The organism is Eikenella glucosivorans (assembly GCF_016025525.2).
Classification (GTDB): Bacteria; Pseudomonadota; Gammaproteobacteria; order Burkholderiales; family Neisseriaceae; genus Eikenella; species Eikenella glucosivorans.
Map to the genome: position 1 here is coordinate 1 of NZ_JACSGR010000001.1, position 414,051 is coordinate 414,051.

Sequence of the window (414,051 nt, forward strand, 5' to 3'; positions counted from 1 at the left end):
AAGCCAGCCAGATGGCTTGGCGGTGGTGCGGGGTGAGTCGGGTATTTTTGTGCATGTTCATGTTTCAGTATTCTCCTGGAAATACTGTAAACAACGCTACTGATTTCTACACCTTCCCTATATTCAGCATGTTCGGCGCATCAATCCATCCAAACATGTCGGATTAGCCGAAACCTTTTCTTTCAGGCGGCCTCCTGCCGCACCAGCCACTTCGGCACCAGCACCGCCGCCAAAGTGGCCGCCACCACCAGCACAATCCCCAGCCACGACAGCGCCGAAATCCGCTCGCCCAAAATCAGCACCGCCAGCAGCGCCCCGAAAATCGGCCCCAACGCCGACAGAATGCCGGAAACGTTTGCCGACACCGTTTTCATCCCGATATTCCACAAATTATAAGCCAGCCAGCTGCAACACACGCCCAGATACAGCAAGCCCAGCGTGCCCTTCCAGTTCCAATCGATGTGCAGGCTTTCCGCAAACACCAGGCTCGCCGGCAAACACAACACCGGCGCCGCCGCCATCGTAATCGACGTGAAGGCCGGCGCACCCACCTTCTTAATCATGTCCTGAGTGGGGCGCAGCACCGCGCAAAACACCGTGTTGCCGGCAAATATCAGCGCACTGCCCCACAGGCCGACCTCCCCGCCTTCGCCGCCGCCCGCAATCAACAGCGCCACCCCGCCGAAAGCCGCCACGCCGCACAGCCACACAAACCAGTGCGCACGATCATAAAAAAAGAAATGGCCGATCAACACCGTTAAAATCGGGCTCAAGCCCAAAATCGTGGTGGCGCTGGCCGCCGACGTGTATTTCACCCCGATAAACTCCAGCATCATCACCACCACATAATTCCAAAACGACATCCACAGCAGCCCGCGCCAATGCCGCGCCTCAATCTGCCGCCAATAACGCAAACAGGGCGGCAGTGCCAGCAGTGCCGCAATCCCCAATCGAAACAGCAACATCAGCGCCGGATCCATCATGGTGAAGGTATATTTGGCCGCAATAAAAGCGCTGCTCCACAACAGCAGCGCAACAATTTGGTACAACACAATTTCTCCCCCGGCGCATCCGGCCGAAAAATTATAATGTAAACAGTTTACTGCGGCCGCAAAGCGCCCGCAAGCGCGGCAAGGGGCTACCTGAAAAACCTCTGCTTAAAAGCAAATAAATCAACTGCAAACTGTCTCTTTATTGCCTATCAAACAAAGGCTACCTGAATTTTTCAGGTAGCCTTTTCAAGCATTCATTCACATTGCCTGCCCGCTTCAGCCGTGCCGCAGCAAAATTTTAGCTTTGCAGAAACGCACTCCGTTCGTTTTAACTTCGTTGAAACTGACGCTTTAGCTCCGCAGAAACTCACTTCGTTCGTTTTAACTCCGTTGAAGCTTACGCTTTCAGGTAGCCTCTTGGCGGTGCGCCAACAATTTGGGCAGCATCACCGAGCCCACCGTGGCCGAAATCACCAGCACCACGCCCAGCAGCGACAACGCCGAAATCCGCTCGCCCAAAATCAGCACCGCCAGCAGCGTGCCGAAAATCGGCTCCGAAGCCGTGAGCATCCCAGAAAAATTGGCCGACACACTGGTCATCCCCTTGTTCCAAAACGTGTACGACAGCCAGCTGCAACACACGCCCAAATACAGCAGCCCCAGCGTGCCCGGCATATTCCAGCCGATGCGCAAGCTGTCGGACAGCAGCAGGCTCACCGGCAAACACAGCAGCGGCGCCACCGCCATTGATGCCGATGTGAACGCCGGCGCGCCGATGGCCGCAATCATCTTCTGTGTCGGGCGCAGCGTGGCGCAAAACACCACCCCGCCGCCCAACACCATCAGGCAGCCCAGCAGGCTGATGTCGCCGCCCTCGCCGCCGCCCGCAATCAAGAGCGCCACGCCCACAAACGCCAGCAGCCCGCACAGCCAGTGATACCAAGCCGCGCGGTCACGGAAAAAGAAGTGGCCGATAAACACCGTGAGCAGCGGCTCCAGCCCCGCAATGGTGGACGTGCTCGCCGCCGAAGTAAACTTCAGCCCCCAAAACTGCAAAGCCAGCACCACCACATAATTCCAAAACGACAGCCACAGCAGCCCCGGCCAATATTGCCGCCCGATACCCCGCCAATGGCGCAGGCAGGCCGGCAGCACCAAAAGCGCCGCAATCCCCAGCCGGAACAGCAGCATCATCAGCGGGTCCATCATCGTATAAGTATATTTGGCCGCAATGAAGGCGCTGCTCCACAGCAGCACCGCAATGATTTGATAAAGCATGATTTCTTCCTCCGCCAGCAAAACACAGGCAGCCAGTTTACTGCGCGCCCGCAAGCCTTTGCAAGCAAGGCAAAAGGCTACCTGAAAACGAACGAAGTGAGTTTCGCTAAAACGATGTCTTGCGTAGCAAGGCTGAGTTTCTGCGGAGCTAAAGCGCAAGCCTCAACGGAGTTAAAACGAGCGAAACGAATTTCCGCCCGCAACGCCAAATATTTCAGGTAGCCTCCAAACCGCGCCAACGCATCCGCCGCGTTTCAGCCGGCCCCATCCAAACGCCGCCGCGCCAGCAGCCTCGGCAGCAACACCGCCGCCGCCGTCGCCCCCACCACCAGCACAATCCCCAGCCACGACAGCGCCGAAATCCGCTCGCCCAAAATCAGCACCGCCAGCAGCGCCCCAAAAATCGGCTCCAGCGCCGACAAAATCCCGGAGACATTCGCCGACACCGTCTTCATCCCCCTGTTCCACAACGCATAAGCCAGCCAGCTGCAACACACTCCCAGATACAGCAGCCCCAGCACCCCCGGCACATTCCACGCCACTTCCGCCCTCCCCACCGACAGCAGGCCCACCGGCAGATACAGCAGCGGCGCCAACACCATCGACAGCGAAGTGAAGGCCGGCGAGCCGATTTCCCCCACCATCCGCTGCATCGGCCGCAGCACCGCACAAAACACCACCCCGCCCGCCAGCACCAGCGCACAGCCCAGCAGGCTGATTTCCCCGCCCTCGCCGCCGCCCGCAATCAAGAGCGCCACCCCGATGAAGGCCAGCAGCCCGCACAGCCAGTGATACCAACGGGCGCGGTCGCGGAAAAAGAAATGGCCGATAAACACCATCAGCAGCGGATCCAGCCCGATGATGGTGGAAGCGCTTGCCGCCGACGTATATTTCAAGCCCCAAAACTGCAAGCTCAGCACCACCACAAAGTTCCAAAACGATAGCCACATCAGCCGCCGCCACTGCCGCCATGCCAAGCCCCGCCCGAAACGCAGCGCCATCGGCAGCACCAACAGCGCCGCAATCAGCAGCCGGCACAGCAGCATCAGCGGCGGCTCCATCATCGTATACACATACTTCGCCGCAATAAACGAGCTGCTCCATAAGAGCAGCGCCATGATTTGGTAGAACACAACTTCCTCTCTATAAGTCACGTTAAACCCATGATATATTTTTTTACAAGCACAGCAAGAGATTATCTGAAAATATTTACTTAATTAGGCTACCTGAAAATACTAACTTATCACTTTAAAATCTGCAAAAAACAGTGCCAGTTTCAGGTAGCCTTTCTTTAATACGTTTTTAAACATATCAGATATTTCTCAAACAATCTTACTCTAGATCCATGTTGCTCATACGTGATACGTTTAATTTACTCTGACAATTTGAACGTAAGTCCCTTAGGCGCTTCATACAACGAAGAGCGTCTAAATTTAAACCTACCTTTTTTAATAATATGATCTTTATATGCTTTTTTTAGATAAGGATTTATCCTTGGATCAAATAAAAGAATATCAAACAACTCTATTGGATTAATATCAAACTTAAAGGTGTCATATTGACATAACTTATCTCTCCCAAAATAGATAAGCCTTATTTCATCCTCATGTTGAAAAGCTTCTCGTTTATATAGAAGTGATTCTGCAATACCACTCCCATCAGTTTTTAACAGATTTATTTCTTTAAGCTTATCTATTAATTCACTTTTCTTGAAATATTTTACCTGTCCAATAAAACCACGGACTTTTGCAAACTCTCCAACTTGTCCATGCAAAGAATTCAATAATTTTCTAGGAGTTGTAGAAACTCTTATACCATCTTTATTTGGGGAGTAAATACGCCACATTGCATCTGACTCTCTAAGCCAAGTCCAACATTGAGCATATACTGAGTTCCTGGCTGCTATACTAGTTTTTTCTCCCGATATAATAAACGTTGAAGATAACAACGCATTTTCAAAAGGATCATCCCATAATTTTGGTTTTAATAAAGTCAATTTGTTAGTATCCAATATTTCTAAAAATCGGTGTATTGGGAAAATTCTATAAATCGGTTTATCTAGCTTTTCTTCATTTATAAATAGAAAATTCTTTTCCATAATCTACCATATTAATCAAACATTATAAAAACAACGTAGTAGCGCCTTTAACCTTTCATCATTGGGAAGCATATCCGCGTCAAGCCGCTCAACGCCCGGCCACAGTCATTTTTTCCAGCAGCAGGGAGCCGACTTTGTGGGCGCTGCGTTTGAGCGCGTCGTTGGCGGCGCCGGCGATGTTGGGCAGCATGTCTTGCAGGCGGCCGGCGATGGTGATTTCCTGCACGGGGTAGGCGATTTCGCCGTTTTCCACCCAAAATCCGGCGGCGCCGCGCGAATAATCGCCGGTAACCGTGTTCACGCCCTGCCCCATCAGCTCGGTCACCAAGAGGCCGCTGCCCATTTCGCGCAGGAGCTCGGCCCGGGTGGCGTGGGTGTGGTTGAGCACCAGGTTGTGCACGCCGCCGGCGTTGGCGGTGGTGTCGAGGCCGAGCTTGCGGGCGCTGTAGCTGCCGAGGAAGTAGCCGCGGATGATGCCGTTTTCAATCACGAAACGCGGCCGGGTGGCCACGCCTTCGGCGTCGAAAGCGGTGCTGGCCAAGGCTTTGGGCAGGTGCGGCTCTTCACGCAGGCTGAGCGTATCGGGCAGGATTCGGCGGCCGATGCTGTCTTGCAGGAAGCTGGTTTGGCGGTAGAGCGCGCTGCCGCTGAGCGCGCCCACCAGATGCCCGATGAGGCTACCTGAAACGGTAGCGTCGAACAGCACGGGGTAGCTGCCGGTGGGCAGGCTTCTGGCGCCGAGGCGTTGCGCGGCGCGGCGGGCGGCGGCTTGGCCGATGTGTTCTGGCGTGTCCAAATCGGCGGGGTCGCGGGCGAGATCGTACCAATAATCGCGCTGCATGCCTTGTTCGCCGCCGGCCACCATGCTGCAGGAGAGGCTGTGGCGCGAGCTTTTTTGATATTGCATGAAGCCGTGGCTGTTGCCGTATACGTATTGATAATGCCCGGTTTGCACGCCGGCGCCTTCGGAATTGCAGATGCGGCTGTCGGCCTGCTGCGCGGCCTCTTCGCTGCGGCGGGCGAGCTCGGCGGCGGCTGCGGTATCGAGCGGCCACTCGTAATAGCTGTGCAAATCGGGAAATTCGGTGGCCATCAGCGCGGCATCGGCCAGGCCGGCGCAATCGTCGGCGGCGGTGTAGCGGGCGATGTCGAGCGCGGCGCGCACGGTGTCGGCAATGGCTTGGGGCGAGAAATCGGCGGTGCTGGCGCGGCCTTTGCGCTGCCCGGCATACACGGTGAGGTCGAGCGATTTGTCTTGCTGGTATTCGATTTGCTCGATTTCCTGCAAACGCACCTGCACCGATTGGCCGATGGATTCGCTCACGTCGGCTTCGGCGGCAGTGGCGCCGCCGGCTTTGGCCAGCGTCAGGGCTTGGGCGCAAACGTCGCGCAGGGTTTGCTCGCTGTGGTTGAACATGATGATGTGCCTGTGTCGATAGGATGGAAAGGCGGTATTGTAACCGAAGCGGCTGCCGATTTTTCAGGTAGCCTTTGGGCTGCCGCCCATGCTTTCGCTATAATGCGCCTGTTTTCCCGTTCACGGCCACCCCCATGTCCATCCCATTCGACCTTGTTTTCTTCGGCGGCACCGGCGACCTCGTGATGCGCAAGCTGCTGCCCGCCCTCTATCAAGCCCACGCCGCCGGCACGCTGCACGCCGAAGGCCGCATCATCGGCCTCGGCCGCCGCGACCTCGGCCGCGGTGGCTACCTGAAAAAAGTGGAAGAATCCGCCCGGCCGCACATCCCCAACCTCGATGCCCGCCAATGGCAAACCTTTTGCCAACGCATCGACTACCTGCCCGTGGATGCCGAAAACGCCGAGCAGTTCCACCGCCTCGCCGCCCTGCTCGGCAGCGCCGCCGGGCAGAAAGGCCGCGCCCTGGTGATCTACCTCTCCACCGCGCCGCACTACTTCATGCCCATCTGCCGCCACCTCGCCGCCGCCGGGCTCAACCGCACCGAAACCCGCATCGTGCTGGAAAAACCGCTCGGCCACGACCTCGCCTCCGCGCAGCACATCAACACCGCCGTGGCCGCCTTCTTCCGCGAAGAGCAGATCTACCGCATCGACCATTATCTGGGCAAAGAGCCCGTGCAAAACCTGCTCGCCCTGCGCTTTGCCAACCGCCTGTTCGAGCCCCTGTGGTGTTCCGCCCAAATCCGCGCCGTGGAAATCACCATTGCCGAAGAGCTCGGCGTGGAAAAACGCGGCGAGTTCTACGACCAAACCGGCGCCCTGCGCGACATGCTGCAAAACCACCTTCTGCAGCTCCTCTGCTTCACCGCCATGGAGCCGCCCCGCTCGCTCGGCGACAGCGACGTGCGCAACGCCAAGCTCGGCGTACTCAACGCCCTCAAGCCCTTCAACGCCTACAGCGTGCGCGCCGACGTGGTGCGCGGCCAATATGCGGCCGGGCAAATCCGCGGCGAACACGTGCGCGCCTACCGCGAAGAAGCCAACGTGTCCCCGCAAAGCCGCACCGAAACCTTCGTCGCCCTGCGCGCCGAAATCGACAACCCCCGCTGGCGCGGCGTGCCGTTTTTACTGCGCACCGGCAAACGCATGGCCGGGCGGCTGGCCGAAATCGTGCTGCACTTCTGGCCCGAAGCCCACCCCCTGTTCGGCTGCGGCGGCTCGCCTAACCGCTTGAGCGTGCGCCTGCAACCGCAGGAATCCGTCAAACTCTTTCTGCAAATGAAAGCCCCCGGCACCAACCTGTGCGTGCACGAGGCCACGCTCGACCTCGACCTGCTCAAAATCTTCCCCGAGCGCCGCGCCGACGCCTACGAACGCCTCCTGCTCGACGCCATCGACGGCAAACTCGCCCTCTTCATGCGCAGCGACGAGCTCGAAGCCGCCTGGCGCTGGCTGCAGCCCGTGCTCGACGACTGGGATGCGCGCCAACCCGAGCCGCTGCCCTACGCCGCCGGCAGCCACGGCCCCGATGCCGCCATCGACATGGCTGCCGCCTGCGGCGTGGATTGGCGCAACCGCTAAGCCCAATCAGGCTACCTGAAGAAACAATCTACTGAATATTCAGCTATAATCCTGCCACCCGATTACCCAAACCAAGGAGCTTCACCATGAATAACCTCGACGAACGTTACCGCGCCCCGCAAAGCGAAAACACCGGCTCGCGCAGCCAAGGCACGCCCGAATTGTGGAACCCGAATGCGGCAGCCTGCTGGTCGCTACTGTTTTCGCCCGTGTTCGGCGCGGCGCTGCATATGCTCAACGCCCGCGCCATGGGCGACCAGGAGTTGGAAAAGCTGAACAAAGTTTTCATGTGGGGCATGGTGGCCGTTATCCTGTTGTCCGTGCCGATTGCTCTGATTTTCAATCTGAACACCAATTTTGTCGGTCTCGCCCTGCTGGGTGCGTGGTATGGCGGCGTGGGCCGCAAACAGGTGGCGTTGGTGAAGGACGAACTCGGCAACGACTATCCGCGCAAGCCTTGGGGCAAAGCCATCGGCTTGGGTTGTGTCGGCATTCTGGCGCTGCTGGCTTACGGCGCAGGGATGGGCATATTGCTTTACGCCTTGGGCCTGTACACACCCATTCCGGAATAAGCCGATTATATTTTTCAGGTAGCCTCTCAATGCAACGGAAGGCTACCTGAAAACTTGTTCCCCCGTTTCCTTTCCCCATTCAAGGCTACCTGAAAAATATGACCAGCCCCCTTCTCACTTGGCACACCTTCCCCACCCCGGCCGGGCAGGCCGCCGCGCTGGCGCAGGCCGTGGCCGGCTGCCTGCGGCAATGTTTGCGCTCGCAGGGCCGTGCCGTGCTGGCCGTATCCGGCGGGCGCTCGCCGGTGGCGTTTTTCGAGACGCTGGCGCGGCAGGAATTGGATTGGTCGAACGTTACCGTAACGCTGGTGGACGAGCGCCTGGTGCCGCCCGACCACGCCGACAGCAATGCCGCGCTGGTGCACCGACACCTGCTGCAGCAAGCCGCCGCCGAAGCCCGCTTCCTGCCCCTGGTGGATGAGCAAAGCAACGTGAACTGCCCCGCCGCCGCACTGGCTGCCGCCGAAAAACGCTTTCCCGCGCCGGATATCGCCGTACTCGGCATGGGCGCCGACGGACACACCGCTTCGCTGTTTCCGCAAGCGCCGCAGCTGGCCGAGGCCGTGTCGCCCGAATGCCGCGCCAAGCTGGTGCACACCAGCCCCATTACCGCCGCGCACGAGCGCATCGGCATGAGCCTGAACGCGCTTGCCGCCGTGCCGCACCTGTTCGTATCCATTCAAGGGGCGGAGAAACGCGCCGTGCTGGAGCAGGCCGCGGCCAACCCGCTATCTTTCCCGATCGGCCTGCTGCTGCAACGCCTGCAAGACACATCCCACCCAGAGAAATGCCATGCCTACTACGCAGACTAACCCAAACTGGCCGCGCCTGGTGGCCGACATCGGCGGCACCAACGCCCGCTTCGCGCTGGAAACCGCGCCGCTGCAAATCGAAGAAGTGCGCATCCTGCCCTGCAACGACTACCACACGCTGGCCGACGCTGTGCGCGCCTATCTGGCGCAGGTGGGGCTACCTGAAATCCGCCACTGCGCCATCGCCATTGCCAACCCGGTGGTGGGCGACTGGGTGCAAATGACCAACCACCACTGGGCGTTTTCCATCGAAACCACCCGTCAGGCGCTGCGTTTCGACACGCTCCTGGTGCTCAACGACTTCACCGCGCAGGCGCTGGCGCTGCCGCATCTGGCCGCAAGCGAGCTGGTGCAGGTGGGCGGCGGCGCGGCGCTGCCGGATATGCCGGTGGCGGTGCTCGGCCCAGGCACGGGTTTGGGCGTGTCCGGCCTGATTCCGCATGCGGCGGGGCGTTTTGCCGCGCTGGCGGGCGAAGGCGGGCACGTGAGCTTTTCGCCGTTTGACGACACCGAAGTGTTTTTGTGGCAATACGCCAAACGCAAATTCGGCCATGTGTCGGCCGAACGCTTTTTGTGCGGCGCGGGCTTAAGCCTGATTCACGAAGGGCTGGCGGCACGCGAGCAAATCAGCCGCCCCAAGCTCTCCGCCGCCGACATCACCGAGCGCGCCCTCAGCGGCCATTCCCCGCTGTGCCGGCTGGCGCTGGATATTTTCTGCGCCATGCTCGGCACGGTGGCATCCAACCTGGCGCTCACGCTGGGCGCGCGTGGCGGGGTGTACCTGTGCGGCGGCATCGTGCCGCGCTTCATCGACTATTTCCACTCCTCGCCCTTCCGCAGCCGCTTTGAAAACAAAGGCCGTTTCGATGCCTATCTGGCGGCGATCCCGGTGTTCGTGGTGCTCAATAAATACCCCGGCCTGCCCGGCGCGGCGGTGGCGCTGGCCGAGCATTTGCAGGCAAAGCCCTAACTCAGCCGCCACGAACAAAAGGCTACCTGAAAATGCAGCACAACAGGGGGTTCAACCTTGTTGAAGCTGCGTTTTCAGGTAGCCTTTTGCTGCTTTTTTATCCCGCCCCTGATTGTAAAAAGCCGCCAAATATGCTTTGACAATTTTTAACTGCTATCCTAATATCCGCCTGAGGCCTGTTGAAACGACCAGCAGGCCTGTATTAATTGTTAAATTATTTCAACGAGGTAAACAGCTATGGCAATCGAAGTAAACAGCTACTATACCTTGATCGCGGCAACCCTGGTGCTGCTGCTGGGCAAGGTGATGGTGCGCAAAATCAAATTTTTGCAGGATTTCAATATTCCCGAGCCGGTAGCAGGCGGCCTGGTGGCGGCGGCGGCTCTGCTCGCCCTATATGCCGTCCAAGGCATCAGCTTCGCTTTCCAAAAACCGCTGCAAGACACCTTCATGTTGATTTTCTTCACCTCGGTCGGCCTGACCGCGGATTTCTCGCGCCTGAAAGCGGGTGGCGTGCCTTTGGTTATCTTTACCGTGGTGGTGGGTGCCTTTATCTTTATTCAGAACGCTATCGGCGTGGGCTTGGCCAGCGCGTTCGGCCTGCACCCGATGACCGGCCTGATTACCGGCTCCATCACCCTCACCGGCGGCCACGGCACCGCAGCCGGCTGGGCGCCCGACCTGATCAAATACGGCGTACCTGCCGCTGCCGAGCTGGGCATGGCTTCCGCCACCTTCGGCCTGGTGGCCGGCGGCCTGATTGGCGGCCCGGTGGCTCGCCGCTTAATCAACAAAATGGGGCGCAAGCCTTTGTCTGAAGAAGAAACCGGCGCGCTCGACCGCCAATGCGCTTCCGATGATTCCAACAAGCATACCGACGACGTGTTCGAACACGCCGAGCAAACCCGCCTGATCACCGCCACCTCGGCCATCGAAACGTTGGCGATGTTCGCCGCCTGCCTGTCTTTCGCCGAAATCATGGACGGCATCGACAAGCAATACCTGCTCGACCTGCCCAAATTCGTGTGGGCACTGTTTGGCGGCGTGGTGCTGCGCAATGTATTGGTAATGGGCTTTAAATTCAATATGTTCGACCGTGCTATCGACGTGTTCGGCAATGCTTCGCTCTCGCTCTTCCTGGCCATGGCGCTGCTGAACCTGAAACTGTGGGAGCTCACCGGCCTGGCCGGCCCGGTTACCATCATCCTGCTGATTCAAACCGTGGTGATGATTCTGTATGCCACTTATGCCACTTATGTGTTTATGGGCCGCGACTACGACGCTTCCGTGCTGGCCGCCGGCCACTGCGGCTTCGGCCTGGGCGCCACCCCGACTGCGGTAGCTAATATGCAGGCCATCACCGAGCGCTTCGGCCCCTCGCATAAGGCCTTCCTGATTGTGCCGCTGGTGGGCGCGTTTTTCGTGGACATCATCAACGCGCTGATTTTGGCCGGCTTTGTGAATTTCCTGAACTAGGCTCCTAGGCTCCGGCTTAAGAAAACGGCATCCCATTGCGGGATGCCGTTTTGGTTTGTTTGCCGGTTTGAAAGGTTACCTGAATTGTTAGCTTCGCAGAAACTTCGCTGCGCTGCGTTTTCAGGTAGCCTTTAATCCGGTTTTAACTTCGTTGAAGCTTGCGCTTTCAGGTAGCCTGATTAGGCTTCACCCTCTTCTTCCATGCCCACAATCGCCAAGTTGTCGATGCCGGATGTTTGCCCACCACGGTCGCGTTTGCTGTTGAGCTGGATGTTGAGGCGCAGGTCGTTTACGGAGTCGGCGTTTTTCAGCGCGTCTTCGTAGGCGATGTGCCCGGCTTCATAAAGGTCGAACAGGGATTGGTCGAAGGTTTGCATGCCGAGGTCGCGGGAACGGGCCATGATTTCTTTCACGCCGTGGATGTCGCCGTTGAGAATCAGCTCGGCAATCAGCGGGGAGTTGAGCAGCACTTCCACGGCGGCCACGCGGCCTTTGCCGTCGGGCTTGGGCACGAGGCGCTGGGAGATGAAGCCTTTGAGGTTGAGCGAGAGGTCGTTCAAAAGCTGGGTGCGGCGCTCTTCTGGGAAGAAGTTGATGATGCGGTCGAGCGCCTGGTTGGCGTTGTTGGCGTGCAGGGTGGCCATGCAGAGGTGGCCGGTTTCGGCGAAGGCTAGGGCGTAGTCCATGGTTTCGCGGTCGCGGATTTCGCCGATGAGGATCACGTCGGGGGCTTGGCGCAGGGTGTTTTTGAGGGCGGCAAACCAGTTTTCGGTGTCCACGCCCACTTCGCGCTGGGTGATGATGCAGTTTTTGTGCGGGTGGACGAATTCGATCGGGTCTTCGATGGTGATGATGTGGCCGTGGCTGTTTTCGTTGCGGTAGTCGATCATGGCGGCCAGGGAGGTGGATTTGCCGGAGCCGGTGCCGCCCACGAAGATGACGAGGCCGCGTTTTTCCATCACCACTTGTTTCAAAATCGGCGGCAGGTTCATGTTGTCGAACTTGGGGATGTCGCTGGTGATCACGCGGCACACGAGGGCGGCGGCGCCGCGCTGCACCATGGCGTTGATGCGGAAGCGGGATACGCCGGCCAGGCTGATGGCGAAGTTGCTTTCTTTGGTGTTGTCGAACTCTTCGGCCTGTTTGTCGTCCATCAGGGCGCGGGCGATGAGCGCGGTGTGGTCGGCGGTGAGGGGTTTGTCGGTAATCGGCGTGAGCTTGCCGTCGAGCTTCATGGCCGGGGGGAAGCCGGCAGTGATGAAAAGGTCGGAGCCTTTGCTCTGCACCAAGTGGTGAAGCAGGCCGTGGATGAATTTTTTCATCTCTTCGTTGTATGCGGGGATTGCCATAGAGCGTTTTCCATTTTAGTTGCAAATCAATCAAATATATTTTCAGGTAGCCTCATACTCCGGCAGAGGCTACCTGAAAAACCGGCGGCTTATTCTTCGTCTTCCATGCGGCGGAACAGCAACACGGGCACGTTCGCCTGCCGCAGCACGCCTTCGGCCACGGAGCCCATCAAGAGGTGCAAAAGGCCGCTGAATCCGTGGGTGCCCATCGCGATTAAGTCGCACTGCTGGCGCGCTGCTTCCTTAATCAGCACGTCGGCCACGCGCATGCCGTCGTTTTCCAGCGTTTCGATTTCATAAGGCACGCCGGCCTGCTTCATGATTTCCTCGGCATGGTCGGCCACCTGCGCCTCCAGCGCATACAGCTCTTCGGAACGCGGCAGCATCGTGGCCTCGCGCTTCAAATCGCTGAGGTCCACCACATGCACCGCCACTAAGGTTGCGCCCACCGCCTTGGCCAGCCGGCAGGCTTCCTGCAGGGCGTAAACGGAAGTTTTGCTGTCGTCTATCGGAACCAAAATTCGCTGATACATTTTCACACTCCTTTTGTTTGTAGGCGCCCGGGCTGAGAAGATTGCCCCGCCCAAGCCGCCCATCCGTTGCAGTCCGAACCACTTTACCTGTAACGGGATTGTAAAGCAAATCGCCGTTGTTCACAGAAAAAACCGGTTCTGCCCTCAAGCACGTTGCACAGATGTCAGCTTGCGTTTGCCCCGTATCCGATTTAACCAGCCAACGCTAATCGACCGAATTACTACCAATGACTGAGTGAACCGGCAAGTTCGTTCCGCTAGACTGCGCCTTTTCAATTTTTGACAATTATTAAAACCCATATAAAACAGGAACCAATATGACCAAACATTTATTCTGCACCACCATCATCGCTCTCGGCTTGGCCGCCTGCGGCAGCAGCGGCGGCGGTTCTCCCTCCGTGCAAAACAACAATACCCCAACGCCTGCCGCCCAAACCACCTCGCCGGATGCCGAATCATCTGCCGTCAAAAACGCCGGCACCAGCCTCGACTACCGCCGTAACTACGCCGCCATCATTGGCAGCAAGAGCGTGATTGCCGCCCAAACCCTGATGGGGCCGCAGGCCGGCAACAATACGCGTGGCGAGAAAAACCTCACCCTCACCCTCAACGGCCGCAGCTACGGCCTGACCGACCGCATCAACATCGCCGCCCTGCCCGACGGCCTGCTCGAGCTGCCCTATAAAGCCGAGTGGACCTCGCTGAAAGTTGCTTATCCCAGCCCGAATCGTGATGTGAACGTGGAAGAACAGGGCAAAATGTATATCTACCAGCGCCCCTATTCCATGGTATTGGCTACCCGGCCCGACACCTACCGCTACGACGGTGCCAACGATCCAAACAACCGCCTGAACCGCCAAGACACCATGAAAGTACAGCTGGTGAGCGGCCTGCCGGTGAGCGACGCCACTATTAACCGCCTCAGCGGCAACACCTTCAACTATAAAGGCGAGTCTTTTGCCAACTTCGGTTCCGGCTTGGAGAAAGGCGTGTTTGACTACAACATCAACTTCACCGACAAAACCGGCAGCGGCCGCATCACGGGCATGGCTTCCACCGGCGACATCGAACTGCGCCAAGGCCGCATCGGCAGCGCCCAACCGTTCAATCCGATGCTGAACAGTGCCGAACGCACCAAAGGCATCAACGGCACGGCCTCTTCCGAGCGCATGGACGCTTCTTGGTATTACCTCTCCATCTTCGGGCCAAACGCCGAAGAAGTGGCCGGCTTCGTAGAAGGCAGCCGCCGCGGGTCCAGCGGCCAGTGGAATATCGGCGTTAGCGGAACCAAGCAACCTTAAACCTGCCCTGGATACGCCTCTTCTTTTAAAAACAGCATCTCAATAAAACAGTATCCAGTCGTCACAGCTGCAGGCTACCTGAAAACAGACCATACGGTTTTCAGGTAGCCTGCAGCCATCATTTAATCCATCCGATTTTAAAAGCCATGACGCCTCCTTCACACCGACCGGCCTTCCTATGGCCGCTCCTGTTCTGCATCCCGCTCTGGGCAGCCGCCGCCCCGCCCGATGCCGTGCCGCACGATGACAATCCGCCGTGGCCGCAGCCGCCGCAGCCCATCCGGTCGGCCGACACAGCCGCCCCCAAAGCGCCCCAAACCGAGGCACCGCCGTCCAAGCACCTGACTGAAGCCGACTTGCGCGCCAACCCCGACCTGACCGAACAGCTCATCAACCAGGCCATCCTCCACCGCCAGTGGGATTTGTTGGCCGACCTGCTGGCCGTGTATCAGACCATGCCGAACCACGACGGCGTGCTATACGACTACGGCAGCGGCGCACTGCTGCGTGGTCAAGGGCGGCTCGAACAAGCCGTGGCGCGCTATGCCGCCATCCTGCGGCAACGGCCGGAATTGTCCTACGTTCGTTTCGACTACATGGCGATGCTGTTCGAAAACCACCAATACCGCCAAGCCGAGCATCAGGCAGCACAGTTGGAACAATCCAACCTGCTGCCCGAAGCCAAACAACTGGTTGCACAATATCGGCAGTCCATGCGGCAGCGCCAAGCCTGGCAGGCCGACGCCTCCCTGCAATACGAACAAAACGACAACGTCAACAACGCCTCCTCCGCCCGAGAACTGCGCCTCGGCTCCCGCGTGTGGCTGCGCGACGAAGCTTCACTGCCACAGAAAGCCACCGGCCTACGCTACAATGTCACGTTCGACCGCGCCGTCAACATCGGCGGCAACCACTTCTTCACCGCCGGCGCCGGCTTCGACGGCGTGTTTTACTGGGATCGGCGCGAATACAACGAAGAAACCCTGCGCTGGCAGCCCGGCTACCGCTTCCGCAACATCCGCAGCAGCTGGCAGCTGCAACCCTATGTGGAATACGGCTGGTTTTCAGGTAGCCCCTACAGCCGCCAATACGGCATACAGGGGCAATACAGCCGCCAGCTCGGCTCCCGATGGCAGCTCAACCTGTCTGCCGCCCACAGCCGGCGGCACTATCGCGATCCGCAAATCGCGCAGCGATACGACGGCCCGCAAACCCAGCTGGCTGCCACCGCCGCCTGGATGCCCGCAGCCAACAGCCTGTTCTATGGCGGTCTCGATTGGTGGCAGCAGCAAACCCAAGACGAATCCGAAGCCTCCATCCGGCGCGGCATTCGCTTCGGTCTGGTGAAAGAATGGCCGAAGCTCGGCCTGCGCGCCGATCTCCGCCTGGGCCGGCGGCAGTTCCGCCAAACCCATTTCTTCTTCCCCGTGGTACGTGCCGACCGAGAAACCCAGTTCAACCTGTCGCTGTGGCACCCCAAACTGCAATGGCACGGCCTGATGCCGCGCCTGAGCTACCGCTACCTGAACATCAACAGCAACATCCCCGAGCTCTACCAACGACGCAGCCGCCAATGGTTTGTCGAAGTGGAGCGGCGGTTCTGAGCCTCCGTGCCTCCTGCAGTCGGCCGGAGCCCTGGCGAAACGTACCCGATTCCCGCCCAACCCCTCTAAACCCGAGACAGGATCCATCCATAACAAAGGCTACCTGAAAACCAAATTTCAGGTAGCCTTAATCTTTAATCTGGCCGCCAGCGTTCAAGCGCGCGGTTTATCCAGCCCGTACACCTGCACCAGCGCCTCGGTGAGATGCGCCGTTTGCCCGTCCACTTTCGAAAGCGCGCGGGTGGGCGCGTGCAACAGCTTATTGGTGAGCTGCACGGAAAGCCTGGCCAGCGCCTCTTCCGGCGGCACGCCCTTGGCCAGCAGCTTCAGCGTGTTGTCCAACACCTGCTGCCGCGCCCGCTCGCCCTCGTCGCGCAGCGAACGGATCAGCGGCACGCTCTGGCGGCGGCGCTGCCAATCCATAAACTCCTCCACCTTGCTCGCCACCATCTGCTCGGCTTCCGCCGCCGCCTGCTGTCGCGCCGCCAGGCCGCTGTTCACCACCTGCATCATGTCGTCCACGGTGTAGAGGTAGGCATCGCCCAGCTCGGCCACTTCCGCCTCAATGTCGCGCGGCACGGCCAAATCCAGCAGGAACACCGGCTGGCGGCGGCGTTCGCGCAGCGCCCGCTCCACCATGCCCTTGCCGATAATCGGCAGCTGGCTGGCGGTGGACGACACGATCACGTCGAACTCGTGCAGCCGCTGCGGCAAATCGCTCAACAGGCAGGGCGCGGCCGGCACGGCCAGCTTGGTGCACAACTCCTGTGCGCGCGGCAGCGTGCGGTTTGCCACCGTGATGCCGCGCGGCGACTTGGCGGCAAAATGCGTGGCCACCAATTCAATCATCTCGCCCGCGCCCACAAACAGGATGTTCAATTCGCCGATGTCGGGGAAAATCTGGCCGGCCATCTTCACGCTGGCCGCCGCCATGCTCACCGAATTAGCGCCCACCGCCGTGCTGGTGCGCACTTCCTTGGCGATGGCGAAGGTTTTCTGAAACAACGCGTGCAGGTTGGAAGAAACGGTTTGCTGCTCCTGCGCCACCCGCACCGCATTTTTGATTTGGCCGAGAATCTGCGGCTCGCCCAGCACCATGCTGTCGAGCCCGCAAGACACGCGGAAGGCGTGGCGCACCGCTTCAGCGGTTTGATAGCGGTAGAGGTAGGGCTCCAGCGCGCTGCCGGGAATCTTGCGGTAGTCGGCCAGCCAGCGCACAATACCGTCCGGCTCGCCCACGCAGTATAATTCGGTGCGGTTGCAGGTGGACAATATCACAGCTTCTTCGGCCGTGCGGCTGCCCACCAGCGCGCGCAAGGCGTCCGGCAACATGGCGGCGGCAAAAGCCAAACGCTCGCGTATGCTCAATGGAGCGGTTTGGTGGTTTAAGCCGATGGCGGTGAGCTGCATGGCGGAAGTTCCCGAAAAATTTCCAAAACCGAAAGCGCGCATTATAGACAATCCGCGCCGGAAAAGAAATATTATTGAACAACTTCAAGATGATAAAACCTATCAATTAAACCGTCCGAGAGAAAGGAGAAACCCCCGAATGGATCTGCACGACATCCGCGAAGACTACAGCAAGCAGGAATTATCCGAAGCCGAATGCGCCGCCGCACCGCTGCCGCAATTTGAAAAATGGCTCGGCGAAGCCATGCGCTCCGCCGCCAAAGAGCCCACCGCCATGAGCGTGGCCACCGTGGGCGAAGACGGCCGGCCAAGCAGCCGCATCCTGCTTTTGAAAGAAGTGAACGAACAGGGTTTCGTGTTTTTTTCCAACTACAAAAGCCGTAAAGGCCGCGCCCTGACCGCCCACCCCTTTGCCGCGCTTACCTTCTTCTGGCCGGAACTGGAGCGGCAGGTGCGCGCCGAAGGGCGGGTGGAAAAGCTGGACGGAAAGGCTTCCGACGAATACTTTGCCAGCCGCCCCTACACCAGCCGCCTGGGCGCGTGGGCGAGCGAGCAGAGCAGCGTGATTGCCGGCAAAAGCATCATCGTGGCGCGCGCGGCGGCCGAAGCCATCAAACACCCGCTGCATGTGCCGCGCCCGCCGCATTGGGGCGGCTTCCTGCTGATTCCCGACCGCGTGGAATTCTGGCAGGGCCGCCCCAGCCGCCTGCACGACCGTATCCAATACCGTTTGGAAAACGGCGAGTGGATTAAGGAGCGGCTGGCACCGTAGGTTTGGTTGTTAAACAACAAAAGGCTACCTGAAAACAAACAGACATTTTTCAGGTAGCCTTTTTATTGCCGGCAAACTTCGCTAATCGATGAACTGGCGCAGCATGCTGGTGGCCAAGTGGCTGAATTGGCGGTATTTGTCGGTTTTTTCGATTTTTTCTTTATCGAGCCCGATCTCGATGATGACGCCGGCTTTGTTGCCGTAGAGCACGGTGTTTTCGATTTTGTAGGCGCTGTGGGTTTTGCCGGCGCTCTCTTCGGTGGGCACAATGAAGGCTTGCAGCATTTCGCCGCTGGCCAGATTTTGCAGGATCAGGCTTTTTTTCACGTTTTCCGCCAAATCGCCGCTCACGTATTGGAAGGGGTTGGTGGCCACGTCGGTTACGCCGCAATAGCTGTAGATATAGACTTTGTGTTCGATTTTGGGGTTGTTGAGCAGATAGAGTTTGAGCAGGAGCTGGCGCAGGTCGGTCATGATGTTTCCCTTGGGTTTCCCGCTATTGGCTGCGGTTGGCGCCATTATAGCCAATCTGCCGGATAAGCTCTATGCAGGGAGGAAGGCTACCTGAAAAACGAAAACCTTTGCCACTGCGGAACGGGCAAAGGTTTTTAACTTGGCGGAAATTTTTCAGGTAGCCATCAATCAGGCTTGGCGGATGGGGATGACTTTGGGGCTTTGGCTGCGGCGTTTTTTGCCGCCTTCGCCGTAGTTTTCCACAACATAGTTCTCCACAATCTGCAAAAACTCGGCCGCCATGTTGTCGCCCTTGAGCGTGACCTTGCGCTCGCCGTCCACATACACGGGTGCAATCGGCGTTTCGCCGGTGCCAGGCAGGCTGATGCCGATGTCGGCCAGCTTGCTCTCGCCAGGGCCGTTTACCACGCAGCCCATCACGGCCACGTTCAGGCTTTCCACGCCGGGGTATCGGTCTTTCCACACAGGCATCTGGCGGCGCAGGTGTTGTTGGATGTCGCGCGCCAGCTCTTGGAAAACGGTGCTGGTGGTGCGGCCGCAGCCGGGGCAGGCGGTAACCATCGGGGTGAAGGAGCGCAAGCCCATGGTTTGCAAAATTTCTTGTGCCACAATCACTTCCTGCGTGCGTGAGCTGCCCGGCTCGGGGGTGAGCGAGATGCGGATGGTGTCGCCGATGCCTTCTTGCAAGAGCACGGCCAGCGCGGCGGTGGAAGCCACAATGCCTTTGCTGCCCATGCCAGCCTCGGTGAGCCCGAGGTGCAGCGGATAGGCGCAGCGGCTGCCCAAATCACGATACACCTGAATCAAATCCTGCACGGCGCTCACTTTGCAGGAAAGGATGATTTGGTTTTCAGGTAGCCCCAATTCCACGGCTTTTTGCGCGGATTCGAGCGCGGAGAGCACCAGCGCTTCCTTCATCACGGCTTCGGGCGGCAGCGGCTCGGAGCGGCTGCGGTTGGCGTCCATCAGGCGTTTGGCCAGGCTTTGGTCGAGGCTGCCCCAGTTCACGCCGATGCGCACGGCTTTGCCGTTTTCGGCGGCGGTGCGGATTAAAAAGGCGAATTTCTCGTCACCCTTGGCACCCTTGCCCACGTTGCCGGGGTTGATGCGGTATTTGGCCAAGGCTTTGCCGCATTCTGGAAACTCAGCCAGCAGGCGCTCACCGTTGAAGTGGAAATCGCCAATTAAGGGCGTGGCGCAGCCCATGTCGTCGAGCCGGCTGCGGATTTCGGCCACTTTGGCGGCGGCCTGCGGGTTGTTCACGGTAATCCGCACCATTTCCGAGCCAGCTTCGCTCAGCTCTTTCACCTGCAGGGCGGTGGCTTCGGCATCGGCGGTGTCGGTATTGGTCATCGACTGCACCACCACCGGCGAATCGGAACCGACGGCGATGTGGCCGATTTTCACCTGGTGTGTGCGCCGCCGGGGAGGAAGGGTTGTGTTCATAAACAGGCTGTTGTTATTGTGCGGCATCGTCCTGACCGCCGGCGGTGAAGGCGGCGGTTTTGCGGTCAACCATGTGGTCGGCCACGTTGATGTCGCGGCCGCTGTAGCTGGCCAGGCTGTTTTTAGCAAAGCCGATGCGCACGCGGTAGGGGCCGTTGCCGGAGAATCGGTGCTCACTGCCGGCCGGCACGATTTTGCTCACCAGCATCTGGCCGTCTTTATCGGTAACGGTGAGGAAGGAGCGGAAGCGCAGTTTGAGCACCAGCTCGCCGGCCGCCGATTGGATGCCGGCTTCGGCCGGTGCGGCAGCCGAAGCAGCGCCTTCCGCCGGCAAGGGCTGGCTACCTGAAATTTCAGGCGCGGAAGCCGCCGGGGCGGAAGCGTCCTGCAAAGGCAATACTTGTACGCTGCTGCCGTTTAAATTGGGCGGCAGCACTTGGTTTTCCGGAATACTGGTTTGCGCGTTTTGGCGTTCGTGTTCGGTTTTGGATTTGCCCTGCCACAAATACACGGCGCCCACAATCGCCACGGCGGCGGCCACGCCGAAAATCCAGCGCGGGAAGGGCTTGCGCAACGGCGTGTTGTGATAGGTCATTTTTGTTTCGCCGCCATCGGCTTTGGCTGAGCCGGCGCGCAAGGCGGGATCGGCGGTAACAAGCTGCTCCAGATAGTTGTTCAGCACCTCTTCGTCTAAATTCAGGTAGCGTCCGTAGCTGCGCAGGAAACCACGCACGAACACCGGCTCGGGCAGTTTGTCGAAATCGGCGTTTTCCAGCGCTTCCACCTGGCGGGCAGGCAGCTTCAGATGCTCGGATACATCGCCGATGGAAAGCTGCTGCTGCTCGCGGTTGTGGCGCAGCAGTCTGCCCAGTTCTTCGGCGGCGGCCAGTTGCGGGTTGGAGATTTCGGTCATTTGGGTCTTCCTGTGGTGATTTCTTCAAGTTCGGGCGAATACGGATAGTTGGTGCGCAGTTGCGCTTCGTATTCGTAGGCGGCTTGGGTTTGGCCGCGGGCGCGGGCGATTTTCCAGCCCAGCAGCAAATCGTCGGCACTGAGCCTGTCCACCTTGCTCTGATATTGGCGGAACTGACGGTCGGCCTCGCCCAAGTTGCCTTCCATCATGCGCACGCGCGCCATCTCTTTCTGCGAAGGGGCGAAGCTCGGATCGGCGGCCAGCGAGCGCTCCAGGTAAGAGGTGGCCAAATTGTATTGGCCGAGGCGGGCGCTGCAAATGCCTTTGTTCATATAGGCCACCTGCGGGCTGGGATAGGTGGGGTCGGCCAGGGCGCGGTCGAAATAGGTGAGCGATTCGTTCAGGCGGCCGCCGGCGTTGCACAGAAACCAACCGTAGTTGTTGTTGATTTCGGCGCTGTTGGGCTGAATGGCCAAGGCGCGCTGGAAGCTTTCCTGCGCTTTTTCCGGCACTTTCAGATACTGATAGATCTCGGCGCGCACCAGCCAGGCGTTGGCATTGCGCGGCTGCAGGCGCAGGGCTTCTTCAATCGCATCCACGGCGGCACGGTAATCGCGCGCGTTCATGTATTCAATGCCGAGCTGGATTTTGATGGCGGCGATTTCTTCCGGCCGGTTACGCACTTCTTTGCTGCCGGTGTGGATGGTGATGCCGCCGCAGCCGGCAAGCAGGGTGAGCGCTGTCAGGGAGGCAATTAAACTTTTTTTCATAATCATCAACCTTTCACAACTTGTAATTGCAGCCATTTCTGCTGGCGGCGGGTTTTGTCTTGCACCTGTCCGGCCAGCTGGCCGCAGGCGGCGTCGATGTCGTCGCCGCGCGTTTTGCGCACGGTGACCACCAGCCCGGCTTGGTAGAGGATGTCGCGGAACACGCGGATACTCTCGTTGCCGGAGCGGCGGTAGCCGGAGTGGGGGAAGGGGTTAAACGGGATCAGATTGAATTTGCAAGGCACATCCTTCACCAGCTCCACCAATTGGCGGGCGTGCTCGGGCTTATCGTTCACGCCGTCGAGCATCACGTATTCGAAGGTAACGAAATCGCGCGGCGCCTTGGCCAAGTAGCGCTGGCAAGCGGCCATCAGCTCTTTGAGCGGGTATTTTTTGTTGAGCGGCACGATTTCGTTGCGGATAGTATCGTTCGGCGCGTGCAGCGACACGGCCAACGCCACCGGCATGTCTTCCTTAAGCCGGTCCATCTGCGGCACCATGCCGGAGGTGGACACGGTAACGCGGCGGCGGCTCAAGGCATAGCCGTGGTCGTCCAGCATGATAGAGAGCGCGGTAACCACGTTGTCGTAGTTGGCCAGCGGCTCGCCCATGCCCATCATCACCACGTTGGAAATCACGCGTTCGTTTTTCGGGGTGGCACCCAATGCTTTGTTGGCCCACCATAACTGGCCGATGATTTCGGCGGTGCTGAGGTTCCGGTTGAAGCCTTGGCGGCCGGTGGAGCAGAAGGTGCACTCCAGCGCGCAGCCCACCTGTGAGGAGATGCACAGCGTGCCGCGCTCGGTTTCGGGGATAAACACGGTTTCCACACCGTTGCCGGTGCCCACGTCGAGCAGCCATTTGCGCGTGCCGTCGCGGCTTTCCTGCGCCGCCATCAGTGCGGGCACGCCCACTTCGGCGTGTTTGTTCAGCTTGGCGCGCAGGGATTTGGCCAGATCGGTCATTTCATCGAAATCGCCAGCGGCGCCCATGTGCATCCAGCGCATCACTTGGCGGGCGCGGAAGGGCTTTTCGCCCATTTGGGCGAAGTGGGCGGTGAGGCCGGCGAGGTCGTAGTTGAGGAGGTTGGTTTTCATACGGGGTGCGGCGGGCGGATGTTCCGTGGTCGTTTGTTTTTATGATTAGGGAAAGGCGCAAAGGCTACCTGAAAACCGAGTTTCAAAACATTTGAAACTTTCAGGTAGCCTGCAGCCCTGTCCGGCTTAACGCGGGCAGATTTCCTGTTCGTTAAAGAAATAGGCCACTTCGATGGCGGCGTTGGCCAGGCTGTCGGAGCCGTGCACGGCATTGGCGTCGATAGAGGAGGCGAAATCGGCACGGATGGTGCCGGGGGCGGCTTCTTTCGGATTGGTGGCGCCCATCAGCTCGCGGTTTTTGGCCACGGCGTTTTCGCCTTCCAACACTTGGATCATCACCGGCCCGCTGGTCATAAACTGCACCAGGTCGGCAAAAAACGGGCGCTCTTTATGCACGGCGTAGAAGCCTTCCGCCTCGGTGCGGGTGAGGTGCTTCATTTTGGCGGCGATGATTTTCAGGCCGTTGTTTTCAAAACGGCTGTAGATTTGGCCGATCACGTTTTTGGCAACGGCATCGGGTTTGATGATGGATAGGGTGCGTTCGACGGCCATCGGGTTCTCCAAAGTTCAAGGGCAGGTTGCGCAATCATTCATTTTTGAACCGGCAGCGCCCTGCAAGAAGCGGCGCGCCGGCCCAAGGGCTGCGGCTAGCGGGCGTCATTCTAGCAAGTTTTCAGCGGGATTGCTTGTTCGGATACGGATTTTTGCATTTGCCGCCCACATTTCCGGCTTTGCTGAAGCCGATGCTTCAGCTTCGCAGAAACTCGGCCTCGGCTATGCCAAGATATCGTTTTCAGCCAGTTTTTTCAGGTAGCCTAAACCCCATACAGCAGCTTCCACAGCATCTGGCTGCCGATGGCCACCATCAACAGCCCGAACGCCCGCCTCAGCCACGGCGGCGGCAGGCGGTGCGCCGCCTTCACCCCCAAAGGCGCGAACAGCACCGTGCACACCCCCAGCGCCGCCACGCACGGCAGATACCAAAAGCCCAGCGAGCCCGCCGGTAAGCCCGGCACGCTCCAGCCCGACACCAAATAGCCCGCCGCCCCCGCCGCCGCAATCGGCCAGGCCAGCACACTCGACGTGGCCACCGCCTGATGCACCGGCACGCGGCAATACATCATAAACGGCACGGAAAGCGAGCCGCCGCCGATGCCCACCCAGCTCGAAAGCAGCCCGAACAGCCCGCCCGCCCCCACCTGCACACGCGCATCCGGCAGCCTCGCCGCCGGCTGCGGATTGAGCTGGAACAGGTTTTTCGCCGCCACCAGATAGCAAAACACAACAAACAACACCTGCAAGCCGAAAGTGGGAATCCGGTTCGACACCAGCGAGCCCAGCAGGCTGCCCGCCACCAGCCCCGGCGCCATCCGCCGCACAAACTCCCAGCGCACCGCCCCCTTTTTCTGCTGCGCCAGCGCGCTGGAAAAGGTGGTGAACACCATCACCGCCATCGACGTGCCCACCGCCAGATGCTGGCTGTGCGCCCCGCCGATACCCTGCTTGCCCAGAAACCACAGCACAATCGGCACCGTTACCGCCCCGCCGCCGATGCCCAGCAGCCCCGCCAGAAAGCCCGCCGCCGCGCCCACCGCCAACAGCGGCAGCAGCACATCCATGCTCCACATTTCCATCTTCTCCATCTAAGCAAAAACCGCCGCCGGAAAGCAAATCGGCAGCGGCGCATTCATATTCAGATTTTCAGGCAGCCTCTCAGCCGCCCAAAGTTTTCAGGTAGCCTTCGACAAGCGCAACCCCTTACTTAGCTTCGCAGAAACTCACTTCGCTCGTTTTAGCTGCGCTGAAGCTGACGCTTTCAGGTAGCCTCTTGCCCGTCTTCCGGCTTCGCTTGCTGCTTCTGTTTGCAGCCGCGTTGCCAAAACCACAGCACATAGCCCGACAGGCTGTAGGTCAGAAACAGCAGGAACAGCACCAGCGACGGCTCCCACGTGATCACCAAAAAGCCGAGCACCGCCAAAATCAGCCCGAAAAACGGCACCTTGCGCCGCACATTGATTTCCTTGAAGCTCCAAAAACGGATCTGCACCACCATCGACAAGCCCGCAAACAGCGTGATGATCAAACACCACCAGCGCGCCAGCGGCAGGCCGCCCAAATTGTGATCCATCCACACCAGGCCGATCACCAGCGCCGCCGCCGTCGGGCTCGGGATGCCGATAAACCAACGCTTATCCACCTTGCCGATCAGCGTGTTGAACAAGGCCAGGCGCAAAGCCGCGCAGGCGCAGTAAATAAAGGCCACCGAATAGCCGATGCGCCCGAAATCGTTGAGCTGCCACTGATAGGCAATCAGCGCCGGCGCCACGCCGAAGCTCACCATATCGGCCAAGCTGTCGAGCTGCTCGCCAAACGCGCTCTGGCTGTTGGTCCAACGCGCCACGCGGCCGTCCATGCCGTCGAGCAGCATCGACACAAACACCGCCACCGCCGCTGCCTCATAGCGGCCGTGCATGGCTTGGGTGATGGCGAAAAAGGCGCAAAACAAGGCCGCCAGCGTGAAAGAATTGGGCAGCAGGTAAATGCTGTTTTGACGGAAGGCCTCGCGGCGGCTGGCAGGCTGTCCGGGGGTATCGAACGGGTTCATGGCAATCTCGCAAACTACGGTTTGAGCGGGCATTATATACCGCAACCGCCCGAGCACCGCAATCCGCCGCGCCATCCGCGCCAAACCGGGCCGGCCTTCATGCCGAAAACAAAGCCGCAGGCAAAGCGGCGAAGTGCGCTATAATCCGCCCTTGAGCAAACCATCGGGCTGGCCGGAAGCGGTTTCAGTTTTGGCTTTACAGAAACTCACTTCGGTCGTTTGAGCTGTGCTGAAGCTGACGCTTTCAGGTAGCCTTTTTCAGGTAGCCCTCCCCTAATACAACCCACGGGTTGCAGCGATTGATATGGCGCACACAACCCAACACTCAAGAAAGGCAAAAATAATGAGCTTGATCGAGCTGAAAGTACCCGACATCGGCGGCCACGAAAATGTGGACATCATCGCCGTGGAAATCAAAGCGGGCGACACCATCGCCGTGGAAGACACGCTGATTACGCTGGAAACCGACAAAGCCACCATGGACGTGCCGGCCGAAGCCGCAGGCGTGGTGAAGGAAGTGCGCGTGAAAGTGGGCGACAAAATCTCCGAAGGCGGCGTGATTGCCGTGATTGAAGCCGCCGGCGCGGCTGCCGCGGCCGAAGCGCCCAAAGCCGCTGCAGCCCCCGCGCAGGAAGCCCCGAAAGCCGCCGCGCCCGCCCCGCAGGCCGCCTCTTTCGGCGGAACGGCCGATGCCGAATACGACGTGGTCGTGCTGGGCGGCGGCCCGGGCGGATATTCCGCCGCCTTCGCTGCAGCCGACGAAGGCCTGAAAACCGCCATCATCGAGCAATACAAAACCTTGGGCGGCGTGTGCCTGAACGTGGGCTGCATCCCGTCCAAAGCCCTGCTGCACAACGCGGCGGTGATCGACGAAGTGAAACACCTGGCCGCCAACGGCATTAAATTTGCCGCGCCGGAAATCAATATCGACGAACTGCGCGCCTATAAGGAAAAAGTGGTCGGCCGCCTCACCGGCGGATTGTCCGGCATGGCCAAAGGCCGCAAAGTGGACGTGATTCAAGGCTACGGCAAATTCGTCGGCGCCAACCACATTGAAGTGGCGCTCACCGAATCGCCCCAATACGAGCAGGCCAGCGAAACCGGCGAGAAAAAAACCATCGCCTTCAAAAACTGCATCATCGCCGTGGGCAGCCGCGTTGTGAAACTGCCCTTCATCCCTGAAGACCCGCGCATTGTGGACAGCACCGGCGCGCTGGAACTGCGCCAAAACGGCGGCAGGCTACCTGAAAAAATGCTGGTGATCGGCGGCGGCATCATCGGTTTGGAAATGGGCACCGTGTACAGCACGCTGGGCGCGCGCCTGGACGTGGTGGAAATGATGGACGGCCTGATGCAGGGCGCCGACCGCGATTTGGTGAAAGTATGGCAGAAGATGAACGAACACCGCTTCGACAACATCATGACCAACACCAAAACCGTGGCCGTGGAAGCCAAACCGGACGGCATTTATGTGACCTTTGAAGGCGAAAAAGCGCCGAAAGAGCCGCAACGCTATGATTTGGTGCTGGTGGCCGCCGGCCGTGCGCCGAACGGCAAACTGTGCGACGCCGAGAAAGCCGGCGTGGCTGTAACCGAGCGCGGCTTCATCGAAGTCGATAAGCAAATGCGCACCAACGTGCCGCACATCTATGCCATCGGCGACGTGGTCGGCCAGCCCATGCTGGCGCACAAAGCCGTGCACGAAGGCCATGTGGCTGCCGAGAACTGCGCAGGGCACAAAGCCTACTTCGACGCGCGCGTGATCCCCGGCGTGGCCTACACCGACCCCGAAGTGGCTTGGGTGGGCGTGACCGAAGAAATCGCCAAGCGCGACGGCATCAAAATCACCAAAGCCGTATTCCCGTGGGCCGCATCAGGCCGCGCCATCGCCAACGGCCGCGACGAAGGCTTCACCAAGCTGATTTTCGATGCGGATAGCGGCCTGATTATCGGCGGCGCCATCGTCGGCACGCACGCGGGCGACATGATCGGCGAAATCTGCCTGGCCATCGAAATGGGCTGCGATGCCACCGACATCGGCAAAACCATCCACCCGCACCCAACCTTGGGCGAGAGCATCGGCATGGCGGCCGAAGTGGCCACGGGCACTTGCACCGACCTGCCGCCGCAGCGCAAGAAAAAATAATCATCTGATTGCTTAAGCCAAACAGGCTACCTGAAAAACCGTTCTGCATTTTTCAGGTAGCCTGTTTTTCTGTATCCTCATCCCGCCAACAACCCATCCAACCAATATGCCGCACACCGCCCCACTCCCGCCCCAACGCCATCCGGCCGCCGCCGGCCTGCGCTGGCTGAAACAAGCCTGCCGGCTGATGTGCCAGCGCCGGCTCGTGCCCTACCTCTTCGGCCTCACCCTGCTCCAAATCATCGGCACAGGTATCTACTGGACTGTCATAGAACACACCCCTTGGCAGGCATGGGGCCAGCAACACTGGTGGGCTTGGCGCACGCTGCACGACTTGGCCGATTCGCAAATTGGGCTGCTGCTGTCCTCCTTCGGCCTGTTTGCCGTGCACCAACAACAAACCGTCGGCCAAACCGATTGGCGCGCCATCCTGCCGCTGCTGTGCCGCCGCCTTCCCTCCTTGGCGGGCGTTTGGCTGCTGCTCTTCCTGCTTTTCTACATGGCCCTGCCAAACGGCTTATTCGCCTTCCTGAGCGAAATACGCAGCCTTTCCCCCTCCGGCCAGTTCACTGCCTATCTGCTCATCATGAACCTGTTGATGCCGTTGTGGTCGGCGGCCTTTTTCTTGGTGTCGCCGCTGATGCTTGCCGCCGTGCCGGCCAAACCGGCCATCCGCGCCAGCCTGCGTGCCGCCCGCGCAAACTGGCGGCCGATACTGATTGCCTTATCCCCATTCTGGTTGATCTCCATCTTCATGTGGTGGGCAGGCAGCGGGCTGTTTGCGTTCGACCCGGATTGGTATTTCCAGCTCGACTACATCCTGCTGCCCCTGCTCTTCGGCCCGCTCGATCCGGCGCTGTGCTACCTGATCTGCCGCGACATTTACCCCTCGCACACCGCAAACCAAGCAAACGGCTAATCCGGCAGGCCTTGAGTATTTTCAGGTAGCCTGCCGCAACCGCATACAGAAAGGCTACCTGAAAACCTATCGATTATTTTTCAGGTAGCCTTTATCTATCCATCACGCACTAATCTTTAGCTTCCCCGCCCAGCGCATACCAATCAATCTCCCGCGTGTAATACATCACCGCAAACAGCGTGGCAAACAGCAGGCAGGAGCCCACCAGCAGGTTGTATTGCTGCATTCTCACCAGCACGAACATTGCGCCGTAGGCCGCCGTGAGCAGCGCGGTCATCATATACACCCCGCGCGTGGTGGCCAGCACGAAATGCAGATACCAGCACAGCAGGCTGATACAGGCAAACGCGCCGATGCAATAAGCGGCGGTAAAGCCGATGTGTTCCGCCAGCGAAAGCAGCAGCAGGTAGAAAATCGACAAGGCCGCGCCCACCAGCAGATACTGCACCGGGTGGATGCGCCATTCCTGCAACACCTCGCTCAAAAAGAACGAGGCAAACACCAGCACCACCAGCACCATGCCGTATTTCACGCTGCGGATAATCATGCGGTAGCCTTCCGCGTCCAACAGCGCGCTCGATCGGTAATACCCCCGCTGCTCCGCCAGGCCGTAAATCGCAAACAGCACCACGGCAAACACAAGGCACAGCCCCAGCACGCTCCATAGTTTTTTCGACATTTTTCTGCTCCTTCAAAGAATCAAACACGGCAGGGCACACGCCTGCCCACCGCGCACAGTATGCCTGGGCCGCGTCAATTTCCCGTGGAGCAAAAATGAAGATTTTATGAAGAAGGCAGCCTGAAAGCGTGTGCCGCCCGCCGCCCTTGCGTACAATACCGCCAAAATTATGCCGTGTGATGAAGAAACCATGATTCCGGCCATACACGCATCGGGCGCAAAGGCTACCTGAAAAAGGCAGCCTGAAAACCGACCGCCCCAAACGCCCATCCGCCATTTGGCAGACAACCCCGCCCCCGCCATGAACCCGCATATCCTCATCATCGAAGACGAACGCGAAATCGCCGAACTGGTCGAGCTCTCCCTCGCCCGCGCCCGCTTCACCGCCCGCATCGCCCCCACCGCAGGGCAGGCGCGGCAACTGCTCGCGCGCGAACATTTCGACTTGCTCCTGCTCGACGTCGGCCTGCCCGACACCGACGGCTTCGAGTTCCTCAAAACCCTGCGCCCGCAGTATGCCCAGCCCGTCATCATGCTCACCGCGCAGGACGAAGAAACCGACCGCATCCTCGGGCTTGAACTCGGCGCCGACGACTACATCGGCAAACCCTTCAGCCCGCGCGAACTCGCCGCCCGCGTCAAAGCCGTGCTGCGGCGCACGCAAACCCCGCCCGCCGAACCCGCCCCGGCCCCCGTGTGGCACGACGACGCGCCCGCCTGCTGCATCCGCCACCGTGGGCGCGAACTGCCGCTCACCCAAGGCGAATACCGCCTGCTGCGTACCCTGCTGCACCGCCCCGGCCGCGTGTTCGGCCGCGAAGAACTGCTCGCCGCCATGTTCGGCGGCAACCGCCCCTCCGACCCGCACACCGTCAACACCCACATCCGCGCCCTGCGCCACAAACTGCGCGAAGCGGGCGTGGACGGCGAGCCCATCCGCACCCATCACGGGTTGGGATATAGCTTTAACGGGGAATGATATGGCGTTTTCAGGCTGCCGGATTTTTCAGGTAGCCTGAAATACAAAAGGCTGCCTGAAAGCATCAGCATCAGCATCAGCGCAGCCCGGCTTGGCCGCAGGCATAACCCGCCCCCCGCAAATCCTGAAGCCGTATATGGAAACAAGCCCAATGAAAATCACCCCCGAAAACGGCAGCATTACCCTGCCGGACGGCCGCATCATCACCGCACACACCTCCCCGGACGACTGGATTGCCCTGTTTCCCCAATCCCGCCCGCATCATCCGCAGGCCGGGGCAGTTTCTTTCGGCGTGTCGTTTGCCGGGCAGGCGGAACGATATGCCGTTACCGCTTGGTTTGAGCAGCAGCGGCTGGCCAGGCTGTCCCTGTTTTTCTGCCCGACAGGCGAAGACACGGGCTGGGAAGCGTGGTCGGAAGCGCGTGAATTGCAGCGCAGAAAACAGTTTGACCGGTGGCTAGACCGGCAATTGGGCGACACCCCGTGCACCATCCACACATCGGCGGCGGGCCGGTGCCGCCGGTTTGCATGGGGCGAAGCGGGGGCGTATTACCACAAACAAGACGGCGGCACGGCGATTGTTGTCCGTTATCGCCGATAAGCTTTTTCAAGCGGCATCGGCTGCGGAAGGCTGCTGTTTACCCGACCGGCCGCGTATCAATCCAGCTTCACGCTTTCCCCGTCTGCGGGAATCCGCACGCGGCTTTCAATGCCCTGCCCGCGCACGAATTTGTGCATATCGGCGCGGCTGACGGCGGTGTGGTTCACGGTGTCCATGTGCACGGTGATGATTTTGGCTTGCGGCATGACCTGGCTGGCTTTCAATACGTCTGCCGTGCCCATGATGATGCTGTCGGGAATGCCTTGAATCAGCGCGTAGCCGGTATTCATGATGAGGTAGTCGGGCTTGTGGGTATTGAGGGCTTTGTTCACGTCCGCCGTCCACACGGTGTCGCCCATGATGTAGGCGGTTTTGTGGCCGGGCTTGTGCAGTACCACGCCCATGGCGTCGCCCAGCAATGCGGCAAGCTGCGGGTCGGCATACATGGCTTCCGTGCCGTGCGCGCCGCCGGTTTTGCTGAGGGAAATGCCGTTGAAATCCGCCGTGCCGTTCAGCACGCGCACGTCGGCAAAGCCCTGGCTGCGGATTTTCGCCGCGTCGGCTTCGTGCTGCACATACACGGGCAGGGTTTTGGGGATGGCGCGGGCGGCGGCTTCGTCCCAGTGGTCTTCGTGGGTGTGGGTAACAATCACCGCGTCCACGCCGTCCAGAATCTTGTTCACGTCCATCGGCAGCCCGACCAGAGGGATTTTGGCCTGGCTGTTGAATGTGCCGGCAAAGCCGTTCATGGCGTGTTTGGGTGCGAAAAACGGGTCAATCAGAAAGGTCTGCCCGGCGTATTCCACTTTGGCGGTGGCGTTGCGGATGTGCTGGTAGTGGTCGCCCGCTTGTGCGGAAAGCGCGGCAGCGGCCAAAACGGCGGCGAAAATAAAGCGTTTGAATTTCATGATGTTGCTCCTTGAAAAATGATGGGGCGCATATGGATCTGTTTACACCCAACATTGCGGCGGTTTTTTGGCCAAATTCCGGCGGCTGCTGCGTTAAAAATGCTCGCAAGGTGTCCAACCTTGCTGCGCTTTTTGCCTTGCATCTGCCGTTTTTGCCGCAAAAACCCGCTACGCAAGTTGAATGTAAACAGATCCTACGCGGCGGGCAAAGCGGCTAAAATCGGCCATATTGCCAATCTCCGCAAGGATGGTGCCAATATGCAGCCTACACACCGCCGCGCCCCGAAAACCGCGCTGTACGCCCAATCGGGCATGAACGATTTCGTCTTCAACATTCCTTTTTCCGTGTTTCAGGTAGCCCATCAGGGCAAGCCGCTGTTTGATTTGCAAATCTGCGCCGACGACGGGCAAAACGTTGCCACGGCATTGGGGGCAAACATTCCCGTGCATGGCGGACTGGATTTGATGGATAAAGCCGACATCATCGTCATCGCCGGCTGGCGCGACATCGCCGCAGCCCCGTCTGCCGCCCTGACCGCACATCTGCACAAGGCGGCGGCACGCGGCGCGCAAATCACCGCCCTGTGCTACGGCACTTACGCGCTGGCCTACGCGGGGCTGCTGGACGGCAAAACCGCCGCCACGCACTGGCTGGCCGAAAGCGATTTTGTCCGCCGCTTTCCCCGCGTTTCCCTCGATACCAACCGCCTGTATGTGGAAGACGGCGGCTTTTTGACTTCGGCGGGCGCGGCAGGCGGGCTGGACTGCTGCCTCTACCTCATCCGCAAAATCCACGGCGCGACCGCCGCCAACGACATCGCCCGCACCCTTGTCGCCGCGCCCCACAGGGAAGGCGGGCAGGCGCAATTTACCCGCCGCCCCGCCGAACGCCGCACCAGCGACGACAAAATCAACCGCCTGCTGGACGAGCTGCGGCAGAACCTTGCCGCCCCGCACCGCCTGGACGATTTGGCAGCCAGGCTGGCCGTATCCCGCCGCACCTTCATCCGCCATTTCTCCCGTGCCACCGGCATGAATTTCGGCGAATGGCTCACAGCGGAACGCCTGTGGCAGGTGCAGGACTGGCTGGAAAACACCGATTGGCCGGTTGAGCGCATCGCCGAGCAGAGCGGCTTCGGCAGCGCGGCGAATCTGCGCGCGCAGTTCAAAGCCAAGTTTCAGACCAGCCCGAACGCGTGGCGGAAAGTGTTCGGGAAGTGAGGAAGACAGCCGAAAAGGCAGCCTGAAAAGGCAGCCTGAAAACCCGACACCGCTTATCCCAAAAACCGTTCCCTGTTTTTCAGGTAGCCTTTATGCTCAAATACTTCACCCACCTCAGCCTGCGCCTGTTCTTCGTCCTGCTCGGCATCCTTATCCTGCTCACCGTGTGGGCATTGGCGCACGGCAGCCCGTATGTTCCCCACCTGCTCGCCGCCAACCTGCTCGTGCTCGGCACGCTCGCCTGGTGGCTCGCCCGCAGCATCAGCCGCATCCGCCGTTATGCCGAAGCCATGGCCGCCAACCGTCCCGCCCCGCAGCCGCGTTTCGGCGACAGCTACCTCTACCGCCTTGTGAACGCCGTCGCCCGCCTGCGCGATGAGCTCGACCACCGCCAGCACATCGAAAACTATGTATTGGGCCTCACCCACGAGCTCAAAACCCCGCTCACCGCCCAGCAGGCCGCGCTCGAACTGCTGCAAGACAGCCCGCTCAGCCCCGACCAGCGGCAACTGCTCGACCGCATCCGCCGCAACACCGAAAACCAAAAGCAGCTCATCGCCCGCCTGCTCGAACTCGCCCGCCTGGAAAACCGCGACAGCCTGCCAAGCACGCAAACCGTCGATTTGGCGCAGCTTGCCGCCCAAGCCGCACAAGACAGCCGCGCCGCCCTGCATGGCAAACGACTGAATCTCGCCCTAGACTGCCCGCCCCGCACCGTGCAGGGCGACCCGCTGCTGCTGCGCCAAGCCCTCGACAACCTGCTCTACAACGCCATCGATTTTGCCGACGCAGGCAGCGAAATCCGCATCCGCCTTACCTGCGGACACGGCAAAACCACGCTCGCCGTCCGCAACCAAGGCACGCCGGTTCCCGACTACGCGCTGGCCAAAATCCCCCAGCGTTTCTATTCCCTGCCCCGCGCCAACGGCAAGCGCAGCAGCGGCTTGGGCTTGAGCTTCGCCGCCGAAATCATGCGCCTGCACCAAGGCCGCCTGGTGCTGGCCAATTGCGAAGGCGGGGTGGAGGCAGGGTTGGTGTTTTTTGATACCGGCGGCAAATAGCAGCCAGACAAAGGCTACCTGAAAATTCGCTTCGTTCGTTTTAACCGGTTGAAGCTGACGCTTTCAGGTAGCCGCCCGCCGTTCTTTCGGTTTGCCGCGCCCGCTGTTACAATCGCAGCTGCCTCCAAACAAGCGGCAAACCGCCCCGCGCGGGTTGGTTCCGACACGGTTAAAGGCTACCTGAAACAGCGCGGCGGCATGTGCACGCGAACCGAAAGGAAACATCATGGGTATTTCAAGCGGCCTGCATTGGCTGGTCATCCTTCTTGTGGTGGTGCTGGTATTCGGCACCAAAAAACTGCGTAACGTGGGCAAAGACCTCGGCGGCGCGATTCACGATTTCAAAAAAGGCCTGAACGAAGGCAGCGAAGGCGGAACCGAGGCGGAAACCGCCGCGCCCAAGCAGATTGCCGAGCATAAAGAAGAGAAACCGGGCGAATAAGCCATGTTCGACTTCGCGTTCAGCGAAATGCTGCTGGCCGCCGTGGTGGCGCTGGTGGTGCTCGGGCCGGAGCGGCTGCCGCAGGCGGCGCGCGCGCTGGGTCGGATGCTGGGCAAAATCCAGCGCCTGGCCGGCAGCCTGAGGGCCGAGCTGGCGCAACACGCGGATATGGCCGATCTGCGCCGCATGCAGGAAACGCTGGCCAGCACCGCCAATGAGCTCAAGCAGGAAATGCAGCAGCTGCGCGCCGGTGCTTCGCCCAACCTGCCGGCCTGGGAGCGCCTGCCGCCGCAGCGCACGCCCGCCGATTTCGGCATGGATGCCGATTTCGAACCTGCCCCCCGCCCGGTGCAGCCGGGTTTCCACACGCCCTCGCTCCAGCAGCGCGCCCGCGCCGGGCGGCGCAAACTGCAGCCGCGCGCGCGCATCCGGCCGCGCCTGCGGGTGCGCAAACAGGCGGGAGGCCGCCGATGAACGCCCAGCCTTTGGTGGAGCATTTGAAGGAGCTGCGCCGCCGCCTGATTTGGGTGGTGGCGGTGCTGCTGCTGTGCCTGTTTGCGGCGGTGCCCTTTGCCAACACGCTCTATTCGCTGGTGGCCAAGCCTCTGATGGAAAGCCTGCCGCCGGGCGCACACATGCAGGCTATCGATGTGATCGCGCCGATTTTCGTGCCGCTGAAGGTGGCGCTGATGGCGGCGTTTCTGGTGTCGCTGCCGCACACGCTGTACCAACTGTGGGCTTTTGTGGCGCCGGCGCTCTACCGGCACGAGAAGCGGCTGATTGCGCCGTTGCTGCTTTCCAGCGTGGGGCTGTTTTTTGCTGGGATGGCGTTTTGCTATTTCCTGGTGTTCCCTTTGGTGTTTAAGGTGTTTGCCTCGGCCACGCCGGAAGGGGTGAGCATGATGACGGACATCGACCGCTATCTTTCCTTCGTGCTGGGGATGTTTGTGGCCTTCGGCGCGGCGTTTGAGCTGCCAGTGTTGGTGGTGCTGCTCTACCGCATGGGCGTGGTGCCGCTCCCGGCGCTGAAAACGGCGCGGCCTTATGTGGTGGTGGCGGCTTTTGTGGTGGCGGGCATCATCACGCCGCCGGATGTGATTTCGCAGTTTCTGCTGGCGGTGCCGCTGATTGCGCTGTATGAGGCGGGGCTGCTGATGTGCCGTTTGACCAAGCCGAATGCGGAAGCGGCCGAATTGCCGGCAACGACGGATGCGGATGAGCCAGGTTAAATCGATTGGCATATTTTCAGGTAGCCTCTAACCCTGTTCGGGCTACCTGAAAATATGGCTACAACACAGTGAAACCGAGTACTCAAATTTTGGCGAAACCAAAATAGACAGTATTTGGGTTCAAACCATTTGGGATTTTCAGGCAGCCTCTTTATCGATAATCTTTCGGGCGCTTGAGGCTACCTGAAAGCGTCTGCTTCAACGCAGCTAAAACTTGATTTACTTTTTCAGGTAGCCTTTGCTACTTCATCCAACCTTTTCTTTTATTTGAACAACCGATGCCGATTGCCCAATCTTCCGCCTACCGCATGGCCGTGTGCAGCCTGCTCGCGCTGATTTTCCTGTCTTTGGCTTGGGAACTGTGGCTGGCGCCGCTGCGCCCGGGCGGCTCGTGGCTGGCGCTCAAGGCGCTGCCGCTCTGCCTGCTGCTGCCGGGCGTGTTGCGGCGGCGGCGGCAAAGCTTCCTGTTCTCGGGAATGCTGGTGCTGTTTTATGCGGCGGAGGCGGTGGTGCGGCTGTTTGACGCGGCGCCGGCAAGCCGGGCTTGCGCGGCGGCGGCTCTGGCTGCGGGCGGGGTGTTTTTTGTGTCGTGCCTGATGTTTGTGCGCTCAGGCAGGAAGGAGCGGGCATGATGTGGCAGCGGCTGAAGGAAAGCTGGGTGGTGTGGCTGGGCATGGCGCTGATGGCGGTGGTGCCGTTTTTGTCGTCGTGGCGCACGGGGCCGCAGGGTGGCTGGTTTATCGAGAGCGGCTCGTTGATGTTTGCGGCGCTGTTTGCGCTGCTCACGCTGTGGCTCAATCCGGTGCGCGCGCGGCTGCCCGCGGCAATGGTGTATTTCGTGCTGCTGGCGGGCTTTTGGGTGGTGCAGGCGCGGATTTTGCGGCTGCCCTATCCGCAGATGTCGGATTTGACGGCGGCGGTGTTTTGCGTGATGGCGCTTTTGGCTTGGGCCTGCCGGCTCCAGGTAGCCCGGCTGGGGCAAGATAGGGTGGTGGAAATCTTCGCCTGGGCGCTGCTGGCGGGGGCGCTGTTGCAGGGCTTGGTATGCGTGTTTCAGTTTGTGGGGCACACGAGCTGGCTGCCGGGACTGATGCGCTCGCCGCATAAGTATTTCGTGTTCGGCCAGGTGGGGCAGCGCAACCACCTGGGGCACTATATGATGTGGGGCGTGCTTTCGCTGGGCTATCTGTGGAGCCGGCGGCGACTGCCGGGGCTGCTGGCCTTGGTGCTGGCGGTGTTCCTGTTGCAGGTGGTGGGGGTGATTACGTCGCGCACGATTATCCTGTATGTGGGCGCGCTGCTGCTGCTGCTGCCGTTTTTGTATGTGCTGGGCGGGCGGCCGCTGCGCCGCTGGTGCGCGCTGACTTGGCTGCTGGTGTTCGGCGTGCTGGCGGCGCAGCTGCTGACGCCTTGGCTGATCAACAATTTCCTGCCGAGCGATGTGGAAGCTTCCGGCGTGGGGCGTTTGGTGTCGGGCGATGCGGCCAGCCCGGGGCGTGCTTCGGAGTGGGCGAAGGCGTGGACGGTGTTTACCGAAAACCCGTGGCTGGGCGTGGGCTGGCAGGGCTATGCGCACGAAAGTTTCGCGCTGGCGGGGCGCGGCGCAGGCTTCCGAAATTATGACGTGGGCGTGCTCTTCACCCACAGCCACAACAGCATGTTGGAAATCCTAGCCGAAATGGGCATGATTGGCGCAATCTTAGTGTTCGGCGGCTGGCTGCTGGTGGCCAAAGGCTACCTGAAACGGGGGCTGGGCGCGTCTTCGGCGCTGATGCTGGCTTTGATGACCGTATCGCTGTGCCACAGCCTGCTGGAGTATCCCTTGTGGTATGTGTATTTCCTCACACCCTTCGCGGTGATGATGAGCCTCACGCCGGCCAAAACGCCGGGCTGGTTTGTGCGCCCGCAGCCGGGCATGTGGACCAAACGCCTTGGCGCCGCGATGGCCGCGCTCGCCATCGCCATCACCCTGCAATACGGCTTCGCCTACCACCGCCTCATCTACGCCTACGCCAATCCCACCGAAAACTACCCGCAATACAAGCAAGTCGACACCCTGCGCGAACTGGAAGAACAACACTACTTCCTCAAGTATTACGCCCAGATGGGCCTCATCCGCAAAATCGACTGGCTACGTCCGCTGCCCGAATGGGGGCGTGACGCCGCCCTGCGCGCCAGCCTGTTCCGCCCCTACGCCAACACCGCCGTACGCGCCTTCTATCTGGAGCAAGACGGCCGCGAGCGCGAAGCCGCCGACTGGCTCTTAAACATGGGCCGCTACTACCCCAAACAGCAGCCCCACCTCTTAAGCACCGCCGCCGCCTTCCGCGCCCCGCCCGCCATCGTGCAGCCCCTGCGCGAACAATGTCAGCGCTATGTGCAAACCATGCCCGAAGCCGCCGGCCAGCTCACCTGCGGCACCCAGCCCGCCGGCGACGCCAGCCCAGCTGCTGGCAGCACCAGCCAAGGCAGCAGCCGCTGAAGGCTACCTGAAAAACAATGCCCAAACGAAACCAAGGCCGATTGTCCGCAAAGCCTAAGCACCGGCCCCAATGCGGTTAAACATTTTCAGGTAGCCTACAATCCGCCACAGGCCACCTGAAAACCCGGCCGCAGACACAAGCAAAACTTCACACCCGTAATCCCAGCCCCGGCTTACGCAAAGATACGCAAAAGAATTTGGCTTGTGCGCCGCTATCAGGCAAAGTGTTAAGACACTTGAAATTAAACGGCTATACACAGATTAAATTAACCACACAGCCAACCGCATCATCCGATTCAATCCCTGTAAAAGTTTGCGCCGCCGCGCGCGGCATCCCAAATTAAGGAGTAATCATGAACCGAGTTTTATTGGTAGACGACGACGCCCTGCTCACCGAACTCTTAACCGAATACCTGAGCGCCGAAGGCCTGGAAGTCAGCAGCGTGCCCGACGGCGAAGCCGGCGTGAATGAAATCCTCAACGGCAACTACAACGTGGTGGTGCTGGATTCCATGATGCCCAAGCTCAGCGGGCTCGACGTGCTCAAAACCGTGCGCCAGCAAAGCAAAATCCCCATCATCATGCTCACCGCCAAAGGCGACGACATCGACCGCATCATCGGTCTCGAAATGGGCGCCGACGACTACGTGCCCAAGCCCTGCCAGCCGCGCGAGCTTCTGGCGCGCATCAACGCCATCCTGCGCCGCACCCGCCAGGCCGAGCCCGACAACAGCACGCCCAACGTGATTTCCGTGAGCGGCGTCACCCTTTATCCGGCCAAACGCCAAGCCACCATCGGCGAAGCCCCGCTCGAGCTCACCAGCACCGAATTCAACCTTTTGGAAGTGCTGATGCGCCACGCCGGCCAGGTGGTGAACAAAGAAACCCTGTCGCTGGAAGCCCTCGACCGCAAGCTGGCCAAGTTCGACCGCAGCATCGACGTGCACATCTCCAGCATCCGCCACAAGCTGGGCGACGCATCGCTGATTCAAACCGTGCGCGGCCTGGGCTATCTGTTTGTGAAAAACTGACGCACGATTTTCAGGTAGCCCCTATCCGCCCGGAGGCTACCTGAAAGCGTTAGCTTCAGCGAAGCTAAATCGTTCGCTTCAGCACAACTAAAACATAGAGGCTACCTGAAACCGTTTAGCCGCCGCCAAGCCCGCCCCGACTGACGGCGGCTTCGTTTTTCGGTTTGTCCGCCCGTTCCCCCTCCCGCCAAAGCAAATCCATGAAACTGTTCCAGCGGATCTTCCTCACCTTCTTCTTCGTTATCATCGCCGCCATTTTCGTGGCCAGCTTCTCCTTTTGGCTGGTGCAGGACAAAGTGGCCGAAACCCGCTTCAAGCAGCAGCGCGCCTTCGAAACCGGCCTGCTCAACAGCACGGTAACCGTGTTTCAAACCCGCGGCCTCTCCGGCGTGCGCGAAACCCTGCAAGACTGGAACAACACCCCCACATTCGACAACATCCTCGTGATTTCCGGCGACAGCAAAGCCGATATTTTCCAGCGTCAGGTTGATCCCTCGCGCATCCTTGCCGCGCGCAAATTCGCCGCCGAATTCCCCAACACCCGCGTGGTGCGCGTGGCCTACGACCCGCTGGGTGAAGAATACATCTTCATGCTCGCCGACTGGGACAAACAACAGCCCGCCCGCCTGCCCTCGCCGCTGATGATTCCCGGCGTGGAAATGGCGCCGGTGTGGCACGAACTCATCATCCTCAGCTTCATCATCATCGTCGGCCTCTTATTGGCCTACATCCTCGCCAACAATATCTCCCAGCCCATCAGCACGCTGGAGCGCGGCATGAGCCGCCTGGCCGAAGGCGATCTCGAAACCCGCATTTCCCACCAGCTCATCGGCCGGCGCGACGAGCTGGCCAAGCTTGCCGTACAGTTCGACCGCATGGCCGGCCAGCTGCAAAAACTGGTGGAACGCGAACGCCACCTGCTGCACCACGTCTCCCACGAAATGCGCTCGCCGCTGGCGCGCATGCAGGCCCTGCTGGCGCTGCTGCAAGTGCAGCCGCACAAGCAGGAGCAAAACATCAAGCGCCTCGAATCAGAGCTCACCCGCATGGACAAACTCGTGGGCGAGCTGCTCACCCTCTCGCGCCTGGAAACCGCCAATGTGGAAATGGAAAAAGACCCGCTCAAGCTGGTGCCCTTCCTGGAAAACCTGGTGGAAGACTGCCGCGCCATCGCCTGCCAAAACAGCCAGCACATCGCCTTTAACTACGACCCAGCCGATGCCGAAGCCACCGTGTCCGCCAACGAAGGCTACCTCTACCGCGCCTTCGACAACGTATTGCGCAACGCCATGGCCTACAGCCCCGAAGGCAGCCAAATCAACATCCGCCTCGGCGAGCACAAACACAACTGGGTGGTAGACATTACCGACAACGGCCCCGGCGTCGACCCCCAGCAGCTGCCGCACATCTTCACCGCCTTCTACCGCGCCGACAGCGGCGCCCACAAGCCCGGCACCGGCCTGGGGCTGGCCATCGCCCGCCACGTGATCGGCAAACACGACGGCCTCATCAACGCCAACAACGTCGAACCCAACGGCCTGAACATCCGCTTCGAGCTGCCCAAGCTCACCGCCAAGCAGCAAAAGCGCGAAGAAAAAGAACGCGAACGCGGGCGCGACGAAGCCCAGCAGGCCTCCTAAACCGCCCCATATGGTTGGCTTCGCTGAAACCGATGCTTTCAGGCAGCCTCCTCAATTGTATGGCTACCTGAAAAACGCCGGCTGCAATAACCGACATTTTCAGGTAGCCTCAGCGCCGCCGCGGCTTGGCTGCCGATTTTGGTATAATCCGCCTGTTTCAACAGCAGATAACCCTTGGATGGAATCCCCATGAGCACCAACACCCTTCTGATTATCGCCCTACTGGTTTTCGCGCCGGTGTTCGGCGTATTGCTGTACAACACCTATCAGGAAAAGAAATACCGCGACTCCATCCGCGCCCAGTTCGGCCACGCCGACAAAGACGCGCTGCTGGAAAGCCGCACCCATTCCGTGCGCGACGGCCAGCAGCAAGCCCCTGCGCCAGCCGATGAAGCCGAGCCGGCCCCACGCCTGCAGCCCTCCTTCGTCCAGCCCGACCGCCCGGCCGAAGCCGCTGATGAACCCCCCGCTGCCGAGCCTGCCCCACAACCTGCCCAGCCCGCCGAGCCGGTGTTGCAGGCCGAGCCCGCCGCGGAAGCGCCCGCCTTCAACTTCCAGCCCGTGCCCACCCCCGCCCCCTCGCAAACCCAAGAGCCGGCCAAGCGCAAGCTGCTGCTCGATTTGCAGGATTTGGCCAAACAGCAATTGCCCTGGTTCGACAGCCGCTTTGATTATTTGTGCTACATCTCGCTGAAAGAACCGCAGGAGCTGCACGCCATGCCGCGCCTCTCCAGCCGCCACCGCTTCCGCATCGCCGGCTGCACCATGGACGACCGCTTCCAAATCGCCGAGCCGATTCCCAGCGTATACTACCAAGGCTTCGTCATCGGCCTGCAAGCCATCAGCCGCAACGGCCTCGCCAGCATCGCCGAGCTCGAGCAATTCGGCGAGCAGGCCAACGCCTTTGCCGAAAAAATGGACGGCGGCCTGCTGCTCACCGACATCGACACCTTCCTCTCCATCGCCCGCCCGCTCGACGAGCTCTGTGCCCGCGTGGATCAAACCATCGCCATCCATCTGGTTTCCCGCAACAACGTGAGCGGCGTGGAGCTGCGCAACGCCGTGGAGCGCCAAGGCTTCGAGCTCTCGCACGACGGCATGTTCTACCTGAACGACGCCAAAGGCGAGCCGCTGTTCGCCATCTCCACCCTCGACAACAGCGCCTTCACCGCCACCCTGCTTTCCAGCCAAAACTACCGCGGCATCAGCATGCTGTTCGACGCGCCGCACATCCCCGACGGCGAGAAAAACTTCAACCGCTTCATGGATATCGCCGTCAAACTCTCCAGCATGCTCGGCCTCGATTTGGTCAACGACAAGCTGGAAGAACTCTCCACTCAATGGCTGAAAGAAATCCGCAGCTACGTGGTGGCGCGGCAGGGCGAAATGAAACAGGTCGGCATCGAGCCCGGCAGCGAGCTGGCCAAGCGGCTGTTTTCATAATCCCACCCAACCATCCACAGCCAAACAGGCTACCTGAAAAGTGGACACCCATTTTTCAGGTAGCCTGTTTCCCCAACCAACTCCTTATCACACCATCAGGAAAACATCATGCACGCACCCAGCAACCTGCGCGCCGCCATCGAAGCCGTCGCCATCCCCAACAGCGGCCTCACCATCGGCAGCAGCCGCCCCCTGAAATCCATTGAAGCAAACGAACACGGCCTCGCCATCGACCTGTGCTTCGGCTTCCCCGTCGGCCATATCGCCGACCAACTGAAGCAGGATATTGCCGCCGCGCTGGCTGCCGCCGGCTGCTCCCAAGGCGCGCAAATCAACATCCGCAGCGAAATCACCACGCACAAAGTCCAGCCCGGCGTGCGCACCATCAGCGGCGTGAAAAACATCATCGCCGTGGCTTCCGGCAAGGGCGGCGTGGGCAAATCCACCACCGCCGCCAACCTGGCCGTGGCGCTGCAGCGGATGGGTGCGCGCGTGGGCATTTTAGATGCAGATCTATACGGCCCCAGCCAGCCCACCATGCTCGGCGTGCCCGCCGGCAAGCCGCAGCAGGAAAACAAGCATTTCATCCCCGTGCGCTCGGCCGAGGGCATTCAGGTGATGTCGATCGGCTTCCTGGTGGACACCGATCAGGCCGTGGTATGGCGCGGGCCGATGGTAAGCCAGGTCTTGCAGCAACTGCTGTTTCAGAGCGAATGGGATGATGTGGACTACCTGTTTGTGGATCTGCCGCCGGGTACGGGCGACATCCAGCTCACGCTGTCGCAGAAGATTCCGGTAACCGGTTCGATCGTGGTCACCACGCCGCAGGATATTGCGCTGATTGATGCGCGCAAGGCGGTGGACATGTTTGGCAAGGTGAACATCCCAATTTTCGGCGTGCTGGAGAATATGTCGGTGCACATTTGCAGCCGCTGCGGCCACCACGAGCCGATTTTCGGCCAAGACGGCGGCAAGGTGCTGGCCGAACGCTTGGGCGTGCCGCTTTTGGGGCAGCTGCCGCTGAGCCTGCCCGTGCGCGAGGCAATGGACAGTGGCAGCGCGGCGGCCATGCAGTCGGCCAATCCGGCCATCGCGCAAATCTACACCGATGCGGCCTGGCAGGTTGCCTTGGCGATAGCGGCCAAGGGCAAGGATTTCAGCAGCCGCTTCCCGCAGATTGTGGTGGAATAGCGGCGGGCCGGTGTAGCTGAAACAGGAAAGGCTACCTGAAAATATCGGCAACTTCGCCAATGGTTTTAACAGGGTTGAAGCCGGCATTTTCCAGCTGGTCTTTTGTTTTTCAGGTAGCCCTTTTAAAAGGCTACCTGAGAATTTTTCTTGGAAGCAACCGGCAGCAAACCCGCAGCGTTGTCTCTTGCTGGAGGGCTTAGATTTTTGCAGCTGCGTTTTGCAGATAGCCGCTTTTCAGGTAGCCCTTATCTCTAGAGGCTACCTGAAAAAGCGCAGACCCCGAATTCTCCTCTAATTAGAATTTCGGGGTCTGCTTTTAGCAGGTTTGTCTAAATGTTGCTTAGACTAGCTGTTGCGGCGGGATTAATACGGTTCTTTCAAATCGTATTTTTTGCCGGCAACCTGGCCGTAGATTACCCAGCCGAAGAAGGTTACCAAGCCACCGCCCAGCATTGCTTCGGCACCTGAACCATACAGGGCGTAGAAGCTGTAGATGTTACCAATCAGGGCGATGAAGGTAGTCAGTTTCAATTCGCCGGCAGGCACGTTGCTGACTTTCTGCATCACATAGATGGCAGACATAGACAGTACATAGGGCACCAGGTTCGTTACCACAGCCAAGTTCACCAACACGTCAAACTGTTCGCTCAAGTTTTCGCTCATGGTCATCAGGGAGAGCAAGGTTTGTACGCCGCACAAGATGAGCATACCAACCAGCGGGGTATTGGTTTTGGTGACTTTGCTGAATACTTTCGGGAAGTAGCCTTCATCAGCACTGGATTTGAACACTTGAGCCACGGTGAACTGCCAGCCCAACAGTGAACCGGTACAAGCCAGCACCATCAGAGCCATTACCACTTTACCGACAGCCGGGGTAAAGATTTGGGCAAACACCAAACCGAAGGGGCCATCGGAAGCAGCCAAAGCAGCGTTGTCCACGATACCGGCCACCACGTTGGTGGAAACGATATAGATAACTGCAGTCATCAAGGTACCGCCCAATACAGCGATCGGCACGTTTTTCTCGGGATTTTCCACGGCATCGGCGTTCGCACAAGCAGATTCCAAACCAAGGAATGACCACAGAGTGATGGAGATTGATTTCGGCAGAGCCTCAAACACACCGTAGTTATGCGGGTTCCAAGCATCGGCATACATAGAGGGGCTGAACCAGAACCAGCCGATAATGGAAATACCCACCACCGGAATCACCACGCCCCACACGGTGAAGCCGCCGATTTTACCGGTAATGGAAGCACCGCCGAAGTTGGCCACAGTGGTAACCCATACGAAAATGATGGTCCACATGGCGATTTCTTGCGGAGTAAGTTTCCAATCCATCAGCTGGGCCAGATAGCCCACTGCGGTAATGGCAATGGCCACGTTGGCGATTACCAGGGAAACGGCATAGGTATAGTTGGCAATAAAGTTGCCGGATTTGCCGAAAGCATATTCAGCATAACCGCCCATACCGCCGGCGTTTTTACTGAAGCGGCCGCACTTGGCGAACGCGTAAGCCAAGGCCAAGGAACCGCCAGCGGTTACCAGCCATGACAAAATAGAAATCGTACCAACCTGAGCCAATTTGGTTGGCAACATGATGATGCCGGAGCCCATCATATTCACCATGGTGAGAATGGTCAGCTGCACCACGCCCATCTTGTTTTGAGAGGTTGACATAGTAATAAATCCTTCTTAAAACGGTAAGCAAACTTTGCCAATGTTCCGGCGCAGTTTGCCTTACCGCGCAAATCATCATCAGATAGAGGCTACCTGAAACCGTTTCAGGTAGCCTGACACGGCCTTAGTCTTTCACGATAACGTGGCCGAATGCACGGCGGCTGCCGTCTTCCACGGTTTGCAGATACACACCTTGGAGCTCGGGTTCGAAGCCGGGCAAGCAGTTAATGCCTTCTTCGAGAGCCAAGAAGTATTTCTGCACCGCACCGCCCCAAACTTCGCCCGGGATGGTACACAGTACGCCCGGAGGATAAGGCAGGGCACCTTCGGCAGCGATCTGACCGGCGATTTCGCTCAAGCGAACCAGTTTCACTTCGTTGCGGATGAAGGCTTGCTGTGCTTCGTAGGGCAGCATGGCTTGTTTCGGCCAGCCGTCAGCACGGAACATCTCGCTCTGCAACTGTTTCATGTTGTTGCGTTTGTAGAAGTCGTGCATTTCTTGGCACAGGCGGCGGATGGTGTAGCCTTTGTAGTATTCGGCGTTGCGGCCGTATACGGTAGGCACCACTTCGCTCATCGGGCTGTCGGCTTCGATGTGTTGTTCGAAGCGGGCGATCAAGGCGATCAGGTGTTCCATCTTAGCCAGGTCTTCGGCCGGAGTCAGCAAGAACAGGATGGAGTTCAAGTCGCATTTTTCCGGAACGATGCCGTTGTCGCGCAGGAAGTTGGCCAAAATAGTGGCCGGCACGCCGAAGTCTTCATATTCGCCGGTTTCCACGTTGATACCCGGGGTAGTCAACAGGAATTTGCACGGATCAACAAAGTATTGGCCTTTGCCGTAGCCCGGGAAGGAGTGCCATTTGGCGCCCGGCTCAAATTCGAAGAAGCGCAGGTCTTGGGCGATCTGTTCGGTCGGGTAAGATTCCCAAGGTTTGCCGTCGACGGTTTCGGGGATAAACGGTTTGATCAGCTTGCAGCTTGCACGCAGCAGTTTGCGGGCTTCGATAGACACGGTTACGCAGTCGCGCCACAGGTTGCGACCCACTTCGCCGTCCAAAATACGGGCGTTCACGTCGAGGGAGGCGAACATCGGGTAGAACGGGCTGGTGGAAGCGTGAATCATGAACGCATTGTTGAAGCGTTTGTGGCTGCAATAGCGTTTCTGACCTTTAATGTGGCTGTCTTTTTTGTGGATCTGGGAAGCCTGAGAGAAGCCGGCCAGCTGTTTGTGTACAGACTGGGTAACGAAGATGCCGGGGTCGTTTTCGTTCAGTTCCAGCAACATCGGAGAGCAGTCGCGCATCATCGGGATAAACTGTTCGTAGCCTACCCAAGCAGAGTCGAACAAGATGTAGTCGCACAAATGACCGATGCGGTCTACTACCTGACGGGCATTGTAAACAGTGCCGTCGTAGGTACCCAACTGAATGATGGCCAGGCGGAACGGACGTTCTTCCTTAGCGCGTTCCGGAGCAACCTTAGCCAGCTGTTCGCGGATGTAAGATTCTTCGAAGCAGGCATTGTCGATACCGCCAATGAAGCCGAAGGGGTTACGGGTAGTTTGCAGATAAACCGGGATAGCGCCGCCGGTAACCAGTGCGCCAATGGTGTTGGATTTGTGGTTGTTGCGGTCGAACAATACCAAATCGCCTTTAGCCAACAGAGCGTTGGTTACCACTTTGTTGGAAGAAGAAGTACCGTTCAGAACGAAGTAGGTCTTGTCGGCGTTGAACACTTTGGCAGCGTGTTGTTGTGCTGCGCAAGCGGGACCTTCGTGAATCAGCAAGTCGCCCAAGCGAACGTCGGCGTTGCACAAGTCGGCGCGGAATACGTTTTCGCCGAAGAATTCGTAGAATTGACGGCCAGCGGGGTGTTTGCGGTAGAACTGACCACCTTGGTGTCCCGGGCAGTCGAACTGGGCATTACCGATGCCCACATATTGTTGCAGGGCGCCGAAGAAGGGGGGAGGAAGCTGAGATTCGTACTTATTCAGAGCGGTGGCTACTTGGCGGCCGTAATACTCTTCGTTGCCGCGGCCAAGCTGGATCACGCCGTTGATGCGGGTCAGCAGGCTTTCCGGCACGCTTTCGCCAGGCTGCAAGGCAACAAATACCGGGATACCGAAGCCGGTGGCTTCAACCTGGCTGACAGCTTGCTCTGCATCGCCGGTAGAAGCAACTACGGCACCAATACCTGCGAGGTCGGCACCTTGCACGTCCACCACGTCGAATTCAGTGGTGAAGCCCTGTTGAACAGACGGGCTGGCTGCTACTTTTAAAAACGTCATATCAAACTCCTATGTGTTTCAATGAACACCGCCGCCAAGCTTCAGCGGCAGCAATGGAAAAAACTTTTTTCGGAGTGATGAATGTGTTGGTACTGCTGTATTATTGTGTAGTTTTGTGAAACTGTAGATTTGCTCTACATCCGAGCTAAACAAATTTTAGCACAAGCCGCCTCGATTAATCCAGTATCAAACTGTTTGCAAAACGGCCGATTCAATTGCGACTGAATACCACTTGGATATTAAAGAATGCTAAGCCAGTGCAATTGTTACCGCTTTTTAGCTCGTTTGTTGGGCGAATATTAGCATAACCGCTTTTTGAAAGACAAATCTTTTTGATTGAAATCATGCTTTAAATTTGAGTTAGCGCAAAGAAATCTGCTTTAATGTAAACGAAAGTAAAGTAAAGAAAACTTAACAATGCTTGATTTATTAGCATGTTACACGGTAACGCGCCCTACTCCTTCTGCCCGATGGCAACATACGTAAAAAAGGCTACCTGAAAATTTCTGGCTTCATAGGAAGCGGTATTTTTCAGGTAGCCTTTTGATCAAGCGGCTAGGCCGAGTGGTTTAAATCGGCCGGGTATTTCTTTCCAGCCACGCTTTGGCGGCGCCTTCGGTGCGCGGAGCCAGTTTTTCGCGTACCAATGCGTGGTAGTCGTTCAGCCAGGCGGCTTCTTCATCGCTCAGCATGCTGCGCTCGATGAGCTGGGTGTCGATTGGGCACAGGGTAAGCTGCTCGAAGCAGAGGTAGCTGCCGAATTCGGTTTCGGCCGGCTGTTTCACGCGGCGGTGCACCACCAGGTTTTCGATGCGGATACCCCATTTGCCCGGGCGGTAGAGGCCGGGCTCGTTGGAGGTGATCATGTTTTCCTCCATCACGTTGTGCTTGATACCGGCCACGTTGTAGGCGATGCGCTGCGGGCCTTGGTGCACGTTGAGGAAGTAGCCAACACCGTGGCCGGTGCCGTGGCCGTAGTCGCACTGCTCTTTCCACAGCGGGGCGCGGCAGATGGTGTCGAGAATCTGGCCGGACAGGCCTTCGGGGAACACGGCTTCGGCTAAGGCGATGTGGGCCTTGAGCACGAGGGTGTAGTCGCGTTTCTGCTGCGCGGTGGGCTCGCCGCCGACAGGGATGACGCGGGTGATGTCGGTGGTGCCGTCGAGGTAGTGCGCGCCGGAGTCGATCAGCAGCAGGCCCGGGCCTTTGATGGTGCTGAAATGCTCGGGGGTGGCGGCATAGTGCGGCAGGGCGCCGTTTTCGTTGAAGCCGGCGATGGTGTCGAAGCTGAGCGATACGAAATGCGCCTGTTTGCTGCGGTGTTCATACAGCATGGTGTCAATGTCGAGCTCGGTTACGGTTTCGCCGGCGGCCAGTTTCTGCTCCAGTTCGGCGAAGAAGCCGCACAGGGCTGCGCCGTCGCGGATCATGGCTTCTTTGGTGTGCTCGATTTCGGCTTCGGGTTTGCGGGCTTTATAAATGGTGCTGGGGTTGATGTCTTCCACTACGCGCACGTTTTCAGGTAGCCTGTTGAGGGTGTACACGGCGGTGCGGTCTGGGTCGACAAAAAGCGTGCCGCTCAGTTTGCTCATGGCTTCCACGATGCTGCCGTAGTCGGCTACGTCGATTTTGGCTGCGGCCAAGGCCTGGCGGGTTTCGTCGCCAAGTTTGGCGGGGTTGATGAACAGGGTGGCGCGCTCGGGGCCGATCAACAGGTAGCCGAGGAACACGGGGTTGAAGGGCACGTCGCTGCCGCGCAGGTTGGTGATCCAAGCGAGGTCGTCGAGCGAGGAAATCAAGTGGTGGTCGGCTCCCAGCTTTTTCATGTCGGCGCGCACGCGGCTCAGTTTTTCAACGGCGCTTTCCGGCGAGAATTCGGGTTTGTGCACGAATACGGGGTTGGCGGGCAGGCCCGGGCGGTCGTTCCAGAAGCTGTTGAGTAAGTCGGTGTCATGCCACAGATGGATGTTTTTCTTAGCAAATTCGGCCTGCATTTCACGTTTGCCGGCCAAAGAGAGGCCGTCGGCGGGAATGCCGACTACGGCGTTTTCAGGTAGCCTTTCCACCAGCGATTCGAGCATGCTGGGGCGGCCTTGGCCGAGTTTTTGCAGCACAAAGCCGCTGCCTTCCAGCTGGCGTTTGGCCTGCTCCCAATAGCGGCTGTCCACCCACAGTTCGGCGAAATCGGCGGTGACGGCCAGGGTGCCGACCGAGCCGTCGAAACCGGACAGCCAGGTGCGGCCGCGCCAGTGCTCGGGGAGGTATTCGGACATATGCGGGTCGGCGGAAGGAACGATCCAGGCGTCAATCTGTTGTGCTTTCATGGCTTGCCGCAGGGCGGCGAGGCGTTGCGCGGGACTAGTAGTCATTGCTTGCTCCTTGACGGTTTGATGGGAAATAACGGCAGCCGGAGAACTGGCTACCTGAAAACGGACGGCGAGAATTCGGGGGAAATTGCCGGAAGCCGGATGGCGGCAAACCATCAATTCGGCTTGTGCAAGCTAACCGGCAACGGCTGAAAGCGCCGCTTCCCCAAGCCCGTCCGCGGCCGAAATCATTTTACTTCATACCAATCCGTCACACCCGGTGCGGAACCGACTTCGGCAGGCTTCGACTATAGTATAGCCCGCCCGCAGCCGCAAGCCGCGGCATAAAATTTCAATAAAATATTTCAGGTAGCCTGCTCTATGTCAATAGAGGCTACCTGAAAAACAAAACCCGCATCCATCCGGATACGGGTTTGCCTGATTATAAAGATAGAAATATTAATCCACGTCGCTCAACATACGGTTCAGCTTGCGCATCATCAGCATCAGCACCACACCGCCGCCGATGCCCAGCGCACCGAGCAGGCCGTAGAATTCTACCGCTTTTTCCGCCACATAGTATTCGTCCACCAGCACACCGCCCAAGGTAAAGCCCAGCGAGAGTGTGAGGAAGTTGAACGACACCATCTGCGTTTTAAACGATTTCGGCGCGATTTTAGTGGCCAACGACAGCGAAATCGGCGAAAGCAGCAGCTCGGAGATGGTGATGGTGAGCAGCAGCAGCGCCATGATCACCAGCGGCATCACCGTGCCGGAAGTGAGGAAGGGGATGAAGCACAGGTAAGACACGCCCAAGATGACCATCGCCATGGTGAATTTCATCGGCGTTCTCGGCTGACGGTAGCCCATTTTGGTCCACAAAGCCGCCATCAGGCCGGCAAACACAATCACCCACAGGCTCTGCAAGGCGCTCAGCCAAGCCACCGGAATCTCAAAACCGCCAATCATACGCAGCGCAGCTTGGTCTTGGTCGAAATACACGGTCACCACCGTGAACACCTGTGACCATACCGCCCAGAACAAGCACATCACGATAAACAGCGGCACATAAGCCACCACATGGCGCCGCTCGTCGCTAGAAATCTGCGGATCGCGGAACAGGCGGATGAAATACAGCAGGCTGGTGACGATTACCGTGCCCAGCAGCACCTGCGAGAAGTTGTCCAAAGTCAGCAGGCCAGCAGCGATACAGCCGCCGATCACGGCCAAACCGGCCACCGCCACGCCCAGCGCCGTGCCATATTTCTGTTTCGGCAACGGGTTGTCCGGCGGCGTGTGCGGCAGGGAAGCGCGGCCGCGCCAGTATTGCCACAGGCCGAAAGCCATGCCCACGGCAGCAGCGCCGAAGCCGTAGTGGAAACCGAATTTCACCTGCAACACGCCCACAATCAGCGGGCCGACAAAGCCGCCGATGTTGATCGCCGTATAGAAGATGGAGAAGCCGGCATCGCGCAGCGACCGGTTAGCCTCTTCTTCATACAGCGAGCCCACCATCGCCCCGGCAGAAGATTTCACCCCGCCGCTGCCCAATGCGATCAGCAAAAGGCCCACCACCAGGCCGCTCAGGCTCGGCAGCACTGCCAGCGCAACGTGCCCCAGCATCACCACCACGCCCGACCAAAACAGCGTTTTTTCTGCGCCCAGCAGGCGGTCGGACAGCCAGCCGCTCAAAATCGTGGCCAGATAAATGCTGCCGTTGTAAGCACCCACAATAGCGGCGGCCTTGGTCTCATTCATGCCCAAGCCGCCCTTGGTCACTTCATAATACAAATAAATCAGCAGGATCGCCTGCATACCGTAAAACGAGAAACGCTCCCACAATTCGATGTGGAACAGCGTGCCCAGCTGGCGGGGGTGGCCGAAAAAATCGGCTCTGGCGCCAGCGCCCACGGCGGGAGCCGCCGCAACTTGCTCATTGGTTGGAGTGGTCATGGATCTTTCCTCAATGTTTTTTATGCCTGTTTGAAGGCTACCTAAAAACCGCCGCACCCCGCCTCCGTCCAACCCTTGGCAAGTCTGCTTCCGGCCCATACGGCATCGGCGCGGCAAAAAATAAATTCCTCCCTTACCCCAAGAAAGTTTGGTATCGGAAGCGGAACATGCCGAGCAGCATTTTCACTCCGCAGCCACCCTTTCCTGTTTGAAGGAGGATTGGGGCGTACTTTTACACGCAATACGCCGGCTTGGCAAGCGCAAATTGTCAAGCCCGCGCACAATTATTCCGATTTCTTTACCGTTTGTTACACCTAGCCGACAATCAACGCGATAGCCGATGTAAATCAACCCGCGGCCAATGCCTTCCGAACCATAATTTTCCAGCTTGTTTTCAATAAATTAAAGGCTACCTGAAAAATAAAACCGGTTTTCAGGTAGCCTTTTCCCATTTCCAACGCTTACGCCGGAAAACTTATGCGGCCGATGCGTTTAAATCGGCTGGGTGTTTTTCTCCAGCCAGGCTTTGGCGGCGCCTTCGGTGCGCGGGGCGAGGGCGGCACGCACTTTGGCGTGGTAGTTGTTTACCCATTGGATTTCTTCGGTGCTGAGCAAATCACGGTCGATTAATTGGGTGTTGATCGGACACAGAGTGATGGCTTCGAAGCAGAGGTAGTTGCCGAATACGGTTTCCTCGGGGTTTTCTACGCGGCGGGCCACCAGCAGGTTTTCGATGCGGATGCCCCATTTGCCGGGGCGGTAGAGGCCGGGCTCGTTGGAGGTGACCATGCCGGGCTTCATGGCGTTGTGCTGGGTGAGCGGCTTGAGGATAGAAATCACCTGCGGGCCTTGGTGCACGTTGAGGAAGTAGCCGATGCCGTGGCCGGTGCCGTGGCTGTAGTCGCGCTGTTTGCGCCACAGTTGGGCACGGCAGACGGCATCGAGAATCACGCCGCTGAGGTTTTCGGGGAACACGGCCTGGTCGAGGGCGATGTGGGCTTTCAATACCAAGGTGTAGTCGCGTTTTTCTTCGGCGCTCGGCGTGCCGATATACACCATACGGGTGATGTCGGTGGTGCCGTTGTGGTAGTGGGCGCCGGAGTCGATCAGCAGCATGCCTTCGCCGTCGAGGTAGCTGAATTTTTCGGGCTTGGCCAGGTAGTGCGGCAGGGAGCCGTTGGCTTTGAAGCCGGCGTGGGTGCCGAAGCAGAGGCCGACGAAGTGCGGCTGTTTGCTGCGGTGTTCATACAGCATGGTGTCGATGTCGAGCTCGCTGAGGCGTTCGCCTTTAGCCAGTTTCTGCTCGAGCTCGGCGAAGAAGCCGCACAAGGCCACGCCGTCTTGCACCATGGCTTCTTTGTTGTGCTGGATTTCGGCTTCGGTTTTGCAGGCTTTAAACAGGGTGCTGGGGTTGATGTTTTCAATCAGCTTCACGTTTTCAGGTAGCCTGCTGAGGGTGTACACGGCAGTGCGGTCGGGGGTGATGAGCAGGCTGCCGCTGAGCTTGGCCACGGCTTCGCCGATGGCGGCATAGGGGGCGATGCCGATTTTGGCATCGGAGAGCACTTGCTTGCTGTCGGCAGTGAGCTTGGCTTCGTCCACAAACAGGGTGGCGCTGTCTTGGCCAATCAGCAAATAAGACAGGAAAATCGGATCGAAGGGCACGTCGCTGCCGCGCAGGTTGGTGATCCAGGCGATGTCGTCGAGTGCGGAAACCAAGTGGTAGTCGGCGCCCTGCTCTTTCATGGCGGCACGGATGCGGCTCAGTTTCTGGGCGGCGCTTTCGGGCACGAATTCGGCTTTTTGCGCAAACACGGGTTTGTCGGAAGCGCCGGGGCGGCCTTCCCACACTTCGTCGAGCAGATCCACATCGTGGCGCAATTTGATGTGTTTCTTGGCGAAGGCTTGTTCCAAATGGCGTTTTTCGGCTAGGGAGAGCACATCTGCGGCGATGCCGACCACGCCGTTTTCGGGCACTTGGGCCACCAGGGAATCCACATGGGTGGGCGTGGTAACCAGTTTTTTCAGTACGGTGCCGGTGCCTTGCAATTGGTGTTCGGCTTCTTCCCAGTAGCGGCCGTCCACCCACAATTCGGAAGAGTTGGCGGTAACGATGATGGTGCCGGCGGTGCCGCTGAAGCCGGTGAGCCAGTTGCGGCCTTCCCAGCGGGCGGGCAGGTATTCGGAGAGGTGCGGGTCGCCGGTGGGGATGATCCAGCCGTCGATATGGTGTTTCTTCATGGCCTGCCGCAGGGCGGCGAGGCGTTGGGCATATTGATTGCTCATTTGCTTACTCCTTGATTAAGTTGATATTTTTCAAATAGCGGCCGCAGGATAAGGGCGCAGCTGCCCTAGCCGGCCCGAATTCGCGGGCGGCGGAAACATAAAACGGAAAGGGAATCTGCGAAGATTTGATTTTGAATCTGGGGAATCCCGTTTTCAGGTAGCCTCAATACGGCTAAAGGCTACCTGAAAAATATTGTGCATCAATCCACGTCGTGCAGCAGTTTGTTGAGTTTGGGCAGCAGCAGCAGCAAGACCACGAAGGAGCCGATGCTCAAGCCGGCCAGAATCATGAAATACTGCGTGGCGGCTTCGTCTGAATAAAGTTTGTCGCCCAGCACCCCACCCAGCGTGAAGCCGAGGGAAAGGGTGAGGAAGTTGAACGCAACCATCTGGGTTTTAAACGCTTTCGGCGCAACTTTGGTGGCAAACGACAGGGAAATCGGCGAGAGCAGCAGCTCTGCGATGGTGATCACCAGCAGCAGCAGCATCAGCACGATAATCGGCATCGGCGTGCCGGAAGAGAGGAAGGGCACGAAACCCAAGTAGGCCAAACCCAAGAACAGCATGGCCAAGGTGAATTTCATCTGGGATTTCGGCTGGCGGGTGCCCATTTTGGTCCACACGGCAGCCATCACGCCGGCCAAGCTAATCACAATCAAGCTTTGGTAAGTCACCAACCAAGCTACCGGCACAGTAAATCCGCCGAAGGTGCGGTTTACCGTTTTGTCGAAATACAAGGTAACGGAGCTATACACTTGGGAATAAATAGCCCAGAACAGGCACATCACGATAAACAGCGGCACATAGGCGATGATGTGGCGTTTGTCGGCCTCGGTGGCTTCTTTGTCGTGGAACATCAGGAAGAAATAGCCGATACTGATGCAGGTTACCACACCCAGCAGGATGCTGGAGAAATTGTCCAAACGCAGGATTTTAGTAGCGATCAAACCACCGATAACGGCAATGATGCCCACAGCCATGCCGATGGCTTTGCCGCGCTGCTCTTTGGGCAGCGGGTTGGGCAGCGGCAAATCCGGCAGTTTGCTTTTACCTTTGATAAACAGCGTCAGGCCGATGGCAATACCAACCACCGCACCGGCAAAGGCCATGCGGAAGCCCATATGGGATTGCAGGTAGCCTGCCACCAGCGAGCCGCAGAAGCTGCCGATGTTGATACCGGTATAGAAGATGGAGAAACCGGCGTCGCGCAGATTGCGGGTGGATTCGTCTTCATACAGCGAACCGACCAAGGTGCTGCAGGCGGATTTCACGCCGCCGCTACCTAAAGCGATAAACGGCAAGCCGGCCAAGCTGCCCACACCGGGAATCATCACCAATAGGATGTGTCCCACCAACATGGTGGACACTGCTAAAAACAAAGTATTTTTCGGGCCGATCACGCGGTCGGCAAACCAACCGCCGATGATGGTGGAAAGATAGATACTGCCGTTATAGGCACCCACGATGCCCACGGCCAGCGCCTCCGGCATCGCCAGGCCACCCTTCTCGGCTTGGTAATACAGATAAATTACCAGAATGGCCTGCATGCTGTAGAACGAAAACCGTTCCCACAGCTCAACTTGGAACAATGTTCCCAGCTGATGCGGATGGCCGAAGAATTTTTTTTCGGTCGACGTAGTCATTTCAGCGTCCTTTACATTGTTTGTACGCCATAAAGTCCAGCAACATCTCTACATCATCCGTGCTGCACAGGGCTGCCCGCACACTTGCGGCATCCTACCGATTCCGGCCTGATCCCTATTGCAGATCAGCCCTATGTTTCACTCAGCGACCTTTCAAGCGGTTGCCGTTACTGTTTTTGGAAAATATGCCTAGCCAAGGCATAGAAACTAAGGTCGCTCGTCAACTCAAGGCTAGGCTTCTATATATCAATCCACATCGTGCAGCATGCGGTTGAGGAAGGGCATCAGCACAAACAGTGCCACGGCAGAACCAAGACCGAGAGCAGCCAGAATGATATAGAACTGAGTGGCTGATTCCGGGGTATACAGTCTGTCGCCCAACACACCGCCGAGCGTAAAGCCCAAAGAGAGGGATAGGAAGTTAAACGACACCATCTGGGTTTTAAACGCCTGCGGCGCAACTTTGGTGGCAAACGACAGGGAAATCGGCGAGAGCAAGAGCTCGGCTACCGTAATCAGCACCAGCACCACCATCAGGATAACGAGCGGCATCGGCGTATTGGTGGAAAGGAAGGGTACGAAGATGGCATAAGCGATACCCACCACCAGAGTAGCCAAGGCAAATTTCATTTGGGAGCTCGGCTGGCGATCACCCATTTTGGTCCACAAAATAGCCATAGAACTAGCCAACACGATCACAGCCAAACTTTGGAAGGTAAGCAACCAAGCCACCGGCACTTCGAAGCTACCCACCTGACGCGGCACGGTTTCTTCAAAATATGCAGCTACGATGGTGTACATCTGCAAATAAGTTGCCCAGAACAGGCACATCCCCACGAACAGCGGAATATAAGCAACCAAGTGGCGTTTGTCGGCCTCAGTAGAGTGTTTGTCGTTAAACATCAAGAAGAAATAACCAATACTGATCACGCCCACCACACCCAGCAGTACGCTGGAGAAGTTTTCCAGATTCACTAGGCCGGTACCAACCAAACCACCAACAACGGCGCAAATGGCTACTACGATACCAATGGCTTTACCACGTTCTTCTTTAGGTAACGGATTGGGAACAGGCGTTTCCGGCAGTTTGCGTTGGCCTTGTAAGAAGGTCAGCAAGCAGAGCACCATACCGACCACGGCAGAGGCGAACACCATGCGGAAACCGTATTTTGGCTGCAGATAGCCGGCCAGCAGGGTGCCGAGGAAAACACCGGTGTTGATGGAAGTATAGAAGATGGAGAAGCCTGCATCGCGCAGTTTCTGCTCAGATTCGGCTTCATAAAGCGAACCCACCATGGCACTTGCCGTGGCTTTGAAGCTACCGCTACCCAAAGAGATAAGGGGCAGGCCCAACAGACTAGAATAGCCGGGCAACATCACAAGCAGGATATTACCGGCCAACATAACTACTGTAGACAAAAGCAGGGTATTTTTCGTACCCAGCACACGGTCGGCCAACCAACCACCAACGATGGTGGTGAGATAAATACTACCGGCGTATGCGCCCACGATACCGGCAGCGAGCGATTTTTCCATGCCCAAACCGCCGCCTTCCGTGGCCTGCTTATACATATAAATCATCAAGATGGATTGCACCCCGTAGTAAACGAAGCGCTCCCACATTTCGATGAAGAACAGCGTACCCAGCTGTCGCGGGTGGCCGAAGAATCTTTTTTCGGTTGATGTCGTCATTTCAGCATCCTTTAAATCAAGATTTAAAAAACGCAGTTACCCTGCCAGACACTTATCCCGTACAAGCTGTTACGTCATACGGAACAAGCATACCGCTTGGCACTGACCACATCAGCCGATTACTACCAAACTGTCTGAGATTTGCTACTTCCTCAGCTCTGCCAACATGAGACCATGCCATTTCCGGCAAATTACTACACTGCGGCAAAACATCTTTTCTTTACATTCCAAGTAAGGTTTACTCGGCGTTAGAAGCATACGCAATTGTCTGTTCTATTAACGATCGTCTCCGACCCAAAGAAAAGACTGTTGGCATAACATTAATCTTTTCATGTTTTTTTGTCAAGAAACATTAAGAAGCCTTATTTGAGGCGAGTCAAGGTTATTATCTGCTTTTTCAGGTAGCCAATCGGCCATTTCATTGCTTTTCTAACGGAGCAATATGTAAAGTCTGATTGTTATCAATAATCTGTTTCAGGAAATCGATATTCGGGTGTTTGCCGGGGTGGGCTGCGGCATCGGCGGTGTGCTCGGCAAACCATACCAGCCCCTGTGTGGCGGCTTTGCTATCCAGGCGGTTGCCGAACTTTTCGGCCAGGGCATAATAGAGTTGTAGGGAGCCGAGTTTGCCGGGAACAGCGGGGATGTGGTGGACGGTTTTCCCGGCGGCATCTCGAATATCCAGGCCGGAAAGATGGCCGATGGCGGGGAAGGTGGCGAGGTTTTCGGCAAAGGTGGCCATGATGTGTGCTCCTGTATCAGGTGGTTAAAATTTGGCTGTTTATTCGTCGTCGCCGTAGTATTTGACACCGATTTTGATGGGCGGACGGCCTTGTGATTTGCGGTATTGGTTGGAATCGCGCAGGGAGTAGGCGCAGCCGCAGTATTCCTGCTGGTAGAAGTGTTCGCGCTTGCTGATTTCGATCATGCGCGCGCTGCCGCCGCCTTTGCGCCAGTTGAAATCCCAATACACCAAATCGGGGTATTTTTCGGCGGCGCGGCGGCCGCAATCGTTGACTTGGTTCATGTTTTTCCAGCGGGAAATGCCAAGGCTGCTGGTGAAGACGTGAAAGCCGTGTTCGTGGGCGTATTGGGCGGCTTTTTCGAAACGCATGTCGAAGCACATGGTGCAGCGGATGCCGCGTTCGGGCTCGAATTCCATGCCTTTGGCTTTGGCAAACCATTCTTCGCGGTCGTTTTCGTAGTCGTCGTCTTTGTCGATGAAGGGGATGCCGAATTTGTCGGCGAAGCGCATGTTTTCTTCTTTGCGCAGCAGGTATTCTTTGAGCGGGTGGATGTTGGGGTTGTAGAAGTAGATGGTGTAGTCGATGCCGGAGGCGAGCATGGCTTCCATCACTTCTCCGCTGCACGGGGCGCAGCAGGAGTGCAGCAATACTTTTTTATGGCCGCCCGGCGGGATGAGCACGGGGCGGTTGATGGGGGTGACTTCGGCGGTGGTGCGGTTCATATTGTTATCCTGCCTTGAGGGCTTGTTTGCTTGGGTGGCGATTTTAGCACTAAACGCGGCGGGCTGACGGGGCTACCTGAAAACCTGGTTGGGCAGATGATGGGGAGCGGTATTTTTCAGGTAGCCTCTTGCTAAGAGTAAAGGCTACCTGAAAATCTGGGGCAACCATAGTGGATTCAATTGAAACCACTACGGCGTAGGCTCACCTTGCCATACTGCTACTGTATATTTTCAGGTAGCCTTCCAACAAAAATTGCCTGAAAGGGCAAACCCTTCCAGGCAATCTGGCAGAAACCGGGATCAGCAGCAGCGGCCGCCGTTGGCACCGCAGCGGCGCTTACGGCAGTAATCCGCAAACTGTTGCTCGGTCATAACGGGCGCCTTCGGGTTGTAACGCCTCTGGCGCGCCACATAGTTGGCGTAGTCCGGCACGCCCACCATCAGGTTGGCGGTCAGCTTCGCCGTTTTCCAGGCATTCTGCAAATGCAGCTTGAAGTTATGCTTCATTGCTTCCTGCCTCTGCGGCAGCCGCTTCATTGCGGTATACCGGCGGGATTTCCTGAGCGGTAGACCAAGCCACTTTGCGGGCTTTCATGGCTACCTGGAAGCCATAGATGGCCACCACCACAACCACAGCCAAGAACAGGATGGTCAGGCCGGAGTTCACCGTATCGTTGAACGCGATGCGGCTCATCTCTTCAGCGGTTTTGGCCGGAGCCAGGATTTCGCCTCTAGCTAGAGCATCTTTGTATTTGGCAGCGTGGGCCATGAAGCTAACGCGCGGGTTGGAATCGAATACTTTCTGCCAACCGGCATAGCAGGTTACCAGCAATACGCCGAGGGCGGGCACCAAGGTAACCCAAATGTAGCGGTCGCGTTTCATCTTGATCAGAACCACGGTACACAGGATCAAGGCCACGCCTGCCAACATTTGGTTGGCGATACCGAACAGCGGCCACAGGGAGTTAATGCCACCCAGCGGGTCGGTTACACCGGTGTAGAGGAAGTAGCCCCACAGCGCCACGGCCATGAAAGTAGCAATCAGGTTGGCCGGCAGGCTGTCGGTGTTGCCGAACGGTTTGTAGAAGATACTGCCCAAGTCCTGAATCATGAAGCGGGCCACACGGGTACCGGCGTCCACGGCAGTCAGAATGAACAGGGCTTCAAACAGCAGCGCAAAGTGATACCAGAACGCCATCATGCTTTCGCCGGGGATCAGCTGGCTCATGATGTGAGCCATACCCACCGCCAAGGTCGGCGCACCGCCGGCACGGGACAGGATAGTGTGCTCACCCACTTCTTTGGCCACATGCAGCAGGGTGGCTTCGCTCACCGGGAAGCCCAGCTGGGTGGTGATCACTTGTGCAGCATTGGCAGCATCGGTGCCGATCAGGGCAGCCGGGCTGTTCATGGCGAAGTATACGCCGGGATCCAGAGAAGCAGCGGCAGCCAGGGCCATAATGGCCACAAAGCTTTCCATAATCATGCCGCCGTAGCCGATCATGCGCACATGTTCTTCGTTCTCAACCATTTTCGGGGTGGTACCGGAAGAAATCAGAGCGTGGAAGCCGGATACCGCACCGCAAGCGATGGTGATGAACAGGAAGGGGAACAGATGACCTGAGAATACCGGGCCGGTACCGTCAATAAAGCGGGTAACGGCGTGCATTTGCAGCGGCGGGCTAACGATGATAATGCCCAAAGCCAATGCAATGATGGTACCGATTTTCAGGAAGGTGGAGAGGTAGTCGCGCGGGGTCAGCAGCAGCCATACCGGCAGCACGGAAGCGATGAAACCGTAGATCATCACCGCCCAAGCGATAGACAGGCCTTCCAAGTCGAAGTAGTGCCCGAAAGAGCTTTCGGCCACGTTTTTACCATACACAATCGCCAACACCAGCAGGATAAAGCCGACCACGGAAATCTCACCGATTTTGCCCGGACGGATATAGCGGGTGTAGATACCCATAAAGAGGGCGATCGGGATGGTGGTGGCAATGGTGAAGGTACCCCACGGGCTGTGGATCAAGGCTTTCACCACAATCAACGCCAGCACGGCCATAATGATCACCATGATCATCAAAATACCGATGGAGGCAATCACGCCGGGCACGGTGCCCAGCTCCTGCTTCACGATGTCACCCAAGGATTTGCCATCACGACGCATAGACACGAACAACACCATCGCGTCCTGCACCGCACCGGCAAACACCACGCCGAAGATAATCCACAGCGTGCCCGGCAGATAACCCATCTGCGCGGCCAGCACCGGGCCTACCAAGGGGCCGGCGCCTGCAATGGCGGCAAAGTGGTGGCCGAACAATACACCCTTATGGGTTGGCACATAATCCAAACCATCGTTATGGCGCTCGGCCGGCGTGAGCCGGTTCGGGTCGAGCTGCATAACGTTTTTGGCGATATACAGACTATAAAAACGGTAGGCAATGCAATATACGGAAACGGCGGCAATCACCATCCATACAGCGCTTACCTGCTCCCCTCGATGGATGGCCAAAGTGGTAAACGCGGCCAGGCCGGCGAGCACCACAACGCCCCATATCAGGATGCTTTTGAGCTTGTTCATGATACACAACACTCCGATTCAATAAAAATAAAACGGCTGCGGTTCAGCTTATCACTGCCGATTATGGCAGCCACCTATCCGGCAATTGCCGCGCCGCACGGAACACCGCTGCGGACAAAGCTCCTGCCAAACGGGGCAAGCTTAACATATTTGCGGAATTCCTTGAGTAAAATTTTTACAAACGCCACGGTATTTTTACCGGAAATTGGACAAAAGCTCCAATTTCGGCGGCATAAACTGCTGAAGACATGCTTGTTTGACTTAAATCAAACTTACAAAAAGCCGGTTTTGCTGTCTGCCCGGCCGCCTCCCATGCTGCAACAGGCTACCTGAAAACACCGCATCCGCTTCAAAAGAGTTTAGTTAAAGTAGAAACGGCATAGGGCCGGAAACCCCTGCTTTATTGCTATATTAACTTGTAGCCGAGTCCTGCTTCGGCATTATTTCAGCAAAACTTTTCAGGTAGCCTTTGCACAGGCAGTTAGGCTACCTGAAAACACCGGCTCCAGCCCGGCCAAACCGGAACCGGCCATAAAAACGGGCAGCCGTGATGCGGCTGCCCGATGTTGCCCCGAATGTTTTACTGTGCCGCCGGATCGGTGCGGCGGTAGCGGCCGGCCATGGCTTTATACACCATGGCTTCGTAGCGCAGGGTTTGATAGCGCGTTTCCAACAGACTTTGCGCGCTGCCGTATTCGGAATTGAGCGCGGAGAGCCAGTCTTTGAGCTCGTTGCGGCCGTGCTGGTAGCGGACGCGGTAGTAGCGGCTGTTTTCCACGTCGAGGCGGTAGCGGCGGCGCAGGTTTTCCAGGCTTTGACGGCTGCTTTGGTATTGGCTGTAGTTGGTTTGCACTTCGTTGAGCGCGGTGGTGAGGGCTTTTTCGAAGGCGAGCTTGGCGTTTTCAAAGTCGGCTTCGGCATTGCGGTCGCGCCAGCGCAGGGTGTGCCAGTTGAGGAAGGGGAGGTTGAGGCTGACGCTGCCGCCCAATATCGGCACGTTGAAGAGGTTGCGGCTGTGTTCGGACGAGCTGCTGAGTGCGGCGTTCAGCGTAATGCTGGGATACCAGCTGCGGTATTGCGCCTGCTGGCTTTTGAGGGCGGACTGCAGGCGGTAGTCGGCAGCGAGGAGGTCGGGGCGGGCGGCGAGGGTGGAAACGGGCACGTTTAAATCGACTTGGCCGCCTTCCGGCAGGCTGAAATCGGCGGGCTGCACGGCCATTTGCTGGCCGGGGCGCAGATTGAGCAGGTTGCGCAGGGTGGCTTCGGTGTTTTCTCGGTTCTGCTGCAGGGAGAGCAGGCTGTTTTGCGCAGACAGCAGGGATTGCTCGGCCTGGGTGACTTCGATGGAGGCGGCGCGGCCGTGGCGGTATTTGCTGCGGGCGATTTGCAGGATTTGCCGGTATTGTTGCTGCGATTGCTCGGAAAGCTTGATGGCTTCGTTTAAATAGGCTACCTGAAAATAGGCGTCGGCCACGTTGTTGATGATGGTGAGGCGGGTGGCGGCGAGGTCTTGCTCGGTGGCGCGCTGCTCCCACACTTGGGCGGAGGCGGTGGCGTTGAGGCGGCGCCACAGGTCGAGCTCGTAGCTTAGGCCGAGCTGGCTGCTGTAGCTGTGGCTGTTGGCGCGGGTGTCGAGGTTGCGGCTGGCGTTGGCGCCGAGCGAGGCGTTGTAGGACGGCACGAGGTTGGCGCCGAGGATGTTGGCCTGATACAGGGCTTTGTTTACGCTGACGGCGGCCTGCTTCAAATCGACGTTGTTGGCCAGCGCCTGTTGCACCAGGGCATTGAGGCGGGCATCGCCGAAGGCCTGCCACCAGTCGCTGTCGGCCTGATAGGCGCAGCCTTCGGCCCGGACGCACTGCCCGGCGGTATCGGCCACGGCGGCGGCTTGGTTTACCGTGCCTTCGCTTTGCGCCTGCGCCAAGCCGATTTGGCTGTTGGGGGTGCGGTCGATGGCGCAGCCGCCGAGCAGCAGCAGGGCGAGCACGGCCGTACGGACGGGGGGGATGGATTGGGTTGTCGGTTTCATAAACCCTCGTTTCTTGGCTGGGTTATTTGGTTTCAGGTAGCCTCAAGCCGCTAATCGCGCGACAGGGCGGCAATCGGGTTGAGCTGCGAGGCATTTTTGGCCGGCATGAAGCCGAACAGCACGCCGATAAAGGTGGAGCACAGCACGGCGCTCACGATCGACCAGGTGGAAAACGACATGGCAAACTCGGTGGCCAATGCGTTGAAGCCCAGGCCGATCAGGTAGGAGAGCACAATCCCCGCCGCGCCGCCGATGAGGCAGATCAACACGGCCTCAATCAGAAACTGCTGCAAAATATTGCCCTGCCGCGCGCCGATGGCCATGCGCACGCCGATTTCCTTGGTGCGCTCGGTTACCGACACCAGCATGATATTCATCACGCCGATGCCGCCCACCACCAGCGAAATCAAGGCAATGCAGGAAATCAGCAGGGTCATGGCGCTGGTGGTTTTTTCGATGGTCTGCTTGATGCTGTCGCTGTTGCTGGTGAAGAAGTCTTCGGTGCCGTGCCGCGCCAGAAGCAGCTCTTTGATGCCCTGCTCGGCCACCGAGGTGCTCACATCGTCTTTGATTTTCACGGTAACCGAGCTGATGTAGCGTTCGCCGGAAATGCGGTTCATCACCGTGGTGTAGGGTGCCCACATTTGCAGGTTGTCGGCGCCGCCGAAGCCGTTTTGATCTTCCGCGCTGATGCCGATCACGCGTAGCGGGCGCTTGCCGAACAGGATGGTTTGGCCGATGGGGTTGCTGCCGTCGGGGAAGAGCTGCTTGCGCGTGTTCGGGTCGATCACCACCACCTGCGCCGCCTCGTCCACGTCGGCCTGGTCGAACAGCCGGCCTTGGTCGAGCTTGATGCCGCGCACGCTGAAATACTGCTCACCCGCGCCGTAGAGCTGGGCGGTAACGTTGGTGCTGCGGTAGGTAACGGTACCGCTGGAGGTGGTCATCGGGGTGACGCTGTCCACATAGCTCTGCCGGCCGATGGCTTGGGCGTCGGCGATGGTGAGCGTGCGGATGCGGTTGCGTCGGCGGTCGCCGAAGCTTTTGCCGGGATACACGCCGATGGTGTTGGTGCCGATGGCGCTGATATCGGAGAGGATTTTCTCCTGCGTGCCGCGCCCCAACGCCACCACGGACACCACCGAGGCGATGCCGATGATGATGCCGAGCATGGTGAGCAGCGAGCGCATTTTGTGCGCCATGATGGCCTGCACCGACATTTTGAAGGCTTCGACAAACTGATCTTTGAAAAACAGCCAAGACTGCTGCTCGGGCCGGCTTTCCACGCTGCTGGGCGGAATATTTTCGCTTTTGCTGTGGTCGGCGATGATTTCGCCGTCTTTGATTTCGATCACGCGGTTGGCGAAGGCGGCGATGTTCGGGTCGTGCGTGACCAGGATGATGGTGTGGCCTTTGGCGTGCAGGCCGCGGATGATCTCCATCACCATCTCGCCGCTGCCCGAATCGAGTGCGCCGGTGGGCTCGTCGGCGAGGATGATTTCGCCGCCGTTCATTAGGGCGCGGGCGATGGAAACGCGCTGCTGCTGGCCGCCGGAAAGCTCGTTCGGCCGGTTGGCTTCTTTGCCTTCCAGGCCCAAATCGGCCAGCAGCATATCAGCGCGCTCCTGCCTATCTTTCTGATCCATGCCGGCATACACGGCGGGCAGGGCAACGTTATCGCGGGCGCTGAGCGCGCCGAGCAGGTTGTAGCGCTGGAAGATGAAGCCGAACTTGCGCCGCCGCAACGCGGCCAGCTCGTCGCCGCTCATCTGCGCGGTTTCCACGCCGTCGATCTGGTAGGAACCGGAAGTGGCGCTGTCGAGGCAGCCGAGGATGTTCATCAGTGTGGATTTGCCGGAACCGGATTGGCCGATGATGGCGATGAAATCGCCTTTTTTGATGCTCAGGCTGATGTCTTTCAAAATATGGACGCGGTTGGCGCCTTCGCCGAAATAGCGGTTGATGTTGCGGCATTCGATTAGGTTCATATACGGCTTTCGTTGCGGCAGGGAGGCTACCTGAAAACGATGTTTTGCGGAGCAAAGCTGAGTTTCTGCGAAGCTAAAACGGGTGCGGCAAGGTTTCTGCGAAGCTCGAATTTTTCAGGTAGCCTCAAATTTCAGGCAGCCCTAGCTATGGAACGGGCTCGGCATCAGCCAATCTGTTTTGCTGCCATCATTTAACCGGGCCAATCTCAAACCCGTACAAGGCGGCGAGCCGCAGACAGTATGGGCAATGCGGCAAGGCGAACCAACGCGGTAATGGTTTGAGAGGGGCTCGGCTAATTTACATCGGCGGGCCGCCCTGCCACTCTTTCACCGTGCCGTCGCTCTCCGACACAATCACTTTCTCGCCCTCTTTCACGCCTGATTTCACTTCGGTGCGCGTGCCGTCGCTGATGCCGGCGGTGATGGTGCGCTCTTCCACCTTGCCGTCGGCCAGCAGCACGCGCACATAGCGCTCGCGGCCGCGCTGTTTGATGGCGGCGGAAGGCACGGTGAGCACGTTTTTCGCTTCGCCGATGACGATGTTGTTTTGCGTGGTCATGCCGATGGCGAGCTTGCCGTCTTCGTTCGGCACCAGGGCGCGGGCGTAGTAGTAGATGGCGGTGCTGGTGGTGTCGGTGCTGGTGGTGTAGCTGCCTTGCGAGAGGGTGGTGAGGCCGGGGTCGATGCTGTCGAGCTTGGCTTCCCGCTCGCTGTCGGGGTCGGCCAGGGTGGTGAAGAGCAGGGTTTGCCCGGCTTTCACGCGGGTCACGTCTCCTTCGGCAATCTGCATTTTGTTCAGCATCTGGCTCAAATCGGCCACCTGGCCGATGGCGGGCGTGGTTTGATTGGCGTTCACCGTTTGCCCTTCTTCCACTTTCACCGACACCATGGTGCCGCTAATCGGCGCGGTGATGCGGGTGTAGCCCAAATCGGCTTCGGAAGTGTTGATGGCGATGCGGGTTTGGCGGATGGAGGATTGCAGCTCGCCCACCTGCGCCTTGGCGGCGGCATAGGCTCCCTGCGCGCTTTCCAGCTCTTCTTTGGAGGTGGCGTTTTCCGCCCACAAGGCCTGCTCGCGGCGGTATTTGCGCTCGGCGTTTTGCAGAGCCACGCGGGCGGACACGAGCTGCGCCTGATAGGTTTCCAGGCGGGCTTTGTTGGTGTTCAGCGCGTTGAGCTGGGTGGTGGAGTCGATTTCGGCGATGAGGTCGCCCTTTTCCACGTGCTGCCCGAGCTTCACATATAAATGTTTGATTTGGCCGGATGCCTGCGCGCCCACGTCCACCAGCTGCGCGGCGGAAATCTCGCCGGTGGCAGACACGGTTTGGCGCACGTCGGCGCGTTTCACTTCTTCGGTGAGGTAGGTGGTTTGCGGTTTGTTCGGCTTGAGGAAGGCATAGCCCGCCCCGCCCACGGCCAAGACGGCCACCGCCCACAAGGCCCATTTCAAGGGTTTTTTCATCTTGCTCCGCCCGCCGTTGCCGGCAGTTGTTGGGAAATGCGGCTATTTTAGAGAAATCGCCGCTTACTGCGCCATCTGATTAACCTTTCCTTACCCCTCCGGAGGTCTGTGTTGGCAAGGTGTTACCGAAAGGCAGGATCGGGAAAAAGGCTACCTGAAAACGTGAGCTTGAACAAAGTTAAACGCAGGCGGCCGCACGGCGGACAATGCCTTGGGCCGCGGCAGGGTTTCCGCAAAGTCATGGCGGATTCGGTTTGCATCAAAGCCAAGCAGCAATAGCCGCAGATATATAGCGGATTTTGTGAATTTCGATATAAGGCGGCGAGCCGAAGACAATACACACGTACAGCAAGGCAAGCCAACGCCGTAGCGAAAGTTAAGTTAATTCGCTATAAATTTTCAGGTAGCCTGATCTGCTCGATGCAGGCTACCTGAAAACCGAATCCGCTATCGCAAATTAACTTAAATCCGCCATCCCGCTCCGCAAAGACTCATCTTCACCGGGCACCATTTTGGCTCCATCGAAACCCGACCTTGGCCGCGCCAACGCATCGTTTTCATTTCGTTGAAGCTGCGTTTTCAGGTAGCCCCTACCGGCGCCTGAATATCAGCGAGGTATTCACGCCGCCGAAGGCGAAGTTGTTGTTCATCACGTATTCGGTGTCGATATGGCGGCCTTGGCCGGTGAGGTAGTCGGCTTCGCCGCAGCGCGGGTCGATGTTGTCCAGATTCAGTGTGGGGGCGAACCAGCCGCCGCGCATCATTTCGATGGCGAACCAGGATTCGAGCGCGCCGCATGCGCCGAGGGTGTGGCCGAGGTAGCTTTTTTGCGAGCTGATGGGAATGTGGCCGAACACGGCGGCGGTGGCCTGGGTTTCGGCAATGTCGCCCTGTTCGGTGGCGGTGCCGTGGCCGCTCACGTAGCCGACGGCGGAAGGCGGCAGGGCGGCGTCTTCGAGGGCGAGTTCCATGCAGCGCCGCATGGTGCGCATCTCGGGGCGGGTGATGTGGCTGCCGTCGCAGTTGGCACCGTATCCCGCAATTTCGGCAATGATGTGCGCACCGCGCGCTTGGGCGTGCTCCAAATCTTCCAGCACCATCATGCAGCCGCCTTCGCCGAGCACGAGGCCGTCACGGGCGGCGTCGTAGGGGCGCGGGGTAAGTTCCGGCTCGCTGTTGCGGCGGCTGGCGGCGTAGAGGCTGTCGAACACGTAGGCTTCGGAGGGGCAGAGCTGGTCGGCACCGCCGGCCAGCATCATGGGGATTTTGCCGTATTTGATCGCTTCGTAGGCATAACCGATGCCCTGGCTGCCGGAGGTGCAGGCGCTGGAGGTGGGGATCAGGCGACCGGTGAGGCCGAAGAAGATGGCCACGTTGGCGGCGGTGGTGTGCGGCATCATGCGCACATAGGTGTTGGCGCTGAAATTGTTGGGCTGATGGGCAAGCAGCAGGCCGATGTCGAGCACATCAGCGGTGCTGCCGCTGGACGAACCGGCGGCCACGCCCATGCTGCCGTTGCGGATGGCGGGGTCGCCGAGCAAACCGGCCTGTTTCAGGGCCTGTTCGGCGGCGTCGGTGCAGTATTGCGCCAAAGGACCCATGCTGCGCAGCTGTTTGCGCGTCCAATGCGCGGGCGGGGCATAGGCGGGCAGCGGTGCGCCGAGGCGGGTTTCCATTTCGGGGAAGGCATCCCACGCCTCCATGCGGCGCACGGCGTTTTTGCCCGCGCGGAAGGCGGCTTCGATTTCGTGCCACCCGCGGCCGAAGGCGCACACCGCGCCCACGCCGGTAATCACCACCCGTTTCGTTTTCATCAGCACAATCCTCCGTTTACCGCAATCACCTGCCGCGTGATGTAGGCGGCGTGTTCGCTCATCAAGAAGCGCACGGCATGCGCCACTTCCTCCGGCCGCCCCATGCGCTGTGCCGGAATGGCTTTCAAAATTTCTTCCACCGGCACGTTGTCATCCAAAATCTCCGTATCGATCAGGCCGGGGGCGACGCAGTTTACCGTGATCTTGCGTTTGGCCAGCTCCACTGCCAAGGCCTTGGCCGCGCCAATCAGCCCGGCTTTCGACGCGCTGTAGTTCACCTGCCCGCGGTTGCCAATCAGGCCGGACACGGAGGCCATGCACACAATCCGTCCCGGCGCGCGGCGGCGGATCATCGGCATGATGAGCGGGTGCAGCACGTTGTAGAAACCGTCCAGATTGGTACGCAGCACGCGGTCCCAGTCTTCGTCTTCCAGCGCGGGAAAGGCATTGTCGCGCGTCAGCCCCGCATTCAGCACCACGCCGTAATACGCGCCGTGCGCTTCAATGTCCGCCTCCAGCACGCGGCGGCATTCGGCGCGGTCGGCCACGTCAAACTGCAACACCCGCGCCTGCCGCCCCAGCGCGCGGATTTGTTCCGCCACCGCTTCGGCCTCCGCCATGCGGCTGCGGCCGTGCACCACGATGTCGAAGCCGTCTTGCGCCAAGGCCAAAGCCGCCGCACGGCCGATGCCGCGCGTGGAGCCGGTGATGAGGATGGTTTGGGTCATGATGGGGGTTCCTTTGCAATCTTGGGGCAGGCGGCCGGAGGCTACCTGAAAAAAGGCCGTCTGAAAACGGCTTGTCGGGGTAGGCGGATTGTACCTGCGAACCGGATTTGTCGGAATGGTGTTTTTGGTTTTTCAGGTAGCCTTTTGGGGGATTGGAGGCCGTCTGAAAGGCTACCTGAAAAGTAGAGCGATGCCGTAAAATCCCGAAGCTGCCGGGGGAAACGTAATAAATTTGAATATATTGTTTGATGATACAATTACCCCGTCTCATGATCCGCCAGGAGGGGCAAATGCTGAAAGATTTCACCGACCCGAACGAAAACATCTTGTGGCAGGGCAAGCCGCACCGCCTGCTGTATATTATGGGCAATCCGCTGATTTACCCTTTCGCCCTGTGCTGGGGGCTGTTCGACCTGTTTTTCATCACCAAGTTCAACGCCGCCTCGCACGGGATGTTTCCGCATGCCAACCTTTTTGTGCTGTTTCACATGGCTCCGGTGTGGTACGCGATATTTTCGCCGATATACCGTTTTTTCAACTGGTACCGCATCGATTACGCGCTCACCGACAAACGTCTCTATTTCACCGCCGGCATCATCGGGCTGGACATTGCCAGCCTGGAGCTGCCGGAAGTACATAATCTGCGGGTATACGTGGGCATACTGGAAGCCATATTCCAGCGCGGCACGATACGCTTCGGCAACCGGAATGCTTTGTATGCGATTGAAAAACCTTATGAAGTATACAAGCTGATTCAGCAAACTGCTGTGGATATCTCCACCGACCGCCAGTTCCCCAACCAACTGCGCCCCGACGAAAACCCGGGCTACCGCACCCGATACAAGCCTTAACACCGAAAGCCGGCAAAACAAGCCGTCTGAAAGCAGGTTTCGTTGCCTTCAGACGGCTTATTTTCACAGCAGCGGCAGGGCTTAGCTGCCCAGCTGCGTGGTTTTGTTCACAATAATCTCCACGCGGCGGTTTTGGGCGCGGCCTTCAGGATTGTCGCTGCCGTCGGGGTGGGTATTGGGCGCGATGGGGCGGGTGGCGCCGAGGCCTTCGATTTGGTAGTTCTGGTGCAGGCCTTGCGCCTCAAACCAGCTTTTCACCGCCTGTGCGCGTGCCAGAGACAAACGCTGGTTGTAGGCATCGGAGCCTTTGCTGTCGGTATGGCCGGTGATCAGGATCAAGCCCTGCCCTTTGCGGCGGATCACATCGGCGGCTTTTTGCAGCTCGGCATCGGCTTCGGGCTTGAGATCGGCCTTGTCGAAATCAAACAGCACATCGGAAGACAGATTGATTTCGATGTTAAACCCGGTTTCAGTGCCGCTCAAACCGCTGCCTTGCGCCGAGAGGCTGCTGCCTTGGGAAGACAAACTGCTGCCTTGAGAAGACAGGCCGCTGCCCTGAGCCGACAGGGCAGACGAGGCGGCAGCGGCAGGCGCTGCCTGTTCGGAAGCGGCAGCGGGCGGGGTTTGCTGCAAATCGGCCGCGCTGGCGGCAAGGGTTTGCCCCTGCTGCGGTTGCTGGTCGGCAGGAGTCGGCTCCTGCCCGCAGGCGCACAGGGCGGAAACGGCCGCCACACAGGCAAAGAAACGCAATGTTTTCATAAAGCAAGCTCCTTCAGGGGCGGCGGGGCAGCGCTAGGCCGCCCATCTGCCGCCGGGTGGAAATCAGCGGCTTACCGGCACCGAATCAAACGAGCCCGCACCGGGGAAATCGATGGTGATGGTGGGCGTTGTTTCGGCTGGGGCGGGGAATTTAAGCGCGATGATGACGGGAGAGCTGCTGCTGGAGGTTATTACACCGCTTCCACCGACAACAGGATCGGTCATATATTTACCGTTTTCATCCTGCAACAGGCTGATGCGTTTGCTGGTGCTTTCGTCGATATAGGCAAAATCCGCAACCTGACCGCTGCGTATTGTTTTGAATTTATAGCCGCCATTTTCATTTTTAGGCGGTGTGTATATAAATTCAACATTGAGAATCTGACCGACTACTTTGGCTTTGGTTAAAGCCAGCGTGCCATCTTCAAATGGTTTGGACTGGATGGCCTGCGCGGCGGGATCCTGCTGCTGCGGGGCGGCGGCCGGCTCGCGGATCAGGCTGTTGCCGGAAGCGGGCTCGGGAGCGGGCGGCGCGGGATTGGGGTTGGGGAGTTGCGCCTGTTCCTGCGCCTGCGGCGGCGGGGTTGGCTCGGGATCTTTTTGGCAGGCGGCAAGCAGAGCCAAAGCAGACAACACAACAAGGGCAGATTGGGAAACACGCATTTTGAATACCTCTCTAAGGTTGGATATTGCGGTGAAAATACGAACGGACTGCTGCCCGTGTATACCAAAAATCCCGATAAAATTCAAGCAGGCCGCAGCCGGTATGCGCATCTCGATTCATATATAAACAACAGCGTGCCCATGTTTGTGCTGCGCAGCAATTTCGTTTTATCGATATTTGTTTTTCAGGTAGCCTTTCAGTGTTTGGGGCTACCTGAAAACGCAAGCTTAAACGGAGCGGACCGATGTTTTGCCAAGCAAGGCGGCGTTTCTGCGAAACCAAAAATCAGCCGAAACTTTCAATCTCACGCCTTAGGCAAAAACCACGCCAACACCAAGGCCGCCGCCGCACCGCAGCCGGCCACCTTGGCCACCGCCAGCCATGTTACCGCGTCGGCCTGCGGGAAATCCACCAGCACCACAAATGCGGCAAAGGCCGCCGTGATGGCCGCGCCGATCAAGGTCATCGCCGCCACGCCTGGTTTGTTGCGCCGCAAACCGAGCTGCGAGGCAGCCAGCCCGGTGAGCGCACCCGGCACGGCGCCGTAGAGGAAGCCCCACAGCAGCAGGCGCAACAGCAGGTAGGCACCGCCCGAGGGCCTTAGGTAGGCGACCAAGGGCAGCACGCCCACCACGCCGCCGAGCAGGCCGCAAATCAGCGCCATGCGCCAGCGCCGCCATTCCGCGCCGAAGGCGGCCGCGCCGGTGGCTGGGTTTTGCCGTGAGGGAGCTTGAGTGGGGAGAGTCATGTGTTTCCTTATCTTGGTTGGATTGATGCCGCATCAGCCATAGCGGGTTCACTTGGTTTCGCCATAGCTTGGTTCGTGTATCGGCAGCCGGCCACTAGGCTACCTGAAAATGAGGGCGGCGGATATGCTTTTGCAGCAATGCAGCTGCCGGACGCGGCAAAATTCCGTATGGGCATCCCGCCAATTTCGGCTCAAAACAAAAGGCTGGCAACCCAACCCTCGCTTGGCGGAAATTTCGGATAACACGGCCATCCTACCGCCCGCCGTTTTCAGCTCCGCAGAACCCGCCTTCCTCCGGCCACCGCGTTTAACTTTGTTGAAGCTGCGCTTTCAGGCAGCCGCCATGCGCTTGGCGCGTCCACACAAAAGGCTACCTGAAAATCCAAATAACGGTTTTAACGTTGTTGCGGCTGCATTTTCAGGTAGCCTATTTTTGCTTCACGCCCGCCTAGAATTTATAGGTGTATTGCAAGCCCAGGATGTGCGAATGGCTTTTGAACTTGGCCGAGCCGGTGGTGCGGCTGGACACGCAGGCCTGCGAGCCGGGGCCGGCAGCCGTGCCGCCGCACCAGCCGTTTACGTTGGCCGAAGTGTTTTTCACGTGCACGTAGCTGTAGGCCAGGCTCACGCTGTGCTGCGGCGTGAGGTCGTATTTGCCGCCGAGCGAGAACCAGATACGGTCGGCGTCGGGCAGCGTGCTCATGCGCGTGTCGGCGCCGCGCACCGGCGCTTGGTCGTAGGCCACGCCGAAGCGCAGTTGCAGCGGATTGGTGATTTGGTAAGAGGCGCCGAGGGAAACTTTGTAGGTGTTGCGCCACTGCGGCGTGAGGATGGTTTGGCTGCTGCGGGCCGGCGCGGCGGGGTTTTGCGGGTTGGCCACCACTTTCTGGTTTTCAAAATTCAGCTCCACGCGGTTGAAGCGCGAGTGGCGCGTCCAAGTGGCGTCACCGTAGAGCGACCAGCGCGGCGAAAGCTTATACATGCCGTGCAGCGACAGCGATTCGGGGGTGATGATTTTCACGTGCGCCCCTTCGGAGGCGGCATAGCCGTTGGCGCGGATGGCGTTGGCCAGCGCGCCGCCCATCGGCGTTTAAAAAGCCGTGCCCACCAGTTTCCATTCGGCATCGCCGCTCAGGGTGTGATTCACTTTGGAGCGGTAGTTCACGCCCAGGCGCAGCGAATCGTTCACGTCCCACAGCCAGGCCAGGTTGTAGCCGAAGCCCCAATCGCTGCCTTCCACGCTGGCGTAGCCGTCGGCAAAGCCGTTGCGGCGCAGCGGCGGAAAGGCGCCGAAGTTGGCATATTGGCGCAGGTTGGCCGAGGTATGCTGCGCCACTAAGCCCACGGCCACGGAATGTTGGTCGTTGATTTTATAGGCCACGGTGGGCTGCACGGCGATGGTTTTCAGGCCCAGCTCGTTTAAGTTGTAGCGCAGCACGGAATCGTGCTGGTATTCGGTGCCCGAGCCGAAAGGCACGTACACGCCCAAGCCCAGCGCCACATCGTCGTTCAGGCGGTGCGACAGGTAGAAATGCGGCGCCAGCACCACATCTTGCGGGCGGATGTTGCCGGAAGCGGCGCCCTGCACGCGCTCGCTGCCGCCGGGATAGTAGGCTTCGGCGTTTTCATATTTCACGCTCGGCGCCACCAGGTTCACATTGATGCTGGCCTGCGTGCCGTCAAGCTTGGTGAGGCCGGCGGGGTTGTGGAACAGGGTGGAGGGGTCGATGGCTTCGGCGGAGGAGGCGTTGGCCGTGGCCTGGCTGCTCACAGACTGGGTGCCGAAATGATAGCCGGAAGCCCAGGCCGGCAGGCTGAAAGAGGCGGCCACAAGCAAGGCAAGACGGGTGAGGCGGTAAGTATTCATCATGATTCTGCTGTCAATAAAGCCGGTGTTGGCAGCCGGCGCAATAAACGGTTCGTAACGGTTGGCTTCGTGAAAGCTTGCGTTTTGGCTTCGCGGAAACTGCGTTTTAGCTTCGCAGAAACTCACTTCGCTCGTTTTCAGGTAGCCTATATTTGGATGCGGCAACCGGCTACCTGAAAAGTTACACCATAACGTTGAGTAGCTATTCTACCGGAAGATTTGTCTAAAAATGAACTTTGCGGCATTTCTATGGCGCTTAGTAATGTTAGGATTGGTAAATTTCCAACAGTTTTCTGATTTGATATGAGCAATTTGTGCTATTTTGAAATATTACGCTCACAAATTGCTTTTAACAGACATGAAATTGCGCAGACGGCATGACTGTGCGCCTTCCGGCCAACCTGCCGAATTAGCCAAACCGTCGAACGGCAGGTGCCAAACGCTGCAAACGCAAAAATCCCCTTGGCTTCACCAAGGGGATTTTAAAATTTGGTTGCGGGGGCAGGATTTGAACCTACGACCTTCGGGTTATGAGCCCGACGAGCTACCATGCTGCTCCACCCCGCGTCAGGGAAGGCGGAATATACGCGCTTGGATGGGGCTTGTCAAGTTTTCAGGTAGCCTGTTTGCGTGAGGCTACCTGAAAATTTCTGCCAAACCAAATCATTGCCGGCAGAATTTATTTGTCTTCCTTATCGGGAATCGGCCGCCACAGCACCAGCTGCTTGCCGATGTGCTGCACCAACTCGGCGCCGGTGGCGGCACACAATGCTTCGGCGATGGCAATCCGTTCCTGCCTGTCGTCTCCGGCCACCTGCACTTTAATCAGCCCGCGCGCGGTGAGGCGGGTGTCGGTTTCTTTGACCACGGCCTCGGTCAGCCCTTGCTTGCCGATAAGTACGGTGGGGCGCAGTTGGTGTGCTTGTTGTTTGAAACGGCGGATGTCTTCGGTGCTGAGTGGTGAGGGCATGGTGTTGGTCTGTGTTGGGGTTGTTGGATTGGGCGGAACAGGCTACCTGAAAGCGCAGCTTCAACGAAGTTAAAACGAGTGGAGCAAGTTTTCAGGTAGCCTGCATGGGAGAAACGCTTAACCGGCCACGCTGTCGAAGCGGCGGGCGGCCTCATCCCAGTTCACCACGTGCCAGAAGGCTTTGATGTAGTCGGGGCGGCGGTTTTGGTATTTCAGATAGTAGGCGTGTTCCCACACATCCAAGCCGATGATCGGGAAGCCGGAGGCGCCGGCTACGGCCTGACCCATCAGCGGGGAATCTTGGTTGGCGGTGGAAACGACTTTGAGTTTGCCGTTTTCATACACCAGCCAGGCCCAACCGGAGCCGAAGCGGCTGGCGGCGGCTTTTTCAAACTCGGCCTGGAAGGCTTCCACGCTGCCGAAATCACGCTCGATGGCGGCTTTGAGCTTGCCTTGCAGGGTGGTGCCGGTTTTCAGGATCTGCCAAAACAGGCTGTGGTTGGCATGGCCGCCGGCGTTGTTGCGCAGGGGGGTGCGCAGGTTTTCGGGCAGCTCGGCGAGGCGGGAAATCAGTTCTTCGGCAGGAAGGCTGACCCACTCGGGCAGGTTGGCGAGCACGGCGTTGGCGTTGTTTACATAGGCCTGGTGGTGTTTGCTGTGGTGGATTTCCATGGTTTGCGCGTCGAAATGCGGCTCGAGCGCGTCATAAGCATAAGGCAGGGCGGGCAGTTGGTAAGACATGATGGTTTCCTTTTTCAGATGTGGTTTTCGAGCGGGCAATGATAAGTTTTATCCATTGGCAATTCAAGGGTTTTTTTGCTATCGCCCCGGTTGGGATAATTTTGGCTGTGCCCAAGCCTGTGCTTTTTTCAGGTAGCCTTTGAGGCGCGGCCAAGCGGCCATATCGGCTCCCGCCCACTTCCTTGTATGGAAAAGAAATACCGTCGGCGTTATAATGCGCGGTTTCCAAAATATTTTCCGCACCCTGCGGCACAAAGCAAACATGAAACCTATCCGCAACATCGCCATCATCGCCCACGTCGATCACGGCAAAACCACGCTCGTAGACCAACTCCTGCGCCAATCCGGCACCTTCCGCGCCAACCAGCATGTGGACGAGCGCGTGATGGACAGCAACGATCTCGAAAAAGAACGCGGCATCACCATCCTCGCCAAAAACACCGCCATCGAATACGAAGGCTACCACATCAATATTGTAGACACCCCCGGCCACGCCGACTTCGGCGGCGAAGTGGAGCGTGTGCTCGGCATGGTCGATTGCGTGCTGCTCTTGGTGGATGCCCAAGAAGGCCCGATGCCGCAAACCCGCTTCGTCACCAAAAAAGCGCTGGCGCTCGGCCTGAAGCCCATCGTGGTGATCAACAAAATCGACAAGCCCACCGCCCGCGCCAGCTGGGTGATCGACCAAACTTTTGATTTGTTCGACAACCTCGGCGCCAGCGAAGAACAGCTCGACTTCCCCATCGTGTATGCCTCCGGCCTTTCCGGCTTCGCCAAGCTGCACGAAGAAGACGAGAGCAGCGATATGCGCCCCCTGTTTGAAACCATCCTCAAATACACCCCGCCGCCTTCCGGCAGCCCCGACGCACCACTGCAACTGCAGATTTCCCAACTCGATTACGACAACTACACCGGCCGCCTCGGCATCGGCCGCATCCTCAACGGCAAAATCCGCCCCGGCCAAACCGTGGCCGTGATGAACCACGACAAACAAATCGCCCAAGGCCGCATCAACCAGCTACTCGGTTTCAGCGGGCTGGAGCGCGTGCCGCAGCAGGAAGCCGAAGCCGGCGACATCGTGCTGATTTCCGGCATCGACGAAATCGGCATCGGCGTGACCATCTGCGACAAAGACAACCCCATCGGCCTGCCCATGCTCAGCGTGGACGAGCCCACCCTCACCATGGATTTCATGGTGAACACCAGCCCGCTGGCCGGCACCGAAGGCAAGTTCGTCACCAGCCGCCAAATCCGCGACCGCCTGCAACGCGAGCTGCTCACCAATGTGGCCCTGCGCGTGGAAGACACCGCCGATGCCGACGTGTTCCGCGTGTCCGGCCGCGGCGAGCTGCACCTGACGATTTTGCTGGAAAACATGCGCCGCGAAGGTTATGAGTTGGCCGTGGGCAAACCGCGCGTGGTGTACCGCGACATCGACGGGCAAAAATGCGAGCCGTATGAAAACCTCACCGTAGACGTACCCGACGACAACCAAGGCGCGGTGATGGAAGAACTCGGCCGCCGCCGCGGCGAGCTCACCAATATGGAAAGCGACGGCCACGGCCGCACCCGCCTCGAATACCACATCCCCGCCCGCGGCCTGATCGGCTTCCAAGGCGAATTCATGACCCTCACGCGCGGTGTCGGCCTGATGAGCCACGTGTTCGACGACTACGCCCCCGTGAAGCCCGACATGCCCGGCCGCCACAACGGCGTGCTGGTTTCCCAAGAGCAAGGCGAAGCCGTGGCTTATGCCCTGTGGAACCTGGAAGAGCGCGGCCGCATGTTCGTGTCGCCCAACGACAAGATTTACGAAGGCATGATCATCGGCATCCACAGCCGCGACAACGACCTGGTGGTGAACCCGCTCAAGGGTAAAAAGCTCACCAACGTGCGCGCCAGCGGAACGGACGAAGCCGTGCGCCTCACCACGCCGATTAAGCTCACGCTGGAAAGCGCGGTGGAGTTTATCGACGACGACGAACTGGTGGAAATCACCCCCAAATCCATCCGCCTGCGCAAACGCTACCTGAGCGAGCTCGAACGCCGCCGCCATTTTAAAAAGCTGGATTAAGGCCAACAAAAACGGCTGCACACGCCAAGCCGGCAAAAGGCTACCTGAAAACGATGTGTTGCGAAGCAAGGCTGAGTTTCTGCAAAGCTAAAAACCGCCACATCATTTTTCAGGTAGCCTTTCCAATCGGCAGCCGGCAATCCCACATATCTCCAACCAGCTATTCTCCACGAAAGATACCCCCATGACCTTCGCCTACTGGAGCGTCCTCATCGCCGCCCTGATGCCCCTATTCTGCGCCGCCTACGCCAAAAAAGCCGGCGGCTTCCACTTTGACCGCGACAACGGCAACCCGCGCGGCTTCCTCGCCCACACCACCGGCCTGGCTGCCCGCGCCAACGCCGCCCAGCAAAACGGTTTTGAAGCCTTCGCCCCCTTTGCCGCCGCCGTCATCATCGCCCACAGCACTGGCAACGCCGCGCAAGCCACCATCAACTTTTGGGCCGCCGCCTTCCTCCTCTGCCGCGCCGCCTTCATCTATTGCTATCTGAAAGACAAAGCCCGCCAGCGCTCCCTGGCCTGGCTGGGCGGCTTCGCCTGCATTCTTGCCCTGTTTGTTGCAGCGGCGTGATTCCGGTTTCACAGCCTGCCCTCCCTAAAAAGGCTACCTGAAAGCGCAGCCTCAACGAAGTGGACTGATGTCTTACGAAGCAAGGCTGAGTTTCTGCAAAGCCAAAATTTGCCGCATTATTTTTCAGGTAGCCTTTTCTTCATTCCCCCAAGCCAAGCCTATGCCCACCGCAGAATCGGCTATAATGCCGCCGTTTCCAACCCTACCCACAGGCAGGCATCATGAACGATTTCCGGCAGGATTTCCTGCGTTTCGCGCTGGAGCAGGATGTGTTGCGCTTCGGCGAATTTGTTACCAAAGCAGGGCGGCTCTCGCCCTATTTCTTCAACGCCGGACTGTTTAACGACGGCGCCTCCACCCTCACGCTGGCGCGCTTCTACGCGCAGGCCATTCTCGAGAGCGGCATCGAGTTCGACATGCTGTTCGGCCCGGCCTACAAAGGCATCGTGCTGGCTTCGTCCACCGCCATGATGCTGGCCGAGCGCGGGCGCAACGTGCCCTTTGCCTACAACCGCAAGGAAGCCAAAGACCACGGCGAGGGCGGCACGCTGGTGGGCGCGCCGCTGGCCGGGCGGGTGCTGATTATCGACGACGTGATGTCGGCCGGCACTTCGGTGCGTGAATCGCTGCGCCTGATTGAGGCGGCGGGCGCGGTGCCGGCCGGAGTGGCGATTGCGCTCGACCGCATGGAAAAAGGCACGGGCGAACTCTCTGCCGTGCAGGAAGTGCGCCGGCAATACGGCTTGCCGGTGGTGCCGATTGCCAGCCTGCGCGACTTGCTCGCCTTGCTGGCAGACGACGCGCAATTTAGGCAGCATCTGGCGCCGGTGCAGGCCTACCGCGACCGCTACGGCGTGTCCGACTGATACAGGCTACCTGAAAACAAGGCTAAATTTCCACGCAACCAAAAGTTTAAATCGTTTTCGGGCAGCCTGCCCTTCAGGCTGGGCTGGCCGAAACTGATCGCCGCCATATTTTCAGGTAGCCTTTTGCATACGCTGCCCGATTCCCCGCGCAGCAAAAAAGCAGGCTTTCCAGCCTGCTTTACTTATGCCTACTTGGTTTGCACGCCCCTTGGCTTCGCGGCCTAAGGGCTACCTGAAACCTATTCTTCCACGCTCAGCTTGCCGCTCGGTTCGGCACGGTGTTGGTGCTGCTGTTTTTTGCCTTTGTGTTTCAACACGGCGCGGTCGAGCTTGTCGGCCAAAAGGTCGATGGCGGCATACATATCTTTGTCGGTTTGGTCGAGGTGCAGGTCTTTGCCGGCCATGTGCCAATCCACTTCGGCTTTCTGCTCCAGTTTGTCCACCGAAAGCGTAACGGTGGCGGAAATCACATTGTCGCTGTGGCGCACGATGCGGTCGAGTTTGGTGCTGATGTAGTCTTTCAGGGCATCGGTAACTTCGATGTTGATTCCGTTGATTTTCAGATTCATAACAAACTCCTTGCTAGGTGGGATTGGCCTGTGCCAACGCAGTGCCGCTAACTGCCGGCTTTCTGCTTGCGTTGGTGGGCAGGCGGGAAATTGAGCTCTTCGCGGTATTTGGCCACGGTGCGCCGGGCCAGCACGATGCCTTGCAATGCCAGACGGTCGGCCATGGCGCGGTCGGAGAGCGGTTTGGTTTTGTCTTCGGCCGCAATCAGGCTTTCGATCACCGCCTTCACCGCGCCGGGGCTGATGCCGTCGCTGTCTTCGCTGCCGCTGTAGGCGGCAGCCTGGCTGAAAAAGTAGCGTAATGGAAATATGCCTTGCGGGCAAGCCAAATATTTTTGGTTCACGGCGCGGGATACGGTGCTTTCGGCCAGGCCGAGGTGGGCGGCGGTGTCTTTAATCGTGAGCGGCACTAGGCCGATGGCGCCGAAAGAGAAGAAATCGGCCTGTTTTTCCAAGATGATTTCGGCCAGCCGCAACACGGTGCTTTTGCGCTGCTCCAGCGAGCTGAGCAATACTTTAGCCTCACTGAGCTTTTGTTTCAACTCCGGCGCCTCGCCGCCGTATTCGGCCAGCAGCTCGCAGTATTCCTGATTGAGCTGCAATTGCGGCCAGGCCTGCCGGAACATGCCCACTTTCCATTCGCCGCTTTCCGGGTCGGGGCGGATCCACACATCGGGATCGACGTATTCGGTGTGCCCCGAACCGGCAAGGCCGTAGGCGGGGAAGGGGTTGAGCGCGGCCACCAGCGCCTGCGCCGCCTCAATCGTGGCCACGCTGTATTCGGGAAACTTTTTGCGCACCAGCGGCGAGAGGCTGTTTTTGCCCACTTCGGGCAGGAAGTGCTTCACCAGGCGCACGGCGCAAAACACGGCTTCGCTCGGCTGCTGCCGCGCCAGCTGGAGCAAGAGCGATTCGCCCAAATCGCGCGCGCCCACGCCGGCGGGGTCGAACTGCTGCAAATGGCGCAGGGCTTCGGCCAGGTCTTCTTCTTCCAGCATCCATTCCAGCGGCGAGTTTTCCACGATGTCGGTGAGGCTGTCGTTCAGGTAGCCCTGGTCGTCAAGATAGTCGATTAGGAGGTGCACGAGGGCGGCCTGGCCTTCATCCAGCGGGTGTTCGCACACTTGCGCGTGCAGGCCGCTGCGGAAATCGGCTTCATCGGCCACGGTTTCCCACACGTCGCTCTCTTCCATGCTGTTGGTTTTGCGCGTAATCGGCAGGTCGGCGGAATAGTGCGGCTCGGGCGCGCCGCTGTCGGCGGGGTCGGCCTCGGGGCGCTCCAGCATGGGGTTGTCGGCCAGCCAGCCCTCCACCTCTTCGGCCAGTTCCAGCGACGACATATGCAGAATGCGCAGCGATTGCTGCTGCTTCTGATTGAGCTGCTGGGTTTGGCGCAGTTTGAGTTTGACGGATTGCTGGGTCATGACAGGCTACCTGAAAAAGCGTAACGCTCAGTAATCGAAGTTTTCGCCCAGATACACGGCGCGCACTTCTTCGTTGCCCACCAATTCTGCGGGGCGGCCGCTGGCCAGCACGGCGCCGTTGTTGATGATGTAGGCGCGGTCGCAGATGCGCAGGGTTTCGCGCACGTTGTGGTCGGTAATCAGCACGCCGATGCCGCGCTGTTTGAGGAAGCCGATGATATTTTGGATGTCGATCACGGCAATCGGATCCACGCCGGCGAAGGGCTCGTCGAGCAGGATGAAGCGCGGGCTCATGGCCAGCACGCGGGCGATTTCCACGCGGCGCCGTTCGCCGCCGGAGAGGGCGGGGGCGGGGCTGTCTTTAAGGTGGGTGATGTTCAAATCGTTGAGCAAATCGGCCAGGCGCGATTCAATCACGTCGCGGTCGGTTTCGTGCAGCTGCAAGATGGCGCGGATGTTTTCGGCCACAGTCATCTTGCGGAAAATCGAGGCTTCCTGCGGCAGATAGCCCAGGCCGAGGCGGGCGCGCTGATACACGGTCATGTGGCGCAGCTGGTGGCCGTCGAGGCTGATTTCGCCGTGGTCGGCGGCCACCAGGCCGACAATCATATAGAAGCTGGTGGTTTTGCCGGCGCCGTTGGGGCCGAGCAGGCCGACCACTTCGCCGCTTTGGATGTCGAGCGAAAAATCCTGCACCACTTGGCGCTGTTTGAAGCTTTTGCGCAGCTGCCGCACGCTGAGTCGGCTGATGGCGGGCTCGGTCATGTTGTGTATTCCTTCAATCTGGGTGGGTAGGGGCTACCTGAAACTCGGGCGGCCTTTGCCTTATTGGTGCAACTGCACGGTTTGGTCGCGCTCCACCGACAGCACGCCTCTGATGCGTTTGAAGCGTTCTGCCGCCTGCGGCAAATCCTGTTGCGGCGGGATGCGCACGGCGAAACCGTGCAGGTTTTCATAGCGGTACACCAGCTCGGCCCGCATGGCCCGCGCGGTTTGCAGCACCTGCCGCGGGGCTTGGGCGGCAGCGGCATCGTAGAAAATAATCAGCACGCGGTTGTCGGCGGCGGTTTGATTGGCGGGCGGGGCGGGCAGTTCGCGTTGCCCGACGGCCGGCGCGGGCTGCGGGGCGGTGCAGGCGGCGAGCGCGGCCAGGCAGGCGAGGCCGATGGCGTGGCGGATGGTAGTCATATTGTGTGCTTTCGTTTGCGGTTTTCAGGTAGCCTTTTCGTTTACCGGTGGAGGCTACCTGAAAAATGTTCGGCGGTTTGCCTGCCCTCTCCCGCAGGGAAAGAGGCAGGTTTCAGGCAGCATTCGCCGTTTCGGGCTACCTGAAAGTGTTGGTTTTAAATCAGCAAACGGCTTGGGTTGCGGGCGGCTGTAACACTGCGTTTGCAATTTGCACAATGGTTTGCCGTTTTCACCTTTGCTTTTGATTTTCAGGTAGCCTTTTCGGCTTCTGTTGGGGCTACCTGAAAAATGCCGACCCGGTTTCAGCCCGCCTTCTTTTTGCCCTGCGGCCTGCCCTGCGTGAGGCGGAAGCTGTCGTCGAGCAGCTGGCGGATAAGCGCTTCGTCGGCCCGCGCCAATTCGATGCTCAGCCAATGCTCCTTGTTCATGTGGTAGGCGGGCAGGATGCCGGCTTGGGCGCGCATGGCACCGATGTGTTCGGGGCGGCATTTCACATTGAGCAGGGGCACGTTGCGGCCGGGCGTGCGCCCGAGTTTTTCCGCCGGCACGGGCAGGTAGGCGGCAAACCATTTGCGGTTGCCTCCGTGGCGGAACACGGCGTATTCGGGAAAGTGGGCAAAGGGGTAATCGGGCGCGGTGCCGTAGCGTTCGGCGATTGCGGCAAACAGGGTTTCGGCCTTCATCCCGCCTCCGTTATTTCTGCTGCGGCTGGATGGTGATGCTCACACGGCCTTTGTTGGCGTTGCTGCGGCTGCCGCCCAGCACGGTATAGACTTCGGTGCGGGTGTTGTAGGTGATGGTGTCGCCGCTGGCGCGGTCGCCGCCGCGCTCGAGTTTGGCGCCGCCGCTGAGCTTCACGATGCCGGTGGCGGATTGGTATTCCACGCGGGCGGCCTGGCCTTTCACCGTGCCTTGGCGGTCGAGCTGCTGGCCGAAGTGCACCGGGCTGCCGGAGGCGGTCATGGTTTGCGCGCCGTCTTCGGCTTTCACCACGCGCACTTTGGCGGCGCGGATATACATGGTGCCCTGCTGGATGACCACGTTGCCGGAAAATTCGGTGCTGCGGTTGCCTTGGTCGAGCGAGCCTTGGTCGGCTTCGATCTGGATGGGCTGGTTGCGGTCGGAGGTGAGCGCGAGGGCGGCTGGGCTGAGCAGGGCGGCGGCCAGGAGGATGGCGAGCCGTTTATCGTTGCGGGTCATAAATCACTGCCTTTATGCGGGAGGAAAGGTTGAGCAGGCCTTGTTTGTGGTTGTAGGTCATGCCTTGGGCGGTGCCGTGGGAGGCGCCGTAGCGGTAATTGACCAAAGCTTGGGTGTGCGCGGTTTGGGTTTGGGTGTTTACGGTGAGGCTGTCGGTTTCGAGGCGGCCGGCGGGCTGGGCGGCGGTGGCGGGCTTGTCAAACACCACGTTTTTCTCAAACACGATTTGGTTTTCGCCAACCAGATAATGCGCCTGCCGGGCGCTTATCCGATACAGCATCTGGCCGCCTTGGGCAAATTCGATTTCCGGGTCGGCCAGGTAGCCGTCTTTGCGGTTGGGAAACTGCCAGGCGCGGCTGGCGGTGAGCTGCTGGGCCACGCTGCCGTCGGCGGCGAAGCGGCGGCCTTGGATGCCGAAAATCTGGTATTGCGGCTCGCGCGGGTCGAGCGGGGTTTCTTCGGTTTCGAGTTGGCTGATGCGGTCGAGCCAGAAGCTGACGCCGCCCAGGGCCAGCGCCAAAACGAGGGGAAACCACCAGCCGCCGAATCGTTTGATCATTGCGTGTATTGCTCCAGAGCGGTTTTCAGGTAGCCTTTGGCCTGCATGATGAGGTCGCACAATTCGCGCACGGCGCCGGCGCCGGCCGGGCGGCGGGTAACGTAGGCGGCGTGTTGCAGCACGAAGGGATGCGCTTCGGGTACGGCGGCGGGCAGGCCGCAGCGCACCATCACGGGCAGATCCACCACGTCGTCGCCGATGTAGGCGCATTCGTGTTCGGCCACGCCGGCGGCAGCGCGCAATTCGGCATAGGCGGCGTGTTTGTTGCTGATGCCTTTGAAATAATAATGGATGCCGAGCTGCTTGGCGCGCAGGGCAACGGAGGGGGCGTCGCGGCCGGTGATGATGGCGCTTTGCACGCCGCATTGGTGCAGCATTTTGATGCCGTGCCCGTCGAGCGTGTGGAAGGCTTTGATTTCTTCGCCGTTGTCGCGGATGAAGATGCGGCCGTCGGTAAGCACGCCGTCCACATCCATAATCAGCAGTTTGATTTGGGCGGCGGCGCGGGCGATCTCGGCGGGCAGCTCTGGCGGGTAGGGGGGCATGCGGTGTCCAAAGTGTCTAAATGGGGATATGCCTTAATGATAACATGCGGCGGCGCAGGCACAAACCGTATCGGCACGGTTTTTGCTTGCGGCGGCGCGTTTTAGCGGCAAAAGGCTACCTGAAAATATAAGTTTCAACGGAATGGGCCGGTATCTGGCGAAGCCAGGCTGAGTTTCTGCGAAACCCAATATCCAGATTATTTTTCAGGTAGCCTTTTGCTCCCTCCAACTACTTATTACTTGGCAATACTTTTTACATATATTGACTTCTTGTGTCGTTTTCCAGTATAAGCAAAACCAAGCTGTTTGCTTTTCCGGCTGAAACGCATTTTCCCCGCCCACAAAGGAAGGGGTGAAACGTTTCCGCCAGATGGCCGAAGCCCTTGTTCCTCATACCGCGTTCCTCAGCCTTGTGACGAAAAAGTGCTTCGGCCTTTGCTTTCAGCCGCACATCAAAACCGCCCCCAAGCGCGGTCATCCCCCAGCGGAAGCAAAATCCGCCCGCAACACGACAACTAAAACAAGGAGCAGCTCATGAACCCGATGTACATCACCTTCGGCATCTATCTGGTTGCCGTTCTCCTCATCGGCCTCGCGGCCTATTTCTCCACCCGCAATTTCGACGACTACATCCTCGGCGGCCGCAGCCTGGGCCCGTTTGTTACCGCCATGTCGGCGGGCGCTTCGGATATGTCCGGCTGGCTCTTGATGGGCCTGCCCGGCGCGGTGTATTTGAGCGGGCTGAGCAAATCGTGGATCGCCATCGGCCTGATTATCGGCGCCTACCTCAACTGGCGGCTGGTGGCCGGCCGGCTGCGCGTGCACACCGAATACAACAACAACGCGCTCACCCTGCCGGAATACTTCTACCACCGCTTCGGCGCGCAGGGCAAAACCATGAAAGTGGTGTCTGCCGCCATTATCTTGTTTTTCTTCACCATTTATTGCACCAGCGGTATTGTGGCCGGCGCACGGCTGTTTCAGAGCCTGTTTGAAGGCATGAGCTACAACACCGCCATGTGGCTGGGCGCGGGCGCCACCATCGCCTACACCTTCATCGGCGGCTTCCTGGCCGTGAGCTGGACGGACACCGTACAAGCCACGCTGATGATTTTCGCGCTGATCCTCACGCCGGTGATGGTGTATCTGGGCGTGGGCGGGGCAGACGAAATGCGCGCCGCCATACAGGCCGCCGCGGCAAGCAGCGGCAAGGAATACGACAGCCTGCTGCACGGCACCACCTTGCTGGGCATCATTTCCACCGCCGCCTGGGGCTTGGGCTACTTCGGCCAGCCGCACATCCTGGCGCGCTTCATGGCTGCCGAGAGCGTGAAATCGCTGGTGTCCGCCCGCCGCATCGGCATGACTTGGATGATTTTGTGCTTGGGCGGCGCGGTGGCCGTGGGCTATTTCGGCATCGCCTATTTCGGCGCTCATCCCGAGCAGACGGCCGCCATGCAGGGCGACCACGAGCGCGTGTTTATCGCCCTTTCCACCCTGCTGTTCAACCCGTGGATTGCCGGCGTGATTTTAAGCGCGATTCTGGCAGCGGTGATGTCCACCTTATCCTGCCAGCTGCTGGTGTGCTCCAGCGCGATTGCGGAGGATTTCTACAAAGGCTTCCTGCGCCCGAACGCGCCGCAGCAGGAATTGGTGTGGATCGGCCGCATCATGGTGCTGGCCGTGGCTGTGATTGCCATCCTGATTGCCGCCGACCCGGAAAGCAAAGTGCTGCAGCTGGTGGAGTTTGCCTGGGCGGGCTTCGGCGCGGCCTTCGGCCCGGTGGTGATCTTATCCGTATTGTGGAAGCGCATCACCGCCAACGGCGCGCTGTGGGGCATGATTGCCGGCGCGGTGGCCACAGTGCTGTGGGTGCAATATGCCAATCCGGCGCTGGCTGCAGCCGGCTTCGGCACGCTGTATGAAATCATCCCCGGCTTCATTGCCTGCACGCTGGTTGCCGTGGCCGTATCCCTCGCGGGCCGGGAACCGGCCGAGGCAATCCGCCAACGCTTCGAACAGGCGGATGCGGATTACCGCGCGGCCAGATAAGCCTGGATTGAGGTTACCTGAAACGACGTTGGGGCACATAAAATGCCGCTCCATGATTTTCAGGTAGCCTTCCGCCTGCCGCAGGCTACCTGAAAACCTAAGCTTCCCTCCGCTGCATTGCGGCTTGCGTTTGAGCTGTGCATCAACACTTTTTTCAGGTAGCCTCCCCGTTGCCATATAAACATTTTTTTACATCCGCCGCCCCAAGTGCGGCAGATTGGTTTATGATTCCATTTTTCAAACATGAGCCGAACGGATGACTCAAGATAAAGGCAGGCTACCTGAAAAATTCAGCTAGCCTACCGCCCACACCAAACCACGGAGACCACTATGTTTCAATTCGCCCACCCCCAGCAAACCGAACTGCGCCAAGCCATTACCCAAGCCTACCGCCGCGACGAAACCGAAGCCGTGCAAGACATGCTCGAGCGCGCGCAGATGAGCCAGGAAGAGCGCACCGCCGCCGACCGGCTTGCCCGCCAATTGGTGAAACAAGTGCGCGAAAGCCGGCGCCGCGCCAGCGGGGTGGACGCACTGATGCACGAATTCTCCCTCTCCAGCGAAGAAGGCATCGCCCTGATGTGTTTGGCCGAAGCCCTCCTGCGCATTCCCGACAAAGCCACCCGCAACAAACTCATCCACGACAAAATCGCCGGCGGCGACTGGAAAAGCCACCTCGGCAACAGCCCCTCATTATTCGTAAACGCTGCCGCCTGGGGCCTCTTGGTAACCGGCAAGCTCACCACCGCCCCCAGCGGCCAAAACCTCGGCAGCGCCCTCACCCGCATCGTGGGCAAAGGCGGCGAGCCCCTCATCCGCAAAGGCGTAGACTACGCCATGCGCATGCTCGGCAAACAATTCGTTACCGGCCAAACCATCGAAGAAGCCCTGAAAAACGGCAAAGAGCGCGAACAGCTCGGCTACCTCTATTCCTTCGACATGCTCGGTGAAGCCGCCATGACCGAAGCCGATGCCGACCGCTACTACCAAGACTACGTCAACGCCATCCACGCCATCGGCAAAGATGCCGCCGGCAAAGGCATCTACGACGGCAACGGCATTTCTGTGAAACTCTCCGCCATCCACCCGCGCTATTCCCGCGCCCAGCACGAGCGCGTGATGGGCGAGCTCCTGCCGCGCCTGAAAGAATTGTTCCTGCTCGGCAAACAATACGACATCGGCATCAACATCGACGCCGAAGAAGCCAACCGCCTCGAGCTTTCGCTGGATTTGATGGAAGCCCTCGTGTCCGACCCCGACCTCGCCGGCTACCACGGCATCGGCTTCGTGGTGCAGGCCTATCAGAAACGCTGCCCCTTCGTGATCGACTACTTGATCGACCTCGCCCGCCGCAATAATCAGAAGCTGATGATCCGCCTGGTGAAAGGCGCCTATTGGGACAGCGAAATCAAATGGGCGCAGGTGGACGGCATGAACGGCTACCCCACCTACACCCGCAAAGTCCACACCGACATCTCCTACCTCGCCTGCGCGCGCAAACTGCTCGACGCGCAAGACGCCGTGTTCCCGCAATTTGCCACCCACAATGCCTACACCCTGGCCGCGATTTACCAAATGGGCAAAGGCAAACAGTTCGAACACCAATGCCTGCACGGCATGGGCGAAACCTTATACGACCAAGTGGTGGGCCCGCAAAACCTGGGGCGGCACGTGCGCGTGTATGCGCCGGTGGGCACGCATGAAACCCTGCTCGCCTATTTGGTGCGCCGCCTGCTGGAAAACGGCGCCAACACCTCTTTCGTGAACCAGATTGTGGACGAAAACATCAGCATCGACACGCTGATCCGCAGCCCCTTCGACACGCTCGCCGAGCAAGGCATCCACCCGCACAGCGGCCTGCCGCTACCGCGCCATCTGTATGGTGAAGGACGCCTGAATTCGCAGGGCATCGACTTGAGCAACGAAATCGCGCTCCAACAATTGCAGGCCGACATGAACGCCGCCGCCCAGCCCGTGCAGGCCGAACCGCTCTTGGCCGTGCCTGCCGACACCCAGGCGCCGCACGAAGTGCGCAACCCCGCCGACCACGATGAGGTAGTGGGCAGCGCCGCCTTCCTTCAGGTAGCCGCCGTGCCGGAAATCATTGCCGCCGCCAAAGCCGCCGAAGCCGGCTGGGCAGCCGTGAGCGCCGCCGAACGCGCCGAGATGCTGCGCCGCTGCGCCGACCTGCTGGAAGCGCACATGCCCGAGCTGATGGCGCTGGCCGTGCGCGAAGCCGGCAAAACGCTCAACAACGCCATCGCCGAAGTGCGCGAAGCCGTGGATTTCTGCCGCTACTACGCCGACGAAGCCGAACACACGCTACCTGAAAACAGCCAGGGTGTGGGCACCATCGTCGCCATCAGCCCGTGGAACTTCCCGCTGGCCATCTTCACCGGCGAAGTGGTGGCCGCGCTGGCCGCCGGCAACACCGTGATTGCCAAGCCCGCCGAACAAACCAGCCTTATCGCCTACCGCGCCGTGCAGCTGATGCACGAAGCCGGCATCCCGCGTAACGCCTTGCAGCTCGCGCTCGGCGCCGGCGACGTGGGCGCCGCCCTCACGCAAAGCGAGCAAATCAACGGCGTGGTGTTCACCGGCTCCACCGAAGTGGCCCGCCTCATCAACCAAGCCTTGGCCAAACGCAGCGACAACCCTGTGCTGATTGCCGAAACCGGCGGCCAAAACGCCATGATTGTAGACAGCACCGCGCTGGCCGAACAAGTGTGTGCCGACGTGTTGGTATCCGCTTTCGACAGCGCCGGCCAGCGCTGCTCCGCCCTGCGCATTTTGTGCGTGCAGGAAGATGTGGCCGACCGCATGGTGGGCATGATCCGCGGCGCGATGGACGAGCTGCGCGTGGGCAATCCCGCCGCGCTGAATACCGACATCGGCCCGGTGATCGATGCCGAAGCCCAGGCCAACCTGCAAAGCCACATCGACCGCATGAAAGGCCTCGCCCGCAGCAGCCACCAAATCAGGCTACCTGAAAATGCCGGCAACGCCACCTTCATCGCGCCCACCCTGTTTGAACTGAACAATTTGAACGACTTGCAGCGCGAAGTGTTCGGCCCCATCCTGCACGTTATCCGCTACCGCGCCGACGAGCTGGACGACCTGATCGACCAAATCAACGGTAAAGGCTACGCCCTCACCGGCGGTATCCACAGCCGCATCGACGGCACAGTGGAACACATCCGCCGCCGCATCGAAGCCGGCAACGTGTATGTGAACCGCAATATCGTGGGCGCCGTGGTGGGTGTGCAGCCCTTCGGCGGCCACAGCCTCTCCGGCACCGGCCCCAAAGCCGGCGGCCCCTTCTACCTGCAACGCCTCAGCAAGCTCGCCACCTGGCGCGCCCCGCAAACCACCCGCAGCGGCCAGGCCGACGAAGCCGCGCTCAACCGCCTGCAAACCATCCTGCAAAGCCTGCCGCTCAGCCAAGAGCAGAAGCTGGATTTGGCCGGCAGCCTCGGCCGCGCCCGCATACACACCCTGCGATGCGCCGAGCAAGTGCTGCGCGGCCCCACCGGCGAGCACAACGTATTGAGCTGGCAGGCTCCGCACCGCGTGTGGCTCTATGGCGGCAGCCTGCCCCAAGCCTTCACCGCCTGGGTGGAGCTGGCCGGCTCCGGCATCCGCGCCGTGGTGGATGAGCAGCACCCGCTGGCCGCCTATGCTGAACAGGCCGCCGACCTGTTGGAAGTGTCCGCCACTCCCGCCTCCGCCGACATCAGCCACGTGGTTGCGCTCGAGCCGTTGAGCCCCGAGCTCAAACAGGCCCTGGCCGGCCGCGAGGGCGCCTTGGTGCGCATCATTGATGCCGCTCAGGGCGTGGACGTGTTACAGCTGTTTGAAGAAATCTCCTGCAGCATCAACACCACCGCAGCCGGCGGCAACGCCCACCTGATGGCCGCCAGCGACAACTAAACGGCTTGCCGATAAAAAAGGCTACCTGAAAACGCAACGCAGTGAAGTTTCTGCGAAGCTAAAATTTCAGGTAGCCTTATATATTGCACGAACAACAGCCGCTCAACCCCGCCGTTTCGCCCACAGCTTCATCAGCGGCAACACCGCTGCGCAGGCAACTGCGCCCACGGCCAGGCCCACCAGCAGCGAAGCCAGCATGCCAGAGAAGCCCTCGCTCCAGTGGCGCGCGTGCAGCCATTGGTGCAGCGCACCCCAGTTGTGGGCGAAAATGCCGCCGCCCACGAGGAACATGGCCAGCGTGCCCACGATGCTGATACCGCGCATAAACCACGGCATAAACAGGATGATGGCCTTGCCCGCCGCCGCCGTGGCCGGCCGGCGCATCAGCGCCAGGCCGAAATCGTCGGCCTTCACAATCAGCGCCACGATGCCGTACACAAACACGGTGAGCCCGATGCCGATGAGGAGCAGGCTGACGATCTGTGTGGTGAGCGGAGATTCGGCCACCACGCCCAGCGCGATGATGACGATTTCGGCGGAGAGGATGAAATCGGTGCGGATGGCGCCTTTGATTTTGGCGTTTTCGTCCACGATTTCGTCAGGCACGGTGTGTGCGGCGCCTTCGTGGCGGTGCAGGAATTTGTGCAGCAGTTTTTCCACGCCCTCGAAACACAAATAGCCGCCGCCGAACATCAACAGCGGGGTAATCAGTGCGGGGGCGAACACGGAGAGCAGCAGCGCGGCCGGAATCAGAATCAGCTTGTTCACCAGCGAGCCCTTGGCCACCGCCCACACAATCGGTAGCTCGCGGTCGGCGCGCACGCCGGTAACCTGGTTGGCATTGAGCGCCAAATCGTCGCCCACCACGCCGGCGGTTTTTTTGGCGGCCACTTTGGTCATCAGCGCCACGTCGTCGAGCACGGACACGATGTCGTCGAGCAAGGTGAGGAGGGAGGAAAAAGCCATGTGGAATCCTTGGGGTAAGTTTTTCAGGTAGCCTTTTCGGCGTATGGCGGAAGGCTACCTGAAAATTGTTGTTTGGTTGCGGCTAGGTGTGTGGAAACTGGAATACGGCGGCATTATACGGGCGCGGGCAAGGCAAAGGCTACCTGAAAAATAAAGCCAAAATCAGAGGCTACCTGAAACCATGCGGCGGAATTGCGCTTTGCGTTTTCAGGTAGCCTTTTATCACCCAAGCGGCGGGCGCTAAGTTTTCGCCTTCACTGCCATCAACGTATGCAGGCGGCGGCTGTCGGCGCGCGCCACGGTGAATTGCAAGGGGCCGATAACGGCCTTTTCACCGCGCACGGGCAGGTGGCCGAGCTCTTTAATCACCAGCCCGCCGATGGTGTTCACTTCCTCGTCGCTGTAATCGGTGCCGAAAAATTCGTTCACATCTTCGATTTCGGTAACGGCGTTGATGCGCCAGCGGTCGGGGGAAACGGCAAAGATGTTGTCGGCACTATCGTCTTCATCAAATTCGTCTTCGATGTCGCCCAGAATCTGCTCGATCACGTCTTCCAGCGTCACCAGGCCGCTGATGCTGCCGTATTCGTCCACCACCACGGCGAGGTGGTTGTGCAGGTCGCGAAATTCTTTGAGCAGCACGTTCAATGGTTTGCCTTCGGGCACGAACACGGCGGGGCGCAATACGTTTTCGAGCTTGAACTGTTCGGGATTGAGGGTGTATTTGAGCAAGTCTTTGGCGTGCAAGATGCCGAGCACGTTGTCTTTGTCGTCGGCGATCACGGGGAAGCGGGAATGGGTGGTGCCCACCACATAGGCGATGATGCGGCTCACGCTGTCGCCGGCTTTCACCACGTCCATCCGGGCGCGGCTGATCATGGCGTCGCGCACTTCTAATCCGCTGAAACTGATGATTTTTTCCAGCCACTGCTGGGTGTCGTCGTCGAACACTTTCTGTTCGCGCGCCTGGCGCAGCAACGCCAGCACGTCTTCGGGGGAGTCGGGGCTGTCGCCGGCGAGGCGGCCGAGCAGCCTTTCGAAAAATCCGGGCTTGGCCGGGCTCTCTTCCATTTCAGTCTGCATCCTGTGCGTAGGGGTTGGGGTATCCTAACTGATTCATCAGGCGGATTTCAAGGTTTTCCATCTCTTCGGCTTCGGCGGGGTCGATATGGTCGTGGCCCATCAGGTGCAGCACGCCGTGCAGGGTGAGGTGGGCAAAATGGGCTTCCAGGGTTTTGCCCTGCTCGGCGGCTTCGCGCGCCACCACTTGCGGGCAGATGATGAGGTCGCCGTGCAGGGTGGGAGGCAGGCTACCTGAAAACCCGGCCAAGGCTGCCTGCCCGCCTTCGTCGAGCGCGAAGCTGAGCACGTTGGTGGCGTAGTCTTTTTGGCGGTAGTCGCGGTTGTAGGCGCGGGCGGCTTCTTCGTTTAAAAGCAAGAGGCTGATTTCGGCGCGGCGATAGTGCGGTTTCACGGCCTGCCATGCCCAGCGGCGGAATTGCGCTTCGCCCGGGCTGCCCGCCAAGCGGGCTTGGTCTTCAAAATGTAATTGGAGGCGTTGGCGCAGCAGGGCGGAAAAGGGGTAGCGTTTGGCGGTTTTCATGGTTTGCAAAATGGAAAATAAGCGGGCGGTATTATAGCGGGAAAGGCTACCTGAAAAATCTGTTTCTGGTTTTCAGGTAGCCTCTGCGGCAGCGGGCTTGCTTGCCCTGCCGCTAAATATGCCACGCTAGCATTCCGCCGCTTCCTCCGCCTGCTGCAAGGCGGCAGCCAGTTGGGCTTTTTCCGATTTATCCAAGCCTGCCACCGACACCAATTTCCTATCCAGCGCCACCGGCACACCGCCGCCATTGGGCAGGAAGGCCAGCAGGTACACCTGCCCGCTGCGGCCTTCAAACGTCCAGGCGCTGTTGTCTTTTTTGCCGAATCCAAGGCCGATTTTGCGGATTTTGCCCTCGATTTCGGCTTGGTACACCGCGTCTTTGCCCGCATTGCCGATGCGCAGGCAGGGCACGGCGGCCAGCTGCCACGGCCGGGCTTCGGGGCGGTTGATGGCATCCAAAATCCGGCGGTAGCGCGGCGCGCGCACCAGCATGATATAAAACGCAGCGCCAATCATAAACAGCCCCAGCCCGCCAAACAGCAGCACACCCACGCTGCGGTTGCCCACCTTTTCCACCGCCACATCCAGCGTGAGGCGCGAAGGGTCGTTGGCATCGGCCAGCGCGCGGGCGTAAATATCGCCGCCGGTGCCGAAAAAGCTAAAGGTTTTTTCCACCTGGTGTTCACGATAGCTGATAGTGGTTTGGCAGCTGGTGAAGATGGCTTTGCGGGTGGTGCATTCGCCGTCGATCCGCGCGTTTACGGGCATGGCGTGTTGGCCGATTTGGTAGTCTTGGTAGATTTCGGCGGCGGTATAGCCCTGCCACACGGCAAACACCACGCCCACCGGCAGCATCAGCAGCAGCGCCACCAAAATCATCATAACCGGCCGGTTCGGCCCGATACCGCGCATTTTGAAGGGTTTAACCGGCATGGAAAAAGGCAGGATGTGCATAATGATTCTCCTCAGAAATATTGCCATACTATAAGAGAAATAGCCTTTGTTTGCCACATCGGCAGGCAAAGGCGGCAGAAAGCGATCAGCCAAAGTTTTCAGGTAGCCTTTCCCTGCCTTGCCCGGGCTACCTGAACCCCGCCCGCTTCCACTATAATCCGCTTTTCCGCTAATAATTTTCAGGTAGCCTCCAATGCTCAACAAATACTCCCCCGCCGAAATCGAATCCAAACACTATCAAAACTGGGAAGCGAAAGGCTATTTCCAGCCCGATATGGATTTGTCCAAACCGTCTTTCTCCATCCAGCTTCCCCCGCCCAACGTCACCGGCACGCTGCACATGGGCCATGCCTTCAACCAAACCATTATGGACGGCCTGACCCGCTACTACCGCATGAAAGGCTGCAATACCTGCTGGATTCCCGGTACCGACCATGCGGGCATCGCCACGCAGATTGTGGTCGAACGCCAGCTTGCCGCGCAAAACATTTCCCGTCATGATTTGGGCCGCGAAAAATTCTTGGAAAAAGTGTGGGAATGGAAAGAAGTCTCCGGCGGCACGATTACGCAGCAGATGCGCCGCGTGGGCTGTTCCGCCGACTGGACGCGCGAGTATTTCACGATGGACAACGTGCGCGCCGAGACCGTGACCGAAGTGTTCGTGCGCCTGTTTGAGCAGGGTTTGATTTATCGCGGCAAACGGCTGGTGAATTGGGATCCCGTCTTGGGTACGGCGGTATCGGATTTGGAAGTGGAAAGCGTGGAAGAACAAGGCTCTATGTGGCACATTCGCTATCCGCTGGCAGACAATCCCGCCGAAGCCGTCATCGTCGCCACCACCCGCCCCGAAACGCTGCTGGGCGACGTGGCCGTTGCCGTCCATCCCGAAGACGAGCGTTACGCGCATTTGATCGGCAAGGAATTGATTTTGCCGCTGACGGGCAGAACCATCCCCGTCATCGCCGACGAATATGTGGAAAAAGACTTCGGCACGGGCTGCGTCAAAATCACGCCGGCGCATGACTTCAACGACTATGAAGTCGGCAAGCGCCACGACACGCGTCTGATTAATGTATTTGATTTGGAAGCAAAAATCCTGTCCGAAGCCGAAGTGTTCAACTTCAAAGGCGAAGCGCAACAGGGTTTCAGGCTGCCTGAACAATACGCAGGCTTAGACCGCTTTGCCGCGCGCAAACAAATGGTTGCCGATTTGGAAGCCCAAGGCTACCTGAAAGAAGTCAAACCGCACACTTTAATGACCCCGAAAGGCGACCGCACAGGCAGTGTGATTGAGCCGATGCTGACCAGCCAATGGTTTGTGGCGATGTCCGCTACGCCAAACGGCGGCGAACCTGAATCTGAGTTCAAAGGCTTGAGCCTTGCTGACAAAGCCAAAAAAGCCGTCGACAGCGGCGCGGTGCGCTTTATCCCCGAAAACTGGGTCAATACCTACAACCAGTGGATGAACAACATCCAAGACTGGTGCATTTCGCGCCAATTGTGGTGGGGGCATCAAATCCCAGCGTGGTACGACGAAGAGGGCAACTGCTACGTCGCCCGCAATCAGGCGGATGCCGAAAAACAGGCAGGCAAAACCGGTCTGACCCGCGACGAAGACGTCTTGGACACTTGGTTCTCCTCCGCACTCGTGCCGTTTTCCACGCTCGGCTGGCCGTCTGAAACCGACGAACTCAAAGCCTTCCTGCCGTCCAACGTCTTGGTAACCGGTTACGAAATCATCTTCTTCTGGGTGGCCCGCATGATTATGATGACCACCCACTTTACCGGCAAAGTCCCGTTTAAAGACGTGTACATCCACGGCATCGTACGCGACCACGAAGGCAAAAAAATGTCCAAATCCGAAGGCAACGTCATCGACCCCGTGGATTTGATCGACGGCATCGACTTGGGCAACTTGCTGGTCAAACGCACCACCGGCCTGCGCAAACCCGAAACCGCCCCGAAAGTGGAAGAAGCCACCAAAAAACTCTTCCCCGAAGGCATTCCGAGCATGGGCGCGGACGCATTGCGCTTCACCATGGCGAGCTACGCCAGCTTGGGACGCAGCGTCAACTTCGACTTCAAACGCGCCGAAGGCTACCGCAACTTCTGCAACAAAATCTGGAACGCCACCAATTTTGTGCTGATGAACACCGAAAACCAAGACTGCGGCTACGGCGCAACCGCCGCCGAACCGCGCGGCTATTCCTTCCCCGATATGTGGATCATCGGCCGTCTGAATCAGACCATTGAACAGGTTACCCAAGCCTACGAAACCTACCGTTTCGATTTGGCGGCGGAAACCCTGTACAGCTTCGTGTGGAACGACTATTGCGACTGGTATCTGGAACTCGCCAAAGTGCAACTCCAAACCGGCTGCGCCAGCCGCCAACGCGCCACCCGCCATACCCTGCTGCGCGTCCTCGAAACCGCCCTGCGCCTGCTGCACCCGATAATCCCGTTCATCACTGAAGAACTGTGGCAGACCGTCACCCCGATGTGCGACGCGAAAACTGCCGACAGCATCATGCTTGCCCGCTTCCCCGAAGCCGACGGCGGCGAAATCGTTCAGACGGCATTTGAACAGATGACCGTGTTGCAGGATTTGATCGGCGCCGTCCGCAACCTGCGCGGCGAAATGGGCATCCAGCCCAATGTCAAAGCCCCGCTGTTTGTCGAAAGCGCGGACGACTTGGCGGACTACCTCAAATACCTGCCGCCGATGACCCGCCTGACCGAAGCGCAACAGGTCGCCGCCCTGCCCGAAAGCGAAGACGCCCCCGTCGCCGTCTGCAACGGCGCGCGCCTGATGCTGAAAGTCGAAATCGACAAAGCCTCCGAAACCGCCCGTCTGGGCAAAGAAGCCGAGAAGCTGCAAAAAGCCCTCGACAAACTCAACGCCAAACTGTCCAAACCCGGTTACACCGAAAAAGCCCCCGCGCATTTGGTGGAAAAAGACAAAGTCGATTTGGCGGAACTGGAAGGGAAGATGGCGAAAGTGCGGGAAGCGTTGGCAAAGTTGAAGGAATAAGCCTGCCCTGCGATTAAATGAGATACCGTGAAAATTAAAGATATAAGGCTACCTGAAAAATCATTTTCAGGTAGCCCTTTATCCAAAAACAAAATATGTCTGATTTTACTTCTTTACTTTTCATATTGTTAGCAGCATCCGTGCCCCTGCTGCACCTCTACACCTTCTTCACCGAAGCCCGCCACCTCAACACATGGCAGCCGTGGCTGATTATCGTCATGTTCTTTTTCACCGGCACTTGGTTTATCTACTTCGTCAGCCGCACCGCACTAATGAAGCTCGGCATCCAGCTGCTGCTGATGGCGGGCATCATTACCCTGATTTTCCTTTCCTGATAAGCCCGCCGCTTGGCAAAAGGCTACCTGAAAACCATTTTTCAGGTAGCCTTTTGCCGCCCTGCCCAAGCAACAAACCACACAAACCGTACCGATAGGATTAGAATGCTCACAGGCTCGCTCCAAAGTATAAGGCAGCAAGGATGGCGCAGGCGGCAGATTGCGCCGCCCGCCGGAATCAAATAGAATGCCTAGTCTAGAGTTAAAGCCTAAATTCAAAGCTTCCAGATAATTTTTTGGCAACAAGGCATTGGGAGCTTCCACACTGCCGAAACCTCAGCGGATTACCCGGCTTTTCTCCCATTATTTCAAGCTGCCCCGCGCAGCATTAAGGATCACCATGAGCACTTTTGTTCCACAAAACAGCTACACCAAAGAAGAACTCTTAGCCTGCGGGCGCGGCGAACTGTTCGGCGAAGGCAATGCCCAACTGCCGCTGCCCAATATGCTGATGATCGACCGCATTGTGAACATCAACAGCACCGGCGGCAAATACGGCAAAGGCGAAATCATTGCTGAGCTCGACATCAACCCCGATTTGTGGTTCTTCGGCTGCCACTTCATCGGCGATCCGGTGATGCCGGGCTGCCTGGGCCTGGATGCCATGTGGCAGTTGGTCGGCTTCTTCTTGGGTTGGACGGGTGCCCCCGGCCGCGGCCGTGCCTTGGGCTGCGCCGAAGTGAAGTTCACCGGCCAAGTGCTGCCCAAACATAAGAAAATCACCTACCACATTCACATGAAGCGCGTGATGAACAGCAAGCTGGTGCTGGGCATTGCAGATGCGGAAATGAGCGTGGACGGCCATAAGATTTACGAAGGAAACGGCCTGCGCGTGGGTTTGTTTACCAGCACAGACGATTTCTAGCCCCCAACAGGCATACGGCTGAAGCCTGACGGCTTCCTACCGCGTTGGTTCGCCTTGCCGTACTATATGTGTACTATCTGCGGTTCGCCGCCTGGTATGAAGCCATCATTCTTCGGCCATACCTGAGAAGTTCAAGCAATATTTTTCAGGTAGCCTGATTTCCCCCAACGGAGTTCATCATTATGAAACGAGTAGTCGTAACCGGCATCGGTATTGTGTCCAGCTTGGGCAACAACTGCCGCGAAGTGCTCGAATCGCTGCGCCAGCTCAAATCGGGCATCGCATTCGACGAAAGCTACCGCGAAATGGGCCTGCGCTCGCATGTAGCCGGCAACATCAATATCGACACCAAAGAGCACATCGACCGCAAAATCCTGCGCTTTATGGGCAACGCCGCGGCCTATGCCTATATCGCCATGAAAGAAGCGATTGCCCATGCCGGCCTCTCCGAAGAGCAAGTGTCGAACGTGCGCACCGGCATCGTAACCGGCAGCGGCGGCGCCTCTTCCTCTTCTCAAGTGGAAGCCGCCGACACCCTGCGCGAGAGCGGCGTGAAACGCATCGGCCCCTACGGCGTAACCAAAACCATGGCCTCCACCGTAGCCGCTTGCCTGGCCACCCCTTTTAAAATCAAAGGGGTGAACTATTCCATCAGCTCCGCCTGCTCCACCTCCGCCCACTGTATTGGCCATGCCGCCGAACTGATCCAGCTTGGCAAGCAAGACATCGTGTTTGCCGGCGGCGGCGAAGAAGTTTCCTGGCAGATGAGCTCCCTGTTCGATGCCATGGGCGCACTCTCCAGCAAATACAACGACACCCCGCAGCAGGCCAGCCGCGCCTACGATGCCGACCGCGACGGCTTCGTGATTTCCGGCGGCGGCAGCATCCTGGTGATGGAAGAATACGAACACGCCAAAGCCCGCGGCGCCAATATCCTGTGCGAACTCACCGGCTACGGCGCCACCTCCGACGGCTACGACATGGTGCAGCCCTCCGGCGAAGGCGCCGTGCGCTGCATGCAGATGGCGCTCGCCCAACACGGCGGCAGCGTGGACTACATCAACGCCCACGGCACCTCCACCCCGGTGGGCGACACCAAAGAGCTCGGCGCCATCCGCGAAACCTTCGAAGGCAAAGAAGTGCCGCTCATCAGCTCCACCAAATCGCTCTCCGGCCACGCGCTGGGCGCCGCCGGCTCCAACGAGGCGATTTATTCCATCCTGATGATGCTCAACGATTTCGTGTGTGCCAGCGCCAATATCTTCCATTTGGACGAAAAAGCCGCCGGCCTGCCGATTGTGCGCGAAAACATCAGCAAAAAGCTCAATGCCGTGATGTCGAACAGCTTCGGCTTCGGCGGCACCAACGCCACGCTGATTTTCAGCCGCATCTAAAGGCTACTTGAAACATAAGTTTTTGCGAAGCTAAAGCGTTGGCTTCTGCGAAGCTAAAACAAACGGCCGAATCCTGCTGGATTTGGCCGTTTTCCTTTGCATAAATGGCAAAACTTCTGGCTACCTGAAAACCACCTTGACGATGCCCATGCCAACCATTATCTTAGTAACGATAGGCCGTTAAAAAACAAGAAATCATCAAGCCCCGTTTGTTTCAAACCCGCCAAGCGATTGCGCCTTATCACACAGCCGGATTGTCGATCCGTATCAAAAAATTGATTTCCATCAAAAAACTCAATTTCCGCGCACTATGAATTGGCAATATATAATAAACTGAAACAATATCCCGTTATTAACAAGGGATTGATTAAAACCACAACAATAAAACCATTCCGAATCGCCATTAACAAAGTATCAAGGGAGGAGCCCGCTATGATTCATCATTCCAAACACTCGTCTTTAAACATCGCGCTCATCCAGGCGCGCGAAGCCTTAATGACCCACTTTAGGCCGCTGCTCAACGAAATCGGCCTCACCGACCAGCAATGGCGCATCCTGCGCCTTTTGGCCGAAAACGGCACCATGGATTTCCAAGACCTCGCCCGCAGCGCCTGCATCCTACGCCCCAGCCTCACCGGCATTCTCACTAGGCTGGAGAAAATGAAGCTCGTGGTGCGTCTGCGCCCGGCCAACGACCACCGCCGCGTCTTCCTCAAGCTCACCGAAGAAGGCGAACAAACCTACAACGACTTCGTCAGCCAAATCGACGCCTGCTACGACAACATCGAAAAACAGCTTTCCAAAGAGAAACTCGCCCAGCTGCACGATTTGCTGCACGACTTAGCCAAAACCCACGTTGCCACCATGGCACGCATGTAGGCCTTGCCGCAAACGCATTAGAGGCTACCTGAAAACCAGAACCAGGTTTTCAGGTAGCCTCTTGTCTTTATCCCTAAGGGATTGCACACTTCAGCACAAAACAACGCCGCAACAAAAATTAAGCCAATCCCCACAAAACGCATTCGGGCAATTGCCTATATAATGCCAAACCAATCATTCCGCCCGAAGGCTACCTGAAAAAAGGAACACCATGCTCAAACAACGAATTCTCACCGCCCTGGTTTTGCTGCCGCTGATGCTCGGCATGCTGTTTGCCGCCGGCAACGGCCTGTGGGCGCTGTTCACCGGCCTGATGGCGCTGCTGGCGCTGTGGGAATACAGCCGCCTGTGCGCCATGCCGGAAAGTGTGCAGCGCCCCTATCTGGCCGGCACCGCGCTGTTTATGCTGCTTGCCTGGGGCGGCGGCTGGCGGCTGCCGCCCGCGGCCTGGGCGGCCGTGCTCGTGTTCTGGCTGGCCGGCATGCCCGCCTGGCTGCATTTCAAATGGCGTTTGCAGGCCGATTGGAAAGGCATGGCCACCGGCTGGCTGCTGATGCTGCCCTTCTGGTTTGCCCTGCTCGAGCTGCGGCCAAACAGCCAATCCGCGCTGCACCTGTTGGCCGTGATGATGCTGGTGTGGCTCGCCGACGTGTTTGCCTACGTGTTCGGCCGGCTGTGGGGCAAACACAAGCTCGCCCCCGCCATCAGCCCCGGCAAAAGCTGGGAAGGCGTGGCCGGCGGGCTACTGAGCGTATTACTGTATACCACGTTGGCGCGCACTGCCGGCTGGTTCGGCTTCCATCTTTCCTGGCCCGGCATGATGCTCACCGCCACCGTGCTCACCTTCGTCGGCATCGGCGGTGACCTTCTGGAGAGCTGGTTTAAACGCGCCGCCGGCGTGAAAGACAGCAGCAACCTGCTGCCCGGCCACGGCGGCGTGTTCGACCGCGTGGATTCGCTGGTGGCCGTGCTCAGCGTGTATGCCGCCATCAGCGCATTGTTTGCTTGAACACAAGGAAAGGCTACCTGAAAAATTTTCAGGTAGCCTTTTGCTCGATTTGACCGCACACCCATCAGCCCTTCCCTTTCTATGCTAAAATCCGCCCCCTTCAACACGCCAAGCCCACAGCCGCATATCCAAACGGTTTTCCTAATTAAATGAACATATTCTACGAAGAAAGCGGCCAATTCAAAGTGGCCGCCGTCGTGCAGAAAAACGACAGCACCTACCAAGCCACCACCCAGCACGGCAAACGCGCCAAAATCAAAGCCAGCAACGTCTTCGTCGAATTCACCGAACCGCTGGAAAGCTTCCTCGAGCGCGCCCAAAGCGAAGCCGCGCAAATCGACACCGATTTGCTGTGGGAATTCTGCGGCGAAGAAGAATTCACCGCCCAAAACATCGCCGCCGACTACTTCGGCCATGCACCCAGCCAGCACGAACTCGCCGCCACCCTGATCGCGCTCTATGCCGCGCCGATGTATTTCTACAAAAAAGGCAAAGGCATCTTCAAAGCCGCGCCGGAAGACACCCTCAAGCAGGCCTTGGCCGCCATCGAGCGCAAAAAACAGCAGGAAGCGCAGATTGAAGCCTGGGCGGCCGAGCTGCGGCAAAACCGCCTGCCCGCCGAAATTGCCGCCGACCTAAGCACCATCCTGCACCAGCCCGACAAACAGTCGCTCACCTACAAAGCCTTCAGCCAAACCGCCGCCGAACTGAAAATTTCTGCTTATCAATTGGCCAAACAAACCGGCGGCGTCACTTCTCTGCCGCAATACCTGCTCGACGGCTTCCGCTGCAAACATTTCCCGCACGGCACCGCCGCGCCCGAAACCGCCGTACCCGCCGTGAACGAACTACCCGACGCAGCCGACGGCATTGTTGCCTTCTCCATCGACGACATCGACACCACCGAAATCGACGACGCGATCTCCGTGCAAAACTTGCCGAACGGCAATAAACAGGTCGGCATCCACATCGCCGCGCCCACCCTGGCCATTGCCGACAACAGCCCGATCGAAAACCTGATCAAACAACGGCAAAGCACCGCCTACTACCCCGGCGGCAAAATCACCATGCTGCCGGAAAACTGGATTCGAGCCTTCAGCCTGGATGAAGGCAGGCGGCCGGTGTTGAGCTTGTATGTGGAAGTGGGCGCAGATTTTCAGGTAGCCTCCGCGCCATACACCCGCCTCGAAAACTTAAACATCAGCCACAACCTGCGTATCCAGCACATCGAACCGCATTTCAACGCCGGCGCCGGCCTCTCCAACAGCGATCCAGTGCAATTCCCCTGCCAGCCGCAGCTGCGCTGGCTCTACCGCTTCGCCGTCGAACGGCAAAAACAGCGCGAACGCTATGAAGAAAACCGTGCCGCGCAATACGATTACGGCATTGAGTTTGAAACCGACGGGAAAGTGCGCATCAGCCGGCGCGAACGCGGCTCGCCCATCGATACCTTGGTATCCGAAATGATGATTCTGGCCAACAGCACCTGGGCGGAAATGCTCGATCAAAACGGCCTGCCCGGCCTGTTCCGCGTGCAGACCAGCGGCAAAGTGCGCATGAACACCCAATCCGAGCCGCACATCGGCATGAACGTGGCACACTACGGCTGGTTCACTTCGCCGCTGCGCCGCGCCGCCGACTGCATCAACCAGCGCCAGCTGCTCAGCCTGATTGAGCCAAACCTGCCGCCACGTTTCCAAAAAAACGATAGCGAGCTGTTTGCCGCCTTGCGCGATTTCGATGCCGCCTATACCGCCTATGCCGATTTCCAGCGCCAAATGGAAGCCTACTGGAGCCTGGTGTATATGCAGCAGGAAAACCTGCGCGAGCTGAACGCGGTGCTGCTGAAAGAAGAGTTGGTACGCATCGAAGGGCTGCCGCTGGTCAGCCGTGTGCACGGCGTGCCGATCGACATCCCGCCGAAAACCCGTGTTAAATTGGCCGTTACCCAACTTGATGCCGAACAACAGTTGCTTGAATTGAAATACCTAAACGTGCTGCCACTGGAAAATATCCCGTAGAGGATAAGCGTTGATATCAGGCTACCTGAAAAATCCATGCGATATCGAACCAATCAACTTATCCACATTTTCCGGCAGATATTTCGGGCAAACGACCAACTTACCCACAATCCGGCATCAGACAGCAAAAGTTTTCCACATTTGCCCACCAAGAAAACGCCTACTGCCCAACAACTTTATTCCATGCAATCAATTGTATTTATTATAAATAAGTACTTATCCACTTCAAAACCGGCCTAACAATACCATAACCAAATTAAATTATTAAACCCATTATAGAAACAAAACCAAAATCATCATGCAAAATACCTCAAACCCATCCTGCAGCGATATTGCCGTAATCGGCCTGGCCGTTATGGGCCAAAACCTGATTCTTAATATGGCCGACCACGGTTTCACCGTCAGCGCCTACAACCGCACGGCTGCCAAAACCGAGCAATTCCTCAATGGCCCGGCCAAAGGTACAAGCATCGTTGGCGCCTACAGTTTGCCGGAACTGGTTGCCCAGCTGAAACAGCCGCGCAAAATTATGCTAATGGTGCAGGCCGGACGGGCGGTGGACGAGCTGATTAGCCAGCTGTTGCCGCTGTTGCAGCCGGGCGACATCATTATCGACGGCGGCAACGCCAATTATCCCGACAGCGAGCGGCGCACCGCCGAGCTGGCCGCACAAGGTATCCTGTTCGTCGGCACCGGTATTTCCGGCGGTGAGGAAGGCGCACGCCACGGGCCTTCGGTGATGCCGGGTGGCAATCCCGAAGCCTGGCCGGCGGTGAAACCGATCTTGCAGGCAGTGGCCGCCAAAACGGCAGCGGGCGAAGTGTGTTGCGACTGGGTGGGTAAAAACGGCGCCGGCCACTTCGTGAAAATGGTGCACAACGGTATCGAATACGGCGATATGCAGCTGATTGGCGAGGCTTATCAGTTTATGAAAGACGGCCTCGGCATGAACTATGCCGAAATGCAGGCCGCGTTTGCCGCTTGGAACCAAACCGAGCTCGACAGCTATCTGATTCAAATCACGGCCGACATTTTGGGCGTGAACGATGCCGACGGAACGCCCTTGGTGGAAAAAATCCTCGACCGCGCCGGCCAGAAAGGCACCGGCAAGTGGACCGGCATCAATGCGCTGGATTTGGGCACGCCGCTCACGCTGATTACCGAAGCTGTGTTTGCGCGCTGCATTTCTGCCCTGAAAGAGCAGCGTGTGCAGGCCGAAGCCGCTTTCGGGCACAGGATCGAGCCGATAGCGGGCGGGTGCGAAGAATGGCTGCGGGCTTTGCGCCAGGCGCTGCTGGCTTCCAAAATTATTTCTTATGCCCAAGGCTTTATGCTGATGTGCCAGGCCAGCGAACATTTCGGCTGGGATTTGGATTACGGCAAAACCGCCCTGCTGTGGCGCGAAGGCTGCATCATCCGCAGCGCGTTTTTGGGCAACATCCGTGATGCTTATGCCGCTGATCCCGACTTGGTATTCTTGGGCAGCGACGGCTATTTCAAACAATTGCTGCAACAAGCCTTGCCCGGTTGGCGCAAAGTGGCCGCTGCTGCGGTGCAACACGGTTTGCCGATGCCCTGCACCGTGTCTGCGCTGTCGTTCCTCGACAGCTACACCTGCGGCCGCCTGCCTGCTAATTTGCTTCAGGCGCAGCGCGATTACTTCGGCGCCCACACCTATGAGCGCACTGACCGCCCGGCCGGCGAGTTTTTCCACACCGATTGGACCGGGCGCGGCGGCGATGTGTCTGCCGGGCGGTATGATGTGTAGCTAATCGGCACGGATGAGGTTGGCTGAAAAGTCGGGATTGGTTTTCAGGTAGCCTATTATAAAGATGAGGAAAAGGCTACCTGAAAAATATCCGATGGATTTTCAGGTAGCCTTTTTTGTGTTGGGGGTTATGCCGCTGCCGGCAGGGCGTGGAAGGCGCCGGGCAGGTTTTGGTCGTGCGGGAAGGTGGCCCATTCGTAGCTGGCGGGGTCGGCAAGGATGGCGCGCAACAGGGCGTTGTTGATGGCGTGGCCGGATTTGTAGCCTTCGAAGGCGCCAATGATGGGCGCGCCGATCACATACAAATCGCCCACCGCATCGAGGATTTTGTGGCGCACGAATTCGTCGGGGTAGCGCAGGCCTTCGGGGTTGAGCACGTCGTTGTCGTCGATCACCACGGCGTTGCTCAGGTTGCCGCCCAAGCCCAGGCCGTGGGCGCGCATCATTTCCACTTCCTGCATGAAGCCGAAGGTGCGGGCGCGGGCGATTTCTTCCACGTAGGAGGCACCGGCGAAGTCGATTTCGAAGGTGGGGTTGCTGCGGTTGAACACGGGGTGGTCGAAATTGATGGTGAGGCTGATTTTGAAACCGTCGTAGGGGGTGAAGCGCACCCATTTGTCGGGTTCCCGCACTTCAACCGGTTTTAAAATGCGCAAAAAGCGTTTTTCTGCTTTTTGGTCGACAATGCCGGCGTCTTGCAGCAGATAGAGGAAGGGCAGGCTGGAACCGTCCATAATCGGAATTTCCGGCGCGTTCAGCTCGATCAATACGTTGTCGATTCCGTAGGCGGCCAGGGCGGACATCAAATGCTCGATGGTGCCCACGCGCACGCCGTCTTCGGTTACCACGGTGGAGGAAAGGCGGGTATCGTTGATGAGGTCGGGCACGAGTTTGATTGGGCGGTTTTGTTTGCCGCCTAAATCGGTGCGGCGGAATACGATGCCGCTGTTTTCCGCAGCCGGATGCAGGGTGAGCAGCACTCGTTCGCCGGAATGCAGGCCGACACCGGTGGCGCTCACGGATTGGGCTAAGGTGCGTTGTTTCATGGAATACTCCAATCGGGATTTGCCCTAATGATACGGGAATCCGGCGATGGCGTCTGCTTTTGCGATTGAATTTGTTTATGGCGGCCCGTATTTGGCTGCCGTCGGGTTTTCAGGTAGCCTTTTGCTATAATGTGCCACTTTGCAAGGGCTCGGCTTTCGGATTCGCAAATGAAGATTTTACTGGTGCGCCTCTCCAGCATGGGCGATTTAATCCACACGCTGCCTGCGGTGCAGGATTTGGCGCGGTACTGCCCGCAGGTGGAGCTGCATTGGCTGGCTGAAGCCGGGTTTGCCGATATTGCGCGGCTGCATCCTTTTGTGCGCCGGGTGATTCCGATGCGCTGGCGGCAGTGGCGCAAACGGCTGTTTGCGGCGGAAACGCGGCGGCAGATGCGCGCGTTGAAGCAGGAATTGGCCGGCGGTGGCTACGATTTCGTGCTCGACAGCCAGGGGTTGATAAAAAGTGCGTGGTTTGCGCGTTGGGCGGGCGCACCGGTGAAGGGTTTGGACAAACACAGCGCGCGCGAGGGCTGGGCTTCGGCGTTTTATGCCGAGCATTTTCAGGTAGCCAAGGGGCGCGATGCGGTATGGCGCAACCGCGAATTGTTTGCGCAGGTGTTCGGCTATCATTTTGACAGGGTGCCGGATTTTGGTGTGCGCGTGCCGGATGGCGCGGCGGTGCCGGGGCTACCTGAAAATTACCGCGTGGTGCTGCATGCCACCAGCCGCGACAGTAAATTGTGGCCGCAACAGAATTGGGTTGAATTGCTCAACCGCTTGCATGCGGCAGACGGTGCGGCGGTATGGCTGCCGTGGGGCAACGAGGCGGAGCGGCAGCGCGCGCTGGCGTTGGCGGAACAAGTGGCCGGTTCGCAAGTGCCGGCGGAGCGGCTTGGCTTGTTGCAGGCGGCTTATGTTTTGCGCGGTGCGCACAGCGTGGTGGGCGTGGATACGGGCCTGCTGCATTTGGCCAATGCGCTGGACAAGCCGCTGGTGGGCATCTACACCGACAGCGACCCGGTGAAAACCGGCGTGCAAACTTCGGCTTGGGCGCGCAATTTGGGCGGTATCGGCCACATGCCGGCGCCGGAAGAAGTGTTTGAACAGGTGCGCTTGGTGGAGCAGGCTGCCGGGATCGAAACCTGAGCTTTAGCCTCGCGGAAAACCTGGATTGCTTTGCAAGACATCGTTTTAGCGAAACTCACTTCATTCGTTTTCAGGTAGCCTTGAGAGTAACTTGCATTATTGCCGGCAAATCGGCACAATCCGCCTGATTTGCCGTATTGAATAACTAGATAGAAGGAAAAGGAAATTTCATGAAAGCACTGGTTGCTGTGAAGCGAGTGGTGGATTACAACGTGAAGGTGCGGGTGAAGGCCGACGGCTCGGATGTGGACATCGGCAACGTGAAAATGTCGATGAACCCGTTTGATGAAATCGCGGTGGAAGAAGCCGTGCGCCTGAAAGAGGCAGGCAAGATCAGCGAAATCGTGGTGGTGTCGCTGGGCGTGAAGCAATGCGAGGAAACCCTGCGCACCGCGCTGGCGATGGGCGGCGACCGCGCCATCCATGTGCAAACCGATGCCCATTTGGAGCCGCTGGCCGTGGCCAAACTGCTGTACCAAATCGCCGAACGCGAACAGCCTCAGCTGATCCTGTTGGGCAAACAGGCCATCGACGACGACGCCAACCAAACCGCGCAAATGCTGGCTGCCCTGCTCAATGCGCCGCAAGGCACCTTTGCCAGCAAGGTGGAGCTGGGTGAAAACGAAGTGGTTGTGGTGCGTGAGGTGGACGGCGGCTTGGAAACCCTTGCTTTGAAGCTGCCGGCGGTGGTCAGCGCCGATTTACGCCTGAACGAGCCGCGTTATGTGAAACTGCCCAACATCATGCAGGCCAAGAAAAAACCGCTGGAAAAGCTTACCGTGGAAGAATTGGGCGTGGATATTGCACCGAAATTGCAACAGCGGCGGGTGGATGAGCCCAAACCGCGCAGCGGCGGCGTGAAAGTGGAAAGCGTGGCCGAGTTGGTGGCCAAATTGAAAAACGAAGCCAAAGTGATTTGAGGAGAGTGCCATGACCATATTGATTATTGCCGAACACGACAATCAAAATCTGGCCGCCGCCACGCGGCACGCCGTGAGCGCCGGCAGCAAGCTGGGCGAAGTGCACCTGTTGGTGGCTGGCAGCGGCGCGGCTGTGGTGGCCGAGCAGGCCAAACAGGTGGCCGGTGTGGCCAAGGTGCTGCTGGCCGATGCCGCCCATTATGCCGACGGTTTGGCTGAAGAATTGGCGCCGCTGGTGGTGAAACTGGCGGCGGATTACCGCTACATCGCCGCCGCCGCCAGCACTTTCGGCAAAAACCTGCTGCCGCGCGTGGCCGCCCTGCTGGATTGTCCGCAGGTGTCTGATTTAACCGAAATCGTGGACGGCCACACCTTCGTGCGGCCGATTTACGCCGGCAACGCCTTTGCCACTGTGGGCAGCGATGCCGACAAACTGGTGCTCACCTTCCGTACCACTGCGTTTGCCGAAGCCGCCACCGAAGGCGGGCAGGCCGAAGTGGTGCAGGTGGAAAGCACGCCGGCGCAGGGCTTGAGCCGCTTTATCGGACGCGAGATGGTGCAGTCCGACCGGCCGGAGCTGACGCAAGCTCGGGTGGTGGTGTCCGGCGGGCGCGCCTTAGGCAGCGTGGAGCAGTTTAACGATTTACTGCTGCCACTGGCCGACAAACTCGGTGCCGCCATTGGCGCTTCGCGTGCGGCAGTGGATGCCGACTACGCGCCGAATGACTGCCAAGTGGGGCAGACCGGCAAAGTGGTGGCGCCTGAGCTGTATATTGCCATCGGTATTTCCGGCGCCATCCAGCATACCGCCGGCATGCAAGACAGCAAAGTGATTGTGGCCATCAATAAAGATCCGGAAGCACCGATTTTTAATATTGCCGACTATGGTTTGGTGGCCGATTTGTTTGAGGTTGTGCCCCAGCTGGCTGCCGCATTGGGCGATTGATTGTTTCACGTGAAACACAACAGGCTACCTGAAAATCAAATTTTTCAGGTAGCCTGTTTCCTATATAATCCGCGTATTCATTTGATTGCCATTCATCCGAAATGACTTCTCCCACCGTTTACACCTACCGCACACTGGCCGAAGCCGGTCAGGCCGAATTTAAAGACAAAGGCAGCCGCTTCATCGCCTTTGCCTACCCGGTGCGTACGGCAGACGAAGTGAAAAAACATGTGGACGCACTGCGGCAGGAACACCATAAAGCGCGCCATTGGTGCTACGCCTACCGTTTGGGCACGGACGGCCTGCAATTCCGCGCCAACGACGACGGCGAGCCCTCAGGCAGTGCCGGACGGCCGATTTTGGGGCAGATTGATTCGGCGGAGCTGACAGATGTGCTGGTGGTGGTGGTACGCTATTTCGGCGGCACGCTGCTGGGTGTGCCCGGGCTGATTCATGCCTACAAAACCGCCACCCAGCTGGCATTGCAGCAAACCGCTCAGGTAGAAAAAAACATTGAAAAACAGGTGGTGCTGCGCTGTGGTTATCCGCATTTGAGCGAAGTGCTGCGGCTGGGCAAACAGCATGGTGCGGAAGTGCTGCAACAGGATTTGCAGCTGGATTGCCGGCTGCGCTTTGCCGTGCCGCTGGCGGGCTACGCAGCTTGCATGGAAGCTTGGCTGAACACGCGCGTGGTGGAAATCTTGGATGATCCCCCCGCTGGAAAATGAAGAGGCTACCTGAAAATGTCCGATGGATTTTCAGGTAGCCTTTATATCATCTAAACAATTGATTAAACTAGGAAGGAAACAGTACATGAAACTTTTGCTGATTGGCAGCGGCGGGCGCGAACACGCACTGGCGTGGAAATTGGCGCAGTCGCCCAAAGTGGAAACCGTGTTCGTAGCGCCCGGCAATGCCGGCACAGCGCAGGAGCCCAAGCTGCAAAACTTGCCGCTGAAAAGCCATCAGGAACTGATTGATTTCTGCCGCCGCGAGCAGATTGCCTTCGCTGTGGTCGGCCCCGAAGCGCCGTTGGCTGCCGGCATTGTGGATGATTTCCGCGCCGCCGGCCTGCCCATTTTCGGCCCCACCCGTGCCGCCGCGCAGCTGGAAAGCTCCAAAGATTTCGCCAAAGCCTTCATGGCGCGGCACGGCATTCCCACCGCGCAATACCAAACCTTTGCCGATGCCGCCGCCGCACATGATTATGTGGCCGCCAAAGGCGCGCCGATTGTGATTAAGGCCGACGGCTTGGCGGCTGGCAAAGGCGTGGTGGTGGCGCAAACCGAAGAGCAGGCGCATCAGGCCATCGACCAAATGCTGGTGGGCAACAAAATGGGTGATGCCGGCGCGCGAGTGGTCATCGAAGACTTCTTGCAGGGTGAGGAAGCCAGCTTCATCGTGATGGTGGACGGCGAACACGTGCTGCCGATGGCCACGAGCCAAGACCACAAACGCTTGCTCGACGGCGACCTCGGCCCGAACACCGGCGGCATGGGCGCATACAGCCCCGCGCCGATCGTTACCCCCGAAGTGTACCGCCGCGCGATGGAGGAAATCATCCTGCCTACCGTGCACGGTATGCGTGAGGAAGGGAATGAATTTACAGGATTTCTCTATGCCGGCCTGATGATTGACGCCGCAGGCGCACCCTACACCGTGGAATTCAACTGCCGCTTCGGCGATCCGGAAACCCAGCCCATCATGAGCCGTTTGGATAGCGATTTGGCCGGTTTGGTGCAGGCTGCGCTGGAGCGGAAATTAGACACGGCCAGCGCCGAATGGAAAGCGCAAAGCGCCGTGGGCGTGGTGCTCGCCTCGGCAGGCTATCCAGAGCGTTCGGGCAAGGGCGATGTGATTGAAGGCATCGAAGCCGCCAACCGCATCGGCAAGGTTTTCCACGCCGGCACGGCCACGGATGCGGGCCGCATTGTCACCAACGGCGGCCGCGTGTTGTGCGTGGTGGGCTTGGGCGACGATTTGGCGGCGGCCAAACGGCAAGCCTACCGCGCGGTGGCCGAGGTTTCCTTCCCCGGTATGCAATACCGCCGTGACATCGGAGACAAGGCTTTGCGTTGATTGACGCTTGGATAAACAGCAAATGCGGTGCCGCTTGGCGCCGCGTTTTTTTGCTTGGTTGGGATGGAGAATTTTCAGGTAGCCTGTTGGTGCGGACAGGCTACCTGAAAATGCACGGTATGTTTGACTGGCTGTTTCTAAGCCGCTTCTAGGCTAGGCTTATTGAAAAACCGGTTGGCCGATGAGGCCGAAGGGGTTCGGTTTTTCAGGTAGCCTTTGTCTGTGAGGGCGGATTTGGCAGGGGCAGGCTTGGGGAGGGTACGGCGTGCAGGGCTTGGTGGGCGGGGGGTAGGAGTTTGGCGATGAGGGTGAGCTGCTGCCATAGGGTGTGGGCGTGCGGGTCGGCAGTGTTGCCGGGGCGCAGTTTGTCGAGCTGCTGCTGTAGGTTGGCATAGGCTGCCTGAAAATCTTGGCAGGAGAGCTTGGGCAGCTGGGCGAGCAGGTGGGCGCTTTGCTCGGCGGCGCTGCCGAAGGCTTGAAGGAAGGCGGAATCGGCGGGTTCGGCACTGAGGTGGCTGCGGTAGGCGCCGAGGGCGGAAATATAGGCGCTGAGGGCATATACGGTTTTGAGCAGGGTGAAGCCGCCGGGCAGGCTGGCAGCGTATTGCTTGGGCTGGCCGGACATGTCGGAGAGGGTGCTGCTCAGTTGGGCGGCGCTTTCGTGGGCGCGGCGGCGGGCGATGCGGTATGCGGCATCGTCGCAACGGCTGCCGCGCTGCAGCTGGCGGGCGATGGTTTTCAGGTAGCCTGCGTGGCTGGCGAGGGCCTGGCCGGCAGTGTGGGGCAGGGAGAGGTAGTGCCAATCCGGCCAGAGCATGGAAACGGCCCACCAGGCGATGCCGCAGCCGATGAGGGTGTCGAGCAGGCGCCAAGGAAGGGCGTCGGCGCCGTGCAGCCCGGCGATGTAGAGGTTGGTGAGGGCTTGGATGGTGATGAAGAAGGTGGAATAGCTGTATTTGTTGGTGCGGAAGAAGAAAAACAGGGTGCTGGAAAGGGCGACTACGGCGAGCTGGGTGGGCAAGGAGGGGGTGAAATAAGGCAGCAGGGAGCCGGCGGCCACGCCGGCGAGGGTGCCGGCCATGCGTTGGGCGAGGCGGCTTTTGGTGGCGGAATAGTTGGGCTGGCACACAAATACGGCGGTGAGCAGAATCCAATAGCCCATGGGCAGGCGGAGGCTTTCGATAAGCGCGATGCACACGAATACGACGATGGCGAGTCGCACGGCGTGGCGGAATACGGCGGAATCGAAGTTTAGATGGCTGTGTAGGGTAGTGAGGATGTGGCGCCAGCCGCCTTGGTCTTCGCGCACGATGCGGGTTTGCTCGCTGTTGCCACTGGCTGATCCGGCATCTTGTATACGGGCGAGATGGGTGAGCTGGTAGTTGATGCCGCCGAGGTTGTCGAGCAAGCGCGGCAGATCGGGGTTGGATGCGGCTGGATCGGCCTGATGGTGTTGTAGCGAGCGGCAGATGCCGGCCATCAACTTGTCGAGCTTGGCGTTGGTGGGCGGTTCGCCCCCTTGGCGCAGGCTTTGGGCGGTGTCGCGGCAGGCCTGCGCTTGCCATTCGATCAGGCGCTGGATGCGGAAGATGAGGTCGCTGTGGCTGAGATCGGCCACGAAGCGGCGGTATTCGCCGATGTAGCTGGCGGCGGCGCGCTCGTGGATGTCTTGTGCGGCGAAATAGTCGTGCAGCATGCGGGTGGTGCGCGGGTGGCGGTGTTGGCCGCGCATGCGGTAGAACAGGGCGCTGCGCACTTGGTTGAAGGCAGCGGTGACTTTGCCATTTTGCATGGCCAGCTCGATTTGGCGTTGTTCGAGGTTTTCCGTGTCGTCGGGGTCGAAAAACTGGGCTTTTATGTCGAGGTAGGCCGCCAGCTCGCTATAGGCGGCGGCCATGCTGTCTTGCACGGGGCGGTGGGGGAGAATGAGGTGCAGCAGCAAGGTGTTGCCGCTGTAGAGCAGGGTGCCGCACAAAATCAGCAGGGTGTTGGCATACCAGCCTATGCTGTGGCGGATGGTAAGGATGGTGTAGAGCGCCACTACCAGCGTGCCGAAGGAGATGGTGCGGTAGCGCAGGCTGACGGCGCCGGAGAGGGTGAACACGAAGGTGAGCGCGGTCATGGCGGCGAGAAAGAGCAGCGGCCGGCCGAAGGTAAGCTGAACGGCGAGCGAGGACACGCTGAAGGCGGCGATGGTGAGCAGCACGTTTTTGATGCGGCCGGTGAGGCGGTTGTCCAAATCCACCAGTGCGCCGGCGATGATGCCGAGCACCAGCGGCATGCACATCAGGGGCCGTTGCCAATACCACACGGCCAGCACGGCGGTGCACACGCTGGCCAGCATCGGCAGCGTGGCCAACATACGGGCGGAAAGCCATTTCAGGCGGGAGGGGCGGAGCATGGGGAATGGGGCGGAAGGGGAAAGGGCGGTATTTTAACGCAGGCGGGGCGCGGCGTGATACGGGCGCGGCTTTTGCTGCTGCTGGGATTTTTCAGGTAGCCTCCTTGCCCGGGCAGAGGCTACCTGAAAAATAAGCCGCCTGAAAACCATGTTTCAGCAAGGCGCCCAGCCCGCAGCTATTTTCAGGTAGCCCCAGGCAGGCGCAGAGGCTACCTGAAAAACGGATTATCTTGTTTATACGGTGCAATCTGCCCGGCGGCGTGTTAGAATGCGCGCCGGTTTCGGGCTGCCATTTGCTTTTTCAGGTAGCCTGATCCGTTTGATTTTATTTTCCCATCCGGCCCTGCCTGTCTGAAACCCTAACCATGCGTCTGCATCCGCGCGGCGGGCTTATGGTTAGTGTTTTAGCGGCAGCGGCTTCTGTTTTAAAGGAATATTTATGTTTGACAAACACGTGAAAACCTTCCAATACGGCCAGCACACCGTTTCCATCGAAACCGGCGAAATCGCCCGCCAGGCTGCGGCCGCAGTGAAGGTGTCCATGGGCGAAACCGTGGTGCTGGTGGCCGTTACCGCCAATAAAGAAGTGAAAGCCGGGCAGGATTTTTTCCCGCTCACCGTGGATTATCTGGAGCGCACCTACGCCGCGGGCAAAATCCCCGGCGGTTTCTTCAAGCGCGAAGGCAAGCAGAGCGAAAAAGAAATCCTCACCAGCCGCCTGATCGACCGCCCTATCCGCCCGCTGTTCCCCGAAGGTTTCTACCACGACATCCAAATCGTGGCCATGGTGGTATCCGTTGATCCGGAAATCGATTCCGATATCCCCGCCATGATCGGCGCGTCCGCCGCGCTGGTGTTGAGCGGCGTGCCCTTTGCCGGCCCCATCGGCGCCGCGCGCGTGGGCTATGTGGACGGCCAATACGTGCTGAACCCCACCAAAACGCAGCTTTCCCGTTCGCAGCTGGATTTGGTGGTGGCCGGTACCGCGCAGGCCGTGCTGATGGTGGAATCCGAAGCGCAGATCCTGCCCGAAGACGTGATGCTCGGCGCCGTGGTGTACGGCCACGATGAAATGCAGGCCGTAATCCGCGCCATCAACGAGCTGGCCGATGAAGTAAACCCCGAAGTGTGGGACTGGAAAGCCCCGGAAACCAATACCGAACTGGTGGCCAAAGTGCGCGAAATCGCCGGCGCCACCATTCAGGAAGCCTTCAAAATCCGCCAGAAACAAGCCCGCAGCGCCAAGCTGGACGAAGCTTGGAGCGCCGTGAAGGAAGCCCTGATCACGGAAGACACCGACACCTTGGCCGCCAACGAAATCAAAGGCATCTTCAAACATTTGGAAGCCGACGTGGTACGCGGCCAGATTCTGGCCGGCCAGCCGCGCATCGACGGCCGTGACACCCGCACCGTGCGCCCCATCAACATCCAAACCGGCGTGCTGCCGCGCACCCACGGCTCCGCCCTCTTCACCCGCGGCGAAACCCAATCCCTGGCCGTGGCCACCCTCGGCACCCAACGCGACGAGCAAATCATCGACGCCCTGAGCGGCGAATACACCGACCGCTTCATGCTGCACTACAACTTCCCGCCCTATTCCACCGGCGAAGTCGGCCGCATGGGTGCGCCCAAACGCCGCGAAATCGGCCACGGCCGCCTGGCCAAACGCGCCCTGCTGGCCGTGCTGCCCGCGCCCGAAGATTTCAGCTACACCATGCGCGTGGTGTCTGAAATCACCGAGTCCAACGGCTCTTCCTCCATGGCCTCCGTGTGTGGCGGCTGCCTGAGCCTGCTCTCTGCCGGCGTGCCGCTGAAAGCCCACGTGGCCGGCATCGCCATGGGACTGATTTTGGAAGGCAACAAATTCGCCGTGCTCACCGATATTCTGGGCGACGAAGACCACCTCGGCGACATGGATTTCAAAGTGGCCGGCACCACCGAAGGTGTTACCGCCCTGCAAATGGACATCAAAATCCAAGGCATCACCAAAGAAATCATGCAGATTGCCCTGGCGCAGGCCAAAGAAGCCCGCCTGCACATCCTCCAGCAGATGCAGGCCGCCGTGGCCGGCCCGCAGGAGCTTTCGCAGCATGCCCCGCGCCTCTTCACCATGAAGATTAATCAAGACAAAATCCGCGACGTGATCGGCAAAGGCGGCGAAACCATCCGCGCCCTCACCGCCGAAACCGGCACCGAAATCAACATCGAAGACGACGGCACCATCACTATCGCCGCCGTGAATGTGGAATCCGTGGAAGCCGCCCGCAAGCGTATCGAAGAAATCACCGCCGAAGTGGAAGTCGGCCAGGTGTACAACGGCGTGGTGATCAAGATTTTGGACAACAACGTGGGCGCCATCGTGTCCGTGATGCCCGGCAAAGACGGTCTGGTGCACATCAGCCAGATTGCCCACGAGCGCGTGAAAGACGTGCACGACTACCTCAAAGTCGGCCAAAACGTGCGCGTGAAAGCGCTGGAAGTGGACGACCGCGGCCGCGTGCGCCTCTCCATGAAAGCCCTGCTCGACCAAACCCGCGAGCAATAAGCCGATAAGCACCAGCTAAGGCAAAGGCTACCTGAAAACCCGTTTCACCCGTTTTCAGGTAGCCTTTGCAATCAATACGGAGAGCACATCATGCCCCACCGACAACTATTCAAAGAAGCCGACAGCATCGACCGCCGCATCCTCAAGCTTTTGCAGGAAAACGCCCGCCTGAGCATGACCGATCTGGCCGAGCGCGTTGGCCTGTCTGCCACGCCTGTTACCGAGCGCGTGCGCCGGCTGGAGCGCGACGGCTACATTACCGGCTACCACGCCCGCCTCAATCCCGCCCGGCTCGGCTACGGCCTTTTGGTGTTTGTGGAAATCAAGCTGCATTCCAAATCCGGCGATATTTTTGAAGAATTCCGCCGCGAAGTGCAGCAGATTCCGCAGATTCTCGAGTGCCACCTCGTGTCCGGCGAATACGACTACCTGATCAAAGTGCGCCTGCAGGATATGTCCGCCTACCGCGACATGCTGGGCAAAATCCTGCTGCAACTGCCCTCCGCGGTGGAAAGCCGCAGCTATGTGGTGATGGAGGAAGTGAAGGAAAACGGCCCGCTGGCGCTGGACGATTGGGAAGAGTAGGAATCTGAGCTATATCGAAGCAAAAGGCTACCTGAAAAATGTTTTTCAGGTAGCCTTTTATCCGGGTGGAAGCAGTTTGCCCTGCCCAAGTTTTATTTCTGATTGGCGGCCAGTGCTTCCTGCAAAGCTTCTTTCGGCATATAGCCGGCCACGATTTTGCCGTTGGGAAACACGATGGTGGGCGTGCCGTTGAAGCCGAAGCGGCTGCCCAGCGCCATGGTGTCGCGCACGGGGTTGTTGCAGCCGGAAGATTCGGGCGGCACGGTGCCTTTGCGCATCCAGCCGGTCCAGGCGGCGGTGCGGTCGGGGCTGCACCAGATGCGGATGGCTTTGGCCTCGGCGGCGGGGTGCAGGTCGGGGATGGGCATCATGAAGTTGTAGATGGTGAGGTCGGTCATCTGCTCGAACTCTTTTTCCAGGCGGCGGCAGAAGGGGCAGTCGGGGTCGGAGAACACGGCCACTTGAAGCTTGCCGTTGCCGCGCACTTCTTTGATGGCGGAATCGAAAGGCAGGGCGGCGTAGTCGATGCGGTTGAGCTCGTCGCGGCGGGCTTCGGAGAGGTTGCTGCGTTTGTTCACGTCAATCAGGTCGCCGGTAAACATATAGCCGCCATCGGCAGTCATATACACCAGCTGGTTGCCGCTGAGGAACACTTCATACAGGCCGCTCACGGGGGCGGGGGATACGCTCAACACTTCAATGCCTTGGTTGCCGTAGGTTTGGGTGAGCTTGCTACGGATGGCGGCTTCGGGGCTGCCGGCGGGCGCGGATGCGGCGGCGGGCTGGGAAGCGCCTTGGGCGGCGGGCTGGGCGTTGCAGGCAGCCAGGGGCAGCAGCAGCGCCAACATGATGGTGGAGAGGGTGTGTTTCATGTGTTTGTTCTCATTGAGGGTTAAAACGGGCGCATTATACAGAAATCTGCGCGTGATGGTTTCAGGTAGCCTGTGGGCTAAGTTGAGGCTACCTGAAAAATCTTCCCTGCATGAAACTAGGCTTCGGGATGAAGCTGCGTTTTTTGTTTGCGGCGGTGATAGTGTATCGATACCAAAACAAAGCCCCATAAAATGAGTATGCCCAGCCAAAATGGCCAAAAATACATCATCCATAGCCAGTCATAGGCCGTTCCGGAAGTAAATTTGAAATTTAAAGGCGCACTTCCTTGCAACTTAACGTGTTCGCCAGCCAATACCGGGCTAACTTGCTCTATCCTGATGCTGCCTTGGTTCCAGCCGGCTTTTTCTCGCAGCCAACAAGCATTTGAACCAAAGTGAAACGCATGCCCGCTGGAATCGGCAGGCGTACCCAAGTCGCGCCACAATTTTTCACCCGATGTGCTGACCGGTTCGGTTAGATAGCGGCAACTTCGGCCATTAAGAGTGATGATAACGTGTACCGGCTCGCCCGGATTATCGAAACGCTGAATACGGTGCGCCTCCCATTCCGCTTCATCTTTTGTATTGGTTACCCACTCACCCAACTCTGCCGAACGCCGGGAGTCATCATCTCCCCATTGGAAACCAAATGAATACTCCACCCCTCCTGTGCTAAACGGTCGAAACACCTCAAATTCGGCAGTTTCTCCTTGGCGCAATACCACTTCGGTGCCGCTGGATAAGGCGGACAACGCAAACAAGCCCATCATCACGCCAAATACGGCCACCGCCGCCAGCCAAATCTTCACCGACAGCGCCATCTTCTTCTTGCTGCCCATATCGTGCCTTTCTATGGTTTCCACGGATTTTTGTATCATAAACCTTCCCTGCTCAGCCCAACAGCCCCGGCCAGCGCGCCAACACGCGTTCTACCGCGTCGCTTTGGCGCAGCAGCTCGCGCTGCCATTGTGCGGCGGCGTGCTGCCACTGGGGAAGCTGTTGCAGCAGCGCCCGCCAGCATTCGGTGCGGGCGGCGGGGGTGAGCGCGGTGGCACCGTTCAAATCGTTGGAGAGGGCCGCGTGGGCGGCGGGCAGCGGGGCGGTTTCGGCGGCTTTGCGCCAGAAGGCGTGCAGCTTGGGCAGGTGCGCCTGCTCGGCCTGCGGATAGATGTGCCACATCAGCGGCTTACCGGCCAGCTGGGCACGCACGAAGCTGTCTTCGCCGCGCACCAGCGCCACATCGGCCAGCCACAGCACGGCGTCAAATTCGGCCTGCGGCACAAAGCCGATGCGGACAAGGCGCACCGCGCCGGCCTGCCACACGTCGCCGGCCCGGCGCAGGGCGGATTCGGGAATGGCGCCGGCCCGGCACAGGCTGTCGATCACCTGATGATCGGCCAGCCACACTTCCAGCGGCTCGCCCGCCGCCTGCCAGGCAGCCAGCCAATCTGCCCACACGGCGCCGGCATAGCCGAAGCAGAAGCAGCGCACGGCGGCGGGGTCGGAGTTTTCAGGTAGTCCCAAGCGGTAGCGCAAACCGGCTTGGGCGGCGGAATCGGCAAGGAAGGCCTGCTGTTTTTTCAGGTAGCCTTTTTCGCGCAGCAGGCCGCCGCTCTGTTCGCTGAAGCCCATCAGCCAAAAGTATTTTTCGCTGCCGTCGGCTTGCAGCGAGGGCTTGCCGTGCATGGCTTCCGCCCAGGGCTCGGCGCTGAGGTATTCCCAGTTGAGCCACAGCGGGCGGTGGGCGCGGACGGCGGCAAGCGCGGCGGGCGGCAAATCGCAGCCGAAGGTTTCCACCACCAGCGCGGGTGCGGCGGCGGCCAGCTCGGCGGCGATGCTTTCGGCAGCATCATCCTGCCAATGGTGCAGGCGGATAGGCGCGGGCGGCGGGGCAGCGCCGAGCAGTTTGGCTAGCACGGCGGGGCTGTCGTGCCATAAGGCTACCTGAAAACCGGCTTCGCGCAGGCGGCAGGCCAGGCGCCACGACACGCCGATGTCGCCGTAGTTGTCGATCACGCGGCAAAACAGCCAGGCGGCGGGTGGAAAACGGGGGGATTGGGGCACGATGTTCCTTGCTTGGGCAAAAGTTCAGACGGGACGGGAATTTACGTTATCCGCGAACCCTGTCAAGCTTTTTGGCGGAAATTTTTTCGGTTTTCCCACAAAGGGCTAAAACGGCCGCCACCGGATTGGCGTAAAGGCTCAATTCTCGGGCTTGACAAGATTTGTTTGCGCTTAACTCGTTGATATACATAAAACTCGTAAAAATTGGCCATTTTTTATGCAAGCTAAGCGGAGGCCTGATTTATCAGGCAATCCGGCGCTTCCCACAGCGTTTTCCACAAAGTTTTCCACAGCTTTTGTGGGTAAGGTAGAAAGCTGCGGGCGGCGCGGTTTTTTGGCAGATTATTGCCCGTGCGGAATGGGCGGCGGCAGCGCGGCGCGGGCTGGGAAAACGGGATTGGAGTTTGGCAAAAACCGGGATGTTTGCCGCGCCGAAAATCGTATTTTAAACTTTCCGCCTAGTTGAAGCCGATACTTTCAGGTAGCCTGCCGCTGCCCTACAGGCTACCTGAAAACAGGGTTGGCAAGATGGATTTATTGCGGCTTGGCTTGATGGATGGCGCAGTTTTGCATTCTGCCGAAGCCGATGCCGCCTATGCCTTTGAGGTGGCCTGAAAGCGCAAGCTGCAATGAAGTGAAAACAAAATTGCGGCGGGGCTAAGCAAGGCACGGCGTTTCAGCCGGGCTGTTGCCGCGCCGCCGATTCGGCTACCATAGCCGACGTTTGACATGAAAGCACCCCCATGACCTTCCAACAATGGCTGCATCGGAGCGGCCTGCCGCGCCTGGAAGCGCGCCTCTTGATAGAAGCCGTGTGCCGCCTGCCCCATGCCCGGCTCATCAGCCGCAGCGGCGATGCTGTGCCGCAGCCGCAGCGCGCCGTGCTCGATATGCTGGCCGCGCGCCGCCGCCTTGGCGAGCCGATGGCTTATCTGCTCGGCAGCCGCGAGTTTTACGACCGCCCCTTCCGCGTGTCGCCCGCGGTGCTGATTCCGCGCCCCGAAACCGAACTCTTGGTGGAGGCCGCGCTCGAGCGCCTGCCGCCCGGCGGCCGCCTGTGGGACTTGGGCACCGGCAGCGGCATCATCGCCCTCACCGTGGCGCTGGAGCGGCCAGATGCCGCCGTGCGCGCCTCCGATGTCAGCCCCGCCGCGCTGGCCGTGGCGCAGGCCAACGCCGCCGCGCTCGGCGCAAATATCGAATGGGCGCAGGGCTCCTGGTTTGCCGCCCTGCCCGCCGCAGAAGGATTGTTTGACATCATCGCCAGCAACCCGCCCTATATCGAAGCGTCCGACGAACATCTGACACAAGGCGACCTGCGCTTCGAGCCTGCCGCCGCGCTCACCGATTTTGCCGACGGCCTCAGCCACATCCGCACCCTCGCCGACCAAGCCCAAGGCTACCTGAAAACCGGCGGCTGGCTGCTGTTGGAACACGGCTGGAACCAAGGGGCAGCCGTGCGCGCCATCCTCGCCGAGCACGGCTGGCGGCAAGTGGAGACCCGGCACGATTTGGCCGGGCTGGACCGGGTGAGCATCGGGCGCAAGGCGGATGAGGCTTAGCGGTTTGACCCGGGCATGCACAAAGGCTACCTGAAAATCCGAATCTCGGTTTTCAGGTAGCCTTTGTGCATGGGGGATCGCGGCCGGCATTGGGCATGAAGGCCCGGTTCGCGGCATTTTGTTTACAAACCGGTTAAATAAGGGGCTACCTGAAAATTTCGGTTTCGCGAAGTTCGCATACCCGTTTTCAGGTAGCCTTTATTCCGCCTGAGGGGTTAGTTCGGAATATATTGCAGCGGATCAACCGGCTGGCCGTTTTTGCGCAGCTCGAAGTGCAGCTGCACACGGGAGCTGTCGCTGTTGCCCATGGTGGCGATGCTCTGGCCGCGGCGCACGGTTTGGCCTTCGCGCACCAGGAGGCGCTGGTTGTGGCCGTAGGCGGTGAGGTAGGTTTGATTGTGCTGCACGATGATGAGGTTGCCATAGCCGCGCAGGCCGGAGCCGCTGTATACCACTTTGCCGTCGGCGGCGGCCACCACGGGCTGGCCGGCATTGCCGCCGAAGTTGATGCCTTTTTCGTTGCCGCCGAAGCGGGTGAGGATGCTGCCGGCGGTGGGGCGCTGCCAGGTGATGCCGGATGCGCTGCGGGTGGCGCCGGATACGGAGGGCGTGCTGGCGGGGGTGCTCGCGGTATTGGCGGGCGGGGTGGGCGTGGGAGCGGTGCGCGGCGGGGTGGCGGGCTGCTGGGTTTGGGCGGCGGTGGGCGCGGTGTAGCCGGCAGGTTTCACGCGCAATACTTGGCCGACGCTAATGTTGTTGTCGGCCAGGTTGTTCCAGGCGCGCAGGTTGTCTTGGCTGATGCGGTAGCGCAGGGCGATGTTATACACGGTGTCGCCGCGCACCACGGTGTGCTGGGCGGCGTTCACGTCTACCGGGGCGTAGGAGGGGGTGTAGCTGCCGGCGGGGGCGGTGGTATTGGCGGGCGGATTATAGGGGGCGGCTGCCGGCGGGGAGTAGGGCGTGTCGGCGGCGGTTTGGGTGTTGCCGGGCGGGGTGTAGGGCTGGGCGCCATAGGGGTTGCTGTCGGCAGCAGCGGTGTTGCCGCCGTAGTTGTTGCCGTAGCCTGCGCCGTTGCCGGACACCACGGGGGCGGGCGGCTGGGTGAGGGTGCAGGCGCCGAACAGAACGGTGAGCGCGAGGGGGAGGGAACGGAGGGTAAATAGCTGATTCATGGGGATGCGGCTTTCTGTGCACGAAAACAGCGCAATCATAAGCAATACGCGTACTTTCACGCAAGTTTGGCCGGCGTATATCGCGGTTAAGTTCCGTTAATAAGGGGGACGAAACGCGCTTCGTGCACGCAGGTTTCCTGAAAGCCGTGCTCGGTTTTTTCGATCAGCCACAAATATTGCTGCCCGCCTTCGTCCAGCGGGATCACTAGGCGCCCGCCCACGGCGAGCTGTTGCAACAGCGGGAGCGGCACTTCCGCCGGTGCGGCGGTAACCAAAATGCCGTTGAAGGGTGCCACTTCGGGCAGCCCCAGATAGCCGTCGCCGCACACCAGGCGGGCGCCGCCGAGCAATCGGGCGGCGCGCAGGTTGTGTTTGGCCTGCTCGTGCAGTGCGCGCAGGCGCTCCACCGAATACACCTGCCCAAGCCCCACCGCCTGCAGCACGGCGGTTTGGTAGCCGCAGCCGGTGCCGATTTCCAGCACCGGGCCGAATTGCGCGGCGGGCGCGTTGCCGAGCATAAGCTGGGTCATCACCGCCACGGTGTAGGGCTGGGAGATGGTCTGGCCCAGCCCCAGCGGCAGCGACATATCGTCGTAGGCGCGCGAGCGCAGGGCTTCTTCCACAAACACGTGGCGCGGCACGCTGCCCATGGCGGCGAGCACGTCTTGGCGGGCGATGCCCATTTTGGCCAGCCGCTGCACCATATTGCGCCGCCGCCAGTCGAAGCTGCCGCGCCCGTGTGCCGCGTTCATGGCACGATGTCCTGCCAGAAGCGGGCCACGCTGCCCAAGCCGGCATGGTCGGTGAGGTCTACGGAGAGCGGGGTGATGGTGATCAGGCCGGCTTCGTTTTGCGCGAAATCGGTGTCTTGCTCGCGGTCGAGCACTTCGCCGGCGGCGCCGATCCAATACACGGTTTCGCCGCGCGGGCTGCGGGCGGCTTCCACGCTTTGGTGGTGGTGCCGGCGGCCGAGTCGCACGGCGGCCATGCCTTGGATTTTGCCTTTGGGCACGGCCGGGATGTTTACATTCCACAGTACGGGCCGGCTCGGTTTGGGTGCGGCGAAAAGATGGCTGAGCAGCTGCCACACGGCTTCTTCGGCGGTATCCCAATAGCGGCCGCTTTTGTCATTGAGCGAGAAGGCGATGGCGGGGATGCCGAGCAGGTAGGCTTCGGTGGCGGCGGCCACGGTGCCAGAATAGAGGGTGTCGTCGCCCATATTGGCGCCGTGGTTGATGCCGGAAAACACCCAGTCGGGCTGGAAATCGGGCAGGCTGTGCAGGGCGAGGTGGATGCAGTCGGTGGGGGTGCCGTCTACGAAATAGAAGCCGTTGGCGGCTTCCTGGATGCGCAGGGGGCGGTCGAGGGTGAGCGAATTGCTGGCGCCGCTGCGGTTGCGCTCGGGGGCGACCACGCGCACGTTGGCGAATTCGGCGGCCACGCGGGCGAGGATGGCGAGGCCTTCGGCTTGGTAGCCGTCGTCGTTGCTGATGAGGATGTTCATGGCGGATAGATAGGGGGTTGGGGCTACCTGAAAAATGGTGGGATTAGATTTTCAGGTAGCCTGAAGCGGGCGGGAAGGCTACCTGAAAATTGTTGATGGCTTGGGGAAAGATATTTTTCAGGCAGCCTCTGGCGCTTACAGCACGGTGTTAGCCGGCTCGTAGTCGATCACTTCGCGGATTGTGTTCTGCCCGTCCACCAGCACCACTTTGGGCCGGTGTGCGGCGATTTCCGGCTCGGAAAGGAGCACGTAAGACATGATGATCACCACGTCGCCCGGCTGCACCAGCCGTGCCGCCGCGCCGTTGAGGCAGATTTCGCCGCTGCCGCGCGCGCCGGCGATGGTATAGGTTTCCAGCCGCTCGCCGTTGTTGTTGTTCACAATCTGCACTTTTTCGTTTACGCAGATGCCCGCCGCGTCGAGCAGGTTTAAATCCACGGTGATGCTGCCCACGTAGTTCAAATCGGCGCGGGTAACGGTGGCGCGGTGGATTTTGCCGCCCAGCAAAGTTCGGAACATGGAATCGTCCTAGCAAAAAACCGTTATTCTACCGCAAACCGGCGCGCTGTTTTCAATGGGCGGCTGCCGTTTTGGCTTCGCAGAAACGCTGCTTTCTTCGGCAGCTTCGTTTTAGCTTCGCAGAAACTCCGCTTCCTGCGGCAGCTTCGTTTTAGCTTCGCAGAAACTCCGCTTCCTGCGGCAGCTTCGTTTTAGCTTCGCAGAAACTTCGCTTCCTGCGGCAGCTTCGTTTTCAGGTAGCCTGCGGGATTGCTGGCAAATCGTAAGGCGCGGTGTTTATTGTGTTGCCGAATCGTCTTCGCAGCCGCAGGAGAGGGAGCCGGAGGCTTGCAGGCTGAGCTGTTTGCGCTGAAGGGCTTTTTCGTGGCGGCAGCGTTGGCGCTCGGTGGTGATGGCCAGCGGGGGCACGGGCACGGGCTGGCCGTTTTCCATGGCCACCATGGTGAAGTAGCAGCTATTGGTGTGGCGCACCTGGCCGGTGCGGATATTTTGCGCTTCCACACGGATGCCGACTTCCATGGAGGTGCGGCCGGTGTAGTTGATGCAGGCGTAAAACGTGACCAGCTCGCCCACGTGGATGGGCTCTTTAAACAGGACTTTATCTACCGAGAGGGTAACGCAGTAGTGGCCGCTGTAGCGGCTGGCGCAGGAATAGGCCACTTGGTCGAGCAGGCGCAGGAGCTCGCCGCCGTGCACGTTGCCGCTGAAATTGGCGCTGTTGGGCATCATCAGCTCGGACATGATGAGCTCGTGGGCAGGAAGCTGGCGGGTGTGTTCCATGTGTATTTCCTTATGATGTTGGATAAAGGGGTGATTTTAAGCGATAGCCGGTTGGAGGGTTATTGGATTTTCTTATTCGGCGGGCAGGTTTGCCGGCGCGGGATTTTTGCTGTCAAAGCCGGCAAGTTTTAGTTGCGCCGAAACATCGGCTCGCTTCGCCGGATCTGACGTTTTCAGGTAGCCTTTAAGCGTACGAAAAAACGGAAGCCATCCGCAGACGGCTTCCGTTGCTTGCAGCATGGTGCGCACTTAATCAATCCGGCCGAACTTGCCTTCGTTGAAATCCAACACGGCCTGGCGGATTTCCTCGGCGGTGTTCATCACGAAGGGGCCGTAGCCGACCACCGGCTCGTTAATCGGCACGCCGGAGAGCAGCAGGATTTTGGCTTCTTCGCTGCCGGTGTTCACGGTGAATTGCCCGCCGCCCTGCTCGAAGCTCACCAGCTCGCCCGGTTTGGCCGCATCTTTGCCGTTGATGAGCACGTTGCCGCGCAAAATCACCAGCGACAGGTTGTGGCTCTCGGGCACTTCCAGCACGGCTTCCTTACCGGCGTTCAGCACGATATCCCACACGTTCATTTCGGTAAAGGTGCTGGCGGCACCTTTGCTGCCGTTGTGTTCGCCGGCAATCAGGCGCAGGTGGCCGGCTTCATCGGGCAGCTGCACCACGGGGATATCGGCCTTGGCCAGGTGCTGGTAGCGCGGCGGGGTGTTTTTGTCTTTGGCCGGCAGGTTGACCCAGAGCTGTACCATTTCGAAAAGGCCGCCCTTTTTACTGAAGGCTTCGGAATGGAATTCTTCGTGGATGATGCCGGAGCCGGCGGTCATCCATTGCACGTCGCCTTCGTAAATGATGCCGCCTCCGCCGCTGGAATCGCGGTGGGCCACTTCGCCGTGGTAGGCGATGGTGACGGTTTCGAAACCTTTGTGCGGGTGCTGGCCCACGCCGCGCGGGCTGCGGGCTTCGTTGGGGGCGAATTCGTAGGGGGCGGCGTAGTCGAGCATCAGGAAGGGGTTGGTGCCGCGGTCGTCGCCCATGTGGGAGAACAGGGGTTGGACGAGGAAGCCGTCGCCCACCCAGTGTTGGCTGTTGGCACGGTAGATTTGTTTGACATTGCGCATGGTGTGTTTCCTTTCGTTTTTTGATAGGGCTACCTGAAAATTTAGCTTCGCAGAAACTCGGCTTTGCTTCGCAAAACATCGTGTTAACTTCATTGAAGCTCACGCTTTCAGGTAGCCTTTATGGGCTGGTTTGCTCTATACCTGCATACCGGCCGCTTGGGCGGCGCGCAGTTTGGCGGGGGTAACGTCGTTGCCTTCGCTGTCCACCACGCTCACCGTGGAGAGGATGTTGGTCATTTGCCCCAGCACCTGCTTCACATAAGCCTGCCGCAGGGTGTCGCGTTCGGCCAGTTCGGCTTCGGTGAGGCCCACGGTTTTGGCTTTGCGGGCCAGCTCGTTGATGCGGTCTAATTCAGCAATACGCATGATTTCCTCCTTAAAATTTGTCGTGTCATTTTGTTGCGTTGGGTGTATTATAGCTAGTATGAATTTTTTAGCAAGTACGCACATTTTTTATACTGTAAGTTTTATTGCATACCAAGGAAACATCATGCCCGCAGAACCCCAAGCCTACACCGATTGCTGCCCCGTTACCGCCACGCTCGACATCATCGGCGGCAAATGGAAAGCCCTCATCCTGCACCACCTCCACGGCCACACCCGCCGCTTCAACGATCTGCACCGCCACCTGCCCGCCGTCACCCAGCGCATGCTCACCCTGCAGCTGCGCGAGCTGGAAAACGACGGCATCGTACACCGCGAAGTGTATCCGCAGGTGCCGCCCAAAGTGGAATACTCGCTCACCGAATTCGGCCAAACCCTGATGCCCGTGATCCAAGCCATGCACCAATGGGGCGAGCAATACGCCGCGGAATGCGAAAAACACCGCAAGCCGGCCGATTCCGAAGAGGGTTGAGCAGGCTTCCCAGCGCGCCAATCCGCAAACGGCGGGCGCAAAAAAGCAGCCTTTTCAGGGCTGCTTTTTCGTGCGTTCAGCACATTTTGCACTATCTATTTACACCAAAACTTATATAAGCAAATGAAATATATAAATATATTGGTGCGGACGGAGAGACTCGAACTCTCACACCTCTCGGCGCCAGAACCTAAATCTGGTGCGTCTACCAATTTCGCCACGTCCGCGGGGAAAGGCGGCATTATACTGTAATTCGCTGATTTGGCAACGCTCGGCGTAACAATCGGCAGGCTTTCTGCAAACCGGAGCCTGGCGTGAGGCAGGCAATCCGCTTCTATGCGCAACAAAAAGTTTTCAGGTAGCCCCTTCTGCTGCGGAGGCTACCTGAAAAACTTCCTACCCAAACAAGCGCCCCTGCGCCAAGATTTCCCGCACCGGAGCGAAATCTCGGCGGTGCTCGGGCAGGGCGCCGTAGCGTTGCAGGGCGGCGAGGTGTTCGGCGGTGCCGTAGCCTTTGTGGCGCTCGAAACCGTATTGCGGATAACGCTCGGCCAAGGCATACATCTCCGCGTCGCGCGCGGTTTTGGCCAGCACGGAGGCGGCGGAAATCTGGATGATTTTGCTGTCGCCCTTCACCACGGCTTCGGCCGCGCAGCCCAAATCGGGCGGCACGCGGTTGCCGTCTATCCACGCTTTTTCAGGTAGCCTGCCCAGCCCGTGCACGGCGCGGCGCATGGCCAGCATGGTGGCGTGCAGGATGTTGAGCGCGGCAATTTCTTCCACCGAGGCGGAAGCCACGCACCAGGCCAGCGCCTGCTGTTTGATTAGCACAGCCAGCTCGTCGCGGCGGCGCTCGCTGAGTTTTTTCGAATCGGTGAGCCCGGGCAAATCGTATTCGCGCGGCAGCACCACGGCGGCGGCAAACACGCTGCCGGCCAGTGGCCCGCGCCCGGCTTCGTCCACGCCGGCCTGCCAGATCATGGGTTGATCCCCGCCGCCGCCAGCACCGCCGCCGCCGCTTCGGCCGCCGTGTCTTTGCGCAGCAGCTGGTGCAGCCCGGTGAAATCGGCTTGCAGCGCGGCCACCTTATCCGGCGAGCGGTACCAATCGAGCACCGCCGCCGCCAGTTTCTCCGGCTCGGCATCGTGTTGCAGCAGCTCGGGCACGGCGGCGCGGCCGAGCAGCACGTTGGGCAGCCCCACATAAGGCACTTTGATTTTGCGCTTCACCAGCGCATAGGTGAGCGGCGAAATCTTGTAGCTGATCACCATCGGCCGCTTGCACAGCGCCACTTCCAGCGTGGCCGTGCCGCTGGTGACCAGCACCGCATCCGCCGCAGTACAGGCTTGCGCGGTGTTGCCTTCGAGCAGGCGCAGCGGCAGCGCGCGGTAGGGTTCGGCGGCGAGCAGGGCTTGCAGGCGCGCGCGGGTGGCTTCGGTGGCGTAGGGCAGCAGGAATAGCGCGTTGGGCACTTGCGCCAGGATTCGTTGCGCGGCTTGCAGGAACAGCGGCGCCATATAGTCGATTTCGCTCACGCGGCTGCCGGGCAGCAGGGCGAACACGGGCTGGTTTTCAGGTAGCCCCAGCGCGCGGCGGGCGGCGACGCGGTCGGCTTCCAGCGGCAGGGTTTGCGCCAAAGGGTGCCCCACAAAGCGCGCCCGCCCGCCTGCCTGCCGGTACAGTTCCGGCTCCATCGGAAACAGGCACAGCACCTCATCCGCCTGCCGCACGATTTTGTATACCCGTTCGCGCCGCCACGCCCACACCGAAGGGCTCACATAATGCAGCGTGGGAATGCCCGCAGCCTTGAGCGCGGCGGCCACGCCCAGGTTGAAATCCGGCGCATCGATGCCCACAAACACGGCCGGCCGCCGCCGTTTCATTTCGGCAATCAAGCCTTTGCGGATGCGCCAGATTGCCGGCAGGTTTTTCAGCACTTCGGCATAGCCGCGCACGGCCAGCGTTTCCTGGTCAAACAGGCTTTCCAGCCCGGCCGCCTGCATACGCGGGCCGCCGATGCCGATAAACCGCGCCTGCGGGCAGCGCGCGCGCAGGGCATCGATGAGGTGCGCGCCGAGCAGGTCGCCGGAGGCTTCGCCGGCGCAGAGGGCGATGAGGGGGGGCGGGGTGGTCATGATGGAAAGCGGGCGGGAAACAAAGATGCGGTATTGTACCGAAGAATGCGGCGGCGGGCGGGATGGGGCTACCTGAAAACGACGCTTTAACGAATTTAAAACAGGCTATCTGTTTTTTAAACCGGTTACACGAAAGGTAGTTGGCTAGTTTCCGCACGGCAAAAGGCTACCTGAAAAACAGTTTGCCCGTTTTCAGGTAGCCTTTATCCTGCCGCCATGCTGCTTACAGCGTTTCCACCGTATGCTGGTCGTTGGTGTAGATGCAGATGCCGCCGGCGATTTCCAGCGCCTTCTTCACCACGGTATCGGGCGGCAGCTCGGTGTTTTCCACCAGCGCTTTGGCCGCGGCCTGGGCATAGGCGCCGCCGCTGCCGATGGCCGCGATGCCGCCTTCCGGCTCGAGCACGTCGCCGTTGCCGGTGATGATGAGGGTGTTGTCTTTGTCGGCCACAATCAGCATGGCTTCGAGGCGGCGCAGGGCGCGGTCGGTGCGCCATTCTTTGGCCAGTTCAATGGCGGATACGGTGAGCCGCCCCTGGTGTTTCTGCAATTTGGCTTCGAAAAGCTCGATTAGGGTGAAGGCATCGGCCGTGCCGCCGGCGAAACCGGCCAGCACGGTGTTGTTATACAGTTTGCGCACTTTGCGCGCGGTGGCCTTAATGATGGTGTTGCCCAGGCTGACCTGGCCGTCGCCGCCAATGGCGACTTCGCGGCCGCGGCGCACGGAAACGATGGTGGTGCCGTCGAATTGCTGCATGGGATTTCCTTTATGAAACGGTGAACATGAGCCGGCAGATTAGGGCGGCGGGGCGGATTTCAATTTGCCAAATCATATAAGCGGAATGCAGAGAGGCTACCTGAAAATCCGGCGGATATTTTTAGCTTCGCTGAAGCTGACGCTTTAGCTTCGCAGAAACGCACTTCGTTCGTTTTCAGGTAGCCTTTACAGGCATGGGTTAAGGCTACCTGAAAACGGAGCGGCCGAAGGAAGCGGGGTTTCTGCGGAGCCAAAACATAAGCGCCTACGCCGCTGAAAGCCAGGGCTGCCGCCTGTTCCGCCCTGCCGCCCGTTTGCGCCGCCCAAGCGTTTATAAGATAATACCGCCGCTTCCCGCAGCCGCCCGGCCCGGCGGGCTTCCCCAATCAAACTTGCTGAAAGTAAAGAGATAGCCATGTCCTTCCTCAAGCTTACCGACCAAAACGTGCGCGGCAAAACCGTGCTCATCCGCGCCGATCTGAACGTGCCGATCAAAGACGGCAAAATCGGCGACGACACCCGCATCCGCGCCTCGCTCGCCTCCGTGCGCTACTGCCTGGAAAACGGCGCCGCCGTCATCCTGATGAGCCACCTCGGCCGCCCCACCGAAGGCGAATTCAAGCCGGAAGACGACTTGGCGCCGGTGGCCGCGCATTTGGGCGGCCTGCTCGGCCTCCCCGTGCCCGTGAGCAGCGATTGGCGGGAATACCCGCCGCGCCCGCAGCCCGGCGAAGTGGTGATGCTGCAAAACGTGCGCGTGAACAAAGGCGAGAAGAAAAACAACGCCGAGCTCGGCCAAGCCTATGCCGCGCTGTGCGATATTTATGTGAACGACGCTTTCGGCACCGCGCACCGCGCCGAAGCCTCGCTGGTGGCCGTGGCCGAAGCCGCGCCCGCTGCCTGTGCCGGCATCCTGCTGGCCGCCGAGCTCGATGCGCTGGGCAAGGCCTTAAAAAACCCCGCCCGCCCGCTGGTGGCGATTGTGGCCGGCAGCAAGGTGTCCACCAAGCTCACCATCCTCAACAGCCTGGCCGATAAGGTAGACCAGCTCATCGTGGGCGGCGGCATCGCCAACACCTTCCTGCTCGCTGCCGGCCAGCCCATCGGCAACTCGCTGGCCGAAGCCGACCTGGCCGCCGAAGCGCGCGCCGTGGCCGAAAAAATGGCAGCCAAAGGCGGCACCGTGCCGCTGCCGCAAGACGTGGTGTGCGCCAAAGCCTTTGCTGCGGATGCCGCCGCCGAAACCAAGCCGGTAGCCGAGGTGGCTGCCGACGATATGATCCTCGACATCGGTCCGCAATCCGCCGCCAAGCTGGCCGCCCTGCTGCGCGAAGCCGGCACGATTGTGTGGAACGGGCCGGTGGGCGTGTTTGAGTTTGAGCGTTTCGCCGAGGGCACGCGCGTGATGGCTGAAGCCATTGCCGAGAGCCACGCCTTCTCCATCGCCGGCGGCGGCGACACGCTGGCGGCCATCGCCCAATTCGGCATCGCTGACAAAATCAGCTATATCTCCACCGGCGGCGGCGCCTTCCTAGAGTTTTTGGAGGGCAAACAGCTGCCCGGCGTGGCCGTGTTGGAAAAACGGGCGGCGGGCTGAAGCGCCAGCTGCATGATGGCTTGACATGGCCTGAGGGCATAAAGGCTACCTGAAAACCTTTTTGAAGTTTTCAGGTAGCCTTTCGTTTGCGGCTGGTTTTGGGCGAAAAGTGGGATTGGCGGGCTACGGGCCAGGTTGCGGCCGGGGCGTAGCGTTCCGCTGCCGGATTGGGCGGGCAGCCGAAGCCGGCCAATAGGAACAGATACCGTAATCGTTTCAACACACAGCCGCCCGAAGGCGGCTGGCTCCCGACGGCGGAAAATAGATAAGGCTACCTGAAAAAGCGGTTTCAACTTTTCAGGTAGCCTGTGTGCCGATTGGCTTCAACTTAAGTTAGTCTTTGTCTGTAGGCCGTTTGTGCGATTGATCCACCGCTGCGGTAAACAGCACGTCGGTGGAGGAATTGAGCGCGGTTTCGGCCGAATCCTGAATCACGCCGATGATGAAGCCCACGCCCACCACCTGCATGGCGATGTCGTTGGAAATATTAAACAGGCTGCACGCCATCGGAATCAGCAGCAGCGAACCGCCGGCCACGCCGGAAGCCCCGCAGGCACCCACCGAGGCAATCACGCTCAAGAGCAGCGCCGTCCAAAAATCCACCGGAATGCCCAGCGTGTGCACTGCCGCCATGGTCAGCACCGTGATGGTGATGGCCGCGCCGGCCATGTTGATGGTGGCGCCCAGCGGGATGGACACGGAATAGGTGTCTTCATGCAGGCCGAGCTTCTTCGCCAAAGCCATGTTGACCGGGATATTGGCGGCGGAAGAGCGGGTGAAGAAGGCGGTCACGCCGCTTTCGCGCAGGCAGGTGAACACCAGCGGGAAAGGATTGCGGCGGGTTTGCGTGAACACGATGATGGGGTTCACCACCAGCGCCACAAACAGCATCGAGCCCAGCAGCACGGCCAAGAGGTGCAGGTAGAACTCCAGCTTGTCGAAGCCTTCCTTGATGATGGTGACCAGCACCAGGCCGAAAATGCCCGCCGGCGCAAAGCGGATCACCCAACGCACCACTTGCGAGAGCGCCTGCGCCACATCGTTTACCAATTCGCGCGTGCGCTCGCCGGCGTGGCGGAAGGCCGTGCCCAACACCAGCGCCCAAGCCAGGATGCCGATGTAGTTGGCATTGGCCAGCGCCTGCACCGGGTTGGACACCAGGTTCATCAGCAGGTGGCGCATCACTTCGCCGATGCTGGTTGGCGCTTCGTTGCTGGCCGCTTCCACGCCGCTGAGCAGAAGCTGCGAGGGGAACATAAAGCTGGCGCTCACCGCCACCAGCGCGGCGGCGAAGGTGCCGATCAAATACAGAATCAGGATCGGGCGGATATTGGTGGGGTTGCCGCTGCGGTGCTGCGAAATGGCCGCCGTCACCAGCGAGAACACCAAAATCGGCGCCACGGCTTTGAGTGCGCCCACAAACAGGCTGCCCAAAATCCCGCCCAGTTCCACCACCGGGCCGGCCGCCGCCGTGTTGCGCACCACTGCCGCCACCAAAATACCGAGCACCATGCCGATGACAATCTGCGTAACCAGCCCCAGGCGCATGAGCGCGGCCATTGGCCCGCTTTTTGCATTATTCTCTTGCATAACAAATCCTTAAACGTCGTGTTGTGTGATTGCTTCAAAAAGAAAGGCAGCCAGTCTAACAGAAACAAACGTATTGGCACAAATATTTACTTAGCCTTTGCCAAACAGCCGTTTATTGCGCCCGGCAGGCTACCTGAAATCCTGAGGGGAGGATATTGCCGCGCACGATTATTTTTCAGGTAGCCTCTTGCGCGGCGGCCTGATTGGTTTGGCTGCCGTGTGGAACGCCGAGTTTCTGCACCCGCCTCGTTTTAAAGGCCTTGCCGTTTGCGTGGCGGCAGTGCAAAAACCCAGCCTTAACTTTGCTAAGGCAGCGCTTTCAGGTAGCCTGCCGGCATTTCAAAAGCTAGGGCAAAAATGCTAATATGACCGCCGTTTGCCGCCGGCGCACCGTTTCCCCGATGATTGCCCCATGAAGAAAAGCCTGCTCCCCCTCGCGCTCACCTCCGCCCTGCTGCTGAGCCTGCCCGCCGCTGCCGAAGGCACGGCGGGCGAAGCCGCCGCTGCCAAACCGGATGAGGCCGCCGCCGCGAAAACGGCGCAGGCAGGCAGCAACGACGAGCCGGAAAAGCTCCCCTTCCCCATCATCATCGACGCCCCAGCCGACCTGGCCGCCCTGCTGCGCGAACACCTCTCCCTCATCAACCGCCAAACCGAGCCCGACGCCGATGTAGATAAAGAACAAATGCAGTTTCTGGCCGAAGAAGCGCCCGATGAAATCAAACAGATTGTGCGCTCGCAGGGCTATTTCCGCGCCGATATTCAGGTAGCCCCCGCCGGCAGCGGCTGGCGCGTTACGGTCAAACCCGGGCCGCGTACGCATGTGAGCGACGTGGGCGTGGCCATCGTGGGCAAGGTGCTGGAAGACGGCGAACTGGGCAGCTACTACAAACGCGCCATGGCCAACTGGGCGCTGCCCATCGGCAACCCATTCGTGAACAGCGAATGGAGCAGCAGCAAAGACGCCGTGCTCTCCGCCGTGCGCCGCTACAAATACCCGCTCGCCACCCTCACCGACAGCAGCGCCACCATCAACCCGCAAACCAGCCAGGCCGTGCTTGCCGTGAACGTGGACAGCAAACAGCCGGTGTATTTCGGCGACATCCAGGTGAGCGGCACCGAGCGCTATCCCGCCTCGGTGGTTACCGGTATGGCGCAGTTCCAGCCCGGCGACCCCTATGACTTCGACAAAATCCTCGATTACCAGCAGGCCTTGGAGCAAGACAGCCACTACAGCCGCGCCCAAGTGGAGGCCGATTTTGCCAAAATGGTGAACGACCGCGTGCCGCTTTTGGTGTCCGTGAGCGAAGTGCCGCGCCAGAAGTTCGACATCGGCCTGCGCTACGATTCGGAAGACGGCCCCGGCATCCGGTTGGGCTACGAGCATTACAACGTGGCCAACAAAGGCTACGTGTTTGCCGGCGCGGTAGACGTGAGCCGCTATGAAAAAAGTGCCAGCGTGGGCTTGAGCCAGCCGCGCAACCGCAACGGCTGGTATTGGACCGGCAGCCTGGCCTACGACAGCTCCACCACGCAGAAGCTGGTGAAAGACACCATCCAGTCCGGCATTTGGCGCGTGCGCGACCGCGACGGCATCGAAGCGCGCTTCGGGCTGGAATACATCACCGAATCGCGCCACATCGTGGACGGCCCCGATTTCGGCCGCAGCAACGCGCTGATGCTCACCGCCGCCTGGCGCCGCCAAAACATCGAAACCCTACTGCGCCCGGCCAACGGCTACTATCTGGAAGGCAAAGTGGGCGCCACCCTTGGCACGCTTGGCTCCTCCACCTCCGTGCAGCGCGTACACGGCCGCGTGGGCTACTATTTCACCCCCGAAGAACACAAAAACATCGGCACCTTCATCGTGCGCGGCGAGCTGGGCTACACCCGCTCCGAACAGGACATGGACGTGCCTTCCGTGTTGCTGTTCCGCAGCGGCGGCGCCAACAGCGTGCGCGGCTACGAGCAAGACAGCATCGGCCTGCCCGGCCCCAACGGCTCGGTGCTGCCCAACCGCACCCTGGCCGTGGCCAGCTTCGAGTATCAAAAGCCGATCAGCAAAAACTTCTCGCTGGCGCTGTTTCACGACATGGGCTCGGTGAGCCATAATTTCGCCGACATCAATTGGCGGCACGGCAGCGGCGTCGGCCTGCGCTGGTTCAGCCCCATCGCCCCCTTCTCCTTCGACTTCGCCTACGGCCATCACGACCGCAAACTGCGCTGGCACATCAGCCTGGGAACCCGCTTCTAAATGAACGACACCGCCCTCCCCATCGATTCCGACCAACTGCCGCCCAATATCGATGCCGACACCGATGCCGCAGGCGGCAGCGCCCCGCCGCCCAAACGCCGCCGTTGGCTGCGCTGGCTGCTGGCCACCCTCTTGCTGCTGCTCACACTTTTGGTGCTTGCCGTACTGTGGCTGGCCGGCACCGAATCCGGCCTGCGCTTCGGCGTGACGCAAATCCCTTCCTGGTTCGGCGTGGACATCAGCGTGAAAGAATTGCGCGGCACGCTGTGGCGCGGCTTCAATGGCCGGGAAATTCAGGTAGCCACCGAAGGCGCGGATGTGGACATCAGCAGCATCAGCCTGCAATGGCAGCCCAAAGAATTGTGGCAGCGCCGATTGCATGTAAACCGATTGGCCGCCGGCGACATCCGCATCATCAGCAAGCCCACCCCGCCCAAAGAAGACCGCCCGCCGATGAGGCTACCTGAAAGCGTGGATCTGCCGCTGGCCGTGCGGCTCGACAGCCTGGAAGTGGGGCGCATCAGCCTCGGCCAAAAAGGCGATGCCGTGGTGGAATCCGCCTCGCTGGGTTATGAGTTCGACCATCAAAGCCACCGGCTGAAGCTCGCCTCCTTGCGCGTGCCGTGGCACGAATTCCAAGGCAGCCTCAGCCTCGACACCGCCTCCCCCTTCAAGCTCGGCGGCCAAATCCTCGGCAGCGGCGAGCTCGACGGCATTCCCGCCGAAAGCGCCTTCGCCGTCAACGGCAGCCTGCAGGAGCCCGATCTGCAAGCCCAGCTCGACAGCGGCGAAACCCATTTCGGCCTCACCGGCCAGCTGCGCCCCTTCGAGCCGCTGCTCAACCGCAAAATCGTGCAGCTGAACATCGAAGGCCGGCAAATCAACCCTGCGCTGTTTGAAGCCTCCCTGCCTGCCGCCGATTTGGTGTTCAACCTCGCGCTCAACCCCGCCGAGCAGGCCGACGCCCTTGCCGGCCTGCTCGAGCTGCGCAACCAGGCGCCCGCCCCCATCAACGCCAACGGCATCCCCGTGGCCGCGCTCAAAGGCAAACTGAACGTGGACACCGCCGGCAAGCTGCACCTCGACCACATCGATGCCGACCTGGCCGCCGGCGGCCGCCTCACCTTCAACGGCAACATCGACAGCGCCACGCAAAACATGGCCGTCGATGCCGCCGTGCAGCAGTTCAAGCTGCAAGACATCCTCAAACAGCAGCTCGCCCTTGCGCTAGACGGCAACATCAAACTTTCAGGTAGCCTCGGCAGCCCGCAGGCCGATTGGCAGCTCAAAGCCGGCCAAACCGACACCAGCGGCACCTTCCGGCTGCTCACCGACAAAACCAACCGCCAGCGCACCCTCTCCCTGGAGCAAGTCAGCATCCGCCCGGCCAACGGCGGTGAGCTCAAAGGCGAAGCCGCGCTCGAGCTGTTCCAAGAGCGCAAACTGGCTGCCCGCATCGACACCCAGCGCTTCAACCCCGCCGCCGTGCTGGCCGACCTGCCGCAAGGCAGCGTCAACGGCAGCGTCAAGCTCGACGGCACCCTGGCCGACAGCCCCAGCCTCCAGCTCCTGCTCGATTGGCAACAAAGCCAGCTCTCCGGCGCCCCCCTCTCCGGCAAGGCCGACCTGCGCTATGAGCAGGCGCACCTGCCCAAAGCCGACATCAACCTCCTGCTCGGCCGCAACCGCATCCGCGCCGACGGCAGCTTCGGCAAAGCCGGCGACCGCCTCAACCTCGACATCGACGCCCCCAACCTCAACCTCTTCGGCTTCGGCCTCACCGGCTACCTGAAAGCCCAAGGCTTCCTCGCCGGCGAACCCGCCAAGCTCAGCGCCGATCTGCGCGGCCACGCCGACAGCCTCGCCGTGCAAAACGCCGTGCGCATCGCCCGCCTCGATTTCGACCTCAAAGGCTCGCCCGACCTCAACCAGCCGCTCCACATCAAGCTCGACGGCCGGCAAATCCGCATCGGCAGCACCCAAATCGACAACCTCAACCTCAATGCCGACGGCAGCGGCAAAAGCCACAGCATCAACGGCAGCAGCAGCCTCAGCCTCAGCGGCAAACCCTTCCGCCTCAACCTTGCCGCCAACGGCGGGCTCAACAGCGAGCAGCAGTGGAACGGCCGCATCGGCCAGCTCGACATCGGCGGCGCCTTCAACCTCAAGCTGCTCAGCCCCATCCAGCTCGAAGCCGGCGCCAAACGCGTGCGCCTCGACAACGCCCGCTGGGCCGCCATGGGCGGCAGCCTCAACCTGCAAAACTTCGTGTGGGAAAAGCAAACCGGCATCAGCAGCAAAGGCAGCGCCGACCGATTGCACCTGCAAGAGCTCGACAACCTGCTCGGCCTCGCCCGAAACGACAAAACCGTGCAGTTCCCCCTCGTGATCGGCGGCGATTGGGACTTGCGCTACAGCCGCGACGCCCAAGGCTACCTGAAACTTTCCCAGCAATCCGGCGACATCGTCATCCCCTACCGCCAGCAGTCGCTCGGCCTCGCCAACCTCGTGCTCGACACCCGCTTCCACAGCGGCCGCATCGACAACCGCCTCACCGGCAAAACCCGCTACGGCACGCTCGACGCCTCCGTGGCCGTGAGCCAGCAGTTTGGCAACGCCATCAGCCAAGCCCCGATCAGCGGCTACCTGAAACTCAGCATCCCCGACCTCGACGCCATCCGCAACCTCCTGCCCGGCGGCATGAGCGCCAAAGGCGAGCTGGCGGTAGATACCACCGTGTCCGGCAGCGTGGGCGAGCCCCGCCTCAACGGCACCGCCACCGGCAAAAACCTCTACTACCGCGACCGCAACACCGGCGTGATTCTGGATAACGGCAGCCTTGCCTCCCGCTTCCAAGGCCGCGACTGGCTGGTGGATTCGCTCAAATTCACCCGCAAAGAAGGCAACGTCGAGCTCAAAGGCCGCGTGAACCTCACCGGCACCACGCCCGACGTGGACGTCACCGCCCAATTCGCCCGCTACCCCATCCTCGACACCCCCAACCGCAAGCTCACCCTCAGCGGCAGCAGCCGCCTGCTCTACAACCCCGGGCGCGGCATGGCGCTCACCGGCGAGCTCAAAGTGGACAACGGCCACTTCGGCTTCCAAAAATCCAGCATGCCCGGGCTCGACGACGACGTGGTGGTGCTCGGCGAAGAAAAACCCGCCCAAACCGGCGCCACCACCCCGGTGGAAATGGACCTCGCCCTCGACCTGAACGACAGCTTCCGCTTCAGCGGCCAAGGGCTCGACGTGTTGCTCGGCGGCAAGCTGCACCTTTCCGCCCGCCCCAAAGAAAACGTGCGCGCCGTGGGCACGGTAAACATCGTGCGCGGCCAATACAAAGCCTACGGCCAAGACCTCGTGATCGACAAAGGCCAGATTTCCTTCGTGGGCCCCCTCGCCTCGCCCAACCTCAACCTGCGCGCCACCCGCAAATATTCCCCCGTGGGCGCCGGCGTGGAAGTGCTCGGCAGCTTGGATAATCCGCGCGTGAGCCTGGTGGCCAGCGAGCCGATGAGCGACAAAGACAAGCTCTCCTGGCTCATCCTCGGCCGCGCCAGCAGCGGCAACGAAAGCGACGAAGCCGCCGTGGCCGCCGCCGCCGGCGCCTTCCTGGCCGGCAACATCAACGACAGAATCGGCCTCCTCGACGACTTCGGTATGACCACCCGCCGCACCCGCAACACCCAAACCGGCGAGCTCAACCCCGCCGAGCAGGTCATCACCTTCGGCAAGCGCATCACCAACGAGCTCTACCTGGGCTACGAATACAGCATCACCAGCGCCAACCAGGCCGTGAAGCTGATTTGGCAGATCAACAGCACCCTGCAGGCCATCAGCCGCGTGGGCACCGATTCCGTGAGCGGAGAAGTGCGCTACAGCATCCGCTTCGATTAGCCGGCCGTTCGGCCAGGCCGCCGCAAGGTATCGGCTTGGATAAAGTTTCAGGTAGCCTTTGCCCATGCGCGGAAGGCTACCTGAAATCATTTTCCGCAGCCCGGGCATGAATGCCCGACAGCCCCACCGCGCCCCTTCACCCCGCCCGATTTTTCAGGTAGCCTCTCCGCCATCCAAAGGCTACCTGAAAAATCATTCCCCCATGCTCCCCGCTTTCTACCGCCTGCTCACCCGCCTCCTCGGCCGCCCGCTCGCCCGCCACCTGCTCGCCAAACGCAGCCGCCGCTCCCCCGCCTACCTGCTGCACCAGGGCGAGCGCTTCGGCGAGCCGGTGGATAAACCCGTGCAACACGCCATTTGGGTGCACGCCGTATCCGTGGGCGAAACCCGCGCCGCCGTGCCGCTGGTGCAGGCCTTGCGCCGCCGCTTTCCCGACGCCCCGCTGCTGCTCACGCAAATGACGCCCACCGGCCGCGCCGCCGCCGAAAGCCTGTTTCCCGAAGCCCAATGCCGCTACCTGCCCTACGACCACCCCGCTTGGACAGCCGCCTTCCTCGCCCAGCATCAGCCGCGCTTCGGCATCATCATGGAAACCGAAATCTGGCCGAACCTGCTGGCCGAATGCCGCCGCGCCCGCCTGCCCGTGTTCCTCGCCAACGCCCGCCTCTCCGAGCAATCCGCACAGGGCTACCGCCGCTGGCCCTCCCTGTTTGCCCCCGCCCTGCGCAGCTTCCGCCGCGTGCTCGCCCAAACCGAAGCCGACGCCGAACGCCTGCGCGGCATCGGCGCGGCAAACGTGCTGGTGTGCGGCAACACCAAATACGACATCGTCCCGCCCGAAGCCATGCGCCACCTGGCCGCCGAATTTAAGCAGCGCATCGGCAGCCGCCCTGTGGTGGTGTGCGCCAGCACCCGCTTCCACAACCAGCAAGACGAAGCCCTGCTGCTGCTGCAAGAATGGCGGCAGTATCAGGGCGAGGCGCTTTTGGTGATCGTGCCGCGCCATCCCGAGCGCTTCGACGCCGTGGCCGAAGCCGCCGCCGCGCTCGGCCTGCGCACGCAGCGGCGCAGCGACGGGCAGCCGGTGCGCCCCGGCACGCAGGTGTGGCTGGGCGACAGCATGGGCGAACTCTTTGCCTACTACCTGGCCGCCGATATGGCCTTCGTGGGCGGCAGCCTGGTGGACACCGGCTGCCAAAACATCATCGAGCCGATTGCCTGCGGCAAGCCCGTCCTGTTCGGCTATTCCACCTACAATTTCGCCGCCGCCTGCGCGGGCGCATTGGCCGCCGGCGCCGCGCTGCAGGTGGCCACGCCCGCCGAATGGTATGCCGCCGTGCAACACTGGCTGGCGCACCCCGCCAAACGCGAGTGCTTCTCCGCCCAAGCCGCCGGCTTTATCCAAGCCCACCAAGGCGCCAGCGAGCGGATTGCCGAAGCCGTGTGCGCGGCTTTGGCAGAGACTGCCGAAGAGGCTACCTGAAATTTTCAGGTAGCCTTCCCCCGTTTCTCTTGTTCCCCCAAAGAAAGGATTTGCCATGACCATCCGCCATCACCTCCCCGCCGCGCGCTATTCCGAAGCCGTGGTGGCCAACGGCTTTGTTTTCCTCTCCGGCCAAGTGCCGGGCAACCCGGAAGCCGGCATCGAGGCGCAAACTGCCGACGTGCTGGCGCAAATCGACCGCATCCTGGCCGACTGCGGCTCGGATAAGGCGCACATCTGCGAGGCCGTGATCTACCTGCCCGATATGGCCGACTACGCGGGCATGAACCGCGCCTGGGATGCCTGGGTGGCGTCCGGCAAAGCCCCCGCTCGCGCCTGCGTGCAGGCTGTGCTGGCCGATGCGGGCTGGAAGGTGGAAATCAAGCTGACGGCGGTGGTGAAGTAGGCGCATTGCCACGGCGCATAAATCAAAAGGCTACCTGAAAACCCAAAATACGGTTTCAGGTAGCTTTTTGTGTGTGATGGGCGGGTGCGGCGGGCTTAGGCCGCACCGTTTGCCTGCTGGCTCAACACTTCTTCCGCCAGCGGCAGGCCGGCGGCGGCGAGGCGCGGCCAGTCGAAGAAGTGGCCGGGGTCGCTTTTGCGGCCGGGGGCGATGTGCTGGTGGCCGGTGATGGCGGCGATGGGGTAGTTTGCCGTCATGCTGTGCAGCAGGGGGATGAGGGCTTGGTATTGGGCTTCGGCGAAGGGCTCGAAGTCGCAGCCTTCCAGCTCGATGCCGAGGGAGAAGGCGTTGCAGCCGCTGCGGCCTCGGTAGCTCGACACGCCGGCGTGGTGCGCGGCGTCGTGGCCGGACACAAACTGCACCACGCGCCCGCCGCGCTCGATCAGGAAATGGCTGGACACGCGCAAATCCACCAGTTGCGGGAAGAAGGGGTGCGCCTGCGGGTTGATGCGGTTGGCGAACAGGTCGCGGATGGCGCCGCTGCCGTATTCGAAGGGCGGCAGGGAGATGTTGTGCAGCACCACCAGCGAAACGGATTCGCCGGCGGGGCGGGGGGAGAAATTGGGCGAGGGGCAATGCTCGGCGCCTTGCCACCAGCCTTGCTGCCAGTTTGGGTGCATGGTGTGGGGGAATCGAGTTGGGATGTGGGATTATAGCGCCAAAGGGAGAAGGGCTACCTGAAAGCGTGGTTTTAACGCAATTAAAAAGTCGGCAGCAAAACTCTTGCGGGAAGTGGCGTAATGACAAATTTCAGGTAGCCTTTTGCCATTCCTACCCTGTTCGCCCTTGCGCCTTATGCCGGCGCGGGCACTTCCTTTTTTTGCTTCGCCAAAGATAAGGAGGCAAAGAAAGGCGACTGCGGGCACAGGTTTGGCTTCGCCAAACTTCCCTCACTCCGCACGGTTTTCGGGCGGGCCCGAACTTGCGGCTGCGCCGCTTCGGACAGGGCGTGCCCTTGTTTCCCGAAAAACCGTGCTTTGTTCGGCTGCGCCAGCAGAGAGGATGCAGCCGCAACTGTTTGCACCAAATGTTCTGTGTTTGGTCTTAGGAGAAGGTGCCATTTTTAACTGCGTTGAAGCTATGCTTTCAGGTAGCCTCTTTCCTGCCCGAAGCACGCCGCCATGCGGCTGGGCGCAATTTTCGGTATCATTCGGTTTTCCCCGTTTTTAGGAAAATTTATGTTCCGTTCCTTGCTTGTGGCCGCCGCGCTGGCGGCCTGTGTGTTGCCGGCAGCGGCGCAAACGCAGTCGCGCGTGCTGGCCAACGGTATGAAGGTGATTGTGCGCGAAGACCACCGTGCGCCGGTGGTGGTTACGCAGCTTTGGTTTAAGGTGGGCAGCGCAGACGAGCACACGGGCAAAACCGGCCTGAGCCATGCGCTGGAGCACATGATGTTTAAAGGCACGCCCACCGTGCCGGCCGGCGAATTCAGCCGCCGCATTTCCGCGCTGGGCGGCAACGACAACGCCTTCACCTCGCGCAACGAAACCGTGTACCACCAAGAATTTGCCGCCGCCAACCTGCCGCAGGTGCTGGAATTGGAGGCCGACCGCATGGTGAACCTCAATTTCAGCGATGCCGATTTCGAAAACGAAATGAAGGTGATCCGCGAAGAGCGCCGCCTCACTACGGATAACGACCCCGGCGGCAAAATGTGGGAGCAGATCAACCTCGCCGCCTTCTCTAAGCCGGAAAACCGCGCGCCGGTGATCGGTTTTGCGCCGGATCTGGATGTGCTCAAGCCGGAAGATTTGCGCGCTTGGTACCGCGCCTGGTATGCGCCGCACAATGCCACGCTGGTGATTGTGGGCGACGTGAAGGCGGGCGAAGTGTTGGATCATGTGGACAAGCTGTTCGGCAACCTGCCCGACCATCCGCTGCCCGCGCGCAATGATTTAAACGAGCCACCGGCCGCTGCCCACAGCTCCGCCCGCGCCACCGCGCCGGTGAGCTCGCCGGTGATGGGGCTGGCCATCAAAGTGCCCGCCCTGCGCCAGGTGGACGACAAGCTGCCCTACGCGCTGAATATGCTGGCCAACGTGCTGGATGGCGGCCTCTCCGCCCGCATCGAGCGCAATCTGGTGCGCGGCAGCAAAATCGCCACGGAAGCTTCTTTAAGCTACGACATGCTCACCCGTGCGCCGGATGTGCTGCTGTTTAGTGGCACGCCCGCGCCCAATGTGAAGCCGGAGCAGCTCACGGCGGCGTTTTTGGGCGAAGTGCGCAAGGTGGCCGAGCAGGGCGTGGGCGAAGACGAATTGGCGCGCGTGCGCAACCGCATTTTGGCCGCGCGCGAGTTTGCCAAAGATTCGATGGAAACCCAGGCTTCCACCCTCGGCTCGCTGGAGTCGGCCGGCTTCTCTTATGAAGACGAAGAGGAAATCCGCCGCCGCCGCTTGGAAGTGAGCGCCGAAGAAGTGCGCGAGGCCGCGCGCTGGCTCTTGGCGCAGAAGCACGCCACCGTGGTGCTGTATCCCGAGGCCAAGTAGGCGGCAAAGGCTACCTGAAAAAGTGTGGAAGCCAAAACCCTGCCGCCATTTCAGATGCACGCCTGCCCACCGAATATTTTCAGGTAGCCTTCCCGCCTCAGGCAGAGGCTACCTGAAAACCTGTTTCCCCTTTTAGGAGTAACCCATGAAACCCTTTTTCCGCATCCTGCTGCTGGCCTGCCTGCTGCCCGCCGCGGCACTGGCCGAGGATATCCCCATCCAGCGCTGGCAAACCGCCGACGGCACCAAAGTGCTGCTGGTGGAGCGGCATGAAAACCCGATTGTCGATATCGACGTGGCCTTCGACGCCGGCAACAGCCGCGACAGCGCCAATAAAATCGGCGTGGCCGATTTTGCCGCCGGCCTGATGGATACCGGCACCCAAAACCTCAACGAAGAAGCCCTGCTGGGCCGCGTGGCCGACCTCGCCGTGAGCCTTTCCAGCTACGGCGGCACCGACAGCTCCGGCGTGCGCCTGCGCAGCCTTGCCAAGGGCGACATCCTCAACCCCGCGCTCGACCTGATGCGCGACGTGCTGGCCGAGCCGCGTTTCGACCCCGCCGTGCTCAAACGCGAGCAAGACCGCGCCGTGGAAAACCTCAAGCAAAACCGCACCCAGCCCGCCTTCGTCGCCTCCATCGCCAACACGCGGCAAACCTATCCGAGCCACCCCTACGGCTACCCCGCCCGCACCAGCGAGCAGAGCATCCGCCGCATCACTCCCGCCGACCTGCATCGCTTCCACCGCCAATACTTCACCCGCCGCAACGCCGTGGTGGCGATTGTGGGCGACGTGAGCCGCAGCCAGGCCGAAGAAATCGTGGGCAGGCTCACCGGCGGCCTGCCGCCGGGCGAACGCCCCGCCCCGCTGCCCGCCGCCGGCAACCCCGCCGCCGCGCCCACCCGCACCCTGCCCCATTCCGGCAGCCAGGCGCACATCGTGCTCGGCATGCCGCTGATCAGCCGCAACGACCCCGATTTCTACGCCCTCACCGTGGGCAACTACATCCTCGGCGGCGGCGGCTTCGACAGCCGGCTGATGAAAGTGCTGCGCGACCAGCACGGCTATACCTACGGCGCCTCATCCCGCCTCAATCCGCTGCGTGCCAACGGCCCTTTCACCCTCTCCTTCGCCACCGAGAAAAACAACGCCCGCGCCGCCCTGGCCGCCACACAGCAGGTGTTGCGCGACTTCGCCGCCCACGGCCCCACCGAAGCCGAAATGGCGCAGGCCAAAGCCAACCTGGTGGGCAGCTTTCCGCTGCGCTTCGACACCAACGCCGAGCTGGCCGGCTACCTGAAAATCATCGGCCTCTACGACCTGCCCAGCGATTATTTGAGCCAATACCCCGCCGCCATCTCGCGCCTGAGCGCGCAAGACGTGAAAGCCGCCTGGCAGCGCCGCGTGCACGGCCTGCACAGCGTGGTGGTGGGCATGCCCTCCGCCGGCAAACCCGCTGCCGCGCCGCGCCGCACCCACGGCAGAAGGCGTTAGGCCGCGGCCTGCTCGGTAATGGCAACGGCAGGCCCGTTGCCGGCCAAAAAGGCTACCTGAAAAAGTTTCGCTTCGCAGAAACCTCGTTGAAGCGAAACTTTTTCAGGTAGCCTTTTATTGGTTTCAGAAGCAACCGGCAGCCTTTATCCTGCCGATCCGGTTTCGTCGCCTTCCTCGTTGCGCTGCGGGTCGAGCTCGCGGGCGGCGGTGCGCAGCCAAAACCACGACAAATCATAATGCTGCTGCAAGGCGTTCCACAGGGCGTCTTCGCTCATGATGCTGTATTCGCCCTCGGTGCGCAGCGACACTTCCAAGCCTTCTTCCATGGCCTGATGGATTTCGGCGTATTCGTTTTCGTAGAAATCGGCCAGCTCGTGCAGAACCTGCATGGCCTGCCGCCATTGCGCCTGGGCGGCTTCCAGCTCGGGCACCAGGCGCTGCCATTCGCGGTAGCGGGCTTGGATGTGGTTGATGCGTTGTTGGGCGGTTTGGGGCATGATGTTCTCCGGATGGTGAAAGGGCTATCTGAAAACGTAGTTTCAACGAAGTTGAAAAGAGCAGGCGGGTTTCGCCAAAGCGGCGTTTCGGCGTGGTTAAGATTGGGTTTTGCGAAGCGGGAAATATTGCGGCCAAAGGCTGGGCTACATGCCGAATTCGCGCAGGAAGCGCACGTCGTCTGCCCAGCCGGATTTCACTTTCACCCACACTTTGAGGAACACTTTGGTGCCGAACAGCTTTTCCATATCCAGCCGCGCTTCGGTGGAGATTTTTTTCAGCTTTTCGCCGCCTTTGCCGATGATGATGGCTTTCTGGCCGTCTTTGTCCACCAGCACGGCGATGTAGATGCGGTAGAGCCCGTCTTCCTCTTCAAACTGCTCCACCGACACGTTCACGGCATAGGGCAGCTCTTCGCCGAGATTGCGGAACAGCTTTTCGCGCACGATTTCGGCGGCGAGAAAGCGGCCGGAGCGGTCGGTGACCGCGTCTTCGGGGTAGAGCGGCGGGCCGGGCGGCAGGAAGGGGCGCAGCTGGGCGAGCAGTTCGCCGATGCGCAGGCCGTGTTTGGCGCTCACGGCTTCCACGCCGGCAAAATCAAATTCTCGGCGCACGGTTTCGATGAATCCGTCCAGCTCGGCCTTGCTTTTGGCGCGGTCGATTTTGTTCACCACCAGCACCACCGGCCGGCTTTTCGGCAGCAGGCGCAGCACCTGGCGGTCGGCCTCGCTAAAACGCATGGCTTCCACCACGAAGGCTACGGCATCCACGCCGCCGATGGCTTCGGTTACGTTTTGGTTGAGGCGGTCGTTGAGCGCGTTGCGGTGGCTGGTTTGGAAGCCGGGGGTGTCCACAAAGATGAATTGGGCGCGCTCGTCGGTGTAAACGCCGGTGATTTTGTGGCGCGTGGTTTGGGCTTTTTTGCTGGTGATGCTGATTTTCTGGCCGATGAGGTGGTTCATCAGCGTGGATTTGCCCACGTTCGGCCGCCCAACGATGGCCACGAAGCCGCAGCGGAAATCGGAATTGGGGTTGGGATTGTTTGAATTCATTTGTGTTTCCTGCTGGATGGGTATGGCGGATTCGGTTTGAATCAGGGCAAGGCGGGGCAGCGCGGTTTTGGTTCAAAATGAATCCGCTATATTTTTTCAGGTAGCCTGCTTTGCTATAGAGGCTACCTGAAAAATGGCGGGCGTTATTTTTTGATGCTGACTTTGTCTTCGGGGTTGCCGAACACGATTTCGGGCAGCTTCCATTGCGCCATCAGTTTGTTGAGCGCTTTGATTTTCACCATGCGCACGGGTTTGCCGGCCAAAATCGGGGCGTTGAGGGCGAAGCGGTTTACGCCGAGCAGGAAGTTGATGCATTCCTGCACCAGCATTTCGTTGCCTTCGAAGCGGATTTCGGTGGCGCTGGTGAGCATGCCGGTGCCTTTCACCCACACACCTTGGCCGTTCAGCTTATAGCCGTTCTGCTGCACCCATTCCTGCCATTCTGGCGACTGCTCGGCGCCTTCCGGCACGTGGATGCGTAGGGCGGGATAATCCTTAACGGCGTTTTTGGAGGAGAACCACAGGAAGAAGATGCCGATGCAGACGCCGAATAAGACGCTGAATATGAAAGTCATGATGAGATCCTTTTTTGGTTGAAACGGGCGCTATATATATAACATGCCGTTTTGTATCGGTAAATCCCGCCGATGAGGTTTATTTGCATTGGCGCAAACGGCGCGGCTCAGGCCTGCGGTTTGCGCGCTTTTTTCGGCTTGGCGGGCAGCGGGTGCTGCCGTTGCAGCCAATCGAGGGCTTCTTTGGCGGCGGCCTGCTCGGCGGCGCGGCGGCTGGGGGCTTGGGCGTAGGTGAGGTGGCCGAGCTCGCCCAGGTCGCAGGCGATGTCGAAGCGGGCGTCGCTGCCTTCGCCTTCTTGGTGTTCGATGCGGTATTTGGGCAGGGGCAGGTGGCGGGCTTGCAGGGCTTCCTGCAGCAGGGTTTTCGGGTCTTTGCCCTGGTTGCTCAGGTCGATATGGGCGATGCGCCGGGCAAACAGGCGGTGCACGGTGTGTTCGGCGGCGGCGAAGTCGGCATCGAAGCTGATGGCGGCGAGCAGGGCTTCCACGGCGTCGGCGAGGATGGAGGGGCGGTCGAAGCCGCCGCTTTTGAGTTCGCCTATGCCCAGATAGAGGGCGTCGCCCACGCCCATGCCGCGGGCGATTTCGGCGAGCACGTCTTGGTTGACGAGGTTGGCGCGCAGGCGGGAGAGCTCGCCTTCGCTGTAGCCGGGGAAGGCGTCGAACAGCATTTTGGCCACGCTGTAATCCAAAATGGCGTCGCCGATGAATTCGAAGCGTTCGTTGTTTTGCGCGCTGTGGCTGCGGTGGGTGAGGGCTTGTTCGAGCAGGCGGGGGTTTTGGAAGCGGTAGCCGAGCTGCCGTTGCAGGGCGGTGAGTGCCTGCTGGCGGCGCGGGTCGGGTTTGGGACTGCTTTTGCGGGGGCGGGCGGGTTTGGTCATGATGGCGGGATTATATAGTGTTTGGCGGGGCGGCGCAGGACGGGGTTGCCTGAAAAGCGGGATGCGTTTTTCAGGTAGCCTCAACCGGGGTGCGGAAGGCTACCTGAAAATAGGCAGTGTGTTTGTTGGTTTTGCAGAAACTCGGCCTTGCTTTGCAAGACATGGTTTTAGCGAAACTCACTTCGTTCGTTTTCAGGTAGCCTGTGCGGGAGGCTGCTTGAAATCTGGTTCACACGGTTTGCGAATATTTGGCGGCGGTGTTGCGGTGGCGCAGGTGGAAGTCGAACACCATGGCGATGTTGCGGATGAGGAAGCGGCCTTTGGGGGTAACGCGCAGGCCGCTGCCGTTTAGCTCGACCAGGCCTTTGGCGGCGAGCTGCGCCAGGTCGGCGAGCTCGGCGGCGAAGTATTGGGCGAAGGGCTGGCGGCATTCGGCTTCGTAGCGGGCGAAATCGAGGCCGAAGCGGCACATGAGGTCTTGGATGATGCGGCGGCGCAAGAGGTCGTCGTCGTTGAGGCTGTAGCCGCGGAAGATGGGCAGGCGGCCGGCGTCGAGGTCGGCGTAGTAGTCGTCGAGGTGGCGCTGGTTTTGGCTGTAGATGCGGCCGATTTTGCCGATGGAGGAGAGGCCGACGGCAATGAGGTCGCAGTCGGCGTGGGTGGAGTAGCCTTGGAAGTTGCGTTGCAGGCGGCCTTGGCGCAGGGCAAGGGCGAGCTCGTCTTGCGGTTTGGCGAAGTGGTCCATGCCGATGAATACGTAGCCTTCGCTATCGAGCCGTTGCACGATTTGCTGGAGCATGTCGAGCTTGGTGTTGCTGCTTGGCACGGCGTTGGTGTCGATGCGGCGCTGGGGTTTGAAGATGTGCGGCAGGTGGGCGTAGTGGTAAACCGCGAGGCGGTCGGGGCCGAGGGCGAGCACTTTGTCCAGCGTTTGCTGCATGGTGGCGGGGGTTTGGTGCGGCAGGCCGTAAATCAAATCGACGCTCACGGATTGGAAGCCGGCTTCGCGGGCGGCGTCGATCACGATGCGGGTTTCTTCTTCGCTCTGGATGCGGTTTACCGCTTGCTGCACTTGCGGATCGAAATCCTGGATGCCCACGCTCATGCGGTTGAAGCCGAGCGAGCCGAGGAACAACACGCTTTCGCGGCTCACTTTGCGCGGGTCGATTTCGATGGAGTATTCGCCTTGTGGCATCAGGGTGAAGTGGCGGCGGATGGTGTCGAACACGAAGTCGAGCTGGGCGTCGGAGAGGAAGGTGGGGGTGCCGCCGCCGAAATGGAGCTGCGCTAATTCGGGTTTGCCACTCAAAAGTTCGGCTTGCAGGGCGAATTCTTTTTTCAGGTAGCCTAGGTATTGGTCGGCGCGGCCGGTGTCTTTGGTGATGATTTTGTTGCAGCCGCAGTAGTAGCAGATGGTGTTGCAGAAGGGGATGTGGATATACAGCGAGAGCGGGCTGGCGGCGCGCTGTTGCACGGCCTGAATGTAGTCGTCGGCGGTGAAGCCGGCATGAAAGCGGTCGGCGGTGGGGTAGGAGGTGTAGCGCGGGCCGTTGGCGGGCAGGGAGGCAATAAGCTTGCGGTCGAAGAGGATTTCTTGGGCGTGTTGGGTGTTCATCGGTATGTTATTTTTGGTAATTTGGCAGTGTATGCTTTATCGGGGAAATCGGGTACAATGCCAACCGTTCGGCGGCCTGCCCGTTGCCGATTGCGCAGCAGCGGCGAGTATAAACGATAATTGCCGCAACCGGCTGAAATTTCGCCGGATGCTGACGGTAAAGATAGCGCAGCCGCCTTTAGTTGAAAGCCAGCACACACATGAAAGTATTGCATAGCGCCACCTGTTCCCGATGTGCCTTTAAGGAATTGTGCCAGCCCGCGCCCTCGATGGCGGCGGAGGTGGGTCGGATTGATGCCGTGGTCAAGCGCAGCCGCCGCCTGAAAAAAGGCGAATTTCTATTCCACACCGGCGATGAGTTCGCTTCGCTGTATGTGATCCGCACCGGTTTCCTGAAAACAGTGATCGCCAGCCAAGACGGGCGCGACCAGGTAACCGGTTTTTTCATGTCGGGCGAGCTGGTGGGCATGGACGGCATGTGCAATCAAACGCACCATTGCGACGCGGTGGCGCTGGAAGACACTGAAGTGTGCGAGCTGCCCTATCGCAATATGCAGGAATTGTGCCAGGCCGTGCCGGAACTGCAGCTGCATTTCTACCGCCTGTTCAGCGAAGAAATTGTGCGCGACCAAAACGTGATGCTGCTGTTGGGCAATATGCGCGCCGAAGAGCGGCTGGCGGCCTTCCTGCTCAACCTTTCGCAGCGCCTGAAAAAACGCGGCCTGGCGGCCAACGACTTCATCCTGCGCATGTCGCGCGAGGAAATCGGCAGCTATCTGGGGCTGAAGCTGGAAACGGTGAGCCGGACCCTGTCGAAGTTCAGCCAGGAAGGCATCATCGAAGTGGAATACAAACACATCCGCCTGCTTAAGCCCGAGCGGCTCAAACAGCTGGCATCCGGCCTGCAAACGGCAACGGCTTAAGTGAAGGCTACCTGAAAATGGGCGAAGCGAATTTTGCCAAATGATGTCTTGGCACAGCCCAAGCCAAGTTTCTGCAAAGCAGGCCGCATAGAAGAGGCTACCTGAAAAAGGTAGCCTCACTATTTTGGCCGCCTGCCGCCCTGTATAATGCCCCAAATTAGGCGGCGCAACGCCCTTCTCCCCCTTTCCAACATACCCACCATGAAAATCCTGATATTAGGCAGCGGCCAGGTCGGCACCGCCGTGGCGCAGAATCTGGTTGAAATCCCCAACCACGACGTGACCGTTATCGACAACGATCCCGACGCCCTGCGCAACATCAGCGGCAAACTCGACGTGCAGACCCTGCTCGGCAACGGTTCCTCCCCCGCCGTGATGGCCGAAGGCGGCGCCTACGACACCGACCTGCTGCTCGCCCTCACCCGCCACGACGAAACCAACCTCGCCGCCTGCAAGCTTGCCGCCAGCCTGTTCAACATCCCCAACCGCATCGCCCGCGTGCGCCTGTCCGATTATCTCGAATACACCGGCCGCGAAGGCGAAGAGGAGCCCGTGAGCCGCGGCACGCTCGATTTGTTCGACGTGAGCGAATCCATCTGCCCCGAACAGCTCGTTACCGAACGGCTGGGCGACCTGCTCTGCCACCCCAGCGCCCTGCAGGTGCTCACCTTTGCCGAAGACAAAGTGCGCATGCTGGTGGTGCGCGCGCAAAGCGGCGGGCGGCTTTTGGGCAAGCCCATCCACGCCATCCACGAGCACCTCTCCGCCGGCATCGACTGCCAAATCTGCGCCGTATACCGCAACAACAAGCTGATCATGCCCACGCCGCAAACCGTGATCCAGCAGGGCGACGAAGTGTTTGTGGCCGCCGCCACCTCGCAGGTGGCTGAGGTGCTGCGCGAACTGCGGCCGCAGCAGCAGCCCATGCGGCGCGTGATGATTGCCGGCGGCGGCCAGATCGGCTTCCGCCTCAGCCGCCAGCTCGAGCAGCATTTCGATGTGAAGATCATCGAAAACAACGAAAAACGTGCCGAATGGCTGTCGGAAAACCTCAACAGCGCGCTGGTGCTGCACGGCTCGGCGGTGGACGAGAGCCTGCTTGAAGGCGAATACATCGACGAAATCGACGTGTTTTGCGCGCTCACCAACGACGACGAAAACAACATCATGGCCGGCATGCTGGCCAAGAGCCTCGGCGCCAAGCGCGTGATCGCCATCGTGAACCGCTCCAGCTATGTGGACCTGCTGCAGGGCAACACCATCGACATAGTCGTGTCGCCGCATTTGGTCACCATCGGCTCGATTCTGGCGCACATCCGGCGCGGCGACGTGGAGGCGGTGCACCCGCTGCGCGGTGGCAGCTCGGAAGCCATCGAAATCGTGGCGCACGGCGACCGCGACACCTCCAAGCTGGTGGGGCGGCGCGTGCGCTCGGTTCGCTGGCCGAACGGCTGCCACGTGGCGGCGGTGGTGCGCGGCGAGGAAGTGTTCATGGGGCATCAAGACGTGGAGCTGGCCGACGGCGACCACATCATCCTCTTTGTGGCGCGCCGCCGCGTGGTGAGCGAGTTGGAAAAGCTGATTCAGGTGCGGATGGGCTTTTTCGGTTGAGAACGGAAGCGTTGGGAGGCTACCTGAAATTTTAGCTTCGCAGAAACTCAGCCTTGGCTGTGCCAAGACATCGGTCCACTTCGTTGAAGCTGACGCTTTCAGGTAGCCTTTCAAGCCCGGATGCGTTCCCCCTGCATGGATACCGGTATTGGAGGCTACCTGAAAAATAATCGATCGGTTTTCAGGTAGCCTGAAAGGCAGCAAAAACAGCAGCCCGCCGGGCTGCTGTTTGCTTTGGGGCGGGATTTGCCGTGCTTCAGGCTTCTTGGGAAGCAGACACCTTGGCCCAGGTTTCCAGAATCAGCTCGGGGCGGTTGCTTTGGAGCAATTTGGCGTCGGAGAGCATCTGGCGCCACAGGCGGGCGTTGGGGCGGCCGTGCAGTAGGCCGAGGTAGTGGCGCAGCATGTGGCGGATGGAGAGCCCGGGGTCGGCGGCGAGCATGCGCTGCATGTAGCGGTAGAGCGCGGGAATCAGGCGGTCGAAATCGGTTTCAGGCAGGCTTTCGTCGTAAAACAGCCTGTCCCAGGGCTGCATGAGCATGGGGTTGTGGTAGGCCTCGCGCCCGATCATCACGCCGTCTACGTGCCGCAGGTGTTCGGCGATTTCGGCGTTGGTTTTGATGCCGCCGTTGATGATGATTTCCAGCTCGGGAAAGTCTTGCTTGAGGCGGTAAACGTAGTCGTATTTGAGCGGCGGCACGTCGCGGTTTTCTTTGGGAGAAAGGCCTTCCAGCCAGGCGTTGCGGGCATGGACGATGTAGGTGCGGCAGGCGGTTTGCCCGGCGAGCGTGCCCACAAAATCGCATACGGTTTGGTAGTCGGTTTGCCGGTCGATGCCGATGCGGTGTTTGATGGTTACCGCGCAGTCGGGCGCGGCTTCCTGCATGGCGTTGAGGCAGTCGGCCACCAAGCCGACTTCGTTCATCAGGCAGGCGCCGAAGGAGCCTTTCTGCACGCGGGGGCTAGGACAGCCACAGTTGAGGTTGATTTCGTCGTAGCCGTATTGCGCGGCTTTTTTGGCGGCTCGGGCCAAATCGGCGGGGTGGCTGCCGCCCAGTTGTAGCGCCACCGGGTTTTCGCCCTCGTCTTTGCCGAGGAATCGTTCGGCATCGCCGTGGATGATGGCGCCGGCGTGGATCATTTCCGTGTAGAGCCAGGCATGGCGGCTGATTTGGCGGGCGAGGAAGCGATAATGCCTGTCCGTCCAATCCAGCATGGGGGCAACGGAAAGGCGGCGGGCGGGGAGGGATGGGTCGGTGGTGTTCAAGATAGTTGGCAGGTCTATGTTTGTTGTTTGATTTTAACATACGAAACAAGCCTAAACTTTCGTTTAGGCTTGTTTGGGCAAGCAATGCTGCTATTGGGCGGCTTGGCTGGCGTGGTATTCGTCCATCAGCGCTTTAACCGGATCTTCGGTTGCCTGCACGGCAGACAGCGTTTTTTGGAACAGCTCGTTCATTTCCCAGCCCAGCAATTCCGCGCCTTTGGTCATGGCTTCGCGAGAGCAGCCGGCGGCAAAGCTTTTGTCTTTGAATTTCTTTTTCACGCTCTTCACGTCCATATCCTTGCTGGATTTGGACGGGCGCATCAGGGTGGCTGCGCCGATGAGGCCGGTTAGTTCGTCGGCGGCAAACAGGACTTTTTCCATGGTGTGCTCGGGCACCAAGTCCACGTATTCTTCATAGCCGTGGCAGCAGATGGAGAAGATCATGTCTTCGCCCACACCGGCATCGCGCAAAATTTCAGCGCATTTAACGCAATGCTCTTCGGGAAACATTTCAAAGTCGATGTCGTGCAGCAGGCCGACCATGCCCCAGTAATCCACTTCGTCGCCAAAGCCAAATTCTTCGGCATACCAGCGCATCATGGCTTCTACGGCATAGGCGTGGTAGATATGGAAAGGTTCTTTATTGTATTGTTTCAACAATTCAACTGCGGTTTCCCGAGTAATGGTGGGGGTTCTCATTTATACATAAATCCTCAAAAAGAAAAAGAGATGAAGAAAAAGAGAGAAATCCAACTTTAATGGCTTTCTCTCAATTCGAAATGGTGGGTCATGGACGATTTGAACGTCCGACCAACGGATTAAAAGTCCGCTGCTCTACCAACTGAGCTAATGACCCACGGTTGCTGCTGCTAAAATGGCAGTTTATCTGCCAAGTATGCAGAACACCTTGTTCAACAAGGTGTTCCAACATTCTCTAAATCTATTTGGTGGGTCATGGACGATTTGAACGTCCGACCAACGGATTAAAAGTCCGCTGCTCTACCAACTGAGCTAATGACCCTTTGGCTCCCCGAGCTGGGCTCGAACCAGCGACCTGCGGATTAACAGTCCGTCGCTCTACCGACTGAGCTATCGGGGAAAGGAAGATGCGCATTCTAGGGATGGGCGCGGGAGTTGTCAATAAAAATTTTGCAGGGAGCAGCAAAAAAATCAGGAAAAAATTTAATTTATTGAAATAAAGATGGTTTTTTAAGAATGTATTTGGCTTTGGGCTTATAATTTGCTCCGCAACATTCAGACTGTTTGATTCGGGCTGCCGGCAGATGATGCCGGGTGCCCACCTATTTCGTAGTGGATGAACAAAAATCAGGACAAGGCGACGAAGCCGCAGACAGTACAGGTAGTACGGCAAGGCGAGGCAACGCCGTATTGGTTTTTGTTCATCCACTATATGCGGAGGAAAGTTATGCTTGCCAAACCACACCATGCCAAGGCCGAAACCGTTGAGGAGCTGGCCGCCAATTTTGCCGAGATTGAAAACAGAATCCGTGCCGCCTGCCGCCGCGCGGGCAGGCCGGAGGAATCGGTACGGCTGTTGCCGGTTACCAAAACGGTGGACGAGCGGCGGCTGCGCATGGCTTACGGGCTGGGCTACCGCCATTTCGGCGAAAATAAGGTGCAGGAGGCGTGGGGCAAGGCGGAGGCAATGGCGGATTTGCCGATAGCATGGTCGGTGATCGGCCATTTGCAGACCAACAAAATCAAATATGTTGCCCGTTTTGCCGCCGAGTTTCAGGCTTTGGACAGCCTGCGGGTGGCCGAGCAGCTCAACAGCCGCCTGATGCAGGAGGGGCGGGAGTTGGATGTGCTGGTGCAGGTGAACACCTCGGGCGAGGAGAGCAAGTATGGCTTGGCGCCGCAGGAGGTGGTGCCATTTGTGCAGCAACTGACGCCGTTCAAGCATCTGAAAATCAAGGGCTTGATGACTTTGGCGCTGCTTTCCAGCGAGCGCGGCAAGGTGCGCGACTGTTTCGTGCTGCTGCGCACCTTGCGCGACGAGCTGCGCCGCAACCTGCCGGCGGGGATGAGCATGGATGAATTGTCGATGGGCATGTCGGGCGATTTTGAAATCGCGATTGAGGAGGGGGCGACGATTGTGCGGGTGGGGCAGGCGATCTTCGGCGCGCGGGCGTTGCCGGACAGCCATTACTGGCCGGAGAGGAAAAGGCCGGACTGAGCACGGCTGAAGCCCTTGTGCAACTGTTTGGCGTTTGGCCGCTTGCTAACGGGGCCGCATTTATTCGCCAGATACAGGCTACCTGAAAATTTCCGGCTGTGCGGAAAGGTTTTCAGGTAGCCTTTTTGCCTTTGCCGGTTTTGGGGTTCAGGTGCAGGGATAGCGGGGCGAGCAGTTCGAGCACGATGTTGGCGAACAGGGGGCTGTGGATGGGCTCGTCATCGTTGCGGCCGAAGACTTGGGCGACTTCGCTGTCTTGGTTTTGGCCGGGGTGGTCGCGGTTGTCGCGGTATTTGCCGCGGGCGGCATCGAGGGCTTTTTCAGGTAGCCTGCCGGCGGCGAGGTCTGCGGCGGTGCAGGCTTCGGCGGCGGCGAGCGAGGTGCGGGGGAAGAAGGGCAGGGGCTGCTGCTGGCCGAGGGTGTGGTAGTCGAGCCAACGGCCGAGCAGCTCGGCGGCTTCGGCAGCCGGCAGGGGGGGGAGGGTGTTCGGGCTGCCGGGCAGGAGCAGGTGGGTGCTTTGCGGCTGCGGGGCGACGGCGCAATAGACGAGGTGTTGCAGCCACAGCTCGATGGTGTCGGGGGCGTTGAGCGCTTTGGCGCGGTAGAAGATTTGGCCGTGTTGGTACAGATGGTTGAGGCTGCCGGCGAGCACCATGCCGCGGTGGGCGAATTGGAAGGGGAAGTCGAGCAGGCGGGGGCTGCTAAGCAGGGCGGAGTCGAGCTGTTTGGCGGCGCTGCGCTCGGGCGCTTGCAGCAGTTGGCCGAGCCGGCCGGCGGGCAGCAGGCTGTCGGCCTGCATGAGGGCTTCGGTGTGGGCGAAGTCTTCGTTGTGCCGGCGGGCGTCGAGATAGCGTTGTTTGACGGCTTCGGTGTCGGCGATGGCGTAGGGCTCGGCGGAATCGGCGGGGGCTTCGGCATAGGGGCGCTGCCATTGCAGGGCGTGGTGCAGCCAGTAGCGCACAGGGTTTTTCCAGAAATTCAGGAAGCTGCCGAGCGGGATGATGGCGCCGGCTTCGGCAGCGGGCGGGGTGTTGCCGATGAAGGGCTGCGGATCGGCGGGCGGGTGGTTGAGGGCTTGGGCGTAGTCTTGCCGGGTGCTGGAAAGGCTACCTGAAAAATCGGAATGCTCTGAATGGGGGCTACCTGAAAAATAACGGGCGGAGAAGGCTTGCAAGGGGTGTTGGCGGATGTGGGCGGCGGCAAAATCGGCACTGCTTTGGCCGAGCATTTGGGCGAGGGTATCCACCAGTTCGCTCAACAGGGGGGAGGGAGCCTGGGCTTCGTCTTTGAGGTGGTCGCGGCCGATGTAGGAGAGGTAGAGCTCGCGGCGGGCGCTGATGAGGGATTCGAGGAAGAGGTAGCGGTCGTCGTCGCGGCGGGAGCGGTCGCCGGGCTGGGGGTGGCGGGCGATGAGGTCGAAGGCGGGGGCTTTGGTTTGGCGGGGGAACTTGCCGTCGTTGAGCCCGAGCAGGCAGAGGGTGGGAAACGGCAGGCTGCGCATGGGCACCATGCTGCAGAAGGTGATGCCGCCGCGCAAAAAGCCGGCTTCGCTGCTTTGGGCGAGGAAGCGGCGCAGGTGTTCGCAGGCGGTGTCGGGCGGGAGCTCGGCGCGGTAGCCGGCCAGCGCGGCTTCGTCTTGCCAGCCGGCCAGCGCCTGCATGATTTGCTGGCGGGCGGCCTGGTCGGCTTCGGCGGGGGAATCGCCGGCGGTGTCGTCGAGCAGGGCACGGAAACGTTCGGCCCAGCCGGGAATATCGGCGGGGCTTTGCCACAGGCGCTGGTGCGCGCGCAGTTTGCCCAGCAGCCTGAACCAGGCGGCTTGGGCGGGTTGGTAGGCGAGGTCGGCGCTCCAAGGGTGTATTCCCTGCCACAGTTCGTTGCGATCGGCGGGCAGCAGCCAGCCGAGTACGCTGCGCTCTTCGCCCTGCCGCCAGGTGAAGGCTTGGCCGCTGCCGCCGTATTGGGCGCGCATGGCGGCGTCGGCGCCCCAGCGGATGTTGAGCTCGGCGGCACTATGGCGCAGGAAGTCGGCCTCGTCGGCACTGATTTGCCATTGGCGGCGCACGGCTTCGTGGTCGAGCAGGGGCAGCAGGCGTTCGGTTTCGAAGCGGCTCTGCATCAGGGCGATGAGCTGCTCGGCCAGCAGCATGAGGGGCTGGCTGCGGCTGAGGCGCACGTCGGCGATGTTGTAGGGCAGGGCGCGGCTGCCGGGGGCGGCTTCGCCGAATACGGCGTGGATGAAGGGCAGGTAGTCTTCGATGGCGGGGGTGAGCACGGCGATGTGGTGCGGCTGCAGGTCGGGCTGTTCGGCCAGGCGGCGCAAGAGGTGGTCTTTGAGGATTTGCAGCTCGCGCAGGGGGCTGTGGGCGGCTTGGATAACGATGCTGCCGTCCATCTGGGCGCTGCCTGCTGCGGGATTTTTTTCAGGTAGCCTCAAGAGCTGGATGTCGGTTTGCAGGCGTTGCAGCAGGCTGGGGGATTCGGGTGGGGCGGGATAGAGTTCGATTGGCTCGATGGGGCGGCTGCTGGCGGCGAGGTGGTCGAAAAAATCGCGGCCTTGTTTGCCCAGCGAGGCGAGCAGGGGGTGGCCGGCTTCGGCGGCGTCGGGGTGGGGGCGCTTGGCCAAGTGTTTGGGGCTGGGCAGGTCGCCCCAGTATTGCTGGCTGGGATTGACGGCGAAGAGGTGGACTTCGGTGTGCTCGGCCAGGGCTTCGAGCAGCTCGAGATACAGCGGGGCGAGGGTGGAGATGCCGAACACGAGGTAGCGTTGCGGCAGACCGTCGCGGCGCAGGGCGGCGAGCAGCTGCCGGTGCTGGGTGGCGCGGTGGGCAGCGGGGCTTTGCGCGGCGAGGATGCGCCACAGTTCGGCCTGCCAGTCTTCGTCGCTGCCCAAATCGTTGAGCCGGCCGCGCTCCCATTGGGCGAGCCATTGCGGGCGGTACACCAGATATTGGTCGAACACGTCGGCCAGGCGGCCGGCGAGGTGGTAGGCGGCGGTGGGGCTGCTGCTCAGGTAGCCCTGCAACACGGGTGGTAGCGTGGCGGCATGCCCGCCGGCCGGGTCAAGCAGGGGCAGCAGGCGCCAGCGCAACACTTCGGGGGCGAAGGGGTTCAGCCGCGGCGCGGCGGGCAGGAAGCGGCGGGTGAGCTGCCAGCTGAGGGCGGCGGGCAGGCTGAAATTGAGGTTGGCGGCGATGCCGCTGCGTTCGGCCAGATAGTGATTGAGGTAGCGGCGCATGCCCTGGCTCTGCACGATGATTTCTTCGGGCGCGAAGGCGGAGGCAGGCGGGCTGGCCTGCATCAGGGCCACGGCGGTTTCGGCGAGGAATTCGAGGCGGTTGGATTGGTAGAGGTGGAGCATGGGGCGGCCGCTGGAGAAAAGGGAGGATGGCGGCATTATAGCGAAACGGGCGGCGGGTTTCAGGTAGCCTGTTTGGGAAACTGAGCCGGAAGGATAAAGGCTACCTGAAAATCAGTTCGGCGAGCTGTTGCAGCTGGGCGAGGATTTCATGGTTATCTGGGTTGCGGCCACCATCATGCCAGCAATGGCGGGTTTGCCCGTTGGCTAGGCTGAGGGCTTCGATGCAGATGTGGCGGTAGGGGGCGAAAGTGGGGGTGTTTACGTTGATGATGCAAACGTGGCTGGGGGTATCGATATGGGCGATGTAAAACCAGCCTTCACGAGCGCTGCCGTTTTGTTTGGTGTCGATGCGGCAGCCGGGGCGGCCGGCCTGGCCGCTCAGCCATTGGGCCACTTGGATTTGGATTTGGCGGTAGCGTCGGGTGGGGTTCATGGAGCTTGGTTTCGGTTTTGGCTTTGCAGAAACGGGGTTTCTACAGGAAAGCTCGTTTGAACTGCGTTGAAGCTGGTGTTGGCAGGCAGCCTGTTCGAGCAATAGGGCAAAAAGGATAAAGGCTACCTGAAAATCGGTTTTCAGGTAGCCTTCCGTGTATTCAGGGCGTATTTAGCGACGGCAGGGCGCGCGGCGCAGGCTGGAATAGCGGCCGATCACGCTGCTGATGCCGGCGGCGGCGTTGTCGTCCACATTCATGAAGGTAACCTGCATTTTGGATTCGCCCAACTCGGCGGATTGCTCGCCGCCGCCGGCGCCGGTGCGGGCGATTTGCGGATTGAGGCCGGCCTGGCGTGCCTTCACGGCGGTTTGCTCGGCCTGGCGTTCGTTGGCAAAGGAGCCGAGGCTCATGCGGCCGCCGGATACGCTGGCGCTGCGGAAGCCTTGCGAACGCAGCTTGGCGGTGAATTCCTGCACGTCGCCTTCGATGGCCACGCTCACTTGGTAGCGTTCGCCGCCGCGCTGGGCGCGGCCGCCGTCGCGGCGGCGCTCGACCACGCGGGTGGCGGCGTGCGGCCAGCGGGCGAGCAGGCCTTTGATGCGGTGATAGTCGTCTTCGGGCAAGAGCGCGGTGGCGGTGCAGGCGGTGCTGGGCGCGCGGATGCCGCTTTCGGGCGTGGGCTTGGGCTGGCCCTCGGCGGGTTTGCCTTGGGCGGGGGCGTTGCCGCGGGCGGGTGCGGCGCTCTGGCGCGGGCGGGCGGCATCTGCCGGCAACACGGGCACGCCCTGCTGCGCCTGCTGCGGCGCGGTGTTTTGGGCGGGCGCGGCGTGCACCACCACGGTGGTGGGCTGCTGTTGCGGCTGTACCACGGGCGCAGGCTGCGGCTGCGCCATGCGCGTCACCAGCATGCCGCCGAAAACGATGATGTTTAACGCCACCAGAATGGCAAACAGCCACTTCATGTTTGTACAGCCCAGTTGAGTAATCCGTGAAGCACGAGATTATCCACAATTTGAATGGGGTTGTCCAAAGCAAATTTTTCAGGTAGCCCTTGTTTGATTTTGGCCGCGCCGCCGCCGGTGAGGATCACGGCGGTGGGCGCGTCGGGCTGTTTCTGCCGCAGCCGCTCGTGCATGAGCATCACTGCGCCGCACACGGCATCGATCATGCCGCCGGCGATGGCGTTGGCGGTGGTGGTGCCGAAGGGGTAGGGGCGGCCGGCGGGGCGGTTGAGGTTGGCGGTGTGCTGCGCCATGGCTTCTTTCATCAGGTTGAAGCCGGGCATGATGTTGCCGCCGAGGTAATGGTTGTCGGCGGTGAGCGCGTCGATGGTCACTGCCGTGCCACAGCTCACCACCACGCAGGCGTGCGGCGTGAAGAGGCGGCTGCCGAGGATGTTGAACCAGCGGTCGGCGCCGTGTTCGTTCACGCGGCGGTAGTGGTTGCGGATGCCCAAGGCTTGCGGCATGGAGCCGAGCCATTCGGGCTCGCGGCCGAGCTGTTCGGCCACCGCCTGCTGCTTGGCCGCGCCGCACACCGCCGAGCCGATGATGCGCACGTTTGCGCCGCCGTGCTGCCGCCAGCTGTGCCCCAGCGGCTCCAGGTTCCAATAAGCGGCTTTGTCTACTTCCACCATGCGGCCGTTTTCCACCCAGGCCCATTTGAGCTTGCTGTTGCCGGCATCCAGCAGCAGCATTTTGCTGCCGGCCGGTTTTGCCGCGGGCGCGGTGCGGCTGTGCAGCGGGCGCAGGCTGATTTCGCCGCTCACGATGCTGTGCTCCACGCCGTCGGCATCGAGGATGTGCAGCGCGCCGCCCTTGTCCACGCCCAGCGCGGTGCCTTGCAGCAGGGTTTGCCCGTCGCGCAATAACTGCACCGGCTGGTTTTGGTCGCGGTGGCAGGCGTGGTAGCCGTCTAAAAACGGGGCGAGGCCTTCGCGGTCGAACTGCTCGAAGGCGGCGGCCAAATCGGGCAGCAGGCGCTCGGTGAGGCGGGCGACACTGGCGTGCGGCGCGCTGCCCTGCACGGCTTCGGCGGCTTCCACCGCCTTGGGCTGCACGAAATTGATGCCGATGCCCACCACGATGGCGGTTTGGCCGTTGCGGCGCACGGTTTCGGTGAGGATGCCGCCGAGCTTCTCGCCGCCGATCACCAAGTCGTTCGGCCACTTGATCTGCGCCGGCACGCCCAAACCGCGCAGGGCGCGGCAGCACACCAGCGCGGCGGCGAGCGTGAGCCCGCCCAATTCTGCCGGAGGCCGGGCGAAGCACCAGCCGGCGCTGAACATCAGGCATTCGCCGATGCGGCTCTGCCAGCTGCGCCCCTGGCGGCCGCGGCCTTGGGTTTGATGGTGGATGAAGACGATGCGGCGGTGGATGTTGATGCCTTGTTCTTTGGCTTGGGCGATGAGGTAGCTGTTGCTGGAGGGGTGTTCGTGCAGGAGCTCGGCCTGCCAGCCGGCATCCTGCGCCTGCCGCTGCAACACGGCCTCGTCCAATATCGCCAGGGGGCGCACCAGCCGCCAGCGGCCGTCTTGCTGGCGCAGAAGGCCGCGGATGTGCGGCGGCACCTGCTGCCAGAGGGCGTTGAGCTGCGGCGGCTTGAGGCCGATGCGGCGCGCCAGCTCGGTAACGTGGTGCGACCGGCCGTCGGCGAGGGCGGCGAGGAGCTGCCAGTGGATGTCCTGCATCATGCGGCGGGCTCCGAGGCGCGGATTTTGGCCAGGGTTTTTGTGGTGGAGGTTGGGTGCAGGAAGGGGATGGAATACACCTGGCCGCCGCGCGCGAGGGTTTCGGCGGCGCCGACGATGTTTTCAGGTAGCCAGTCGCCGCCCTTCACCAGAATATTGGGCTGAACTTGCTCAATCAGTTCGGCGGGGGTGTCGCTGTCGAACCAGGTAACCAAATCCACGCTTGCGAGCGAGGCGGCCACGGCGGCGCGGTTGGCCAGCGGGTTGATGGGGCGGTCGCTGCCTTTACCCTGGCGGCGCACGGAGGCGTCGGTGTTGAGCGCGAGCACCAGCGCGGCGCCGAGGGCGCGGGCCTGGGCGAGGTAGGTAACGTGGCCGCGGTGCAGGATGTCGAAGCAGCCGTTGGTGAACACCAGCGGGCGCGGCAGGGCGGCGAGCCTCTCGGCCAAGGCTTCGGGCGGGCAGATTTTGCGTTCGAAATCGGGGGCGGGCCAGGCGGTCATAACGGTCTCTTCGGGATAACTAAAGCGCGGATGATACCATTTCTGCGTGCCGGCTTGGTGTTGGGCGGGCGGGAATTGCCGTATAATCCGCAAGATGTTTTTCAGGTAGCCTCTCCGGCACGCCTGAGCCGGCATACAGGCTACCTGAAAAATCTTCCTCCACATTCCAACCCCACACCATGATCCGTTTCGAACAAGTTTCCAAAACCTATCCCGGCGGCTTCCGCGCCCTGCAAAACGTGAGCTTCAAAATCAGCAAGGGCGAGATGATTTTCGTGGCCGGGCATTCCGGCGCGGGCAAATCCACCGTGCTCAAGCTGATTGCCGGCATCACCAAGCCCACCTCCGGCAAAGTGTGGATGAACAGCCAAGACCTCGGCACGCTCAACGACAGCCGCCTAGGCTACCTGCGCCAGCACATCGGGCTGGTGTTTCAAGACCACAAAATCCTGTTCGACCGCAACGTGCTGCAAAACGTGCTGCTGCCGCTGCGCATCATCGGCTACGACCGCCAAACCGCCGACAAGCGTGCCCGCATCGCCATTGAGAAGGTTGGTCTGGGCGGGCGCGAGCTGGCCGACCCCATCACCCTTTCCGGCGGCGAGCAGCAGCGTTTGTGTATTGCCCGCGCCGTGGTGCACCAGCCCGGCCTGCTGATTGCCGACGAGCCCTCCGCCAACCTCGACCGCGCCTACGCGCTCGACATCATGGAGCTCTTCAAAACCTTCCACGAAGCCGGCACCACCGTGATCGTGGCCGCGCACGACGAAACCCTGATGGCCGACTACGGCCACCGCATTTTGCGTTTGCAGGAAGGCAGGTTTGCCGCATGAAACACTATCTCTCACTGCACCTTGAAGCCGCCGCCCAAGCCTTTGCCCGCCTTTTGCGCCAGCCTTTGGGCACATTGTTGGTGCTGCTGATGCTGGCCGCCGCCATGACCCTGCCGCTGATGCTGTATCTCGGCGTGCAAAGCAGCACGCAGGTGCTCGGCCGGCTCAACCAGGCCCCGCAGATGACGATCTACCTCGCGCCCGAAGCGGGCGAAGGTGACATAGCCGCCATCCGCGCCAAGCTGGCAGAAGACGGCCGCATCGCCGCCGCCGAATACGTGAGCAAGCAGCAGGGCATGGCCGAGCTGCAACAGGCCTTCGACGGGCAGGATTTGGTGTCAATGCTGGACGGCAACCCGCTGCCCGATGCCTTTGTGGTCACGCCCAAAGAAGGCGCCACGCCGCAGGAGCAAACCGCGCTGCGGGCCGATTTGGCGGCGCTGCCCAAGACCGAGAGCGTGCAGATGGATGCCGAATGGATGCAGACGTTGTTTCAAATCAACGAATTCGTGCACCGGATTTTCTATTTCCTGGTGTGCACGCTGGGCGCGGCGCTGGTGTTGGTGGCGTATAACACCAGCCGCCTGCAAATCCTCAGCCGGCGCGAGGAAATCGAAATCACCAAGCTTTTGGGCGCGCCCGCTTCGTTTATCCGCCGGCCCTTCCTCTATCAGGCGCTGTGGCAGGGCGTGCTGTCTTCCGCGCTGAGCCTGCTCTTGTGCGGCTGGCTGATGCGCAGCGCCCGCCCGCTGGCCGACCAGATTTTCCGCCCCTACGGCCTGAATTTGGATTGGCGCTTTTTCCACGGCTGGGAGATGGCGGTGATTGTGGCGGTGGTGTGCGGGCTGGGCATGGCGGGTGCCTGGCTGGCCGGCAGCCGGCATTTGCAGGAATTTAAGGCCAGAAGCCGTTAGGCCGGATGGCAAGCAAGGGCTACCTGAAAATGGAGGGAACGTTTTCAGGTAGCCTTTTGCTTGGCAGGATGACCGCGCCAGCAGGGGGAGCAAGCTCGATAAATTTGTGTGGAATGCTCCGCACAGCCACCCGAGGCTACCTGAAAAAAAGTGGCGCAAAGAAATCAGGCTGCCGGAAAACGGGAAATCGGTTTCAGGCAGCCTTTTTGCATAACCCGCCGAACTGTTATAATCGCCGCCCCTTTTTCAGGTAGCCCATCCGCCCACACGCACACAAGGAAACCCATGTTCAGACGCCCGCCCCAACCCACCCTGCCCGAAGCCCTGTTCCAAGCCGCCGGCCAAGGCGACGCGCTGGGCATGGTGCAGGCCGCGGTGGTGTGGCTGCGGCAGGGCGGCACGGCCGGCGCGCCCATCCGTTTCCGCATGCTGAGCCGCCACCTGCAGCAAGACACGGCCGCCTGCCAAACCGTTACCAACCTGCTGTGCCGCTGGCTCTCCAGCGTGCGCATTTATCCCACGCTGATCACCATCGGCATCTTCTCCCGCTCCGGCTTCGGCCACGAATTCCGCCACCGCCTCTACGAGCGCCTCAACCCCGCCTACAAAGACCGCCACGACCTGCGCGACGTGCTCGCCATGCTGTTTCACGGCCGCCACGATGCCGAATGGCTCTCCGCCATCCCGCTGCAATGCTGGCTGCGCCTCCTGGCCCTGATGCGCCACCACACCGACCCCGCCGTATCCGACACCTGCAGCCGCCACCTGCGCAACGAAAGCCTGTATGCCGTGGAAATGCTCTCGGTGTGGGTGGCCGCCGAAGACCTCGACCCCGACCTCATCCGCCTCGAGCCCAAGCTGCTGGATGTGGATTCGCCCTTCGTGGGGCTGATGCGCGAAGTGTCCGACTGGCTGGCGCACTACCGCCAGGCGCCCTTCGCTGGCATGAAGCGCGATTTGGGCGAATGGTTCGACCACAGCCGGGAAAACCAGCCGCCCGCCTACGACGACAGCCACCTCAAAGTGATGATGAGCCAGAGCCGCAAGCTCATCGAACGCCTGCAGCGCAAAGGCACCGGCGCCGGCGCCGGCTCCTCCATGGACGTGGCGCACCTCCTGGAGCGGCTCAAACAAACGCTCAACCGCATGGAGCAACTGATGGCGCTGTTTACCGCCAGCAGCTACCTGCAATGCATGCTGCGCGCCCTGCTGCTGTCGCGCGACATCGCCGTGGCCGTGGTGGCGCAGCGGCGGATTGCCCCGCTGTGGCGCGGCAGCGTGAAAATGCTCGCCCGCAGCATCAGCCAAAACTCCAGCCGCCACGGCGAGCACTACATCACGCGAACCGCAGCGAATACTGGGGCATGCTGCGCTCCGCAGCCGGCGGCGGCGTGCTCATCGCCCTGATGGCGCTGCTGAAAATCCACATCGGCAGCCTGGTGCAGGATCATTTCTGGCACGCCGTGCTGGTGAGCCTGAACTACGGCATCGGCTTCGTGCTGATTCACATGCTGCACTTCACCGTGGCCACCAAGCAGCCCGCCATGACCGCCGCCAGCTTCGCCCAGGCCGTGGAACGCAGCAGCAGCGGCCGCGCCGTGAGCCAGAAGCTGGCGCAATTGCTGATCGACGTGGTGCGCTCGCAGGGCGTGGCCGTGTTTGGCAACGTGCTGGTGGCCGTGCTGCTGGCCTGCCTCATCAGCTGGGGTTTCGCCCACCGCTTCGGCGCGCCGCTGCTGGACGAAGCCACCACCGCCTACCAGCTCAAATCCATGGCCGTGTTCACCACGCCCGCGCTCCTGTTTGCCGCCATCGCCGGCGTGTGGCTGTTTTGTTCCGGCATCATCGCCGGCTTCTTCGACAACCGCGCCGACTACCTCAACCTCAAAATGCGCCTGCGCGAACACCCCCTGCTCAAGCGCCTGCTGCCCGCCGCCTGGCGGCACAAACTGGCCGACTACCTCCACAACCACTACGGCGCCATGATGGGCAACTTCTGCTTCGGCTGGCTCCTGGGCATGACCGGCTACCTCGGCCACCTCACCGGCCTGCCGCTCGACATCCGCCACGTGGCCTTCTCCTCCGCCAACTTGGGCTACGCCGCCGTGAGCGGGCATATCGGCCTCTTCTCCTTCGCCGCCAACCTGCTGATGGTGCTGATGATTGGCGCGGTAAACCTGTTGGTGAGCTTCTCCATCACCCTGTGGGTGGCGCTGCGCTCGCGCGATGCCGTGGTGGACGACCCGCTGCAAATCGTCGGCAGCACCATCGCGCTGGTGAAGCAGAAGCCCAAAAGCCTGTTCTTTCCCCCGCCAGCCGCGCCCGAAGCCGACCCCGAGAAAAAGCCCCCGCGCCAAGTAAATAGCAGGCCTTCCGCACGCGATAAAGGCTACCTGAAACATGCCATGGCACATTTCAGGTAGCCTTTTCGGCAATCGAACGGGATGCAGGCGGCTCATCTGCGTTGAGGCTACCTGAAAGCGCGAGCTTCAACGAAGTTAAAACTATTTGGGCGGAACACGGTAGGGTGTGTGGCGCAGCCACGCACGCGGATAGGGGATTTCAAACAACGCGTGCGTGCGTTCCGCACACACCCTACCATGCGGGCTACACTTGCTAAGGCATAGCTTCAAATAAGTTAAAATAGCCGTATCATTTTTCAGGTAGCCTGCCGAGGAAACTATGCCGGAAGAACCCAAACAAAATCATCGCAACGACCCCGCCGCCAAACCGCCGTATTCGTGGCGGGTACTGTTTATTTACAGCCTGTTCGGCGCGCCTGTGGGTTCGGTATTGCTGCTGCTCGGTCTCGGTTTAATCGATCCCCATCCGGATCAGGCTTTCCGGCTGATTCCCATCGCCGTTTTGCTCGGCTACCTGGCGGGCGGCATCCCCGCCACCCTCACCGGCTTGCTGGCCATGCTGCTGCGCCTGAAGCGCAACCTACCCGGCATTGCTGCCGTCACGGCCATCGGCGCGCTGCTGTCGGGCATGTGGTGGATAGTGTTGGACATATTCAGCGGATGGGCCTTTACTGCCAGCGGCGCAGCGGCGGCTTTCGCGTTGTCGGCATGCCTGCCCAAGCCGGCGGAATAGGATAAGGGATTTCAAACAACGCGTGCGTGCGTTCCGCACACACCCTACCATGCGGGCTACACTTGCTAAGGCATAGCTTCAAATAAGTTAAAATGGCCGTATTATTTTTCAGGTAGCCTGCCGAGGAAACCATGCCGGAAGAATCCAAACAAAATCATCGCAACGGTTCCGCCGCCAAACCGCCGTATTCGTGGCGGGTGCTGATTATTTACAGCCTGTTCGGCGCGCCTGTGGGAACGATGCTGTTCATACTGTTCACCATTAGCTCGTTCGATCTGCTGAATCTAAGAGCCTTGTTCAGCAATATGCCCATCATCATCCTAGTCGGTTACGCCTTCGGCGGCATCTCCGCCGTCCTCACCGGTTTGCTGGCCATGCTGCTGCGCCTGAAGCGCAACCTGCCCGGCATTGCTGCTGTAACGGCAATCGGGGCGCTGCTATCAACTTGTGTGGCCGTGATGTTCAATCTCGGCGGAGAATTGCCATTTATGGTCATTGGCGCAGCGGCAGCTTTTGTGTTGTCGGCATGCCTGCCCAAGCCGGCGGAATAAGTTTTTCAGGTAGCCTTTGCCTGCGTTGAGGCTACCTGAAAAATCGCCAGGCCGGGCATTCACGCTCGCCTTGACACGGCGCATGAATTGTCGGGCATCCATGCCCTGCCTGCCGTCTGCCAACTATGCCGCCCGCCCAAAAGGCTACCTGAAAATTTCGCCGCGCAGAAACTCGGCTTGGGCTTCGCCCCAACATTTTTAACTTCGTTGAAGCTCACGCTTTCAGGTAGCCTATAATCCGCCCGTATCCTTCCCCGCAACTCAATTCACGGATTCCCCATGCCCGCCGATATGCTCACCCAAGCCCGCCGTTTTTCCCTTTGGCTGTCGCGCCAGCTCGACAGCGGCCAGCTCGATGCCGCGCGTTTGCAGCCGATGTTGGCCAAGCCGTTAAGCCCGCAGGATTTCGCCGGCTTCGCGCCGTGGGATGAAATGGCCGCGGCGGCCGACGAAGCCGAGCTGGCGCGGCAGCTGCGCCTGTTGCGCCGCTATGTGCTCGCGCAGATCATGGTGCGCGATTTGTGCGGCACGGCGCCGCTGGCGGAAGTAACCGAATCGATCACCCGCCTGGCCGATTTCGCCGTGAACACCGCGCTCGCTTTTGCCGAGGCGCACTACACCGCGCTCTACGGCACGCCCATCGGTCGCCACAGCGGCGCGCCGCAGCATTTGAGCGTGGTGGCCATGGGCAAGGCCGGCGGCTTCGAGCTGAACGTGTCGTCCGACATCGATCTGATTTTCGTGTATCCCGAAGCGGGCGAAACCGACGGCCGGCGCAGCCGCAGCAATCAGGAGTTTTTCACCAAGGTGGGGCAGAAGCTGATCGCGCTGTTAAACGACATCACCGCCGACGGCCAGGTGTTCCGCGTGGACATGCGCCTGCGGCCCGACGGCGACAGCGGCGCGCTGGTGCTCAGCGAAACCGCGCTGGAGCAATATCTGATTGTGCAGGGGCGCGAGTGGGAGCGCTATGCCTGGTGCAAAGGGCGCGTGATCACGCCCTATGCCAACGGCATCCGCAGCGTGGTGCAGCCCTTCGTGTTCCGCAAATACCTGGATTACAGCGCCTACGAAGCCCTGCGCGGCCTGCACCGCCAAATCCGCAGCGAAGTGGGGCGCAAAGGCATGCAGGGCAACATCAAGCTCGGCGCCGGCGGCATCCGCGAAGTGGAATTCGTGGCGCAGGTGTTCCAGATGATACGCGGCGGGCAAAACCGCAGCCTCCAGCTCAAAGGCACACAGGAAACGCTTTCCGCGCTGGCCGAAGCCGGCATCCTCGCGCCCGAAGCCGCCGCGCGCCTGCTCGAAGCCTACCGCTTCCTGCGCCGCCTCGAACATCGCCTGCAATACTGGGACGACCAGCAAACCCAAACCCTGCCCGAAAGCCCCGAGCAGCAGGCCCTGCTGGCCGAAAGCATGGGCTTTGCCGGCTACGAAGCATTTTCAGGTAGCCTCAACGAACACCGGCAGCAGGTGGCCGAACAGTTCAACCACATCCTCAGCAGCCCGGAAGAAAACGAAAGCGCGGCCGAACAGCCGCTCAACGAGCTGTGGCAGGGCGAAGCCGATGCCGCCGAATGGGCGGCGCAGCTGGCCGAAGCCGGTTTTGCCGCAGAAGCCGTGCCGCCCGTGGCCGCGCGGCTGGCACAAATCCGCGGCAGTAGCCGCTACCGGCATTTGTCTGTGCGCGGGCAGCAGCGTTTCGATGCCGTGCTGCCGCGCGTGATTGCCGCCGCCGCCGAAAGCAGCCGCCCCGCCGAAGCCCTGCCGCGCCTGCTTGATTTCCTCGACAGCATCAGCCGCCGCTCCGCCTATCTGGCCTTTTTGCAGGAATACCCCGCCGCCTTGAAGCAGGTGGCCGAGCTGATGGCGCAAAGCCCCTGGCTGGCCGAATATTTGCAGCAGCACCCCGTGTTGCTGGATGAATTATTGTCTGCCCAGCTCATGGAACGGCCGAACTGGCCGCAATTCATCGGCGCGCTGGCCGGCAGCCTGCAAGCCGCCGGCGACCCCGAAGCCAAAATGGACGTGCTGCGCCGCTTCAAACACGCACAAACCTTCCGGCTGGCCGTGCAGGATTTGGCCGGGCTCTGGCCGCTGGAAGCCCTCAGCGACCAGCTCTCCTATCTGGCCGACATCCTGCTCGAACACACCGCGCAGCATGTTTGGCAGGCCATGCCCAAGGTGCACCGCCCCATGCCGCAATTCGCCGTCATCGGCTACGGCAAGCTCGGCGGCAAAGAGCTGGCCTATGCCTCCGATTTGGATTTGGTGTACCTCTATGCAGACGATTCGCCCGAAGCCGCCGACGTGTACGGCAAATTCGCCCGCCGCCTCACCACCTGGCTCTCCGGCAGCACCGGCGCCGGCACGCTCTACCAAACCGACCTGCGCCTGCGCCCCAACGGCGACAGCGGCTTCCAAGCCCACAGCCTCGAAGCCTTCGCCAAATACCAGCAGGAAAACGCCTGGATTTGGGAGCATCAGGCCTTAAGCCGCGCCCGTTTCGTGGCCGGCAGCCCCGAAGTGGGGCGCAAATTCGAAGCCGTGCGCCGCCAAATCCTCAGCCTGCCGCGCGACGAGGCGCAGCTGCGGCGGGAAGTGGTGGAGATGCGCAACAGGATGCTGCCCACCCACCCCGCGCACGAATACAACGTGAAATACGCGCGCGGCGGCGTGGTGGACGTGGAATTCATCGTGCAATTCTGGGTGCTGCTCCACGCCCGCCGCTATCCCGAGCTTTTGGAAAACTACGGCAACATCGCCCTGCTCGATATGGCCGCCCGCCGCGGCCTGGTGAGCCCCGAAGCCGCCGCGCGCACCGCCGCCGCCTACCGCCACTACCGCCAAGTGCAGCACCGCCAGCAGCTGCACGGCGCCGGCGCCGTGCAGGTGGATGCCGCCCTGCTCGCGCATTATGCCCAAGTGGCCGAACTGTGGCAGACCGTATTCGGCGAAGCCATCCGCTAGGGCAGGCAAGGAAAAAGGCTACCTGAAAAATATCTGCCTGGCAGAGCTTTGCTGCGCGGCATTTTAACTTCGTTGAAGCTCACGCTTTCAGGTAGCCTTTTGAGTTTGGCTTGGCGAGGCAGGGTGTGTGGCGCCAGCCACGCACGCGGATGGGGGATTTCAAGCAACGCGTGCGTGCGTTCCGCACACACCCTACGCTCGCTTGCTGCGTTGGCTGCGGCTAATCCAAGCCACTTGCTGATTGGCGCGAGGCTGGCAAAAGGCTACCTGAAAAGTTTTCAGGTAGCCTTTTGAGTTTGGGCTTACGGCTGGGAAGAGGCAGCGGGTTCGCTGGCTCGAGGTGTCGGGATTAAAACTTTATTAACAAAATTGGCTGCCTCTATGTGAGTCCCAAACTCTTGTGGACATCTCTCCCCCCTTCCCCATGGGTTAGGATTCTGCTCGAATTTAGAGTACCCCAAAGCCGGCACAAAGGCATACATGGTTTTCTCGGCCATCAACTCATTGTTTCGTGTGTCAATGACCTTAATTGTAGTTCCCGCTATCCAATGTTTACGGTTTTCCCACGAAATATCATTCTCATAAGTAACGGCATAACGAGCGGGATGCACAGGACTAAGCTCAGTATGAAACGGTTGATCTGAAGTGATTTTCCAATCACCGCTATAACGAACAATAGAATTATCTTTCTGAAGAACATCAACATAACGGTATCCATCACTATTCAAATAAGCATGGATATTTCGCATATAGTAGGACAAAAAGCTGGCAATGTAGTTTTTGCGAGTAGGGCTACCTTCTATCGCCGCATCCTCCCACATCTGGTCTTTCCGCGGATTGTAGAAGCTGTCTTGGTATTTCTCGTCATCCCCGCGCACTTTCAGCAGCAGGATGCCGTCCACATTCTCGGCGGTGCGGTAGATCTTCTCGCCGGCGTTTTGGCACAGTTGGTCGAAACGCTCTTTGGCGGGCTCGTAGCGTTGGCGCCATTCGGCTTCTTCCGCTGCGGCTTTCTGCTGTGCCCTTTGATGGTCGCGCACCAGGGGCGAAATGCAGGAATAGGGCACGGCAATCAATACCAGCAGCCCTGCCCAAAAGCGGTTTTTGCGGGGCGTTTTCTTGAGCACGCCGCGCATGGCGAGGAGGGTGAGCAAGGCGATGCCCAGCAGCCCGCCCCACACGATCAGTTTGCCTAAATCGCTGGGTGTGAACATAGCTCTTTTCCTGAATGATGGCGACAAGCCAAAGGCTACCTGAAAACGGTGTGCGGGCATAGCCCGGGCTGAATTTCTGCGAAGCGCAAATATCCTGCCCGCCAAGCGTGAAGCGGGCGGCTGCCTGAAATTGCACTTCGCCGAGCTTCCCCCTTCAGCCGGCTTCGCAGCGGCAAACAGCCCGCAACCTTGCCGGTGCGGGCTGTTTGCTTGCCATGCCGTTGCCGCTTAGGGCAGGCAGCGGAGGTTTTGCAGCAGGTTGAAGCGGTGGCGCAGGAAATTGTCTTTTTGGCGGGTGATTTCGGCCAGGTTTTCTGCCTCGCCTTTCAGCTCTTTGCCTTCGAGTACCAATACCTGCCCCTGCCGCTGCAAGGCTTGCCAGGCCAGCGCATCCCATTCTTCCGGTGGCAGGCCTTCGGCGCGGAAGCGCAGAAACAGGCGGTCGAGGTAAGCCAGCTCGATGCCGCCGCCAATCACGGGGCTGGCCAGCCAGCCCAGCGGGCTGTCGGTTTCGTCGTTGGAGAGGACGTGGCGGTTGAAGCGGTGGCAGGCGGGGAGCTGCCGTTCGATGCTGTCGGCGGGGGCGCAAACGGCCAGGTCGTTTTTGGCAAACAAAACGGCCAATGCGGAATAGAGCTGGACGGCATCGATTTTGCCGGCCAGCGCCTGCCGCAGTTCGCCCACGTTGTGCACGGCGTTGTCGGCGAGCAGGTCGAGCAGGGGGTCGTAGATTTCGGGAATCACGTTCACGGAGAGCAGGTAGGCCACGGCGGGGTTGAATGCGGCGCGTTCGGTGAGCAGGATCACATCCAGCGCGTCCCATGTGCGGGTTTGCTCCGACAGGCCGATGCGCCGCCCGCCTTTCACCCAGTAATCGCAGCGGAACTGGCGGTTGGTGAGGTAGTCTTTTACGGTTTGGGCGAAGGAAGGGTCTTTGATGCGGTTGATAAAGGCCTGCTGCTCTTCGTTAAACAGGCAGAAGGAGAGGTCTTCCACATGGCGGGCGGAACAGGCATAGGAGAGTTTGGCGCTGCCCAGCCATTCTTCCATCTGGGAGAAATACATGGGCTGCCAGTCGCGGTTGAGGTATTCGTGGGCGATGTAGCCGGGGGCGTGGGCTTTCAGGTTTTGCAGGCGCTGGGGCAGGTCGGGCGCGTTTTTCACCAGGTGGGGGCTGTGTTTGAGCAGCTCGCTGCCGAAATCCAGGGCCTGGCTGATGCGTTCGCTGCGGCTGCCTGTGCCCAAGTGGTCGCCATGCTGTTGCAGGATGTGGCGCACGGGCAGGTGCGGCGCCCAGGAGGGCAAAACGTTGTAGCTGATGTAGAGCACGCCGCCGGCGGTGAGTTTGCGGCGGACGAAATCCACGATGATGCGGCGGTTTTCGTCGGAAACCCATGTCCAGATGCCGTGCAGGGAGATAAAGTCGAAATCGGGCAGGTCGTCGCGGGCGCAAAATTCGGCAAAGCCTTGTTCGGCCAGCAGCAGTTTTTCCCGGCCCACGCTGGATTGGGCGGCCAGGCTGCGCGCGAAGCTGGCTTGGGCGGGGTTGAAATCGGTGGCACACCAGGCGGCGCGGCCGGCGGCGGCGTGGATGTTGGCCGATACGCCCTGCCCGAAGCCCAGTTCGCAGGCGTGCACGATCGGCGGCACGGCCAGCCCGGCGCTCAAAAAGGGGATGGCGATGCGCTCGGGGTTGAGCTCGGTGTAGTAGCCGTAGGTATAGCTGATGTCGTTTACATAGCCTTCCGACCAGTCTGGGGCGCTCATTTGGTGTCCTGATTTGTGAGGTGGGGAAGGCGCTATTTTAGCAAACAACGGCGGCGGCAAGAGGCCGATTTGCAAGCGGGCAGGATGGGAAAGGCTACCTGAAAAGTGTGCGCATGATTTTCAGGTAGCCTTTTGTTGCCTTCGCGCTAGCCTTTTTCGGGCGGCAGCAGCGGCTCGCCGGCGGCGATTTTGTCGAGCAGGGCGGCGCAGCAGGCGGTGAGGATGTCGCGGGTTTCGCGGAAGTTGCCGGTGTACCACGGGTCGGGCACGTGGCTGTGGCGGCGCTTGGGCAGCAGCCGGGTGATGTTGAACATTTTTTCGGGGTGGCGGCCGAAGCGGCGTTCCATTTCAGCGAGGTTGTTATCGTCCATGGCGAGCAGGTAGTCGAAGTCAGCGAAATCTTGGCTGCGCAGGCGGCGGCTCACGAAGCCCTGGCTCTCGATGCCTTCGGCTTCGAGGATTTCGAGGCTGCCGCAGTGCATGCCTTCGCCGTCGTGCCAGCCGGAGGTGCCGGCGCTGGCGGTTTCCACGGGCAGGCCACGCGCTTGGGCCATGCTGCGGCACAGGTATTCGGCCAGCGGCGAGCGGCAGATGTTGCCGAGGCAGACGAAAAGGATTTTGGTGGGTTGGCTCATGAGGCTACCTGAAAATGATGTCTTGCGAAGTAGGGCGGGGTTTCTGCAAAGTTGAAACTAATGACTTAATGTGGCCAAGGCGGGGTGGTTGGGGTTGCGGCGGCTGGCCTGATTTCAGGCAGCCTTGGCAGGCGCACCGGTTTCAACTTCAGCGCTCGGCGCGGCGGAACACCCATTCTTGCTCAGACGAGGCGGCGGGGCAGAAGGCGTAGCCTTCGCTGTCGAAATCCAGCAGCTGTTCGGGCTCGGTGAGGGCGTGTTCGGCGGCGTAGCGCAGCATCAGGCCGCGGGCGCGTTTGGCGTAGAAGCTGATGATTTTGTAGCGGCCGTTTTTTTCGTCTTGGAATACGGGGGTGATGAGGCGGCCGCCGAGCTGGGCGGGCTGCACGGCTTTGAAGTATTCCTGCGAGGCGAGGTTGATGAGCACTCGGGTGTGCGCCTCGGCCATGCGTTCGGCCAAAAGCTCGGTGATGCGGCTGCCCCAGAAAGCGTATAAATCTTTGCCGCGCGGGTTGGCGAGCTTGGTGCCCATTTCGAGGCGGTAGGGCTGGATTAAATCGAGCGGGCGCAGGAGGCCGTAGAGGCCGGAGAGCAGGCCGGCGTGGCGTTGCAGCCACTGGATTTGCGGCGGGCTGAGGCTTTCGGCATCGAGGCCTTCGTATACGTCGCCGTTAAACAGATACACGGCCTGCTTGGCGTTTTGCGGGGTGAAGGGGGGCTGCCAGGCGGCGTTGCGCTCGGCGTTGAGGCGGGCGATTTTGTCGGACACGCCCATCAGCGCGGCGATGTCCTGCGGCGGCAGATCGCGCAGTTGGCCCATCAGGATGGCGGATTGCTCGAGCAGCGCGGGCTGGCTGTGTTCGGCGGTGGGCGCGGGGCGGGTTTCGTTGAGGTTTTTGGCGGGGGAGAGGATGAAAAACATGGCGGCACGGGGCGGAAAAATTTCAGATGGCGGGAGTGTAGCTTTTGGCGGCGCGGCGGGCAAATGCGGCGGCGGGGGATAGCGAAAGGAAATGGGGGCGATTAGGGCGCGGGGAGCAGAGGCTACCTGAAAAATGGGGGATTGCTTGCGGCGGGGAAGCTAGCCTCAATGCCGCCGGAATGCGGCGGCACGCTGTTTAACTCTGTGAAGCTTGCGCTTTCAGGTAGCTTTTCGGTGCTTGAGGCTACCTGAAAATCCCTAGCGCCCTAAAATCTCATCCAGCGCCTCGCGGCTGGTGGGGCTGAACACGTTGAGCGCGCCGGCGAGCAGCAGGGTGCCGGGCGGGAGGCCTGCGCGGCCGGGCGGCGGGGTGCGGCAGAGGAGTTCGCAGTCGAACACGCCCATGTTGGTGGCGGTGTCCTGCCAGGAGAGGGTGATGTGCACGTCGAGAGTGATGCCGACGGGGATTTCAGGTAGCCCGAAGCTGAGCTTGCGCGTGCCGAGCAGGAAGCCGAGCTGCACGGGGCGGCCGGCGTCCAGAGCCTGCGCGCCCGCCCATGCGCCCACGCCCTGCGCCATGATTTCCATGCCGAGCCAGCCGGGCAGGGCGGATGCGCCGGGCGGCAGTAGGATGCAGTCGGGTCGGACGGTGCAGACGGCGTGCAGGCTGTTGTTGTCGTAAGACAAAACTTCGTCCAGCAGCACCATGCGGCCGCTGTGCGGCAGGAGGGCGGCGGGCTGTTTAATCGGGCATGGCGGCATGTTCTTCTCCGATGATGAGGACGCTGTTGTTGCCGCCGAAGGCGAAGGACGAACTCGCGCCGATGCGCCGCCCTTGCGGCCAATGGCTACCTGAAACTGTGAGCGCGATGGCGGGCAGCGCGGGGTCGGCCCGGCCGTCCCATAGTTGCGGCGGCAATGCGCCTTCGGGGTTGTCGCGGCGGCTGGCCATGAGCCATAAAAATGCGGCTTCCAGCGCGCCTGCCGCGCCGAGGGTGTGGCCGGTGAGCGGTTTGGTGGAGGTGGCGGCGGTTTGGCTGCCGAACACGTCGGCCACGGCGCGGCTTTCCATGCCGTCGTTGAGCGGCGTGCCGGTGCCGTGCAGGTTAATCCAGCCGATGCTTTCGGGCGGCAAACCGGCGTGCTTCAAGGCTACCTGAAAAGCCTGTGCCGCGCCGAGGCCGTCGGGACGGGGGGACGACATGTGGTGCGCGTCGCTGCTGGCGCCGTAGCCCAACAGCGGCAGGGTGTCGCCGCCGCCTTCGCGCGTCATTATGAACACCGCCGCCGCTTCGCCGATATTGATGCCGTTGCGGTTTTGGGAAAACGGGTTGGCGAGGCCGTCTGAAAGCACTTCCAGCGCGGCGAAACCGTTGATGGTGAGCGGCGAGAGCGTGTCCACGCCGCCGCACAGCACCGCGTCGCACACGCCCAGCCGCAAGAGCCGCGCCGCGCTGATGAGGGCGCGCGCGCCGGAGGTGCAGGCGGTGGACACGCCGTAGCACGCACCCCGCAGACCGTACACCGCCGCCGCGAAATCGGCGGGCGAGGAAAGCAGCTGCGCCTGCTGTTTGAACGGGATGTCCGTCCAGCCGCCGCCGTCGACAACGTGTTGAAACAGCGGGATGTTTTCGTCCGCGCCGCCCACCGATGTGCCAATCACCACGCCGATTCTGCCTGCGCCGTAGCGGCTGAGGGCTACCTGAATCTGCGGCTCGATTTGCGCCAAAGCGTCCCACAGCAATTGGTTGTTGCGGCTGCGGTGTTCGGCGGGCAGGCTGTCGGGGAACGGGCGCAGCTCTCGGTTTACCGCGCCGAAAGCACGGTTTTTGCCCTTCACCCATTCCGTAGAAAAAGTGAGCGGGCTGTTTTCGGACGGCCTCAACAGGCCGCGCACATGTTCCGCCGCGCCGCTGCCCAACGCCGACACCAAACCCGGCCGGCCGAGGTATGCCCGTGCCTTATTCATCGCCTTCTCCCAAAGGCGTGAGCCGCCATTTCGCCCCGCCGCTGTCCAACTCGCGCGGCCGGCCGTCTGAAAAACCGTTTTCCAACAGCGGGAACATCGCCGTGAACACCGCCTGCGAAGTATGGTTCGGCGGCACAAAGCCGTCGCGCCGCCAGCCGCTTGGCGTGGCCAGCAAACGCGCCAGCGGCGCACCGAACGCGTCGGTTTGAATCCAGCGCGACTGCCCGCCCGCCTCGCCCTGCACCACCAACAGCGACACCTGCTCCGCCGCGCCGGTTTCGTCCAGCCGCTCCAGCTTGAAACGGCGGCTCTCGCCCGCAGCCAGGTGCGGCAAATCCTGCGGGGCGAAGGTGGCGCCGCAGGCGGCAAGCAGCAGCGCGGCGAGGAGGGGGAGGAAGAATCTGGCGGGCATTTTCAGGTAGCCTTTGCGGGGTAAACGGAAGGAGGGATTATAGACGAAGCCGGGGCGGGAGTGGATTGAGGAGGATGAAAGCCTTCATCCCTTAATCGGCAATCGGCAGGCCGGATGACAAAATCCCGTCTGTACCTGCCGATTTTTTGTTTTCAGACGGCCTTTTGATAGGGCCGTCTGAAAACGGCCGGTGTTTACTTGTCCAGCCGCTTCAATTGCCTGGCGGCATATTTGTTGCCTGCCTCGGCGGCGCGGCGGTAGTAGCGGACGGCTTTTTTCAGACGGCCTGCATCTTCATAGAGGACGCCGAGGTTGGATAAGGCAAGGATGCTGCCCGCGCGGGCGGCGAGTTTGTACCATTTTCCCGCCAGGCTTTTGTTGCGGCGCACGCCTTTGCCGTTGTAGTGGAGGAAACCGAGGTTGTTGCAGGCATCGGCATCCGCCTGCAGGGCGGCGCGGGCGTACCATTTGCGGGCTTTGTCGTCGTTTCGGGGCAGGCCGAGGCCTTTTTCGTAGCAGTAGCCGAGGGCGCGTTGGGCATCCGGATGGCCGGCCTTGGCAGCTTTGCGGTAGAGCAGGCAGGCCGTCTGAAAGTCTTTTTTGCCGCCCAGGCCTTTTTCATATAGATAACCGAGGCGGTAGGCCGCATCGGGAGAGTTGCTGCTGTGTTGCTCAAGGGCGCGCGCATACCATTTGCGGGCGTGGCGGTAGTCGGGTTTTTCTGCAAATTCGTATAGGCAGCCGAGGGCTTCCTGTGCTTCGGCGTGGCCGAGTTTGGCGGCACGGCGGTAGTATTTTTCGGCTTTTGCGGGGTTCGGTTTGACGCCGTAGCCGTATTGGCACGCGCGGCCGAGGCCGAACCAGCCGTCGGGGCAGCCTTTTCTGGCGAGCCGGCGGTAGGTGCGGCAGGCGGCACCGGCTTCGGCAGGATCGGCGGTTAAGGAGGCGTAATAGAGGTATTCGAGCAGAGCGGCGCGGTAGAGGGATTTGGGATTCATGTTTCTGCCTTTCCAGGGTTTTCAGACGGCCTTTGAGGCCGTCTGAAAGCTTGTCGGAACAGGTTCGGATAGACGGCAAACCAAGCGGCAATACCGCCGCATACCGGCCGGAGTACGGTCTTTATTGACACCGCTGCACGCCCACAATTTCCGCCAAGGCTTTGAGCCTGCGTTCGGATTTGGCCACATAGGGGTTGGCGGTGTCCCAAGCGTAGCCGGCGAGGATGGAGCTGATCATATTGCTGATTTCGGGCGTGCGCTGTGGGGCGTAGATGGCGTCTTGGAAGCTGCCGTCATACCAGCCGTTCACATAGGTGCGGAAGGCGTTTACGCCCACCATCAGCGGTTCGGCGAAATCGCGCTGCCAATCGGCGGGTTCGCCTTTGAGCTGGCGGGCGAGCAGGTCGGCGGCGAGTTTGGCCGAGTGCATGGCGATGGTCACTCCGGAGGAGAACACGGGGTCGAGGAATTCGGCGGCGTTGCCCAAGAGGGCGAAGTGGCGGCCGTGCAGGGTTTTCACGTTGGCGGAATAGCCTTTGATGTGGCGGAAGGGGAAGTCGTTTTCCCATTGGGCATCGGCCAAAATGCGCGCCAGCATGGGGATGTTGGCGGCATAGCGGCGCAATATGGCTTCGGAATCTCCGAGGCCGGCGAAGCGTTCGGGCAGGCCGACCACGCCGATGGAGCAGCGGTTGTCGCCGAAGGGGATGAGCCACAGCCACACGTCGCGGTGCACGGGGTGGGTGGAAATGAGGATTTTGTTGCGGTCGAAATCGGGGTCAGCGATGTTGTCGTTAATGTGGGTGAAGTGGGCTTCGCGCACGGGCAGGTCGGACGGGGTTTCCAAATCGAGCAGACGCGGCAGCACGCGGCCGTAGCCGCTGGCATCGAGCACGAAGCGGGCGTGCAGTTCATACGCCGCGCCGTCTTCCGGCTGCACACTGAGGCGGGCGGTGTCGCCGCCGTTGTCGAAGGCGGTAACGGCGTGGCCGAAGCGCACGTCCGCGCCCTGCTTGGTGGCTTCGTCGATTAAGATTTTATCGAAGAGGCCGCGCCGCACCTGATAAGTGGTGCCCGGGCCAGGGCTGAATTTGTCGGTGAAATCGAAATAGGTGTAGCGGCTGCCCCAGGTGAAGGCGGCGCCGTCTTTAAACTGGAAGCTCGGCTCGGCTGCTACGGCGGGTAGGAAACCGGCCTCTTCGATAAATTCCATGCAGTGCGGCAGCAGGCTCTCGCCGATGACGAAGCGGGGGAAGTGCTGCTTTTCCAGCACGCATACGGAAAAGCCGTGTTTCAGCAGCAGGGCGGCGGCAATCGCGCCGGAGGGGCCGCCGCCGATAACGGCGACATCGCAGGTTTGGGTCATTTTTATTGTCCTTTTATGGATTTGCGGGGTGTTGTTTGCCGGAGCGTGAGGCTACCTGAAAATGGTGCGGCCGTGAAGCGGAAACGGGGCGGCGGCGCGGGGAAAACGGGCGCGGCTTGATGTGGGGCAAACGGCCGGGTGTTTGGGTTTGCGGCGGGGTGATTGGCCGCGCCAAGGCATCGTTTTGGCGAAACCCGCTTGGTTCGTTTTAGCTGCGCTGAGGCTGACGCTTTCAGGTAGCCTTCCGTTTTCCGGGAACGCCGCTGCGACGGGATTTCAGACGGCTTTATTTCTGCCCGTACTGCATCAGCGCCATCCCGCCGACCGCGGCCGCGCAGCCCGCCACCAGCGAAATGTGCAGCGCCTCGCCCAAAAACCACGCCGAACACAGCATGCCGAAAATCGGCACCAGCGTGATATAGGCCGCCGCGCTGCCCGCGCCCAAGGTTTTCACGCCCTCGAAATACCAGGCATAAGCCAATACCGTCGCCCCGACGGCCAAGCCCGCCAATGCCGCCCAACCGCGCGCATCCATCGCCGCAATGGCCGCAAACGGCAGGCCTTCCGCAAACAGCGCCACCGCAGACAGCATCAGCGCGCCGATTAAGGAGGTGGCCGCCGTTACCGTCAGCGCATCGATGCCGCGCAAAACCGCGCGCCCGATTAAGGTGTAGGCCGCCCAGCAGACCACGCAGCCGAAAATCAGCCACTCGCCTGCCTTGATGCCGCCCGTCAATACCGCCGACGGGTGCCCCTGCGTTACCGCCGTGACCGCGCCGCCCACCGCCAGCAGCATCCCCGCCAGAATCTTCAGGTTCAAACGTTCCCCGAACAGCCAAGCCGCCAACAGCAGCGTCAGCACGGGATTCACCGCCACCACGACCGCCGCCTTGCCCGCCGGCATCTGCTGCAAACCCAGCATAAAAAACACCGCATAGCCGCATACGCCGAAGGCGGCGGCCGCAGCCAAGCCCAGCCATTGCCGCGCCGACAAAACCGCCAGCGTTGCCAAACGGCTGCGCGCAAACAGCCAGCCCAGCAGCAAAACCGAAGCCAGCAGAAAGCGCAACGCCCCGCCCGTCAGCGGCGGCAGCGACTGCCCCAGCATCCGACCCATCGGCCACGACGCGCCCCACAGCACGGCCATGCCGAGCAGCTTCAGATACACCGAATAATGTTTTATATCCATTTTGCCATCCTTAGTCAGGCTACCTGAAAGCGCCAGTTTCAGCGCAGCTAAAACGAACAAAGTGGGTTTCGCCAAAACGATATCTTGGCGCGGCCAGGGCCGGCTTCCTGCGGAAACCCCGTTTCAGACGGCCTCAAACCTTTGAAGAGGCTACCTGAAAAATGTGCGGGGTTTTAACTCCGTTGAAGCTTGCGCTTTCAGGTAGCCGCTTTGAGATTTTCAGCACGCGTAGGGTGTGTGCGGAACGCACGCACGCGGGCTTCGGGTTGGCAAACTACGGCGTGCGTGCCTGCAGCACACACCCTACGGCCGTTGTTTTCAGGTTTCAGACGGCCTCAAACCTTGGAAGAGGCTACCTGAAAAATGCGCGGGGGTTTTAACTCCGTTGAAGCTCACGCTTTCAGGTAGCCGCTTTGAGATTTTCAGACGGCCTCATCCCCCGCCCCTTCCCTCTTCAACAGCCACGCGGAAAGCAACACGTTCAGCCCCACGCCCAGCGACACGGTGATACCGAAGGCGGCGACGGCGGGGGTGCGGCTGATGGCGAGCAGGAGGAAGGAGATGGCGGTGGTAAGCGCAGCGAGGAGGATGCCGCCGAGTTTGGCGGCGGCAGTTTCGCGGGCGGTGAGGGCGTAGACGGCGTAGTCCGCGCCCACGGCGGCCACGAGGAGCAGGCCGAACATGGCGAACAGGCTGACGGGCAGGCCGAGCCAGCCGAGCAGTCCGACGGTGGCGGCGGCGGAAACCAGCGGCACGGCGAGGATGAGGCTGCCGCGCCGCGCGCCGAACACGCGCCACAACACCAGCCAAGCCAGCGCGAAGGAGGCGAGTTTGAGCCAGGCGGCGTGGTTGCGGGTGTGGCGGAAGAGGTCGTTCAGGCGGGCGCGTTTGTCCACCAAGCGGGCGCAGGTTTGGCCTTGGTTGCACGGCAGCGCGGCCAGCACGGTTTGCACGGCGGCGGCATCGTTCAGGCCTTGCACGCGCACGAGGGCGGCTTCCTGCCCGCCGATGTTGCCCAGATACAGGCTGCGCCAGGCTTCGGCCATTTGTGGACGCAGGGCTTGTTCGAGGGACACGGGCGGCTGTTCGGCGGCCTGGTGCAGGGCGGTTTGGATGGTGTCGAGGTGCAGGCCGAGTTGGAGCATGGGGTCGGTAGCGGGGGAAGGCTGCGCGGTGAGGCGTTGCAGTTGTTCGCGCAGGACTTGTTGTTCGTCGGCGGGCAGCAGCCATTGGTTGAGCGACTGCACGCCGCCGATTGCGCCTTTTCCCGCCAATGGCCGCAAGGCGATTTCCACTTGCGCGCTGCGGCGCAACAGTTCATCGGTGCTGCCGGCCTGCACCAGTACAAAACGGCCGCCCGTGTCGCTGCCGCTGATGTCGGCCACTTGGCGCATTTCGACGATAAGCTGTGGGGAAAGTGCCGCCCAATCGCGGATATCGTCGCGCCAATCGGTTTTCAGGTAGCCTGCGGCGGCCAGCGGCAACAGCGGAACAAGCAGCCAGTGCAGGCGGGCGGTGGCGAGCTTCTGCATGGCGGCGGCAAACCAAGCGGCGCGGGGGCGGTAGCGGCGGAACAGCGGCGGCAGCAGGAGCACGGTGGCGGCAAACGCGCCCGCGAGCGCGGCCACGGAAAACACGGCGGTTTGGCGCAGCACGGGCAGCGGCGTGAAGGCGAGCAGCAGGTAGCCCGTGGCGGTGATGCCCAGCCCGGCGAGGAAGGCGGGCAGGACGCGGCGCATGGCGGGCGCGGCCTGCCAGTTGGGCGAAAACACCGAGGGCGTGAGCCAATGCAGCGGGAAGTCCACCAGCATCCCGACCAAACTCGTGCCGATGACCACGGCGAGGATGTGCATCTGCCCGAACACGGCCACCACCACCGCCGCGCCCAGCAGCATCCCCGCGCCCAACGGCAAGGCCAGCGCAAACACGCGCGGGCTGCGGAACACGGCCAGCAGCAGGGCAAAAGTGAGCGACAGGCCGACGGCGGACATCAGCCCGCTTTCGCGCTCCGACTGCACTTTGGCTTCGGCGGCAAACAACGCGCCGCCCGCCGCCAACAGGCGGTAGCCGCCGCGCTCGGCTTGGGCGCGGGAATCGGCCAGCAGCGGCAGCAGGCGTTCGGCTTGGTCGGCAGCCGCTTTTTCAGGTAGCCTCGCCCGCAGCCACACCCAAGTGAGGCCGTTCTGCTCGCTATACAGCATGCCGTTGCCGCTGTGCCATTGCAGGCGGCCGGCGGGCTGTTTCTGCTGCACGAAGCGGGAAAAGCCGAGCCAGTCGTCTTCCAACGGCACGGTTTGTGCGGCGAAGGGGTTGGCCGCGTCTTCGGCGCGCTGTTGGAAATAAGCGGCGGGGTCGTGCAACAGAAGCTGCTGCTGTTCGCGCGGCAGGGCATTTGCGCCGAGGCTGCGGATGTCTTGCCGCAGTTGGTCCAAATCCGGCTCGATGCGGCTGTCCACGGCGGCGAACAGGCCGCTTTGCCGCCAGCGGTCGGCCACCTGTTCGGCGGCGGCGAAGGCGCGGTCGGCATCTTCACTGCCCACCAAGAGCAGGATTTGGCCGTTGAGCTGTTTTTCGCCCGCTTCGTCGGCCGCGCGCCACACCGCATCCACCTGCGCGTCGGCGGGCAACAGCGCGGTGAGGTCGGTTTGCAGGCGGCCGCCTTGCGCCAGCCTCCAGCCCAGCCACGCGGCGGCGCAGGCCAGCAGCAGGGCATACAGCCACGCCAGCCTAGTCATGCAGCGCCACCCTGCCCGAAGCGCAAGGCGTGTCGCCCTGCGCGATGGCGAAATGGATTTTGTTTTTCGCCGCGTCGTGGCGCAGCGTGAGCCGCACCGTGTCGTGCGGGCGCACAAAATGCTGGTATTTCAGGTTTTCCATCTGTTTCACTTGTTTCCTGCCCCAATCGAAACGCACCGCCAAATCCATTGCCCACTGGATTTCGATCACGCCGGGCACCAGTGGGAAATCGGCAAAATGCCCGCCGAACCAGGCCAAATCCAGCGGCACAACGCCTTCAAACGCATATTCGCGCGCCTCGTCGTTTTGCGACACCAAAGCCCATTGCGGCGCGGTTTGCGGTTGGGTAAAGGCTACCTGAAAATCCTGCTTGCGGATTTTCGCCTGCGGATTGCGCGGCAGTTGGGCGGCGAAACGCCAATAACGCGGCAGCGCGGCGGTGTCCTGCGTTTTGGCCAGATGCCGCTTCAAGGCTTGCACCACGGCGGCGCGGCCCTGTTCGCGCAGCGCGGCAATGCCCGCTTCGTTCAAGGCTGCCCATGCCGCAATCCGGCCGTGCTGCGGGTGGCGGGCGCAATGCGCGTCGGCAATCCAGCCGTGCGCCAGCAAATCATGCTCCAACTGCGCCAGCGACACGCGCTTGTCTTCCAGCTTGATGATGCGGTCTTGGCGGCCGAGCAGTTCCAGCCGCCGCCCGTGCAGCCGTACCGCATCGGCGGTTGCCTGCACCCCGCCGCTCCACGGTGAGGCTACCTGAAAAATGTTGTGCTCATCGACGGCGGCTTCCACTTCGGGCAACAGTTCCCATTCCCCGCCCTGCCGCAGCGCAATCACGCCCGTTTCCGTGCTGCCGTACACATCATGCGGCGCAAAGCCCAGCTTCCCTTGCAGCAGCGCGGCGGTCGCTTCGGGCAGCAGCCCGCCCGCGCTGACGATGCCGCGCACCCGCCCGCGCAGCCGCGCCCAATCGCGCCTCTCGCCCAAACGGTTCAGCAGCGCGGGGCTGGCAATCCACAGGCATTCGCGGCGCGAATCGGCCAGCAGCAGCTCGGGATACACGCACTGCCGCCGCCCGATGGCCCAGCCCGCCGCCAGCGACACGAACATGCGGAAGGTCAGCCCGTACAAATGCTGCGGGCTCACGCTGCCCACGGCGGAGAGGCCGCGCCAGTTTTCAGGTAGCCTCTGCGCCACCGCCGCCGCTTCCGCCAGCATCTGCGCGCGCGTTTTCACGATGGTTTTCGCTTCGCCCGAAGAGCCGGACGTTTTCAGATACAGCACGTTTTCACGCGGCCATTCCAACGCTTCCGCAGGCGCGGCCGCCTGCTCTGCCGCCCCGTCGTACAGCCAGAGGCCGTCTGAAACCTCGGGCACGTCACTCAGCCACACCGCGCCCCGCTCCTCCGCCCAACGGCGGTTTTCCTCGGCCAGATTGGGCGGCAGATACACCTCCGCCCCCGCCAGCCAAGCCGCCAGCAGCGCGGAAGCAAACCGTGCCGCGTCGTCGAACCACAGCGCGGCGGCCGAAATATTGTGCGTCCGCAAACGTGCGGCCAGCGAGAGCGTGGCGGCGGAAAACTGCGCGGCAGGCCAGCCTTCGGCCAGCGTGGAATCGGGGGAACGGTTGAGCAGGGAGAGGACGGGCATGGTGTCGGGTTTGGAATTAGGTTGATGAGATTGATTGGACGGCGCGGCCGTGCCGCTTCGGGCTACCTGAAAGCGCAGCTGCAACGAAGTTAAAAACGGTTTTTCGGCAGCAGTCGTGCGGCAGGCAGGTTTCCAACCGCGCATTATAAAACAGCCGGGCACGAATGCCCGACTTGCGGTTGCTTAATTTCAATCATTTTGCACTTCACGGCCGCCCGTGCTTTCAACTGGCTTGGTAGGCTACCTGAAAACCGTCGCCGCACATTTGTCGTCAATTGAAAACCCCTGCACAGGGCAGGGGTTGGGCGGCAGGCCTTATTTCAGTTTGGCAGCCAGTTCGTCGAATTTTTGTTTGATGTCGGCTTTGAAGGCTTCCACTTTTTCCTTACGTTCGGCTTTACGCTGCTGTTTCCATGCCTCGTGTGCCTGACGCGCCACTTCCTGCTGCGCTTCTACAGCTGCCAGCACATCCCGTTGGGCAACGGCGGCATCTTGGCGCAGGATAACGGTTTTGAAGCGGTTGAAAAACCCGTCCAGCACGGCTTCGTCAGATTCCTGAGCCAGAATGACCACGGCGGTACTGCCGTCGTCCAGTTTTCTGGCGGTATTTTCCAGCAACAGGCCTTCGCCGAGGGTTGCCGCCGTACCCGCATCGCTGCCGATGAGCGCACCGGCCGCGCCACCCAGCAGCATACCGACAGGGCCGCCCAGCACGCCCACCAACGAGCCGATAAGCCCGCCCGTCCACGCGCCTTCTGCGGTGTTGGCGGTAAAGTCGGTGCTTTCTGCGGGGATAATCAGGCCGTTTTCTTTTTTCACCAAAACGGCTTGGGCAATCAGCGTGTCGGCGGTCTGTGTGTAGGCCTTCAATTCGGAAAAGGCCTGATAGGCTTCGCTGGAGATATCGAACAAAGCGACGATGATGTTTTGGTTCATGAAACGGCTCCCGTGTGAGTTGAAGATGAAACATACATGAATGTATGTTTCAGCAGTGTAAAAGATGGCAGGCAGGCGGGCAATGCAATAAACCAAATTTTACCCACAGGAAATCTGCGGCAAGCGACAGTGCGCCTATACTTACCAATAGTATATGTTTAACAGATAGTTGGGGAAGGACATCCAGCTTGCTGTAGTTCTCGGTTCAAACTGTTTTCAGACAGCCTCTCAGGCTACCTGAAAGCAAGCGTTTCAACGGGTTGGAAACGATGGGTGCGGCTTATTCCCCCAAGGCCTGCCGGGCGGCGGGGCTGAGCGGCCGGTCGGTTTGCAGCTGGGTGAACTGCATCACGGTGCGGTCGCCCTGTTTTTCGTCCAGCTCCACTTTCTGCACCAGCCGGCCGCCGCTGATGACGATTTGGTTGAACACCTGCCGCATCACGGCGGTTTTCGGCGTGAGGGTGAGCCGCCATTGTTGGGCGTTGCCGGAGAGGGCGAGGTTGAAGTGGCGTTGCAGTTCGGCGGTGTCGCCGCCGAGCACGGCCATGAAGAGTTTCACCTGCGCGGCCTGCGCGGTTTGGCTGCCGTTGCTGCGCCACTGCCCTTGCGAGTCTTGGCGGGTGATGCCGTCGCGGCGCACGCGCAGTTTCATGTCGAAGGGTTTTTGCAGGTGCCAGAACAGGCCGTGGCCGGGGCGCAGGGCGAATTGGCCGCCGGTTTGCACGGGTTTGTCGAGCGAGCGCAGGAAACGCTGCTGGGTGAAGCTGCCCTGCACGCTCTGCGGGGCTTGCAGCTGGGCGGTGAGTTCGGCGGTGTTGAAGGCGAGCGCGGGCAGGGCGGCGAGGGCGAGGAGGAGGGAAAGGAGGCGTTTTTTCATGGGGTTGCTTGGGGTTTTGTGATTTTGTCGGGGCTTATGTTTTCAGACGGCTTGTCGGGCATGAATGCGCTGCTTGCGGGTTTTTTCAGGTAGCCTTTCAGACGGCCTAAAGGCTACCTGAAAAATGGGTGCGGCAAATTTCTGCCAGGCTAACAATCAGGCCAAGCCCATCTGTTTCGCCAGCTCCGCGTCCAAGGCCTGTGCGCGGGCGAAGGCGTGGTGGGCGGTGTGGCGTTGCATGTAGGCGGCGAGTTCGCCGTCGGCAGGCAGCACTTGGGCGCGGGCGATGCCGAAGGCGATGAGGCCGCTCAGATAGATATCCAGCGCGGTAAAGCGGTTGCCGAGGGCGTATGTTCTGCCACGCAGGAAGTTGGCGAGCGTGGCGGTGGCTTCGCTGAAGCTGCCGTAGCCGATGCCGCGTTTGCGTTCGGGCGTTTCGGGCACGGCAAACCATTTATCGAACATGGCGTATTCGCAGTGCACGCCGAACATCAGCCAGCGGTAGAATTCGCCGCGTTCGGCGGTGCCGGCGGCGGGGATGAGCCTTTTCTCAGGGAAGAGTTCGGCCAAGAACACCACCAGCGCGGCGGTTTCGGTGATCACCGTGTCGCCGTAGCGGATGGCGGGCAGTTTGCCCATGGGATTGACGGCGAGGTAGGCGGCGGATTTGGTGCCGTTTTCGCCGTAGGGCACGGGCACGGTTTCGTATTCCGCGCCGCATTCTTCCAGCAGCCAGCGGATGATTTTGCCGCGCGAGTGGGGGTTGGTGTAGAAGGTGAGGGGTTGCATGGTGTTTCCTTGGTGCGGCATTTTAGCTGTGCAGAAATCCGCTTCGCTCGTTTTAGCTGCGCTGAAGCTGACGCTTTCAGGTAGCCTTTTCAATACGGTCTGAAAGGCTACCTGAAAAACAGGGCAAGCGGTTGCGGCGTGGGTGTTTTCAGACGGCCTTGCCCGTGCCGATTGGGCGGGCGGCGGTATTTTACACCCAAAATCATGGCATGACGGCGCGGGTGTTTTGGGGCAGGCTACCTGAAAAAGAGGATGGGCACAGCATCCCGCCCGGCATGGATTGTTCAGACGGCCTCAGAGCCTGCCTGAAAAGGCCGTCTGAAACCCGCCCGCTAATCCGCCACCCCCGCACGCGCCTTCACAAACTCGATAAAACACTTCACCTTCGCGGGCAAGAGCCGCGTGGCCGTCATCGCGTACACGGGCACGGGTGGGGCGGACCAGCCGGGCAGCACCCGTTGCAGGCGGCCTTCGGCTTCGTATTGCGCCGCCGCGCCCATCTGCGGCACCAGCGCGATGCCCAAGCCCTGCGCCGCCATGCGCGTGAGCATGCCCATGCTGTTTACCGCGTAGGGCGATTGGGCGGCGATTTCCGCCGTGTTGCCCGCCGCGTCCGCCAGCCGCCACACGGGCAGCGCGGGGAAACGCAGGCAGTGCGCGGGGTTCACTTCCTGCGGCGATGGCGGCACGCCGTGTTTGTCCAAAAACGTGGGCGCAGCGTAAAGATAAAAGTCCGCCTTCATCAGCAGCGTGGCCACATAGCCCGAATCCGGCTGCTCGCCCGCACGGATGACCAAATCAAACGGCTCGCCGACCAAATCCGCCTTGCGCGGGGTTACGTCCATTTCCAGCCCGATTTCGGGGTATTGCGCGGCAAATTCAGGCAGCAGCGGCGCAAGGAATTCATACGAAAAATCAACGGGCAAAGACACGCGCAGCACGCCGTGCGGCCGCAGCAGCATCCCGCCCAGCTCGTCGTGAATCCGCCGCGCCTCTTCCACAATCGGCCGCACCCGCTCCAAATAGCGCGCACCCGCCTCGGTCAGCCCCACCCGCCGCGTGCTGCGGCTAAGCAACTGCAAGCCGAGGGATTTTTCCAGTTCGCTGATTTTTCGGGATAAAGTGGATTGCGGCATGTCCAGCTTCGCCGCCGCTTTGGTGAAGCCTTGGGCTTCCGCCACTTCCACAAACAAGGCCATTTCGTTCCAATAATCCATTTTCGCTCCGGATTTCCCATTTCAGGTAGCCTATTATATATAAAAACGGATAAGTGTTATTCAAAAAAACCCATTTATCCGAAAAACAGTCTTCCCTACAATGCGAAGCATCCAAACCACGCAAGCCGAAAGGAACAAAATCATGAATGCCTACACCGTTATCACTTTAACCGTTATCGCCAACCTCGCCGTGCCGACTTTTTTGTATTACTGGATTAAAGGCCGGCTCACCGCCGAGCCTGCCGAAGTTTCAGGCAGCCTTTAAGCCGAATGCGGCCGACGCTTATCCGTTATAGCCGTTTACAAAGCGGGCCATCCTTGTCATAGTCCGCCCTTTCCCAACCACACTTTCAGGAGTAAAAAAATGTATAAACCCTTCAATGCAAAAGATTCCGTCATGCTGTTAATCGACCACCAAATCGGCACCATGGGCTGGGTCGGCTCGATTCCGTTCGACGAAATGAAGCGCAACGCGCTGATGCTCGCCAAAAGCGCGGCCGCGCTCGGCATCCCCACCGTGCTCACGTCCAGCATGGAAGAACACGCCCAAGGCCCGCTGCTGGCGGAACTGGCCGACATCCTGCCCGAAGAGTTTAAAAACCGCGTCAAACGCGCCGGCATCGTGAACGCCATGGCCGACGAAAACTTCGCCGCCGCCGTGAAAGCCGCAGCGGGCGGGCGCAAACGCATCATCATCGCCGGCGTGACCAACGACGTGTGCACCGTATACCCGACGCTGACCCTGCTGGAACAGGGCTACGAAGTGCAGGTGGTCGCCGACGCGGGCGGCTCGCCCGGCAAACTGGCCGACGAAACCGCGCTGCGCCGCATGGACAAAGCGGGCGCGACGATTACGTCCACCAACCAACTGATTGCCGAACTGGCGCAGGATTGGAGCAGCGAAGACGGGCAGAAACTGCTGCAAGTGGTGGCCGAGGCTTTGCAGGGTTGATAAGGCAGCCTGAAACGGTAACAGGCTACCTGAAAAACCAAAAGCAGCCTGCACGTTCCGAATCATCGGGGGTGCAGGCTGCTTTATATTATCCATATTATCCGACAGCATTTCGGGCGGCTTGCTGTTTTCAGCTTCTGCGAAGCCAAAAATGAAGCGGCACGGTTTCCGCAAAACCAATCTTTCAGGCAGCCTGAAAACGCGCTTTCATCCTGCCCTTGTGATAAGATTTGTTATCGACCAACCGCCTGTTCCAAAGATAATTGATGTCCAGACTCGACCACTTGCGCACTTTCCTGGAAGTGTATCGCCAAAAATCCGTTTCCAAAGCGGCGGCAAAACTCAGTATCACGCAGCCTGCCGCCACGCAGCATATTCAGGCTTTGGAAAGCCTGGTGGGGAAAAAACTGTTTGTCCGACAACCGCGCGGGGTACAGCCGACAGAAGTGGCGGACGATTTGGCGCATTCGGTGGCGCAGAGCATCGATGTGTTGGAAAACAAGCTGGCACGGCTGGGCTACGGGCAGGTCAAAGGCGGCACGGTGCATATCGCCGCGCCTGCCGATGTGACGCATTTCGTGTTGGCGCCGCGTTTGGTTCATCTGCTGGCGGACGGTTTTTCCGTGCGCGTGATGACGGGCAACAAGGAGCGGATTTACGGGCTTTTGCAGGAAGAACGGGCGGATTTCGCCATTACCAGCTCGCTGCCCGATGCGGCTTTGTACGAATCCGTCCCGCTGTTTTGCGAGCAGTTTTTGTTGGTGTATGCGCCACAGTTGGCGGACAAAATCGCCCAAGTCGGCTACTGCGGCGCTATGCTCAGCGCAACCGGTTTGGCATTGTTTGTGTTCCTGACCCGGTTTGGCGGGAAAACGGCGGAAGGTTTGAAAGCAAAGGCAGCCTGAAACGGCAAAGGCTACCTGAAAACGGAGCTTCAACAAAGTGAAAACAGAGCCTCAACGAAGTGAAAATACCAAAAGCAGCCTGCACTGTAAAAAACCAAGGTGCAGGCTGCTTTCGCGCTTTAACTTTGTTTTGGCTGTGCAGAAACCCCGCCTTTGGCTGCACCGAGACATCGCTTTCAGCCAGCCTTATTCCCGCCAAATACGGATAAGTGTTATCCGCCCACCCCCATTTATCCGCCCAGCCGTCCCGCCTACAATGCGCAGCATCCGCACAACGCAATCCCGAAAGGACAACCCCATGAAACTCCTCACCCCGTTCCAACTCGGCAACATCGAACTCAAAAACCGCATGGTTATGGCCGCGATGACCCGCAGCCGCAGCGTTTCAGACGGCATGGCCACCGATTTGATGGCCGAATATTATGCCCAGCGCGCCTCTGCCGGACTGATTTTGTCCGAGGCCATCAATATTTCCGCCGATGCGGTTGGCAGCCCGTTTACGCCCGGCCTGTACACCGACGCGCAGGTGCAAAGCTGGAAAAAGGTCACCGACGCGGTACACGCCCAAGGCGGCAAAATTTTCGTCCAGCTCTGGCACACCGGCCGCGTGGCGCATTCGGTCGATAGAAACGGCGCGTTGCCCGTTGCCCCGTCCGCCGTCAAAATCGAAGGCATGCAACACTTTACTTCGCAGGGCGCGAAAGATTTTGAAACCCCGCGCGCGCTGACCGTAGCCGAAATCAAGCAAACCATAGCCGATTACGCGCAAGCCGCCAAAAACGCCATGGCCGCAGGCTTCGACGGCGTGGAGCTGCACGCGGCCAACGGCTACCTGCCGCAGCAGTTTTTATCCGATTCCGTCAACTTGCGCAGCGACGAATACGGCGGCAGCGTGGCCAACAAAGCCCGTTTCACGCTGGAAGTGATGGACGCGCTGATTGCAGCCGTCGGCGGCGAAAAAGTCGGCATCAAAATCAGCCCGCTGCACCCTTACGCCGGTATCGCGTTTGACGACCCGACCGAAACTTATACCTATTTAATCAACGAGTTGAACAAACGCAATTTCGCCTTTGTCGAGCTGATGAAACGCAGCCCCATGTTCCCGCTGCTGCCGCATTATCCGGCAGACGACGAAATCGAACGCTTCGGTAAACTGGTAAAACAGACGCTGATGGCAGGCACGGCCTACACCCGCGACAGCGGCGAAGCGGAGCTGGAAAAAGGCATTGCCGAACTGATTGCCTACGGCTCGTCCTTCCTCGCCAACCCCGACCTGCCGCGCCGCTTCGAGCTGAATGCCGAACTCAACGCACCCGACCGCGCCACCATGTTCGGCGGCGGGGAGCATGGGTATACCGATTATCCGGCGTTGGGATAGGCTACCTGAAAAAGCAGCCTGCACTTTGGATGTCCGCAAAGTGCAGGCTGCTTGGTTGTGTAACGCGGTTGCCGCTTGTCTTCGGAAGGCCGTCTGAAAGCTATTTTCAGACGGCCTGTTGTTTTTCAGGCAGCCTTTGGGTTTCGGCAGAGACCGAATTATCTTTTTGCCCCACCGCCTCCGCCATCTGTTCCCGCAGCCATTTGAACGCTTCGCTGTGGTGCGTGCGTTCGTGCCAGGCGAGCAGTTTGGTGAAGGTCGGGATGGCCAGCGGCGGTCGGCAGACGGCTAGTTCTGGGCGGTTTTGCAGTAGGCGCGCAGGGGCAGTGGCCATCAGGTCGCTGCCCGCCAAGATTTCAGGCAGAGCGAGAAAGCTGCTGACGGATACGGCAACGCGGCGGCTTTTGCCCAGTTTGGCGAGTGCGTCGTCCACCAGTCCGTGAAACTGTCCGCCGTGGTAGGAAACCATTGCATGTTCTGCGCTGCAAAACGCGTCCAAATCCAAGCGCATTGGTTCGCCCAAAAGCGGATGTCCTTGCCGCGCGGTGCACAGATAATGCTCTTCAAACAAGGACTTGGTGTGGAAGTCGGGCAGGGTTTCGCCTTCGGTAATCAGCGCAAAATCCAGCTCGCCCTTATTCAGCCGCTGCGACACGTCGCCCGCGTGTATCGGCATAAAGGCCAGTTTGATGCGCGGCGCAAGCGGCCGGATTTGGCGCAAAAACGGCAGGCCGACGGCGTGCAGCCCGTAATCCGTCAGGCCGATTTTGACCGTCAGTTCCGCCTGCTTAGGGTCAAAATCGGGCGGCTGCCACAGCGCATTGATGTCGGCAAGCACTTGTTTTAAAGGCTGGTGCAGCGATTTTGCCCGCTCCGTCGGCGACAGCCCGTATTGCGTGCGGACAAACAGCGGATCGTCAAAGCTGTCGCGCAGTTTTGCCAAAACCGCGCTCATCGCCGACTGGCTCAACGCCATTTTTTCGGCGGCGCGGCTGACGTTTTGTTCGTCCAAAAGCACGACCAGGGCTTTCAACAGGTTCAAATCCAAACGGCGCAGTTCCTGCATTTTGCACTCCAAGATATTCGTTTTGTAAATATCTTATATCCAAATCATCGATTAGACAAATATCTAAACTGAAGCGACAATACCCTCATCCGATACATTTTATTTCAGAGAGGACATCAAAATGAGCTACACCCAATCCGCCATCATCTTCCCTCAAGGCTATATTCCCGGCGAAACCGACAATTTCTGCTCCAACGAAGTCATCGTCAAAAGCATCCGTTTGGCAGACGCGTGGGAACTGCTGGTCAACCCGCATCTGTGGCCGACCTATTACGCCAATTCCGCCAACATCCGCTACGGCAAAACGCATTTGGAACAAGGCGAACGGTTTTATTTTGAAACCTTCGGTTTTCCCGTAGATGCCGAAGTGGTGGAACTGGTCGCGCCGAAAGACGGACAGGCAGGCCGCATCGCGTGGCACGGCTGGGCGGGCGAAGGCGCAACGCGTTTGGACGTACACCACGCATGGCTTTTGGAGGAACTCGACGGCGGACGCGTGCGGATTCTGACGCAGGAAACGCAAAACGGCGAACCGGCCAAAGAACTCGCCCAAGCCAAACCCAATCCGATGATTAACGGCCATCAGGAATGGCTGGACGGCATGGTGGCGGCGGCAAGACGGGGGTGAAATCCGATTAAAGGCTACCTGAAAATGCAAAACAGCCCGCACTTTGGGAAATCCAAGCGTGGGCTGCTTTGTTGTTGAATGCGGTTGCCGTTTGTTCACGAAAGGCCGTCTGAAAGATTGAAACCGGCTTTTAACTTCGCTGAAGTTCACACTTTCAGGTAGCCTCAAATGTTCAGCCGAAATATTTTTCCAAATGCGCCAAATAGTCCGCCGCGCTTTGGGCGACGAGTTGCTCGGCAGCGGCATCGTAGCCGGCGTTGCTGTCGATGGTGTGGAAGGCGAAGGCGGGCTGCCAGTCTGCGTGGCAGTAGCGGGCGGTCAGTTCGAAGGGGCGCAGCACTTCGGCCAAGCCGTAGCCGACCGCGCCGTCCGCCCGGTAATCTTCGGCGGGCGCGCCGAGCGAGACGGCGATGCCGGTTTTGCGGTTTTCCAGCGCTTTGCCTTTCGAGCCGTATGCCCAGCCGTAGGTCAGCACTTCGTCCAGCCAGTGTTTCAGCAGCGGCGGGCAGTTGAACCAGTACACGGGGAATTGGAATACCAAGTTGTCGTGCGCTTCCACCAGGGCTTGTTCGCGGGCAACATCGATTTTGCCGTCGGGGTAGGTGTCGTAGAGTTTGTGGACGGTGTAGCGGTCGGGGTGTTTCTCCAACTCGGCGAGCCAGCGGCGGTTTACGGTGGATTGCGCCAGATTCGGATGGGCGAGGATGATGAGGGTTTTCATGGCTTTCCTTGATGATTGGTGTGAGGGCGGGAAGGCTACCTGAAAAGCGTGTGGCGGTAAAGGAAGGCCGTCTGAACGATTGAAACCGCGTGCGTGCATTCCGCACACACCATACCCATCGGGCTACACTTGCTACGAGGAAGCTATCACAGCCGCAGGATAGGGTTGCAGCCTGTCCAGCAGCGGGCATGAAATGAAAACGGTGGGCAGGAGCCCACACTAGGCCGTCGTTCAGACGGCTTTTTCAGCTAGCCTTTAAGCCAGTTGTTCAATCTTGGCGATGAGATTAGTAGGTTGGGTTGGCAAACCCAACGTTTCGGATAGATCGACGGTTTTGTTGGGTCATGACCCAACCTACGCTTGCTGCGGGTTTCGGCGGGTAGGGTGTGTGCGGAACGCACGCACGCGGGTTTCGGGTTGGCAAACTACGGCGTGCGTGCCTGCGGCACACACCCTACGGCCGTTTGAGCCGCTTTGCAGGGATTCGGCCTGCGGCGGAAGCCTGGTTGCTGGTTTTCACTTTGTTGAAGCTGCGCTTCAGCTGCGCAGAAACTCCGCCTTGGCTTTGCCGAGACATCGTTTTCAGACGGCCTTGATGGAGGTTTCGGTGAAATCGGGCGTTGGCACAAGCAAACCTGACGGTTTGCCTGCCCTCTCCCCAACCCTCTTCCACGGGGAGGGGGGACGGATTGGTGGTAAGCCGTGTGTGGCGTCAAAAGGTTTTTTCAGACGGCGTTTTTCAGGTAGCCTCAATCCTCCGCCAACGGCGCAAACCCTGCAAACCGCCGCACGGCCTCCTGCCAGCTTTCGGGGGTTTGGAACAGCATTTCGCCGTTGTCGAGGCGTTGGGCGACTTGGGTGGTATGGGCTTGGGTGAGCTTGTCGCCGCTTTCGGCGTCGCGTAGGGTGTAGCTGAGGCGCAGGCAGCTTTCGTATTCGGTCATGGCCATGTCCACGCGGATTTTCTGGCCGAAGCGGGCGGGGCGGATGTATTTGAGGTCGAGCTTCACCACGGGCCAGGCGCAGCCGTGCGCCAGCATCACGGTGTAGTTGTAGCCCAGCGCGTCGAGGAAGGCGCAGCGGGCGATTTCGAGGTATTTCACGTAGTGGCCGTGCCAGACGATCTGCATCACGTCCACGTCAAAAAATGGCACTTCGATCTCGGTGCTGTGGCGGCAGTAGATGTGTTTAGCCATGGTCGGGGTCGTTCCAAAAATCGTAGAAGTTAAACCATTGCAGCGGGGCGCGGGCGGCGTGGGCGGCGAGGATGTCGGCGTATTGCTGCGCCATGTGTGCAATCACTTGTTTGCGCGTGGCGGCTGTCCAGCTTGGGGCTACCTGAAAACGCTTGAGGCATAAATGATAGCGGCCGCGTTCTTTTAATACGAACACGGTGTTGGTGGGCGCGCGCAGCAGACCGGCCAAGAGCCAGGGGCCTTGCGGCAGGCGGGCGGTGTGGCCGAGGAATTGCACGGGCACGGTTTTGTTGCCGCGCACGGGTGTGCGGTCGGCGGCGATGGCGAGCCATTCGCCCGCGTCGAGTTTGTGCGAAAGCTGGAGCATTTTGGCGGCGTCGAGTTCGGCCACTTGGATGAGCTGCAAATCGCTGGCGCCGGCGGCTTTGAGGGCGCGGTTGAAATCTTCGGCGTGGGCGTTGTGCACCAGCACGTTGAGCTTAAAGCCTTGGTGGTGCGACACGAGGGCGCGGCACACTTCGATGTTGCCCAAGTGCGAGCAGATGAGGATTTGGCCGCGCGCGCTGTGGTTGTCCACGTCGGCGTAGAGCTTGTCGGGGTCTTCCACCACCAGGTCGGGCACGGTGATTTTGTGCCGCCACACGGCGAAGCGGTCGGCCACGGCTTGGCCGAAGGCGGCAAACTGGCGGTATTCGGCAAAACGCGCGGGCAGCGGCGCGGCGGGGAAGCTGCTTTTCAGGTAGCCCTGATATTGGCGCACGCTGCGGCGTTGGGCGGTAGAAGTGAGGTAGAAATAGGCGGGCACGATGGCGGCGATGGCGTGCACCAGCGGCAGCGGCAGGTAGCGCACCAGCCATGCGGTGAGCCGGAGGAAGGGGCGGCTGCCGCGTTCGCGTTGCGCCGACCAGTGGGCGGATTGCGCCGCTTGAGGCCGTCTGAAAAACCGCCCGAAGCGGCGGGCGAACATGCCGCAAAACAGGCGGGCGTGCATTTTACTGATCAGCCAGTTGTCGCGGCGCAGGTTGAAGTGCGAGATGCCGTCTGCCGCGTAGCGTATCGGCGTATCCAGCCACACGAATGGCACGCCCGCCCAATGCAGGCGCACCAGGATTTCGTTGTCGAAATCCATGCGCTCGCCGATGATGCCGCCGCCGTATTGAATAGGCAGCACGGCGGCCAGCGGATAGACGCGGAAGCCGCACATGCCGTCTTGGATGTCGCGCGACCAAGTGTGCAGCACGTTCCAAAAATCGGTGATTTTGCGGCCGTAGAGGCGCGATTTGGGCACGTCGCCGCCGTACACCGGCCGCCCGCACACCACCGCCTGCGGCTGCGCCTGCGCGGTTTCGATAAAACGCGGGATGTCGGCAAAGCTGTGCTGCGCGTCGGCATCCATCTGCAACACATGGCTGAAACCCTGCTGCGCCGCCAGCTTGAAGCCCCACTTCATCGCGCTGCCCTTGCCGCCGTTCACCGGCCGGAACGCCACCTGCACGCCCTCGCCGCGCAAAGCCTCCAAACCCGCGCGATAATCTTCGCCCGAACCGTCGTCCACCACCAAAACGGGCAGGCCGCAAGCGCGCAGCGCGGCCACCACCTGCGGCAGCGTGCCGAGGTGGCGGTAGTGCGGGATAACGGCGAGGAGTTTCATGGAAAAGGCGGGGCGGGGGAAAAGCGGGATTTTAGCAAAAAGGGGCAAGGGCTACCTGAAAATCCGCACGGCGGCATGAAGCGGATGCGCCATCCAAATGCGCAGGCGGATTTTTCAGGTAGCCTTTTCCCCTTCTGCCAATGGCAGCGCGATTGGATTGGCGCCGGGCGGCGGGCGGTTTGGCGGCGCAGCAATCCCGCCCGGGCTATGCCCGCACACCGTTTTAGCGAAACTCGCTTTGCTCGTTTTCAGGTAGCCTTTAATATATCGCCATGCCAAACCCAAGCACCTAGGAAAAAACATGATTACCTTAAGAGACGTTACCAGCTTCATCGCCATGCTGTATTGGGGCACGATGCTGGTATTTGCATTAGGCTCGATATTTTTGTTCTATCAATCCCACTCCAAACTTTTGGAAAAACACCCGTGGCTGTTGCCCGCCCCCGGGCTTGCCGTGGCCGGGCTGTTTTTCCTGCTGCCCAAGGCCATCGAATGGTCGGACAATCGGGAGAACGCGGAGAAAGTGGCCGAATGGCGCAAACGCTACGACCCCGCCAAAGCCCGTTTCGACCAACTTTGTCGAAACGCCGGTGAGAAGATCTACCGCACCGCCGAGAATGTGGACGGCATCCTGCTGCTAAAAGTGCGCGGGGATGACGAGAAATATCAGAGCAATAGCTACAACCCGCGGAAAGACCAGATGTGGGAGGATGCGGCGGTGGCGAGTGAATTCGAGCGAGAGGAGTATGTTGCCAGCTTTTTGCCATATTTTTCCCGTGCCCATTATGATTATGTTGATGTATTGCAAAAAGACGGTTCTATCATCCGCTATAGTGGTGATTGGCATATGTCCGACAAACCGTTTAATCAAGAGATAAATCCACCACATCCGGCCCGCTACGCCGTTACTTATGAGAATGATGTTTCTTGGGAAAACCGCAAGCATTGGATAGCGGGAACAACGATCAAAATAATTGATACAAAAACGAACGAATTGATGGCTGAAAAAACGATGTATGTTTTTGTGCCTGAGCTAGGATATTCTAAGTTTGAACAAAATCCGAATCCTTGGGGCAGAGGGGAAAGATGCCGTCCTAATGAAAATTCCTATGAACAGAGAACTAGTACATTTGTAAAAAGAGTTTTGATTTCCCCAGCATTCAAACCGGAAGCTCGGCAATAATGCGGCAACGGAATTAAAAGGCTACCTGAAAACTTTTTCAGGTAGCCTTTTACTTGCCTCGTGCCAATCAGCGGGCAATATCGCCGCGCATCACCACGCGGGCGTGGAAGGTGCCCACTTCGCAGTCATACTGCCCGCCGCGCAGGATTTGGCGGTTGTAGTAGCTGTGGAAGTTGCTCACGCGGTTGGCGCCGCGGCTTTGGGCAGTTTCCTGGAATTTGTGGGCGGCGTTGATGAAGGCGCGTTCGCAGGCGGCTTCGTCGGATTTGTTGGAGGCGTTGGCGGCCTGGCGGGTGGTGAGGTTGGCGCGCACGGTGCGGCCGCCGGCACCGAAGCTCACGGGCACGCTCGGGTTGAGCAGGCGTTTGGCTTCATCGGAAGCCAGTACGGCGCGGCCGTTGCAGCGGTACACCACCCTGCGGCCGCCGCGGTTGGGGTCGTCGTCGCGCAAGAGGCGGCACACGCGGCCGGTGGTTTGCGCGTTGCCGTGGGCGGCGCGGGTTTCGGTGCGTTGCGTGCTTTGGCGGCTGCCCTCGTCGGGCGTGCGGTTGTTTTGGCAGCCGGCCAGGCCGAATGCGGCTACAATCGCGATTGCCGGCAGGATGTGGCGGGATTTCATATTTGCTCCTTATTGAGTGGGGGAAACGGATCGTCCGAAACCGCCGCCGTGGCAACTTCCTTCCACCAAAATCCAGCGGTTTCACTTAATTTAACAGTATATTGGAAAACCCAGAAAATGCCTACCCGCCCGAGCGCCGAACACCGCATCCGCCTCTATCTGGCCGCGCCCGACAGCGCCGCGCATTATTGCGCCGAACGCTTGGATGCGGCCGACCGCGCGCATTTGCTGCGCCACCCCGGGCGCGCCAAGCAAAGCGGTTGGCGGGTGAGCCGTTTCCTCAAACAGCAGGCGGCGGCAGACGGGTTTGCAGGAAGCCGCGATTTTTCAGGTAGCCTCAGCCACAGCGGCGGGCATGCGCTGCTGGCGCTGCCGTCTGCCGATTTTGCCGTGGGCGCGGATTTGGAGCGGCTGCGGCCGCGCGATTTCGGCGGCTGGCCGGATTGGGTGCTGCATGCGGATGAGGCGGCGTGGCTGCAAGGGCATGCCGATTTGGCGAGCCGTTATGCGCTGTGGGCGCTGAAAGAGGCGCTGCTCAAAGCCGCGGGGCAAACGCTGGCGGATTTGCCGCGGGTGGGGCTGCGGCCGGGCGGAGGCAGGGAAAACTGGCGGCTCTGCGCCATCGGGCGGGTGTGGCGCGGTGCGGCGTGGCTGCTGGATGGGGAATGGGTGTGCGCGGCGGTGTGGCCGCAAGAGATTGAAGCGGGGTTGGAATGGCGGGGCTTCGGCAGGTGGGCCGGGGTGGGGCGGCGCTTGCTGTATGAATTTGTTTAGCTGACAACAGGCGGCCGGAAGGCGCTAGCTTCGACGAAGCTAAAACTGCCTGCCGCTTTTTCAGGTAGCCTCAGATTGGGCTAGGGCTACCTGAAAACGAACGAAGTGAGTTTCTGTGCAGCTAAAACGGGTACTGAGGGCTTCTGCGCAGCAAAAACGGATTGCCTGCCCGATTGCTCCAAAATAGAAACGGAGCCGCGCTTTTCGGGTAGAATACCGCCGTTTTTATTGCCCATTATTAGGAACTGCCATGTCTGCCCTGCTCGCCCTCTCCCCGCTCGACGGCCGCTATGCCGCCGCCGTGGAAGCCCTGCGCCCGATTTTTTCCGAATACGGCCTCATCCGCGCCCGCGTGCGCGTGGAGCTCGAATGGCTCAAAGCCCTGGCCGCCGCGCCCGAGATTGGCGAAGTGCCGCCTTTTTCCGCCGCCACGCTGGCCGAAATCGATGCCGTGATCGCCGGCTTCTCGCCCGAGCACGCCGCCGAAGTGAAAGCCATCGAAGCCACCACCAACCACGACGTGAAAGCCGTGGAATACTGGCTCAAGCAGCGCTTCGAGGGGCTACCTGAAATCCAAAAAGCAAACGAATTCATCCACTTCGCCTGCACCAGTGAAGACATCAACAATCTCTCCCACGCCCTGATGCTGCGCGAAGCCCGCGACACCGTGTTGCTGCCCAAGCTGGCCGAAATCACTGCCAAACTGCGGCAGATGGCGCACGACTTGGCCGCCGTGCCCATGATGAGCCGCACCCACGGCCAGCCCGCCACCCCCAGCACCCTGGGCAAAGAAATCGCCAACGTGCTCGCCCGCCTGCAGCGCCAAACCGCCCAGCTGGAAAAACAGGAATTTTTGGGCAAAATCAACGGCGCCGTGGGCAACTACAACGCCCACCTCGCCGCCTATCCCGATATGGATTGGGAAGCCCACTGCCGCCGCTTTGTGGAGCAGTCCCTCGGCCTCAGCTTCAACCCCTACACCATCCAAATCGAGCCACACGACTACATGGCCGAATTCTTCCAAACCCTCGGCCGCATCAACACCATCCTCATCGACTTCAACCGCGACGTGTGGGGCTACATCTCCCTGGGCTACTTCAAACAAAAAGTGAAAGCCGGCGAAGTGGGCTCCTCCACCATGCCGCACAAGGTGAACCCTATCGACTTCGAAAACTCCGAAGGCAACCTCGGCACCGCCAACGCCCTGCTCGGCTTCATGGCCGAAAAACTGCCCGTATCCCGCTGGCAGCGCGACCTCACCGACAGCACCGTATTGCGCAACATGGGCGTGGGCGCCGGCTACACCCTGCTTGGCTGGGCCGCCCACCTGCGCGGCCTGAACAAACTCGAAGCCAACCCCGAAGCCATGCAGGCCGACCTCAACGCCACCTGGGAGCTTTTGGCCGAGCCCATCCAAACCGTGATGCGCCGCTATGCCGTGCCGCAGGCCTACGAACAGCTCAAAGCCCTCACCCGCGGCAAACACGGCATCACCCCCGAATCCCTGCAAAGCTTCATCCAAGGCCTCGCCATCCCCGCAGAAGCCAAAGCCCAACTGCTCGCCCTCACCCCCGCGCGCTACACCGGCAAAGCAGAAGAGCTGGCCAAACGGATTTGATAACCCGCCAATAACACAGGCTACCTGAAAAACGGACAAACCATTTTTCAGGTAGCCTTTTGCTTAATTCAGACGGAGGCCATCATGTTGGCAAACACAGCTTCGGCTTTGGCAACATGCTTGGCATCGCAGCGACGGCACAGAAACCTACCCCGCCGCCCGATAACCATATACAGCGCCAGCCCGCAGCGTTGGCAGTGGAGTGAACTTTCCCACAAGGCGGCGATGGGGGTGTCCAGTTGCGAGTTCAGGTGCTTAGCCAGATAGGCAAACTGCTGTTTTTCAAATTGGTTGGAGAGGTGCAGGCGATGCAGGCCGCGGCATTGCGCCAGTATGGTGATGTCGTCATCGGCCAGTTTAGCGTTGGCTAGGGAGAAGTCGGTTAAGTTGGGCAATTCGGCCACAGGGGCGATGCTGTCGAGCCGCAGCGGCGGGGTGCAACTGCCGTGGTTGCCGGATAGATGCAGCGTGGTGAGCGAGCTCATGCTGCCGATGCCATCCAGATTTCGCAGCTTGGGGAAGTTGATAATTTCCAGCGTTTGTAAATCATTAAGCTGAAACAGGGGCGATAAATCGGTAATTTTCCCCGCCCAGTCGAGCGAGAGGTGGCGCAATGAATGCAGCGGGGAAAAATCGGGCAGCTCGGGCGCGGTGATGTGATAGAGGCGCAGATGCCGCACCTGCGTGGCACGCAACACGGTAGGCCAATCTTTGGCAGCGATGTTGCGGATGTCGAGCTCGGTAGCGGTAAGAAGCTCGGTTTCGTTGATGGGGGATTGGTTGAGCAGCAGCATGGTTTCTCAAAAGAGGAAGGTGGGCGGTTTTGGTGTTTTGGGCTGGGCAAAATATTTTTCAGGTAGCCTGTCGCCATTATCGGCGAGATGGGGAAACGCCCTCAAGTCCGCCGCTTCAAGCTGCGTTACAATGCCGCTCCCCATCCGTATTTCCCGCCCGCCATGCCCTTCACCCTTGCCCATCCCGTTGCCGTGCTGCCCTTTGCCCGCTGCCGCCGCTGCCATTTCCCCGCGCTGGTAATCGGCAGCCTGTCGCCGGATTTCGTGTATTTCCTGCACGGGCGCGCGGTGGCGGGCGGGCATGGGTTGGCCGATATGCTGTGGCCGAACTTGGCGCTGTGCCTCGCCTTCTATTGGCTTTACCTCGCCCTGTGGCGCAGCACCCTGCGCGATTTTCTGCCGAATTGCCTGAACGCCGAAATGAGGCTACCTGAAAACGAGCAGAGCGAGTTTCGCCAAAACGAACGAAGTGAGTTTCTGCGCAGCAAAAACGAGCACAGCAAGTTTCGCCTAAACGGGCAGGACGGCCGGCGCTTCGGTTTCAAGCCAACAGGCGCGCGCGCCGTTGCATTCGTGCTCAGTGCGCTGTTTGGCATGGCCACGCATCTGCTGCTCGATGCGTTTACGCACCCCGCCGGCTGGTTTGTGCAGCACTTGGCGCCGCTGCGTCAGCCGATGTGTTCCCTGCCGCTGTTCAAATGGCTGCAATACGGCGGCGGCCTGTTCGGCGTGGCGGCCTGCCTGCTGTTTGTGTGCTGTGCCGCGCGCCGGCGGCCATGTGTGCCTGCTAAAAGCGCGGCGCAGAAAGGCGGCTTTTGGGCGGCCTGCGCGGGGCTGTCGCTGCTCGGTTTCGCTGCGTGGCAGGCGGTCGCGCCGGTGCCGCTGACGCATGCGGCCACTCAGGTGATCCGTCTGATTGATTGCGCGGTGTTGGCTTTTTCAGCGTTGTGCCTGCTGCGCTTGGGGGTGGGGAAGGCTACCTGAAAATGCAGCGCAGCAACGTTGCTGCGCTGCATTTTCAGGTAGCCTTTTGCCGCATTAGCCGTGGTTTTCGCCGAAGCCGATGTGGGGCAGGAATGAGATGAAGCGGCGGTAGTCTGCTTCTTGGGCAAACAGCCATTCGCAATAGCCGAAGTCGTAGCCGGTTTTGGCCAGCCAGCGGGCGCGCCAGCGGCCTTGGTGGCTGTGCGGCAGGGGCTCGGGGCAGGCGGGGTAGTCGGAAGCGCGCTGGGCGCATTCGCCGAAACATTCGCCGAAGTGCTGCCAGCACCAGCGTTCGGCAAAATCGAGCTGCGGGTAGAACAGTGTGAGCACCAGGCTGTGGGGCAGGCGTTGGCGCCATTGTTCGCGCTCGGCTTGGGCGGCTGGCCATTGCGCGGGCGGCAGGCATTCGCGCAGGTAGTCGGCAAATTCAACTCGGGTAACGGGGGTTTGCTGCTCGAAATCGGCAATGCTGCTCATGGCTTGGGTAAGGATGATTGGCTGGGCGGAAATCTGGTTGCCTGGGGAAACTTTGCGCCGGCTTTGCAGAAGCCCTGCCTTGCTTCGCAAGACATCGGCCCACTGCGTTGAAGCTCACGTTTTAGCTTCGCAGAAACTCACTTCGTTCGTTTTGGCGAAACTCGCTCTGCTCGTTTTAGCTGCGCTGAAGCTGGCGCTTTCAGGTAGCCTGGTTCAGCGGGAATGGGCGGCCGGGGCGCTTAGTGTTTTGTGGGCGGTGGCTTTGGTTTCACTCGGTGGGTTGGTTTCGGCGGCGGGCTTGGCTTCAGCCGGGGTTTTTTCGCAGCCCATCTGCTGCACCATGTCTTCAAACTGGCGGCTCACCACTTCGCAGCCTTCGGCGTCGAGCTGGGAGAGGTCGCCGCGGGTGGCTTCGAGCGATTGTAGCAGGGCGCCGGCCTGGCCTTCGGGGGCGTGGCGGAAGCAGGCGCGGGCGCGTTGGAAATAGGCTTCGCAGGCGGGGTTCATGTTTTGCGCGGTGGCGGGGGGCAGGGCGTTTTCGGGCTCGGGGTTGGCTTCGGCGGCGGTGAGCGGGTCGTCAACGGCGTTGTCGTCGGCCACTTCGGGGGTGATCAGGTCGATGGGGGCGGACACCACGGCCACGCCGCCTTCTGCCTGCGCGGCGGGAGCGGAGGTGGAGGCTGGCGGGGCGCCGCTTGGGGCGGCGGCATGATGCTTGCCGCTGCCGGCTAACAGGCCGACGGCGAGCAGGAGGATGCCTGCAACAATGGCGGCAGCGGCCAGCAGCTGCGGTTTCTGTTTGAGCAGGCGCAGTTTTTGCAGCTTTTCTGCGGCCTGTTGGCGGTATTTTTTCCAGTCGGGTTTGCCTTGCATGGGGTGGGTGTCGGTTTCCTGCCGATGTTGGAGTGAAAACGCCGCACATCTTACACGCAAGCGGGTTTGGCTGAAAGGCTGGGCGGGCGGGAACGGGATTTCAGGTAGCCTGAAGCGGCGTAGCTGTTTGCCAAACAGAAGAGTTATGGTATAACACGCCATCTTGTTTACAATCTGCCAAAGGAGGTTCCTATGTTTCGCCGATTATTGCCTGCCCTGCTGCTGGCGGGCCTGCCGTTTGCCGCGCACGGCCACGAGGTGTGGGTGAACGCGGCGCACACGCACGGTGGCGAGGTGTTGAAAGCCGAGCTGGGCTATGGGCATTATCCGGAAGTGGAGCCGATTGCCGCCGACCGGCTGTCGCTGTTTCCTTCGCCGCTGCAATTGCTTACGCCGCAGGGCAAGGTAAACCTGGTGCGGCGCGGGCAGCACAATTACCAGTTTGAAACGCCGCGCGCGGTGGCCGACGGCAGCTATCTGCTCCTGGCGCAATACCGCCCGACTTTCTGGTCGCGCAACGCCGAGGGCTGGCAGCGGCAGAATCTCGCGCAGATGAAGGATGCGGCCTATTGCGAGCAAACCAGTATGTTCGGCAAGGCGGTGGTGAACGTGGGGCACGAGAGCGCGGGCAAGGGGCTGATCAGCCGGCCGGTGGGCGATTTGCTGGAGATTGTGCCGCTGGAAAACCCGGCCAACGTGCGCGTGGGCGAGGCCTTGCCGGTGCGGGTGCTGTTCCGCGGCGAGCCGCTGCCGGATGCCACGGTGGTGGCCACCTTCGACGGCTTCAGCCACCGCGACCCGGCCGATAAATCGCATCGCCTCGAGCCGCAGGCTTTCTCCGACACCACCCGCGCCGACGGCACGGTGGGCATCATCCCGCTGCGGCAGGGCAGCTGGAAGGTGCGCGTGGTGCACAAAACCGATTTCCCGGATCAGGCCGTGTGCCAGAAGCTGGCGGCCTATGCCACGCTGACGTTTGAAATCGGCAGCAGCCACCATTGAGTTTCAGGCGGCCTTTTTGCCTTTTGGGCAAATGTAAAACAGGGTGGGCAAAGAATAGCCCGCCCTGTTTTTGTTTTTCAGGTAGCCCCAGCCTGCCGCCTGAAGGCTACCTGAAAACGAAACCGCAGCCCGCCGCTAGCCCGCCTTACCGTCCACCCTCGGCGCGGCCAGCCACGGCAGGTAGCGCCAGGCGTAGAGCAGCAGCGAGGCGGCAAACAGCAGGCCAGAGAGCCACAGCCCCGGGCGGTAGGCCGCCGGATGCAGATACATCAGCACCGCCGTTGCCGCACGCGCCGTCGCTGCCGCCACCATCAGCCAAAACGCCAGCGGCATGGCGGCCGGTGCGGGGTAGAGCGGGCGGCCGGTGTGGCCCAGCGCGGTGCGCACCATCATGCCCACCGTCATCAGCCCGATGCCGCCCACCGCCACCAAGTGCACGCCCAGGCTCAGCCAGCGCGGCAGCCAGTAGCCCGTGCCCAGCACCGCCAAGCCCGCGCCGGTGAGCAGGAAGCCGGCAAACAGGATCCACAGCATCGGCTCCTTTGCCACTTCCGGCCGCCACCAGCGCACGGTTTGCACCATATAAAGCCCGCCCGAAGCGAGCGCAATCAGCGCCGCCAGCGGCAGGGCTACCTGAAAACCGTAGAGCAGCGCCATCGCCAGCGGCGCCAGTAGCGAAGCCGACATCACATAAGGATGGCTGCCCACCTGCTCGCAGCCCAGCCGTTTGGCGGTGAAAAACGGGATCACGCGCATCCCCACCAGCCCGATAAAGCCCGCCACCACCGAAAGCCCGGCAATCAGCCCGTCGTTTAGCGCGGAAAAATTCTGCCGCGCCAGCTGCCAGTGAAACAGCCCCTGCAGCAGGCCGAACACAAACAGCGCCGCCACCGCCGCATAGTTGCGCCGGTTGTGGCTGCGCACCACGGCCGCGCCCATATGCCATGCCGCAAGCCAATAAAATGCCACGCCCAGGATGCCGCCGATAAGCGTGAGCGGTGCGGCAAACATGCACAGCCGCGCCGCCAGCCACAGCAGGGCGAGCAGCATCAGTGGCCGGCCCCAGGTGCGCGGCTGGCCGGTCCAGGTGGCCACGGCGGTAAGCAGGAAGGCCACCACGATGGCGCCGGTGTAGCCCCAAATCATTTCGTGCGCATGCCAGAATTGGGCAGGCAGCGCGGCTGTGCCCGGGTAGCCGAAGCTCCACAGCAGCACGGATACGGCGCCATACACGGCGGCCAGCGGATAGAGGGGGCGGAAGGCCATGCCCCAAATGGGGTGGTTGGGAGAGAGCAGGTTCATGATGTGTCGGTGAAGAGTGATTAATATTAAAAGGGTTAAACGGGAAAGAGGCTACCTGAAAAAGTACAACGGCGGGCTGCTTGGTTTTTCAGGTAGCCTCTTGCCGGCAAAAAATTTCTGAACAACCAAGTGCAGAATATTGAGTACGAACGGGCATAAAGCGCCAGGCGAATAAAGTGCAAATAACGCAGGCTACCTGAAATTTAGAAAAAGATCACTCGCTGCAAACCTTGCAGGGAGGCTCATATTTTATTTCCGCACTGCCGGATGGAAGGCGCGCCATATTTTCAGGTAGCCTTCCCAAACGGCGGCACCTCCGCGCCCAGCTGGCGCAGCAGCCGCACGGTTTCAAACACCGGCAGCCCCATCACGCCGCTGAAGCTGCCCGCCAAGTGTGTCACAAACACGCCGCCCACGCCCTGAATGCCGTAGGCGCCCGCCTTGTCCAGCGGCTCGCCGCTGTCGATATAGACCTGGATTTCCTGCGCGCCCAATGCTTTGAAACGCACATCGCTGCGCTGCACCGCCGCCAGCGTTTGCCCGCCGTGCGACGCGCACACCGCCGTCCACACCTGGTGCTCGCGCCCGGAGAGGCTTTCCAGCATGGCGCGGGCGTGCGCCGCATCGCGCGGTTTGCCCAGAATCCGCTCCTCCAGCGCCACTACCGTGTCCGCGCTCAACACCGGCCAGGCCGGCTCTTCGCCGCGTTGGCGCAAAATCTGCCGTGCCGCCGCGTTTTTCTGCCGTGCCATCCGCGCCACATAATCGGCCACCGCCTCGCCGGGCAGGGCGCTTTCGTCGATTTCGGCGGGCAGTGGCAGGGTGCGGAAGCCCAATGCGTTTAAAAGCTCGCGCCGGCGCGGGCTGGCCGAAGCCAGATACAGAGTCTGCGGCATATTATTCCTCCAATCCTAATCAGGCTACCTGAAAATTTGTCCTCTTTAATCTACGAAAAAGGACAGCCGAGGGCAAGGTTTGCCTTTGGCGCGGCCAAGGCGGCGTTCCTGCGGCGCCAACCGTATGCCGCGCGATAGCCGGAAAGGCGGCATTGTCCGCTTTCCAGCGCCAAAATCAAGCACACGGCTTGTTTTTCCCGCAAGCGCCCTTATTTTGCGTGGCGAATTGTTTGTTTTTACCCGAAATGCCCACCATGAGCGACCAAGACTACTACCAAACCCTCGGCGTGTCCCGCGACGCCTCCGACGACGAAATCAAAAAGGCTTACCGCAAGCTGGCGATGAAGTACCACCCCGACCGCAACCCCGACAACAAGGAAGCGGAAGAAAAATTCAAAACCATCCAAAAAGCCTACGAAATCCTCTCCGACCGGGAAAAACGCAGCCGCTACGACCAATTCGGCCAAGCCGGCGTAGACGGCAACGGCAGCGGTTTCGGCGGATTCGGTGGCGCGGGCGGCTTCGACTTCGGCGACATCTTCAGCCAGATGTTCGGCGGGGGCGGCGGCACGCGCCAGCAGAGCTTCCAAGGGCAAGACCTGCGCTACGATATTGAAATTTCGTTGGAAGAAGCCGCCACCGGCAGCAAAAAGCGCATCACCGTCCCCTCACACGAAGAATGCGATATTTGCCACGGCTCCGGCGCCAAACCCGGCACCTCCGCCACCACCTGCTCCACCTGCCACGGTTCCGGCGTGGTGCATGTGCGCCAAGCCATTTTCCAGCTCCAGCAAACCTGCCCCACCTGCGGCGGTTCCGGCCGCGAAATCAAAGAGCCCTGCGTGAAATGCCACGGCGCCGGCCACGTGAAGAGCCGCAAAACGCTGGAAGTGAACATCCCCGCCGGCATTGAAAACGAGCAGCCCATCCGCCTTTCCGGCGAAGGCGAGCCCGGCTCGCATGGCGCGCCCGCCGGCGACTTGTATGTGGTGGTGCACATCCGCCGCCACGAAATCTTTGAGCGCAACGGCCTGGATCTGCACTGCGAACTGCCCATCAGCTTCACCACCGCCGCGCTGGGCGGCGAAGTGGAAGTGCCCACCTTGAGCGGCAAGGTCAAGCTGAACATCCCGAAAGAAACCCAAACCGGCCGCCGCATGCGCGTGCGCGGCAAGGGCATGAAATCGCTGCGCTCTTCCGCCACCGGCGACCTCTATTGCCACATCGTGGTGGAAACCCCGGTAAACCTCACCGACCGCCAGCGCGAGCTGTTGGAAGAGTTCGAAAAAATCTCCACCGGCCTCGACCGCGCCCAAACCCCGCGCCGCAAATCGTTTATGGACAAACTGCGCGATTTGATCGACTAAACTTCCGTATGCCAAACAGCCGGCCATTGAGCCGGCTGTTTCGTTTGGATGGCGGCAGGGGCGGTTGGCAAGAGGCTACCTGAAAAACAGCAAACGGTTTTTCAGGTAGCCTTCTTCCGTTTCAAAAGCCGCTACGGGAACGCTAAGCAACAAAAAGGCTACCTGAAATTTTTCAGGTAGCCTTTGATTAAGCAGGAAGGATTAGTGCTGGCCTTCTTCCGGACGCATGTGCGGGAACAGGATCACGTCGCGGATGCTCGGGGCGTTGGTGAGCAGCATCACCAGGCGGTCGATGCCGATACCGCAACCGCCGGTGGGCGGCAGGCCGTATTCCATGGCGCGGATGTAGTCGGCGTCGTAGTTCATGGCTTCGTCGTCGCCGGCTTCTTTCTGAGCCACTTGTGATCTGAAGCGATCGGCCTGGTCTTCCGGGTCGTTCAACTCTGAGTAGCCGTTGGCCAGCTCGCGGCCTACTGCAAACAGTTCGAAACGCTCGGTGAGCTTCGGATTGGTATCGGAAGCACGGGCCAGCGGAGACACTTCAACCGGGTAGTCGATGATGAAGGTGGGGTTCCACAGTTTGCCTTCGGCGCAGCCTTCAAACAGCGCCAATTGCAGGCTGCCCACGCCGGGGGCGGCAGGCAGGTCTTCACCGTGTTTCACCACTTCTTTTTTCAGCCATTCTTCATCGTTCAGCTGCTCGTCGGTGTATTGCGGATTGTATTTTTTGATCGCTTCCACGATGGTGAGGCGGTCAAAACGTTTTTCCAAATCCACTTCTTTGCCGTTGTAGGGCACGTGCAGGCTGCCGCAAACGGCGTTGGCGCAGGCGCGGATCACGCCTTCGGTCATGTCCATCATGCGGTGGTAGTCGGAGAATGCCTCGTAGAACTCCATCATGGTGAACTCGGGGTTGTGGCGGGCAGACACGCCTTCGTTGCGGAAGTTGCGGTTGATTTCAAACACGCGCTCGAAGCCGCCAACCACCAAACGTTTCAGATACAACTCGGGAGCGATTCGCATAAACAGCGGGATGTCCAGCGCGTTGTGGTGGGTAACGAACGGACGGGCTGCAGCGCCGCCGGCAATCGGGTGCATCATCGGGGTTTCCACTTCCAAATACTGTTCGCCAGTCATGAAGTTGCGGATGGTTTGGATGATGCGGCCGCGTTTTTTGAAGATTTCGCGTGATTCTTCGTTCACGATCAAATCGGCATAACGCTGGCGGTAGCGGGTTTCTTGGTCTTTCAGGCCGTGTACTTTATCCGGCAGCGGGCGCAGGGCTTTGGCCAGCAGGCGGATTTGGCTCACGCGCACGGTCAATTCACCGTGGTTGGTTTTAAACAATACGCCTTCCGCGCCGAGAATGTCGCCCAAGTCCCAACGCTTGAACTCTTCATGAACCTTCTCACCTACGCCCTGATCGTTGACGTAGAGCTGGATCTGGCCGGAAACATCCTGCAGGGTGGCGAAGCTTGCCTTACCCATGTCGCGCTGAAGCATCATGCGACCGGCTACCTTAACGGTGATGTTCTTTTCGTCCAACTCTTCTTTAGACAGTTCGCCGTACTTGCTGTGCAGGTCGCCGGCAAAGGCATCGCGACGGAAATCGTTCGGGAAAGCCACGCCGTGCTTGCGGATCTCGGCCAATTTTTCGCGACGAACTGCCATTACTTGGCTTTCGTCTAACTGCGGGGTATCGTGGTGTTGAGATTCATTCATGGTATCCATCCATTAGTTAATTAAAGACAGCTGCCTCTTCAAAGCAGTCTGCCTTAGGGGTTGAAAAACTTCTTTTAAAACCTGCCTGCGCTTTCCGTCCGATGCGCCCGTCAACGCCTAGTGCGTTCTCGAACCTGCAATTTCGGGGGGAGGCTGCAAGCAGGGTTGTAAATTAATGGAAGATTACGGCGTATGTCAAGGGGGTGGATTAAATATTTTCCAAATATTTTTCAAACGCCAAAACTTGTTGCCTTATCCGGCACAAAGGCCGCCGATAGAAACGATCGGCGGCCTTTGTGCGGCGGTTCGGTGTTTAGGCGGCGGCGCCGACAGAGCGGGCGATGGCCAAGCCTTCCTGCTGGCTGAGGTAGCGCGGGTTGTCGGGGCAGTCGCGCAGGATGATGTCGCCGTCGCGGAAGGCCACCAGCTCGTTTACCGCAAGCTGGGTCCAGCTTTCGTTGGTGGTTAAGGGCTGTGTGGCGATCACGGCCACACGGTCGTCGGGCGTGGTAACCGCGGCGAAATCGACGGCCACGTCGTTGTCGATGAGGTGCGCTTCGCCGAAAGGGGCCTGGCGGATGATGTAGTGCAAGAGGGTGCTGGCGTGGGCAAACAGGATGTCGCCGTTGGAGAGCATGAAGTTGAATAATCCGTGGCGGCGCACTTGCGCGGTGAGGGCGGCAACTTCGGCAAACAGTTTGCCCACGGGCGGCTTGTGTTCGAAGCGTTGGCGCAGCTGTTCGAGGATGAAGCAGAAGGCGCGTTCGGAATCGGTGGTGCCGACTGCCCGGTAGTATTGGCCTTCGGCGGGCTGGAAGTCGGCGAGGTGGCCGTTGTGGGCGAAGAGCCAGTATTCGCCCCACATTTCGCGGATGAAGGGGTGGGTGTTGGCCAGCCCTATGCTGCCTTGGGTGGCTTTGCGGATGTGGGCGATCACGTTGGTGGATTTGATTTGGTAGGTCTTCACTAAATCGGCCACGGGGGAATGGGCGCTGGGCTTGTCGTCGTGGAACATGCGCACGCCTTTTTGCTCGAAGAAGCCGATGCCGAAGCCGTCGGCATGGCGGTCGGTGAGCCCGCCGCGCAGGCGGAAGCCTTCGAAGGAGAAGACGATGTCGGTGGGGGTGTTGCAGTTCATGCCTAGGAGCTGGCACATGGCGGATTCCTCGCGTGGTTGGGTCGGTGTTTGCCTCTATGCTCATTTTAACGACCTTGAGGCTACCTGAAAACCGGTTTGCGGCTATGGCGATATAACGGGCGGCTATATCGGTGTGGTGCCATCGCGGCGGCGCGGGGCTTGGCTGCTCGGGGATCGGCTGTTTTGTTTCGGCCGCGCCAAATTTTTCAGGTAGCCTGTTGCGGTTTCGGAAGGCGGGGAAATGTTTGAAGATAAGGTGCTGCCAGGCTCCTCGTGTACAATGCCGCTACTCTTTCGCAGGCTACCTGAAAACCCATGTTCGGCATCGTTAATCCCGTTTCTTATTTAATCGGCACGGTCATCCTCATCCTCATGCCCGGCCCCAACAGCATGTTTTGCCTGTCGGCGGCGGCGCGCTACGGGGTGCGGCGGGCGTATCGCGCGGTGTTCGGCATTTTGCTGGGCGATTCGCTGCTGATTTTGGCCACCGTGCTCGGCGCGGGCACGCTGCTGCGGCTGTATCCGGCGCTGTTTCACGGCATCAAGCTGGCGGGCGGGCTGTATCTGGCCTACATCGGCTGCGGTCTGCTGCGCGGGGCGGCACGCAAATGGTTTGCCCCATCGCCGGGCTTGGCCGATTCGCCCGCGCCCGATGCGCCGCCCGCGCGCCATGTTTTCAAACGCGCCCTGCTCTTGAGCCTCACCAATCCGAAGGCGATTCTGTTTTTGCTGTCGTTTTTCATCCAGTTTGTCGATCCGGCCTATCCGCACCCCGCGCTTTCCTTCCTGCTGCTGGCGCTGGTGTTGCAAGCCGTCAGTTTCAGCTATTTGAATTTCCTGGTGTTGGCCGGAGCGAAGGCGGCGCGGCTGTTCGGCCGGCACGGGCGTTGGGGCGCGGCAGCCATGGGCGTGGTGGGGCTGCTGTTTGTCGGCTTTGCCGTGAGCCTGTGGCTGGCCGAGATTTAGTTTTGGCTTCGTATGAGCCCGAGCTTTGGCTTTGCGGAAGCGCCGCTTTGGCTTTGCCAAGGTATCGCTTTCAGGTAGCCTCAATTCGGTGCGGGCTACCTGAAAAGCAAAGCGGTTTGCCGTATAATTAGCGGCATTTGCCCACACTGCCTGCATCAGGAATCCCCATGCCCAAACTCCGCATCCTGCTCGCCGCCCTCGCCCTTTCTGCCTGCACCAGCCTCGGCAGCCAAAGCTACAGCGGCGAGAGTGCCACTTTCGGCGGCGACCATATCCTGCGCAACGATGTTACCCGCACCGTGCTCACCGCCGAGCGCGCCGCCCACAATTGCGGCCAAATCCAATCCATCCGCAGCAAAATCCTGCAAGCCCGCAAAGTGCGCGGCCGCTGGCAGGTGCGCGAAGAATGGGCCGTGCAGGCCTGCGGCAAAACCCACCGCTACCACATCGGCCTGTTTGAAGACGCGCGCGGCGAAACCGACTACACCGTACGCCTGATTTCCCGCTAAAGCCAAACGAAACCCAGGCTACCTGAAAAAATATCTTTGCGCGGATACAGCGCAGTTTCCGCAAAGCTCAAACAAGCCGACACGGTTTAACTTCGTTGAAGCTGGCGCTTTCGGGTAGCCCATCCCCGCATGCAGACAGAGCCACACTATGAAACAACACCAATTCCGCCTCACCCTTGAATACCTTGCCGACAAAGACGGCCACCCCGTTTCCGCCGAACCGCTGGTGTTTGATGCACCCAACCACGACAATATTTTCGACATCGTGAAGCTGATGGAGCGGCGCGAAGGATTCACCCCCGAAATGGCGCAACGCTTCGCCGTGGGGCTGAAACTGATGGGCGAAGTGATGATGGAAAATAAGGAGCACCCGCTGTTTGCCGAATTGAAACCGCATTTTATGGAAATTATGAAGGCAGTGAAGCGGAAATAGAATTAAAAGAGGCTACCTGAAAGCGCTAGTTTCCAGAAGTTAAATAATGATGTCTTGCGAAGCAAGTCGGAGTTTCTGCGAAACTAAAAAGGATTTACCGATTTTCAGGTAGCCTTTAAGCGGCAAAGATAGATAATTCATACGGCCTTTGAACTTCCCGAAGGGTGTGTGCCGCAAGGCACGCACGCGGCGGGTTGGGGTTGCAGATAAAACGGAGAACGCGTGCGTGCATTCCGTACACACCCTACATGCGGGCTACGGCTGGCTTTTGTTTATGATGGAGACCTTATGAAAGAATCAAATAACCTAAAACGGATGAGCGTAGTAGTGGCAATTTTATTTACGTCCCTGCCTATTTTCGGAGCAACGGATACTTGGACATTATGGTCTCACTGGTTAGGTTCGGTAATATTCTATTCTACAACAATATATTCTACACACAGATACTATAAAATAGACAATTCTAATAAAGACAATATCCGAAATTCAATATATAGTTCGCAGAATTTAATTATTTCACAAGTTTTTCTTTTTGCAATTTTAGTATATGGATATATTTCTTTACTTGATGGAATAAAAACATCTTCCATGCTTCAAGCATATGCAACAATATCAATGTATGTTTCATTTTTTAGCATTCCTACATACTACAAACTTAAAGGATACATTTCGGAGTTGAAAAAAACAAAAAATATAGAAAATATTCTTGGTATCCCTCCAGATTATTGGTCTCTAACTCTTTGTGCAATATCATCTATCATTTTATTATCTAATATTATTTTGATTTACTGTGATATTAGAGAACCAAACACATATAAGTGGTTATTTACATTTTGGGGAACTATTTTCTCAACGATAATATTTGTACTTTCAAATACATTTGAAACAATAATCTCTCATAAATATGGATTATCAACTGAAAACCCTGAAAACAAAGAAAGTTAAAACACCATGCCCAAACGTACCGACCTAAAATCCATCCTTATCATCGGCGCCGGCCCTATCGTTATCGGTCAGGCCTGCGAATTTGACTATTCGGGCGCACAAGCCTGTAAAGCCTTGCGTGAAGAAGGCTATAAAGTCATTCTGGTGAATTCCAATCCCGCCACGATCATGACCGATCCTGAAATGGCGGATGTTACCTACATCGAGCCGATTATGTGGCAGACGGTGGAGAAGATTATCGCCAAGGAGCGTCCCGATGCGATTCTGCCAACAATGGGCGGCCAGACCGCGCTGAACTGTGCGCTGGATTTGGCGCGCAACAGGGTGTTGGCGAAATACAATGTTGAGCTGATCGGCGCGACGGAAGACGCGATCGATAAGGCGGAAGACCGCGGCCGCTTTAAGGAAGCGATGGAGAAAATCGGCCTGCATTGCCCGAAATCTTTTGTCTGCCACACGATGAACGAAGCCTTGGCGGCGCAGGAGCAGGTCGGCTTTCCGACGCTGATCCGTCCGTCTTTCACGATGGGCGGTTCGGGCGGCGGCATTGCCTACAATAAGGACGAGTTTTTGGCGATTTGCGAACGCGGTTTCGATGCGTCGCCGACCCATGAATTGCTGATTGAGCAGTCGGTACTCGGTTGGAAAGAGTACGAGATGGAGGTGGTGCGCGACAAGAACGACAACTGCATCATCATCTGCTCGATTGAGAATTTCGACCCGATGGGCGTGCATACGGGCGACTCGATTACGGTTGCGCCGGCGCAGACGCTGACGGACAAGGAATACCAAATCATGCGCAATGCTTCGCTGGCGGTCTTGCGCGAAATCGGCGTGGACACGGGCGGCTCGAACGTGCAGTTTGCGGTGAATCCTGAAAACGGCGAGATGATTGTGATTGAGATGAATCCGCGCGTGAGCCGTTCGTCCGCGCTGGCTTCCAAGGCGACGGGTTTCCCGATTGCGAAGGTGGCGGCGAAGTTGGCTGTCGGCTTTACATTGGACGAGTTGCGCAACGATATTACGGGCGGCAGAACCCCTGCTTCTTTCGAGCCTTCCATCGATTATGTCGTTACCAAAATCCCGCGTTTCGCGTTTGAAAAATTCCCTGCCGCAGACGACCGCCTGACCACGCAGATGAAATCGGTGGGCGAAGTGATGGCGATGGGGCGCACGATTCAGGAAAGTTTCCAAAAAGCCCTGCGCGGCTTGGAAACGGGCTTGTGCGGCTTCAATCCGAGAAGCGAAGACAAGGCGGAAATCCGCCGCGAACTGGCAAACCCCGGCCCGGAACGTATGCTTTACGTTGCCGATGCCTTCCGCGCAGGCTTCACCTTGGCGGAAATCCACGAAATCTGCGCCATCGATCCTTGGTTCTTGGCGCAAATCGAAGACTTGGTGAAAGAAGAACAAGCCGTCGCTTCAGGCAGCCTGCAAGATTTGGATTATGCGGCTTTACGTCGTCTGAAACGCAAGGGCTTTTCCGACAAACGCCTGTCGCAGCTTTTAGGGCTACCTGAAAAAGCCGTGCGCGAACACCGCTATGCGCTGAACCTGCATCCCGTCTATAAACGCGTCGATACCTGCGCCGCCGAGTTCGCCACCGAAACCGCCTATCTGTATTCCACTTATGAAGAGGAATGCGAAGCGCGTCCTTCCGAGCGCAAAAAAGTGATGATTTTGGGCGGCGGTCCGAACCGTATCGGTCAGGGCATCGAGTTCGACTACTGCTGCGTCCACGCGGCTTTGGCATTGCGCGAATCGGGCTTTGAAACCATCATGGTGAACTGCAACCCCGAAACCGTCTCCACCGACTTCGACACCAGCGACCGCCTGTATTTCGAGCCGTTGACGCTGGAAGACGTGTTGGAAATCGTCCGCACCGAAAACCCGTGGGGCGTGATTGTGCATTACGGCGGCCAAACCCCGCTGAAGCTCGCCAACGCGCTGGTAGAAAACGGCGTGAACATCATCGGCACGTCCGCCGATTCGATTGACGCCGCCGAAGACCGCGAACGCTTCCAAAAAGTGTTGAACGATTTGGGCTTGCGCCAGCCGCCCAACCGCATCGCCCACAACGAAGAAGAAGCCCTCGTCAAAGCCGAAGAAATCGGCTATCCGCTGGTCGTACGTCCGTCTTACGTCCTCGGCGGCCGCGCCATGCAGGTCGTCCACTCTGCCGAACAGTTGCAAAAATACATGCGCGAAGCCGTGCAGGTCTCCGAAGACAGCCCCGTTCTGCTCGATTTCTTCCTGAACAACGCGATTGAAGTCGATGTGGACTGCGTTTCAGATGGCAAAGACGTGGTCATCGGCGGCATCATGCAGCACGTCGAACAGGCAGGCATCCACTCCGGCGACTCCGGCTGCTCGCTGCCGCCCTACTCGCTGAGCGAAGAAATTCAAGACGAAATCCGCCGCCAAACCAAGGCGATGGCGTATGCGCTCAACGTGGTCGGGCTGATGAACGTACAGTTTGCCGTACAGGACGGCGTGGTCTTCGTCTTGGAAGTGAACCCGCGCGCATCGCGTACCGTGCCTTTCGTCTCCAAAGCCACCGGCGTGCCGCTCGCCAAAGTCGGCGCGCGCGCCATGGCGGGCATTGCGCTGAAAGAACAGGGCGTAGAAAAAGAAGTCGTCCCCGATTTTTACGCCGTCAAAGAAGCCGTGTTCCCCTTCATCAAATTCCCCGGCGTGGATACGATTTTGGGCCCGGAAATGCGCTCCACCGGCGAAGTCATGGGCGTGGGCGCGAGCTTCGGCGAAGCCTATCTCAAAGCCCAGCTCGGCGCGGGCGAGCGCATGCCCGCCACCGGCAAAGTGTTCCTCTCCGTGCGCGAGGAAGACAAGCCGCTCATCGTGCAAACCGCCAAAAACTTCCAGCTGCTCGGCTACGGCGTGTGCGCCACGCGCGGCACAGCAGGCTACCTGAAAGAGCACGGCGTGGTAGTGCAGGCCGTGAACAAAGTGCCCGAAGGCCGCCCGCACATTGTGGATGCGATTAAAAACGGCGAAATCGCGCTGGTGGTGAACACCGTAAACAGCGATCCGCAATCCGTGGCCGACAGCCACAGCATCCGCCGCAGCGCCCTCACCCAGCGCGTGCCGCAATACACCACCGTGGCCGGCGGCGAAGCCATGAGCGAAGGCGTGAAAAACCTCAACTCAATCGGCGTGTACAGCGTGCAGGAGTTGCATGCCAGGTTGAAGGGGTAGGGAGTGGCTACCTGAAAAAGGGAAAAGGCTGCCCGGCAATATGTCGGGCAGCCTGTCAGGCTTTAATATTAGGACTGTACGGGACTGCGCTAGATCAGCCCTAAAATAAAAGATGGGGATTTACTGCTTGCCCCTGTGGTCGGGGGCGTAATAAAAGGCTACCTGAAAATTTTCAGGTAGCCTTTTCGGTGTAAGCTGCAAACAATCTTGCCGATTATTTGGACTAAAGGACAAATGGGATGATAAAAATCGCTGGGGGCCTTACCATACGCGGCTTTCAGCGATTTTTTGCCAATGTTCGTTAAAAATGCCCTTTTTGCCATAAAAGCACCCTCGTTAAGAACGGCTGTAAAAACGGCCGGCAAAGATATAAATGTTCCACCTGCAAAAAGTACCTGCCCGTCTTTAAACTCCCTTCTCCCAACCAACTGTTGCAAGAGTACATCCACGGCAAGCAAACGCTCACACAATTAGCTGCCCGTTACCAATGCAGCGCCAAAACCATCCAGCGCCATATCCGGCAAGTCGCTCCGCCTGCAAACACCGCCCAAAAAGTATGGGCCGCCAACCTCATCATGGACACCACCTACTTTGGCAGGAACTTCGGCGTCATGGTGTTCCTCGACAGCCTGAGCGGACAAGTACTGCACCACCAATACGTCGAACACGAAACCGCCGCCCTCTACCAAGCAGGATTGAGGCACATCCTCAGGCAAGGCATCTCCATCCAGAGCATTACTGCCGACGGCTTCAAAGGCCTACCCAAGCTTTTTCCCGGCGTTCCATTCCGGCTCTGCCGGTTTCATCAACAACAAACCATACGGCGCTACCTGACACGCAAACCGAAATCCGCAGCCGCTAAGGAACTCAAAGCCCTGGCAGACAGCCTGTTCCAGTTATCCCAAGCAGACTTCACCCGACAATTGCGGCAATGGCACAGCCGATACCGCGACTACCTGAACGAGAAGAGCTATGAAGAAGAAGGAGGGGCACGGTGGTGGTACACCCACAAAAACCTGAGGAGCGCATATCACAGCCTGAACAGCGGCCTGCCGTACCTGTTTACTTTTGAACGGAACCGGGAATGGATGATGCCAAACACCACCAATATGTTGGAAGGGCGATTTGGTGAATTGAAGGTTAAAATCCGCTGTCATGCGGGGATGAGTGTGCAGACTAAGAAATTGTTTATAGATAATTTCTTCAGAACTAAGAAGGGACATTTGGGATGAAGAATCATCCCTTGTATCTATTAGTCCTAAAATTAAATATGTTAACTATAGCAGAGAATTGATATCAGTTGTTTAGGTGATACAGTGGATTAACCACAATACCACATCTATGTAAATAAATAATAATATTTGATAAGATATGGTTAATGACAATCTGTGAGATTGGTATTGGTATGACCACACAGCGCATCGCCCACGTCAGGCAATTGGACGGGCAACCCCAATCCCTGCAAAACCATCTGACCGAAACCGCCGCCATAGCCAAGTCCTTGGTGGGGAAATTGGATTTGGAACAGGCTGGCGAACTCCTCGGTCTCCTGCACGACTTCGGTCAATATTTTCATCTCTCAATGTTATCGTGGGAGCTCAAATGTCCGACATGATTTCACACGTCCGCCAAGACTCCTCTGAAAACTGGCATTCCCATCCACTACAAAACCATCTGCAAAAAGTCTCCAAACTCGCCAAGCGTTTTGCAGGGAGTTATGGGGCGTTGTTTGCCGAATATGCCGGGCTTTTGCATGATTTGGGAAAATTTCAGGAGGCTTTTCAAGAATATATCCGTAGGGTTTCAGGTTTTGAAAAGGAGAATGCCCATCTTGAAGATATCGAGTCTTCCAAACCCCACAAAATTCCCCATTCCACAGCGGGAGCAAAATATGCCGTCCGTTGCCTCGATCCTTTTTTCGGGCATTTGCTGGCCTATCTGATTGCAGGACATCATGCGGGTTTGGCGGATTGGTATGACAAGGGCAGTTTGAAACACCGTTTGCAACAGGCGGATGACGAATTGGCGGAATCTTTGTCAGGATTGGCAAAAAACGGGTTTTCCGAAGATTTTTTTCCCTTGTCGAATGATAAGTTGGAACAGGATTTTTTCGGATTTTGGGAAGGAAATGAGCAGCTGCAGATGGAGCTGCATATTTGGATGCGTTTTCTCTTTTCCTGTTTGGTGGATGCCGATTTTTTGGATACCGAAGCCTTTATGAACGGCTATACCGATGCGGATGCCGCTCAGGCTGCCGGATTGCGTCCGCAATTTCCCGACTTGGATGAGTTGCACTTGCGCTATGAGCAGCATATGGCACAACTTTATGAAAAGTCGGATAAAAACTCTGTCGTAAACCAAGAACGTCATACTGTTTTGCAGCAATGTTTTTCCGCTGCCGAAATCGACCGCACTTTATTTTCTTTGACCGTGCCGACCGGTGGCGGCAAGACTCTGGCGAGCTTGGGATTTGCGTTGAAGCACGCGCTGAAATTTGGCAAAAAACGCATTATCTACGCCATTCCCTTTACCAGCATTATTGAACAAAACGCCGATGTTTTCCGCAGGGTGTTGGGTGATGGTGTGGTCTTGGAGCACCATAGCAATTTGGAGGTTAAAGACGACAAGGAAACCGCCAAAACCCGCCTTGCCACGGAAAACTGGGACGCACCTCTGATTGTTACCACCAATGTGCAACTGTTTGAAAGCCTGTTTGCAGCGAGAACCGGCCGTTGCCGCAAGATACACAATATTGCCGATAGCGTGATTGTTTTGGATGAAGTCCAGCAGCTGCCGCGTGATTTTCAAAAACCGATTACCGACATGATGCGGGTATTGGCACGCGATTACGGGGTTACCTTTGTGCTTTGTTCGGCGACCCAGCCTGAACTTGGTAAATATATCGATTCGTTCGGACGTACCGTTTTGGAAGGTTTGCCGGATGTGCGTGAGATCGTTGCGGACAAAGTCGCCTTATCGGAACGCCTGCGCCGCGTCCATATCAAAATGCCGCCGCCAAACGGCAAAACGCAAAGCTGGCAGGAAATCGCAGATGAAATTGCCGAACGTCCCTGCGTTTTGGCGGTGGTCAATACCCGCAAACACGCCCGCAAACTCTTTGCCGCCCTGCCTTCAAACAGCATCAAACTGCACCTGTCCGCCAATATGTGCGCCACGCATCGCAGCGAAGTGATTGCGCTAGTTCGCCGTTATTTGGCGCTTTATCGTGAAGGTCGTCTGAAAAAGCCTTTATGGCTCATCAGTACCCAGTTGATTGAAGCCGGTGTGGATTTGGATTTTCCTTGTGTTTATCGGGCGATGGCAGGATTGGACAGCATTGCCCAAGCGGCAGGGCGTTGTAATCGGGAAGGCAAGTTGTCATTTGGCGAAGTGGTCGTGTTCCGCGCCGAAGAAGGTGCGCCCAGCGGCAGCCTGAAACAGGGGCAGGATATTACCGAAGAAATGTTGAAAGCAGGATTGCTTGACGACCCGCTCTCCCCGCTGACATTTGCCGAATATTTCCGCCGTTTTAACACTAAAGGCGATTTGGACAAACAGAAAATTACGGAGCTTTTGACGGCAGAAATATCAAATGACAACCCATTGGCAATCAAATTCCGCACCGCTGCCGAGCGTTTCCGTCTGATTGACAATCAAGGTGTGGCACTGATTGTGCCGTTTGTTCCGCTTGTTCATCAAAATAGTGAAAATAAAACGCCGCCAATCGTCAAAACAAACGAGCTGGACGATTTTTTCAGACGGCATTTAGACGGTGTGGAGATTTCGGAATGGCAGGAAGTTTTAGACGAGTGTCGTTTTCCGCAGCAGTCCGACAACTCGTTCGGACAAACCGACAAACCGCCTTTGCCCGAGCCTTTTGAAACTTGGTTCAGCTTGCTGGAAAGCGACCCGCTCAAGCACAAATGGGTGTACCGCAAGCTGCAACGCTACACGATAACCGTGTATGAACACGAATTGAAAAAATTGCCTGAAAATGCCGTTTTTTCCAGAGCGGGACTGTTGGTGTTGGATAACGGCTATCACAATGCCGTGCGTGGAGCAGATTTTGACGATGCGGCTTGGCAGCCTGAAAATTCGGTTTTATGAAATAAAGCAACAAAGGAAATAATATGAGTTTTATCTTGGAAATCAGTGGCGATTTAGCTTGCTTTACAAGGCCAGAGCTAAAGGTGGAGCGGGTCAGCTATCCGGTGATTACACCATCGGCTGCACGAAATATCCTGATGGCCATTTTATGGAAACCTGCCATTCGCTGGAAAGTCTTGAAGATAGAAATCCTGAAACCGATTCAGTGGACGAACATCCGCCGCAACGAGGTGGGGATCAAGATGAGCGAACGCAGCGGCTCGCTTTATATTGAAGACAACCGCCAGCAACGCGCATCCATGCTGTTAAAAGACGTTGCCTACCGCATTCACGCCGATTTTGAAATGACAAGCGAAGCAGGCGAGGGCGACAACTATGTCAAATTTGCCGAAATGTTCAGACGACGTGCTAAAAAAGGACAATATTTCCATCAGCCGTATTTGGGCTGTCGCGAGTTTCCCTGCCATTTCAGACTGCTTGAAAAACCTGAAGACGGCTTGCCGCGTGAAGACATTACCCAAGATTTCGGCTTTATGCTGTATGACATGGATTTCAGCAAATCGGACCCGCGCGACTCCAACAATGCCGAGCCGATGTTTTATCAATGCAAAGCGGTAAACGGCGTGATTATCGTGCCGCCTGCTGACAGTGAGGAGGTAAAACGATGATTTTGCATGCATTAACCCAATACTACCAACGCAAAGCCAAATATGATGGCGGCGTTGCCCCTGAAGGGTTTGAAAATAAAGAAATTCCGTTCATTATCGTCATAGACAGACAGGGCAAATTTATTCAGCTTGAAGATACCCGTGAGCTGAAAAACAAGAAAAAAATCGCCCGCACTTTTTTGGTGCCACATAGCGTTAAACGCTCTAGTACAAAAATTGCCAGTAATATTTTATGGGATAACTATGGTTATGTTTTAGGATATGTTGCAGATAAAAAGCCTGAATTTGTTCAGAATCAGCATAAAAGTTTTATTGAAAAAGTTAATGAATTAAAACAGGTATTGCCCAATGATATAGGAATTGTCGCCGTTGCCGCATTTTTGGCTTCTTCAGAAGAGAAAAGCAAAGTTATACAGGATGCAAATTGGGCAGAATGTGCCAAAGTTAAAGGTTGCAATTTTAGTTTTCGTCTGACTACTGAAGCAGAAAAATTAGTTTGCCAATCTAAAACCATTCAGGATTATTTAATTAAGAAGAAAGAAAACATTTTAGATGGCAATAAACAAAAAGTGTGTTTGATAACAGGCAATAAAGTACCTGTTGCACTTTTACATAATGATATTAAAGGAATTGAGAAATTTGAGAATGGCAGTTATAAGCTGGCTAAACCAGCACCTTTGATTTCTGCAAATTTAGATGCTTTTAAATCTTATGGGAAAGGTAAAAATAAAGACAACGGCTTAATGTATCCGATTGGCGAACAAGCCATGTTTGAATACACCACCGCATTAAACACCCTGCTTGCCGGCGACAACCGCTTCCGTATTGGCGATGTTACCACCGTATGTTGGAGCGAAAAGCCGACCCCGCTGGAAAGCCGAGTTTCAAGATTGATAAACGGCGGCGGCAAAGACAATCCCGATGCCCATATCGATGCCGTCAAAACGCTTTATAAAAGCCTGTACAACGGCAAATACACAGAGTCTGACGGTAAAGACAAATTCTACCTTTTGGGTTTATCGCCCAATTCTGCGCGCATCGTCGTCCGCTTTTGGCACGAAACCACCGTTGCCGCTTTATCTGAAAACATTGCGGCGTGGTATGACGATTTAAAAATGGTGCGTGGCGAAAATTCTCCCTATCCCGAATTTATGCCTTTGCCGCGTTTATTGGGCAATTTGGTTTTGGATGGCAAAATGGAAAACCTGCCGCCCGACCTTATCGCTCAAATAACCGATGCCGCATTAAACAACCGCGTTTTGCCCGTCAGCCTTTTGCAGGCTGCTTTACGCCGAAATAAAGCGGAGCAGAAAATCACCTATGGCAGAGCAAGCCTGCTCAAAGCCTATATCAATCGCGCCATCCGCGCAGGTCGTCTGAAAAACATGAAGGAGCTAACTATGAATTTGGATAGAAACCGTCAAGACATCGGTTATGTGTTAGGGCGATTATTTGCTGTATTGGAAAAAGCACAGTCTTATGCCAGTCCCGACCTAAACGCTACTATTTCTGACCGTTATTTTAGTTCGGCAAGCAGCACGCCAAGCACGGTATTCAGTACATTACTTCGTTTAAATCAGCATCATTTAAGTAAATTAAATACAAGACAACGTATTTATCTAGATAAATTATTACAGGAAATAATAGGAAAAATAGCTAACTATCCTAATCATTTGGATATGAACCAACAAAATTTATTTGGTCTTGGCTATTACCATCAAAAGCAAGATTTCTATCAATCCAATTCAACTGAAACCAATTAATAGGAGTAAATATTATGATTATTGAAAAACGCTACGACTTTGTTTTTTTATTTGATGTGAAAGACGGTAATCCCAACGGCGATCCGGATGCCGGCAACTTACCGCGAGTCGATTCGCAAACCGGAGAAGGCTTAGTAACCGATGTCTGTTTAAAACGAAAAGTGCGCAATTTTGTTCAAATGACCCAAAATGACGAATATCACGATATCTTTGTTCGAGAAAAAATTATCCTTAATGATTTGATTGCGGAAGCCCACAAACAAGATGAAGTAAGAGATAAGCCCAAAGGTAAAGAAAGAACGGAAAGTGCTCGTCAATATATGTGCAAACGATATTACGATATTCGTACTTTTGGTGCAGTTTTAACGACAGGTGAAAACGCAGGGCAAGTCCGAGGACCTGTGCAATTAACTTTTTCCCGTTCCATTGACCCGATTGTAACGCTTGAGCATGCTATTACTCGTTCTGCGCCAGCTAAAGAGGTTGAAATTCCAAATCCTGAAGATAGTGAAGAAGAAAAAGCAAAAAAAGAACGTGGTCGAATGGGACGAAAATTCACCGTGCCTTACGGCTTATACCGCTGCCACGGCTTTATTTCCGCTCACTTTGCCAAACAAACCGGTTTTTCCGAAGAGGATTTAGAGCTGTTTTGGCAAGCGCTCGTCAATATGTTCGACCATGACCATTCCGCCGCCCGCGGTCAAATGAACGCACGCGGACTTTATGTGTTTGAACACAGCGGCAGCCTGGGCGACGTGCCTGCCGACAGCCTGTTCAAACGCATTCAGGTAGCTAAAAAAGACGGCGTGGAAATCGCCAGAAACTTTGACGATTACCTTGTCAGCGTAGATGAACAAAATCTTGGCGAAACCAAACTCTTACGCAAACTAGGCTGAAAATGACCGCACTTTTAGCCGAAAACCAAGGGGAAAATCAGGATAAACGCCTGATTCCCCTTTCCGCCTTGCAGCATTTCGCCTTCTGCCCGCGTCAGTGTGCCTTGATTCACAACGAGCAGGCGTGGGCGGAAAACTATTTGACCGCGCAGGGAAGCGCGCTGCACAAGCGGGTGGATTCGGGCGAACCGGAAATGCGCAAGGGCGTGCGTTTTGAGCGGACGGTACACGTTTCGGCGGAAAAACTGGGCATCAGTGGCATTCTGGATTTGGTGGAAATTGAGGCGAAAACAGGCCGTCTGAAACCCGTGGAATATAAACGCGGCAAGCCCAAACCCGAGCCGATGGACGAAATCCAACTTTGCGCCCAAGGCTTGTGTTTGGAGGAAATGACCGGGCAAACCGTCAGCGAAGGCGCGCTGTGGTATATGCAAACCCGCCACCGCGTCCCCGTCGTGTTTTCAGACGACCTACGCGCCAAAACCCTCGCCACCATCGCCGCCGTCCGCGAACTCTTAAACAGTGGACAAACCCCGCCGCCCGACTACGGCAAACGCTGCAAAGCCTGCTCGCTGGTGGAAATCTGCCAACCGGAATTGCTGGGGAAACGGGATAGGAGTGTGGGGTATGTGGAGGGGTTGTTTACTGAATAAATGGAGGTAATATGCAAATGCAAGTCAAGTATTCGGGAAACTTAGACGTAAATTATTCGCATCCGTGGCAATACTTTCTGCTGGTATACGCTTTGAGCGCGCCGTTTTGGCTACTGTCCTTGTTTCTCAAACACAGTCCTCTGCCTGATAATCTGCCGCTGACCGACATCGGCGCAGCACTCACCCCGACGGTTGCTGCCGCGTTACTGCGTTACCGCGAGGGCGGAATGGCAGCGGTGCGTGGACTGTTTGGACGTGTGTTTGATTACGGGCGGATAAAGCATTCTGCCTATTTTTGGACGGCAATCCTGATTTTCCCTCTGTTTTATCTGCTGACTTATGTCGCGATACGCCAAACAGGACAAACCATACCTGCCTTATCCGTATCGCTTGTGCCGCTCGCCGGTGCGTTCGTCATGTTCTTTATCGCGGCAGTTGCCGAGGAATTGGGCTATGCCGCTTATGCGACCGAAAGTCTGCAACGGTGTTTTACCCCGCTTGTTACGGCACTGATTATCGGGATACCGTGGGCATTGTGGCATTTGCCCTCCATGATTGCCGTGGGGCAATCTGCCGAACTGATTGCATGGGGATTGGCTGGGACGGTTGCCGTGAGGATTATTTATGTATGGCTGTACAACGGCAGCGGTGGTTCGGTATTTGTATTGGTTGCGTGTCATACGGTTGCCAATACCGCACGCACGGGTTTTCCGGGCGGACGGGCGGCGTATGAGAACGGCAACGGCATGATTCCATACGGAATCATCATCATTGCAGCGGCAATTGTGATGGTTTTTTGGCGTAAGGCGATGTGCTTGCCATATGACAGCAATCGCATGTTGGATTAGCCGTAGGCGTAGCCCGACAAAATGCCAAAATTCCAAGCTAATGTCGTCTGAAAAACCATATTGGGAAAGCCAAGCCGCTGTTTTCAGGCAGCCTGCACAATCTGCGTGAACTGGATACCCGTATCCGACAATGTGCCGAAATTGATGTAATTTGAAATGATTGTTGCGGGCTGACAATATCGGATTTGAGAATCCGACCTGCCATTTTTAAGACAGCCCAACGGCTCCCAAAAGTGCGGTCAAAATCTAAGGAGTTTTCCCCATGCGCAAACTGCAAAACACGCTGTATATCACCACCCAAGGCAGCTATCTGCATAAGGAGCGGGAGACGCTGGTGGTGGAGCAGGAGCGTAAGAAGGTGGCGCAGTTGCCGGTGCATTCCATCGGGCATATTTTCTGTTTCGGCAATGTGCTGGTGTCGCCGTTTTTGCTGGGGTTTTGCGGTGAAAATAATGTGAATCTGGCGTTTTTTACCGAAAACGGACGTTTCCTGGGACGGTTGCAGGGGCGGCAAAGCGGCAATGTGCTGTTGCGGCGGGCGCAGTATCGGCTGTCGGAACAAAATCCCGTGCCGATTGCCCGCAGTATCATCGCGGCGAAAATTCAGGCAAGCAAGCGTGTGCTTCAGCGGCAGATTCGCAATCACGGCGAGAATGAAGAGATTCAGACGACGGTTGCCGCGCTGAATTTTTCTTTGCAGCAGCTGAAACGGGTGGACAATTTGGAGCTGATACGCGGTATTGAAGGCGATGCGGCGGCGCGTTATTTTGGCGTGTTCGGGCAGCTTTTGAACGAGAAAAGCGGCTTTGCTTTTGATGGGCGCAACCGCCGTCCGCCCAGAGATGGGGTGAACGCGCTTTTGTCCTTTGTGTACAGTATTTTGGGCAAGGACATCAGCGGCGCGCTGCAAGGCGTGGGGCTGGATCCGCAGGTGGGTTTTCTGCACGCCGACCGCCCGGGACGCGACAGTCTGGCACAGGATATTTTGGAGGAGTTTCGCGCGTGGTGGGCGGACAGGCTGGTGCTGTCGCTGATTAACCGCGGGCAAATCAAGCCGCAGGATTTTGTGCAGGAAGCAAGCGGCGCGGTAAGTTTGAAGGCGGAGGCGCGGAAACTGTTGTTCCAAACCTTGCAGGCAAAAAAGCAGGAGAAAATCGTTCATCCGTTTTTGGGTGAAGAAGTGGAAATCGGCCTCTTGCCTTATATTCAGTCTATGCTTTTGGCGCGTCATCTGCGCGGAGATTTGGCGGCGTATCCGCCGTTTTTGATGAGGTAGCTTTGAGGTCGTCTGAAAGCAGGTGTTTCAGACGACCTTTGAGGCTACCTGAAAAATAGGAATGCAAAATGCTGATGCTGATTACTTACGATATTTCGCTGGAAGACGCCGAAGGGCAGGCCAGGCTCAGGCGCGTGGCGAAACTCTGCCAAGACTACGGCGTACGCGTGCAGTATTCCGTGTTCGAATGCGACATCGCACCCGACCAATGGGTGATTTTAAAAGACAAACTGTTGAAAACCTACCGGCCCGAAACCGATAGCCTGCGCTTTTACCACTTGGGTAGCAAATGGCGGCGAAAAGTGGAACACCACGGCGCGAAACCGGCGGTGGATATATTCAAGGATACATTGATTGTATGAATCGCTGACCTATGGTTCTCATGAAAACACGATGGGGTTGGCGAATTCGGATTGTTCTTTAACAATCAGGATGTTGGAAACGCGGGTATAACGGATTCGGCTGTGTTATACTCCCGTTTCCGCTTCTTTCGGAAGGTTGGCGAAAATGAGGCTGCAAAGCCAAGTTGCGCAAGGCTTTCGGAAGGGGCATCAGCCGCCTTCGGGCGGCTGTGTGTTGAAACAAAACAAGAAAAAGAAAAATCACTCCCAACATGTCAGCCGCCTTCGGGCGGCTGTGTGTTGAAACTATGAGCTTGCCGCGCTGGTTGGTCACGAAGGTTCAGCCGCCTTCGGGCGGCTGTGTGTTGAAACACGGTAACCGGCGACAAAACCTACTTCAACGGGGTCAGCCGCCTTCGGGCGGCTGTGTGTTGAAACCCAGCCGCAGCCCAATCAGCTGCTGCTGGAAAAAGTCAGCCGCCTTCGGGCGGCTGTGTGTTGAAACCGGGCAGGATTGGCAGCTGGCTAGGCTGCTGAACTCAGCCGCCTTCGGGCGGCTGTGTGTTGAAACGCCGTTTGAAATGGGCTATATCGACCGGGGAAGCTCAGCCGCCTTCGGGCGGCTGTGTGTTGAAACTTGCCCGTCCTTTGGTCATGCACCATCTCGCGGTGTCAGCCGCCTTCGGGCGGCTGTGTGTTGAAACTTAAGTACAATAGTACAAAAGGAAATCAAGATGAATCAGCCGCCTTCGGGCGGCTGTGTGTTGAAACTATTCGGATGCCTCAATATTCAAGGGCGTCTAATCAGCCGCCTTCGGGCGGCTGTGTGTTGAAACCAGCACGCTGCGGCTGACAACAGGGTAGCCTGCGGTCAGCCGCCTTCGGGCGGCTGTGTGTTGAAACTATCGTCAGTATTGATACTGGACGGAGCCAAACTCAGCCGCCTTCGGGCGGCTGTGTGTTGAAACGGCACGGGTAGGCGCTTGGCTGGTATTGGCGGCTCAGCCGCCTTCGGGCGGCTGTGTGTTGAAACGAGCCCGGAAGGGAAATGTCGGAGGAATACATCATCAGCCGCCTTCGGGCGGCTGTGTGTTGAAACATGATTTGCCTCTAGTTCCGCCGCGCTGGATGTTCAGCCGCCTTCGGGCGGCTGTGTGTTGAAACTTACGTGCCCAGTTTTCAGATACATCAATCATCCTCAGCCGCCTTCGGGCGGCTGTGTGTTGAAACCGGCTCATTTTGGGCAGGAAGACATGGGGGTAGTGCAGCCGCCTTCGGGCGGCTGTGTGTTGAAACTGCTCGTCCGTGCGCTTTTTCTCGCGGATTTCCTCAGCCGCCTTCGGGCGGCTGTGTGTTGAAACTCTGCAACGATGGAAGATTTGGGCTGGACGGGCATCAGCCGCCTTCGGGCGGCTGTGTGTTGAAACATTTACTGGCCGGGATATTGAAGCGCAAGGGTATCAGCCGCCTTCGGGCGGCTGTGTGTTGAAACGTCATCATCCGCCAAAACGGCGACGAGGCTACCTTTCAGCCGCCTTCGGGCGGCTGTGTGTTGAAACCGCGATGCCGACGGGCAGGTGCTCGGCGCGGTGTCAGCCGCCTTCGGGCGGCTGTGTGTTGAAACTTGTAACCAATCTGCCTGGCAATCAGACGATTCTCAGCCGCCTTCGGGCGGCTGTGTGTTGAAACCACCGCCATTATCGGCATGGTTTGCACCGCCGACCAGCCGCCTTCGGGCGGCTGTGTGTTGAAACGTAACGTTTAGCGGTTTCTTCTGCCTTGCGGGCTCAGCCGCCTTCGGGCGGCTGTGTGTTGAAACATCTATCATTTCTACTAAATAATTAAATCTCTTCAGCCGCCTTCGGGCGGCTGTGTGTTGAAACATGGTGTGTAGTCCTTAAATGGTGGTGGCTTTTATCAGCCGCCTTCGGGCGGCTGTGTGTTGAAACCATCCAGCGGCGGTTGATGCGGATGCGCACGTCGTCAGCCGCCTTCGGGCGGCTGTGTGTTGAAACTCCATGCGTGTAAAAATATACTGCATATACTGCATCAGCCGCCTTCGGGCGGCTGTGTGTTGAAACAATCCGCGACCCGCGCAAATCGGATGAGGTGGAATCAGCCGCCTTCGGGCGGCTGTGTGTTGAAACTCGATCAATACGTTGTCGATTCCGTAGGCGGCCATCAGCCGCCTTCGGGCGGCTGTGTGTTGAAACCATGCGTTCTGCATCAACAGCGGCACGGAACACGCTCAGCCGCCTTCGGGCGGCTGTGTGTTGAAACACTCACAAGAATCTTTTGCTGCTGCTAGTGCCTCTCAGCCGCCTTCGGGCGGCTGTGTGTTGAAACGCCGGAAGAAGCGGCCAAGCGGCGCCGCGATTTGTCAGCCGCCTTCGGGCGGCTGTGTGTTGAAACTAATCGGTTTTGCCGTGGTTATCCCCGCCATTATCAGCCGCCTTCGGGCGGCTGTGTGTTGAAACCGGCCAGGTTGACGAAGAACCGGAACAAGTAGGGCTCAGCCGCCTTCGGGCGGCTGTGTGTTGAAACTTTGCATTGGCGGCGGGGTGAACCCCTCCAACGAATCAGCCGCCTTCGGGCGGCTGTGTGTTGAAACAACGTGACCCATACTACGTTCAATCCGGAAAACAATCAGCCGCCTTCGGGCGGCTGTGTGTTGAAACCACGGCGTACCACAGCTGATGCAAGGCTTGCCCCTCAGCCGCCTTCGGGCGGCTGTGTGTTGAAACTTATGCGCGCTTAAAAATATGTGGAACATTTGGATCAGCCGCCTTCGGGCGGCTGTGTGTTGAAACAAAATCGCCAAATGAGAGGATCTGGCGGCGGTTTCAGCCGCCTTCGGGCGGCTGTGTGTTGAAACGCGTTGTGGTAGGCGTCCCAAACGGATTCAACGCTCAGCCGCCTTCGGGCGGCTGTGTGTTGAAACTTTGCTTGTTAGATCACGTTACACGTATTGTTCGTTCAGCCGCCTTCGGGCGGCTGTGTGTTGAAACCGCCAAGTCATTGCGCTGGTTATCGGCTATTTCTGTCAGCCGCCTTCGGGCGGCTGTGTGTTGAAACTTATTTCCTAACCTTTGAATATATTATAGGATAACTCAGCCGCCTTCGGGCGGCTGTGTGTTGAAACACGCTTATCCATGCGGATTGCGCGGCGCGGGCTTTCAGCCGCCTTCGGGCGGCTGTGTGTTGAAACACCGCGCTGGCGGCCTTGAACATCGACTCCGACCATCAGCCGCCTTCGGGCGGCTGTGTGTTGAAACAAACAGGGCTACCGCGAGCAGGACGGGCGCATGATCAGCCGCCTTCGGGCGGCTGTGTGTTGAAACAATCTCAAAGGTAAACAAGCATGATATCGCTGATTCAGCCGCCTTCGGGCGGCTGTGTGTTGAAACTGCCCCTGTTGCCCGGGGCGCGGCATGGTTGATTCAGCCGCCTTCGGGCGGCTGTGTGTTGAAACGCTGTCGTTCAAGCCCATCTCGCGCAAGCCCGCCTCAGCCGCCTTCGGGCGGCTGTGTGTTGAAACCCTTTGTCATCCTTATAATCTTTAGGCAGATCACAGTCAGCCGCCTTCGGGCGGCTGTGTGTTGAAACTTTTACGCCGGTTGGTACGGCGGCATAAGCTTGGTCAGCCGCCTTCGGGCGGCTGTGTGTTGAAACAGGCTACCTGAAAAAGCGAGGCAGATATGCAAAATCAGCCGCCTTCGGGCGGCTGTGTGTTGAAACATGCCAAGATTGACCAATTCCGGCAGCGCCTCGGAGTCAGCCGCCTTCGGGCGGCTGTGTGTTGAAACGCCGATCAGGCTTCTCAAATGAACGTCAATCAATCAGCCGCCTTCGGGCGGCTGTGTGTTGAAACACCCACCGTCAGTGGGTAGTGGTGCAGCACATCGTCAGCCGCCTTCGGGCGGCTGTGTGTTGAAACAGCCGCGACCTGCACTTATCCGGCACCGGCTCGATCAGCCGCCTTCGGGCGGCTGTGTGTTGAAACATCTTCATCCACAATAAATCCACAATCCCTTTGAATCAGCCGCCTTCGGGCGGCTGTGTGTTGAAACAATGCCGCTGCACAGGCTGCCGTAGCGCATTTCTCAGCCGCCTTCGGGCGGCTGTGTGTTGAAACCATCAGACGGCATGCCCAGATGTGGCGGAACAGGGTCAGCCGCCTTCGGGCGGCTGTGTGTTGAAACTATACCGCATGGAGCAGGTCGGCAGTGTGGAAAGCTCAGCCGCCTTCGGGCGGCTGTGTGTTGAAACAGCCCGCAGGTGGACGAAACGCATGACAGCCTGTCAGCCGCCTTCGGGCGGCTGTGTGTTGAAACGACTTGACGGGTCAGCGCTTTCAGTTGCCGTTCGGCAGCCGCCTTCGGGCGGCTGTGTGTTGAAACGGGCTAAAGCGCCAGCTTTCAGGCAGCCCCAAAGTCAGCCGCCTTCGGGCGGCTGTGTGTTGAAACTGCGGCGGGTACGCGGGCGGTACGTCTGCCCGGGTCAGCCGCCTTCGGGCGGCTGTGTGTTGAAACGATATGAAACCATCATGGATCAGCTATCACAAATCCAGCTGCCTTCGGGAGTTGTATGCTGAAACATTTAATGTTGCTACCGTTTATGATTTCATACTAGGGCAAGACGGTGTGCATCACCCGACTTTGAGCCACATGGTGGAAAGCACTGACCAGGGGGCGAGAAACCTGGTGAACGCGCTGGTGCAGGCTGCGCCGAAGATTGCCCAGGCACGCGACAACATCCGCGCCGGCGCAATGCACGATGCGGACATTGCCGAAGAGGTGGTGCAGGCGGCGGAGAAGCTGAACCAAATCCGTGAACAGGGCGACAGCGTGGCCGACTACCTGGCACAGCAGGGCTTGTTTGGCGAAGACATGAACGCGGTATCGCGCGAGCTGCTGGCCTTCTTTGAGGAACACAAACGCAGCGGCAAGGCTATTGCCACCCTGTTGCGCAACTATTACGATGCCTTGGCGGCGCAGGGCAACCCGAACCAGCAGGATGTGTTCGGCGAGCAGGCCGCACCCGACAAACAGCAACTTTTGGAGCAAACGATAAATGACTACGAACAAGAACACGGACGAAGCGCAGACAACCGGCAACTCTTCGGGCGGGCAGACGAACGACCCGCTGGCGAGCCTGTTTCAGAAACTGAACCGCAACCCGCAGGCCGCCGAAGCGATGAGGCAGGCACTGGCGAAGACCCGCGCGGAACTGGGCGAGACGGAGAAATCTTCCGACAACAGTTAAATAAAATCATCAACGACCGGCTGGCACAAGAAAAAGGAAATAACCTGCGTGAGCGGTTGGCAAAATTACGACAGGAAACTACTGAAAAAGACCGCGAAGAATTTCTAGCCGACTACGCCAAACAAATTGATGCTATACAGCACGACAAAGTATCGGCAGATATGCATGCGCAGATGCACAATCAATTGCGCGAAGTGATGGAAGCTGTCGGCTTTAAACGAGATGGTGTGATAGGGAAAGAGGATTTCCTAGAACAGTTGGGCAGATTTTGGGACGAGCAACAAAATCCAAACAACTTGAAGCTGAGCCGCAGCGTATCCACGCAGGAGAAATACGAGCAGCGGATTGACGAGCTGTTTGCCGGCAGTAAGCCGAACTACAGTGGCCAACGGGTGCTCGACCGCTCCGATATGCTGGATATGCTGGGCTACGGCGATATGCCGCTGCACTTGGTGGAAAGCAAAGTGGTTCAGGGGCTGGACAACCACCCGCAGATGACGGCGGAGGTATGGAAGAAAATCCCGGAATGGGTGGATAAGCCTGCCGCCGTATTTGAAAGCGATACCGACAAAGACCGCTTGGTGTTTATTGCGCCGGAGAAAGTGGCGGGGCGGCCTGTGCGCATCATCATTGAACCTAATGGCAACCATCTGGAAGCGCACATCTTGGTGAATGCCTATGATGCCAACAGCAGGATGCCCTGGCAGCGTTGGGTGCGTGATGGCCTGTTGAAATATATGGACATGGCTAACGCCCACACTGTGCTGGGAAGCTCCGGCTCAAATGCCGCGTTACCGACCAGACAGCCGAGCCGTTTTGGCTCGAGTGAGGCGCAGTCGTTCCGTTCACAATTAAACGGCATGCTGGCGCAATCACGTGGGCGTAAAAAGATTCTAACCGAAAAGAACCTGCAAGGCTACCTGAAAAACAACCCTGCCCTTTCGGTGAACCCATCCCGCAACACTCAAAGCACGGCCACGCCGGAGCGGGTGGCAGAAATCCGGCAGCAGGTGGAACGCGCGGTGGGGCGGCGCAATATGCGGCTGATTGAAGTATTGACCGCCGAGGAAGCCAGCCGCCCGAACGGGGCGCAGGATTTGCGCGGGGTGGAAGGCTGGTATGACCCGCAGAGCAAACGCATCACGCTGATTGCGGACAACCTGCCCAATGCGCGGACGGCGCAGTTTGCCGCCTGGCACGAGCTGGGGCACCGCAAAATCGATGTGGCAGGCTGGCAGCAATGGCGCGGGGTGCTGGAACAGGCACGGTTGAACCCGACCATCAAGCAGCTGGCGCAAACCATCCTGCGCCAACGCAAGGCAGCGGGCGAGGCCATCAACTTCGACCAGGCCACGGAAGAGGCGGCGGTGGAACTCTACTCGGCGATGAAGAATAGCGACTATGCGGCGCTGGAGGATAAATACAAAGTGAGCGTGCCGCTGGCAATGCGCAGCGGATTGGCGGGCTACTTCTCGCGCTTTGCCAAACGTTTGCAGGCAGTGCTGGCGCGGGCGTTCGGTATTCAACACACGGACTTCGGCGACCATGAGGTGTTTGAGCTGTTGCGGAAAATTGACAGGGCGGAGGAAAATAATGCCAGCCCTGATGCGCGGCAGCAGCGCGCCATCGAACAGGGTTTTATGACTGAGCAACAATGGGAGGATTTACTGAATGAACGGCTTCAACCCGGAAGAATGGCTGGCCGAGATGGGGATACCCGAAGCACCGGCACAAGCCCCGCTGAGCAAAGAGGAATGGGTGCGGGAGCTGGCGAAGGTGCAGTCGGCAGCGGAACTCGACGCGCTGACACTACGCCTGCCCTCCGACACTTCTTTCACGGAACTCATGCAGATGTATCGGCGTTTGACCTCGACCACCCCGGACGGAAAGACCACGGATGGCTAGGCACGGGAGTGTACCTGACCGACAACCCGGATGCGGCGGAGGCTTATGCTTACGCCAAAGGCCGCCGCAACGAAGGCGGGCAGAATGTGATGCCGCTGGCGATTAAGCTGGAAAACCCCTATATCGCCGACAAGGATTTGAAAACGCGGATGCAGCATACCGACCGCCAAACCGCCGATGCGCTGACACGGCGTTTGCAGGAGATGGGGCATGATGGCGTGATTCTGAAATTGGGCGACGATGCGCATGAAGTGGTGGTGTTTGACCCGGCCAATGTGCGCAGCGTGCATGCCCAATTTGCCGAAGATAAGGCAGGCGAAAACGGGCTGTTGTACAGCCGCAGCGTGGCGGAAATGACCGATAAGGCGAAGCCGGGCTGGCTGGACAGGAACGAGCTGGGCGAATGGGAGAAAGGCTTGGCGCTGTATCACGGTGTCGGCAGGACATTGAAGCCTTTATTAGCCAAGCTGAAACTGGCCAATACCGCACCGCAGGAATTTACCGAAATGATGCGGGATTACCGCTCGCAGCGGTAAAACAAATAAACTGAATAAGTTATAGTGCAACAGATGATCACATAACGCTCAAATAAAAGGCTACCTGAAAATTTTCAGGTAGCCTTTTCGATGTAAGAACTGCAAACAATTTCGCCGATTATTTGTCGTCTTTCACTTCTTCAAACTCGGCATCCACTACGTCGTCGTTGCCTTTTTTGCTCTGGCCGGCGCCTTCGGCGGATTGGCCGGGCTGGTCGGCCTGAGCCTGTTTCTGGGCGTCGGCATACAGCATTTCGCCCAGTTTTTGGCTGGCTTTGCCCAGCTCCTCGGCTTTGGCGTCAATCGCGGCTTTGTCGTCGCCTTTCACGGCTTCTTCGGCTTCTTTGATGGCGGCTTCGATTTTTTCTTTCTCGGCTGCATCCAGTTTGTCGCCGTAGTCGGCCAGGGATTTCTTCACGGAGTGGGTCAGGGCTTCGGCCTGGTTGCGGCTCTGCACCAGCTCGTGCAGTTTTTTGTCTTCTTCGGCATTGGCTTCGGCATCTTTCACCATGCGTTCGATTTCTTCCTCGCTCAGGCCGGAAGAGCCTTGGATGGTGATGTTGGCGGCTTTGCCGGTGCCCTTGTCTTTGGCGGACACGTGCAGGATGCCGTTGGCGTCGATGTCGAAGGCCACCTCAATCTGCGGCATGCCGCGCGGGGCGGGGGCGATGTCGGTGAGGTTGAATTGGCCGAGCGATTTGTTGGCGGAGGCGCGTTCGCGCTCGCCCTGTAACACGTGGATGGTTACGGCGCTCTGGTTGTCTTCGGCGGTGGAGAATACTTGCGAAGCCTTGGTGGGGATGGTGGTGTTTTTGTTGATGAGCTTGGTCATCACGCCGCCCATGGTTTCAATACCGAGGGAGAGCGGGGTAACGTCGAGCAGCAGCACGTCGCTGCGGCCGCCGCCCAGCACTTCGCCCTGGATGGCCGCGCCCAAGGCCACGGCTTCGTCGGGGTTCACGTCTTTGCGCGGCTCTTTGCCGAAGAAGTCTTTCACGGTTTCCTGCACTTTGGGCATACGGCTCTGGCCGCCCACCAAAATCACGTCGTCGATGTCGTTCACGCTCAGGCCGGCATCTTTGATGGCGGTGCGGCAGGGGGCGATGGAGCGCTCGATCAGGTCTTCCACCAGGCTTTCGAATTTGGCGCGGGTAATCTTCATGGCCAAGTGTTTCGGGCCGGTGGCATCCATGGTGATGTAGGGCAGGTTCACTTCGGTTTGTTGGCTGCTGGAAAGCTCGATTTTGGCTTTTTCGGCGGCTTCTTTCAGGCGTTGCAGCGCCATCACGTCGGTTTTCAGGTCGATGCCTTGGTCTTTCTTGAACTCGGAAATGATGTAGTCGATCAGGCGTTGGTCGAAGTCTTCGCCGCCGAGGAAGGTGTCGCCGTTGGTGGAGAGCACTTCAAACTGTTTTTCGCCGTCCAAGTCGGCGATTTCGATGATGGAAATATCGAAGGTGCCGCCGCCGAGGTCATACACGGCGATTTTGCGGTCGCCCTTGGCGCCTTTGTCCATGCCGAAGGCCAATGCGGCTGCGGTCGGCTCGTTGATGATGCGTTTCACGTCCAAACCGGCGATGCGGCCGGCGTCTTTGGTGGCCTGGCGCTGGCTGTCGTTGAAGTAGGCCGGCACGGTGATGACGGCTTCGGTCACGGTTTCGCCCAAATAAGCTTCGGCGGCCTGCTTCATTTTGCGCAGCACTTCGGCGGAAATCTGCGGCGGAGACAATTCTTTGCCCTGCGCTTCCACCCAGGCGTCGCCGTTTTTGGCTTTGACGATTTGGAAGGGCATCAGGTCGATGTCTTTCTGCACTTCTTTGTCTTCAAATTTGTGGCCGATGAGGCGTTTCACGGCGTAGATGGTGTTTTTGGCGTTGGTTACCGCCTGGCGTTTGGCCGGCGCGCCCACGAGGATTTCGCCGCCGTCGAGATAGGCGATCACGGAGGGGGTGGTGCGCGCGCCTTCGGCGTTTTCGATTACTTTGGTCTGGCCGTTTTCGGAAATGGCCAGGCAGGAATTGGTGGTACCTAAGTCGATACCGATAACTTTTGCCATAATGGATAGCTCCTTGTTTATGTAGATTGGAACCTTTGCGCAATCCTTGAATTGGCAAAGGCTTCAGATTAGACGGCGCCTTGGCGGCGCTTTAGCTTGACCAGTAAATGGGATTGGCCGTTTTTTTTTCAAGAGAGCGTGCGATTTTCGATGTAATCGATTGATAATAGGTGATTAAAAAATTGAGGCTACCTGAAAAACGGGTGGGGCGGTGGAGGCGGTATTTGGCTGCGTGCCTTTTTCAGGTAGCCTCTGCCTTTCTTGGGCTTGCTTGAAAAAGGCTACCTGAAAAGGAGGCATGCTGCTGGGCGCGTTTCGTGCCCGAAGTATTTTTCTGCCGCCGCTATTGAAATCTACTCCGATCGCCCTGATTAAAGGCAATGTTATCCCGCTCGTTTTCCGGATGTGGTGTGGCGCGTTTGTGCTTGCCGAACAATCGTATAGTGCAAATCAATTTGTGTCATTTGAACTATAAATTATGCAAATCGCCGGCCGGTGGCTACAATGCCCACCTGCTGATATAGCTGCATTATCCCAACGAGAAATATTTATTCCCCATCACGCATTACTCACTTTAATTAAGGAGCCCGATATGTCTTCTATCAACATCAAAACCCGTGACCAGCTGGTTGGCCAGCAAGTGCCGAACGTTACTTTCCACACCCGCGTGGCTGATTCTTGGAAAGACGTGACCACCGACGAGCTGTTCAAAGGCAAAAAAGTCGTGGTGTTCGCCCTGCCCGGCGCGTTTACCCCCACCTGCTCTTCCAGCCACCTGCCGCGCTACAACGAGCTGGCTGATGCCTTCAAAGAAAACGGCATCGACGACATCCTGTGCGTGTCCGTGAACGACACCTTCGTGATGAACGCCTGGGCTGCCGACGAAGAAGCCCACAACATCACCATGATCCCCGACGGCAACGCCGAATTCACCCGCGGCATGGGCATGGTGGTAAATGAAGAAGCCATCGGCTTCGGCCCGCGCTCTTGGCGCTACTCCATGCTGGTGGACAACGGCAAAATCGTGGAAGCCTTCATCGAGCCGATTAAAGAAGGCGACCCCTTTGAAGTGTCCGACGCCGACACCATGCTGAAATTCGTGGCCCCAAACTGGAAACCGCAAGAATCCATCGCCATTTTCACCAAACCCGGCTGCCAATATTGCGCCAAAGCCAAAGCCGCTTTGAAAGAAAAAGGCCTGGCTTATGAAGAAATCGTGTTGGGCAAAGACGCCAGCATCGTATCCGTGCGCGCCATCACCGGCAAAGTAACCGCCCCGCAAGTGTTCATCGGCGGCAAATACATCGGCGGCAGCGAAGACTTGGACGCCTACTTGGCCAAACACGCCTAATTTCCCGCTATCCAGTTGCCAAACTAAATAGATAGCATTGCGAGCCGCCCGAGGAGGGCGGCTCTTTTCCCAAAGGCCTTTCAGGTAGCCTCTTTAGATTGCCGTTCCAAATGAAGCATGGGGCAACGCCGCAGCATTCTTCATTATTTGGCGCGGTAATACCAGCCATGCAGGCTACCTGAAAGGTCTTCCACACATAAGGAAAACAGACATGAAACACCTCACCGCAGACGTCGTCGTGATTGGCGGCGGCACCGCCGGCATGGGCGCCTTCCGCAACGCCCGCCTCTACACAGAAAATGTTTACCTCATCGAAAGCCACGTATTCGGCACCACCTGCGCCCGCGTCGGCTGCATGCCCTCCAAGCTGTTGATTGCCGCCGCCGAAGCCCGACACCATGCCCTGCACACCGACCCCTTCGGCGTGCATTTGGATAAATCCAGCATCAGCGTGAACGGCCAAGAAGTGATGCAGCGCGTGAAATCCGAGCGCGACCGCTTCGTCGGCTTCGTGGTGGAAGACGTGGAAGCCTGGCCCGCCGAGCGCCGCATCATGGGCGCTGCCAAATTCATCGACGAGCACACTGTGCAGATCGACGACCACACCCAAATCCGCGCCGACCGCATCGTGATCGCCACCGGCTCGCGCCCCATCGTGCTGCCGCAATGGCAGGCGCTGGGCGACCGCCTCATCATCAACGACGACGTGTTCTCCTGGGACACCCTGCCCGAAAGCGTGGCCGTGTTCGGCTCCGGCGTGATCGGGTTGGAGCTCGGCCAAGCCTTGAGCCGGCTGGGCGTACGTGTGGAAATGTTCGGTCTGGGCGGCCTCATCGGCGGCATTTCCGACCCCGTGGTGCTGGAAGACGCCCGGGAAATCTTCGGCCAAGAAATCCCGCTGCACCTCAACGCCCACACCGAAACTAGGCTCAACGACAAAGGCCAAGTGGAAGTGGCGTGGACGCAAGACGGCGAAAGCGGCGTGTTCACCGCCGACTACCTGCTCGCCGCTATCGGCCGCCGCCCCAATGTGGACAACATCGGGCTGGAAAACCTCAATATCGAGAAAGACGCGCGCGGCGTGCCCACCGCCAACCCGCGCACCATGCAAACCAGCATCCCGCACATCTTCATCGCCGGCGATGCCTCCAACCAGCTGCCCCTGCTGCACGAAGCCGCCGACCAGGGCAAGATCGCCGGCGAAAATGCCGGCCGCTATCCCGACGTGCGCCCCGGCCTGCGCCGCAGCCTGATTGGCGTGATCTTCTCCGACCCGCAGATCATCAGCGTGGGCGCCCGCTTCAGCCAGCTGGAAAAAGAATACGGCGATAAACTGCTCACCGGCCAGGTATCCTTCCGCAACCAAGGCCGCAGCCGCGTGATGCTGGTCAACCAAGGCAGCCTGCGCGTGTATGCCGACCGTGAAACCGGCCGCTTCCTCGGCGCCGAAGGCGTGGGCCCCGCGCTGGAGCACATCGCCCACCTGCTCGCCTGGGCGCACCAGCAGCAGATGACCATCCCGCAGATGCTGGATATGCCCTTTTATCACCCCGTAATCGAAGAAGGCGTGCGCACTGCCCTGCGCGACGTGGCCGCCAAGCTGGCCGCCTAAGGCTGCCCATTGGTACAACCGGGGCTGAGCTTCGGCAAAACTGAAAACAAACGGCAAGCGGATTCAATCCGTTTGCCGTTTTTGCGCGCCTTGGGTTTGCGTGGGAGCAAGCGTGTTTTGCCTAGGGATATTTTTCAGGTAGCCTGCTTTGTTCTATACAGGCTACCTGAAAATCTCTGTCGCTGCGGGGTGAGCATGTTGAGCTTCGCAGAAGCTCCGTTTAACTGCGTTGAAGCTGCGCTTTCAGGTAGCCTTTGGCTGCCGTGCAAGCGTTTATTCTTCCGCCGCTTCGCCTGTTGTCGCTTCCTGCGGCTCGGGCAGGGCGTCGGTGCCGGCTTGCTCCACCAGTTTTTCGTCCAGCCGTTTGTTGGTTTTTAGGCCCATCTGGCGGAGTTTTTCAGCGCGGCGCACAAGATTGCCGGTGCCGGAATAGAGCTGTTTGTAGGCGGTTTGGTAGCTGTCTTGCGCCTGCTGGAGGTTTTTGCCCACTTTTTCCAGGGTGTCCACGAAGCCGGTGAATTTGTCGTAGAGTTTGCCGCCTTCTTCGGCAATTTGCAGGGCGTTGCGGTTTTGGTTTTCGTAGCGCCAGATATTGGCCACGGTGCGCAGGGTGGCCAGGAGCGTGCTGGGGCCGACGAGCACGATGCGCTTTTCGAAGCTGGTTTGGAACAGCTCGGGGTCTTGCTGTAGCGCCAAAAGGTAGGCGGGCTCCACGGGCACGAACATCAACACGAAATCGGGCGATTCGATGCCTTCTATCTCGCCGTAGGGCTTGGCGGCGAGCTCTTTGATGTGCTGGTGTACGGAAGCGAGGTGGGCGGCAAGCGCGGCGGCGGCCTGCTCGGGGCTGTCGGCCTGGGTGTAGCGCACGTAGGCGGTGAGGGAAACTTTGGAATCGATGATGATGTGTTTGCGGTCGGGCAGCTTCACGATCACGTCGGGCTGGAGGTAGCGGCTGCTGCCGTCTTCTTCGATGTGGCGGCCGCCGCTCTGCACTTCGTATTCGCGGCCTTTGGTGAGGCCGGAGCTTTCGAGCACTTTTTCCAGAATCATTTCGCCCCAGTTGCCTTGGCTTTTGTTGCGGCTGCCGGTGAGGGCTTGGGTGAGGGCTTGGGCGTCGTCGTGCAGGCGGGCGTTGAGCTGTTGCAGGCGTTTGAGCTCGTTTTCCAGGGTGTTCCGCTCTTTGGCTTCTTTTTCGTAGGTGTTTTGTACGAGCTGGCTGAAGCCTTGCAGTTTTTCGTTGAGCGGGTGGAGCAGCTGGTCGAGCTCTTTGCGGTTTTGCTCGGAAAAGCGCTGGCTTTTTTCTTCGAGAATGCGGTTAGCGAGGTTTTGGAATTGTTCGCTCAGGTTTTGGCGGGCGTCGTTTAAAAGCACGATCTGCTCGGCGTGGGCTTGCCGCTGCTGTTCGATTTGGGTTTGCACGCGCTGGTGTTGCAGGCGGCTGGCGGCGAGCTCTTGCTGGGCGGTGTCGAGCTGGCTTTGCAGCTGCTGCTGCTGTTCGGCAAGCTCGCTGCGTTCGCGCTGGAGGTGTTGCACGGATTGCTCGGCGGCCACGGCGCGGCTTTGCCGGCTTTCGCTTTCTTCCTGTTCGGCGGCAAGCTGTTGCTTGGTATCGGAAAGATCGCGCAGCAGTTGCTGCTGCCGTTCGGCGGCTTCGGCCAGGCGGTTGGTGAAATGCTGCACGGATTGCTCAGCGGCAGCGCTGCGGGCTTGGTAGTCTTGCGCGGCCTGCTGGACGGCGGCAAGCTGCCGGCGGGTGTCGGCCAGGTCTTGGGCGGTTTGGCTTTGTTGCTGTTCGCTTTGTTGCTGCAGTTGCTGTTGCAGGGCGAGGCTGTGTTGCAGGCGGTCGGTTTCCTGCTGCCAGCCGTGCTGCGCGGCCTGTTGGCGGGCGCGCAGCCACAGCCACGCGAACAGGATGCCGAGCAGCACGGCGGCGAGGCAGGAGGCAAGTAGGGCGGGAAGGGTGAAGGTCATGAGGGCTACCTGAAAATATAAGCTTCGGCGAAGCCGGGCGTGGAAAGGTTTGCGGCAAGGGGGTGCGCGCTAGGTTTCTAGGGCAATCCGCACGATTTTATCTGCCTGCGGGCTGTGCTGCCAGTAATCGCGCCACAGTTCGAGGCTTTCCATCAGATAGGCAGACAGCCGGGCATCGTGCCGTTGCAGGTCGGCCAGGCCGGTGAAGGTGATGCGGATATGCCGCTGCGGCAGCCAGCCCAAATCGCGCAGGCAGTCGTTGAGCGAATCGCCGCCGCCGTTGAAATAGGCGGGCAGCTCGAAGGCTTCCTGCATACGCCGCATCAGGCTGCGGTGGTTTCTCAGGTTCGATACGTCCACGCTGATAACGAGCGTGTCGGCATCGGCAAGGGTTTGGCGGATAAAGCGGCTCATGGTTTTTCCCTGTTTGAGGCTACCTGAAAGCGTAAGCTTCAACGAAGTTAAAACGGTTATGTATTTTTTTCAGGTAGCCTTTCCTCCGGATGAGGCTACCTGAAAATTAAAGAGGCCTTAGCCTAGCCAAGGCGGTGCCCATTTTAGCGCAGAGCCCTGCGTTTCCCTAATGCCCGCCAAGCGCTTCCTTTGCTATAATCCCGCCAATTTAATTTATGTAAGCAACAGGCTACCTGAAACCGCATGAGCGCCGATTTCCACCTCCGCTTTTCCATCCAAGGCTGGCACGCCGCCTCCACCCGCCTGCACACCGGCGAAGAATGGGCGGCGTGGACTTCAGGCCGTCTGAACGCCGCCGAACTGCCCGACACGCCGCCGAAAGTGGATTTCCTGCCCGCCATGCAGCGGCGCAGGCTCGGCCTCTCGGCGCGGCTGCTGTTTGCGGCGGCGCACCCCTTGCTGGCGGACGGCGAAACCTGCCCGCTGGTGCTCGCCTCGCACGACGGCGAAATCAACCGCAGCTTCGGCTTGTGGACCACGCTGTTGCGCGACAACGAAGTTTCGCCCACCTCCTTCGGCCTTTCCGTACATAACGCCCTGGCCGGGCAGTGGTCGATGCTGCGCGGCGACATGAGCGAGAACACCGCGCTTTCCGTGCGGCAGAGCGGCTTGGAAACCGCCGTGCTCGAAGCGGCCGGCCTGCTGGCCGACGGCGCGGAACGCGTGCTGGCGGTGGTGGTGGACGAACCTTTGCAGGCGCAATATCCCGCCGCGCCCGCCGAACGCGCGCCCTTCGCCCACGCACTCGCCCTGCTGCTCACTGCCGGCGGAGAATGGGAGCTTTCCCCCGCCGCATACAATATCGAAAACGTGGCAGACATCGGCTACTGGGGCGCGCTCGAATGGCTGAGGCAGCGGTTTTCAGGTAGCCGCGAATGGGTAAACCAATATGCAGACGAGGCTTGGCAATGGCGGCGGCTTACCCCTTGAGTGCCCGATTGAACCGCCTGTGGCGGCTGCTGGCCACCGGGCTGGGCTTCGTGTTTTTCGGCGTGTTCGGCGTGCTGCTGCAAATCGTCTTGCTGCCGTGGCTGCTCCGCCGTTCGCCCACGCTGGCGCAGCAGAAGCAGGCGCGCCGCGTGGTAACGCGCACTTGGCTGTGGTTCAGTTATTATCTGATGCGCTCGGGCATTTTGAGCGCGGAATTTGAAGGCTTCGAGCAGCTCGGCCGCCCCGGACAGCTGATTTTGGCCAACCACCCTTCGCTGCTGGACGTGGTGTTCCTGCTCGGTCGCGTGCCGGAAGCCAACTGCATCGTGAAGGCCGATTTGCAGCGCAACCCGGCCATGATTGGGCAAATCCGCGCCTGCGGCTACCTGCCCAATCAGGAAGATTTGGATTTTGTCGAAGCCGTGCACGAAGTATTGCAGCGGCAATGCCTGCTGGTGTTCCCCGAAGGCACGCGCACCGGCTGGGACGGCGTGGTGAAATTCCATCGCGGCGCGGTGTCCATCGGCTTGCGCAGCGCGCAGGTGATCACGCCCGTGGTGATTCAAATGCGCCCGCCGAACTTCAAAAAAGGCCAGCCTTGGTACGCCATCCCGCTGCAAAAACCGGCCTACCGCTTTATCGTGGGCGACGACATCAATCCGCAGGATTGGCTCGGCAAGCACCCACTGCCCATCGCCGCCCGCCGCCTCAACGACCAACTGCAACACTATTTCAACGAAAGAAGCCAAGAAAATGACTGAATTGAAACAAGAAATCAAACAACTGATTATCGACAGCCTCGGCCTGGAAGACCTCACCCCCGCCGACATCGGCGACGAAGAAGCCCTGTTCGGCGACAGCGGCCTCGGGCTGGATTCCGTGGACGCGCTGGAACTCGGCCTGGCCGTGCAAAAACACTTCGGCTTCCAGCTCGACGGCGAAAGCCAGGAACTGCGCGACAGCTTCGCCAATGTGTCCACGCTGGCCTCCTTCGTGCAAAAGCAACGCGGCTAGCCAAAGCACTTCCGGCTTCCTACCGCGTTGGCTCGCCTTGCCGTACCACTTGTACTGTCTGCGGCTCGCCGCCTTGTATGAAGCCGGAATTGCTTTGGCTCAAACAATCCATTAAAGGCTACCTGAAAGCTAACTTCTGCGAAGCTAAAACCGTAGGTCGGGCATTCATGCCCGACAACCATTCCATCTTTCCGCCATGTAAGGAATACCCCATGACCGAAACCGAAATCCGCGCCTTCCTGTTCGACATCCTGGAAAACCTGTTCGAAATCGACACCAGCGAAGTTACCGGCAGCACCAACCTCTACGAAGACCTCGAAATCGACAGCATCGACGCCATCGACCTGCTCGACCAAATCAAACGCCAAACCGGCTACAAACTCCAGGCCGAAGACTTCCGCAACGTCCGCACCATCGACGACATCATCGCCGCCGTCTCCAAACTCTACCAAGACGCCAAACCTGAAGCGTGAAAACCGCCGCCAAAATCCTGCTCGGCCTCCTCAGCCTGCTCTACCCCCTCTTGTGGTACTACGGGCGGGAGCAGGGCTGGTTTTACCCCCTGGCCGGGCTGATGCTGCTGCTCTGGCTCGCCCGCGCCGCCATGCAGCGCGACCCCGCGCAAAAACGCCTCTCCCTGCTGATTGCCGCCTTCTTTGCCGCCACCCTGCTTTTCAGACGGCCTGACAGCATGTATTGGTATCCCGTGTGGGTGAACGGCCTGCTGCTCTTCCTCTTCGGCCTCAGCCTCACGCAAAAGCAAAGCGCCATAGAACGCCTCGCCCGCCTGCAACACCCCGACCTGCCGCCCGAAGGCGTGGCCTACACCCGCCGCGTTACCCAAATCTGGTGCGCCTTCTTCGCCCTCAACGGCGGCACCGCCGCCCTTCTCGCGCTACTCGGCCAACACCGCTGGTGGGCGCTCTACACCGGCCTCATCGCCTACATCCTGATGGGCCTCCTGATGGGCGGCGAATTGGCCTACCGCAAATGGGTGTTGAAGCTGTAGGCGAAGTTTGGCATGGCAATACTTGACCGCATCCATAGGCAAACCCGTGCAAAAGAAGCACGGGTTTGGTTTTCAGGTAGCCTTTCCGGTTGGTTTGCTAACGGATTACCCAATCAAAACAGCATGGCGCAGGCACATGCTGTTTTGGTGTGGCGGTGGCTACCTGAAAACCCGATTCCGGGCGTTTAATGCGTGCAGCCGCCATTTCCGCCGCCACATTCGCTTAGCTTCGCGGAAACTCGCTTTGCTCGTTTTAACTGCGTTGAAGCGGCGCTTTCAGGTAGCCTTTCGGTTTCTGCGGCTTCATCGGGATGATAGGCCAGCGGCACCAGGTCGAGCTTGGCCATCAGGGCGCGGTCGCCGTCTTCGCCGGGGTTTTCGGTGGTGAGCAGTTTGTCGCCGTAGAAGATTGAGTTGGCGCCGGCGAGGAAACACATGGCCTGCATGGCTTCGGGCATATTGCTGCGGCCGGCGGAAAGGCGCACGAAGCTTTCGGGCATGGTGATGCGCGCCACGGCGATGGTGCGCACGAATTCGGTCCAATCCAAATCTTCCGCATCCGCCAGCGGCGTGCCTTCCACTTTCACCAATTGGTTGATCGGCACGCTTTCGGGCTGCGGGTCGAGGTTGGCGAGGCTGGCGATGAGCCCGGCGCGTTCGGCGCGGGTTTCGTTCATACCGACGATGCCGCCGCAGCACACCTTCAGGCCGGCGTTGCGCACTTTGCCCAGGGTGTCCATGCGGTCTTCGTGGTGGCGGGTGTGGATGATGTCGTTGTAGCGCTCGGGGTCGGTGTCGAGGTTGTGGTTGTAGTAGTCCAAACCGGCTTTTTTGAAGTCTTCCGCCATACCGTCTTCGAGCATGCCGAAGGTGCCGCAGGTTTCCATGCCCAAGTTTTTCACGGCTTTGATGATGGCGGAAACGGTTTCCACATCTTTGGGTTTGGGGCCGCGCCATGCCGCGCCCATGCAGAAGCGGCTGGCGCCGCGCGCTTTGGCGATTTTGGCTTTTTCGACGATTTCGTCCACATCCATCATCTGCTCTTTGCCCAAGTTGGTGTGGTGGTGTGCGGATTGCGGGCAGTAGGCGCAGTCTTCGGGGCAGCCGCCGGTTTTGATGGAGAGCAGGGTGGAAAGTTGGATTTCGCGCGGGTTGAAATTTTGGCGGTGGGTTTCGGCGGCCTGGTAAACCAGCTCGAGGAAGGGCAGCCCGAACAGGGCTTCGACGTCGCATTTTTTCCAATAGCGCGCAGTGGGATGCGGCTTGCGCTCGGTTTGCCGGCGCAAGGCGATGGGGGAGATGGTCATTTTGTATGTCCTTAAAAATTCGCGGCGGCGCAATGTCGCCGACGGGCAAGGCCGGGTCGCAATGTCCGCGGGCTGCCCTGGGGAGGCGTGAGTGTAGCCAAAAATGGGGGAAGAGGCTACCTGAAAAGTTTCAGGTAGCCTTTGTGTGGTGTGGACATCGATGCCTGTTGCCAGTCATATAGTGGATGAACAAAAACCAGTACGGCGTTGCCTCGCCTTTCCGTACTATCTGTACTGTCTGCGGCTTCGTCGCCTTGTCCTGATTTTTGTTCATCCACTATATTAATTAGAGCAAAGTCGGCATAGATGCCTGAGCTGCTGCTTGGCTGGAAATAGGCTACCTGAAAAGGCGCTTTCTGTTTTTCAGGTAGCCTCAAGCGGGATTTATTTGCCGATGCAGAAGCGGCTGAAGATCACGCCCAGGAGGTCGTCGGCGTTGAATTCGCCGGTGATGGTGTTGCAGGCGTTTTGCGCGAGGCGCAGGTGTTCGGCGAAGAGTTCGAGCTGGTGGCGGCCGCACAGGGCGGCGAGTTCGAGCTCGGCTTGGGCGGTTTCCAGGGCTTGCAGGTGGCGGCTGCGGGCGAGGAACAGGCTTTCGCTCTCGCCCTGCCAGCCAATTTGCCGCAGTAGGGCTTGTTTGAGCAGGTCGAGGCCGGCGCCGCTTTTGGCGGAGAGTTTGATCAGGGTGTCGGCGCCGCTGGGCCGGCCGCTTTGTTCGCGCGCTTCGGCCGCTTCGCCGCTGAGGTCGATTTTGTTGCGGATTTCGATGCGTTTGAGCGCGGGGGGCAGCTGGGCGAGGATTTTGCCGGTGGCCTCGTTCAGGCCTTCGGCGGGGTCGATGAGGATTAATGCCACGTCGGCCTGCTGCACGGCCTGGCGGCTGCGCTCGATGCCGATTTGCTCCACCGGGTCGGTGGTGTCGCGCAGGCCGGCGGTGTCGATGATGTGCACGGGCACGCCTTCGAGGGTGATTTGTTCGCGCACGGTGTCGCGGGTGGTGCCGGCGATGTCGGTTACGATGGCGATGTCGTCGCCGGCCAGGGCGTTGAGCAGGCTGGATTTGCCCACGTTGGGCGCGCCCACCAGCACCACGTTCATGCCTTCGCGCAAAATGGCACCCTGTTCGGCTTGGGCGAGCACTTGGGCGAGGCGGGTTTGCAGGGCGGCGAGGCGTTCGTCTGTCCTGGCTTCGGCGAGGAAATCGATGTCTTCTTCGGGGAAGTCGAGCGTGGCTTCCACCAGCATGCGCAGGGTGATGAGCTCGTCCACCAAGGCGTGAATCTGCTGGGAAAACGCGCCTTTGAGCGAACGTACGGCCAGGCGGGCGGCGGATTGGCTGGCGGCGTCGATGAGGTCGGCCACGCTTTCGGCCTGCGCCAAATCAAGCTTGCCGTTGAGGAAGGCGCGCTTGGTGAATTCGCCCGGCTCGGCGGGCTGCGCGCCCAGCTCGAAGCAGCGCTGGAGCAGCATTTGCAGCACCACGCGCCCGCCGTGGCCGTGCAGCTCGATCACGTCTTCGCCGGTGAAGCTGGCGGGGGCGGGGAAATAGAGCAGGAGGCCGTTGTCGATCGGCTCGCCTTCGGAGTTCACAAAATCGGTGAGCAGGGTGCGGCGCGGCTGCGGGGTTTTGCCGCCGCTGATTTGCTGCGCCAGGGGCAGCAGCTGCTTGCCGGAGAGGCGGATCACGCCCACGCCGCCTTGTCCGGCGGCGGTGGCGATGGCGGCGATGGTGGGGGAGGGCTGCGGCATGGGGCTACCTGAAAAATGTGATGACCGCGGAATTATACAAGGCAGCGCAGAAAAGCGGAAAAGGCTACCTGAAAACGTAGCTTCAACGCAGTTAAAACGAAGCTGTGTTTTAGCTTCGCAGAAACTCAGCCTTGCTTCGCAAGACATCGGTCCACTGCGTTGAAGCTGCGTTTTCAGGTAGCCTTTATCGGGTGAAACGGGGCAAACGGGCGGATTATTCGTCTTCCTCATCCTCGTCTTCTTCGTCGCCCAAATCCACTTCTTCCAGCGGAATCAGGTGCGTGCGGTAGCGCAGCTTGTGGTAGAGGTAGAAGCCGAAGAAGATGGGCAGGCCCATATAGGTCACCACAATCCTTTCCCAGTCCACCTCGCCGCTCATCACCAGCTGCGTATCCTGCCCCAAGATCACCAGCACGCACATCACCAGCGCAATCAGCGGCCCGAAGGGAAACCACTTGGCGCGGTAATCCAAAGCTTTCAAATCCAGGCCCTGCGCGATGTAGGCGCGGCGGAAACGGTAGTGGCTGATGGCGATGCCCAGCCAGGCGATGAAGCCGGTGAGGCCGGAGGCCGCCAGGATGTATTGGTAGGCATTGTCGTTGAAAATCTCTATCAGAAACAGCGCCAGCACCACCGCCGCCGTGGCCAGCACCGAGCGCACCGGCACACCAAAACGGTTCACCTTGCGGAAGCTTTTATACGCCATGCCGCTCTTGCCCATGGCATACAGCATGCGCACCGAAGCATACATCCCCGAATTGCCCGCCGACAGGATCGACGTGAGGATCACCGCGTTCATCACCGCCGCCGCCATCGCCAAGCCTGCCCGCTCAAACACCAGCGTAAACGGCGATTTGGCAATTTCCGACACATTCTCCGCGCCCAGCAATTCCGGGCTGGTGTAGGGGATGAGCAGACCGATCACGAAAATCGACAAAATATAGAAAATCAGAATCCGCCAAAACACCTGCTTGATCGCCTTCGGGATACTCTCCTTCGGGTTTTCCGATTCCCCGGCGGTGATGCCGATCAGCTCCGTGCCCTGAAACGAAAAGCCCGCAATCAGAAACACGCCCAGCATGGTTAAGAGGCTACCTGAAAAACCGCCGCCCAAAAATGGCGCCTCGCCCACGGTGAAATTGGCCAGGCCCACATAGCTGCCGCCGAGAATGCCGAAAATCGTCAGCACGCCCACGCCGAGGAACACCACCACGGTTACCACCTTGATCAGCGCAAACCAATATTCCGATTCGCCAAAAGCCTCCACCGAAAGCAAATTCAGCAGCACAATCAGCCCGAAAAACAGCAGGCTCCAGCCCCAGGGCGGCATAAAGCGCATCGGCTCCCAATAGGTGATCACCAGCGCGGCAATGGAAATATCCACCGCCACCGTAATCACCCAGCTAAACCAATAATTCCAGCCCAAGGCATAGCCCAGCGAAGGATCGACAAATTTGGCCGCATAAGTGGAAAACGAGCCGGACACCGGCAGATAAGTGGCCATTTCGCCCAGCGAGGTCATCAGGAAATACACCATCAGCCCGATGGCCGCATAGGCCGCCAACGCCCCGCCCGGGCCAGCCAGGTGGATGGCGCTGCCGCTGGCCATAAAGAGCCCCGTGCCGATGCTGCCGCCGATGGCAATCATCGAGAGATGGCGGGTTTTCAGATTGCGGCGGATTTTGTTTTTGTTGGCCTGCGTGGCAGCAGGGTTGGCCGCGTTTGAGGGGTTGGGGTTCGGTGTGCTCATGTTCTGTTCTCCTCCAAGAAACTGCCTGGTGGCAGCCAAACCGAAACGTTATTTCGGCGCATTATAGGCGCACTTGCCGGGCGGTAAAACCGCTCAAACCCGCAGTTAAGTCAAATGAGCAAGAGATACCGCTTTTTTAATAGAAACATTACTCGGAACAAGGGCTTCCGACTTTCCAGAAAACCGCCTGCAAACAGGCTTTTCGCGCAAATGCTTCTGCTGCAAACCCAGTCGCCGCAACGTGTCGTAAACGCCACATCCGCGGGCGGAAGGCTACCTGAAAACACAAACGGCAGGCTGGGCGGATGGCGCCTGTTTGGAGCAAGCCGTTTTCAGGTAGCCTTTCTGCCCGTTTGTTTGCGCCAAATCTATAGAGAAGGCAGGGCGGTTTTGTTACAATAGCCGGCGGATTTTTCAGCCGTTCTTGCGGCATCCGACAAACAACCATCCGGCGGGCAGCCGCCGTTTCCGTGCATTTCAAACATAAAGGGACATCATGTCTGACAAATTGATTCTGGTATTAAACTGCGGCAGCTCCTCGGTAAAAGGCGCCGTATTAGACAGCACCAACGGCGAAGTATTGCTGAGCTGCCTGGCTGAAAAGCTCAACCTGCCCGATGCGCGCATCATTTTCAAGGCCGACGGCGGCAAACACACCGTGAGCTTGGCCGACAAACCCAACCACACCGGCGCCGTGGAAGCCCTGATGGCCGAACTGGAAGCACGCAAGCTCGACAAACGCATCGGCGCGGTCGGTCACCGCGTGGTGCACGGCGGCGAACGCTTCAAAGAATCCTGCCTGATCAACGACGAAGTGATCAAAGGTATCGAAGACTGCATCATGCTCGCCCCGCTGCACAACCCTGCCCACCTGCTCGGCATCCGCGCCGCCATGAGCATTTTCAGCCATGTGCCGCACGCTGTGGTGTTCGATACCGCCTTCCACCAATCCATGCCCGAGCACGCCTACACCTACGCCGTGCCGCGCGAGCTCTACCGCAAATACGGCCTGCGCCGCTACGGCGCCCACGGCACCAGCTACCGTTTCGTGGCCGCCGAAGCCGCCCGCCTGCTCGGCCGCAGCGAAGAAGGCCTGCGCCTGGTGATCGCCCACTTGGGCAACGGCGCCTCCATCGCCGCCTCCAACAGCGGCAAATGCTGCGACACCAGCATGGGCCTCACCCCGCTCGAAGGCCTGGTGATGGGCACCCGCAGCGGCGACATCGACGCCAACGTGTTCCCCTTCCTGCACAACAACGCCGGCATGAACATTGAAGAAATCACCGACCTCTTACACAAGAAGAGCGGCCTGCTCGGTATTTCCGAGCTCTCCAACGACTGCCGCGAAATCGAAGAGGCGGCCGGCAAAGGCCATGAAGGCGCCAAGCTTGCGCTGGAAGTGTTCGCCTACCGCCTGGCCAAATACGTTGCCTCCATGAGCGTGGCCGCCGGCGGCCTGGACGCGCTGGTGTTCACCGGCGGCATCGGCGAAAACTCCGCCACCGTCCGCAGCAAAACCATCGCCTACCTCGGTTTCCTCGGCCTCACCGTGGATGAAGAAGCCAACCTCGCCGCCCGCTTCGGCGAAAGCGGCATCATCAGCAAGCAGGGCAGCACCCCGCTGGCCATGGTGATCCCCACCAACGAAGAGCTGATGATCGCGCAAGACACCGCGCATCTGGCCGGGATCGAGTAAACGCCCGATTGAATAGCGGCCAATATTCAAAGAGGCTACCTGAAATTTTCAGGTAGCCTCTTTTTCTTGTTTGGCGAGGTGTTTATCCGTTTCAAATGGCTACCTGAAAAATTTTAGCTTCGCAGAAATCTCGCTGCGTTGCGTTTTAACTGCGTTGAAGCGGCGTTTTCAGGTAGCCTTTATCCGCCGCTCACCGGATCACATTGCGCCAATCCTGCTCGAAATAATGCACCAGGATCTGCGTGTTCAAGTAGTTCGGCTGCACCTCGCGGCGCGCCATATCGGGCGGGAAGCGGAACATTTCGGCGGCGGTGTCGGCATTCAGGAAACGGGTGGGCACGCTAAATTGCGTGGGCACGGGGAAATCCGGCTCGGCGGCGGCCAGCACGAAGCCCCACTCGCCGAACGACGGCACATACACATGATAGGGCGCAGTGGCGAGCCCGGCGGCCTCCAGCGTGGCCACCACCGACCAATAAGCATGCGGCGCAAAATAAGGTGAGGTGGATTGCACCACGATTTTGCCGCCCGGGGCCAAATGCCGCGCCACCAGCCGGTACATCGGCACGGAATAGAGCTTGCCCAGCGAGAAATTGGAAGGGTCGGGCAGGTCGATGATGATCACGTTGAACTGTTCCCGCGCCTGCTCCAGCCATTTGGCCGCGTCGTCGTTCACCACGCGCACTTTGGGGTTGGCGAGCGAGCCGGCGTTCAGGCGGCTTAATTCGGCGGAAGATTGGAAGGTGCCGGTCATTTGTGGGTCGAGGTCCACCAGCGTGATGCCCTGCACCTGCGGGTATTTCAGCACTTCGCGCGCGGCCAGCCCGTCGCCGCCGCCCAGAATCAGCACGTTCTGCGCCTTGCCGCCGGCCATCTGCATGGCGGGCAGCACCAGGGCTTCGTGGTAGCGGGCTTCGTCGCGCGAGGAGAATTGCAGGTTGCCGTTGATATAGAGGCGGATGTCGTCGTGCCATTTGGTGACCACCAGGCGCTGGTAGGGCGAATGGCTCTCGAACACCACCGGGTCGCCGAAGTAGCTCTGCTCGGCCAGGAAGGTGATGCGGTTGGCGGCGGCAAAGGCGGCCAGCAGGCCGAACAACACGATGGCGCCGCGCGTTTGGATGGCGCGGTAGCGCGGCAGCTGGCTTTTGAAGGCGCGGGCGGTGAGCACGGCTACGGCGGCGTTGAGCAGTCCGAACAGCAGCGCCGAGCGCGCCATGCCCAGCCGGGGTGCCAGCACCAGCGGAAACAGCAGCGACACCGCCAGCGCGCCCAAATAGTCAAACGTGAGCACCTTGGCCACCAAATCTTTAAACTCCGCCTGCCGCTGGTTCAGCACGCGCATCACCAGCGGAATCTCCATGCCCACCACAATCCCCACCGTCAGCACCAGCGCATACAAAAGCGTGCGGAAGGGCGCGGCGGAAAAGCCAAACACCACAAACAGCACCAGGGCTGACACGCCACCGATGATGCCCACCAGCAATTCGATTTCGATAAAGCGTGAAAGCGCATCTTCATCGCGGATGTATTTGGTGAGGTGTGCGCCGATGCCCATGGCGAAGAGGTAGAGACCAATGATGGAGGAGAACTGCAAAATGCTGTCGCCCAAGAGGTAGCTTGCCAGCGCGGCGATGATGAGCTCGTAGGCCAAGCCGCAGCTGGCCACGATGAATACGGAGATAATGAGGATACGGTCGGGTTTCATTTTTCAGGTAGCCTTTTCAGGTAGCCTGCGGATTATATAGCAGGCGGGCGCGGCAGTATGAATGCAACGCATTTGTGTGGCATAATCAGCCGCCTATCCCCTCCACCCACACCGCAAAGGCAAGCCATGAGCATTTCCCTAGAGCAATACCTGCTGTATCTGCAATACCTGCTGATCGGGCTGGTGATGACGGCGCTGTTTGCCGCCGTGTATCTGCGCATCACCCCGGCCGACGAACTCAAGCTGATCAAGCGCGGCAACCTGGCCTGCGCCCTCTCTTTCGGCGGCGCGCTCATCGGCTTCTGCCTGCCGCTGGCCTCCAGCATCGCGCACAGCGTGGGCATGCTGGATTTCGTGCTGTGGGGCTTGGCCGCGGCGGTGATTCAGATTGCCGTGTATTTCGCCGCCACCCGCCTGGTGCCCGATTCCGCCGCCGAGCTGGCGGGCAATAATGTGGCCGTGGGCACGCTCTGCGCCGTGATTTCCATCGCCGTGGGCCTGTTGAACGCGGCCTGCCTGTCTTAACGCATACAGGCTACCTGAAAAAGTTTGAGATCGTTTTCAGGTAGCCCTTCCCCATTTCAAGTATTCAAGCAAACGAAAGGAAAACCCATGCTGGGCAATTTCATCAAGAAGCAGTTTATCGACGTTATCGAATGGCCGAACCCCGCAGAAGGGCTGCTGATGTGGCGCTTCCCCGTGGCCGACCAGGAAATTCAAAACGGCGCCAGCCTCACCGTTCGCGAGGCGCAGGCCGCCCTGTTTGTGGACGAAGGCAAAGCCGCCGACGTGTTCCAGCCCGGCCGCTACAAGCTGACCACGCAAACCCTGCCCATCCTCACCAACCTGAAAAACTGGGATAAGCTGTTCCAATCCCCCTTCAAATCCGACGTTTACTTCTTCAACACTCGCCAGCAGCTCGCCCGCCGCTGGGGCACCGCCCAGCCCGTTACCGTGCGCGATGCCGATTTCGGCGTGATCCAGCTGCGCTCCTTCGGCATGTATGCCTACCGCATCAGCGACCCTGCCGCCTTCTTCCGCGAAGTGAGCGGCGTGGGCGCCTCTTATAGCGGCGAGCAGCTCGAACAGCAGCTGCGAAACCTCGCCATGACCCAGCTGGCCGCCGCCTTCGGCGCCTCCGGCATCCCCTTCCTGGATATGGCCGCCAACCAAGTGCTGCTGTCGCAGAAAATGAACGAGCTGCTGCTGCCCGAGTTTGCCAAGCTCGGCCTCGCGCTGGAAAACTTTACCGTGGAAAGCGTGAGCCTGCCCGAAAACGTGCAGAAAGCGCTCGACAGCAAAATGTCGATGGGCATCATCGGCGACATGGGCAAATTCGCCCAATACCAAACCGCCACCGCCATCCCGATGGCCGCGCAAAACGAAGGCGGCCTGGCCGGCATCGGCGCCGGCCTCGGCGTGGGTGCCGGCATCGGTCAGGCCATGGCAGGCGCCATGAGCGGCATGATGCAGCAGCCCGCTCCCGCGCAAACCGCGCCCGCCCAGCCGGCACAGCCTGCCGCCGCCCCGGCCGCGCCCGCCGCCGAAGACCCGCAGGCCAAGTTGGCCAAACTCAAAACCCTGCTCGACGGCGGCCTGATTTCCGCCGAAGACTACGAGAAAGCCAAAGCCGAAGTGTTGAAACAGCTGATCGGCTAAGGCGCGGTGCTACCTGAAAGCGTAAGCTTCAACGAAGTTAAAACGATGTTGCGCAGTTTTCAGGTAGCCTCAAACGCGGCAAATAAAGGCTACCTGAAAATGCAAACCTTAAATAACGCGAAAACCATGGCTGCCCATTTAAACACGCTGCCCGCTCCCCGCCCTTTGTGGCGCGCTTTGTTGCCCACCTTGCTAGCTGGCGGCTTTGTTGGCTGGTTTGCCGGGCAGCCGGGATATGGTTTTTCGCTGGAGTTGTTTTTGCCGCTGTTGGTTTTATCGCGGCTATGGTTTACCGCCAAAGCCTTGCGAGTGTCGCGCCGCGAGTTGAGGCGACAACTGGCTATCTGCGGCTTGTGGCTAATCCTCCTTGGCGGACTGGCTGTCCTGCACAAGCATTACGCCCATCTCGCCCGGGTGGAAGCAGACCACCTGCTCGCGCAAATCCTAGCCAAGCAGCAGCCAAACGGCAGTTTCGCCCCGATGCCGTTCACCACCAGCCCGCGCTGGCGTATCCTCTACGGGGTATCGGACAAAGGCAAACCAATCCTGCATTACCGCGACACCTACAACGTGTTTAACGCGCAGATATATGATTTTGAACAGCACCGCTGGCAATATTTCATTGATTAGCTGCCATAAGGCTACCTGAAAGCGTAAACTTCAACGAAGTTAAAATATCCGAACCAATAGTCTTGCCTCAGCCAACACTAAAACCGATTAATCAACCAACAATCAAACGAAAACCCATGCCCATCCGCCCCGCCCAAGCTGCCGACGCCCACCGCATCGGCGAACTGCTCTACCAAGTGCACGACGTGCACGCCCAAGCCCGCCCCGACCTCTACCGCATCGGCGCACGCAAATATTCCGATGAAGAAGTACGCGCCCTGATTGCCGATGAAAACCAGCCCGTGTTCGTATATCAGGATGAAGGCGGCAAAGTGCAGGGCTATGCCGTGTGCCAATTTCAGGTAGCCTCCGGCCATCCCGCGCTGGTGAACCGCAAAGTGCTGTATTTGGACGACCTGTGCGTGGATGCCTCGCAGCGCGGCAAAAAAATCGGCGAGCAGCTGTATCACTACCTGCTCGAATTCGCCCGCGCCCAAGGCTGCCACAGCCTCACCCTGAACGTGATGCACGGCAACGACGGCGCCGAACGCTTCTACCGCCGCTTGGGCATGACCCCGCTGAAAACCCTGCTGGAACAGCAGCTTTAAAGGCTACCTGAAAAAAGAAACCCGCGTTTTAGCGAAACCCGCTTCATACGTTTTCACTTCGTTGAAGCTTACGCTTTCAGGTAGCCTCCCGCGCCGAATCAGGCTACCTGAAAAACAACACCCCACCCGCCCGCCCCATAGGAAACCCACCATGAGCGAACCATTCTTCAAAACCGACTGCCCCAGCTGCGGCGCGCCCGTACACGCGCATTCGGCCACGGCGGTTACGCTGGTGTGCGGCTTCTGCCACAGCCTCTTGGTGCGGCAAGGCGCAGGCATCATCGACAGCGGCCGCGATTCCGCGCTGCTGGAAGACTTCAGCCCGCTGCAAATCGGCACCGGCGGCATCTTTGCCGCGCGGCCGTTTTCCATCATCGGCCGCCTGCAGGCCAAATACGAAGCCGGGATGTGGAACGAGTGGTACGTGCAGTTTGCCGACGGCGGCAACGGCTGGCTCTCCGAAGCCGGCGACCAATACGTCTTCACCCTGCCCGCCAGCGAACCGCTGCCGGACACGCCCGAATTCGACAGCCTGGTGCCCGGCCACAGCAACTTCGTGTACCAAGGCAAGCGCTTCTGGGCGGCCGACATACGCGACATCGTGCTGGAGCAGGCCGCCGCCGAGGGCGAGCTGCCCTTCGAGCTGCCGCCGCAGATGAAAAACCGGGTGGCCGACTGGCGCTGCGAGCAAGCCTTCCTCACGCTGGATTATGCCGATTCGCCGCCCGAAGCCTTTATCGGGCGGGGCGTGAACCTGGCCGATTTGCAGCTTTCCAACACGCGCAGCAGCGCCGATGTGGCCGACAGCGCGGGCAGGCTCAAAGGCACGCGCCAAGCCGAAAGCTGCCCCAACTGCGGCTCGCCCGTGCAATGGATTACCGGGCTCACCCCCTCCATCCTCTGCCCCAGCTGCGGCAGCAGCCTGGATGCGGCAGAAGGCAAGCTGGAGCTGCTGGAAGCCAACAACCGGCGTGTCGCGCAGGCCGATGCCTTCACGCTGAAGCTGGGTGCGGAAGCCACCATCAACAACCGCACCTACACCCTCATCGGCGCGGTGCGCAAAGACGAGCTTGAGCCCGACGACGCATTTGACCTGCTGTTTGGCAAAAAGCCTTCCGGCATCACGCCCGAGGGCAGCTGGACGGAATACCTGCTCTTCGAGCCGCAAGCCGGCTTTATGTGGCTGGTGGAGAGCGAGGGCGAATGGAGCGTGTCGCAAACGCTCAATGTGTGGCCGCGTTTGCAGGGCGAGCTTTTCCAGCCGCAGGGCCTGCCCAAGCTCTACGACTACGGCGGGCGCGTGGTGCTCGCCGCCGGCGCGTTTTACTGGCACATCCGTCAAGGCGATGTGGATTTCTACTCCGACTACCGCCAAAACGGCAACGGTAAGCTCTGCGCCGAGCGCAACCGCCAAGAAGCCGCCTGGAGCCAAAGCACGCCGGTGAGCTACCGGCAGGTGCGCGACTGGTTCGGCCTGAGCGGCGATGTGCCGCAATACAGCGCCGATATGCACGCCGACGGCCCGTCGAAAGGGCTGATGCTGCTGCTGGTTGCGGTGTTTGTGATCATCAACCTGCCGGCCTGGTTCAGTATGCTGTCTTCCGATGAAGACATCTCCTTGGCCGGTACAGTGTCGATTATGGTGCTGTATTTCCTGGCAAAACGCGGCAACGTGTTCGGCGGCGGCGATGATGACGATGACGAGTGAAACAAAATGTCGAGAAATACTTATCTGATTTGCAGCATCCTGGCCATCCTGGTCAGCACTTCTTTCAACTACAGCTCTGTGGGCAGCAGCAACAGCGGCAGCCGCTCCTACCACGGCTCGCGCGTGGGCGGCGGCAGCTCGTCTTCGGGATGGCACAAATGAGCCACAGCCCCGGCTGCCACGGCCTGCTGGATTTATACGGCTGCCCGCCCGCGCTGCTGCGCGACGAAGGCTACCTGAAAAACGCCCTGTGCCAAGCCGCCGAACGCATCGGCGCCACCGTGCTCGACAGCCGCTTCCACACCTTCGGCGGCGAAGGCGGCGTAACCGGCGTGCTGCTCTTGGCCGAATCGCACATCAGCATCCACACCTGGCCGGAACACGGTTTTGCCGCGCTGGACGTGTTCCTGTGCGGCAGCCTGCTGCCCGAATCTGCCAAAAGCTTGCTGGAGCAGGCTTTGCAGGCCGGGCGCGCGGTGTGGCAGGTGCTCCAGCGCGGCGGGGAGGCGGGCTTGCCGCCGGCTTGATTAGCCGCAAAAAGGCTACCTGAAAATGTATCGGCATTTTTCAGGTAGCCTTTTATTTGCCGCAGGGCTTAATAGCGCACAGGCTGGTTTAAGGGCAGCACGCGGGTGACGCCGTTGCCGCCCTGCAAGACGCGCACGCGCTGGCCGGGCTGGAAGGCGATATCGTCTTTCTGCACCACGGAAACGGCGTCGCGCGTGCCTTCGAGCTGCACCACGATTTCGTAGCCGCGTTGGGAATCGGCGCTGCGGGTGAGCGCTTCGGCGCCGAGCCCGCCGATGATGGCGCCCAAGATGGCGCTCACGGCCTCGCCGCGGCCTTTGCCGATGTTGCTGCCGCCGATGCCGCCCAGCAGGGAGCCGGCGGTGGTGATGAGCGGGCTGCTCTCGCCTTTGATGGTGGTGGGGGTAACCGACAGCACTTCGCCGTAGTACACCCGTGCGGCGTTTTGCGCTTGGGAGGTGGTGTATTGGTTGGCCGAGCTGTTGGCGCAGCCGTTGAGCAGCAGGGCGGCGGATACGGCGGCGGCGAGCAGGCGGGGGAGGGCGGGCATGGTGTTCTCCTGAAGGGTGTGGGAATGGCGGGATTATATAGCGGGTAAGCTTATTTTTCGATAACGCCGGGCGGAAGGCTACCTGAAAGCCTGAGCGCCAACGAAGTGAAAACCAGCAAAGTGCGTTTCTGCAAAATTAAAAATGAGGCTTCAGCAAAGGGAAAAAGCATTTTCAGGTAGCCTTTAATCGGAAAGTGGCGTGGTTGTGTTAATATCGCGCCCCGCCGCATGGTTTGGCGGCGGAAGAACATGAACAAGGAGCACATCGTGCCGACCGCTTTCCCTTTTCCCCAACGGCTGCTGCCCCTGTTTGCCGCCGCCCTGCTGACCGGCTGCGCCACCGAAGTTCTGGTAAACGACACCCTAGTTTGGCGCGGCAAAGACGTGGCCGAGTTTATGGCTAAGCGCGCCCGCCGCGTGCCCGACATCATCCGCCTCGATTGCGTGAAAAACAATCGGGTGCGCAACCTCTACGGCTGGCGCGTCGAGCACTATGAAATCAAGCAGGGCTATGCCGGCCAGTCGGGCAACGTGCAATATTTCCAAAACTACCGGCAGCACGTCGGCCACAGCTACCGCATTGCCGTTACCGAGCCCGACGGCACCATCGTTTCCATCCGCACCACCGCCTTCGGCAATGCCGATAAGGAATTCGGCTGCGAGGCATACCGCGAAGCCCGCCGCAGCTAGGGCAGGCTGATGAAAAGGCTACCTGAAAACCGAAATCGGGTTTTCAGGTAGCCTTTTTGTTGCTTTCAAATCAAAGCTGTTTGCTTACCAGGGCTGTTCCTGCACGGCTTCATGCAGGCCTTGGCGCACGCTGGTGCCCACACCTTTGCTGAGCAGGCGGCCGAAGTCGTCGGCGGGGGTGTAGTCCACCAGCTCGGGGGCTTTGATGATGTCGCGCGATACGCTGTAGATGTCGCCCAGGCCGTCGATGAGGCCGGTTTTGAGCGCTTCGTGGCCGGTGTAGATGCGACCGCTGAAGAGGTCGGGGTTGTCGGCTTCGTTTAGGCGTTTGCCGCGGCCGTCGCGCACGGCTTTGATGAACTGCTGGTGGATGTCGTCGAGCATGCCTTGCCAAATGGCGGTTTGCTCGGGGGTTTCGGGGCTGAAGGGATCGCCCATGCCTTTGTTGCTGCCGGCGGTGCGTTGGCGGCGCTGGATGCCCATGTTGTGCATGAGGCCGGTGAGGTCGAAGCTGCTGCCGATCACGCCGATGCTGCCCACCAGGCTGGAGGGGTCGGCGTAGATTTTGTCGGCGGCGGCGGCGATGTAGTAGCAGCCGGAGGCGCACATGTCTTCGGCCACCACATACACGGGGATATTGGGGTGTTCGGCGCGCAGGCGGCGGATTTCACGATAGGCGATGTTGGATACCACGGGCGAGCCGCCGGGGCTGTTGGCGCGGATGATGATGCCGCGCACCTGTTTGTTTTTGTAGGCGGCTTCGAGGCCTTGGCGCAGTTTGCCAGCTTGGTTTTCGCTGGCGGTGATGGCACCTTCGAGGCGGATCACGGCGGTGTGCGGCTCGGCGGCGGCAGGGTTGAGGCTGCCCATTTTGCCGAAGATGGCAAAGAGGTAGAGGGCGAGGAAGGCGATGAGCAACAGGCGGAAGATGAGCTTCCAGATGCGGGCGCGGCGCTGCTCGCGGTAGGCCTCGAGCAGGAGTTTTTCCAGGGTGTCGCGCTCCCAGTTGCCGCTGTCGGGCTCGCTGCTGCGGCGGATGATGGGTTTCATGGACTGTCTTTCTTGAAGTGGGTGGAATGCCGGAGGCTACCTGAAAAAAGGAGGGTGGTATGCGCCTGATGCCGGCGGGGAAAGGCGGCTATTGTAACATGCGGCGGCAGGCGGTTTCAGGTGGCTTGTGGCTGCCAGCGGTAAGAACAGGAAGTCCGTTCACATTTGCTTTACTGATGTTGCGTTCAGGCTACCTGAAAAGATAGAAACCAATAAAAAACAGGCAAATATTGATTATTTGCATTACAATCCGCCCTTTAATAAACCCAAAGGGACACACACATCATGCGCCACCGCAAACTGGGCAGGCAGCTCGCTGTCTTCCGCCACACCCTCACTTGGACATTCCTCGCCACCATTATCTTCCTGCTGCTGATGTTTATCTTGAATGCAGGCATAGGCAAAGACATCCGCGCCTCAGGCGACCCGGCCAATGTTGTGGGCTTGTTTAACATATTGTTTATCGCTTGGTACGGCATTTATGTGGCTGGGCAGCTCCGGTCGCGCCTCACGCTGTACGAACACGGCTTCATCCTGCAAACCTTGTTTAAAGAACACGTGGTGGTGTATCGGGAAATTCTCGGCATCCAATCCAAATTCTCGCAAATTGAATCGCCCGGCTCGTTTATGCACGCCCGCATCAAAACACCGCAAGGCCGCGTGCTGTTGAAAAACAACTGGAAGCCGCGCGAGGATTTCTACCATTTCATCGCGCAGTTTCTGTTTCAAGACGATGAGGACGACGTCACCTTCCATTAGGCGGGATACGAAAGGCTACCTGAAAAATAAAGGCTACCTGAAAAGCGGAAATCACTTTTCAGGTAGCCTTTTCCTTGCCTGCAAGCAAGCTATTGCTTCTCGGCCTGCAGCTTGGCTTTGCGCTCTTCCAGCCAGTGTTCCAGATAGTGGATGCTCACGCCGCCTTTGGCGAAGCCGGGATCGCGGAACAGGTCGTCGTGCAGCGGGGCGTTGGTTTTGATGCCGCTCACGGTGAGCTCGGCCAGCGCCACGCGCATTTTGGCCATGGCCTGCTTGCGGTCTTTGCCGTACACGCAGATTTTGCCGATCAGGCTGTCGTAGTTCGGCGGGATGCGGTAGCCCTGGTAGATGTGGCTGTCCACGCGCACGCCGAAGCCGCCGGGCAGGTGGCAGCTGGTGATGCAGCCGGGGCTGGGCAGGAAGCTGTAGGGGTCTTCGGCGTTGATGCGGCATTCGAAGGCATGACCTTGGATCACCACGTCTTTCTGCTTATATTGCAGGGGAAGGCCGGCGGCAATGCGCAGCTGCTCCTGCACGATGTCGATGCCAGTAATCAGCTCGGTGACGGGGTGCTCCACCTGCACGCGGGTGTTCATTTCGATGAAGAAAAACTCGCCGTCTTCATACAGGAATTCGAAGGTGCCGGCACCGCGGTAGCCGATGCGTTTGCAGGCGGCCACGCAGGCTTTGCCGATTTTCTCGCGCTCTTTGGCGGTGATGCCGGGGGCTGGGGCTTCTTCGATCACTTTCTGGTGGCGGCGCTGCATGGAGCAGTCGCGCTCGCCCAAGTAGATGGCGTTGCCGTGTTCGTCAGCCAGCACCTGCATTTCCACGTGGCGCGGGCGTTGCAGGAAGCGTTCCATATACACCATCGGGTTGCCGAAGGCGGCTTCGGCTTCGGCCTTGGTCATTTCCACGGCTTTGAGCAGGTCTTCTTTTTTTTCCACCACGCGCATGCCGCGCCCGCCGCCGCCGCCGGAGGCTTTGATGATCACGGGGTAGCCCACGCGCTCGGCGGTGGCGAGGATTTCGTCGGGGTCGTCGGAGAGGGCGCCGTCGGAGCCGGGTACGCAGGGCACGCCGGATTCGAGCATGGCTTTTTTGGCGGATACTTTGTCGCCCATCAGGCGGATGGTGTCGGCGCGCGGGCCGATGAAGATGAAGCCGGATTCTTCCACCTGTTCGGCAAAGCGGTCGTTTTCGGCGAGGAAGCCGTAGCCGGGGTGGATGGCGTCGGCGCCGGTAACTTCGGCGGCGGCGATGATGGAGGGAATGTGCAGATAGCTCTGCGCGGAGGGGGCGGGGCCGATGCACACGGATTCGTCGGCCAGCTTCACGTGCAGGCTGTCGTTGTCGGCTTCGGAGTGTACCGCCACGGTGGCGATGCCCATTTCGCGGCAGGCGCGCAATACGCGCAGGGCGATTTCGCCGCGGTTGGCGATGAGGACTTTTTTCAGCATAATCTTTGCCTTATGGTTTTCAGGTAGCCTCTACGCAGTGGTAGGAGGCGGTAGCCGGCCGAAGGTTTCCAATACGGGGCAGCAGGCCGCAGCAATACAAACAGTATGGCAAGGCGCGGCAGCGCGGAATCAGCCGGCTGGCTACCTGAAAAATTATTCGATGATAAACAGCGGCTCGCCAAACTCCACCGGCTGGCCGTTTTCCACCAAAATTTCTTTCACCACGCCGCTGCGTTCGGCTTCGATTTCGTTCATCAGCTTCATGGCTTCGATGATGCACAGGGTGTCGCCGGCGTTCACGCTCTGACCCACTTCCACAAACACGGGCGCGTTCGGGCCGGGGGCGCGGTAGAAAGTGCCCACCATGGGCGAGGTTTGCGCTTTGCTCAAGTCGCGGCTCGGGGCGGCGGCGGGAGCGGCAGCCGCTGCGGGCGCGGCGGCGGGGGCAGGTGCCGGGGCGGCCACGGCGGGGGCGGAGGCATACACGGCTTGCGGTGCGGCCAGCGAGCGGGTGATGCGTACTTTTTCTTCGCCTTCGGTGACTTCAATCTCGGCAATGCCGGATTCTTCCACCAAGTCGATGAGTTTTTTGAGTTTGCGTAAATCCATAGTGTTGTCCTTTTCAGGGATGCGTGGCCGGATTAACCGGCTTGTTTTTGTTGCAGATATTCGATGGCGAAGTCCAGTGCGGCGCGGTAGCCGGAGGCGCCCAGCCCGCAGATGACGCCTTGCGCCAAGTCGGAAAGGTAGGAGTGGCGGCGGAAGGGCTCGCGGGCGTGCACGTTGGAGAGGTGGACTTCGATGAAGGGTTTGCCGGCGGCGGCCAGGGCGTCGCGCAGGGCGATGCTGGTGTGGGTGAAGGCGGCCGGGTTGATGATGATGAAGGCGGTGCGGTCGGTCATGGCCGCCTGGGCGCGTTCCACCAGCACGGCTTCGGCGTTGCTCTGCACGGCTTCAAAGGCGAAACCGGCGGCTTGGGCGCGGGCTTCCAGGCCGGTGTTGATGTCGGCCAGTGTGGTGCGGCCGTAGATTTCCGGCTCGCGCTGCCCCAGAAGGTTGAGGTTGGGGCCGTGCATCACGAGGATGAGGGGTTTCATGCTGGGTGGGCTGCGGGGTGTGGATAAATTGAATGAAGCGGCGCGGCCGGGCGGGTTTCCGTTGGGAAAACGGTGTTTGCCGGGGCGCGGAGCAGACCGACATTTTCGGCGATAGTGGGGGAAATGTCCAGTTTTTGTATTTATCTGTATGGAAATGGCGGGGAAACGACAAGCTTTGCTAAGAAAGGCTACCTGAAAACGTAGCGCTGTGGGGTTTTCAGGTAGCCTTTAATGTTTGGGCAACGGCTTATTTATCGTGCTGCTTGAGGATTTGGTAGAGCTGGTCTTTCAGGTGCAGTTTTTGTTTTTTCAGCTCGTCCACTTCGTCGAGATTGCCGGTAACGGGGTTTTTCACCAGGTTGGCGATTTTTTCGTCCAGCTCGTTGTGTTCGTCGAACAGGCGGGCGAAGCGTTTGTCGGTTTGTTTGAGCTGGCTGATGAGGTCGCGGTATTCCGGAAACATGATTTCCCTCTCTTTCTATCGGGTTGGTTGGAAACATAGCGAAAGGCGAACCTGTTTCGCTATATAAACGAATTATCTGTTTGTGTATAACTCTACCATAGCCGGCGGGAAAAATCGAACCGCCCGCCGCATTTGTTCGCTTTATAATGGTTGCCCCTGTTGCCGAAAGCATGCCATGCCTGAAATCGAAAGCCACCCCTTCCCCGCGCTGCTGCCGCACGACGCCACCGTGATGATGATGGGCACCTTTCCGCCCAAGGCGGAAAAGCACGCCATGCCGTTTCACTACCCCAATTTCCAAAACGATATGTGGCGCATCTACGGGCTGGTGTTTTTCCACGATGCCGCGCATTTTCAAAAACCTGGCGAAAAGGCGTTTGACGCGGAGAAAATCCAGGCCTTCCTGCGCGAACTCGGTATTGCCTCCTGCCCGACCGTGCTCAAGGCGGTGCGCGAGCAAGGCAATGCTGCCGACAAGTTTCTGCGCGTGGTGGAAACCGTGGATTTGGCCGGCGTGCTGGCGCGGCTGCCGCGCTGCCGCCATGTGTGCACCACCGGCGGCAAGGCCACGGAAGTGTTGCTTTCGCTGCTGCCCGAGCCGCCCAAGCTGCCGCAAACGGGCGAAACGCTGCCTTTTTCCTTTGCCGGCCGGGATTTGACGCTCACGCGCCTGCCCTCCACTTCGCGGGCTTATCCGCTGAGTTTGCAGAAAAAGGCGGCGGCGTATCGGGCGTTTTTCGAGATGGCGGGGCTGGTGTAGTTTTCAGGTAGCCTGACGAGGCTGGAGCGCGGGCTGGTTTGCACACACGGCAAGTTCGGATGCCGCGTGCGTTCCGTGCGGATGCCATGAGAAATCCGAAAGGCTACCTGAAAAACCTTTCATGAAGCGGAAACGGTTTTTCAGGTAGCCTGTATGTTTTCAGGTAGCCTTTACGGGGTTGGTGGGGCTACCTGAAAACATTGGCAGGCGCTTCGGGCCGGGGCTGCCGGGCGGATACGGTTTGAAAACGGGCGGCAGGGGGCTATAATCCGCCCCTTGAGTCGGGGTGCTGCCTTGGGCGGCTGAGATCATACCCGTTGCACCTGAAGCGGTTAATGCCGGCGTAGGGAACTCGCGGTTGCTTGGGTTGGCTTGGCCGGCCTGATTGGCCGCAGGCGGCAGGGATGGCTCTGCTGCGGCAATGCGATGGGCGCTCTGATGAATGGGGCGCTTTTTTTGCGGCCTGTTGTTGGATAAGGCTACCTGAAAAACTACGGACGAGGTTTTCAGGTAGCCTTCCGGCTTGGATTTTGTTTGAAAAGGATTGTTTATGCGTTTCCGTGTTTGGCAGGCGAACGGTTTGCCGCATCCTTATGTGATGTTGTTTTTGGCACCGGCGTTTTGGGCGACGAGCAATGTGGCGGGCAAGCTCGGCAAGGCTTGGCTGTCGCCTTATGAGTTTACATTTTGGCGCTGGGTGTTGGCGGCGGGTTTGTTGTCTTGGCTGTTCCGGGGGCGGATTCGGGCGGATTTGCCTGTGCTCAAAACGCGTGCGTTGTGGCTTTTGCTGGTGGGCGGCAGCGGGTTTGCGCTGTTTAATATCGTGCTCTACAGCGCGTTTGCGCGGGGGGTGGCGGTGGTGAATGTGTCGATTATCACGGCGCTGATTCCGGTGATGGTGCTGTTGGTGGAGGCGCTGTTTTTGCGCACGAGGGCGCACGGGCTGCAATGGCTGGGGGTGGGGCTGTCGTTTGCGGGGGTGGTGTGGGTGGTGAGCCGGGGACGGCCGCTGGGGCTGTTGGAGGCGGGTTTGTCGGGGGCTGATGCGCTGGCGCTGGTGTCTTCGGCAATTTATGCGGGCTATTCGCTGGCGCTGCGGAGGGCGCCTAAGGTGCATTGGGCGAGCCTGCTGTGGGCGATGTGTGTGGCGGCGGTGGCGGTGAGCGCGCCGTTTTATGTGTGGGAGGGGCTGGAGGAGGGTTTCCGGCTGCCGCCGTGGCAGGCTTGGCTGCTGTTGCTGTATGTGGCGGTGTTTATTGCGATTTTGTCGAAGCTGTTTTATATGGAGAGTGTGATTGCGATTGGTGCGGGCCGGGCGGCGCTCACGATGAACCTGCTGCCGGTGTTTGGCGCGCTGGTGGGGGTGGCGGTGTTTCCGGATGAGCGGTTGGGCGGCTATGTGCTGGTGGCCTTAATCTTGGTGGCGGCGGGGATTGGGGCTTCGGAATGGGGGGCGGCGAAACGGCAAGTTGCGGCTTCAAGCTTGGGTTTGGGCAGATAGCGGGTTAGAATGCGCTTCTTTCCTGCTTGATGAGGCTACCTGAAAATAGGTGTAAGGTTTCCGCAGGAAGCCGCATTATTTGTTTTCAGGTAGCCTCAACTGATTGACCGGCCAAACAATTTCACAAAGGACTCCCCATGCAAAACTACCAAGCGCCCGACGAGCGAGGCTTTTTCGGCGAACACGGCGGGCTCTACGTTTCCGAAACCCTGATTCCCGCCCTGCAAGAGCTGGCCGCCGCCTACCAAGCGGCCAAAAAAGACCCGGCCTTCTGGGCGGAATTCCACAGCGATTTGAAACACTATGTCGGCCGCCCCAGCCCGGTTTATCATGCCGAACGCCTGTCCGAGCACCTCGGCGGTGCGCAAATCTGGCTCAAACGCGAAGACTTAAACCACACCGGCGCGCACAAGGTAAACAATACCATCGGCCAGGCTCTGCTCGCCCGCCGTATGGGCAAGAAGCGCGTGATTGCGGAAACCGGCGCCGGCCAGCACGGCGTCGCCTCCGCCACCGTGGCCGCCCGCTTCGGCATGACTTGCGACGTGTACATGGGCGCAGACGACATCCAGCGGCAGATGCCCAATGTGTTCCGTATGAAATTGCTTGGCGCAAACGTGGTGAGCGTGGACAGCGGCAGCCGCACCCTCAAAGACGCCATGAACGAAGCCATGCGCGAATGGGTGGCGCGTGTGGACGACACCTTTTACATCATTGGCACTGTCGCCGGCCCCGCGCCGTATCCCGAAATGGTGCGCGATTTCCAATGCGTGATCGGCAACGAAGCCAAAGCGCAAATGCAGGAAGCCATCGGGCGCCAGCCCGATGTGGCCGTGGCCTGTGTGGGTGGCGGCAGCAACGCCATCGGCCTGTTCCACCCGTATATCGGAGAAGCGGGCGTGCGCTTGGTCGGCGTGGAAGCGGGCGGCTTGGGCGTGGACACGCCGCACCATGCCGCGCCGATTACCAGCCGCGCACCCGTCGGCGTGTTGCACGGCTTCCGCAGCTACCTGATGCAGAGCGAAGACGGCCAGGTGCTCGGCACGCATTCCGTCTCCGCTGGTTTGGATTACCCCGGCATCGGCCCGGAACACAGCCACCTTGCCGACATCGGCCGCGTGGAATACACCGCCGCCAACGATGATGCCGCACTTGAAGCCTTTGATTTGCTGTGCCGCTATGAAGGCATCATCCCCGCCTTGGAAAGCGCGCACGCCGTGGCTTGGGCGGTGCAAAACGCGCCGCAGATGGGCAAAGACCAGGTGATTTTGGTGAACCTCTCCGGCCGCGGCGATAAGGACATCAACACCGTGGCGAAGCTGAAGGGGATTGAGCTGTGAGTTTTCAGGTAGCCTTTTGGGGCTACCTGAAAATTTTTGCGCGATTAAATCATCAGGATACGGAATAGGGGAAACGCTGAGGGCGGTGCGAGATTGCGGCGCTTTTGGCCGGACAGCCTGCGGCAGGAAAAGCGCAGTATCCGCCACGCATCACACATGGCGCATCACATGCTTCAGCCAGCGCATCAGTGCCGCCAGCAGCAGGCCAAGCAAGGCCCCGGCCAAGGCGGCATGCCAGTTGAAGCTTGCCAGCAGCGCGCTGCAAAACCCGCCGATGGCGCCGCAGAGGTATTTGTCTCGCCGCCTGAAGGTGCGTTCGGGCGGCGGGTCGGACAAATCTTCTTCGATAAAATACAACGCAAACAGTGTGCCGATGCCCAAACCGAAGCCGATAATGCCGTGCCAAGCGGCAGCGGAGCGGCCGGATAACCTATCCCACACCAAGCCGGCCACCGCCAATAATCCGCATAGCGCCGCACACGCCAGCATCAGCAGCCTGCCTGCCGCTGGGCTGCTGCCGAGCCAATCCCAAAAGCGGGTATGGAAAGTACTGAATGGCTTCATTTATTTTTTGACAAACATGGTTCAGAGAATATCTGGAAATAGAACTCTACATAGCATATATGCATTCCACGCTCCTCGTACGAACTAACTTCTCATCGTATATAAAGCTAGCCATACACCCAGTTTGCTTCTTAAAGAATTATCCCTCAGTATACGCCTGTTCTAATAAAGGCTTAGCACGTTCCAAGTCAGCAAAACTTCTCAGTGAAAGCTCAACGTTCCCTGTTCCCCACCGTCCTTTTTGACTCACGTCCCGACTAAATCCATCTGACAAAGTAATATTAGTTGGATCAATAGTAAGCCAAAGTTGCAATTTATCTGTCCAAACTGCCACAGTAACAAAATTTTTTAATTTCCGGAAAGCGGTGTACAGCTTTAATTTTTTCTCGCTGACATCATCGCCTAATGATAACAGAAAAGAACGTAATTCTTTATACAATGCCTTGATCTCATCACTAGATTTTTCCATTCTTTCGGAAAAAATAGTCTCTTCACTATTGTCTTTCAATGTGTCATTTATATTATTATTTGGTTTATTTATTTTAACCTTATCATTAATTATTGGTGATATAGTCTGTGTATTTACTAACTCTAATAATAACAAATCAGGACCAAACATTTTATATCTAATCAATTCGATATTTCGTGGAATTTGTTGTACCGCGTGTTGGTCATATTTAGTAAAATCTGCTGCAATACATAATAAGCGTGTACCTTGCCACTCTATCGTATCAGCTGCTTCTTTACCAAGTTTTTCCATAACAAGCCAACGAAACTCTGCTTGATGATCAAGTAACCAATCTAAATAATACAATCCTTGATTTATAACATTTTCATGGCTGTGCCGCTTATATTCAATAATTACCGGACAGTAATTTTCATCGACTCCTAATGAATCAATACGACCACGGTGCGTTTTCCCCGTAGTATACTCACTCGCAAGAAAATGTACTCCTAAGAATTGTTCCATATAAGTTTCAATTAAAGATTGAAGATCCCTTTCTAATGAAACTGATGTAGCTTTTAACTCCATAACAGTTTCTTTCTCTAGTCGAAAAAGTTGAATGTCGCTCATAATAATTTCCTTGAAAAAGGTTGTATAAAATATATTAAATTATCTATACTTACTTATTATATACTACTACTTGCTTCGCCTCCAACGCTTCCCACCGCTCCAATTTCTCCAACAGCAGCATTTCAATCTCCTCCGCCCGCGCCTGCAATGCGCCTGCCTTTTCATAATCCTTGAAGATTTCGGGGTCGGACAATTGCGCGTTCAACTCCGCCTGTTCGGTTTCCAGCGCGGCGATTTCGTCGGGCAGGGCATCGAGTTCTCGCTGTTCTTTGTACGACAGTTTCACGCTGCGGTTGGCTTTGGGTTTGTCTTTTTCAGGTAGCCTTTCGGCCTTGGCGGCGGGGGCGGAGGCAGCCTGCACTTTTTCTTCACGCGCCTTTGTGTCGATATAGTCCTGATAGCCGCCGATGTATTCTTTCAGACGGCCTTCCCCTTCAAATACAATCGATTGTGTAATCACGTTGTCCAAAAACATTCGGTCGTGGCTGACCAAAAACACCGTTCCCGCATAATCGCGCAGCAGCTCTTCCAGCAGCTCCTGCGTGTCGATGTCCAAATCGTTGGTCGGCTCGTCCAGCACCAAAATGTTGGCAGGGCGGGTGAACAGTTTGGCCAGCAGCAGGCGGTTGCGCTCGCCGCCGGAAAGCGACGACACGGGCGACTGGGCGCGGGCGGGGTGGAACAAAAAATCCTCCAAATAGCCCATCACATGCCGCTTTTTGCCGCCGATTTCCACATAATCGTTGCCCTGGCCGAGCGTGTAGAACACGGTGTCGTTCTCGTTCAGCGCGCTGCGGAACTGGTCGAAATACGCCACTTCCTGCTTGCTGCCGAGGCGGATTTTGCCGCCGGTGGGCGCGAGTTCGCCCAAAATCAGCTTCAAAAACGTGGTCTTGCCGATGCCGTTCGCGCCGATGAGTCCGATTTTGTCGCCGCGCTGAATCACGGCGGAAAAATCGTTCATAATCAGCTTGTTGTCATACGCAAACGAAGCGTGTTCCAGCTCGGCCACGATTTTGCCGCTTTTCTCGCCCGAATCCAGCTTGAACGACACCTGCCCCTGCCGTTCGCGCCGCGCCGCACGCTGTTTGCGCAATTCTTCCAAACGCTTAACCCGCCCTTCGTTACGCGTGCGCCGCGCTTCGATGCCCTTGCGAATCCACGCCTCTTCCTGCGCGTGGAATTTGTCGAACAGGCGGTTGTGCTCGGCTTCCACCGCCAGCTCCTGCGCCTTTTTCTCGCTGTATTTGGCGAAACTGCCGTCATACGAACGCAGCGTGCCCCTGTCCAATTCGACAATGCGGGTGGCGATATTGTCCAAAAAACGGCGGTCGTGGGTGATGACGATGAGGCTACCTGAAAATGCTTTGAGCAAGTTTTCCAGCCACAAAATTGCGTTAATATCCAAATGGTTGGTCGGCTCGTCCAGCAGCAGGATGTCGGGCTTCTGCACCCATGCCTGCGCCAGCGCGACGCGCTTTTTCTGCCCGCCGGACAGATTGTCGATTTTCTCGTTTTCAGGCAGCCCCAACTCGCTCACGGTTTGGCTGATGAGCGCGTCGAACTGCCAGCCGTTTTGCGCTTCGATTTGGTTTTGTAGCTCATTCAACTCTTTGATTAAATTATCATCTTGCCCGTTTTCCAGCGCGCGGCCGATTTCGTGGTAACGCCGCAGCACGTCGCGCAGGCTGCCCAGCCCTTCGGACACAATATCGAACACCGTGGCTGCGCCGTCGAAAAAACTTTCCTGCGGCACATACACGGTTTTCAACCCGTTTTGCAGGATGAGCTGGCCGTCGTCGGGCTTCTGCACGCCCGCCAGAATTTTCAGCAGGCTGGATTTGCCCGCGCCGTTGCGCCCAATCAGCCCGACTTTTTCGCCGGCGGCAAGTTGGAAAGACGCTTTGTCGAGCAGCGGCACGTGGCCGACGGCGAAGGAAAGGTTTTCGGCTTGGAGGATGGTCATGGGGGTTCCTTGTTTTATTTGGCGTTTCAGGCTACCTGAAAAGATTTATAGCAACTCGGGGAAATGCCGTTGCAGCTGCTCGGGCGTGAGGCAGGGCGCGGTCAGGCTTTCGTCTTCATCGCAGACCACGGCGATAAAACCGGGCGGCACGATGTTTTGCCGCAATAAATCCTGCGTGGCACGGCGGCAGGCGCGGGGGAAGCATTGGCAAAAGCGGGCGTATAACACATCCCAATCGGCTTCTCGGCGCACGGCCGCCTGCACGCTTTGCGCGGCTTCGTTTCCCGCCGTGCCGCCGTCAAACAGATATTCCGCCAAATCCGCGCCCGACCAACGCAGCGACCGCTCCAGTTCGGCACGGCTTTCGGCATAGCTGTATTCGCGTTGGTATTGCTCCATCACGCGCGCCAGCAGCTCTTCCGTGCCGACCGACAGCGAAGGGAAATAGAGGCGGGCGTTGTCGCAATAGAAGTTGTGGAAAATGGCGGCATACACGGTTTCGAGCGGGTGTTGCCTGCGTATATCGTGCACGGCATCCACAATGATTTGATAGGCGAGGTTTTCTATCTGCGGCCAATCCGGCTGCGGCATGGGGCGTCCTTTCAGGCTACCTGAAAATAATGAAGGCGGTTTTCTCGGGCATCGGGTTCGGTATTTTAGTGGCGTTGGCGGGATTCGGGAATCGAATGGGGCTTGGTATTGCCGGAATGTTGTCCGGCTTTTTATTGAGATGGGAAAGGGCAGGCTGCTTTTTGGGCTTTCGGGCGACCTTTTGGCTGTGCAGGAACTTATTTTTCAGACAGCCTGGAATGCAACCACCCGTTTCATTGGCCAGGATTCCGTTGCCCAAACGCGCTCGAACTCTTCGGCGAAACCATGTTGCGCGGCATTGGCCCGCAGTTGTTGCAGCCAGGTTTGCGGGGCAATGTCGGCGGCGGCGCGGGTAAAATAGGCGAGGTTGGGGCGCGTATCGAAAGCTTGGACGATGTGTTGGCTGACGGCGTTCAGGGCTTTCGGGTTGCCGCCGGTTTGCCGGGCGGTTTTTTCGTATTGCGACAGGGTGGCGGCTTGTACGCTTTCGCGTTCGGCGGCGGTTTGGTGGCAGGGGCGGGCGGTGGCTGCCTGAATCACGATCAGCGGCGGCAGCTGCCCTTCGGCGAGGGCGGCGGCCAGGCGCAGGTGTCCGTCTAAAATCAGCCAGCGGTCGGACAGGGCGGTGATTTCGTATGCCAATACGGGCGGCAATTGGTGTTGCCGTGCGCGTTTGCGCCAATATTTCAGGCGGCCGTCCTCAGCGTGGTGGGTTTTTAGGGCGATGAAGCGTTCGGATTGGGAGAAAAAGTCGTTATCCAGCGCATCGAAACGGCTACCTGAAAACAGCCATTGGCGGTAGTTGATGTCGGTTTCAGGCTGCCCTATGGCGGTGTCGTGCCAGCTTTCGCCCCATTGCGGCGGCAGGGTTTGTGCGGGGTGGTAAAGGAAGTGCCATTCGCCAATGCCGAACAGCCCTGCGTTGCGGGCGGCGAGCTGGTCGATGAAATATTTGTTCCACAACAGGCCTTGCTCTGCGGCGGGTTGGCTGGCGATGTGTTCGTTTACGCGGCTGCCAATGTGGCCGACGGGCTGGTATGCCTGCCAGCTTTCGGCGTAGCTACGGACGAGGTAAACGTCGTATAGGTCGTGGCTGTGGAACGACCAGAATACGGGCTCGCCGCGGCAGGTGAGGCTGAGGCTGATGCCGTCGGGGGTGTGGAGTTTCAGGCTGCCTTGCGGCTGCGCGGTGATGCTCAGGGCGAGGCTGTGAGGGGAGGCGGGATTTGGGGTTGGCCTGCCGCTGTATTGCTCCAGCGCGGTGTCGAGCGATTGATAGTGCATGGGGAATCCTTTGGCAACAGCGATTGCTTTTTCAGGTAGCCTTAGACTGAAAGGCTACCTGTAAAGTCAGGTTTCAACTCAGCCCAAGCTGCAACTTTTCAGGCTACCTGAAAATTATCCAAGAATGCCACATATTCCTCACGCAGGGGCAAATCGAAATTGCGCGTAATGATGTGGCGGGTAGTTTCTGTGGTTTCACCTGTTTGCGGGTTAAAACCCTGCTTGGCGACGGTTTGCCAATATATGCCGAAGCCGCGTTTTTGCCAGGCGGGCAGGTCGTTGAAGTTGATGCCGTGCTCAAACAGAAAATCGTGTTTCTGCTGGCGCGAGAGGTGGACGAGCTTTTCGGCAGCGGCATTGGGCGATATGCCGTGTTTGCGTTGCAGCCAGTAGCAATGGGCATTTAGAGCGTTGCGGTGCGCATCTTCTTGGCGCCAGGCGAAGTAGTCCTGCACCAATCCCCAATTTGGCAACACGCAAACGCGTGCATCGAAGGTGGCACGGGAACCTTGTGCGAGAGAAAAATGCGCGCTGGCTTCGGCGGCGAGCGTGGTGATGATTTTGCGGACTTTACGCTTGAAAGTGTGTTCGTCGTGTTGGAACAGCAGGGAGATTTCGTCGCTTTGAGAAAAGCCATACGCGATGTTGAATCCGCAATCAAGCAGGGCAGCAGTCGTGTCGGCCATATGGTTACGGAAGCGGATATCGAACGGGGCTTCAAACTGCCAAATTTCTTTGGTGAGGCGGGTGAAACCGCGCCCGTCGAGGCGGACGACGATGTGGTTTTGTTCGGGAATGCAGAAATCGTAGGCAGTTTCGTATTGACGCATTCGGGTGTCTAAGTCGTCAAATCTCATGGTTTTCCTTTGGGATAAGTTGGCAGTTGAAGCCGCCGTTCGGGTTTATTTGAACTCGATAAATTTCGGCAAACCCTTCCGCGTAGTGAGGCGCTTGCAGTTTTTTGAAGGTGGCGCGTACGCCGACCTCGGGAATATTGGCTTTGCCTGTACGCTTCGCATTACGGGCGATGGCGGCATTTAAATCGCTGTCGAAATAGTAGGCAATAATTTGAAAACGGGCGGCTTGTGCGGGAACAATATAGCGGGCTCGGTCTTCAACGGTGGGATTGGTGTTATCGATAACAAGATTTTGCTTGGCCTGCAAACAAGCGTCGAACAGGAGTTGCTCGCGATGCCGGGTTTTGAGCATATCGAGATTCAAGCGGATGTAGCTATCGGCAAAGTGTTGTTTGTAGAAAGTGGATTTGCCGGAGGCTTGTGCACCGATAAATAAGATGAGCTGCATATTTTAATGTTTCGTATGGTTGTGGCTTAGCCGAATCTGCTTTTTATTTTTCAGGTAGCCTTCCAATGGCGGACACAGGCTACCTGAAAACGAACGCAGTGAGTTTCGCCAAAACGCAGCGCAGCGAAGTTTCTGCGAAGCTAAAAATATTCCGGCACCATTCAAACCCTTCAAGCCGCTGTCCGCACACCGTTTTGTGGTAAGATGGGCTGGCAATTTTAACACTTTAGGAGACCGTTATGCTGTGGATAATCATCCTATTGCTGGCCGCGCTCGGCGTGGTGGGCGTGATGGTGTACAACCGGCTGGTGATCGCGCAAAACCAATACCGCAACGCCTTCTCCCAAATCGGCGTGCAATTGCAACGGCGGCACGACCTGATTCCCAACCTGGTGGAAACCGCCAAAGGCTACCTGAAACACGAAAGCGACACCTTCACCCAGGTTACCCAGGCGCGCAGCCAGGCCGCCGGCGCGCTGGGCGGCGCCCGCCCCGAAAATGCCGAAGCGGTGCGTCAGCTTTCCGCCGCCGAAACCCAGCTCACCCAAGCCCTCCGCAGCCTGATGGTGCAGATAGAGGCCTACCCCGAATTGCAGGCCGCCGCCAATATGCAGCAGCTGGCCGAAGAAATCACCAGCACAGAAAACCGCATCGCCTTCGCCCGCCAGGCCTACAACGACGCCGCCATGCACTACAACACCCTGCGCCAGCTCTTCCCGCACAGCCTCATCGCCGCCAACTTCGGCCACCGCCAGCCCGCGCAGCTGCTGGAATTCCCCGACCGCGCCAAACACCAAGAACCGCCCGCCGTGCGCTTTTGATTTGATTTGGCAAGAGAGAAAGGCTACCTGAAAACCCGTTGCCAAGTTTTCAGGTAGCCTTTCCTATTCTGCCGCCCTTATTGCGGCAGCTGTGGTTCTTGCTGCTGCACCTGTTTGTCACGGTGTTTGCGGTGGTACAGCGTCCAATACAACACCGCGCATGCCCCGAACCACAGCGGCATACACATCAGCCCCAGCCGCGTGTCCTCATCGCGCGAGAACAGCACCAGCACAAATGCCAAGAAAGCCAGACACACCCACGCCATCGGCACGCCGCCGGGCAGCTTGTAGATGGAGCGCTCATGCAGCTGCGGGCGCGTTTGGCGGTATTTGAGGTAGGCCAACAGAATGATCGCCCACACAAAAATAAAGCCGATGCTGGAGAGCGTGGTAACCACCGTAAACATATCCATAATGCTCCCCTCCTGATACAGCAGGAACACCCCCACCAGCAGGAAGGCGCAGGAATACAGCAGCCCCAACGCCGGCACGCCGTTGCGGTTGAGGCGGCCGAAAATGCGCGGCGCCACTTCCGCTGCGGAGAGGCCGTAGAGCATGCGGCCGGTGGAAAACATCCCGCCGTTGGCCGAAGAGAGTGCGGAAGTGAGCACCACCAAATTCACCAGCCCGGCGGCAATCGGAATGCCGATCAGCGTAAACATATTCACAAACGGGCTCTTGGCCGGATCCACCACATCCCACGGCGTTACCACCATAATCGCGCCCAGCGCCAGCACATAAAACACAATCACGCGCACCGGAATGCGGTTGATGGCCTTGGGCAGGTTGGTTTCCGGGTCTTCCGCCTCCGCGGCCGCCGTGCCCACCAATTCGATGCCCACGAAGGCAAACACCGCAATCTGGAAGGCGGAGAAAAAGCCGCCGATGCCGTTGGGAAACCAGCCGCCGTGCCGCCACAGATGCGTGACTGAAGCCTGCTCGCCCGAAGTCGGATCCACAAAGCCGCTCAGCGCCAAAAAACCGCCCACACAAATCAGCGCCACAATCGCCACAATCTTGATCAGCGCAAACCAAAATTCCATTTCGCCAAATAGTTTCACCGTGAGCAAATTCATACCCGCCATAAACACGATGCACAGCAGCCCCGGCAGCCACAGCGGCACCTCCGGCCACCAAAACTGCGTGTAGCCCGTGATGGCGATGATGTCGGCCATGCCGATTACCACCCAGCAAAACCAATAAGTCCAGCCCACAAAAAAGCCGGCCGCGGGGCCCAGCAGATCGTGTGTGAAATCGGTGAACGATTTGTATTCGAGGTTGGAGAGCAGCAGTTCGCCCATCGCGCGCATGATGAAAAACAGGAAGGCGCCAATCACGATATAGGCCAGCACCACCGAAGGGCCGGCCAGATGGATGGTTTTGCCCGAGCCCATAAACAGGCCGGTGCCGATGGCGCCGCCGATGGCGATGAGTTGCAGGTGGCGGTTTTTCAGGTTGCGCTGCAAGCCGTGGTGGTGGTCGTGGTTTGTGCTCATGGAAGCCTTTCGTGCTGCGGTGTGGCCGGGGGTTTCCCGGCCGTATTTCTTTCAAATCAATCGGCCGCCGCGCCCTTGCGGCAGGCTCGGAGCGCAATATAACCCAGCAAGAAGCATGCAGGCAACTGATTTTTATGGAGAATATTTTATTTAGGCTACCTGAAAATCCGTGCCGATTCGTTTCTTTGTATGGATTTCCCCTGTTGAATTGCAGATTAGCCAAGAAAATGCCGACTAGGCAGGCTGGTCGGCAGGGATTTTCTATGTGCTAAAAATTACATCAATCTATGCGCTGGAGCAAATCCAGCAGGATGCGCCAGCATTCTTCCACTGTGCTGATTTCCACCTTCTCTTTCGGCGAATGCGCGCCTTTGATGGTGGGGCCGAAGGAGATCATCTCGGTATTTGGCAAATGTTTCTGCATCAGGCCGCACTCCAGGCCGGCGTGCACCACTTCGATTTGCGGCTGCTCGCCGCGCACGGCGGCAAAGGCCTCGGCGGTTTTCTTCAACAGCACGGAAGACATGTGCGGCTCCCAGCCGGTGTAGTCTTGATCGGCGCGCAGCGTGGCGCCGGAGAGCCGCGCCAGCGAGCCCAGCAGGCGGCACACATCGTCTTTCGGCCGCTCGCGCAGCGAACGCAGCAGCATGGAGGCGCTGAATTGGCCGTCGCTGGTGTGCACCACGCTTAGGCAGTTGGAGGTGTCCACCACGCCGTCGAATTCTTCGCTCCATTTGAGCACACCGTTGGGGATAACGGCCAGCAAATCGGCGATGCGGCGGCTGTCGGCATGGCTGGCAGCCTGCCCGCCTTGGCCGGCCGGGGCTACCTGAATCGTTAAGCTGTCGGCAAACTGGCCGAGCTCGTTTTGCGTTTCGGCACGCACGGTGTCGGCCAGCTGGGCCAGTGTGGCGGCAAAGGCCGCTGGCAACACGATTTCTGCCTCGGCTTTGGAAGGGATCACGTTGCGCAGTTCGCCGCTGTGGATGGAGGCCAAACGCCAGCCGCTTTCTTCGGGCAGGCGCACCAGCAGGTCGGCCAGCACCTTGATGGCGTTGCCGTAGCCGCGGTGGATGTCGATGCCGGAGTGGCCGCCGTGCATGCCGGCCACTTCGATGCGGAAGCGCTGCCCTTCGGCGGCTTGGGTTTCAAAAGGCAGGCTCAAATCGGCATTGCGGCCGCCGGCACAGCCCACATACACGCAGCCGGCTTCTTCGGTGTCCAAATTGATGAGATAACGGCCTTGCAGCCAGTCGCCGCGCATGGCGCGCGCGCCACCCATGCCGGTTTCTTCTTCCAGCGTGAGCAGCACTTCCAAGGGCGGGTGTTCGATGTCGTCGGCAAAGGCCACGGCCAGGCCCATGGCGGCGCCGATGCCGTTATCGGCCCCGAGCGTGGTTTGCGTGGCGTGCACCCAGCCGTCGATGATTTGCGGGCGGATGGGGTCGGTGGCGAAATTGTGCGACGAATCGGGGGTTTTCTGCGCCACCATGTCGATGTGCCCCTGCAAAATCACGCCGGGCTTGCCGGCCATGCCCGCGCCGTGCGCCGGCTTGCGGATATAGACGCTGCCTTTTTCGTCTTGCCGCACATCCAGGCCTTTCTCCTTGGCGCGGTTCACAATCATCTCGGCCAGCGCAGCTTCCTGATAGGTGGGGTGCGGGATGGCGCAAATATCGGCAAACCACTGCCAAACGGCCTGCGGCTGCAAAGCATGAAGCGGGTGCATATTAAAATCTCCTTTGAAAATGGTGGGCTACCTGAAAACTAAAACCTCGGCCGGCACGGTTTCGACAAGCCGTGCCGCCGCAAAAAAGCGCTTTGAGTTTACCCCCGCCCCCGCAGCGAGGCAAGCATGACGCCCCGCCGCTTGCCTCGTGGCCGTTTAACCAAAACATCCCGCAAGTGTGAATAAATAGGCGGTGTGCCGACCGCAGCAATCTGGCTGCGAGGATCAGCCGTTATGAGGCTGATCATAACGAACAGTTTTCAGGTAGCCTTCCTCACGAGATATCAGGCTACCTGAAAAATCCCATCCGCTTCGGTGTGCCTGCCAACTGCATGGCTGCCAGGATACCGGTTTTGCAGAAACCACATTGAAGCAGGCATTTTCAGGTAGCCTCCGCCCCGCCGTTGGCTTGCCTGCCCCGTTTTCCTTTACAATACCGCCCAAGCCCCTTGCCCACAGCCCAGCCATGCGCACCCTCGTCTTCTTCCTCTTCCGCTGTTTCGCCCGCCTGCCCCTTTCCGTGCTGCACGGTATTGCCAACCTCGCCGGCAGCCTGCTCTACCATTTCGCCCGCGCCGACCGCGAACGCATCTGCGCCCACCTGCACACCGCCGGCCTGCCCGCCGATCCCGCCCACGTTCGCGCCGTGTTTCGAGAAACCGCCAAAGGCTCGCTCGAGCTGCCGCTGGCCTTCTTCCGCTCCCCCGAGCAGGTGGCCGCCCTGTTTGTGGAAACCCACGGCTGGGAGCACATCCAAGCCGCCCTCGACACCGGCGAAGGCCTGTTGCTCATCACCCCCCACATCGGCAACTACGACCTTGCCGGCCGCTACATCAGCCACCGCCTGCCCTTCCCCCTCACCGCCATGTATAAGCCGCCCAAAATCAAAATCCTAGACGACATCATGCAGGCCGGCCGCGTGCGCGACAAAGGCCGCACCGCCCCCACCAACCTGCAAGGCGTGAAGCAGATCATCCAAGCCCTGCGCCAAGGCGAAGCCACCATCGTTTTGCCCGACCACGTGCCCGACGAACACGGCGACGGCGTATGGGCGCCTTTCTTCGGCCGCCCTGCCTACACCATGACCCTCGCCGGCCGCCTCGCCCAAGTGAAAAACGTGCGTCCCCTCTTCTTCGCCGGCATCAGGTTGCCTGAAAACCGCGGCTTCGCCCTGTACATCGAGCCCGTGGCCGGCAGCTTCAACGGCGATAAAGCCCACGACGCCGCCGTCATCAACCGCAACGTGGAAGGCTGGGTGCGCCGCTTCCCCGAGCAATACCTCTTCGCCTACAACCGCTACAAACACCCCGCCGGCGCCCCCCTGCCGCCGCAGGAATAGGCGATCGGCTTCGCCGGGCAAACAAGAAAAAGGCTACCTGAAAATCAGCCGTCTCATTTTTCAGGTAGCCTTTATCCGCAGTCAGCTTAATGAAGATAAAACCCTTAGGGGCTACCTGAAATTCCAGCTCCGCAGAACGCCGCAGTGCTGCGTTTTCACTTCGCTAAAGCCACGTTTTGGCCTCACGGCAACCCAGCCTTGCGGTGCAAGCCATCGTTTCAGCGAAATTCGCTTCACTCATTTTCAGGTAGCCTTCCCCGCCGCCAACCAGACCATCGCTTTTTGCTATAATCCCATCCCTTGTTTTCCCTCAAGTTTTCCCAGCCCAATGCCCTATCCCGATTTCTCCCAAACCCTCTCCAAAGACCGCCATTTCCTGCAATCCGCCTTCAAAAACCCGAAAAAATACGGCGGATTGCCCAAAGTCGAAGAAAAATACCAAAAATCGCACGACCTTTATCTGCAACGTTTGTCCAAGCTGCCCAAGCCCGAGTTTGACGGTACATTACCCGTTCACGAAAAACTGGACGAAATCAAAAAAGCCATTGCCGACCATCAGGTTACGATTATTTGCGGCGAAACCGGTTCGGGCAAGACCACGCAGTTGCCCAAGATTTGTCTGGAACTCGGACGCGGCGCGGCAGGGCTAATCGGGCATACGCAGCCGCGCAGATTGGCGGCGCGTTCCGTTGCAGAGCGGATTGCCGAAGAGCTGCACACCGAAATCGGCGGTGCGGTGGGCTATAAAGTGCGCTTTACCGACCACACCTCGCGCGACGCCAGCGTCAAGCTGATGACCGACGGCATCCTGCTGGCGGAAACCCAGACCGACCGCTACCTCGCCGCCTACGACACGATTATCATCGACGAAGCGCACGAGCGCAGCCTGAACATCGACTTCCTCTTGGGCTACCTGAAACAGCTCCTGCCGCGCCGCCCCGATTTGAAAGTCATCATCACCTCCGCCACCATAGACGCGGAGCGCTTTTCCAAACATTTCAACAACGCCCCCGTATTGGAAGTCAGCGGGCGCACCTATCCCGTCGAAATCCTCTACCGCCCGCTGCACGAAAAAAACGAAGACGACGCCGAAATCGAGCTGACCGACGCCATCGTCGATGCCGCCGACGAACTGGCACGCTACGGCGAAGGCGATATTCTCGTGTTCCTGCCCGGCGAGCGCGAAATCCGCGAAGCCGCCGAAGCCCTACGCAAATCCACGCTGCGCCGCAACGACGAAATCCTGCCCCTGTTCGCCCGTCTGTCGCACGCCGAACAGCACAAAATCTTCCACCCCACGGGCGCAAAACGCCGCATCGTGTTGGCAACCAATGTCGCCGAAACCTCGCTCACCGTGCCGGGCATCAAATACGTCATCGACACAGGCCTCGCGCGTGTCAAACGCTATTCCGCCCGCGCAAAAGTCGAGCAGCTCCATGTCGAAAAAATCTCCCAAGCCGCCGCCCGACAACGCGCAGGACGCTGCGGCCGCGTCTCCGCCGGCGTATGCGTGCGCCTGTATGCCGAAGACGACTTCAACCAACGCCCCGCGTTCACCGACCCCGAAATCGTCCGCAGCAACCTCGCCGCCGTCATCCTGCGCATGGCGGCACTGAAACTCGGCGACGTAGCCGCCTTCCCCTTCCTCGAAGCCCCCGACCAACGGTATATCAACGACGGGTTTCAAGTATTGTTGGAATTGGGGGCGGTGGCAGAAAGGTCGTCTGAAAACCAAGACCGCTACCGCTTAACCCGCCTCGGCGAACAAATGGCGCGCCTGCCCATCGACCCGAAAATCGCGCGCATTCTGCTGGCGGCGAAGGCACACGACTGCGTGTCGGAAATTCTGGTGATTGCGTCCGCGCTGTCGATTCAAGACCCGCGCGAGCGGCCGCTGGAAGCGCGCGATGCCGCGGCCAAGGCGCATGAACGGTTTACCGACAAGCAGTCGGATTTCCTTGCCTATCTGAATATTTGGGACAGCTTCCAGCGCGAGCGAGACAAAGGCTTGTCCAACAAGCAGTTGGTGCAGTGGTGCCGCCAATATTTCCTGTCGCACCTGCGGATGCGCGAGTGGCACGAGTTGCACCACCAGCTTGCCCAAACTGCGGTTGAAATGGGTTTGACCACCAAGGAAGCGGCGTTCAGACGGCCTCCCGAAATCAAACAGCTTACGTCGTCTGAAAGCCAAGGCGACCAAGATTTGTCCGCCAAACTCAAACAAAAACAACTGGATAAGAAGCAACACCGCGCCCAAGTCCGCGCCGCCAAAGAAGCGGGCTACGAACAAATCCACCGCGCCCTGCTCACGGGTTTGATTGCCAACGTCGGCATGAAGTCGCCCGACGGCAACGACTACACTGGCGCGCGCGGTTCGCATTTCCACCTGTTTCCGACTTCCGCCCTGTTCAAATCCAAACCCAAATGGGTGATGGCGGCGGAACTGACCGAAACCAGCCGCCTCTACGCCCGCGACGTCGCCGCCATCCAGCCCGAATGGATCGAGCAGGAAGCGCCGCACCTCGTGCGCTACCACTATTTCGAGCCGCACTGGGAGCAGAAGCGCGGCGAAGTCGTCGCCAGCGAACGCGTTACCCTGTACGGCCTGACCGTCCTGCCGCGCCGCCCCGTCGCCTACGGCAGAATCGCCCCCGAAGAAGCGCGCGAAATCTTTATCCGCAGCGCATTGGTGGCGCAGGAATGCGATTTGAAGGCGACCTTTTTCGCCCACAACAAAAAGCTCATCAAAGAAATCGCCGAACTCGAACACAAATCCCGCCGCCAAGACGTCTTGGTCGATGAAGAAGCCCTGTTCGCGTTTTATCACGAACGGCTGCCGGAAACCGTGTGGAAAGACGAAAAAGGCGGCGTTTGGGGAAGTGAAGAGTCTGTAGGTCGGATTCTTGAATCCGACACAGCCGAAACGTCGTCTGAAAGTGGAGATCACAACGACACCCTTTCAGACGACCTGCAAACTGCAAATCCACAGCAACCTACCCCCTCCCCCGTGGGGGAGGGTCGGGGAGAGGGCAAAACATCCGCCGCTCAAACAAACTTTTCCGCAGTCGCCGCAAGCCCTTACCCGCAAGAAAGAGAACAAAGCGCTGCAGCTCTACCCTTTTCAGACGACCTACAAACTGCAAATCCACAGCAACCTACCCCCTCCCCCGTGGGGGAGGGTTGGGGAGAGGGCAAAGCATCCTCCGCCCCAACCAATTTTTCCGCAGCTTCAACAGTTTCAGGTAGCCCACACACCGTAGGGCGTATGACGCAAGCCACGCACGCGGATTCCAAAGATACGGACAACCGCGTGCGTGAACCGAGTTCACACACCCTACAAAACCTTTCAGACGACCCCAAACCCCAAAAGCAGTCTCCAAAAAAAGGTCGTCTGAAACCCCTCCCCCTTGCCGACATCCGCACCTTCCAAGCCTGGCTCAAAACCGCCGAACGCGACAACCCGCGCCTGCTCTTCCTCAGCCGCGACGACCTCATGCAGCACGCCGCCGCCCACATCACCGAAGAGCAGTTCCCCAAATTCTGGCAGACGGAAGACGGCAAATTCAAACTCGCCTACCGCTTCGAGCCGCATCATCCCATGGACGGCGTTACCATGACCGTGCCCCTGACCGTCCTCAACCGCCTGCACGCCCCCGCCCTCGAATGGCTCGTGCCCGGCATGTTGCGCGAAAAAATCCAGTTGCTCATCAAAGCCCTACCCAAACAAATCCGCCGCATCTGCGTCCCCGCGCTCGAGTTTATTACCCGATTCCTCGAAAGCAGCCCCAAACGCGACGAACCTATTATCCCCCAGCTGGCAAAATTCATCGCCAAAACCGCCGGCGACATGCGCCTGCTCGACCAAATCGATCAAGACGCATGGGCGGCGCACCCCCTGCCCGAACACTGTTATTTCAACCTCCGCATCATCGACGACGGCGGACAAGAATTGGCCATGGGACGCAAACTGCACGAACTCCAACAGCAGCTCGGCCAAGCCGCCGCCGTCACCTTCCGCGACAACACCCAAGAATTCGAGCGCGACAACGTAACCGCATGGGACATCGGTACCCTGCCCGAAACCATCAAATTCGCACGCGGCAAACAACAGCTCACCGGCTACCTCGGCCTGCAGAAAGAAAAAGACGGCCGCATCGCCCTGCGCCTGTTCGACACGCCCGAAGCAGCCGCCCAAGCCCATAGGCAAGGCGTGATCGAACTCATGAAACTGCAACTGAAAGAACAAGTTAAAGACCTCAACAAAGGCATCCAAGGCTTCACCCAAGCCGCCATGCTGCTCAAACACATCAACGCCGACACCCTGCGCGACGACCTCACCCAAGCCGTCTGCGACCGCGCCTTCATCGGCGAAGACGAACTGCCGCGCAACGAAAAAGCCTTTAAAGAACAAATCAAACGCGCCCGCAGCCGCCTGCCCGCCGTCAAAGAAGCCCTCAGCCGCCACTTGCAGGAAACCGCCGCTGCCTACACCGAACTCAACGGCAAACTCGGCCGCCACCCGCTGACCAATCTCATGCGCCAACGCCTCCAAACCCTGCTCGCCCCCGGCTTCGCCACCCGCACTCCCTGGGCACAATGGCCGCGCCTCCCCATCTACCTCAAAGCCATGACCCTGCGGCTGGACAAATACAGTGGGAATCCATCGCGCGACACCGCCCGCGAAGCCGATATTCAAGAATTGGAACAGATGTGGCAGGAAAAGGTGGACGGTTTGGTAAAACAAGGCCTCCCCGTTTCAGATGGCCTCGCCGCGTTTAGATGGATGATTGAAGAATTGAGGGTTTCGCTGTTCGCGCAGGAATTGAAAACGCCGTATCCGGTGTCGGTGAAGAGGTTGGGGAAAGAGTGGGAGAGGTTGAAATAAAGGCTACCTGAAAGTTATCGGCTTCGCAGAAACTTTGCTGTGCTGCAGTTTATTTCATTGAATCGTTATTTTCAGGTAGCCTGCCATCAAGGAAATTTCCTAACTAAATATCGGTTTCGAGATAAACCACCTGCGTTTGCAGGTATTCTTCCAAACCGTGTTTGCCGTCGGCTCCGCCGATGCCGGATTTTTTCCAGCCGGCGTGGAAGCCTTGCATGGCTTCGAAGTTTTCGCGGTTGATGTAGGTTTCACCGAATTGCAAGCGGCGGGTAACGTAGAAAGCTTCATTCAGATTTGTGGTATAGACGGAGCTGGTGAGGCCGTATTCGCAGTCGTTTGCCCAAGCAATGACTTGGTCGAGGGTGTCGAAGGTGGCAACAGGCAGGACGGGGCCGAAGGTTTCTTCTTTCATGATGTCCATGCTATTGTCGGCATCGACAAGCAGGGTTGGTTCGAAGAAATAGCCGCGTCCTTCGGCGCGTTTGCCGCCGCATACGAGGGTTGCCCCTTGTTTGACGGCGCGTTCGACTTTTTCGGCAACGGCTTTGACGGCGCGTTCTTCAATCAGCGGCCCCATTTCCAGCGTGCCTGCTTCGGCTTCGGCGGGATTGCCGTAACGCACACCCTTCATGGCGGCGGTCATTTTTTCGATGAACGCGTCTTTCAGGCTGCTGTGAACGTAAACGCGCTCGGCGCAGTTACAGATTTGTCCGGTATTGCCCACGCGTGAGGCGAGGATGGATTTAACCGCCAAGTCCAAATCGGCGTCTTTCAAGACGATAGCAGGAGCTTTACCGCCGAGTTCCAACGAAACTTTGGTGATATTGGCAGAAGCAGCCTCCATCACTTGCCGGCCGGCCTCGACGGAACCGGTTAGGCTGACCATATCGACTTGCGGGTGGGCGGATAAGGCATTGCCGATTTCTGCGCCCGGCCCGTTCACAACGTTAAACACGCCTGCGGGCAAGCCAACGGCATCAACGATTTCGGCGAAAACGTGGCAGTTGATTGGGGTAACGCTGCTGGGTTTGATGACGATGGTGTTGCCCGTTACCAAGGCGGGGCCCATTTTTCGGGCAATCAGGAAGAAGGGGAAATTCCACGGCAGAATGCCGGCGATAACGCCGAGCGGGCGCTTGAAGAGCAAAATATTCTCGCGCGGGCGGTCGCTCTGGATGATTTCGCCTTCATAACGACGCGCCCATTCCGCCTGGTAATCGAGATAGTCGGCGGTGAACATGACTTCCACGCGCGCCAGGTCTTTGGTTTTACCGCCTTCGGCCACGATAATGTCGGTTAGTTCGTCTGCACGGTCGCGTATACCTTGGGCGATTTTGCGCAGATATGCGCCGCGTTCGATGGCGGGCAAACGTTCCCATGCGGGTTGTGCCTTGCGTGCTGCGGTGACGGCGCGGTCAACATCTGCCCTGCTGCCTTTAGGTTCGCGGGCAATGACTGCTTCGGTGGATGGATTCAACACCTCGCGCCATTCCCCTTGGAAACCGGTTTCAAAACGGCCGTCGATATACATGGATAGTTGTCTCATTTCGCTCTCCTTCAAATTGTTTTATGCCGACATCGGCATAGTCAGTTTACGCTCGGACAGAGCGAATCGGCAAGCTTATTTTGCCATTATTTATCGCTACAACAAATAATTAAGGCTACCTGAAAAATCCTTTCGCTGATTTTTCAGGTAGCCTCTTACATCAATCAAGTTGGCTGTTAAGCTAACCCTCAAAATGACCGGCCAAACTGGATAAATGCATTGCCTTTGCTGAAAGAGAAAAGGGGATTGTTGCTGTTTGTCCGTTGCCATATGCCCACCAGCTGCGGCGTGATGCCGGCAAACTGGAGTTTGCGGTGGGATATCAGCACGCTGGCATTCAATTCACGGTCTTGCCGAGGAGCTGCCCCTCCCCACCACGGGGCATCATAATCGCGCAGCCCGCCGCCAAGAGAGGCTGAAGTGGTCAAGCCCCAGCCCCATTGCTGCGTCCAGCCCACTCGCAACCCCTTGCGGGTGTACGTTTCCATCGGGCTTTGCTCCGCCAATTTGCGCGACCAGTCCACGCCGAAAGTGAAGTATTGGGTGGGTTTGCGCACATACAGCCAAGTGCCGGAAGCGGTATAGCTGTCGCCATCGAGCCGGTGCCGGACATCATACTGTTGCTCGCCCAGCTCCAATGCTGTCAATATTTTATGCCGTGGCGTGAGCCAATATTGCCAGTCGACCCGCACACCCGTTTCTCGCAAATACTTGCGCGTTTGCTCCCGAGCATAATCGGTTCCCGCCCATTGGCGTTCGAAATATGGGGTAACGGAAGCTTCGGCACGGGCGGTTTTGTAGGTTGGGCCAGCGGCAATGCGGGAAACATGAAAATCATATTTGTGGTTGTCCCAATAATACCAACCATAATTATGGAAACCCAGCCGCCAATAAAGGTTGCCATGTATGTTCCAATCGCGCGAGGCTCCTACACGGTAGGCAAAACCTTGCGCCGATTCTGGCGTATCCACACGGCTCCAGGCCGCACCTTTGCGGTTGTTGGAGTTGTTCACATTGCTGTCGCGAACATAATTCACCGAGCCGTAAAACGACCAGCTGTTGCGCTTGTCCAGCGCCTGCAGGTATTGGTCGCCGAGCTGCTTCAATTCGGGTGCCAGGCCGGGTGTTTGTTGGAAGCGCTCGATTTCCTGCCGCGCGTCTTTATCCGCCATGTTTTCAAACAAGGCTTGCGCCAGCGCCAGCCGCACGGGCGGCATATCGGGATCAGCCTCCAGCGCGGCGCGGTAGAGGCTGATGGCGCGGTGGTAGTTGCCTTCCGCCCGCGCCACAATCGCCTGCGCCAGCGCCACCAGCAGTGCGTCGTGCGGCCCGGGCGTTTCCAAATAAATCGGCAGCAGCAGCGCCACGCCTTCGCTGTTGTTGGTGAGCACAGCATAGCTCAAAGCCTGTTGCAGCAGCTCGGGCTGGCGCAGCAGCTCCTCGCGGCTCATATTGAGCCGGCCGTCTTGCGGCGCGGCGGGCGCGGGCGGGCTTTCCGCCTTGGGCGCGGCCACCGGCGTGATATCGAAGCTGGTGTCCGGCTCGGTTTCCGGCGGCGCGGCCAAGGCTACCTGAAAAGGCAATGCCAGCAAACACGCGCCCCAGCCATACTTTCTTTTTATGCTCATCAAACGGCTTTCCTTAGCAACAAATCACAAAACGGGCGGATTATAGCCGATTCCTTTTTCTCAAACCGCCAGTCTGCACAACTTAATTTAACATTTGCAAAATAAGGCAAAGAGCAGGTTCTAGACAAAACGTCTCTTGCTGTATGGAAAATTTTGTGTACAAAGCAGGTCGATTTTTACTGGATTCCTGCTGAGTTAGGCTTGGTTGAAAATAGTTTCGCGGAATGGGAAATGCTAATTTCTCTTACAAATAACCATACAAAGTTGCTTACAAAAACTAACTTTTAATATTTTTCTATTTACAATCTTCAAATGCAGCAATTTGATATTAATCAGAATTTATATTATTTTCATTGTTATACTGTAGCAGCTTTAATAGCAATCTATGCAAGAGAAAGAAAGGAATTTGTTATGAAAAAACATCATTTACTTTACATTATGCTGACCGCCTTTTCGCTCGGCGGCTGCGGCGCAGGCGGTGGTTTGGCTCGGGCGGTTACCGACCCGTTTACGCCCAAGCCACACGGTAAAGCCACTGTCACAGTCGATAATAGCGCCCGCAACGGCATCCTGCATGCCAACGGCCAAACAGCAGACACCATCGACATCAACGGCCGTACTTACCGCAACGGCAACAACCTTGATATCAGTTATAACTTCCAAAACCGCCTCTCCGATTTCAGCTATGTGCTGAAAGCCGATAACGGCACCAGGGCAATCGAAGACGGCAAACTGGGCGTGTACAAACGCGCTTATACCGCCGTTGTTGGTGCGCAAATCGAGCACCGTTACGACAACGCCGGCCATCAACTGGCTCCACAGCTCAATGAATTCAGAATCAGAAGTATCCAAGGCGAGGTAACGCCCGTTGCCCAACTGCCCAACACCGGCATCATCAATTACCAAGGCCACGCTTTCTCCGGCCTGGACGACCGGCGCACCAACGGCGAGCCGCAAGGCCGGCTGAACTACAACATCAACTTCGGCAACCGCACCGGCTCCGGCTCCATCACCGGCCTGCATGGCTTCGGCAACATTAATCTGCGCGAAGGCAATTTGGATCCCGGCGTGGGCATCCGCGGCACAGCCGATTCCGCCAGCAAAGGTTCCGGCCATTACGAGCTCAACGTCTACGGCCCAAACGGAGCGGAAATAGCCGGCAAAGCTTACAACTTCACTGGCGATCAAAATCACGACATCGGTTTTGCCGGCAGCAGAACCAACTGATTTCCCAACCCCTAACGCTTAATCTGGCAATAAGGAAGGCTACCTGAAAGTTGGAGTTGAACGAATTAAAACATCCCAATGCTTTTACAGATAGCCACAGACTGAGTTGCTAACCGATACAGTAAAGCCGAGTTCTGCATCATGCAGAACTCGGCTTGTGGCAAAATAAAGTTGACCTCTCAGAAATGATCTAAGAGCATAATATTCTAGATTTATTTGAGCATTTAGCTAATTATTGGTACTACCAGAGCTTCAAAATCAGTTGGGCAAATGCGACCAAAATCGGCTCTTCATTCAGATTGTAGGTATCTTTACTGCTACCACCGGTTTTCGGTTTTAACTTGTCTCGATCGATAACCCAGACATCACGAGAAGTTCCGCCAGTTTTGGGTTTTAATTCACGACCATCAAAAAGCCAAGTATCCCTAGAGGTTCCGCCGGTTTTGGGCTTGATTTCCCGGCCATCGAAAACCCAGGTTTCCCTAGACGTGCCACCACTTCTTGGTTTCAACTCCCTACCGTTGCACACCCAATCGCGAGGTAAAGTAATATCAGGCATTGTTTTCTCCTACGTATTGAAAAATGAAAAGCGGAAACAAGCTGGAAAGTATCAGCATAACTGTGAGAAATAAAACGTCTGTCAGTATTCTAAGCTTCCATCAAACCGAGTGCAATACAGCACTGCCAGCAGCTAACTGGGCAGCAGGCATACTGCTACCGAGCAATCATCATGCAAGGGATCCCGTTTGACGGCACGGCGTAAAGCTTCCAGTTTATCGGGCAAAGACTGAAATGCGCCCCACAATGCTTCCAGGCGGTTGTGAGGCAGGGCATCGTGTAAGCCGTCGGTGCAGATTAAAACGGCTTCTCCTGCCCGCAGGGTGAACGATGTAGTAAATATTTGAAAGTGGTCTTCTTCGTAGTCCGCAGTCAGGCAGTGTGCTAAAGCGTAGTAGATGCCAGCATATTCGGTATCTGCTCGCGCTTCTCCCTGTTCAATTAAATCGGCCAGCACCGTGTGATCGTGGCTTATCTGCTGCCAGCAGCCGTTGGCAGATATATGATAAACGCGGCTATCGCCGACATTGCAGATACGGCATAAACCGCCTGTTTCAATCACTGCCGAGGCAAAAGTGGAGGCCGAGCCGAAATATTCAGCTGCCAGCTTGTCACAGAAACTGCCATGCAGCCACCGTAGGAAACGGCCTTCAGCATCGCCTTCACGGGCAAATGCTTCCATCCAAAAACGGCTAGCCAGATGTGCGGCCGGGCTGTTGAATACACCGTCGGCGACCGCCAGCCGAACAGTATCGGCTGTTTCGGACAAACGGGTTTTGTGTAGTCTTACTTGCCTTACTGCCGTGCCATCAAATAGGGCATCCTGATTGCGCGTTTTGCCGGCGCCGGCCATTTGGAAATAAGCTAGCTGGAACATGGTGATCATTATTGTGTAACTCAGTTCCTCCTATCGAATAGCTTAGAAGTTAAGAGCATTTCTTTTGTTCAGTTTGGTTTTGCGGGGCATTCTTAGGTGTGCCATTTTTCCCGAGAGGAATTTTTTCTTTATCCAAAACCATATTGAAGAAAGCAATGAAAGTTTCTTTATATTCATTATTGGAATTGGAACGATGCCCTCGGTTAGGAATGATATCAAGCAGTTTTTCAGGCAGGCGGATATCATATTTATCCCCTTTCCCGAAATACCAGAATTTTTTGCCTAATAATACGTTTTTCCCTGTTAAAACATCTGAATTAAATTCGTTTTGACCGTGCCCAGACCATGATGGCAAGGGTTCATAACTTTCAAATCTTTCTTCTATCCATATACAGTCTCCTGCATCATTTTTATTCTTTGGAATTTTTCTGTTTAGAGATTTATCCATTTCGCAGCGCGCAACATATTCTGGCCATGTTAAAACCTCATCAACTTGCATGCAATAGATAAGGCGATCCTGGTTTTTACGACAATCCAAACCAACAATAATATCTCCCACTTTAGCCGTCCGACGTATTGCTGGCTTACAGATAGCCAAAGTGCAAGTATTAAAATCAGGATTTGGAGCAGTTCCGAAATCGTAGGCAACTTTATAGGTGTAAAGACGATTATTACTGTTAAGTTCTAATTTCATAGTTCAGAGTCCTTAATAGTACTAGAGTGGTTTTTGATAATACTAGCAAACCAGTTTTCTAACTGGGGATAGTATGCGCCGTCAATGATAAATTCTTGCCCCCGTTTGGCGCTATGAAGTACAACATATTTAGGGTCATCGGAGCATTTCCAGTAGTCCAAATTTGAATGATATGATAAGGCATGATCATCAACTGGATAAAACCATTCCGGCAATTGCCAAACGCTACGTCCCATACCGTTTTTTGTTAATTGTAAAGCAGGAGAAAAAGATGGAAATACTCCGCCACCGTATAATGCTTTATCCGAATATGCCGATTTATCTTTGGCAAGATAAACTGTATTGCTAGGGTGTTTATAGTTTTCCTGATTAAAATGAGGGTGTTCGATTAGCCAAGGATATTTCGATAATGCCTGAGCCCTATCCTTAATGGTGTTGAAAATTTCCCCTATTTCAAGCCAGCCGAACATAACTTGAATATCAGGAGCGGCTTTTTTATATTGCCATCGTCCTGTTGATGATAACTCTACTTCTTTAAACCAGCCAAAAAATAGGAAAACATCGTCTATGCCAACTTGATGGTTATTTAAATGGGTTTGCGCAGCATTTACCTGCCCGAATGCAGGTCGCCAATAGGGAGGTGTTTGCTGGGGATGCCGCCTGAGATCCGGATCTAAATGTATGTGTTCTGGTGCCTTTCCGCCGGATAAATCATCAACCATTTGATGAATATCAATGCCATCTAGATAAACGTCATGCAAGGTTTTCTTGTCGTACGGGTTGGCTGGTATGGGTAGAGACACCATTCTTCCATCAGGGAGGATGGGGCTTGGTATACCGCCAGCCGAACTATCGAAGCCTTTGCGTGAAAAAATAAGTTTCATGGTTTAACCTTTCGCTAGGATAGAGGAAATCATACGTCATTATTGTTAATCGATGTTATTTTAACATTCCCCCCTGGTGCTTCTCCGCTACTTACTACGTCATAGGAAACAGGCACATCTCTGCAATGCTGCCAATCCGCCCATCGCCAGCCCGATATGATGTTCTTGGCCGACTTGAGCTTCATCGGGATTAATGCGGATCAGTGGAGCGTGCAGACGGCGTGCGATACGGTCGGAGAAACGTCGTACGGTGGGGATGGCGGAGCCGGCACCGACTTCGATGATGACGGGTCGTTGGATTTCAGGTAGCCATTGCTCAAACTGGCGAAGCCGCATCATGGTTGGCTCCTCCAGCCATTCCCAATCGTCAAACATGAGGATGTTGGGGTGAGCGAGAGCACCGCATCGCGGACAAACTGGCAGGCTGTTTTGCAGCCGGCAGGTCTGTTCGTCCACCTGCGGCACGAAGCTGTCGGCTGGCCAAGTTTGGTCATGGCAGTGGCCGGTGCATTGCAAATCGTGGATGCTACCGTGGCAGGCGATGATGCGGTTGTCGGGGAAACCGGCTTTTTGGAATTGGCCGTCCACATTGCTGGTGAAGATGAATGCGCCGTGTATCTTGCTGTCGGCCCATTGTTTCAGAAGATGGAAGCCCTGATGCGGCTCGGTGTGGCGGTAGCTGTTGAGCCGCCAGCCATAGAAACCCCAGGCCAGATGCGGGTCGGTACGAAATAAGTCGGGGGTGGCCATGTTTTGGAAGTTTTTGCCCAAACGGCGTAGCGGGGGGAAAGCGCGCCAGAAACCATCGATACCGCGAAAGTCGGGCAGCCCGGAGTCGATACCGATGCCGGCACCGGCGGTAATGATGAGGGAATCGGCTTGGCGGATATAGGTGGCGGCTTGCCGGATTTTTTCATACATCATAGAGTTTTCCCTGCGTGGGTCAGAAAATTAAGCAATGAAGCCAATGCGCTTCGGTGTGCTGTCGGATTTGAGGATAGATTCGCTCTGCAGGGCGGCTATCCAGGCAGCGGTGCTGGTAAAAGGGGCGAAACGGTGCCGTCTGGCGGTGGCAGCAAAATCACCGGGTGTCAGGTTGGTGAGGGTTTTCAGGTAGCCTTGCTCGGCTGCACCGATGGACGGCAGACCCAGTAGGGCTGCTTGCTCTTTTGCTAGACCAATAACTTGCTGCGGGCTGAGGTAGCCAAAATGCAGTTTCAGGTCGAAACGGCGTAGGGCTGCGGCATCAAGGCTATGCATCAGGTTGGTGGAAACCACCAACAGGCCATCGAAACGTTCGATCTGGGTTAGCATTTCGTTGACCATGCTGCGCTCCCAACTGTGGGCGGCACCGTCACGGGTAAATAGGAAACTATCCACTTCGTCTAGCACCAGTAGCATCTCCTGCTCTTTGGCTTGCTCGAAAGCGTTGGCAATGTTCTGTTCAGTTTCGCCGACGTATTTGCCAAGCAAATCCGAACCATGGCGAAACAATACGGGGAGGTCAGCTTGCTCTCCGAGCCAGTTTGCCCAGGCGGTTTTGCCGGTGCCTGGCGCACCGTAACAGCAGATACGGCCTTTTTTATGTGTAATTAGGCCGCTGCTGACGGCATGTATGTCGCTGTCGCAGGCGATCCAGTCTAAAGAGTAGGCGGCATGTGTGGGGGAGGGTAGGCTGATTTGATGCCGGCCTTGTGCTTTTAAGGTTTGGTTGAATAGGGCAACGGCATGGCTAGCGAAGGTTTCTTGACTGTCTCCCAAACCGGCAGCTACTTTGAAACCGCGTTCCAGTACGGCTGGAGTAAGGCCGTCTTGTTTGGATAACGCATTAATTTGTGTTTCGTCTAGCCGCCCGCCGGATAGGGTGCGAATTAGGCCAGCTTTGTGTTGCACTGGCAAATCAGGCATATGCAGTACGATGTCGAAGCGGCGTAGGAAGGCGTCGTCCATGCAGCCAACATGGTTGGAAATCCACACCATCGGCACAGTATTGCTTTCGAGCAGGTGGTTAACCCAGGCTTTGTGTGACTGAGCCACCGAACGCTCAAATAGGCTACCTGAAAATACGTCCTCAATTTCGTCGAATACCAGTAATGCCTGCTGTCCGTCCATCAAAGTTTGCGCCAGCATGCAGTTTTGCAGGCGAGTGTCGCTGTCCAGCATGTCATCATCATCTTGATCGGCATGATGCAGGGTATAGCAAGGAACGTCGACCTCTTGTGCCAACAGGGCGGCAAATTCAGTTTTGCCAGTGCCGGGTGAGCCGTAGAGCAAGATGTTGACCCCAGGTTGCCGTACAGCGAGTGTGCGCCGCAGGTAGGTGGCGATACGATCTCGCATGGTGGCGATGTGTTCAAACTGCGACCACACTAATTTGGGCGGTGTAGTGGGGAGCAGGCAGCTTTTGAGCAGAGTTTTTTCATCGAACGGCAGCAGGCAGACGTCGTCGGCATTGAGGGTGTCGCCCCATCTGACAAAGTCATCAAAACTGTTATACCCGCGAGAGTCGCAGAAATTAATCAGACCATAGCCACACAGTTTGTGGGTTTTGAGCAGGGCGGCGTGAATTTGGTCGGCGGGCTGGCGCAGTAGTTTGGCCAATAACGATACAACCTGCCGGCGGGACAGCTGACGGCCGAGATAGTTCAAGGCGGTAACTAAGACGGATTCCAGCGTTACGTGCATAGCCAACTGCAAAACGGTTAATTCGGTGGCACTCAGCTGCAGCCGTTTGCCGATTGTGCCGATATTCTGTTCGGATAGAGCCCAATCTTTGGTAGCGGGACGGTTTTGCCGGAGTTGGAGGTAACGTTGCTTTAATGTGTGTTTCAATTCGCGGCGCAGCTCTTTGGCTGTTTCCAGCTCGGTTGGAATACCTAGTGCTGCCGCCAGATCGTCGTCATCCCAGCAGTCGTTACGGACTAGAAATTTGTTTAGTTTGCCAAATTCAAAAAATATCCGTAAAACCAGCAGTTCACCGTATGGGCTGAGAGTGGATGGATTCAGGTTTACTGATGTCATGATTCGGCCTTTCTGCAATAAAGGAGGTGCAGGAGGCATTATCCTGACAGTTGCGACAAATTGTGTCGCTTTCGGTTTTCAGGTAGCCTGATGAGGGGAGAGTTTAGAAGACATCCTGATGTTACGCCGGCTTTTATTTGTTTAGTATTAGGTCCGGAGCTTGTTTTTCGATATCCCAAACGTCGTTACCGAATTTTGCCAGCCACCAATCCAACATGGCGCTGTCGATAACAGTGGCTTCAAAACGGTAGTGGGTATTGTCTGATGCTAGGATGTGCTGATCTGCCGACAATGGCGTTTCGGTCAGATGGAAGCCGGCTTCGCGGCGGATGCTGAAGCGTAAGCGGACGGACTGCCCGCTGCCAAAGCCAAAATGGCCGTCGGATAAGTATTGCTGCAGGTTGAAATCTGAAGGTCGTTCAAAAGGGCGTTGCAGGAGTTTGGCTGAAATGATGCGGTGTAGGGCGAGATGGCGGTTATCGCGGTAGCCGTCGAAACGGACCACCAGATACAGTACCGGTTCTTGCTGTACTAAGGCTAAGGGCATAACGCGGCGGACGTATTGCATGCCGGATTGGTTGCGGTATTCAATTTCCAACATACGGTCTTCAAACAGTGCGCTGCCAACGGTATCGAGAATGGATTGATCCAGTGCAGCGGGCAGCAAGGGCTGACTGGTGGGGGCGATGCAGATTTTGTTTTGCCAAGCACGTTCGGGGGTGCTGGCCCGGTCGAAGCGAAGCGTATATTGCGCTTGGGTGAATAGCGGTTCCATGCTGTGCATGATGTTGGCAGGCAATAGGTATTTCAGCTGCTGCTGCGCTAAGGCCAGCACTAGGGACTCGGATGCATTCAACAGAGGAACTTCCAATCCCTTGGCGTGGCTTTTCCAGCGGTAGCCGTAGGGTTTGCTGCGGGTGTCGGCCTCGATTTCGAAGTGTTCGCATAATTTGTGCATGATGCGCTGGATGGTGCGTTTATCGCGACGGATGCCGATGCCGTCTAAATGGCGGCAGATGTCTTGTATGCCGATATAGCGCGTTTTGGGAATGATGCGCAGGATTTCGAGATAAACGAGGGCGGTATCGAACGTTTCGGAGCGTGTCGGCATGGTAATCGGGAGGGGTTTGATTAGGATGGGATTATAGCGTGAGCCGGCTTTATGTGAACTCGCAGTTGGATGAGGCTACCTGAAATTTTCAGGTAGCCTTTCCCTTATATCTTTTCCCGCTAAGCATATTGCCAACGCTTCTTTCCCAAGCCGGGTGTGCGTTTCTATAATGGCCGCCTGTTTTGGATTCTGCTGATTATGAACTGGTCTTATTTTTGGCGGGTGGCGCCGAAGTTTGCCGATGCGGCGCTGCTCACGCTCAAGCTTTCGGCCTACAGCATCGTGCTCTCGATTTTGCTGGGGCTGGCGGTGGCGGTGATAACGGCTTATCGCGTGCGGCCGCTGTATTGGCCGGCGCGGGCCTATATCGAGCTGTCGCGCAACACGCCGCTGCTGATCCAGCTGTTTTTCCTGTATTACGGCTTGCCGAAGGTGGGCATCAGGTGGGACGGCTTCACCTGCGGCATCATCGCGCTGGTGTTTTTGGGCGCGAGCTATATGTCGGAGGCGCTGCGGGCGGGTTTGCTTGCGGTGCCGAAGGGGCAGGTGGAGGCGGCGAAGGCGATCGGGCTGAAGCCGTGGCAGGTGTTCCGTTTTGTGGTGCTGCCGCAGGCTTGGGCGGTGTCGGTACCGGCGGTGGGGGCGAATGTACTGTTTTTGATGAAGGAAACTTCGGTAGTGAGCGCGGTGGCGGTGGCGGAATTGATGTTTGTGACCAAAGACATCATCGGCATGGACTATAAAACCAACGAGGCGCTGCTGCTGCTGTTTATCAGCTACTTGATTATTCTGCTGCCGGTGTCGCTGTTGGCGCGCTATGGCGAAAGGCGGCTGCGGGAGGCGAAATATGGCGCTTGAATGGTTGTTTGCCGGCCAGAATGCGGCGCGTTTGGCGCAGGGCTTGTGGCTCACGGCGAAGATTTCGCTGGTGTCTGTGGCGCTCTCTTGCGTGTTGGGCACGCTGTTCGGCCTGCTGATGCGGGTGCGGCATCCGCTGGTGCGCTTTTTGTGCACGCTGTATTTGGAAACGGTGCGGATTGTGCCGATTCTGGTGTGGCTGTTTGTGCTGTATTTCGGCCTGTCGGCGTGGACGAATATCCATTTGAGCAACGTTTGGGTGTGCATTTGGGTGTTTGTGTTCTGGGGCACGGGTGAGATGGGTGATTTGGTGCGCGGGGCGCTGGAGTCGATTGAAAGGCATCAGGTGGAATCGGCCAAAGCGCTGGGGCTGAACCGGCGGCAGGTATTTTGGTATATCGAGCTGCCGCAGAGCGTGCAGCGGGCGCTGCCGGGGGCGATTAACTTGTTCACGCGCATGGTAAAAACCAGCTCGCTGGCCGCGCTGATCGGTGTGGTGGAAGTGGTGAAGGTGGGGCAGCAGATTATCGAGAATTCGCTGCTCACCATGCCAAACGCTTCGTTTTGGGTGTATGGCCTGATTTTCATACTGTATTTCTTGTGCTGCTGGCCGCTTTCGCTGCTGGCGGGCTACCTGGAAAAGAAATGGGAGAGCTGATATGGCTTTGCTGAACGTGCGCCACCTGCGCAAGGGCTACGGCAACACCATCGTGTTGCAAGAGTTGGATTTGAGCCTGGAGAAAGGCGAGGTGGTGGTGATTTTGGGGCCGTCGGGCAGCGGCAAAAGCTCGCTGTTGCGCTGCATCAACGGCCTGGAGCCGCACCAGGGCGGCAGCATCGAAATGGAAGGCGTGGGCGAATTCGGCAAGAATGTGCCGTGGGAAACCGCGCGGCAGAAGGTGGGCATGGTGTTTCAGAGCTATGAGCTGTTTGCCCACATGAATGTGATCGACAACATCCTGCTCGGCCCGATGAAGGCGCAGGGGCGCCGCCGTGAGGAAGTGGAGGCGCAGGCCGACAAGCTGCTCGCCCGCGTGGGCCTGCTCAACCGCAAAACGGCCTTCCCGCGCGAGCTTTCCGGCGGGCAGAAGCAGCGCATCGCCATCGTGCGCGCGCTGTGTATGAATCCGGAAGTGATCCTGCTCGACGAAATCACCGCCGCGCTCGATCCGGAGATGGTGCGCGAGGTGTTGGACGTGGTGCTGGAGCTGGCGCGCGAGGGCATGAGCATGCTGATTGTGACCCACGAAATGGAGTTTGCCGCCAAGGTGGCCGACCGGATTGTGTTTATGGATCACGGCCGCATCATCGAGGAAAGCACGCCGGACCGCTTCTTCACCAAGCCGGAAAGCGGCCGCGCCCAGCAGTTTCTCAGCGGTATGGATTTTTCGATTTGATGGTGGCGGGCAGGCGCTATCGGCCTTGCCGCATTCAATTTTTAGGTAGCCTTTTTCAGGTAGCCTCTTAACCCCTTTGATTTTATCCCGACACAGAAAAGGAAATATGATGCAGTTACACAAATCTTTTAAAGCACTATTGGCCGGCGCGGTCATCGGTTTCGGCCTAGCGGCCTGCGGCGGCGGTTCGGCCGGCAGCGAACCGGCGGCTTCCGGCAACGCCTCCAACGCTTCTGCCGCAGCCGTGGCCGGCGACGACGCGCTGGCGCAAATCAAAGAGCGCGGCGTGATCCGCATCGGCGTGTTCGGCGACAAGCCCCCCTTCGGCTATGTGGACGCCGAGGGCAAAAACCAAGGCTTCGACGTGGAAATCGCCAAATACCTGGCCAACGACCTGCTCGGCAGCCCCGACAAAGTGGAATTCGTGCTCACCGAAGCCGCCAACCGCGTGGAATACGTGCGTTCCGGCAAAGTGGACCTGATTCTGGCCAACTTCACCCAAACGCCCGAACGCGCCGAAGTGGTGGATTTTGCCAGCCCGTATATGAACGTGGCGCTGGGCGTGGTTTCCCCCAAAGGTGCGCCGATTACCGATATTTCGCAGCTGGAAGGCAAAACCCTGCTGGTGAACAAAGGCACCACCGCCGATGCCTATTTCAGCAAAAACCATCCCAACATCAACCTGTTGAAGTTCGACCAGAACACCGAAACCTTCGATGCGCTCAAAGACGGCCGCGGCGTGGCGCTGGCGCACGACAACGCGTTGTTGTGGGCATGGGCCAAAGAAAACCCCAATTTTGAAGTGGCCATCGGCAACATCGGCCCGGCCGAGCATATCGCCCCCGCCGTGCGCCAAGGCAACCGCTCGCTGCTCGACTGGGTGAATCAGGAAATCGCTGCCATCAAGCAAGACGGCCGCCTCAACGCCGCCTACGACAAAACCCTGCGTCCGGTGTACGGCGACAAGGAAGCCGAGATTTTGGCGAAATAAGCGCGGATTGGTTTGAAGCATCCATTCAGGCTACCTGAAAAATTCAGGTAGCCTTTTATGGTTTAGGGTATGGCTGCTTTAGCTGTGGGCTACCTGAAAACAGATCGGTATGTTTTCAGGTAGCCTGCTACTGGGCAGCAGAGTAAGGGAAGGCTACCTGAAAACAACGAAGCTTCTGCGAGGCAGAAACACCTGTTTCAATGCCATAAACGGGCAGCCATACTTTTCAGGTAGCCTGTTGCCGCATCGGCGGCAGACCAAACAAAACCCCGCTTCGCAGCGGGGTTTTGCTTCAGTCAAACCGTGTCGGCTTATTTGCCGGCGGCGGTTACCGTGGCCACGGCCAGGTTGGAGCCGCGGCGCAGCGCGGTGCTTTCCACGCCTTCCGGGAATTGAATGTCGGACAGGTGCAACACGTCGCCGGCCACCACTTTTTCGCAATCCAGCAGCAGCTCAGACGGGATGTGTTTCGGATCCAGCAGCACTTCCACGCTGGTGCTCAAGAGCGCCACGCGGCTGTTTTGCAGTTTAACAGCCTGGGATTTCTCGGCATTCACCACATGCAGCGGCAGGCGGATCTTAATCGGCTTGCCGGCTTGTACGATTTGGAAATCGATGTGGCGCACTTCCTGGCGGAAGGGGTGCATCTGGAAATCGCGCACGATCACATCGTGTTCTTTGCCGTTCAGCACCAGTTTGATCACGGCGGTGTGGAAGGCTTCCTTCTGCAGGGCGAAGAATACGGTTTTGTGGTCGACGGAAACGGCAGCCGGGGTTTCGCCGTTGCCATAGATCACGGCCGGCACGCGGCCTTCGCGGCGCAGGCGGCGGCTCGCACCAGTACCTTGCTCTTCGCGCACTTGGGCTTCAATTGTAAAAGACATGGGTCATACTCCATAAAGTGAAAAAGTGCCGTCTGCCGGGCTGCGACCAACCCTGACGGCACGGGAAACGGTTTGCCGAAGCGGCAAACCTGCTTAGGGGAGGAACAACGCTCCCGGGGACGCCACATCCTCGTTGAAGAGGTATGAGACGGATTCTTCGTTGCTGATGCGGCGCATGGTTTCAGCCAAGAGGCCGGCAATCGTTACCTGGCGGATGCGGTTGCAGCCGCGGGCGGCCTCAGACAGGGCGATGGTATCGGTAATCACCACCTGGTCGATGTCGGAAGAGGCGATGCGGCTCACCGCTTCACCGGAGAACACCGGATGGGTGGCATAGGCCAACACGCGCTCGGCACCGCGCTCTTTCAGGGCGGAAGCTGCTTTGCACAGCGTGTTGGCGGTGTCGATCATGTCGTCCACAATCAGGCAGGTGCGGCCCTGCACGTCGCCGATGATGTTCATCACTTCGGCCACATTGGCTTTGGGGCGGCGCTTGTCGATGATGGCCAAATCGGTGTTCAGCACTTTGGCCGCGGCGCGCGCACGCACCACGCCGCCGATGTCGGGGCTGACCACAGTGAGGTTTTCGATGCGCTGTTGCAGCACGTCGTGCACCAAAATCGGGGTGGCATAGATGTTATCCACCGGGATATCGAAAAAGCCTTGGATTTGGTCGGCATGCAAATCCACAGTCAGCACGCGGTCGATGCCGGCAGTAGCAAGCATATTGGCCACCAGCTTGGCCGAAATCGGCACGCGCACGGAGCGCGGGCGACGGTCTTGGCGGGCATAGCCGAAATAGGGGATGGCGGCGGTGATGCGGCCGGCGGAGGCGCGTTTGAGCGCATCGGCCATGGTGAGCAGCTCCATCAGGTTGTCGTTGGTGGGCGCGCAGGTGGACTGCAAAATAAACACGTCGCGGCCGCGCACGTTTTCCAGCAGCTCCACGGCGATTTCGCCGTCGGAAAATTTGCCCACGGAAGAGCGACCCAATGAAATGCCGAGATGTTTCACCACATTCTCGGCCAAGCCGACGCTGGCATTGCCGGCAAATACCATTAAACTTTCGTATGCCATATTTTCATTACCTGTGTTGTTTGCGGTCTGGCCGCCGACTGTCGGAAACATCGCCGCTTCCTCGCGAATGGGTTTGGCTGGCTTGCAACGGGCGGATTATACGCTGGGTGCGGGCAAAACCAAAGCGCGGTTTACATGGAATATTCATTGTTTGCGGCGCTTGCGGGCCGAGCGGGGGCGGCGGAGTGTTGTGTGCGTCTGCTTCCGCGCCAATTTCGGCAATCAAAATCGGATAAGGGCGTTTTTGCCACAAGAAAATGCCGAACGGCCTGGTTTTTTGGTCGGTTTCGTTTTTCAGGTAGCCTTTGCTGTGTGTTGCGCCTGAGCAAAAAGAAAAGCATGTAACGCGTACATGCTTTGGCAAGGTGGCTGGGGATGTAGGATTCGAACCTACGCATGCCGGAATCAAAATCCGGTGCCTTAACCAGCTTGGCGAATCCCCAAAACTTTCTCTAATTTGAACCTGGCTGGGGATGTAGGATTCGAACCTACGCATGTCGGATTCAGAATCCGATGCCTTAACCAGCTTGGCGAATCCCCAGTGTTGACCTGCCGCTGAGGACAGGCGATTCAGTAAAGGCGCGAATTATGCGGGCTCCTCCGTGTTTTGTCAAGGCTAATCTGCGGAAATGGCGGGGTGGGGTGCTTGGCTAGGGGTTTAGGATGGCGAATAAAGGATGCTTATCCATACCGTGCACGCACCAGCTGGCCAGGTTTTCAGGTAGCCTGCTATGGATATACTCGGCTTCGCCCTGCGTGGCGCAGGCGATAAACAGGCAGGCGCCGGAGCCGGTCATCTGCGGCGTGCCGTAATCTTGCAGCAGGCGGAAGGCGGCGGCCACGCTCGGGTATTCGGCCAGCACCACGGCCTGCATGTCGTTGCGGAAAGGTTGCAGTTGTTCGAAGCCGGGGTTGGGGCAGGGCGGGCTGTTGCGGGTGAGATCAGGGTGGGCGAAGATTTTGGGGGTGGACACGTGGGCATTGGGGCGCACGACGACATACCATTGTTCGGGCAGGGCGATCGGGTGCAGGATTTCGCCGATGCCTTGGGCGAAGGCGCTTTGGCCGAACAGGAAGAAGGGCACGTCGGCGCCGAGCGAGAGGCCGAGCCGGTGCAGCTGTTCGGGCGGCACGGCGGTTTGCCACAGGTGGTTGAGGGCAAGCAGCACGGTGGCGGCGTCGGAGCTGCCGCCGCCGAGGCCGCCGCCGCTGGGGATGCGTTTATCTAGCCAGATTTCCACGCCTTGCAGGCTACCTGAAAACTGCTGCAGCAGGCGGGCGGCGCGGTGGCTGAGGTCTTGTTCGGGCGGGATGCCGCCGGCGGGGTTGTGCAGGATGATTTGGCTGTCGCGGCGGGGCAGCAGCCAGACGGTGTCGCACAGGCTGATGAGGCGGAAGATGCTTTCGAGCAGGTGGTAGCCGTCGGGGCGGCGGCCGGTGATGCGCAGGTCGAGGTTGAGCTTGGCGGGGGCGGGAAAGGGACGGGCGGCGGGGTGCGGGCTCATCAGGCGGCCTGTTCGGTGTCGATGGCGGAGCAGCTGGCGGGGCGGCGTTCGGGCTGGCCGAAGCGGTCGAAGATGAGGCGCAGGCTCAGGCCGCTGCGTTCCATGTGCAGCAGGCGGACTTGGCCGTTTTCATCCAGGTTGCGCTGGATGCGCCAGCCCATTTGCTGCAGGCGGCCGTCGGGCAGGATGCTGTAGGGTTCGCCGGCCACGCGCAGGCCGTTGGCCCAACGGTCGATGTAGGCGACGGGGAGCTCGTAGCCGAGCAGCTGTCGGCTGAGTTCGGCGCTGGTGGCGGCGCGGTACACTTGGCCGTTGGAGGCGATGGCTTGCACGCCGCCGCGGTCTTGGCACAGGCGGCCGACGCTGTTGCCGAGCGGGGTTTTGACTTCGAACAGCTGGAGGGCGGCGGTGCGCAGCCAGTCGAAGTTGGCGTAGCTGCCGCGTTCGTTTTCTTTCACGCCCATGCGGCCGGCGGCTTCGAATTCGGGGGTGGGGGCGTCTTCGCGCCAGCCTTCTGCGGGCATTTGGGTGCCGGTGGTGGTGCAGGCGGCGAGGAGGAGGGCGGCGAGGAGGGGGGTGAGGTGTCGGGTCATGGTGTGTTGGGTGTTTGCTTTTTCAGGTAGCCTGATCCGGGTTGTCGGGTGTGAATGCTTGGCTTTTGTGAGGCATTTCTATTTTTCAGGTAGCCTTTTGTTTGCTTGGGGCTACCTGAAAATTTTGGGGCATGATAAAGCCGCAGCGGGTTAGGGCGGGTAGGCGGCGGGTAAAGTTGCGGGAAAGGCTACCTGAAAATGAGTGAGGCGGGTTTCGCTAAACCGGGATGGTGATTTTCAGGTAGCCTTTGGCTTTATTGGCTGCTGCCGTTGTTGCTGTTTGCGCCGCTGCTGTTTTTTTCGGGCAGGGGCGGCAGGGTGATGTTGAGGCGTTGCAGGGTTTCCTGCAACACTTGCCTGCTGTCGTCTTGGCTGCGGGCGGCCTGCCACACGGCGATGGCCTCATCTTTGCGGCCGAGCGTCCACAATACTTCGCCGAGGTGGGCGGCTATGTCGGCTTCGGGCTGCTCGCGGTGGGCGTTTTGCAGGTAGGGCAGGGCCTCTTGCGGGCGGCCTTGTTTGAACAGCACCCAGCCCATGCTGTCTTGGATTTCGGGGGCTTTGGGTTTGCGGGCGAGGGCTTGCTCGATATAGCGGCGGGCTTGGTTGAGGTCGGCGCCGGGCTGGCTGATCATGGTGTAGCCGAGGGAGTTGAGGATGTCGGGGTTTTTGGGCACGAGCTCGTGCGCCTGTTTGAGGTCGGCCACGGCTTTGTCGGGCTGCTGCAGGCGGTCGGCATAGAGGATGGCGCGCTGTTCGAGGATGAGGGCGAGCATCTGCGGCGGGGCGGAGTTGTCGCTGTAGCGGCGGTGGAGGGTGCGCAGGGTGTTGAGTGCTTCGGCAGGCGGCTGTTCGCGGGTCAGGCGCAGCTGGGCGATGAGCAGGTCGTCGGCGTCGAACAGGGTGTTTTCTCGGCCGACCACGGCTTCGGCGCGCAGTAGGGCGTCTTGGGCGGCGGGCCAGTTTTTGTCGATTTCGGCGAGCCTGGCCAGCATCAGCTGTTTGTCGAACTGGCTCTCGGGGGTGGTAACGCGTTCGAGCCAAGCGTGGGCGTCGGCAGTGTTTTTCTCTTCGGCCAGGCGGGCGGCGGCGAGGAGGGCGGCGCGGCTTTTCTGCTGTTGGGTGCCGTGCAGATAGGCTTTGTCGAAATAGTTGAGGGTGACGGCCACGGGCTCTTTGCGGCGCACGGAAAGGATGCCGGCCTGGATGTAGAGGTCGGGGTCGGGGTTCTTGGCGAGGAGGGATTGCAGCAGGCGGTAGGCTTCTTCTTCGCGTTTGGCGCTGATGAGTGATTCCACTTGCAGGGTTTGCCACATGGGGGAGAGGTGGCGGCTGTCGGCGTGGGAGAAGAAGTATTGCAGCACTTCGGGCTGGCGTTGGGCGATCAGGCGCAGGGTGATGCTGGTGAGGGGGCGGATGTCACTGTCGAGGCTAGCGAGGCGGCGCAGGGCGGCGTTGGCATCGGCGGTGCGGCCGGCATGGGCGGCATAGATGGCATCGGCGATGGCGGCTTCGGGCAGGTTGGGGAAGCGGGCGGCGGCCTGGTGCACGAGGCGGGTGGTGGGCGCGTCGGCGGCTTCGGGGTGGTAGAGGGCGAGCTGGGAAACGCGCAGGAATACGCTGCGCATGCGGTGGCGGTCGGTTTGGGCGAGCACTTCGGGCAGCCCGGCGTGCACGGCGGCTACGTCGCCTTTGGCAGCGGCCACAATCCAGCGCATGCGTTTTTGCTCGGGTGAGGGGTTGGGCTCGGCTATGCGCCATGCGGTGAGCGCCTGTTCGGCCAGTTGCGTGCTGCCGGAGAGGGCGATTTCCACGGCGCGTTCGGCCACGACGGGGTCGCGGGTGCGGCGGAACAGGCTCATGTAGGTGGCCAGTGCGTCGGTGCCGTTGCCTTGCTGCAGGGCGATTTCGGAGGAGAGGGCGCTAACCAGATAGTTGGCGCGGTTGATGATTTCGCGGTGGGAGAGGGGCTCGGATTGAGGCCGGTGTGCGGGTGGCGCAGCTTGGGCGGCCAGCGGCAGCAGGAGGGCGGCGGCGAGGGCTAGGGCGCGGAGGGGGTGCCGTGGGAGCATGGGGATTCCTTGGGATGGTTTGGCAGCCGGTGGAAAGAGGCTACCTGAAAATGAGTGAAGCGAATTTCGCTAAAACGATGTTTTGCTAAGCAAAGCTGAGTTTCTGCGAAGCTAAAAACGTGTGCTTCAATGCAGTGAAACTGCGGGAGGCAGGGTTTATAACGCAATCGGGCTTAGCTTGCCAGATGTTTTTCAGGCTACCTGAAAACTTTTACCTTGGCGCTTTTGACTGTGCAGAAATTCATTTCTGCTTTGCGGAAACTTTGTGTTAGCCAAACGCACTTTGCTCGTTTTCAGGTAGCCTGCTGTGTTTCATGCGGGGCAATGCCCGATCAAATGCGCATCGGCATCACGATGTATTTGAAATCGGCGTTGTCGGGGATGGTAAACAGGGTGGAGCGGTTGGCGTCGCCGAAAGCCAGCTGGATGTCTTCGGCGTGCACGTTGCGCAGCACGTCCATCAGGTAGTTGATGTTGAAGCCCACTTCCAGCTCGGCGCCCTGGTAGGCGATTTCCAGCTCTTCGCGCGCTTCTTCCTGCTCGCTGTTGCTGCACAACACGCTCAACAGGCCGGGGCGAAGCTGCAGGCGCACGCCGCGGAATTTTTCGTTGGCCAAAATGGCGGCGCGCTCCAAGGCGCCCAACAGCGGCAGGCGGCCGAGTAGGAAGATTTTATCGTTGTCTTGCGGAATCACGCGGTTGAAATCGGGGAATTTTCCGTCTACCACCTTGCTCACCACTACGGTGTCGTTGCAGCGGAAGCGCACCTGGTTGTTCAAGAGCTCCACGGTAACCGGCTCTTCCGGGCGGTTGAGCAGCTTAAACAGCTCGAGCACGGTTTTGCGCGGCAGGATGACTTCGGCCTTGGGCAGGTCGGCATCGATCACGGCGGCGGAATAGGCCAGGCGGTGGCCGTCGGTGGCCACCAGGCGCAGGTTGCTGCCTTCCACCTGCATCAGGAGGCCGTTGAGGTAGTAGCGGATATCCTGCACCGCCATGGCGTATTGCACCTGCGAGAGCATATTGCGCAAGGTTTCCTGCGGCAGGGTGAAGGCGGACACCACTTCCTCTCCCACGCTCATCAGTGGGAAATCTTCCGCTGGCAGGGTTTGCAGCGCGAAACGGGATTTGCCGGCTTTCAGCGTGAGGCGGTTTTGTGCCCAATCCAGCGCCACAATCGCGCCCTCAGGCAGGGCGCGCAGGATGTCTTGCAGCTTTTTGGCATTGGTGGTGATGCGGAAATCGGCGGCGTCGGTGTGCGGGCCGTGGGTGTGGATTTGGATTTCCAAATCGGTGGCCAGGATGTTGGTCTGGCCGCCGCTGCGCTCAATCAGCACGTTGGAGAGGATCGGCAGGGTATGCTTGCGCTCCACGATGCCGGTTACGGCTTGCAGTGGTTTGAGCAGGGTGTCGCGCTCGGCTTCTAAAATCAGCATGAAAGGCTTCCTTGGTTAATTTTTGATTATAATCAGTAGTTTTTCGTAGTCTTGGGCGATTTCGGCATCGGCATTGCGCAGCTCGTCGGCCTTCTTCACCGAATTGAGCACGGTGCTGTGGTCGCGACCGCCGAACGCCTTGCCGATGTCTTCGTAGCTGTAAGACGTGAGCTCGCGGGCGAGCTTGATGGCCAGATGGCGCGGGCGGACGATGCTTTGGGCGCGCTTTTTGCCGATTAGGTCGGCAGTGCGGATACCGTAATATTTGGCCACGGTATCCATAATCAGGGGCAGGTTGATCGGCTTGAAATTGCCGACCACGATGTCTTGCAGCGCTTCAGTGGCCAGCTCCACATCAATCGGTTTGGCCAAAAAGCGGCTGCGTGCCTCCACCCGTTTGAAGGCACCCTCCAGCTCGCGCACGTTGGAACGCACATGGGTGGCGATGAAAAACGCGGCATCTTCTTTCAATTCCACACCGAGCGATTCGGCCTTTTTCTGCAAAATTTCCACCCTCATTTCTAATTCTGGCGGCTCCAATTCCACCGTCAAACCCCAGGAGAACCGGGATTTCAGGCGGTCGTCCATGTCGTCGATTTTGGTGGGCAGCACATCGCAGGTAAGGATAATCTGTTTTTTATGGTGGTGGCAATGGTTATACAGGTGGAAGAATTCTTCCATGCTGCGGTCTTTGCCTTTGATAAATTGGATATCGTCGATAATCAGGAAATCATAGGGCTTATATTGCTGACGGAAGGCGTCATGGGCGTGGTTGCGGAAGGCCTGAATCATGCCGCGCACGAAGTCTTCGGCGTGCATATAGTAGATTTTGGCATCGGGTTTGAGCCGCAACAGTTCGTTGCCCACGGCCTGCGCCAGATGGGTTTTGCCCAGGCCGGTGCTGCCGTAGAGGAAAAACGGGTTGTAGTTTTTGCCCGGATTTTCGGCGATGGAACGGGCGGCGGCCACGGCCAGGCGGTTGCCTTTGCCTTCCACCAAGGTGTCGAAAGTGTATTCCGACGACAGATTGGTTTGCGCATAACGCTGTTTCTGCTGTTCGCTGCGCTGTTCGGCCGGTTTGGCTGGGGCAGGCTGGGCGGAGACAGGGAGTGCCGCTTCGGTGTGTGCTGGCTCCGGCTGCGGGGCGATGCCCAGGCTTTCCAATCGCGCCTGCACCATTTCTAGGGCGGTGCGTTTGTCGATAGGCGCTGCTTGAGCGGAAGTTTTTTTTGCTTTTTTAGGCGATGTTTTTACGGAGGTGGCGTCCGACTTCGGCGCAGGCTGTCGGGTAGTGTTGTCCGGCCAAGGCTCGCTGGCAGGTGCATATTGTTTGCCCTGCCCTTGTTGAAAAACCAGCTCCGGTGTATTTTCAGGTAGCCTTTGTTGCAGCAGGCTGCGGATTTCGCCGGCATAGTGCGTGCGCAACATATTCAGCACGAAGCGGCTGGGCGCATACACCACCCATCCGCCGTCCGCTCTTTCGCCCACGCTCAGCGGCGCAATCCAGCTTTGATACTGTTTGGCGGGCAGGGTGTGGCGCAAATGATGCAGGCAATACGGCCAGAATTGTTCGAGCGTCATGGTGGCAATCAGAGGGGAAACGGGATACGGCGGCGGGTTTGGCGCCGCCGTCAGGAGGTGCGGTGCCGGCGGATTATACCCAAAATCCAGAGGGCTTACCAAGGCGGAAATATGCCGGCCGGATGCGGTATCGGTTTGACAATGTCAGCAAAATCAGGTGTAATACGCCGCTTTCAGCTTTTAGACTCAATTTCCACGGGAAACATCATGAAACGCACTTATCAACCTTCCGTTATCCGCCGCAAACGCACCCACGGCTTTTTGGTCCGCTCCAGAACCCGCGGCGGCCGCGCCGTATTGGCTGCACGCCGTGCCAAGGGCCGTAAACGTTTGGCCGTATAACAGTGGACTACTGTTTCGGCAAACCATACCGCTTATTGAAAACGGATGATTTCTCATCCGTTTTTGCTTTACGCCGCATGAAATCCCAGCCGGCGTTGCAGCTGTGGAGCAAGCCGAACGGTTTGGGACATCCCCGCTTAGGTTTGGTGGTTCCCAAGAAAACCGCCCGCCGTGCCAACCGCCGCAACTACATGAAACGTGCCTTGCGCGAGTGGTTCCGGCTCAACCGGTACCGCTTGACAGACTGCGATTTGATTATCCGCGCGCGCCGGCCGTTTGATTCGTCTGAGCTGCCGCAGGTGTGGGCACAGTTGGAGCGGATGGTGCCGAGAAAGACATGTTAGCCAAAATTCTGCTTGGCCTGATACGGTTTTATCAATATGCTGTCAGCCCGATGCTGCCGCCGCGCTGCCGTTATCAGCCCACTTGTTCGCAATACGCCGTGGAAGCGGTGCGCAAATACGGCGCGCTCAAAGGCGGCTGGCTGGCGCTCAAACGCATTTGCCGCTGCCATCCGTGGGGCGGCAGTGGGGTTGACCCGGTGCCATAGCATAACGGTTGCGGGTTTTAAGTTGTCGATGGTCGCCGGCTGCATCGTGGCATTTCTGCTTTGCGGAAACTTTGCAGCATTGTATTTAAACTGTGTTGAAGCTTTGTTTTCAGGTAGCCTGTTAGGAATGGCAGACTACCGTTTATCTTGCCAAAAACGGAACCCGATTTTATGGAATCCAATAACGATCTGAAAAGGATGATGGCTTTTGCTGTCGTGGCAGTAATCATTCTGCTTGCCTGGGAGTTTATCAGCCCGCGCCCGCCGCAGCCCGAACAGGCCGCTTCGCAGGAAACGGCGGCGCAGCAAACCGCCGCCGCACCGGCCGGAACCGATTTGGCGCCGACCAAGCCGATTACCGTCACCACCGACACACTCAAAGCCGTGATCGACGAAAACAGCGGCGATCTGCGCGGCCTTGACCTGCTCAAGCACAATGCCACCAGCGATGCCAGCAAAACCTTTACCCTGCTTTCCGACAGCCGTGAGCACAAATATCTGGCGCAATCGCTGCTGATCGACGCCAAGGGCAATTACCTGCTGCAAGACAGCCAGTTTAAGGCCGCGCAAAACAGCTATACCCTCAACGGCGACAAACTGGAAGTGCGCCTGAGTGCGCCGGAAACCGACGGCATCCAGGTGGACAAGGTATATACCTTCAGCAAAGGCAGCTACGTGATCGACGTGCGCTTCGACATCACCAATAATACTGCCGAGCCGCTGAAGCTCGACGGCGTGTACCGCGTGTTGCGCGATAACAGCAAACCCGAAGGCAGCGGCTATTTCAACCAGACTTATGCCGGCCCCGTGGTGTTCACGCCGGAAGGCAAGTTCCAAAAAGTGCAATTTGGCGATTTAGACGACGACTTTACCTCCCGCCGCGATACCGCCGATTACCAGCGCACTGCCCAATCCGGCTGGATCGGCTTCACCCAGCACTACTTCACCACCGTGTGGATTTTGCAGCCGAAGGACGGCAATAGCATCTGCCAAAACGGTGCCTGCCTACTCGACATCAAACGCCGCAGCGACAACCTCTATTCCGCCGGTGTGCGCGTGCCGCTGCCAGCCATTGCCGCCGGTCAGAAGCTGAGCGTACCGGTGGAGCTGTATGCCGGCCCGCAGGAATACTCCGTGATCACCAAAGTGGCCGACGATTTGGAGCGCGTGAAAGACTACGGCCGCACCCACATCGTGGCCGCGCCGCTGTTCCAGCTCTTGAACTGGCTGCACGGCATGGTTGGCAACTGGGGCTGGTCTATCGTGCTGCTCACCATCATCGTGAAAACCCTGCTCCTGCCGCTCACCAATGCTTCCTACCGCTCCATGGCCAAAATGCGCGCCGTGGCGCCCAAACTGGAAATGCTGAAAAAACAGCATGGCGACGACCGTATGGCGCTGCAGCAGGCCATGATGAAGATGTATAAAGAAGAAAAAATCAACCCGCTGGGCGGCTGCCTGCCCATGCTGTTGCAGTTCCCGGTGTTCATCGGCCTGTATTGGGTGTTGTTCGCCTCGGTTGAGCTGCGCCAGGCTTCGTGGGGCTGGGTGGCCGACTTGGCTCGGCCCGATCCAATGTATATCCTGCCGATTCTGATGGCGATCACCATGTTCCTGCAAACCAGGCTCAGCCCGCCGCCGAGCGATCCGATGCAGGCCAAAATGATGAAGATCATGCCGCTGGTGTTCTCCGCCATGTTCTTCTTCTTCCCGGCCGGCCTGGTGTTGTACTACGTGGTGAACAACCTGTTGAGCATGGCGCAGCAGTGGCTGATTAACCGCAAGATTGCCGCCACCACGCGCGTTCGCTGAATCCGCCTTTAATCAAGGCAAACAGCCCGAACCATCCCGGTTCGGGCTGTTTTGTTCGGTATGGAACGGATGGAGGGGCAATAGGATGGCGGCAGGTGTGTTTTGGTGGGTTTTATCTTTTCAGGTAGCCTCATCAAGGTTAAAATCCCCACATTAGTTTAAAGGATAAAGTTTATCAACAACACGCCATAAGGGGCACGAAATGACCGACCACCAACTCAAGCCGTTTGAAGAAATCGACTTATCGGAGCGCAAAGACCGCCTGCAGGTATTCGAAGAACAGGTGCTGCAATACAGCGGCAACCGCAGCAGCGAAAACTCTTCCGTTGCACCGCTGCCCGAAAGTTATCCCTACCGCACCCGCATCAGCCGCAGCGTATACGAAAAAGAAAAGAAAAAGCTGCAAATCGAGCTGCTCAAAGTGCAGAGCTGGGTGAAAGACAGCGGCAGCCGCATCGCCGCCCTGTTTGAAGGCCGCGACGCCGCCGGCAAAGGCGGTACCATCAAACGCTATATGGAGCACCTCAACCCGCGCGGCGCCCGCGTGGTGGCTTTGGAAAAACCCAGCGACCGCGAACGCGGCCAATGGTATTTCCAGCGCTATATCAACCATCTGCCCACCGCCGGCGAAATGGTGTTTTTCGACCGCTCCTGGTACAACCGCGCTGGCGTGGAGCGCGTGATGGGCTTTTGCGAGCCGCACGAATACCTGCAATTCATGCGCCAGGCGCCCGAATTGGAACGCATGCTGGTAAACAGCGGCATGCACCTGTTTAAATTCTGGTTTTCCGTATCGCGCGAAGAGCAGCTGCGCCGCTTCATCTCCCGCCGCGACGACCCCTTGAAACACTGGAAACTCTCTCCAGTGGACATCGAATCGCTCGACCGCTGGGATGACTACACCGAGGCCAAGAACACCATGTTCTTCCACACCCACACCGGCGACGCGCCCTGGACCATCATCAAATCCGACGACAAAAAACGCGCCCGCCTCAACTGCATCCGCTTCTTCCTGCACGCCCTCGACTATCCCGACCGCGACCTCAAAGCCATCGGCCCGGTGGATCCGCTGATTGTGCAAGTGCCCAACGCGCAGTTTAAAGACAACATCAATATGAGCGCCGACTGATCGGCGGCACAGCCCAAAAGGCTACCTGAAAATTATTTTTCAGGTAGCCTTTTGCTTCTTTGCAGTGCTCGTCCCATCATTTCATTTATGGCAGAATTCCAACAATCCACTTCGTTAAAGTCTTTTAAGATTGTCCGAGCCGCCGCCGCACAATACAATCCGGTCGGTCGGCAGTTCTCATAGCTGCCGCTTATTCAAACCATCTTTATCTATTGCGAGGAAACATCATGAAAAAAGTTCTGGCTACCCTGCTTGCCCTTTCCCTTTCCGGCCTTGCCCTGGCCGACGACAACCGCGGTTTCTACGTGCAAGGCGATCTCGGGCACGCCTCCGTGAAAGGCAAAGTGTACGGCGAAAGCGCCACCGCCAAAGGCTTCATTCCGCGCCTCTCCTTCGGCTACGACTTCGGCGATTTCCGCGTGGCTGCCGACTACACCCACTACAAATCCCGCAGCGAAAGCAGTCAAATCAGCAGCTCCACTTCTTACGACGCCGAAGCCAAATTCCAAAGCCTCGGCGTATCCGCCATTTACGACTTCGACCTGAGTGCCCCGGTGAAACCCTATGTCGGTGCACGCCTCGGCCTCAACCGCGTATCGTTCGACACCACCGAACGCAGTCCCGGCTTCACCGAACACTACGAAACCCGCAAAACCAAAGCCGGCGTCGGCATCCTGGCCGGTGTGGGCTACGACATCACCCCAAACATCGCCCTGGATGCAGGCTACCGCTACAACTACTGGGGCAAATTCGACGGCGTGAAAGTGGATTCCCACGAAGTTTCCGCCGGCGTGCGCGTGAAATTCTGATTAACCGGACCAGCATATTGAAAAAATCGCCCGCAGCCGAAAGGTTTGGGCGGTTTTGCTATCAGTATCCGCACTCGCTAATAATACAAGTGCCCAACGCGCAGTTTAAAGACAACATCAATATGAGCGCCGACTGATCAGCGGCACAGCCCAAAAGGCTACCTGAAATTTAGCTTCCCAGAAACTTCGTTGAAGCTCACATTTTCAGGTAGCCTTTTGGTTTGTCCACAGCCGGGCGATATAATGCGGCTCTTTATTTCCTTCCGAGCCCAACGTGATGACCGATTCCGCCTCCAGCCCCGAATACGCCGCCCAGCTGCAACAGAAGGCAGGCTACCTGAAACAGCGTTTTACCGAGTTTTCGCCGCCCGAATGGCAAGTGTTTGCCTCGCCGGAGCGGCATTACCGGATGCGCGCGGAGTTCCGCGTGTGGCATGAGGGGGAACGTATCAGCTATGCCATGTTTGAGCCGGGGCAGAAGGCGGGCGCGGCTTCGCTGCGGCGGCTGGATGGGCTGCCGGCGGCTTCGGCGGCCATCAATGCGTTGATGCCGAAGCTGCTCGCGGCGGTGCAGGCCGAGCCGCTGCTGCGCGAGCGCTGGTATCAGTGCGAATTTTTGTCCACTTTAAGCGGCGAGATGCTGGTGGGGATGATTTACCACAAGCGGCTGTGCGAGCGCTGGCGCGCGGCGGCGGAGCGGTTGCAGCGCGAGCTGGGCATCATGATTATCGGGCGCAGTCGCGGGCAGAAGCTGGTGTTGGCGCAGGATTTCGTGACCGAGCGGCTGTCGGCCGGCGGGCGTGAGTGGCTGTATCGCCAATACGAGGGCGGCTTCAGTCAGCCCAATGCGCTGATGTGCCAAAAGATGCTGGATTGGGCCTGCGGCGCGGCGGCGGGTTTGGGCGGGGATTTGCTGGAGCTCTATTGCGGCAACGGCAATTTCACGCTGCCGCTGGCGCGGTATTTCCGGCGGGTGTTGGCCACGGAATTGTCGAAAACTTCGGTGCAGGCGGCACAGTGGAATATCGAGGCCAACGGCGCGGCCAATATCCGGCTGGCGCGGCTGTCGGCGGAGGAGTTTACCCAGGCTTTCCACGGCGTGCGCACTTTCCGCCGTTTGCAGGAGCAGGGCATTGATTTGGCGGATTATTCGTTTTCCACCGTGTTGGTGGATCCGCCGCGCGCGGGGGTGGACGCCGGTACACTCTCCCTGCTGCAAGAGTTCGACAATATTATCTATGTTTCCTGCAACCCGGAAACGCTGCACGCCAACTTGGGCGTGCTCTCGCAGACCCACCGCATCGCGCGCGCGGCGCTGTTCGACCAGTTTCCGTTTACGCCGCATATCGAGAGCGGGGTGTTGCTGAAGCGGCGCTAGTAGGCGCGCGGCTGCAAGAGGCTACCTGAAAATGGGACAAGCGATTTTCAGGTAGTCTTTATCCTGCTTCTGCCGCCCGTTTGGATTGCCCTTGGCGTTGGCGATATAATCGGGCTTCTTTCCCATAACCCGCAAACAAAGGAGTTTCATCATGGCCAAAACCATCATCCACACCGACCGCGCCCCCGCCGCCATCGGCGCCTATTCCCAAGCCGTGCGCGCCGGCAACACCGTGTATTTGAGCGGCCAAGTTCCGCTGGTGCCCGCCACCATGCAGGTGGTGGAAGGCGGCTTTGCCGAGCAGACCCGCCAAGTGTTTGAAAACCTCAAAGCCGTGATCGAGGCCGCCGGCGGCAGCTTCGACGACGTGGTGAAACTCAACGCCTACCTTACCGACCTCTCCCACTTCGCCACCTTCAACCAAATCATGGGCGAATACTGCCGCGAGCCCTTCCCCGCCCGCGCCGCCGTGCAAGTGTCCGCCCTGCCCAAAGGCGTGCTGGTGGAAGTGGAAGGCGTAGTGGTGTTGAACGCCTAAAGCGCATAGAGGCTACCTGAAAACAGCAAGGCTGAATTTTCAGGTAGCCTTTAATATTGCCCAACCCATTTGCAAACCATTATCCCACCAACATCATGGCACACTACGCAATCGGCGATCTGCAAGGCTGTTTCGCCGAATTTCAAGCACTGCTCGCCCACATCGGCTTCACCCACGGCCGCGACACCCTCTGGCTCGTGGGCGACCTCGTGAATCGCGGCCCCCAATCCCTCGCCTGCCTGCGCTACGTGAAACAACACGAAGGCAGCATCCAAACCGTGCTCGGCAACCACGACCTGCACCTGCTCGCCATCGCCCACGGCCACGGCAAACTCAAACGCAGCGACACCGTGGGCGACATCCTCGCCGCCCCCGACCGCCAGCCCCTGCTCGATTGGTTGCTGCGCCAGCCACTGATGCTGCACAACGAACGCTGCACCCTCGTGCACGCCGGCATCTGGCCGCAATGGACGGTAAACGAAACCCGGCAGCGCGCCGACGAAGTGGCCGTCGCCCTGCAAAGCCGCCCCGACTGGTTTTTCGCCCACATGTACGGCAACACGCCGAACACCGATCGCGCCGCCAACGAAACCGAACGCCTGCGCTTCGCCACCAACGTGCTCACCCGCATGCGCGCCCTGCACCGCGACGGCAGCATGGATTTCGACTACAAAGGCACCCTGCCCGATATGCCCGCCCACCTCATGCCCTGGTTCCGCGCACCCAATCGGCAAACCCTCGGCAGCCAAACCGTGTTCGGCCATTGGTCCGCACTCGGGCTGTATCAGGGCGAAAGCGTGGCCGGCATCGACACCGGCGCGCTGTGGGGCGGCGAGCTCACCGCGCTCGATTTGGACACGCAGCAGGTTTTTCAGGTAGCCTCCAAGCAGCCCAAGCAGTTTGAGTGAAGCATAAAATTTCAGGTAGCCTTCCCGTGCCTGTGCCTGATTTTAAAGATTATTAACACGAACAGGCGGGCAGCCCGGGCGGGCTTTTGCTACAATGCGCCCGTTCGCATCGCACAGGGCAGATCAGCCGCCCGCTAAGACGTTTCCGTGATAACGATGCGTTTCCCAAGCAAATAACAGGAGTTTCTTATGAACAGCAAAGTGATTATCCCCGCCGCCCTGGCCATCCTCGCCCTGAGCGCCTGCTCCAGCAGCAAAGCCCCCGAAGGCGGCCAGCCGCAAACCCAACAGCAAGGCCAGCAGGCACAGCAAGGCGGCGAATCCACCGCCGCCATCGGCAATATTCAGGTAGCCCAGGCAGACGGCATCGACCGCACCGTGGAAGCCCGCTACACCTGCCAAGCCGCCGGCGGCCAGCAGCAACAGGTTAATGCCATGTACGGCATCAAAGACAACACCCTCGTGGTGGCCCAGCTGAAAATCAACAACCAGGTTTCCCCCGGCCTGTGGCGCGTGCTGAACGACAGCAACGGCCAGCAGCAAAACAGCTACTACGGCAACGGCGTGATTTGGGTAACCGAAAAAGCCACCCCCGCCAACGTTACCCGCGTGAATGCCGTGGCGCTGCTGCAGGCGCAGTCGGTGGATAACGCCGGCAATCCGGTGAACCCGACTCCGGTTCTGCAAAACTGCACCGCCAGCCGCCAAGCCGCCGCCCCCGCCCGCGGCAGCCGCAACGCCCGCCCGCAGCAGCAACGCCGCCGCTAATCGCGTGTGCCATCATCAAAACCGCCCGAAATATCGGGCGGTTTTTGTTGGGCGGCGCCGGCAATAAGAAAGGCTACCTGAAAACGGTTTGGGGTTTTCAGGTAGCCTGTGGCGTTTCGGTTTAAACCAAGCCGCCTGCGCATTTGTGGAGGCAGGTGGCTTGATTGGCGGCTGAGGAAAGCTTAGAGCACGGCCAGCGCGGCGTCGTAGTTCGGCTCTTGGCCGATTTCGGGCACCAGCTCGGCGTGCAGCACTTGATTGTTTTCGTCGAGCACCAGCACGGCGCGGGCGGTGAGGCCGCGCAGCGGGGTGTCGGCCAGGGTGACGCCGTAGTCGGCGCCGAAGCTGCTGCGGAAGGTGGAAAGGGTAACCACGTTATCCAAGCCTTCGGCGCCGCAGAAGCGGGCTTGGGCGAAGGGCAGGTCGGCGGACACGCACAGCACCACGGCGTTTTGCAGTGCGGCGGCGCGCTGGTTGAAGGTGCGCACGGATTGGGCGCACACGCCGGTATCCACGCTGGGGAAAATGTTGAGCACTTTGCGTTTGCCGGCAAAATCGGCCAGGGTTTGGTCGGACAAATCGGCGGCGGTGAGGGTGAAGGCGGGGGCGGTTTGGCCGGCGGCGGGCAGGCTGCCCACGGTGTGGGCGGGGGTGCCGCGGAAGGTGATGTTTGCCATGTTGCTATCCTTTCTTGATGTGGATGGAGAGGGGGTGTTGCGCGGCGAAGGATAGTGCTTTTTTGGCAGCTTGCCAAGCTGGGGCTACCTGAAAAATGGCTGCTGCCTAAATACGGCTTAACTGTGCATAAAACTTAAATTGAGTTTCATGTGGCCGGATAAATTTCAGGCAGCCTGCCGTTCAGCCCAGCCAATCGAGCAGGGCAATGCGGGCGCGCAGGCCCCAGTAGCTGGCGATGCCGGTGGTGCTGTGGCGCACGCGGCCGTTTTTCACCAGCACGATGGTGGGTGTTACCCGCACCTGCCATGGCCGCGCCCATTGGCCGTGCGGGTCGTTTACCGTGTCGAACTGCCAGCCCTGCGTTTTCAGGTAGCCGCGCACGTCGGCATCGCTGCCCGACTGCAAAGCCACGCCCACCACGGGCACGCCGTGGCGCGACAGTTTGTCCACCGCCGGCGAGGTGTGGCGGCACACGCCGCACCAGGAGCCCCAGAAATACAGCACGGCGGTTTGCGAGCCGCCGGCTTCGGCCAGCGTGGTGTGCCGGCCTTGCAGGGTGTGTAGCGGCAGCTCGCCGGCCTGCGGCGGCACGGCGGGGGCACGGTACCAGTCCATCAGCAGGCTGATGATGAGAAAGGCGGCAAACGTGCCGAGGGCTTGGCGCAGGAAGTGGAAAAGGCGTGAACGGGTGAGGGGCATGGGTTTGGTTTGTGATGAGGGTGGGTGGTTTTCAGGTAGCCTTTTGAGGAGGAGAGGAGGCTACCTGAAAAATGTTGGTTTTCGATAATACGAGGCAGGTAGCTTCATGGCAATATGGTCTGCTTCCTGTCTTGTTTGCAAACCCTGTCGGCTTGTGATTACGGTTGAAATATTTTTTCTCGATGCCACTCAAAGTATTTCTCGCTATCCGGATGGATTTCTAATTTTTCTTCGAGTGTGATACCGAGCCGTAACAGGTTTTCCTTTGAAAGTCTTTCACTGGGTTTGATGCTGCCGTCTTTTTCAAAAGTAATCAGTCCGCTGTCGAACAAGGCGTCAATATGCGGGGCGAGCATCAAGCCGTTGTGTGGGTCGAGCCGTTCGTCATCACTGCAGTCGCGCCAAGGTTTGATATGGCTGGCAATCAGCAATTCGGGCATATCTACGCTGCTGATGGGGCATCGCGGATACAGTTCCAATACGCTATCTCTAAATTTGTCTTGGCCTCTGCGGGCGTTAATCAGGCGCTGGATTTGGGTTTTGGCTTCTTCGGTTGTCGCTTCTTCTAGGCGTTGGTCAAGTTCATCTAAATCACTTTCTAAAGATTGCTGAGAGATCGTTTGAAAAGAAATACTTCCTAAATTAGGATTGCATTTTTGACATGGATGAATTGCTTCTTCTTGAGGCTTATAATATTTCCTTGAATAATTTTCTAACTCAAAAATATTATTTGAACAAACTTTAAAATAATCTTTAGATACTTCACCAGTCCATGAACATGATGCTTTATGAAGCTTAGGATATTTTTTAGAGCTTTGCGATACATCCACATTCAATACAAAGCCATTTTGATTTTGCTCTAACCACTCACGATATTTTCTATTTTGTTCACTGAGAATTTTTTGGATTTCTTCATCAGTTTGCGTTCTGTCAAACTCGATCTTGAATATTTCATATCCACTCATGATAATTCCTTTATAAATAAAACAATTGGCTCCTGGTTGCCACGCTATACAGGCTACCTGAAAGATCAACATAACGGCACTTTATCTGCCGCCATTTGTTCCAATCGGCATCATAAATCTTTTGCCTGCTACATGAAAAGTTTTTCAAGCAGGTGTGGGTTAAGAAAAAGGCCGTCTGAAAAATTTTCAGACGGCCTTTTTCTTTATCGTTCTCTATTCTTTCATCACCCTTTCTTTCAAAGTTTTCAATACGTTCTTCACCGTATTGATCCTGACTTCGATGTTTTCCATCTCCGCCGTAAACCGCAGCCTGTCCGCCCCGGCCAGCCGGTATTTTTTATCGCTTTGAATCAGCATAATAATCTCCGTCGGGTCGATGCGGTGGTGTTTGCCGAAGGTAACGGTTACGGCTTCGCTCGTTGCGTCTATCGCGTCTATGCCCAATTCTTTGGCGGCGAGCCGCAGGTGGTGGCTTTCGATCAGGGTTTTGACAGGTTGTTCGGGCAGGCCGAAGCGGTCGACGAGTTCTTCGTGTATGGTGTTGATTTGCTGCACGGTTTCGCAGACGGCGAGGCGTTTGTAGAGGACGAGCCGTTCGTGGATGTCGGGGCAGTAGTCTTCGGGCAAGAGCGCGGGGCTGTGGAGTTTGATTTCGGTGGTGATGCCCAAGGGGGCGTCCAAATCGGGCTGGCGGCCTTTTTTGAGGTCGCGCACGGCCTGTTTGAGCATTTCGGTGTAGAGCGTGAAGCCGACCTGTATCATTTCGCCGGATTGACCTTCGCCGAGGATTTCGCCCGCGCCGCGTATTTCCAAATCCTGCATGGCGAGCGTGAAGCCTGCGCCCAGTTCGTCTGCGGCGGCGATGGCGTCGAGGCGTTTTTCGGCGTCTTTGGTGATGTATTCGGGCGTGAGCAGGTAGGCGTAGGCTTGGTGGTGGCTGCGGCCGACGCGCCCGCGAAGCTGGTGGAGCTGTGCCAGTCCGAATTTGTCGGCGCGGTGGATGATGATGGTGTTGGCGTTGGGGATGTCGATGCCGGTTTCGATGATGGTGGAGCAGAGCAACACGTTGAATTTTTGCTGCAAAAAGTCGCGCATCACTTGTTCCAGCTCGCGTTCGCGCAACTGGCCGTGCGCCACGCCGATGCGGGCTTCGGGCAGCAGGGTTTCCAGCCGTTCGCGCATGTTTTCAATCGTATCCACTTCATTGTGCAGGAAAAACACTTGCCCGCCGCGTTTGAGTTCGCGCAATACGGCTTCGCGTACGCTGCCTTCGCTGAAGGGTTTGACGAAGGTTTTGACGGCGAGGCGGCGGCTCGGCGCGGTGGTAATCAGCGAGAAGTCGCGCAGGCCTTCGAGTGCCATGCTGAGCGTGCGCGGAATCGGGGTGGCGGTCATGGTGAGGACATCCACGTTGGCGCGCAGGCGTTTGAGCTGCTCTTTTTGGCGCACGCCGAAGCGGTGTTCTTCGTCGATGATGACCAAGCCTAAGTTTTTGAATTTTATATCGTCCTGCACCAGTTTGTGTGTACCGATGACGATATCGACCGTTCCGTCCGCCATGCCGTCCAGCGCGGCTTTGGTGGCTTTGCTGTTGTTGAAGCGTGAGAGGCTGGCGACTTTGACGGGAAAATCGGCGAAGCGGTCGGCGAAGTTTTGCGCGTGCTGCTCGACCAGAAGCGTGGTCGGGGCAAGAACGGCGACCTGTTTGCCGCCCATCACCGCCACAAACGCGGCGCGAAGGGCGACTTCGGTTTTGCCGAAGCCGACATCGCCGCACACCAGCCGGTCCATAGGCTTGGCCTGCGTCAAGTCTTTAATCACGGCGGCGATGGCGGCGGCCTGGTCTTCGGTTTCTTCGTAGCCGAAGCCGTCGGCAAACGCTTGATAATCCAACTCGTTGATTTCAAACTTGTGTCCGGATTGGGCGGCACGTTGGGCGTAGAGGTTGAGCAGTTCGGCGGCGGTGTCGCGCGCTTTTTCGGCGGCTTTGCGCTTGGCTTTGTTCCACGCGGCGCTGCCGAGCTTGTGCAGTTGCACGTTTTCATGCGCCTGACCGGAGTAGCGGCTGATTAAATGCAGTTGCGAAACAGGCACATAAAGCTGCGCTTCGCCGGCGTATTCGAGCAGCATCATTTCGTTGGTGTCGCCGCCCAAGTCCATCGTGACCAAGCCCTTGTAGCGGCCGATGCCGTGTTCTTCGTGCACGACGGGGTCGCCGATATTGATTTCGGCCAAGTCGCGCAACAGGCCGTCGGATACGGCGGCGTGTTTTTTGCGGCGGTTGTGCACGCGGGCGCGGGCGACGTATTGGTAGAGCTCGGATTCGGTGATGACGGCGAGGTTTTCAGGTAGCCCTTGGTCTGCGTTGGGGCTACCTGAAAAAGTATCCGCGCCGATTTCAGGCAGCCTTTCAAGGTGCAGGCTGCTTTTTGTATTCAGGCTACCTAAAAATTCGGACGGCGTAGGTCGGGCATTCATGCCCGACTGAATGGCGGTATTGTCTGCGTCGGGCATCAATGCCCGACCTACCTCGTTGTGGCTACCTGAAAATTTATCCGCAGCATTTTCAGGCTGCCTTTGGTTTTTCAGGTAGCCCGAGCCGTCTTGCAGGGTGGGACGCAGTTCGCGCACGCGGTCGCCCGTATCGTTTGAATCCGCGTGCGTGGCTTGTGCCACACACGCTACGGGGTGCAGGCTGCTTTCGGTATTCAGGCTGCCTGAAATTTCGGGTGTAGGTCGGGCATTGATGCCCGACTGAATGGCGGCTGTGTCTGCGTCGGGCATGAATGCCCGACCTACCTCGTTGGGGCTACCTGAAAATTTATCCGCAGCATTTTCAGGCAGCCTTTCGGAAACAGCGTAGCTTGGGTTGCCAAACCCAACGTGTTGCGCGGCTTCGGCTGGTGTTGGGTTTCCAACCCAACCTACGGCGTTGGGGCTACCTGAAAAATCCCCGCCCAGCTTGAACCCCTCCGCCAGCAGCGTTACCGCGATACACAGCGGCGCGGCATCGTCCAGAAACGCCTGCCAGCCCGCCACGGGCTTGGGTTTCAGGCCGTGCTGGGCGAAGAAGCCGAGCATGGTTTCGCGCCGCCCCGCGCTTTCGGCGCACAGCAGAATCCGCCCGTCAAAGGCCGTCTGAAAACCTTGCAGCGCGGCCAGCGGCTGTTCCGACTGGCGGTTCACGGCCACGTTGGGCAGCGCGTAGGGCGAGGCGGCGGCGAGGTCCGGCCAAACCTGCGGATAGGCTTTCAGGCTGCCTGAAAAGCGGTCGGCGGGCAGATAGAGGAACTGCGGCGGCAGCGGCGGATAGGCCGCGTCGCCCTGCGCCAGCTTGTAGCGCGATTTCACTTCCGCATCAAAACGCGCGGCCTCGGCGTGCACGTCGCCCACGCACACCGCCAGCGCGTCGCCGCCCACATAGTCGAACAGCGTGGCCGTCCCGTCTTCAAAAAACAGCGGCAGGTAATATTCCACGCCCGCGCCGAACTGCCCGCGCCCCACCGCCTGATACACGGCGGCCTCGTTCGGGTTGCTTGGGATTTCCTCGCGGAAGCGGTTGCGGAAGATTTTCTGCGCGTCCGCATCGGTGGGGAACTCGTGCGCGGGCAGCAGGCGGATTTCCGACACGGGCGCGAGCGTGCGCTGGGTGTCCGTGTCGAAGGTTTTGATGCTGTCGATTTCATCGTCAAACAAATCAAGGCGGTAGGGCAAATCCGCGCCCATGGGGAACAAATCCACAATCCCGCCGCGCACGGCAAACTCGCCCGCCGCCACCACGTTGGACACGGCCGCATAGCCCGCTTCCACCAGATTGGCGCGCAGTTTGTCCAAATCCAGCGTCTGCCCCGTTTTCAGCCAAAACGTGCGCCCCAGCAGGAACGACGGCGGCGCAAGACGCTGCATGGCCGTGGCCACGGGCGCAAACAGCACGTCCGCCGCGCCGTTTTTGAGCTGCCACAGCACCGACAGCCGCTCCGACACCAAATCCTGATGCGGCGAGAAGCGTTCGTAAGGCAGCGTTTCCCAGTCCGGCAGGAACAGCGCGGTGTCCTGCGGGCGGAAAAACTGCCACGCGGTTTGCAGGCGCAGCGCGGTTTCCGCGTCGGGGGTGAGGATGAGTTTGAGGGGGCTTTCGGGCAGATGGTGCGCCAACAGCATGGGCAGCGCGCCGGCGGAAAGATGGGGCCAGCGGGTTTTCTGGCCGGATTGGGGCAGGGGGAAGTTCATATCGTTCATATAATGGCCTGCGGCAGCCGGAACGTGTTCGGGCTGCCTGATTGGGAATCGGTTGTCGGGGCGGGATTTTAGCAGATAAGGGGCGGCGTGTTGCCGTAGAACAAAAAAGCCCTGCGTTGATGCAGGGCTTAACGGCGTTCGATTACTGGTTTCACACAAACGATACGGGTGGGCGGCGTTTGTGTGATGTGGAAACTGGCACGCCGTATTTTCCGTACTACGAACTCAGCGAATGCGGATTTCACTACCCAAAATATTTCACGCCAAGAAGGCTAATCATTGCTTCTGGCAACAATCTTATAAATCTGTGAGGGATGAATCCGCTCGCCCAGATTCTCGGTAGCTTTCTTTGCTATCTTCGTCACCCCCATTTCATCATTATTTTTGTGCAGCATCACGATATGCCGATTCCTTAAATAACGGCGATAGGATTTAAAGGCGCGGATTTTTACCATAATCCCGCCCCAGTCCGTCCGTAAATGCTCGTCGTTGTCCAAAATTTCCCACATCTTTAAAAAATTATCCACGCCGATGGCGGCGGCCACTTTTAGCAGGGTCGGATTCAGCCCGATTTGGTGCAGGTCTTTTAGCCGCGGGTCAATTTTTTCGGCAGCATAATCCGATTTTTCAAGTTCACAAAACCTGTAGGTATCTAGGTACCCACCCCCCTGGGCGGGAGGCTGCAAGGTGTCTTGCCGAGCCCCCACCCCTGGTGACCGTGCAGTTCCGTGGCTATGACTTCGCTTTTCTGTCGGTTTCATCTTCGTTTTGTCCTTGTGTTGCCGTGGCTGAACTTCGCTCTTTGGTGTTATGCGAAGTGTTGAGTTGTAGGAATCAGTTTGTTTTAGCCCGTTCTTAGGGTCAGTTTGTGGAACTGCTGGAAGCACCGTCTATCATAGATTGGTGGCAAGAAAGTGGTTCCGCCACTATGAGTTGTAGGAATCAAAAGAGACCTAAAAGGGGTATCTATAGACGTGGTAATTTCCCGAGCAGTTCTGTAACTGGCGTTTTAATTTTTGCCAGAGGATTACCGCGGTCAACATCACCGGTCAGCTTCCGGGTGGCGAGGTGGGTGTAAATCTGGGTGCTGCGCGGGTCGCTGTGCCCGAGCAGTTGCTGGCGTACGCCATCCTGCACGTCGCTCTCGGCCAGCTCGGTGCCGTACAGGTGGCGCAGGGCGTGTGGGTGCAACTGGTTGGCGGGTATGCCGGCACGCAGGCCGAGGCGGCGAATCATGGCATGCAGGCCGCGGGTGGTGAAGCGGCGGCGCTCTCCGTGGTATTGGTGCTCGGGGCAATGGCGGTTGTTGGTGGTCACGAACAGCACCCGGTCGCCGTCCGGCAGGCTGCGGTCGATACTTTTTAGCTCGTCATGCTCCAGATAAATACGCAGCAGCAGATCGGCTTCGCGCGGCACTGGCAGCAGGCGCTCTTTGCTGCCCTTTTCCAGTGTGCGCAGGCACAGGCGCGGCTCGCGGTCGATGATTTGGGTCTGCAGGTTGCTCTCGTTCAATCCAACCACCCCGGCCACGCGCAAGCCGCAGCCGAGCAGCACGGAGATGATGGCCGCATCCCGCACGCCGGTGAAGGTCTCTAAATCCGGCGCCCAGATCAGCTTTTCGGCATTATCGAGCGTGAGGAAAGTAGGCAGCTTGCGCCCGGTTTCCGGGTAGTCGAGATTTTCCGCGGGGTTGGCGGGGATGCGGTGCACCACACTGTGCAGCCAGCGGTAAAACTCACGCAGGCAGGCAATGTATGGCCGGCGGCTGATGGGCCTGAGCTTGCTGCGGTGCAGATACGGGCCGGTGAACACCAACAAGTCGTCGGCGCTGACGCTTTCAGGCGGCTTGCCGTCGAGCCAAGTGTCGAAACGCTGCAGAATGTCGCGGTAGGCGGCAATGGTGCGGTCGGCTTTACCTTGGTTTTCGGCTTTGAATAATAAGAAGGCTTCGTAGACGGTTTGCATACTGTTTCGGGGAACCACTAACAAAAATGGCCGTGATTCCGTGGATGAAGGAAAGATTACAGATAATATTATATTTAATCAGCAGCTTACAATCCACGGAAATCCACAAAAAACCCGTGGATGCACCAACAATTCCGTGGACTATTTTTTAAGCAACCCTATTTCCCGTGGATACGCCATTCCCTATTTTCTCCGCTCTTTATCTCTTTATCTTTTTGAAAAAATTAAAATAAATAATAATAAACGGGCAAAACGGCGCAAAACCCATCCACAGACAAAATGTCGAAACTGTGGAATATAGAAGCGAAACTGTGGATTAAAAAGCGAAACTGTGGAAGCTGATTTGCAATAAATCAATCAGTTAAGCGAAAACAAGGCGAAAATCCACAAGTTTTTTTTGAAACTGCGCCAATCTTTTGGCGAAAACGGCCTTTTTAGCCTGTTTTTTATGCAACAGGCCGCCAAAGCCGAAAAAACCGAATGTAAAGAATGGCAGGAAAAGCGAAGTCATACCCTAAAAAAGAAGCGCCCGGGCTTCGGGCGCATTTGGAAGGAAGTTACCAATTACAGATGGCCAGTTCGCGGCTGGCCTTCCCCGTTTCTTCCCGGCTGATTGAATAAGCCAGCTCCAGCTCTATAGTACGGAAACCGGCAAACAGCGCTCGGATGTCGGGATGGTCGTTAATCGACAGCAGCAGGCGGCCCTGCATGGTGCGCATACGCGCAGCCAGCGCCTCATAGTCTTGCCAAGAGAACGAAGATTCGTAATCAGCCGCCTGCCAATACGGCGGATCGGCATAAAAGAAGGTGTGCGGCCGGTCATATCGGGCCAAACAGTCCTGCCACCGCTCATGCTCGATATACACCCCGCCCAGCCGTTTCTGAGCCGCCTGAATCTTATGGCGCACATTGGCCGCATTAAACGCGCGGCCGGTGGTGGCCGTGCCGAAATGCTGCTTGTGGGTTCTGCCGCCGAAGGCCGTGTGCTGCAGGAAGAAAAAGCGCGCCGCCCGTTGAATATCCGTCAGGCAACCTGCCGGCGTAGCCTGATAAAGCGCAAAAGTATCCCGCGCCGTGAGCACACAGTCGAATTGGCGAACGAACTCGTCGAAATGATGCTGCACCACCCGGTACAGGTTCACCAGCTCGCCGTTGATGTCGTTCAACACCTCCGTGCGCGCCGGCTCCGGGCGCAGAAAGAACAAGGCTGCCCCGCCGGCGAAAAGCTCGACGTAGCAGCTATGTTCTGGAAATAAAGGCAGCAGCTGTTTGGCCAGCCGCCGTTTGCCGCCCATCCAAGGAATCAGGGGCAGCGGTTTATACGATAAAACGCCCATAAAGCGTCCTTTCATAAAGAATGACGCTCACGGGCGTTCTGGTTAATTGAATGCAGCGAGGAAACCGCAGCGGGCGCATTTGATTTGCAGCACCGCCTTGCCCTGGCCGCAGCGGGCCAATAATTTACCACAGCGCGGGCAGCGGAGTTCGCGCACAAGTCTATACTGCATTGGCGTGATTCCTTCTATTGGGTTAGAATCAGGCCGCCTGATCGGGTGGCGGCCACGGGCTGATGCAGGCTCGCTCTGCTGAGGCTGGCGGAAGGCGTGTTCGCGCACACTAACCGCCGCCGTCTTATTCGTGATGGCTCTTTAAGCGAATATTCTCCTTTCATGCGTTTATTTTCTGCAACATTGCAATTTCGCGTCCGCTATCCAGCGGGCGCGTTTTGCTTGTCCGGCTGCCGGCAGCGCCTGATAGCGCGAACAGGCCGGATGGCGCTGCGGCAGGTAGTTCCACGGCTCGCCCAGGGCACAGGGCGCCATATCATGGCGTAGCATCGGCGTCGGGCGGTTCACTTTATCCGAGCCTTTTTCATAAGTGCACCAATGCAGGCAGGATAGGCAGCTGCTCATTCCCCCAACCCCTTTACCTGCGGCGCAGTCGGCAGCGGCATCCAATATTTGGGATCGCAGTCTAGTTTTTCGACTTTCATTTCTTCGTAGTCGATGCTCTCGAAAAAGAAATTTTCCCCGTCAAACTGCCCGACTTTCACCCTGTCTCCGTACAAGGCAATTAAATAAGTACCCGGCTTTTCAGGCAGCCTGTATTTCACGCCGATCCAGTGGCAATCGCCCAATCCATCGGCCACACCGGACAAATAAGCATAGTTGCATTCATGTGCTGTCCGTTCCGCTTGCGTACTCCACGCCTTCCACGCGGTCTCCATCACGTCATCCAGGGCATCCGGCTCATATTTGACCAGCGCATTGAACCATATTTCAAAAACTTGGCGCGCCAAGCTGGGTATTTCCTGTTTTGCTACATCTCTTTGAGGTTTATTTCCCATTTTCAGGTAGCATCCTTCATGAAAGTAAACCAATGCGTCTGTGTTTGGTTTCGTTTGTGTTTCATAGTGGTATGCCCGAACAGCGGCTGTTGGTCGGTCAAAGCCAATATCTCTTTCACGGGGATTTGGTTTTCGTTCCATTTGAAAATCAGCACGCCACCGTCTGCCAACACGCGGAAACATTCGGCGAAGGCGCGGCGCAGGTCTTCGCGCCAGTCCGATCCGAGCGTGCCGTATTTTTTGGCCAACCATGATTTCCGCCCGGCATGGACAAGGTGCGGTGGGTCGAGCACCACTAACTTAAACTGACCGTCCGGGAACGGCAGCGCGGTAAAGTCGAGCTGCACGTCCGGGCGGATTTCCAAATGGCGGAGATACTGGCGGAGATGGGTTTCGGTGCGGGCATCACCGAATAGGCAGCGTTGGTCTTGCTTGTTAAACCACATCATGCGGCTGCCGCAGCAGGGGTCTAGGATGGAGGGCATTTCAGGTAGCCTCTGATTTCGCGGCGGCCTGCTCCTGCATGGCGGCATCGATATGTGCCCGCAGGCAGGGCTTTAATTGGATAGCGTTGCCCAGCGTGATGTCGATATCATCTTGTGCGGCGAGCCAGTCCAGCCGGGCGGTGTCGTCGGTATGGGCAAGTGTCAGTTGATGTACCTTGAAATCGCTCTTCTTCCCGCGCTCGTTAATCACTTCGCAATATGCGCCTTCTTCGCGGATAACGATAAATTCGTTCCCTTGCTCGTCTCTCACGCGGTCGCCGAATTTGAATTGATTCATTGGAATACTCCTTGTTAAGCAGTTTTAATAAAAGCATCGAGATTGACCAGCGCCACGCCGAACAGGCGGCGGAAGTCGGCCACGCGGGCGGCGGCCTGGCCGGCCACGCTTTTCAGTTGGTCGATGGCCTGCAGGTAGATTTGTTTGTGTCGGCGGGCGGCGGTGAGTGTCCACGGCCGCGCGAAATCCACTTCAGCCCACAGCAGGTTGTGCAGCTGGTGCAGCATGATCAGGCAGTTTTTCTTCAATTCTGCCTGGCCGGCGCCGGCCTGCTCGGCAGCAGTCTTCAACGTGCCGCCGACAAGCAGCTGTTTCAGCGCAGCGGCGGTGTAGTCCGGCAGGGCGATGATGACGGCGATACAGGCCAGCTGGCCGCAGGCGGCGGCGTGGTCGTTGCATTCCACCAGCAGGGTGGCACTGGTGTGCTCCATTTCGCGGTCGAAGCTGTTCACCAGAGCACTCAACCACGGGAAGCGGCGCGGTCCGTCTTGTGGGCTGGCTTCCAGCTCCTGCTGTGCCTTATCGGCGGCATCTTTGTATTTCGGGCGCTCCTGCAGCAGGCACATGGTGCGGATATTGTCGAGGAAGTGCTGGAAGTAGCGAACCCCGTCCACATCGTGCTCCTGTTTGAGCTGCAACAGATACAGATGCAGCTTGATGCGCGAATCGAGCAGGGCGGTTTCAGGCAGCCTTTGCGGGTTCTTCAGCAAGAGCAGGCGGTTTTGCGCGTGCGGCTGGCGCAAGGTACGGGCGGGCGCGCCCGGTTTGCGCGCGGCCTGCCGTTCGGCTTGGCGGCGTTGCAGGCGGTTCATGATGCTTCTCCTTTACAGCGGTGGAAAGAGACTACCCACACCCACGGGTTTGCATCCCAAGAATCAAAGCCGTTCAGGTAGCACCAGTAGTTGAAAAATTTGTCGATGGGGCAATTCGTCCCCGGGTAGTTATCCGTACCCTCCGCCTGCGCATCCTCCCGGCTGATGGCCTGCAGCCGTTCCACTTTGATCCTGACGACTTCCAGCAGGAGGCGGCTGTGTTTGCGCGGCATATGGATGGACGGTTTCCAGCGGGTATCTACGGGGGCGCTTTCATCGGCCCGGTAGAGCAGGCGGCCTGTTTCCGGGTGTAGCGCCCAAGCCTCGCGTACCCATAAGCGGTCGCCGACTTGGCCGTAGGGGCAAGGGATGACGGCGGCGTTTTCAACGGCGGGCGGGCGTACTCCGAAACCGCGTGCCATTTCATCGGTCAGCACGGCAGACTGTGGCTTAACGATGCGCCGGGTCTGCGTTTTGCGGCCAGCCAAAATCGCCTGTACCATCGGACCGCTAAATAAAATCGGGCGTTCTTTCATTTTGTTTCCCCTTCTAACAGCTCGACGGCTTCGAATTCGATAATGCGGCGGGTCGTATCGTCTGGCTCGGTACCGTCTTTCTTCACTTCGTAGCAGGCGGCATGATGCTGGCTGATGCCGGTGATGGTGCCGGTAATGTTGTTCCATTGCAGCAGGCTGCGTACGCGGCTGCCTACCGGATACGGCGGCTGGATGTTGTTTTCTGCCGCCCATTGCTTTTTCGCCCGTTCCAACCTGTGGTGCAGGTATGTGCTGTAGCTGTCGAGCGTTTCGACCAGATCCATATCGATATTTTCCCAACCGGCGCGGGTATCCAGCTCTTTGGCTAATTCGTAGCCATCGCTGCTGATGGTGGAATGCATAGCGATGTCGTCTGCCATGTGCTCGATGCTATGCTGATTGACCCGCTCGGGGTTGATATCCGGATGGGCCTGCAAAAATTCGAAGGCGGCCTGCAGTTTGATTTCATAATTCACGCTGGGGCGCGGTGGGTTGTATGTGATTTTCATGTTGCTTTTCCTGTGTTGGTTGCCTGAAGCCTTCAGGCGCGGTGGCGGCTAAATGCCGTCTTTCATGGCCGGTTCCCACGGGGTGGCATACAGGCCGAGTTTTTCCAGTTTGGCCAGCGAGATGCCGGTCAGGTGGGCGGTGCGTTTGCCTTGTATCGAGCGCTCCACGTCTTCCAAGCCCGGCACCACCACGCCGCTGGCCATCAGCTGGCGTTTGAAAATGCGCCCGGTTTTGATGGGCAGGTGGTTGAACTTGTCGCGCAGGTGGTTGGCGGTGCCGATGTGGTCCATCACGTGGTTGGGGCGCAGGAACAGCACCCAGCCGTGCTGGTAGTCGCGCTCCCATAAGAAGGGGTGGTCGTAGCGTTTGGCGTCCAGCTCGGAGAGCAGGATTTCCATAATCCACACCCACGGCAGGCGGGTGCCGTCGGTGTCCATCAGGTGGCTGTTCATCTCGGCGATGGTGTCTTCGATGAAGCCGCCCTGTTCTTGGGCGAAATCGGCATAGTCGGACAGCAAAGCCCAGGCAGTCAGCACCGCGGCGTAGTTTTCCTGCATACGGCGCGCGGTGGCGTCGGTGCTGTCGCCGCTGGCTCGGGCGGCACAGTAGTCCGTCCATTTGCCGTGCAGGTTGCGGATGGTTTCCGGGTCGACCGAAGCGAGGTATTGCAGCCATTGCCACACCGGGAACTGCGGCAGCTTGTGCGGGATGATTTTTCCTTGCTTGGCCACGCTCAAGGTGCTGCGGCAGGTTTTCGACTGCAGGCTCTCCACGTCCACCTCTTCGCCGGCCAGCAACACCGGGCTGCACATCAGATAGGGCGTGAGCGCGGCGCCAACGCGGGTGAATTCGAAGCGGTAGGTGGATTGCAGCAGGCCGTCGATGTCGGAGAGTGCGGATTTCGGCAGTTTGGAATATTCGTCCCAGCCCACCGGGTGCGAGGTGTAGGACACCGAAGCACGGCGGCGGTGGTCGGTTTTCAGCATCTGGCCGGAGAGCACCTGAAACGCTAGCGAAGCCTGCAGGCTTTCCAGCAGTTTGGATTTGCCCGATCCTTTCTCGGCCTGCATCTGGAAGTGGGGATAGAAGCCGAGCACCGCTTTCAGGTGGCAGCCCAGCGCCCAAACCAGCGCAATGGCGGCGGCGTTTTCTTTGAAGGTCTCTTGATAGGCTTCCACCACCATGCGGGCGTGCTGCTGCGAGCCGCGCGGGAATACCATGTTGTGGTACAGGCACTGTTTGGCCGGTTCGGTGAAAAAGGTGTCCTGCCCTTCCATTGCCGCCAGATGCCCGTCGCGCCACGCCAGCCCCACAAAATTCACCACGTCGCGCGCCGCCAAGTCGGCACTGCGTTCCATGATGGTCAGCATGCGGGTGAACTGCGCCGGCTTCCACACCGGGCCGAGCCGTTTCCACCAGTCGAGGTTGTAGAGTTTTTCACTCTGGATGACTTCGCGGGTGAGCGTGATGCGGCGCGGTTGCTGTACCGATATGCAATACACTTCTTCCGGCTGGGTGTCGGTGCTGCCGTTGATGGTGGCGAGATGGCCTTGGATGTTCAGGCGGCTGGTGGCGGCCAGGCGGAAGCCACACAAATCGCCCAGCGTCTCGCTGCGTTTTTCTTCGCCGGTGTCTTCGTCGGTGCTGGTTTTGAATTCATCCACAAACTGGGTGAAGTCGTCGCTGATGCGGTAGCGCCAATACACATTCCAGTCTTGCGCCGGCAGCATGATGCGGCGGCGGCCCTTGCCTTTTTCCACTTGATGCGCCGGCAGGCTGGGCATACCGGCAATCAACCAGCCGTCGAGCCGTTTCAGGCGCTTCAGCAGCTCCTCCGCGCCGTGCCGCTGCAGCACGTCGTTGATGTCTTCGCCTTCCTCCCAATCGATCATGTCCACCATACGCGCGGCCACATCGGCGGCGGTCAGCGCATCGTAGAGCCGGTAGGCGGCATCCATGCCGGGGCGTTTGCCGGTTTTCGGGTTCACGGCGTCGGTGTGGTCCAGCGCAATCAGCGCCCGTTTGCCACGCAGCAGCGACCAATCGATGTTGTCCACATTAGCCACGCCGCGGATGGCCATCGCCGCCACACGCGGATGATGGGTAAAGGCGGTCTCCACCGATAAGGCATTGATGGGCGATTCCACGATGTACACCGTACCGGCGGCAGCCAACCGGCGCTGGTCGCTGGTCCAGTAGTGGCCGCTTTTTTCGCCCTGGCATTGGGTTTTCACATTGCCGTTGAGCTCGGCGTCGGCATAGCGCAAATCCACTGCCACACACACGCCGTTGCGGTCGTACACCATGAAGGCGGCGGCGGGGCCGCCGTAGCCGGGCGAACCGGCGGCGACTTTGGGCGATGTCCAGGTATTCCAGCCGGCGGTGCGGCGGTTGATGGCTGCCTGAATTACGTCTTGGGCAATCCCGCGGCCGGCGAGGTAATCGAACAGGGGCTCGGGCATGGCTAGGCATTTCTGCGCAATGAAACCGGCCTTGGTCAGCTGGCGCGGGGTTTGGTTTTCCGGCGCCGGTTTAGGCAGTCCGAACCAGTTGCCGAGCAGGGTGGCGGCACTCATCGGATCGTTGGCGAAACCGCCGTAGATTAAGAGGTCGATGGTGCTGCCGCCCTCGTTGGTGGCATGGTCTTTCCAGCCTTGGCCGTATTTACCCTGCTTGTGCAGGCTCAGGCTGTGGTGTTTGTCCGGGCGGTTGGGGGAGCGGTAGTTGCCGTGGCTGCCGTCGCGCTCCAGCCCCATTTTCTCGGCCACTTGGTGGATATCGAGCATCTTCAGCTGCTCGAACCACTGGCTCATGGCGGGCGATTGGCTCATGACTGCACCACCTTATGCACATAGTCGTTGCTGATGCCCAATCGCAGCCCGTCCGGCAGACTGAACACCGTGGCGGCGTATTCCGGCAGCGGTGCGCTGAGGAAACTGCGCTCGGCAATGCCCAGCGAGAGCAGCAGCGGCGGCACAAACAGGTCGGCATCGAATCCGGCCGGGGTGTCGGTCTCCACGTCCAGCACGCTCCAAATTTCGTGCCACGGCACGGGGCAAACCAAAGGCAGGTTTTTCAGGCAGCCTGAAATCATAATTTCCGGCACCGCCACCACCATGCCCGGGATGGCGGCCACCACATGGTCAAAGCAGCGGTGCGGTGTGGCAAAACGGGCGAGAATGGGAAGGGGATACATGCTTATTCTTTCGGCAGGAGGTGGATATCGAAGCCGGGGCCGTCGCCCTCTTCGGTGTAGATGCGCGGGCAGAGGCCATCGTCCCGGCGCACCCTGCCCACCTGCAGCTTGTATTGTTCGCACAGCGTGTCGATGCCGATGGCCTGCAACAGTTCATCGTCTGTCCATTCACGGTCATGTGGCTGCACCAGCAGGACCGGCGAATCACGGAATTCGACCGCGAGCTGGCATAGTAAGCCGCGCTCCACAAACGCCTTCCTGAACACATCCATCAGCCCAACCAGCCCCAGCGCGGTGGATACCCGACGGTTGAAGCGCTCCTGCTGGTATTGGGCACACTCCAGAATCTGCCGCGTTAGGTCGCCAAAGTAGGGATGGATGGCGGCGCGGTTCATTTTTTGCCCTCCTGCAAATCCTGCTCGCGCATCCGCTCCGCCCAGGCATCCACCTGCCACAGCGCCGCTTCGTAGCTTTCGGCGTAGAACCATTGGGTGTAATAACAGCCCCACGAATAGATCACGCCGCCACCTGCCACACTCCTGCACACCGGCGTTGCAGCCTGTACCAACCAGCCCATTAGGCCGTTTTCGTACAGCAGGCTGAACACTTCTTCATGGTCTGGATAAGCACCGTCTTCAATGGCATCGAGCATACCGAGGAAATCGGCCCGCCCGGCCTGTTCTGCCAACATCTGCCGTACCCGATCTTCAGAGAGCTCATCATCGATAAATTGGGCGAAGTCGCCGCAGATGTGTTCGGCCTGTGCCGCGATGTGAATAACGCGTTCTATGCCGTAGCTTTTCTCTTCACTCATCGTGCGGGATAAATCCTGATTGAAAGTAGTGATACCCAGCGCCTCTTCATCCAGCTCCGGCAAATCAGGCATGGCCTTCAGCTCGTCCAAATACCGCTGCGCCTCGGCCACTGCTTCGGGATAAGTTTTGAATTCGCCGTCCAGCCGTAATCCGCGCAGCAGCGGCACGAAAAATGAATGCTCGAAATTGCTGCCGCGAGCCATCTCTAAGGCTTCCGGCTCGCCTTTGCGCAGCCACGCCTGCTTTTCCGGTAGGGAGGCGGATTGAAAGAAACGTTTTTGGGCTTGGTTGAAATACATGGTTTAGTTCTCCGTGTGAGGGGGTGTTGAATTTTCAGGTAGCCTGAATGGCGGCTGCTTATTCGGTGGGTTCATAAACCACGCCGCGCATTACCTCATAGTCATTCATCTCTTCGTAATGCTTGGCCAGCTCGGCGGCTTCGGCCTCGGCTCGCAGTTCGGCGGCCTGCAGCAGTTGCCGGGTTGGGTAGTCGGCGGGCGGATTTTGCGGTTGCAGATAATGGTCTTGCGCGTCCAAGCTGGGAGCGGCCAGCAGGGCGACGGCTAAAAATAAGATGGTTTTCATGCTGCGGTTCTCCGTTGGTATTCGCGGCGCAGTTGCGCCAGCGTGATGCGGGGCTGCCGGCCTTGGTCGGCGGCGTTCATGGCCTCGGCCACTTCTTCGCGGCTGGCCTCGGTGTAGATTGAGGTGCTGTTGATGTTGCGGTGGCCCAGCGCCGACTTCACCACGCGCAGCGGTTCGCGGGCGCTGCTGTGCCGCAGCAGGTTCATGGCGGCGGTGTGGCGGAAATAGTGCGGAGTGATGTCGAGGTGCGCGAGCCCGGCCTCTTTCGCCCAGGCTTTCACCCGCTGCTGCAGGTTGCGCGCGCTCATCGGGGTTTGGTCGTTGCGCCCCGCCACCAGATAGTGTTCGGCATCGGTGCTTTCGCGGATGGCGAGCAGGCTGCTCAGGTCTCGGCGCAGGGTTTTGGTGAGGTACACACTGTGGTCACGTTTGCCGCCTTTGCGGTTGGCGGCGGGAATGTAGAGGTAGTTGGTATCCAGCGCGGCATACACGTCGCCCACGGTAACCAGCAGGAATTCGCCGATGCGCAGCCCGCTGGTAATCAGCGCGGAAACAATGTGGAAATCGCGCTGCGCCTTTTCTTCACGGTATTGCCCGATGGTGGCCAGCAGCTTGCCTTGTTCGGCTTCGGTCAGATAATGGTTCATGCTTGTTCTCCTGCCGGCAGGGTCAGCATCAGGGGCTGGCTGCCGCTTAAACTGAAAATAATCTCTGGTTGTCCGTCTTTGATAATTTCCAAGCGGCACAGGATGCCGCCTGTTTCAAATTGATTGGTCTTCCGTGCGGGGAACCGGTCTTTGCCGATTTCTATGTATAGCTGCCCGTTTTCACGCGGCAGGCTGAGGGTGGTGATGTGGTTCGCTCCGGCCAAAATCATTTGAAGGCCCGGCTGAATGGCGATTTCTTTCATGGCATTCCTTTGATTCTTCGTTACGGGGAGCCGGCACCGCGGCGAGAAACTCCTCGCCGAATAAGTCGGCCAGCAGCTCGGCGGAAACGGAAAGCTGCCCGCCTTGAGCGTTATCGCAAACAAGCCGAATGCCATGCTTCTGCAGGAAGTCAGGTGCTTCTTCTTTCATCCACAATCACCACCATGTTTTTAAATCGCCGCCGCAGTGCCACGATGGCGGCCACCCATTGCCTGCATTCCAAATCGTAGGCGCTGTATTCCTCTTCGCTTACCTGACCGTCTGCCAGCGCCTCGGCCATTACCGTATGCGCGCGGCCGCCTTGAACATAAACCTGATTCACCATATCCAGCAGCGCGTCGTCGCCCATCTGCTCCATTTGCGGCAGCGGGAATACCGCGTGGTCGAACAGCCCTGCCAGCCCCTGCAGCGCGGCGGTATCGCCGGTAATGCCGAGGATGGCGATGAAGTCCTGCAGGGTCAGTTTGTGGTGGCTGCAGCCCTCGTCGTTGTTGAGCTTGTTGTAGAGCGTGCCGGGAGCCAGCCCCATCTTGGCGGCCAGCTTCGGCACGCCGTAGTGGTAGGCGCTCTGTCGGATTAACTCGAAAACATCGTTTTTAAACATGTGTGAAACCTTGTGTGTTTGTCATTTGTGGCGGATGGTGTGACGGCGGATACTGCAGTTGATGGCTTACTCTGCCTGATTGCCGGGATACAAAATATCCATCGGCGAAAGCCCAAGCAGCTCAGCCAGTTTCTGTGCAATTTCCGGGGTTGCCCGCTGCCGGCCGATTTCGATGTGGCTGATATTGGTTTGAGTACACCCAACCTGTTCCGCCACATAAGCCTGTGTGAACCCTTTTGCTTTCCTTGCCTTGAGTAATTTGCTTTCCATGTTTTTGTTTAACCATTGGTGTTTGCTGTGTTCGAATAATAGTATCACTATTAAAATAAGTCAAATAGCAATACTAAGTTTTCTGTGTAATAGTTCAGCTATTAAAATTAAGCCTATGATTGGAAATAGAATAAAGTTGGCAAGAAAACAGCGCGGCCGTTCTCAAAAATGGCTGGCTGATGAGGTAGGCGTCCACCAAACCGGTGTCGCCCAATGGGAAACCGGGCGGACAGATCCCGCCACGGAGAACTTGTCGCGCATTGCCCAAGCGCTGGATGTGAACTTCGAATGGCTGGCTACCGGCAAAGGTGAAATGACCGGCATCGTGTATGAGCCGGCTAGTGTCGTACTGACTGAAGCCCTACCTGAATACAACAGCTATACCGAAGAGCAGCGTGAGTTCTTGCGCCTGTTCGACAAGCTGCCCAAAGGCAAGCGTGAAATCTTGCTCACGTTTATGCGGGAGTGGGTGAAGTGAAGAATTTGGAGCCGGTAGAGTTTCTGGAATATCAGGAAGCCTGCAGGTTTTTGAGTTTCATCCGCTCGCAAACCCACGAGCTGGCGCTGCGCGATTACTGCGCAGTTTTTATGATGCTGGAATATGGTTGGAAAATCAGCGAGCTACTCAATAAAAAAGTATCCGATGCCTTACCGCTTATCGAAGAAGAGAATGTCGGGCGTAAACCATTAAGGGAATGGTGTTTAGGCCGCCCGCCCGGATCTTTCCTTTTCCCCGGAAAAGATGGACGGGAGATGACGGCTAGAAATATCCAGCAGCGGCTACTTATGTGGTCTTATATCGGAGGGTTCAAACCTATCACTCCTTCTATCCTAATCAACACCCACAGGATAGCCAAGCTAGCTGCTATGTTTACTGGGGAATCTTTCGAATGGGATGGGAAATAACAAAATTACACCTTCCCACCATCCGTAATTTTCAGGCTGCCTGAAATATAGAAACCGCCGATTCAATCGGCGGTTTCTTGGTTTGGCTCGCTATTCGGCAGCCTGTTGATTCACGTGGCCATACGCCTGCCACTCGGCTGAATCGTTCCTTAATTCGTCGGCGTCTTTAGCCACCGCTGCATATCTTTCCGTGCATTCTCCGAATAGCTGCCAGCCGGCGGCAGCTGCTTCGCCATCAGGTGTGCCGGCGGCTGCAGCGGTTTGGGACAGGGCGCGGCGATGTGCGTCGGCGGTTTGGCGCACGCGGCCAAGCTCAGTATACAGACCGGCAATAGTAGTTTTCGCATGTTCTCGTTCCTTTTCGATTTCACTTTGTGCGGCAGCCAGCTGTGCCTGTTGCCGCCTCTCTTTGGCTAATACGGCCTCTGCCTGCTCTCGTGCCGCCTTTTCCTGCTCGGCTTTGAGCTTGGCTGTCGCCGCCTGGAAACCGGCGTTGTAGCGGTGCTCGCCGTAGTAGTATTCCCCACCGATCAAAGCGGCCAGCAGCAGGGCGGGCAGCCAATACTTCCAATATTTGATTAAGAATCCCATTGTTTTTCCTTTTATGGATGCAAGCCCAACAGATACTGCGTTTTGCCGCCGTTGCCGCGCTTGGTGGCGGTCAGAATCTGATTGCGTTCCGCCGAATTGTGGCGGCAGCCGAAATGCACCCAGCCGCTTTCGCCGCGTTCGGGGAACTCAAAAATCAGCTGGTCAAATGTGATTTCCCCGGCATCGCGCATTTCAATGATGTCTTTAGCCAGTTGCAGATTACTGATGCCGGCCGCATCGATATCCGCCGCCGAGCCGAAACGGTGTGCCGAAGTTTTCGAGCCGCCCACCGCGCGGTTCACAGCTTCACTTCTAAAGCAAGACAACACATGGATGCTCACTTCGCGCTCGTATTTCTTGCTTAACCAGGCGCGGATTTTTTCCAAGCGCTCCGCTGTTTTGCGGATGTTGTCTAGTTCCTGCTCGTTCGGTTTGTTCTCCAGCCCGAGCCGCCTGCCGGTGGCGCTGTTGGTCAGCTCGCGGTAGGTAAAGTGCGGAGTAATTTTGGTTTCGGGGGTTATTTTTTCTTTCGTCATATTTGCCTCACTTTCAGGTAGCCTGAAAACGTTCCAATGTGGTGTTTTTACACCTAGTTAAATCTCAATCTACTGTTTATCAAGTTTATTTATGGCTTTCAGACTGCAGTATTTCCGGCAGCCTGAAAGCGTGCTCACTCTTCATTTTCCGACGGCTCGTCCGGGATGATTACCGGCTGGGTTTCAGGCTGCCTGCGGTAGCCGAAACGGCCCAATACTCCCTCTAAAATGCCGTCGGCCAATTTCGGCGAGAGAGCCTGAATCGCATCCATCAGGTAGCCACCGAAGCTGCCGGCAATCAAGCCGACAAACATCGCTACCTTCGGTGCGTTGCTCGGCACGAAATATTCCGCCATGCTCGCCGCCATCACCATCCCTACTACTACGTCCAATGCCTTTTCGGCTGTTGGTTTTCTTGCTTTAAACGCCGCCCGCAAAGAACTTACCAGCCCGCCGTACACGGCCAGCGCCGTGACGCTGGTAAAAATAGACCAGTTCATTAAACACCCTGCGCTTTCTCCATTTGGTGCTTGCTGTTTTCGATTAACAAAATCCCAGCCCACCAACTGATGAGCGCGAGAACCGGATAAACCACCATTGCCGTATTTGCCGGCGGGTAGCCGCCCCAAAAGCTAGCGGTTACCAACACCCACAGCATGGATGCCGCCAGCAGCAGCCAGCCGCTGATCACATTGCTGCGCGGGGTTTCAGACGGCAAGAATGCCGCCAGCAGGATGCCGACCAGTGCGAACAATCCGCATACCAAACTCAGCGGCAGGTTGGCGAAGCGTGAATAGCTGGGCAGCGCCAACACCCCGTCGGCAAACGCCATCACCCAAGCCCAGCCCAGCAGCATCAGCGCATTCAGCCCTTCCAACGCCCGCGTGCCTGTGCCAAACATCCATTGCCGCCACGGCTCGGGCAGAAACAGCAGATTTAATGCTACTGAGATAATTTTCATCGGCCAGCGCAGGCTGTGCCGTAATCGTCCGTACAAGATTTTTCGCGGGATACTCATTTTCGCCTCCTCAAAAGCTCTGCTTTACTGTTTTGATAAATCGCGGCCAGGTCGTTAGGCGAAAACCGCCACGGCTCGCCCAGGCCCAGCACACCCGCACACCACTCCGAGCAAAACCAGCGGCGCGGGTTTTGCCGGAAATTGAACACCACACCGAACGCGCCCGTCAGGTCGTAGGGCTGCCCTTTCGTAAATTCCCACACCGAAAAAAACATCGGGAATATCAGCGGATCGGCCGTCATATCGATTAAATCCCACTTCTCCGCTGGCAGCGGCATACGTTTCCAGCGCACCCCGCCGTCGCGGATGCTGGCGGAGTAGCAGTCATACAGCGCCGCGCCGGTTTCGTCGTTTTCAGGTAGCCTCATTACGATTTCGCAGTGACTGTACTGCCCACGGGTTAAAACGCGCGTGAGCCAATCGGAAAAGCGGGCACACCATACACGCCAGCCGGAGCCATCGCGGTGGCCTTTGTACAAGGCTAGATAAATTGGACGCGGGTTCATTTGTCTGCCTCCTCAAGCTCGGCAGCGGCCTGTTCGTAGTTGGCCGTCCATCCGCCGCTGTAATCGTATTCCAGCGGGTTTTCTGCTTTTTCCATTGCTGCTTTGTGGCGTTCGGCGTTGGCAAAATCGGCCTGCTCGTCAATCAGCATCTGCTCCATCAGTTCGCCCAACAGGGCTTTGGTCATATTCACAAAGCTGTTGTCCATCGTTTTCCAAGCCAGCTTTTCAGGTAGCCTCGGCATCACGGCCAGCGCGATATATTGTGTGCGGCTGTTGTCGTCGGTATGAAACCATTTGTCCACCGATTTAACGTACATCCCATGCCGCAGATTATCGGTACGCTTGGCCTTGATGCGCTCCCATACTTCGGCCTGCTGCTCGACTTTGAGCCGGGCGGCGCGGGCAGCATCCAATCTCCACTGCCGGTTTGCCTCGTCCCACTCATGCGCGGCACTGGGGCGAGGGTTAAACACCACCTCTCCCCGCTCGATATACGGGTGAGCGTCTTGGTGATTGATGAGCTGCTGATGCTGTGCCTCGCTCAATTTAATCAGCCCGTGTTGCAGCGGTTCGGTGGCCGCTTCCGGGCTCAGATACAAATGCAGCCAGTCGCCGTCGATGATTTCGAGGCCGTAGCCGGTATCGCGTGCGTAATATGTCATTTAGTAGCCCTCCACGTTGACAAAAATATCAATCCGGTCGTTGCCTATCGACCCGGCAATACGGCCAATATCCAGCCATACCGTGTTTTTATTGTCTTTTTGTTTGCGCAATGCCCAGGCGGCCGGCAGCTCGGCTGCCTCAGCATAGTAGTATTGGGATTTGTTCGGGTCGGAGCAGCGAAGAGGTTGCACTTGCACATTGGTTACCTTGTTGGGCATGGCCGTCCATAGAGGCAGTGCAACAGATACGTCATTAGCGGATGCCACCTGAAACCCCGGCAGCTCTTCGGGCAGCCAAAAGGTATGCGCCACCACTTTGAGCCAAAACGTCTGCACGATGTGGCCGTCCGGATAAACGCTGACACTGCCCTCTGTTTTGTAGCGCTCCGAGGCGTGCACCGGATTGACCGGCGTTTGCTCGCGGGAGTAATCGCGTCGGGAGACATTGGATAGGTCGGGCAGCATCGCCACGCGCTTGCCGTCGTAGTGCAGCTCGCCGTTGTTGAGGAGGGATAGGGATTTGCCACTGGATTGGTTTGTCAGGTAGCCGCTTGTGTTATCGGCACCCAGTTTCAAGTAGCGGTTGGCGGCAAAATCGGCGACGCTATCGCTTGCCAACAGACTGGCTTTGGCGTGCAGGGCATTAGTAAAGCTCTTGATACCGGCGATGTCTTGGTTGCCGGTGGTTTTGACTGCGTCGCTGGCCTGCTCGTCGATGATTTTGCGCAGCGCGGTCAGCATTTGGTTGTACTTGCTCGGGTCTACTGTCAGTCCCGCCGCTTCGATCACTGCGCAAATCTCTTCCTGTGTGTGGTCGAACCACTCCGCACCGGGGATGGTTGGCAGTAGGCCGCCTGCGGGGTTACCACTTTGGAAGCCGTGTTTGCCAGCACCGAATTTGTCGCGCTGGGCGCGCTTTTCTAGGTCTGCCCGTTTCATGGTCTCATCCTATGTATTTGAAAATCAGTTGGGTATGCGCCTGTTTCTCTCGGTTCAGCACGCACTCGATATGGGTATTTCCCCAAGTAGCCAGCGGCTCTTCACAATGGCTCTGGCAGGTGGCTTCGATATATTGCTTGTCGGCCTTGAGCGATACCGACCAAGTAAACAGCCAGTCGGTGTGGTCGAATACCGCAAATTCACAGTCACTCTCGCAGGTGTGCAGAGTGAACCGTTCTATTTGAGCTTCACTCTGCCCCAATCTCTCCAGAATCGCTAAATAGCGGGTACGTCTTGCGCCGCCGGTATCCACCAACTTGTTGTAAACCGCCTGCCGCCGTTCGGCGATGGATTGGATGCCTACCGTACAGCGGTCGGGCAGATTCAGGCTGTGTTCGTATTCCACTAACAGCAGCGTGGATAACCTGGGATCAACTTCCTGCCAGAGCGTGGTATCTAAATCGTCCACCGCTTCCAGTTCGCGGGCGGTTTTTTGTAGTAGTTCAGCCGGTTCATCTGCTTGTGGGTCGAGTGCGATGCCGGGCGGCAGCAGTTTGCCTAATGCGTTCAGGTAGCCCATTCGATTTGCCCCAGACTAACCAACTCTCCTACTGCCGGCGTGATATCGCCGGTGGGTAGTAGCAGTTGGTGGTCGTATTCGCCGGCTGCGTTGGATATGGCCTGCGTGAGGTGGCTGCGCGGGATGGTGTGGCCACGTGCCGGCAGTTCCAAATCGCCGGCCGCATCATAAGCCACAGGAGAGGCGTTGGCATCCAACACTCGGCTCAATTCCGCTTTCACCGCCGCCCGAACTTCCGGCGTATCCGGTGTAATCTTGATTTTGAAATTTACTGGTTTGGGCAGGGGCGAGACCACATGGATTTCGCCGTTCGGCAGCGCACTGTGCTCCAAATGCTTCTGCACTTCGGCCAGTTCGGCGGCATCAGGGAAGATGTTGCTGTCGTGGTCGCGCACCACATATACGGTTACCGTGCCCAGCCCGCTCAGTTTCGGCGCCGGCCACACACGGGTGATGCCGGGCACTTCCTTCGCCCAGCGTATCCAATCGGCTAATTTGCCCACCTGCCCGCCGAGATTGCGGCTTTCCACCACCCTGCGGCGGAGCTCGGGCAGACTCTCGATGTCCGAGCCGCCGCTTAAATAAGCAACGGTGGCAGTGTTCTCAATGCCAGCTATCGGATTGGCGAAGTGCAACATGGCGCCGTTGTCGGTATTGCCGGCTGCTCCTGGCTGGGTGGCACACACCCGCAGCGTGGTACTGCCGCTGCTATCGGTAATCACCCCTTCCACCACGGCAAACTGCACCGAATCACTGCGGTTGAACAAGGTGCCTTGCGGGATTCCAATCCCTCCCGCGCCGCGTACCACCACCCTGCCCACCGCAGGTACGGCCGCCCGGCGTTTACTGCCTTGCAGCCATAAACCAACGTGCAGGTTTTCCAGCACATCATCATCGCAGGTTTGCGGGAACATCTGGCGGGTGCGCCAGTCGATATGCTCGTGGATGCCGTGCACCGCTGCGGCCAGCGCCCGCGCGAACGGGGTGAATAGATTGCGCCGCAGCGCCGGTGAAGCGTTGGCGCGCGGCAACTCGGTTTCCAGCCGTCGATTTAATTCAGGCAGGCTTTCTTTATCGTAGGGCATGGCGCACTTCCAAATTCAGCGTGGTATCGTCGATTTTTACCTGTAGTCCAAGTACGGTAGGTCGTGGGGTATACGCGGTAATGGATACGCGGCGGGCGACGCCGTCCTGTGTCAGCCAGGCCAGGGCAGTTCTGGCGTAGTCCTCCGCCAACCGTAGGGTTTCGTGGATTTCCTTACTGCGCTGCAGCTCCCACAGGCGGCTGCCCCAGCGGTCGTTTTCGGCGAGGCCGTCGCCCCACCATCCGCGCCCCGGGCTACCGTCGGCTTCAATGCCGCGGGCATCGCAAAACAGGCTCAGCACCACCGCACAAACCAATTCGTCTTCCAACTGATTAAACGGGATGCCCAGGTTCAAATCCAGTACCAGTTTTGTCATTTAACCGGTCCTCCGGTGTTGTCTCCGCCGCTCTGCACGCCGCTGTGGGCATGGTCTTCCAGTTTCACGCCGTCGGCTGTTACTGAATCTGCAGTTACGGTATCCACGTTGAAACCGCCTTCCATGTGGCTGCCTGCGGTGGCGCTCATATTCAGCGCGCCCCCCGCCCTTTGTTCAACGTTACCGGCGGCTTGCGTGGAAACATTGCCGCTGGCTTCGATGGAAAAATCCCTGCACTTCAGCGTTACGTTGCCTTGTTCGTCCATCTTGAACAGCTGCCCGAACTGGGCATACATCGCGCTCTCACCCGGCTTCAAATCTGGCGAATACTGAGGATGCTCGCAGGCCACCACAATCAGGTGGTCGCGGCTGCCGCCCACCGCCACCGCCACCAGTGTCGAGCCGGCGGGGGGATGGCCGCTGTGACCGTAGTTTTGCACCCGCTCCACCTCCTCGCGGGTTTCACCTTCCAGTAGGCTGATCTGCATCATCTGCAGGCCATTGGTTCGCAGCAGGTTAAGTACGCCGCGCGCCACCAGCAGCCGGATTTTTTGTAGAGGGTTCATTACGTTTCCTTCCGCCGCGGCGCTTGCCCCTGCCGCGGCCTTGTTTCTGTCTTGGTTGCTCGGCCAATTGATCGTAGGCTTTCGGATTAGCCAACTGCAGCGTCGCCACCGTACCTTCTTGGTCGTTTAAGCTGTATTCAATCTCGGAAATAATCATTTCCTCGTCGGCTTTGTGGATATATGCCGCTTTCACCTGCACCCGCAGGCCGGGCAGCCACAATTCGCCTTTGTCGCCTCCCTGCCGCCAGCTCTGCACCTTAATTTCCGCGCGGTCTGCCTTGCCTTCGCGCATGGTGGCTTCATGCTTGGCGCGAGCCGCCGGGCTTTGACTTTGATCTTCGGCCAAAATCAGCAGCGGGCGGTAACGCTTCACACCGGCATCAGCCGCGTCGCCTTTGCCGTCGTGCTTGCCGCGCCCCTGCGATTTCACGATGTATTGGCTGTACTGCTCGCTCTCATCCTTCGTCCCTTCGGCGCTGAGGATGTTTTCTCCTTCCACCAGTGCCGTGCCGGCGGCAGTTTGGTCGGGTAGGTCGATAACTAGCCGCCCCGTACCGTCCGTCCACATCATCAGCGCTTTCATCCGCAGCAGGCGTTGCAGCGCATCCTGCACTGTCTCGCTGTCTTCAAGCGCGAAGCTGGAGATGGTTTCTCCCGCCGCCTTCTCGCCGCGCGCGCCGATAAATACTTCGATGCCGAACGGCCGGCACAGGTCGGCGGCAATTTGTTTCAGGCTGGCGCTTTTCCACTGGCCGCTTTTATGGATGGCCGAGCAGTCGGTCAGGTCGGCGGTTTTATCCCGTCCTTCCACCGAAAACCATGTGTCGGTGGCGCTGTAGCCCTGCCGCGTGCGGTTCACATAACCGGTCACCACCGGCACCCCGTCAATTTTCACCACGCAGCTGTCGCCCGTTTGAATCGGACGTGCCTCCAACTGCCCAGGCCACCGCTCGGTAACCGTTAAACTAAAACTGCCGCTCATCTGCTCGATGCCGCGCTGGATGGATATCTCCGTCCAGCCGCCGAAAATCTGGTTGTTGACCCATAACTCACATTTATTCGCCATCGCGCAGCACCTCGACCCGCCCCGCCGGCACAAACAGCGGGTGGCGCACATGGTTGCGCGCCACGACGTCTTCATACGCCTCAATGCTGCCGTTGACACGGTAGGCCACCAGCAGTGCAGGCAGGTTATCCAGTGTTTCCACCACCGCCAGCTCGCGGATAGTTGGCAGCCGTGCCTGTGCGGTGCGTACCACTTGTGCCTGCACCGCATCCAGCGTGCGGAACAGCCGCCCGCTGGCCTGCTGCATTTCGTTATGCAGTGCGGAGAGGGCTAGGTCGCGGTCAGACAGCAATTCTCTTTGGCTGGCGTAATCATTACTACCAATGCCGCGCGCCTGTTCCAACACCAACGTGCGGCGTACCGCATCGGACAAGCTGGGCGGCATCGGCGGTAAGTCCGTTTGGTTGCGCGGGGAATAGGGCAGTGTCCACTGCGGTCGCGCGCTAATTTGTGGCTCGCGCCCGCGCAGCGTATCCAGCATTGCCCGGTCTCTATCCGGGCGGCTGGTTACCTGGAAAGCCGGCATCTCGGCCAAATTGCCCGCACTCTGGCTTTTGTCTGCCTGCCATGAGCTGCCTGTATCCCGCTGGAACGGGGCGGCAATCTTGCGGATCAGTCCGGCTACGCGGTAATACAGCTCTATCGGTTTAGCCAACAAACCACGGCCGCCGGAAGTCAGCCTCTCTACCCCTGCCAAGCCGCGCTCAAGCGGCGTCAGGTAATATTCAAACCCTTTCATCAGCTCGTCCGCCCGCTGAGCCGCTACGTCCAGCCAACCGTCAATATCGCGCAACCATTCCGCTTCAAACTTCATCCCTACCTGTGATAGCGCATCATCTACCAAGCCGGATAGCAGGCCGCCGGCGTCTTCCTGCACGTCCGGCTCGTTGTTTTCGCCCGCCTCCACAAACGACAGCCGGAAATCAAACCGCCCGCCCTCAGCACGCGGATAAGTTACCGACTGCTGGCCGTCGTGCTGCACAAACACGCTGCCATACCACGGATGAATCAGCGTGCCGGGTCCTTCGCTTTCCAGCGCTTCCACCAGCGCGTCATATTCGGGCTGCGTCAACACAAAGGCATGCACGGAGAAGCGGCGCACCTCGCGCCCCAAGTCTTCGGCGAACGGCAAATCCCGATACGGATACTGGTGCAGCACATTGCGCCGACCGAATTGGCCTTCCGTTTCGTCTACCTTAAACGGCACGCCCTTAAACGATGCTTCGCGTAACGCCATTACTGCGCTCCTGTATTGGTTCGGCCCACATTCAACTTGGTCTGCGGCGTGCCGACTGCCGTGGTGGATACGTTCAGGGTGGCCGGCGCGCTCACCATCACCTTAATTTCCCCGCCGATTTTCGCTGCTGAGATGCTCTGTGCGGCGGCATCCCCGGATGCTTTCACCGCTTCCGCGGCCTGCTGCGAGGTACCGTCCAGCACCGCCTGGCTGCGCTGCCGCTCGGCCTCCATCTGCCGGTTGATTTCCAGAGCCTCGATTGCCTCTTTATTGCCGTGCCATGCCTGAAAACGCGCCACCAATTCGCCGATCACGTTCTCATCATCGTGGTCACGCGCATACTGTGCTTCTTCATTTCCAAACCAAGAAAGCACAGTAGCAATAACCTGTCCGCCGGCATGGTCGAATTTCTGCCCAGCTTCCGTCTGTAGATAAGCTTCCCGCATTGCTGTGCCCAGCGACCAACCTGCGCTGAATGCGGTTACCGCCGCGGCGGCGATGTTGGCCGCCTGGGCGAATTTACCCAGCGCACCAGCAGCCCCGGCCGCTTCGCCACCCAAACCGCCCAATCCACCCAACCCGGGTAGCGTGCCGCCACCCAACCCGCCACCAGGCATATTCACCACAAATACCGGCTGCACCCCGGCCGCATGCTCCATCGCTTTAGCGGTAGCCAAATTACTGCCGATCCCGAGCAGGCCGCCACCGCCACGCAGGCCGCGCGTCAACCTGATAGCCATTCCGCCCAGCAATGCGGCCGATAAGGCACCGCCGCCGATTTTCAGCATCGATCCCCCACTCAAACCCAAGCCGCCCTGTTCTTTCGAATCCATCATGAAGCCGACCACGTTGGTGAATGCGTTATCCAACGGCCGCATCACGCCGTCTTCGATTGCCTCATGGAACGCGCCTTTCAGGCGGTTGGCTTGGGTCACGGCATTGTCCATCGCCGTGCCGAGATCGCGGTCTACCGTGCCGGTAGCATTGCGCAGTTCGCGGTTGAATTCGTCGATTTTTTCCAGCGTGCCTTCCTGCAACGCTTTATCCATCCCTTTGTAGGTGTCTTCATCCATCTTGCCGAAGGCGGCGGTGAGAAAATTAACTTTTTGACTGTCAGTCTTAAGTTTGAGGTATTCGGTCCGAATATCGCGGATGATTTCCAAAGGATCGCGGCGTGCGCCTTTGGCATCAAAGAAATTAACACCTGTCCCTTCCTGAGCCATACGGATATAGCGACCGCTGGTAAACATGCGTAACGTGCTATTGACCAAGGTCGCCAAGCGTTCTGCCTGCGGTTCAGATTGGGAAAACGCTTCAGTCAGCGCCAAGGTTTGATCCAGCGTAAAGTTAGCTGCCTTGGCTCTGCCACCAATACGGGCGAAAATATCCGGCAGGTTTTCCAACTCGGCATTACCCAATCGCCCGGCCACCACCATCCTATCCAACAGCCCTTCCACCGCCGCTTTGTCGGTGATGTCGATGCCGAACTGCTCACGCGCCACACCCAGTGCCTTACCCAGTTGGTCGGCATTGGTTTTGGCTACCTGTAATGTTTTGGATACCGGCTCGGCCGCACCGCGGATGGCGGTGATATCCAATCCTGCAGCCTGCAGGCTTTCCGCCAACTCTTTCTGGTCGGTGAGTAGTGTGCCGTAGCGTTTTTGATTGTCGTAGGCTTCGCTGCGCTACGATTCCATTTCCGCGCGGCTGGCGCCGAGGTTTACCTGTAGGCGGCGCATATCGCGCTCGAATTGAGCGGTATCTACCGCCAGCTTGATACCGCCCACGGTAACGCCGATACCGGCCAATATCCCTTTCAGGCTGCCCAGTGTGCCCTTCACCCGCTCGAATTCGCCGCGGATGCCGGCAGAGAAGCGGCGCGTGCCTGCAGCGGCTGTATTCATGCCGCGCAGGTAGCCTTGCGCATCCGCGCCGATAACTACTTTCAACTCTTCCCTGCTCATTTATCTTTCCCGGTTAAGATTTCGATATAAAACTGGAAGCGGGCTACCGGCAGGTTCAAAATATCCTGCTCGCGCCAGCCGGTCTTCATGGCGATGAGGAACACGCAGCGCCAGAAGTTTTTCGGCCGCCCGCTTATTCTTCCCCCTCGTCGCCCTCCTCCAGCTGGGTAAGGGCATCAGAGAGCCGTGCCACATCGACCGGCTTCAACTCTTTCATCATGCCCATCGTCACTTCGCCGTCGAAGCCTTCCAGCTTTTCGATCAGGCGCGAAATCAGCGCCACCTTGAAGGCATACTGCCGATACACCGGCGCATTCACTTCCGCGGCGATATAGTCCGCCACCGTCGGCTCGCGCAGCACCACATCCTTCAGCCGCTGCTCGTTGACTTTGAATCCAAGTTTTAAGGTTACGAGTTGGGTACGCATAAAAATCTCCTGTGTTGTCATAAAGGGGAAATACATCAATGGCAGGCTACATTTTCAGGTAGCCTGCCATGACAAAACAGGGGCATTTTGGGCAAAAGAAAACGCCCCGCAGGGCGCGGGGCGGATGGATCAGCAGCAGGTATGGTCGTAGTAGTCGTCCGTTACCCGCTGAATCATTTTCTCGCACAGGTTCAGGCGCAGGCCGAAGGTTTTCAGCCATTGAATCAGCAGTTCGATATCCACCTTGTCCGAATTGGAGCAGGATAATAGCGTTACCATACCGTCGAAGGCCACGCGGCAGCCGAAAATCTCATCTGCCACATCATTCAAACTGGGGCAGCAGGCTACCTGAACCGGTGTATCGGTGAGCGGGGTTTTCATTTCCATTATTGCACCCCTCCCGAAATCACGCGGCATACCGCCCAGCGGTCGGCGGCAGTTTGCTGGATATTGAAGCGGTAGCTGTCGGCGCGTACCGCCGTCAGGCGGTCGATGAAGGCGACGGCTTGGGTCAGGCTGGGGAAAGTGCGGATATGCTGGGCAACCAGCGGGCGGCGGAAAGCCGAACGGATGGAAGGCATGATATTGTCCTTTTCGAGTTGGGTTATACCCCTTCACGCTGTCAAACATGAGGCGGGGCGCAAAAGGCGGGTTGACAGACCGGTAACTCGAACCGGCAGGCCGAAGCCTCCCGCCCAGTGCGCCCCATAGAAAAGGAACAACTGAGATTGCAGACGTAAAAATGCCGCGTGGTGCTCAAGGCTCTCTGCGGCTCGTCGCCGAGTTATGCGGGCTGTCAAACCCGTGTGGCTGATTGAAGCCACGGCGCAATCTTAGTTCAGGCTGTTCGGAAGGTCAAGCGGTTTTTTCAGGTAGCCTGATTGGTTATTACTTTAGCCGCTCATCATCCCGAAACACGATTTCAAAGCAGCAGGTACAGGCGTGATAGGGATGTTCGCATTGCGACGGTGGCTAGTCGTCCGGCAAATCCTCGGTGCGGTGGATGCCGGCCAGCGTCCTGCTGTGTCTGCAAAATTGAGAACGGGGGATAATCTCCAGCCCGTAGGCATCCGAATGGATTTTCAGGTAGCCTAATTCGTTCAAATAACGGTCGCGGGCTACTGCAACCGTCCCTTCCATCGCATGGGAACGCTGCTTTTCGTCCAAATAAATGCCGATTTGTCGGCCGCGCTCGGTCGGGCGGTAGAGCTGATGCCGGGAAACAATGTCTGCCGCCACTTCCGGCAGCCGCATAAACAGCCGCTCCAGTAATTCCGACTTGTTGCCGCCCAGCGGCAAATCATGCTCCCGAAAAATGGTTTTAACTTGTTCCACCGTTAGCGCCTTTTCGGCCACGGTAAACGCATCGACCGCATGGAAATATCCCAACCGCACAAAATCCATAAACACTTGGTCGGCATTGTCCACCTTCTCACGATAAGATTTGGCCAACGGCAGCTTGATCCATTCATTGAAAGCCAGCCGAACAAGCAAGGCTTCCTTATCAGTCAGGCGGCCTTGCTGGCGATGGCGGTTAATTTCCTGCTGTCGCTGTTCGCTGGCGGCCATTTCGATTTCATATTGCCGTTCCTTCTCCGATTGCTTCCCCAAGCGCTTTTGCTCGGCAAGGGCAGCCTTGCTTGCGTGGTGTGCCCACGCCAACACCACGGCAAATAGTACCACCGGCACCGCTAATGTCCACCAACCGAGCACCGCCCATATTTCGCTACCTATCCAAAGCAATGCCGCTCCCATTATTAAGATGCCGCCTATCGATTTTCTCGCCATTATTTTTCCCGTGTGAAAAGCGAAGTCATTATACCTGCGCACAATAAAGCCGCCCACGCGGGGCGGCTGCTTGCTTCACACACAACACACAGGAGGGAAATCTATACGCGCTCGGCTTCCTGCCCGCCGATGGTTACGTCCACTTCGTGGCCGGAAAGCTCCACCGCATCCACCACCGAAGCATTGCGTATCAGGTAACGCTGGCCGCTGTCGGTTTCGAAGGTAGCGGTAAAATTGCGCCAACGCTGCACGGCGGTGATGTCCAAATCGCCGGTGTGTACGATTTTGGCTTTAATCTCAGCAGCCTGCAATTCTTTTGTGGCCGCGCCCACTACCCCGGTGACCGCGGTCACCATCTCGGCCACCGGGCCGCCCGGTTTCAGGGTGGCGCCTTCTTTCGATTGTAGGCGCTGGCCGTTCACGCGCACATAGCATAATCCGGTTACATTACTCATAACTTATTCCTTATAAACGATATTGCACAACCGCAGCGAAGGTGCGGAACTGGTTCACCAAATTCGGCGGCAGCACTGCGTTCACACGGTCCGGGTCGGTTTTGCTGCGCAATACCAGTCGGTTTTTCTTGCTGGTATCCACATCTTCCACGATACCCATTTCTTCCAAATCACGCTCCAGCGCAGTGATTTCGTCGCTGATCATCTGCGGGGTTACAAATTTCTGCCCCGGGCCGATATTGGTGCCGTCGTTCACCAACTTGTGGCGCGGGAAGCGCAGGGCGATGCGGGCGCGCACCTGATAACGGTAGTAATCCACCGTCCACTTCGCTTCCAAGCTGCTCAAACTGGTATCGTCCAAGCCCAGCGCATTCTGCTGGTAGTAGGTAACCACCCGCTCTAAATACACTTCGCCGGCCGCGTTTACCGTGGTAGTGGAAATACCGTCTCGCACCAGCAAGGTGCGCTCTCCATAATTGAAACGGTCTTGCAGGCGCGGTGCACGCACCCCGGGTACCTTCACCGCCTTCAGCGGCAGGGCCGGGTCTTGGTTGCCGTAGTATTGGCAGGTCAGTCCGAAGCAGGTAGCGCGTACCGGCGCCCAAGTCGGGCAGCCCTTCAAGCCCCAGCCGCTGCCGTGCGCACTGTTGCGCTTGTTGCCGAAGGTGGTCAGCTCGGCATGGGTGCCGTTTAACGCGTTGAACACATGGCCTGTCTTCATGTTCATACCGCCCCAGCGCCCGTTCATGTCGGCTTCAATTTTGGCAAGGTTGCTCTGGTCGGTATAAGGACTGATGATGGTGTAGAACCATTGTTCGTCCACCGCCGCCAGTGCGGCGGCCACATCCGGCGCGCCGCTGCCGCCGGCCAACGCCCCCACGCCGTTGCTGCCACCGGAAATAGTGACGGTGATGCCGCGCGGCAGGCGGTCGTCGTCGAAATACTGCCATGCCACTTCCATGCCGTTGCCGGTTTCGCCTTTATTGCGCGCCGTCAGCGTAACCACTTTGTCTTCCACCGCGCTGCTGACGGGTAGGTCGGTACGGGCGGCCAGCACTGTATTGATTTTCTTTGCGATGGCGGCGGCATCCTCGCCACTGGTCACCACCACCTGCACCTGCTCGCCGGCGATATACAGGTTCAATACCCTGCTTTCAATCGCCTGGCCGGCCACGGTAATGGTGGCGCTGGCGGCCACGCCGGTATCTTCGAGCGCAATGGCGGACACATCTAAAAAGCCAACTTCATCAAACACAGCCTGCATACCCAGCGCCATGCGGTGCAGCATTGAACCGCGTCCGAACTGTACCTCCGCGTCCTGTGCGCTGGTGATGCGGCGTGGCGTGAGCAGCGGGGTGGTGCCGCTATCTAGTTTTTGCCCCATCAATAGCACCTTGCGCTCTACGGCCACGGGCCCTTCCAATGCGCGGGAGGGATCGATTTCCAAGAAGATCCCGCCAAGCGGGGTATCGGATGGAATCGTATCAAATACAATATTATCAGCCATTTTTATTTGCCTTTCGCTTTCGCTTCAGTTACCTCAATCAAATCCCCGTCGGCCAGACGGCGGCGGTAATAGGCCGTTAGAGGCAACAATTGGCCTTCCGCGTCCACATAGCCCATACCGTCTTCCAGCCGAACCAACAGCCCGTCTTTCGGTTTTAAATATTTCTGTTCCATCACTTCAGCTCCACATTTGTTTTTACATCTGGCTGGCTGGTTGATTCGTCACCATCCACCCACTTATGATGCTCGACCGCGCTCTCGTGCGGCTCAATATCAATTTTCACATCCACACCGGAGAGCGTGCTGATAGCCTGCTCAACCTGCGGTGGATACATCGCTTCCGGCACAGCGCCGCCGCCGAAATCCCAATCCAGGCAAGCTTCGTTCAACGGCCCGTAATCCGCCCGCAACAGAAACCAACCGAACGGCGGCTTGCTCTGCGCCGAAAACTGCACCTCGCGCGCCTCGATATGCGGCAGCCCGCCGGTGTTGCGTAGATAAGCGCGTAGCCGGGCATACAAGGCGATTTCTGCTTTCTCGATTACCGCACCCAGTGCCGCCTGCTCTTCCACATCGCCCGGACGTCCCGGCACTTCCAGCTGGCCAGTAACCAGCAGCCGCAGCTTGCTGCGCCAGTCGCCATCGTTCTCAATCCGCTCCAATAGCACCGTGATCACCCCGTTTTGCAGCTCGTCGCGGCGCAATGATTCGTGGTCAATCAGCGAGCCGCGCACGATTACGCCCGGCAGTGCTTCGGCAATCCCGCTTTTCAGGCGGTCGATTTCGGCCTGGAAAATATTCATCCCAACACCTCCCGCACACCGCGCCGTACTTCATCACGGATAATTTGCACCATCCGCGGCGCCGCCTCCTCAAAAGCCGGCTGCCAAAACGGATGGGCCTTAGTGCCGTGCCGTTGGATATGCTTTTGCAGTCTGAAAACCGCCCGCTCCGGCTCCGCCGCCCGACGGGTTCTCAACCAAGCCAGCAGCGGCGCAGGCGCCGGACGGTAACCGGCGCGGGTGCCTTTCTCCAGATGGATAGCGTAATCGGTACCGGGCAGCACTTCCCGCTCCAGCGAGCCGGTTTTCTCAACCGTGATTGCCTGAATCAGCGTGGAAAGTGCGAGGCTGTCGTTTTGCCGAAGCTTCTGCCTGGCCGTCTGCACCATCTGCAGTCCGGCTGCATCCAACCCGCGTTGCAGGTGGCGCTCCATCACTGCCGGCGCTTGCTGCAGTGCGGCCAGCACATGGGCATCGTTAATGCGGTAATGCATCCTCATTACAGCACCCGCCGTTCGAATTCCGCCAACAGTTCCTGATAAAGGTAGGCCGGCGTGCCATTCTTCGGCACACTGCCGATACCTTCGCGCAGCTGGTAGGAAGTAGTGGCATTACGCATGGCCAGATCGCGCATGGCTTCGGCTTGCGCGCGCAGATGCAGCAAATCCAGCAGTTCCGAATCCAGTGTGCAGTCGGTATCGGTTAATACATGGTCGGCACAATATTCGAGCTCGCAGCGGTTGCCTAATATCTGAATTTGCCGGGCACTCGGTGCCGGTTGTGCCTGCAGCAACCGTCCTTGGGCGCCGGGTAGTACCCGCCATTCCGGCAGCCTCCCCGGGTAGTCGTCCGCCCAGATTGCAGCGCGGGTCTTGTAACTGCGCCCCCACCAGCAGGCAAACACCGAGTTCAGGTCTTCAGGACAGGGATACAACGCCTGCCACGCCGCCAACTCCAACACCTCCACCTTGTGCAACGGCCGCACCGCATTCAATGCAGCCAGCGCGGTACGCAGCAGGCGGGGATAATCCTCGTCCTTAAACATACGCTTGCTGTCCAGCATGGAGCTGGTCAGCCGTTCCGCGGCGGCGGTGAGTGTAGTCATTCGGCAACCTGTTCTTGTTCGGTATCTTGTTCGGGATGCTCACTCTCTTTTTCAGCATCCTGCTTAGGCGTCTCTTCAACGCCCGGCGGCTGGTTGGGCTGCTGCAAACCACCGTCCTGCTGCTGGCTCGATTCATCCAGCAGGCGTGCCGCAATCGCGCCCAACACGCCTTTGCGCTGGCCACCGGTTTGTTCCAAATCGCCGAGACGGGTCAGATCCTCGATGCTTAAGCCGGGTATAGCATCCACCACCTGCGCCACATTGCCTTTCAACAGTTCCACCAAAGGGTCGGCAGGCTGCGAGGGTGGGGCGGGGTCGGCTTCCGGTTGGGGCAGTAAGGCTGCGTCCACCAGGCGGGTATGCCCCGGCGGGATCATTACCGCACCCACAAAAACAGCGTGCGGCTGGTCGTTGTAATAGGGAAGTTGTTTCATGCTTCATCCTTATACCCGCCCCGGTATGGGGCGGGCCTTGGGTTTTAAATCGCGTCGCGGCTGGTTTTGCTGTATACCACCACCGAAATGCTGCGGTGGCGTACCGGCTTCGGCGTGTGGATGGCGTTGTACTCTTCGCCATAGGCCACTTTCTTGCCCAGCGGCTGGCCTTGCGCATTGGTGATCTCGAACAGATCGCCGGTGCTGAACGGCTTGGCTACCGTGTAGCTGGTATTACCGCGCACGCCCATGATGATGCGGCCGTCGCCCATATCAGTATGCGGCGCATTGGTCGAGTAGGCGGGGATGTCCTTAATTTTCATCAGGTCGCCGCCGCCGGTGGTATCAGAGCCGTTGCGTTTCAGACTCACTACAAACTGCTCGGCATTGCTGATGGTGTCGTTCAACACCGGGCTCATCAGCAGGTAGTCCACGTGCTCGTAACGCTGGCCGCTCATGCTTGCCTTGGCCGCACCCACTTCGCGCAGCAGGCCGTTCAGGTGTTTCTCCAGTGTGTTACCACTGGCCACATCCAAGTTGAACAGCACGATGTTGGTGGCTTGGCTGTAGGAGATTTTCACGCCGGTAGCGCCTGCCTTAGGTGCACCCAGTTGGTTCACCAGCTGGAAAATACCCTGGTTCAAATCCACGATGCGGAAGTAGTCGCCGGCAGGTTGGGCATTGGTGCCGTCGTAGGCTTTAACCACGGTGGCACCGATCTTGATGGTGATCGGATTTTCCGCCTCGCCCACGGCTGCGCCCTGCAAAGTCAGGTTTTGATGCGGGCGCACCACCGGGAATTTCGCGGTTTTGAAAATGCCGCTGGTGGCGTTCGGGGTAACCGTCTCGTCGGTAATCGCAACCGCGGCGTAGCTGTCGCTGGCACGCTGGATTTCGTTGATCAGGCGGCGAGCAACCAGCTCGCGCAGGATGCGGGCGTTGGTTTCGATGTTGCGCCCCAATGCGTCCCAGTTGATAACGGATGCGCGGGTGAAATGCACCACCTCGTTGGTTACCGACAGCGCCAGTTTCATCTGGTTGATGTAGGCCAAATCCATTTTCTGGCTCACACCGGCAAACGGAATCGGCTGGCCTTCAAACACCATGCCGTCGTTGTACACCGGCGCTAAATCGCGCTCTTCATAAGGAATCTGAGTGGTCTGATTGGCGCTGAAGTCGGTCAGCGTCTGCACCAGCTGCAGCACGTTCAGGTCATGCAGCGCCTGGCGGATCACTTCGCGCTGCACACCGTAGGGCAGTTGGCTGCGGTTCATATCCATTTCGCCGCCGGACAGCAGCTTGCGCTCGGCGTGCAGTTCGCGGGCAAAGATGCGGTCGAACTCGGACAGCACCTTCTTGGCAAACGGGCTGTCTTGGTCAGTAAAATTCAGGCTGCCTGAAAGCGTGGATTGCTTCAGCCTGTCCTGGTAAATCTGGCTCAGCTGTTTCGCGCCTTCGTCCGGTACAGTAATGTGCGGCGAACCGGCCACGCTGTAACCCATCGCCGCCAGCGAAGAAGCGGCGGCCATGCGGTTGCCCATATTGATTTGGTGCTGCGCCAGCTGTTTCACCTGTGCTTCGGTGGCATGGTCGGACAGCAGCGCTTTGGCGCCTTCGGCCAATTCTTTTTTCAGCTCGTCAGACAAGCCTTCGGCCTTGCCGATTTCTTCCGCCAGCAGTTTTTCGTTGGCTTCGCGTGCCTGTGCCTGCTGCGCTTTAGCCTGCTCAGCTTCCGCCAGCTTTTTCGCCACCAGCGCCTCCAGTTCGTCTTCACTCAAGGTTTTCGCCGGAGCGGCGGCCTGTGCCTGAGCAGCAGTCGGAGCGGCGGGAGTGGCAGCCGCGGCCGGGGCGGCTGCTTTCTTTCCCTCGTCTTCGGCGGCAGCCAGGGTTTTCGCCATGCCTTCCAGTTCGGCAATCACTGCAGCGGCCTTTTCTTCGCCGGTGTTTTCGTCCACCGCCGCTTCAGCCAGTTTTTTCACTTGTGCCTGCACTTTGGCGGAATAGCCGGATTCGGCCAGTTTTTTCAAAAATTCTTTCAATTTATCCATGTTCGCTCTCGCTTTTTTCATCAAATCGTCGGCCAGCTCGGCCAGAATCAGGGTATCGCCGCCGGATTCGCACGACAGCGTGATCGGATCTAGGCGCTTAATGACGGGCCGTACCGTCAATCCAGCACCCAGTAAAGTCGGGCCGTGAAACGCACCACCCTCGTTGTCTTGCCAGTTATCCGCAAATTCGGCGGAAAGATAGGTGAAACCACGCTCCCGCACCGCCTTCAGGCCGTAATCAGTCCATTCGGCCAATGCCCGCAGGCGAGTACCTTCCACCCTCAACTTTAGGATTTTGGCGGCAGCACCGTCGCCCGGTTTATGATTCACATCGATGTAAATCTCCTGCCCCACCACCTGCTCGTCGAAGTTCTTCACCATGCTCAACAGCATCGGCGAAGTAATTTCAAAGGGCCCGTAGCGCGGGTCGGTGAACGAGCCGGTGCGGGTAATCGTGACCCATGAGGTCTGCTTGCCAGACAGCGGCGGCGTGGCTGCTGCCGACAACACACGGCGGCATCTCGGTTTCTCTTCGGATAAGCGGTAAATTCGCGGTTTCATTGAAACTCCCTCTGACAATAATGGCAGGTTAGGCGGTTTGCGCATGACAAAACAGGGGTATTTTTGGCAAAAGAAAAGCGCCCAAAAGGGCGCCAAAAGAAGATGCCGGAATAACCGGAATTAGGAGATTTTAAACTGTACCTACCAGGGCTAAGGCTTCCTGCTCACTCAGGTTGTGTACGTCAAGATTGGCTTGTATATAGCACTCGTCCCACCAGTAACCGGATTCGCTGTAGTCCCACTGCCGGGTATGCCGATTGAAGAAGGCGCATTCGTAAACATTGCCATCTTCATCTTCATCACCACGAATAATGATGTCTGGGTTGCCGTCTACTTTCCAATATTGATGTTTCATCGTATCCCTGCTTTCGTTTGAATCGTACTGATGCCGGGCGGGGTCGGGATTTGCCTGCTTAATTCTACCATCTGACGCTGCAATTCGGCACGTCTTTCCGTACTGGTGGAGATTTCCCGCGCCTCTTCGTAGAGTTTGTGCAACTCGTTATTTTTCAAATTGAAGCTCTGCTCGGTATGGAATTGCAGCTCGAATACCTGTCCATTTTTGATGATGGTCGTATTGATGCCTTTATACACTGCATTTTTACGCCAAGTATTCGACACCTTGTTGGTTTGGTAACCGCTGGCTGCCAGTTGCTCCTGCAACTGCCAATACTGGCTGACAAAACTCTCACTGTCCAACAACACCGTATATCTCAACACATCTGTGATATTAGCAGCAGCACGGGCCGGTGTTACATCACGTCGCCATGTTTTGCTTTCAATCTTGCGAATTAGGGATTCGCGGCCTTTGAAACGGTAATCCAACCCAGCCATACGTGCTTGCACGGCGGCAGCCATCCGTTGTAAGTCGCCCGTTATCACCGGCTCAATGGCGGCGGCCCGTTCCAACAACCCATCTGCTTCCGCAGCGATCTCGGTTTGTACTTTTTCCACCGTAGGGTTCAGGCTGCCGATTTCGTCCCGATACACCGCTTCGGTGTAACTGAAGGTATTCGGATGTGCCGGCCACGGGCACTCGTCAACCGGATACACGCCCTGACCCAGCCCGTATAAATCTGCTGCCGCATGCTCGTCGCAAATATCCACCCGCGGATGGCGCGGTGAAAGCATGAATCGCAGCCCAACCACATTCTCGTCCGCCCGCGCCAGCTGCTTGTAGCGCTCGCCGTGCGCGCGGTTGATTTCGGTGCGCAGCACGCGACGGAATTTCATGGCCGCATTGCCCGGATTGGCCAGCAATCCAGCTTCTAGGCGCCTAGCCACCGCACCCGCTCCGGCCTCATCCAGCACCTGCTTCAATTCCGGTGTGATATTCAGGGTGCGCTGCAGGGCGTGTTCGGCATCCCAGCCGCGCTGCACTGCCACATCCACAACACTTTTCAGGTCGCGTGCGGCACCGGCATGGATACGCCACAGTCGCGCCGACAAGTTCAGCCCGTCCTTCTGCGGCGTATCCAGCAGGTGCCGCACCAGTAGCCGTTCTGCTTCCGGCTCACGCCGGCGGCCGCGCCAGCCCAATGCTGCTGCTGCCGCTGCGGCCAGCATGCCATCGTGCAGCAGTCTATTCTGTACCTGTTCCAGCTGCTTCAGCTCGCTATCCAGCAGGCGGTGGATTTCCGCCAATTCGGCAATGCCAATATGCTCGTAATCGGCCACCTGCTGCCGGATGCGTTTGCCGGCGGCGCGGTAGGCTGCCCGGCTGGACTGCTCCATCGCCGCCACCAGTGTCCAGGTTTCGGCTAAATCAGGACGCGAATGCGGTGCGCGCGGAATATCATCCATGATTACCCACGCTCGTCATACTCTCTCCCTTCGGTGCGTTGCCCGGCGTTACCTTCACGCTCGGCACATGCGCATCCTCTGGATAAGGGTCGTAGTTCTTTTCATCGTTCTCACGCCGCTGTTCCACATCGGCCGGGTTGTAGCCCAGCTCCTCCCAAATCATCGACTGCGGCAACTGCAGTGCTTTCAGTTTCAGTGCCCGGTCGGTGGTCTGGTTCAGTGTTTCGGTGCGCCGTTCGGCAAATGACACCCTGAAATTTTCCGCATCGGCCGGGATGCCCTGCAGCAGCAAGTGCAGGCGGAAGCCCTGCTGGTACACCATCGCCAGCACGTCCTGTATCTGATCCACTTCGTCGTAGTAGTCGCGCTTCAAGTCTTCCAAGATGTCGCGCGCAAGCCCGTCGGTATAGCCAACCAGCCCTTTCGGCAAGGGGCTGCCTGAAAAAAAGCTGTCCAGCAAATACACCACATCGGCGATTTCACCCATTGTGGCGTCGCCTTGTACCGCCTGCACCCCGCCCTTTTTGTTGCTGTAGAAGTCGGTGGTGATCTGGTCTTTGTTCGCCTCGGTATGCTGGCGGTATTCTTCCAAATCCTCCGCGCTCGCCCCTTCCAATACATGCGACAGGCGCATCGGGCTGCGGTGGTGGCGGCGGATTACTAAGTCGGTGTCCGTCAGCCGCAGTTTGCGCCAAATCTCGCGGCTGGCATCCAAAAACGGCCGACCGAGAGAAGAGAGGTCATCAAAGTTATCTGGGTCTTGCCGCGCCAGTGTCAGCTGCCACAGCCCGAACACTGCTATGTCTTGACCACGTTGGAAATCGTATTGCGCATAAGCTGCCGACACATCCTTGAAGCGGCCGTCGTTGCCCACTATTGGACGGATGGTTTCCGCCGGCATACGCACCGCCGCCACCACCTGCCCTTTATTATCCAGCACCCACTGCATCGGCAGGTTACCTTCCATCACCAGCCCGCGCGCATCCGATTTTAGTTTCTGCGCATTGTTCAGTTGCAGACGGCGTACGAATTCGCGCCATGCCTGCTGTACCCGCGCGCTCGGGTCGGCCTGCAGCAGCACCAATCCGCCACGGGTCACGTCGCGCGCCACCCGGTTATGGATGCGTTTTACCCGCCCGTCTTCGCGATCCATACGCCGGATATCCAGCACCACCGCGCGGTAGTCGTAGTCAATAGTTTCCCAGCTGTATTCCAACCGCTGCTGCCGCTCCGGCGTTGGACGCATCCCGATTTCGCTGGTTATGCCGTGCGCTTCCTCACCGGTCAGCATGGCATCGGATTGGCTACGCCCGAAACGGCGCAGCAGCCTATTGATGATCCCCATTTTCGATTCGCTCCACTTTAACGATTGACCGCCAACCTTCGATCAGTCCCGCCTCATATAACCGGCGAATCATGTCGTCGTCCTCTCCGAAGGCGGCAATCCATTCCGCCCGCTTACGGGCCACTTCGATTTTTTCCTGCTCGGAAAGAGGGCGGGGTGGTGGTCGGTTCAGTTTCATAATTGCCCCAGTAGTTGCTCTTGGCTGATGCGCCGCGTCAGCACCACGCCCGGCTGGTAATTCTCAATACCGGCGGTAACCATTGCATATACCGCCGCACAGGCCGCATCAAACAAGTCGTCGCCGATTTTCGGGTTCGCCATCTTGTAGGTGTTGTAGGCAGCGTTTTTCGCCGGCGCCGATTTCACATTACCCAGTTGTCTGATAAACAGTGCAAAATCGCTGCTGTCGGCACCGATTTCATCCAATCGGCTCGGCCCCCAACTGGTATTTGCCGCATTTTTTGTCCGTAGTGCGTCACTACCGTCGTCCACATACGGGATGGCGGCCTGCCCGTTATGAAAGGCGGTGCGCAGTAAGCTGGCCATATTGTGCTTGGTCATACCCTCGAAACGGATCGGGGCAAATGGCCAGTGCATCCATGTCGAAGCAGTCGATTGCCCATCACCGATACTGCGTCGGTCGATATCGGTCAGACCGCGAGCAAACAGCATATCGTTCAGGTTGGTCAGCATACCTAAGCCATAGGCGTCGCCCATCGCGTAATCCGGGCGGAAATACTCCCAAAAGCCGAACAGGTCACGCTGCACCACCGCATCATCAGTACCCGCCGGCCACGTTTTCACAAACGGGAAGGTAGCGAAATTCCCCACCTGCTCGCACACCACCAAGGCAGACTTGGAAGCATGTGCGCTCTCGCCGTGGCCGGAATGGTCATAACCGAAACTGAGCAAACCTTTTTTGCGGTAGCGGCCGCCGGGCAACGGGCAGGCTGCCTGCAAACCAGCCGACAAGCCCACCGCCATCGCGCGGCGAATGTATTTTTCCCAAATATGGTTCTGCGCCGAAGCGTTGATGCACAAGAACTGCCGAATCCACTCTGAATCCGGTAACTGTTCCTTCATCTCATCCACAAACGCCTGATTCAAGATCCCCAGTTCGATACCGAGATACACGTCTACCGGCGGCAATACATGGTAGCCACCGGTATCAATCAACTGGGTCAGCACGTCCGCCCCTTTATACACGCCGGTGATACGGATCTGCGGGTCGAAACTCACCGAGCTGTCCACCCCAAGGCGTCGAGCCGAACCCAGCATCGGTAGGAAGCGGGAAAATAGCCGGTCGGCCGGCATGTCGTCGATTTCTTCCAGCGAACCGATACTCAGGCCGTCACCGTCAATTTGGCTCATGATGCCGTAGCAGACGGCCTTGCTGCCGTTGTGGAACTGGTAACGGGTATCGGCAATCTGTCGCCGCCCGGATTTATAGCCGATCCAACCACTTAAAATCGGGCTGCGTCGGATGGCATCGATGTGATACATCAGGTTGGTTTGGCTCTGCTGTAAGCGTGGCGCCACAATCCCTTCTTCTTGGAAAGGGGTAGTAGCCAAATATTCCAGGCAGTACATTTCTTTCACTGCAGTTTTACCGGTGCGGCGGCAGGAAAAATCCACCGTATTGCGGTGGTCGTCCATCTCCTGCATCTTCAACACCTGCATCGGGTCGAGATCGACGTTGTGCACATGCTTGTGCCACAGGGCATGCGGCTTGATGCCGGTAACCGGGTCGGGGCGGGCATAGCGCATGATTTCCCGTTCGGCACTATGTTGTATTTGGATGCGTTGGGCGGCGGTCGTCATGCAGCCTCCTCCTGTGGAGCCAACTGCGCCAAATAGGCCGCCCATTCCTCATAGCAGTCGCGGCATATGTCCAAATAATGCAGCTGCTCGTATTCCTCCAGTTTGGCACCGCAGTCGGCGCAGTATTCCGACGGCAGCATCAATCCACCTTTAACCCGAAAAAACATACATAAAATACCGCGGCGAATACCAACCAACCGCAATGCGGTACCCGTTCTTTCGCCGACAGATAGGCTACATACACGATTGCCACCTTACTCCCCAAAAACAGGGCACTGATTGCAAACTCTTTCATGATTTATCCCCGTTCTGCTGCCGGTATTCAACCAATACCGGGTCTTGCTGCTTGCGTGCGTTAGCGCGTTGCGCCAGCACTGCCAAGTTCTCCAGCGCTTTGGCACTGCGCTCGGAGAATTCCAAAAGCGACTGCTGGGTGGCGGCATCCTGTTTCAGGTGGCCTAATGCCTGCTCTTCCTGCTCGATGACTTTCGGTGTCATACCCATATCGGCCAGCGACAGACCGTTTTTGCTCAAGAAATCCTGCAGGCTTCGAATCAGTGGATGGGCGTGGACTTCGTAAATCACCTTCATCTCGCCGCTGGCCCGGTCGAGGTATTCGCCGATCACTACATTGCCTTCCTGATCCACCTTCCATGCCGGTGCGCGCAAAACCACCCCGTCCGCCACAATCGTCTGCAGTATCTGCTGGACGATGGCGGTGATGGCCGCCTGCATATCGGCATAAATCTCGGTCAAATACCGCGGGTCGCGCTGCTCGAACGCGGCGTGGTGCAGCATAAACAGCTGCGTCTGCTTTACGCAGGCCGGCTGGCTGCGGCAGTATTCGCGATCCACGGTGCAGGTGCGGCAGGCCGGGTAGCCGTCCGGCTTGGCCGGGAAATAGGTGGCGGTGCGGGCATTCATGCCGTGCTTGAGCGCATTGAAGCGGGTCCTTCGCGTTTCCTCCGGCGTCGGGTGGCCTTCCAGATTCTTACGCACCGCCGCCTTGCCTTCCGGCGTCTTCGGACCGGTGGCATTCGCCCAACCCTTCATTAGGTTGCGGTGCCAGGCCGCCTGGGCGCAGGTCTCCCCGCATTTCGGGCAGGCTGCCTGATAGGCAAACGGGTGCCACTCGCATTCAGGCGCATCCTGCACCGTTTGCGGGGCACACTCAAAAGTGTGCTTGCAGGCGGTGCAGCGGAAAACAACGGTGTCGAGGGATTGGGAAGAATGGTCGGTCATACGGGTATTAAACGACCAAAGACAAGAACAAAACAGGGGTATTTTTGGCACAGGATAGGCAGTAAAATTTGCCCTGAACAGGAAAGGGAAGTATGAAACGAGCAATTATCTACGTGCGGGTCAGCACTGCCCGCCAAGCCGATGAGGGCATTTCCATCGATGCCCAAACCGACCAATGTAAAAAGAAAGCCAAAGAGCTTGGCGCCAGCGTGTTGCAGATATTCCGCGATGAAGGCGTCACCGGCACTTCAGCCATGAAGCGCCAGGCATTTCAGCGCGCCATCCATTACTGCGCGGTAAACGATGTGGACTATTTCATTGTGTGGTCTACTTCGCGATTTGCCCGCAATAAGCTGGATGCCGCCAGTTACAAACTGCTGCTGCGCGAAAGTGGCACCCGCCTAGTGTATGCCTCAATGAATATCGATAGCGATACCGACGAAGGCTGGTTCACCGATTCGATTATGGAGATTATGGATGAGCAGGTGTCGCGCCAAATCAGCCGAGACACCCGCCGCGCCATGCTGAAAAACGCGGAAGAAGGCTGGTTCAACGGCGGCCGTGCACCGTTCGGCTATCAAATTATGACTCAAAATAAACGCCGTAAACTGGTGCCGAACGATGCCGAAAAAACTCTAGTACAGGAAGCCTTCCGCCGCTTTGCCGCCGGAGAAAGCGCATTGGCAATTGCCCGTAGTTTTGCCAGCCGCGGCTATACCCGGCGCGGAGCGGAATGGCAGGCAGCCAGCCTGTCACATATGCTGAAGAACCGTGTCTATCTCGGACAAACTGTGTATAACAAAACCAGTAACCGTAAAACCAATCCGCCAGAAGACTGGGTAATACGCCAAACCCACGAGCCGCTGATCTCGGAAGAGGAATTTGAAAACGCTCAGCGGCGTTTCCAGCCTCGTCATGTGGCGGCAGGCAGCCCTTCTAGCAGCTTCCTGTTTACTGGATTATTGCGATGCGGTCGATGTGGCAAGGCGATGGTTATTGAGACTGCGACCAGCAAAACTAAGCGCCGCTACAATTACTACAATTGCAGTGGAGCCCGCAAAGGCTGCGACTGCATCATGCGGCGTATCCCTGCCGAAAAGATAGATGACTACCTGCTCAATATCGTTATCGACAAATTGCTTACTCAAGATGTAGTCAGTGATTTCATCGGCAAAGCTTATCAAAAGTATGCTGAAAAACGTGCCGGGGATGCCCAGCAGCGTAAACTGCTGCAAAGCGAACTGACCGAACTGCGCCGCCGCCGCAATGCTCTATTTGAATTGGTCGAATCTGGGCTGACTGGTTCAGACAGCCGCTCCCTGCTTGAGCGACTGGCCGGCTATGATGAACGGGAGCAAATCCTGCTCGTCGAACTTGATAAGCTAGATTCTGCACCAAGTGTTGAGAAAATTCCTGAAATTGATATTGATAGCGCCCTAACCACACTAAAAAATATCATTTTAAACACAAGAAATGCAAAAAAGCTCCGCATTCTATTGCAGAGCTTTATCCAAAAAATCGATGTCAATCCTACCGATGTAGTTATTCACTACCACCCAGAACGGGTTATTCATGATTCCACTGGGGTTCATAGTACGAAAGGTTGGCACGCCCACGGGGATTCGAACCCCGGTTGCCGCCGTGAAAGGGCAGTGTCCTAGGCCTCTAGACGATGGGCGCATTCGCATGAGAGGCGCGCATTATACTGATGCGCGCCAGGCTGTCAAGCGGTGCCGGGGATTGCTTGGCGGCCGGGGATTGAGCTTCGTTGAAGCCCACGTTTTTAGCTTCGCAGAAACTCAGCTTTACTTCGCAAAATATCGTTTTAGCGAAATTTGCTTCACTCATTTTCAGGTAGCCTGTTGCGCCAGCGGGGCTGCATGGGCAGTTTGGGAGAAACGGCAAACGGGCGGGATTGGCGGTATAATGCCGCGCTTTGAAACAAACGGAAGCAGCAAGCAAAATGTGGTTTAAACAAGTCAGCTTTTACCCCCTGAGCAAAGACAAACTGCCGGATGTGGAAACCTTATCCGCCAAGCTGGAGGAGGCCGCGTTTGCGCCGCCGCAGGGCTTGGATTGGTTTGGCGAGGGCTTTGCGCCGCCGCAGGCTTTTTCGCCGGAATGGGTATTCCCCGCCGATTTCACGTGGGGCGTGGCGCTGAAAAAATCGGAAAAGGTGCTGCCGGCCGGCGTGATCCGCGAGATTTTGGAAGAGAAAGTGGCCGAAATCCAGGAAGCGGAGGCGCGCACGGTGGGGCGCAAGGAAAAGCAGGAGCTGAAAGAGCAGATTACCGACGACCTGCTGCCCCGCGCCTTTACCCGCAGCAGCAAAACCGAAGCCGTGTGCGACACGCGCAGCGGCTTTTTGCTGGTGAACCAGGCATCGGCCGCCCGTGCGGAAAACCTGCTGGCCAAGCTGCGTGAGGCTTTGGGCGGCTTGGAGGCCAAGCTGCCGAACACCAAACAATCGCCCTCTTCGCTGATGACCGAATGGCTGCTGCAAGGTGCCTGCGGCGGCGGCTTCGAGCTGGATGATATGTGCGAACTCAAGGGCGCGGGCGATGCGGCGCCCACGGTGCGCGTGTCGAAGCAGGATTTGACCGCCGAAGAAGTGGTGCAGCATGTGAAAAACGGCAAAACGGTTACCCAGCTCGGGCTGGTGTGGCGCGAGCAGATTGCCTTTGTGCTCACTCAGGATTTCACGCTCAAGCGCATTCAGTATCTGGACGTGCTGCAGGAGGAGGCGGAAAGCCACGGCGACGATGCGGCGAGCCTGGCCTTCGCTTCGCAGGTGCTGATGGCCGAGGGCTTGTCGGCGCTGCTGCACGAGCTGGTGGCGCTGCTGGGCGGCTGGCAGGATTGAGTTTTCAGGTAGCCTGCTGCGCCAAAAGGCTACCTGAAAAATATCAGCCAAAAGGAAGGCATAATGACACAACAAGAATACGCGGAATATCTGTTCAAGCTCTTAGGCGAAGAGCCGCAACCTCCCGACCAATATGGCGGCTGGGAAGATTTCTTCTACGGCCTGTTCCAAAGCTTCATGCCCGGCGGCGAAGGCGTGGCTGCCGTGTTCGAACCGCTGGAACGCGGGCAGGAACTGCTGGCGCGTATTCTGCCTGTGTATCAAAGCACTTTCGAGCGCAACTCGGCAATCCTCGAAAGCGGTTATGCCCCCGGCTATTTCTGCCCGCCCGCGCAAAGTGAGGCCGAAGCGCAAAAAACCGGCGAGAAGCTGTTGGCCGGACTGCAAGAATTTGCCCGCTTTGCCGAAGACGAAGAATTGCTTGCCGCCCTCGCCGCCGTTAAAGAAATACGCTTCGGCAAGCCCGATGACGAATACAACGAAACGGCAGAGCTGCTTGGCGAAGCGTTTGACGAATGGCGGATTGGCAACACCGACCACGACAGCCCCGCACAAGTGCTGGCCGAAGCCTATTATTCGGTAAACTGCGACTACTATCTCGCCGCCTACCTGCAATACCCGCTATTCCGCAGCAAACCCGAGAGCGATTTCCTGCGCCCCTATTTTGATTTGTGGCAGCAGGGCTACGGCTTTGCCTTAGACAAAGACAGCCTGTATCTCACCCAATAAACATCAGTAAAGGCTACCTGAAAACCAACCGGCAATTTTTAGCTGCGCAGAAACTCGCGAAGCTCGTTTTCAGGTAGCCTCCAAGCAAAACCCCCAACATAGGACAACACCATGAGCATCAAATCCGACCGCTGGATCCGCCGCATGGCCAAAGAACACGGCATGATCGAGCCCTTCGAACCCAATCAAATCAAAGAGCAAGACGGCCGCCGCATCATCTCCTACGGCACATCGAGCTACGGCTACGACATCCGCTGCGCCAACGAATTCAAAATTTTCACCAACATCAACAGCACCATCGTCGACCCGAAAAACTTCGACCCGAAAAACTTCGTTACCGTGGAAGACGACTGCTGCATCATCCCCCCCAACTCCTTCGCCCTGGCGCGCACCGTGGAATACTTCCGTATCCCGCGCAACGTGCTCACCGTGTGCCTGGGCAAATCCACCTACGCCCGCTGCGGCATCATCGTGAACGTCACCCCCTTCGAGCCCGAGTGGGAAGGCTACGTTACCCTCGAATTTTCCAACACCACCCCGCTGCCCGCCAAAATCTACGCCGGCGAAGGCGTGGCGCAGGTGCTCTTTTTCGAGAGCGACGAAGTGTGCGAAACCTCCTACAAAGACCGCAAAGGCAAATACATGGGGCAAACCGGCGTAACCCTGCCCAAGGCGTGAAAGGCATCAGCCGCCGCCATGATAAAGGCTACCTGAAAATCGAAAACCGGTTTTCAGGTAGCCTTTTAAGGTATCGGAATCTGGCGGTTTAAGCCGCAAACGGATGCCGCAACACGATGGTTTCCACGCGGTCGGGGCCGGTGGAAACGATGGCTATGGGGGCGCCGCACACTTCTTCGATGCGTTTCAGGTAGCCTTTGGCGTTGGCCGGCAAGGCGTCGAAGCTTTGCACGCCGAAGGTGGATTCGCTCCAGCCGGGCAGGGTTTCGTAGATGGGGGTGCAGCCGGCCACGGCATCGCTGCCGAAGGGCAGGATGTCGGTGGTGCTGCCGTTTGGCAGGGTGTAGCCGGTGCAGATTTTGATTTCGGGAATGCCGTCCATCACGTCGAGCTTGGTAATGCACAGGCCGCTGATGCCGTTGATTTGGATGGTGCGTTTGAGCGCGGCGGCGTCAAACCAGCCGCAGCGGCGGGCGCGGCCGGTAACCGAGCCGAATTCGTTGCCGCGCTCGGCCAGGCCGGCACCGGTGTCGTCGAACAGCTCAGTGGGGAAGGGGCCGGAGCCGACGCGGGTGGTGTAGGCCTTGACGATGCCGAGCACGTAATCCAGCGCCTGCGGCGGCACGCCTGCGCCGGCGGAGGCGGCGCCTGAGAGGCAGTTGGACGAGGTAACGAAGGGATAGGTGCCGTAGTCGATATCGAGCAGGCTGCCTTGCGCGCCTTCAAACAGCAGGCGCTCGCCGCGCTGGAGGGTGTCGTAGAGCTTGCGCGACACGTCGGCGAGCATGGGCAGGATGCGCTCTTTGAAGCTGTTGATTTTGGCCATCACGTCGCTGAACTGTACGGGCTGGGCGCCGTGCAGGTGCTGGAGCTGCACGTTGTAAAACTCGAGGTTGGCGCGCAGTTTGGCTTCGAGGGCGGCGGGGTCGGCCAAATCGCCGAGGCGGATGGCGCGGCGGGCAACCTTGTCTTCATAGGCCGGGCCGATGCCGCGGCCGGTGGTGCCGATTTTGCCGGCGCCTTTGGAGGCTTCGCGGGCGTGGTCGAGCGCCACGTGGTAGGGCAGGATCATGGGGCAGGTGGGGGCGATGTGCAGGCGTTGTGCCACGTTGGGCACGCCGCCGGCGGCGAGCTCGTCGATTTCGCCCAAGAGGGCTTCGGGGGAAACCACCACGCCGGAGCCGATGTAGCAGTGCAGGTTTTCATGCAGGATGCCGCTGGGGATGAGGCGCAGCACGGTTTTTTTGCCGTTCACCACCAGGGTGTGCCCGGCGTTGTGCCCGCCTTGGAAACGCACCACGCCGGCGCATTCTTCGGCCAGCCAGTCTACGATTTTGCCTTTGCCTTCGTCGCCCCACTGCGCGCCGATGACCACGATGTTTTTTGCCATGATGTTGTTGCCTTTGTTGGAATAATGGATTGGGTTTTCAGGTAGCCTTTGCAGGAATGGGGCTACCTGAAAAATATGCGGTGTTTGCCGTGATGCCGAATGGCAGGATGGCTTTGATGTTTTCAGGTAGCCTTTTGCCAATAGGGAAGGCTACCTGAAAATATTTCAAGCCACCTGCGTTTGATGCTCCCCGCCCGCGCGTTCGCGGATTTCGCCCAGCCGGTATACGGTTTCGCCCTGCCCGGCGAGGAAAGCTTGCACCGCATCGGCCTCGCCGGCGGGCACGATCACGGCCATGCCGATGCCGCAGTTGAAGGTGCGGTACATTTCCTGCGTGTCCACATTGCCGGCCTGTTGCAGCCATTGGAACAGCTTGGGCATCGGCCAAGATTGTGCATCGATTTGCGCCACGCAGTTATCGGGCAGCACGCGCGGGATGTTTTCGGTGAGCCCGCCGCCGGTGATGTGCGCCATGCCTTTGATGTCGAATTTTTCCAGCGCGGCCAGAATCGGCTTCACATACAGGCGGGTGGGCGCAATCACGGCCTGGCGCAGGGTTTGGCCGCCGTTGAAGGGCGCGTCTAGATCGGGCTTGCTGCGCTCGATGATTTTGCGGATGAGGGAATAGCCGTTGGAATGCGCGCCGTTGGAGGCGAGGCCGAGCACCACGTCGCCGGGGCGGATGCGGCGGCCGTTGATGACCTTGCTCTTTTCCACCACGCCCACCGCGAAGCCGGCCAAATCGTATTCGCCCTCGGGATACATGCCGGGCATTTCGGCGGTTTCGCCGCCAATCAGCGCGCAGCCGGATTCTTCGCAGCCCTGCGCGATGCCTTTAATCACGTCGGTGGCGCGCGCGACATCAAGCTTGCCGCAGGCGAAGTAATCCAGGAAAAACAGTGGTTCGGCGCCCTGCACCAAAATATCGTTCACGCTCATGGCCACCAGGTCGATGCCCACGGTGTCGTGTTTGTCCCACTCGAAAGCCAGCTTCAGCTTGGTACCCACGCCGTCGGTGCCGCTCACCAGCACGGGGTGTTCGTATTTTTTGCTGATTTCCACCAGCGCGCCGAAGCCGCCCAAATCGCCCAACACTTCGGGGCGCAGGGTGCGCTTGGCAAAGGGTTTGATGTTTTCGACCAGTTGGTCGCCGGCGTCGATATCCACGCCGGCATCGCGGTAGCTGAGGGATTGGCTCATGTTTGGCTTTCGGAAAAGGTGGAAACGGAAAGCGCTATTTTACCTGATTTTAAGGCGGCTATAGCGAATCAAATTGGCTTTCGATACAAGGCAGCGAGCCGCAGACAGTATAGGAGTACGGCAAGGCGGGCTAACGCTACAGCGAAAGTTAGGTTGATCCGGCATAACGATTGAATCGGGCAAGCCTAGCCCAGCAGGTCGTCCAGCGCGCTGCCGATGTTGGGGAAACGGAAGCGGAAACCCTGCCGCAACAAGGCCTGCGGCAGCACCTGCTGGCCGTCGAGCAGCAAATCGGCCTGTTCACCCAGCAGCAGGCGTAAGGGTTTTTCGGGAATGGGAAACAGCAGCGGGCGGTGCAAGCGTTGGGCGGCGGCGCGGGCGAAATCGAGCTGGGTGGCGGGCTCGGGCGCGGTGAGGTTGTAGGCGTGCCAGCCGCTGTGTTGCTGCCCGGCCAAAAAGCGGATGGCGGCCACTGCGTCGCTGATGTGTATCCACGGCAAGGGCTGTCGCCCGCTGCCGATTTTGCCGGCGCACCAGCGCACGGGTTTGAGCAGTTGCGGCAAAATGCCGCCGCCTTTGCCCAACACCACGCCGAAGCGGCACACAGCCACGGGGATGCCGCTGCCCTGCTGCAATTGCTGCGAAGCCGCTTCCCATTGCCGGCACAGCTGGGAAACGAACACGTTTTGCGGCGGGCTGGATTCGGTGCAGGGCGGCCAGCCTTGGGCGCTGCCGCAGCCGTAGTAGCCCACGGCGGAGGCTTGGATGATGAGGCGCGGCGGGTGCGGATGGCGCGGCAGCCATTCGGCCAGGGCGCGTACGGATTGCAGGCGGCTGTGCAGCAGCTCCTGTTTGCGTTCGGGCGTCCAGCGGCCTTCGCCGATGGGGGCGCCGGCCAGGTTGACGAGCACGTCGGGGCGGATGGTGTCGTAGAGGTGGTGCAGCGCGGTGATGTATTCGAAGCGCGGGCCGGCGGCGCGGGCGCGGGCGGGATCGCGGCTCACGATGAGCACGCGGTGGCCATCGGCCTGGTAGGAAGCGGCCAGCGCGCGGCCGATAAAGCCGCTGCCGCCGATGATGACAATGGTTTGGCGGCTCATGCGCGGCTCCGGCGGTGGGGGAAAGAGGCTAGCTGAAACATGTTTGATCCTTGGAAAAATTTTTCAGGTAGCCTGCCATGTTCTCGGGCGGCGTGCAACTGTGTTGCCGGGGGCAAAAGATTTTCAGGTAGCCTTTCGGTGTGGAAAGGCTACCTGAAAAATGATGTCTTGCGAAGCAAGAGAGAATTTCTGCGAAGCTAAATGCCAACTTCAGCGCAAGGGCAGGCAGATAGATGGGGTTGGCAGGCAGATGATGAATTTCAGGTAGCCTTATACAGACACGTAAAGGCTACCTGAAAATAAACAATTTGCCCTTTTCTGCGAGCGGGGCAAAGCGCCGGCTTATTGATGCCGACGCAATTCTTGGCGCAGCGAATGCAGGCCGGAGCGGCGGTCGGCGATTTGGATTTGCAGCGAGTCGGCGCGGCTGGGCTGGTTATGGCGGCGGGCGCTGGCCAGCTCGCGTTCGGCCTGGGCGAGGGCGCGCTCTTCGCGGCGGATGTCGCGGGTGATGATTTCTTTGGGGGTAAGCGGTTTGGCGGCGGCGATCACGGGTGCGGGGCGGATAACGGCGGCAGCGGGGCGCATGGGCTGCTGGCGCAGGGTAACACGCATCGGCACGGGCTGGGCCAGCTGCACGTCGCTGGCGGCGGCCACGGCTTCCTGCCACACGGCGGGCAGCTCGCCGTTGTCGGCCTGTTCTTTGGCGGGGCGGCCGTTGGGGATGGCCACGGTGGCGGCGGGCGGGGCGGCCGGTGCGGAAGCTTCGGCGGTTTGGCTGTCGGCGCGCACGGGGCGGCAGCGGCCTTGCGGCAGGGCGGTGCGCACGCTTTGGCCGTTGGGCAGTTGGCAGAGGTAGGCGATCTCGGCGGGCGCTTTGGGCTCGGCGGCCGGGGTTTCGGTGGCGGCGCTGATGCCGAAGGCGGCCAGCAGCACGGCGGGGAGGATGAGGTGGATGGCTTTTTCAAACATGGTATGGGTGTTGCGCTCAGTCATGCGGCGGATTATAGCAAGCGGCGGGTAGCTTGCCGTTGAGTTGGGTTTAAATGCGTAAACAGGCTGCCTGCAAACCGCGGCGCGGGTTTAACAAACGCAAAATAGTGTTTCAGGCGGCCTGCTCCGCCGTTCCTGCCGCAAAGCAAGACAAGCCGCCCGCCGAAGGATTAAAATACGCCCTTTCGCACCCACTGATCCGCAGGAGGCCGCCATGGCACAATTTTTCGCAATCCACCCTGAAAACCCGCAAGAGCGGCTGGTGAAGCAGACCGCCGAAATCGTGCGCCAGGGCGGCGTTATCGTTTATCCCACCGATTCCTGCTACGCGCTGGGCTGCCAGATGGGCAACAAAGAAGCGATGGAGTGCATCCTCGCTATCCGCCAGATTGATTTGAAGCACCACCTCACCCTGATGTGCGCCGATCTGAGCGAGCTGGGCACCTACGCCAAAGTAGACAACAGCCAGTTCCGCCAGCTCAAGGCCGCCACCCCCGGCGCCTACACCTTCATCCTGCCCGCCACCAAAGAAGTGCCCAACCGCACGCTGCACCCCAAGCGCAAAACCATCGGCCTGCGTGTGCCGGATAACCGCATCGCCCTGGCGCTCTTGGCCGAGCTGGGCGAGCCCATGCTCTCCTGCACCCTGATGCTGCCCGGCGACACCGAGCCGCAAACCGACCCCTACGAAATCCGCGACCGCCTCGAGCACGCCGTGGATTTGGTGATAGACGGCGGCTGGTGCGGCACCGAGCCCACCACGGTGATCGACATGACCAACGGCACCGAGCTGATCCGCCAAGGTGCGGGCGATACGGGCGTGTTTGGCTTGTGAGCCCGGATGGTTGGCACATCAAAGGCTACCTGAAACTGGGTTCAGGTAGCCTTTGATGTACATGGCGGTTGGAGGCTACCTGAAAATGTAGCAATACCCGTTTTAGCTTCGTGGAAATTCGCTTTGCACCATTCCAATTTCGTTAAAGCCGAGATTTCAGCCGGTTTTCGGCTGCCTGCGGGGCTTGGTGCGCAGTGCAAACTGCGGCCCGCTGCCGGCATAGGCAATGTGTTGTCTGCCATAAAGGCTACCTGAATGATTCAGGTAGCCTTTATGCTGTGCGGCACCGGTGTTTCAGTTGGCGCGGCGCAGGTAGGTGGCGAAGCGCGGGGTGCCTTTGGCGGTGAAGCCGCGGTATTTGTAGGTGATGCGGCTGCCGACGGGCGGCGGGTTGCGGCGGTCGGCGTCTTTAAAGCCGGAGCCGATGCGGAATTCACCCAGCTCGTTGCGGCAGGATACGGCGCCGAGCAGGCCGGTGTTGCGGCCTTTGCCTGCGTGGTGTGCGGTAACGGTGCATTCGGCGTCGTGGGCGCTTTTGAGCTTGAGCAGGTTGCTGCTGCGGCCGCCTTGGTAGGGGGTGTTGGGGTTGCGCAGCATCACGCCTTCGCCGCCTTGGGCTTCGATTTGGTGCAGGAATTGTTGGGCATGGGCGGCATCGCGCACAGGGGTTTGCGGGATGAGGGCGAGGTTGGCGCGGGGGTGGGCGGCGAGGTGGCGCTGCACGAGCCCGAGGCGCTGGTAGAGGTTGCCGGGGGCTTGCGGGGCGTCGAAAACATGCAGTTTGATGCCGCTCCAGTCGCTGCCGCTGCGGCGCACGGCGGCGGAAACCTGCTCGAAGGCGCCGCGCCGGCTGTAGAGTTCGCCGTCGAGCGGGAAGGGCGGGAAATCGCGGGTGAAGCCGGCGGGCGGGGAGAAGGGGTGGCCTTGGCGGCTGATGAGCTTTTGCCCGTCCCAATAGGCGCGCACGCCGTCGAGCTTTTCGCTCATGGCCCAGCCGGCGATGTTTTGGCCGCTGTATTCTTTGGCGAGGATGAGATTGGGCGGCGCGGCGTGCAGCACAGGGGAAAACAGGAGGGCGAGAGTGAGGAGGAGGCGTTTCATGGCGGATGGTTTGGGTGGGATGGTGTGGTTGGAGGCTACCTGAAAGCATAGGTTCTGGCATGGCAGAAGCGGTTTTACAATTTTCAGGTAGCCTGAAGGGGTGTGGGTAGAAAGTGCTGTCTCTACTTTAGTGTGGCTGGAACGGTGTTTTTAGGGCGCAGGATGCTTTAGGGCGGCCTGCTGCCATGCGGTTACGTGTTCGATAAAACCTTGTTTTTCAGCTTCATCAGCAAAAATACTGTGCGGCAGGACGATGAATGCGCAGCCGAAAATCAGGAGAATATCGCCCTTTACGGTTTGTATGCTGTCTAAAGTTGCCCAGCCGAACCATGACTCATGCTGCTGCGGGTAAATTTGGCGACAACCTGCATTGTCGGCCGTGAAGAGGCTTTCGTGCAGCAGGTAGTTGCGGCAGTAGATATATTTCAGGATTCGGCGGTTGAATATGCAGCTGATCATGGAGACCAGGAAAAAGCTGGCCGAGAGGATGTAAACCACTTTTGTATTGGCATGTATGATGATGCCGAGCGCATCTTCGTCTAAATAGTATTCTTCCAGCAGTGCGGGTAGTTGGTTTTGGTTGTGGAACAGCAGAAAAAACATCACCGATATAATGATGAGAAACGGCAGATAAAAGCAAAGCAGCGGCGAATATGTACGCGGCGCGGTTTTGTTGTAATAGCTCATCTGGGCGTATGCGCCTTTCGGGTATTCCTTCGGGGTGGGCGGCACAGTGTAGCTATATGTTAAGGTTTCGGACATGGATTTCTCTGTTTAATTTTCTAGGTAGCCTGAAGGAGACGCGTCTTGAAAAGCAGACCTAACTTTTTCAGGTAGCCTTTATCGATATATCGACAGCAAATCACATAGGCAGCGAGTCCCCGTCTTACAGGCTACCTGAAAAATGGCTCTACCGTTTTTTCAGGTAGCCTTTACCATGCCGTGCGGTTTAAGACGAAGTTAGGGCTTCCAGCGGCATGGTGAGCAGGGCTTCGGCGCTGCCGTTGATGCGTTCGGCGCAGGCGTAGGCCTGGGGCAGCACGTAGGCGAGGTAGGCGCGGGCGATGTGCTGCTGGGCTTGGCAGAATTCGCTGCCGAAGCGCGCTTCGCTTTCCGGGCTGCGGGCGGCGAGGAAGTTTTTGGCCAGGGCGGCGGCGCCGAGGGTGAGGGCGGTTTGGTTGAGGAAGGCATCGGCATGGACGGCGGTGGCGGCGTGGTCGGCTTCGTGCTGTTGCAGCAGGCTGGCCACGCTGCGTTCGGCCAGGGCGAGGGCGCGGTTGAGCGGCTCGGCGGTGGCGGGCTCGAGGGCGGCGAGCTCGTTAGCGGTTTGCTGGGCTTCGGCGAGCAGGCTGCGCACGAGGGTGCCTTTGTCGGCCACGGTTTTGCGGGCGAGGTCGGCGGCCTGCACGCCGTTGGTGCCTTCATAAATGGCGGTGATGCGCACGTCGCGCACGAGCTGCGCCACGCCGGTTTCTTCGATGTAGCCGGCGCCGCCGAATACCTGCATGGCGAGGTTGGACAATACCGTGCCGTTGTCGCTACACCAGGCTTTGACGATGGGGATGAGGTAGTCGAGCCGGCTGCGGGCGGCTTTTTTGCCGGCGGGGTCGGGGTGGCGCTGGGAGGCGTCGAGCGCGGCGGCGGCTTGGATATACAGGGCGCGCTGGGCGGCGAGGGTGGCTTTCTGCTGGATGAGCATGCGGGCCACATCGGGGTGGTGGATGATGGCGAGAGGGGAGCCGTCGGGGGCGCTGCCTTGGACGCGTTCGTGGGCGTAGGAGAGGGCGCGTTGGTAGGCGGCTTCGGCCACGGCGTGCCCTTCGATGCCCACGCCGAGGCGGGCCTGGCTCATCATGGTGAACATATACAACAGGCCGCGCCCGGCCTTGCCGATGAGGTAGCCTTCGGCTTCGTCGAACTGCATCACGCAGGTGGGGCTGGCGTGGATGCCCATTTTGTGCTCCAGCGCGGTGGCGTGCACGTGGTTGCGCGCGCCGAGGCTGCCGTCGGGGTTGACCTTGTATTTGGGCACGATAAACAGGGAGAGGCTTTTGATGCCGGAGGTGGTGCCGGGCAGGCGGGCGAGCACGAGGTGGATGATGTTTTCGGCAAGCTCGTGGTCGCCCCAGGTGATGAAGGTTTTCTGGCCGCTGATGCGGTAGCTGCCGTCTGCTTGCGGCACGGCTTTGGTGGCCACTTGGGAGAGGTCGGTGCCGGCCTGCGGCTCGGACAGGTTCATGGTGCCGCTCCAGAGGCCTTGGCTCATTTTGGGCAGGAAGGTTTGCTTCTGCTCTTCAGAGCCGTGGCGCTCGATGGTTTCGACGGCGGCCACGGTGAGCATGGGCATGAGGGAGAGGGCGAGGTTGCCGCCGTAATACATTTCTTCGCAGGCGGCGGAGAGGATGGCGGGCAGGCCTTGGCCGCCGTATTCGATGGGGGCGCGCAGGCCGGCCCAACCGGCTTCGCGGAAGGCTTGGTAGGCGGCGGCGAGGTCGGGATGGGTGACTACTTTGCCGTTTTCCAGGCGGGCGCCGTGCAAGTCGCCGGTGCGGCCGGTGGGCAGGAACACTTCTTCGCTGAATTTGGCGGCTTCTTCGATAACGGCGGCGGCGGTGTCTTCGTCGATGCCGCTCTCGGCATACCATCGGATGATGTCGGCGAGGTTGCCGTGGGTGCGCAGGGAAAACAGCAGTTCGTTTACGGGGGCGCGGTAGGACATGGGGGCTCCTTTGTATGGGTGGGATGGAATTGCCCAAGCATAGCAAATCGGCAGGGGCTTGGGTATGGCGCGGGCGGGGTTTGTGCGGCGGGATTGACGGGCGGCAAAAAGGCTACCTGAAAACTGTTTTTCGTTTTTCAGGTAGCCTTTTGTGCGGCAGCGGGCAGAGGCGGCTTGCTGAGCATGAATGCCGGCTCCCGTTTTCAGGTAGCCATTCACACGCCTAAGAGCGGCACGATAACCGGGGCGAGGAAGGAGGTGAGGATGCCGTTGAAAATGAGGCCGAGGGTGGCGTAGGCGGCGAAGTGGCCGCTGATTTCCAGGCTGGCGGCGATGCCGATGGCGTGCGAGGCGGTGCCCTGCGCGATGGAGTGGGAGATGCGGTTGCGGATGTGGCTGTGGCGCAGGAGCCAGAAGCCGATGAATTGGCCGGTGAGGCCGGCCAGCAGCACGGCGGCTACGGTAACGGCCGGCACGCCGCCCAGCACATGCGTGATTTCCAGCGCAATCGGCATGGTAACGGATTTGGCGGCCAGCGCCTGCGTAACTTCGTGCCCCGCGCCCAGCCAGTGGGCAAACAGCACGCCGGTGACGATGCCCACCACGCTGCCCACCACCTGCGAGGCGGCAATCGGCAGCCATTGGGTGCGGATGCGCGGCCATTGCTGATACATGGGCACGGCCAGGCACACGATGGCCGGCTGCAGCCAGAAGCCGACCATGCAGCCGGTTTGCATGAAATTGTCGTAGCTGATGCCGAAGAGTTTCAGGTAGCCGATAACGAGGAGCGTGCTCACCATCAGCGGGTTGGCCAGCGGGCTGCCGCTGCGCAGGCGGATGAGCAGGCTGAGCCGGTACACGCCGAGCATCAGCAAAATCAGCACGATGGGGTTGGCGGCGAGCTCTTTCATTGCCGTTTCCTCAGGATTTCATGCGTTTTGGCGCTGGCGAGCAACACCAGGATGGTGCTGGCCAGCGTGGCCAACACGATCGACCAGAAATCCAGCACCACGATGGAGAAATAATCCATCAGCGCCACGCAGGCGGGAATCATCAGCAGCATCATGTGCTGCATGAGGAATTCGGTGAGCGGCTTGAGCCAGGAATCTTTCACCCAGCCGGCCTGGAGCAGGCCGAACAGGATCAGCAGGCCGGCGATGCTGGCGGGGAGCTTGAGGTGGGTGAAGTGCAAAAACACTTCGCCTGCGGCCAGGCAGGCGAAAACGATGATGAGCGCGCGTAACATGGTTACTTGCCTAGGGGAATGGATAATGGAAGGGGCGGGATTATACACCGATGGCCGTCGGGCTGGGAGGCTGGCTGACAAGCCAAGCGCCGGATGGCGGGCTGGCTTTGCGCTAAGGCAAATCTTTGGCTGTATCCCTGCTTAATTGGGAAGGGCATTGGATTTCGGGAAGTCTGCCCATTTTCAGGTAGCCTTTTGCTATTTTTATTCTGTTCACTTTTGCGCCTTATGCCGGCGCGGGCACTTCCTTCCTTTCTTTGCTTCGCCAAAAAAAGGAAGCAAAGAAAGGCGACTGCGGGCACAGGTTTGCTGCACAAATTTCCCTCACTCCGCACGGTTTTCGGGCGGGCCCGAACTTGCGGCTGCGCCGCTTCGGACAGAGCGTGCCCTTGTTTCCCGAAAAACTGCGCTCCGTTCGGCTGCGCCAGCAGAGGCGGCACGGCATCGTAGGCTTGTGGTGGATATCCTTTTTTAATATGCACATGATTAAAGGCTACCTGAAAAACGCAATCCATTTTTAGCTTCGCAGAAACTTCGCTGTGCTGCGTTTTGGCGAAACGCACTTCGCTCGTTTTAACTTCGTTGAAGCTCACGCTTTCAGGTAGCCTTTATTGTTTGCGCCGGCAAATGCGGCATCAATAGCCCAAGCGCTGGCAGATGGTGGAGGAGAGGCCGGCTTGGTTTAGGGTGTAGAAATGCAGGCCGGGGGCGCCGTGGCGCAGCAGGCGGGCGCACATTTCGGTTACCACGTCGAGCCCGAGTGCTTTGATGGAGGCAGTGTCGTCGGCGTAGGATTGCAGCTTCAGGCGCAGCCAGCGCGGGATTTCGGCACCGCACATGTCGGCGAAGCGGGCGAGCTTGGAGAAGTTGGCAATCGGCATGATGCCGGGCACGATGGGGATGTCCACGCCGCGGCCGCGCACGTCGTCGAGGAAGCGGAAGTAGGCGTCGGCGCTGAAGAAGAATTGGGTAATGGCGGAATCGGCGCCGGCTTTCACTTTGCGCACGAAGCTTTGGAGGTCGTCTTCGGCGCTGCGCGATTGCGGGTGGTATTCGGGATAGGCGGCCACTTCGATGTGGAACCAGTCGCCGAATTGGTGGCGCACGAGCTCGACCAATTCGTTGGCGTGGTGCAGGCCGGTGGTGCCCAGGCCCATGCCGGAGGGGATGTCGCCGCGCAGGGCGACGATGTGGCGGATGCCCATGTCTTTGTATTGCTGCAAGAGTTCGGTGATTTCGCCTGCTTCGAGGCCGACGCAGGGGATATGCGGGGCGGCGGCCATGCCTTCGGCGAGGATGTCGCCGATGGTTTGCAGGGTGCCTTCGCGGGTGGTGCCGCCGGCACCGGAGGTGCAGGAGAAGAATTCGGGCTGGTATTGGGCGAGCTGCTTGCGGGTGATTTTCTGCTTTTCGCGGCCTTCGGGGGTGCGGGTGGGGAAGAATTCGAAGCTGAGGGTGTTGTTTTGCATGGTGTCGGGCGGTAGGGCGGATATAAAGGGCGATACGGTAGCGGGCGGCGGGGGTTTAGGCAAGGGCGGCGGGCTGAAAAATCGGCATCGGGTGATGAATAAGATTCATGCAGTCCGGATGCGGGGCGATGAGGGGAAGTAGGCAAGTTGTTTGTCTGAAAAGCGATTTTTTTTGATGATATGTGTTCAAAATGGAGGGGAATAAAACAGGCTACCTGAAAAATATTTTTCAGGTAGCCTGTTGGTTTGCTGCTTAAGGAAGCTTAGTTTTTATCCTGATCCACCAGTTTGTTTTTGGCAATCCAGGGCATCATGCCGCGCAGCTGAGCGCCGACTTTTTCAATTTGGTGGTCGGCGGTGAGGCGGCGGCGGGCGGTCATGCTCGGATAGTGGGTGGCGCCTTCGAGGATGAACATTTTGGCGTATTCACCGGTTTGGATGCGTTTCAAAGCATTGCGCATGGCTTCGCGCGATTGCTGGTTGATCACTTCCACGCCGGTTACGTATTCGCCGTATTCGGCGTTGTTGGAAATGGAGTAGTTCATGTTGGCAATGCCGCCTTCGTAGATCAAATCCACGATGAGCTTCATTTCGTGCAGGCATTCGAAGTAGGCCATTTCGGGCGCGTAGCCGGCTTCCACCAGGGTTTCGAAGCCGGTTTTGATCAGCTCCACCACGCCGCCGCACAATACAGCCTGTTCGCCGAAGAGATCGGTTTCGGTTTCTTCGCGGAAGTTGGTTTCGATCACGCCGCCTTTGGTGCCGCCGTTGGCTGCGGCGTAGGAGAGGGCGATGTCGCGCGCTTTGCCGCTCTTATCCTGATACACGGCAATCAGGGAAGGCACGCCGCCGCCCTTGAGAAACTCGCTGCGCACGGTGTGGCCGGGGCCTTTGGGGGCAATCATCACCACGTCTAAATCTTCGCGCGGCACGATTTGGTTGTAGTGCACGTTGAAGCCGTGGGCGAAGGCGAGCACGGCGCCCTGCTTGAGGTTCGGCTCAATTTCGGCGCGGTATACGGCGGGTTGGTTTTCGTCGGGCAGCAGAATCATCACCACATCGGCTTTTTGGGTGGCGTCGGCCACGGGCAGCACTTCAAAGCCGGCGGCTTCGGCCTTTTTCCAAGAGCCGCCGCGGCGCAGGCCCACCACCACGTTCACGCCGGAATCTTTCAGGTTAGCGGCATGGGCGTGGCCTTGAGAGCCGTAGCCGATGATGGCCACGGTTTTGCCTTTGATGAGGGAGAGGTCGGCGTCTTTATCGTAATACACTTGCATGGGGAATCCTTTTCTGTATTCGGAAATCAAATAAACGGGATACGGGAAATCGGCAGGCCGGCCGTGCTGCGGGATGATGGGAACGGGCTTGTGGCCGTTCCGGCGGGCGGCACGGGAGCGGGTAGGCGGCACTGTCGCATAGGTGCTGCATACTACCCGAATTTTGACAGATTGGCAGCTTTTTTGGACAAAATTTTTAGAAATCGGCAAAAAAGTTTGCTTTCGACAAGCTATTTTAGACAAATTGTCTTAGAAGTATTGAAGATTTATAGAACTTTGCCAATTTACTTTTTCAGATAGCCTTTGCCATCCTTGTCCTGTTCACCTTTGTGCCTCAGGCCGGCGCGGGCACTTCCTTTTAGCTACGCAGAAACTCGCCCTCCTGCGGAGACCTCGTTTTCTTTGTTCGCCAAAGGAAGCAAAAGAAAGGCGACTGCGGGCACAGGTTTGGCTTCGCCAAACTTCCCTCACTGCGCACGGTTTTTCGGGCGCCAAAGGAAATTAAATCAGCTGCAACTTGCGGCTTCGCCGCTTCGGGTGTGCAAGCCCTTGTTCCCCGAAAAACCGCGCTCCGTTCGGCTGCGCCAGCAGGGGCGGCGTAGCACAGCACATCTGTGGTGAATATCCCATTTTGATGTTCGCAGATACTTAAAGGCTACCTGAAATCTACGGATGCCCCGCAAGCGGTGCTTTGGTTATAATGCCGGCCTGATTCTGTTTGATAAGGCCCCGCCATGAGCCAACAAGAACTCGGCCTGATTTTCCTGCCCGCCGGCGTATTTTTTATGTGTTTTGCCGGGCTGTGGCAGCTTTATGTGATGCTCACCGAAAGCTACACGCTCAACCGCTTTAAGGATAGGCAGCTGGTGTGGGTGGTGTCGCTGCTGTTTTTCAGCTTCAGCATCGGCGTGTATTGGCTTTGCCCAAACGCGCGCAAGAAGGGCATCGTGTTTGCCGTGCTGGCTGTGGGCGGGGCGGCCATGTATGTGCTGGCGCGGCGCTGGCTGCCGTTTGCCAAATAGGCCGGCGGTTTTAACTGCGTTGAAGCTGGCGCTTTCAGGTAGCCTGCCGAGCAATGAGGCTACCTGAAAACGATGTCTTGCAAAGCAAGGCTGAAGTTTCTGCGAAGCTAAAAACGCGGGCTTCAACAGTTAAGGGCCCGCCCCACCCGGCGCAAGCCGAAACATCCCCGCCAACCCCGCAACCCAAACGAGCCCCCGCCATGCCGCCTATTGCCAAAACCCTGCTGCTGTTCCTGCTCACCGCGCTGGCGGAAATCATCGGCTGCTGGCTGCCCTATTTGTGGCTGCGGCAGGGCAAGGGCGCCTGGCTGCTGCTGCCCGCCGCCGCGAGCCTGTCGCTGTTTGCCTACCTGCTCACCCTGCATCCGGCCGCCAGCGGGCGGATTTATGCCGCATACGGCGGGGTGTATATCGTTACCGCCCTGTTTTGGCTGCGTTTTGCCGACGGCGTGCCGCCCAAGGCGAGCGACTGGCTGGGCGCCGCCCTGTGTTTGTGCGGCGCGGCGGTGATCATGTGGGGCAGCCGCGCGTGAGGCTTGTTTCCCCATCGAATTTCCATTTTCAGGTAGCCTAACATGAGCAAACCGCATTATCCCGTTACCCCCGCCATCCGCTTCCTGCGCGAGCACCACATCGCCTACGAACCGCACTTCTATCCCTACATCGAGCATGGCGGCACCGCCCAGCCCGCCGAATGCCTCGGCGTGGACGAACACGCCGTGATCAAAACCATCGTGCTGGAAAACGAGAGCAAACAAGGCCTCATCGTGCTGATGCACGGCGACCGCCACATCTCCACCCGCAACCTCGCCCGCCACCTCGGCATGAAGCACATCGAGCCCGCCACGCCCGAGCAGGCCAACAAATGGACAGGCTACCTGGTGGGCGGCACCAGCCCCTTCGGCTGCAAAACCGCGCTGCCGGTATATGCCGAACGCAGCATTTGGGATCTGCACGCGCTCTACATCAACGGCGGCAAACGCGGCTTTTTGGTGGCCGTGCCGCCTGCCGCGCTGGAGAGTTTGGGCGCGCAGGCGGTAGACGTGGCGGTGGATTAGCTGCGTTTGGCGGGCATAGAAAAGGCTACCTGAAAAATGTTTCAAACCATTTTTCAGGTAGCCTTTTTCGGATTGTGTAACGGGGCGAAAGCTTAGAGCGGATGCCGCGCCAGCCACCCGCGGGCTTCGGCCATATCGGCGGCGATTTGCGCTTGCAGCTCGGGCAGGCCGGAGAATTTTTGCTCGTCGCGCAGCTTGTGCAGGAAGTCCACGCGCAGGCGCTGGCCGTAGAGGTTTCCTGTAAAATCAAAGAGGTGCACTTCCAGCTTCTGCGTGGGCAGGTCGGACACGGTGGGATTGAGCCCGAAGCTGGCCACGCCTGGGCGGCTGCCGAACGCGCCATGTGCGGCCACGGCAAACACGCCGCCCAGCGGGTAGCGGTGCGGGGGCAGGTGGATATTGGCGGTGGGGCTGCCGATGGTGCGGCCGAGCTTGGCGCCGTGCTTCACGCGGCCGATGAGCGAATAGCGGTGGCCGAGCAGGCTTTCGGCGTAGGCAAGGCGGCCTTCGCTCAGGGCTTGGCGCACCAGGGTGCTGCTGGCGCGCACGTCTTGCACCATCACGGAGGGGGTGCTTTCGGTGTCCATTTCGGGGCAGCGGCGTAGGAGCTCGAAATCGCCTTGGCGGCCGGCGCCGAAGCGGAAGTCGTCGCCGATGAGCAGGTAGCGGGTGTTGAGCTGCCCGAGCAGCAGTTTTTGGATGAAATCGGGTGCGGGCATGGCGGAGAGCTCGGCGTTGAAACGCAATGCCCACACGGCATCGAGGCAGCCGGTGTCGCGCAGCAGGCGCAGTTTTTCGCGCAGGGGGGTGAGGCGGAAGGGCTGCTTTGCGCCGCGCTGCCGGCTGAAAAATTCCTGCGGCTGCGGCTCGAATACGATGGCCACGGCGGCCAGGCCGCGCGCGTCGGCTTCCCGGCGCAGGCGTTCGAGGATGTGGCGGTGGCCGAGGTGGACGCCGTCGAAATTGCCGATGGTCACGGCGCTGCCGTGCGGGTGCGGCAGGAACGCGGTGTTGCCGAAGCGGATGTTCATGGGATGGGGCGGAAACGAAAAGGGCGTATTGTAGCGGGAAGGGAGGGGGAAAGCATCTGCTGCGGCGGGAAAGATTGAGGCTACCTGAAAACGAGCGAAGTGAGTTTCGCCAAAACGCAGCGCAGAGAAGTTTCTGCGAAGCTAAATTTTTCAGGTAGCCTTTTGCTTGATGCGCGGGGATTAACGGCGCACGTGGCGGCGCACGCAGGCTTCGGTGGAAGCGTGCATGCGGCGTTCGAACACGGGGTCGTTGCCGGTGCGGTCGTATTGGTCGAGCGTGCGTTTCCATTGGGCGGCGGGGTATTGCTTGGCGGTTTCGTCGAAGGTGCAGCCGCACAGGGTTCTGGCCATCTGCGGCGTCAGGCTGCTGCCTTTTTCGGTGGCAGACTGGGCGCAGGCAGACACGAATTCGTTGCGCATCTGCTGCACGGTTTTGGCGGAGGCGGCGGGAGCCAGCGCGGCAAGCAGCAGGGCGGCGGCAAACAGGGTTTTCTTCATGGGGATTCCTTTCTGTATGTTGCGGGGATGAAATGAAGGAGACGGTATTGTGCCGCCCCTTGTGGGAAATGTCTATCTATTTTTAACGGCTTAGGGTTTCAGGTAGCCTGCCGGGGAGAGGAAGGCTACCTGAAAAGTTTTGCCGGAAGGGGAGGGCTTTCCGGTTTTGCAGAAAGCCGCGTACTCGTTTCACTATCTTGCGGCTCACATCTCCAGCGGGTCGATGTCCACCGACCATCTGGCGGCGGCAAACTGCCGGGCCAGAGCGGCGAGCGCCTGCTGCCAGAGGGACACTTGGCGGTGCAGCGCCTTGCGGCTGGGGCTTTCGAGGAACACCTGTGCGCGTTCGCGGCCGGCGAGTTTGGCCAGCAGCATGGGCACGGGGCCGAGGCAGAGCACTTCGGCCGCTTCGTTGCCGCCGTTTTGGCGAAACTCACTGTGTTCGTTTTTGCTCCGCAGAAACTCGCTTTGCTCGTTTTGGCGAAACTCGCGTTGCTCGTTTTTGCTATGCAGAAACTCGCGTTGCTCGTTTTCAGGTAGCCCTTGCTGCGCCACCCATTCGGCGGCCAGGCGCAAGAGTTCCAGCGCGTCGGCCATTTTGGCGGCATCGGCGCGGATGGCGGTGGTGTGGGTGAAGGGCGGCATGTCGAAGTTTTCGCGTTCGGCCAGCTCGCCCTCGGCGAAGGCGGGGTAGTCTTGCCGCAGGAGGGATTGGTACACGCGGTGCTCGGGCAGGCGGGTTTGGATAAACACGCGGCCTGGCAGCTCGGCGCGCCCGGCGCGGCCGGCCACCTGCATCAGCTCGGCAAACAGCCGCTCGGGGGCGCGGAAATCGGCACTGTAGAGGCTGCCGTCGGCATTGAGCACCAGCACCAGGTTCAGGCGGGCGAAATCGTGGCCTTTGGCCAGCATCTGCGTGCCCACCAAAATGTCCACACCGTTGGCGGCAATGCGCTGGTAGAGCCGCTGCCAGTCGCCTTTGCGCGATATGCTGTCGCGGTCTACCCGTTCGATTTTGGCCTCGGGCAGCTGCGCGCGCAGGGCTTCTTCCACCCGCTGCGTGCCGATGCCCACGGCGGTGAGGTCTTGGTTGCCGCAATCGGGGCATTTTTTCGGAATCGGCACGGCTAGGCCGCAATGGTGGCAGCGCAGCTGGCGGGCGCGCTGGTGCAGCACCAGCTTGGCCGAGCAGTGCGGGCAGCCGAAGGTGTGGCCGCAGTCGCCGCAGAAGAGGGCGGGGGCGAAGCCGCGCCGGTTGAGGTACACCATGCTCATGCCGCCCTCGGCGTGGTTTTGCCGCAAGAGCTTGAAGGCGGCGGGGCAGAAGCCTTGATCCAGCGGCTCGCGGCGGATGTCGATGAGGCGGATTTCGGGCAGGCGGGCGGTGGCGCGGGCGCGCTGCGGCAGGCTGAGCAGGCGGTAGGCGCCGCTTTGCGCCTTGTGCCAGCTTTCCAGCGAGGGCGTGGCGCTGCCGAGCATGATCGGGCAAGCGGCCTGCCGCGCGCGCCACACGGCCAGATCGCGGGCGTGGTAGCGCAGCTCGCTGTCTTGTTTGAACGAAGCGTCGTGTTCTTCGTCCACCACAATCAGCCCCAAATCCGGCAGCGGCGTGAACACCGCCAGCCGCGTGCCCACCACCAGCCGCACCTGCCCGGCCATGGCTTTCAGGTAGCCCCGGGTGCGCTCACCGGCGGCGGTTTGGCTGTGCAGCACGGCGGTGGGCACCTCGGCAAAACGCTGCTGCAGGCGGGCGAGGAGCTGAGGCGTGAGGCTGATTTCGGGCAGCAGGAACAGCACCTGTTTGCCCGCAGAAAGAGCGGCGGCCATGGCTTCGAAATAGGTGTCGGTTTTGCCGCTGCCGGTGATGCCGTGCAGCAGGAAGGGGGCGAAACCCTGCGCCTGCGCCACCGCATCGGCGGCGGCCTGCTGCTCGGGGTTGAGCGGCACGGGGGAAGGCGGAATCGGCGCACGGGCGGCGGGAAGGTTTGCTTCGGCAGCCAGCCAGCCCTGCGCCTGCCAAGCGGCCAGCTGTGCGGCGGCCTGCGGCGCGATGGCGCGGGCGGCGCTCCGGCTCAAGGGCGCGGCCAGCAAGGCCTGCCACAGCGCGGCCTGGCGGCGGTGGCGCGGCGGCGGCGTGGGCTGCTGCCGGCCTAATTCGGTGAGTGCAAAGCACGGCTCGGGCGGCGGCAGCGGGCAGGGCTTGGCTTCGCGCAGGCCGGCCGGCAGGGCGGTGAACACGGTTTGGCCGACGGGATAGTGATAATAACGGGCGGTGAAATCAATCAGCTCGCGCCAGGCGGCGGGCAGAGGCGGCTCGTCTGCAAACACCTGCGCCAGCGGCAGGATTTTGGCGGGGCTGATTTCCGGCGCTCCGCATGCGCCCCACACGATGCCGGCCACGGTTTTGCCGCGAAAGGGCACGGCCACGCGCGTGCCGGGCGCGGGAATGCGATCGGCGCGGTAGGTGAGCAGTTTGTCGAGCGGAACGTTGAGGGCGACTTGGCAGTAGGGCACGGCGGTGTGGGGGAGGGGAGGGAGACGGCGGGTATTGTACCTGAAACGGCGGCGGCAGATTTCAGCCAGCCTCTTGGGGCGGCAGCCAAGCGGGCGTATCATGCAGGCGAAGCATAGGCTACCTGAAAAATGCGCAACGCTTTTGGCTGCGTCCAAACATTTTTTCAGGTAGCCTTCAACCCAACAGAAGCAAGGAAACCACCATGCCCGCCATCCTTGAAACCATCCAAGCCGACATCACCACGCTGGCGGTGGACGCCATCGTGAACGCCGCCAATTCCTCGCTGCTGGGCGGCGGCGGGGTGGACGGGGCGATACACCGCGCCGCCGGGCCGCAGCTTTTGGCCGAGTGCCGCACGCTGGGCGGCTGCCTGCCGGGCGAAGCCAAAATCACCCGTGGCTACCGCCTGCCCGCGCGTTGGGTGGTGCACACCGTCGGCCCGGTGTGGCGCGGCGGGCGGCACGGCGAAGCGGCGCTGCTGGCCGCGGCCTATGCCCGCTCGCTCCGGCTGGCCGCCGCACACGGCGCCGCCAGCATCGCCTTCCCCTGCATCAGCACCGGCGTGTACGGCTACCCCGCAGACGAGGCGGCAGAAATCGCCGTGCAGGCCGTGCGCGGAACGCTGGCGCAATGCCCGCAGGTGGCGCGCGTGGTGTTTTGCTGCTTTTCGGCGCAGGATGCGGCGCGCTATCGGCGGCTGTTGGCGGATGTCTGAAACCATGCTTGGGCGCAGCCAACTGGCGTTGCGCATTTTTCAGGTAGCCTTTGTTTGGCCGCAGGCCGGATTCTGGCATCCGCCATGCCCAATGGATTAAAATCACTCAGCCATTTTCCACCCGCAAAAGGAGTTCTGCCATGACCCAACTGCAAAGCGCCCTGTCGCACGTTTCCCTCGGCACCAACCAATTTGAACAGGCCGCCGCCTTTTACGATGCCGTGCTCGCCCCGCTGGGCATCCGCCGCGTGCTGGATTTGAGCGAACACCGCGCCATCGCCTATGGCCGCGCCTTCCCAGAATTCTGGATACAGGCGCCGCACGACGGGCAGCCCGCGCAAACCGCCAACGGCGTGCACATTGCTTTTTTGGCGGAAAACAACGCGCAGGTCGATGCCTTCTACGCCGCCGCCCTTGCCCACGGCGCCCAGCCCGACGGCGCGCCCGGCAAACGCCCGCACTACGGAGAAGCCTACTACGGCTGCTTCGTGCGCGATTTGGACGGGCACAAAATCGAAGCGATGGCTTGGAACGAATAGATTTGGCGGCAGAGAGGCTACCTGAAATTTTCAGGTAGCCTTTTGTCTGGCTGGGTAAGGCTACCTGAAAGCGTAAGCTTCAACGCAGTTAAAACGCAGCACAGCGGAGTTTCTGCGAAGCTAAAAAGCATCGGTAGGCCGGGGAAGGCAGTAAGCCGCAGGCTGGTGTTTGGCGCGGATGGGAAGGTTGAAGGGCGGCCTGCCGTGCTGCCGGCGGCGCTAGGGCCGGATAAAGCACCATTCGCCGGGCTGCAGGCCTTGGCAATCCCAATCGCCGAAGCGCAGGCGGTGCAGGGCTTCCACGCGGTTGCCGGCGGCGGCCACCATGCGTTTGACTTGGTGGTATTTGCCTTCGGTGAGGGTGAGCAGCAGGCTGTGCGGGCTTTCGAGCTCGGCTGCGGCGGCGGCTACGGTTTCGTTGTCGTCGTGCAGCAGCACGCCTTGGCGCAGGGTGGCGCACAGGCTTTCATCGGCGGGGTGTTTGAGGGTGGCACGGTAGAGTTTGGCCACGTGCTGTTTGGGCGAGGTTTGGCGGTGGTTGAAGGCGCCGTCGTTGGTGAGCAGCAGCACGCCGGTGGTGTCGGCGTCGAGGCGGCCGACGGCTTGCGGGCCGGTGGCGCGGAGGTGGCCGGGCAGCAGGGAGAAGATGCTGGGGTAGTCACGCGGTTTGTGGGAGGTTTCGTAGCCGGCGGGCTTGTGCAGCAGGATGTAGTAGTGCGGCAGGGGGATGACGGCGATGGCTTCGCCGTCGATGGCGAGGCTGCGCACTTGGGCGGGCTCGATTTCGGCGGCGGGGGTTTCGGCAATGGCGCCGTTGATGGCGATGCGGCCTTGTTCGACGAGCTGGCGGCATTGTTTGCGGCTGCCGATGCCTTGGGCTTGGAGGTATTTGGTGAGCTGCATGGGTTTGGCTGGGCGGGATGAGGGGATGCGGGATGATAGCATAGGGTTTTCAGGTAGCCTTTGGGGCTACCTGAAAAATGGGAGTCTTGATTTGCGCGGGTTTAATTGCTGTGGTTTGGGCGGTCTTCTGGAGGGGCGGGGGTTTGGCTTGCTGCTTGTTTGGCTTCAAGGCGCAGTTTCCATACCACATAGCGGACGGAGCGGATGACTACCCAGCCCCAAATCACGAAAAGCGGGGGTGCCCAGTGATATTTTACCAAGTCGGTAAATGGGGTTTTCTGAATTTGAAAGATGGCTGTTATGCCGATACATGAGGCAACTAAGGAAAAGATGTCTTGGATGCCGTAGGGCATATATTTGGTTTTGGTGTCTTCTTCCGGGAAGAACATTGCCGGAGCAAAGAATTTGATTACAAGGTAGAGCGATACAGCAAATGCAACGAGTGGGCCAATCATAAACACCCAAAATATCATGATAAGCATGAAGTCGTCAGGATCTGCAGCAAAGGCAAGGGGTACAACCCAGATCAGCAGGAAATTAGCGACGGCGGCAGCAAAAGAGACGATGATTACGGCAACGATTGCCAGACCATATCCAAAAGACCGAAGGGCAGAATAAGCGCCGGATTGCTTCATTTTTCGCTCCCCGAAAATCAAAGGCTACCTGAAAAATAGTTTTCAGGTAGCCTTCATCTTACTGCGCCCTTAGAAAATCTGCCACACGAAGAAAATCAGCGTGTGCAGGATAAACAGCGGCACCAGGATGCCGAACGACCAGGCCATGTAGCCGAAGAAGCCGGGCATGGGCACTTTGCGCTGCTCGGCGATAGCCTTCACCATGAAGTTCGGCGCGTTGCCGATGTAGCTGAGTGCGCCCATAAACACCGAGCCCATGGACACGGCCAGGAGGGTGTGGAACAGGTGGCCGGTCATCAGCGCCTGCGCGTCGCCGCCGGCCATGTTGAAGAACACGAGATAGGTGGGTGCGTTGTCCAAAAAGGCGGAGAGCATGCCGGTCATCCAGAAATACATGGCGTTGATCGGGTTGCCCGCAGAGTCGTGCACCAGCGCGATCAGCGGGGCGAAGGGGCCGCTTTCGCCGGCCTGCAGCATGGCGAGCACGGGGGCGATGGTGATGAAGATGCCGAGGAAGAGCTTGCCCACTTCGGCAATCGGCCCCCAGTTGAATTCGTTGCCGGCGCGCACCTGTTTGGGCGTGATCAGCAGAGAAGTGATGCCGAGCGCCACCAAAATCACGTCGCGGGCGAGGTTTTGCAGAGCATAATGCGTGCCGAGGATTTCAAAGCCGGGGTGCGCGGGCTGCCAAATGCCCGACATCATCACGGCGCCCACCACGCCCAAGAGCAGCAGGAAGTTCCATTTACCCATGAGCTTGATTTTTTCCGGCGGGCTGTCGGGGCTGGGGTCGGCCGGCAGGATTTCGCCGGCTTGGGCGAAGTAGTGGCGGTCGAGGAAGTAGAACAGGGTGAGCAGCACGGCGGCGCTGATCAGCACGGGCGGCAGCATGTGCTGCACCGTCCACATGAAGTCCACGCCTTTCAGGAAGCCGAGGAAGAGGGGCGGGTCGCCCAGCGGGGTGAGGCCGCCGCCGATATTGGCCACCAGGAAGATGAAAAACACCACCACGTGCACGCGGTGCTTGCGGTTGTCGTTGGCTTTCAGGATGGGGCGGATCATCAGCATGGCGGCGCCGGTGGTGCCCATCACGGAGGCCAGGAGCGTGCCGATGGCGAGCAGGGCGGTGTTCAGGCGCGGGCTGCCGTGCAGGTTGCCCCACACCAGGATGCCGCCGGAAATGGTGTAGAGCGCCCACAGCAGCAGGATAAACGGGATGTATTCGGCCACCAGGGCGTGCGCCAGCACGTGCAGGCTGGTGGAGAAGCCGTATACCAAGGTGAAGGGGATGAGGAAGGCGAGCGTCCAGCCGGCGGTGATTTTGCCGAAGTGGTGGTGCCAGATGTGGGCGAAAAACAGGGGGCCGGTGGCGATGGAGAGCAGGATCAGCACAAAGGGGATGCCCCAGGGCAGGCTCAGCTCGGCGCCGTTGAGCTCGGCGGCCAGCGCGGGCAGCGGCAGGGCGAGCAGCAGCGGAAGGAGGGCGGTACGGATACGCATCGGTTTTCCTTTTGATGGCGGTTGGAGGCGGCGGCCGCAATGGCCGGCAAATAGCAAGCCGGATTTGCTAATCCGGCCAAGTGAGGGGGATTGTAAATGAAAGTGTGCGGTGTGTCAGTATGAAATCGGCGTTGGGGCTACCTGAAAAATATCGCTTGGGCAGAGGCAGCAGATTTTCAGGTAGCCTGCCGCGCGATGAGGCTGCCTGAAACCCGCCCGGCCGCTGTGATACAATCTCGCCCTTGAATTTAACCGGAATCCAATCCCCGCCACCCCGCCATGACCAAGAAAAAACCGAAAACCTTTGAAGAAGCCGTGAGCCGGCTGGAAGCCATCAACCAAGCCATGCAGGCCAGCGATATGCCGCTGGAAGAGGCGCTGGCCGCCTATCAGGAAGGCAGCGAGCTGGTGCGCTTCTGCCAGGCGCGTTTGGCCGAAGTGGAACAGAAACTGCAAGTGCTCGACGCCGGGCAGGAACGCGAACTGGTGCTGGAACAAGATGAGTGAGCTGAAGCAATGGCAGCAGCGCGCCCGCGCCCAAACCGAGCTGGTGTTGGAGCGCGTGCTGCCCGCAGAAAGCAGCCTGCCCGAAGGACTGCATGAAGCCATGCGCTACGCCGTGCTCGGCGGCGGCAAACGCCTGCGCCCGCTTTTGGTGCTGGCCGCCGCCGAATTGGGGCATGCCGACGAAGCCGCCGCCGAAGCCGCGCTGGCTGCCGTGGAGCTGGTGCACGCCTATTCGCTGGTGCACGACGATATGCCCGCCATGGACAACGACAGCCTGCGCCGCGGCAGGCCCACCTGCCATGTGCAATACGGCGAAGCCGCCGCACTCTTGGTGGGCGACGCGCTGCAAACCCTGGCTTTCGACGTGCTCAGCCGCCCGGGCGCCCTGCCCGCCGAGCGGCAGCTCAAAATGGTGCAGGTGTTGGCGCGTGCTTCCGGCAGCCTCGGCATGGCCGGCGGGCAGGCGATTGATTTGCAATCCGTGGGGCGGCACATCGGCCAGGCCGAATTGGAAACCATGCACCGCCTGAAAACCGGCGCCCTCATCCGTGCCGCCGTGGCGCTGGGCGGCTTAAGCTGCCCCGATTTGGACGAAGACACACTGGCCAGGCTGGACGACTACGCCGCCAAACTCGGCCTCGCCTTCCAAGTGATCGACGACGTGCTCGACTGCGAAGCCGACACCGCTACACTGGGCAAAACCGCCGGCAAAGACCAGGAAGCCGACAAGCCCACCTATGTGCGGCTGATGGGCCTAGCCGCCGCCCGCGAATATGCCGAACGGCTGGTGGCCGAAGCGCAGCAGGCCTTGGCAGGCTTCGGAAGCGGGGCGGAACGCCTGCGGCAGCTGGCGGTTTATGTAGCCGCGCGGCGCAACTGATGGCGTGCGGCGAAGGTAGAGAGGCTACCTGAAAAACTGCGGTTCGGTTTTCAGGTAGCCTGTTTTTGATGCAATCGTATCGTAGAAATTTTTCGTTATTTAAGCAGCTTATAGTTTTGAGATTTCTAGCAGCTTGCTAAATTTCAGGTAGCCTTTGCTATTTATGCTTCGTTCACCCTTGCGCCTGATGCCGGCGCAGGTACCTACTTTTCTTTGCTTCGTCAAAGAAAAGTAGGCAAAAGAAAGGCGACTGCGGGCACAGGTTTGGCTCCGCCAAACTTCCCTCACTCCACGCGGTTTTTCGGGCGTGCCCGAACTTGCGGCTACGCCGCTTCGGACAGGACGTGCCCTTATTCCCCGAAAAACTGCGTTCCGTTCGGCTGCGCCAGCAGAGAAGATGCTCAAACGTTTGCGCTAAATGTTTCATGATTGGTTTTTTGGAATTTAATACGTTATTTACAAATAGTTTATATTTTTCAGGTAGCCCCAAGCGGCTGCCTGCATAACGGGATGACACATGAGTTGGTCGAATATATTCGTTAGCGCCCACTTCCTGCTCACGCTGGCCATCGCCCTGCGCGTGATTTATTCCCGCCGTTCGAGCGGCGCGGCGCTGGCCTGGCTCACGCTGCTGTTTGCCTTCCCCTTCGTGGGCGTGGGCGCCTACCTGCTCATCGGCGAATCCAAGCTGGGGCGGGCGCGGGCGGCGCGGCTCTCGGAGCTGCAAGCCTTCCACGACGCGTTCGCCGACCGCTTCCTGCCGCCGCAGGCCGAGCCGGTGGCCGATGTGCGTTTCCGCCAGCTCGCCCATTTTGTGAGCGGGAAAACAGGCTTCACGCCCACCGGCAACAACAGCACGCGCCTGCTGGCCGACACCGATTCGATTTTGCAGGCCTTCACGGCGGATATTGAAGCGGCGCAGCATTGCTGCCTGCTGGAGTTTTATATCGTGGAGGGCAGCGGGCGGGTGGAGGCCGTGCTGGAGGCGCTGATGCGGGCGGCGGATCGCGGCGTGCGCTGCCAGCTGCTGGCCGATTCGCTGGGCAGCCAGGGCTTTTGGCTGTCGGATTGGCCGGAGCGGCTGCGCGAGGCCGGTGTGGAAGTGACCCCCGCGCTGCCCTTCGGCTTAATCAGCTCGCTGTGGGTGCGCGCCGATTTGCGCAACCACCGCAAAATCCTGGTGGTGGACTACCGCATTGCCTACACCGGCAGCTACAACTTGGTGGATCCCAAATTATTCAAACAGGGCGCGGGCGTGGGCGAGTGGGTGGATGCGGTGCTGCGCTGCGAGGGCGTGGCGGCGCAGGAATTGGCGGCGGTGTTCTACGGCGATTGGGCGGTGGAAAACGCGCATAACCTCAACGCCACGCTGGAATATTTGAGCGGCTATCTCGAGAGCGCGCCCGAGCGTTTTACCGGCAACGGGCGGGAAACGCTGCAAGTGCTGCCTTCCCATCCCGGCGGCGACACCGCGCTGGTGTATGACGTGCTGCTCAACGCGCTGAACGTGGCGCAGGAGCGGGTGGTGGTCAGCACGCCCTATTTCGTGCCCGACGAAGCCCTGCTCAACACACTCACCATGGCCGCGCAGCGCGGCGTGGAAGTGGTGCTGATTCTGCCGCGGCGCAACGATTCGCGCCTGGTGCGCTACGCCAGCAGCGCCTACTACCAGCCGCTTCTGGCGGCGGGGGTGAAGCTGAAGATGTACGGCGGCGGCCTGCTGCACACCAAAGCGGTGGTGGTGGACGGGCGCTTTGCGCTGTTCGGCACGGTGAACATGGACATGCGCAGTTTTTATCTCAATCTGGAAGTGAGCCTGGCGCTGTATTCGCCCGACTCGGTGGCCGCCGTGGCCGCGCTGCTGGAAGGCTACCTGAAAGACTGCGAGGAGGTGGAGCTGAAAAAATGGCAGCAGCGGCCGCGGATACGCCGTTTTGCCGAACGCTGTGTGCGGCTGGCCAGCCCGCTGCTGTAGCGGCAAACTGTCGAATAAAGGCTACCTGAAAAGCGGAAATCACTTTTCAGGTAGCCTTTATCTTTGCCTCCTTATCTTGCAATCAGGCTGCCTGAGAGCGTGGGCTGCAATGCGGTAGAAATGAGATTGGCTCAGCAAGAATGGTTTTCAGGTAGCCTTCCCGCCCGGCGGGAGGCTACCTGAAAAATTTGACGGTTAGGCGCGGGGCAGGCGTGTCAGCCCACCTCGCCGAGCAAACGGGCGATTTCGGCCACGATGGCGTCGGCGGTGCTGCGCTTGCCCATTTCCGGCAGCGCGGTTTCGCCCGAGGCGCTGATGAGCGTGACCCGGTTGCTGGTGCTGCCCATGGCGTCGGCCACCGAATTGGCCACCATCAGCGGCACGCCTTTGCGCAGGCGTTTGGCGCGGGCGTGTTCCAGCACATGATGGCTTTCGGCGGCGAAGCCCACGCAGAAGGGCGCGTTTGGCAGGCGCGCCACGGCAGCGAGGATGTCGGGGTTTTCGGCCAGCTCGATGGCGGGCGGCGTGCCGCTGCCGTCTTTTTTCAGTTTCTCGGCGCTGCGGTTGGCCACGCAGTAGTCGGCCACGGCGGCCACGCCGATGAACACGTCGCAGGCGCCCGCTTCGCGCATCACGGCGTCGTACATTTCCTGCGCGCTATGGGCGTGCCGCACGGCGATGCCGGCGGGCGCGGGCACCTGAAGCTGCCCGGCCACCAGCACTACTTCTGCCCCGGCGGCGCGGCAGGCCTGCGCCAAGGCCACGCCCATGCGGCCGCTGGAAAGGTTGGTGATGCCGCGCACGGGGTCGATGGCTTCGAAGGTGGCGCCGGCGGTGAGCAGCACACGTTGGCCGGTGAGCAGCTTGGGCGTCCACAAGTCGGGCAGCAGCTCGGCCAGTTCGGCGGCTTCGAGCATGCGGCCTTCGCCGGTTTCGCCGCAGGCCTGGCTGCCGCTGGCGGGGCCGAACACGGCAATGCCGTCGGCCTGGAGCTGGGCGATGTTGCGCAGGTTGGCGGGATTGCGCCACATTTCCACGTTCATGGCGGGCGCCACGGCCAGCGGGCAGGCGCGGGCGGCGGCAAGGGTGGCGAGCAGGTTGTCGGCCAGGCCGTGGGCGATTTTGGCCAGGGTGTTGGCGCTGGCGGGGGCAATGAGGAAAACGTCGGCCTCGCGGCTGAGGTTGATGTGCGCCATGCCGTTGCCCTGCGCGGCGGAATGGTCGGTCCACACGCTCTGGCCGCTGAGGGCTTGGAAGGTTTGCGGGGAGACGAACTCCGTGGCGGCGCGGCTCATGGCCACGCTCACGCTGTGCCCCTGTTTTTTGAGCAGGCGCACCAGTTCGCAGGATTTGTAGGCGGCGATGCCGCCGCTGATGCCGAGCAGGATGTGTTTGGGCGGTTTGGGCATGGTGTGGATTTCTTGCTTGGGTGGGGGAAACGGGCGGTATGGTAACACAGGGGCGGGCTTGGTTTGGGTTTCGCAGGCATTCGGCTTTTCAGGTAGCCTTTGGGGCGGGCAGGCTACCTGAAAAATATAGGGCTTGAGGAGCGTGATGTGGTAAGGGGAGTAATGCTGCTGCAAGTTGAGTCAATCTGCCATGCCTTTTCAGGTAGCCTCAAGGAGGCACGGGCGTCAATATGATTGAAATTAGAGTAATGTCTACAAGGAGATGGTGTGTTGCCGCGTTGTATCTTTTTCCCATCATTTCCGGTTTTTCTTTACAGAAGTCCGCAAGCGCGCCGTATGTTTGTGTTAAGCTGCGCCGTTTTTCGATTTTGCGGAACGGCATTTGAAGCCTGGTTTTAAATGCGCCGGAAATTTGTTTCTCACTTCAAGGGATTACTCTAATGAACAAGATTTATAACATCGTTTATTCTGAAGAACACGGCACTTGGGTGGTTTGCTCGGAACTGGAACGCGCCAGCCGGAAGAAATCTTCCGGCTCCTCGGCTGCCAAACTGCTGGCTTCTGCCGCCGTGGTGGGCATCGGCGTATCCGCCCTGCCGGCGGCGGCTTCTACTTGCGGCAATGGCAGCACCGTGGCCAGCGGCGGCAGCTGCGATATGGGCACTTATACCGCCGCCGCAAATGACAATAAAGTCGGCCAAGCCTTGGTAACCGGCGGCGATACCGTAACTCTAACCACGCCTAATATCAATAATATTACTAGTTCGGACAGCGGCCCGAGTAACGACCGCCCGTTTAGATCAGGCAAACTACGTAACTTGTTTACTGATGCAGATATTCTCCAGCAATTGGGAAAGTTGGAACGCCTGAATCCTAACCAAAAAGGTGAAACGCGCACATTCCAAGACCCTATCAGCGGCAGCAATCAAACCGTTAATGTGTATAACAACATTGAGGGACAGTCTGCTTTGGATATCGATGGTATCGTAACGACAGGCAACGATGTGTATGTGGATATGCGATTGGGTACTGCCACAGGTAACGGTAGCAAGATCATCGCATCTTTGGGTAATCCCAATGCCACTATGGTGGATGAATCGGTTGCCACCAACCGCACAGGCATGCTTATTTCTGCAAAACAGTCACGCTTGGTGCAGGCTGAAAATGGCGCATCGGCAGAATGGACGTCAAAAAACAGAATCCGTTTCAGCCAAGGCGTGGTTGCATCCGACAGATTGAGGATCACCCAGTCGTTGTTTGAGCCAAAAACCGTTACTTTCATGGATGGTAGTACTCATGTGCTCAATACTGTACAAGATCTGATCAATTACAACGAAAATGTTTTGAAACAGAATATCGGTAAACCTGGGTTTGCTAATCCCGGTGAAACACAGCAGGCAGCTTATGACCGCTGGTTTAATGAGGCTGCCCGCAGAAAAAATTATACGTTTGATCAGGCTAACCCGATCACCCCTTCACCAGATTCACTGCTACCTGTCGGAGAGGTTTGGGTTTTATCTGCCACAGGTAACGGCTCAATCGCTACATTGAAAAACGGTGGGCAAATTGACCATCGCACGGCACAAAATATGGGCGGCGGTATGTTGGCTGAAGATGGTGCCAAGGCCGTTATAGAAGAAGGTGCAAATTTATCAGGTGCCTTCAACAGCTTGACTGTGCGCGGTGCAGGTAGCATTGCTGAAAACCACGGTGTGATTTCTGGTGGTTATTATGCTTCCGATAACTTTGACACCAGTAAGACCAGTCAAACCAATAAAAATGAAACTTATGTGGAAGCTACAACAGTTAATGCAACCAATAGCGGCACATTCAAGAACAACGGTATTATTAACGTTTCCGGCTTTACCTATCCAAATCTGAACTTCAACAACTATGGTGTTTTGGTAAACAATAACGCAACAGCCGTGAACCAGGCTGGCGGTGTTATCAATGTTGCCGTAAACAATACTCCAAATAATGCAGTACACGGCGTACGTGTGGAAAACAACGGCACATTCACGGGGGAAACAGGTAGCGAAATCTTCATCGGGCGTACCGCGCAATATAGCAAAAACGCCGCCACCACTCTGATTGGCAACACTTCCGATCAGGTGGGTATTCTTGTGAACGGTAATAACGCTACCTTAAACCACAACGGTACCATCAATATTGGCAAGGAAACCCAAGGTGCAACTGCTGTTAGGGTGAGCAACGGCAACGCTTCTACCACGGTAAATATGGGTGCGGACAGCGTGATCAACGTATCAGGTAACGCTACAGTAGCCAGTGGTCAGCCAAAGCAGAACATTGGTGTTCAGGCGCAAAACTCCGGCGCGGCCCAAATCACCAATGCCGGCGCAATTAACGTAACCGGTACCAATGCCGTGGGCGAAAACGTGGTGGCCGAAGCAGGGCGCACAGCGAAAATTACCAATACCGCCAGCAGCAGAATCACGGTGGAAGAGGCTTCCGCCAACCAGGTTACCCGCAACTACGGCATCTATGCCGACGGCCGGGGCACAGGCAAAGCCGAAGTGGTGACTGACGGCACACTGACGCTGAAAGGCCACAATGTAATCGGCGCGCATGCACGCGGCAATTCGACGATGGCCGTGAATGCGGGCACGCAAACCGTGTTCGACAACTCTGCCGGCGCGAAAAACCAGATTGCCTACCATGTGAACGGCGGCTCTGCTTCGGCTAATGTGGCGGCTTTGACCAATCCCACCGACATCACTACCGAAAACTCCACCCTGTTCCGTGCGGATGACGGCGGCTCGATTACCGCTGCCAGCCTGAACGTAACCGCTTCCGGCAAAGACGCGGTTATCTTGGCCAGCAACGGCCGGGATGGTGCAACCAGCAAAACCTCAAATATCACGGTAAACAACGGCACCTTCAACCTAACCGGCAACGGCTCAACCGTCGCCTTGGTGTCCGGCGGTGCGGAAAGCAGCCTGAAAGGTACGGCAAACGTAGCCGACAGTGCTACTGGTGTAACCATCGGTAAAGCCGACGGCAGAAGCTACGGTTTGAACAACCAACTGGTGGCCAGCAGCAGCCCCATCAATACCACCAAACTGGTTTCAGAGCTGAACACCACTACCGGCGCGGCCGGCACAACCGGTTATACCGCGCAAAACGATGCCACCGTAGAATTTTCAGGTAGCCTCAACCTGAACGGTGCCGGCAGCACCGGCGTGCAAACGCTCAACGGCGGCACAGCCGTATTGGATGCGGCCACCGTGAAAGTGGAAGGCAACGCCCTGCAAGCCAACGGCGGCAACAACACCATCAGCATCAACGGCGGCACGGTTACCGGCAGTACCAATGTGTTCAATTCCGTATCCGGCACCAACTCGCTGGCGGCCACCAACGGCGCAACCCTGAACGGCGTGATGTCGCTGGCTGCCGGCACTTCGGCGGTGGAGCTGGCCAGTGGCACCACTTGGAACAACACTGGCAATTCCACCGTAACCAACCTGGATAACGCCGGCACGGTCGCCTTTGTTGCGCCCGCCACCGCCGCCGTGGGCAACTACAAAACCATCACGGTAAACGGCAACTACGCCGGCAATAACGGCCAACTGGTAGTGAACACCCTGTGGAACAGTGCCAGCGACCAAGATTCCGACCACCTGATTATCAAAGGTACGGCAACGGGCAATACTACCGTCAGCACCCCCAACGGCATCATCGGCAACATTGCCCGCAGCCGGGCTCAGCAGTTCTCGTCTGATGTGGTAACGGTTGAGCAGCCGCAGGCCAATGCGGCGGGGCAGCAAGACGGCCAGCCCGACAGTAATGCCATCTTTACCGGCACGGCGAATACGACCAATGCCGGCCAGGCACAACTGGTATTGAAGAGCACCGCCGGCGGCAAGAATGTGTATGCCTGGACACTGTTTGCCGACCCCAATGCCCCCAATCCTTCGGCCTACATCTATGCCCCCGCCGTGGCCGGCTACGTGTTGATGCCGCAGGTAAACCAGGAAATCGGCTACCACACCATCGGCACCCTGCACGAGCGTCGCGGTGAAAACCAAACCCTTGCCTGGGATGACTGCGGACGCTGCGGCGAACAGGCCAAAGGTCAAACCTGGACCCGCATCCTCGGCAGCCGCCTGGACAGCGACGGCAAAGAACGCCTCAACTTCGAAACCAAAATGGGCGGTTTCCAAATCGGCCATGATTTCGCCGTTAGCCGCAACGAGCAAGGCGGTCACCGCCTCACCGGCGCCTACCTGGCCTACACCCGTGCCGATACCGACTTCTTCGACAGCTACCGTGCCGTCAACGGCGTGGTGAGCGCCGACCAATACAGCGGCAAAGGCACCACCGACGCCGTCAGCCTTGGTCTGAGCAACACCTACTACCGGGCCAATGGCAGCTATCTCGACTTGGTCGGCCAGCTGAGCTGGTTACACAACAAATACCAAGGCCGCGACAGCGCCAGCGTGAAGCAAAACGGCTGGGCCGCCGCCCTCTCGGCCGAAGTCGGCCGCCCCTTCGCCCTCGGCAGCCATGCCGAGAACCAAGGCGGTTGGCTGATCGAGCCGCAGGCGCAGCTGGCATACCAATACGTCGGCCTCAAAGACTTCAACGACGGTATCCGCCAAGTGAGCCAAGACAAACAACACAGCCTGCGCGGCCGCCTCGGCGCACGCCTCGCCTACAACGGCCCCAGCCGCAGTCTGCGCACCAACACCTTCTACGCCGTGGCCAACGTGTGGCACGACTTCATCAACCCGCACGGCGTGGACATCGGTGAAGACAACGTGCGCGAGAAACGCAACGCCACCTGGGGTGAAGTCGGCATCGGTGGCCAGCTGCCCGTGTCCGGCAACGCCTACCTGTATGGCGACGCCCGCTACCAGCACAACTTCGGCAGCGCCGACCGTAAAGGTTACCGCGGCAGCGTCGGTTTCAAATACACTTGGAAATAACCGTTTAACCCATCAGAAGGCTACCTGAAAACCGCCATACCGTTTTTCAGGTAGCCTCAAAAGGAAAACCCATGAACCACATTGCAAAAACCCTCCTGCTGGGCAGCCTCATCGCCGGCCTTGGCAGCCCAGCTTTCGCCCGCGACGTACACCACCGCTGGTGTGCCGAAGAAGCGCCCGTTGCCCAGCCCGCCCCGCAGCCGCAGGTGGAACGCATCAACCTTGCCGCCGATGCACTGTTCCGCTTCAACCGCTCCGCTGCGGCAGACATGCTGCCCGAAGGCCGCGCCACGCTGGACAAACTGGCTGCCGACCTCATCAACCGCCAGGCGCATATCGACAGCATCGCCCTCATCGGCCACACCGACCGCCTCGGCAGCGAGCAATACAACTACAACCTCGGCCTGCAACGTGCCGAAACCGTGAAAGCCTATCTGCAAGGCAAAGGCGTGCAAGACCCTATCAGCGTATCCAGCGCCGGCGAAAGCCAGCCTGTTACCACCTCTTGCGGCGGCACCCGCGCCACCGCCGAGCTCAAAGCCTGCCTGCAGCCCGACCGCCGCGTTACCGTGGAGATCACCGGCACGGCGCAGCAATAAGGCAGGAGGGATACGGCAGCACATGTTGCCGGAGCGTACCGACCAAGCCGAAGCCTGTTTGCCGGGCTTCGGCTTTCGTTTGCCTTTTGCGGCAGCGGCGGGAAAAGGGCCTCAGGCTACCTGAAAATTTGATTTGCCTGCACCAGCTGCCCCGCCGGCACAAGAGGCTACCTGAAAACATGCGGACGGTTTTTCAGGTAGCCTCTTGTGCCGGCAAGAAAATTGCCTTCGGGCAACACTTTCTTTTTAAGTTAAGTAAAAATGCGGCCTGACGTTTTTTTTCGTTGCCCCCGCCTGCCTGCTATCCTACAATCACGCCTCACAAAATATTGTCGTATAGCCGGTTGATTGAAAAGGCATGGCGCACCCCGCCGCGCCCTGCGTTTGAATCCAACCGGCTTTCAACTTGAACCCGCCGGCCGCCCGAGGCAGCCGGCAACCGATGCGGAGCTTTGCGCCCATGTCCGAAAAATACACGCCCCCCCAAACCAAGCCCTATCTGCAAATCAAAGACGTGGTGAAAACCTACGGCGAAAACTACGCGGTGGACCATATCGATCTGGATATCGACCGCCACGAAATCTTCGCCCTCTTGGGCAGCTCCGGCTCGGGCAAATCCACCCTGCTGCGCATGCTCGCCGGCATGGAAACGCCCGATCAGGGCAAGATTATTTTGGACGGCCAAGACATCACCCGCCTGCCGCCGTATGACCGCCCCATCAACATGATGTTCCAAAGCTACGCCCTGTTTCCCCACATGACGGTGGAGCAGAACATCGCCTTCGGCCTGAAGCAGGACAAAATGCCCAAAGACCAGATTGCCGAGCGCGTGGAGGAAATGCTGCGCCTGGTGCAGATGAGCAAATACGCCAAACGCAAGCCGCACCAGCTCTCCGGCGGCCAGCAGCAGCGCATCGCCTTGGCACGCGCCCTGGCTAAGCAGCCCAAACTCCTGCTCTTAGACGAGCCATTGGGCGCGCTGGATAAAAACCTGCGCCAGCAAACCCAGCTCGAATTGGTGAACACGCTGGAGAAAGTGGGCGTAACCTGCATTATGGTGACGCACGACCAGGAAGAAGCCATGACCATGGCCACCCGCATCGCCATCATGTCGGAAGGGCAGTTGCAGCAGGTGGGCACGCCGCGTGAAGTGTACGACTTCCCCAACAGTCGCTTCACCGCCGAATTTATCGGCGAAACCAACATATTCGAGGGACAATTGGTGGCCGACGAAGCCGACCATGCCGAAATCGACTGCCCCGAGCTGGCGCAGAATATCCTCATCGATCACAGCGTGGCCGGTCCGGAAGAGCAGACCATGTGGGTGAGCATCCGTCCCGAAGATATCAATATGCACAAGGAAAAGCCCGCCAACCTGGGCGAACACAACTGGACCATCGGCACGGTGAAGGAAATCGCCTATCTGGGCAGCTTCGGCATCTACCACGTGCAGCTGCCCAGCGGGCGCATGGTGAAAAGCCAGGTGCTGTCGTCTTACTGGTATCTGGCCAACCTCGAGCCACCCACTTGGGACGAAACCGTGTATCTGAGCTGGCCGGCCAACCAGCCCGTGCCGCTCAACCGCTAAAGGCTACCTGAAAAATCAAGGCATCGCTGCGGCAAGGGAATTTGCCGGCAGCCAAACACATGAAGGCTACCTGAAACCTGAAGCCGCACTTCAGGCCGGGCAAGCCAGAGAGGCTACCTGAAAAATGAAATGGCAGGCATTAAAAAGCAGGCTGCGGCCGGGGCAGGGATTGGTGATTGCCGTTCCCTACCTGTGGCTGCTCATCCTGTTTCTGATCCCCTTCTTCTTTGTGCTGAAAATCAGCCTGGCCGAGCAGGCCACGTCGATTCCGCCCTACACCCCGCTCTACACGGTGGACGAAGCGGCCGGCCGCGTGAACATCTCCCTGAGCTATTTAAACTACACCGGTATTTTCGATAATTTCTGGTCGTCGCTGTGGCTCGGGCTCAACCCCTTTGCCGACAAATCCGGCAGCAACCTGTATGTGCACATCTACCTGCTCTCCATCAAAACCGCGCTCACCACCACGCTGATCTGCCTATTGGCCGGCTACCCCATCGCCTACGCCATATCGCGCAGCCGCGAAAAATGGCGCAACCCGCTGCTTTTGGCCATCATGCTGCCGTTTTGGACTTCGCTGCTCCTGCGCGTGTATGCCTGGATGGGGCTGCTGTCGCAAAACGGCATCGTCAACAACCTGCTCTTGCGCTGGGGCTGGATCAACGAGCCACTGGATATGTTTTACAACGCCTTTTCACTCAACATCGTGATGGTTTATACCTATCTGCCTTTTATGGTGCTGCCGCTCTACACCCAGCTCTTGAAGCTGGACAATCGCCTGCTCGAAGCCTCCGCCGATTTGGGCGCGGGGCCGGTGAAATCCTTTTTCTCCATCACCCTGCCGCTCTCCAAAAGCGGCATCATCGCCGGCTCGATGCTGGTGTTCATCCCCGCGGTGGGCGAATTTGTGATTCCCGATTTGGTGGGCGGGCCCGAGCATTTGATGATCGGTAAAGCCCTGTGGCAGGCCTTCTTCACGCAAAACGACTGGCCGCTGGCTTCGGCCATGGCCGTGGTGATGGTGCTGCTTTTGGTGGTGCCCATCGGCCTGTTCCACCGCCATGAAACCAAACAGCTGGAAGGAGCGCGCCGTGGCTAGAAAATCTTCGTGGTCCGCCTGGTTTTTGCGCGGCTGCCTGCTGCTGGGCTTGGGCTTCCTCTATATCCCGTTGGTGGTGTTGGTGGTGTATTCCTTCAACCGTTCCAAACTGGTTACAGTGTGGGGAGGTTTCTCCACCCAATGGTACGGCGCGCTGCTGCACAACAGCGAAATCTTGGAGGCCACCTGGCTCTCCATCCGCATCGCCCTGATTTCCGCCGCCGCCGCCGTGGTGCTCGGTACCATGGCCGCCTATGCCTTGGCGCGCATCAAGCGTTTCCGCGGCAGCACGCTGTTTACCGGCATGGTGTCCGCCCCGATGGTGATGCCCGACATCATCACAGGCATTTCGCTGGTGATGCTGATTTTGCAGGTGCAGGCGCTGCTGCGCGGTTCCAGCTTCAGCTGGCTGCAATTCGAGCGCGGCTGGTTCACCATCTGGCTCGGCCACACCACGCTGTGCATGGCTTACGTTACCGTGGTGATCCGCACCCGCTTAAACGAGCTCGACCAATCGCTGGAAGAAGCCGCGCAGGATTTGGGCGCCAAGCCGTGGAAGATTTTCTGGGTCATCACCCTGCCGCTGATCGCTCCCGCCATCGCGTCCGGCTTCCTGCTGGCCATGACCCTTTCCATGGACGATTTGGTGATTACCTCCTTCCTCAGCGGCCCGAACTACACCACCTTGCCGCAGCTGGTGTTCGGCAAGCTCAAACGCGGCCTCGACCCGCAGATGAACGTGCTGGCCACCCTGCTGATCGCCATCATCGGCACGCTGGTGATTGTGGGCAACTACCTGATGATGCGCCGCGTGAACAAACGTGACCGAGAAGCCGCCCTGGCCTACAAACAAGCACGCGAAGCCGCCGCGGCCGCTGCCATACCGCCGCCCTCCGTGCTGATTGAAGCCGAAGAGGCCGCGCAGGAAGAGGCGGAAACGGAGGATGCGGGGGCTTCTCCGGCCGCAGACGAGGCTTCGCGGGAATGATTGGCTTGCAATCCTCAGGAATCGTTTGATTTATTATCGGATTGCCTGCGATAAAGGCTACCTGAATTTCAGGTAGCCTTATATATTGCACCCCGTTAACAAACCTTATCAAAAGGTCTTGTTAGCGGGGTTTTTCAGCCCCGCCGTTTTCCGACAGCCAAGCAAAGGGGCTTAATCAATGACACTTCAATTACCTACCTATCCCAACATCACTGCCACCATCGGCAAACCTTCAGGCAGCCTGTTTTATGAAATCACGGTCATGCTGAACATCACACCCGAACGCGGCCATATCCTTTACTCCGAAATCATCGAACTGGAAACAGACGACGCCATGCCCGATTTGCTCGACAGCTATTCCATGTATGTCATCGACGCTATCGAACTGGGCATTCCCTTCTTCCGCAGCATTACCGAAGCCGAAGTGGTGCGCATCGTTCCCGACTTGGAGTGCGCGGCATGAGTAAGCGCCAATACCAACTGCCCGAAGCTTCCGTTGTGGACGCCGTACTCCAAGCAGCCAAGTGGCAGCCTGAAACGGCGGAGGCGGCAGCGGGCTGTGCCGGTGCTGACGCCGACGCCGCTTCAGGCTGCCCCCCTCGGCTAATAGGGGGGGAACGAAAAAACAACCCGGAAGCGCAGGGTACGGAGGCCGAAGGCTGGGAAACCTTTAAAACCTTTACCCACGTCATTTCCAGCAACGGCAAATTATTGGAAGTCCCGCTGCGCCGCGGCCAAAGCGATGCCGCCTTTATCGACCAACTGACCTTCACCATACACGAAAGCACCCTGTGCCTGACAGCCGGTCATCCCCTCGTTGCCGATAACGAATACCTGCTTCAGTACAGCAAACAGTTACAAGAAATCTTCGGTTTCGGCATTACCAAGAAATTCGACTACCGCGGCAAATTCTTCTACGACCAATGTTACCAACTCGGCCCCGAAGATATGCAGTACGGCAAGCTGCATTACGGCGGCCAGCGCGAAACGGTACTGGTGGAACTGAACGCCCAAGGCTGCATTGCCGCAAAAGAAGGCTGGGAAAAACGCCTGTACGACTTTTTAGCCGATGCCGTCCGACCGAAGATTACCCGCGTCGACGTGGCACACGATTTCTTTCAGGGCGAATACACCCCCGAACAGGCGCTGTTGGATTTGGACAACGGCGGTTTCTCGTGGACAAACCGCATCCCCAAAAGCGAATGCAGGGGCGCGGATTGGCGTTCCCACGACGGCAGCGGCCGAACTTTTTATATCGGTTCGCGCGAAAGTTCCAAACTGACCCGCGTGTATGAGAAAGGCAAGCAGTTGGGCGATAAAGAAAGCCCGTGGGTGCGCTTTGAAGTCGAATTCAGGGCACGCGATATCGTCATTCCGCTGGATGTGCTGTTGAAGCCGGGCAAGTATTTGTCGGGGGCGTATCCGATTTGCGAAAGCATCTTCAAACAGAAATCGGAGCGCATTGAAGCCGTAAAAAAGACGGTAAACCTGATGCTGGATCATAAGGTCAGGCATGCCAGAAATCAGGTGGGGCGTTTACTCAATTTCCTATCCGACCTCGGTTACGACGCCGAAGATATCGTCAAACAGTTGAAACCCGAACATGACAAATACCCCAAAGGACTGCGCCCCGAAGAATACGACTGCCGAACCGCTGCCGACGGCTACATGCACGCCGTGCCGCGATATCAGACGGACGAATTCGGCATGGTGGAAATCGATTGCCTGACCCGTATCCAAGAAAATCCCAATTTCGACCAAGAAGCCAGAATGTTCCCGCGCGAATGGGAAATGTTCAAAGACTGATTTAACAGGCTGGATGGCTGCCTGAATCGCCATTAACTCTAAACAGAAAGGTAAACATCATGAATCAAATCAATTTTGTAATGAAAGCCTCCGTGCTCGGCGTCAAAAAGTTCAAAGGCAACATCGAAGGCACGGATATTGACCAGACTAAAGTTCTGGTGGCCACCCCGCTGGACGAAAGCCAGGGCAACGCCCTCGGGCTAGTAACCAGCGAATACCGCTACGGCAACAGCCTCAATTTTGAAAAGTTCCGGGACAAAACCTTCCCCTTCTTTGCCGAACTGTCCGTATCCATGACCTCCAACGGCAAAACCCAACGCATTAACTTGGTGGACTTCCGCGAAATTCCCGAAGAGCTGAAAAAAACTGCCCCGGTCAAATAAGGGGACAACATGAAGCTACAGCGTTTCTTCATCGTGCAGAGTTTGGAAAGTTACGACTTTCTATGCTCCGACGATTCGGGGGATGTCGGCTTTACTCCGGTGCTGGCGCGGGCAGGCTGTTATGAATCCCGTGAAGACGCGGTAGAGGCAGGCATCGAAGAGATCGGCGCAGGCTTCGCCATTTTTGAATTCCTGCGCTATTTGGAGGATTGAAATGAGGCCGAAAATTCCCTTGTCGTTCAAACTTGCCCTAGGCGCCTTTGTTGTTTTGGGCTGCATCTTGGCCGTATCGACTTATTACTTGTTCGGTTAACAGTTTCGGGGTCGGGCGGCGCTCCGGATAACCTTTGCACAGCCGCCATTTCAAATAACAACGCATTTTTGGAAAGGAAAATATCATGCGTTTATTTCAGAAGTTCCGAGGCCACGGCCTCAAAGCAGCCGCTGCCGGTACCGCCCTTGCAGTGGCCGGTTCCGCCCATGCCGACGGCGTGGACTTGAGCAGCATCGGCACCACTGCCGCCACCGAAATCGCCAAATTTGCCGTCATGGTGTCCGCCATCGGCATGGCTCTGTTGTCCGTGGTCATCGTGATTCAAGGCTTTAGGATTGCCTACAGCATGATTAAAGCTGGCAAGTAAGGGTAAGGGGGCAGTTGTGGGCTACAGAATCGGTTATCAGTGTTTCGCCTCACAGGAAGACGCTGCGGACTGGCTGTTGTCGCAACAGCCCCCCACCATTACTGCGGAAGGCAAAGTGATCCGACCCTACAAAGTCGGCCAAACATGGCAGGTGGAAGGCCAGCCCGTTAATCTGTACTTCCCCCAATGCGATATAGCCGAACAAATCAAACTCGGCATCTTAACCACATTTCCCCTGCTGTTCCTGTTCTTCATGGTTTGGGGATTCCGCATCATGTACAAACTGGTTTATTCGGCCACCAATCCGGCAGAGGGCGGGGGCGGTGATGATTGATTTTTGGTTTATGTACGGCTTCATTGCTGTGATTCTGGTCTTGTTCCTGTTCAAAGATTGAGCGGCATGTTAAATTCCTTTTGTCCGAACAACACGATAGAAGGAATTTAAGATGCATCCAGAAAAAGGTTATTTCTACGTTAGCGAAGATGATTTGATTCATCGTTCTTACGATAATGAGTTTCAAGGGAAACCTTTAGCTTGGGTATATTACAAATTATTGGTTGAGCGTGGTTTTTGGCCGTATTTGGATACCCATAGGATGATTAATTTCTATAATAGGTATTCGGATAAATATGGGTCTTTTGAAATTTTATTCAGTGACCATTCGTCCTTTGTATTCTGTACTCCGATTGGGTCGGGTGCGGCTAGGGTTATTCAGCCGGGCACTGGTTATTTTGAGTACATTGATTCTGACTATACCATTGGCTTACCCGCAGTCAATTAATATTCAGAATGGGAGGGCATATGTCCCTGTTTCAGAAATTAGAGCTAATGGTGTTCAAACTATTCGCTATTTAGATGGAGGGTTTGATCAGATTTATTATGGGAGCAGAGATCTTTCTCGTATTCGTTCTGCTGTAACGGGAGCTGAGGCCACAGCCCGCCTCCCCGTTGTCGCCACCCGCACCGTTCCCCGTGCCGCCGTCGTCTCCAAAGTCTTCACCAACGCCCGCGCCGTCGGTCTCGG

General features: G+C 59.0%; 385 protein-coding genes, 8 tRNA genes, 8 pseudogenes, 1 CRISPR repeat array and 1 riboswitch. Of the genes and pseudogenes, 158 read left to right on the plus strand and 243 right to left on the minus strand.

Annotation, left to right across the window (positions count from 1 at the left end; all coding sequences use genetic code 11):
- From H9Q10_RS12365 to pmbA, 6 genes and pseudogenes are all read right to left on the minus strand, one after another.
- A pseudogene (locus tag H9Q10_RS12365) lies at nt 1–61 on the minus strand (helix-turn-helix domain-containing protein); the annotation flags it as partial.
- Between the two features lie 121 nt (nt 62–182).
- Nucleotides 183–1,052: an EamA family transporter gene (locus tag H9Q10_RS00005; protein WP_197902002.1), complete on the minus strand. Its 870-nt coding sequence runs from the start codon at nt 1,050–1,052 to the stop codon at nt 183–185.
- Nucleotides 1,053–1,397: 345 nt separating this feature from the next.
- Nucleotides 1,398–2,270: a DMT family transporter gene (locus H9Q10_RS00010; protein ID WP_197902003.1), complete on the minus strand. Its 873-nt coding sequence runs from the start codon at nt 2,268–2,270 to the stop codon at nt 1,398–1,400.
- A 254-nt stretch (nt 2,271–2,524) separates the two neighbouring features.
- A complete protein-coding gene (locus H9Q10_RS00015; protein WP_197902338.1) occupies nt 2,525–3,403 on the minus strand; it encodes an EamA family transporter in 879 nt (292 codons plus the stop codon).
- Nucleotides 3,404–3,642: 239 nt separating this feature from the next.
- Nucleotides 3,643–4,368 (minus strand): DUF2971 domain-containing protein, encoded by a 726-nt coding sequence (locus tag H9Q10_RS00020; RefSeq protein ID WP_197902004.1) that lies wholly within the window; start codon nt 4,366–4,368, stop codon nt 3,643–3,645.
- An 88-nt stretch (nt 4,369–4,456) separates the two neighbouring features.
- Nucleotides 4,457–5,788: a metalloprotease PmbA gene (gene pmbA, locus H9Q10_RS00025; protein WP_197902339.1), complete on the minus strand. Its 1,332-nt coding sequence runs from the start codon at nt 5,786–5,788 to the stop codon at nt 4,457–4,459.
- Nucleotides 5,789–5,919: 131 nt separating this feature from the next.
- On the opposite strand from pmbA, the gene zwf reads away from it, so the two are divergent.
- From zwf to gltS, 5 genes are all read left to right on the plus strand, one after another.
- Nucleotides 5,920–7,368, plus strand: coding sequence for a glucose-6-phosphate dehydrogenase (zwf, locus tag H9Q10_RS00030; protein ID WP_197902005.1), 1,449 nt, complete (start codon nt 5,920–5,922; stop codon nt 7,366–7,368).
- 86 nt (nt 7,369–7,454) lie between these two features.
- Nucleotides 7,455–7,940: a hypothetical protein gene (locus tag H9Q10_RS00035; RefSeq protein ID WP_197902006.1), complete on the plus strand. Its 486-nt coding sequence runs from the start codon at nt 7,455–7,457 to the stop codon at nt 7,938–7,940.
- A gap of 98 nt (nt 7,941–8,038) precedes the next feature.
- The gene (gene pgl, locus H9Q10_RS00040) at nt 8,039–8,752 is read left to right on the plus strand and encodes a 6-phosphogluconolactonase (protein ID WP_197902007.1); all 714 of its coding nucleotides are present in this window, start codon (nt 8,039–8,041) and stop codon (nt 8,750–8,752) included.
- Nucleotides 8,733–9,722 (plus strand): glucokinase, encoded by a 990-nt coding sequence (locus H9Q10_RS00045; protein ID WP_197902008.1) that lies wholly within the window; start codon nt 8,733–8,735, stop codon nt 9,720–9,722. Before pgl ends, H9Q10_RS00045 begins: the two co-directional genes overlap by 20 nt.
- 237 nt (nt 9,723–9,959) lie before the next feature.
- Nucleotides 9,960–11,198 (plus strand): sodium/glutamate symporter, encoded by a 1,239-nt coding sequence (gene gltS / locus H9Q10_RS00050; protein ID WP_197902009.1) that lies wholly within the window; start codon nt 9,960–9,962, stop codon nt 11,196–11,198.
- A 179-nt stretch (nt 11,199–11,377) separates the two neighbouring features.
- On the opposite strand, the gene H9Q10_RS00055 is transcribed toward gltS, so the two are convergent.
- Together H9Q10_RS00055 and H9Q10_RS00060 are read right to left on the minus strand one after the other, a co-directional pair.
- The gene (locus H9Q10_RS00055; protein WP_238480111.1) at nt 11,378–12,520 is read right to left on the minus strand and encodes a PilT/PilU family type 4a pilus ATPase; all 1,143 of its coding nucleotides are present in this window, start codon (nt 12,518–12,520) and stop codon (nt 11,378–11,380) included.
- Between the two features lie 116 nt (nt 12,521–12,636).
- Nucleotides 12,637–13,080 (minus strand): universal stress protein, encoded by a 444-nt coding sequence (locus H9Q10_RS00060; RefSeq protein ID WP_197902011.1) that lies wholly within the window; start codon nt 13,078–13,080, stop codon nt 12,637–12,639.
- 317 nt (nt 13,081–13,397) lie between these two features.
- Between H9Q10_RS00060 and H9Q10_RS00065 the strand changes: the two genes are divergently transcribed.
- Both H9Q10_RS00065 and H9Q10_RS00070 read left to right on the plus strand, forming a co-directional pair.
- Nucleotides 13,398–14,381, plus strand: coding sequence for a factor H binding protein domain-containing protein (locus H9Q10_RS00065; RefSeq protein WP_197902012.1), 984 nt, complete (start codon nt 13,398–13,400; stop codon nt 14,379–14,381).
- A 146-nt stretch (nt 14,382–14,527) separates the two neighbouring features.
- Nucleotides 14,528–15,985: a surface lipoprotein assembly modifier gene (locus H9Q10_RS00070; RefSeq protein ID WP_197902013.1), complete on the plus strand. Its 1,458-nt coding sequence runs from the start codon at nt 14,528–14,530 to the stop codon at nt 15,983–15,985.
- Nucleotides 15,986–16,138: 153 nt separating this feature from the next.
- Here the strand turns inward: H9Q10_RS00070 and hemA are convergent, their stop codons facing one another.
- On the minus strand, nt 16,139–17,395 hold the full coding sequence (hemA, locus tag H9Q10_RS00075) for a glutamyl-tRNA reductase (RefSeq protein ID WP_197902014.1): 1,257 nt from the start codon (nt 17,393–17,395) through the stop codon (nt 16,139–16,141).
- Nucleotides 17,396–17,534: 139 nt separating this feature from the next.
- Here hemA and pdxH point away from each other — a divergent pair, with 139 nt between their 5' ends.
- Nucleotides 17,535–18,167, plus strand: coding sequence for a pyridoxamine 5'-phosphate oxidase (gene pdxH / locus H9Q10_RS00080; RefSeq protein WP_197902015.1), 633 nt, complete (start codon nt 17,535–17,537; stop codon nt 18,165–18,167).
- An 81-nt stretch (nt 18,168–18,248) separates the two neighbouring features.
- Here the strand turns inward: pdxH and H9Q10_RS00085 are convergent, their stop codons facing one another.
- The 8 genes from H9Q10_RS00085 to pssA all read right to left on the minus strand — a co-directional run bounded on the left by H9Q10_RS00085 (nt 18,249) and on the right by pssA (nt 25,472).
- Nucleotides 18,249–18,641: a hypothetical protein gene (locus tag H9Q10_RS00085; protein ID WP_238480098.1), complete on the minus strand. Its 393-nt coding sequence runs from the start codon at nt 18,639–18,641 to the stop codon at nt 18,249–18,251.
- Between the two features lie 168 nt (nt 18,642–18,809).
- Nucleotides 18,810–20,087 carry a flavodoxin-dependent (E)-4-hydroxy-3-methylbut-2-enyl-diphosphate synthase gene (ispG, locus tag H9Q10_RS00090; RefSeq protein WP_197902017.1) on the minus strand — a complete coding sequence of 426 codons (1,278 nt, stop codon included), beginning with the start codon at nt 20,085–20,087 and terminating at the stop codon, nt 18,810–18,812.
- A 13-nt stretch (nt 20,088–20,100) separates the two neighbouring features.
- Nucleotides 20,101–21,000, minus strand: coding sequence for a helix-turn-helix domain-containing protein (locus H9Q10_RS00095; RefSeq protein WP_197902018.1), 900 nt, complete (start codon nt 20,998–21,000; stop codon nt 20,101–20,103).
- A complete protein-coding gene (gene pilW / locus H9Q10_RS00100; RefSeq protein WP_197902019.1) occupies nt 20,997–21,770 on the minus strand; it encodes a type IV pilus biogenesis/stability protein PilW in 774 nt (257 codons plus the stop codon). Before pilW ends, H9Q10_RS00095 begins: the two co-directional genes overlap by 4 nt.
- A gap of 5 nt (nt 21,771–21,775) precedes the next feature.
- Nucleotides 21,776–22,867 carry a dual-specificity RNA methyltransferase RlmN gene (gene rlmN, locus H9Q10_RS00105; RefSeq protein WP_197902020.1) on the minus strand — a complete coding sequence of 364 codons (1,092 nt, stop codon included), beginning with the start codon at nt 22,865–22,867 and terminating at the stop codon, nt 21,776–21,778.
- Nucleotides 22,868–22,993: 126 nt separating this feature from the next.
- Complete coding sequence (ndk, locus tag H9Q10_RS00110; RefSeq protein ID WP_197902021.1) at nt 22,994–23,419, minus strand: nucleoside-diphosphate kinase; 426 nt, start codon at nt 23,417–23,419, stop codon at nt 22,994–22,996.
- A gap of 263 nt (nt 23,420–23,682) precedes the next feature.
- Nucleotides 23,683–24,495 (minus strand): sulfite exporter TauE/SafE family protein, encoded by an 813-nt coding sequence (locus tag H9Q10_RS00115; RefSeq protein WP_197902022.1) that lies wholly within the window; start codon nt 24,493–24,495, stop codon nt 23,683–23,685.
- Nucleotides 24,496–24,683: 188 nt separating this feature from the next.
- Nucleotides 24,684–25,472, minus strand: coding sequence for a CDP-diacylglycerol--serine O-phosphatidyltransferase (gene pssA, locus H9Q10_RS00120; RefSeq protein ID WP_197902023.1), 789 nt, complete (start codon nt 25,470–25,472; stop codon nt 24,684–24,686).
- Nucleotides 25,473–25,815: 343 nt separating this feature from the next.
- On the opposite strand from pssA, the gene lpdA reads away from it, so the two are divergent.
- Both lpdA and H9Q10_RS00130 read left to right on the plus strand, forming a co-directional pair.
- Nucleotides 25,816–27,618: a dihydrolipoyl dehydrogenase gene (lpdA, locus tag H9Q10_RS00125; RefSeq protein WP_197902024.1), complete on the plus strand. Its 1,803-nt coding sequence runs from the start codon at nt 25,816–25,818 to the stop codon at nt 27,616–27,618.
- A 106-nt stretch (nt 27,619–27,724) separates the two neighbouring features.
- The gene (locus H9Q10_RS00130; protein WP_197902025.1) at nt 27,725–28,537 is read left to right on the plus strand and encodes a DUF2189 domain-containing protein; all 813 of its coding nucleotides are present in this window, start codon (nt 27,725–27,727) and stop codon (nt 28,535–28,537) included.
- Nucleotides 28,538–28,646: 109 nt separating this feature from the next.
- Here H9Q10_RS00130 and H9Q10_RS00135 read toward each other — a convergent pair whose 3' ends face one another.
- Complete coding sequence (locus H9Q10_RS00135; RefSeq protein WP_197902026.1) at nt 28,647–29,216, minus strand: inner membrane CreD family protein; 570 nt, start codon at nt 29,214–29,216, stop codon at nt 28,647–28,649.
- A gap of 277 nt (nt 29,217–29,493) precedes the next feature.
- On the opposite strand from H9Q10_RS00135, the gene H9Q10_RS00140 reads away from it, so the two are divergent.
- Together H9Q10_RS00140 and H9Q10_RS00145 are read left to right on the plus strand one after the other, a co-directional pair.
- Nucleotides 29,494–30,195, plus strand: a complete 702-nt coding sequence (locus tag H9Q10_RS00140) for a response regulator (RefSeq protein ID WP_238480099.1) — start codon at nt 29,494–29,496, stop codon at nt 30,193–30,195.
- A gap of 151 nt (nt 30,196–30,346) precedes the next feature.
- Nucleotides 30,347–30,796 (plus strand): hypothetical protein, encoded by a 450-nt coding sequence (locus H9Q10_RS00145; RefSeq protein ID WP_197902027.1) that lies wholly within the window; start codon nt 30,347–30,349, stop codon nt 30,794–30,796.
- A 56-nt stretch (nt 30,797–30,852) separates the two neighbouring features.
- Here H9Q10_RS00145 and H9Q10_RS00150 read toward each other — a convergent pair whose 3' ends face one another.
- Nucleotides 30,853–31,704, minus strand: coding sequence for an MBL fold metallo-hydrolase (locus H9Q10_RS00150; RefSeq protein ID WP_197902028.1), 852 nt, complete (start codon nt 31,702–31,704; stop codon nt 30,853–30,855).
- A 32-nt stretch (nt 31,705–31,736) separates the two neighbouring features.
- Between H9Q10_RS00150 and H9Q10_RS00155 the strand changes: the two genes are divergently transcribed.
- The 10 genes from H9Q10_RS00155 to H9Q10_RS00200 all read left to right on the plus strand — a co-directional run bounded on the left by H9Q10_RS00155 (nt 31,737) and on the right by H9Q10_RS00200 (nt 40,810).
- Nucleotides 31,737–31,922, plus strand: a complete 186-nt coding sequence (locus tag H9Q10_RS00155) for an uS11 family ribosomal protein (protein ID WP_197902368.1) — start codon at nt 31,737–31,739, stop codon at nt 31,920–31,922.
- Between the two features lie 40 nt (nt 31,923–31,962).
- On the plus strand, nt 31,963–32,925 hold the full coding sequence (locus H9Q10_RS00160; RefSeq protein ID WP_197902029.1) for a GlxA family transcriptional regulator: 963 nt from the start codon (nt 31,963–31,965) through the stop codon (nt 32,923–32,925).
- A 92-nt stretch (nt 32,926–33,017) separates the two neighbouring features.
- Nucleotides 33,018–33,986, plus strand: a complete 969-nt coding sequence (locus tag H9Q10_RS00165; RefSeq protein WP_197902030.1) for a histidine kinase dimerization/phospho-acceptor domain-containing protein — start codon at nt 33,018–33,020, stop codon at nt 33,984–33,986.
- A 226-nt stretch (nt 33,987–34,212) separates the two neighbouring features.
- Entirely contained in the window at nt 34,213–34,428 is a 216-nt protein-coding gene (gene tatA / locus H9Q10_RS00170; protein WP_197902031.1) for a Sec-independent protein translocase subunit TatA, read from the plus strand.
- A 3-nt stretch (nt 34,429–34,431) separates the two neighbouring features.
- On the plus strand, nt 34,432–34,902 hold the full coding sequence (tatB, locus tag H9Q10_RS00175; RefSeq protein ID WP_197902032.1) for a Sec-independent protein translocase protein TatB: 471 nt from the start codon (nt 34,432–34,434) through the stop codon (nt 34,900–34,902).
- Entirely contained in the window at nt 34,899–35,657 is a 759-nt protein-coding gene (gene tatC, locus H9Q10_RS00180; RefSeq protein WP_197902033.1) for a twin-arginine translocase subunit TatC, read from the plus strand. The genes tatB and tatC overlap by 4 nt, the downstream gene beginning before the upstream one ends.
- A 284-nt stretch (nt 35,658–35,941) precedes the next feature.
- Nucleotides 35,942–36,289: a DUF2069 domain-containing protein gene (locus H9Q10_RS00185; RefSeq protein ID WP_197902341.1), complete on the plus strand. Its 348-nt coding sequence runs from the start codon at nt 35,942–35,944 to the stop codon at nt 36,287–36,289.
- The gene (locus tag H9Q10_RS00190) at nt 36,286–38,139 is read left to right on the plus strand and encodes a PglL family O-oligosaccharyltransferase (protein WP_197902034.1); all 1,854 of its coding nucleotides are present in this window, start codon (nt 36,286–36,288) and stop codon (nt 38,137–38,139) included. Before H9Q10_RS00185 ends, H9Q10_RS00190 begins: the two co-directional genes overlap by 4 nt.
- A 353-nt stretch (nt 38,140–38,492) precedes the next feature.
- Nucleotides 38,493–39,170, plus strand: a complete 678-nt coding sequence (locus H9Q10_RS00195) for a response regulator transcription factor (protein WP_197902035.1) — start codon at nt 38,493–38,495, stop codon at nt 39,168–39,170.
- Nucleotides 39,171–39,370: 200 nt separating this feature from the next.
- Nucleotides 39,371–40,810: a sensor histidine kinase gene (locus H9Q10_RS00200; protein ID WP_197902036.1), complete on the plus strand. Its 1,440-nt coding sequence runs from the start codon at nt 39,371–39,373 to the stop codon at nt 40,808–40,810.
- Nucleotides 40,811–40,848: 38 nt separating this feature from the next.
- On the opposite strand, the gene H9Q10_RS00205 is transcribed toward H9Q10_RS00200, so the two are convergent.
- Complete coding sequence (locus H9Q10_RS00205) at nt 40,849–41,001, minus strand: hypothetical protein (RefSeq protein ID WP_197902037.1); 153 nt, start codon at nt 40,999–41,001, stop codon at nt 40,849–40,851.
- On the opposite strand from H9Q10_RS00205, the gene H9Q10_RS00210 reads away from it, so the two are divergent.
- Both H9Q10_RS00210 and apbC read left to right on the plus strand, forming a co-directional pair.
- Entirely contained in the window at nt 41,000–42,253 is a 1,254-nt protein-coding gene (locus H9Q10_RS00210) for a cell division protein ZipA C-terminal FtsZ-binding domain-containing protein (RefSeq protein ID WP_197902038.1), read from the plus strand. The two genes, H9Q10_RS00205 and H9Q10_RS00210, sit on opposite strands and share 2 nt — an antisense overlap.
- A gap of 108 nt (nt 42,254–42,361) precedes the next feature.
- Nucleotides 42,362–43,444, plus strand: a complete 1,083-nt coding sequence (apbC, locus tag H9Q10_RS00215) for an iron-sulfur cluster carrier protein ApbC (protein WP_197902039.1) — start codon at nt 42,362–42,364, stop codon at nt 43,442–43,444.
- A 363-nt stretch (nt 43,445–43,807) separates the two neighbouring features.
- Here the strand turns inward: apbC and potE are convergent, their stop codons facing one another.
- From potE to fabG, 16 genes are all read right to left on the minus strand, one after another.
- Entirely contained in the window at nt 43,808–45,124 is a 1,317-nt protein-coding gene (gene potE, locus H9Q10_RS00220) for a putrescine-ornithine antiporter (protein ID WP_197902040.1), read from the minus strand.
- Nucleotides 45,125–45,248: 124 nt separating this feature from the next.
- Nucleotides 45,249–47,411, minus strand: coding sequence for an ornithine decarboxylase (locus H9Q10_RS00225; RefSeq protein ID WP_197902041.1), 2,163 nt, complete (start codon nt 47,409–47,411; stop codon nt 45,249–45,251).
- A gap of 569 nt (nt 47,412–47,980) precedes the next feature.
- Nucleotides 47,981–49,780 (minus strand): aminopeptidase P family protein, encoded by a 1,800-nt coding sequence (locus tag H9Q10_RS00230; RefSeq protein ID WP_197902042.1) that lies wholly within the window; start codon nt 49,778–49,780, stop codon nt 47,981–47,983.
- Between the two features lie 396 nt (nt 49,781–50,176).
- The gene (locus H9Q10_RS00235; RefSeq protein WP_197902043.1) at nt 50,177–51,670 is read right to left on the minus strand and encodes a peptide MFS transporter; all 1,494 of its coding nucleotides are present in this window, start codon (nt 51,668–51,670) and stop codon (nt 50,177–50,179) included.
- Nucleotides 51,671–52,162: 492 nt separating this feature from the next.
- Nucleotides 52,163–53,956 carry an aminopeptidase P family protein gene (locus tag H9Q10_RS00240; RefSeq protein ID WP_197902044.1) on the minus strand — a complete coding sequence of 598 codons (1,794 nt, stop codon included), beginning with the start codon at nt 53,954–53,956 and terminating at the stop codon, nt 52,163–52,165.
- A gap of 200 nt (nt 53,957–54,156) precedes the next feature.
- Nucleotides 54,157–55,599, minus strand: a complete 1,443-nt coding sequence (locus H9Q10_RS00245; protein WP_197902045.1) for a peptide MFS transporter — start codon at nt 55,597–55,599, stop codon at nt 54,157–54,159.
- Between the two features lie 246 nt (nt 55,600–55,845).
- Nucleotides 55,846–57,291: a peptide MFS transporter gene (locus H9Q10_RS00250; protein ID WP_197902046.1), complete on the minus strand. Its 1,446-nt coding sequence runs from the start codon at nt 57,289–57,291 to the stop codon at nt 55,846–55,848.
- Between the two features lie 418 nt (nt 57,292–57,709).
- The gene (locus H9Q10_RS00255; protein ID WP_197902047.1) at nt 57,710–58,033 is read right to left on the minus strand and encodes a DUF2322 family protein; all 324 of its coding nucleotides are present in this window, start codon (nt 58,031–58,033) and stop codon (nt 57,710–57,712) included.
- A 39-nt stretch (nt 58,034–58,072) separates the two neighbouring features.
- Nucleotides 58,073–58,759, minus strand: coding sequence for an epoxyqueuosine reductase QueH (locus H9Q10_RS00260; RefSeq protein ID WP_197902048.1), 687 nt, complete (start codon nt 58,757–58,759; stop codon nt 58,073–58,075).
- A 300-nt stretch (nt 58,760–59,059) separates the two neighbouring features.
- On the minus strand, nt 59,060–59,266 hold the full coding sequence (locus H9Q10_RS00265) for a YbdD/YjiX family protein (RefSeq protein ID WP_197902049.1): 207 nt from the start codon (nt 59,264–59,266) through the stop codon (nt 59,060–59,062).
- Nucleotides 59,256–61,343: a carbon starvation CstA family protein gene (locus tag H9Q10_RS00270; protein WP_197902050.1), complete on the minus strand. Its 2,088-nt coding sequence runs from the start codon at nt 61,341–61,343 to the stop codon at nt 59,256–59,258. Before H9Q10_RS00270 ends, H9Q10_RS00265 begins: the two co-directional genes overlap by 11 nt.
- Nucleotides 61,344–61,923: 580 nt before the next feature.
- Entirely contained in the window at nt 61,924–63,372 is a 1,449-nt protein-coding gene (locus tag H9Q10_RS00275; protein WP_197902051.1) for a TolC family protein, read from the minus strand.
- Between the two features lie 50 nt (nt 63,373–63,422).
- Nucleotides 63,423–65,360: a MacB family efflux pump subunit gene (locus H9Q10_RS00280; protein ID WP_197902052.1), complete on the minus strand. Its 1,938-nt coding sequence runs from the start codon at nt 65,358–65,360 to the stop codon at nt 63,423–63,425.
- Nucleotides 65,361–65,658: 298 nt separating this feature from the next.
- The gene (locus H9Q10_RS00285; RefSeq protein ID WP_197902053.1) at nt 65,659–66,822 is read right to left on the minus strand and encodes an efflux RND transporter periplasmic adaptor subunit; all 1,164 of its coding nucleotides are present in this window, start codon (nt 66,820–66,822) and stop codon (nt 65,659–65,661) included.
- Between the two features lie 590 nt (nt 66,823–67,412).
- Nucleotides 67,413–68,636: a beta-ketoacyl-ACP synthase gene (locus tag H9Q10_RS00290; protein ID WP_197902054.1), complete on the minus strand. Its 1,224-nt coding sequence runs from the start codon at nt 68,634–68,636 to the stop codon at nt 67,413–67,415.
- Nucleotides 68,636–69,364, minus strand: a complete 729-nt coding sequence (gene fabG, locus H9Q10_RS00295) for a 3-oxoacyl-ACP reductase FabG (RefSeq protein WP_197902055.1) — start codon at nt 69,362–69,364, stop codon at nt 68,636–68,638. Before fabG ends, H9Q10_RS00290 begins: the two co-directional genes overlap by 1 nt.
- Before the next feature lie 290 nt (nt 69,365–69,654).
- Between fabG and H9Q10_RS00300 the strand changes: the two genes are divergently transcribed.
- A complete protein-coding gene (locus H9Q10_RS00300) occupies nt 69,655–70,215 on the plus strand; it encodes a PH domain-containing protein (protein ID WP_238480100.1) in 561 nt (186 codons plus the stop codon).
- A gap of 81 nt (nt 70,216–70,296) precedes the next feature.
- Here H9Q10_RS00300 and H9Q10_RS00305 read toward each other — a convergent pair whose 3' ends face one another.
- The 7 genes and pseudogenes from H9Q10_RS00305 to sodA form a co-directional block, all read right to left on the minus strand.
- Entirely contained in the window at nt 70,297–70,974 is a 678-nt protein-coding gene (locus H9Q10_RS00305) for an OmpA family protein (protein ID WP_197902056.1), read from the minus strand.
- A gap of 63 nt (nt 70,975–71,037) precedes the next feature.
- The gene (locus tag H9Q10_RS00310; protein ID WP_197902057.1) at nt 71,038–71,637 is read right to left on the minus strand and encodes a phosphoribosylglycinamide synthetase; all 600 of its coding nucleotides are present in this window, start codon (nt 71,635–71,637) and stop codon (nt 71,038–71,040) included.
- Nucleotides 71,638–71,942: 305 nt separating this feature from the next.
- The gene (locus tag H9Q10_RS00315; RefSeq protein ID WP_197902058.1) at nt 71,943–72,386 is read right to left on the minus strand and encodes a hypothetical protein; all 444 of its coding nucleotides are present in this window, start codon (nt 72,384–72,386) and stop codon (nt 71,943–71,945) included.
- 448 nt (nt 72,387–72,834) lie between these two features.
- Nucleotides 72,835–74,253: pseudogene (locus H9Q10_RS00320) on the minus strand (OmpP1/FadL family transporter).
- A gap of 490 nt (nt 74,254–74,743) precedes the next feature.
- Nucleotides 74,744–74,820 (minus strand) — tRNA-Met (locus H9Q10_RS00325).
- A 112-nt stretch (nt 74,821–74,932) separates the two neighbouring features.
- A complete protein-coding gene (gene yhbY / locus H9Q10_RS00330) occupies nt 74,933–75,223 on the minus strand; it encodes a ribosome assembly RNA-binding protein YhbY (protein WP_197902059.1) in 291 nt (96 codons plus the stop codon).
- 117 nt (nt 75,224–75,340) lie between these two features.
- On the minus strand, nt 75,341–75,964 hold the full coding sequence (gene sodA / locus H9Q10_RS00335) for a superoxide dismutase [Mn] (RefSeq protein ID WP_197902060.1): 624 nt from the start codon (nt 75,962–75,964) through the stop codon (nt 75,341–75,343).
- A gap of 262 nt (nt 75,965–76,226) precedes the next feature.
- On the opposite strand from sodA, the gene typA reads away from it, so the two are divergent.
- From typA to pyrE, 3 genes are all read left to right on the plus strand, one after another.
- Entirely contained in the window at nt 76,227–78,038 is a 1,812-nt protein-coding gene (gene typA, locus H9Q10_RS00340; protein ID WP_197902061.1) for a translational GTPase TypA, read from the plus strand.
- Nucleotides 78,039–78,222: 184 nt separating this feature from the next.
- Nucleotides 78,223–78,609 carry an MAPEG family protein gene (locus H9Q10_RS00345; RefSeq protein ID WP_197902062.1) on the plus strand — a complete coding sequence of 129 codons (387 nt, stop codon included), beginning with the start codon at nt 78,223–78,225 and terminating at the stop codon, nt 78,607–78,609.
- Between the two features lie 221 nt (nt 78,610–78,830).
- A complete protein-coding gene (gene pyrE, locus H9Q10_RS00350; protein WP_197902063.1) occupies nt 78,831–79,475 on the plus strand; it encodes an orotate phosphoribosyltransferase in 645 nt (214 codons plus the stop codon).
- A 239-nt stretch (nt 79,476–79,714) separates the two neighbouring features.
- On the opposite strand, the gene hpf is transcribed toward pyrE, so the two are convergent.
- The 8 genes from hpf to H9Q10_RS00390 form a co-directional block, all read right to left on the minus strand.
- Entirely contained in the window at nt 79,715–80,044 is a 330-nt protein-coding gene (hpf, locus tag H9Q10_RS00355) for a ribosome hibernation-promoting factor, HPF/YfiA family (protein WP_197902064.1), read from the minus strand.
- Nucleotides 80,045–80,091: 47 nt separating this feature from the next.
- On the minus strand, nt 80,092–81,468 hold the full coding sequence (rpoN, locus tag H9Q10_RS00360) for an RNA polymerase factor sigma-54 (protein ID WP_197902065.1): 1,377 nt from the start codon (nt 81,466–81,468) through the stop codon (nt 80,092–80,094).
- A 27-nt stretch (nt 81,469–81,495) separates the two neighbouring features.
- Complete coding sequence (lptB, locus tag H9Q10_RS00365) at nt 81,496–82,233, minus strand: LPS export ABC transporter ATP-binding protein (RefSeq protein ID WP_197902066.1); 738 nt, start codon at nt 82,231–82,233, stop codon at nt 81,496–81,498.
- A 60-nt stretch (nt 82,234–82,293) separates the two neighbouring features.
- On the minus strand, nt 82,294–82,656 hold the full coding sequence (locus tag H9Q10_RS00370) for a protease inhibitor I9 family protein (RefSeq protein WP_197902067.1): 363 nt from the start codon (nt 82,654–82,656) through the stop codon (nt 82,294–82,296).
- A gap of 302 nt (nt 82,657–82,958) precedes the next feature.
- A complete protein-coding gene (locus H9Q10_RS00375) occupies nt 82,959–83,339 on the minus strand; it encodes an MmcQ/YjbR family DNA-binding protein (RefSeq protein ID WP_197902068.1) in 381 nt (126 codons plus the stop codon).
- Between the two features lie 10 nt (nt 83,340–83,349).
- The gene (gene lptA, locus H9Q10_RS00380) at nt 83,350–83,856 is read right to left on the minus strand and encodes a lipopolysaccharide transport periplasmic protein LptA (RefSeq protein ID WP_197902069.1); all 507 of its coding nucleotides are present in this window, start codon (nt 83,854–83,856) and stop codon (nt 83,350–83,352) included.
- A complete protein-coding gene (gene lptC / locus H9Q10_RS00385; RefSeq protein ID WP_197902070.1) occupies nt 83,840–84,415 on the minus strand; it encodes an LPS export ABC transporter periplasmic protein LptC in 576 nt (191 codons plus the stop codon). The genes lptA and lptC overlap by 17 nt, the downstream gene beginning before the upstream one ends.
- Nucleotides 84,412–84,960, minus strand: a complete 549-nt coding sequence (locus tag H9Q10_RS00390; RefSeq protein WP_197902071.1) for a KdsC family phosphatase — start codon at nt 84,958–84,960, stop codon at nt 84,412–84,414. Before H9Q10_RS00390 ends, lptC begins: the two co-directional genes overlap by 4 nt.
- 534 nt (nt 84,961–85,494) lie before the next feature.
- On the opposite strand from H9Q10_RS00390, the gene putP reads away from it, so the two are divergent.
- Nucleotides 85,495–87,012: a sodium/proline symporter PutP gene (gene putP, locus H9Q10_RS00395; protein WP_197902072.1), complete on the plus strand. Its 1,518-nt coding sequence runs from the start codon at nt 85,495–85,497 to the stop codon at nt 87,010–87,012.
- A 330-nt stretch (nt 87,013–87,342) separates the two neighbouring features.
- On the plus strand, nt 87,343–90,942 hold the full coding sequence (putA, locus tag H9Q10_RS00400) for a bifunctional proline dehydrogenase/L-glutamate gamma-semialdehyde dehydrogenase PutA (RefSeq protein ID WP_197902073.1): 3,600 nt from the start codon (nt 87,343–87,345) through the stop codon (nt 90,940–90,942).
- A gap of 102 nt (nt 90,943–91,044) precedes the next feature.
- Here putA and H9Q10_RS00405 read toward each other — a convergent pair whose 3' ends face one another.
- The 4 genes from H9Q10_RS00405 to H9Q10_RS00420 all read right to left on the minus strand — a co-directional run bounded on the left by H9Q10_RS00405 (nt 91,045) and on the right by H9Q10_RS00420 (nt 94,465).
- Nucleotides 91,045–91,908 (minus strand): DUF808 domain-containing protein, encoded by an 864-nt coding sequence (locus H9Q10_RS00405; protein ID WP_197902074.1) that lies wholly within the window; start codon nt 91,906–91,908, stop codon nt 91,045–91,047.
- Nucleotides 91,909–92,148: 240 nt separating this feature from the next.
- Nucleotides 92,149–92,979, minus strand: coding sequence for an HlyC/CorC family transporter (locus H9Q10_RS00410; RefSeq protein WP_197902075.1), 831 nt, complete (start codon nt 92,977–92,979; stop codon nt 92,149–92,151).
- Nucleotide 92,980: 1 nt separating this feature from the next.
- Nucleotides 92,981–93,511 carry an rRNA maturation RNase YbeY gene (ybeY, locus tag H9Q10_RS00415; protein WP_197902076.1) on the minus strand — a complete coding sequence of 177 codons (531 nt, stop codon included), beginning with the start codon at nt 93,509–93,511 and terminating at the stop codon, nt 92,981–92,983.
- A 126-nt stretch (nt 93,512–93,637) separates the two neighbouring features.
- Entirely contained in the window at nt 93,638–94,465 is an 828-nt protein-coding gene (locus tag H9Q10_RS00420; protein WP_197902077.1) for a hypothetical protein, read from the minus strand.
- Between the two features lie 193 nt (nt 94,466–94,658).
- On the opposite strand from H9Q10_RS00420, the gene H9Q10_RS00425 reads away from it, so the two are divergent.
- The 8 genes from H9Q10_RS00425 (at nt 94,659) to gnd (ending at nt 105,767) form a co-directional block, all read left to right on the plus strand.
- The gene (locus H9Q10_RS00425; RefSeq protein ID WP_197902078.1) at nt 94,659–97,496 is read left to right on the plus strand and encodes a valine--tRNA ligase; all 2,838 of its coding nucleotides are present in this window, start codon (nt 94,659–94,661) and stop codon (nt 97,494–97,496) included.
- A gap of 140 nt (nt 97,497–97,636) precedes the next feature.
- Nucleotides 97,637–97,831 carry an enterochelin ABC transporter gene (locus H9Q10_RS00430; protein WP_338082290.1) on the plus strand — a complete coding sequence of 65 codons (195 nt, stop codon included), beginning with the start codon at nt 97,637–97,639 and terminating at the stop codon, nt 97,829–97,831.
- A 340-nt stretch (nt 97,832–98,171) separates the two neighbouring features.
- Nucleotides 98,172–98,696, plus strand: a complete 525-nt coding sequence (fabA, locus tag H9Q10_RS00435) for a 3-hydroxyacyl-[acyl-carrier-protein] dehydratase FabA (protein ID WP_197902080.1) — start codon at nt 98,172–98,174, stop codon at nt 98,694–98,696.
- A gap of 182 nt (nt 98,697–98,878) precedes the next feature.
- Nucleotides 98,879–100,090, plus strand: coding sequence for a beta-ketoacyl-ACP synthase I (gene fabB, locus H9Q10_RS00440; RefSeq protein WP_197902081.1), 1,212 nt, complete (start codon nt 98,879–98,881; stop codon nt 100,088–100,090).
- A gap of 432 nt (nt 100,091–100,522) precedes the next feature.
- Nucleotides 100,523–100,969, plus strand: a complete 447-nt coding sequence (hpaR, locus tag H9Q10_RS00445) for a homoprotocatechuate degradation operon regulator HpaR (RefSeq protein WP_197902082.1) — start codon at nt 100,523–100,525, stop codon at nt 100,967–100,969.
- Between the two features lie 211 nt (nt 100,970–101,180).
- Complete coding sequence (locus tag H9Q10_RS00450) at nt 101,181–101,978, plus strand: phosphatidate cytidylyltransferase (protein WP_197902083.1); 798 nt, start codon at nt 101,181–101,183, stop codon at nt 101,976–101,978.
- A gap of 149 nt (nt 101,979–102,127) precedes the next feature.
- Nucleotides 102,128–103,999 carry a ribonuclease catalytic domain-containing protein gene (locus tag H9Q10_RS00455; RefSeq protein ID WP_197902084.1) on the plus strand — a complete coding sequence of 624 codons (1,872 nt, stop codon included), beginning with the start codon at nt 102,128–102,130 and terminating at the stop codon, nt 103,997–103,999.
- Between the two features lie 298 nt (nt 104,000–104,297).
- Nucleotides 104,298–105,767, plus strand: a complete 1,470-nt coding sequence (gene gnd, locus H9Q10_RS00460; protein ID WP_197902085.1) for a decarboxylating NADP(+)-dependent phosphogluconate dehydrogenase — start codon at nt 104,298–104,300, stop codon at nt 105,765–105,767.
- A gap of 128 nt (nt 105,768–105,895) precedes the next feature.
- Here the strand turns inward: gnd and lpxC are convergent, their stop codons facing one another.
- The gene (gene lpxC / locus H9Q10_RS00465; protein WP_197902086.1) at nt 105,896–106,813 is read right to left on the minus strand and encodes a UDP-3-O-acyl-N-acetylglucosamine deacetylase; all 918 of its coding nucleotides are present in this window, start codon (nt 106,811–106,813) and stop codon (nt 105,896–105,898) included.
- Between the two features lie 168 nt (nt 106,814–106,981).
- On the opposite strand from lpxC, the gene waaC reads away from it, so the two are divergent.
- From waaC to purD, 5 genes are all read left to right on the plus strand, one after another.
- Nucleotides 106,982–107,959 (plus strand): lipopolysaccharide heptosyltransferase I, encoded by a 978-nt coding sequence (gene waaC / locus H9Q10_RS00470; RefSeq protein ID WP_197902087.1) that lies wholly within the window; start codon nt 106,982–106,984, stop codon nt 107,957–107,959.
- Between the two features lie 170 nt (nt 107,960–108,129).
- Nucleotides 108,130–108,879: an electron transfer flavoprotein subunit beta/FixA family protein gene (locus tag H9Q10_RS00475; RefSeq protein WP_197902088.1), complete on the plus strand. Its 750-nt coding sequence runs from the start codon at nt 108,130–108,132 to the stop codon at nt 108,877–108,879.
- Nucleotides 108,880–108,889: 10 nt separating this feature from the next.
- Complete coding sequence (locus H9Q10_RS00480) at nt 108,890–109,825, plus strand: electron transfer flavoprotein subunit alpha/FixB family protein (protein ID WP_197902089.1); 936 nt, start codon at nt 108,890–108,892, stop codon at nt 109,823–109,825.
- A 101-nt stretch (nt 109,826–109,926) separates the two neighbouring features.
- Nucleotides 109,927–110,553, plus strand: coding sequence for an IMPACT family protein (locus tag H9Q10_RS00485; RefSeq protein ID WP_197902090.1), 627 nt, complete (start codon nt 109,927–109,929; stop codon nt 110,551–110,553).
- An 85-nt stretch (nt 110,554–110,638) separates the two neighbouring features.
- Complete coding sequence (gene purD, locus H9Q10_RS00490; protein ID WP_197902091.1) at nt 110,639–111,904, plus strand: phosphoribosylamine--glycine ligase; 1,266 nt, start codon at nt 110,639–110,641, stop codon at nt 111,902–111,904.
- A 205-nt stretch (nt 111,905–112,109) separates the two neighbouring features.
- Here the strand turns inward: purD and yccS are convergent, their stop codons facing one another.
- Together yccS and H9Q10_RS00500 are read right to left on the minus strand one after the other, a co-directional pair.
- Nucleotides 112,110–114,305, minus strand: coding sequence for a YccS family putative transporter (yccS, locus tag H9Q10_RS00495; protein ID WP_238480101.1), 2,196 nt, complete (start codon nt 114,303–114,305; stop codon nt 112,110–112,112).
- 91 nt (nt 114,306–114,396) lie between these two features.
- Nucleotides 114,397–114,552, minus strand: coding sequence for a hypothetical protein (locus H9Q10_RS00500; protein WP_197902092.1), 156 nt, complete (start codon nt 114,550–114,552; stop codon nt 114,397–114,399).
- A 192-nt stretch (nt 114,553–114,744) separates the two neighbouring features.
- On the opposite strand from H9Q10_RS00500, the gene pnp reads away from it, so the two are divergent.
- Both pnp and H9Q10_RS00510 read left to right on the plus strand, forming a co-directional pair.
- A complete protein-coding gene (gene pnp / locus H9Q10_RS00505; protein ID WP_197902093.1) occupies nt 114,745–116,850 on the plus strand; it encodes a polyribonucleotide nucleotidyltransferase in 2,106 nt (701 codons plus the stop codon).
- 90 nt (nt 116,851–116,940) lie between these two features.
- Nucleotides 116,941–117,435 (plus strand): winged helix-turn-helix transcriptional regulator, encoded by a 495-nt coding sequence (locus H9Q10_RS00510; protein ID WP_197902094.1) that lies wholly within the window; start codon nt 116,941–116,943, stop codon nt 117,433–117,435.
- Nucleotides 117,436–117,527: 92 nt separating this feature from the next.
- On the opposite strand, the gene H9Q10_RS00515 is transcribed toward H9Q10_RS00510, so the two are convergent.
- The 3 genes from H9Q10_RS00515 to earP all read right to left on the minus strand — a co-directional run bounded on the left by H9Q10_RS00515 (nt 117,528) and on the right by earP (nt 120,371).
- A complete protein-coding gene (locus H9Q10_RS00515; RefSeq protein ID WP_197902095.1) occupies nt 117,528–118,307 on the minus strand; it encodes a DsbC family protein in 780 nt (259 codons plus the stop codon).
- A 116-nt stretch (nt 118,308–118,423) separates the two neighbouring features.
- Nucleotides 118,424–119,185, minus strand: coding sequence for a hypothetical protein (locus tag H9Q10_RS00520; protein WP_197902096.1), 762 nt, complete (start codon nt 119,183–119,185; stop codon nt 118,424–118,426).
- A gap of 13 nt (nt 119,186–119,198) precedes the next feature.
- Complete coding sequence (gene earP / locus H9Q10_RS00525; protein WP_197902097.1) at nt 119,199–120,371, minus strand: elongation factor P maturation arginine rhamnosyltransferase EarP; 1,173 nt, start codon at nt 120,369–120,371, stop codon at nt 119,199–119,201.
- 462 nt (nt 120,372–120,833) lie between these two features.
- Here earP and H9Q10_RS00530 point away from each other — a divergent pair, with 462 nt between their 5' ends.
- Nucleotides 120,834–120,986 (plus strand): hypothetical protein, encoded by a 153-nt coding sequence (locus H9Q10_RS00530; protein ID WP_197902098.1) that lies wholly within the window; start codon nt 120,834–120,836, stop codon nt 120,984–120,986.
- Nucleotides 120,987–121,114: 128 nt separating this feature from the next.
- Nucleotides 121,115–121,933 (plus strand): peptide chain release factor N(5)-glutamine methyltransferase, encoded by an 819-nt coding sequence (gene prmC / locus H9Q10_RS00535; RefSeq protein WP_197902099.1) that lies wholly within the window; start codon nt 121,115–121,117, stop codon nt 121,931–121,933.
- Between the two features lie 215 nt (nt 121,934–122,148).
- On the opposite strand, the gene H9Q10_RS00540 is transcribed toward prmC, so the two are convergent.
- The 8 genes from H9Q10_RS00540 to H9Q10_RS00575 all read right to left on the minus strand — a co-directional run bounded on the left by H9Q10_RS00540 (nt 122,149) and on the right by H9Q10_RS00575 (nt 127,396).
- A complete protein-coding gene (locus H9Q10_RS00540; RefSeq protein ID WP_197902100.1) occupies nt 122,149–123,105 on the minus strand; it encodes a peptidoglycan DD-metalloendopeptidase family protein in 957 nt (318 codons plus the stop codon).
- An 86-nt stretch (nt 123,106–123,191) separates the two neighbouring features.
- Nucleotides 123,192–123,857, minus strand: coding sequence for a protein-L-isoaspartate(D-aspartate) O-methyltransferase (locus tag H9Q10_RS00545; protein ID WP_197902101.1), 666 nt, complete (start codon nt 123,855–123,857; stop codon nt 123,192–123,194).
- Nucleotides 123,854–124,609: a 5'/3'-nucleotidase SurE gene (gene surE / locus H9Q10_RS00550; RefSeq protein WP_197902102.1), complete on the minus strand. Its 756-nt coding sequence runs from the start codon at nt 124,607–124,609 to the stop codon at nt 123,854–123,856. Before surE ends, H9Q10_RS00545 begins: the two co-directional genes overlap by 4 nt.
- A 135-nt stretch (nt 124,610–124,744) precedes the next feature.
- A complete protein-coding gene (panD, locus tag H9Q10_RS00555) occupies nt 124,745–125,128 on the minus strand; it encodes an aspartate 1-decarboxylase (RefSeq protein WP_197902103.1) in 384 nt (127 codons plus the stop codon).
- Nucleotides 125,129–125,404: 276 nt separating this feature from the next.
- The gene (locus H9Q10_RS00560) at nt 125,405–125,908 is read right to left on the minus strand and encodes an acyl-CoA thioesterase (protein ID WP_197902104.1); all 504 of its coding nucleotides are present in this window, start codon (nt 125,906–125,908) and stop codon (nt 125,405–125,407) included.
- 72 nt (nt 125,909–125,980) lie between these two features.
- A complete protein-coding gene (locus H9Q10_RS00565) occupies nt 125,981–126,157 on the minus strand; it encodes a hypothetical protein (protein WP_197902105.1) in 177 nt (58 codons plus the stop codon).
- Complete coding sequence (locus tag H9Q10_RS00570; RefSeq protein ID WP_197902106.1) at nt 126,158–127,030, minus strand: pirin family protein; 873 nt, start codon at nt 127,028–127,030, stop codon at nt 126,158–126,160. It abuts the gene before it with no gap.
- 135 nt (nt 127,031–127,165) lie between these two features.
- Nucleotides 127,166–127,396 (minus strand): DUF896 domain-containing protein, encoded by a 231-nt coding sequence (locus H9Q10_RS00575; RefSeq protein ID WP_197902107.1) that lies wholly within the window; start codon nt 127,394–127,396, stop codon nt 127,166–127,168.
- A gap of 124 nt (nt 127,397–127,520) precedes the next feature.
- Between H9Q10_RS00575 and H9Q10_RS00580 the strand changes: the two genes are divergently transcribed.
- Nucleotides 127,521–127,886 (plus strand): winged helix-turn-helix transcriptional regulator, encoded by a 366-nt coding sequence (locus tag H9Q10_RS00580; RefSeq protein ID WP_197902108.1) that lies wholly within the window; start codon nt 127,521–127,523, stop codon nt 127,884–127,886.
- Between the two features lie 142 nt (nt 127,887–128,028).
- On the opposite strand, the gene H9Q10_RS00585 is transcribed toward H9Q10_RS00580, so the two are convergent.
- The 4 genes from H9Q10_RS00585 to hslV form a co-directional block, all read right to left on the minus strand.
- Nucleotides 128,029–128,113, minus strand: a tRNA-Leu gene (locus tag H9Q10_RS00585).
- A gap of 169 nt (nt 128,114–128,282) precedes the next feature.
- The gene (rnhB, locus tag H9Q10_RS00590; protein ID WP_197902109.1) at nt 128,283–128,867 is read right to left on the minus strand and encodes a ribonuclease HII; all 585 of its coding nucleotides are present in this window, start codon (nt 128,865–128,867) and stop codon (nt 128,283–128,285) included.
- A complete protein-coding gene (gene lpxB, locus H9Q10_RS00595) occupies nt 128,864–130,021 on the minus strand; it encodes a lipid-A-disaccharide synthase (protein WP_197902110.1) in 1,158 nt (385 codons plus the stop codon). The genes rnhB and lpxB overlap by 4 nt, the downstream gene beginning before the upstream one ends.
- A gap of 223 nt (nt 130,022–130,244) precedes the next feature.
- The gene (hslV, locus tag H9Q10_RS00600) at nt 130,245–130,778 is read right to left on the minus strand and encodes an ATP-dependent protease subunit HslV (RefSeq protein ID WP_197902111.1); all 534 of its coding nucleotides are present in this window, start codon (nt 130,776–130,778) and stop codon (nt 130,245–130,247) included.
- A gap of 415 nt (nt 130,779–131,193) precedes the next feature.
- Between hslV and H9Q10_RS00605 the strand changes: the two genes are divergently transcribed.
- A complete protein-coding gene (locus H9Q10_RS00605) occupies nt 131,194–132,375 on the plus strand; it encodes a phosphoglycerate kinase (RefSeq protein WP_197902112.1) in 1,182 nt (393 codons plus the stop codon).
- A gap of 333 nt (nt 132,376–132,708) precedes the next feature.
- Here H9Q10_RS00605 and sstT read toward each other — a convergent pair whose 3' ends face one another.
- Nucleotides 132,709–133,965 (minus strand): serine/threonine transporter SstT, encoded by a 1,257-nt coding sequence (gene sstT, locus H9Q10_RS00610; protein ID WP_238480102.1) that lies wholly within the window; start codon nt 133,963–133,965, stop codon nt 132,709–132,711.
- Nucleotides 133,966–134,377: 412 nt separating this feature from the next.
- On the opposite strand from sstT, the gene H9Q10_RS00615 reads away from it, so the two are divergent.
- The 4 genes from H9Q10_RS00615 (at nt 134,378) to H9Q10_RS00630 (ending at nt 142,008) form a co-directional block, all read left to right on the plus strand.
- Nucleotides 134,378–136,219 carry an autotransporter assembly complex protein TamA gene (locus tag H9Q10_RS00615; RefSeq protein ID WP_197902113.1) on the plus strand — a complete coding sequence of 614 codons (1,842 nt, stop codon included), beginning with the start codon at nt 134,378–134,380 and terminating at the stop codon, nt 136,217–136,219.
- Nucleotides 136,220–140,119 carry a translocation/assembly module TamB domain-containing protein gene (locus tag H9Q10_RS00620; protein ID WP_197902114.1) on the plus strand — a complete coding sequence of 1,300 codons (3,900 nt, stop codon included), beginning with the start codon at nt 136,220–136,222 and terminating at the stop codon, nt 140,117–140,119. It abuts the gene before it with no gap.
- A gap of 202 nt (nt 140,120–140,321) precedes the next feature.
- Nucleotides 140,322–141,602 carry a lipid IV(A) 3-deoxy-D-manno-octulosonic acid transferase gene (gene waaA, locus H9Q10_RS00625; RefSeq protein ID WP_197902345.1) on the plus strand — a complete coding sequence of 427 codons (1,281 nt, stop codon included), beginning with the start codon at nt 140,322–140,324 and terminating at the stop codon, nt 141,600–141,602.
- A 55-nt stretch (nt 141,603–141,657) separates the two neighbouring features.
- A complete protein-coding gene (locus tag H9Q10_RS00630; RefSeq protein WP_197902115.1) occupies nt 141,658–142,008 on the plus strand; it encodes a RidA family protein in 351 nt (116 codons plus the stop codon).
- Nucleotides 142,009–142,103: 95 nt separating this feature from the next.
- Here H9Q10_RS00630 and ampD read toward each other — a convergent pair whose 3' ends face one another.
- Entirely contained in the window at nt 142,104–142,688 is a 585-nt protein-coding gene (ampD, locus tag H9Q10_RS00635) for a 1,6-anhydro-N-acetylmuramyl-L-alanine amidase AmpD (RefSeq protein ID WP_197902116.1), read from the minus strand.
- Nucleotides 142,689–143,246: 558 nt separating this feature from the next.
- On the opposite strand from ampD, the gene H9Q10_RS00640 reads away from it, so the two are divergent.
- Nucleotides 143,247–144,557: a M16 family metallopeptidase gene (locus H9Q10_RS00640; protein ID WP_197902117.1), complete on the plus strand. Its 1,311-nt coding sequence runs from the start codon at nt 143,247–143,249 to the stop codon at nt 144,555–144,557.
- Between the two features lie 145 nt (nt 144,558–144,702).
- A complete protein-coding gene (locus H9Q10_RS00645) occupies nt 144,703–146,052 on the plus strand; it encodes a M16 family metallopeptidase (protein ID WP_197902118.1) in 1,350 nt (449 codons plus the stop codon).
- Between the two features lie 143 nt (nt 146,053–146,195).
- Here the strand turns inward: H9Q10_RS00645 and H9Q10_RS00650 are convergent, their stop codons facing one another.
- From H9Q10_RS00650 to hemN, 5 genes are all read right to left on the minus strand, one after another.
- Complete coding sequence (locus tag H9Q10_RS00650; RefSeq protein ID WP_197902119.1) at nt 146,196–146,549, minus strand: DUF4298 domain-containing protein; 354 nt, start codon at nt 146,547–146,549, stop codon at nt 146,196–146,198.
- A 144-nt stretch (nt 146,550–146,693) separates the two neighbouring features.
- Nucleotides 146,694–147,599, minus strand: a complete 906-nt coding sequence (gene era / locus H9Q10_RS00655; RefSeq protein ID WP_197902120.1) for a GTPase Era — start codon at nt 147,597–147,599, stop codon at nt 146,694–146,696.
- Nucleotides 147,600–147,742: 143 nt separating this feature from the next.
- Entirely contained in the window at nt 147,743–148,174 is a 432-nt protein-coding gene (locus H9Q10_RS00660; RefSeq protein ID WP_197902121.1) for a hypothetical protein, read from the minus strand.
- 107 nt (nt 148,175–148,281) lie between these two features.
- Nucleotides 148,282–149,055, minus strand: coding sequence for a ribonuclease III (gene rnc / locus H9Q10_RS00665; protein ID WP_197902122.1), 774 nt, complete (start codon nt 149,053–149,055; stop codon nt 148,282–148,284).
- Between the two features lie 229 nt (nt 149,056–149,284).
- A complete protein-coding gene (gene hemN / locus H9Q10_RS00670; RefSeq protein WP_197902123.1) occupies nt 149,285–150,670 on the minus strand; it encodes an oxygen-independent coproporphyrinogen III oxidase in 1,386 nt (461 codons plus the stop codon).
- Between the two features lie 200 nt (nt 150,671–150,870).
- Here hemN and fnr point away from each other — a divergent pair, with 200 nt between their 5' ends.
- Both fnr and trkA read left to right on the plus strand, forming a co-directional pair.
- Nucleotides 150,871–151,593: a fumarate/nitrate reduction transcriptional regulator Fnr gene (gene fnr / locus H9Q10_RS00675; protein ID WP_197902124.1), complete on the plus strand. Its 723-nt coding sequence runs from the start codon at nt 150,871–150,873 to the stop codon at nt 151,591–151,593.
- Between the two features lie 201 nt (nt 151,594–151,794).
- A complete protein-coding gene (trkA, locus tag H9Q10_RS00680) occupies nt 151,795–153,204 on the plus strand; it encodes a Trk system potassium transporter TrkA (protein WP_197902125.1) in 1,410 nt (469 codons plus the stop codon).
- Nucleotides 153,205–153,460: 256 nt separating this feature from the next.
- Here the strand turns inward: trkA and dusA are convergent, their stop codons facing one another.
- The 5 genes from dusA to H9Q10_RS00705 form a co-directional block, all read right to left on the minus strand.
- Entirely contained in the window at nt 153,461–154,471 is a 1,011-nt protein-coding gene (gene dusA, locus H9Q10_RS00685) for a tRNA dihydrouridine(20/20a) synthase DusA (protein ID WP_274381483.1), read from the minus strand.
- A 90-nt stretch (nt 154,472–154,561) separates the two neighbouring features.
- Nucleotides 154,562–155,170 carry an HD domain-containing protein gene (locus H9Q10_RS00690; RefSeq protein WP_197902126.1) on the minus strand — a complete coding sequence of 203 codons (609 nt, stop codon included), beginning with the start codon at nt 155,168–155,170 and terminating at the stop codon, nt 154,562–154,564.
- An 81-nt stretch (nt 155,171–155,251) separates the two neighbouring features.
- A tRNA-Lys gene (locus H9Q10_RS00695) sits at nt 155,252–155,327 on the minus strand.
- 89 nt (nt 155,328–155,416) lie between these two features.
- Nucleotides 155,417–155,492: transfer RNA gene (locus tag H9Q10_RS00700), tRNA-Lys, on the minus strand.
- A 2-nt stretch (nt 155,493–155,494) separates the two neighbouring features.
- Nucleotides 155,495–155,570: transfer RNA gene (locus tag H9Q10_RS00705), tRNA-Asn, on the minus strand.
- Between the two features lie 327 nt (nt 155,571–155,897).
- On the opposite strand from H9Q10_RS00705, the gene H9Q10_RS00710 reads away from it, so the two are divergent.
- Nucleotides 155,898–156,668: a YggS family pyridoxal phosphate-dependent enzyme gene (locus H9Q10_RS00710; RefSeq protein ID WP_197902347.1), complete on the plus strand. Its 771-nt coding sequence runs from the start codon at nt 155,898–155,900 to the stop codon at nt 156,666–156,668.
- 112 nt (nt 156,669–156,780) lie between these two features.
- Here H9Q10_RS00710 and recC read toward each other — a convergent pair whose 3' ends face one another.
- The 5 genes from recC to H9Q10_RS00735 all read right to left on the minus strand — a co-directional run bounded on the left by recC (nt 156,781) and on the right by H9Q10_RS00735 (nt 163,655).
- A complete protein-coding gene (recC, locus tag H9Q10_RS00715) occupies nt 156,781–160,029 on the minus strand; it encodes an exodeoxyribonuclease V subunit gamma (RefSeq protein ID WP_197902348.1) in 3,249 nt (1,082 codons plus the stop codon).
- A 100-nt stretch (nt 160,030–160,129) separates the two neighbouring features.
- Nucleotides 160,130–160,462, minus strand: coding sequence for a hypothetical protein (locus H9Q10_RS00720; protein ID WP_197902127.1), 333 nt, complete (start codon nt 160,460–160,462; stop codon nt 160,130–160,132).
- A gap of 171 nt (nt 160,463–160,633) precedes the next feature.
- Complete coding sequence (locus H9Q10_RS00725) at nt 160,634–161,425, minus strand: cell division protein (RefSeq protein WP_197902128.1); 792 nt, start codon at nt 161,423–161,425, stop codon at nt 160,634–160,636.
- A complete protein-coding gene (locus H9Q10_RS00730) occupies nt 161,422–163,155 on the minus strand; it encodes a biotin--[acetyl-CoA-carboxylase] ligase (RefSeq protein ID WP_238480103.1) in 1,734 nt (577 codons plus the stop codon). Before H9Q10_RS00730 ends, H9Q10_RS00725 begins: the two co-directional genes overlap by 4 nt.
- Nucleotides 163,152–163,655 carry an adenylyltransferase/cytidyltransferase family protein gene (locus H9Q10_RS00735; protein WP_197902350.1) on the minus strand — a complete coding sequence of 168 codons (504 nt, stop codon included), beginning with the start codon at nt 163,653–163,655 and terminating at the stop codon, nt 163,152–163,154. The genes H9Q10_RS00730 and H9Q10_RS00735 overlap by 4 nt, the downstream gene beginning before the upstream one ends.
- Nucleotides 163,656–163,834: 179 nt before the next feature.
- Here H9Q10_RS00735 and H9Q10_RS00740 point away from each other — a divergent pair, with 179 nt between their 5' ends.
- From H9Q10_RS00740 to glnE, 7 genes and pseudogenes are all read left to right on the plus strand, one after another.
- Nucleotides 163,835–164,488 carry a cell division ATP-binding protein FtsE gene (locus H9Q10_RS00740; protein WP_197902129.1) on the plus strand — a complete coding sequence of 218 codons (654 nt, stop codon included), beginning with the start codon at nt 163,835–163,837 and terminating at the stop codon, nt 164,486–164,488.
- Complete coding sequence (ftsX, locus tag H9Q10_RS00745) at nt 164,485–165,402, plus strand: permease-like cell division protein FtsX (protein ID WP_197902130.1); 918 nt, start codon at nt 164,485–164,487, stop codon at nt 165,400–165,402. Before H9Q10_RS00740 ends, ftsX begins: the two co-directional genes overlap by 4 nt.
- Before the next feature lie 360 nt (nt 165,403–165,762).
- Nucleotides 165,763–167,825 (plus strand): annotated as a pseudogene (locus tag H9Q10_RS00750) (site-specific recombinase).
- A gap of 259 nt (nt 167,826–168,084) precedes the next feature.
- On the plus strand, nt 168,085–168,498 hold the full coding sequence (locus tag H9Q10_RS00755) for a hypothetical protein (RefSeq protein WP_197902131.1): 414 nt from the start codon (nt 168,085–168,087) through the stop codon (nt 168,496–168,498).
- 131 nt (nt 168,499–168,629) lie between these two features.
- Nucleotides 168,630–169,049, plus strand: a complete 420-nt coding sequence (locus tag H9Q10_RS00760) for a hypothetical protein (RefSeq protein WP_197902132.1) — start codon at nt 168,630–168,632, stop codon at nt 169,047–169,049.
- Nucleotides 169,050–169,136: 87 nt separating this feature from the next.
- Nucleotides 169,137–169,286 carry a hypothetical protein gene (locus tag H9Q10_RS00765; RefSeq protein ID WP_197902133.1) on the plus strand — a complete coding sequence of 50 codons (150 nt, stop codon included), beginning with the start codon at nt 169,137–169,139 and terminating at the stop codon, nt 169,284–169,286.
- Nucleotides 169,287–169,328: 42 nt separating this feature from the next.
- Entirely contained in the window at nt 169,329–172,019 is a 2,691-nt protein-coding gene (gene glnE / locus H9Q10_RS00770; RefSeq protein WP_197902134.1) for a bifunctional [glutamate--ammonia ligase]-adenylyl-L-tyrosine phosphorylase/[glutamate--ammonia-ligase] adenylyltransferase, read from the plus strand.
- Here glnE and H9Q10_RS00775 read toward each other — a convergent pair.
- The 17 genes from H9Q10_RS00775 to H9Q10_RS00855 all read right to left on the minus strand — a co-directional run bounded on the left by H9Q10_RS00775 (nt 172,016) and on the right by H9Q10_RS00855 (nt 190,693).
- Nucleotides 172,016–172,186, minus strand: a complete 171-nt coding sequence (locus H9Q10_RS00775; protein WP_197902135.1) for a hypothetical protein — start codon at nt 172,184–172,186, stop codon at nt 172,016–172,018. The two genes, glnE and H9Q10_RS00775, sit on opposite strands and share 4 nt — an antisense overlap.
- 135 nt (nt 172,187–172,321) lie before the next feature.
- Complete coding sequence (locus H9Q10_RS00780; RefSeq protein WP_197902136.1) at nt 172,322–173,233, minus strand: hypothetical protein; 912 nt, start codon at nt 173,231–173,233, stop codon at nt 172,322–172,324.
- A gap of 228 nt (nt 173,234–173,461) precedes the next feature.
- Nucleotides 173,462–175,000 carry a methyltransferase regulatory domain-containing protein gene (locus H9Q10_RS00785; RefSeq protein ID WP_197902137.1) on the minus strand — a complete coding sequence of 513 codons (1,539 nt, stop codon included), beginning with the start codon at nt 174,998–175,000 and terminating at the stop codon, nt 173,462–173,464.
- Nucleotides 175,001–175,146: 146 nt separating this feature from the next.
- Nucleotides 175,147–175,635, minus strand: a complete 489-nt coding sequence (locus tag H9Q10_RS00790; protein WP_197902138.1) for a low molecular weight protein-tyrosine-phosphatase — start codon at nt 175,633–175,635, stop codon at nt 175,147–175,149.
- Nucleotides 175,636–175,783: 148 nt separating this feature from the next.
- Entirely contained in the window at nt 175,784–176,557 is a 774-nt protein-coding gene (yaaA, locus tag H9Q10_RS00795; RefSeq protein ID WP_197902139.1) for a peroxide stress protein YaaA, read from the minus strand.
- A 258-nt stretch (nt 176,558–176,815) separates the two neighbouring features.
- Entirely contained in the window at nt 176,816–177,319 is a 504-nt protein-coding gene (locus H9Q10_RS00800) for a hotdog family protein (protein WP_197902140.1), read from the minus strand.
- A complete protein-coding gene (locus H9Q10_RS00805) occupies nt 177,300–178,526 on the minus strand; it encodes a beta-ketoacyl-ACP synthase (protein ID WP_197902141.1) in 1,227 nt (408 codons plus the stop codon). The genes H9Q10_RS00800 and H9Q10_RS00805 overlap by 20 nt, the downstream gene beginning before the upstream one ends.
- Complete coding sequence (locus tag H9Q10_RS00810; protein ID WP_197902142.1) at nt 178,519–178,938, minus strand: hypothetical protein; 420 nt, start codon at nt 178,936–178,938, stop codon at nt 178,519–178,521. Before H9Q10_RS00810 ends, H9Q10_RS00805 begins: the two co-directional genes overlap by 8 nt.
- A 194-nt stretch (nt 178,939–179,132) precedes the next feature.
- Nucleotides 179,133–179,936, minus strand: coding sequence for a tetratricopeptide repeat protein (locus H9Q10_RS00815; RefSeq protein ID WP_197902143.1), 804 nt, complete (start codon nt 179,934–179,936; stop codon nt 179,133–179,135).
- Nucleotides 179,937–180,057: 121 nt separating this feature from the next.
- Entirely contained in the window at nt 180,058–181,302 is a 1,245-nt protein-coding gene (locus tag H9Q10_RS00820; protein WP_197902144.1) for an NAD(P)/FAD-dependent oxidoreductase, read from the minus strand.
- 286 nt (nt 181,303–181,588) lie between these two features.
- Nucleotides 181,589–182,485 (minus strand): EamA family transporter, encoded by an 897-nt coding sequence (locus tag H9Q10_RS00825; RefSeq protein WP_197902351.1) that lies wholly within the window; start codon nt 182,483–182,485, stop codon nt 181,589–181,591.
- A 428-nt stretch (nt 182,486–182,913) separates the two neighbouring features.
- A complete protein-coding gene (locus H9Q10_RS00830; RefSeq protein ID WP_197902145.1) occupies nt 182,914–185,226 on the minus strand; it encodes an MMPL family transporter in 2,313 nt (770 codons plus the stop codon).
- Nucleotides 185,219–186,874 carry an ApeI family dehydratase gene (locus H9Q10_RS00835; protein WP_197902146.1) on the minus strand — a complete coding sequence of 552 codons (1,656 nt, stop codon included), beginning with the start codon at nt 186,872–186,874 and terminating at the stop codon, nt 185,219–185,221. Before H9Q10_RS00835 ends, H9Q10_RS00830 begins: the two co-directional genes overlap by 8 nt.
- 315 nt (nt 186,875–187,189) lie before the next feature.
- The gene (locus H9Q10_RS00840; RefSeq protein WP_197902147.1) at nt 187,190–187,810 is read right to left on the minus strand and encodes a DUF1269 domain-containing protein; all 621 of its coding nucleotides are present in this window, start codon (nt 187,808–187,810) and stop codon (nt 187,190–187,192) included.
- 280 nt (nt 187,811–188,090) lie between these two features.
- Nucleotides 188,091–188,687: a LolA family protein gene (locus H9Q10_RS00845; protein WP_197902148.1), complete on the minus strand. Its 597-nt coding sequence runs from the start codon at nt 188,685–188,687 to the stop codon at nt 188,091–188,093.
- Nucleotides 188,688–188,843: 156 nt separating this feature from the next.
- Nucleotides 188,844–189,476 (minus strand): glutathione S-transferase family protein, encoded by a 633-nt coding sequence (locus H9Q10_RS00850; protein WP_197902149.1) that lies wholly within the window; start codon nt 189,474–189,476, stop codon nt 188,844–188,846.
- Nucleotides 189,477–189,808: 332 nt separating this feature from the next.
- A complete protein-coding gene (locus H9Q10_RS00855; RefSeq protein WP_197902150.1) occupies nt 189,809–190,693 on the minus strand; it encodes a LysR family transcriptional regulator in 885 nt (294 codons plus the stop codon).
- 142 nt (nt 190,694–190,835) lie between these two features.
- Here H9Q10_RS00855 and H9Q10_RS12205 point away from each other — a divergent pair, with 142 nt between their 5' ends.
- From H9Q10_RS12205 to H9Q10_RS00870, 4 genes are all read left to right on the plus strand, one after another.
- Nucleotides 190,836–190,958, plus strand: coding sequence for a hypothetical protein (locus H9Q10_RS12205; RefSeq protein ID WP_274381484.1), 123 nt, complete (start codon nt 190,836–190,838; stop codon nt 190,956–190,958).
- Nucleotides 190,959–191,057: 99 nt separating this feature from the next.
- On the plus strand, nt 191,058–191,645 hold the full coding sequence (locus H9Q10_RS00860) for an isochorismatase family protein (protein ID WP_197902151.1): 588 nt from the start codon (nt 191,058–191,060) through the stop codon (nt 191,643–191,645).
- A 266-nt stretch (nt 191,646–191,911) separates the two neighbouring features.
- Nucleotides 191,912–192,550: a LysR family transcriptional regulator gene (locus H9Q10_RS00865; RefSeq protein ID WP_197902152.1), complete on the plus strand. Its 639-nt coding sequence runs from the start codon at nt 191,912–191,914 to the stop codon at nt 192,548–192,550.
- A 298-nt stretch (nt 192,551–192,848) separates the two neighbouring features.
- Complete coding sequence (locus H9Q10_RS00870) at nt 192,849–193,928, plus strand: alkene reductase (protein ID WP_197902153.1); 1,080 nt, start codon at nt 192,849–192,851, stop codon at nt 193,926–193,928.
- Between the two features lie 106 nt (nt 193,929–194,034).
- Here H9Q10_RS00870 and H9Q10_RS00875 read toward each other — a convergent pair whose 3' ends face one another.
- Complete coding sequence (locus H9Q10_RS00875) at nt 194,035–194,994, minus strand: LysR family transcriptional regulator (protein ID WP_197902154.1); 960 nt, start codon at nt 194,992–194,994, stop codon at nt 194,035–194,037.
- Between the two features lie 121 nt (nt 194,995–195,115).
- Here H9Q10_RS00875 and H9Q10_RS00880 point away from each other — a divergent pair, with 121 nt between their 5' ends.
- The gene (locus tag H9Q10_RS00880) at nt 195,116–195,622 is read left to right on the plus strand and encodes an SRPBCC family protein (RefSeq protein ID WP_197902155.1); all 507 of its coding nucleotides are present in this window, start codon (nt 195,116–195,118) and stop codon (nt 195,620–195,622) included.
- A gap of 172 nt (nt 195,623–195,794) precedes the next feature.
- Here the strand turns inward: H9Q10_RS00880 and H9Q10_RS00885 are convergent, their stop codons facing one another.
- The 4 genes and pseudogenes from H9Q10_RS00885 to H9Q10_RS12375 all read right to left on the minus strand — a co-directional run.
- Nucleotides 195,795–196,343, minus strand: a complete 549-nt coding sequence (locus H9Q10_RS00885; RefSeq protein WP_197902156.1) for an NAD(P)H-dependent oxidoreductase — start codon at nt 196,341–196,343, stop codon at nt 195,795–195,797.
- A gap of 749 nt (nt 196,344–197,092) precedes the next feature.
- Nucleotides 197,093–197,539 carry an acyl-CoA thioesterase gene (locus tag H9Q10_RS00890; RefSeq protein WP_197902157.1) on the minus strand — a complete coding sequence of 149 codons (447 nt, stop codon included), beginning with the start codon at nt 197,537–197,539 and terminating at the stop codon, nt 197,093–197,095.
- The gene (locus H9Q10_RS12370) at nt 197,532–198,506 is read right to left on the minus strand and encodes an LpxL/LpxP family acyltransferase (RefSeq protein ID WP_238480113.1); all 975 of its coding nucleotides are present in this window, start codon (nt 198,504–198,506) and stop codon (nt 197,532–197,534) included. The genes H9Q10_RS00890 and H9Q10_RS12370 overlap by 8 nt, the downstream gene beginning before the upstream one ends.
- Nucleotides 198,489–199,190: pseudogene (locus H9Q10_RS12375) on the minus strand (glycosyltransferase family 2 protein); the annotation flags it as partial. The pseudogene H9Q10_RS12375 and the gene H9Q10_RS12370, both read right to left, overlap by 18 nt.
- A gap of 301 nt (nt 199,191–199,491) precedes the next feature.
- Between H9Q10_RS12375 and H9Q10_RS00900 the strand changes: the two are divergent.
- A complete protein-coding gene (locus H9Q10_RS00900) occupies nt 199,492–200,373 on the plus strand; it encodes a hypothetical protein (RefSeq protein ID WP_197902159.1) in 882 nt (293 codons plus the stop codon).
- 67 nt (nt 200,374–200,440) lie between these two features.
- Here the strand turns inward: H9Q10_RS00900 and H9Q10_RS00905 are convergent, their stop codons facing one another.
- On the minus strand, nt 200,441–200,992 hold the full coding sequence (locus tag H9Q10_RS00905) for a hypothetical protein (RefSeq protein ID WP_197902160.1): 552 nt from the start codon (nt 200,990–200,992) through the stop codon (nt 200,441–200,443).
- A gap of 117 nt (nt 200,993–201,109) precedes the next feature.
- On the opposite strand from H9Q10_RS00905, the gene H9Q10_RS00910 reads away from it, so the two are divergent.
- Together H9Q10_RS00910 and purB are read left to right on the plus strand one after the other, a co-directional pair.
- Complete coding sequence (locus tag H9Q10_RS00910) at nt 201,110–201,766, plus strand: 4'-phosphopantetheinyl transferase family protein (RefSeq protein WP_197902161.1); 657 nt, start codon at nt 201,110–201,112, stop codon at nt 201,764–201,766.
- Nucleotides 201,767–202,016: 250 nt separating this feature from the next.
- A complete protein-coding gene (purB, locus tag H9Q10_RS00915; RefSeq protein ID WP_197902162.1) occupies nt 202,017–203,384 on the plus strand; it encodes an adenylosuccinate lyase in 1,368 nt (455 codons plus the stop codon).
- Nucleotides 203,385–203,452: 68 nt separating this feature from the next.
- Here the strand turns inward: purB and H9Q10_RS00920 are convergent, their stop codons facing one another.
- Nucleotides 203,453–204,178 carry a leucine-rich repeat domain-containing protein gene (locus H9Q10_RS00920; RefSeq protein WP_197902163.1) on the minus strand — a complete coding sequence of 242 codons (726 nt, stop codon included), beginning with the start codon at nt 204,176–204,178 and terminating at the stop codon, nt 203,453–203,455.
- Between the two features lie 87 nt (nt 204,179–204,265).
- On the opposite strand from H9Q10_RS00920, the gene H9Q10_RS00925 reads away from it, so the two are divergent.
- On the plus strand, nt 204,266–205,162 hold the full coding sequence (locus tag H9Q10_RS00925; protein WP_238480104.1) for a DUF4184 family protein: 897 nt from the start codon (nt 204,266–204,268) through the stop codon (nt 205,160–205,162).
- 54 nt (nt 205,163–205,216) lie between these two features.
- Here the strand turns inward: H9Q10_RS00925 and H9Q10_RS00930 are convergent, their stop codons facing one another.
- Together H9Q10_RS00930 and H9Q10_RS00935 are read right to left on the minus strand one after the other, a co-directional pair.
- On the minus strand, nt 205,217–205,639 hold the full coding sequence (locus tag H9Q10_RS00930) for a hypothetical protein (protein ID WP_197902164.1): 423 nt from the start codon (nt 205,637–205,639) through the stop codon (nt 205,217–205,219).
- 213 nt (nt 205,640–205,852) lie between these two features.
- Nucleotides 205,853–206,674 (minus strand): DUF5339 domain-containing protein, encoded by an 822-nt coding sequence (locus H9Q10_RS00935; RefSeq protein WP_197902165.1) that lies wholly within the window; start codon nt 206,672–206,674, stop codon nt 205,853–205,855.
- A 30-nt stretch (nt 206,675–206,704) separates the two neighbouring features.
- Between H9Q10_RS00935 and H9Q10_RS00940 the strand changes: the two genes are divergently transcribed.
- The gene (locus H9Q10_RS00940) at nt 206,705–207,514 is read left to right on the plus strand and encodes a DUF4198 domain-containing protein (protein ID WP_197902166.1); all 810 of its coding nucleotides are present in this window, start codon (nt 206,705–206,707) and stop codon (nt 207,512–207,514) included.
- Nucleotides 207,515–207,649: 135 nt separating this feature from the next.
- Here the strand turns inward: H9Q10_RS00940 and H9Q10_RS00945 are convergent, their stop codons facing one another.
- Together H9Q10_RS00945 and H9Q10_RS00950 are read right to left on the minus strand one after the other, a co-directional pair.
- Entirely contained in the window at nt 207,650–208,816 is a 1,167-nt protein-coding gene (locus H9Q10_RS00945; RefSeq protein ID WP_197902167.1) for an NnrS family protein, read from the minus strand.
- 287 nt (nt 208,817–209,103) lie between these two features.
- On the minus strand, nt 209,104–209,712 hold the full coding sequence (locus tag H9Q10_RS00950) for a Maf family protein (protein ID WP_197902168.1): 609 nt from the start codon (nt 209,710–209,712) through the stop codon (nt 209,104–209,106).
- Nucleotides 209,713–209,966: 254 nt separating this feature from the next.
- On the opposite strand from H9Q10_RS00950, the gene dnaJ reads away from it, so the two are divergent.
- Complete coding sequence (gene dnaJ / locus H9Q10_RS00955) at nt 209,967–211,079, plus strand: molecular chaperone DnaJ (RefSeq protein WP_197902353.1); 1,113 nt, start codon at nt 209,967–209,969, stop codon at nt 211,077–211,079.
- A 201-nt stretch (nt 211,080–211,280) separates the two neighbouring features.
- Here dnaJ and lysS read toward each other — a convergent pair whose 3' ends face one another.
- The gene (lysS, locus tag H9Q10_RS00960; RefSeq protein ID WP_197902169.1) at nt 211,281–212,801 is read right to left on the minus strand and encodes a lysine--tRNA ligase; all 1,521 of its coding nucleotides are present in this window, start codon (nt 212,799–212,801) and stop codon (nt 211,281–211,283) included.
- A 313-nt stretch (nt 212,802–213,114) separates the two neighbouring features.
- Nucleotides 213,115–213,957, minus strand: a complete 843-nt coding sequence (locus H9Q10_RS00965; RefSeq protein WP_197902170.1) for a class II glutamine amidotransferase — start codon at nt 213,955–213,957, stop codon at nt 213,115–213,117.
- 297 nt (nt 213,958–214,254) lie between these two features.
- Here H9Q10_RS00965 and leuE point away from each other — a divergent pair, with 297 nt between their 5' ends.
- The 6 genes and pseudogenes from leuE to H9Q10_RS00995 all read left to right on the plus strand — a co-directional run.
- Nucleotides 214,255–214,905: a leucine efflux protein LeuE gene (gene leuE, locus H9Q10_RS00970; RefSeq protein ID WP_197902171.1), complete on the plus strand. Its 651-nt coding sequence runs from the start codon at nt 214,255–214,257 to the stop codon at nt 214,903–214,905.
- A gap of 167 nt (nt 214,906–215,072) precedes the next feature.
- Nucleotides 215,073–215,414: a hypothetical protein gene (locus tag H9Q10_RS00975; RefSeq protein ID WP_197902172.1), complete on the plus strand. Its 342-nt coding sequence runs from the start codon at nt 215,073–215,075 to the stop codon at nt 215,412–215,414.
- 148 nt (nt 215,415–215,562) lie between these two features.
- Nucleotides 215,563–215,847 carry a DUF3861 domain-containing protein gene (locus H9Q10_RS00980; protein WP_197902173.1) on the plus strand — a complete coding sequence of 95 codons (285 nt, stop codon included), beginning with the start codon at nt 215,563–215,565 and terminating at the stop codon, nt 215,845–215,847.
- A gap of 222 nt (nt 215,848–216,069) precedes the next feature.
- Nucleotides 216,070–216,792, plus strand: coding sequence for a hypothetical protein (locus H9Q10_RS00985; protein WP_205229546.1), 723 nt, complete (start codon nt 216,070–216,072; stop codon nt 216,790–216,792).
- 6 nt (nt 216,793–216,798) lie between these two features.
- A complete protein-coding gene (gene carB / locus H9Q10_RS00990) occupies nt 216,799–220,008 on the plus strand; it encodes a carbamoyl-phosphate synthase large subunit (protein ID WP_197902175.1) in 3,210 nt (1,069 codons plus the stop codon).
- 317 nt (nt 220,009–220,325) lie between these two features.
- Nucleotides 220,326–221,240 (plus strand): annotated as a pseudogene (locus H9Q10_RS00995) (IS256 family transposase, variant Zn-binding type); the annotation flags it as partial.
- Nucleotides 221,241–221,383: 143 nt separating this feature from the next.
- Here H9Q10_RS00995 and H9Q10_RS01000 read toward each other — a convergent pair.
- Nucleotides 221,384–221,584: a hypothetical protein gene (locus H9Q10_RS01000; RefSeq protein ID WP_197902177.1), complete on the minus strand. Its 201-nt coding sequence runs from the start codon at nt 221,582–221,584 to the stop codon at nt 221,384–221,386.
- Between the two features lie 26 nt (nt 221,585–221,610).
- On the opposite strand from H9Q10_RS01000, the gene cas3 reads away from it, so the two are divergent.
- The 9 genes from cas3 (at nt 221,611) to H9Q10_RS12055 (ending at nt 238,266) form a co-directional block, all read left to right on the plus strand.
- Entirely contained in the window at nt 221,611–224,115 is a 2,505-nt protein-coding gene (cas3, locus tag H9Q10_RS01005; protein WP_197902178.1) for a CRISPR-associated helicase Cas3', read from the plus strand.
- A 23-nt stretch (nt 224,116–224,138) separates the two neighbouring features.
- A complete protein-coding gene (gene cas5c / locus H9Q10_RS01010) occupies nt 224,139–224,783 on the plus strand; it encodes a type I-C CRISPR-associated protein Cas5c (RefSeq protein WP_197902179.1) in 645 nt (214 codons plus the stop codon).
- Entirely contained in the window at nt 224,780–226,546 is a 1,767-nt protein-coding gene (cas8c, locus tag H9Q10_RS01015) for a type I-C CRISPR-associated protein Cas8c/Csd1 (RefSeq protein ID WP_197902180.1), read from the plus strand. Before cas5c ends, cas8c begins: the two co-directional genes overlap by 4 nt.
- A gap of 14 nt (nt 226,547–226,560) precedes the next feature.
- The gene (gene cas7c, locus H9Q10_RS01020) at nt 226,561–227,442 is read left to right on the plus strand and encodes a type I-C CRISPR-associated protein Cas7/Csd2 (protein WP_197902181.1); all 882 of its coding nucleotides are present in this window, start codon (nt 226,561–226,563) and stop codon (nt 227,440–227,442) included.
- 2 nt (nt 227,443–227,444) lie between these two features.
- Nucleotides 227,445–228,095 (plus strand): CRISPR-associated protein Cas4, encoded by a 651-nt coding sequence (gene cas4, locus H9Q10_RS01025; protein WP_197902182.1) that lies wholly within the window; start codon nt 227,445–227,447, stop codon nt 228,093–228,095.
- 17 nt (nt 228,096–228,112) lie between these two features.
- On the plus strand, nt 228,113–228,943 hold the full coding sequence (locus H9Q10_RS01030) for a CPBP family intramembrane glutamic endopeptidase (protein WP_197902354.1): 831 nt from the start codon (nt 228,113–228,115) through the stop codon (nt 228,941–228,943).
- Between the two features lie 262 nt (nt 228,944–229,205).
- The gene (gene cas1c, locus H9Q10_RS01035) at nt 229,206–230,219 is read left to right on the plus strand and encodes a type I-C CRISPR-associated endonuclease Cas1c (protein ID WP_197902183.1); all 1,014 of its coding nucleotides are present in this window, start codon (nt 229,206–229,208) and stop codon (nt 230,217–230,219) included.
- A 68-nt stretch (nt 230,220–230,287) separates the two neighbouring features.
- Complete coding sequence (gene cas2 / locus H9Q10_RS01040) at nt 230,288–230,581, plus strand: CRISPR-associated endonuclease Cas2 (RefSeq protein WP_197902184.1); 294 nt, start codon at nt 230,288–230,290, stop codon at nt 230,579–230,581.
- Nucleotides 230,582–230,770: 189 nt separating this feature from the next.
- A CRISPR array of direct repeats spans nt 230,771–235,092; the repeat unit is 32 nt; unit sequence TCAGCCGCCTTCGGGCGGCTGTGTGTTGAAAC.
- Between the two features lie 111 nt (nt 235,093–235,203).
- A complete protein-coding gene (locus H9Q10_RS12055) occupies nt 235,204–238,266 on the plus strand; it encodes an ADP-ribosyltransferase-containing protein (RefSeq protein WP_197902185.1) in 3,063 nt (1,020 codons plus the stop codon).
- A 118-nt stretch (nt 238,267–238,384) separates the two neighbouring features.
- Here the strand turns inward: H9Q10_RS12055 and dnaK are convergent, their stop codons facing one another.
- On the minus strand, nt 238,385–240,322 hold the full coding sequence (dnaK, locus tag H9Q10_RS01050) for a molecular chaperone DnaK (RefSeq protein WP_197902186.1): 1,938 nt from the start codon (nt 240,320–240,322) through the stop codon (nt 238,385–238,387).
- A 592-nt stretch (nt 240,323–240,914) separates the two neighbouring features.
- Between dnaK and H9Q10_RS01055 the strand changes: the two genes are divergently transcribed.
- Nucleotides 240,915–241,673 carry a glutathione peroxidase gene (locus H9Q10_RS01055; protein WP_218042235.1) on the plus strand — a complete coding sequence of 253 codons (759 nt, stop codon included), beginning with the start codon at nt 240,915–240,917 and terminating at the stop codon, nt 241,671–241,673.
- 211 nt (nt 241,674–241,884) lie between these two features.
- The gene (locus H9Q10_RS01060) at nt 241,885–243,285 is read left to right on the plus strand and encodes a dihydrolipoyl dehydrogenase (protein WP_197902187.1); all 1,401 of its coding nucleotides are present in this window, start codon (nt 241,885–241,887) and stop codon (nt 243,283–243,285) included.
- 273 nt (nt 243,286–243,558) lie between these two features.
- Here H9Q10_RS01060 and H9Q10_RS01065 read toward each other — a convergent pair whose 3' ends face one another.
- Together H9Q10_RS01065 and H9Q10_RS01070 are read right to left on the minus strand one after the other, a co-directional pair.
- Nucleotides 243,559–245,259: a DNA recombination protein RmuC gene (locus tag H9Q10_RS01065; protein ID WP_197902188.1), complete on the minus strand. Its 1,701-nt coding sequence runs from the start codon at nt 245,257–245,259 to the stop codon at nt 243,559–243,561.
- 69 nt (nt 245,260–245,328) lie between these two features.
- Nucleotides 245,329–245,673, minus strand: coding sequence for a barstar family protein (locus tag H9Q10_RS01070; RefSeq protein WP_197902189.1), 345 nt, complete (start codon nt 245,671–245,673; stop codon nt 245,329–245,331).
- Nucleotides 245,674–245,916: 243 nt separating this feature from the next.
- Between H9Q10_RS01070 and H9Q10_RS01075 the strand changes: the two genes are divergently transcribed.
- The 6 genes from H9Q10_RS01075 to H9Q10_RS01100 all read left to right on the plus strand — a co-directional run bounded on the left by H9Q10_RS01075 (nt 245,917) and on the right by H9Q10_RS01100 (nt 248,875).
- On the plus strand, nt 245,917–246,663 hold the full coding sequence (locus H9Q10_RS01075; protein WP_197902190.1) for a beta-ketoacyl synthase chain length factor: 747 nt from the start codon (nt 245,917–245,919) through the stop codon (nt 246,661–246,663).
- On the plus strand, nt 246,642–247,424 hold the full coding sequence (locus tag H9Q10_RS01080; RefSeq protein ID WP_197902356.1) for a lysophospholipid acyltransferase family protein: 783 nt from the start codon (nt 246,642–246,644) through the stop codon (nt 247,422–247,424). Before H9Q10_RS01075 ends, H9Q10_RS01080 begins: the two co-directional genes overlap by 22 nt.
- Nucleotides 247,417–247,677 carry a phosphopantetheine-binding protein gene (locus H9Q10_RS01085; RefSeq protein ID WP_197902191.1) on the plus strand — a complete coding sequence of 87 codons (261 nt, stop codon included), beginning with the start codon at nt 247,417–247,419 and terminating at the stop codon, nt 247,675–247,677. The genes H9Q10_RS01080 and H9Q10_RS01085 overlap by 8 nt, the downstream gene beginning before the upstream one ends.
- 212 nt (nt 247,678–247,889) lie before the next feature.
- Nucleotides 247,890–248,150, plus strand: coding sequence for an acyl carrier protein (locus H9Q10_RS01090; RefSeq protein ID WP_197902192.1), 261 nt, complete (start codon nt 247,890–247,892; stop codon nt 248,148–248,150).
- A complete protein-coding gene (locus H9Q10_RS01095; RefSeq protein WP_197902193.1) occupies nt 248,147–248,686 on the plus strand; it encodes a COG4648 family protein in 540 nt (179 codons plus the stop codon). The genes H9Q10_RS01090 and H9Q10_RS01095 overlap by 4 nt, the downstream gene beginning before the upstream one ends.
- Nucleotides 248,687–248,698: 12 nt before the next feature.
- Complete coding sequence (locus H9Q10_RS01100) at nt 248,699–248,875, plus strand: hypothetical protein (protein ID WP_197902194.1); 177 nt, start codon at nt 248,699–248,701, stop codon at nt 248,873–248,875.
- Here the strand turns inward: H9Q10_RS01100 and bioB are convergent.
- From bioB to H9Q10_RS01115, 3 genes are all read right to left on the minus strand, one after another.
- The gene (bioB, locus tag H9Q10_RS01105; protein ID WP_238480105.1) at nt 248,872–249,993 is read right to left on the minus strand and encodes a biotin synthase BioB; all 1,122 of its coding nucleotides are present in this window, start codon (nt 249,991–249,993) and stop codon (nt 248,872–248,874) included. The two genes, H9Q10_RS01100 and bioB, sit on opposite strands and share 4 nt — an antisense overlap.
- A gap of 384 nt (nt 249,994–250,377) precedes the next feature.
- Nucleotides 250,378–251,742, minus strand: a complete 1,365-nt coding sequence (gene mnmE / locus H9Q10_RS01110; RefSeq protein WP_197902195.1) for a tRNA uridine-5-carboxymethylaminomethyl(34) synthesis GTPase MnmE — start codon at nt 251,740–251,742, stop codon at nt 250,378–250,380.
- A gap of 214 nt (nt 251,743–251,956) precedes the next feature.
- Nucleotides 251,957–253,492 (minus strand): amino acid permease, encoded by a 1,536-nt coding sequence (locus tag H9Q10_RS01115; protein ID WP_238480106.1) that lies wholly within the window; start codon nt 253,490–253,492, stop codon nt 251,957–251,959.
- A gap of 496 nt (nt 253,493–253,988) precedes the next feature.
- Here H9Q10_RS01115 and H9Q10_RS01120 point away from each other — a divergent pair, with 496 nt between their 5' ends.
- Nucleotides 253,989–255,188, plus strand: coding sequence for an acetate kinase (locus H9Q10_RS01120; RefSeq protein ID WP_197902196.1), 1,200 nt, complete (start codon nt 253,989–253,991; stop codon nt 255,186–255,188).
- 190 nt (nt 255,189–255,378) lie between these two features.
- On the opposite strand, the gene H9Q10_RS01125 is transcribed toward H9Q10_RS01120, so the two are convergent.
- A complete protein-coding gene (locus H9Q10_RS01125) occupies nt 255,379–256,896 on the minus strand; it encodes a polyamine aminopropyltransferase (protein WP_197902197.1) in 1,518 nt (505 codons plus the stop codon).
- A gap of 126 nt (nt 256,897–257,022) precedes the next feature.
- Between H9Q10_RS01125 and H9Q10_RS01130 the strand changes: the two genes are divergently transcribed.
- The 7 genes from H9Q10_RS01130 (at nt 257,023) to speD (ending at nt 262,007) form a co-directional block, all read left to right on the plus strand.
- Nucleotides 257,023–257,421, plus strand: a complete 399-nt coding sequence (locus H9Q10_RS01130; protein ID WP_197902198.1) for a DUF350 domain-containing protein — start codon at nt 257,023–257,025, stop codon at nt 257,419–257,421.
- Between the two features lie 90 nt (nt 257,422–257,511).
- Nucleotides 257,512–258,555, plus strand: a complete 1,044-nt coding sequence (locus tag H9Q10_RS01135) for an SPFH domain-containing protein (RefSeq protein WP_197902358.1) — start codon at nt 257,512–257,514, stop codon at nt 258,553–258,555.
- Between the two features lie 126 nt (nt 258,556–258,681).
- Entirely contained in the window at nt 258,682–259,185 is a 504-nt protein-coding gene (locus H9Q10_RS01140) for a hypothetical protein (protein ID WP_197902199.1), read from the plus strand.
- Nucleotides 259,186–259,301: 116 nt separating this feature from the next.
- Nucleotides 259,302–259,772, plus strand: a complete 471-nt coding sequence (locus tag H9Q10_RS01145) for a GNAT family N-acetyltransferase (RefSeq protein ID WP_197902200.1) — start codon at nt 259,302–259,304, stop codon at nt 259,770–259,772.
- A 151-nt stretch (nt 259,773–259,923) separates the two neighbouring features.
- Nucleotides 259,924–261,480, plus strand: coding sequence for a DUF4178 domain-containing protein (locus tag H9Q10_RS01150; RefSeq protein ID WP_197902201.1), 1,557 nt, complete (start codon nt 259,924–259,926; stop codon nt 261,478–261,480).
- Between the two features lie 6 nt (nt 261,481–261,486).
- Complete coding sequence (locus H9Q10_RS01155) at nt 261,487–261,642, plus strand: hypothetical protein (protein ID WP_197902202.1); 156 nt, start codon at nt 261,487–261,489, stop codon at nt 261,640–261,642.
- The gene (speD, locus tag H9Q10_RS01160; protein WP_197902203.1) at nt 261,639–262,007 is read left to right on the plus strand and encodes an adenosylmethionine decarboxylase; all 369 of its coding nucleotides are present in this window, start codon (nt 261,639–261,641) and stop codon (nt 262,005–262,007) included. The genes H9Q10_RS01155 and speD overlap by 4 nt, the downstream gene beginning before the upstream one ends.
- A gap of 68 nt (nt 262,008–262,075) precedes the next feature.
- Here speD and H9Q10_RS01165 read toward each other — a convergent pair whose 3' ends face one another.
- Nucleotides 262,076–262,558, minus strand: coding sequence for an outer membrane lipoprotein (locus H9Q10_RS01165; protein WP_197902204.1), 483 nt, complete (start codon nt 262,556–262,558; stop codon nt 262,076–262,078).
- Nucleotides 262,559–262,807: 249 nt separating this feature from the next.
- Between H9Q10_RS01165 and H9Q10_RS01170 the strand changes: the two genes are divergently transcribed.
- Nucleotides 262,808–263,248, plus strand: a complete 441-nt coding sequence (locus H9Q10_RS01170; protein WP_197902205.1) for a hypothetical protein — start codon at nt 262,808–262,810, stop codon at nt 263,246–263,248.
- Between the two features lie 84 nt (nt 263,249–263,332).
- Here H9Q10_RS01170 and sppA read toward each other — a convergent pair whose 3' ends face one another.
- The gene (sppA, locus tag H9Q10_RS01175; RefSeq protein ID WP_197902206.1) at nt 263,333–264,298 is read right to left on the minus strand and encodes a signal peptide peptidase SppA; all 966 of its coding nucleotides are present in this window, start codon (nt 264,296–264,298) and stop codon (nt 263,333–263,335) included.
- Between the two features lie 285 nt (nt 264,299–264,583).
- On the opposite strand from sppA, the gene H9Q10_RS01180 reads away from it, so the two are divergent.
- On the plus strand, nt 264,584–265,057 hold the full coding sequence (locus H9Q10_RS01180; RefSeq protein ID WP_197902207.1) for a DUF6585 family protein: 474 nt from the start codon (nt 264,584–264,586) through the stop codon (nt 265,055–265,057).
- 89 nt (nt 265,058–265,146) lie between these two features.
- Here H9Q10_RS01180 and accC read toward each other — a convergent pair whose 3' ends face one another.
- The 4 genes from accC to H9Q10_RS01200 all read right to left on the minus strand — a co-directional run bounded on the left by accC (nt 265,147) and on the right by H9Q10_RS01200 (nt 268,077).
- Entirely contained in the window at nt 265,147–266,517 is a 1,371-nt protein-coding gene (accC, locus tag H9Q10_RS01185; protein ID WP_197902208.1) for an acetyl-CoA carboxylase biotin carboxylase subunit, read from the minus strand.
- 153 nt (nt 266,518–266,670) lie between these two features.
- Nucleotides 266,671–267,126 carry an acetyl-CoA carboxylase biotin carboxyl carrier protein gene (gene accB / locus H9Q10_RS01190; RefSeq protein WP_197902209.1) on the minus strand — a complete coding sequence of 152 codons (456 nt, stop codon included), beginning with the start codon at nt 267,124–267,126 and terminating at the stop codon, nt 266,671–266,673.
- A gap of 32 nt (nt 267,127–267,158) precedes the next feature.
- Nucleotides 267,159–267,614: a type II 3-dehydroquinate dehydratase gene (gene aroQ / locus H9Q10_RS01195; RefSeq protein WP_197902210.1), complete on the minus strand. Its 456-nt coding sequence runs from the start codon at nt 267,612–267,614 to the stop codon at nt 267,159–267,161.
- Between the two features lie 247 nt (nt 267,615–267,861).
- Nucleotides 267,862–268,077 (minus strand): HP1242/YdcH family protein, encoded by a 216-nt coding sequence (locus H9Q10_RS01200; protein WP_197902211.1) that lies wholly within the window; start codon nt 268,075–268,077, stop codon nt 267,862–267,864.
- A gap of 175 nt (nt 268,078–268,252) precedes the next feature.
- Between H9Q10_RS01200 and H9Q10_RS01205 the strand changes: the two genes are divergently transcribed.
- Nucleotides 268,253–268,837: a DNA glycosylase gene (locus H9Q10_RS01205; protein WP_197902212.1), complete on the plus strand. Its 585-nt coding sequence runs from the start codon at nt 268,253–268,255 to the stop codon at nt 268,835–268,837.
- Nucleotides 268,838–268,996: 159 nt separating this feature from the next.
- Here H9Q10_RS01205 and H9Q10_RS01210 read toward each other — a convergent pair whose 3' ends face one another.
- A complete protein-coding gene (locus H9Q10_RS01210) occupies nt 268,997–269,149 on the minus strand; it encodes a hypothetical protein (RefSeq protein WP_197902213.1) in 153 nt (50 codons plus the stop codon).
- Nucleotides 269,110–269,204: riboswitch (TPP riboswitch) on the plus strand. (Overlaps the previous gene by 40 nt.)
- Nucleotides 269,205–269,387: 183 nt before the next feature.
- Between H9Q10_RS01210 and H9Q10_RS01215 the strand changes: the two genes are divergently transcribed.
- Both H9Q10_RS01215 and trpB read left to right on the plus strand, forming a co-directional pair.
- A complete protein-coding gene (locus H9Q10_RS01215; protein WP_197902214.1) occupies nt 269,388–270,338 on the plus strand; it encodes a DMT family transporter in 951 nt (316 codons plus the stop codon).
- A gap of 137 nt (nt 270,339–270,475) precedes the next feature.
- Nucleotides 270,476–271,678 carry a tryptophan synthase subunit beta gene (trpB, locus tag H9Q10_RS01220; protein ID WP_197902215.1) on the plus strand — a complete coding sequence of 401 codons (1,203 nt, stop codon included), beginning with the start codon at nt 270,476–270,478 and terminating at the stop codon, nt 271,676–271,678.
- Nucleotides 271,679–271,828: 150 nt separating this feature from the next.
- On the opposite strand, the gene H9Q10_RS01225 is transcribed toward trpB, so the two are convergent.
- The 7 genes from H9Q10_RS01225 to H9Q10_RS01255 form a co-directional block, all read right to left on the minus strand.
- Nucleotides 271,829–272,242 (minus strand): hypothetical protein, encoded by a 414-nt coding sequence (locus tag H9Q10_RS01225; RefSeq protein ID WP_197902216.1) that lies wholly within the window; start codon nt 272,240–272,242, stop codon nt 271,829–271,831.
- A 139-nt stretch (nt 272,243–272,381) separates the two neighbouring features.
- A complete protein-coding gene (locus H9Q10_RS01230) occupies nt 272,382–273,317 on the minus strand; it encodes a DUF5655 domain-containing protein (protein WP_197902217.1) in 936 nt (311 codons plus the stop codon).
- 49 nt (nt 273,318–273,366) lie between these two features.
- Complete coding sequence (locus H9Q10_RS01235) at nt 273,367–275,283, minus strand: ATP-binding cassette domain-containing protein (RefSeq protein ID WP_197902218.1); 1,917 nt, start codon at nt 275,281–275,283, stop codon at nt 273,367–273,369.
- A gap of 45 nt (nt 275,284–275,328) precedes the next feature.
- Nucleotides 275,329–275,874: a DUF4303 domain-containing protein gene (locus H9Q10_RS01240; RefSeq protein ID WP_197902219.1), complete on the minus strand. Its 546-nt coding sequence runs from the start codon at nt 275,872–275,874 to the stop codon at nt 275,329–275,331.
- Nucleotides 275,875–276,078: 204 nt separating this feature from the next.
- On the minus strand, nt 276,079–277,158 hold the full coding sequence (locus tag H9Q10_RS01245; protein WP_197902220.1) for a hypothetical protein: 1,080 nt from the start codon (nt 277,156–277,158) through the stop codon (nt 276,079–276,081).
- A gap of 98 nt (nt 277,159–277,256) precedes the next feature.
- Nucleotides 277,257–278,015: a tRNA(His) guanylyltransferase Thg1 family protein gene (locus H9Q10_RS01250; RefSeq protein ID WP_197902221.1), complete on the minus strand. Its 759-nt coding sequence runs from the start codon at nt 278,013–278,015 to the stop codon at nt 277,257–277,259.
- Nucleotides 278,005–278,463, minus strand: a complete 459-nt coding sequence (locus tag H9Q10_RS01255; RefSeq protein WP_197902222.1) for an ATP-binding protein — start codon at nt 278,461–278,463, stop codon at nt 278,005–278,007. Before H9Q10_RS01255 ends, H9Q10_RS01250 begins: the two co-directional genes overlap by 11 nt.
- Nucleotides 278,464–278,702: 239 nt before the next feature.
- On the opposite strand from H9Q10_RS01255, the gene H9Q10_RS01260 reads away from it, so the two are divergent.
- Complete coding sequence (locus tag H9Q10_RS01260; RefSeq protein ID WP_197902223.1) at nt 278,703–279,284, plus strand: LemA family protein; 582 nt, start codon at nt 278,703–278,705, stop codon at nt 279,282–279,284.
- 77 nt (nt 279,285–279,361) lie between these two features.
- Here H9Q10_RS01260 and H9Q10_RS01265 read toward each other — a convergent pair whose 3' ends face one another.
- On the minus strand, nt 279,362–280,780 hold the full coding sequence (locus H9Q10_RS01265) for an amino acid permease (protein ID WP_197902224.1): 1,419 nt from the start codon (nt 280,778–280,780) through the stop codon (nt 279,362–279,364).
- Nucleotides 280,781–281,060: 280 nt separating this feature from the next.
- Complete coding sequence (pepD, locus tag H9Q10_RS01270) at nt 281,061–282,509, minus strand: beta-Ala-His dipeptidase (protein WP_197902225.1); 1,449 nt, start codon at nt 282,507–282,509, stop codon at nt 281,061–281,063.
- Between the two features lie 466 nt (nt 282,510–282,975).
- Here pepD and H9Q10_RS01275 point away from each other — a divergent pair, with 466 nt between their 5' ends.
- Nucleotides 282,976–283,848, plus strand: a complete 873-nt coding sequence (locus tag H9Q10_RS01275) for a lysophospholipid acyltransferase family protein (protein WP_197902226.1) — start codon at nt 282,976–282,978, stop codon at nt 283,846–283,848.
- A 328-nt stretch (nt 283,849–284,176) separates the two neighbouring features.
- Nucleotides 284,177–288,733, plus strand: coding sequence for an ATP-dependent RNA helicase HrpA (hrpA, locus tag H9Q10_RS01280; protein WP_197902227.1), 4,557 nt, complete (start codon nt 284,177–284,179; stop codon nt 288,731–288,733).
- Between the two features lie 103 nt (nt 288,734–288,836).
- Here the strand turns inward: hrpA and aldA are convergent, their stop codons facing one another.
- Together aldA and H9Q10_RS01290 are read right to left on the minus strand one after the other, a co-directional pair.
- Nucleotides 288,837–290,279 carry an aldehyde dehydrogenase gene (gene aldA, locus H9Q10_RS01285; protein WP_197902228.1) on the minus strand — a complete coding sequence of 481 codons (1,443 nt, stop codon included), beginning with the start codon at nt 290,277–290,279 and terminating at the stop codon, nt 288,837–288,839.
- 188 nt (nt 290,280–290,467) lie between these two features.
- On the minus strand, nt 290,468–291,907 hold the full coding sequence (locus H9Q10_RS01290) for a surface lipoprotein assembly modifier (RefSeq protein ID WP_197902229.1): 1,440 nt from the start codon (nt 291,905–291,907) through the stop codon (nt 290,468–290,470).
- Nucleotides 291,908–292,318: 411 nt separating this feature from the next.
- On the opposite strand from H9Q10_RS01290, the gene H9Q10_RS01295 reads away from it, so the two are divergent.
- Nucleotides 292,319–293,134, plus strand: coding sequence for a factor H binding protein domain-containing protein (locus H9Q10_RS01295; RefSeq protein WP_197902230.1), 816 nt, complete (start codon nt 292,319–292,321; stop codon nt 293,132–293,134).
- Between the two features lie 241 nt (nt 293,135–293,375).
- Here the strand turns inward: H9Q10_RS01295 and H9Q10_RS01300 are convergent, their stop codons facing one another.
- The 7 genes from H9Q10_RS01300 to H9Q10_RS01330 form a co-directional block, all read right to left on the minus strand.
- Nucleotides 293,376–293,693, minus strand: a complete 318-nt coding sequence (locus H9Q10_RS01300) for a hypothetical protein (RefSeq protein WP_197902231.1) — start codon at nt 293,691–293,693, stop codon at nt 293,376–293,378.
- A 132-nt stretch (nt 293,694–293,825) separates the two neighbouring features.
- Nucleotides 293,826–294,578, minus strand: a complete 753-nt coding sequence (locus H9Q10_RS01305) for a PP2C family protein-serine/threonine phosphatase (protein WP_238480107.1) — start codon at nt 294,576–294,578, stop codon at nt 293,826–293,828.
- 40 nt (nt 294,579–294,618) lie between these two features.
- Nucleotides 294,619–295,263, minus strand: a complete 645-nt coding sequence (locus tag H9Q10_RS01310) for an Nmad2 family putative nucleotide modification protein (protein ID WP_197902232.1) — start codon at nt 295,261–295,263, stop codon at nt 294,619–294,621.
- Nucleotides 295,260–296,147, minus strand: a complete 888-nt coding sequence (locus H9Q10_RS01315; RefSeq protein ID WP_197902233.1) for an Nmad3 family putative nucleotide modification protein — start codon at nt 296,145–296,147, stop codon at nt 295,260–295,262. The genes H9Q10_RS01310 and H9Q10_RS01315 overlap by 4 nt, the downstream gene beginning before the upstream one ends.
- 99 nt (nt 296,148–296,246) lie before the next feature.
- The gene (locus H9Q10_RS01320) at nt 296,247–297,071 is read right to left on the minus strand and encodes an SIR2 family NAD-dependent protein deacylase (protein ID WP_197902234.1); all 825 of its coding nucleotides are present in this window, start codon (nt 297,069–297,071) and stop codon (nt 296,247–296,249) included.
- Between the two features lie 27 nt (nt 297,072–297,098).
- Nucleotides 297,099–299,168 carry an AAA family ATPase gene (locus tag H9Q10_RS01325; protein WP_197902235.1) on the minus strand — a complete coding sequence of 690 codons (2,070 nt, stop codon included), beginning with the start codon at nt 299,166–299,168 and terminating at the stop codon, nt 297,099–297,101.
- A 133-nt stretch (nt 299,169–299,301) separates the two neighbouring features.
- Complete coding sequence (locus H9Q10_RS01330; protein ID WP_197902236.1) at nt 299,302–300,279, minus strand: helix-turn-helix transcriptional regulator; 978 nt, start codon at nt 300,277–300,279, stop codon at nt 299,302–299,304.
- Between the two features lie 198 nt (nt 300,280–300,477).
- Here H9Q10_RS01330 and H9Q10_RS01335 point away from each other — a divergent pair, with 198 nt between their 5' ends.
- From H9Q10_RS01335 to H9Q10_RS01350, 4 genes are all read left to right on the plus strand, one after another.
- A complete protein-coding gene (locus H9Q10_RS01335; RefSeq protein WP_197902360.1) occupies nt 300,478–301,137 on the plus strand; it encodes an amino acid ABC transporter permease in 660 nt (219 codons plus the stop codon).
- Nucleotides 301,127–301,795, plus strand: coding sequence for an amino acid ABC transporter permease (locus tag H9Q10_RS01340; protein ID WP_197902237.1), 669 nt, complete (start codon nt 301,127–301,129; stop codon nt 301,793–301,795). Before H9Q10_RS01335 ends, H9Q10_RS01340 begins: the two co-directional genes overlap by 11 nt.
- Before the next feature lies 1 nt (nt 301,796).
- Nucleotides 301,797–302,534, plus strand: a complete 738-nt coding sequence (locus H9Q10_RS01345) for an amino acid ABC transporter ATP-binding protein (protein ID WP_197902238.1) — start codon at nt 301,797–301,799, stop codon at nt 302,532–302,534.
- Between the two features lie 109 nt (nt 302,535–302,643).
- Complete coding sequence (locus H9Q10_RS01350; protein ID WP_197902361.1) at nt 302,644–303,525, plus strand: cysteine ABC transporter substrate-binding protein; 882 nt, start codon at nt 302,644–302,646, stop codon at nt 303,523–303,525.
- 311 nt (nt 303,526–303,836) lie between these two features.
- On the opposite strand, the gene H9Q10_RS01355 is transcribed toward H9Q10_RS01350, so the two are convergent.
- The 9 genes from H9Q10_RS01355 to dnaA form a co-directional block, all read right to left on the minus strand.
- Entirely contained in the window at nt 303,837–304,409 is a 573-nt protein-coding gene (locus H9Q10_RS01355; RefSeq protein ID WP_197902239.1) for a 50S ribosomal protein L25/general stress protein Ctc, read from the minus strand.
- 93 nt (nt 304,410–304,502) lie between these two features.
- Nucleotides 304,503–305,486 (minus strand): ribose-phosphate pyrophosphokinase, encoded by a 984-nt coding sequence (locus tag H9Q10_RS01360; RefSeq protein WP_197902240.1) that lies wholly within the window; start codon nt 305,484–305,486, stop codon nt 304,503–304,505.
- A 366-nt stretch (nt 305,487–305,852) separates the two neighbouring features.
- Nucleotides 305,853–305,929, minus strand: a tRNA-Gln gene (locus H9Q10_RS01365).
- A gap of 21 nt (nt 305,930–305,950) precedes the next feature.
- A tRNA-Gln gene (locus H9Q10_RS01370) sits at nt 305,951–306,027 on the minus strand.
- Between the two features lie 109 nt (nt 306,028–306,136).
- Nucleotides 306,137–306,991: a 4-(cytidine 5'-diphospho)-2-C-methyl-D-erythritol kinase gene (gene ispE / locus H9Q10_RS01375; RefSeq protein ID WP_197902241.1), complete on the minus strand. Its 855-nt coding sequence runs from the start codon at nt 306,989–306,991 to the stop codon at nt 306,137–306,139.
- A complete protein-coding gene (locus tag H9Q10_RS01380) occupies nt 306,991–307,584 on the minus strand; it encodes an outer membrane lipoprotein LolB (RefSeq protein WP_197902242.1) in 594 nt (197 codons plus the stop codon). Before H9Q10_RS01380 ends, ispE begins: the two co-directional genes overlap by 1 nt.
- Before the next feature lie 254 nt (nt 307,585–307,838).
- Nucleotides 307,839–309,656, minus strand: coding sequence for a tetratricopeptide repeat protein (locus tag H9Q10_RS01385; protein WP_197902243.1), 1,818 nt, complete (start codon nt 309,654–309,656; stop codon nt 307,839–307,841).
- A gap of 332 nt (nt 309,657–309,988) precedes the next feature.
- On the minus strand, nt 309,989–311,092 hold the full coding sequence (dnaN, locus tag H9Q10_RS01390) for a DNA polymerase III subunit beta (RefSeq protein WP_197902244.1): 1,104 nt from the start codon (nt 311,090–311,092) through the stop codon (nt 309,989–309,991).
- A 15-nt stretch (nt 311,093–311,107) separates the two neighbouring features.
- Nucleotides 311,108–312,673: a chromosomal replication initiator protein DnaA gene (gene dnaA, locus H9Q10_RS01395; RefSeq protein WP_197902245.1), complete on the minus strand. Its 1,566-nt coding sequence runs from the start codon at nt 312,671–312,673 to the stop codon at nt 311,108–311,110.
- 207 nt (nt 312,674–312,880) lie between these two features.
- Here dnaA and rpmH point away from each other — a divergent pair, with 207 nt between their 5' ends.
- The 7 genes from rpmH (at nt 312,881) to trmA (ending at nt 318,693) form a co-directional block, all read left to right on the plus strand.
- On the plus strand, nt 312,881–313,015 hold the full coding sequence (gene rpmH / locus H9Q10_RS01400) for a 50S ribosomal protein L34 (RefSeq protein WP_082890768.1): 135 nt from the start codon (nt 312,881–312,883) through the stop codon (nt 313,013–313,015).
- Nucleotides 313,016–313,017: 2 nt separating this feature from the next.
- A complete protein-coding gene (gene rnpA, locus H9Q10_RS01405) occupies nt 313,018–313,359 on the plus strand; it encodes a ribonuclease P protein component (protein WP_197902246.1) in 342 nt (113 codons plus the stop codon).
- The gene (gene yidD / locus H9Q10_RS01410) at nt 313,353–313,565 is read left to right on the plus strand and encodes a membrane protein insertion efficiency factor YidD (RefSeq protein ID WP_197902247.1); all 213 of its coding nucleotides are present in this window, start codon (nt 313,353–313,355) and stop codon (nt 313,563–313,565) included. The genes rnpA and yidD overlap by 7 nt, the downstream gene beginning before the upstream one ends.
- A gap of 171 nt (nt 313,566–313,736) precedes the next feature.
- Nucleotides 313,737–315,377, plus strand: a complete 1,641-nt coding sequence (yidC, locus tag H9Q10_RS01415) for a membrane protein insertase YidC (protein WP_197902248.1) — start codon at nt 313,737–313,739, stop codon at nt 315,375–315,377.
- Between the two features lie 202 nt (nt 315,378–315,579).
- On the plus strand, nt 315,580–316,506 hold the full coding sequence (gene ppk2 / locus H9Q10_RS01420; protein WP_197902249.1) for a polyphosphate kinase 2: 927 nt from the start codon (nt 315,580–315,582) through the stop codon (nt 316,504–316,506).
- A gap of 227 nt (nt 316,507–316,733) precedes the next feature.
- Nucleotides 316,734–317,315 carry an opacity family porin gene (locus H9Q10_RS01425; RefSeq protein WP_197902250.1) on the plus strand — a complete coding sequence of 194 codons (582 nt, stop codon included), beginning with the start codon at nt 316,734–316,736 and terminating at the stop codon, nt 317,313–317,315.
- Between the two features lie 277 nt (nt 317,316–317,592).
- On the plus strand, nt 317,593–318,693 hold the full coding sequence (gene trmA, locus H9Q10_RS01430) for a tRNA (uridine(54)-C5)-methyltransferase TrmA (RefSeq protein WP_197902251.1): 1,101 nt from the start codon (nt 317,593–317,595) through the stop codon (nt 318,691–318,693).
- Between the two features lie 21 nt (nt 318,694–318,714).
- Here trmA and H9Q10_RS12210 read toward each other — a convergent pair whose 3' ends face one another.
- A complete protein-coding gene (locus H9Q10_RS12210) occupies nt 318,715–318,846 on the minus strand; it encodes a hypothetical protein (protein ID WP_274381485.1) in 132 nt (43 codons plus the stop codon).
- On the opposite strand from H9Q10_RS12210, the gene H9Q10_RS01435 reads away from it, so the two are divergent.
- From H9Q10_RS01435 to H9Q10_RS01445, 3 genes are all read left to right on the plus strand, one after another.
- A complete protein-coding gene (locus H9Q10_RS01435; protein ID WP_197902252.1) occupies nt 318,845–319,231 on the plus strand; it encodes a RidA family protein in 387 nt (128 codons plus the stop codon). The two genes, H9Q10_RS12210 and H9Q10_RS01435, sit on opposite strands and share 2 nt — an antisense overlap.
- Nucleotides 319,232–319,326: 95 nt before the next feature.
- Nucleotides 319,327–320,139, plus strand: coding sequence for a symmetrical bis(5'-nucleosyl)-tetraphosphatase (locus H9Q10_RS01440; RefSeq protein ID WP_197902253.1), 813 nt, complete (start codon nt 319,327–319,329; stop codon nt 320,137–320,139).
- A 189-nt stretch (nt 320,140–320,328) separates the two neighbouring features.
- A complete protein-coding gene (locus H9Q10_RS01445; protein WP_197902254.1) occupies nt 320,329–320,907 on the plus strand; it encodes a hypothetical protein in 579 nt (192 codons plus the stop codon).
- Nucleotides 320,908–321,089: 182 nt separating this feature from the next.
- Here the strand turns inward: H9Q10_RS01445 and tpx are convergent, their stop codons facing one another.
- The 24 genes from tpx to H9Q10_RS01565 form a co-directional block, all read right to left on the minus strand.
- Nucleotides 321,090–321,584, minus strand: coding sequence for a thiol peroxidase (tpx, locus tag H9Q10_RS01450; protein WP_197902255.1), 495 nt, complete (start codon nt 321,582–321,584; stop codon nt 321,090–321,092).
- A 181-nt stretch (nt 321,585–321,765) separates the two neighbouring features.
- Nucleotides 321,766–322,284: a protein disulfide oxidoreductase gene (locus H9Q10_RS01455; protein ID WP_197902256.1), complete on the minus strand. Its 519-nt coding sequence runs from the start codon at nt 322,282–322,284 to the stop codon at nt 321,766–321,768.
- Between the two features lie 158 nt (nt 322,285–322,442).
- Nucleotides 322,443–323,249 (minus strand): HNH endonuclease, encoded by an 807-nt coding sequence (locus H9Q10_RS01460; RefSeq protein ID WP_197902257.1) that lies wholly within the window; start codon nt 323,247–323,249, stop codon nt 322,443–322,445.
- Between the two features lie 213 nt (nt 323,250–323,462).
- Nucleotides 323,463–327,479 (minus strand): transcription-repair coupling factor, encoded by a 4,017-nt coding sequence (mfd, locus tag H9Q10_RS01465; protein WP_197902362.1) that lies wholly within the window; start codon nt 327,477–327,479, stop codon nt 323,463–323,465.
- Nucleotides 327,480–327,760: 281 nt separating this feature from the next.
- Nucleotides 327,761–328,249, minus strand: a complete 489-nt coding sequence (locus tag H9Q10_RS01470) for a hypothetical protein (protein WP_197902258.1) — start codon at nt 328,247–328,249, stop codon at nt 327,761–327,763.
- Nucleotides 328,250–328,454: 205 nt separating this feature from the next.
- Nucleotides 328,455–329,453 carry a tyrosine-type recombinase/integrase gene (locus H9Q10_RS01475; RefSeq protein WP_197902259.1) on the minus strand — a complete coding sequence of 333 codons (999 nt, stop codon included), beginning with the start codon at nt 329,451–329,453 and terminating at the stop codon, nt 328,455–328,457.
- Between the two features lie 557 nt (nt 329,454–330,010).
- Nucleotides 330,011–330,790: a DNA adenine methylase gene (locus tag H9Q10_RS01480; protein WP_197902260.1), complete on the minus strand. Its 780-nt coding sequence runs from the start codon at nt 330,788–330,790 to the stop codon at nt 330,011–330,013.
- Between the two features lie 42 nt (nt 330,791–330,832).
- Complete coding sequence (locus tag H9Q10_RS01485; protein ID WP_197902261.1) at nt 330,833–330,961, minus strand: Com family DNA-binding transcriptional regulator; 129 nt, start codon at nt 330,959–330,961, stop codon at nt 330,833–330,835.
- A 168-nt stretch (nt 330,962–331,129) separates the two neighbouring features.
- Nucleotides 331,130–331,276 carry a hypothetical protein gene (locus H9Q10_RS01490; protein ID WP_205229547.1) on the minus strand — a complete coding sequence of 49 codons (147 nt, stop codon included), beginning with the start codon at nt 331,274–331,276 and terminating at the stop codon, nt 331,130–331,132.
- An 86-nt stretch (nt 331,277–331,362) separates the two neighbouring features.
- Entirely contained in the window at nt 331,363–331,800 is a 438-nt protein-coding gene (locus H9Q10_RS01495) for a DUF551 domain-containing protein (protein ID WP_197902263.1), read from the minus strand.
- 2 nt (nt 331,801–331,802) lie between these two features.
- Nucleotides 331,803–332,285: a class I SAM-dependent methyltransferase gene (locus H9Q10_RS01500; RefSeq protein WP_238480108.1), complete on the minus strand. Its 483-nt coding sequence runs from the start codon at nt 332,283–332,285 to the stop codon at nt 331,803–331,805.
- 1 nt (nt 332,286) lies between these two features.
- Nucleotides 332,287–332,583 (minus strand): hypothetical protein, encoded by a 297-nt coding sequence (locus H9Q10_RS01505; RefSeq protein ID WP_197902264.1) that lies wholly within the window; start codon nt 332,581–332,583, stop codon nt 332,287–332,289.
- A 14-nt stretch (nt 332,584–332,597) separates the two neighbouring features.
- Entirely contained in the window at nt 332,598–333,395 is a 798-nt protein-coding gene (locus H9Q10_RS01510) for a hypothetical protein (RefSeq protein ID WP_197902265.1), read from the minus strand.
- Entirely contained in the window at nt 333,392–333,931 is a 540-nt protein-coding gene (locus tag H9Q10_RS01515; RefSeq protein WP_197902266.1) for a hypothetical protein, read from the minus strand. Before H9Q10_RS01515 ends, H9Q10_RS01510 begins: the two co-directional genes overlap by 4 nt.
- Nucleotides 333,928–334,440: a hypothetical protein gene (locus tag H9Q10_RS01520; RefSeq protein WP_197902267.1), complete on the minus strand. Its 513-nt coding sequence runs from the start codon at nt 334,438–334,440 to the stop codon at nt 333,928–333,930. The genes H9Q10_RS01515 and H9Q10_RS01520 overlap by 4 nt, the downstream gene beginning before the upstream one ends.
- Nucleotides 334,441–334,488: 48 nt before the next feature.
- Nucleotides 334,489–337,272, minus strand: a complete 2,784-nt coding sequence (locus H9Q10_RS01525) for a toprim domain-containing protein (RefSeq protein WP_197902268.1) — start codon at nt 337,270–337,272, stop codon at nt 334,489–334,491.
- Nucleotides 337,269–337,637: a hypothetical protein gene (locus tag H9Q10_RS01530; RefSeq protein ID WP_064084067.1), complete on the minus strand. Its 369-nt coding sequence runs from the start codon at nt 337,635–337,637 to the stop codon at nt 337,269–337,271. Before H9Q10_RS01530 ends, H9Q10_RS01525 begins: the two co-directional genes overlap by 4 nt.
- Nucleotides 337,638–337,639: 2 nt before the next feature.
- The gene (locus H9Q10_RS01535) at nt 337,640–338,032 is read right to left on the minus strand and encodes a hypothetical protein (RefSeq protein ID WP_197902269.1); all 393 of its coding nucleotides are present in this window, start codon (nt 338,030–338,032) and stop codon (nt 337,640–337,642) included.
- Nucleotides 338,029–338,751, minus strand: a complete 723-nt coding sequence (locus tag H9Q10_RS01540) for a hypothetical protein (protein WP_197902270.1) — start codon at nt 338,749–338,751, stop codon at nt 338,029–338,031. Before H9Q10_RS01540 ends, H9Q10_RS01535 begins: the two co-directional genes overlap by 4 nt.
- Nucleotides 338,752–338,809: 58 nt before the next feature.
- Nucleotides 338,810–339,037 carry a hypothetical protein gene (locus tag H9Q10_RS01545; RefSeq protein WP_067440833.1) on the minus strand — a complete coding sequence of 76 codons (228 nt, stop codon included), beginning with the start codon at nt 339,035–339,037 and terminating at the stop codon, nt 338,810–338,812.
- Nucleotides 339,034–339,684: a tyrosine-type recombinase/integrase gene (locus tag H9Q10_RS01550; protein WP_197902271.1), complete on the minus strand. Its 651-nt coding sequence runs from the start codon at nt 339,682–339,684 to the stop codon at nt 339,034–339,036. Before H9Q10_RS01550 ends, H9Q10_RS01545 begins: the two co-directional genes overlap by 4 nt.
- Nucleotides 339,681–339,947 (minus strand): hypothetical protein, encoded by a 267-nt coding sequence (locus H9Q10_RS01555; protein WP_064087300.1) that lies wholly within the window; start codon nt 339,945–339,947, stop codon nt 339,681–339,683. Before H9Q10_RS01555 ends, H9Q10_RS01550 begins: the two co-directional genes overlap by 4 nt.
- 149 nt (nt 339,948–340,096) lie before the next feature.
- Nucleotides 340,097–340,570, minus strand: a complete 474-nt coding sequence (locus tag H9Q10_RS01560) for a phage regulatory CII family protein (protein ID WP_197902272.1) — start codon at nt 340,568–340,570, stop codon at nt 340,097–340,099.
- A gap of 66 nt (nt 340,571–340,636) precedes the next feature.
- Nucleotides 340,637–340,840 carry a helix-turn-helix transcriptional regulator gene (locus H9Q10_RS01565; RefSeq protein WP_064087302.1) on the minus strand — a complete coding sequence of 68 codons (204 nt, stop codon included), beginning with the start codon at nt 340,838–340,840 and terminating at the stop codon, nt 340,637–340,639.
- A gap of 115 nt (nt 340,841–340,955) precedes the next feature.
- On the opposite strand from H9Q10_RS01565, the gene H9Q10_RS01570 reads away from it, so the two are divergent.
- Together H9Q10_RS01570 and H9Q10_RS01575 are read left to right on the plus strand one after the other, a co-directional pair.
- On the plus strand, nt 340,956–341,318 hold the full coding sequence (locus tag H9Q10_RS01570) for a helix-turn-helix domain-containing protein (protein ID WP_081258928.1): 363 nt from the start codon (nt 340,956–340,958) through the stop codon (nt 341,316–341,318).
- Nucleotides 341,315–341,746 (plus strand): site-specific integrase, encoded by a 432-nt coding sequence (locus tag H9Q10_RS01575; RefSeq protein WP_197902273.1) that lies wholly within the window; start codon nt 341,315–341,317, stop codon nt 341,744–341,746. Before H9Q10_RS01570 ends, H9Q10_RS01575 begins: the two co-directional genes overlap by 4 nt.
- Before the next feature lie 90 nt (nt 341,747–341,836).
- Here H9Q10_RS01575 and H9Q10_RS01580 read toward each other — a convergent pair whose 3' ends face one another.
- The 33 genes and pseudogenes from H9Q10_RS01580 to H9Q10_RS01740 form a co-directional block, all read right to left on the minus strand.
- Entirely contained in the window at nt 341,837–342,337 is a 501-nt protein-coding gene (locus H9Q10_RS01580; RefSeq protein WP_197902274.1) for a DUF2514 family protein, read from the minus strand.
- A gap of 11 nt (nt 342,338–342,348) precedes the next feature.
- A complete protein-coding gene (locus H9Q10_RS01585) occupies nt 342,349–342,873 on the minus strand; it encodes a D-Ala-D-Ala carboxypeptidase family metallohydrolase (protein ID WP_197902275.1) in 525 nt (174 codons plus the stop codon).
- Nucleotides 342,874–343,007: 134 nt separating this feature from the next.
- Nucleotides 343,008–343,373, minus strand: a complete 366-nt coding sequence (locus H9Q10_RS01590; RefSeq protein ID WP_197902276.1) for a hypothetical protein — start codon at nt 343,371–343,373, stop codon at nt 343,008–343,010.
- A complete protein-coding gene (locus tag H9Q10_RS01595; protein WP_081258929.1) occupies nt 343,373–343,891 on the minus strand; it encodes a hypothetical protein in 519 nt (172 codons plus the stop codon). Before H9Q10_RS01595 ends, H9Q10_RS01590 begins: the two co-directional genes overlap by 1 nt.
- Complete coding sequence (locus H9Q10_RS01600; RefSeq protein ID WP_197902277.1) at nt 343,888–344,397, minus strand: hypothetical protein; 510 nt, start codon at nt 344,395–344,397, stop codon at nt 343,888–343,890. The genes H9Q10_RS01595 and H9Q10_RS01600 overlap by 4 nt, the downstream gene beginning before the upstream one ends.
- On the minus strand, nt 344,394–345,059 hold the full coding sequence (locus H9Q10_RS01605) for a DUF4376 domain-containing protein (protein WP_197902278.1): 666 nt from the start codon (nt 345,057–345,059) through the stop codon (nt 344,394–344,396). The genes H9Q10_RS01600 and H9Q10_RS01605 overlap by 4 nt, the downstream gene beginning before the upstream one ends.
- Nucleotides 345,060–345,998, minus strand: coding sequence for a hypothetical protein (locus H9Q10_RS01610; RefSeq protein WP_197902279.1), 939 nt, complete (start codon nt 345,996–345,998; stop codon nt 345,060–345,062).
- 4 nt (nt 345,999–346,002) lie between these two features.
- Complete coding sequence (locus H9Q10_RS01615; RefSeq protein ID WP_197902280.1) at nt 346,003–346,578, minus strand: YmfQ family protein; 576 nt, start codon at nt 346,576–346,578, stop codon at nt 346,003–346,005.
- Nucleotides 346,566–347,663, minus strand: coding sequence for a baseplate J/gp47 family protein (locus H9Q10_RS01620; protein WP_197902281.1), 1,098 nt, complete (start codon nt 347,661–347,663; stop codon nt 346,566–346,568). The genes H9Q10_RS01615 and H9Q10_RS01620 overlap by 13 nt, the downstream gene beginning before the upstream one ends.
- Nucleotides 347,650–348,039 carry a phage GP46 family protein gene (locus H9Q10_RS01625; RefSeq protein ID WP_064084049.1) on the minus strand — a complete coding sequence of 130 codons (390 nt, stop codon included), beginning with the start codon at nt 348,037–348,039 and terminating at the stop codon, nt 347,650–347,652. The genes H9Q10_RS01620 and H9Q10_RS01625 overlap by 14 nt, the downstream gene beginning before the upstream one ends.
- Nucleotides 348,036–348,605: a phage baseplate assembly protein gene (locus H9Q10_RS01630; RefSeq protein WP_197902282.1), complete on the minus strand. Its 570-nt coding sequence runs from the start codon at nt 348,603–348,605 to the stop codon at nt 348,036–348,038. The genes H9Q10_RS01625 and H9Q10_RS01630 overlap by 4 nt, the downstream gene beginning before the upstream one ends.
- On the minus strand, nt 348,556–349,671 hold the full coding sequence (locus H9Q10_RS01635; protein WP_197902283.1) for a phage baseplate assembly protein: 1,116 nt from the start codon (nt 349,669–349,671) through the stop codon (nt 348,556–348,558). The genes H9Q10_RS01630 and H9Q10_RS01635 overlap by 50 nt, the downstream gene beginning before the upstream one ends.
- Nucleotides 349,661–350,908 (minus strand): DNA circularization protein, encoded by a 1,248-nt coding sequence (locus tag H9Q10_RS01640; protein ID WP_197902284.1) that lies wholly within the window; start codon nt 350,906–350,908, stop codon nt 349,661–349,663. Before H9Q10_RS01640 ends, H9Q10_RS01635 begins: the two co-directional genes overlap by 11 nt.
- Nucleotides 350,908–352,536 (minus strand): annotated as a pseudogene (locus H9Q10_RS01645) (phage tail tape measure protein); the annotation flags it as partial. The pseudogene H9Q10_RS01645 and the gene H9Q10_RS01640, both read right to left, overlap by 1 nt.
- A 57-nt stretch (nt 352,537–352,593) precedes the next feature.
- Nucleotides 352,594–352,872, minus strand: a complete 279-nt coding sequence (locus H9Q10_RS01650) for a hypothetical protein (RefSeq protein WP_197902286.1) — start codon at nt 352,870–352,872, stop codon at nt 352,594–352,596.
- Between the two features lie 133 nt (nt 352,873–353,005).
- Nucleotides 353,006–353,299 carry a phage tail assembly protein gene (locus H9Q10_RS01655; protein WP_064087706.1) on the minus strand — a complete coding sequence of 98 codons (294 nt, stop codon included), beginning with the start codon at nt 353,297–353,299 and terminating at the stop codon, nt 353,006–353,008.
- 129 nt (nt 353,300–353,428) lie between these two features.
- On the minus strand, nt 353,429–353,686 hold the full coding sequence (locus H9Q10_RS01660) for a hypothetical protein (RefSeq protein WP_197902287.1): 258 nt from the start codon (nt 353,684–353,686) through the stop codon (nt 353,429–353,431).
- Complete coding sequence (locus H9Q10_RS01665) at nt 353,686–353,880, minus strand: hypothetical protein (protein WP_197902288.1); 195 nt, start codon at nt 353,878–353,880, stop codon at nt 353,686–353,688. Before H9Q10_RS01665 ends, H9Q10_RS01660 begins: the two co-directional genes overlap by 1 nt.
- A gap of 391 nt (nt 353,881–354,271) precedes the next feature.
- The gene (locus H9Q10_RS01670; protein WP_197902289.1) at nt 354,272–355,087 is read right to left on the minus strand and encodes an SAP domain-containing protein; all 816 of its coding nucleotides are present in this window, start codon (nt 355,085–355,087) and stop codon (nt 354,272–354,274) included.
- A 101-nt stretch (nt 355,088–355,188) separates the two neighbouring features.
- On the minus strand, nt 355,189–355,542 hold the full coding sequence (locus H9Q10_RS01675) for a phage tail tube protein (RefSeq protein WP_064084039.1): 354 nt from the start codon (nt 355,540–355,542) through the stop codon (nt 355,189–355,191).
- A gap of 10 nt (nt 355,543–355,552) precedes the next feature.
- Nucleotides 355,553–357,049, minus strand: a complete 1,497-nt coding sequence (locus tag H9Q10_RS01680) for a phage tail sheath C-terminal domain-containing protein (RefSeq protein WP_197902290.1) — start codon at nt 357,047–357,049, stop codon at nt 355,553–355,555.
- Between the two features lie 2 nt (nt 357,050–357,051).
- Nucleotides 357,052–357,222: a DUF2635 domain-containing protein gene (locus tag H9Q10_RS01685; protein WP_081253509.1), complete on the minus strand. Its 171-nt coding sequence runs from the start codon at nt 357,220–357,222 to the stop codon at nt 357,052–357,054.
- Nucleotides 357,222–357,851 (minus strand): hypothetical protein, encoded by a 630-nt coding sequence (locus tag H9Q10_RS01690; protein WP_197902291.1) that lies wholly within the window; start codon nt 357,849–357,851, stop codon nt 357,222–357,224. Before H9Q10_RS01690 ends, H9Q10_RS01685 begins: the two co-directional genes overlap by 1 nt.
- A complete protein-coding gene (locus tag H9Q10_RS01695; RefSeq protein WP_153716690.1) occupies nt 357,848–358,330 on the minus strand; it encodes a hypothetical protein in 483 nt (160 codons plus the stop codon). Before H9Q10_RS01695 ends, H9Q10_RS01690 begins: the two co-directional genes overlap by 4 nt.
- Nucleotides 358,330–358,935, minus strand: coding sequence for a hypothetical protein (locus tag H9Q10_RS01700; protein WP_197902292.1), 606 nt, complete (start codon nt 358,933–358,935; stop codon nt 358,330–358,332). Before H9Q10_RS01700 ends, H9Q10_RS01695 begins: the two co-directional genes overlap by 1 nt.
- Complete coding sequence (locus H9Q10_RS01705; protein WP_197902293.1) at nt 358,932–359,369, minus strand: hypothetical protein; 438 nt, start codon at nt 359,367–359,369, stop codon at nt 358,932–358,934. Before H9Q10_RS01705 ends, H9Q10_RS01700 begins: the two co-directional genes overlap by 4 nt.
- Nucleotides 359,370–359,413: 44 nt before the next feature.
- The gene (locus tag H9Q10_RS01710) at nt 359,414–361,978 is read right to left on the minus strand and encodes a hypothetical protein (RefSeq protein WP_197902294.1); all 2,565 of its coding nucleotides are present in this window, start codon (nt 361,976–361,978) and stop codon (nt 359,414–359,416) included.
- Nucleotides 361,979–362,108: 130 nt separating this feature from the next.
- Complete coding sequence (locus H9Q10_RS01715; RefSeq protein ID WP_064084032.1) at nt 362,109–362,333, minus strand: hypothetical protein; 225 nt, start codon at nt 362,331–362,333, stop codon at nt 362,109–362,111.
- Nucleotides 362,330–363,781, minus strand: coding sequence for a hypothetical protein (locus H9Q10_RS01720; protein WP_197902295.1), 1,452 nt, complete (start codon nt 363,779–363,781; stop codon nt 362,330–362,332). The genes H9Q10_RS01715 and H9Q10_RS01720 overlap by 4 nt, the downstream gene beginning before the upstream one ends.
- Nucleotides 363,774–365,126, minus strand: a complete 1,353-nt coding sequence (locus H9Q10_RS01725) for a hypothetical protein (protein WP_197902296.1) — start codon at nt 365,124–365,126, stop codon at nt 363,774–363,776. Before H9Q10_RS01725 ends, H9Q10_RS01720 begins: the two co-directional genes overlap by 8 nt.
- A gap of 174 nt (nt 365,127–365,300) precedes the next feature.
- Complete coding sequence (locus H9Q10_RS01730) at nt 365,301–366,947, minus strand: hypothetical protein (RefSeq protein ID WP_238480109.1); 1,647 nt, start codon at nt 366,945–366,947, stop codon at nt 365,301–365,303.
- The gene (locus H9Q10_RS01735) at nt 366,944–367,087 is read right to left on the minus strand and encodes a hypothetical protein (RefSeq protein ID WP_197902297.1); all 144 of its coding nucleotides are present in this window, start codon (nt 367,085–367,087) and stop codon (nt 366,944–366,946) included. The genes H9Q10_RS01730 and H9Q10_RS01735 overlap by 4 nt, the downstream gene beginning before the upstream one ends.
- A gap of 151 nt (nt 367,088–367,238) precedes the next feature.
- A complete protein-coding gene (locus tag H9Q10_RS01740; RefSeq protein WP_197902298.1) occupies nt 367,239–368,189 on the minus strand; it encodes an FmdB family zinc ribbon protein in 951 nt (316 codons plus the stop codon).
- A gap of 92 nt (nt 368,190–368,281) precedes the next feature.
- Here H9Q10_RS01740 and H9Q10_RS12315 point away from each other — a divergent pair.
- Nucleotides 368,282–369,250 (plus strand): annotated as a pseudogene (locus H9Q10_RS12315) (recombinase family protein); the annotation flags it as partial.
- On the opposite strand, the gene H9Q10_RS12060 reads toward H9Q10_RS12315, so the two are convergent.
- Together H9Q10_RS12060 and H9Q10_RS01755 are read right to left on the minus strand one after the other, a co-directional pair.
- Nucleotides 369,149–369,424, minus strand: a complete 276-nt coding sequence (locus H9Q10_RS12060) for a hypothetical protein (protein WP_035573875.1) — start codon at nt 369,422–369,424, stop codon at nt 369,149–369,151. The pseudogene H9Q10_RS12315 and the gene H9Q10_RS12060 sit on opposite strands and share 102 nt — an antisense overlap.
- Before the next feature lie 369 nt (nt 369,425–369,793).
- Nucleotides 369,794–369,869: transfer RNA gene (locus H9Q10_RS01755), tRNA-Glu, on the minus strand.
- 283 nt (nt 369,870–370,152) lie between these two features.
- Here H9Q10_RS01755 and H9Q10_RS01760 point away from each other — a divergent pair.
- The 3 genes from H9Q10_RS01760 to dcd all read left to right on the plus strand — a co-directional run bounded on the left by H9Q10_RS01760 (nt 370,153) and on the right by dcd (nt 372,459).
- The gene (locus H9Q10_RS01760) at nt 370,153–371,052 is read left to right on the plus strand and encodes a recombination-associated protein RdgC (protein ID WP_197902300.1); all 900 of its coding nucleotides are present in this window, start codon (nt 370,153–370,155) and stop codon (nt 371,050–371,052) included.
- Between the two features lie 63 nt (nt 371,053–371,115).
- Nucleotides 371,116–371,781, plus strand: coding sequence for a hypothetical protein (locus H9Q10_RS01765; protein WP_197902301.1), 666 nt, complete (start codon nt 371,116–371,118; stop codon nt 371,779–371,781).
- Nucleotides 371,782–371,892: 111 nt separating this feature from the next.
- Nucleotides 371,893–372,459, plus strand: a complete 567-nt coding sequence (gene dcd / locus H9Q10_RS01770; RefSeq protein ID WP_197902302.1) for a dCTP deaminase — start codon at nt 371,893–371,895, stop codon at nt 372,457–372,459.
- An 88-nt stretch (nt 372,460–372,547) separates the two neighbouring features.
- On the opposite strand, the gene H9Q10_RS01775 is transcribed toward dcd, so the two are convergent.
- The 5 genes from H9Q10_RS01775 to H9Q10_RS01790 all read right to left on the minus strand — a co-directional run bounded on the left by H9Q10_RS01775 (nt 372,548) and on the right by H9Q10_RS01790 (nt 377,145).
- A complete protein-coding gene (locus H9Q10_RS01775) occupies nt 372,548–373,849 on the minus strand; it encodes an adenylosuccinate synthase (RefSeq protein WP_197902303.1) in 1,302 nt (433 codons plus the stop codon).
- Between the two features lie 37 nt (nt 373,850–373,886).
- Nucleotides 373,887–374,018, minus strand: coding sequence for a hypothetical protein (locus H9Q10_RS12215; RefSeq protein ID WP_274381486.1), 132 nt, complete (start codon nt 374,016–374,018; stop codon nt 373,887–373,889).
- A complete protein-coding gene (purM, locus tag H9Q10_RS01780) occupies nt 374,015–375,049 on the minus strand; it encodes a phosphoribosylformylglycinamidine cyclo-ligase (RefSeq protein ID WP_197902304.1) in 1,035 nt (344 codons plus the stop codon). Before purM ends, H9Q10_RS12215 begins: the two co-directional genes overlap by 4 nt.
- A gap of 185 nt (nt 375,050–375,234) precedes the next feature.
- Nucleotides 375,235–376,149 carry a TIGR01777 family oxidoreductase gene (locus H9Q10_RS01785; RefSeq protein WP_197902305.1) on the minus strand — a complete coding sequence of 305 codons (915 nt, stop codon included), beginning with the start codon at nt 376,147–376,149 and terminating at the stop codon, nt 375,235–375,237.
- Nucleotides 376,150–376,491: 342 nt separating this feature from the next.
- Entirely contained in the window at nt 376,492–377,145 is a 654-nt protein-coding gene (locus H9Q10_RS01790) for a hypothetical protein (protein WP_197902306.1), read from the minus strand.
- A 211-nt stretch (nt 377,146–377,356) separates the two neighbouring features.
- Here H9Q10_RS01790 and H9Q10_RS01795 point away from each other — a divergent pair, with 211 nt between their 5' ends.
- Nucleotides 377,357–377,977 carry an L-threonylcarbamoyladenylate synthase gene (locus tag H9Q10_RS01795; protein ID WP_197902307.1) on the plus strand — a complete coding sequence of 207 codons (621 nt, stop codon included), beginning with the start codon at nt 377,357–377,359 and terminating at the stop codon, nt 377,975–377,977.
- A 294-nt stretch (nt 377,978–378,271) separates the two neighbouring features.
- Here the strand turns inward: H9Q10_RS01795 and H9Q10_RS01800 are convergent, their stop codons facing one another.
- From H9Q10_RS01800 to ilvC, 8 genes are all read right to left on the minus strand, one after another.
- Entirely contained in the window at nt 378,272–379,078 is an 807-nt protein-coding gene (locus H9Q10_RS01800; RefSeq protein ID WP_197902308.1) for a DNA ligase, read from the minus strand.
- A gap of 150 nt (nt 379,079–379,228) precedes the next feature.
- Nucleotides 379,229–379,840 (minus strand): hypothetical protein, encoded by a 612-nt coding sequence (locus H9Q10_RS01805; protein ID WP_197902309.1) that lies wholly within the window; start codon nt 379,838–379,840, stop codon nt 379,229–379,231.
- A 187-nt stretch (nt 379,841–380,027) separates the two neighbouring features.
- Nucleotides 380,028–381,797: an acyl-CoA dehydrogenase family protein gene (locus H9Q10_RS01810; protein WP_197902310.1), complete on the minus strand. Its 1,770-nt coding sequence runs from the start codon at nt 381,795–381,797 to the stop codon at nt 380,028–380,030.
- Nucleotides 381,798–382,012: 215 nt separating this feature from the next.
- Nucleotides 382,013–382,708: an LrgB family protein gene (locus H9Q10_RS01815; RefSeq protein ID WP_197902311.1), complete on the minus strand. Its 696-nt coding sequence runs from the start codon at nt 382,706–382,708 to the stop codon at nt 382,013–382,015.
- Nucleotides 382,705–383,043 carry a CidA/LrgA family protein gene (locus tag H9Q10_RS01820; RefSeq protein ID WP_197902312.1) on the minus strand — a complete coding sequence of 113 codons (339 nt, stop codon included), beginning with the start codon at nt 383,041–383,043 and terminating at the stop codon, nt 382,705–382,707. The genes H9Q10_RS01815 and H9Q10_RS01820 overlap by 4 nt, the downstream gene beginning before the upstream one ends.
- Before the next feature lie 2 nt (nt 383,044–383,045).
- Nucleotides 383,046–383,636 (minus strand): hypothetical protein, encoded by a 591-nt coding sequence (locus H9Q10_RS01825; RefSeq protein WP_197902313.1) that lies wholly within the window; start codon nt 383,634–383,636, stop codon nt 383,046–383,048.
- A 42-nt stretch (nt 383,637–383,678) separates the two neighbouring features.
- Nucleotides 383,679–384,512, minus strand: a complete 834-nt coding sequence (gene metF / locus H9Q10_RS01830; RefSeq protein WP_197902365.1) for a methylenetetrahydrofolate reductase [NAD(P)H] — start codon at nt 384,510–384,512, stop codon at nt 383,679–383,681.
- Nucleotides 384,513–384,775: 263 nt separating this feature from the next.
- On the minus strand, nt 384,776–385,789 hold the full coding sequence (gene ilvC / locus H9Q10_RS01835) for a ketol-acid reductoisomerase (protein ID WP_197902314.1): 1,014 nt from the start codon (nt 385,787–385,789) through the stop codon (nt 384,776–384,778).
- A gap of 734 nt (nt 385,790–386,523) precedes the next feature.
- Here ilvC and H9Q10_RS01840 point away from each other — a divergent pair.
- From H9Q10_RS01840 to H9Q10_RS01850, 3 genes are all read left to right on the plus strand, one after another.
- Nucleotides 386,524–386,811 (plus strand): hypothetical protein, encoded by a 288-nt coding sequence (locus tag H9Q10_RS01840; protein ID WP_197902315.1) that lies wholly within the window; start codon nt 386,524–386,526, stop codon nt 386,809–386,811.
- Between the two features lie 200 nt (nt 386,812–387,011).
- On the plus strand, nt 387,012–387,344 hold the full coding sequence (locus H9Q10_RS01845; RefSeq protein WP_197902316.1) for a YnfA family protein: 333 nt from the start codon (nt 387,012–387,014) through the stop codon (nt 387,342–387,344).
- A 42-nt stretch (nt 387,345–387,386) separates the two neighbouring features.
- A complete protein-coding gene (locus tag H9Q10_RS01850) occupies nt 387,387–387,869 on the plus strand; it encodes an aminoacyl-tRNA deacylase (protein ID WP_197902317.1) in 483 nt (160 codons plus the stop codon).
- Between the two features lie 92 nt (nt 387,870–387,961).
- Here the strand turns inward: H9Q10_RS01850 and ribF are convergent, their stop codons facing one another.
- The 3 genes from ribF to H9Q10_RS01865 all read right to left on the minus strand — a co-directional run bounded on the left by ribF (nt 387,962) and on the right by H9Q10_RS01865 (nt 391,912).
- The gene (gene ribF / locus H9Q10_RS01855) at nt 387,962–388,900 is read right to left on the minus strand and encodes a bifunctional riboflavin kinase/FAD synthetase (protein ID WP_197902318.1); all 939 of its coding nucleotides are present in this window, start codon (nt 388,898–388,900) and stop codon (nt 387,962–387,964) included.
- A gap of 180 nt (nt 388,901–389,080) precedes the next feature.
- Nucleotides 389,081–389,398, minus strand: a complete 318-nt coding sequence (locus H9Q10_RS01860; protein WP_197902319.1) for a hypothetical protein — start codon at nt 389,396–389,398, stop codon at nt 389,081–389,083.
- 204 nt (nt 389,399–389,602) lie between these two features.
- Nucleotides 389,603–391,912, minus strand: a complete 2,310-nt coding sequence (locus H9Q10_RS01865; protein ID WP_338082296.1) for a primosomal protein N' — start codon at nt 391,910–391,912, stop codon at nt 389,603–389,605.
- A gap of 203 nt (nt 391,913–392,115) precedes the next feature.
- Between H9Q10_RS01865 and H9Q10_RS01870 the strand changes: the two genes are divergently transcribed.
- Entirely contained in the window at nt 392,116–392,628 is a 513-nt protein-coding gene (locus tag H9Q10_RS01870; protein WP_197902321.1) for an O-acetyl-ADP-ribose deacetylase, read from the plus strand.
- Between the two features lie 140 nt (nt 392,629–392,768).
- Complete coding sequence (locus H9Q10_RS01875; RefSeq protein WP_197902322.1) at nt 392,769–393,167, plus strand: VOC family protein; 399 nt, start codon at nt 392,769–392,771, stop codon at nt 393,165–393,167.
- Nucleotides 393,168–393,386: 219 nt separating this feature from the next.
- On the opposite strand, the gene H9Q10_RS01880 is transcribed toward H9Q10_RS01875, so the two are convergent.
- The 3 genes from H9Q10_RS01880 to H9Q10_RS01890 form a co-directional block, all read right to left on the minus strand.
- The gene (locus H9Q10_RS01880) at nt 393,387–394,070 is read right to left on the minus strand and encodes a pseudouridine synthase (protein ID WP_197902323.1); all 684 of its coding nucleotides are present in this window, start codon (nt 394,068–394,070) and stop codon (nt 393,387–393,389) included.
- Between the two features lie 101 nt (nt 394,071–394,171).
- Nucleotides 394,172–394,705 carry a hypothetical protein gene (locus tag H9Q10_RS01885; protein ID WP_197902324.1) on the minus strand — a complete coding sequence of 178 codons (534 nt, stop codon included), beginning with the start codon at nt 394,703–394,705 and terminating at the stop codon, nt 394,172–394,174.
- Between the two features lie 69 nt (nt 394,706–394,774).
- Entirely contained in the window at nt 394,775–396,205 is a 1,431-nt protein-coding gene (locus H9Q10_RS01890; protein ID WP_197902325.1) for a sodium:proton antiporter, read from the minus strand.
- 279 nt (nt 396,206–396,484) lie between these two features.
- On the opposite strand from H9Q10_RS01890, the gene xseB reads away from it, so the two are divergent.
- The 3 genes from xseB to cls all read left to right on the plus strand — a co-directional run bounded on the left by xseB (nt 396,485) and on the right by cls (nt 399,567).
- Entirely contained in the window at nt 396,485–396,712 is a 228-nt protein-coding gene (gene xseB / locus H9Q10_RS01895) for an exodeoxyribonuclease VII small subunit (protein ID WP_197902326.1), read from the plus strand.
- Nucleotides 396,705–397,592: a polyprenyl synthetase family protein gene (locus H9Q10_RS01900; protein ID WP_197902327.1), complete on the plus strand. Its 888-nt coding sequence runs from the start codon at nt 396,705–396,707 to the stop codon at nt 397,590–397,592. Before xseB ends, H9Q10_RS01900 begins: the two co-directional genes overlap by 8 nt.
- A gap of 517 nt (nt 397,593–398,109) precedes the next feature.
- Entirely contained in the window at nt 398,110–399,567 is a 1,458-nt protein-coding gene (cls, locus tag H9Q10_RS01905; protein WP_197902328.1) for a cardiolipin synthase, read from the plus strand.
- Nucleotides 399,568–399,782: 215 nt separating this feature from the next.
- Here cls and coaBC read toward each other — a convergent pair whose 3' ends face one another.
- Entirely contained in the window at nt 399,783–400,976 is a 1,194-nt protein-coding gene (gene coaBC, locus H9Q10_RS01910; protein WP_197902366.1) for a bifunctional phosphopantothenoylcysteine decarboxylase/phosphopantothenate--cysteine ligase CoaBC, read from the minus strand.
- Nucleotides 400,977–401,416: 440 nt separating this feature from the next.
- Between coaBC and H9Q10_RS12065 the strand changes: the two are divergent.
- Nucleotides 401,417–401,494, plus strand: a pseudogene (locus H9Q10_RS12065) (ESPR-type extended signal peptide-containing protein); the annotation flags it as partial.
- A gap of 407 nt (nt 401,495–401,901) precedes the next feature.
- Here H9Q10_RS12065 and H9Q10_RS12070 read toward each other — a convergent pair.
- Nucleotides 401,902–402,258, minus strand: coding sequence for a hypothetical protein (locus H9Q10_RS12070; RefSeq protein WP_238480117.1), 357 nt, complete (start codon nt 402,256–402,258; stop codon nt 401,902–401,904).
- Between the two features lie 643 nt (nt 402,259–402,901).
- On the opposite strand from H9Q10_RS12070, the gene H9Q10_RS12285 reads away from it, so the two are divergent.
- From H9Q10_RS12285 to H9Q10_RS01970, 12 genes are all read left to right on the plus strand, one after another.
- Entirely contained in the window at nt 402,902–405,922 is a 3,021-nt protein-coding gene (locus H9Q10_RS12285; RefSeq protein ID WP_338082297.1) for an autotransporter family protein, read from the plus strand.
- Nucleotides 405,923–405,993: 71 nt separating this feature from the next.
- Nucleotides 405,994–406,521 carry an OmpA family protein gene (locus H9Q10_RS01920; RefSeq protein ID WP_197902330.1) on the plus strand — a complete coding sequence of 176 codons (528 nt, stop codon included), beginning with the start codon at nt 405,994–405,996 and terminating at the stop codon, nt 406,519–406,521.
- 460 nt (nt 406,522–406,981) lie between these two features.
- Nucleotides 406,982–408,109: an ABC transporter ATP-binding protein gene (locus tag H9Q10_RS01925; protein WP_197902331.1), complete on the plus strand. Its 1,128-nt coding sequence runs from the start codon at nt 406,982–406,984 to the stop codon at nt 408,107–408,109.
- 124 nt (nt 408,110–408,233) lie between these two features.
- Entirely contained in the window at nt 408,234–409,208 is a 975-nt protein-coding gene (locus H9Q10_RS01930; RefSeq protein WP_197902332.1) for an ABC transporter permease subunit, read from the plus strand.
- Nucleotides 409,171–410,196, plus strand: coding sequence for an ABC transporter permease (locus H9Q10_RS01935; RefSeq protein WP_238480110.1), 1,026 nt, complete (start codon nt 409,171–409,173; stop codon nt 410,194–410,196). Before H9Q10_RS01930 ends, H9Q10_RS01935 begins: the two co-directional genes overlap by 38 nt.
- 178 nt (nt 410,197–410,374) lie before the next feature.
- The gene (locus H9Q10_RS01940) at nt 410,375–410,659 is read left to right on the plus strand and encodes a hypothetical protein (RefSeq protein WP_197902333.1); all 285 of its coding nucleotides are present in this window, start codon (nt 410,375–410,377) and stop codon (nt 410,657–410,659) included.
- Nucleotides 410,656–412,002, plus strand: a complete 1,347-nt coding sequence (locus H9Q10_RS01945) for a replication initiation factor domain-containing protein (protein WP_197902334.1) — start codon at nt 410,656–410,658, stop codon at nt 412,000–412,002. Before H9Q10_RS01940 ends, H9Q10_RS01945 begins: the two co-directional genes overlap by 4 nt.
- A 59-nt stretch (nt 412,003–412,061) precedes the next feature.
- Nucleotides 412,062–412,385 carry a hypothetical protein gene (locus tag H9Q10_RS01950; protein ID WP_218042236.1) on the plus strand — a complete coding sequence of 108 codons (324 nt, stop codon included), beginning with the start codon at nt 412,062–412,064 and terminating at the stop codon, nt 412,383–412,385.
- 9 nt (nt 412,386–412,394) lie between these two features.
- A complete protein-coding gene (locus H9Q10_RS01955) occupies nt 412,395–412,598 on the plus strand; it encodes a hypothetical protein (protein WP_197902335.1) in 204 nt (67 codons plus the stop codon).
- Between the two features lie 185 nt (nt 412,599–412,783).
- Nucleotides 412,784–413,026, plus strand: coding sequence for a hypothetical protein (locus H9Q10_RS01960; protein ID WP_197902369.1), 243 nt, complete (start codon nt 412,784–412,786; stop codon nt 413,024–413,026).
- A 16-nt stretch (nt 413,027–413,042) separates the two neighbouring features.
- Nucleotides 413,043–413,360: a hypothetical protein gene (locus H9Q10_RS01965; RefSeq protein ID WP_197902336.1), complete on the plus strand. Its 318-nt coding sequence runs from the start codon at nt 413,043–413,045 to the stop codon at nt 413,358–413,360.
- A 296-nt stretch (nt 413,361–413,656) separates the two neighbouring features.
- The coding region (locus tag H9Q10_RS01970; RefSeq protein ID WP_205229548.1) for a hypothetical protein at nt 413,657–414,051 on the plus strand (395 nt) is incomplete at its 3' end.

Bases quoted from the DNA above. Each gene is read 5' to 3' on its own strand.
- H9Q10_RS00010 (WP_197902003.1), bottom strand. From the start codon at position 2,270: ATGCTTTATCAAATCATTGCGGTGCTGCTGTGGAGCAGCGCCTTCATT.
- H9Q10_RS00020 (WP_197902004.1), bottom strand. From the start codon at position 4,368: ATGGAAAAGAATTTTCTATTTATAAATGAAGAAAAGCTAGATAAACCG.
- zwf (WP_197902005.1), top strand. From the start codon at position 5,920: ATGTCCATCCCATTCGACCTTGTTTTCTTCGGCGGCACCGGCGACCTC.
- H9Q10_RS00035 (WP_197902006.1), top strand. From the start codon at position 7,455: ATGAATAACCTCGACGAACGTTACCGCGCCCCGCAAAGCGAAAACACC.
- pgl (WP_197902007.1), top strand. From the start codon at position 8,039: ATGACCAGCCCCCTTCTCACTTGGCACACCTTCCCCACCCCGGCCGGG.
- H9Q10_RS00045 (WP_197902008.1), top strand. From the start codon at position 8,733: ATGCCTACTACGCAGACTAACCCAAACTGGCCGCGCCTGGTGGCCGAC.
- gltS (WP_197902009.1), top strand. From the start codon at position 9,960: ATGGCAATCGAAGTAAACAGCTACTATACCTTGATCGCGGCAACCCTG.
- H9Q10_RS00055 (WP_238480111.1), bottom strand. From the start codon at position 12,520: ATGAAAAAATTCATCCACGGCCTGCTTCACCACTTGGTGCAGAGCAAA.
- H9Q10_RS00060 (WP_197902011.1), bottom strand. From the start codon at position 13,080: ATGTATCAGCGAATTTTGGTTCCGATAGACGACAGCAAAACTTCCGTT.
- H9Q10_RS00065 (WP_197902012.1), top strand. From the start codon at position 13,398: ATGACCAAACATTTATTCTGCACCACCATCATCGCTCTCGGCTTGGCC.
- H9Q10_RS00070 (WP_197902013.1), top strand. From the start codon at position 14,528: ATGACGCCTCCTTCACACCGACCGGCCTTCCTATGGCCGCTCCTGTTC.
- hemA (WP_197902014.1), bottom strand. From the start codon at position 17,395: ATGCAGCTCACCGCCATCGGCTTAAACCACCAAACCGCTCCATTGAGC.
- pdxH (WP_197902015.1), top strand. From the start codon at position 17,535: ATGGATCTGCACGACATCCGCGAAGACTACAGCAAGCAGGAATTATCC.
- H9Q10_RS00085 (WP_238480098.1), bottom strand. From the start codon at position 18,641: ATGACCGACCTGCGCCAGCTCCTGCTCAAACTCTATCTGCTCAACAAC.
- ispG (WP_197902017.1), bottom strand. From the start codon at position 20,087: ATGAACACAACCCTTCCTCCCCGGCGGCGCACACACCAGGTGAAAATC.
- H9Q10_RS00095 (WP_197902018.1), bottom strand. From the start codon at position 21,000: ATGACCGAAATCTCCAACCCGCAACTGGCCGCCGCCGAAGAACTGGGC.
- pilW (WP_197902019.1), bottom strand. From the start codon at position 21,770: ATGAAAAAAAGTTTAATTGCCTCCCTGACAGCGCTCACCCTGCTTGCC.
- rlmN (WP_197902020.1), bottom strand. From the start codon at position 22,867: ATGAAAACCAACCTCCTCAACTACGACCTCGCCGGCCTCACCGCCCAC.
- ndk (WP_197902021.1), bottom strand. From the start codon at position 23,419: ATGGCCGTCGAACGCACCCTATCCATCATCAAACCCGATGCCGTTGCC.
- H9Q10_RS00115 (WP_197902022.1), bottom strand. From the start codon at position 24,495: ATGTGGAGCATGGATGTGCTGCTGCCGCTGTTGGCGGTGGGCGCGGCG.
- pssA (WP_197902023.1), bottom strand. From the start codon at position 25,472: ATGAACCCGTTCGATACCCCCGGACAGCCTGCCAGCCGCCGCGAGGCC.
- lpdA (WP_197902024.1), top strand. From the start codon at position 25,816: ATGAGCTTGATCGAGCTGAAAGTACCCGACATCGGCGGCCACGAAAAT.
- H9Q10_RS00130 (WP_197902025.1), top strand. From the start codon at position 27,725: ATGCCGCACACCGCCCCACTCCCGCCCCAACGCCATCCGGCCGCCGCC.
- H9Q10_RS00135 (WP_197902026.1), bottom strand. From the start codon at position 29,216: ATGTCGAAAAAACTATGGAGCGTGCTGGGGCTGTGCCTTGTGTTTGCC.
- H9Q10_RS00145 (WP_197902027.1), top strand. From the start codon at position 30,347: ATGAAAATCACCCCCGAAAACGGCAGCATTACCCTGCCGGACGGCCGC.
- H9Q10_RS00150 (WP_197902028.1), bottom strand. From the start codon at position 31,704: ATGAAATTCAAACGCTTTATTTTCGCCGCCGTTTTGGCCGCTGCCGCG.
- H9Q10_RS00155 (WP_197902368.1), top strand. From the start codon at position 31,737: ATGGATCTGTTTACACCCAACATTGCGGCGGTTTTTTGGCCAAATTCC.
- H9Q10_RS00160 (WP_197902029.1), top strand. From the start codon at position 31,963: ATGCAGCCTACACACCGCCGCGCCCCGAAAACCGCGCTGTACGCCCAA.
- H9Q10_RS00165 (WP_197902030.1), top strand. From the start codon at position 33,018: ATGCTCAAATACTTCACCCACCTCAGCCTGCGCCTGTTCTTCGTCCTG.
- tatA (WP_197902031.1), top strand. From the start codon at position 34,213: ATGGGTATTTCAAGCGGCCTGCATTGGCTGGTCATCCTTCTTGTGGTG.
- tatB (WP_197902032.1), top strand. From the start codon at position 34,432: ATGTTCGACTTCGCGTTCAGCGAAATGCTGCTGGCCGCCGTGGTGGCG.
- tatC (WP_197902033.1), top strand. From the start codon at position 34,899: ATGAACGCCCAGCCTTTGGTGGAGCATTTGAAGGAGCTGCGCCGCCGC.
- H9Q10_RS00190 (WP_197902034.1), top strand. From the start codon at position 36,286: ATGATGTGGCAGCGGCTGAAGGAAAGCTGGGTGGTGTGGCTGGGCATG.
- H9Q10_RS00195 (WP_197902035.1), top strand. From the start codon at position 38,493: ATGAACCGAGTTTTATTGGTAGACGACGACGCCCTGCTCACCGAACTC.
- H9Q10_RS00200 (WP_197902036.1), top strand. From the start codon at position 39,371: ATGAAACTGTTCCAGCGGATCTTCCTCACCTTCTTCTTCGTTATCATC.
- H9Q10_RS00210 (WP_197902038.1), top strand. From the start codon at position 41,000: ATGAGCACCAACACCCTTCTGATTATCGCCCTACTGGTTTTCGCGCCG.
- H9Q10_RS00205 (WP_197902037.1), bottom strand. From the start codon at position 41,001: ATGGGGATTCCATCCAAGGGTTATCTGCTGTTGAAACAGGCGGATTAT.
- apbC (WP_197902039.1), top strand. From the start codon at position 42,362: ATGCACGCACCCAGCAACCTGCGCGCCGCCATCGAAGCCGTCGCCATC.
- potE (WP_197902040.1), bottom strand. From the start codon at position 45,124: ATGTCAACCTCTCAAAACAAGATGGGCGTGGTGCAGCTGACCATTCTC.
- H9Q10_RS00225 (WP_197902041.1), bottom strand. From the start codon at position 47,411: ATGACGTTTTTAAAAGTAGCAGCCAGCCCGTCTGTTCAACAGGGCTTC.
- H9Q10_RS00230 (WP_197902042.1), bottom strand. From the start codon at position 49,780: ATGACTACTAGTCCCGCGCAACGCCTCGCCGCCCTGCGGCAAGCCATG.
- H9Q10_RS00235 (WP_197902043.1), bottom strand. From the start codon at position 51,670: ATGACCACTCCAACCAATGAGCAAGTTGCGGCGGCTCCCGCCGTGGGC.
- H9Q10_RS00240 (WP_197902044.1), bottom strand. From the start codon at position 53,956: ATGAGCAATCAATATGCCCAACGCCTCGCCGCCCTGCGGCAGGCCATG.
- H9Q10_RS00245 (WP_197902045.1), bottom strand. From the start codon at position 55,599: ATGACTACGTCGACCGAAAAAAAATTCTTCGGCCATCCGCATCAGCTG.
- H9Q10_RS00250 (WP_197902046.1), bottom strand. From the start codon at position 57,291: ATGACGACATCAACCGAAAAAAGATTCTTCGGCCACCCGCGACAGCTG.
- H9Q10_RS00255 (WP_197902047.1), bottom strand. From the start codon at position 58,033: ATGGCCACCTTTGCCGAAAACCTCGCCACCTTCCCCGCCATCGGCCAT.
- H9Q10_RS00260 (WP_197902048.1), bottom strand. From the start codon at position 58,759: ATGAACCGCACCACCGCCGAAGTCACCCCCATCAACCGCCCCGTGCTC.
- H9Q10_RS00265 (WP_197902049.1), bottom strand. From the start codon at position 59,266: ATGAAGCATAACTTCAAGCTGCATTTGCAGAATGCCTGGAAAACGGCG.
- H9Q10_RS00270 (WP_197902050.1), bottom strand. From the start codon at position 61,343: ATGAACAAGCTCAAAAGCATCCTGATATGGGGCGTTGTGGTGCTCGCC.
- H9Q10_RS00275 (WP_197902051.1), bottom strand. From the start codon at position 63,372: ATGAAACCGACAACCCAATCCATCCCCCCCGTCCGTACGGCCGTGCTC.
- H9Q10_RS00280 (WP_197902052.1), bottom strand. From the start codon at position 65,360: ATGAACCTAATCGAATGCCGCAACATCAACCGCTATTTCGGCGAAGGC.
- H9Q10_RS00285 (WP_197902053.1), bottom strand. From the start codon at position 66,822: ATGAAAAAACCCTTGAAATGGGCCTTGTGGGCGGTGGCCGTCTTGGCC.
- H9Q10_RS00290 (WP_197902054.1), bottom strand. From the start codon at position 68,636: ATGAAAACGAAACGGGTGGTGATTACCGGCGTGGGCGCGGTGTGCGCC.
- fabG (WP_197902055.1), bottom strand. From the start codon at position 69,364: ATGACCCAAACCATCCTCATCACCGGCTCCACGCGCGGCATCGGCCGT.
- H9Q10_RS00300 (WP_238480100.1), top strand. From the start codon at position 69,655: ATGCTGAAAGATTTCACCGACCCGAACGAAAACATCTTGTGGCAGGGC.
- H9Q10_RS00305 (WP_197902056.1), bottom strand. From the start codon at position 70,974: ATGAAAACATTGCGTTTCTTTGCCTGTGTGGCGGCCGTTTCCGCCCTG.
- H9Q10_RS00310 (WP_197902057.1), bottom strand. From the start codon at position 71,637: ATGCGTGTTTCCCAATCTGCCCTTGTTGTGTTGTCTGCTTTGGCTCTG.
- H9Q10_RS00315 (WP_197902058.1), bottom strand. From the start codon at position 72,386: ATGACTCTCCCCACTCAAGCTCCCTCACGGCAAAACCCAGCCACCGGC.
- yhbY (WP_197902059.1), bottom strand. From the start codon at position 75,223: ATGCCCTCACCACTCAGCACCGAAGACATCCGCCGTTTCAAACAACAA.
- sodA (WP_197902060.1), bottom strand. From the start codon at position 75,964: ATGTCTTACCAACTGCCCGCCCTGCCTTATGCTTATGACGCGCTCGAG.
- typA (WP_197902061.1), top strand. From the start codon at position 76,227: ATGAAACCTATCCGCAACATCGCCATCATCGCCCACGTCGATCACGGC.
- H9Q10_RS00345 (WP_197902062.1), top strand. From the start codon at position 78,223: ATGACCTTCGCCTACTGGAGCGTCCTCATCGCCGCCCTGATGCCCCTA.
- pyrE (WP_197902063.1), top strand. From the start codon at position 78,831: ATGAACGATTTCCGGCAGGATTTCCTGCGTTTCGCGCTGGAGCAGGAT.
- hpf (WP_197902064.1), bottom strand. From the start codon at position 80,044: ATGAATCTGAAAATCAACGGAATCAACATCGAAGTTACCGATGCCCTG.
- rpoN (WP_197902065.1), bottom strand. From the start codon at position 81,468: ATGACCCAGCAATCCGTCAAACTCAAACTGCGCCAAACCCAGCAGCTC.
- lptB (WP_197902066.1), bottom strand. From the start codon at position 82,233: ATGACCGAGCCCGCCATCAGCCGACTCAGCGTGCGGCAGCTGCGCAAA.
- H9Q10_RS00370 (WP_197902067.1), bottom strand. From the start codon at position 82,656: ATGACTACCATCCGCCACGCCATCGGCCTCGCCTGCCTGGCCGCGCTC.
- H9Q10_RS00375 (WP_197902068.1), bottom strand. From the start codon at position 83,339: ATGAAGGCCGAAACCCTGTTTGCCGCAATCGCCGAACGCTACGGCACC.
- lptA (WP_197902069.1), bottom strand. From the start codon at position 83,856: ATGACCCGCAACGATAAACGGCTCGCCATCCTCCTGGCCGCCGCCCTG.
- lptC (WP_197902070.1), bottom strand. From the start codon at position 84,415: ATGATCAAACGATTCGGCGGCTGGTGGTTTCCCCTCGTTTTGGCGCTG.
- H9Q10_RS00390 (WP_197902071.1), bottom strand. From the start codon at position 84,960: ATGCCCCCCTACCCGCCAGAGCTGCCCGCCGAGATCGCCCGCGCCGCC.
- putP (WP_197902072.1), top strand. From the start codon at position 85,495: ATGAACCCGATGTACATCACCTTCGGCATCTATCTGGTTGCCGTTCTC.
- putA (WP_197902073.1), top strand. From the start codon at position 87,343: ATGTTTCAATTCGCCCACCCCCAGCAAACCGAACTGCGCCAAGCCATT.
- H9Q10_RS00405 (WP_197902074.1), bottom strand. From the start codon at position 91,908: ATGGCTTTTTCCTCCCTCCTCACCTTGCTCGACGACATCGTGTCCGTG.
- H9Q10_RS00410 (WP_197902075.1), bottom strand. From the start codon at position 92,979: ATGGAAGAGAGCCCGGCCAAGCCCGGATTTTTCGAAAGGCTGCTCGGC.
- ybeY (WP_197902076.1), bottom strand. From the start codon at position 93,511: ATGAAAACCGCCAAACGCTACCCCTTTTCCGCCCTGCTGCGCCAACGC.
- H9Q10_RS00420 (WP_197902077.1), bottom strand. From the start codon at position 94,465: ATGCACATCCTGCCTTTTTCCATGCCGGTTAAACCCTTCAAAATGCGC.
- H9Q10_RS00425 (WP_197902078.1), top strand. From the start codon at position 94,659: ATGCTCAACAAATACTCCCCCGCCGAAATCGAATCCAAACACTATCAA.
- fabA (WP_197902080.1), top strand. From the start codon at position 98,172: ATGAGCACTTTTGTTCCACAAAACAGCTACACCAAAGAAGAACTCTTA.
- fabB (WP_197902081.1), top strand. From the start codon at position 98,879: ATGAAACGAGTAGTCGTAACCGGCATCGGTATTGTGTCCAGCTTGGGC.
- hpaR (WP_197902082.1), top strand. From the start codon at position 100,523: ATGATTCATCATTCCAAACACTCGTCTTTAAACATCGCGCTCATCCAG.
- H9Q10_RS00450 (WP_197902083.1), top strand. From the start codon at position 101,181: ATGCTCAAACAACGAATTCTCACCGCCCTGGTTTTGCTGCCGCTGATG.
- H9Q10_RS00455 (WP_197902084.1), top strand. From the start codon at position 102,128: ATGAACATATTCTACGAAGAAAGCGGCCAATTCAAAGTGGCCGCCGTC.
- gnd (WP_197902085.1), top strand. From the start codon at position 104,298: ATGCAAAATACCTCAAACCCATCCTGCAGCGATATTGCCGTAATCGGC.
- lpxC (WP_197902086.1), bottom strand. From the start codon at position 106,813: ATGAAACAACGCACCTTAGCCCAATCCGTGAGCGCCACCGGTGTCGGC.
- waaC (WP_197902087.1), top strand. From the start codon at position 106,982: ATGAAGATTTTACTGGTGCGCCTCTCCAGCATGGGCGATTTAATCCAC.
- H9Q10_RS00475 (WP_197902088.1), top strand. From the start codon at position 108,130: ATGAAAGCACTGGTTGCTGTGAAGCGAGTGGTGGATTACAACGTGAAG.
- H9Q10_RS00480 (WP_197902089.1), top strand. From the start codon at position 108,890: ATGACCATATTGATTATTGCCGAACACGACAATCAAAATCTGGCCGCC.
- H9Q10_RS00485 (WP_197902090.1), top strand. From the start codon at position 109,927: ATGACTTCTCCCACCGTTTACACCTACCGCACACTGGCCGAAGCCGGT.
- purD (WP_197902091.1), top strand. From the start codon at position 110,639: ATGAAACTTTTGCTGATTGGCAGCGGCGGGCGCGAACACGCACTGGCG.
- yccS (WP_238480101.1), bottom strand. From the start codon at position 114,305: ATGCTCCGCCCCTCCCGCCTGAAATGGCTTTCCGCCCGTATGTTGGCC.
- pnp (WP_197902093.1), top strand. From the start codon at position 114,745: ATGTTTGACAAACACGTGAAAACCTTCCAATACGGCCAGCACACCGTT.
- H9Q10_RS00510 (WP_197902094.1), top strand. From the start codon at position 116,941: ATGCCCCACCGACAACTATTCAAAGAAGCCGACAGCATCGACCGCCGC.
- H9Q10_RS00515 (WP_197902095.1), bottom strand. From the start codon at position 118,307: ATGAAACACACCCTCTCCACCATCATGTTGGCGCTGCTGCTGCCCCTG.
- H9Q10_RS00520 (WP_197902096.1), bottom strand. From the start codon at position 119,185: ATGATACAAAAATCCGTGGAAACCATAGAAAGGCACGATATGGGCAGC.
- prmC (WP_197902099.1), top strand. From the start codon at position 121,115: ATGACCTTCCAACAATGGCTGCATCGGAGCGGCCTGCCGCGCCTGGAA.
- H9Q10_RS00540 (WP_197902100.1), bottom strand. From the start codon at position 123,105: ATGAATCAGCTATTTACCCTCCGTTCCCTCCCCCTCGCGCTCACCGTT.
- H9Q10_RS00545 (WP_197902101.1), bottom strand. From the start codon at position 123,857: ATGAACGCGGCACACGGGCGCGGCAGCTTCGACTGGCGGCGGCGCAAT.
- surE (WP_197902102.1), bottom strand. From the start codon at position 124,609: ATGAACATCCTCATCAGCAACGACGACGGCTACCAAGCCGAAGGCCTC.
- panD (WP_197902103.1), bottom strand. From the start codon at position 125,128: ATGTTCCGAACTTTGCTGGGCGGCAAAATCCACCGCGCCACCGTTACC.
- H9Q10_RS00560 (WP_197902104.1), bottom strand. From the start codon at position 125,908: ATGGAACACACCCGCCAGCTTCCTGCCCACGAGCTCATCATGTCCGAG.
- H9Q10_RS00570 (WP_197902106.1), bottom strand. From the start codon at position 127,030: ATGCGCAATGTCAAACAAATCTACCGTGCCAACAGCCAACACTGGGTG.
- H9Q10_RS00575 (WP_197902107.1), bottom strand. From the start codon at position 127,396: ATGCGTATTGCTGAATTAGACCGCATCAACGAGCTGGCCCGCAAAGCC.
- H9Q10_RS00580 (WP_197902108.1), top strand. From the start codon at position 127,521: ATGCCCGCAGAACCCCAAGCCTACACCGATTGCTGCCCCGTTACCGCC.
- rnhB (WP_197902109.1), bottom strand. From the start codon at position 128,867: ATGATCTGGCAGGCCGGCGTGGACGAAGCCGGGCGCGGGCCACTGGCC.
- lpxB (WP_197902110.1), bottom strand. From the start codon at position 130,021: ATGACCACCCCGCCCCCCCTCATCGCCCTCTGCGCCGGCGAAGCCTCC.
- hslV (WP_197902111.1), bottom strand. From the start codon at position 130,778: ATGCAGCAATTCGACGGCACCACCATCGTTTCCGTGCGCCGCGGCCGC.
- H9Q10_RS00605 (WP_197902112.1), top strand. From the start codon at position 131,194: ATGTCCTTCCTCAAGCTTACCGACCAAAACGTGCGCGGCAAAACCGTG.
- sstT (WP_238480102.1), bottom strand. From the start codon at position 133,965: ATGCAAGAGAATAATGCAAAAAGCGGGCCAATGGCCGCGCTCATGCGC.
- H9Q10_RS00615 (WP_197902113.1), top strand. From the start codon at position 134,378: ATGAAGAAAAGCCTGCTCCCCCTCGCGCTCACCTCCGCCCTGCTGCTG.
- H9Q10_RS00620 (WP_197902114.1), top strand. From the start codon at position 136,220: ATGAACGACACCGCCCTCCCCATCGATTCCGACCAACTGCCGCCCAAT.
- waaA (WP_197902345.1), top strand. From the start codon at position 140,322: ATGCTCCCCGCTTTCTACCGCCTGCTCACCCGCCTCCTCGGCCGCCCG.
- H9Q10_RS00630 (WP_197902115.1), top strand. From the start codon at position 141,658: ATGACCATCCGCCATCACCTCCCCGCCGCGCGCTATTCCGAAGCCGTG.
- ampD (WP_197902116.1), bottom strand. From the start codon at position 142,688: ATGCACCCAAACTGGCAGCAAGGCTGGTGGCAAGGCGCCGAGCATTGC.
- H9Q10_RS00640 (WP_197902117.1), top strand. From the start codon at position 143,247: ATGTTCCGTTCCTTGCTTGTGGCCGCCGCGCTGGCGGCCTGTGTGTTG.
- H9Q10_RS00645 (WP_197902118.1), top strand. From the start codon at position 144,703: ATGAAACCCTTTTTCCGCATCCTGCTGCTGGCCTGCCTGCTGCCCGCC.
- H9Q10_RS00650 (WP_197902119.1), bottom strand. From the start codon at position 146,549: ATGCCCCAAACCGCCCAACAACGCATCAACCACATCCAAGCCCGCTAC.
- era (WP_197902120.1), bottom strand. From the start codon at position 147,599: ATGAATTCAAACAATCCCAACCCCAATTCCGATTTCCGCTGCGGCTTC.
- H9Q10_RS00660 (WP_197902121.1), bottom strand. From the start codon at position 148,174: ATGACTTTCATATTCAGCGTCTTATTCGGCGTCTGCATCGGCATCTTC.
- rnc (WP_197902122.1), bottom strand. From the start codon at position 149,055: ATGACCAAACCCGCCCGCCCCCGCAAAAGCAGTCCCAAACCCGACCCG.
- hemN (WP_197902123.1), bottom strand. From the start codon at position 150,670: ATGAACACCCAACACGCCCAAGAAATCCTCTTCGACCGCAAGCTTATT.
- fnr (WP_197902124.1), top strand. From the start codon at position 150,871: ATGAAAGTATTGCATAGCGCCACCTGTTCCCGATGTGCCTTTAAGGAA.
- trkA (WP_197902125.1), top strand. From the start codon at position 151,795: ATGAAAATCCTGATATTAGGCAGCGGCCAGGTCGGCACCGCCGTGGCG.
- H9Q10_RS00690 (WP_197902126.1), bottom strand. From the start codon at position 155,170: ATGAGAACCCCCACCATTACTCGGGAAACCGCAGTTGAATTGTTGAAA.
- H9Q10_RS00710 (WP_197902347.1), top strand. From the start codon at position 155,898: ATGCTTGCCAAACCACACCATGCCAAGGCCGAAACCGTTGAGGAGCTG.
- recC (WP_197902348.1), bottom strand. From the start codon at position 160,029: ATGCTCCACCTCTACCAATCCAACCGCCTCGAATTCCTCGCCGAAACC.
- H9Q10_RS00720 (WP_197902127.1), bottom strand. From the start codon at position 160,462: ATGAACCCCACCCGACGCTACCGCCAAATCCAAATCCAAGTGGCCCAA.
- H9Q10_RS00725 (WP_197902128.1), bottom strand. From the start codon at position 161,425: ATGAAGTGGCTGTTTGCCATTCTGGTGGCGTTAAACATCATCGTTTTC.
- H9Q10_RS00730 (WP_238480103.1), bottom strand. From the start codon at position 163,155: ATGATGCAGGACATCCACTGGCAGCTCCTCGCCGCCCTCGCCGACGGC.
- H9Q10_RS00735 (WP_197902350.1), bottom strand. From the start codon at position 163,655: ATGACCGCCTGGCCCGCCCCCGATTTCGAACGCAAAATCTGCCCGCCC.
- H9Q10_RS00740 (WP_197902129.1), top strand. From the start codon at position 163,835: ATGATCCGTTTCGAACAAGTTTCCAAAACCTATCCCGGCGGCTTCCGC.
- ftsX (WP_197902130.1), top strand. From the start codon at position 164,485: ATGAAACACTATCTCTCACTGCACCTTGAAGCCGCCGCCCAAGCCTTT.
- H9Q10_RS00755 (WP_197902131.1), top strand. From the start codon at position 168,085: ATGCCGGAAGAACCCAAACAAAATCATCGCAACGACCCCGCCGCCAAA.
- H9Q10_RS00760 (WP_197902132.1), top strand. From the start codon at position 168,630: ATGCCGGAAGAATCCAAACAAAATCATCGCAACGGTTCCGCCGCCAAA.
- glnE (WP_197902134.1), top strand. From the start codon at position 169,329: ATGCCCGCCGATATGCTCACCCAAGCCCGCCGTTTTTCCCTTTGGCTG.
- H9Q10_RS00780 (WP_197902136.1), bottom strand. From the start codon at position 173,233: ATGTTCACACCCAGCGATTTAGGCAAACTGATCGTGTGGGGCGGGCTG.
- H9Q10_RS00785 (WP_197902137.1), bottom strand. From the start codon at position 175,000: ATGAGCGCCCCAGACTGGTCGGAAGGCTATGTAAACGACATCAGCTAT.
- H9Q10_RS00790 (WP_197902138.1), bottom strand. From the start codon at position 175,635: ATGAGCCAACCCACCAAAATCCTTTTCGTCTGCCTCGGCAACATCTGC.
- yaaA (WP_197902139.1), bottom strand. From the start codon at position 176,557: ATGTTTTTCATCCTCTCCCCCGCCAAAAACCTCAACGAAACCCGCCCC.
- H9Q10_RS00800 (WP_197902140.1), bottom strand. From the start codon at position 177,319: ATGCCGCCATGCCCGATTAAACAGCCCGCCGCCCTCCTGCCGCACAGC.
- H9Q10_RS00805 (WP_197902141.1), bottom strand. From the start codon at position 178,526: ATGAATAAGGCACGGGCATACCTCGGCCGGCCGGGTTTGGTGTCGGCG.
- H9Q10_RS00810 (WP_197902142.1), bottom strand. From the start codon at position 178,938: ATGCCCGCCAGATTCTTCCTCCCCCTCCTCGCCGCGCTGCTGCTTGCC.
- H9Q10_RS00815 (WP_197902143.1), bottom strand. From the start codon at position 179,936: ATGAATCCCAAATCCCTCTACCGCGCCGCTCTGCTCGAATACCTCTAT.
- H9Q10_RS00820 (WP_197902144.1), bottom strand. From the start codon at position 181,302: ATGACCCAAACCTGCGATGTCGCCGTTATCGGCGGCGGCCCCTCCGGC.
- H9Q10_RS00830 (WP_197902145.1), bottom strand. From the start codon at position 185,226: ATGACTAGGCTGGCGTGGCTGTATGCCCTGCTGCTGGCCTGCGCCGCC.
- H9Q10_RS00835 (WP_197902146.1), bottom strand. From the start codon at position 186,874: ATGCCCGTCCTCTCCCTGCTCAACCGTTCCCCCGATTCCACGCTGGCC.
- H9Q10_RS00840 (WP_197902147.1), bottom strand. From the start codon at position 187,810: ATGAACCAAAACATCATCGTCGCTTTGTTCGATATCTCCAGCGAAGCC.
- H9Q10_RS00845 (WP_197902148.1), bottom strand. From the start codon at position 188,687: ATGAAAAAACGCCTCCTTTCCCTCCTCCTCGCCCTCGCCGCCCTGCCC.
- H9Q10_RS00850 (WP_197902149.1), bottom strand. From the start codon at position 189,476: ATGCAACCCCTCACCTTCTACACCAACCCCCACTCGCGCGGCAAAATC.
- H9Q10_RS00855 (WP_197902150.1), bottom strand. From the start codon at position 190,693: ATGGATTATTGGAACGAAATGGCCTTGTTTGTGGAAGTGGCGGAAGCC.
- H9Q10_RS12205 (WP_274381484.1), top strand. From the start codon at position 190,836: ATGAATGCCTACACCGTTATCACTTTAACCGTTATCGCCAACCTCGCC.
- H9Q10_RS00860 (WP_197902151.1), top strand. From the start codon at position 191,058: ATGTATAAACCCTTCAATGCAAAAGATTCCGTCATGCTGTTAATCGAC.
- H9Q10_RS00865 (WP_197902152.1), top strand. From the start codon at position 191,912: ATGTCCAGACTCGACCACTTGCGCACTTTCCTGGAAGTGTATCGCCAA.
- H9Q10_RS00870 (WP_197902153.1), top strand. From the start codon at position 192,849: ATGAAACTCCTCACCCCGTTCCAACTCGGCAACATCGAACTCAAAAAC.
- H9Q10_RS00875 (WP_197902154.1), bottom strand. From the start codon at position 194,994: ATGCAGGAACTGCGCCGTTTGGATTTGAACCTGTTGAAAGCCCTGGTC.
- H9Q10_RS00880 (WP_197902155.1), top strand. From the start codon at position 195,116: ATGAGCTACACCCAATCCGCCATCATCTTCCCTCAAGGCTATATTCCC.
- H9Q10_RS00885 (WP_197902156.1), bottom strand. From the start codon at position 196,343: ATGAAAACCCTCATCATCCTCGCCCATCCGAATCTGGCGCAATCCACC.
- H9Q10_RS00890 (WP_197902157.1), bottom strand. From the start codon at position 197,539: ATGGCTAAACACATCTACTGCCGCCACAGCACCGAGATCGAAGTGCCA.
- H9Q10_RS12370 (WP_238480113.1), bottom strand. From the start codon at position 198,506: ATGTTCGCCCGCCGCTTCGGGCGGTTTTTCAGACGGCCTCAAGCGGCG.
- H9Q10_RS00900 (WP_197902159.1), top strand. From the start codon at position 199,492: ATGATTACCTTAAGAGACGTTACCAGCTTCATCGCCATGCTGTATTGG.
- H9Q10_RS00905 (WP_197902160.1), bottom strand. From the start codon at position 200,992: ATGAAATCCCGCCACATCCTGCCGGCAATCGCGATTGTAGCCGCATTC.
- H9Q10_RS00910 (WP_197902161.1), top strand. From the start codon at position 201,110: ATGCCTACCCGCCCGAGCGCCGAACACCGCATCCGCCTCTATCTGGCC.
- purB (WP_197902162.1), top strand. From the start codon at position 202,017: ATGTCTGCCCTGCTCGCCCTCTCCCCGCTCGACGGCCGCTATGCCGCC.
- H9Q10_RS00920 (WP_197902163.1), bottom strand. From the start codon at position 204,178: ATGCTGCTGCTCAACCAATCCCCCATCAACGAAACCGAGCTTCTTACC.
- H9Q10_RS00925 (WP_238480104.1), top strand. From the start codon at position 204,266: ATGGGGAAACGCCCTCAAGTCCGCCGCTTCAAGCTGCGTTACAATGCC.
- H9Q10_RS00930 (WP_197902164.1), bottom strand. From the start codon at position 205,639: ATGAGCAGCATTGCCGATTTCGAGCAGCAAACCCCCGTTACCCGAGTT.
- H9Q10_RS00935 (WP_197902165.1), bottom strand. From the start codon at position 206,674: ATGGCGTGTTATACCATAACTCTTCTGTTTGGCAAACAGCTACGCCGC.
- H9Q10_RS00940 (WP_197902166.1), top strand. From the start codon at position 206,705: ATGTTTCGCCGATTATTGCCTGCCCTGCTGCTGGCGGGCCTGCCGTTT.
- H9Q10_RS00945 (WP_197902167.1), bottom strand. From the start codon at position 208,816: ATGAACCTGCTCTCTCCCAACCACCCCATTTGGGGCATGGCCTTCCGC.
- H9Q10_RS00950 (WP_197902168.1), bottom strand. From the start codon at position 209,712: ATGCCGCAGACTCTGTATCTGGCTTCGGCCAGCCCGCGCCGGCGCGAG.
- dnaJ (WP_197902353.1), top strand. From the start codon at position 209,967: ATGAGCGACCAAGACTACTACCAAACCCTCGGCGTGTCCCGCGACGCC.
- lysS (WP_197902169.1), bottom strand. From the start codon at position 212,801: ATGAATGAATCTCAACACCACGATACCCCGCAGTTAGACGAAAGCCAA.
- H9Q10_RS00965 (WP_197902170.1), bottom strand. From the start codon at position 213,957: ATGTGCCAGCTCCTAGGCATGAACTGCAACACCCCCACCGACATCGTC.
- leuE (WP_197902171.1), top strand. From the start codon at position 214,255: ATGTTCGGCATCGTTAATCCCGTTTCTTATTTAATCGGCACGGTCATC.
- H9Q10_RS00975 (WP_197902172.1), top strand. From the start codon at position 215,073: ATGCCCAAACTCCGCATCCTGCTCGCCGCCCTCGCCCTTTCTGCCTGC.
- H9Q10_RS00980 (WP_197902173.1), top strand. From the start codon at position 215,563: ATGAAACAACACCAATTCCGCCTCACCCTTGAATACCTTGCCGACAAA.
- carB (WP_197902175.1), top strand. From the start codon at position 216,799: ATGCCCAAACGTACCGACCTAAAATCCATCCTTATCATCGGCGCCGGC.
- H9Q10_RS01000 (WP_197902177.1), bottom strand. From the start codon at position 221,584: ATGAAAATATTGACCGAAGTCGTGCAGGAGACCGAGGAGTTCGCCAGC.
- cas3 (WP_197902178.1), top strand. From the start codon at position 221,611: ATGTCCGACATGATTTCACACGTCCGCCAAGACTCCTCTGAAAACTGG.
- cas5c (WP_197902179.1), top strand. From the start codon at position 224,139: ATGAGTTTTATCTTGGAAATCAGTGGCGATTTAGCTTGCTTTACAAGG.
- cas8c (WP_197902180.1), top strand. From the start codon at position 224,780: ATGATTTTGCATGCATTAACCCAATACTACCAACGCAAAGCCAAATAT.
- cas7c (WP_197902181.1), top strand. From the start codon at position 226,561: ATGATTATTGAAAAACGCTACGACTTTGTTTTTTTATTTGATGTGAAA.
- cas4 (WP_197902182.1), top strand. From the start codon at position 227,445: ATGACCGCACTTTTAGCCGAAAACCAAGGGGAAAATCAGGATAAACGC.
- H9Q10_RS01030 (WP_197902354.1), top strand. From the start codon at position 228,113: ATGCAAGTCAAGTATTCGGGAAACTTAGACGTAAATTATTCGCATCCG.
- cas1c (WP_197902183.1), top strand. From the start codon at position 229,206: ATGCGCAAACTGCAAAACACGCTGTATATCACCACCCAAGGCAGCTAT.
- cas2 (WP_197902184.1), top strand. From the start codon at position 230,288: ATGCTGATGCTGATTACTTACGATATTTCGCTGGAAGACGCCGAAGGG.
- dnaK (WP_197902186.1), bottom strand. From the start codon at position 240,322: ATGGCAAAAGTTATCGGTATCGACTTAGGTACCACCAATTCCTGCCTG.
- H9Q10_RS01055 (WP_218042235.1), top strand. From the start codon at position 240,915: ATGTCTTCTATCAACATCAAAACCCGTGACCAGCTGGTTGGCCAGCAA.
- H9Q10_RS01060 (WP_197902187.1), top strand. From the start codon at position 241,885: ATGAAACACCTCACCGCAGACGTCGTCGTGATTGGCGGCGGCACCGCC.
- H9Q10_RS01065 (WP_197902188.1), bottom strand. From the start codon at position 245,259: ATGACCTTCACCCTTCCCGCCCTACTTGCCTCCTGCCTCGCCGCCGTG.
- H9Q10_RS01070 (WP_197902189.1), bottom strand. From the start codon at position 245,673: ATGAGCCGCTTTATCCGCCAAACCCTTGCCGATGCCGACACGCTCGTT.
- H9Q10_RS01075 (WP_197902190.1), top strand. From the start codon at position 245,917: ATGAGCGCCGATTTCCACCTCCGCTTTTCCATCCAAGGCTGGCACGCC.
- H9Q10_RS01080 (WP_197902356.1), top strand. From the start codon at position 246,642: ATGGCGGCGGCTTACCCCTTGAGTGCCCGATTGAACCGCCTGTGGCGG.
- H9Q10_RS01085 (WP_197902191.1), top strand. From the start codon at position 247,417: ATGACTGAATTGAAACAAGAAATCAAACAACTGATTATCGACAGCCTC.
- H9Q10_RS01090 (WP_197902192.1), top strand. From the start codon at position 247,890: ATGACCGAAACCGAAATCCGCGCCTTCCTGTTCGACATCCTGGAAAAC.
- H9Q10_RS01100 (WP_197902194.1), top strand. From the start codon at position 248,699: ATGGCAATACTTGACCGCATCCATAGGCAAACCCGTGCAAAAGAAGCA.
- bioB (WP_238480105.1), bottom strand. From the start codon at position 249,993: ATGACCATCTCCCCCATCGCCTTGCGCCGGCAAACCGAGCGCAAGCCG.
- mnmE (WP_197902195.1), bottom strand. From the start codon at position 251,742: ATGCCGCAGCCCTCCCCCACCATCGCCGCCATCGCCACCGCCGCCGGA.
- H9Q10_RS01115 (WP_238480106.1), bottom strand. From the start codon at position 253,492: ATGAGCACACCGAACCCCAACCCCTCAAACGCGGCCAACCCTGCTGCC.
- H9Q10_RS01120 (WP_197902196.1), top strand. From the start codon at position 253,989: ATGTCTGACAAATTGATTCTGGTATTAAACTGCGGCAGCTCCTCGGTA.
- H9Q10_RS01125 (WP_197902197.1), bottom strand. From the start codon at position 256,896: ATGAAACCCGACCGTATCCTCATTATCTCCGTATTCATCGTGGCCAGC.
- H9Q10_RS01130 (WP_197902198.1), top strand. From the start codon at position 257,023: ATGAGCATTTCCCTAGAGCAATACCTGCTGTATCTGCAATACCTGCTG.
- H9Q10_RS01140 (WP_197902199.1), top strand. From the start codon at position 258,682: ATGGCTGCCCATTTAAACACGCTGCCCGCTCCCCGCCCTTTGTGGCGC.
- H9Q10_RS01145 (WP_197902200.1), top strand. From the start codon at position 259,302: ATGCCCATCCGCCCCGCCCAAGCTGCCGACGCCCACCGCATCGGCGAA.
- H9Q10_RS01150 (WP_197902201.1), top strand. From the start codon at position 259,924: ATGAGCGAACCATTCTTCAAAACCGACTGCCCCAGCTGCGGCGCGCCC.
- H9Q10_RS01155 (WP_197902202.1), top strand. From the start codon at position 261,487: ATGTCGAGAAATACTTATCTGATTTGCAGCATCCTGGCCATCCTGGTC.
- speD (WP_197902203.1), top strand. From the start codon at position 261,639: ATGAGCCACAGCCCCGGCTGCCACGGCCTGCTGGATTTATACGGCTGC.
- H9Q10_RS01165 (WP_197902204.1), bottom strand. From the start codon at position 262,558: ATGCCCGCCCTCCCCCGCCTGCTCGCCGCCGCCGTATCCGCCGCCCTG.
- H9Q10_RS01170 (WP_197902205.1), top strand. From the start codon at position 262,808: ATGAACAAGGAGCACATCGTGCCGACCGCTTTCCCTTTTCCCCAACGG.
- sppA (WP_197902206.1), bottom strand. From the start codon at position 264,298: ATGAAACCCATCATCCGCCGCAGCAGCGAGCCCGACAGCGGCAACTGG.
- H9Q10_RS01180 (WP_197902207.1), top strand. From the start codon at position 264,584: ATGCGCCACCGCAAACTGGGCAGGCAGCTCGCTGTCTTCCGCCACACC.
- accC (WP_197902208.1), bottom strand. From the start codon at position 266,517: ATGCTGAAAAAAGTCCTCATCGCCAACCGCGGCGAAATCGCCCTGCGC.
- accB (WP_197902209.1), bottom strand. From the start codon at position 267,126: ATGGATTTACGCAAACTCAAAAAACTCATCGACTTGGTGGAAGAATCC.
- aroQ (WP_197902210.1), bottom strand. From the start codon at position 267,614: ATGAAACCCCTCATCCTCGTGATGCACGGCCCCAACCTCAACCTTCTG.
- H9Q10_RS01200 (WP_197902211.1), bottom strand. From the start codon at position 268,077: ATGTTTCCGGAATACCGCGACCTCATCAGCCAGCTCAAACAAACCGAC.
- H9Q10_RS01205 (WP_197902212.1), top strand. From the start codon at position 268,253: ATGCCTGAAATCGAAAGCCACCCCTTCCCCGCGCTGCTGCCGCACGAC.
- H9Q10_RS01210 (WP_197902213.1), bottom strand. From the start codon at position 269,149: ATGATCTCAGCCGCCCAAGGCAGCACCCCGACTCAAGGGGCGGATTAT.
- H9Q10_RS01215 (WP_197902214.1), top strand. From the start codon at position 269,388: ATGCGTTTCCGTGTTTGGCAGGCGAACGGTTTGCCGCATCCTTATGTG.
- trpB (WP_197902215.1), top strand. From the start codon at position 270,476: ATGCAAAACTACCAAGCGCCCGACGAGCGAGGCTTTTTCGGCGAACAC.
- H9Q10_RS01225 (WP_197902216.1), bottom strand. From the start codon at position 272,242: ATGAAGCCATTCAGTACTTTCCATACCCGCTTTTGGGATTGGCTCGGC.
- H9Q10_RS01230 (WP_197902217.1), bottom strand. From the start codon at position 273,317: ATGAGCGACATTCAACTTTTTCGACTAGAGAAAGAAACTGTTATGGAG.
- H9Q10_RS01235 (WP_197902218.1), bottom strand. From the start codon at position 275,283: ATGACCATCCTCCAAGCCGAAAACCTTTCCTTCGCCGTCGGCCACGTG.
- H9Q10_RS01240 (WP_197902219.1), bottom strand. From the start codon at position 275,874: ATGCCGCAGCCGGATTGGCCGCAGATAGAAAACCTCGCCTATCAAATC.
- H9Q10_RS01245 (WP_197902220.1), bottom strand. From the start codon at position 277,158: ATGCACTATCAATCGCTCGACACCGCGCTGGAGCAATACAGCGGCAGG.
- H9Q10_RS01250 (WP_197902221.1), bottom strand. From the start codon at position 278,015: ATGAGATTTGACGACTTAGACACCCGAATGCGTCAATACGAAACTGCC.
- H9Q10_RS01255 (WP_197902222.1), bottom strand. From the start codon at position 278,463: ATGCAGCTCATCTTATTTATCGGTGCACAAGCCTCCGGCAAATCCACT.
- H9Q10_RS01260 (WP_197902223.1), top strand. From the start codon at position 278,703: ATGCTGTGGATAATCATCCTATTGCTGGCCGCGCTCGGCGTGGTGGGC.
- H9Q10_RS01265 (WP_197902224.1), bottom strand. From the start codon at position 280,780: ATGAGCACAAACCACGACCACCACCACGGCTTGCAGCGCAACCTGAAA.
- pepD (WP_197902225.1), bottom strand. From the start codon at position 282,509: ATGCACCCGCTTCATGCTTTGCAGCCGCAGGCCGTTTGGCAGTGGTTT.
- H9Q10_RS01275 (WP_197902226.1), top strand. From the start codon at position 282,976: ATGCGCACCCTCGTCTTCTTCCTCTTCCGCTGTTTCGCCCGCCTGCCC.
- hrpA (WP_197902227.1), top strand. From the start codon at position 284,177: ATGCCCTATCCCGATTTCTCCCAAACCCTCTCCAAAGACCGCCATTTC.
- aldA (WP_197902228.1), bottom strand. From the start codon at position 290,279: ATGAGACAACTATCCATGTATATCGACGGCCGTTTTGAAACCGGTTTC.
- H9Q10_RS01290 (WP_197902229.1), bottom strand. From the start codon at position 291,907: ATGAGCATAAAAAGAAAGTATGGCTGGGGCGCGTGTTTGCTGGCATTG.
- H9Q10_RS01295 (WP_197902230.1), top strand. From the start codon at position 292,319: ATGAAAAAACATCATTTACTTTACATTATGCTGACCGCCTTTTCGCTC.
- H9Q10_RS01300 (WP_197902231.1), bottom strand. From the start codon at position 293,693: ATGCCTGATATTACTTTACCTCGCGATTGGGTGTGCAACGGTAGGGAG.
- H9Q10_RS01305 (WP_238480107.1), bottom strand. From the start codon at position 294,578: ATGATCACCATGTTCCAGCTAGCTTATTTCCAAATGGCCGGCGCCGGC.
- H9Q10_RS01310 (WP_197902232.1), bottom strand. From the start codon at position 295,263: ATGAAATTAGAACTTAACAGTAATAATCGTCTTTACACCTATAAAGTT.
- H9Q10_RS01315 (WP_197902233.1), bottom strand. From the start codon at position 296,147: ATGAAACTTATTTTTTCACGCAAAGGCTTCGATAGTTCGGCTGGCGGT.
- H9Q10_RS01320 (WP_197902234.1), bottom strand. From the start codon at position 297,071: ATGATGTATGAAAAAATCCGGCAAGCCGCCACCTATATCCGCCAAGCC.
- H9Q10_RS01325 (WP_197902235.1), bottom strand. From the start codon at position 299,168: ATGACATCAGTAAACCTGAATCCATCCACTCTCAGCCCATACGGTGAA.
- H9Q10_RS01330 (WP_197902236.1), bottom strand. From the start codon at position 300,279: ATGCCGACACGCTCCGAAACGTTCGATACCGCCCTCGTTTATCTCGAA.
- H9Q10_RS01335 (WP_197902360.1), top strand. From the start codon at position 300,478: ATGAACTGGTCTTATTTTTGGCGGGTGGCGCCGAAGTTTGCCGATGCG.
- H9Q10_RS01340 (WP_197902237.1), top strand. From the start codon at position 301,127: ATGGCGCTTGAATGGTTGTTTGCCGGCCAGAATGCGGCGCGTTTGGCG.
- H9Q10_RS01345 (WP_197902238.1), top strand. From the start codon at position 301,797: ATGGCTTTGCTGAACGTGCGCCACCTGCGCAAGGGCTACGGCAACACC.
- H9Q10_RS01350 (WP_197902361.1), top strand. From the start codon at position 302,644: ATGCAGTTACACAAATCTTTTAAAGCACTATTGGCCGGCGCGGTCATC.
- H9Q10_RS01355 (WP_197902239.1), bottom strand. From the start codon at position 304,409: ATGTCTTTTACAATTGAAGCCCAAGTGCGCGAAGAGCAAGGTACTGGT.
- H9Q10_RS01360 (WP_197902240.1), bottom strand. From the start codon at position 305,486: ATGGCATACGAAAGTTTAATGGTATTTGCCGGCAATGCCAGCGTCGGC.
- ispE (WP_197902241.1), bottom strand. From the start codon at position 306,991: ATGAGCCCGCACCCCGCCGCCCGTCCCTTTCCCGCCCCCGCCAAGCTC.
- H9Q10_RS01380 (WP_197902242.1), bottom strand. From the start codon at position 307,584: ATGACCCGACACCTCACCCCCCTCCTCGCCGCCCTCCTCCTCGCCGCC.
- H9Q10_RS01385 (WP_197902243.1), bottom strand. From the start codon at position 309,656: ATGCTCCCACGGCACCCCCTCCGCGCCCTAGCCCTCGCCGCCGCCCTC.
- dnaN (WP_197902244.1), bottom strand. From the start codon at position 311,092: ATGCTGATTTTAGAAGCCGAGCGCGACACCCTGCTCAAACCACTGCAA.
- dnaA (WP_197902245.1), bottom strand. From the start codon at position 312,673: ATGACGCTCGAACAATTCTGGCCGTATTGCCTGCATCATTTGCGCCAC.
- rpmH (WP_082890768.1), top strand. From the start codon at position 312,881: ATGAAACGCACTTATCAACCTTCCGTTATCCGCCGCAAACGCACCCAC.
- yidD (WP_197902247.1), top strand. From the start codon at position 313,353: ATGTTAGCCAAAATTCTGCTTGGCCTGATACGGTTTTATCAATATGCT.
- yidC (WP_197902248.1), top strand. From the start codon at position 313,737: ATGGAATCCAATAACGATCTGAAAAGGATGATGGCTTTTGCTGTCGTG.
- ppk2 (WP_197902249.1), top strand. From the start codon at position 315,580: ATGACCGACCACCAACTCAAGCCGTTTGAAGAAATCGACTTATCGGAG.
- H9Q10_RS01425 (WP_197902250.1), top strand. From the start codon at position 316,734: ATGAAAAAAGTTCTGGCTACCCTGCTTGCCCTTTCCCTTTCCGGCCTT.
- trmA (WP_197902251.1), top strand. From the start codon at position 317,593: ATGACCGATTCCGCCTCCAGCCCCGAATACGCCGCCCAGCTGCAACAG.
- H9Q10_RS01435 (WP_197902252.1), top strand. From the start codon at position 318,845: ATGGCCAAAACCATCATCCACACCGACCGCGCCCCCGCCGCCATCGGC.
- H9Q10_RS12210 (WP_274381485.1), bottom strand. From the start codon at position 318,846: ATGATGAAACTCCTTTGTTTGCGGGTTATGGGAAAGAAGCCCGATTAT.
- H9Q10_RS01440 (WP_197902253.1), top strand. From the start codon at position 319,327: ATGGCACACTACGCAATCGGCGATCTGCAAGGCTGTTTCGCCGAATTT.
- H9Q10_RS01445 (WP_197902254.1), top strand. From the start codon at position 320,329: ATGAACAGCAAAGTGATTATCCCCGCCGCCCTGGCCATCCTCGCCCTG.
- tpx (WP_197902255.1), bottom strand. From the start codon at position 321,584: ATGGCAAACATCACCTTCCGCGGCACCCCCGCCCACACCGTGGGCAGC.
- H9Q10_RS01455 (WP_197902256.1), bottom strand. From the start codon at position 322,284: ATGCCCCTCACCCGTTCACGCCTTTTCCACTTCCTGCGCCAAGCCCTC.
- H9Q10_RS01460 (WP_197902257.1), bottom strand. From the start codon at position 323,249: ATGAGTGGATATGAAATATTCAAGATCGAGTTTGACAGAACGCAAACT.
- mfd (WP_197902362.1), bottom strand. From the start codon at position 327,479: ATGAACTTCCCCCTGCCCCAATCCGGCCAGAAAACCCGCTGGCCCCAT.
- H9Q10_RS01470 (WP_197902258.1), bottom strand. From the start codon at position 328,249: ATGAAACCGACAGAAAAGCGAAGTCATAGCCACGGAACTGCACGGTCA.
- H9Q10_RS01475 (WP_197902259.1), bottom strand. From the start codon at position 329,453: ATGCAAACCGTCTACGAAGCCTTCTTATTATTCAAAGCCGAAAACCAA.
- H9Q10_RS01480 (WP_197902260.1), bottom strand. From the start codon at position 330,790: ATGGGCGTTTTATCGTATAAACCGCTGCCCCTGATTCCTTGGATGGGC.
- H9Q10_RS01485 (WP_197902261.1), bottom strand. From the start codon at position 330,961: ATGCAGTATAGACTTGTGCGCGAACTCCGCTGCCCGCGCTGTGGTAAA.
- H9Q10_RS01490 (WP_205229547.1), bottom strand. From the start codon at position 331,276: ATGGCGCCCTGTGCCCTGGGCGAGCCGTGGAACTACCTGCCGCAGCGC.
- H9Q10_RS01495 (WP_197902263.1), bottom strand. From the start codon at position 331,800: ATGGGAAATAAACCTCAAAGAGATGTAGCAAAACAGGAAATACCCAGC.
- H9Q10_RS01500 (WP_238480108.1), bottom strand. From the start codon at position 332,285: ATGCCCTCCATCCTAGACCCCTGCTGCGGCAGCCGCATGATGTGGTTT.
- H9Q10_RS01505 (WP_197902264.1), bottom strand. From the start codon at position 332,583: ATGAATCAATTCAAATTCGGCGACCGCGTGAGAGACGAGCAAGGGAAC.
- H9Q10_RS01510 (WP_197902265.1), bottom strand. From the start codon at position 333,395: ATGAACCGCCTGCAACGCCGCCAAGCCGAACGGCAGGCCGCGCGCAAA.
- H9Q10_RS01515 (WP_197902266.1), bottom strand. From the start codon at position 333,931: ATGAAAGAACGCCCGATTTTATTTAGCGGTCCGATGGTACAGGCGATT.
- H9Q10_RS01520 (WP_197902267.1), bottom strand. From the start codon at position 334,440: ATGAAAATCACATACAACCCACCGCGCCCCAGCGTGAATTATGAAATC.
- H9Q10_RS01525 (WP_197902268.1), bottom strand. From the start codon at position 337,272: ATGAGCCAATCGCCCGCCATGAGCCAGTGGTTCGAGCAGCTGAAGATG.
- H9Q10_RS01530 (WP_064084067.1), bottom strand. From the start codon at position 337,637: ATGTATCCCCTTCCCATTCTCGCCCGTTTTGCCACACCGCACCGCTGC.
- H9Q10_RS01535 (WP_197902269.1), bottom strand. From the start codon at position 338,032: ATGAACCGCGCCGCCATCCATCCCTACTTTGGCGACCTAACGCGGCAG.
- H9Q10_RS01540 (WP_197902270.1), bottom strand. From the start codon at position 338,751: ATGTATTTCAACCAAGCCCAAAAACGTTTCTTTCAATCCGCCTCCCTA.
- H9Q10_RS01545 (WP_067440833.1), bottom strand. From the start codon at position 339,037: ATGAAAACCATCTTATTTTTAGCCGTCGCCCTGCTGGCCGCTCCCAGC.
- H9Q10_RS01550 (WP_197902271.1), bottom strand. From the start codon at position 339,684: ATGAACCATTATCTGACCGAAGCCGAACAAGGCAAGCTGCTGGCCACC.
- H9Q10_RS01555 (WP_064087300.1), bottom strand. From the start codon at position 339,947: ATGAAAGAAATCGCCATTCAGCCGGGCCTTCAAATGATTTTGGCCGGA.
- H9Q10_RS01560 (WP_197902272.1), bottom strand. From the start codon at position 340,570: ATGTTTAAAAACGATGTTTTCGAGTTAATCCGACAGAGCGCCTACCAC.
- H9Q10_RS01565 (WP_064087302.1), bottom strand. From the start codon at position 340,840: ATGGAAAGCAAATTACTCAAGGCAAGGAAAGCAAAAGGGTTCACACAG.
- H9Q10_RS01570 (WP_081258928.1), top strand. From the start codon at position 340,956: ATGATTGGAAATAGAATAAAGTTGGCAAGAAAACAGCGCGGCCGTTCT.
- H9Q10_RS01580 (WP_197902274.1), bottom strand. From the start codon at position 342,337: ATGGGATTCTTAATCAAATATTGGAAGTATTGGCTGCCCGCCCTGCTG.
- H9Q10_RS01585 (WP_197902275.1), bottom strand. From the start codon at position 342,873: ATGACGAAAGAAAAAATAACCCCCGAAACCAAAATTACTCCGCACTTT.
- H9Q10_RS01590 (WP_197902276.1), bottom strand. From the start codon at position 343,373: ATGAACTGGTCTATTTTTACCAGCGTCACGGCGCTGGCCGTGTACGGC.
- H9Q10_RS01595 (WP_081258929.1), bottom strand. From the start codon at position 343,891: ATGAGTATCCCGCGAAAAATCTTGTACGGACGATTACGGCACAGCCTG.
- H9Q10_RS01600 (WP_197902277.1), bottom strand. From the start codon at position 344,397: ATGAACCCGCGTCCAATTTATCTAGCCTTGTACAAAGGCCACCGCGAT.
- H9Q10_RS01605 (WP_197902278.1), bottom strand. From the start codon at position 345,059: ATGACATATTACGCACGCGATACCGGCTACGGCCTCGAAATCATCGAC.
- H9Q10_RS01610 (WP_197902279.1), bottom strand. From the start codon at position 345,998: ATGAAACGGGCAGACCTAGAAAAGCGCGCCCAGCGCGACAAATTCGGT.
- H9Q10_RS01615 (WP_197902280.1), bottom strand. From the start codon at position 346,578: ATGGGCTACCTGAACGCATTAGGCAAACTGCTGCCGCCCGGCATCGCA.
- H9Q10_RS01620 (WP_197902281.1), bottom strand. From the start codon at position 347,663: ATGCCCTACGATAAAGAAAGCCTGCCTGAATTAAATCGACGGCTGGAA.
- H9Q10_RS01625 (WP_064084049.1), bottom strand. From the start codon at position 348,039: ATGACAAAACTGGTACTGGATTTGAACCTGGGCATCCCGTTTAATCAG.
- H9Q10_RS01630 (WP_197902282.1), bottom strand. From the start codon at position 348,605: ATGAACCCTCTACAAAAAATCCGGCTGCTGGTGGCGCGCGGCGTACTT.
- H9Q10_RS01635 (WP_197902283.1), bottom strand. From the start codon at position 349,671: ATGGCGAATAAATGTGAGTTATGGGTCAACAACCAGATTTTCGGCGGC.
- H9Q10_RS01640 (WP_197902284.1), bottom strand. From the start codon at position 350,908: ATGGCGTTACGCGAAGCATCGTTTAAGGGCGTGCCGTTTAAGGTAGAC.
- H9Q10_RS01650 (WP_197902286.1), bottom strand. From the start codon at position 352,872: ATGAGCAGGGAAGAGTTGAAAGTAGTTATCGGCGCGGATGCGCAAGGC.
- H9Q10_RS01655 (WP_064087706.1), bottom strand. From the start codon at position 353,299: ATGCGTACCCAACTCGTAACCTTAAAACTTGGATTCAAAGTCAACGAG.
- H9Q10_RS01660 (WP_197902287.1), bottom strand. From the start codon at position 353,686: ATGGAAATGAAAACCCCGCTCACCGATACACCGGTTCAGGTAGCCTGC.
- H9Q10_RS01665 (WP_197902288.1), bottom strand. From the start codon at position 353,880: ATGCCTTCCATCCGTTCGGCTTTCCGCCGCCCGCTGGTTGCCCAGCAT.
- H9Q10_RS01670 (WP_197902289.1), bottom strand. From the start codon at position 355,087: ATGGCGAGAAAATCGATAGGCGGCATCTTAATAATGGGAGCGGCATTG.
- H9Q10_RS01675 (WP_064084039.1), bottom strand. From the start codon at position 355,542: ATGAGTAATGTAACCGGATTATGCTATGTGCGCGTGAACGGCCAGCGC.
- H9Q10_RS01680 (WP_197902290.1), bottom strand. From the start codon at position 357,049: ATGGCTGATAATATTGTATTTGATACGATTCCATCCGATACCCCGCTT.
- H9Q10_RS01685 (WP_081253509.1), bottom strand. From the start codon at position 357,222: ATGGAACAGAAATATTTAAAACCGAAAGACGGGCTGTTGGTTCGGCTG.
- H9Q10_RS01690 (WP_197902291.1), bottom strand. From the start codon at position 357,851: ATGAATATTTTCCAGGCCGAAATCGACCGCCTGAAAAGCGGGATTGCC.
- H9Q10_RS01695 (WP_153716690.1), bottom strand. From the start codon at position 358,330: ATGAGGATGCATTACCGCATTAACGATGCCCATGTGCTGGCCGCACTG.
- H9Q10_RS01700 (WP_197902292.1), bottom strand. From the start codon at position 358,935: ATGACTACACTCACCGCCGCCGCGGAACGGCTGACCAGCTCCATGCTG.
- H9Q10_RS01705 (WP_197902293.1), bottom strand. From the start codon at position 359,369: ATGAAACAACTTCCCTATTACAACGACCAGCCGCACGCTGTTTTTGTG.
- H9Q10_RS01710 (WP_197902294.1), bottom strand. From the start codon at position 361,978: ATGAAACCGCGAATTTACCGCTTATCCGAAGAGAAACCGAGATGCCGC.
- H9Q10_RS01715 (WP_064084032.1), bottom strand. From the start codon at position 362,333: ATGAAACATCAATATTGGAAAGTAGACGGCAACCCAGACATCATTATT.
- H9Q10_RS01720 (WP_197902295.1), bottom strand. From the start codon at position 363,781: ATGGATGATATTCCGCGCGCACCGCATTCGCGTCCTGATTTAGCCGAA.
- H9Q10_RS01725 (WP_197902296.1), bottom strand. From the start codon at position 365,126: ATGGGGATCATCAATAGGCTGCTGCGCCGTTTCGGGCGTAGCCAATCC.
- H9Q10_RS01730 (WP_238480109.1), bottom strand. From the start codon at position 366,947: ATGACGACCGCCGCCCAACGCATCCAAATACAACATAGTGCCGAACGG.
- H9Q10_RS01735 (WP_197902297.1), bottom strand. From the start codon at position 367,087: ATGCTGCCGTCGGAATACTGCGCCGACTGCGGTGCCAAACTGGAGGAA.
- H9Q10_RS01740 (WP_197902298.1), bottom strand. From the start codon at position 368,189: ATGACCGACCATTCTTCCCAATCCCTCGACACCGTTGTTTTCCGCTGC.
- H9Q10_RS01760 (WP_197902300.1), top strand. From the start codon at position 370,153: ATGTGGTTTAAACAAGTCAGCTTTTACCCCCTGAGCAAAGACAAACTG.
- H9Q10_RS01765 (WP_197902301.1), top strand. From the start codon at position 371,116: ATGACACAACAAGAATACGCGGAATATCTGTTCAAGCTCTTAGGCGAA.
- dcd (WP_197902302.1), top strand. From the start codon at position 371,893: ATGAGCATCAAATCCGACCGCTGGATCCGCCGCATGGCCAAAGAACAC.
- H9Q10_RS01775 (WP_197902303.1), bottom strand. From the start codon at position 373,849: ATGGCAAAAAACATCGTGGTCATCGGCGCGCAGTGGGGCGACGAAGGC.
- purM (WP_197902304.1), bottom strand. From the start codon at position 375,049: ATGAGCCAATCCCTCAGCTACCGCGATGCCGGCGTGGATATCGACGCC.
- H9Q10_RS01785 (WP_197902305.1), bottom strand. From the start codon at position 376,149: ATGAGCCGCCAAACCATTGTCATCATCGGCGGCAGCGGCTTTATCGGC.
- H9Q10_RS01790 (WP_197902306.1), bottom strand. From the start codon at position 377,145: ATGACTGAGCGCAACACCCATACCATGTTTGAAAAAGCCATCCACCTC.
- H9Q10_RS01795 (WP_197902307.1), top strand. From the start codon at position 377,357: ATGGCACAATTTTTCGCAATCCACCCTGAAAACCCGCAAGAGCGGCTG.
- H9Q10_RS01800 (WP_197902308.1), bottom strand. From the start codon at position 379,078: ATGAAACGCCTCCTCCTCACTCTCGCCCTCCTGTTTTCCCCTGTGCTG.
- H9Q10_RS01805 (WP_197902309.1), bottom strand. From the start codon at position 379,840: ATGTCCGAAACCTTAACATATAGCTACACTGTGCCGCCCACCCCGAAG.
- H9Q10_RS01810 (WP_197902310.1), bottom strand. From the start codon at position 381,797: ATGTCCTACCGCGCCCCCGTAAACGAACTGCTGTTTTCCCTGCGCACC.
- H9Q10_RS01815 (WP_197902311.1), bottom strand. From the start codon at position 382,708: ATGAAAGAGCTCGCCGCCAACCCCATCGTGCTGATTTTGCTGATGCTC.
- H9Q10_RS01820 (WP_197902312.1), bottom strand. From the start codon at position 383,043: ATGTTACGCGCGCTCATCATCGTTTTCGCCTGCCTGGCCGCAGGCGAA.
- metF (WP_197902365.1), bottom strand. From the start codon at position 384,512: ATGCAAAACAACACCCTCAGCTTCGAATTCTTCCCCACCCGCACCCCC.
- ilvC (WP_197902314.1), bottom strand. From the start codon at position 385,789: ATGCAAGTGTATTACGATAAAGACGCCGACCTCTCCCTCATCAAAGGC.
- H9Q10_RS01840 (WP_197902315.1), top strand. From the start codon at position 386,524: ATGAGCCAACAAGAACTCGGCCTGATTTTCCTGCCCGCCGGCGTATTT.
- H9Q10_RS01845 (WP_197902316.1), top strand. From the start codon at position 387,012: ATGCCGCCTATTGCCAAAACCCTGCTGCTGTTCCTGCTCACCGCGCTG.
- H9Q10_RS01850 (WP_197902317.1), top strand. From the start codon at position 387,387: ATGAGCAAACCGCATTATCCCGTTACCCCCGCCATCCGCTTCCTGCGC.
- ribF (WP_197902318.1), bottom strand. From the start codon at position 388,900: ATGAACATCCGCTTCGGCAACACCGCGTTCCTGCCGCACCCGCACGGC.
- H9Q10_RS01860 (WP_197902319.1), bottom strand. From the start codon at position 389,398: ATGAAGAAAACCCTGTTTGCCGCCGCCCTGCTGCTTGCCGCGCTGGCT.
- H9Q10_RS01870 (WP_197902321.1), top strand. From the start codon at position 392,116: ATGCCCGCCATCCTTGAAACCATCCAAGCCGACATCACCACGCTGGCG.
- H9Q10_RS01875 (WP_197902322.1), top strand. From the start codon at position 392,769: ATGACCCAACTGCAAAGCGCCCTGTCGCACGTTTCCCTCGGCACCAAC.
- H9Q10_RS01880 (WP_197902323.1), bottom strand. From the start codon at position 394,070: ATGCAGCTCACCAAATACCTCCAAGCCCAAGGCATCGGCAGCCGCAAA.
- H9Q10_RS01885 (WP_197902324.1), bottom strand. From the start codon at position 394,705: ATGAAGCAATCCGGCGCTTATTCTGCCCTTCGGTCTTTTGGATATGGT.
- H9Q10_RS01890 (WP_197902325.1), bottom strand. From the start codon at position 396,205: ATGCGTATCCGTACCGCCCTCCTTCCGCTGCTGCTCGCCCTGCCGCTG.
- xseB (WP_197902326.1), top strand. From the start codon at position 396,485: ATGACCAAGAAAAAACCGAAAACCTTTGAAGAAGCCGTGAGCCGGCTG.
- H9Q10_RS01900 (WP_197902327.1), top strand. From the start codon at position 396,705: ATGAGTGAGCTGAAGCAATGGCAGCAGCGCGCCCGCGCCCAAACCGAG.
- cls (WP_197902328.1), top strand. From the start codon at position 398,110: ATGAGTTGGTCGAATATATTCGTTAGCGCCCACTTCCTGCTCACGCTG.
- coaBC (WP_197902366.1), bottom strand. From the start codon at position 400,976: ATGCCCAAACCGCCCAAACACATCCTGCTCGGCATCAGCGGCGGCATC.
- H9Q10_RS12070 (WP_238480117.1), bottom strand. From the start codon at position 402,258: ATGAAAGTAACGGTTTTTGGCTCAAACAACGACTGGGTGATCCTCAAT.
- H9Q10_RS01920 (WP_197902330.1), top strand. From the start codon at position 405,994: ATGAACCACATTGCAAAAACCCTCCTGCTGGGCAGCCTCATCGCCGGC.
- H9Q10_RS01925 (WP_197902331.1), top strand. From the start codon at position 406,982: ATGTCCGAAAAATACACGCCCCCCCAAACCAAGCCCTATCTGCAAATC.
- H9Q10_RS01930 (WP_197902332.1), top strand. From the start codon at position 408,234: ATGAAATGGCAGGCATTAAAAAGCAGGCTGCGGCCGGGGCAGGGATTG.
- H9Q10_RS01935 (WP_238480110.1), top strand. From the start codon at position 409,171: ATGAAACCAAACAGCTGGAAGGAGCGCGCCGTGGCTAGAAAATCTTCG.
- H9Q10_RS01940 (WP_197902333.1), top strand. From the start codon at position 410,375: ATGACACTTCAATTACCTACCTATCCCAACATCACTGCCACCATCGGC.
- H9Q10_RS01945 (WP_197902334.1), top strand. From the start codon at position 410,656: ATGAGTAAGCGCCAATACCAACTGCCCGAAGCTTCCGTTGTGGACGCC.
- H9Q10_RS01950 (WP_218042236.1), top strand. From the start codon at position 412,062: ATGAATCAAATCAATTTTGTAATGAAAGCCTCCGTGCTCGGCGTCAAA.
- H9Q10_RS01955 (WP_197902335.1), top strand. From the start codon at position 412,395: ATGAAGCTACAGCGTTTCTTCATCGTGCAGAGTTTGGAAAGTTACGAC.
- H9Q10_RS01960 (WP_197902369.1), top strand. From the start codon at position 412,784: ATGCGTTTATTTCAGAAGTTCCGAGGCCACGGCCTCAAAGCAGCCGCT.